Annotated in this window: 407 protein-coding genes, 9 tRNA genes, 3 rRNA genes, 1 other RNA gene, 5 pseudogenes and 1 riboswitch (2 of these 426 only partly in view); of the genes and pseudogenes, 196 read left to right on the top strand and 229 right to left on the bottom strand. The window is 59.8% G+C overall.

Features of this window, described 5'->3' with window-relative positions; translation table 11 throughout:
- Together J3P75_RS06145 and metR are read left to right on the top strand one after the other, a co-directional pair.
- A protein-coding gene (locus J3P75_RS06145) for a dermonecrotic toxin domain-containing protein (protein ID WP_434709654.1) crosses the window boundary here: on the top strand, window positions 1–1,131 show its 3' portion. 4,410 nt of this gene lie to the left of the window's left edge; the window shows 1,131 of its 5,541 coding nt (coding positions 4,411–5,541); its start codon lies off the left edge, out of view; the stop codon is at window positions 1,129–1,131.
- 155 nt (window positions 1,132–1,286) lie between these two features.
- Window positions 1,287–2,204: a transcriptional regulator MetR gene (metR, locus tag J3P75_RS06140; RefSeq protein WP_434709653.1), complete on the top strand. Its 918-nt coding sequence runs from the start codon at window positions 1,287–1,289 to the stop codon at window positions 2,202–2,204.
- Between the two features lie 156 nt (window positions 2,205–2,360).
- Here the strand turns inward: metR and J3P75_RS06135 are convergent, their stop codons facing one another.
- The 4 genes from J3P75_RS06135 to J3P75_RS06120 form a co-directional block, all read right to left on the bottom strand.
- Window positions 2,361–2,858 (bottom strand): GNAT family N-acetyltransferase, encoded by a 498-nt coding sequence (locus tag J3P75_RS06135; protein WP_434709652.1) that lies wholly within the window; start codon window positions 2,856–2,858, stop codon window positions 2,361–2,363.
- A gap of 2 nt (window positions 2,859–2,860) precedes the next feature.
- Entirely contained in the window at window positions 2,861–3,499 is a 639-nt protein-coding gene (locus J3P75_RS06130) for a LysE family translocator (RefSeq protein WP_434709651.1), read from the bottom strand.
- 23 nt (window positions 3,500–3,522) lie between these two features.
- Entirely contained in the window at window positions 3,523–3,957 is a 435-nt protein-coding gene (locus J3P75_RS06125; protein WP_434709650.1) for an NUDIX hydrolase, read from the bottom strand.
- A gap of 64 nt (window positions 3,958–4,021) precedes the next feature.
- Complete coding sequence (locus J3P75_RS06120) at window positions 4,022–5,380, bottom strand: HD domain-containing phosphohydrolase (protein ID WP_434709649.1); 1,359 nt, start codon at window positions 5,378–5,380, stop codon at window positions 4,022–4,024.
- Window positions 5,381–5,672: 292 nt separating this feature from the next.
- Between J3P75_RS06120 and J3P75_RS06115 the strand changes: the two genes are divergently transcribed.
- Genes J3P75_RS06115 through J3P75_RS06100 form a run of 4 tightly spaced genes read left to right on the top strand, consistent with a single transcriptional unit; the run spans window position 5,673 to window position 11,720 of the window.
- Entirely contained in the window at window positions 5,673–7,544 is a 1,872-nt protein-coding gene (locus J3P75_RS06115; RefSeq protein WP_434709648.1) for a putative bifunctional diguanylate cyclase/phosphodiesterase, read from the top strand.
- On the top strand, window positions 7,532–8,509 hold the full coding sequence (locus tag J3P75_RS06110; protein WP_434709647.1) for a cytochrome-c peroxidase: 978 nt from the start codon (window positions 7,532–7,534) through the stop codon (window positions 8,507–8,509). The genes J3P75_RS06115 and J3P75_RS06110 overlap by 13 nt, the downstream gene beginning before the upstream one ends.
- Window positions 8,506–10,320 carry a DAHL domain-containing protein gene (locus tag J3P75_RS06105; RefSeq protein ID WP_434709646.1) on the top strand — a complete coding sequence of 605 codons (1,815 nt, stop codon included), beginning with the start codon at window positions 8,506–8,508 and terminating at the stop codon, window positions 10,318–10,320. Before J3P75_RS06110 ends, J3P75_RS06105 begins: the two co-directional genes overlap by 4 nt.
- On the top strand, window positions 10,317–11,720 hold the full coding sequence (locus tag J3P75_RS06100) for an ATP-binding protein (RefSeq protein WP_434709645.1): 1,404 nt from the start codon (window positions 10,317–10,319) through the stop codon (window positions 11,718–11,720). Before J3P75_RS06105 ends, J3P75_RS06100 begins: the two co-directional genes overlap by 4 nt.
- A 7-nt stretch (window positions 11,721–11,727) precedes the next feature.
- On the opposite strand, the gene J3P75_RS06095 is transcribed toward J3P75_RS06100, so the two are convergent.
- Together J3P75_RS06095 and J3P75_RS06090 are read right to left on the bottom strand one after the other, a co-directional pair.
- Complete coding sequence (locus J3P75_RS06095; protein WP_434709644.1) at window positions 11,728–13,053, bottom strand: APC family permease; 1,326 nt, start codon at window positions 13,051–13,053, stop codon at window positions 11,728–11,730.
- Window positions 13,054–13,351: 298 nt separating this feature from the next.
- Window positions 13,352–14,191 carry a carbon-nitrogen hydrolase family protein gene (locus tag J3P75_RS06090; protein ID WP_434709643.1) on the bottom strand — a complete coding sequence of 280 codons (840 nt, stop codon included), beginning with the start codon at window positions 14,189–14,191 and terminating at the stop codon, window positions 13,352–13,354.
- 124 nt (window positions 14,192–14,315) lie between these two features.
- Between J3P75_RS06090 and J3P75_RS06085 the strand changes: the two genes are divergently transcribed.
- Both J3P75_RS06085 and J3P75_RS06080 read left to right on the top strand, forming a co-directional pair.
- Complete coding sequence (locus tag J3P75_RS06085; RefSeq protein WP_434709642.1) at window positions 14,316–15,116, top strand: response regulator transcription factor; 801 nt, start codon at window positions 14,316–14,318, stop codon at window positions 15,114–15,116.
- Window positions 15,117–15,289: 173 nt separating this feature from the next.
- A complete protein-coding gene (locus tag J3P75_RS06080) occupies window positions 15,290–16,909 on the top strand; it encodes an FMN-binding glutamate synthase family protein (protein WP_434709641.1) in 1,620 nt (539 codons plus the stop codon).
- Window positions 16,910–16,960: 51 nt separating this feature from the next.
- On the opposite strand, the gene J3P75_RS06075 is transcribed toward J3P75_RS06080, so the two are convergent.
- Window positions 16,961–18,382: an amino acid permease gene (locus J3P75_RS06075; protein ID WP_434709640.1), complete on the bottom strand. Its 1,422-nt coding sequence runs from the start codon at window positions 18,380–18,382 to the stop codon at window positions 16,961–16,963.
- 558 nt (window positions 18,383–18,940) lie between these two features.
- Here J3P75_RS06075 and J3P75_RS06070 point away from each other — a divergent pair.
- Complete coding sequence (locus tag J3P75_RS06070) at window positions 18,941–22,078, top strand: transglycosylase domain-containing protein (RefSeq protein WP_434709639.1); 3,138 nt, start codon at window positions 18,941–18,943, stop codon at window positions 22,076–22,078.
- A 192-nt stretch (window positions 22,079–22,270) separates the two neighbouring features.
- Window positions 22,271–27,382 carry a dermonecrotic toxin domain-containing protein gene (locus J3P75_RS06065; protein ID WP_434709638.1) on the top strand — a complete coding sequence of 1,704 codons (5,112 nt, stop codon included), beginning with the start codon at window positions 22,271–22,273 and terminating at the stop codon, window positions 27,380–27,382.
- 47 nt (window positions 27,383–27,429) lie between these two features.
- Here J3P75_RS06065 and J3P75_RS06060 read toward each other — a convergent pair whose 3' ends face one another.
- The 6 genes from J3P75_RS06060 to J3P75_RS06035 all read right to left on the bottom strand — a co-directional run bounded on the left by J3P75_RS06060 (window position 27,430) and on the right by J3P75_RS06035 (window position 34,354).
- A complete protein-coding gene (locus J3P75_RS06060; RefSeq protein ID WP_434709637.1) occupies window positions 27,430–28,656 on the bottom strand; it encodes a hypothetical protein in 1,227 nt (408 codons plus the stop codon).
- A gap of 19 nt (window positions 28,657–28,675) precedes the next feature.
- Window positions 28,676–29,188, bottom strand: a complete 513-nt coding sequence (locus tag J3P75_RS06055) for a CS1 type fimbrial major subunit (RefSeq protein ID WP_434709636.1) — start codon at window positions 29,186–29,188, stop codon at window positions 28,676–28,678.
- Window positions 29,189–29,220: 32 nt separating this feature from the next.
- Window positions 29,221–29,964 (bottom strand): molecular chaperone, encoded by a 744-nt coding sequence (locus J3P75_RS06050; RefSeq protein ID WP_434709635.1) that lies wholly within the window; start codon window positions 29,962–29,964, stop codon window positions 29,221–29,223.
- Window positions 29,965–30,008: 44 nt separating this feature from the next.
- Window positions 30,009–31,223: a hypothetical protein gene (locus tag J3P75_RS06045; RefSeq protein WP_434711215.1), complete on the bottom strand. Its 1,215-nt coding sequence runs from the start codon at window positions 31,221–31,223 to the stop codon at window positions 30,009–30,011.
- A gap of 4 nt (window positions 31,224–31,227) precedes the next feature.
- Window positions 31,228–33,750 (bottom strand): CS1-pili formation C-terminal domain-containing protein, encoded by a 2,523-nt coding sequence (locus tag J3P75_RS06040; RefSeq protein ID WP_434709634.1) that lies wholly within the window; start codon window positions 33,748–33,750, stop codon window positions 31,228–31,230.
- Window positions 33,751–33,862: 112 nt separating this feature from the next.
- A complete protein-coding gene (locus tag J3P75_RS06035; protein ID WP_093098665.1) occupies window positions 33,863–34,354 on the bottom strand; it encodes a CS1 type fimbrial major subunit in 492 nt (163 codons plus the stop codon).
- A gap of 509 nt (window positions 34,355–34,863) precedes the next feature.
- On the opposite strand from J3P75_RS06035, the gene J3P75_RS06030 reads away from it, so the two are divergent.
- On the top strand, window positions 34,864–35,439 hold the full coding sequence (locus tag J3P75_RS06030) for a PadR family transcriptional regulator (protein ID WP_434709633.1): 576 nt from the start codon (window positions 34,864–34,866) through the stop codon (window positions 35,437–35,439).
- On the top strand, window positions 35,436–36,221 hold the full coding sequence (locus tag J3P75_RS06025) for a siderophore-interacting protein (protein ID WP_434709632.1): 786 nt from the start codon (window positions 35,436–35,438) through the stop codon (window positions 36,219–36,221). The genes J3P75_RS06030 and J3P75_RS06025 overlap by 4 nt, the downstream gene beginning before the upstream one ends.
- A 108-nt stretch (window positions 36,222–36,329) precedes the next feature.
- On the opposite strand, the gene J3P75_RS06020 is transcribed toward J3P75_RS06025, so the two are convergent.
- Window positions 36,330–36,962: a Pr6Pr family membrane protein gene (locus J3P75_RS06020; protein WP_434709631.1), complete on the bottom strand. Its 633-nt coding sequence runs from the start codon at window positions 36,960–36,962 to the stop codon at window positions 36,330–36,332.
- Between the two features lies 1 nt (window position 36,963).
- Window positions 36,964–37,194, bottom strand: a complete 231-nt coding sequence (locus J3P75_RS06015; protein ID WP_203419364.1) for a VF530 family DNA-binding protein — start codon at window positions 37,192–37,194, stop codon at window positions 36,964–36,966.
- A gap of 302 nt (window positions 37,195–37,496) precedes the next feature.
- Between J3P75_RS06015 and J3P75_RS06010 the strand changes: the two genes are divergently transcribed.
- The 8 genes from J3P75_RS06010 (at window position 37,497) to cmoB (ending at window position 48,785) form a co-directional block, all read left to right on the top strand.
- Window positions 37,497–38,858: a carbohydrate porin gene (locus J3P75_RS06010; RefSeq protein ID WP_434709630.1), complete on the top strand. Its 1,362-nt coding sequence runs from the start codon at window positions 37,497–37,499 to the stop codon at window positions 38,856–38,858.
- A gap of 217 nt (window positions 38,859–39,075) precedes the next feature.
- The gene (locus tag J3P75_RS06005; RefSeq protein WP_434709629.1) at window positions 39,076–41,487 is read left to right on the top strand and encodes a glucose/quinate/shikimate family membrane-bound PQQ-dependent dehydrogenase; all 2,412 of its coding nucleotides are present in this window, start codon (window positions 39,076–39,078) and stop codon (window positions 41,485–41,487) included.
- 523 nt (window positions 41,488–42,010) lie between these two features.
- Complete coding sequence (locus J3P75_RS06000; protein ID WP_434709628.1) at window positions 42,011–42,385, top strand: DUF6124 family protein; 375 nt, start codon at window positions 42,011–42,013, stop codon at window positions 42,383–42,385.
- A gap of 238 nt (window positions 42,386–42,623) precedes the next feature.
- Window positions 42,624–43,082, top strand: coding sequence for a hypothetical protein (locus tag J3P75_RS05995; protein ID WP_434709627.1), 459 nt, complete (start codon window positions 42,624–42,626; stop codon window positions 43,080–43,082).
- Between the two features lie 723 nt (window positions 43,083–43,805).
- Window positions 43,806–46,223, top strand: a complete 2,418-nt coding sequence (gene lon, locus J3P75_RS05990) for an endopeptidase La (protein WP_336355368.1) — start codon at window positions 43,806–43,808, stop codon at window positions 46,221–46,223.
- A gap of 264 nt (window positions 46,224–46,487) precedes the next feature.
- Window positions 46,488–46,880, top strand: coding sequence for a protease inhibitor I42 family protein (locus J3P75_RS05985; RefSeq protein ID WP_434709626.1), 393 nt, complete (start codon window positions 46,488–46,490; stop codon window positions 46,878–46,880).
- Between the two features lie 208 nt (window positions 46,881–47,088).
- On the top strand, window positions 47,089–47,832 hold the full coding sequence (gene cmoA, locus J3P75_RS05980; protein WP_434709625.1) for a carboxy-S-adenosyl-L-methionine synthase CmoA: 744 nt from the start codon (window positions 47,089–47,091) through the stop codon (window positions 47,830–47,832).
- Window positions 47,829–48,785: a tRNA 5-methoxyuridine(34)/uridine 5-oxyacetic acid(34) synthase CmoB gene (gene cmoB / locus J3P75_RS05975; RefSeq protein WP_434709624.1), complete on the top strand. Its 957-nt coding sequence runs from the start codon at window positions 47,829–47,831 to the stop codon at window positions 48,783–48,785. Before cmoA ends, cmoB begins: the two co-directional genes overlap by 4 nt.
- 126 nt (window positions 48,786–48,911) lie before the next feature.
- Here the strand turns inward: cmoB and tadA are convergent, their stop codons facing one another.
- The 7 genes from tadA to treP form a co-directional block, all read right to left on the bottom strand.
- A complete protein-coding gene (gene tadA / locus J3P75_RS05970; RefSeq protein WP_434709623.1) occupies window positions 48,912–49,409 on the bottom strand; it encodes a tRNA adenosine(34) deaminase TadA in 498 nt (165 codons plus the stop codon).
- The gene (locus tag J3P75_RS05965) at window positions 49,409–50,785 is read right to left on the bottom strand and encodes a multicopper oxidase family protein (protein WP_206415104.1); all 1,377 of its coding nucleotides are present in this window, start codon (window positions 50,783–50,785) and stop codon (window positions 49,409–49,411) included. The genes tadA and J3P75_RS05965 overlap by 1 nt, the downstream gene beginning before the upstream one ends.
- Window positions 50,786–50,900: 115 nt before the next feature.
- The gene (locus J3P75_RS05960) at window positions 50,901–51,191 is read right to left on the bottom strand and encodes a PTS transporter subunit EIIB (protein WP_434709622.1); all 291 of its coding nucleotides are present in this window, start codon (window positions 51,189–51,191) and stop codon (window positions 50,901–50,903) included.
- Window positions 51,192–51,193: 2 nt separating this feature from the next.
- On the bottom strand, window positions 51,194–53,722 hold the full coding sequence (gene ptsP, locus J3P75_RS05955) for a phosphoenolpyruvate--protein phosphotransferase (protein ID WP_434709621.1): 2,529 nt from the start codon (window positions 53,720–53,722) through the stop codon (window positions 51,194–51,196).
- A gap of 62 nt (window positions 53,723–53,784) precedes the next feature.
- Window positions 53,785–55,008: a maltoporin gene (locus J3P75_RS05950; protein WP_434709620.1), complete on the bottom strand. Its 1,224-nt coding sequence runs from the start codon at window positions 55,006–55,008 to the stop codon at window positions 53,785–53,787.
- A 106-nt stretch (window positions 55,009–55,114) separates the two neighbouring features.
- Entirely contained in the window at window positions 55,115–56,764 is a 1,650-nt protein-coding gene (gene treC, locus J3P75_RS05945) for an alpha,alpha-phosphotrehalase (protein WP_434709619.1), read from the bottom strand.
- A 21-nt stretch (window positions 56,765–56,785) separates the two neighbouring features.
- A complete protein-coding gene (gene treP / locus J3P75_RS05940) occupies window positions 56,786–58,228 on the bottom strand; it encodes a PTS system trehalose-specific EIIBC component (RefSeq protein ID WP_434709618.1) in 1,443 nt (480 codons plus the stop codon).
- Between the two features lie 235 nt (window positions 58,229–58,463).
- Here treP and treR point away from each other — a divergent pair, with 235 nt between their 5' ends.
- Both treR and J3P75_RS05930 read left to right on the top strand, forming a co-directional pair.
- Window positions 58,464–59,168, top strand: a complete 705-nt coding sequence (gene treR / locus J3P75_RS05935) for a trehalose operon repressor (protein WP_208939877.1) — start codon at window positions 58,464–58,466, stop codon at window positions 59,166–59,168.
- Window positions 59,169–59,385: 217 nt separating this feature from the next.
- Complete coding sequence (locus tag J3P75_RS05930; RefSeq protein ID WP_434709617.1) at window positions 59,386–61,461, top strand: TerD family protein; 2,076 nt, start codon at window positions 59,386–59,388, stop codon at window positions 61,459–61,461.
- A 167-nt stretch (window positions 61,462–61,628) separates the two neighbouring features.
- On the opposite strand, the gene guaA is transcribed toward J3P75_RS05930, so the two are convergent.
- The 4 genes from guaA to J3P75_RS05910 all read right to left on the bottom strand — a co-directional run bounded on the left by guaA (window position 61,629) and on the right by J3P75_RS05910 (window position 66,341).
- Complete coding sequence (guaA, locus tag J3P75_RS05925) at window positions 61,629–63,206, bottom strand: glutamine-hydrolyzing GMP synthase (RefSeq protein ID WP_434709616.1); 1,578 nt, start codon at window positions 63,204–63,206, stop codon at window positions 61,629–61,631.
- An 80-nt stretch (window positions 63,207–63,286) separates the two neighbouring features.
- Entirely contained in the window at window positions 63,287–64,756 is a 1,470-nt protein-coding gene (gene guaB / locus J3P75_RS05920) for an IMP dehydrogenase (protein ID WP_434709615.1), read from the bottom strand.
- A 105-nt stretch (window positions 64,757–64,861) separates the two neighbouring features.
- Window positions 64,862–65,410 carry a sugar ABC transporter ATPase gene (locus tag J3P75_RS05915; RefSeq protein ID WP_434709614.1) on the bottom strand — a complete coding sequence of 183 codons (549 nt, stop codon included), beginning with the start codon at window positions 65,408–65,410 and terminating at the stop codon, window positions 64,862–64,864.
- Window positions 65,411–65,573: 163 nt separating this feature from the next.
- Window positions 65,574–66,341: a sulfite exporter TauE/SafE family protein gene (locus J3P75_RS05910; protein WP_434709613.1), complete on the bottom strand. Its 768-nt coding sequence runs from the start codon at window positions 66,339–66,341 to the stop codon at window positions 65,574–65,576.
- 177 nt (window positions 66,342–66,518) lie between these two features.
- Here J3P75_RS05910 and xseA point away from each other — a divergent pair, with 177 nt between their 5' ends.
- From xseA to leuA, 3 genes are all read left to right on the top strand, one after another.
- Entirely contained in the window at window positions 66,519–67,898 is a 1,380-nt protein-coding gene (gene xseA, locus J3P75_RS05905; RefSeq protein ID WP_434709612.1) for an exodeoxyribonuclease VII large subunit, read from the top strand.
- Window positions 67,899–67,901: 3 nt separating this feature from the next.
- Window positions 67,902–68,723, top strand: a complete 822-nt coding sequence (locus J3P75_RS05900; protein ID WP_434709611.1) for a peptidoglycan DD-metalloendopeptidase family protein — start codon at window positions 67,902–67,904, stop codon at window positions 68,721–68,723.
- 448 nt (window positions 68,724–69,171) lie between these two features.
- The gene (gene leuA / locus J3P75_RS05895) at window positions 69,172–70,851 is read left to right on the top strand and encodes a 2-isopropylmalate synthase (RefSeq protein WP_090286008.1); all 1,680 of its coding nucleotides are present in this window, start codon (window positions 69,172–69,174) and stop codon (window positions 70,849–70,851) included.
- 186 nt (window positions 70,852–71,037) lie between these two features.
- Here leuA and J3P75_RS05890 read toward each other — a convergent pair whose 3' ends face one another.
- The 21 genes from J3P75_RS05890 to trmJ form a co-directional block, all read right to left on the bottom strand.
- Window positions 71,038–71,829, bottom strand: a complete 792-nt coding sequence (locus J3P75_RS05890) for an amidohydrolase (RefSeq protein ID WP_434709610.1) — start codon at window positions 71,827–71,829, stop codon at window positions 71,038–71,040.
- Window positions 71,817–72,965, bottom strand: coding sequence for a pyridoxal phosphate-dependent aminotransferase (locus J3P75_RS05885; RefSeq protein ID WP_434709609.1), 1,149 nt, complete (start codon window positions 72,963–72,965; stop codon window positions 71,817–71,819). Before J3P75_RS05885 ends, J3P75_RS05890 begins: the two co-directional genes overlap by 13 nt.
- A gap of 145 nt (window positions 72,966–73,110) precedes the next feature.
- Window positions 73,111–74,583 (bottom strand): ribosome biogenesis GTPase Der, encoded by a 1,473-nt coding sequence (gene der / locus J3P75_RS05880; RefSeq protein ID WP_090286015.1) that lies wholly within the window; start codon window positions 74,581–74,583, stop codon window positions 73,111–73,113.
- A 136-nt stretch (window positions 74,584–74,719) separates the two neighbouring features.
- Complete coding sequence (bamB, locus tag J3P75_RS05875) at window positions 74,720–75,871, bottom strand: outer membrane protein assembly factor BamB (protein ID WP_434595715.1); 1,152 nt, start codon at window positions 75,869–75,871, stop codon at window positions 74,720–74,722.
- The gene (locus J3P75_RS05870) at window positions 75,864–76,505 is read right to left on the bottom strand and encodes a tetratricopeptide repeat protein (protein WP_090286019.1); all 642 of its coding nucleotides are present in this window, start codon (window positions 76,503–76,505) and stop codon (window positions 75,864–75,866) included. Before J3P75_RS05870 ends, bamB begins: the two co-directional genes overlap by 8 nt.
- Window positions 76,506–76,546: 41 nt before the next feature.
- Window positions 76,547–77,836 carry a histidine--tRNA ligase gene (hisS, locus tag J3P75_RS05865; protein ID WP_434709607.1) on the bottom strand — a complete coding sequence of 430 codons (1,290 nt, stop codon included), beginning with the start codon at window positions 77,834–77,836 and terminating at the stop codon, window positions 76,547–76,549.
- 22 nt (window positions 77,837–77,858) lie between these two features.
- Window positions 77,859–78,968: a flavodoxin-dependent (E)-4-hydroxy-3-methylbut-2-enyl-diphosphate synthase gene (gene ispG, locus J3P75_RS05860; protein ID WP_090286025.1), complete on the bottom strand. Its 1,110-nt coding sequence runs from the start codon at window positions 78,966–78,968 to the stop codon at window positions 77,859–77,861.
- A gap of 3 nt (window positions 78,969–78,971) precedes the next feature.
- Window positions 78,972–80,012, bottom strand: a complete 1,041-nt coding sequence (locus J3P75_RS05855) for a RodZ domain-containing protein (protein ID WP_434709606.1) — start codon at window positions 80,010–80,012, stop codon at window positions 78,972–78,974.
- Window positions 80,012–80,770, bottom strand: coding sequence for a type IV pilus biogenesis/stability protein PilW (gene pilW / locus J3P75_RS05850; protein WP_394506747.1), 759 nt, complete (start codon window positions 80,768–80,770; stop codon window positions 80,012–80,014). Before pilW ends, J3P75_RS05855 begins: the two co-directional genes overlap by 1 nt.
- Before the next feature lie 12 nt (window positions 80,771–80,782).
- Window positions 80,783–81,931: a 23S rRNA (adenine(2503)-C(2))-methyltransferase RlmN gene (gene rlmN, locus J3P75_RS05845; RefSeq protein WP_434709605.1), complete on the bottom strand. Its 1,149-nt coding sequence runs from the start codon at window positions 81,929–81,931 to the stop codon at window positions 80,783–80,785.
- Window positions 81,932–81,959: 28 nt separating this feature from the next.
- Complete coding sequence (gene ndk, locus J3P75_RS05840; protein WP_024014216.1) at window positions 81,960–82,385, bottom strand: nucleoside-diphosphate kinase; 426 nt, start codon at window positions 82,383–82,385, stop codon at window positions 81,960–81,962.
- 87 nt (window positions 82,386–82,472) lie between these two features.
- Window positions 82,473–82,673, bottom strand: coding sequence for a Fe-S cluster assembly protein IscX (gene iscX / locus J3P75_RS05835; protein WP_434709604.1), 201 nt, complete (start codon window positions 82,671–82,673; stop codon window positions 82,473–82,475).
- Window positions 82,674–82,687: 14 nt separating this feature from the next.
- The gene (gene fdx / locus J3P75_RS05830; protein WP_016773327.1) at window positions 82,688–83,029 is read right to left on the bottom strand and encodes an ISC system 2Fe-2S type ferredoxin; all 342 of its coding nucleotides are present in this window, start codon (window positions 83,027–83,029) and stop codon (window positions 82,688–82,690) included.
- Window positions 83,029–84,894 (bottom strand): Fe-S protein assembly chaperone HscA, encoded by a 1,866-nt coding sequence (gene hscA, locus J3P75_RS05825; protein ID WP_434709602.1) that lies wholly within the window; start codon window positions 84,892–84,894, stop codon window positions 83,029–83,031. The genes fdx and hscA overlap by 1 nt, the downstream gene beginning before the upstream one ends.
- Before the next feature lie 51 nt (window positions 84,895–84,945).
- Window positions 84,946–85,467, bottom strand: coding sequence for a co-chaperone HscB (gene hscB / locus J3P75_RS05820; RefSeq protein ID WP_016773325.1), 522 nt, complete (start codon window positions 85,465–85,467; stop codon window positions 84,946–84,948).
- A gap of 8 nt (window positions 85,468–85,475) precedes the next feature.
- Complete coding sequence (gene iscA, locus J3P75_RS05815) at window positions 85,476–85,799, bottom strand: iron-sulfur cluster assembly protein IscA (RefSeq protein WP_010565230.1); 324 nt, start codon at window positions 85,797–85,799, stop codon at window positions 85,476–85,478.
- Between the two features lie 34 nt (window positions 85,800–85,833).
- Window positions 85,834–86,220, bottom strand: coding sequence for a Fe-S cluster assembly scaffold IscU (iscU, locus tag J3P75_RS05810; RefSeq protein WP_003227907.1), 387 nt, complete (start codon window positions 86,218–86,220; stop codon window positions 85,834–85,836).
- A 101-nt stretch (window positions 86,221–86,321) separates the two neighbouring features.
- The gene (locus tag J3P75_RS05805) at window positions 86,322–87,536 is read right to left on the bottom strand and encodes an IscS subfamily cysteine desulfurase (RefSeq protein ID WP_093098571.1); all 1,215 of its coding nucleotides are present in this window, start codon (window positions 87,534–87,536) and stop codon (window positions 86,322–86,324) included.
- Between the two features lie 47 nt (window positions 87,537–87,583).
- A complete protein-coding gene (iscR, locus tag J3P75_RS05800) occupies window positions 87,584–88,075 on the bottom strand; it encodes a Fe-S cluster assembly transcriptional regulator IscR (protein WP_003227911.1) in 492 nt (163 codons plus the stop codon).
- A 239-nt stretch (window positions 88,076–88,314) separates the two neighbouring features.
- A complete protein-coding gene (gene cysE, locus J3P75_RS05795) occupies window positions 88,315–89,091 on the bottom strand; it encodes a serine O-acetyltransferase (RefSeq protein ID WP_434709601.1) in 777 nt (258 codons plus the stop codon).
- 3 nt (window positions 89,092–89,094) lie between these two features.
- Window positions 89,095–89,865 carry a tRNA (cytosine(32)/uridine(32)-2'-O)-methyltransferase TrmJ gene (gene trmJ / locus J3P75_RS05790; protein WP_434709600.1) on the bottom strand — a complete coding sequence of 257 codons (771 nt, stop codon included), beginning with the start codon at window positions 89,863–89,865 and terminating at the stop codon, window positions 89,095–89,097.
- Window positions 89,866–90,010: 145 nt separating this feature from the next.
- Here trmJ and suhB point away from each other — a divergent pair, with 145 nt between their 5' ends.
- Window positions 90,011–90,829 carry a type III secretion system regulator SuhB gene (suhB, locus tag J3P75_RS05785; protein WP_203419392.1) on the top strand — a complete coding sequence of 273 codons (819 nt, stop codon included), beginning with the start codon at window positions 90,011–90,013 and terminating at the stop codon, window positions 90,827–90,829.
- Window positions 90,830–91,068: 239 nt separating this feature from the next.
- Here the strand turns inward: suhB and J3P75_RS05780 are convergent, their stop codons facing one another.
- The 6 genes from J3P75_RS05780 to queA all read right to left on the bottom strand — a co-directional run bounded on the left by J3P75_RS05780 (window position 91,069) and on the right by queA (window position 97,173).
- On the bottom strand, window positions 91,069–91,617 hold the full coding sequence (locus J3P75_RS05780) for a glycine zipper 2TM domain-containing protein (RefSeq protein WP_007956693.1): 549 nt from the start codon (window positions 91,615–91,617) through the stop codon (window positions 91,069–91,071).
- Between the two features lie 121 nt (window positions 91,618–91,738).
- Window positions 91,739–92,653, bottom strand: coding sequence for a protein translocase subunit SecF (secF, locus tag J3P75_RS05775; protein ID WP_434595696.1), 915 nt, complete (start codon window positions 92,651–92,653; stop codon window positions 91,739–91,741).
- A 9-nt stretch (window positions 92,654–92,662) separates the two neighbouring features.
- The gene (gene secD / locus J3P75_RS05770) at window positions 92,663–94,531 is read right to left on the bottom strand and encodes a protein translocase subunit SecD (protein WP_434709599.1); all 1,869 of its coding nucleotides are present in this window, start codon (window positions 94,529–94,531) and stop codon (window positions 92,663–92,665) included.
- A gap of 65 nt (window positions 94,532–94,596) precedes the next feature.
- Window positions 94,597–94,935 carry a preprotein translocase subunit YajC gene (yajC, locus tag J3P75_RS05765; protein WP_016773317.1) on the bottom strand — a complete coding sequence of 113 codons (339 nt, stop codon included), beginning with the start codon at window positions 94,933–94,935 and terminating at the stop codon, window positions 94,597–94,599.
- Between the two features lie 43 nt (window positions 94,936–94,978).
- Window positions 94,979–96,094: a tRNA guanosine(34) transglycosylase Tgt gene (tgt, locus tag J3P75_RS05760; RefSeq protein ID WP_434709598.1), complete on the bottom strand. Its 1,116-nt coding sequence runs from the start codon at window positions 96,092–96,094 to the stop codon at window positions 94,979–94,981.
- 14 nt (window positions 96,095–96,108) lie between these two features.
- Window positions 96,109–97,173 carry a tRNA preQ1(34) S-adenosylmethionine ribosyltransferase-isomerase QueA gene (queA, locus tag J3P75_RS05755; protein WP_206415086.1) on the bottom strand — a complete coding sequence of 355 codons (1,065 nt, stop codon included), beginning with the start codon at window positions 97,171–97,173 and terminating at the stop codon, window positions 96,109–96,111.
- Between the two features lie 108 nt (window positions 97,174–97,281).
- On the opposite strand from queA, the gene J3P75_RS05750 reads away from it, so the two are divergent.
- From J3P75_RS05750 to J3P75_RS05695, 12 genes are all read left to right on the top strand, one after another.
- Window positions 97,282–97,366 (top strand) — tRNA-Leu (locus J3P75_RS05750).
- A 166-nt stretch (window positions 97,367–97,532) separates the two neighbouring features.
- On the top strand, window positions 97,533–98,774 hold the full coding sequence (locus tag J3P75_RS05745; RefSeq protein ID WP_434709597.1) for a tyrosine-type recombinase/integrase: 1,242 nt from the start codon (window positions 97,533–97,535) through the stop codon (window positions 98,772–98,774).
- Between the two features lie 246 nt (window positions 98,775–99,020).
- Window positions 99,021–99,959, top strand: coding sequence for a hypothetical protein (locus J3P75_RS05740; RefSeq protein WP_073473318.1), 939 nt, complete (start codon window positions 99,021–99,023; stop codon window positions 99,957–99,959).
- Between the two features lie 82 nt (window positions 99,960–100,041).
- On the top strand, window positions 100,042–100,296 hold the full coding sequence (locus J3P75_RS05735; protein ID WP_375122648.1) for a helix-turn-helix transcriptional regulator: 255 nt from the start codon (window positions 100,042–100,044) through the stop codon (window positions 100,294–100,296).
- On the top strand, window positions 100,293–100,901 hold the full coding sequence (locus J3P75_RS05730) for a hypothetical protein (protein ID WP_434709596.1): 609 nt from the start codon (window positions 100,293–100,295) through the stop codon (window positions 100,899–100,901). Before J3P75_RS05735 ends, J3P75_RS05730 begins: the two co-directional genes overlap by 4 nt.
- Window positions 100,898–101,203 carry a hypothetical protein gene (locus J3P75_RS05725; protein ID WP_434709595.1) on the top strand — a complete coding sequence of 102 codons (306 nt, stop codon included), beginning with the start codon at window positions 100,898–100,900 and terminating at the stop codon, window positions 101,201–101,203. Before J3P75_RS05730 ends, J3P75_RS05725 begins: the two co-directional genes overlap by 4 nt.
- 373 nt (window positions 101,204–101,576) lie before the next feature.
- The gene (locus tag J3P75_RS05720; protein WP_434709594.1) at window positions 101,577–101,735 is read left to right on the top strand and encodes a hypothetical protein; all 159 of its coding nucleotides are present in this window, start codon (window positions 101,577–101,579) and stop codon (window positions 101,733–101,735) included.
- Window positions 101,732–102,016 carry a hypothetical protein gene (locus tag J3P75_RS05715; RefSeq protein WP_073473331.1) on the top strand — a complete coding sequence of 95 codons (285 nt, stop codon included), beginning with the start codon at window positions 101,732–101,734 and terminating at the stop codon, window positions 102,014–102,016. Before J3P75_RS05720 ends, J3P75_RS05715 begins: the two co-directional genes overlap by 4 nt.
- Window positions 102,013–102,285 carry a DUF3077 domain-containing protein gene (locus J3P75_RS05710; RefSeq protein WP_434709593.1) on the top strand — a complete coding sequence of 91 codons (273 nt, stop codon included), beginning with the start codon at window positions 102,013–102,015 and terminating at the stop codon, window positions 102,283–102,285. Before J3P75_RS05715 ends, J3P75_RS05710 begins: the two co-directional genes overlap by 4 nt.
- Window positions 102,282–105,188 (top strand): DUF927 domain-containing protein, encoded by a 2,907-nt coding sequence (locus J3P75_RS05705; RefSeq protein WP_434709592.1) that lies wholly within the window; start codon window positions 102,282–102,284, stop codon window positions 105,186–105,188. Before J3P75_RS05710 ends, J3P75_RS05705 begins: the two co-directional genes overlap by 4 nt.
- 93 nt (window positions 105,189–105,281) lie before the next feature.
- Window positions 105,282–106,226, top strand: coding sequence for a chromosome segregation protein SMC (locus tag J3P75_RS05700; protein WP_434709590.1), 945 nt, complete (start codon window positions 105,282–105,284; stop codon window positions 106,224–106,226).
- 220 nt (window positions 106,227–106,446) lie between these two features.
- Window positions 106,447–106,812, top strand: coding sequence for a histone-like nucleoid-structuring protein, MvaT/MvaU family (locus J3P75_RS05695; RefSeq protein ID WP_434709589.1), 366 nt, complete (start codon window positions 106,447–106,449; stop codon window positions 106,810–106,812).
- Window positions 106,813–106,910: 98 nt separating this feature from the next.
- On the opposite strand, the gene J3P75_RS05690 is transcribed toward J3P75_RS05695, so the two are convergent.
- From J3P75_RS05690 to J3P75_RS05670, 5 genes are all read right to left on the bottom strand, one after another.
- Window positions 106,911–111,485 carry an AAA family ATPase gene (locus J3P75_RS05690; RefSeq protein ID WP_434709588.1) on the bottom strand — a complete coding sequence of 1,525 codons (4,575 nt, stop codon included), beginning with the start codon at window positions 111,483–111,485 and terminating at the stop codon, window positions 106,911–106,913.
- 906 nt (window positions 111,486–112,391) lie between these two features.
- Window positions 112,392–114,008: an AAA family ATPase gene (locus tag J3P75_RS05685; RefSeq protein ID WP_434709587.1), complete on the bottom strand. Its 1,617-nt coding sequence runs from the start codon at window positions 114,006–114,008 to the stop codon at window positions 112,392–112,394.
- Between the two features lie 273 nt (window positions 114,009–114,281).
- Window positions 114,282–114,638 (bottom strand): DUF7079 family protein, encoded by a 357-nt coding sequence (locus tag J3P75_RS05680; RefSeq protein WP_434709586.1) that lies wholly within the window; start codon window positions 114,636–114,638, stop codon window positions 114,282–114,284.
- Complete coding sequence (locus J3P75_RS05675) at window positions 114,623–115,405, bottom strand: hypothetical protein (protein ID WP_434709585.1); 783 nt, start codon at window positions 115,403–115,405, stop codon at window positions 114,623–114,625. The genes J3P75_RS05680 and J3P75_RS05675 overlap by 16 nt, the downstream gene beginning before the upstream one ends.
- A 10-nt stretch (window positions 115,406–115,415) precedes the next feature.
- Entirely contained in the window at window positions 115,416–115,961 is a 546-nt protein-coding gene (locus tag J3P75_RS05670; protein WP_434709584.1) for a PAAR domain-containing protein, read from the bottom strand.
- Window positions 115,962–116,308: 347 nt separating this feature from the next.
- Here J3P75_RS05670 and J3P75_RS05665 point away from each other — a divergent pair, with 347 nt between their 5' ends.
- From J3P75_RS05665 to J3P75_RS05650, 4 genes are all read left to right on the top strand, one after another.
- Entirely contained in the window at window positions 116,309–116,638 is a 330-nt protein-coding gene (locus tag J3P75_RS05665; RefSeq protein ID WP_434709583.1) for a hypothetical protein, read from the top strand.
- 170 nt (window positions 116,639–116,808) lie between these two features.
- Window positions 116,809–117,174 (top strand): hypothetical protein, encoded by a 366-nt coding sequence (locus J3P75_RS05660; RefSeq protein ID WP_434709581.1) that lies wholly within the window; start codon window positions 116,809–116,811, stop codon window positions 117,172–117,174.
- 100 nt (window positions 117,175–117,274) lie between these two features.
- Window positions 117,275–118,012 carry a hypothetical protein gene (locus J3P75_RS05655; protein WP_434709580.1) on the top strand — a complete coding sequence of 246 codons (738 nt, stop codon included), beginning with the start codon at window positions 117,275–117,277 and terminating at the stop codon, window positions 118,010–118,012.
- 72 nt (window positions 118,013–118,084) lie between these two features.
- Complete coding sequence (locus J3P75_RS05650; protein WP_434709579.1) at window positions 118,085–120,004, top strand: alkaline phosphatase D family protein; 1,920 nt, start codon at window positions 118,085–118,087, stop codon at window positions 120,002–120,004.
- Window positions 120,005–120,127: 123 nt separating this feature from the next.
- On the opposite strand, the gene J3P75_RS05645 is transcribed toward J3P75_RS05650, so the two are convergent.
- Window positions 120,128–121,300, bottom strand: coding sequence for an aspartate aminotransferase family protein (locus tag J3P75_RS05645; protein ID WP_434709578.1), 1,173 nt, complete (start codon window positions 121,298–121,300; stop codon window positions 120,128–120,130).
- A gap of 102 nt (window positions 121,301–121,402) precedes the next feature.
- Between J3P75_RS05645 and J3P75_RS05640 the strand changes: the two genes are divergently transcribed.
- From J3P75_RS05640 to J3P75_RS05630, 3 genes are all read left to right on the top strand, one after another.
- Window positions 121,403–122,338, top strand: coding sequence for a LysR family transcriptional regulator (locus J3P75_RS05640; RefSeq protein ID WP_434709577.1), 936 nt, complete (start codon window positions 121,403–121,405; stop codon window positions 122,336–122,338).
- 15 nt (window positions 122,339–122,353) lie between these two features.
- Entirely contained in the window at window positions 122,354–122,758 is a 405-nt protein-coding gene (locus J3P75_RS05635) for a GNAT family N-acetyltransferase (RefSeq protein ID WP_434709576.1), read from the top strand.
- A 132-nt stretch (window positions 122,759–122,890) separates the two neighbouring features.
- Window positions 122,891–123,592 carry a hypothetical protein gene (locus tag J3P75_RS05630; RefSeq protein WP_434709575.1) on the top strand — a complete coding sequence of 234 codons (702 nt, stop codon included), beginning with the start codon at window positions 122,891–122,893 and terminating at the stop codon, window positions 123,590–123,592.
- 250 nt (window positions 123,593–123,842) lie between these two features.
- Here J3P75_RS05630 and J3P75_RS05625 read toward each other — a convergent pair whose 3' ends face one another.
- Window positions 123,843–124,334, bottom strand: a complete 492-nt coding sequence (locus J3P75_RS05625) for a RidA family protein (protein ID WP_434709574.1) — start codon at window positions 124,332–124,334, stop codon at window positions 123,843–123,845.
- Window positions 124,335–124,677: 343 nt separating this feature from the next.
- On the opposite strand from J3P75_RS05625, the gene J3P75_RS05620 reads away from it, so the two are divergent.
- A complete protein-coding gene (locus J3P75_RS05620) occupies window positions 124,678–125,862 on the top strand; it encodes an AAA family ATPase (protein WP_434709573.1) in 1,185 nt (394 codons plus the stop codon).
- A 133-nt stretch (window positions 125,863–125,995) separates the two neighbouring features.
- Here J3P75_RS05620 and cyoE read toward each other — a convergent pair whose 3' ends face one another.
- The 7 genes from cyoE to hmpA form a co-directional block, all read right to left on the bottom strand.
- On the bottom strand, window positions 125,996–126,883 hold the full coding sequence (gene cyoE, locus J3P75_RS05615; RefSeq protein WP_434709572.1) for a heme o synthase: 888 nt from the start codon (window positions 126,881–126,883) through the stop codon (window positions 125,996–125,998).
- A 10-nt stretch (window positions 126,884–126,893) separates the two neighbouring features.
- Complete coding sequence (gene cyoD, locus J3P75_RS05610; RefSeq protein ID WP_007916940.1) at window positions 126,894–127,229, bottom strand: cytochrome o ubiquinol oxidase subunit IV; 336 nt, start codon at window positions 127,227–127,229, stop codon at window positions 126,894–126,896.
- A complete protein-coding gene (gene cyoC, locus J3P75_RS05605; protein WP_090286077.1) occupies window positions 127,229–127,852 on the bottom strand; it encodes a cytochrome o ubiquinol oxidase subunit III in 624 nt (207 codons plus the stop codon). Before cyoC ends, cyoD begins: the two co-directional genes overlap by 1 nt.
- A 3-nt stretch (window positions 127,853–127,855) precedes the next feature.
- A complete protein-coding gene (gene cyoB / locus J3P75_RS05600; RefSeq protein ID WP_103304511.1) occupies window positions 127,856–129,886 on the bottom strand; it encodes a cytochrome o ubiquinol oxidase subunit I in 2,031 nt (676 codons plus the stop codon).
- A gap of 3 nt (window positions 129,887–129,889) precedes the next feature.
- On the bottom strand, window positions 129,890–130,831 hold the full coding sequence (cyoA, locus tag J3P75_RS05595) for a ubiquinol oxidase subunit II (protein WP_090286083.1): 942 nt from the start codon (window positions 130,829–130,831) through the stop codon (window positions 129,890–129,892).
- An 827-nt stretch (window positions 130,832–131,658) separates the two neighbouring features.
- Entirely contained in the window at window positions 131,659–132,168 is a 510-nt protein-coding gene (locus J3P75_RS05590) for a disulfide bond formation protein B (RefSeq protein WP_434709571.1), read from the bottom strand.
- Between the two features lie 219 nt (window positions 132,169–132,387).
- Window positions 132,388–133,569, bottom strand: coding sequence for an NO-inducible flavohemoprotein (gene hmpA, locus J3P75_RS05585; RefSeq protein WP_434709570.1), 1,182 nt, complete (start codon window positions 133,567–133,569; stop codon window positions 132,388–132,390).
- Window positions 133,570–133,726: 157 nt separating this feature from the next.
- On the opposite strand from hmpA, the gene norR reads away from it, so the two are divergent.
- From norR to J3P75_RS05560, 5 genes are all read left to right on the top strand, one after another.
- Window positions 133,727–135,283: a nitric oxide reductase transcriptional regulator NorR gene (gene norR / locus J3P75_RS05580; protein ID WP_434709569.1), complete on the top strand. Its 1,557-nt coding sequence runs from the start codon at window positions 133,727–133,729 to the stop codon at window positions 135,281–135,283.
- Window positions 135,284–135,587: 304 nt separating this feature from the next.
- Window positions 135,588–136,490: a chemotaxis protein CheV gene (locus J3P75_RS05575; RefSeq protein ID WP_090286091.1), complete on the top strand. Its 903-nt coding sequence runs from the start codon at window positions 135,588–135,590 to the stop codon at window positions 136,488–136,490.
- Between the two features lie 27 nt (window positions 136,491–136,517).
- Entirely contained in the window at window positions 136,518–136,976 is a 459-nt protein-coding gene (locus tag J3P75_RS05570) for a GNAT family N-acetyltransferase (RefSeq protein ID WP_434711214.1), read from the top strand.
- Window positions 136,977–137,123: 147 nt separating this feature from the next.
- Window positions 137,124–137,450, top strand: coding sequence for a hypothetical protein (locus J3P75_RS05565; protein ID WP_434709568.1), 327 nt, complete (start codon window positions 137,124–137,126; stop codon window positions 137,448–137,450).
- Between the two features lie 83 nt (window positions 137,451–137,533).
- Window positions 137,534–138,283 (top strand): YkgJ family cysteine cluster protein, encoded by a 750-nt coding sequence (locus J3P75_RS05560; RefSeq protein ID WP_434709567.1) that lies wholly within the window; start codon window positions 137,534–137,536, stop codon window positions 138,281–138,283.
- A 180-nt stretch (window positions 138,284–138,463) separates the two neighbouring features.
- Here J3P75_RS05560 and J3P75_RS05555 read toward each other — a convergent pair whose 3' ends face one another.
- Window positions 138,464–138,703 carry a hypothetical protein gene (locus J3P75_RS05555; protein WP_093098509.1) on the bottom strand — a complete coding sequence of 80 codons (240 nt, stop codon included), beginning with the start codon at window positions 138,701–138,703 and terminating at the stop codon, window positions 138,464–138,466.
- Window positions 138,704–139,546: 843 nt separating this feature from the next.
- On the opposite strand from J3P75_RS05555, the gene J3P75_RS05550 reads away from it, so the two are divergent.
- From J3P75_RS05550 to J3P75_RS05525, 6 genes are all read left to right on the top strand, one after another.
- Window positions 139,547–140,707 carry an efflux RND transporter periplasmic adaptor subunit gene (locus J3P75_RS05550; RefSeq protein ID WP_434709566.1) on the top strand — a complete coding sequence of 387 codons (1,161 nt, stop codon included), beginning with the start codon at window positions 139,547–139,549 and terminating at the stop codon, window positions 140,705–140,707.
- Entirely contained in the window at window positions 140,704–143,805 is a 3,102-nt protein-coding gene (locus J3P75_RS05545) for a multidrug efflux RND transporter permease subunit (RefSeq protein WP_434709565.1), read from the top strand. Before J3P75_RS05550 ends, J3P75_RS05545 begins: the two co-directional genes overlap by 4 nt.
- A gap of 7 nt (window positions 143,806–143,812) precedes the next feature.
- Window positions 143,813–144,490, top strand: coding sequence for a heavy metal response regulator transcription factor (locus J3P75_RS05540; RefSeq protein WP_434709564.1), 678 nt, complete (start codon window positions 143,813–143,815; stop codon window positions 144,488–144,490).
- On the top strand, window positions 144,480–145,844 hold the full coding sequence (locus J3P75_RS05535; protein ID WP_434709563.1) for a heavy metal sensor histidine kinase: 1,365 nt from the start codon (window positions 144,480–144,482) through the stop codon (window positions 145,842–145,844). The genes J3P75_RS05540 and J3P75_RS05535 overlap by 11 nt, the downstream gene beginning before the upstream one ends.
- 317 nt (window positions 145,845–146,161) lie before the next feature.
- Window positions 146,162–146,383, top strand: coding sequence for a hypothetical protein (locus tag J3P75_RS05530; protein ID WP_206415067.1), 222 nt, complete (start codon window positions 146,162–146,164; stop codon window positions 146,381–146,383).
- 179 nt (window positions 146,384–146,562) lie between these two features.
- Window positions 146,563–148,071 (top strand): sensor domain-containing diguanylate cyclase, encoded by a 1,509-nt coding sequence (locus tag J3P75_RS05525; RefSeq protein ID WP_434709562.1) that lies wholly within the window; start codon window positions 146,563–146,565, stop codon window positions 148,069–148,071.
- A 203-nt stretch (window positions 148,072–148,274) separates the two neighbouring features.
- Here J3P75_RS05525 and lpxC read toward each other — a convergent pair whose 3' ends face one another.
- The 18 genes from lpxC to rsmI form a co-directional block, all read right to left on the bottom strand.
- Window positions 148,275–149,186 carry a UDP-3-O-acyl-N-acetylglucosamine deacetylase gene (lpxC, locus tag J3P75_RS05520; protein ID WP_007916984.1) on the bottom strand — a complete coding sequence of 304 codons (912 nt, stop codon included), beginning with the start codon at window positions 149,184–149,186 and terminating at the stop codon, window positions 148,275–148,277.
- A gap of 112 nt (window positions 149,187–149,298) precedes the next feature.
- Entirely contained in the window at window positions 149,299–150,495 is a 1,197-nt protein-coding gene (ftsZ, locus tag J3P75_RS05515) for a cell division protein FtsZ (RefSeq protein WP_016986475.1), read from the bottom strand.
- A gap of 103 nt (window positions 150,496–150,598) precedes the next feature.
- Window positions 150,599–151,858: a cell division protein FtsA gene (gene ftsA / locus J3P75_RS05510; protein WP_007916987.1), complete on the bottom strand. Its 1,260-nt coding sequence runs from the start codon at window positions 151,856–151,858 to the stop codon at window positions 150,599–150,601.
- Window positions 151,859–151,873: 15 nt separating this feature from the next.
- Window positions 151,874–152,740, bottom strand: a complete 867-nt coding sequence (locus J3P75_RS05505; RefSeq protein ID WP_073473459.1) for a cell division protein FtsQ/DivIB — start codon at window positions 152,738–152,740, stop codon at window positions 151,874–151,876.
- Between the two features lie 4 nt (window positions 152,741–152,744).
- A complete protein-coding gene (locus tag J3P75_RS05500) occupies window positions 152,745–153,719 on the bottom strand; it encodes a D-alanine--D-alanine ligase (RefSeq protein WP_203419426.1) in 975 nt (324 codons plus the stop codon).
- Window positions 153,716–155,176: a UDP-N-acetylmuramate--L-alanine ligase gene (gene murC, locus J3P75_RS05495; protein ID WP_090286114.1), complete on the bottom strand. Its 1,461-nt coding sequence runs from the start codon at window positions 155,174–155,176 to the stop codon at window positions 153,716–153,718. Before murC ends, J3P75_RS05500 begins: the two co-directional genes overlap by 4 nt.
- Window positions 155,169–156,239, bottom strand: a complete 1,071-nt coding sequence (gene murG / locus J3P75_RS05490) for an undecaprenyldiphospho-muramoylpentapeptide beta-N-acetylglucosaminyltransferase (RefSeq protein WP_206415065.1) — start codon at window positions 156,237–156,239, stop codon at window positions 155,169–155,171. Before murG ends, murC begins: the two co-directional genes overlap by 8 nt.
- Complete coding sequence (ftsW, locus tag J3P75_RS05485; RefSeq protein ID WP_090286119.1) at window positions 156,229–157,446, bottom strand: putative lipid II flippase FtsW; 1,218 nt, start codon at window positions 157,444–157,446, stop codon at window positions 156,229–156,231. Before ftsW ends, murG begins: the two co-directional genes overlap by 11 nt.
- The gene (gene murD / locus J3P75_RS05480) at window positions 157,443–158,789 is read right to left on the bottom strand and encodes a UDP-N-acetylmuramoyl-L-alanine--D-glutamate ligase (RefSeq protein WP_434709561.1); all 1,347 of its coding nucleotides are present in this window, start codon (window positions 158,787–158,789) and stop codon (window positions 157,443–157,445) included. Before murD ends, ftsW begins: the two co-directional genes overlap by 4 nt.
- A 5-nt stretch (window positions 158,790–158,794) precedes the next feature.
- On the bottom strand, window positions 158,795–159,877 hold the full coding sequence (gene mraY / locus J3P75_RS05475) for a phospho-N-acetylmuramoyl-pentapeptide-transferase (protein WP_007956769.1): 1,083 nt from the start codon (window positions 159,875–159,877) through the stop codon (window positions 158,795–158,797).
- Window positions 159,877–161,244, bottom strand: a complete 1,368-nt coding sequence (locus J3P75_RS05470; RefSeq protein WP_434709560.1) for a UDP-N-acetylmuramoyl-tripeptide--D-alanyl-D-alanine ligase — start codon at window positions 161,242–161,244, stop codon at window positions 159,877–159,879. Before J3P75_RS05470 ends, mraY begins: the two co-directional genes overlap by 1 nt.
- The gene (locus J3P75_RS05465; protein ID WP_434595647.1) at window positions 161,237–162,700 is read right to left on the bottom strand and encodes a UDP-N-acetylmuramoyl-L-alanyl-D-glutamate--2,6-diaminopimelate ligase; all 1,464 of its coding nucleotides are present in this window, start codon (window positions 162,698–162,700) and stop codon (window positions 161,237–161,239) included. Before J3P75_RS05465 ends, J3P75_RS05470 begins: the two co-directional genes overlap by 8 nt.
- Window positions 162,700–164,439, bottom strand: a complete 1,740-nt coding sequence (locus tag J3P75_RS05460) for a peptidoglycan D,D-transpeptidase FtsI family protein (protein WP_203422138.1) — start codon at window positions 164,437–164,439, stop codon at window positions 162,700–162,702. Before J3P75_RS05460 ends, J3P75_RS05465 begins: the two co-directional genes overlap by 1 nt.
- The gene (gene ftsL / locus J3P75_RS05455) at window positions 164,439–164,732 is read right to left on the bottom strand and encodes a cell division protein FtsL (RefSeq protein WP_016773269.1); all 294 of its coding nucleotides are present in this window, start codon (window positions 164,730–164,732) and stop codon (window positions 164,439–164,441) included. Before ftsL ends, J3P75_RS05460 begins: the two co-directional genes overlap by 1 nt.
- Window positions 164,729–165,676, bottom strand: a complete 948-nt coding sequence (rsmH, locus tag J3P75_RS05450) for a 16S rRNA (cytosine(1402)-N(4))-methyltransferase RsmH (protein WP_434709559.1) — start codon at window positions 165,674–165,676, stop codon at window positions 164,729–164,731. Before rsmH ends, ftsL begins: the two co-directional genes overlap by 4 nt.
- Window positions 165,673–166,128 (bottom strand): division/cell wall cluster transcriptional repressor MraZ, encoded by a 456-nt coding sequence (gene mraZ / locus J3P75_RS05445; RefSeq protein WP_090286131.1) that lies wholly within the window; start codon window positions 166,126–166,128, stop codon window positions 165,673–165,675. Before mraZ ends, rsmH begins: the two co-directional genes overlap by 4 nt.
- A 401-nt stretch (window positions 166,129–166,529) precedes the next feature.
- An RNA gene (gene rnpB / locus J3P75_RS05440) (RNase P RNA component class A) lies at window positions 166,530–166,883 on the bottom strand.
- 73 nt (window positions 166,884–166,956) lie between these two features.
- Window positions 166,957–167,862 carry a 16S rRNA (cytidine(1402)-2'-O)-methyltransferase gene (gene rsmI, locus J3P75_RS05435; RefSeq protein WP_434709558.1) on the bottom strand — a complete coding sequence of 302 codons (906 nt, stop codon included), beginning with the start codon at window positions 167,860–167,862 and terminating at the stop codon, window positions 166,957–166,959.
- Window positions 167,863–168,039: 177 nt separating this feature from the next.
- Here rsmI and J3P75_RS05430 point away from each other — a divergent pair, with 177 nt between their 5' ends.
- The 4 genes from J3P75_RS05430 (at window position 168,040) to J3P75_RS05415 (ending at window position 171,486) form a co-directional block, all read left to right on the top strand.
- Complete coding sequence (locus J3P75_RS05430) at window positions 168,040–169,851, top strand: penicillin-binding protein activator (protein WP_434709557.1); 1,812 nt, start codon at window positions 168,040–168,042, stop codon at window positions 169,849–169,851.
- On the top strand, window positions 169,851–170,213 hold the full coding sequence (locus tag J3P75_RS05425; protein ID WP_090286138.1) for a YraN family protein: 363 nt from the start codon (window positions 169,851–169,853) through the stop codon (window positions 170,211–170,213). The genes J3P75_RS05430 and J3P75_RS05425 overlap by 1 nt, the downstream gene beginning before the upstream one ends.
- A gap of 104 nt (window positions 170,214–170,317) precedes the next feature.
- On the top strand, window positions 170,318–170,911 hold the full coding sequence (locus tag J3P75_RS05420; protein ID WP_236484915.1) for a phosphoheptose isomerase: 594 nt from the start codon (window positions 170,318–170,320) through the stop codon (window positions 170,909–170,911).
- Window positions 170,908–171,486 (top strand): BON domain-containing protein, encoded by a 579-nt coding sequence (locus tag J3P75_RS05415; RefSeq protein WP_203419433.1) that lies wholly within the window; start codon window positions 170,908–170,910, stop codon window positions 171,484–171,486. The genes J3P75_RS05420 and J3P75_RS05415 overlap by 4 nt, the downstream gene beginning before the upstream one ends.
- A gap of 50 nt (window positions 171,487–171,536) precedes the next feature.
- On the opposite strand, the gene J3P75_RS05410 is transcribed toward J3P75_RS05415, so the two are convergent.
- From J3P75_RS05410 to rplM, 7 genes are all read right to left on the bottom strand, one after another.
- The gene (locus J3P75_RS05410) at window positions 171,537–171,950 is read right to left on the bottom strand and encodes a ClpXP protease specificity-enhancing factor (RefSeq protein WP_206415058.1); all 414 of its coding nucleotides are present in this window, start codon (window positions 171,948–171,950) and stop codon (window positions 171,537–171,539) included.
- Between the two features lie 16 nt (window positions 171,951–171,966).
- The gene (locus J3P75_RS05405) at window positions 171,967–172,584 is read right to left on the bottom strand and encodes a glutathione S-transferase N-terminal domain-containing protein (RefSeq protein WP_090286143.1); all 618 of its coding nucleotides are present in this window, start codon (window positions 172,582–172,584) and stop codon (window positions 171,967–171,969) included.
- A 146-nt stretch (window positions 172,585–172,730) separates the two neighbouring features.
- Window positions 172,731–173,513 carry a cytochrome c1 gene (locus J3P75_RS05400; protein ID WP_434709556.1) on the bottom strand — a complete coding sequence of 261 codons (783 nt, stop codon included), beginning with the start codon at window positions 173,511–173,513 and terminating at the stop codon, window positions 172,731–172,733.
- Complete coding sequence (locus J3P75_RS05395) at window positions 173,513–174,724, bottom strand: cytochrome b (protein WP_434709555.1); 1,212 nt, start codon at window positions 174,722–174,724, stop codon at window positions 173,513–173,515. Before J3P75_RS05395 ends, J3P75_RS05400 begins: the two co-directional genes overlap by 1 nt.
- The gene (gene petA / locus J3P75_RS05390; protein WP_007917031.1) at window positions 174,724–175,317 is read right to left on the bottom strand and encodes a ubiquinol-cytochrome c reductase iron-sulfur subunit; all 594 of its coding nucleotides are present in this window, start codon (window positions 175,315–175,317) and stop codon (window positions 174,724–174,726) included. The genes J3P75_RS05395 and petA overlap by 1 nt, the downstream gene beginning before the upstream one ends.
- Window positions 175,318–175,591: 274 nt before the next feature.
- Window positions 175,592–175,984, bottom strand: coding sequence for a 30S ribosomal protein S9 (gene rpsI / locus J3P75_RS05385; protein ID WP_003228056.1), 393 nt, complete (start codon window positions 175,982–175,984; stop codon window positions 175,592–175,594).
- A 14-nt stretch (window positions 175,985–175,998) separates the two neighbouring features.
- The gene (gene rplM, locus J3P75_RS05380) at window positions 175,999–176,427 is read right to left on the bottom strand and encodes a 50S ribosomal protein L13 (protein ID WP_007917032.1); all 429 of its coding nucleotides are present in this window, start codon (window positions 176,425–176,427) and stop codon (window positions 175,999–176,001) included.
- A 244-nt stretch (window positions 176,428–176,671) separates the two neighbouring features.
- Here rplM and J3P75_RS05375 point away from each other — a divergent pair, with 244 nt between their 5' ends.
- On the top strand, window positions 176,672–177,712 hold the full coding sequence (locus tag J3P75_RS05375; RefSeq protein WP_093098461.1) for an NADP(H)-dependent aldo-keto reductase: 1,041 nt from the start codon (window positions 176,672–176,674) through the stop codon (window positions 177,710–177,712).
- Between the two features lie 105 nt (window positions 177,713–177,817).
- Here J3P75_RS05375 and J3P75_RS05370 read toward each other — a convergent pair whose 3' ends face one another.
- Window positions 177,818–178,954, bottom strand: coding sequence for an acyl-CoA dehydrogenase family protein (locus tag J3P75_RS05370; RefSeq protein WP_203419435.1), 1,137 nt, complete (start codon window positions 178,952–178,954; stop codon window positions 177,818–177,820).
- A 250-nt stretch (window positions 178,955–179,204) separates the two neighbouring features.
- Between J3P75_RS05370 and J3P75_RS05365 the strand changes: the two genes are divergently transcribed.
- The gene (locus J3P75_RS05365) at window positions 179,205–180,101 is read left to right on the top strand and encodes a GlxA family transcriptional regulator (protein ID WP_434711212.1); all 897 of its coding nucleotides are present in this window, start codon (window positions 179,205–179,207) and stop codon (window positions 180,099–180,101) included.
- Between the two features lie 75 nt (window positions 180,102–180,176).
- On the opposite strand, the gene J3P75_RS05360 is transcribed toward J3P75_RS05365, so the two are convergent.
- The 4 genes from J3P75_RS05360 to J3P75_RS05345 all read right to left on the bottom strand — a co-directional run bounded on the left by J3P75_RS05360 (window position 180,177) and on the right by J3P75_RS05345 (window position 184,545).
- Window positions 180,177–181,268: an acyltransferase family protein gene (locus J3P75_RS05360; RefSeq protein WP_434709554.1), complete on the bottom strand. Its 1,092-nt coding sequence runs from the start codon at window positions 181,266–181,268 to the stop codon at window positions 180,177–180,179.
- An 82-nt stretch (window positions 181,269–181,350) separates the two neighbouring features.
- The gene (gene zapE / locus J3P75_RS05355; RefSeq protein ID WP_434709553.1) at window positions 181,351–182,445 is read right to left on the bottom strand and encodes a cell division protein ZapE; all 1,095 of its coding nucleotides are present in this window, start codon (window positions 182,443–182,445) and stop codon (window positions 181,351–181,353) included.
- A 90-nt stretch (window positions 182,446–182,535) separates the two neighbouring features.
- A complete protein-coding gene (locus J3P75_RS05350; protein WP_434709552.1) occupies window positions 182,536–183,891 on the bottom strand; it encodes a tryptophan--tRNA ligase in 1,356 nt (451 codons plus the stop codon).
- Between the two features lie 24 nt (window positions 183,892–183,915).
- The gene (locus tag J3P75_RS05345) at window positions 183,916–184,545 is read right to left on the bottom strand and encodes an alpha/beta hydrolase (RefSeq protein WP_434711211.1); all 630 of its coding nucleotides are present in this window, start codon (window positions 184,543–184,545) and stop codon (window positions 183,916–183,918) included.
- A gap of 144 nt (window positions 184,546–184,689) precedes the next feature.
- On the opposite strand from J3P75_RS05345, the gene J3P75_RS05340 reads away from it, so the two are divergent.
- Entirely contained in the window at window positions 184,690–185,124 is a 435-nt protein-coding gene (locus J3P75_RS05340; protein ID WP_016773251.1) for a YhcB family protein, read from the top strand.
- Window positions 185,125–185,352: 228 nt separating this feature from the next.
- On the opposite strand, the gene J3P75_RS05335 is transcribed toward J3P75_RS05340, so the two are convergent.
- Complete coding sequence (locus tag J3P75_RS05335; RefSeq protein ID WP_099757148.1) at window positions 185,353–186,090, bottom strand: OmpA family protein; 738 nt, start codon at window positions 186,088–186,090, stop codon at window positions 185,353–185,355.
- Between the two features lie 117 nt (window positions 186,091–186,207).
- A complete protein-coding gene (locus tag J3P75_RS05330) occupies window positions 186,208–186,852 on the bottom strand; it encodes an MBL fold metallo-hydrolase (protein WP_434709551.1) in 645 nt (214 codons plus the stop codon).
- Window positions 186,853–187,055: 203 nt separating this feature from the next.
- Between J3P75_RS05330 and J3P75_RS05325 the strand changes: the two genes are divergently transcribed.
- Entirely contained in the window at window positions 187,056–190,601 is a 3,546-nt protein-coding gene (locus J3P75_RS05325) for a matrixin family metalloprotease (RefSeq protein ID WP_434709550.1), read from the top strand.
- Between the two features lie 99 nt (window positions 190,602–190,700).
- Here the strand turns inward: J3P75_RS05325 and J3P75_RS05320 are convergent, their stop codons facing one another.
- From J3P75_RS05320 to J3P75_RS05300, 5 genes are all read right to left on the bottom strand, one after another.
- Window positions 190,701–193,433 carry a LuxR C-terminal-related transcriptional regulator gene (locus J3P75_RS05320; RefSeq protein ID WP_434709549.1) on the bottom strand — a complete coding sequence of 911 codons (2,733 nt, stop codon included), beginning with the start codon at window positions 193,431–193,433 and terminating at the stop codon, window positions 190,701–190,703.
- Between the two features lie 176 nt (window positions 193,434–193,609).
- Window positions 193,610–194,974 carry a DUF1329 domain-containing protein gene (locus J3P75_RS05315; protein ID WP_434709548.1) on the bottom strand — a complete coding sequence of 455 codons (1,365 nt, stop codon included), beginning with the start codon at window positions 194,972–194,974 and terminating at the stop codon, window positions 193,610–193,612.
- Between the two features lie 27 nt (window positions 194,975–195,001).
- Complete coding sequence (locus tag J3P75_RS05310) at window positions 195,002–196,891, bottom strand: DUF1302 domain-containing protein (protein ID WP_434709547.1); 1,890 nt, start codon at window positions 196,889–196,891, stop codon at window positions 195,002–195,004.
- Window positions 196,892–197,228: 337 nt separating this feature from the next.
- Window positions 197,229–198,911, bottom strand: a complete 1,683-nt coding sequence (locus J3P75_RS05305) for a fatty acid--CoA ligase (protein WP_434709546.1) — start codon at window positions 198,909–198,911, stop codon at window positions 197,229–197,231.
- Between the two features lie 451 nt (window positions 198,912–199,362).
- Window positions 199,363–199,992, bottom strand: coding sequence for a LysE family translocator (locus J3P75_RS05300; protein WP_434709545.1), 630 nt, complete (start codon window positions 199,990–199,992; stop codon window positions 199,363–199,365).
- A 91-nt stretch (window positions 199,993–200,083) separates the two neighbouring features.
- Here J3P75_RS05300 and J3P75_RS05295 point away from each other — a divergent pair, with 91 nt between their 5' ends.
- The 3 genes from J3P75_RS05295 to J3P75_RS05285 all read left to right on the top strand — a co-directional run bounded on the left by J3P75_RS05295 (window position 200,084) and on the right by J3P75_RS05285 (window position 202,929).
- Complete coding sequence (locus J3P75_RS05295) at window positions 200,084–201,049, top strand: 2-hydroxyacid dehydrogenase (RefSeq protein ID WP_434709544.1); 966 nt, start codon at window positions 200,084–200,086, stop codon at window positions 201,047–201,049.
- Window positions 201,050–201,082: 33 nt separating this feature from the next.
- Window positions 201,083–202,081, top strand: coding sequence for a methyltransferase (locus J3P75_RS05290; RefSeq protein ID WP_434709543.1), 999 nt, complete (start codon window positions 201,083–201,085; stop codon window positions 202,079–202,081).
- Window positions 202,082–202,131: 50 nt separating this feature from the next.
- Window positions 202,132–202,256, top strand: a riboswitch (yybP-ykoY riboswitch).
- A gap of 88 nt (window positions 202,257–202,344) precedes the next feature.
- Window positions 202,345–202,929 (top strand): TMEM165/GDT1 family protein, encoded by a 585-nt coding sequence (locus tag J3P75_RS05285; RefSeq protein WP_258448046.1) that lies wholly within the window; start codon window positions 202,345–202,347, stop codon window positions 202,927–202,929.
- Window positions 202,930–203,052: 123 nt separating this feature from the next.
- On the opposite strand, the gene J3P75_RS05280 is transcribed toward J3P75_RS05285, so the two are convergent.
- On the bottom strand, window positions 203,053–203,871 hold the full coding sequence (locus J3P75_RS05280) for a M48 family metallopeptidase (RefSeq protein WP_090286177.1): 819 nt from the start codon (window positions 203,869–203,871) through the stop codon (window positions 203,053–203,055).
- A gap of 257 nt (window positions 203,872–204,128) precedes the next feature.
- Here J3P75_RS05280 and J3P75_RS05275 point away from each other — a divergent pair, with 257 nt between their 5' ends.
- Window positions 204,129–206,270: a methyl-accepting chemotaxis protein gene (locus tag J3P75_RS05275; protein ID WP_434709542.1), complete on the top strand. Its 2,142-nt coding sequence runs from the start codon at window positions 204,129–204,131 to the stop codon at window positions 206,268–206,270.
- Window positions 206,271–206,474: 204 nt separating this feature from the next.
- On the opposite strand, the gene J3P75_RS05270 is transcribed toward J3P75_RS05275, so the two are convergent.
- The 3 genes from J3P75_RS05270 to J3P75_RS05260 are packed head-to-tail and all read right to left on the bottom strand — an operon-like array spanning window position 206,475 to window position 207,587.
- Complete coding sequence (locus J3P75_RS05270; RefSeq protein WP_434709541.1) at window positions 206,475–207,098, bottom strand: SOS response-associated peptidase; 624 nt, start codon at window positions 207,096–207,098, stop codon at window positions 206,475–206,477.
- Between the two features lie 36 nt (window positions 207,099–207,134).
- Complete coding sequence (locus J3P75_RS05265) at window positions 207,135–207,395, bottom strand: putative signal transducing protein (RefSeq protein ID WP_434709540.1); 261 nt, start codon at window positions 207,393–207,395, stop codon at window positions 207,135–207,137.
- Window positions 207,396–207,404: 9 nt separating this feature from the next.
- On the bottom strand, window positions 207,405–207,587 hold the full coding sequence (locus J3P75_RS05260; protein WP_434709539.1) for a CPXCG motif-containing cysteine-rich protein: 183 nt from the start codon (window positions 207,585–207,587) through the stop codon (window positions 207,405–207,407).
- Between the two features lie 142 nt (window positions 207,588–207,729).
- Here J3P75_RS05260 and J3P75_RS05255 point away from each other — a divergent pair, with 142 nt between their 5' ends.
- Window positions 207,730–208,893 carry a 1-acyl-sn-glycerol-3-phosphate acyltransferase gene (locus J3P75_RS05255; protein ID WP_203419450.1) on the top strand — a complete coding sequence of 388 codons (1,164 nt, stop codon included), beginning with the start codon at window positions 207,730–207,732 and terminating at the stop codon, window positions 208,891–208,893.
- 60 nt (window positions 208,894–208,953) lie between these two features.
- Here J3P75_RS05255 and J3P75_RS05250 read toward each other — a convergent pair whose 3' ends face one another.
- A complete protein-coding gene (locus J3P75_RS05250; RefSeq protein WP_090286189.1) occupies window positions 208,954–209,232 on the bottom strand; it encodes a hypothetical protein in 279 nt (92 codons plus the stop codon).
- A gap of 193 nt (window positions 209,233–209,425) precedes the next feature.
- On the opposite strand from J3P75_RS05250, the gene J3P75_RS05245 reads away from it, so the two are divergent.
- Window positions 209,426–209,632: a hypothetical protein gene (locus J3P75_RS05245; protein WP_008083982.1), complete on the top strand. Its 207-nt coding sequence runs from the start codon at window positions 209,426–209,428 to the stop codon at window positions 209,630–209,632.
- Between the two features lie 251 nt (window positions 209,633–209,883).
- Here J3P75_RS05245 and J3P75_RS05240 read toward each other — a convergent pair whose 3' ends face one another.
- Window positions 209,884–210,468, bottom strand: a complete 585-nt coding sequence (locus tag J3P75_RS05240) for a YajG family lipoprotein (RefSeq protein ID WP_008086137.1) — start codon at window positions 210,466–210,468, stop codon at window positions 209,884–209,886.
- Between the two features lie 204 nt (window positions 210,469–210,672).
- Between J3P75_RS05240 and J3P75_RS05235 the strand changes: the two genes are divergently transcribed.
- Window positions 210,673–210,906, top strand: coding sequence for a hypothetical protein (locus tag J3P75_RS05235; RefSeq protein WP_090286191.1), 234 nt, complete (start codon window positions 210,673–210,675; stop codon window positions 210,904–210,906).
- Between the two features lie 706 nt (window positions 210,907–211,612).
- Window positions 211,613–213,121, top strand: coding sequence for a malate dehydrogenase (quinone) (mqo, locus tag J3P75_RS05230; RefSeq protein WP_090286193.1), 1,509 nt, complete (start codon window positions 211,613–211,615; stop codon window positions 213,119–213,121).
- A 76-nt stretch (window positions 213,122–213,197) separates the two neighbouring features.
- On the opposite strand, the gene J3P75_RS05225 is transcribed toward mqo, so the two are convergent.
- The 3 genes from J3P75_RS05225 to J3P75_RS05215 form a co-directional block, all read right to left on the bottom strand.
- Complete coding sequence (locus tag J3P75_RS05225; RefSeq protein ID WP_434709538.1) at window positions 213,198–213,485, bottom strand: PA4642 family protein; 288 nt, start codon at window positions 213,483–213,485, stop codon at window positions 213,198–213,200.
- 63 nt (window positions 213,486–213,548) lie between these two features.
- Window positions 213,549–214,028, bottom strand: a complete 480-nt coding sequence (locus tag J3P75_RS05220; protein ID WP_090286197.1) for a hypothetical protein — start codon at window positions 214,026–214,028, stop codon at window positions 213,549–213,551.
- 188 nt (window positions 214,029–214,216) lie between these two features.
- A complete protein-coding gene (locus tag J3P75_RS05215; RefSeq protein WP_090286198.1) occupies window positions 214,217–214,774 on the bottom strand; it encodes a hypoxanthine-guanine phosphoribosyltransferase in 558 nt (185 codons plus the stop codon).
- A gap of 164 nt (window positions 214,775–214,938) precedes the next feature.
- Here J3P75_RS05215 and upp point away from each other — a divergent pair, with 164 nt between their 5' ends.
- Both upp and J3P75_RS05205 read left to right on the top strand, forming a co-directional pair.
- Complete coding sequence (gene upp, locus J3P75_RS05210) at window positions 214,939–215,577, top strand: uracil phosphoribosyltransferase (protein ID WP_090286199.1); 639 nt, start codon at window positions 214,939–214,941, stop codon at window positions 215,575–215,577.
- Between the two features lie 2 nt (window positions 215,578–215,579).
- The gene (locus J3P75_RS05205; protein WP_090286201.1) at window positions 215,580–216,854 is read left to right on the top strand and encodes a uracil-xanthine permease family protein; all 1,275 of its coding nucleotides are present in this window, start codon (window positions 215,580–215,582) and stop codon (window positions 216,852–216,854) included.
- 127 nt (window positions 216,855–216,981) lie between these two features.
- Here J3P75_RS05205 and hemH read toward each other — a convergent pair whose 3' ends face one another.
- Window positions 216,982–218,007: a ferrochelatase gene (gene hemH / locus J3P75_RS05200; protein WP_434709537.1), complete on the bottom strand. Its 1,026-nt coding sequence runs from the start codon at window positions 218,005–218,007 to the stop codon at window positions 216,982–216,984.
- Between the two features lie 13 nt (window positions 218,008–218,020).
- On the bottom strand, window positions 218,021–218,923 hold the full coding sequence (locus tag J3P75_RS05195; RefSeq protein ID WP_434709536.1) for a TIGR01777 family oxidoreductase: 903 nt from the start codon (window positions 218,921–218,923) through the stop codon (window positions 218,021–218,023).
- A 197-nt stretch (window positions 218,924–219,120) separates the two neighbouring features.
- Here J3P75_RS05195 and J3P75_RS05190 point away from each other — a divergent pair, with 197 nt between their 5' ends.
- From J3P75_RS05190 to J3P75_RS05135, 12 genes and pseudogenes are all read left to right on the top strand, one after another.
- On the top strand, window positions 219,121–220,107 hold the full coding sequence (locus J3P75_RS05190; protein WP_434709534.1) for an NAD(P)/FAD-dependent oxidoreductase: 987 nt from the start codon (window positions 219,121–219,123) through the stop codon (window positions 220,105–220,107).
- A complete protein-coding gene (locus J3P75_RS05185) occupies window positions 220,104–220,319 on the top strand; it encodes a TIGR02450 family Trp-rich protein (protein ID WP_208939796.1) in 216 nt (71 codons plus the stop codon). Before J3P75_RS05190 ends, J3P75_RS05185 begins: the two co-directional genes overlap by 4 nt.
- Window positions 220,320–221,114: 795 nt before the next feature.
- The gene (locus J3P75_RS05180; RefSeq protein ID WP_434709533.1) at window positions 221,115–222,077 is read left to right on the top strand and encodes a YbgA family protein; all 963 of its coding nucleotides are present in this window, start codon (window positions 221,115–221,117) and stop codon (window positions 222,075–222,077) included.
- Complete coding sequence (locus tag J3P75_RS05175) at window positions 222,077–223,018, top strand: MerR family transcriptional regulator (RefSeq protein ID WP_434709532.1); 942 nt, start codon at window positions 222,077–222,079, stop codon at window positions 223,016–223,018. Before J3P75_RS05180 ends, J3P75_RS05175 begins: the two co-directional genes overlap by 1 nt.
- Before the next feature lie 21 nt (window positions 223,019–223,039).
- Entirely contained in the window at window positions 223,040–224,485 is a 1,446-nt protein-coding gene (gene phrB / locus J3P75_RS05170) for a deoxyribodipyrimidine photo-lyase (RefSeq protein WP_434711209.1), read from the top strand.
- Window positions 224,478–224,900, top strand: coding sequence for a nuclear transport factor 2 family protein (locus J3P75_RS05165; protein WP_434709531.1), 423 nt, complete (start codon window positions 224,478–224,480; stop codon window positions 224,898–224,900). The genes phrB and J3P75_RS05165 overlap by 8 nt, the downstream gene beginning before the upstream one ends.
- Window positions 224,897–225,679: an SDR family NAD(P)-dependent oxidoreductase gene (locus tag J3P75_RS05160; RefSeq protein WP_434709530.1), complete on the top strand. Its 783-nt coding sequence runs from the start codon at window positions 224,897–224,899 to the stop codon at window positions 225,677–225,679. The genes J3P75_RS05165 and J3P75_RS05160 overlap by 4 nt, the downstream gene beginning before the upstream one ends.
- Entirely contained in the window at window positions 225,676–226,923 is a 1,248-nt protein-coding gene (locus tag J3P75_RS05155) for an NAD(P)/FAD-dependent oxidoreductase (protein WP_434709529.1), read from the top strand. Before J3P75_RS05160 ends, J3P75_RS05155 begins: the two co-directional genes overlap by 4 nt.
- A pseudogene (locus tag J3P75_RS05150) lies at window positions 226,920–227,735 on the top strand (DUF1365 domain-containing protein). Before J3P75_RS05155 ends, J3P75_RS05150 begins: the two are co-directional and overlap by 4 nt.
- Complete coding sequence (locus J3P75_RS05145) at window positions 227,722–228,987, top strand: class I SAM-dependent methyltransferase (RefSeq protein ID WP_434709528.1); 1,266 nt, start codon at window positions 227,722–227,724, stop codon at window positions 228,985–228,987. Before J3P75_RS05150 ends, J3P75_RS05145 begins: the two are co-directional and overlap by 14 nt.
- A complete protein-coding gene (locus J3P75_RS05140; RefSeq protein WP_434709526.1) occupies window positions 228,980–229,471 on the top strand; it encodes a DUF2878 domain-containing protein in 492 nt (163 codons plus the stop codon). The genes J3P75_RS05145 and J3P75_RS05140 overlap by 8 nt, the downstream gene beginning before the upstream one ends.
- 52 nt (window positions 229,472–229,523) lie before the next feature.
- Window positions 229,524–229,829, top strand: coding sequence for a YkgJ family cysteine cluster protein (locus tag J3P75_RS05135; RefSeq protein ID WP_434595571.1), 306 nt, complete (start codon window positions 229,524–229,526; stop codon window positions 229,827–229,829).
- Window positions 229,830–229,958: 129 nt separating this feature from the next.
- Here J3P75_RS05135 and J3P75_RS05130 read toward each other — a convergent pair whose 3' ends face one another.
- The 6 genes from J3P75_RS05130 to hemA form a co-directional block, all read right to left on the bottom strand.
- Window positions 229,959–230,477, bottom strand: coding sequence for an acyloxyacyl hydrolase (locus J3P75_RS05130; protein ID WP_203419470.1), 519 nt, complete (start codon window positions 230,475–230,477; stop codon window positions 229,959–229,961).
- Between the two features lie 111 nt (window positions 230,478–230,588).
- Window positions 230,589–231,380: a glutamate racemase gene (gene murI, locus J3P75_RS05125; protein WP_434709525.1), complete on the bottom strand. Its 792-nt coding sequence runs from the start codon at window positions 231,378–231,380 to the stop codon at window positions 230,589–230,591.
- Window positions 231,373–232,128 carry a molybdopterin-synthase adenylyltransferase MoeB gene (locus J3P75_RS05120; protein WP_434709524.1) on the bottom strand — a complete coding sequence of 252 codons (756 nt, stop codon included), beginning with the start codon at window positions 232,126–232,128 and terminating at the stop codon, window positions 231,373–231,375. Before J3P75_RS05120 ends, murI begins: the two co-directional genes overlap by 8 nt.
- The gene (gene prmC / locus J3P75_RS05115; protein ID WP_434709523.1) at window positions 232,122–232,952 is read right to left on the bottom strand and encodes a peptide chain release factor N(5)-glutamine methyltransferase; all 831 of its coding nucleotides are present in this window, start codon (window positions 232,950–232,952) and stop codon (window positions 232,122–232,124) included. The genes J3P75_RS05120 and prmC overlap by 7 nt, the downstream gene beginning before the upstream one ends.
- Window positions 232,953–234,035, bottom strand: coding sequence for a peptide chain release factor 1 (gene prfA / locus J3P75_RS05110; protein ID WP_434595563.1), 1,083 nt, complete (start codon window positions 234,033–234,035; stop codon window positions 232,953–232,955). It abuts the gene before it with no gap.
- Window positions 234,032–235,318, bottom strand: coding sequence for a glutamyl-tRNA reductase (hemA, locus tag J3P75_RS05105; RefSeq protein WP_434709521.1), 1,287 nt, complete (start codon window positions 235,316–235,318; stop codon window positions 234,032–234,034). The genes prfA and hemA overlap by 4 nt, the downstream gene beginning before the upstream one ends.
- Before the next feature lie 182 nt (window positions 235,319–235,500).
- Here hemA and J3P75_RS05100 point away from each other — a divergent pair, with 182 nt between their 5' ends.
- The 10 genes from J3P75_RS05100 (at window position 235,501) to J3P75_RS05055 (ending at window position 244,823) form a co-directional block, all read left to right on the top strand.
- On the top strand, window positions 235,501–237,225 hold the full coding sequence (locus J3P75_RS05100; RefSeq protein WP_206416571.1) for a tetratricopeptide repeat protein: 1,725 nt from the start codon (window positions 235,501–235,503) through the stop codon (window positions 237,223–237,225).
- A gap of 3 nt (window positions 237,226–237,228) precedes the next feature.
- On the top strand, window positions 237,229–237,846 hold the full coding sequence (gene lolB, locus J3P75_RS05095) for a lipoprotein insertase outer membrane protein LolB (RefSeq protein ID WP_434709520.1): 618 nt from the start codon (window positions 237,229–237,231) through the stop codon (window positions 237,844–237,846).
- Between the two features lie 3 nt (window positions 237,847–237,849).
- The gene (ispE, locus tag J3P75_RS05090) at window positions 237,850–238,701 is read left to right on the top strand and encodes a 4-(cytidine 5'-diphospho)-2-C-methyl-D-erythritol kinase (RefSeq protein WP_434709519.1); all 852 of its coding nucleotides are present in this window, start codon (window positions 237,850–237,852) and stop codon (window positions 238,699–238,701) included.
- Window positions 238,702–238,737: 36 nt separating this feature from the next.
- Window positions 238,738–238,812, top strand: a tRNA-Gln gene (locus J3P75_RS05085).
- Window positions 238,813–238,857: 45 nt separating this feature from the next.
- Window positions 238,858–239,799 (top strand): ribose-phosphate pyrophosphokinase, encoded by a 942-nt coding sequence (locus J3P75_RS05080; protein WP_090286249.1) that lies wholly within the window; start codon window positions 238,858–238,860, stop codon window positions 239,797–239,799.
- A gap of 141 nt (window positions 239,800–239,940) precedes the next feature.
- Entirely contained in the window at window positions 239,941–240,543 is a 603-nt protein-coding gene (locus J3P75_RS05075) for a 50S ribosomal protein L25/general stress protein Ctc (protein WP_434709518.1), read from the top strand.
- Between the two features lie 171 nt (window positions 240,544–240,714).
- The gene (pth, locus tag J3P75_RS05070; protein WP_434709517.1) at window positions 240,715–241,299 is read left to right on the top strand and encodes an aminoacyl-tRNA hydrolase; all 585 of its coding nucleotides are present in this window, start codon (window positions 240,715–240,717) and stop codon (window positions 241,297–241,299) included.
- A gap of 22 nt (window positions 241,300–241,321) precedes the next feature.
- Entirely contained in the window at window positions 241,322–242,422 is a 1,101-nt protein-coding gene (gene ychF, locus J3P75_RS05065; protein WP_208939779.1) for a redox-regulated ATPase YchF, read from the top strand.
- 240 nt (window positions 242,423–242,662) lie between these two features.
- Complete coding sequence (locus tag J3P75_RS05060) at window positions 242,663–244,270, top strand: anti-phage dCTP deaminase (RefSeq protein WP_434709516.1); 1,608 nt, start codon at window positions 242,663–242,665, stop codon at window positions 244,268–244,270.
- Window positions 244,271–244,355: 85 nt separating this feature from the next.
- Window positions 244,356–244,823 (top strand): hypothetical protein, encoded by a 468-nt coding sequence (locus tag J3P75_RS05055; protein ID WP_434709515.1) that lies wholly within the window; start codon window positions 244,356–244,358, stop codon window positions 244,821–244,823.
- A gap of 170 nt (window positions 244,824–244,993) precedes the next feature.
- Here the strand turns inward: J3P75_RS05055 and J3P75_RS05050 are convergent, their stop codons facing one another.
- Complete coding sequence (locus J3P75_RS05050; RefSeq protein ID WP_434709514.1) at window positions 244,994–246,205, bottom strand: MFS transporter; 1,212 nt, start codon at window positions 246,203–246,205, stop codon at window positions 244,994–244,996.
- Window positions 246,206–246,538: 333 nt separating this feature from the next.
- Here J3P75_RS05050 and J3P75_RS05045 point away from each other — a divergent pair, with 333 nt between their 5' ends.
- The gene (locus J3P75_RS05045) at window positions 246,539–248,596 is read left to right on the top strand and encodes a methyl-accepting chemotaxis protein (RefSeq protein ID WP_434709513.1); all 2,058 of its coding nucleotides are present in this window, start codon (window positions 246,539–246,541) and stop codon (window positions 248,594–248,596) included.
- A gap of 115 nt (window positions 248,597–248,711) precedes the next feature.
- Window positions 248,712–248,788, top strand: a tRNA-Met gene (locus tag J3P75_RS05040).
- Window positions 248,789–248,855: 67 nt separating this feature from the next.
- Here the strand turns inward: J3P75_RS05040 and J3P75_RS05035 are convergent.
- Window positions 248,856–249,080: a SymE family type I addiction module toxin gene (locus tag J3P75_RS05035; protein WP_434709512.1), complete on the bottom strand. Its 225-nt coding sequence runs from the start codon at window positions 249,078–249,080 to the stop codon at window positions 248,856–248,858.
- Between the two features lie 79 nt (window positions 249,081–249,159).
- Window positions 249,160–249,555, bottom strand: a complete 396-nt coding sequence (locus J3P75_RS05030) for a helix-turn-helix domain-containing protein (protein ID WP_434709511.1) — start codon at window positions 249,553–249,555, stop codon at window positions 249,160–249,162.
- Between the two features lie 326 nt (window positions 249,556–249,881).
- Between J3P75_RS05030 and ggt the strand changes: the two genes are divergently transcribed.
- Both ggt and J3P75_RS05020 read left to right on the top strand, forming a co-directional pair.
- The gene (ggt, locus tag J3P75_RS05025; RefSeq protein WP_434709510.1) at window positions 249,882–251,714 is read left to right on the top strand and encodes a gamma-glutamyltransferase; all 1,833 of its coding nucleotides are present in this window, start codon (window positions 249,882–249,884) and stop codon (window positions 251,712–251,714) included.
- A 173-nt stretch (window positions 251,715–251,887) separates the two neighbouring features.
- Window positions 251,888–252,259 carry a helix-turn-helix domain-containing protein gene (locus tag J3P75_RS05020; RefSeq protein ID WP_434709509.1) on the top strand — a complete coding sequence of 124 codons (372 nt, stop codon included), beginning with the start codon at window positions 251,888–251,890 and terminating at the stop codon, window positions 252,257–252,259.
- Here the strand turns inward: J3P75_RS05020 and J3P75_RS05015 are convergent.
- The 4 genes and pseudogenes from J3P75_RS05015 to J3P75_RS05000 all read right to left on the bottom strand — a co-directional run bounded on the left by J3P75_RS05015 (window position 252,256) and on the right by J3P75_RS05000 (window position 255,769).
- Window positions 252,256–252,858, bottom strand: a complete 603-nt coding sequence (locus tag J3P75_RS05015) for a flavin reductase family protein (RefSeq protein ID WP_434709508.1) — start codon at window positions 252,856–252,858, stop codon at window positions 252,256–252,258. The genes J3P75_RS05020 and J3P75_RS05015 overlap by 4 nt on opposite strands.
- A gap of 165 nt (window positions 252,859–253,023) precedes the next feature.
- Window positions 253,024–253,461: pseudogene (locus J3P75_RS05010) on the bottom strand (methyl-accepting chemotaxis protein); the annotation flags it as partial.
- Between the two features lie 150 nt (window positions 253,462–253,611).
- A pseudogene (locus J3P75_RS05005) lies at window positions 253,612–254,250 on the bottom strand (PAS domain-containing protein); the annotation flags it as partial.
- 205 nt (window positions 254,251–254,455) lie between these two features.
- Complete coding sequence (locus J3P75_RS05000; RefSeq protein WP_434709507.1) at window positions 254,456–255,769, bottom strand: MFS transporter; 1,314 nt, start codon at window positions 255,767–255,769, stop codon at window positions 254,456–254,458.
- Window positions 255,770–256,083: 314 nt separating this feature from the next.
- Here J3P75_RS05000 and J3P75_RS04995 point away from each other — a divergent pair, with 314 nt between their 5' ends.
- From J3P75_RS04995 to J3P75_RS04985, 3 genes are all read left to right on the top strand, one after another.
- A complete protein-coding gene (locus J3P75_RS04995) occupies window positions 256,084–257,502 on the top strand; it encodes a short-chain fatty acid transporter (RefSeq protein ID WP_434709506.1) in 1,419 nt (472 codons plus the stop codon).
- 232 nt (window positions 257,503–257,734) lie between these two features.
- Window positions 257,735–258,922 (top strand): hypothetical protein, encoded by a 1,188-nt coding sequence (locus J3P75_RS04990; protein WP_434709505.1) that lies wholly within the window; start codon window positions 257,735–257,737, stop codon window positions 258,920–258,922.
- A 178-nt stretch (window positions 258,923–259,100) separates the two neighbouring features.
- Window positions 259,101–259,625, top strand: coding sequence for an SET domain-containing protein-lysine N-methyltransferase (locus J3P75_RS04985; protein ID WP_434709504.1), 525 nt, complete (start codon window positions 259,101–259,103; stop codon window positions 259,623–259,625).
- A gap of 6 nt (window positions 259,626–259,631) precedes the next feature.
- On the opposite strand, the gene can is transcribed toward J3P75_RS04985, so the two are convergent.
- On the bottom strand, window positions 259,632–260,276 hold the full coding sequence (can, locus tag J3P75_RS04980; protein WP_208939766.1) for a carbonate dehydratase: 645 nt from the start codon (window positions 260,274–260,276) through the stop codon (window positions 259,632–259,634).
- A 142-nt stretch (window positions 260,277–260,418) separates the two neighbouring features.
- Here can and J3P75_RS04975 point away from each other — a divergent pair, with 142 nt between their 5' ends.
- A complete protein-coding gene (locus J3P75_RS04975) occupies window positions 260,419–260,823 on the top strand; it encodes a serine kinase/phosphatase (RefSeq protein ID WP_434709503.1) in 405 nt (134 codons plus the stop codon).
- A gap of 100 nt (window positions 260,824–260,923) precedes the next feature.
- Here J3P75_RS04975 and rimI read toward each other — a convergent pair whose 3' ends face one another.
- Together rimI and J3P75_RS04965 are read right to left on the bottom strand one after the other, a co-directional pair.
- A complete protein-coding gene (rimI, locus tag J3P75_RS04970; RefSeq protein WP_434709502.1) occupies window positions 260,924–261,376 on the bottom strand; it encodes a ribosomal protein S18-alanine N-acetyltransferase in 453 nt (150 codons plus the stop codon).
- Window positions 261,369–262,118, bottom strand: coding sequence for an energy transducer TonB (locus J3P75_RS04965; protein ID WP_434711207.1), 750 nt, complete (start codon window positions 262,116–262,118; stop codon window positions 261,369–261,371). Before J3P75_RS04965 ends, rimI begins: the two co-directional genes overlap by 8 nt.
- Window positions 262,119–262,339: 221 nt before the next feature.
- On the opposite strand from J3P75_RS04965, the gene mksB reads away from it, so the two are divergent.
- Genes mksB through mksF form a run of 3 tightly spaced genes read left to right on the top strand, consistent with a single transcriptional unit; the run spans window position 262,340 to window position 267,148 of the window.
- Entirely contained in the window at window positions 262,340–263,620 is a 1,281-nt protein-coding gene (mksB, locus tag J3P75_RS04960) for an Mks condensin complex protein MksB (protein WP_208939763.1), read from the top strand.
- Entirely contained in the window at window positions 263,610–264,311 is a 702-nt protein-coding gene (mksE, locus tag J3P75_RS04955) for an Mks condensin complex protein MksE (RefSeq protein ID WP_434709500.1), read from the top strand. Before mksB ends, mksE begins: the two co-directional genes overlap by 11 nt.
- The gene (gene mksF, locus J3P75_RS04950; protein WP_434709499.1) at window positions 264,308–267,148 is read left to right on the top strand and encodes an Mks condensin complex protein MksF; all 2,841 of its coding nucleotides are present in this window, start codon (window positions 264,308–264,310) and stop codon (window positions 267,146–267,148) included. The genes mksE and mksF overlap by 4 nt, the downstream gene beginning before the upstream one ends.
- A 182-nt stretch (window positions 267,149–267,330) precedes the next feature.
- Here the strand turns inward: mksF and J3P75_RS04945 are convergent, their stop codons facing one another.
- The 14 genes from J3P75_RS04945 to J3P75_RS04880 form a co-directional block, all read right to left on the bottom strand.
- Complete coding sequence (locus J3P75_RS04945) at window positions 267,331–269,634, bottom strand: intermembrane transport protein PqiB (protein ID WP_434709498.1); 2,304 nt, start codon at window positions 269,632–269,634, stop codon at window positions 267,331–267,333.
- Window positions 269,627–270,250 carry a paraquat-inducible protein A gene (locus tag J3P75_RS04940; RefSeq protein WP_258448001.1) on the bottom strand — a complete coding sequence of 208 codons (624 nt, stop codon included), beginning with the start codon at window positions 270,248–270,250 and terminating at the stop codon, window positions 269,627–269,629. Before J3P75_RS04940 ends, J3P75_RS04945 begins: the two co-directional genes overlap by 8 nt.
- Entirely contained in the window at window positions 270,237–270,896 is a 660-nt protein-coding gene (locus J3P75_RS04935; RefSeq protein WP_434709497.1) for a paraquat-inducible protein A, read from the bottom strand. Before J3P75_RS04935 ends, J3P75_RS04940 begins: the two co-directional genes overlap by 14 nt.
- A 149-nt stretch (window positions 270,897–271,045) precedes the next feature.
- A 5S ribosomal RNA gene (gene rrf, locus J3P75_RS04930) occupies window positions 271,046–271,161 on the bottom strand.
- A 152-nt stretch (window positions 271,162–271,313) separates the two neighbouring features.
- A 23S ribosomal RNA gene (locus tag J3P75_RS04925) occupies window positions 271,314–274,207 on the bottom strand.
- A gap of 246 nt (window positions 274,208–274,453) precedes the next feature.
- Window positions 274,454–274,529, bottom strand: a tRNA-Ala gene (locus J3P75_RS04920).
- Window positions 274,530–274,559: 30 nt separating this feature from the next.
- A tRNA-Ile gene (locus J3P75_RS04915) sits at window positions 274,560–274,636 on the bottom strand.
- 81 nt (window positions 274,637–274,717) lie between these two features.
- Window positions 274,718–276,254: ribosomal RNA gene (locus J3P75_RS04910) — 16S ribosomal RNA — on the bottom strand.
- Together the 16S, 23S and 5S rRNA genes with 2 tRNA genes alongside form the textbook arrangement of a ribosomal RNA operon.
- A gap of 484 nt (window positions 276,255–276,738) precedes the next feature.
- Window positions 276,739–277,362: a protein-methionine-sulfoxide reductase heme-binding subunit MsrQ gene (gene msrQ, locus J3P75_RS04905; RefSeq protein WP_434709496.1), complete on the bottom strand. Its 624-nt coding sequence runs from the start codon at window positions 277,360–277,362 to the stop codon at window positions 276,739–276,741.
- Window positions 277,362–278,375: a protein-methionine-sulfoxide reductase catalytic subunit MsrP gene (gene msrP / locus J3P75_RS04900; protein WP_434709495.1), complete on the bottom strand. Its 1,014-nt coding sequence runs from the start codon at window positions 278,373–278,375 to the stop codon at window positions 277,362–277,364. The genes msrQ and msrP overlap by 1 nt, the downstream gene beginning before the upstream one ends.
- Before the next feature lie 63 nt (window positions 278,376–278,438).
- A complete protein-coding gene (pssA, locus tag J3P75_RS04895) occupies window positions 278,439–279,296 on the bottom strand; it encodes a CDP-diacylglycerol--serine O-phosphatidyltransferase (RefSeq protein WP_090286305.1) in 858 nt (285 codons plus the stop codon).
- Window positions 279,297–279,445: 149 nt separating this feature from the next.
- Complete coding sequence (gene ilvC, locus J3P75_RS04890; RefSeq protein WP_003228216.1) at window positions 279,446–280,462, bottom strand: ketol-acid reductoisomerase; 1,017 nt, start codon at window positions 280,460–280,462, stop codon at window positions 279,446–279,448.
- A 46-nt stretch (window positions 280,463–280,508) separates the two neighbouring features.
- The gene (gene ilvN / locus J3P75_RS04885; RefSeq protein ID WP_003176102.1) at window positions 280,509–281,000 is read right to left on the bottom strand and encodes an acetolactate synthase small subunit; all 492 of its coding nucleotides are present in this window, start codon (window positions 280,998–281,000) and stop codon (window positions 280,509–280,511) included.
- A 2-nt stretch (window positions 281,001–281,002) separates the two neighbouring features.
- Window positions 281,003–282,727, bottom strand: a complete 1,725-nt coding sequence (locus J3P75_RS04880) for an acetolactate synthase 3 large subunit (RefSeq protein WP_090288639.1) — start codon at window positions 282,725–282,727, stop codon at window positions 281,003–281,005.
- Between the two features lie 398 nt (window positions 282,728–283,125).
- Between J3P75_RS04880 and J3P75_RS04875 the strand changes: the two genes are divergently transcribed.
- Window positions 283,126–283,542, top strand: a complete 417-nt coding sequence (locus J3P75_RS04875) for a DUF4124 domain-containing protein (protein ID WP_434709494.1) — start codon at window positions 283,126–283,128, stop codon at window positions 283,540–283,542.
- An 18-nt stretch (window positions 283,543–283,560) separates the two neighbouring features.
- On the opposite strand, the gene J3P75_RS04870 is transcribed toward J3P75_RS04875, so the two are convergent.
- From J3P75_RS04870 to mrcB, 3 genes are read right to left on the bottom strand one after another with little or no spacing between them, the layout of a single operon-like run.
- On the bottom strand, window positions 283,561–283,896 hold the full coding sequence (locus tag J3P75_RS04870; RefSeq protein WP_434709493.1) for a YqcC family protein: 336 nt from the start codon (window positions 283,894–283,896) through the stop codon (window positions 283,561–283,563).
- Window positions 283,896–284,645: a tetratricopeptide repeat protein gene (locus J3P75_RS04865; protein WP_434709492.1), complete on the bottom strand. Its 750-nt coding sequence runs from the start codon at window positions 284,643–284,645 to the stop codon at window positions 283,896–283,898. Before J3P75_RS04865 ends, J3P75_RS04870 begins: the two co-directional genes overlap by 1 nt.
- A gap of 16 nt (window positions 284,646–284,661) precedes the next feature.
- Window positions 284,662–286,986, bottom strand: coding sequence for a penicillin-binding protein 1B (mrcB, locus tag J3P75_RS04860; RefSeq protein WP_434709491.1), 2,325 nt, complete (start codon window positions 286,984–286,986; stop codon window positions 284,662–284,664).
- Between the two features lie 115 nt (window positions 286,987–287,101).
- Here mrcB and J3P75_RS04855 point away from each other — a divergent pair, with 115 nt between their 5' ends.
- From J3P75_RS04855 to J3P75_RS04840, 4 genes are all read left to right on the top strand, one after another.
- Window positions 287,102–288,658, top strand: a complete 1,557-nt coding sequence (locus J3P75_RS04855) for an AAA family ATPase (RefSeq protein ID WP_434709490.1) — start codon at window positions 287,102–287,104, stop codon at window positions 288,656–288,658.
- Between the two features lie 91 nt (window positions 288,659–288,749).
- Window positions 288,750–289,094 (top strand): pentapeptide repeat-containing protein, encoded by a 345-nt coding sequence (locus J3P75_RS04850; RefSeq protein ID WP_258447992.1) that lies wholly within the window; start codon window positions 288,750–288,752, stop codon window positions 289,092–289,094.
- Window positions 289,095–289,378: 284 nt separating this feature from the next.
- Entirely contained in the window at window positions 289,379–289,651 is a 273-nt protein-coding gene (locus J3P75_RS04845; protein ID WP_016773175.1) for a TfoX/Sxy family protein, read from the top strand.
- Window positions 289,652–289,667: 16 nt separating this feature from the next.
- Entirely contained in the window at window positions 289,668–290,468 is an 801-nt protein-coding gene (locus J3P75_RS04840) for a Crp/Fnr family transcriptional regulator (protein ID WP_434709489.1), read from the top strand.
- A gap of 228 nt (window positions 290,469–290,696) precedes the next feature.
- Here the strand turns inward: J3P75_RS04840 and J3P75_RS04835 are convergent, their stop codons facing one another.
- Genes J3P75_RS04835 through J3P75_RS04820 form a run of 4 tightly spaced genes read right to left on the bottom strand, consistent with a single transcriptional unit; the run spans window position 290,697 to window position 294,240 of the window.
- Entirely contained in the window at window positions 290,697–291,545 is an 849-nt protein-coding gene (locus J3P75_RS04835; protein ID WP_434709488.1) for a ChaN family lipoprotein, read from the bottom strand.
- Between the two features lie 21 nt (window positions 291,546–291,566).
- Window positions 291,567–292,334 carry a heme ABC transporter ATP-binding protein gene (locus tag J3P75_RS04830; RefSeq protein ID WP_434709487.1) on the bottom strand — a complete coding sequence of 256 codons (768 nt, stop codon included), beginning with the start codon at window positions 292,332–292,334 and terminating at the stop codon, window positions 291,567–291,569.
- The gene (locus J3P75_RS04825; RefSeq protein WP_434598287.1) at window positions 292,334–293,317 is read right to left on the bottom strand and encodes a FecCD family ABC transporter permease; all 984 of its coding nucleotides are present in this window, start codon (window positions 293,315–293,317) and stop codon (window positions 292,334–292,336) included. Before J3P75_RS04825 ends, J3P75_RS04830 begins: the two co-directional genes overlap by 1 nt.
- A gap of 50 nt (window positions 293,318–293,367) precedes the next feature.
- Window positions 293,368–294,240, bottom strand: coding sequence for a heme/hemin ABC transporter substrate-binding protein (locus J3P75_RS04820; protein WP_434709486.1), 873 nt, complete (start codon window positions 294,238–294,240; stop codon window positions 293,368–293,370).
- Between the two features lie 164 nt (window positions 294,241–294,404).
- Between J3P75_RS04820 and J3P75_RS04815 the strand changes: the two genes are divergently transcribed.
- Window positions 294,405–294,722, top strand: a complete 318-nt coding sequence (locus tag J3P75_RS04815; protein ID WP_434709485.1) for a Rieske (2Fe-2S) protein — start codon at window positions 294,405–294,407, stop codon at window positions 294,720–294,722.
- Here J3P75_RS04815 and sfsA read toward each other — a convergent pair.
- Both sfsA and J3P75_RS04805 read right to left on the bottom strand, forming a co-directional pair.
- Complete coding sequence (sfsA, locus tag J3P75_RS04810; RefSeq protein WP_434709483.1) at window positions 294,719–295,432, bottom strand: DNA/RNA nuclease SfsA; 714 nt, start codon at window positions 295,430–295,432, stop codon at window positions 294,719–294,721. The genes J3P75_RS04815 and sfsA overlap by 4 nt on opposite strands.
- The gene (locus J3P75_RS04805; protein WP_434709482.1) at window positions 295,432–296,601 is read right to left on the bottom strand and encodes a pyridoxal phosphate-dependent aminotransferase; all 1,170 of its coding nucleotides are present in this window, start codon (window positions 296,599–296,601) and stop codon (window positions 295,432–295,434) included. Before J3P75_RS04805 ends, sfsA begins: the two co-directional genes overlap by 1 nt.
- A 333-nt stretch (window positions 296,602–296,934) precedes the next feature.
- Here J3P75_RS04805 and dksA point away from each other — a divergent pair, with 333 nt between their 5' ends.
- From dksA to J3P75_RS04730, 15 genes are all read left to right on the top strand, one after another.
- Entirely contained in the window at window positions 296,935–297,378 is a 444-nt protein-coding gene (gene dksA / locus J3P75_RS04800; protein WP_101157646.1) for an RNA polymerase-binding protein DksA, read from the top strand.
- A gap of 204 nt (window positions 297,379–297,582) precedes the next feature.
- Entirely contained in the window at window positions 297,583–298,479 is an 897-nt protein-coding gene (gluQRS, locus tag J3P75_RS04795) for a tRNA glutamyl-Q(34) synthetase GluQRS (protein ID WP_434709481.1), read from the top strand.
- A 77-nt stretch (window positions 298,480–298,556) separates the two neighbouring features.
- Window positions 298,557–298,733 (top strand): hypothetical protein, encoded by a 177-nt coding sequence (locus J3P75_RS04790; RefSeq protein ID WP_003176118.1) that lies wholly within the window; start codon window positions 298,557–298,559, stop codon window positions 298,731–298,733.
- Window positions 298,717–301,671 (top strand): sensor histidine kinase, encoded by a 2,955-nt coding sequence (locus J3P75_RS04785; protein WP_434709480.1) that lies wholly within the window; start codon window positions 298,717–298,719, stop codon window positions 301,669–301,671. Before J3P75_RS04790 ends, J3P75_RS04785 begins: the two co-directional genes overlap by 17 nt.
- 22 nt (window positions 301,672–301,693) lie before the next feature.
- Window positions 301,694–303,130 (top strand): sigma-54-dependent transcriptional regulator, encoded by a 1,437-nt coding sequence (locus tag J3P75_RS04780; protein ID WP_434709479.1) that lies wholly within the window; start codon window positions 301,694–301,696, stop codon window positions 303,128–303,130.
- A 734-nt stretch (window positions 303,131–303,864) separates the two neighbouring features.
- Window positions 303,865–305,265 carry a polynucleotide adenylyltransferase PcnB gene (locus J3P75_RS04775; protein WP_434595488.1) on the top strand — a complete coding sequence of 467 codons (1,401 nt, stop codon included), beginning with the start codon at window positions 303,865–303,867 and terminating at the stop codon, window positions 305,263–305,265.
- A gap of 4 nt (window positions 305,266–305,269) precedes the next feature.
- Complete coding sequence (gene folK, locus J3P75_RS04770; protein WP_434709478.1) at window positions 305,270–305,755, top strand: 2-amino-4-hydroxy-6-hydroxymethyldihydropteridine diphosphokinase; 486 nt, start codon at window positions 305,270–305,272, stop codon at window positions 305,753–305,755.
- Window positions 305,756–306,155: 400 nt separating this feature from the next.
- Window positions 306,156–306,956, top strand: a complete 801-nt coding sequence (panB, locus tag J3P75_RS04765) for a 3-methyl-2-oxobutanoate hydroxymethyltransferase (protein ID WP_090286350.1) — start codon at window positions 306,156–306,158, stop codon at window positions 306,954–306,956.
- Window positions 306,953–307,813 (top strand): pantoate--beta-alanine ligase, encoded by an 861-nt coding sequence (gene panC / locus J3P75_RS04760; RefSeq protein ID WP_434709477.1) that lies wholly within the window; start codon window positions 306,953–306,955, stop codon window positions 307,811–307,813. Before panB ends, panC begins: the two co-directional genes overlap by 4 nt.
- Window positions 307,814–308,020: 207 nt before the next feature.
- Entirely contained in the window at window positions 308,021–308,401 is a 381-nt protein-coding gene (gene panD / locus J3P75_RS04755) for an aspartate 1-decarboxylase (RefSeq protein WP_093098254.1), read from the top strand.
- Window positions 308,402–308,632: 231 nt separating this feature from the next.
- Entirely contained in the window at window positions 308,633–310,297 is a 1,665-nt protein-coding gene (pgi, locus tag J3P75_RS04750) for a glucose-6-phosphate isomerase (RefSeq protein ID WP_090286356.1), read from the top strand.
- A gap of 267 nt (window positions 310,298–310,564) precedes the next feature.
- Window positions 310,565–312,502 (top strand): acetate--CoA ligase, encoded by a 1,938-nt coding sequence (acs, locus tag J3P75_RS04745; protein ID WP_434709476.1) that lies wholly within the window; start codon window positions 310,565–310,567, stop codon window positions 312,500–312,502.
- Between the two features lie 146 nt (window positions 312,503–312,648).
- On the top strand, window positions 312,649–313,665 hold the full coding sequence (locus tag J3P75_RS04740; RefSeq protein WP_434709475.1) for a class I SAM-dependent rRNA methyltransferase: 1,017 nt from the start codon (window positions 312,649–312,651) through the stop codon (window positions 313,663–313,665).
- Between the two features lie 221 nt (window positions 313,666–313,886).
- Entirely contained in the window at window positions 313,887–316,838 is a 2,952-nt protein-coding gene (locus tag J3P75_RS04735) for a DUF748 domain-containing protein (protein ID WP_434709474.1), read from the top strand.
- Window positions 316,838–317,134 (top strand): DUF2845 domain-containing protein, encoded by a 297-nt coding sequence (locus tag J3P75_RS04730; RefSeq protein ID WP_434709473.1) that lies wholly within the window; start codon window positions 316,838–316,840, stop codon window positions 317,132–317,134. Before J3P75_RS04735 ends, J3P75_RS04730 begins: the two co-directional genes overlap by 1 nt.
- Window positions 317,135–317,401: 267 nt before the next feature.
- Here the strand turns inward: J3P75_RS04730 and J3P75_RS04725 are convergent, their stop codons facing one another.
- Window positions 317,402–317,755 carry a BON domain-containing protein gene (locus J3P75_RS04725; protein ID WP_203419527.1) on the bottom strand — a complete coding sequence of 118 codons (354 nt, stop codon included), beginning with the start codon at window positions 317,753–317,755 and terminating at the stop codon, window positions 317,402–317,404.
- Between the two features lie 297 nt (window positions 317,756–318,052).
- Window positions 318,053–318,484: a pilin gene (locus tag J3P75_RS04720; protein WP_122607925.1), complete on the bottom strand. Its 432-nt coding sequence runs from the start codon at window positions 318,482–318,484 to the stop codon at window positions 318,053–318,055.
- Window positions 318,485–318,709: 225 nt separating this feature from the next.
- On the opposite strand from J3P75_RS04720, the gene pilB reads away from it, so the two are divergent.
- Genes pilB through yacG form a run of 5 tightly spaced genes read left to right on the top strand, consistent with a single transcriptional unit; the run spans window position 318,710 to window position 323,321 of the window.
- Window positions 318,710–320,410, top strand: a complete 1,701-nt coding sequence (gene pilB / locus J3P75_RS04715) for a type IV-A pilus assembly ATPase PilB (RefSeq protein WP_434709472.1) — start codon at window positions 318,710–318,712, stop codon at window positions 320,408–320,410.
- 2 nt (window positions 320,411–320,412) lie between these two features.
- The gene (locus tag J3P75_RS04710) at window positions 320,413–321,630 is read left to right on the top strand and encodes a type II secretion system F family protein (protein ID WP_434709471.1); all 1,218 of its coding nucleotides are present in this window, start codon (window positions 320,413–320,415) and stop codon (window positions 321,628–321,630) included.
- A gap of 1 nt (window position 321,631) precedes the next feature.
- Window positions 321,632–322,504, top strand: a complete 873-nt coding sequence (locus J3P75_RS04705) for a prepilin peptidase (protein ID WP_434709470.1) — start codon at window positions 321,632–321,634, stop codon at window positions 322,502–322,504.
- Window positions 322,501–323,124, top strand: coding sequence for a dephospho-CoA kinase (coaE, locus tag J3P75_RS04700; RefSeq protein WP_434709468.1), 624 nt, complete (start codon window positions 322,501–322,503; stop codon window positions 323,122–323,124). Before J3P75_RS04705 ends, coaE begins: the two co-directional genes overlap by 4 nt.
- A complete protein-coding gene (yacG, locus tag J3P75_RS04695) occupies window positions 323,121–323,321 on the top strand; it encodes a DNA gyrase inhibitor YacG (protein ID WP_206415680.1) in 201 nt (66 codons plus the stop codon). Before coaE ends, yacG begins: the two co-directional genes overlap by 4 nt.
- Window positions 323,322–323,327: 6 nt before the next feature.
- Here the strand turns inward: yacG and J3P75_RS04690 are convergent, their stop codons facing one another.
- Window positions 323,328–323,543, bottom strand: coding sequence for a hypothetical protein (locus J3P75_RS04690; RefSeq protein WP_434709467.1), 216 nt, complete (start codon window positions 323,541–323,543; stop codon window positions 323,328–323,330).
- Between the two features lie 65 nt (window positions 323,544–323,608).
- Complete coding sequence (locus J3P75_RS04685; protein ID WP_434709466.1) at window positions 323,609–324,298, bottom strand: energy-coupling factor ABC transporter permease; 690 nt, start codon at window positions 324,296–324,298, stop codon at window positions 323,609–323,611.
- A gap of 116 nt (window positions 324,299–324,414) precedes the next feature.
- Here J3P75_RS04685 and J3P75_RS04680 point away from each other — a divergent pair, with 116 nt between their 5' ends.
- The 5 genes from J3P75_RS04680 to J3P75_RS04660 all read left to right on the top strand — a co-directional run bounded on the left by J3P75_RS04680 (window position 324,415) and on the right by J3P75_RS04660 (window position 328,011).
- On the top strand, window positions 324,415–325,041 hold the full coding sequence (locus tag J3P75_RS04680) for a DUF1780 domain-containing protein (protein ID WP_007909887.1): 627 nt from the start codon (window positions 324,415–324,417) through the stop codon (window positions 325,039–325,041).
- Window positions 325,038–325,565: an MOSC domain-containing protein gene (locus J3P75_RS04675; protein ID WP_206415676.1), complete on the top strand. Its 528-nt coding sequence runs from the start codon at window positions 325,038–325,040 to the stop codon at window positions 325,563–325,565. Before J3P75_RS04680 ends, J3P75_RS04675 begins: the two co-directional genes overlap by 4 nt.
- Before the next feature lie 52 nt (window positions 325,566–325,617).
- A complete protein-coding gene (locus J3P75_RS04670) occupies window positions 325,618–325,791 on the top strand; it encodes a DUF3094 family protein (RefSeq protein ID WP_127651957.1) in 174 nt (57 codons plus the stop codon).
- A gap of 63 nt (window positions 325,792–325,854) precedes the next feature.
- Window positions 325,855–327,153 (top strand): NAD(P)/FAD-dependent oxidoreductase, encoded by a 1,299-nt coding sequence (locus J3P75_RS04665; RefSeq protein ID WP_090286386.1) that lies wholly within the window; start codon window positions 325,855–325,857, stop codon window positions 327,151–327,153.
- 450 nt (window positions 327,154–327,603) lie between these two features.
- On the top strand, window positions 327,604–328,011 hold the full coding sequence (locus tag J3P75_RS04660; RefSeq protein ID WP_206415673.1) for an HvfA family oxazolone/thioamide-modified RiPP metallophore: 408 nt from the start codon (window positions 327,604–327,606) through the stop codon (window positions 328,009–328,011).
- A 60-nt stretch (window positions 328,012–328,071) separates the two neighbouring features.
- Here the strand turns inward: J3P75_RS04660 and J3P75_RS04655 are convergent.
- The 9 genes and pseudogenes from J3P75_RS04655 to rluD all read right to left on the bottom strand — a co-directional run.
- Window positions 328,072–328,671, bottom strand: a pseudogene (locus tag J3P75_RS04655) (methyl-accepting chemotaxis protein); the annotation flags it as partial.
- 303 nt (window positions 328,672–328,974) lie between these two features.
- A pseudogene (locus J3P75_RS04650) lies at window positions 328,975–329,697 on the bottom strand (MCP four helix bundle domain-containing protein); the annotation flags it as partial.
- Between the two features lie 163 nt (window positions 329,698–329,860).
- Window positions 329,861–329,937 (bottom strand) — tRNA-Pro (locus J3P75_RS04645).
- 97 nt (window positions 329,938–330,034) lie between these two features.
- Window positions 330,035–330,110, bottom strand: a tRNA-Lys gene (locus J3P75_RS04640).
- A gap of 5 nt (window positions 330,111–330,115) precedes the next feature.
- Window positions 330,116–330,192 (bottom strand) — tRNA-Pro (locus J3P75_RS04635).
- A gap of 9 nt (window positions 330,193–330,201) precedes the next feature.
- Window positions 330,202–330,277, bottom strand: a tRNA-Asn gene (locus tag J3P75_RS04630).
- Window positions 330,278–330,575: 298 nt separating this feature from the next.
- On the bottom strand, window positions 330,576–333,140 hold the full coding sequence (gene clpB / locus J3P75_RS04625) for an ATP-dependent chaperone ClpB (protein ID WP_206415672.1): 2,565 nt from the start codon (window positions 333,138–333,140) through the stop codon (window positions 330,576–330,578).
- Between the two features lie 262 nt (window positions 333,141–333,402).
- On the bottom strand, window positions 333,403–334,152 hold the full coding sequence (pgeF, locus tag J3P75_RS04620) for a peptidoglycan editing factor PgeF (RefSeq protein ID WP_434709465.1): 750 nt from the start codon (window positions 334,150–334,152) through the stop codon (window positions 333,403–333,405).
- Window positions 334,149–335,111 carry a 23S rRNA pseudouridine(1911/1915/1917) synthase RluD gene (gene rluD / locus J3P75_RS04615; RefSeq protein WP_203419539.1) on the bottom strand — a complete coding sequence of 321 codons (963 nt, stop codon included), beginning with the start codon at window positions 335,109–335,111 and terminating at the stop codon, window positions 334,149–334,151. Before rluD ends, pgeF begins: the two co-directional genes overlap by 4 nt.
- A 151-nt stretch (window positions 335,112–335,262) precedes the next feature.
- On the opposite strand from rluD, the gene J3P75_RS04610 reads away from it, so the two are divergent.
- From J3P75_RS04610 to J3P75_RS04595, 4 genes are all read left to right on the top strand, one after another.
- On the top strand, window positions 335,263–336,279 hold the full coding sequence (locus J3P75_RS04610) for an outer membrane protein assembly factor BamD (protein ID WP_090286399.1): 1,017 nt from the start codon (window positions 335,263–335,265) through the stop codon (window positions 336,277–336,279).
- A gap of 126 nt (window positions 336,280–336,405) precedes the next feature.
- Complete coding sequence (locus J3P75_RS04605; protein ID WP_434709464.1) at window positions 336,406–336,648, top strand: PP0621 family protein; 243 nt, start codon at window positions 336,406–336,408, stop codon at window positions 336,646–336,648.
- A complete protein-coding gene (locus J3P75_RS04600) occupies window positions 336,638–338,227 on the top strand; it encodes a sensor histidine kinase (RefSeq protein ID WP_434709463.1) in 1,590 nt (529 codons plus the stop codon). Before J3P75_RS04605 ends, J3P75_RS04600 begins: the two co-directional genes overlap by 11 nt.
- Window positions 338,224–339,570 (top strand): sigma-54-dependent transcriptional regulator, encoded by a 1,347-nt coding sequence (locus tag J3P75_RS04595; protein WP_434709462.1) that lies wholly within the window; start codon window positions 338,224–338,226, stop codon window positions 339,568–339,570. Before J3P75_RS04600 ends, J3P75_RS04595 begins: the two co-directional genes overlap by 4 nt.
- A gap of 130 nt (window positions 339,571–339,700) precedes the next feature.
- Here the strand turns inward: J3P75_RS04595 and thiO are convergent, their stop codons facing one another.
- From thiO to J3P75_RS04560, 7 genes are read right to left on the bottom strand one after another with little or no spacing between them, the layout of a single operon-like run.
- A complete protein-coding gene (gene thiO / locus J3P75_RS04590; RefSeq protein ID WP_434709461.1) occupies window positions 339,701–340,801 on the bottom strand; it encodes a glycine oxidase ThiO in 1,101 nt (366 codons plus the stop codon).
- Between the two features lie 57 nt (window positions 340,802–340,858).
- A complete protein-coding gene (locus J3P75_RS04585) occupies window positions 340,859–341,260 on the bottom strand; it encodes a type IV pilin protein (RefSeq protein ID WP_394599573.1) in 402 nt (133 codons plus the stop codon).
- Window positions 341,261–341,275: 15 nt separating this feature from the next.
- Window positions 341,276–344,365: a pilus assembly protein gene (locus tag J3P75_RS04580; protein ID WP_434709460.1), complete on the bottom strand. Its 3,090-nt coding sequence runs from the start codon at window positions 344,363–344,365 to the stop codon at window positions 341,276–341,278.
- Window positions 344,352–344,828 (bottom strand): pilus assembly PilX family protein, encoded by a 477-nt coding sequence (locus tag J3P75_RS04575; RefSeq protein WP_208939714.1) that lies wholly within the window; start codon window positions 344,826–344,828, stop codon window positions 344,352–344,354. Before J3P75_RS04575 ends, J3P75_RS04580 begins: the two co-directional genes overlap by 14 nt.
- Before the next feature lie 10 nt (window positions 344,829–344,838).
- Window positions 344,839–345,552: a PilW family protein gene (locus tag J3P75_RS04570; protein ID WP_434595427.1), complete on the bottom strand. Its 714-nt coding sequence runs from the start codon at window positions 345,550–345,552 to the stop codon at window positions 344,839–344,841.
- A complete protein-coding gene (pilV, locus tag J3P75_RS04565; protein WP_434595424.1) occupies window positions 345,549–345,998 on the bottom strand; it encodes a type IV pilus modification protein PilV in 450 nt (149 codons plus the stop codon). Before pilV ends, J3P75_RS04570 begins: the two co-directional genes overlap by 4 nt.
- A complete protein-coding gene (locus J3P75_RS04560) occupies window positions 345,995–346,468 on the bottom strand; it encodes a GspH/FimT family pseudopilin (RefSeq protein WP_434709459.1) in 474 nt (157 codons plus the stop codon). The genes pilV and J3P75_RS04560 overlap by 4 nt, the downstream gene beginning before the upstream one ends.
- A 130-nt stretch (window positions 346,469–346,598) precedes the next feature.
- Here J3P75_RS04560 and J3P75_RS04555 point away from each other — a divergent pair, with 130 nt between their 5' ends.
- Window positions 346,599–347,153 (top strand): GspH/FimT family pseudopilin, encoded by a 555-nt coding sequence (locus J3P75_RS04555; RefSeq protein ID WP_434709458.1) that lies wholly within the window; start codon window positions 346,599–346,601, stop codon window positions 347,151–347,153.
- Here the strand turns inward: J3P75_RS04555 and ispH are convergent.
- The 5 genes from ispH to ribF form a co-directional block, all read right to left on the bottom strand.
- A complete protein-coding gene (gene ispH, locus J3P75_RS04550; RefSeq protein WP_203419551.1) occupies window positions 347,125–348,069 on the bottom strand; it encodes a 4-hydroxy-3-methylbut-2-enyl diphosphate reductase in 945 nt (314 codons plus the stop codon). The two genes, J3P75_RS04555 and ispH, sit on opposite strands and share 29 nt — an antisense overlap.
- Before the next feature lie 134 nt (window positions 348,070–348,203).
- Entirely contained in the window at window positions 348,204–348,656 is a 453-nt protein-coding gene (gene fkpB, locus J3P75_RS04545) for an FKBP-type peptidyl-prolyl cis-trans isomerase (protein ID WP_434709457.1), read from the bottom strand.
- Window positions 348,649–349,161, bottom strand: a complete 513-nt coding sequence (gene lspA / locus J3P75_RS04540; RefSeq protein WP_434595413.1) for a signal peptidase II — start codon at window positions 349,159–349,161, stop codon at window positions 348,649–348,651. The genes fkpB and lspA overlap by 8 nt, the downstream gene beginning before the upstream one ends.
- On the bottom strand, window positions 349,154–351,985 hold the full coding sequence (ileS, locus tag J3P75_RS04535; protein WP_434709456.1) for an isoleucine--tRNA ligase: 2,832 nt from the start codon (window positions 351,983–351,985) through the stop codon (window positions 349,154–349,156). Before ileS ends, lspA begins: the two co-directional genes overlap by 8 nt.
- A gap of 13 nt (window positions 351,986–351,998) precedes the next feature.
- On the bottom strand, window positions 351,999–352,937 hold the full coding sequence (gene ribF, locus J3P75_RS04530; RefSeq protein ID WP_434709455.1) for a bifunctional riboflavin kinase/FAD synthetase: 939 nt from the start codon (window positions 352,935–352,937) through the stop codon (window positions 351,999–352,001).
- Between ribF and J3P75_RS04525 the strand changes: the two genes are divergently transcribed.
- Window positions 352,845–353,120 (top strand): hypothetical protein, encoded by a 276-nt coding sequence (locus tag J3P75_RS04525; RefSeq protein ID WP_434711402.1) that lies wholly within the window; start codon window positions 352,845–352,847, stop codon window positions 353,118–353,120. The genes ribF and J3P75_RS04525 overlap by 93 nt on opposite strands.
- Here J3P75_RS04525 and murJ read toward each other — a convergent pair.
- Window positions 353,067–354,605 (bottom strand): murein biosynthesis integral membrane protein MurJ, encoded by a 1,539-nt coding sequence (gene murJ / locus J3P75_RS04520; protein ID WP_434709454.1) that lies wholly within the window; start codon window positions 354,603–354,605, stop codon window positions 353,067–353,069. The genes J3P75_RS04525 and murJ overlap by 54 nt on opposite strands.
- Window positions 354,606–354,857: 252 nt before the next feature.
- On the opposite strand from murJ, the gene rpsT reads away from it, so the two are divergent.
- Window positions 354,858–355,130 carry a 30S ribosomal protein S20 gene (rpsT, locus tag J3P75_RS04515; RefSeq protein ID WP_003228351.1) on the top strand — a complete coding sequence of 91 codons (273 nt, stop codon included), beginning with the start codon at window positions 354,858–354,860 and terminating at the stop codon, window positions 355,128–355,130.
- Between the two features lie 125 nt (window positions 355,131–355,255).
- On the opposite strand, the gene J3P75_RS04510 is transcribed toward rpsT, so the two are convergent.
- The gene (locus J3P75_RS04510; protein WP_434709453.1) at window positions 355,256–356,002 is read right to left on the bottom strand and encodes an NADPH-dependent F420 reductase; all 747 of its coding nucleotides are present in this window, start codon (window positions 356,000–356,002) and stop codon (window positions 355,256–355,258) included.
- Between the two features lie 103 nt (window positions 356,003–356,105).
- Between J3P75_RS04510 and J3P75_RS04505 the strand changes: the two genes are divergently transcribed.
- Window positions 356,106–356,459: a winged helix-turn-helix transcriptional regulator gene (locus J3P75_RS04505; RefSeq protein WP_434709452.1), complete on the top strand. Its 354-nt coding sequence runs from the start codon at window positions 356,106–356,108 to the stop codon at window positions 356,457–356,459.
- A gap of 103 nt (window positions 356,460–356,562) precedes the next feature.
- On the opposite strand, the gene J3P75_RS04500 is transcribed toward J3P75_RS04505, so the two are convergent.
- The 5 genes from J3P75_RS04500 to rplU all read right to left on the bottom strand — a co-directional run bounded on the left by J3P75_RS04500 (window position 356,563) and on the right by rplU (window position 360,318).
- Entirely contained in the window at window positions 356,563–357,030 is a 468-nt protein-coding gene (locus J3P75_RS04500) for a CreA family protein (protein ID WP_166216509.1), read from the bottom strand.
- A gap of 10 nt (window positions 357,031–357,040) precedes the next feature.
- The gene (proB, locus tag J3P75_RS04495) at window positions 357,041–358,159 is read right to left on the bottom strand and encodes a glutamate 5-kinase (protein ID WP_090286441.1); all 1,119 of its coding nucleotides are present in this window, start codon (window positions 358,157–358,159) and stop codon (window positions 357,041–357,043) included.
- 137 nt (window positions 358,160–358,296) lie between these two features.
- Window positions 358,297–359,520, bottom strand: a complete 1,224-nt coding sequence (cgtA, locus tag J3P75_RS04490; protein WP_090286443.1) for an Obg family GTPase CgtA — start codon at window positions 359,518–359,520, stop codon at window positions 358,297–358,299.
- A 193-nt stretch (window positions 359,521–359,713) separates the two neighbouring features.
- Window positions 359,714–359,971: a 50S ribosomal protein L27 gene (gene rpmA, locus J3P75_RS04485; protein ID WP_016773121.1), complete on the bottom strand. Its 258-nt coding sequence runs from the start codon at window positions 359,969–359,971 to the stop codon at window positions 359,714–359,716.
- 35 nt (window positions 359,972–360,006) lie between these two features.
- Complete coding sequence (rplU, locus tag J3P75_RS04480) at window positions 360,007–360,318, bottom strand: 50S ribosomal protein L21 (protein ID WP_007924746.1); 312 nt, start codon at window positions 360,316–360,318, stop codon at window positions 360,007–360,009.
- 241 nt (window positions 360,319–360,559) lie between these two features.
- Between rplU and J3P75_RS04475 the strand changes: the two genes are divergently transcribed.
- The 3 genes from J3P75_RS04475 to J3P75_RS04465 all read left to right on the top strand — a co-directional run bounded on the left by J3P75_RS04475 (window position 360,560) and on the right by J3P75_RS04465 (window position 362,532).
- Entirely contained in the window at window positions 360,560–361,528 is a 969-nt protein-coding gene (locus J3P75_RS04475) for a polyprenyl synthetase family protein (protein ID WP_090286445.1), read from the top strand.
- A gap of 212 nt (window positions 361,529–361,740) precedes the next feature.
- The gene (locus J3P75_RS04470; RefSeq protein WP_090286447.1) at window positions 361,741–362,082 is read left to right on the top strand and encodes a zinc ribbon domain-containing protein YjdM; all 342 of its coding nucleotides are present in this window, start codon (window positions 361,741–361,743) and stop codon (window positions 362,080–362,082) included.
- A 192-nt stretch (window positions 362,083–362,274) separates the two neighbouring features.
- Complete coding sequence (locus J3P75_RS04465) at window positions 362,275–362,532, top strand: PA4570 family protein (RefSeq protein ID WP_090286449.1); 258 nt, start codon at window positions 362,275–362,277, stop codon at window positions 362,530–362,532.
- Between the two features lie 134 nt (window positions 362,533–362,666).
- Here the strand turns inward: J3P75_RS04465 and J3P75_RS04460 are convergent, their stop codons facing one another.
- The 3 genes from J3P75_RS04460 to J3P75_RS04450 form a co-directional block, all read right to left on the bottom strand.
- The gene (locus J3P75_RS04460) at window positions 362,667–363,284 is read right to left on the bottom strand and encodes an FKBP-type peptidyl-prolyl cis-trans isomerase (RefSeq protein ID WP_093098187.1); all 618 of its coding nucleotides are present in this window, start codon (window positions 363,282–363,284) and stop codon (window positions 362,667–362,669) included.
- 122 nt (window positions 363,285–363,406) lie between these two features.
- Window positions 363,407–363,712, bottom strand: coding sequence for a DUF6482 family protein (locus J3P75_RS04455; protein WP_434709451.1), 306 nt, complete (start codon window positions 363,710–363,712; stop codon window positions 363,407–363,409).
- A 132-nt stretch (window positions 363,713–363,844) separates the two neighbouring features.
- Window positions 363,845–364,333: a TIGR00645 family protein gene (locus J3P75_RS04450; RefSeq protein WP_090286455.1), complete on the bottom strand. Its 489-nt coding sequence runs from the start codon at window positions 364,331–364,333 to the stop codon at window positions 363,845–363,847.
- Between the two features lie 162 nt (window positions 364,334–364,495).
- Here J3P75_RS04450 and J3P75_RS04445 point away from each other — a divergent pair, with 162 nt between their 5' ends.
- Window positions 364,496–366,325, top strand: coding sequence for a hypothetical protein (locus tag J3P75_RS04445; protein ID WP_434709450.1), 1,830 nt, complete (start codon window positions 364,496–364,498; stop codon window positions 366,323–366,325).
- Here the strand turns inward: J3P75_RS04445 and J3P75_RS04440 are convergent.
- Both J3P75_RS04440 and J3P75_RS04435 read right to left on the bottom strand, forming a co-directional pair.
- On the bottom strand, window positions 366,322–366,642 hold the full coding sequence (locus J3P75_RS04440) for a hypothetical protein (RefSeq protein ID WP_090286459.1): 321 nt from the start codon (window positions 366,640–366,642) through the stop codon (window positions 366,322–366,324). The genes J3P75_RS04445 and J3P75_RS04440 overlap by 4 nt on opposite strands.
- A gap of 323 nt (window positions 366,643–366,965) precedes the next feature.
- Window positions 366,966–369,404: a Lon protease family protein gene (locus J3P75_RS04435; protein WP_090286461.1), complete on the bottom strand. Its 2,439-nt coding sequence runs from the start codon at window positions 369,402–369,404 to the stop codon at window positions 366,966–366,968.
- 300 nt (window positions 369,405–369,704) lie between these two features.
- On the opposite strand from J3P75_RS04435, the gene J3P75_RS04430 reads away from it, so the two are divergent.
- From J3P75_RS04430 to J3P75_RS04415, 4 genes are all read left to right on the top strand, one after another.
- Window positions 369,705–370,193, top strand: a complete 489-nt coding sequence (locus J3P75_RS04430; RefSeq protein WP_007909797.1) for a DUF3015 domain-containing protein — start codon at window positions 369,705–369,707, stop codon at window positions 370,191–370,193.
- 96 nt (window positions 370,194–370,289) lie between these two features.
- Window positions 370,290–372,143, top strand: a complete 1,854-nt coding sequence (locus J3P75_RS04425; protein WP_434709449.1) for an Lnb N-terminal periplasmic domain-containing protein — start codon at window positions 370,290–370,292, stop codon at window positions 372,141–372,143.
- A gap of 212 nt (window positions 372,144–372,355) precedes the next feature.
- Window positions 372,356–372,712: a hypothetical protein gene (locus J3P75_RS04420; RefSeq protein WP_434709448.1), complete on the top strand. Its 357-nt coding sequence runs from the start codon at window positions 372,356–372,358 to the stop codon at window positions 372,710–372,712.
- A 68-nt stretch (window positions 372,713–372,780) separates the two neighbouring features.
- Complete coding sequence (locus J3P75_RS04415) at window positions 372,781–373,275, top strand: GreA/GreB family elongation factor (protein ID WP_093098177.1); 495 nt, start codon at window positions 372,781–372,783, stop codon at window positions 373,273–373,275.
- Here J3P75_RS04415 and gdhA read toward each other — a convergent pair.
- Both gdhA and ettA read right to left on the bottom strand, forming a co-directional pair.
- Entirely contained in the window at window positions 373,272–374,609 is a 1,338-nt protein-coding gene (gene gdhA, locus J3P75_RS04410; RefSeq protein WP_434709447.1) for an NADP-specific glutamate dehydrogenase, read from the bottom strand. The genes J3P75_RS04415 and gdhA overlap by 4 nt on opposite strands.
- A gap of 350 nt (window positions 374,610–374,959) precedes the next feature.
- Complete coding sequence (ettA, locus tag J3P75_RS04405; protein WP_434709446.1) at window positions 374,960–376,624, bottom strand: energy-dependent translational throttle protein EttA; 1,665 nt, start codon at window positions 376,622–376,624, stop codon at window positions 374,960–374,962.
- 288 nt (window positions 376,625–376,912) lie between these two features.
- Here ettA and morA point away from each other — a divergent pair, with 288 nt between their 5' ends.
- From morA to J3P75_RS04380, 5 genes are all read left to right on the top strand, one after another.
- Complete coding sequence (gene morA / locus J3P75_RS04400) at window positions 376,913–380,761, top strand: cyclic di-GMP receptor MorA (protein WP_434709445.1); 3,849 nt, start codon at window positions 376,913–376,915, stop codon at window positions 380,759–380,761.
- Between the two features lie 304 nt (window positions 380,762–381,065).
- On the top strand, window positions 381,066–382,319 hold the full coding sequence (gene glyA, locus J3P75_RS04395) for a serine hydroxymethyltransferase (protein WP_090286474.1): 1,254 nt from the start codon (window positions 381,066–381,068) through the stop codon (window positions 382,317–382,319).
- 276 nt (window positions 382,320–382,595) lie between these two features.
- Window positions 382,596–383,909: a C4-dicarboxylate transporter DctA gene (locus J3P75_RS04390; RefSeq protein ID WP_332768286.1), complete on the top strand. Its 1,314-nt coding sequence runs from the start codon at window positions 382,596–382,598 to the stop codon at window positions 383,907–383,909.
- A 48-nt stretch (window positions 383,910–383,957) separates the two neighbouring features.
- Window positions 383,958–384,662, top strand: coding sequence for a FadR/GntR family transcriptional regulator (locus J3P75_RS04385; protein WP_434709444.1), 705 nt, complete (start codon window positions 383,958–383,960; stop codon window positions 384,660–384,662).
- A 21-nt stretch (window positions 384,663–384,683) separates the two neighbouring features.
- Window positions 384,684–385,394, top strand: coding sequence for a GntR family transcriptional regulator (locus tag J3P75_RS04380; protein ID WP_434709443.1), 711 nt, complete (start codon window positions 384,684–384,686; stop codon window positions 385,392–385,394).
- Window positions 385,395–385,506: 112 nt separating this feature from the next.
- Here the strand turns inward: J3P75_RS04380 and yjiA are convergent, their stop codons facing one another.
- The 3 genes from yjiA to J3P75_RS04365 all read right to left on the bottom strand — a co-directional run bounded on the left by yjiA (window position 385,507) and on the right by J3P75_RS04365 (window position 388,922).
- Window positions 385,507–386,481, bottom strand: a complete 975-nt coding sequence (yjiA, locus tag J3P75_RS04375) for a GTPase (RefSeq protein WP_434709442.1) — start codon at window positions 386,479–386,481, stop codon at window positions 385,507–385,509.
- A gap of 161 nt (window positions 386,482–386,642) precedes the next feature.
- On the bottom strand, window positions 386,643–386,840 hold the full coding sequence (locus J3P75_RS04370; protein WP_003228401.1) for a YbdD/YjiX family protein: 198 nt from the start codon (window positions 386,838–386,840) through the stop codon (window positions 386,643–386,645).
- Between the two features lie 15 nt (window positions 386,841–386,855).
- Window positions 386,856–388,922: a carbon starvation CstA family protein gene (locus tag J3P75_RS04365; RefSeq protein ID WP_041477781.1), complete on the bottom strand. Its 2,067-nt coding sequence runs from the start codon at window positions 388,920–388,922 to the stop codon at window positions 386,856–386,858.
- 161 nt (window positions 388,923–389,083) lie between these two features.
- On the opposite strand from J3P75_RS04365, the gene J3P75_RS04360 reads away from it, so the two are divergent.
- Complete coding sequence (locus J3P75_RS04360; RefSeq protein WP_434709441.1) at window positions 389,084–389,452, top strand: PilZ domain-containing protein; 369 nt, start codon at window positions 389,084–389,086, stop codon at window positions 389,450–389,452.
- A 118-nt stretch (window positions 389,453–389,570) separates the two neighbouring features.
- On the opposite strand, the gene radA is transcribed toward J3P75_RS04360, so the two are convergent.
- Genes radA through J3P75_RS04345 form a run of 3 tightly spaced genes read right to left on the bottom strand, consistent with a single transcriptional unit; the run spans window position 389,571 to window position 393,130 of the window.
- Window positions 389,571–390,938, bottom strand: coding sequence for a DNA repair protein RadA (gene radA / locus J3P75_RS04355; protein WP_095181861.1), 1,368 nt, complete (start codon window positions 390,936–390,938; stop codon window positions 389,571–389,573).
- A 45-nt stretch (window positions 390,939–390,983) separates the two neighbouring features.
- Entirely contained in the window at window positions 390,984–391,529 is a 546-nt protein-coding gene (locus J3P75_RS04350; RefSeq protein WP_434709440.1) for an ankyrin repeat domain-containing protein, read from the bottom strand.
- A gap of 59 nt (window positions 391,530–391,588) precedes the next feature.
- Window positions 391,589–393,130: a catalase gene (locus J3P75_RS04345; protein ID WP_434709439.1), complete on the bottom strand. Its 1,542-nt coding sequence runs from the start codon at window positions 393,128–393,130 to the stop codon at window positions 391,589–391,591.
- Window positions 393,131–393,417: 287 nt separating this feature from the next.
- Between J3P75_RS04345 and mscL the strand changes: the two genes are divergently transcribed.
- The gene (mscL, locus tag J3P75_RS04340; protein WP_203419572.1) at window positions 393,418–393,831 is read left to right on the top strand and encodes a large-conductance mechanosensitive channel protein MscL; all 414 of its coding nucleotides are present in this window, start codon (window positions 393,418–393,420) and stop codon (window positions 393,829–393,831) included.
- 45 nt (window positions 393,832–393,876) lie between these two features.
- On the opposite strand, the gene J3P75_RS04335 is transcribed toward mscL, so the two are convergent.
- Window positions 393,877–394,653 carry a ferredoxin--NADP reductase gene (locus tag J3P75_RS04335; RefSeq protein WP_434709438.1) on the bottom strand — a complete coding sequence of 259 codons (777 nt, stop codon included), beginning with the start codon at window positions 394,651–394,653 and terminating at the stop codon, window positions 393,877–393,879.
- Window positions 394,654–394,971: 318 nt separating this feature from the next.
- On the opposite strand from J3P75_RS04335, the gene J3P75_RS04330 reads away from it, so the two are divergent.
- A complete protein-coding gene (locus J3P75_RS04330) occupies window positions 394,972–395,685 on the top strand; it encodes an autoinducer binding domain-containing protein (protein ID WP_434711206.1) in 714 nt (237 codons plus the stop codon).
- 174 nt (window positions 395,686–395,859) lie between these two features.
- Window positions 395,860–396,984 (top strand): methyltransferase, encoded by a 1,125-nt coding sequence (locus J3P75_RS04325; RefSeq protein WP_434709437.1) that lies wholly within the window; start codon window positions 395,860–395,862, stop codon window positions 396,982–396,984.
- Window positions 396,985–397,059: 75 nt separating this feature from the next.
- Here the strand turns inward: J3P75_RS04325 and J3P75_RS04320 are convergent, their stop codons facing one another.
- From J3P75_RS04320 to J3P75_RS04310, 3 genes are all read right to left on the bottom strand, one after another.
- Window positions 397,060–397,227, bottom strand: a complete 168-nt coding sequence (locus tag J3P75_RS04320; RefSeq protein ID WP_150706869.1) for a DUF2474 domain-containing protein — start codon at window positions 397,225–397,227, stop codon at window positions 397,060–397,062.
- Window positions 397,228–397,311: 84 nt separating this feature from the next.
- The gene (gene cydB, locus J3P75_RS04315) at window positions 397,312–398,319 is read right to left on the bottom strand and encodes a cytochrome d ubiquinol oxidase subunit II (protein WP_090286500.1); all 1,008 of its coding nucleotides are present in this window, start codon (window positions 398,317–398,319) and stop codon (window positions 397,312–397,314) included.
- A 3-nt stretch (window positions 398,320–398,322) separates the two neighbouring features.
- Window positions 398,323–399,768 carry a cytochrome ubiquinol oxidase subunit I gene (locus tag J3P75_RS04310; RefSeq protein ID WP_434595335.1) on the bottom strand — a complete coding sequence of 482 codons (1,446 nt, stop codon included), beginning with the start codon at window positions 399,766–399,768 and terminating at the stop codon, window positions 398,323–398,325.
- 393 nt (window positions 399,769–400,161) lie between these two features.
- Between J3P75_RS04310 and J3P75_RS04305 the strand changes: the two genes are divergently transcribed.
- Window positions 400,162–401,400, top strand: a complete 1,239-nt coding sequence (locus J3P75_RS04305) for an MFS transporter (RefSeq protein ID WP_434709436.1) — start codon at window positions 400,162–400,164, stop codon at window positions 401,398–401,400.
- A 6-nt stretch (window positions 401,401–401,406) separates the two neighbouring features.
- On the opposite strand, the gene J3P75_RS04300 is transcribed toward J3P75_RS04305, so the two are convergent.
- Both J3P75_RS04300 and J3P75_RS04295 read right to left on the bottom strand, forming a co-directional pair.
- Entirely contained in the window at window positions 401,407–401,958 is a 552-nt protein-coding gene (locus J3P75_RS04300; RefSeq protein WP_434709435.1) for a DJ-1 family glyoxalase III, read from the bottom strand.
- Window positions 401,959–402,024: 66 nt separating this feature from the next.
- Window positions 402,025–402,474 carry a DUF4879 domain-containing protein gene (locus J3P75_RS04295; protein WP_434709434.1) on the bottom strand — a complete coding sequence of 150 codons (450 nt, stop codon included), beginning with the start codon at window positions 402,472–402,474 and terminating at the stop codon, window positions 402,025–402,027.
- Window positions 402,475–402,696: 222 nt separating this feature from the next.
- Here J3P75_RS04295 and J3P75_RS04290 point away from each other — a divergent pair, with 222 nt between their 5' ends.
- The 4 genes from J3P75_RS04290 (at window position 402,697) to J3P75_RS04275 (ending at window position 406,562) form a co-directional block, all read left to right on the top strand.
- Window positions 402,697–403,992 carry an NCS2 family permease gene (locus J3P75_RS04290; RefSeq protein ID WP_203419579.1) on the top strand — a complete coding sequence of 432 codons (1,296 nt, stop codon included), beginning with the start codon at window positions 402,697–402,699 and terminating at the stop codon, window positions 403,990–403,992.
- Window positions 403,989–405,068 (top strand): tRNA (uridine(54)-C5)-methyltransferase TrmA, encoded by a 1,080-nt coding sequence (gene trmA, locus J3P75_RS04285; RefSeq protein ID WP_434709433.1) that lies wholly within the window; start codon window positions 403,989–403,991, stop codon window positions 405,066–405,068. The genes J3P75_RS04290 and trmA overlap by 4 nt, the downstream gene beginning before the upstream one ends.
- A 194-nt stretch (window positions 405,069–405,262) precedes the next feature.
- The gene (aroQ, locus tag J3P75_RS04280; protein ID WP_093098129.1) at window positions 405,263–405,721 is read left to right on the top strand and encodes a type II 3-dehydroquinate dehydratase; all 459 of its coding nucleotides are present in this window, start codon (window positions 405,263–405,265) and stop codon (window positions 405,719–405,721) included.
- Window positions 405,708–406,562 carry a shikimate dehydrogenase gene (locus J3P75_RS04275; protein ID WP_434709432.1) on the top strand — a complete coding sequence of 285 codons (855 nt, stop codon included), beginning with the start codon at window positions 405,708–405,710 and terminating at the stop codon, window positions 406,560–406,562. The genes aroQ and J3P75_RS04275 overlap by 14 nt, the downstream gene beginning before the upstream one ends.
- Window positions 406,563–406,678: 116 nt before the next feature.
- On the opposite strand, the gene J3P75_RS04270 is transcribed toward J3P75_RS04275, so the two are convergent.
- Window positions 406,679–407,356 carry a TetR/AcrR family transcriptional regulator gene (locus J3P75_RS04270; RefSeq protein WP_434709431.1) on the bottom strand — a complete coding sequence of 226 codons (678 nt, stop codon included), beginning with the start codon at window positions 407,354–407,356 and terminating at the stop codon, window positions 406,679–406,681.
- A 101-nt stretch (window positions 407,357–407,457) separates the two neighbouring features.
- Window positions 407,458–409,359: a 3-dehydroshikimate dehydratase QuiC gene (gene quiC / locus J3P75_RS04265; protein ID WP_434709430.1), complete on the bottom strand. Its 1,902-nt coding sequence runs from the start codon at window positions 409,357–409,359 to the stop codon at window positions 407,458–407,460.
- A gap of 272 nt (window positions 409,360–409,631) precedes the next feature.
- On the opposite strand from quiC, the gene J3P75_RS04260 reads away from it, so the two are divergent.
- Window positions 409,632–410,969 (top strand): MFS transporter, encoded by a 1,338-nt coding sequence (locus tag J3P75_RS04260; RefSeq protein WP_203419584.1) that lies wholly within the window; start codon window positions 409,632–409,634, stop codon window positions 410,967–410,969.
- A 141-nt stretch (window positions 410,970–411,110) separates the two neighbouring features.
- Here J3P75_RS04260 and J3P75_RS04255 read toward each other — a convergent pair whose 3' ends face one another.
- Window positions 411,111–411,989, bottom strand: coding sequence for a DMT family transporter (locus tag J3P75_RS04255; protein WP_090286526.1), 879 nt, complete (start codon window positions 411,987–411,989; stop codon window positions 411,111–411,113).
- 371 nt (window positions 411,990–412,360) lie between these two features.
- On the opposite strand from J3P75_RS04255, the gene ypfJ reads away from it, so the two are divergent.
- A complete protein-coding gene (gene ypfJ / locus J3P75_RS04250; protein WP_258447935.1) occupies window positions 412,361–413,245 on the top strand; it encodes a KPN_02809 family neutral zinc metallopeptidase in 885 nt (294 codons plus the stop codon).
- Window positions 413,246–414,199, top strand: a complete 954-nt coding sequence (locus tag J3P75_RS04245; RefSeq protein WP_434709429.1) for an alpha/beta fold hydrolase — start codon at window positions 413,246–413,248, stop codon at window positions 414,197–414,199.
- A gap of 116 nt (window positions 414,200–414,315) precedes the next feature.
- On the opposite strand, the gene J3P75_RS04240 is transcribed toward J3P75_RS04245, so the two are convergent.
- The 3 genes from J3P75_RS04240 to J3P75_RS04230 form a co-directional block, all read right to left on the bottom strand.
- On the bottom strand, window positions 414,316–414,909 hold the full coding sequence (locus J3P75_RS04240) for an HAD family hydrolase (RefSeq protein WP_434709428.1): 594 nt from the start codon (window positions 414,907–414,909) through the stop codon (window positions 414,316–414,318).
- A complete protein-coding gene (gene tesB / locus J3P75_RS04235; protein WP_208939671.1) occupies window positions 414,906–415,775 on the bottom strand; it encodes an acyl-CoA thioesterase II in 870 nt (289 codons plus the stop codon). Before tesB ends, J3P75_RS04240 begins: the two co-directional genes overlap by 4 nt.
- A 109-nt stretch (window positions 415,776–415,884) precedes the next feature.
- A complete protein-coding gene (locus J3P75_RS04230) occupies window positions 415,885–416,454 on the bottom strand; it encodes a GNAT family N-acetyltransferase (RefSeq protein WP_434709427.1) in 570 nt (189 codons plus the stop codon).
- Between the two features lie 96 nt (window positions 416,455–416,550).
- Between J3P75_RS04230 and J3P75_RS04225 the strand changes: the two genes are divergently transcribed.
- Together J3P75_RS04225 and J3P75_RS04220 are read left to right on the top strand one after the other, a co-directional pair.
- Window positions 416,551–417,471: a histone deacetylase family protein gene (locus J3P75_RS04225; RefSeq protein WP_434709426.1), complete on the top strand. Its 921-nt coding sequence runs from the start codon at window positions 416,551–416,553 to the stop codon at window positions 417,469–417,471.
- A 271-nt stretch (window positions 417,472–417,742) separates the two neighbouring features.
- Entirely contained in the window at window positions 417,743–418,978 is a 1,236-nt protein-coding gene (locus J3P75_RS04220; protein WP_434709425.1) for a TIGR03862 family flavoprotein, read from the top strand.
- A gap of 235 nt (window positions 418,979–419,213) precedes the next feature.
- On the opposite strand, the gene J3P75_RS04215 is transcribed toward J3P75_RS04220, so the two are convergent.
- The 5 genes from J3P75_RS04215 to J3P75_RS04195 all read right to left on the bottom strand — a co-directional run bounded on the left by J3P75_RS04215 (window position 419,214) and on the right by J3P75_RS04195 (window position 424,018).
- A complete protein-coding gene (locus J3P75_RS04215; RefSeq protein WP_434709424.1) occupies window positions 419,214–420,554 on the bottom strand; it encodes a DEAD/DEAH box helicase in 1,341 nt (446 codons plus the stop codon).
- Window positions 420,555–420,606: 52 nt separating this feature from the next.
- On the bottom strand, window positions 420,607–421,542 hold the full coding sequence (yedA, locus tag J3P75_RS04210) for a drug/metabolite exporter YedA (RefSeq protein WP_434709423.1): 936 nt from the start codon (window positions 421,540–421,542) through the stop codon (window positions 420,607–420,609).
- Between the two features lie 478 nt (window positions 421,543–422,020).
- Complete coding sequence (locus J3P75_RS04205; protein ID WP_090286544.1) at window positions 422,021–422,626, bottom strand: 3'-5' exonuclease; 606 nt, start codon at window positions 422,624–422,626, stop codon at window positions 422,021–422,023.
- 35 nt (window positions 422,627–422,661) lie between these two features.
- The gene (locus tag J3P75_RS04200; RefSeq protein WP_007949802.1) at window positions 422,662–423,141 is read right to left on the bottom strand and encodes an NYN domain-containing protein; all 480 of its coding nucleotides are present in this window, start codon (window positions 423,139–423,141) and stop codon (window positions 422,662–422,664) included.
- A 139-nt stretch (window positions 423,142–423,280) separates the two neighbouring features.
- Window positions 423,281–424,018, bottom strand: a complete 738-nt coding sequence (locus tag J3P75_RS04195; RefSeq protein WP_434709422.1) for a DUF2076 domain-containing protein — start codon at window positions 424,016–424,018, stop codon at window positions 423,281–423,283.
- A 178-nt stretch (window positions 424,019–424,196) separates the two neighbouring features.
- On the opposite strand from J3P75_RS04195, the gene J3P75_RS04190 reads away from it, so the two are divergent.
- From J3P75_RS04190 to J3P75_RS04180, 3 genes are all read left to right on the top strand, one after another.
- Window positions 424,197–424,871, top strand: a complete 675-nt coding sequence (locus J3P75_RS04190) for a YciC family protein (RefSeq protein ID WP_434709421.1) — start codon at window positions 424,197–424,199, stop codon at window positions 424,869–424,871.
- A 75-nt stretch (window positions 424,872–424,946) separates the two neighbouring features.
- Window positions 424,947–426,026: an endonuclease/exonuclease/phosphatase family protein gene (locus J3P75_RS04185; protein ID WP_434709420.1), complete on the top strand. Its 1,080-nt coding sequence runs from the start codon at window positions 424,947–424,949 to the stop codon at window positions 426,024–426,026.
- A gap of 56 nt (window positions 426,027–426,082) precedes the next feature.
- Window positions 426,083–427,003: a hypothetical protein gene (locus tag J3P75_RS04180; protein WP_434709418.1), complete on the top strand. Its 921-nt coding sequence runs from the start codon at window positions 426,083–426,085 to the stop codon at window positions 427,001–427,003.
- A 12-nt stretch (window positions 427,004–427,015) separates the two neighbouring features.
- On the opposite strand, the gene J3P75_RS04175 is transcribed toward J3P75_RS04180, so the two are convergent.
- The 3 genes from J3P75_RS04175 to hrpB all read right to left on the bottom strand — a co-directional run bounded on the left by J3P75_RS04175 (window position 427,016) and on the right by hrpB (window position 430,675).
- The gene (locus J3P75_RS04175; protein ID WP_090286554.1) at window positions 427,016–427,441 is read right to left on the bottom strand and encodes a hypothetical protein; all 426 of its coding nucleotides are present in this window, start codon (window positions 427,439–427,441) and stop codon (window positions 427,016–427,018) included.
- 13 nt (window positions 427,442–427,454) lie between these two features.
- A complete protein-coding gene (locus J3P75_RS04170) occupies window positions 427,455–428,027 on the bottom strand; it encodes a hypothetical protein (protein ID WP_434709417.1) in 573 nt (190 codons plus the stop codon).
- A gap of 128 nt (window positions 428,028–428,155) precedes the next feature.
- Window positions 428,156–430,675, bottom strand: a complete 2,520-nt coding sequence (gene hrpB / locus J3P75_RS04165) for an ATP-dependent helicase HrpB (RefSeq protein WP_434709416.1) — start codon at window positions 430,673–430,675, stop codon at window positions 428,156–428,158.
- 363 nt (window positions 430,676–431,038) lie between these two features.
- Here hrpB and J3P75_RS04160 point away from each other — a divergent pair, with 363 nt between their 5' ends.
- Both J3P75_RS04160 and J3P75_RS04155 read left to right on the top strand, forming a co-directional pair.
- The gene (locus J3P75_RS04160; RefSeq protein ID WP_434709415.1) at window positions 431,039–431,458 is read left to right on the top strand and encodes a polyribonucleotide nucleotidyltransferase; all 420 of its coding nucleotides are present in this window, start codon (window positions 431,039–431,041) and stop codon (window positions 431,456–431,458) included.
- Between the two features lie 12 nt (window positions 431,459–431,470).
- On the top strand, window positions 431,471–432,367 hold the full coding sequence (locus J3P75_RS04155) for a cation diffusion facilitator family transporter (RefSeq protein WP_434709414.1): 897 nt from the start codon (window positions 431,471–431,473) through the stop codon (window positions 432,365–432,367).
- Here the strand turns inward: J3P75_RS04155 and J3P75_RS04150 are convergent.
- Window positions 432,361–433,392 carry a DUF6515 family protein gene (locus J3P75_RS04150; RefSeq protein ID WP_434709413.1) on the bottom strand — a complete coding sequence of 344 codons (1,032 nt, stop codon included), beginning with the start codon at window positions 433,390–433,392 and terminating at the stop codon, window positions 432,361–432,363. The two genes, J3P75_RS04155 and J3P75_RS04150, sit on opposite strands and share 7 nt — an antisense overlap.
- Before the next feature lie 451 nt (window positions 433,393–433,843).
- Here J3P75_RS04150 and J3P75_RS04145 point away from each other — a divergent pair, with 451 nt between their 5' ends.
- The 3 genes from J3P75_RS04145 (at window position 433,844) to J3P75_RS04135 (ending at window position 436,097) form a co-directional block, all read left to right on the top strand.
- Window positions 433,844–434,323 carry an Lrp/AsnC family transcriptional regulator gene (locus J3P75_RS04145; RefSeq protein WP_007909658.1) on the top strand — a complete coding sequence of 160 codons (480 nt, stop codon included), beginning with the start codon at window positions 433,844–433,846 and terminating at the stop codon, window positions 434,321–434,323.
- 261 nt (window positions 434,324–434,584) lie between these two features.
- Window positions 434,585–435,730, top strand: coding sequence for an integrase core domain-containing protein (locus tag J3P75_RS04140; RefSeq protein WP_434707165.1), 1,146 nt, complete (start codon window positions 434,585–434,587; stop codon window positions 435,728–435,730).
- Window positions 435,731–435,887: 157 nt separating this feature from the next.
- Window positions 435,888–436,097: a DUF2788 domain-containing protein gene (locus J3P75_RS04135; RefSeq protein WP_007909655.1), complete on the top strand. Its 210-nt coding sequence runs from the start codon at window positions 435,888–435,890 to the stop codon at window positions 436,095–436,097.
- On the opposite strand, the gene J3P75_RS04130 is transcribed toward J3P75_RS04135, so the two are convergent.
- From J3P75_RS04130 to J3P75_RS04115, 4 genes are all read right to left on the bottom strand, one after another.
- Entirely contained in the window at window positions 436,092–436,727 is a 636-nt protein-coding gene (locus tag J3P75_RS04130; protein ID WP_434709412.1) for a pseudouridine synthase, read from the bottom strand. The genes J3P75_RS04135 and J3P75_RS04130 overlap by 6 nt on opposite strands.
- Before the next feature lie 73 nt (window positions 436,728–436,800).
- Entirely contained in the window at window positions 436,801–438,300 is a 1,500-nt protein-coding gene (amn, locus tag J3P75_RS04125) for an AMP nucleosidase (protein ID WP_167359912.1), read from the bottom strand.
- Window positions 438,301–438,479: 179 nt separating this feature from the next.
- Window positions 438,480–440,129: an acyl-CoA dehydrogenase family protein gene (locus tag J3P75_RS04120; protein ID WP_434709411.1), complete on the bottom strand. Its 1,650-nt coding sequence runs from the start codon at window positions 440,127–440,129 to the stop codon at window positions 438,480–438,482.
- A gap of 99 nt (window positions 440,130–440,228) precedes the next feature.
- Window positions 440,229–442,580: a 7TM diverse intracellular signaling domain-containing protein gene (locus J3P75_RS04115; RefSeq protein ID WP_434709410.1), complete on the bottom strand. Its 2,352-nt coding sequence runs from the start codon at window positions 442,578–442,580 to the stop codon at window positions 440,229–440,231.
- Window positions 442,581–442,883: 303 nt separating this feature from the next.
- Between J3P75_RS04115 and J3P75_RS04110 the strand changes: the two genes are divergently transcribed.
- The 4 genes from J3P75_RS04110 to J3P75_RS04095 all read left to right on the top strand — a co-directional run bounded on the left by J3P75_RS04110 (window position 442,884) and on the right by J3P75_RS04095 (window position 446,404).
- Complete coding sequence (locus tag J3P75_RS04110; protein ID WP_203419602.1) at window positions 442,884–443,681, top strand: hydroxymethylpyrimidine/phosphomethylpyrimidine kinase; 798 nt, start codon at window positions 442,884–442,886, stop codon at window positions 443,679–443,681.
- 18 nt (window positions 443,682–443,699) lie between these two features.
- Complete coding sequence (gene thiE / locus J3P75_RS04105; protein ID WP_434709409.1) at window positions 443,700–444,323, top strand: thiamine phosphate synthase; 624 nt, start codon at window positions 443,700–443,702, stop codon at window positions 444,321–444,323.
- Between the two features lie 17 nt (window positions 444,324–444,340).
- Complete coding sequence (gene hemL, locus J3P75_RS04100; RefSeq protein WP_434709408.1) at window positions 444,341–445,624, top strand: glutamate-1-semialdehyde 2,1-aminomutase; 1,284 nt, start codon at window positions 444,341–444,343, stop codon at window positions 445,622–445,624.
- A gap of 225 nt (window positions 445,625–445,849) precedes the next feature.
- Window positions 445,850–446,404 (top strand): tetratricopeptide repeat protein, encoded by a 555-nt coding sequence (locus J3P75_RS04095; protein WP_434709407.1) that lies wholly within the window; start codon window positions 445,850–445,852, stop codon window positions 446,402–446,404.
- 119 nt (window positions 446,405–446,523) lie between these two features.
- On the opposite strand, the gene J3P75_RS04090 is transcribed toward J3P75_RS04095, so the two are convergent.
- On the bottom strand, window positions 446,524–446,853 hold the full coding sequence (locus tag J3P75_RS04090) for a DUF1820 family protein (protein WP_003185742.1): 330 nt from the start codon (window positions 446,851–446,853) through the stop codon (window positions 446,524–446,526).
- A gap of 132 nt (window positions 446,854–446,985) precedes the next feature.
- Here J3P75_RS04090 and miaB point away from each other — a divergent pair, with 132 nt between their 5' ends.
- From miaB to lnt, 5 genes are all read left to right on the top strand, one after another.
- Window positions 446,986–448,314 carry a tRNA (N6-isopentenyl adenosine(37)-C2)-methylthiotransferase MiaB gene (gene miaB / locus J3P75_RS04085; RefSeq protein ID WP_434709406.1) on the top strand — a complete coding sequence of 443 codons (1,329 nt, stop codon included), beginning with the start codon at window positions 446,986–446,988 and terminating at the stop codon, window positions 448,312–448,314.
- 215 nt (window positions 448,315–448,529) lie between these two features.
- A complete protein-coding gene (locus J3P75_RS04080; RefSeq protein WP_093098046.1) occupies window positions 448,530–449,528 on the top strand; it encodes a PhoH family protein in 999 nt (332 codons plus the stop codon).
- Window positions 449,521–450,015, top strand: coding sequence for an rRNA maturation RNase YbeY (gene ybeY, locus J3P75_RS04075; protein ID WP_434709405.1), 495 nt, complete (start codon window positions 449,521–449,523; stop codon window positions 450,013–450,015). The genes J3P75_RS04080 and ybeY overlap by 8 nt, the downstream gene beginning before the upstream one ends.
- A 5-nt stretch (window positions 450,016–450,020) precedes the next feature.
- Window positions 450,021–450,860: an HlyC/CorC family transporter gene (locus J3P75_RS04070; protein WP_007909641.1), complete on the top strand. Its 840-nt coding sequence runs from the start codon at window positions 450,021–450,023 to the stop codon at window positions 450,858–450,860.
- A gap of 280 nt (window positions 450,861–451,140) precedes the next feature.
- Complete coding sequence (gene lnt / locus J3P75_RS04065; protein ID WP_434711204.1) at window positions 451,141–452,664, top strand: apolipoprotein N-acyltransferase; 1,524 nt, start codon at window positions 451,141–451,143, stop codon at window positions 452,662–452,664.
- An 89-nt stretch (window positions 452,665–452,753) separates the two neighbouring features.
- Here the strand turns inward: lnt and J3P75_RS04060 are convergent, their stop codons facing one another.
- Both J3P75_RS04060 and J3P75_RS04055 read right to left on the bottom strand, forming a co-directional pair.
- Window positions 452,754–453,533 (bottom strand): YdcF family protein, encoded by a 780-nt coding sequence (locus J3P75_RS04060; protein WP_434709404.1) that lies wholly within the window; start codon window positions 453,531–453,533, stop codon window positions 452,754–452,756.
- Between the two features lie 104 nt (window positions 453,534–453,637).
- Entirely contained in the window at window positions 453,638–453,961 is a 324-nt protein-coding gene (locus J3P75_RS04055; protein WP_434709403.1) for a hypothetical protein, read from the bottom strand.
- Window positions 453,962–454,216: 255 nt separating this feature from the next.
- Between J3P75_RS04055 and leuS the strand changes: the two genes are divergently transcribed.
- From leuS to J3P75_RS04030, 5 genes are all read left to right on the top strand, one after another.
- A complete protein-coding gene (gene leuS, locus J3P75_RS04050) occupies window positions 454,217–456,823 on the top strand; it encodes a leucine--tRNA ligase (RefSeq protein WP_434709401.1) in 2,607 nt (868 codons plus the stop codon).
- 87 nt (window positions 456,824–456,910) lie between these two features.
- A complete protein-coding gene (lptE, locus tag J3P75_RS04045) occupies window positions 456,911–457,516 on the top strand; it encodes an LPS assembly lipoprotein LptE (RefSeq protein WP_434709400.1) in 606 nt (201 codons plus the stop codon).
- A gap of 39 nt (window positions 457,517–457,555) precedes the next feature.
- Window positions 457,556–458,593: a DNA polymerase III subunit delta gene (holA, locus tag J3P75_RS04040; protein WP_434709399.1), complete on the top strand. Its 1,038-nt coding sequence runs from the start codon at window positions 457,556–457,558 to the stop codon at window positions 458,591–458,593.
- A gap of 181 nt (window positions 458,594–458,774) precedes the next feature.
- Entirely contained in the window at window positions 458,775–458,939 is a 165-nt protein-coding gene (gene arfA, locus J3P75_RS04035; RefSeq protein WP_090286599.1) for an alternative ribosome rescue factor ArfA, read from the top strand.
- A gap of 61 nt (window positions 458,940–459,000) precedes the next feature.
- Entirely contained in the window at window positions 459,001–460,323 is a 1,323-nt protein-coding gene (locus J3P75_RS04030; protein WP_434709398.1) for a lytic murein transglycosylase, read from the top strand.
- 132 nt (window positions 460,324–460,455) lie between these two features.
- Here J3P75_RS04030 and J3P75_RS04025 read toward each other — a convergent pair whose 3' ends face one another.
- Window positions 460,456–461,373: the 3' portion of a S66 peptidase family protein gene (locus J3P75_RS04025; RefSeq protein ID WP_434709397.1), read on the bottom strand. The gene runs 33 nt beyond the window's last position; the window shows 918 of its 951 coding nt (coding positions 34–951); its start codon lies beyond the right edge, outside the window; its stop codon occupies window positions 460,456–460,458.

Here is a 461,373-nt window from a genome sequence, read left to right as displayed (position 1 = left end):
CGCCTGGATCTGGTCAAGAATTACAGCTATGACAATGACGTTTCCTGGATGTACTTCCGCGAGCGCACAGACGAACTCTGGAAGCAGACCAGACAGGCCGCGACCACCCAGTACGACCTGCCGAACATTCAGACCACTGCGCAGAATCGCAGCCGCATGCTTGAGGAGTGTCTGGATGTCTACACCCGCTTCCGACGGCAGATGACCATCTGGAGGACGGCCTATCCAGAGCATTTTCATCAGGACACCGTCGAACCACTGCTTGATGGCCTGGAGCAGATGGCCGGTCGCGCCCGCCGAGGCGTCATCGACCCACCGGCGCCGAAAACACCCGGCCAGCCGGCCCAACGGGTTTTCACCACCGAGGACGGCAGCCTGCTGTACGGCACGGAACGCTTCGACACGAAGTCGCAGCGGCGGATTTATGAACGCAAACTCAGAGAGGGTGAAGTGCAGATCTGGGAGCAAGGCGCCGACGGTCGCTCGCGTAAGATCGGCCCTCAGGCTCCATTACCCGAGGCACCACCCGTCACCCTCGCGGCTCTGGTCAGTGATGCCCGGCAGCGTCTGGACAGAATTCCTGCCTACCGCGCCAGCGTGCACAGCAATGCCGACCGGGGCATGTTGCCGGTCGATCTGCAACACATGATGGACTCCCAGGCCAGCGAGCTGAACACCCGCGCCGACCGCATCGCCGGCAGATCTGCGCAGCATCCGCTGATCCAGCGATTGCGTGATGAAGCCGCCGAGCTTAGCGTTGCCGGGCGCACCCTGCGCACCGAACGCTCATTGACCAGCCTGAAGCCTACCGATGGCATGCTCGATGACCTGATCGGTCAAGGCGCCGTGGACATACGCCGAACGCTGCCGATCAAATTGCTCGGCAGGCGCGGCGGCCATCCGGACTACCTGCAGGAATACGAAATCTGGAACATTTCGCGCGAACCCGAACAATTGCTGTGGTACGCGCATTTTCACTACCGCAACGCGACACCGGTGTTCGAGCGCTTCGAAACCGCGCATTTGAAATTGCCCCAGCACCGTTTTTTGACCCATGCCGATGATGCGACGCTGCCCTATGCGAAAATCGGCAAACAATCGGTTGTGCTTGGGCATTTCGAGCGGGTTTGAATCCAACGCCCGATCTTGCTTACAGTCAGTAATGACCATGAGCAAGATCGACTGGCGCTGACTTCGAAGGTGCTCCGTTGTCGACAACCGGATTATCATGAGACAAACTCAACAATTATCCAGTTATCACAAGTTTTTCTCATGGAGCCATACGGGTGCTTGAAATCCGCCACTTGAAGACGCTTCACGCCCTGCGCGATGCCGACAGCCTCGTCGATGCTGCCGACCGCCTGCACCTGACGCAGTCGGCGTTATCGCATCAGTTCAAGGAACTCGAAGAGCGCCTGGGCATGGCGCTGTTCGTGCGCAAGACCAAACCGGTGCGTTTCACCAGCGCCGGTTTGCGCCTGCTGCAACTGGCCGACGCGACCCTGCCACTGCTGCGCGCCGCCGAGCGCGACATTGGCCGTCTGGCCGGTGGCACGGCCGGGCGCCTGCACATGGCGATCGAATGCCACAGTTGCTTTCAGTGGCTGATGCCGACGATCGACCAGTTCCGTGACGCCTGGCCTGAGGTTGAACTCGACCTCGCTTCAGGCTTCTCCTTCGCGCCGCTGCCGGCGCTGGCCCGTGGCGATCTGGATCTGGTGGTGAGTTCCGATCCGCTGGACATCGCCGGCATCACGTATGTGCCGCTGTTCACCTACGAGGCCATGCTCGCGGTGGCCAATCAGCACGCGCTGGCGAGCAAGCCGTACATAGTCCCGGAAGACTTGCTCAGCGAAACCCTGATCACCTATCCGGTGGAGCGTGACCGCCTCGATATCTTCACGCGTTTTCTCGAACCGGCCGATATCGAACCGGCGCAGGTGCGCACCTCGGAGCTGACGGTGATGATGATGCAACTGGTCGCCAGCGGCCGCGGTGTCTGCGGCATGCCGCACTGGGCGCTGCATGAATACAGTTCGCGCGGTTACGTGAAAGGCAAGCGCCTCGGCGAGAAGGGCTTGTTCGCGACGCTGTATGCGGCGATTCGCACCGACATGCTCGATGCGCCGTACATGCGCGATTTCCTGCTGACGGCCAAGGACACCTCGTTCTCGACCCTGGACGGCGTCAGCGCCGTGCGCTGAACCGCTTGAGCAGTAGGCCCCCCTGCTGTGTTCGATCGTTCCCCACGCTCCGCGTGGGAATGCAGCCCGGGACGCTCCGCGTCCCTTCTGAAGCCGAACGCAGAGCGTCCGTAGAGGCATTCCCACGCAGAGCATGGGAACGATCATCTGCGCGGCTCAGATCTCGCGCCACATGTGGATTTTGTCGAAGTAGTCTTCCCCCACCCGCACCGCCAGCGGTTCGAGGCCGTACTGGATGAAGCCGCAGCGCTGGTAGAGGTTGAACGCGGCCGCATTGCCAGCGGTGACGGTCAATTGGATGAGTTTCAGCTCGGAATGGTTTCGCGCTTCGGCGAGGGCCGCCTGCACCAGCTCGAAGCCCAAACCGTGCTGACGAAAGTCCGCCGACACATACATGCCAAACAACGTGGCTTTGTGTCGGGCCTTCTCGCGTGGCTCGAATGCCAGGCCGACGATCCCGGCCAGCGAACTGCCCTCGAACGCACCCAAGACCACATCGAGCTTGCTGGTCAGGCGCCCTTCCCACCAGCTCAACGGCATCACCGCACGCTCGCGCACGCTTGAGGTGAACGCCTGCGGATGGCGGTCGTAGGCTTCGAGCATCAGTTCGCGATAAGCCAGCGCATGACTGGCGTCCAGCCGTTCGATCCACATGTTCAGGCCGTCTTGCGCTGTTCGAGCATCAGGCGCACGGCCAGACCGCCGAGCACAAACCCCATCACATAACGTTGCAGCGACAGCCACGTCGGATTGCGCACAAACCACGCAGCAATGCCCGCGGCAAACAACGCGATCAGCAGATTGACGCTGAAACTGACGCTGATCTGGGTAAGGCCCAGAACGATGCTTTGCGCGAATACCGAGCCATGTTCAGGGCTGATGAACTGCGGAAACACCGACAGATAGAACACCGCAATCTTCGGGTTCAGTGCACTGGTGAGAAAGCCCATGGTGATCAGTTTGCGCGATGAATCCGCCGGCAGTTGCTGCGCCTCGAACGGCGAACGAGCCCCCGGTTTTACCGCTTGCCAGGCCAGCCACAGCAGGTACAGCGCACCCGCCCACTTCAACACTTCATAGGCCATTGGCACGGCCAGAAACACCGCAGTCAAACCCGCCGCTGCCGCGAACATATGCACGAAAAATCCACCGACCACGCCCAGCAACGACGTCACACCGGCCCGGCGACCCTGACAGATCGAACGCGAGATCAGATAAATCATGTTCGGCCCCGGTGTCAGCACCATCAACAACGCAGCGGCGGCAAAAATCAGCAGGTCTTGAAGCGGGATCATGGCAAAGTTCCTTGCGTGAATGATCAGGCGAGTGCGCTCAGTGAACGGCGATAAAACGGCAGGATGTGTTCGCGTGTCAATGGCGCCAGTTCAACGGCGGGATCTGTGGCCGGATCGACCCAGATGGCTTCCTCGATTTCCGCCGCCGGGCAGACGTCAACTGCGATGGTCAGCTGGAAAATCTGTGCATACACGACAAACCCCGGCTCGTTGGCTGCTGGTGCGGAAAACTCGCCAAGGAATTGCGCTTGCGCAGGATCGATCTGCAGCCCGAGTTCTTCTTCCAGCTCGCGCGCGAGGGCATGCACCGGTTCTTCGCCGGCTTCAATCTTGCCCCCCGGTTGCATGAACGCCGTGGTACCGCGTTTGCGCACCAGCAAGGTCTGCCCTTGCGGGTTGAGCAGCAGCGCAGCAGCGATATGGAGGGTGCGGGGCGAAGCGTCAGAAGTCAGCGGCATGAGGCGGAAAATCCCTGGGGCAAAAAACCAAGGATCCCATGCCCGAGCTCCGCCGTCATGCGCGTCAGCCCTGTGCCTCGAGCGCGGCCACTGGCTCCTCGGGTTCTTTGACGAAGACCCGGTACTTGCCACCCTCCATGGCTTCGAAGGCAATCAGCTTCTCGATCAACGGGCCGCTGAGCACCTTGCCAGTGTTGAGCAGGAGCATGCCGTTATCGGCATTGAGGTTACGCGCCAGAATCATGCCGGCGGCCAGCTCGCGGGTGTTGAGTACCTTGACTTGCGGGTCGATCAGGGCGACATCGTTGAGCAATGTCATACAGACCTCGATGAACGCCTCAACCAGCTCCGGATCGTACAGGCGGCCACTGTACTGACGCAGGTACAGCAGCGCTTCGTCGTTGTTCATCTGCCGTTCGAGAATCAAGCCGCGTTGCAGTTCGACGAAGTCCACCGCCAGTTTCAGCAACCGCGAGCCGAACGGAATCGCCTCACCCTTGAGCCGGTCGGGAAAACCACTGCCGTCCCAATGCTCCTGATGATGCAGAATCAGCCGGGCGGCATCTTTCATCGGATCAAGGGTCATCAGCAGCGATTCGCTCTGCTTCGGATAGCCGCGATAACGCTCGCGCTCTGCCGAATGCAGCAGGTCCGACGGCGTGACCATCATCGAATCCGGCCAGCTCAGTTTGCCGATGTTGTACAACGCTGCGGCCATGGTCAGGTCGCGACTCGACGCTTCGTCCAGGCCATGGACCTTGCTGTAGCCGCGCACCAGCTCGATGATCTGCCGGTTGGTCTGCTTGGCGGGCGGCAAGCGCAGGTTGGCCAGCAGCGAGAACACTTCCGTGCCGGTGACGTAGCTGCGTTTGAGCTCTTCGTACGCCAGATCGAGCATGTCGGCGGTCTGCTGCAACTCGGCAGTGCGCGCCGCGACGTGTTTTTCCAGCGAAGTGTTGAGCTGTTTGAGCTGGGCATTCTGCGCCCGGGCCAGACGCTCCAGACGTTGCCGTTCACGCTCCGAATGTTGATGCTCCAGCGCCTGGCGCAGGATCAGCAGCAATTCTTCATCGTTCCACGGCTTGCTGATGTAACGGTGGATCTGCCCGTCATTGATCGCCTTGATGATGGCGCTGGGGTCGGCGTAACCGGTCAGCATGATGCGCAGAGCCCCCGGATGACGTTCGCGCACCTGCGCCAGCAACGTCGCGCCGTCCATGCCGGGCATGCGCGCATCGCTCATCACCAGATCGACCGGTTGCTGCGCCAGCAGGTCCAGCGCCTGGGCACCGCTGGTGGCCAGCAGAACATCATAGGGCTGACCGCGTAACAAGCGGCGCAGACTGTTGAGAATGGATTCTTCGTCGTCGACCAGCAGCACCTTCGGTCGCTGACTCGGCGTGGGCGTGGTTGGCTCTTCCATGGCTGGGCCTCAAGCAAAACAGTGGACATGAACGATGCGCAGCACACCCCCCGGTGTCCCGGCGCCTGCTTCAAGGCTAGATGATTTTTTACACTTTCACGCAAAACTTCTGCCGGCGCTCGCAGGCAAAATGGCGAGGCGCCAACTACGCTCAATCGAGTAAACGACTGCGGTCGTCGAACAGATCCAGGACGAGGGCAAGGATGTTCCCGATGACAACAGCGTGTGTATCGCGAGCAACCCCAACGCTCAGGGCCTGGGCTCACTTGGCCGATGTCGGGGGGCACAGGAGATGAAGACACCCTTCGCACAAACCAATCGACGCATCCTGATCATTGACGACACACCGGCGATTCACGATGACTTTCGCAAGATCCTCGCGCCACGCGCTCAGGACGAAGTCGAGTTGCAGCAGCTGGAGCAAACGCTGTTTGGCGATGCACAAGCGCCGCATCTGACCTTTGAGCTCGATTCGGCCTATCAAGGCCAGGACGCCCTCACCCTGGTCGAGCGCGCGCTGCACGCAGGCAATCCATATGCGCTGGCCTTCATCGACATGCGCATGCCGCCCGGCTGGGATGGCCTGGAAACCATCGAACAATTGTGGCGGGTCGATCCGAACCTGCAGATCGCCTTGTGCACGGCTTACAGCGATTACAGCTGGGAAGCGATGGCCGAGCGGCTGGAATTCGGCGATCAATTGCTGATCCTGAAAAAACCCTTCGACAGCCTGGAAATCCGCCAGATGGCCAATGCCCTGACCTGGAAGTGGCAGCTCGCTCAGGATGCGGCGCTGAAGATGCTCAGCCTGGAGCGCACGATCGAGGCCCGGGTTCACGAACTGCTCAAGGTTTCGCATCTGTTGCAATACGATTCGCTCACCGGACTGCCCAACAGCACCCTGCTCGGCGATCGTTTGAGCCAGGCACTGGCGAACTGCCGCAGGCATGACAAACAACTGCTGGTGATGTTCCTCGGCCTGGACCGCTTCAAGCGCATCAACAATGCAATGGGACACCCGGCCGGCGACGAAATGCTCAAGCGCACCGGCCAGCAGTTGTCGTCCTGCGTACGCGACTCGGACTCGGTGTTTCGCTACGGCGCCGACGAGTTTGTGGTGATCCTCGGCGACATCAATTCCCCCCAGCAAATCCACGGCATCGCCGAGAAACTGCTCGCGGCCATTCGCCAACCACAGACCATTGCCGGCCACGAGATCAGCGTGTCCGCCAGCCTGGGCATGAGCCTCTATCCCGAGGACGGGCTGGAGGCCACCGAACTGGTCAAGAAAGCCGAAACCGCGATGCACAACGTCAAGGAGCACGGCCCCGGTTCCAGCGCCTTCTTCATCGAAGCCATGAACCAGCGCGCCCGTGAACAGCACAGCATCGAATCCGGCCTGCGCCGCGCCTTGCAGCAACACGAATTCGTCCTCCACTATCAGCCGAAAATCGATCTGCGCAGTACTGCCGTGGTCGGCGCCGAAGCGCTGGTGCGCTGGCAGAAGCCCGGACAGGCGCTGATCTATCCGGGCGACTTCATTGCCGTGGCCGAAGACAGCGGACTGATCGTGCCACTGAGTCAGTGGGTGCTCGCCGAAGCCTGCCGCCAGGCGCGCGCGTGGCAACGGGCCGGGCTGCCATCGATCAGCCTGTCGGTGAATATCTCGCCGATTGATTTTCGTCAGCCTGGATTCGTCGACAGCATCGAGCGAGTACTGGAGCAGTCCGGGCTGGCCGCGCAAATTCTCGAACTGGAAATAACCGAAGGCGTATTGATGCAGAACGTCGAGGCGACGATGACCGCGCTCAATCGTTTGAAAGCGCTGGGCGTGCGGCTGGCCATCGATGATTTCGGCACCGGCTATTCGAGCCTGAGTTACCTGCGTCGGTTTCCCATCGATGTGCTGAAGATCGATCAGTCATTCATTCGCGGCTTGAGCTGCGACAGCAACGATGCCGCCCTTGTCGATGCGATCATCAGCCTGGGCAGGAGTCTGAGTCTCAAGGTCATTGCCGAAGGCATCGAGACGGCCGAGCAACTGGCCTTTCTCAAGGATCACCAATGCGAAGAAGGCCAGGGTTATTATTTCAGCCAGGCACTGCCGGCGGCGGCATTCGCCCACTGGCTCGCTCAGGGAAAAAGCGCCCCATGCAGTCACTGAGCCGTCTGTCGAAAGGCCTGTGGCGGTGCGTTTGGGCACTGCTGCTGGGCCTGTGCGCTGGCAGCGCTACAGCCGAACCGCTGAATGAGCCACTCAAACCCTTACCCACCGCGACACGCCAGAGCCCGGAGCGCGTGGCCCTCGGCCGGCAGCTGTTCCATGATCCCCGGCTATCGGTCAATAACACCCTGTCCTGCGCCAGTTGCCACCAACTGGAAAAGAGCGGCGCCGATGACCGCGCGCGCTCCCTGGGTTTCGACGGCCTGCCGGTGGCGGTCAACACACCCACGGTGTTCAACGCCAGCCTCAACTTTCGGCAGTTCTGGGACGGTCGCGTCGAGACGCTCGAAGAGCAGACTGATGTGGTCATCACCAGCCCGCATGAAATGGGCAGCGACTGGGCCACCGTTGTAAAACGCATCGGCGAGGACGCTGATTACCCGCGCAAGTTTGCCGCGATCTACCCGGACGGCGTCACCAAGACCAATATCCAGCGGTCACTTGCAGCCTTCGAACGCACCTTGTTGACCCCCGGTTCGCGCTTCGATCAATACCTGCTGGGCGACACCGCCGCCATCAGCTACGAGGAAAAACAAGGTTATCAGCGCTTCAAGGATTACGGCTGCATTGCCTGTCATCAGGGGGTGAACATCGGTGGCAACATGTTTCAGAAGTTCGGTGTGTTCGGCGATTACATTGCCGATCGCGGCCAGGTAACCGAGGCCGATCAGGGGCGCTTCAATGTCACCGGCGACGAGGCTGATCGTTCGGTGTTCAAGGTGCCCAGCCTGCGCAACGTCGCCCTGACCGCGCCGTACTTTCACGACGGCTCGGCGGCGACCCTCGAGCGGGCAGTGGACGTCATGTTTCAGTATCAATTGGGACGCATGCCGAGCGCCGAAGACAAAAGCCTGATCGTGCTGTTTCTCCAGACCCTGAGCGGCCAATGGGAGGGCAAGCCATGATGGACGTTTCGCGGCGCCGCAGCCTGCTGATGCTGACGCTGATCGCCTCGGTGCTGGCCTCGGTACTGCTGTTTCTGTACATCAAGTCCAGCGCCGACCAGACCCTGATGTATACCGAATCGCGGGATCTGATCCGGCAGATCAAACAACAGGATTCACTGTGGGAAAACGAAATCCTCAAGGCCAGGGTGGCGATTTCTCACAACTACGACCCACTGGTGTCGCCGCTCAATGCCATCAACCAGCTCTGGGAACGCTTCGACGCTATCGAATCAGGTTTCGGACGCAACCACGGAGCGCAATGGAATCAGGCGCACAGTGATTTTCTGCAGGCCATCAAAGAGAAAACCCGCCTGGTCGAGCAGTTCAAATCGCACAACGCCCTGTTGCGCAACTCCCTGGCGTTCCTGCCGACCGCCGAGGACGATATCCAGCAGCAACTGGCCAACCTGCCCGACTTCGACAAACTGCAGTTGCAGAACATCACCACCGACACCTACGACCTGCTGCTCAGTGCCCTGGAATACGCCCAGGTCACCAGTGCCGAGCGCGCCGCTGAAATCGATCTGGGGCTGAACAAACTGGCGGTGAATGCGCAACGGTTGCCGCAGGAATTCCAGGCACCGATCAGGATTCTCAGTAATCACATCGCGCTGATCGGGCGAGAGCAGCCGGTGGTCAATCAGTTGCTCGAAAGCATCGAAGCGATTCCCGTGGCCGAACGCCTGGACACCATCACCACCCTGCTCGACCGCGACCAGCAGCGGGCCGAAAAAATTGATCGGCAATATCACTTCTACATGCTGCTGTTCTCCGTGCTGCTGGTGCTGTCACTGGTGGTTCTGGCTATTCGCCTGATCGGTAGTTTTTCCGAAATCAACCGGGTCAATGCGGCGCTGCAAACCGCCAACGATGTGCTTGAAGAACGGGTCGAGGAACGCACCCGCGAACTGAAAAGCGCGCAGAGCGAACTGCTCGACGCGGCGCGTCAGGCCGGGATGGCGGAGATTGCCACCAACGTTTTGCACAACGTCGGCAACGTGCTCAACAGCGTCAACATTTCTGCCGACCTGATCGCGCGCAAGTTACGCAACAGCAAGACTCAGGGCCTGGGCAAAGCCATGCAACTGATCAACGAACACCCCGACGATCTCGGCGTATTCCTGCAAGACGATACCAAAGGCAAATTGCTCCCCGGCTACCTCAACCAGCTGGTTGGCGCCATCGCTCAGGAACAACAGGAGATGACCGACGAGTTGACGCAAATGAGCAAAAGCGTCGACCACATCAAGGACATCGTCGCCACCCAGCAATCCTATGCCGGCGCCAGCAGCATGACCGAGCCGCTGTTTATCGACGAACTGCTCGAAGACGCCTTGCGCATGAACGCCGGCGCCCTGACCCGCCATCACGTCACGGTGGTCAGGGACTACGGCGACGTGCCGCAAGTGATGGGCGACAAACACCGGTTGCTGTTGATACTGGTCAACCTCATCAGTAACGCCAAGTACGCGATGTCGGACCTGAGTAATCGTCCGCGCACCATGACCCTGGCGGTGAAGACCGTCGATGACAGCTTTTTGCAGATCAGCGTCAAGGACGATGGCGAGGGCATCGCCGCGGAAAACATGACGCGGATCTTTGCCCACGGCTTCACCACCCGCAAGGAAGGCCACGGCTTCGGCCTGCACAGCTGCGCTCTGGCCGCGATCGAGATGAATGGCCATCTCAGCGCCCACAGCGACGGCCCGGGCAAAGGCGCGCTGTTCACCTTGCAGATACCGCTGATTACCGTAACGGAGCACGCATGAGCGAACTGTCGAACCGCCGCATTCTGTTGATCGACGACATGCCGTCGATTCATGAAGACTTTCGCAAGATTCTCACCCCCGCGACGGCGCAGTCAGCGGAGCTGGACGAGATGGAAGCCGCCCTGTTCGGCGCCCAGGCTCGTCCCCAGCGGCCGTTGCTGGAGCTGGATTCGGCCTACGGCGGCGAGGAAGGGCTGGGCAAGCTGATCCAGGCGCTGCAAGAGCAGCGCCCATACGCATTGGCCTTTGTCGACATGCGCATGCCTGACGGCTGGGACGGGGCGAAAACCATCGAACACCTCTGGCAGCACGATCCGCAGTTGCAGGTTGTGGTCTGCACCGCCTATTCGGATTACTCCTGGGACGAATTGCTCGACCGTCTGCAGGCGCACGACCGATTGCTGATTCTGAAAAAGCCGTTCGACAATATCGAAGTGCAGCAGATGGCCAATACCCTGCTGACCAAATGGCAGATGACCGAAAAGGCTTCATTGCAAATGCACCATCTGGAGCATCTGGTTGACCAGCGCACCGTGCAGTTCAAACAGGCCAGCGAAGCCCTGCAACGGGAAATCGATGAGCGCAAGCAACTCGAAGGCCAACTGGTGCAGTCGGAAAAACTCGCCTCGCTGGGGCAACTGGCGGCGGGTGTCGCCCATGAAATCAACAACCCGATCGGCTTCATTTCCTCCAACCTCGGCTCCCTCGACGGCTACTTCAAACAGTTGCTGTCGCTGCTCGACGCGTACCAGAGCTCTGCGCCAACCCCTGACAGCGAAGCCGCCGCCAGACTGCAGCGCCTGCGTGAAGAGGCGGAGCTGGATTTTCTCCTCGAGGACATTCCACTGCTGATTCGCGAGTCCAAGGAAGGCATCGGCCGGGTCGGCCAGATCGTCAAAGACCTGAAAGACTTTTCCCGCGTCGACAACAATCAGCAGTGGCAGTGGGCCAATTTGCAGCAAGGCATCGAGTCGACCCTGAATATCGTCGCCAGCGAACTGAAGTACAAGGCCGACGTGATCAAGGATTACCAGCCGTTACCGGACATCGAATGCCTGCCGTCGCAGATCAATCAGGTGATCATGAACCTGGTAGTCAACGCGGCTCAGGCCATGGGGCCGGAGCGCGGCACCATCACCTTGCGCACCGGCCTGCAGCAAGACATGGCCTGGGTCGAGGTCGCCGACACCGGGTCGGGCATCGCGCCGGACACGCTGCAGAAAATCTTCGATCCGTTCTTCACCACCAAACCGGTCGGTCAGGGCACCGGGCTTGGGCTGTCGCTGTCTTACGGCATCGTCAAAAAACATGGCGGCGACATACAGGTGCGCAGCGAACTGGGCGTGGGCACGACGTTCCGTGTCGAGCTGCCCATGCGCCAGAACCGCCCGGCCGCCTGAGGCAGAATCAGCTCGCTTCCTGAAAATCCAGCTCCGGCGGCTGGCGACGGAAACCGCCGGTAAGCACGGCCAGGTACACCACGCCAATCGCCAGCCAGCTCAGGCCCAGGTACACCGCGAGGTGATCAAGGCTGACCATCAGCCAGACATCGGCAACCAGTCCGATAAACGGGAAGAGTAAAAACAGCACGAACTCACGCAGCCCCTTTTTCTCGCCGCCGATCCAGTAATGAAAGATCACCGACAGGTTGACCAGGCTGAATGCCAGAAAAGCGCCGAAGTTGATGAACGAGGTCGAGGTGGTCACGTCGAGCTTGAGCGCCAGCAACGCCACCGCGGCGCACAGCAGAATGCTGTTGACCGGTGTGCCGAAGCGCGCGTGCAGCGTGCCGAAGAAGGATTTCGGCAGCACGCCGTCGCGGCCCATGGCAAACAGCAGGCGCGAGCCGCTGGCTTGCGCCGCCAGCCCCGACGCGAACTGGCCGACGATCAGGCCGATGAGGAAGATCGACACGAACAGGTCGCCACCGATGTTGCGCGCAATTTCATAGGCCGCCGAGTCGACGCTGTCGAACTGAAATGACGGATGCGCCATTTGCACGAAGTACGAGACGCCGACGAAGATCAGCCCGCCAATCAAGGTAATCAACATGATTGCCCGCGGAATGGTGCGACGCGGGTCGCGGGTTTCTTCGGTCAGGGTGCTGACCGCATCGAAACCGAGGAACGAATAACAGGCGATCGCTGCACCGCTCATGATCAACGGCATCTGCAGGTCGCCATTGAAGAACGGCTCGATCGACCACAACGGCGTGCTGGCATCGCCGCCAATGTAGTGCACGCACAGCGCGACGAACGCGATCAACACCAGAAACTGCACCAGCATCAGCAAAGCGTTGATGCCGTTGGCCAGTTTCAGGCCGATGATGTTGATCGCACTGGTGATGCCGATAAAGGCCAGCACCCACAGCCATTGCGGGATTGAGGGGAACGCCGAGGCCAGATACGCCGCGCCGATCAACCAGATCGCCATCGGCAGAAACAGGTAATCGAGCAACACCGCCCAACCGGCAATAAAACCGAGCTTGGGGCTGATCGCCTTGCGCACATAGCTGTAGGCGGAACCGGCGACCGGGAACGCGGCGGCCATACGGCCGTAACTCATCGCGGTGAAAAACATTGCCACCAGCGCGGCAAGATAAGCCGCCGGAACCAGTCCTGCGGTGGTCTGGGCGAGGATGCCGAAGGTGCCGAGAACGATGATCGGGGTCATATAGGCGATGCCGAACAGCACCACCGCCCCCAGTGAAAGGGTGCGTTGCAAACGAGCCATGGGCGACTTACTCCGAATTATTGGTTTTATGGCAGAGCCGGGTGCGGCAAAGTTTTTTCGGGGGTGTTTTTTTGTTGTGGTGTTACGTGGTTTTTGTGTTGCTGATCGTTCCCACGCTCTGCGTGGCAATGCCTCAATGGACGCTCCGCGTCCGCTCCTGGGACGCCGAGCGTCCCGGGCTGCGTTCCCACGCAAAGCGTGGGAACGATCAGGAGAGAACCCATGTTCAACTGGGTCTTGCAGGTCGACGTACCTCGAACAATCAACTCGGTCAGTCCCCTCTCCCACCGGGAGAGGGTTAGGGTGAGGGCAGCGGTTCTCGCCGTGGAATAAACAACTCGCGAACACCATCGCTACGCTCCACCACCTCCCCCGGCAACTTCAAACGCTGATCATCCAGATAGCGATAATCCCTGCGCGCAATCTGCAACTGCGCAAAATCGAGCTCGACACTGAACTGCCCTTCTTCACGCCCGGCCTCGAACAACAGCGCCCCCAGCGGATCGACCAGCGCGCTGCCGCCGGCAAACACCAGACCGTCGTCCCCGGCCTCGACGCGATTGACCATCAGCGCAAACGCCTGATTCTCCTGAGCGCGGGCCATGATCGCGGTGCGGTGGGTCGGGCCGTACGGGTCCATGTTGCCGTTGGTCACGATCAACAGGTCGGCGCCCAGTTGCGCCAGGGCTCGGGCAGACTCCGGGAATTCGATGTCGTAGCAGATCAGCAGACCGACGCGCACGCCGTTCCACATGCAGGTCGCGTAACGGTCGCCGGGCTCGAACACGCCGCGATCAGAGGCCCATAGATGGGTCTTGCGGTATTTCAGGGCGATGCCTTCAGGGGTAAGCAACAGGGTGGTGTTGTAGAAGCGACCGTTGTCGTTTTCGGCCATGCCGATTACCACGGCGATATTGCGTTCGCGCGCCGCCGCCAGCACGGCGCTGATGCTCGGGCCGTCGACGGGTTCGGCGATCTGCGCCACGGTCTCGCGGTTCGGGAAGCCCATCAGATGGGTCTCTGGAAACACCAGCAATTGCGTGTCGGCGGCACAGGCGGCGATGGCTGCCAAGGCACGTTGCAGGTTGTACGCCGTGTCGTTGTCACGGCCCGCCAGTTGGGCGAGTTCGACTTTCATGAATGTTCCTTGTTATCGCACCGGGTGCGGAAAGATTGCCCGGCCTCTGTCTGTGGGCCAGTATGCGCAGCAAGCAACCGGCCAGGGAATTACGCGGCCGGGGTAACCCGATAGGGGTAGATCGATGACACTTTCGCTGGATGACATCACCTGGCACCGCGCTGTCGGGCAACTGATCGATGCGCTAGACAAGCCGAATTTCTGGGCACAACTGCTGCGCTTGCTTGAACAGTACGTGCCGTTCGATAGCTGGGTGGTGCTGCTGTTCAGTGCTGATCAGCGCCCGCAAGTCTTCGCCGAAAGCCCCGGCGAAGACGGCAGCCCCGATCCGTTGTTTCAGGATTATCTGCGCGGCCTGTACCTGCTCGACCCGTTCTACATCGCCTGCCGCGAGCAATCGCGCACCGGCCTGTATCGCCTCTCGGAAGTGGCGCCGGAACATTTCGAACTGACCGAGTATTACCAGCGATACTTTCGTCTGAATGTGGTCGCCGATGAAATCCAGTTCAATTGCCAGCTCGAAGGCGAGCGCACCTTGTGCCTGTCGCTGGGCAGTGAAAAACCTTTCACTGGCGAACAGATTGCTCTGCTGTCTTTGATTCAACCCTGGGTACTGGGCCTGTTGCGCCAGCGCCTGCCGTACGAGATCAACGAAACCGTCGCCCTCGCTGCCGCGCCAGCGCCAGCCGACTGGCGGGTGCAACTGGAAGCCTCGGTGCAGCAACTCAAAGGCGCGCAACTGACCGCCCGCGAACTGGATGTCGGGCGCTTGATGCTCAGCGGTTGCTCCAGTAAAGAAATCGCCCGCAAGCTGGAAATTTCCGTGGAAACCGTGAAAGTCCATAAGAAACACATGTACAGCAAGCTGGGGATCAAATCCCAGTCCGAGCTGTTTTCGATTTTTCTGCAAGCACAGAACGCCTGATCATTTGGTGAAGTTGCTTTTTTGTGGGAGCGGGCCTGCTCGCGAATGCGTCAGATCAGACAATAATTTTTCTACTGACAGGGCGCTTTCGCGAGCAGGCTTGCTCCCACAGGGATTTTGTACGTTCCTGAGCCTTTCGCCGAAATCTCTGAGTCCGAACCCAAGGAAACCGTATGAGCCTGTCACTGCTGAGCCGCTACGCCTTCTTTGCCGTCTGCGTGGTGTTCACCCTCGCCAGCCTGCCCTTTCTGCAACATGACTGGCTCTGGCCGATCACCGCCGTCACGGGCGTGTTGAGCCTGATCGGTCTGTTCGACCTGCTGCAGAGTCCCCACGCGGTGCGGCGCAATTACCCGATTCTGGGCAACATCCGTTATCTGGTCGAAGGCATCCGCCCGGAGATCCGCCAGTACCTGCTGGAATCCGACAGCGACGCCCTGCCCTTCTCCCGCGCCCAGCGTTCGCTGGTGTATTCGCGGGCGAAAAATGAAACTGCGGACAAACCGTTCGGCACGCTGATCGACGTCTATCAGTCGGGTTTCGAATTCATCGGCCACTCGATGCGCCCGGCGCCGCTGAGCGACCCGAGCGGTTTCCGCGTCACCGTCGGCGGCCCGCAATGCAGCCAGCCGTATTCGGCCTCGGTGTTCAATATCTCGGCGATGAGCTTCGGCTCACTCAGCGCCAACGCGATTCGCGCGCTGAACCAGGGCGCGAAACTCGGAAATTTCGCCCACGACACCGGTGAAGGCAGCATCAGCCCGTATCACCGCGAACACGGCGGCGACCTGACCTGGGAATTGGGCAGCGGCTACTTCGGCTGCCGCACCAGCGACGGCCGTTTCGACCCGGAGCGCTTCGCCGTGCAGGCGCAGAACCCGCAAGTGCGAATGATCGAAATCAAGATGAGCCAGGGCGCCAAACCCGGCCACGGCGGCATCCTGCCCAAGCACAAGGTCACTCGGGAAATCGCCGACACCCGCGGCATCATGATGGGCGAAGACTGTGTCTCACCGTCGCGCCACAGCGCGTTTTCCACGCCGCTGGAAATGATGCATTTCATCCAGCAACTGCGTGAACTGTCCGGCGGCAAACCGGTGGGCTTCAAGTTCTGCCTCGGCCACCCATGGGAGTTCATGGGCATTGCCAAAGCCATGCTGGAAACCGGGATTCTTCCGGACTTCATCGTCGTTGACGGCAAGGAAGGCGGCACCGGCGCCGCGCCCGTGGAGTTCACCGACCACATCGGCGTGCCGATGCGCGAGGGCCTGCTGTTCGTCCACAACACGCTGGTCGGCCTGAACCTTCGCGACAAGATCAAACTTGGCGCCAGCGGCAAGATTGTCAGCGCCTTCGACATTGCCAGCGTGCTAGCCATCGGCGCCGACTGGGCCAACTCCGCGCGCGGCTTCATGTTCGCCATCGGCTGCATCCAGTCGCAAAGCTGCCACACCAACAAATGCCCGACTGGCGTCGCCACGCAGGACGCGCTGCGCCAACGCGCGCTGGTCGTGCCGGACAAGGCCCAGCGCGTATTCAACTTCCACCGCAACACGCTCAAGGCGCTGGCAGAAATGCTCGCCGCCGCAGGGCTTGATCATCCGTCGCAACTGTCGGCCAAGCACTTGGTGCGACGCATGTCGGCGACCGAGATCAAGCTGTTCTCGCAGTTGCATGTGTTTTTGAAGCCGGGGGAATTGCTCACTGGGGAAGTGAACGGCGAGTTTTATTCGCGGATGTGGCAGATGGCGCGGGCGGACAGTTTTGAGCCGCAGGAAGTGGCCGCTGCCTGAAACACAGCGGGCGTACAGAAATGTACGCCCGCTTTGCGACTGGCTATCGATTCAGGAAGCCGAGCGTGCCGAGCCCTGCGCTACCTCGGTCGGTTGCAATTTGAACACGTAAAACAACACCGTCAGCAACACCAGAAACGCCGGCCCGACATACAGCGCCACGCGCGTATCCGGGAAGTAGGCCATCAGGCCGACCACCAGTACCAGGAACGCCAGGGCGAAATACGAGCTGACCGGGTACAGCCACATCTTATATTTGAGGCCGGCACGTTCGCTGGCGCTCAGGCCTTTGCGGAATTTCAGCTGCGCCAGCAGGATCATCACCCAGGTCCAGATTGCGCCGAAGGTGGCAATCGAGGTGACCCAGACGAAGACTTTCTCCGGCACCAGATAGTTGAGCATCACGCCCAGCAACAACACCGCAATCGACAGCAGCAGCGCACGGCGTGGTACACCATTGTTCGAGGTCTTGGCAAAACCGGCCGGGGCCTGACCGTTCTGCGCCAGGCTGTAGAGCATGCGCCCGGTGCTGAAGATGCCGCCGTTGCACGATGACAGCGCGGCGGTGATCACCACGAAGTTGATGATGCCCGCGGCGGTCTTGATGCCCAGACGCTCAAACGTCATCACGAACGGGCTGCCTTGAGTGCCGATTTCGTTCCACGGATAGATCGACAGAATCACGAACAGCGCGCCGACATAGAACAGCAGAATCCGCCAGAACACCGAGCCGATCGCATCGGGAATGGTTTTTTGCGGGTTCTTCGCTTCACCCGCGGTGAGGCCGATCATCTCCACACCGAGGTAGGCGAACATGACCATTTGCAGGGACATCAGCACACCGGTCACGCCGTTGGGCATGAAACCGCCGTGGGCCCAGAGATTGGAAATGCCCAGTGCCACGCCATCATTGCCGAAGCCGAACGCGATGATGCCGACGCCGCCAATGACCATCGCGATGATCGTGACGATCTTGATCAGGGCGAACCAGAATTCGAACTCGCCGAAGGCCTTGACCGCGATCAGGTTGATCGAGCCCATGCTGACCAGCGCGGCAAGCGCCCAGATCCAGCGCGGCACATCGGGAAACCAGATGCCCATGTACACCGCCACCGCAGTGATTTCCGCCACGCAGGTCACCAGCCACAGGAACCAGTAGTTCCAGCCGGTAAGGAAACCGGCCAGCGGGCCAAGATAGTCCTGGGCGTAGCGGCTGAACGAACCGGCCACCGGGTTGTGCACCGCCATCTCACCGAGGGCGCGCATGATCACCAGAATCGCCAGACCGCCAAGAATGTAGGACAGCATGATCGCCGGGCCGGCCATTTCAATGGCCTTGGCCGAACCGAGGAACAGGCCGACGCCGATACAGGCACCGAGCGCCATCAGGCGGATATGCCGTTCGCCGAGTTCACGTTTGAGCGGACCGCCCTGAGCGGTATCGCCGTGCGGCAGAGGATTGCCAACTGGCATAGGGGTACAACCTCGTCTTGTTATTGGATAAGACCACCGGGTTTCGAAGCGTCGGCCGATAGGCCTGGGCTGGGCAGGAAACCGCGTCGGCTTCGTGGGCAGACGCGTCTTGCAGGGCAACCTGAAAGATCAGCGGGACGTCAGTATAAAAACCTTGCTGCAGGTCTTTTCACTCTTAAAAACATGGGATTCAGCGAGAATTGTCGCGTTAAGCCGCCAAGCCGGTCCGATCAACTGGCCGTGTAGGAAAACTCACCAATCTCTAACGGCGCCGAGTATTGCACGGCAATGGTGCATCGTCATGCCCGAATGTCGTCGTCAGGTGTGCGCTGACCGCTCTATTGCGGTGCTCTTGCTTCTACGGCGACGCCGCCGCTGCATCGCCCCGTGACGCGGGCAAGCCGCGGGCAAACTTGCGCGCCATGGCAGTCAAAAGGCGACAGCGCTTTATAGAGAAATCGGCGCCCACCACCACCCGCGACATTTTCTTCGCCAGCGCCAACCACCGTCTAAGCTTCAGACAAGTCCGATCAATCTGCGTGTATGGATCAATCGACTATGGGCGCTTTATGGCAAACCGATTCGAGTAAAACCGTGGTTCCGACTGAACGTATGGATGAAGCGCCTGTACCTGAAAAACCCCGTCGCAATCGGCATGGGTGGAAGGCTTTCTGGTTGTTGCTGCTGATCATCGCGATCGTGGTGGGGCTGGCTGCGTCCAAAGAAATGCGCACCTCGCGCTTTCAGTCGCGCGAACTCAGCCAATACGCCGCCTCGCTGACGTACAAACTGGAACCGGGGCCGAGCGAAGCGATTCGATATCCGGGCAACGGGCCGTTCGACCTGCGCCTGGGGTACAGCTCGCTGGGCGAATTCCTGCCGCGTTTGCTCAAGCGCAATTACGTGATTACCGAACAGACGCGGTTTTCCCCGGCGCTGCTCAGCTACACCGACAAAGGCCTGTTCGTGCCCTATTCGGAAAAGATTCAGGCCGGCTTGTCGATCACCGATTGCCGCGCGGCGCCGCTGTACCGCTACAACTATCCACAACAGCTATATGCCGATTTCGCGGCGATCCCGCCGGTGGTGGTCAACAGCCTGCTGTTCATCGAAAACCGTTTTCTGCTCGACCCGAAACAACCGCTGGCCAACCCGGCCGTGGACTGGCCGCGTTTCGGCATGGCCGCGTGGTCGCAGGTGGCGAAGCTGTTGCGCCTGCCGGGGCAATCGGCCGGTGGCAGCACGCTGGCAACACAACTGGAAAAATATCGACACTCGCCGGAAGGTCTTACCGCATCAGGGGCGGAGAAACTGCGCCAGATGTTTTCCGCCAGCGTCCGCGCTTATCAAGACGGGCCGCAGACCCTTGGGGCGCGGCAGAACATCGTGCGTGACTACCTCAACAGCGTGCCGCTGTCGGCGGTGCCGGGGCACGGTGAAGTGCATGGCATGGCTGAAGGCTTGCGGGTCTGGTACGGCAGCGATTTTGCCAAGGCCAACGAGCAACTGAACAGTCAGGCAAACGACCCGCAGACCATGGCCGCCAAAGGCCTGGCCCTGCGTGAAATGCTCTCGTTGATGATCGCCCAGCGCCGCCCGTCGTATTACCTGACCAAGGGCCGCGAGGATCTCGCCAGCCTGACCGACAGCCACCTGCGCCTGCTCAAACAGAACGGCGTGATCGACAGCTCACTCGCCGATGCCGCACTGGCCAGCATCGTGTCGTACCGTGACTGGCAGACCCAACCGACGATCCAGCCGATCGAAACCAACAAGGGCATCAGTGCCGCCCGCAGTCGGCTGGCGAGCATGCTCAACCGCCCACTGTATGACCTCGACCGCCTCGACCTGTCCGCCACCAGCACACTGCAGGGCGACCTGCAGACCCAGGCCACGGCGTACCTGAAAAAACTCGCCGACCCGGCCTATGCCGCCGAAATCGGCTTGCTTGGCGAGCGCCTGCTGACGCCGACCAGCACCACTCAGGTTCGCTACAGCTTCACCCTGTTCGAACTGACCGCGGACGGCTCGCGCGTACGGGTGCAGACCGACAGCACCGACCAGCCGTTCGACATCAACGAAGGCAGCAAACTGGAACTCGGCTCGACGGCAAAAATGCGCGTGCTCACCACCTACCTGCAAATCATCGCCGAGCTGCACAACAAGTACGCCGCGATGAACGCAGCCGAGCTGAAGAAAGTCGAGGTCCCGGATCAGGATCGACTGAGCCGCTGGGTCATCGATTACCTGCTGCAGAACAAGGACCACGATCTGTCCAGGCTGCTCGCCGCCGCACTGGATCGCAAATATTCAGCCAGCCCCGGTGAGGCATTTTTCACCGGTGGCGGTTTGCACACCTTTCATAACTTTCGCAAAGAGGACAACGGTCGTCTGCCGACCCTGCGCGATTCCCTTCGCGAATCGATCAACCTGCCGTTCATTCGGCTGATGCGCGACATCGTCCGCTACACCACTTATTCCGGGCCGAACGCTGAACTGCTCAAGGACGATCGCGACCCGCGTCGTCAGGAATACCTGGCCAGTTTTGCCGACCGCGAAGGCACCTCGTTCCTGCTCAAGTTCTGGAAGAAGTACCGGAACAAGGACACCCAGGCGCGTCTCGATACCTTCCTCGACAGCATGCGCCCGACGCCGATCCGCATGGCCGCCGTGCATCGCTATCTGCTGCCCGAGGCCAGCCAGGAAGATTTCAATCGCTTTGTACGCTCGCACCTCAAGGGCACCAAGCTCAATGAAAAACTCACCGACGACCGCCTGATCCGCCTTTACGATGCCTATGGCCCCGGCAGTTATGACTTGCCCGACCAAGGCTTTATCGCCAAGGTCCACCCGCTCGACCTATGGATGATCGGCTACCTGCTGCACCACCCGGACGCCACCTTCAGCGAGATCGTCAAGGCCAGCCATTTCGAACGCCAGGAAGTCTACAGCTGGCTGTTCAAGAGCCGGCACAAGGGTGCGCGCGACAGCCGCATCCGCACCATGCTGGAAATCGAAGCGTTCCTCGACATTCACCAGCGCTGGCAAAAAGTCGGCTATCCGTTCGATCATCTGGTGCCGTCCCTGGCCACCGCTATCGGCAGTTCCGGCGACCGCCCCGCCGCCCTCGCCGAGTTGATCGGGACCATCCTCAATGACGGCGTGCGCATGCCGACGCTGCGCATCGACAGCCTGCATTTCGCGGCCGGCACGCCCTACGAAACCAAAGTGGTCAACGACCCGCATGTGGGTAAACGGGTGATGCCGGTGGAAGTTGCCAGAGCGATGCGCGAGGCGCTGTCGCAAGTGGTCGATGCCGGTACGGCCAAACGTGTTTCCGGCAGTTTCAAACTGGCCGATGGCACGCCGCTGGCCATGGGTGGCAAGACCGGTACCGGCGACAACCGTATCGCGGCGATCGGCTCGGGCGGGCGCATCATCAGTTCGAAGTCGATCAACCGCACCGCGACCTTTGTGTTCTATATCGGCGACCATCATTTCGGCACCCTCACCGCGTTCGTTCCGGGGCGCTCGGCAGAGAACTTCAAGTTCACCTCGGCCCTGCCCACGCAGGTGCTCAAGGGCATGGCGCCGATCCTGACGCCGTACCTGCAACCGGGCAGCGACTCGCAATGCCAGCCGACGCAGACCGCGAGCGTGGCGCTGAACGCCACGCCGCGTCCTACAGCGAGGTAACAAATCGTGTCAGGGGATTCTGAATCAGGGTGAGGCTTTTTCCTGGCGACGGGTGGTATTCCTGTATTTTTCAGATTCGAATTTTCGGCGGATCGGCCCGCCGCAGCACCGATTGCCTCCCGATCTTTGAACTTTTGTTTTGTCCCGCCGTGGGTAGGCTGATCACTCCTCAACAATCAAGGATGATTGGCCATGTCTCTCGCTTCCCTGCCTGCCGAACAACCAGACAAAGGCCGGCATTACGAATTCATCAAGTCTGCCGTTGACAACAGTTTCAAGAACGCGACCGTCAGCCGCGCCCGCGCCCTGGCCGACGTATCCCTCAAGCCTCAGGCCTGGTTCACCTCGGCGCCCACTGCCTGGCTGAAAAAACTCGCTGCGGCCAACCTCAAGGCGTGGAATTCTCAGAACAAGGTCGATCATCTGCTGGCGAAAACCGACCTGTATGCCTTCGCCGAACCGTTGCTAAAGGCAAAAATCAAAGCGCTTCATGGCATCGAACCGGACGTCAAAAGCACGTATCTGCGCCTTTATCTGCCCGCCGAAACGCCTTGGTACGCGATCAATGTGTCCGAGGGCGTAGTCACCCGCACCGTGTCGCTGCTCGATGCAGCGCTACATAACTTCGCCAGCAGCGAAACGGTCGAGCGTGGTTCGGACTACATCAGCAAGCCCGACGAGCGCGGTCTGTTCGATGTCGTGCCGATCAAAGGCGCCATGCCCATCAGCGATTTCCAAAAGCTATGCCGCGAACTGGACATTGGCGCGCAGTACAAGAAGCACCTGGAGAGCTATCTGCTGCCCGGCGAACCGCTGGCCGAAAGCGTGCTGCAATACAAGGTCAGCCAAAGTCAGCAGCACGCCCTTGGCGCCGCCGCGCACCTGGCGCTGATCAAGGAGGACATCGCCTACGACGCGTACAAAATGATCCTCAGCCTGAGCGAAAACAAACCGCTGCTGATGCTCAACGGCCGCTCGCTGGTGTGCGCCGACCTGTCGCTACTCGACACCGCACTGACCGGGATCCTGCTGCTGACACACGCACAGTCGGACAGCCGCGGCGTTCGTCGTCTGATCGTCTACATCCCGCATGACCCCGATCACCCGCTCAAGGAATACACCTCGCTGAAAGCCTTTCGCGTGGAACTGACCCGGCAACTTCGCGAGGACCGCTTCAGCGAGGCAACGCAACAGACCTACCGGCAGTTCTTCAGCCAGTTCGTCGATCAGCAGCAACGCGGGCATTTTTTCGCCGAACTCGAACAGCGCCTGTTCATCACCCGCTATCACCCGCCTGCCGATGCGACCGACCAGCGCCCGGCGTGGCGCAAAGATGCCGTAGACAACCCCGACCTGCGATTCAAGCGGCTGAGAGTGCCCGGCGAATACTGGCGCCATGCCTATCAGCAAAAGCTCAACAAGATTCTCAATGACGCTCGGGAAATCGCCGTCTCCACCGCCGACACTGACAGCAAGGCGCGCTGGGCCTGGTGGGACAACTTCAAGAAAATCCTCTCCGACATTTTCAATGTCGCCCTGTTGATCGCCGCACCGTTCGTGCCGGGGCTGGGTGAGCTGATGATGGTCTATACCGCTTATCAACTGACCACCGACGTCATCGAAGGCATTGTCGATCTGGCCGAAGGTCTGTGGCAGGAAGCTGGCGAGCATGTCATCAGTGTGGTCACCAACCTGATTGAACTGGCCGCGTTCGGCGCCGGTGCGGAAATCGCCGGGGCGTTCAAGGTCAAGTTGTCGCCATTGGTGGACGGCATGAAGCCGGTGCGATTGCCGGATGGCAAAGCATCGCTGTGGCACCCCGATCTTGGCCCCTATGAACAAAAGAACCTGCAACTCGATATCGCCTCCAGACCCGACGCCCATGGCCTGCACGATAACGGCCGCGAACGCCTGCTGCCGCTCGATGGCAAGCTCTACAGCGTGGAGAAGGCCTCGTCGCGTCCCGAGGTGAAAACCTGGCGGGCCAAGCATCCCGAGCGTGCCAATGCCTACAAGCCAGTGCTGGAACACAACGAGCACGGTGCGTGGCGGCATGAGGCGGAGAATCCGGCAGACTGGGATGACCACGCACTGATGCCGCGCCTGGGCCATCGGGCCGAGCGCTTCTCGCCCACGCAACTAGAGCAGATCCGCATCAGCAGCGGCACCGGCCACCATCACCTGCGCCGGATGCACAGCGACAGCAGCCCGCCGCCGCCGTTGCTGACCGACAGTCTGACCCGTTTTGCAGCCTACGATGATGCGCAGCTCGCCAGCGCCAACATCCGCGCCGGCAAGCCGATTGCAGCCGAGTCGGACTGGTTCGAACCGATCGCCACCAGCCTGCCGGGCTGGCCATATGAACGCGCGTTGAAGGTTGAGTATGACCATCTCGACGGTTATTCCCGCCAGTACGGTAACCCGATGGCCAGCGCTGCCGACACGCTGACTGTTACCCAGGCAGAGCTCAACGCCGGGCAGTTGCCGGAGCGCCTGCTGACCTTTCTTGACGAGGGGCAAATGCGCACGCTATTGGGCCGTGACGTGCCCGCCGCCGAACGGCTGCAAGCGCTGCGCAACAAGCTCGCCGATGCTGTCGACAAACGCCGCGAGGACGTGTCGAAGCGTCTTTATCAAGCGGCCGATCGCACCAGCACGGCCGACCTGCAAGTGGTGCGCAAGACCTTCCCCGAGCTGCCGGTGCCGCTGGGTGAACAACTGCTCGGCCAGGCCAGCACCGCTGAAATGCAACGCACCCTGAACGAACAGCGCTTGCCGTTGCGTCTGAAAAATCAGGCGCGGGAGATGGATTTCGAAGCCAGAAGCAGCCGAGCCTACGAGGGTTTCTATCGCGACCATCAACTGAGCGCCGACAGCGAACGCCTCGCGCTGGGCACCTTGCGCCTGCACACCGACACCTTCGCCGACCTGCGCATCGAGGTGCGTGACGGCACCTTCGACGGGCCCTTGCGTTGCAGCAGCGGACCGGACAGCGCGAAGACACTCAGACGCCTGATCAGGGATGAACGCGGCCGCTACGAAGTGTTTGACGCCAACGCCCGTTCGCTGCATTCCGCCGCCGAGTTTCATGAAGCGATCTTGCGTGCCTTGCCTGACGAAACACTGTCGAGCATCGGCTATCGACGCGGCCAGGGCGCTGCGCTGAAGGTCTGGCTGATGGAGCTCGCAGCAGCCCCCGCCGAGCGTCGCACGGTCCTCGCTGAACCGCCGATTCGCCCGGTGGCGAGCGTCGAAACCGAAACACTGCTGGGCTTGCCGAGGTTTCTGCGCCGCTCGACTCCTGAGGAACGGATCCGCGATCTGTATCCGGCGATGACGGAAAGAGAAGCCAGCACATTTCTTGAAGCACTGACGCGCAAGGGCGAGCCGAAAGACGCCATCGCGCGGCTCGAGCAGGAACGCAAGGATCTGCAAAACGAGTTAACAGACTGGCGCAGCAGTTATACAGAGGTCGATCCGGAAACCGGTTATCCGGGCTTGTCCTCGGACTATCTGCACAAGGGCGGCGATTTCATCGAGAAGCGCCTGATCGAGTGCTTCGAGCGCTGCAGTGAAATGTTCGGCGAGCGCAGCGCCCATCCGGATCAAGGCTTCACCCTCGACTTGTCTTCCGACCTGATGCGCCATGATCTGGAGCGCTGGTGGCGGGCCTTGCTCACGCGGCCGAAAATGAAGGCGTACCTGGACCGCATCACCGCGCTGAAACTCGACAGGACACGCCTGTCGTCGGACCCGAGTGCGATGCTGAGCAGCTTGCCCAATCTGCGCCAACTGAGCGCTCGGCAGTGTGAGTTGCAGGCGCTTCCGGACATCATCGGGCTGATGCGTCCTTTGCAGGACCTGGATCTGGCCGATAACAGAATCAAACTGACGCCCGAATCGCGGCAACAGCTTGGCAAGCTGGAACAGCTGCGCACGCTGAACCTGAACGGCAATCCGCTGGACCTGCCACCGGATGTCGGCGCGATGAACCACTTGACCGAACTGAGCCTGGCCAGCACCCGTATCGAGAGCTGGCCCGAAGGTCTGTTCAGGGTTGGTGCGGTGGACAAGCAACGACCGCAAAGCTTCATGCTGGATATGCGCGCCGCGCCGATCAAGACATTGCCCGAAGTCACGTCCGGCTCGGCGCAGGCGCGTATCCTCAGTCGGGCGCGGTTCGATACGTCGCGGCTGTCCGTTGAGGATCGCGTTCGCCTTGGCGGCTATCGCGAATCTGTCGGCCTGGGGTTTGTGCAGGATTATTTCCCCGCAGCCGATGACGAGATTCGCCACTGGCGATCGTTTCCTCAACAATCCGACACGTTCAGCCCGTCAGCATCCTTTAACAAGTACCGCGAAGAGTCCTGGCACGACCTGATGGCAGAACCGGACAGCGCCGGTTTTTTCAGCGTAATTCGCAAGCTTAGAGAAAGCGCCGATTACCATACCGATGACGGCCGCAAGCGATTGACGCAGCGCGTCTGGGAAATGGTCGATGCCGTGGCGCTGGACGCGAAACTGCGAGAGACGCTGTTCCAGCAGATCGTCACGCCCGATGACTGCGGCGATCTTGGCGCGCAGCTGTTCAATTCGCTGGGCATGAAAGTGCTGGTGTCCAAGGCCTACGGCGAATCGACATCGTCCGCCGTACTTGAAGACAAGCTTGTGCGCCTGGCCCGCGCCGCGGCGCGATTGAACCGAGTGACCGACGAAGCTGCGCTTGAATACAAGACACAGGTACAACTGAACAAAAACGACTCGCGCAATTTGCCACCGGACGAAGTCGAAGTGCACATGGCGTACGAAACGGGGCTGGCCGAGCGCCTGCAACTGCCCTGGCAATCAGAAGGCATGCTTTACCGGCCCCGCTCGGGTGTGACCCAAGAGAAAGTCGACCTCGCTTACAACACGATCACCAAAGCCGAACAGGGCGATGGCCTGGTCAACGGCATGCTCGATTTGTATTACGACAATTTCTGGGAGGAACATTTGCTCAAGACCTACCCGGACCAATACGAACGCAACGCACGCGAGTTCGAGCCGAAGGAAGGCTGGCTGGATGAACTGCGCGATGCCAGGGCCGAGTGGGCCAACCCGCAAAAGCAGACCGACCTGCACACGCTCGCGCGAAGAATTCAGACCCTCGCCGACCAGTTAGGTATTTCCAGGGCGGCGGACCTGTTCGATGACGCGCCAATGAGCGACGCCCGTTATGAAGAGCTGTTGATCGGCATCGGTTATCAGCGCAACGAATTGTCGCGCCGGCTGACCCGTGAGGCACTGAAAAGAGCCGGTCTATGAATGTTCAGCGCGGCCGGCGCCTCACCGCTCGGCCGCGCTGGCAATTCCTAACCGACTTCCGAATCCCAGATTACTGTGATGTTGCCTTGGTAAGGTCGGCCCTTGGCGTTGTCGATCAGTAGGTCGATGTAGTTCTTGTCGATTTCGAAATGCAGCGTTCCCGGTTTGCGGTCGACGTAGATGCTCGGCTGAAATACCGGACTGGTCTGCGGCCGCAACAGAAAACGTTTGACCGGCTGACCGGCGCTGTCGGTCAGACCGTTGGGCAGGCTGACGCTGACATCGACCGCCCCGCCGTAACGGCTTTCGCGGTCAATAATGGCGCAGCCAGAGCCCACGCCCATGCTGTGCTCGCATTCCAGTTTCATGGTGAACTTCGACGACGCGGAAATATGAAAGATCTGATCACGATATAGCCGAACAGGCTTGCGTCCGTTTTCCAGCCAGCTGCGCCAGCCGCCCTGCGGCTCCAGCACGATGTGATTGCCGCCTGAAGGGACATCCACTTTCAGGGTGTGCTGCACGTCGAGGACGAAGTCCAGGGTCAGGGCGGGATCGTCCGCCTGCATCAGTGGCCCCATGTCGAAGTCGCCACCGGGGCCAAGCGTGTAGGTCAGCGAGCCGACATAACGACCGGAGGCCATGCTCAGCGGATTGGGCGTCAGCATTTCGTAGGCGAAATCCAGCGTATCGAACGACATTCCGGGAATGTGGTAGGCCGGGACCTTTGCGCACATCGCCTGGAACGGAGTCTTCCAGAAAAACCGGAAGGTTTCCGGGCCATGTTCGGCGACGCCGCTGTAGGTGCACGGGCCCGGTACGCCGTTGACCCAACTGTTTGTCGTCCACAGCCTGCCATGCGCTTCAAGCGGCGTGCTGCCACCGGCCAGACGCATGGCCGGGTGGCTCAGCACATAGTTGGAGCCAAGCCCGATGATGCGCACCGCGAGCATTTCCGTGGCCTGGGTCTGGGTGTTGGTCACGGTCAGATTGCGCCAGGCGGCGGGGGCTTTTACACCGACCGAGTCGAAAATGCCGACGTAGCGGCTTGAGGTGAAACGCGCAGGTACGCGAATGCTGAACATGCGGAAGTTGGCGCATTCGGTCGGATGTGTCGCGCAATAACCGCTGTTCGGCGTCTGGTTGACGAACGCGTTCTTGGTAGGCTTAGACGAGTCAGGCTGGAACAGTGCGCGAATCTCCTGATTCAACGCCTGCGCCTCAGGGACGCTCGCCATCAACAGCAACCCCAGCGCCAAGGTGATTTTATTCATCGTTGAAATCGCCTGAAACTCATGGCTCCAGTTCCCCGGCCGGCGCGGCAGCGCTGAACATCAGCAGCACGTTGCCGTTGTAGTCACCCGAGCGATAACCGCCGGCCGGCTCGATAGGCTCGATCTTCAACGCCACGCGTTTGCCAGCGGCGGCCTCTTCCCTGGAGACCACTTGCCGGGCAACGGGCTGCGAACTCAGCTCTACATTGTTGAACGTGACCCGCAGCATGATCACCTCGTTGGGCCGACCGTTTTCCAGGTACGGATCGAACAGCAGACGCGCATCGATGGCGCTGCTGTCGTGGTGCACGTCGAAGTTCTTTTGGAGGCTACCCAGGGTGGCCTTGGGATAATCCCAGTCCAGCCGCTGCGGTCGGTGAATCCAGTCCGGCTCGGCAGGAATGACATAAAACGGCCGGCTGGGAATGGTCAGCGACACTTCGAAGGTGTGCTCTTCCCGGGCCGCCCACGCCAGCGCGCCGGTCAGCCCGGTGGCGAGCATCAGCGCGGCGGCGGTGCATTGCTTGATCATGTTGATTACCCGATGCGTCAGTGGAAACAGCCCTAGCGACTGGCGATTTTCAGGGCCTTTTTGTCAGCCCCTTCGATCAGGAAAAAACGGTATTCGCGGTCCTTTTCCTTGTCGAAGGCGAAAGTCTTGCCGGCCAGCACGTGGTGCTTGGTGGTCGCGCCGCAATCGCTGTCCCTGGTCAGCGAACAGCTCTTGAACTCATCGACGATGATCACCGTGTTGCCGTTATTGCGCAGTTCGTAGCGGCTGGGGCTGTCGTTGATCACGGTGTCGAAACGTGCGTCTTTTGGCCGTACGAAGAAGATCGTGCCGAAGCCGGTCATGACGTTGACCCCGGCCGACAGCGAACTTTTGTAGTCCTCGCGCTCTTCGTTGGTGACCACGAACTCATCTTCCTTTTCCGGCACCACCGGCACGAAGCGCACGCGGAAATAGCGCTCGCGTTCACGTTCGCCCATGTACAACAGGCGCGTGCCCTGCATGCCCTGGGCCGGCACGATCAACCGCGCCGGGCTGGCCATCAGGCCATTGCGCGAGGCGCCGTCGGCGGCGTTTTCGATGGCGATTTCCTGCGAGGTGCCGTCGGCGGCATAGACGATTTCCAGCACGTTGACTTTCACGAACGCGGTGGCGTCGCCGCTGTTGAACACGCGTTTGAGGTAGGTACTCTTATCGGCGTCGAGATAGTCGTACACGGTGCCGACATTGATCTGCGGACCGGCCTGTGCAGTCAGGCAAAACAGGCTGAGCACGCCCAGCAGAAAACCACGGTTCATCGTTGAAAACTCCTGAATGGGTGCGAAGACGCGGACTGAAAGGCTCATGCTTCCGAATCCCAGATGATGGTGACGTTGCCGCGCAGGCGGTCGTTGACGCCGGGCCTGAGAAGAATATCGATGGCAAACCGCGTCATTTCGAAATGAATCGCACCGGGTTTGCGGTCCAGATAAAGGCCTGGTTGAAATGGCCCGATCCAGTTGTTGAAGCGCAGGGGTAGCCGCTTGACCTCAAGGCCACCACCGTGGGTGATGCCCGGCGGCAAGGTCATGAACACCTCGACCTCTGTAGTGTTACCTTCCGTGCTGCCCAGCCTGCAGACATTCCCTCCACTCGAACTGCACAGCATCATCACCTTGAAGCGTGAGGACGCCGAAATGTGAAAGGGCTGATCGCGGAAAATCCTGTTCGGCTTGCGCCCGCTGTTTATCCATGGCGCCCAGCCGCCTTCGGGTTCCAGAGTGACGTTGTTGCCACCGGGCGGCAGGTCGACTTTGAGGGTGTGCTGCACGTCGAGGACGAAGTCGAGGGTCAGGTTGCTGTCGTCGGGCTGGAACATAGTGCCCATATCGAAATCACCGCCGGGCGCCATGATGTAGTTCAGGGATCCGGTGTACAAACCGCTGCTCATGCCCAACGGGTTGGGCGTTTTCAGCTCGTAGGCAAAATCAATCGTCTCGTAGTACATCGACGGAATGCGAAAAGCCGCCGTCTTGGTGCACGCAGCTTCAACGGGCGTGCGCCAGAAAAATCGATAGCTGACATCGCTGTAGCTTGCGACGCCGGAGCCCAGGCAAGGTGCCGGTGCGTAGAGCCAGCCAGACTGCGACGTCCAGAGGATGTCATGGCCCGTGGGCTGCTCGACCCCCGTCAGATTTTTCACGGTATCGCCCAGAACAAATCGGGAGCCGATGCCGGTTACCCGCACTTCGACGACTTCCGTTTCTTGGGTGTCCATATTGGTGACCGTCAAGGGTCGCCAGCCCGCAGGCACGCGCAGCGAAACGTCCTCCCCAGGCATGATCGCGCGGGTCGAGCTGTAACGAATGGGCAGTTCGATACTGAATATGTTGTTGGCCGCACATTGGGTGGGGAAATTGACGCAATACCCACTGTTGGGCGTCTGATTGACGAACAGGTTCTTGCTCGGCTGCGCAGGATCGGGCTGAAACAACGCCCGAATTTCCTGATTCAAGGCCTTTACCGGAAACGCGCTCAGCGCCAACGCCAATGCGCAACCGATGGTGATTATTCTCATAGAATCAACCCGCCTTCTGTTCAGTGGATGCAACATCCGCCAACGTATCCGGTGTGCAGCGCAGATCACCGATCATCAGCACATTGTTTTCACTGCGATGGTCGGCCTCGTTGAGGCGGAACTGGCACAGCAACCGATTGCCCTGGCGCACTTCCAGGGTCGGCGAACCGGCGTTCATTTCCATCGAAAAGAACCCGTCTACTTCGGTCACGCCGCGGCTGGCGTGGTTGATCACGTGGTGCCCCTTGAGCGGTTGACCCTGGGCATTGACCAGTCGACCGAGCACGGTGAAGGTTTTCATCACGCGCACCTTGCGGTACTCGACGCCGCCCTTGTTCAGGTGGTAGCGGGTGCGCGCCGGTTCGATGGAGGCGGCCGGTACGTTGTTGCCCTCGAAGTCGAAACTCACCGAGCTGTTCTGGTACGCCGTGATCGGAATGAAATTGCGCCCCGGCTTCAACGCCGCACCGCCACCGCTGTAGTCATCGGCGCGCAGGACGATGTCGTCGATGTCCGATTCGACGTCGACGATCAGCCCGGCGCCGCGCACTTCGCTCTGGCTGGTCAGGAGCATTTTTTCGCCGCCGATCACCAACGTGCTGTCGACGTTGAGGCCGCCGGTGTAATTGCCGTTGTACGAGGAGCGCTGGACAAACGCGTCGCCATTGACCGCATCGGTGCGGAAGTTGGTCAGGCCGGACATGCCCAGGCCATAGGTGTCGGTGAGCGCGGTGAGCGACACGTTTTGCAGGACGTGATCCTTGAAGTCCCGGCGCCAGCCGAGTGAGGCGTTGTTGTCGCGCTGGCCATCGCGGGCGGTGCGCGAGCCGATGCTGCCGGTGATCTGCTGGCCGGGCGCACCGAGCGCGAGGTTGATGCTCAAGTCGACGCCACGATTGCGCGCATCGCCACTGCTGTAGCTGCCCGGCCGATCGAAGATCGACAGGCGCCAACTGGCGTCACTGCCCAGCAGCGTGGTGCGCTGAGTCCAGCCGAGGTCGACACCGAAGCCCTCGACATTGCCCTCACTGTGGGCCACTCGGGCATTCACCGAGCTCTTGCTGCTGACGCGATGGTTGAGCGCCAGCGAGGAATTGCTGGTCTGGCCGACGAACACATTGCGCGGGCGGATGCGCGTGCCATCGGGCAAGGTGTCGTAGGTGTTGGTGGTGTCGAGCCAGCTGCGGTTGTGGCTGACGACAATGCTGCCGGCGCCGTAGTTGTACAGGCTCTGCAGATCGAGACCGGTGCCGTAATCCTCGGTCTTGTAGACGTTGGCGTAGAGGCTGACGTGATTGGCCAGCGTCCAGTCGATGGACGTGCCGTACTGCAGCTTTTCGCGGATCTGCCGCGCCGATGCGCCGACAATCACCCGCGGATGCAGCAGGTAGTTTACCGCCGCGCCGGCGGTCGGGCTGCCGCTCGATTGCGTATCCCAGTTGCTCAGCAGTTTGCTTTCTTCGCCGGCGAACAGGTTGTAGCGCCAGCGTTCGTCGAGGTTGCGCCAGTTGCTCGGCTTGTACACCAGCTCCTGAGTGGTGGAGGTGATCTGGCCGTCTTCGATCAGGCGCACTTCCACTTCGTAGATCCCGCCGGGCAATGGCCGGGTATCAAGGGTCTGCAACCCGGCTGGCACCGATTGCGTATTGATCAGCAAGCCGTCGCGCCAGATCTCTACCGAGCCCTGACGATTGGCGGTGACATAGATCGGGTACACGCTGGGCATCGGGCTGTTGATGGCCAGGCTGTCGGAGCTGCCGTACATCACGCCGACAGCGGTGTCGGGGCTGGTGCCGAACGTGCGCGGTTGGCGAGTCAGCCCTTCGGAATTGGGGGTGAAATAGCCCAGACGGACAAAACTGCCTTGCAGTTCGCGTTGGGTGTGCAACTCGTGGACGGCGTGATAGAGCTTGTCGTCCGGGCCGCCGAGACGGGCCATTTGCAGGTTGAGCGTCTGGCTCCAGTTGCCCAGGCTCGCGCTGGCCTCAAGGCCGAACCGCCCACCGAGGTCCTGATCCTGACCGCCGTTGAGGTTGAGCTGATTGCGCACCATCAGGCCGCTGCTGCCGCCGCTGGGTTGCTCGTAATAACGCTTGGCCTCGACGTCGCGCTCGGCGTTTTCGGTGACAATCGAAACCAGTGAGTCTTCCAGGTTGTAGTGCACGGCCAGAAACTGATCCGGGCAGGAACCGCTGCACCCACCCAAGGGCACGCCGGGCTTGAGATAACTGGCCCACTTTTCCCGCTCGGCCGGGCCGAACCGGTTTTCGCTGGTGTCGGTGAATTCGAGAAGCGTGATGCGATCATCGCGGGACAACACCACCATGGCTTCGCCCAGCGGCTGCTGGTCGACTTCGACCCGCACCGCCAGCGGCACATCAAAGAAATGCTCCTCGAAATCCGCTGGCAAGCCTTTGGCCTGTGCCAACAGACTGCGGGGCGTGGTACCGGCGGTGTTGGATGCGACGGCTGCGCTGGCACAAAACAACCGCGCAAGCGCAGCCGCGATGGGGGTCATCGGGAACATGAACTCGTACTCTGATTTACTGACAATAAAAGTCCGGCGGGGCACACATCACTGCCTGCCCCGTCGGTTGACGCCACGCGTGAAAGCGAGCGTTCAGAGACTGATCAAGTGATCAGTTGCCGCCCACTGGTGGCACGGCGTCGAAGATCATTGCCACGGAACCTGTGTAATCGCCCGGCTGGAAGTTGCTGCCCTTGGCAGAAATTTTCAGCGGTGCGCGGTAGTTGACGTCAGACTCGGCTTCACCAACGACCATTTGCGGGGTCAGGGTCAGTTCCTTGTTGTTGAGCATCACCTGCAGGTCGATCGAGGTGCTGCCGGATACCAGTTTTGGTGCACTTTCGAGGCTGGCGTGTACCGAACCGTTGTTGTTACGCACGTCGAAGAAACCATTGACGTCGGCCATCTTGCCGGTAGTCGGCTGGTAGCTCATGTCCTGGTCCTTGTTGACCAGATCCGGGTCGGTTGGCACGACGTAGAAACCGTTGGTCGGCACATGCGCGACAAGGCTGATCGAGTGCGACGCTTCACCGGCTGCGAATGCGCCAGTGGAGGTCATTGCCAGAAGAGCCAGTGGAGCGGCGATTGCGAGTTTCTTGAACATCGTTATGTACCTGTTTACTTGATAGGGGGATGAACATTGAAAGTTCAAGCAGACACTGCCCGAGTCGTCGCCCGAGTTGAGCCAGATCAACTTGAACTTTCAATGTGTGGCCATCATCGGCTGTTAGCTCTGGAATGTAAGCAGGCAACTTCCGACAACCTCGTAGTTAAACAACCCTATGACCCGCAAGAAAAAACAGCTAAATAGCGATATTCGAAACAGTAACTGTAAGCGATGCCCTACAGACAGTTTTAGTTAAAAAACCATACAGCAACTTCGCCCCGCCCCGGCAGTAACTTCGCAACTTTTAGAACTTATACTCTACAGCAACTAGAGCCATGACTTTAACTTTCCGGTCATTGCGCGTGGCTCCGCTTGCGTAATTTCTGTGCTTGCGTTTCGCCGGCGCCTGCCGCTCGTCAGCCACGCAGACCGCAGAGAAAAAACGTCTTGCACCCGACTTAAGATATATCTTAAGTTGTATCTAAACACGACGAGAGAAGACTGAAATGAGAGACCATCATTCCCCCCACCGCGAACACGGTGACCCCCGCGACGGTTTCGACCGTCGCCCCGGCCGCGAACGCGGTGGCCGCGGACCGCGGGTATTCGCCCCCGGTGACCTGAAATTGCTGCTGCTGGCGCTGGTCGCCGAACAGCCGTGCCACGGCTACGACCTGATCCGCCAGATCGAAAGCATGTTCGACGGCGCCTACAGCCCGAGCCCCGGGGTGATCTACCCGACCCTGACTTTTCTCGAAGAAAGCGAACTGATCAGCGGCGACGCCGAGGGCGGCAAAAAACGCTACAGCGTCACCGACGCCGGTCGTGTCTCGCTTGAGGAACAAGCGGTGGCGCTGGACGGCGTACGCATGCGCATCGAGGTCAGCAAACGCTCGCTGCGCGGCCACGACCGGCCGCCGGAAATCCACGAAGCGGTGCACAACCTGCGCCACGCTCTGCAAATGCATCACGGACGCTGGAGCGAAGAAGAAATCCTGCGCGTACGCGACCTGCTCAACAACACCGCCAAAGCCATCGTCGACGGCCCTGCCGCTCGACATGCACCGGAGAATGCCGAATGACCGCCGTCGATACTCAGACCATTCACCGCGTCATGCATGAAATCAAACGCCGCAAGCTGCAAGTGTTGCGCGTGATCGACCTGACCCCGCGCATGCGCCGCATCACCCTCGGCGGGCCGGAGCTCGCCGGATTCATCAGCCTGGGCACGGACGATCACGTGAAATTGCTGTTCCCGCAGAACGCCGAACAGGCAGCAGCGCTGGAAACGATGGTGCTCGGCGCCGGCAAGGATGAAGGTCCAAAGCCTGAAATGCGCGACTACACTCCGCGTCGCTACGACCTGGACAAAATGGAGCTGGACATCGACTTCGTCCTGCATGGCGACGGCCCTGCGTCGACCTGGGCGGAACAGGCGCAACCCGGCCAGTTTCTGCACATCGGCGGCCCGCGTGGTTCGATGATCGTGCCGGATATTTTTGACAGCTACCTGCTGATCGGCGACGAAACCGCCCTGCCCGCCATCGCCCGCCGCCTCGAAGGCCTGGCGGCCAATCGCAAGGCGCTGGTGGTCGTGGAAATCGAAAACGGCGCCGAGCAGCAACGGCTGGAAAGCGCCGCGCAGGTCAATGTGATCTGGGTGTTGCGCGAGGGTGGCAAGGACAACCTGCTGACCACCGTCAAACAATTGCAGGTGCCCAAGGGCAATCTGTATGCGTGGGTCGCGACCGAAACCAAAGTCTCACGGCAGATACGCCGGGTGCTGATCGATGAGCACGGGCTCGATGAGCAATTCATCAAGGCCGCCGGCTACTGGCGTGCCGAGGGCTCTGACGACGAGTGATATTCCACTGATACACATCCCCTTGTAGGAGTGAGCCTGCTCGCGATAGCGGTCTGACATTCAGTATTTCTGTTGACTGACACACCGCCATCGCGAGCAGGCTCACTCCTACATTGAACGTCGTCGATCCAGACCTATCACCAGCAGGCCCACCACCACAAACCCCACCAATATCCCCCCGGCATTGATAAACACCTGTGGATAACCCAGCACCGCGACATCGATGAACGGATACGCATACGCGCCAAGCAGATGCCCGCGCAGCAAGGCGTAGACGAAGTACACCAACGGATAGAGCAGCCACAGCGGCAGATGCCACAGGCGTAACGTGCCTTTGGGGACGCAGCACCACCAATAGCCGAGAAACAGCAGCGGCATCACGTCGTGGAGCAATTCGTCAGCAACGAATTGCCAGCCTTCGGGATGCCACAAATGCCGCAGCAGAATGCTGTAAGCAAGGCCGACCACGGTGATGCTCACCGCCACCCCACTGCTCACCCACGGCTGCAAGAACCAGCGCCGCGCCGCCGATTCGCGCGGGGTGACGGCGCAAGTCAGCACCGTGGCCACCAGCGTGTTGGTCAATACCGTGAAGTAGCTGAAGAAGCTCACTAGCCCGCCGAGCAGGCCGGCGCCAACGCTCAAGCGCGCAAAGAAAATCAGGTACAACTGAATGCCCAATCCGGCCCAGCCCAAAACGGCGGCGCAGGTGATCAGGCGCTGACGCCAGATTGCGTCCATCTCAAAGCGGTCGCTTGGTGCGCATCAGCTTGATGTAAAGACGCTCGACCTTCTCCCGCGCCCACGGCGTCTTGCGCAGGAAGGTCAGGCTCGACTTGATGCTCGGATCGCTCTTGAAGCAACGGATATCGATGCGCTCGGCCAGCCCCGACCATTCATAGTGGGTCACCAGTGCGTTGAGGATCTGTTCAAGGGTCACGCCGTGCAGCGGATCAGGGGTTGGTTCGTTCATGCCAGGCCTTCGAGCGAAGTGAAAATGCGTAAAGCCGCGCACCTTAGCCGAGGGGGGGGATCGGGTGAAAGGCCTGACTGTAAATGTAGGTCAACCCGAGAACATCGCAGGCCGGCAAGCGAGCGACAATGCGCCCGTTTGCCGCACTGTTACCGAATCCGAAACGCTGCATGTCTGCAAAAGCCCTTTCTCAATTTGTTACAGATCATTATCCTGCCGCCCTTCCGCTGAATCGCTTCACTGCCTGCGTCATATTGAAGCGCCGAAATTGCACTCCCAAAACATCAAAAAAAGACTTATCCATGGCTGATTTTTCCTTCTCCCGAGACAGCGCTATCTCCACCCTGCGCATCCTTGGCGGCTGCACTGCGCTGGGCCTCGCCACGTGCGCCCAGGCGGCGCCCGCGTTCGACAGTGACTCACCGTACATGCTCGGTGACTGGAACGGCACGCGGACTGAACTTGCGGAAAAAGGCTACGACTTCAAACTCGATTACACCGGCGAAATGGGCAGCAACCTGCACGGCGGCTACGACCATGACCGTACCGCGCGTTACAGCGACCAGTTCGGCCTCGGCACGCACCTGGACCTGCAGAAAATCCTCGGTTGGGACGCCGCCGAGTTTCAGCTGACCATCACCAAGCGCAGCGGCAACAACATCAGCAACGACCGCATCAACGATCCACGGGTCGGTGGTTTCACCTCTGCCCAGGAAGTCTGGGGCCGTGGCCAGACCACCCGCCTGACCCAGATGTGGTATCAGCAGAAGTTCTTCGATCAGAAGCTCGACATCAAGGTCGGCCGCTTCGGCGAAGGCGAAGACTTCAACAGCTTCCCCTGCGACTTCCAGAACCTGGCGTTCTGCGGCTCGCAGGTCGGCAACTGGGTCGGCGGCATCTGGTACAACTGGCCGGTCAGCCAGTGGGCGCTGCGGGTCAAATACCACCTGACCCCGGAGCTGTACGCACAGGTTGGCGCCTACGAGCAGAACCCGTCGAACCTCGATCGCGGCAATGGCTTCAAGCTCAGCGGCAGCGGCACCCAAGGGGCCATCCTGCCGATCGAACTGGTGTGGACGCCGAAGCTCAACGGCCTGCCGGGCGAATACCGCGCCGGCTACTACTACAGCAATGCCAAGGCTTCGGACGTTTACAAAGACCAGAACGATCGACCAGCGGCCCTCAGCGGCGCAGCCTATCGCAGTGCGTCGAGCAAACACGGCGTGTGGCTGGGCGTCCAGCAGCAGATCACCAGCGTGGCCAGCGACAACAGCCGTGGCCTGAGCGTGTTCGCCAACGCAACAATGCACGACAAGAAAACCAACGCGATCGACAACTACGTACAGGCCGGCCTCACCTATAAAGGCCCGTTCGACGCGCGCGCCAGGGACGATATCGGTTTCGCCCTGGCCCGTGTGCACGTCAACCCGGCCTATCGCAAGAACGCCGAAGTGAGCAACCGCGCCAACGCCGTGTATGACTACGACGATCCGTCCTTTTTGCCACCGCAAGACACCGAATACAGCGCCGAGCTGTACTACGGCGTGCACGTGACGAACTGGCTGACCGTACGCCCGAACCTGCAATACATCCGCCACCCCGGTGGCGTGAACGACGTCGACGACGCCCTGATCGGCGGGATCAAGATCCAGTCGTCGTTCTAAAGAATACGCAACCTCCTGTAGGAGTGAGCCTGCTCGCGATAGCGGTGTTCCAGGCGACCTCTCCAGTGACTGAAAAACCGCTATCGCGAGCAGGCTCACTCCTACACAAATGCATTTCGTTAGCCGAACAAGTTTTTATCTGAACCATGCCTGCGCCAAATCGTCATCTAAAGTGACTACAGCGCGGGACTACATAAACGTCACGGAGAATCACACTATGAGCACCGAAAGTGCTTCGAGCCGGGGGCGGCTGCTACCCGCCCTGCTCGGCATCCTGCTTCTACTGATGGGCCTGGCCATGCTGGCCGGGGGAATAAAGCTGAGCACGCTGGGCGGCTCGCTGTATTACCTGCTGGCCGGTATCGGCATCGCCTTGAGCGGCATTCTGCTGCTGATGCGTCGTCGTGCGGCGCTGGGCCTGTACGCCATCGTTCTGTTCGCCAGCACCGTCTGGGCGCTGTGGGAAGTCGGTCTGGACTGGTGGCAACTGGTGCCGCGTCTGGCGCTGTGGTTTGTCCTCGGCTTCGTGATGCTGCTGCCGTGGTTCCGCCGGCCGCTGCTGCTCAACGGCCCGGCGAAAATGGGCACCGGCGGTCTGACCGTCGCGGTGATCCTGGCCGGCGTTACCGCTTTGGCCAGCCTGTTCACCCATCCGGGCGAGACCTTCGGCGAACTGGGCCGCGAAACCGCTGGCACCACCAGCACCGCACCGGCCATGCCGGACGGCGACTGGCAGGCCTACGGTCGCACCGAATTCGGTGACCGTTACTCGCCGCTGAAGCAGATCACCCCGGCCAACGTCGGCAAGCTGCAAGAAGCCTGGCGCATCCAGACCGGCGACCTGCCAACCGAGGATGACCCGGTCGAGCTGACCAACGAAAACACCCCGCTCAAAGCCAACGGCATGATCTACGCGTGCACTGCGCACAGCAAGGTGCTGGCCCTGGACCCGGACACCGGTAAAGAACTGTGGCGCTTCGACCCGCAGATCAAGAGCCCGGTCGGCTTCAAAGGCTTTGCGCACATGACCTGCCGTGGCGTGTCGTACTACGACGAAGCCGCTTACGCCAAGTCGGAAAACGCCAGCTCCGCAGTCATCTCCGCCGCCGGCCAGGCCGTTGCCCAGGCCTGCCCGCGTCGCCTCTACCTGCCAACCGCGGATGCCCGCCTGATCGCACTGAACGCCGACACCGGCAAGATCTGCGAAGGCTTCGGCACCAACGGCGTGGTTGATCTGACCCAGGGCATCGGCCCGTTCACCGCTGGCGGCTACTACTCCACTTCGCCGGCGGCAATCACTCGTGATCTGGTGATCATGGGCGGTCACGTCACCGACAACGAGTCGACCAACGAGCCATCCGGCGTGATCCGCGCCTTCGACGTGCGCGACGGCCACCTCGTATGGAACTGGGACAGCGACAAGCCGGACGCCACCGAGCCTCTGGCCCCGGGCGAAACCTACAGCCGCAACTCGGCGAACATGTGGTCGCTGGCCAGTGTCGACGAAAAACTCGGCATGGTTTACCTGCCACTGGGCAACCAGACCCCTGACCAATGGGGCGGCAACCGCACCCCGGGCGCCGAGAAGTTCAGCGCCGGCGTCGTTGCGCTGGACCTGGCCACCGGTAAAGTGCGCTGGAACTACCAGTTCACCCACCACGACCTGTGGGACATGGACGTGGGCAGCCAGCCAACCCTGCTCGACATGAAAACTGCCGACGGCGTGAAACCGGCGCTGATCGCCCCGACCAAACAGGGCAGCCTGTACGTCCTCGACCGTCGTGACGGCACGCCGATCATCCCGATCCAGGAGATCCCGGTACCGCAAGGCGCTGTCAAAGGCGACCACACCGCACCGACCCAGGCCCGTTCGGACCTCAACCTGCTGGCCCCGGAACTCACCGAAAAAGCCATGTGGGGCGCGAGCCCGTTCGACCAGATGCTGTGCCGCATCCAGTTCAAGGAACTGCGTTACGAAGGCCAGTACACCCCGCCATCAGAACAGGGCAGCCTGATCTACCCGGGTAACGTCGGCGTGTTCAACTGGGGCGGCGTCTCGGTCGACCCGGTTCGCCAGATGCTGTTCACCAGCCCGAACTACATGGCCTTCGTGTCGAAAATGGTGCCACGCGAGCAAGTCGAAGCGGGCAGCAAACGCGAAAGCGAAACCTCGGGTGTGCAGCCAAACACTGGCGCACCATACGCGGTGATCATGCACCCGTTCATGTCGCCACTCGGCGTACCGTGCCAGGCCCCGGCCTGGGGCTACGTTGCCGGTATCGACCTGACCACCGGCAAAGTCGTGTGGAAACGCAAGAACGGCACCAGCCGCGACAGCTCGCCGATCCCGATCGGCTTCACCCTCGGCGTGCCAAGCATGGGCGGCTCGATCGTCACCGCCGGCGGCGTCGGCTTCCTCAGCGGCACCCTCGACCAGTACCTGCGAGCGTACGACGTCAACTCCGGTAAAGAGTTGTGGAAATCGCGTCTGCCGGCCGGTGGTCAGGCTACACCGATGACCTACACCGGCAAGGATGGCAAGCAATACGTCCTGCTGGTTGTCGGCGGTCACGGCTCGCTGGGTACCAAGATGGGTGACTACATCATTGCGTACAAACTGCCGGAATAAGCGTTAGCCGCGGTAAAAATGAAGGCGATGTCTCGTGAGGGACATCGCCTTTTTTGTGCACGCCAGTTTTTTGAATACACCGCAGATCACCTGTGGGAGCTAGCCTGCTAGCGATTGCGGTCTGACATTCAACATCTCTGTTTACTGACAGGGCCCCATCGCTAGCAGGCTAGCTCCCACAGGTTGAAAAACGTTTGTACGTGGGAATTGTGCTCGTCCTACAAACGCTGCTGATTGCGCGGAGTTTTCCGACACATCGCGTCGGTTGTGCCTCGGAAATCGGCTGGATAGGCTCGTAGCGTCGCTGCAAATTCAGCGAACGGGCGTCGCGGCCCGACTTCTGGGGCATAATCGCCACCGCTTAACAACAGCACCCCGAGTGCTTGTTTTATGGTGGCTGTACGCGGGATACCTTCGGGTATGCCGAATGCCTCAGGTCGGTCCGCGAACCCGCGTACAGCTGCCACCCCTCTTTTTGCGTCGCGGCAATCAGAGGAATGGCCCAATTCCTGAGGAGCAATAAATGAAAAAGCCGACACCCAATCCCCCCGAAACCGAAGACACCACCCCCTACGAATTCCCCGGCTCGAAGCGATTGCACGAAGCCGCCGACCGCGCCCTCGACCACTACCTCAAACCCAACGCCCTGACCCTGCGCTTTCACAAACCCAGCACCATGTTCCAGGTCGCCCCCGAGCAGGACAGCGAAAGTCTGCTGGTCCACGCCTGCGAATCCCTGGCCCAGGCCAGCCTGATGACCAGCGACATCGCCGCCTACATCGACCTGCCGCAACGCCGGACCATTCTGGCGATCCAGCAGATCATCATGCTGGCCGAACTGGCGGTGAATCGGGTGCTGGATAACCACGAAATCCCGCAATCTCCAACACACAACTAATCCCCTGTGGCAGCGAACCTGCTCGCGAAGATGTCGGCCCATTCAGCCGTTGTGATGACTGACACACCGCTTTCGCGAGCAGGCCCACCCCGTAGCGGATCATCTCTTGGGCCCTATAACTCGTTTTGTAAGGCACAATCGCGAACAGGCATAAAAACCTGTCAGATGTGACAGTTAACTGTTTATGCCGCTTCTTCCAGACTTCCTTCTCCAACCTAAGTCAGTCAAGGAAGCACACGTGAACACTTCAACAGAATCCCCAGCAGTCTTCGCAGTCGGTTCACTGACCATTGATGTGAAAGGCACCATTTTCGGTAAATATCTGGACCTTACCCGCTATACCACGACCGCCTCATCGGTACATATCAATCCATTAGGGGGTTACGACTTTTTCTTCCGGGACAACGATGGCTTGTCGAGCGAACGAACCCTGTCCATCTCCCTTCGCAACCTGGAGGTTCCATCTCCGCCTCGCTACTCTGAAAGTGTCGTTACAGAACGGGGTATCGTGATTTATGACTATGCAATGGAGTCCTCTTCAACAATCGAGGTTACTAAACTCGATCCCGAACAAAGCCTCTACCGATACGCCTTCAACGATTTCAAACTGTCCGGCAAGGCAGTCCGCACGAATGACACACGTGAACTCACCTGTAACGGGTTCTTTCTGCTCCAGAAGCTGACGTGGCCTTTGTAATGAACTGGTCAGGCAAGCCCCTACCCAAATGCAGATCGTGAAAAAACCAAAAGCCCCTCACCCTAACCCTCTCCCAGAGGGAGAGGGGACTGATCGCAGGGAATTTGAGAATTGCATCGAGCTGCAATTGCGCGTCGAACGCAAAACTTGAAACGCATACCAATCGGCTCCCTCTCCCTCGGGAGAGGGCTGGGCGGGCGGCGTTCCGATGAGGGGTAGCCCTATCAAAAATCCCAAGCCAACCACCCGCTTCTAACCACTCAACAATGAGCGCCAGCTCGAGTGCTCTTGATCTTGATCTTGCCTAACCAGCGACATCGGAAGGCTGAGTGGAGGGATTGATCCGGGCGTGGGAGCGCAGCGACCGTCTGGCGCAGCCAGACACAGCGGACGTAGGTGCAGCGCAGCAAACCGTAGCCGCTGCGCCCGGAGCGATCCCGGAGCGAAGGGACCCGAGCCTGCGAGGGCCGAACGCAGGAGCAAGCCTTTTTGGGCACTTTTTCGGCGTCTGGAAAAAGTGCCTCGCCGTAAGGGCGAAACCGCCAGTAGCCACACCGAAAAAAACGGATATACCCCCAAAACAACCACAGCCTGGTCGGCCCAGAGGCCGCCAAGGCCACCCCCTGTCAAAACCCTGAACACAAGCAGAAACACACCCGCCCCATTGAAACCACCCCACCCCTGCCCCATCTAAGACCCCATACCCCATTGCGCAGGTGCCCCATGACCGACCAGCAGGAACTCCCGGACAACCCCGACGACTACAGCGAAGCCGAGCACATCGAACACACCAGCTCCGGCACCGGCCTCGCCCTGCCCGGCCAGAACCTGCCGGACAAGGTCTACATCATCCCGATCCACAACCGCCCGTTCTTCCCGGCACAGGTCCTGCCGGTCATCGTCAACGAAGAGCCTTGGGCCGAAACCCTCGAACTGGTCAGCAAATCCGAACACCACTCGCTGGCCCTGTTCTTCATGGACACACCCCAGGAAGACCCACGCCACTTCGACACCGGCGCCCTGCCCGAATACGGCACGCTGGTCAAAGTCCACCACGCCAGCCGCGAGAACGGCAAACTGCAGTTTGTCGCCCAGGGCCTGAGCCGCGTGCGCATCAAGACCTGGCTTAAACACCACCGCCCGCCTTATCTGGTCGAAGTCGAATACCCGCACCAGCCGACCGAGCCGACCGATGAGGTCAAGGCCTACGGCATGGCGCTGATCAATGCGATCAAGGAACTGCTACCACTCAATCCGCTGTACAGCGAAGAGCTCAAGAACTACCTCAACCGCTTCAGCCCCAACGACCCGTCGCCGCTGACCGACTTCGCCGCCGCCCTGACCTCGGCCACCGGAGCCGAGCTGCAAGGTGTGCTCGACTGCGTGCCGATGCTCAAGCGCATGGAAAAAGTCCTGCCGATGCTGCGCAAGGAAGTCGAAGTCGCGCGCCTGCAAAAAGAGATATCCGCCGAGGTCAATCGCAAGATCGGCGAACACCAGCGCCAGTTCTTCCTCAAGGAACAGCTCAAGGTCATCCAGCAGGAGCTCGGTCTGACCAAGGACGACCGCAGCGCTGACCTCGAACAGTTCGAACAACGCCTGGAGGGCAAAGTCCTGCCGGCGCAGGTGCAAAAGCGCCTGGAAGAAGAAACCCACAAACTGTCGATCCTGGAAACCGGCTCGCCGGAATATGCTGTCACCCGCAACTACCTCGACTGGGCCACTTCGGTGCCGTGGGGCGTGTACGGCGAAGACAAACTCGACCTCAAGCACGCGCGCAAAATTCTCGACAAGCACCACGCCGGACTGGACGACATCAAGGACCGCATCCTCGAATTTCTCGCCGTCGGTGCCTACAAAGGCGAGATCAGCGGCTCCATCGTGCTGCTGGTCGGCCCGCCGGGCGTGGGCAAGACCAGCGTCGGCAAGTCGATCGCCGAATCCCTCGGCCGGCCGTTCTATCGCTTCAGCCTCGGCGGCATGCGCGACGAAGCCGAGATCAAGGGCCACCGCCGCACCTACATCGGCGCTCAGCCGGGCAAACTGGTGCAGGCGCTGAAAGACGTCGAAGTGATGAACCCGGTGATCATGCTCGACGAGATCGACAAGATGGGCCAGAGCTACCAGGGCGACCCGGCCTCGGCGCTGCTGGAAACCCTCGACCCGGAGCAGAACGTCGAATTCCTCGACCATTACCTCGACCTGCGCATGGACCTGTCGAAAGTCCTGTTCGTCTGCACCGCCAACACACTGGATTCGATCCCCGGCCCGCTGCTGGACCGGATGGAAGTGATTCGCCTGTCGGGCTATATCACCGAAGAAAAAGTCGCCATCGCCAAGCGTCACCTGTGGCCGAAACTGCTGGAAAAGGCCGGTGTGTCCAAGGGCAGCCTGAGCATCAGCGACAGCGCCCTCAAGGCCTTGATCGATGGTTACGCCCGTGAAGCCGGGGTGCGCCAGCTGGAAAAGCAGATGGGCAAACTGGTGCGCAAAGCGGTGATGAAGTTGATCGACGATCCGAAAGCGGTGATCAAACTCGGCCCCAAAGACCTCGAAGCGTCACTCGGCCATCCGGTGTTCCGCAACGAACAAGTGTTGTCCGGCACCGGCGTGATCACCGGTCTGGCCTGGACCAGCATGGGCGGCGCCACCTTGCCGATCGAAGCCACGCGGATTCACACGCTTAACCGCGGCTTCAAGCTCACCGGGCAGCTGGGCGATGTGATGAAAGAGTCGGCGGAAATCGCTTACAGCTACGTCAGCTCGCACCTGAAGCAATTTGGTGGTGACGCGAAGTTTTTCGACGAAGCCTTCGTCCACCTGCACGTACCGGAAGGCGCCACGCCGAAAGACGGCCCGAGTGCCGGCGTAACCATGGCCAGCGCGCTGTTGTCTCTGGCGCGTAATCAGCCACCGAAAAAGGGCGTGGCGATGACCGGTGAACTGACGCTGACCGGGCATGTACTGCCGATTGGCGGGGTGCGCGAGAAGGTGATTGCGGCGCGGCGGCAGAAGCTCTTCGAATTGATCCTGCCGGAAGCGAACCGGGGCAACTTCGAGGAACTGCCGGATTATCTGAAGGAAGGGATAACCGTGCATTTCGCCAAGCGGTTTGCCGATGTGGCGAAGGTTTTGTTCTGACCGGTAGCGCGTAGCCCCTCACCCCAGCCCTCTCCCCAAGGAGAGGGAGCCGACCGTGGGATATTGCTGAACTACGCCGACCTGAAATTTCATCGCTGAATCCATAATCGACTCGATCTTTCAGGTCGATGTACGACACAAGACACCTCGGTCAGTCCCCTCTCCCCTTGGGAGAGGGCTAGGGTGAGGGCTCGGCACTGTCACACATCGCCTCATCTTCAGTTATGCTCGCCGTTCGTCGTAACCGCCGGAGCCACTGACCCCATGTCCCCCACTCGCCTGTTTCTCCCCCTCGCCCTCTCGTTGCTGGCCGCCTGTGCCTCGCAGCCAAAACACAACGTGACCGTGGAAAAACAAAGCGAATGCCCGGTGCGGCTAAGCGCCGGACAAAACCTTATCGTCATGCTGCCAAGCAACCCCACCACCGGCTACCGCTGGGCCATCCAGGATTCGGCCGGCGGCGTATTGCGTGCGCTCAGCCCCGAGGTTTACAGCAACCCGGAAGATGCCGGCGTGGTCGGCTCGGCGGGTGTTTCGACCTGGCGCTTCCAGGCCTTCGCGGCCGGCACCGGGCGTCTGCGCCTGACTTCGCAACAACCGTGGGCGCCGGAAGTGCTGCCAGTGGAAACTTTCGATTGCGCCATCTCGGTGAATTGACTCGCGAAACCGCGTTGATTTCTTCGCGAGCAGGTTCGCTCCCACAGGACACCGCGATTCTCTGTGGGAGCGAGCCTGCTCGCGAAAGCTATGTTCCTGACAGCAAGGACTACGCCTCCTGACGCGGTGCTTTATCAGCAACCCAAGCATCCCCGCGCCACTTTGGCTAAAATGCCGGCCTTTTCCATCGACACCGCCGGAAACCGCCGTGAGCAAAGAACCCGATCGCCTTTTCGCCCAGCCTTTGGCCCAGGTGCCTGACTTCGCCTTCAACGAAGACGTGGTACGGGTGTTCCCGGACATGATCAAGCGCTCGGTGCCGGGTTACCCGACCATCGTCGAAAACCTCGGCGTGCTCGCCGCGCAATTCGCCCGGCCCAACAGCGTGCTCTACGATCTCGGCTCGTCGCTCGGTGCCGTGACACAGGCCCTGCGCCGCCATGTGCGCACCGACGGCTGCCGGGTGATTGCTGTGGATAACTCGGCGGCGATGGTCGAGCGCTGCCGCGAATACCTCAACGGTCAGGACTCGATGTTCCAGGAGTTGCTGCCGGTCGAAGTCATCGAAGGCGACATCCTCGCCCTCGACTTCCAGCCCGCTTCGGTGGTGGCGCTGAACTTCACCCTGCAATTCATCGCCCCGGATCAGCGCACCGCTTTGTTGTCGCGCATTCGCCAGTCGTTGCTGCCGGGTGGTGCGTTGATCCTGTCGGAGAAGCTGCGCTTCAACGATGCCGAAGAACACGCGCTGCTCACCGATCTGCACGTGGCCTTCAAACGCGCCAACGGCTACAGCGAACTGGAAATCGCCCAGAAGCGCAGCGCCATCGAAAACGTCATGAAGCCCGACAGTCTCGAAGAACACCGCGAACGCCTGCTGGCCGCCGGGTTCTCGAAAGTCGTGCCGTGGTTCCAGTGTCTTAACTTTGCCTCGTTGATTGCCTTGCCATGATTGATCTGTCCCCCCTCGCCCGCCGTCTGGCCGGTACCCCGCTGGCCGAATGGGCCAGCACCCTGCAGGCGCAACTCGACAAGAAAATGGAGAAAGGTCACGGCGACCTGGAACGTTGGCAAAGTGCGCTGGACGCCCTGCCGAAGATCCAGCCAAGCGAAGTGGATTTGCTCAACGGGCTGAAACTCGACACCGATTGCGACGACGCGACACGCGCGCAGATGCGCACCGCGCTGATGGGCCTGTCGCCGTGGCGCAAGGGCCCGTTCGACCTGTTTGGCGTGCACGTCGACACTGAATGGCGCTCGGACTGGAAATGGTCGCGCGTCGCCCCGCACCTGGACCTCAAGGGTAAACGCATCCTCGATGTCGGCTGCGGCAACGGCTACTACATGTGGCGCATGCTCGGCGCCGGCGCGGACAGCGTGATCGGCGTCGACCCGAACTGGCTGTTCTTCTGCCAGTTCCAGGCGGTGCAGCGCTACTTGTCCGAGCCGAACGCCTGGCACCTGCCATTCCCGTTCGAAGACCTGCCGGCGAACCTCGAAGGTTTCGACACAGTGTTCTCCATGGGCGTGTTCTATCACCGTCGCTCGCCGATCGAACACTTGCTGGCGCTGAAGGATTGCCTGGTCAAGGGCGGCGAACTGGTGCTGGAAACGCTGGTGGTCGAAGGCGACAAGCATCAGGTGCTGGTGCCCGAAGATCGCTATGCGCAGATGCGTAACGTGTGGTTCTTGCCGTCGGTGCCGGCGCTGGAATTGTGGCTGCGCCGCGCGGGCTTCACCGATATTCGATGCGTGGATGTCAGTACCACTACGGTCGAGGAGCAGCGCGGGACGGAGTGGATGAAGTATCAGTCGCTGAGCGATTTCCTTGATCCTGAGGACCACAGCAAAACGGTTGAGGGGCTGCCGGCGCCGATGCGGGCCGTGATCGTCGCCAGGAAGTAACTTTCACAAACACCGCATCCCCCTGTAGGAGTGAGCCTGCTCGCGATAGCGGTCTAACATTCAACTTTGAGGTGACTGTCAGATTGCTATCGCGAGCAGGCTCACTCCTACAGTTTGGTTTTGTGTTTATTCAGCGGGTTTCGCGCGGCGAGCGCGAAAGAACTCGGTCAACACCGCCCCGCACTCCTCCGCCAACACCCCACCCTCATACAACACCCGGTGATTCAAAAAGCCCTGGGTGAAAAACTGCCCCTGGCTCTGCACAATCCCGGCTTTCGGCTCCAGCGCGCCATACACCACCCGCGACACCCGCGAGTGCACGATCAGCCCGGCGCACATGCTGCACGGCTCAAGCGTTACATACAGTGTGCTGCCCGGCAGACGATAGTTATCCACAGCCTGGGCAGCGGCGCGGATCGCGACCATTTCCGCATGGGCGCTCGGGTCGCTGGCGCTGATCGGGCAGTTATAGCCGCGGCCGATGATCTCGCCGTCCTGCACCAGCACCGCGCCCACCGGCACTTCGCCCAGCGCTGCGCCTTGTGCGGCCAGCGTCAGGGCTTCGCGCATGAAGTCGCGGTCGCGGCTGCGGTCGATGATCGCCGCGGGGCGAATCTGGCGCATCACTTCACCTCGATGGCGGCCATCAGGCCGGTTTCCATGTGGTCGATCACATGGCAGTGGAACATCCACACCCCCGGATTATCGGCCACCAGCGCCACTTGCGCGCGCTCGTTCTTGCCCAGCAGGTAGGTGTCGGTGAAATACGGAATCACCTTGTGCCGGTTCGACGCAATGACCTTGAAGCTCATGCCGTGCAGGTGGATCGGGTGCTGATACTGGGTCATGTTTTTCAATTCGAAGATGTAGCTCTGGCCCAACTTGAGGCTGGCAATCGGTCGATCGGCGCAGGTCTTGTCGGTGATGTCCCAGGCCTTGCCGTTGATTTGCCACAGGCTCGGCGGTTTGCCGTTGTCGACATTCACCGAAACCGAACCGACCCACTCGAAATTGAAGTTGAGTTTCTCGGCATTGGCCAGATCAGGCTCGGCCACCGGGTTGGCCGGCAGGGCTTTGGGCCAGTCCGTCGGCGCATCAGTATTGGCCACCGAACGCAATGTGCCCAAGCGCACCGGGCCATTGCGCAGCGATAATTCTTCGCCCGCTGCCGGGGCTTTGATCGCCAGGCAAATGCGCATGCCCGGGCCGAGCCAGTATTCCTTGCCCAGCGGCCGCGGCTCGACCGGGTTGCCATCCAGCGCATAGATTTTCGCTTCGACGCCGGGAATGTTGATGCGATAAGTCAGGGTGTTGTCGAGGTTAAGCAAGCGCACGCGGGTGATCTGCCCGGCCGGCAAATCGATCACCGGCAACGGCACGCCATTGATCGTCGATAAACGCCCCGCTGTACCGCCCCGCGCGGCTTCGCGAGGAATGCTGAAGTCGACGAAGTTGCCTTGATCGTCGATGTGCCAGTTTTTCAGGCTCAAAGTCTTTTCGTATTGGAAACCGGTCGGCTCGCGTTCTTCGACGATCAGCGGCCCGACCAGCCCGCGACCGAGTTCTTCGCTGCTGCTGACGTGCGGGTGATACCAATAACTGCCGGCATCCGGTACGCGGAATTTGTAATCGAAGTATTCACCCGGCAGCACCGGCAATTGCGACACATAGGGCACGCCGTCCATTTCCAGCGGCAGACGAATGCCGTGCCAGTGAATGGTGGTCGCCACCGGCAAGTGGTTGATGAAGCGCACTCGCAGCCATTCGCCCTGACGTACGCGCAGCTCGGTGCCCGGCGCCGACGGGCCGAACGCCCAGGCCTCGGTCTTGTGCCCCGGCACCAGCTCGACGTCCAGCGGCGCGGCGATCAGTTCATAGTCGTGGCCCGCCTCGGCGTCGGCCATTTTGCCGAGCCAGTAACGCGACGCGCCCCCCGCCCCCATGCCAACGACAACAAGACCGGCCAGGCCACCGAGGATTTGGCGACGGGTAAAGGACATGAACTCAACTACCTCACGTATCAGCGACAGGCCCTAGGGCCCGCAAAAGGCGAATACGATACACCTGCGGTTGAGAAACAGTAAGGGCGACCCGCCGCCGCACATCAGTTGCAGGCTAAGCGCGCAGCCCGGTAATTAAATGCACCACGCCGTTTTCCAGGGTCATGACGCCAGCCACACCAGCATCGCTCAAGGCCTGTTCATCCAGCCGCGACACATCGCGCAACGTCACCCGCACCCGCGTCAATGCCACCGGCTGCTGCGATTGCAGGTTATCCACACCGCCCAACGCGGCAACGATGGCAGCGCTCAATCCGTCGTCAGGCGTGGCTTGCACGTTCGGTGCATCTAGCACCAGGTCCGGGGTCAGGGCTTTCCAAAAGGCTTTTTGCAATTGATCGAACATCTTCAGCTCTCCATAACGTGTGCGGTGTCGAGGCTCGCTTGGTGAAACAGCTGCAATGCCTCGCGCACCTGTCCGGCGCTTTCCAGGCCAAGCACCTGTTTGGCGATGACCTGACAATCGGCCAGCGCCAGTTCGCGCACGGTGGCCTTGATCGGGGCGATCATCGGCACGCTCACCGACAACTCGTCCACACCCAGGCCCAACAACAGCGGCACAGCCAGACGCTCGGACGCCATCGCGCCACACACCCCGACCCATTTGCCGTGGGCGTGCGCAGCCTTGACCGTCGTGGCAATCAGGCGCAGCACCGAGGGATGAAAACTATCGGCCTGGCTGGCCAGACGCGGATGATCACGATCCATGGCCAGGGTGTACTGGGTCAGGTCGTTAGTGCCGATCGAGAAAAAATCCACCAACGGCGCGAACAGGTCGGCCATCAGCGCCGCCGCTGGCACTTCGATCATGATTCCCAGTTTCGGTAATTCAGTGAGCCCCAGCGCCAGCGCCTCCTCTTCGAGCATCTGCCGGGCCAGACGCAGCTCCGCCAATTGCGTGACCATCGGCAGCATGATGTGCAGGCGCGTCAGTGCGCAGCAGCCGAGCATGGCGCGCAATTGCTCACGCAATAGGTGCGGGCGTTCCAGGCACAGGCGAATGCCGCGAAGACCGAGAAACGGATTGCTCTCACTCTCCATCGGCACATAGGCCAGCGGTTTGTCGCCGCCGACATCGAGGGTACGCACCACCAGATTGTGTTCAAGCCCGACACAACGAGCGATGGCGCTGTAGGTCGCGACCTGCTCGTCATGGCTCGGCGCATGGTTGCGGCCCAGATACAAAAACTCCGAACGCAGCAGCCCGACACCGGCGCCACCCATGGCCATGGCCTGCTCGGTTTCCGCCAGTGAGGCGACGTTGGCCGAGACCTCGACGTGATGCCCATCGCGAGTGCAGGCGGCGAGCGCAGCGTGCTCCAGGTCAAGGGCATGGCGCTGTCGCTGTTGCGCATGGCGCGCCCGCCATTGCTGGATCGTCGCGGCGTCCGGCTGCACCTGCAATTCACCCTTGTCGGCATCGAGCAGAACCTCGGTGCCATTGCTCAGAGCGAGCATTTGCACCGGCACGCCGCAGATCGATGGCAAGCCGCACGCCCGGGCGAGAATCGCCACATGGCTGGTCGCGCCGCCGCCGACCGTGGCGAAACCGAGCACTTTGCTGGTATCGATAAGGGCGGTTTGCGACGGCGTCAGTTGGTCGGCGATCAGAATGCTGCCTTGCGGCAGGTCCAGCGTTTGCTCGTCGATGCCCAGCAGGCGCTTCAGCACACGTTGGCCGACATCGCTCAGGTCCGCCGCGCGCTCTGCCAGTAGCGCGTTGCCGAGCTGGCGGAACATCGCTGCGGTGGTTTCGGTTGCCGTACGCCAGGCGAATGCCGCGCTTTTGCCGGTGTCGATCAACGCCGCGGCCTGATCGAGCAGGCCGGGGTCTTCGAGCAGTTCCTGATGAGCCTTGAAGATTTCCGCTTCGGCCTCGCCCACGGCGGTATCGCGCAAATGCTGCAACGCCAGATCTGCTTCGATCAGGGCGGTGGCGAGTGCTTCGCGTTCGGCATCGACGTCGCCGCCGAATTCGTTGACGTCGAAACTCGGCTCGCTGACCTGTACCACAGTGCCCAACGCCGAGCCGGGAGACGCGCACACCCCGCGCAACAGCGTCAGCGGCTCATTCGTGGCGACCGCAACGGGCTCCTGCGCCGTCACCGGTTCTCCGCAGCCCTCAGCCAACAAGCGGGCCAGCGTGTCGATGGCCGCCTGCGCATCGTCGCCCGCCGCACTGATCTGCACGCTGTCGCCAAACGCAGTCTGCAACGCCATCAGCGCCACCAGCGATTTGCCGTTGGCTTGCGCTTGCTGCTTATGCAGATGAATCGTTGCGGAAAACGCCTTGGCGGCCTGGGCGAACACCGCTGCCGGTCGCGCGTGTAAGCCGTTGCGGTTGGGCAAGATCAGTGTTGGCGAAAACAGTGTCTGGCCTTGTGGCGCGTCCGGCGTCTCGCTGGATGATTGCGCGCCTGCAAGCTCCAGCAACGGCTGGCCGCGTTCGACCAATCCGCTCGGCTCGACCAGCCAGCTGAACGGCTCGCCGCTGACCACCAGCATCAAGGTCAGCAGACTGCGGGCGTGGCGGGCGATGTAGTCGGCATCGAATTCGATCAGCGCCTGACCGGCAGCCACCTGCTGCCCTTCTTCGACCAGACGAGTGAAACCCTGGCCGGCGAGGTTCACCGTATCCAGGCCGATGTGCATCAAGACCTGCACGCCGTGCTCATCGGTGATGCTCACGGCATGCCCGCTGGCCTGCACGTTGCTGACCACACCGGCCAGCGGCGCGCACAGGGTCGACGAGGTCGGGTCGATGCACAGACCGTCGCCGATCACGCGCCCGGAAAACATCGGATCGGGCACCCGGTCCAGCGCCATCAGCACGCCGGACAGCGGCGCCAGCAGTTGTAAGGGTTGGGGTGTGGCCATGACGTCACCTGCAATGTTCGTATTGAAGTACCGACGGGGCGCGATGCTCCCGTCAGCATCGCTTATTTCCACCAGTATTCGACCTGCAATCCGACATTCGCACCGTGCCGGGCATTGCCGAAGGCGCCGCTGTCGGACAGTGCCGAGCCTTTCGCCAGTTGATTGGCCGCGCGTTTCGCCGCCTCGTTCCATGTCGCGTAGGTGTAATACAACCGCACCTCCGGCCGTGCCCAGAAGGCCGGGCCTTTCGGCGACCAGGTCGGGGCAACGGTAAACTTGCTCAGTTTGCGCGTACCGCCTGGCGCATCGACCTGATCGTGGCCCAGCTCGGTGACCAGTTTGAACTGCTCGGTGAACGCATAGGCCGGCCGCACGCCCAGCGACAGCCAGTTCTGATCGGCGCTGTTCGCCCGAATATCCTTTTGATACACCGCGGCGATTTGTCCGCCGAAACGCGGCGTCAGTTGCCAGTCGAAAAACTCGACGATGCGATAGCTTTTATTGCTGTCGTCGAGTCCGACGTCGCCGGTATAGCCCAACCCGGTGCCGGGCCCTTCGCCGTACTGCAGGGCCAGTTTGTTCTTGCCGCCGAGGAATCCGCTCTGCACATGTTGCGTGGTGATCGCCCAGCCACGATGGGCGTCACGGCTGTCGGGCTTGTCGATGTAGCTCAGCCCGAATTCCAGCTCACCGCCGGGGTTGCTTTTGAACCCGCCCACGTTGAAATCGTGGCGATTGATGTAGTCCTTCTGGTACAGGTTGTCTTTGCGCGAGAACGCGTAGCTGTACTTCAGATCGCCGATCAACACGTCTTCGATGCCGCCGCCGGTGGCGCTCTGGTTCCAGTAATAGAAGTCGGAAATGTGGATGTCGTTACGCTTGTAGTAACGGCGCCCGGCCCACAACGAACCACCGTTGAGCGCGGGCATCGCCGACCATTGGGCGTAGGCCTGGGGCAAACGGATCGAACCAGTGTGGTCTTTGAATGTAGGTTTGCGGTCGTAGCGGTTGTACAGCGAAGCCATGCCGTCGACGCTCAGCACCGAACCGTCCTCCAGCGTGTACAGATCCTGACGCAGCTCCAGTTCGCCGTATTGTTCGCATTCGTTGCCCAGGCGATATTTGGTTTGCGCGCCGGGCAACTGAAAGCACGACTGGCTGCTGCTGTTGACCGACGTACCGACACCGCTGCGCAAGTAACCGCCGAACTCCAGCGCATGTGTCGAGGCGGGTAACGCCAGGCAAACACCTGTCACTGCAAGGCTGCGCTTTATTGTTGTTTTCATAAGCCATCCCATTATTTTTATTGTGTGTTTGCAGAAATTCAGCGCGCAAAGCTCCCCCGCGCAGGGTTCTGCGTGTTTTTTCAAACGTGGTTTTACGGGTTAGGAATCAGGGGTCGATCAGGTGCACTACGAACGATTCGTAAGGTCGCAAGATCAACTGGCGAGTGCGCGGCGTGGCGTCCGGATAGTTACTGATCAAGGTTCGCTGGCGCATCGATTCGCTGATAACGCTTGCGGGCAATTCGATTGCACACGGCGCGGCGTAGAAGTTGTTCACCACCAGCAAGCGCTCGGCGTCGCCCTCACGCAGATACACCCAGACTTGCGGATGCTCGGGCAATAACTGCCGGTACAGACCGTCGGTGATCAATGGCTCGCTGCGCCGCAGTGCGATCAGCGTGCGGTAGTGGTGCAGCACCGAGTCCGGGTCATCGAACTGCTGAGCAACGTTGATCTGCGCGGCATTGGCCGGCACACCGATCCACGGTTCGGCAACGCTAAAACCGGCGTTCGGCGTCGTGTCCCAGTGCATCGGCGTGCGCCCGTTATCGCGGGACTTCTGCATGATTGCCGCCATGTTGTCGGCATCGCTGCTACCGGCCTCGCGCTTGAGGCGAAAGATGTTCAAAGTCTCGACGTCGCGGTAATGCTCGATCGACTCGAAGCCCGGATTGGTCATGCCCAGCTCTTCGCCCTGATACACGAATGGCGTGCCCTGCAGAAAGTGCAGCGCGGTGCCGAGCATCTTCGCCGACAGCTCGCGATACTCACCGTCATGGCCAAACCGCGAGACCACCCGCGGTTGATCGTGGTTACACCAGAACAGCGCGTTCCAGCCGCCGCCGGCCTGCATGCCGGTCTGCCAGTCACAGAGAATTCGCTTGAGCTGGAGGAAATCGAAGTCGGCGCGAACCCACTTCTGCAGGTTCGGATAATCGACTTTCAGGTGATGAAAGTTGAAGGTCATCGACAGCTCTTTCGACTGCGGATTCGAATAGCGAATGCAGTGTTCGAGGCTGGTGGATGACATCTCGCCGACGTTGATCAGGTCGTAGCCTTCGAAGACTTCGCGGTGCATCTGCTGCAAGTACGCATGCACGTTCGGCCCATCGGTATAGAAGCGCCGGCCATCGCTGTCATCTTCGGGAAAGTCTTCGGGCTTGGAGATCAGGTTGATCACGTCCAGGCGGAAACCACCCACGCCTTTGTCGCGCCAGAATTGCATCATTTTGAAGACTTCGGCGCGCACCTGCGGATTGTCCCAGTTCAGGTCGGCCTGTGTGTGATCGAACAGATGCAGGTAATACTGACCGGTCTGCGCCTCGTACTCCCAGGCAGAGCCGCCGAACTTCGACTCCCAGTTGTTCGGCTGATCGCGCCAGATATAGAAATCGCGATAAGGATTGTCGAGACTGCTGCGCGCCTGTTGAAACCAGACGTGTTCGATCGAGGTGTGATTGACCACGATGTCGAGCATCAGCTTGATCCCCCGCTTACCCGCTTCGGCAATCAGCAATTCGCAGTCGGCCATGCTGCCGTAGCTCGGATCAATGGCGTAGTAATCGCTGATGTCGTAGCCGTTGTCGCGCTGCGGCGAACGCAGGAACGGCGTGATCCACAGACAATCGACACCCAGCCAGTGCAGATAATCGAGCTTGGCGACAATCCCCAGCAGATCCCCGGTCGGGTTGCCGGCATGGCTATGAAAACTCTTCGGGTAGATCTGGTAGATCACCGAACGCTGCCAGTCCTGCATGGCACAACTCCTTCAGATATCTCAGGCAACCCGAAAACCGGGACGGACAATCTTCATGCTCAATGCGCAGGTCAGAACGAACGGCACGAGCATGGCAATCAGCATCCCGATCACGAACATCGGGATGTACTGCGGAATGATCGAAATGAACCCCGGCAGACCGCCGACGCCAATCGCCGAGGCCTGGATGCGGTTCAGCGAAAGGAATATGCAGCCGAGTGCAGAGCCGACCAGCGCGGCGTAGAACGGAAACTTGTAGCGCAGGTTGACGCCGAACATCGCCGGCTCGGTGATACCGAAATAAGCGGAAATCGCTGAGGTCGAAGCCATGCTCTTGTCCCGCGCATTGCGCGTCATCCAGAACACCGCCAGCGCCGCACTGCCCTGGGCGAGGTTGGACATGACGATCATCGGCCAGATGAAGGTGCCGCCCTGGCTCGAGATCAATTGCAGGTCCACGGCGAGGAACATGTGGTGCATGCCGGTGATCACCAGCGGCGCATACAGCAGCCCGAAAATCAGACCGCCCACCAACGGCGCCAGATCAAACAGCATCACCAGACCTTCGGTAATGTAGATGCCGATGTGCCGCGTCACCGGACCGATGATCGCCAGCGCCAGCACGCCGGTGACGACAATGGTGGTGATCGGCACCACCAGTAATTGAATCGCGTTGGGCACACGGGTGCGCAGCCATTTTTCGATCACGCTCATGACGTAGGCAGCAAGCAGGATCGGCAAAATCTGCCCTTGGTAACCGACCTTTTCCACTTGGAACAAACCGAGGATGTCGAAGTACGGCAGTTGCTGCCCGTCCAGCCCGGCCACCGCTTTGCCGTAGTTCCAGGCGTTGAGCAGGTCCGGATGGACGAGCATCAGGCCGAGCACGATGCCGAGAATTTCGCTGCCGCCAAAGCGCTTCGCCGCCGACCAGCCCACCAGCGCCGGCAGAAACACGAACGAAGTGTTGGCCATCAGGTTGATCAGGCTCCACAGCCCGTCGAGTTTCGGATAGGCATCGAGCAGGGTCTGCCCGTCGATGAACATGCCCTTGGCGCCGAGCAGGTTATTGATGCCCATCAGAAGGCCGGCAATGATCAGTGCCGGCAGGATCGGCATGAACACGTCGGAGAACACCCGCACCAGCCGTTGCATGGCGTTGATCTTTTCCGCGCTCTTTTGTTTAACGTCGGCAATGGTCGACGCGGCGAGACCGGTCTGCTTGCGCAGTTCGGCGTAGACCTTTTCCACTTCCCCCGGACCGATCACCACCTGATAGAGACCGCCGGTGAAAAACGAGCCTTTGACCAGATCGATCTGATTGAGCGTAGCGGTGTCGACCAGACTCGGGTCTTTCAGAGCCAGACGCAAACGCGTGACGCAATGCGCGGCCTGTTCGAGGTTATCGGCGCCACCGAGGCTTTGCAGCAAGTCCCTGGCGATGTTCGGGTAGTCGTGGCTCATGCTTGTTCTTCCGCTGTGGATTGTTGTTATTGGCAGCACGCCGAAGCGAAAAATACTCGTACAGACGAGTTAATGCAACAACTCGTACAGACGAGTTTGTTTATGCATATTCCCGCCAGACCAATCGCGAAATTTCCTACTTCTCCCTAAGCCGATTTCTATCGTCCACATGGACAAAGCCCTACCCTGGCCTTAAGGTTCGAAGCTTTGAGCAGCCTCGGCACCGAGCCCGTCCATGAGCAAATACAACCAGATCTACAACGATCTGCTGGCCAGTATCACCACTGAACGCTTGGAGCGCGGTGCCCGCCTGCCGTCCGAAACCGAACTCATGGACAGCTATCAGGCCAGCCGTGGCACGGTGCGCAAGGCGATCGAACTGCTGCAGGAACGCGGCTTCGCGCAAAAGGTTCACGGCAAAGGCACCTTCGTACTTTCGACCAACCCGATCGAGTTTCAGCTCGGCGGCATCGTCAGCTTTCAAGAAACCTACCCGCGCCTGGGCAACGACGTCAGCACCGAAGTGGTCGAACTGAGCCAGTTCGCCCTCGAAGGCCCCTTGCTCGAACACATCCATGCCGAACCCGGCAGCCTGATCACGCGGATCAAGCGCGTGCGGCGGATCGACGGCAAACGGGTGATCCTCGACATCAACCACTTCGTCAGCGATGTGATTCCTGGCCTGTCTCTGGACATCGCCGAGCAGTCGATCTACGCCCACATCGAGCAGACCCTGCAATTACAGATCGCCTATGCCCAGCGCACCATCGAAGCAGTGCCGCGCAGCAAGGACGATCAGTTGCATCTGGATCTCGACGGCCAGAGCCACGTCATCGTGGTCAGCAACCAGACCTTCCTGCAGGACGGCCGGCAGTTCGAATACACCGAGTCACGGCATACGCTGGACAAGTTTTATTTTTCGGATGTGGCGCGGCGTTGACAGCCGCTGACAAGCGAGCTGGTTTCAAAATATGTGGTTCGCTGACAAACCCGATGACCTCCGTTAGTATGCCGCCGTGGCTATGGAACACCTTCCTTCTATCCCCTATGAACTAGGGGTTCCGCTCTCCACACTGCGCCTGCTTATTGCAGGCGTTTTCGTATCAATTGCACAGGTGAGCCTCCGCTCACTGGAAACGGCGACCAAGGAAGAAATCATGATCAATCAGGAGCTGTTCCTGCGGCGCCGTACTAAATTTCACGTCCCTGCGGGTACCGGCGGAGCCACGCGTGCGCAGGTCGCATCGGCTGTCAAAGAAGTCACGGCGTTCCGATGCGTGTTCTCCGAGCCGCTGATTGAGCAAATTGGCATGCTCTCTGCGGAAGAACTCAGGAGTTGGCTGCGTGAGGTTATCCGAGTACTTCGGCGACGCAGCGGCGCTCACGTCCATCACCGACCGTTTTATCCCGATTTTCCCAATCAGGTTCTCGACGCTTCAGAGGCGGAGTTGTATCTCAACGCCGTCCTGCACTATCACACCCTGCGACGCGTGCCGCCCAGTGAGCAGGTTCGGCCGGCCCTGCTTGAAGGCAACTTCATCCATTGGGTGATCGAACCGGGAAGCGTCAGCGAATTCGAGTCACTGCTCGAACCGCTGGTCTCCTCGCGCACCTCGCTGTCCGACGAGGAAGCCGCCGATGTCATCTGGTTTATTCAAACCTATAAAAACGACGTGTTCCGTCTGTTGCCCGAAACCATCCCGTTCCGTGAAATTCGTGCATTGCTCGCCGGAGCATTGATTCTGCATGTTGGTGACAATGCCGGGGTGGAAGCATTTCTGGAACAAAACGTCGAAACGGCAACCGACGTGCTGCGCGTGGCGATCGCCTTGCATGGTGGGGACGTGTCGCTGGCGACAGCGCTGACGCGCTTCAGCAAAATGAAGCGTTCGATGCGTCGCCGGCTGTTGCACCTGCTCGACCGCGCGCCCAACGCTACGGAAGATGTGATGCGCCAGGCCGAACGCTGGAAACGCCTGGCCGAAGTCCTGCATCCGGGCGATTACGCTGACAAGTATCCGCAAGCTTTCGCCGCCATCACCGCAGCGCGACGCAACGATGCACCGGCTTCGTTTGGGTCGCGTGTCGAAACCATGCTTGCCGAACGCGAGATCGCCGCGCTGACACCCGTGCTGCAAGATCGTCCCGGAGAATTCGCCCGACGTCTGGATGTAACATTGCGCCGTGCCACCGATCCAGACGCGGTACTCGACGCTTTTGAAACTGTTGCAGCGAAAGTGTCCTCGCCTGTTTTGCTGCAGTTGCTGGCTCAGGTACAAGCCCCGCGCCCCCTGCCCCTGCGGGCGTTCACACCGAAAGGAGCGCTGGCCAAAGTCTTCGGCACCAAAGATCGTCGCGATCCAATCGCACCACCAGTATTGGCGCGTGCCGCACAGATATGCGAACACGCCCTGATAACGCGCTTTGCATCGTTGCCACCGCTGGGCCGCTGCTTCGTCGATCCTGCATTGCGCGAATATCGAGTGCCACTGGCACAGCGGGCCGCAGCGAAATCGCTGCGCACGCTGGTACGCGGCAGTCGATTGCCGATGCCTGATACGCGATTCATTCGCCTGTTCCTGTGGTGGAAGAATGGCCGTGAACGCACGGACATTGACTTGTCTGCTGCCTTCTTCGACAGCGACTTCGTTTTCCGGGACGTGGTCGCGTATTACAACCTGAAAGGCTATGGGGGCTACCATAGCGGCGACATTGTCGACGCACCCAAAGGCGCTTCCGAGTTCATCGACCTCGATCTTGATGCTCTCGTCGCGAAGGGTGTCCGCTATGTCGTCACGTCCCTCAATTCGTTTACACGGCAGCCGTATTGTGATCTACCGGAATGCTTCGCCGGCTGGATGGCGCGTGCCGATACGGCATCGGGCGAAGTGTTCGAGCCACGCACAGTGGTTGACCGCATCGATATCGCCTCCGACACCGGCATCTGCCTGCCCTTCGTAATGGATTTACACGAGAGACGCATGATCTGGGCCGACCTGGGGCTGACTTCATCGCCCCGCTGGAACAACGTCGACAACAACCTCAGCGGAGTTTCGCTGATGCTGCGCGCCTTGGTGCATACACCGCGGCCGGATCTGCACACGCTTTTCGATTTACATGTGCGGGCACGAGGCGTACGAGTGGCCTCGGCAGAGCTGGCGCAGACGGTGTTCGCTCCAGATCGAGGGCTGACGCCGTTCGATACGGATCTGATTCGGTCCGAATATCTTTGATATCTGCGACAGGCGTGCTCACTGCTGTACATGCAACTGCACGTGGAAGCCTTCCGCGCCATTAATAAAAAATGCCAGTCAGCAAAACTGACTGGCATTTTTCAAGAGATGGTCAGGCGCCTCTAACCCTGGCGCCTAGCGGAGGCCGGACGAACCGGCTACCTGAATCACTCCCACTCAATCGTCGCCGGCGGCTTGCTCGACACGTCGTAGGTGACGCGCGAGATACCTTCGATTTCATTGATGATGCGGCCGGAGACGGTTTCCAGCAATTCGTAAGGCAGGTGTGCCCAACGCGCGGTCATGAAGTCGATGGTTTCTACGGCACGCAGGGCCACGACCCAGGCGTAACGACGGCCGTCGCCGACCACGCCCACCGATTTCACTGGCTGAAACACCACGAAGGCCTGGCTGACCTTGTGGTACCAGTCGGCCTTGCGCAGTTCTTCGATGAAGATGTGGTCGGCACGACGCAGCAGGTCGGCGTATTCCTTTTTCACTTCGCCGAGGATGCGCACGCCCAGGCCCGGGCCCGGGAACGGGTGGCGGTAGACCATGTCGTACGGCAGGCCGAGTTCCAGGCCCAGACGACGGACTTCATCCTTGAACAGTTCGCGCAGTGGCTCGACCAGTTTCAGGTTCATCTCTTCCGGCAGGCCGCCCACGTTGTGGTGCGACTTGATCACGTGGGCCTTGCCGCTTTTCGCGCCAGCCGACTCGATCACGTCCGGGTAGATGGTGCCCTGAGCGAGGTATTTGATGTTTTCCAGTTTGTTGGACTGGGCATCGAACACATCGATGAAGGTGCGACCGATGATCTTGCGCTTCTTCTCCGGGTCGGCTTCGCCGGCCAGGTTGTTGAGGAACTGCTCTTCAGCGTTCGCGCGGATCACCTTGACGCCCATGTTCTCGGCGAACATGGCCATCACTTGCTCGCCTTCGTGCAGACGCAACAGACCGTTGTCGACGAACACGCAGGTCAGTTGATCACCGATGGCTTTGTGCAGCAGCGCAGCAACGACCGAGGAGTCGACACCTCCGGACAGGCCCAACAGGACGTTGTCGGTGCCGACCTGGGCGCGGATGTTAGCGATCGCGTCTTCAGCGATTTTCGAGGGTGTCCACAGGGCTTCGCAGCCGCAGATGTCGAGCACGAAACGCGAAAGGATGCGGCCGCCCTGCTTGGTGTGGGTCACTTCCGGGTGGAACTGCACGCCGTAGTACGCGCGATCGTCGTTGAACATGCCGGCGATCGGGCAGCTCGGGGTGCTGGCGAGGATGTGGAAGTCTTCCGGCATCTTCGTGACTTTGTCACCGTGGCTCATCCACACGTCGAGGCCGAACAGGCCGTCGGCGTCGATGTGGTCTTCGATGCCGTCGAGCAGGCGGCTCTTCCCGACCACGTCAACGCGGGCGTAACCGAACTCACGCAGCTCGGAACCTTCAACCTTGCCGCCCAGTTGCTCGGCCATGGTCTGCATGCCGTAGCAGATGCCGAACACCGGCACGCCCAGATCGAAAACCGCCTGCGGGCAGCGCGGGCTGTTGGCTTCGTGCACGGACTCGGGGCCGCCGGCGAGGATGACGCCTTTAGGGGCGAATTCGCGGATCGCATCTCCGTCCATGTCGAACGGGTGCAGTTCGCAGTACACACCGATCTCGCGCACGCGGCGGGCAATCAGTTGGGTGTATTGCGAACCGAAGTCGAGGATCAGGATGCGGTGAGCGTGAATGTCGAGGGCCATGACTCATTCTCATGTAGTGAATCAGAAACAACTCGGGGCTGAATGAACAGCCCCGGTGATTTAACGTTTTGCTGAAAGCCTCAACCTACGCGGTAGTTTGGCGCTTCCTTGGTGATCTGCACGTCGTGAACGTGGGATTCGGCCATGCCGGCACCGGTGATCCGCACGAACTCAGGCTTGGTGCGCATTTCTTCGATGTTGGCGCTGCCGGTGTAACCCATCGAGGAACGCAGACCGCCCATCAACTGGTGAATGATCGCGCTCAGGGTGCCTTTGTAAGGCACGCGGCCTTCGATGCCTTCCGGGACCAGCTTCTCGGCGCCGGCCGAGGAATCCTGAAAGTAACGATCGGAAGAACCCTGGGCCTGGGACATGGCGCCCAGCGAACCCATGCCGCGATAAGCCTTGTAAGAACGGCCCTGGAACAGTTCGATCTCGCCCGGGGCTTCTTCAGTACCGGCGAACATCGACCCCATCATCACGCAGGACGCACCGGCGACGATGGCCTTGGACAGGTCACCGGAGAAGCGGATGCCGCCGTCGGCGATCAACGGCACGCCAGTGCCTTCAAGGGCGGCGGCGACGTTGGCGATCGCGCTGATTTGCGGCACGCCGACACCGGCGACGATACGGGTGGTGCAGATCGAGCCAGGGCCGATACCGACCTTGACTGCGTCGGCGCCCGCTTCGGCCAGCGCCTTGGCAGCGGCGCCGGTGGCGATGTTGCCGCCGATCACCTGCACTTCAGGGAAGTTCTCTTTGACCCAGCGAACGCGATCGATCACGCCTTTGGAGTGACCGTGCGCGGTGTCGACCACCACCACGTCCACGCCAGCGTTGACCAATGCGGTGACGCGATCACCGGTGTCTTTACCGGTGCCGACCGCAGCGCCAACACGCAGACGACCTTGATCGTCCTTGCTGGCCAGCGGGTAGGCTTTGGCTTTTTCGATGTCGTTGACGGTCATCATGCCTTTGAGGGCGAATTTGTCGTCGACGATCAACACGCGCTCGATGCGGTGCTTGTGCAGCAGTTCGCGTACGTCGTTCTTGTTGGCGCCTTCCTTGACCGTGACCAGACGATCTTTAGGCGTCATCACTTCGCGGACAGTGGCTTCCAGACGGTTTTCGAAACGTACGTCACGGGAAGTGACGATGCCGACCAGGTCGCCATCGTGCAGTACCGGCACGCCGGAAATGTTGTGCAGACGGGTCAGTTCGAACAGATCACGCACCGTGGCATCGGCCTCGATGGTGATGGGATCCTTGACCACACCGGCTTCGAACTTCTTGACCTTGCGCACTTCGGCAGCTTGCTGCTCGATGGTCATGTTCTTGTGGATAATGCCGATGCCACCTTCCTGAGCCATGGCAATTGCCAGACGGGCTTCAGTAACGGTGTCCATGGCGGCAGAAACCAGAGGAATATTCAGTTCGATGCCACGGGTAAGACGGGTCTTGAGACTGACTTCGTTGGGAAGTACCTCGGAATAACCGGGCACTAGGAGAATGTCGTCGAATGTCAGAGCTTCTTGGCTGATACGCAGCATCGCGGGGGCTCCCGAGCGGGAAAATGGAAGCGCGCCATTATAGTCAGACACCCCCTGCTGTTCAATGTAAAACTCAGCCTAATTGATAGAAGGAAAAGCCCGGCCCTACAGCTCCACCTTGACCCACGAGACAGGTTGATCGAGCCAGTCGGCGAACTCGTCGATGAAGCTCTGCTTGAACCCGGCCCCCAACCAATTGTTGAAGATGAAACCGAGGTTGGAAAACGCGCATTCCTGCAAGAACAGGAACCCGTTGATGTCGTCTTCGTGCCCGCATTCGGGGCAGGTGAAATTGTCGGTGCGACCGGGAAACCAGTCTTCCAGACTTTCGAACAGCGCTTCGCCGACTTCGCGGCGGCATTCGGCACAGCCGGCTTCTTCGAGAAAGCCTTTGGCCGGAGTGTAGATGCAGCGCTTGGTGACAATTTCCAGGCCATTGATCGGCTCACCGAACGGCAGCGCCTCGGGGTGCAGCACCACTGCGCGGGCGCCGTCGGCGATGGCGTGCGCCATGCGGTTGCCGGTGCGCCCGCAGGTGGTCAGTTGTTCTTCGACGATGTTCTTGCGCACCAGCCAACGCACGATCGCCCGCGCCCGGGGTTCGTGTACCGGCAGGGTGGAGATTTTCGGGACGATGATGCTTTGCGTGTTCATGGTCGAGCCTGCTGAAAATACCGGGACACCCTCTGTAGGAGTGAGCCTGCTCGCGATAGCGGTGGGTCAGACACATCAATTTTGATTGATACACCGCTATCGCGAGCAGGCTCACTCCTACAAAGGAAATGCGGCCGGCAGCTTAATCCCTGACAAAATCCGGTCAAGCACTGAAATAACGCCCGATCAGGGCAATCCCGCTGGCCAGCACCAGCCACGTCACCAGCCGCACAAACGCTTCGCGCGACAACTTCATGCTCAGCCGTCGGCCGATCCACAAGCCCAGCGCCATCGCCGGCAACAGGCACAGCGCCAATATCAACAAGGGTAGCTCGGCATACACCCCGGCGATAACGAACAGACTCAGGCGCACCACGGTGCTGCAACTGATCAGCGCGCTTTGCGTGGCCCGCGCGGCTTCTTTGGATAAGCGGCTGTTGAGATAGATCGCGTAGAGAAACCCGCCACTGCCAAACAACGCACCGAACAACCCGCCCACCGTGCCCATCGGCACGGCCCATGCCGCCGACAACTGCGCCGGCCGCGCCTTGATCCACAGGCTGTAGATCGCATAGGCGCTGATGAACAGCCCCATCAATAACAGCAGCACATCGGATTTGAGGTTGAGCAGAAAGATCACCCCCAGCGTGCAACCGACCGCCATGCACGGCAGCAGCCGCAACAATTCGGGCCTGGCGACATCGCGCCGCGACGGCAGCAGATTGCCGAACGCTGCGACAAAATCCAGTAGCACCAGCAGCGGCACGATCTTCGACAGCGGCATGAACAGAATCAGAATCGGCCCCGCGACCAGTGCCGTACCGAACCCGGCGATGCCGAATACGATGTAGGCCAAAGCAATGCCCAAGCCGATCACCGCCCAACCGCCCGCGCCCCACGACCACGCCCCCAACAGCTCCATAACGTTCATCGGCCCGCATCCTTTATAAGACCGCTGACTGTACCATCCCCCTGTAGGCCTTCGCCTGCTCGCGATAGCGGTGGGTCAGACACATCAATATATGCTGACCCACCGCTATCGCGAGCAGGCGAAGGCCTACAGGGGATTGGTGGTGATCTGACGGCAAATGCCTTTAAACTGCGCCCCATGATTAAAGATCCCTTTGCAAGACTTGGCCTGGACCGTGAAGTCCTGACCGTCAGCCAGCTCAACGGCCGCGCGCGGGTGTTGCTGGAAGACGTGTTCAGCAACATCTGGGTCGCAGGCGAAATCTCCAACCTCGCCCGTCCGGCGTCGGGGCATGTGTATTTCACTCTCAAGGACAGCGGCGCCCAGGTGCGTTGCGCGTTGTTCCGGCAGAACGCCGCGCGGGTGCGTCAGGCGCTGAAGGATGGCCTGGCGGTGAAAGTGCGTGGCAAGGTCTCACTGTTCGAAGGCCGTGGCGACTACCAGTTGATTCTCGACACGGTCGAACCGGCCGGTGACGGCGCGCTGCGCCTGGCCTTCGATGCGCTGAAGGAAAAGCTCAGCGCCGAAGGTCTGTTCAGTGCCGAACGCAAAGTGCCGTTGCCGGCGCACCCGCAGCGCATCGGCATCATCAGTTCGCCGACCGGTGCGGTGATTCGCGACATCATCAGTGTGTTCCGTCGCCGCGCGCCGCAGATCCAGTTGACCTTGATTCCCACCGCCGTACAGGGCCGCGAAGCCACCGCGCAAATCGTCCGCGCATTGAAAATGGCCGACGCCCGCGGTTTCGACGCGCTGATCCTCGCCCGTGGCGGCGGCTCGCTGGAGGACCTCTGGTGCTTCAACGAAGAAGCCGTCGCGCGCGCCGTCGATGCCTGCGTCACACCGATCGTCAGCGCAGTCGGCCATGAAACTGACGTATCGATCAGCGACTTTGTCGCCGACGTGCGTGCGCCGACACCGTCCGCCGCGGCCGAACTGCTTGCGCCGGATTCGAGCCATCTGATCCGCCAGGTCGAAAGCCTGCATCGCCGTCTGGTGATGCGCATGCGTGATCGTTTGATGCGCGACCGACTGCGGCTGGAAGGCATGGCCCGGCGCTTACGTCATCCCGGTGAGCGTTTGCGCCAGCAGGCGCAGCGTCTGGATGATCTGGACATGCGCATGCGCCGGGCGTTCGAGCGTCATCTCAACACCCGCCGCGAACGCCTGATCCGCCTGGAAACCCGCCTCGCCGGGCAACATCCGGGTCGCCAGTTGGCGATGTTGCGCCAGCGTCTCGACAGCCTCGCCGACCGTTTGCCTCGGGCCATGCGTGAAGGCCTGAAGAACCGCCGTCTGCAACTGCACAGCCAGATGCAGACGCTGCATGTGGTCAGCCCGCTGGCAACCCTCGGTCGCGGCTACAGCATTCTGCTCGATGAGCGCGGTCACGCGATCCGCGACGCCGCGCAGACCCACACCGGCCAGCGCCTCAAAGCCAGACTGGGCGAAGGCGAGCTGCAAGTGCGCGTCGAGGATAACCACCTGACGCCCGTCACCCTTTCTTTACTGGACTGATCCATGCCGCGCTTTCTCGCTCCCCTGCTGTTGCTGTGCCTGACCTTCAACGCCCACGCTGACAGTTACATCACTCGCCTGCTCAACAAACCGGTGCCGGGCGGCGTCGCCGTGGTGGATCTGGGTGCGGCAGCACAAGCGCCGAAAGCCACGTATCAGGGCAAACCGGTGCTGGTGGTGAAAGAACAGAACAACTGGCTGGCGATCGTCGGCGTGCCGCTGACCGTCAAACCCGGTGCGCAGCAGATCAGCAGCGGCGGCCGGACTCTGCCGTTCACCGTGGGCAGCAAGCAATACCCGGAGCAGCGCATCACCCTGAAGAACAAGCAGCAGGTCAATCCGGACCAGTCGAACCTCAAGCGCATCGAGGGCGAACTGGCCGAGCAGATCAAGGCCTATCGCAGCTTCAGCCCGAACACGCCGAGCAACCTGCTGCTGGACAAACCAGTCAACGGGCCGCTGTCGAGCAAGTTCGGTGTGCGCCGCTTCTTCAATGGCGAAGAACGCAACCCCCACGCCGGTCTCGACTTCGCGGTGCCAGCCGGTACGCCGATCAAGACGCCGGCGGCGGGCAAGGTGATTTTGATCGGTAACTACTTTTTCAACGGCAACACCGTGTTCGTCGACCATGGCCAGGGCTTTATCAGCATGTTCTGCCATATGTCGAAGATCGACGTGAAGAACGGCCAGCAACTGGCCCGTGGCGCGGTGGTCGGTAAGGTCGGCGCCACCGGCCGGGCGACCGGGCCGCACATGCACTGGAATGTCAGCCTGAATGATGCGCGGGTGGATCCAGCGATTTTCATTGGTGCCTTCCAACCTTGAATCATCGGTTGAGGCTGATGGCCTCATCGCTAGCAGGCTAGCTCCCACAGGTTGGAATGCATGTGGGAGCCAGCCTGCTGGCGATGACTGACTCACTGACACCGCAATTCACCTGAAACCCCACCACCCTCGATTGCGCCCCATCCAAGCCCCGCGCAAAAATCAAGAAGCTCCTTGCCTTCCAGCACAATAAAATCTCGCAGAACCCGGCTTTCCGAGGATTCCTCTCAATTTTTTCCGACTGCTTGCCATCCTCCCCCCTCGCGGTTAGGGTTGAGGGCATGAAAACCTCTCACACCCTCATTCAGCTTCGCCAGCACCGCAGCCTGTGCCTCGTCAGCGCACGACTGCCAGGCTGAATCGCTGCGCCTCGTCCTACGCTTTTCCAAGAACAATCGTTCAACCGGCAGGCCGCCTCTTTTCGGCCCAGACAACAAGGAATTTCCCGATGAGCATGCTCAAAGACCCGTCTTCGAAATACCGCGCCTTTCCCGTCATCAACCTGCCGGATCGCACCTGGCCGTCGAAGACCATCGACACCGCGCCGATCTGGTGCAGCTCCGACCTGCGTGACGGCAACCAGTCGCTGATCGAACCGATGGACGCGGCGAAGAAGCTGCGCTTCTGGAAAACCCTGGTGCAGGTCGGCGTGAAAGAAATCGAAGCATCGTTCCCGGCGGCTTCGCAAACCGACTTCGACTTCGTGCGCACCCTGATCGAAGAAGGCCACATCCCGGACGACACCACCATTCAGGTGCTGACCCAGGGCCGTGAGGACCTCATCGAGCGCACCTTCGAATCCCTGCGCGGGGCGAAGAAAGCCATCGTTCACCTCTATAACGCTACATCGCCGTCGTTCCGTCGCATCGTGTTCAATCAGGACAAGGACGGCATCAAGGCCATCGCGGTCAACGCGGCCAAGCTGTTCGTCAAATACGCAGCGATGCAGCCGGACACCGAGTGGACCTTCGAATACTCCCCGGAAACCTTCAGCGCCACCGAGCTGGAGTTCGCCAAGGAAGTCTGTGACGCGGTGATCGAGGTGTGGAACCCGACGCCTGAGCACAAGATGATCCTCAACCTGCCGGCCACCGTTGAATGCGCGACGCCAAACGTCTACGCCGACCAGATCGAGTGGTTCGGGCGCAACATCAACCGTCGTGACAGCGTGATCATCAGCCTGCACACCCACAACGACCGTGGCACCGGCGTTGCGGCGACCGAGCTGGGCCTGATGGCCGGCGCCGACCGCGTCGAAGGCTGCCTGTTCGGCAACGGCGAACGCACCGGTAACGTCGATCTCGTCACTGTCGCGCTGAACATGTACACCCAGGGCCTCGATCCGCAGCTGGATTTCTCCGACATCGATGGCGTGCGCAAAGTGGTTGAGGAGTGCAACCAGATTCAGGTGCACCCACGTCACCCGTACGTTGGCGACCTGGTCCACACCGCGTTCTCCGGCTCGCACCAGGATGCGATCCGCAAAGGCTTCTCCCAGCAGAAACCGGACGCCCTTTGGGAAGTCCCGTACCTGCCGATCGACCCGGCCGACATCGGTCGCAGCTACGAGGCGGTGATTCGCGTCAACAGCCAGTCGGGCAAGGGCGGCATTGCCTACTTGCTGGAGCAGGAATACGGCATCAGCCTGCCGCGTCGCATGCAGATCGAGTTCAGCCAGGTCGTGCAGCGTGAAACCGATCGTCTCGGCCTGGAAATGACCGCCAAGCAGATTCACTCGCTGTTGATCAGCGAATACCTGCAAGCCAACACCCCGTACGCGCTGGTCAGCCATCGCCTGCAGGAAGAAAACGGCAACAGCGCCGTCGAAGTGGAAGTGGCGAGCAAGGGTCAGGGCGAAACCAACCTGCACTGGCGCGGCAAGGGCAACGGTGCGCTGGAAGCACTGGTCGCCGGCCTGCCGGTTCCGGTGGAAATCATGGACTACAACGAACACGCGATCGGCGCCGGCACCAACGCCAAAGCAGCGGCCTACATCGAGCTGCGCGTGAACGGCGAACGTGCGGTGCACGGCGTGGGGATCGATGAAAACATCACCACCGCCAGCTTCAAGGCACTGTTCAGCGCACTGAACCGCTCGCTGAGCCAGCCAGAGGCGAAAGCGGCTTGATCGAGCGCTGAAATGCAAAAGGCCCCGGAGTGAAAGCTGCGGGGCCTTTTTCTTGCCTGAGTCTTTTGTGCCGCCTTCACCGGCCCCATCGCTAGCAGGCTAGCTCCCACAGGGATTTGTGGTGTGAACACGATCCCTGTGGGAGCCAGCCTGCTGGCGATAGCGCCCTGTCAGGCACTGGAAACCTCAGGTGAACTCAAAGGTGTCGGCATCCAGATTCGCCGGAAACCGCTCGCGGTAAGCGGCCAGCGGCGCCGCCTCCAGCATCACCTCGAACACGCCGTCCGCCTCCCCCGCTGCCAGCAAGGTTTCGCCCTGGAAATCCAGCACCTGACTGTCGCCGGTATAGGCGAAGCCCTTGCCATCGCTGCCAACCCGATTCACCGCTGCCACATAGCAGAGGTTTTCGATGGCTCGGGCCGGCAACAGGCGATTCCAGTGCAGACGCCGCGCGCCGGGCCAGTTGGCGGTGTACAGCAGCAGGTCGGTGTCCTGGGCGTCGCGACTCCACACCGGGAAACGCAGGTCGTAGCAAATCAGCGGGCGAATGCGCCAGCCTTTCAATTCGAACTGCACCTGACGCTCGCCGGGGGTGTAATGGTTGTGTTCGCCGGCCATGCGGAACAGATGGCGCTTGTCGTAATGCAGCACCTCACCGTCCGGGCGTGCCCACAGCAGGCGGTTGCGATGGCTGCCGTCGGCGGCCTGGATGATCACGCTGCCGGTGATTACCGCATCGAATTTCGCCGCCTGCGCCCGCAACCATTTGCTGGTCGGGCCGTTCTCGGCTTCGGCGAGCGTTTCCGATTCCATGGAAAAACCGGTGGTGAACATCTCCGGCAAGATAATCAGATCGGCACCACGCGCCTGCTCCAGCAGCCCCTCGAAATGCTCGAGGTTGGCCTGGCGGTCATGCCAGGCCAGGCTGGTCTGGATCAGCGCCAGGTTGAGGTCTGGCAACGCACTCAGATCACGCATAGTTTTGCCGCCGCTTCACGCAGCGTCTCCTCGCGTTTGGCAAAGCACAGACGCACCAGGCGCTGGTCTTGCGGCGGTTTCCGGTAGAACACCGACACCGGAATACTCGCCACGCCATGTTCGCGGGTCATCCACAGGGCCATCTCGACGTCATTCAGGTCAGGGCGAATCTGCGAATAATCGACCAGTTGGAAATAGGTACCGGTGACCCGAGTGAAACTGAAACGCGACGACGCGAGCAGGTCGCAGAACAGGTCGCGCTTGGCCTGATAGAAACCCGGCAGCTCTTCGACGTGTTCCGGGTGCTCGGCCATGTAATCGGCCAGCGCGTATTGCAGCGGCGTGACACCGCAGAAACTCACGTACTGATGCACCTTGCGCAGCTCGGCAGTGAGCGCTGGCGGTGCGACGACGTAGCCGGTCTTCCAGCCAGTGACGTGGTAGGTCTTGCCGAACGAGCTGACCACGAACGCGCGCTGATACAGCTCCTCATGAGCCAGCACGCTGACATGCGGCACACCGTCGAATACCAGGTGTTCATAGACTTCGTCGCTGATTACGTAGATGTCGCGATCACGAATCAACGCGGCCAGCTGATCCAGTTCGGCACGACTGATCAGCGCGCCGCTCGGGTTGTGCGGGGTGTTGAGAATGATCATCCGCGTGCGCGGGGTCAGGGCAGCACTGAGCTGATCGAAATCGATGGAAAAATCCTTCAAGCCCAGCTGCACATGCACGCAGCGGCCGCCGGCCAGTTCCACCGCAGGCTCGTAACTGTCGTAAGCCGGGTCGAAGACGATGACTTCGTCACCGCTGTGGATAACTGCCTGAATGGCGCAGAATATCGCTTGCGTGGCACCGGGCGTGACGGTCACTTCGTGATCGGCATCGACACTGGCGCCGTAGCTGCGCGCAATTTTCGCGGCGATCTGCTGACGCAGCGCCGGCAGGCCGGTCATCGGCGAATACTGGTTATGGCCACTGGCGATGTGCCGACCGACTGCGTCACGCAGCGACTGCGGGCCGTCGAAATCCGGAAAACCCTGAGACAGGTTGATCGCCCCGGTCTGCGCCGCGAGCTGAGACATCTGCGTGAAAATGGTGATGCCGACATTCGGCAGCTTGCTGGTGATCATCGGAGGCCCCTTGCAGGTGAAACGCAAGTTTCAAGCCTCAAGCTACAAGCTGCAAGCAAAAACCCGCGCCCACAAAAAAGGGCTTCATACGAAGCCCTCTCTGCTTTTACTTAAAGCTTGCAGCTCGAAACCTGAAGCTGCTTTTTTATTTCTTGTCGCGGCGTTTCTTGCTGGCTTTTTTGTTGTGCGACATCAAGCGACGCTTCTTGTTGACCTGGCGGTCGGTCAGCGTGTTCTTGTTGCCTTCGTACGGGTTCTCGCCGCCCTTGAACTCGATGCGGATCGGCGTACCGACCAGCTTCAGCACACGACGATAAGTGTTCTCCAGATAGCGTACGTACGACTTCGGCACTTTCTCGATCTGGTTACCGTGGATCACGATGATCGGCGGGTTGGCACCACCCAAATGCGCATAACGCAGTTTGATCCGGCGGTTGTTGACCATCGGTGGCGCGTGCTCGCCTACCGCATCTTCCAGGATCTGGGTCAGACGGTTGGTCGGCCAGCGGGTGACAGCGGATTTGAACGAGTTCTGTACGGAAGCGTAGAGGTTGCCCACGCCGGTGCCGTGCAGTGCCGAGATAAAGTGGATGTCGGCGTAGTCAACGAAGAACAGACGACGTTGCAGCTCGACCTTGACGAAGTCGCGCTCGCTCGGCGTCATGCCGTCCCACTTGTTGATCGCGATCACCAGCGCACGACCCGACTCGATGGCGAAGCCCAGCAGGTTGAGGTCGTGATCGACCACACCTTCGCGGGCATCCATCACGAAGATCACCACGTTGGCGTCTTTGATCGCTTGCAGGGTTTTGACCACGGAGAACTTTTCGACTTCTTCGTGGATCTTGCCGCGCTTGCGCACACCGGCGGTGTCGATCAGCGTGTATTTTTCCTCGTTGCGTTCGAACGGGATGTAGATACTGTCGCGGGTGGTGCCGGGCTGGTCATAAACGATCACCCGGTCTTCACCGAGCATGCGGTTGACCAGGGTCGACTTGCCGACGTTCGGACGGCCGATGATGGCGATCTTGATCCCGTCTTTTTCGCTCGGGCCAGGAATGCGCTTGGCTTCCTCGCCTTCGGCTACGATCTCTTCCTCTTCGCCTTCAGCCGGCTCGTCATCATCACGCGGGAAGTCGCTCAGGGCGGCTTCGAGCAACTGCGTGATGCCACGGCCATGAGCACCAGCGATCGGGATCGCGTGGCCCATGCCCAGCGGGGCGAATTCGGCGCGGGCCATTTCCGGGTCGATGTTGTCGACCTTGTTGGCGACCACGTGGGAACGCTTGTTACGCTTGCGCAGGTGTTCGGCGATCATCTGGTCGGCGGCGGTGAAACCGGCCTTGGCATCTACCAGGAACAGCACAACGTCTGCTTCTTCAATGGCCAGCAGCGACTGCTCGGCCATTTTTTCGTCCATACCATGTTCGTCACCGGAGATACCGCCGGTGTCGATCAGAATGTAGGAACGCCCTTGCCACTTGGCCTCACCGTACTGGCGATCACGGGTCAGACCGGACAGGTCGCCGACGATGGCGTCGCGAGTCCGAGTCAGGCGGTTGAACAAGGTGGACTTGCCGACGTTCGGTCGGCCCACCAGGGCGATTACGGGAACCATGCGGCTCTCCACTTCGTTATTTCAGAAAATACAAAAGCCGCTGCGAGGCAGCGGCTGGTGCTCGGGGCAACGCCTGATAGCGCTGCAAGCCCCATGAATCCGGGGCCGCCTGGGGGGTTAACCCCAAGCATAGTTGTTACTTGATGGTCAGGGCTTCCAGTTTGCCGCTGTTGCCATACACATAAATCATGTCACCCACCACCAGCGGACGGGCGCGCAGGCCGTCGCTGTCGATGCGCTCACGGCCGACGAAACGACCGTCAACCTGACTCAGCAGGTGCAGATAACCTTCCAGGTCACCCACTGCAACATAGCTGGAGAACACTTCCGGAGCCGACAGCTGACGGCGAGCCAGCGCATCGTTGCTCCACAATGCGGTGGTGGAACGCTCATCGACGCCTTCAACGGTGCCCGAGGACAGGCTCACGTAGACGCTGCCGAAACCCTGAGCGATACCGGCGTAGCTCGAGGCATCGCGCTGCCAGAGCTGACGACCGCTTTCCACGTCCAGTGCTGCGACGCGACCCTGATAGCTGGCCACGTACAGCGTACCGCCGGACAGCAGCAGACCGCCGTCGATGTCGACTACGCGCTCCAGTTCCGAACGACCCTGTGGAATGGCGATGCGCTGTTCCCACACCGGCACGCCGTTGGAAATATCCAGGGCGACCACTTTACCGGTCGACAAGCCAGCCAGCGCCAGGCGGTTGGTCACCAGCGGTGCACTGGTGCCCCGCAGGGTCAGTACCGCCGGCGTGCTGTCATAGACCCAGCGCTGATTACCGGTGGAGGCATCCAGACCGATCAGACGATCGTCCTGGGTCTGCACCACCACCACGTCACCGTTATTGGCCGGCGGCGCGAGGACTTCACTGTTGACGCGCGCACGCCACTTCTCTTCACCATTGCTGGTGTCCAGAGCGACGACTTCGCCACGCAGGGTACCGATCAACACCAGACCGTAACCAACGCCAACGGCGCCGGAAACAGGCAGTTCAAGATCCTGTTCCCATTTCACGTCGCCATTGCTGCGATCCATGGCCATGACCACGCCGGTGACATCGGCGGCGTAGATGGTGTCACCATCGATCGCCGGTACCAGCATGTTGTAGGTTTCGCCCTGACCGTCACCGATCGAACGACTCCACTGCTTGTGCAGAACCACTTCTTCTTTGAAGTCGGTCAGTTCAGCCGGTGGCAATTCTTTCTTGCTGTTGCTGCTGCAACCCGCGGCCAGTAGGGCCAGAGCCAGCAATGCTGCATGCTTCCAACGGATCACGTCACGCATCCCCTTTGGCCAGGTCGTCGAGCTTGATTTGAAGGCCACCGACTGCCGCTTCATCCGACAGTGCTGCCTTGGCTTTTTGATACGCCTTGTTCGCGTCATCGGTACGGCCCAGCTTCACCAGCAGGTCGCCCTTGAGTTCTTCGCGAGTGGCCAGGAACGCTTTGTCGGCATCGCCGTCGAGCAGTTTCAGGGCGTCTTCGGTCTTGTCCTGCGCGCCCAGCACCTGCGCCAGACGCTGACGGGCGATCTCGCCCAGCGCCGGGTTGGCCGGTTTGTCGACGATGGCTTTCAGCTCGGTGGCTGCATCGTCCAGCTTGCCGCTGTCGACCGCGACCTTGGCGACGAACAGGCTGCCGTACTGCGCGTAGGCAGAACCGCCGAATTCGCTGTTGAGCTTGCCGGCCAGGTCCGCAACGCGCGCGGCGTCTGGCTTGCCGTCAGGCGTCAGGGTGGTTTCCAGCAATTGCTGATAGAGCACCGAAGCGCCTTGCGACTGGTTGCTCTGATACTTGTGATAAGCCTGCCAGCCGAACACGATGACCAGCGCCAACAGGCCGCCGGTGACCAGAGGTTTGCCGTTGCGTGTCCACCAGTCCTTCAAATCCGCCAACTGTTCGTCTTCGGTACTCGACACCCCAATACTCCTTAATCGCTAAATCGGCTGTTAAGACAGCTTCAACCCTGCACGACGCAGGTGGCCAGGTGAGCGGCGAGCGCATCCCAGGCAATGCTTTGTTGTTCGCCCTGGCCACGCAGGGGTTTGAAACCTACCACTTGCTGGGCCATCTCGTCGTCACCGAGGATCAGTGCGTACAGCGCACCGCTCTTGTCGGCTTTCTTGAACTGGCTCTTGAAGCTGCCGGCGCCGGCATTGACTTGCAGGCGCAGGTTTGGAAGCTGATCGCGAACCCGCTCGGCCAGGGCCAGACCGGCCAGTTCAGCCTGCTCACCGAAGGCACACAGGTAGACGTCGACCTGACGGGAAATTTCTGCCGGGATCTGCTCGAGGGTTTCGAGCATCAGCACCAGACGCTCGATGCCCATGGCGAAACCGACGCCGGTGGTCGGCTTGCCGCCCATCTGCTCGACCAGACCGTCATAACGGCCGCCCGCGCACACGGTGCCCTGGGCGCCGAGCTTGTCGGTGACCCATTCGAAAACGGTTTTGCTGTAGTAATCGAGGCCGCGCACCAGTTTCGGGTTGAGCACGTACGGAATCCCGACCGCGTCGAGCCGCGCCTTCAGCCCTTCGAAGTGAGCACGGGACTCGTCATCGAGGTAGTCGGCCATTTTCGGCGCATCGACCAGTACCGCCTGAGTGTCGGCGTTCTTGGTATCGAGCACGCGCAGCGGGTTGGTTTTCAGACGGCGCTGGCTGTCTTCGTCGAGCTTGTCGTGGTGCGCCGAGAGATACTCGACCAACGATTCACGATAACGCCCGCGGGACTCGCTGGTGCCGAGGCTGTTGAGTTCGAGCTTGACCGCATCACGAATGCCCAGCTCGCCCCACAGGCGCCAGGTCATGATGATCAGTTCGGCGTCGATGTCCGGACCGTCGAGGTTGAACACCTCCAGACCGATCTGGTGGAACTGACGATACCGGCCTTTCTGTGGACGCTCGTGGCGGAACATCGGGCCGATGTACCAGAGTTTCTGCACCTGACCGCCGCCGGTGATGCCGTGCTCGAGCACAGCGCGCACGCACGCGGCAGTCCCTTCAGGACGCAAGGTCAGCGAATCGCCGTTGCGGTCTTCGAAGGTGTACATCTCTTTTTCGACGATATCGGTCACTTCACCGATCGAGCGCTTGAACAGCTCGGTGAACTCGACGATCGGCATGCGGATCTGCTTGTAACCGTAGTTGTCCAGCAGACGCGCAACAGTGCCCTCGAAATAACGCCACAACGGGGTCTGGTCGGGCAGGATGTCGTTCATGCCACGAATGGCTTGCAGAGACTTGCTCACAAAAATTCCTTAATTCGTTCGATCAGCCGCGCGCGATAACCGCTGCGTCAGCTTCGACCTTTTCGGCCGCTTTCTCGCGGATCAGCCGTTCCAGCTCATCCACCAGATTGTCATTCGTCAGTTTCTGCGACGGCTTGCCATCGATGTAAATCAGGTTTGGCGTGCCGCCGGTCAAGCCTATATGCGCTTCCTTGGCTTCGCCGGGGCCGTTGACCACGCAACCGATCACCGCGACATCGAGCGGCACCAGCAGGTCTTCAAGGCGCCCTTCCAGCTCGTTCATGGTTTTCACCACATCGAAGTTCTGCCGCGAGCAGCTTGGGCAGGCGATGAAGTTGATGCCACGGGAACGCAGATGCAAAGACTTGAGAATGTCGTAACCGACCTTCACTTCCTCGACCGGGTCGGCCGCCAGCGAGATGCGGATAGTATCGCCAATCCCTTCGGCGAGCAGCATACCTAGGCCGACGGCGGATTTCACTGTGCCCGAACGCAATCCACCGGCTTCGGTGATACCCAGGTGCAGCGGCTGGACGATTTCTTTCGCCAGCAGGCGGTAGGCTTCGACGGCCATGAACACGTCGGAGGCCTTCACGCTGACCTTGAAGTCCTGGAAATTCAGGCGTTCGAGGTGTTCAACGTGACGCAAGGCGGATTCAACCAGCGCCGCCGGGGTCGGCTCGCCGTATTTCTTTTGCAGGTCTTTTTCCAGCGAGCCGGCGTTGACCCCGATGCGGATCGGAATCCCGCGATCACGCGCTGCATCGACCACTGCACGCACACGGTCTTCGCGACCGATGTTGCCCGGGTTGATGCGCAGGCAGTCCACACCCAGTTCGGCGACGCGCAAGGCAATGCGGTAATCGAAGTGAATGTCGGCAACCAATGGCACCTTGACCAGCTGCTTGATCTTGCCGAACGCCTCGGCGGCGTCCATGTCCGGCACCGAAACGCGGACGATGTCGACGCCGGCAGCTTCCAGACGGTTGATCTGCGCAACGGTGGCGGCGACGTCATTGGTGTCGCTGTTGGTCATGCTCTGCACCGCGATCGGCGCATCGCCGCCCACCGGTACGTTGCCGACCCAGATCTTGCGCGAAACGCGACGTTTGATTGGAGATTCGCCGTGCATGACTTATTGACCCAACTTCAGGCGAGCAGTCTCGCCACTGGTGAACGGAGCGATATCGACCGGCTGGCCGTTGTAGCTGACCTGTGCGGCGCGAGCGACACCCAGGCGGACGTTGAGCGGCGGCTTGCCGGCCACGGTCACGCTGTCGCCTTTATGTTTCAGACCGCTGAAAATCACCTTGCCACGGCCGTCGGTCACCTGCGCCCAGCAATCGGCACTGAACTGCAACTGGACCTGACCTTCGCCGGCAACCGGCGCTGCCGCTTCAGGGCTGGCCGCGGGTGCAACGGGCGCGGCTGGAGCGGCGACGGTTGGCGCCGGCGTTGCGACATTTGGCACCGGAGCGGCGGGTGCGGCAACGGTTGGCGCTGGGGTATGAGCCGGGGCGGTCGGCGCGACGCTCGGAGCCACAGGTGCCGCTGGCGCGGTGGCCGGCGCAGTGGCTTCGGCACCGGTCGATTCGGCGCTGGTTTCGGATTGTGGCAGCGCCAGCGCGGTCGAGCTGTCAGCCTGATTCTCTTCGACAGCCTGATCTTCCGGCTCGTCGATCGGATGAATCTGCGTGGTGCCGTCCGCGCCTTCGACTTCAACGTGTTCCGGCGTCAGAGCGGCCAGATCCTTGGTGCGCAGCGAGGTCTGATCCTGCCACCAGACGAAGCCGCCGCCGATGACCGCGATCAGCAACAGCAGACTGACAATACGCAAAATGGTGTGTGAAACCCGCACCGGCTCTTCGATACGACCGAGGGCGTGAACGTTGCTGCCCTGGGAATCGGTGCCGGTGGACTGGTCGAATTGCTGGACCAGCACGCTCTGGTCCATGCCGAGCAATTTGGCATAGGCGCGAATGTAGCCACGGGCGAAGGTATGCCCCGGCAGCTTGTCGAACGCGCCGGCTTCTAGATTGCTCAGGGAAGTCACGGTGAGGTTGAGCTTGAGGGCCACTTCGGCCAGCGACCAGCCATTGCTTTCGCGGGCCTGGCGCAGGGTCTCACCGGGGTTTACGCGATTCGCTGCTACAACTTCGGGATGCGCCGCTTTCATCATTGCTCCGACAGGTATTGCTGATATTCCGGCGTACCGGGATAGAGTCGTTTTAATTGCAGGCCGTAACTGGCGGCCTTGTCGCGATCTTCAAACACTTTTGCCAGCCGAACGCCGAGCAATAGACTACGTGCATTCTGTTCGGTCAACTGGCTGAAACGGTCGTAAAAGTCACGCGCGGGCACATAATGCCTGTCTTCGAAGGACAACTCAGCCATTTCCAGCAGCGCGCGCGGTTGTTGACGGTTCAAACGCAGGGCTTTTTCCAGTTGCTGCTGCGCCAGATCGCGTTGCCCAAGCTTCGCTGCAGTCATGCCGAGGTTTTCGAACACCCGCGAACGCTCAGGATACAGGGTATCGGCGGCAGCCTGTTCAAATCGCTCGTAGGCTTCTTTATAGCGCTGCTCTTCGTAGAGAAAACTGCCGTAATTGTTGAGGATGCGTGCATCGGCGGGACGCGAGGACAAGGCCTTGCGAAAGTGCTCGTCGGCCAGTTGGGGTTCCATCTCGGACTGAAAGACCAGGCCGAGCGCGGCGTTGGCGTCAGGATCGGAGCTGTCGAGTTCCAGGGCCTTTTTCAATGGCACCTTGGCCCGCTCGGTCATGCCCTGCTGCAGGTAACCCAGCCCCAACTGCACGTAGGCAGCCCGCGCTTCATCGCGGCCCTTGCTGGTCTTCATCGGGTTGTAGTCACCCGACAGGACACAACCAGCACACAGGCTGGCCAACAGCAACAGCAGCGCAAAGCGCAGGGACATAGAGATCCTCTCTTAGTGAGTGTTCGTGGCGTTCTGAGCCTGATCGCTGTCGGCGCTCAACTCACGCACAGCGATGTAACGTTCACTGCGACGGGTGCGATCCAGCACCTGCCCTACCAATTGACCACATGCAGCGTCGATGTCTTCACCACGGGTGGTGCGCACGGTGACGTTGAAACCGGCCTGATGCAACTGATCCTGGAAGCGGCGAATCGCGTTGTTGCTTGGCCGCTCGTACCCGGAATGCGGGAACGGGTTGAACGGGATCAGGTTGATCTTGCACGGGATATCCTTCAGCAACTCGATCATTTCCACCGCGTGCTCAAGCTTGTCGTTGACGTCCTTGAGCAAGGTGTACTCGATGGTCAGCACACGCTTTTCGCCGAGGGCGGACATGTAGCGCTGGCACGACTCGAGCAGCATCTTAAGCGGATATTTCTTGTTGATCGGCACCAATTGGTTACGCAATGCGTCATTTGGTGCGTGCAGGGACAACGCCAGGGACACGTCGATGTGCTTGGCCAGCTCATCGATCATCGGCACCACGCCCGAGGTGGACAGGGTCACGCGGCGCTTGGAGATCCCGTAGCCGAGGTCATCCATCATCAGATGCATGGCGGCGACGACGTTGTCGAAGTTCAGCAGCGGCTCGCCCATGCCCATCATCACCACGTTGGTGATGGCGCGGTCGACGGTGGCCGGGACGCTGCCGAAAGATTTATTGGCAATCCACACCTGACCGATGACTTCGGCGGCGGTGAGGTTGCTGTTGAAGCCTTGCTTGCCGGTGGAGCAGAAACTGCAGTCCAGGGCACAGCCTGCCTGGGACGAAACGCACAGAGTGCCGCGTTTGCCCTGGGGAATGTACACGGTCTCGACGCAGCTGCCGGACGCCACGCGCACCACCCATTTACGGGTGCCGTCGCTGGAGATGTCCTCGCTGACCACTTCCGGACCACGCACTTCGGCAATGGCCTTGAGCTTGTCGCGCAAGGCCTTGCTGACGTTCGTCATGGCGTCGAAATCATCGACGCCAAAGTGGTGAATCCATTTCATTACCTGACCGGCACGGAAACGCTTCTCCCCGATTGAGTCGAAGAATTTTTCCATTTCCGGCTGGGTCAGACCCAGCAGGTTGGTTTTCACAGTCGATGTCGTCATGGATTCACCTTCACTCTTAAGCCAATGCTTAGCGAGTGGTTACTTCAGTAGCTGCGAAGAAGTAAGCGATTTCGCGAGCGGCAGCGGCTTCGGAGTCCGAACCGTGAACGGCGTTGGCGTCGATCGACTCGGCGAAGTCAGCACGGATGGTGCCGGCAGCCGCTTCTTTAGGGTTGGTAGCGCCCATCAGCTCACGGTTGCGAGCGATGGCGTTTTCGCCTTCCAGCACCTGAACGACAACCGGACCGGAAGTCATGAAAGCAACCAGGTCACCGAAGAAACCGCGCTCGCTGTGCTCAGCGTAGAAGCCTTCGGCTTCGGCTTTGGACAGTTGCTTCAGTTTCGAAGCTACAACGCGCAGGCCAGCGTCTTCGAAGCGAGTGGTGATCTTGCCGATCACGTTTTTAGCAACGGCGTCAGGCTTGATGATGGAGAAAGTACGTTGAACAGCCATGGTGTAACTCCAGAAACGGTAATTTGCGAAAAATTAAACCCGCGAATTATACGCGGGTTCTTGGGTATTGCCTAACCTGCGAGACGATCAGTCCAATTCTGCGGCCCAAAGGGTCTGGACCGCTTCCAACACCTTCTCACCGACGCGGCCAGAGGTGTCGTCAAAATCGGGAAGTGCCTGGATCATCTGCTGCAGCTTGACGAAACCTACCGAGTACGGATCGACGCCCTCGTGGGCCTCGGCCAGCTCTTCGGCAATGCGTTGAACATCATTCCAACCGTAGCTCATGACAGTCTTACCAGTCAGTGCGGCGCTTCGGCCGCATGGTTAAGCGAATATTTCGGAATCTCGACGGTGAGGTCTTCTTCACCAACTATGGCCTGACAGGCCAGACGCGATTGCGCTTCCAGACCCCAGGCACGATCGAGGAAATCTTCTTCCAGCTCATCGGCTTCTTCCAGCGAGTCGAAACCCTCGCGGATGATGCAGTGGCAAGTGGTGCAGGCGCAGACGCCGCCGCAGGCACTTTCCATCTCGATGTGGTGTTCGTGGGCCAGTTCGAGAATCGATGTGCCGGGCGCAGCCTCGACGACCATGCCTTCAGGGCAGAACTTCTCGTGGGGCAGAAAAATGACCTGCGGCATCAGATATCCTCGATTTCATTCAGGTTGCGCCCCGACAGAGCGGCTTTGACCGTCTGATCCATGCGGCGGGCAGCAAAAGCATCGGTCACTTGCGACAGACGCTTGGTCTGCTGCTCGATGGCATAACCATCGGTACCTTTCATCAGTTCAGCCAGTTCCTGCATCTGCAGGTCGATGATCATGCGCTCTTCGGCGTCGAGCAAACGCTCACCATCCGCCTCCAGAGCGCCCTGCACCGCTTCGAGCAGGCGCTGGGCATCGACTTGCTGTTCACGCAGAACACGGGCGACCTTGTCATCACTGGCGTACTGGAACGAATCCTTGAGCATTTTGGCGATTTCGCCGTCGGTCAGACCGTAGGACGGCTTGACCTGGATGCTCGCCTCGACGCCCGAACCCAACTCACGGGCGGAGACGCTGAGCAGACCGTCGGCATCGACCTGGAAGGTCACACGAATCTTCGCTGCACCGGCGACCATCGCTGGAATGCCGCGCAACTCGAAGCGCGCCAGCGAGCGGCAATCGCTGATCAACTCGCGCTCACCCTGCAATACGTGGATCGCCATGGCCGACTGGCCGTCTTTATAGGTGGTGAAATCTTGCGCGCGAGCGACGGGGATGGTGGTGTTGCGCGGAATCACCTTCTCCATCAGGCCGCCCATGGTTTCCAGCCCTAGGGACAATGGAATCACGTCGAGCAGCAGCAGCTCGCCACCATCGCGCTTGTTGCCTGCCAAAGTGTCAGCCTGAATCGCAGCGCCGATGGCCACCACCTGATCCGGGTCGATTTCGGTCAGCGGCTGGCGACCAAAGGCTTCGGCGACCGCTTCACGAACACGCGGCACGCGGGTCGAACCGCCAACCATGACGACAGCGTGGACGTCTTCCAGCTCGATGCCGGAATCGCGAACGGCGCGGCGGCAGGCTTTCAGGCTGCGCGCGACCATCGGCTCGATCAGCGCATCGAAGGCCTGGCGAGTCAGCTGGGCTTTCCAGTCGCCATAGGCCACTTCAACACTGGCCGCGTCGGTCAGGGCTTCTTTTGCCGCACAAGCGGTTTGCAGCAGATTGCGTTGTGCACCTGGATCGAGATCGGCGGACAGGCCCGCGCTCTCGATGATCCAGCCGGCAATCGCGTGATCGAAGTCATCGCCGCCCAGCGCGCTGTCGCCGCCAGTGGCCAGAACCTCGAACACACCGCCGGTCAGGCGCAGAATCGAAATATCGAACGTACCGCCGCCCAGGTCATAAATCGCAACCAGACCTTCGGCGTGCTGGTCGAGGCCGTACGCCACAGCAGCGGCGGTCGGCTCGTTGAGCAGACGCAGCACGTTCAGACCGGCGAGTTTTGCCGCGTCTTTGGTGGCTTGGCGCTGTGCGTCATCGAAGTAGGCAGGAACGGTAATCACCGCGCCAACCAGCTCACCACCCAAGGTCGCTTCAGCACGCTGACGCAGGACCTTGAGGATATCGGCGGAGACTTCGACCGGGCTTTTCGGGCCCTGTACGGTATCGATGAACGGCATGTGCGACTGGCCACCGACGAAGCGGTACGGCAGTTGCTCGCCCAGTTGCTTGACGTCGGACAGACCACGACCCATCAAGCGCTTGACCGACAGCACGGTGTTCAAAGGATCAGAGGCGGCGGCCAGCTTGGCCGACTCGCCGACTTCGACGCGATCGGCGTGATAACGCACGGCGGAAGGCAGGATGACCTGCCCTTCGGCATCGGCCAGCGGTTCGGAGACACCGCTGCGCAACGCAGCGACGAGCGAATTGGTAGTGCCCAGGTCGATGCCGACAGCCAGACGACGCTGGTGCGGTTGAGGACTTTGGCCGGGTTCGGCGATCTGCAGTAGAGCCATGGTAATCAGGTCTTGTCTGTCTATCAGGCGTGCAATCAGGGCAGCACTGGGTTAATCGTCGAGGCGCTCTTCTAGCTGGCGCACTTCGTAGGTGAGCTTGTCGAGGAACTGCATGCGCCGCATCAGGCGTTCGGCCTGTTCGCGTTGCGCTGCGTCATCCCAACAGGCTGCGAAGCTTTCATTGAGCTGTTCCTGAGCGGCCTTGAGGCGACGCTTGAATACCGCGACACCATCGAGATCGGCACTGTCCTGCAGGTCTTCGAGCTCTTCGCGCCATTGCATCTGCTGCAAAAGAAACTCTGGATCGTGGACAGTGACTTCCATCGGCACTTCATGCCCGCTGATTTTCAGCAGGTAGCGCGCGCGCTGGGCCGGACTCTTGAGCGTCTGGTAGGCGTCGTTTAGCCGTGCCGACTGTTCGAGCGCCGAACGCTGCTCGCGCTCGGAAGCGTCGGCAAAGCGGTCAGGGTGAACCCCGCGCGCCAGCTCGCGATAGCGCGTGGCCAACTGCTCGAGATCCAGGCGGAAGCTCGGTTGCAGCTCGAATAAAGCGAAATGACAAGGAATACCCACGACAAGCCTCAGATGTTGAAGCTTTCGCCGCAGCCACATTCACCGCGTACGTTGGGGTTGTTGAACTTGAAGCCTTCGTTCAACCCTTCCTTGACGAAATCGAGCTCGGTGCCGTCCAGGTAGGTCAGGCTTTTCGGGTCGATGATCACTTTTTCACCGTGACTCTCGAACACCTGATCTTCCGCAACCACCTCGTCGACAAACTCCAGCACGTAGGCAAGGCCGGAACAGCCTGTGGTGCGAACACCCAGACGAATCCCTTCACCTTTGCCGCGCCCGTCGAGGGAGCGCCGCACGTGCCGAGCAGCCGCTTCTGTCATGCTGATAGCCATCGTTGACTCCTTACTCGTCGCCAGATCCAGAAAGTCAGATCAAGCCTTTCTTCTGCTTGTAATCGCGAACAGCCGCTTTGATAGCGTCTTCAGCCAGTACCGAGCAGTGGATTTTCACTGGCGGCAGGGCCAGTTCTTCGGCCAGCTGAGTGTTCTTGATGGTTTCAGCTTCGTCCAGGGTCTTGCCCTTCATCCACTCGGTGGCGAGGGAGCTGGAAGCGATAGCCGAACCGCAGCCGTAGGTCTTGAACTTGGCGTCTTCGATAACGCCCTGGTCGTTGACCTTGATTTGCAGACGCATCACATCGCCGCACGCCGGAGCGCCGACCATGCCGGTGCCGACATCAGGATCTTCCGCGTTCATCTTGCCGACGTTGCGCGGGTTTTCGTAGTGGTCGATGACCTTTTCGCTGTAAGCCATGATTCTCAATCCTCACTCATCAGGGCCGCTCTTGAGACCCTGCAACTGCGCTGCGTGAACCGCCGCGTCGCTACATGACCTGTATCCGGCGGCTTCTTTGGTTAGTGTGCCGCCCACTCGATTTTCGAGATATCGACGCCATCTTTGTACATGTCCCACAGCGGCGACAGAGCGCGCAGCTTGGTAACGGCCTCGCAGACTTTCTGCGCGGCGTAGTCGATTTCTTCTTCGGTGGTGAAGCGGCCGAAGGTAAAGCGGATCGAGCTGTGTGCCAGTTCGTCGTTGCGGCCCAGGGCGCGCAATACGTACGAAGGCTCCAGCGATGCCGAGGTGCACGCCGAACCGGACGAAACCGCCAGATCCTTGAGTGCCATGATCAGCGACTCGCCTTCAACGTAGTTGAAGCTCAGGTTCAGGTTATGCGGAACGCGGGCGGTCAGGCTGCCGTTGACGTAGAGCTCTTCCAGATGCTCGACCTGCTTGTAGAAACGGTCGCTCAAGGCTTTGATACGGACGTTTTCAGCGGCCATGTCTTCTTTCGCCACACGGAACGCTTCGCCCATGCCGACGATCTGGTGGGTCGCCAGGGTGCCGGAACGCATGCCACGCTCGTGACCGCCGCCGTGCATGGTCGCTTCGATGCGCACACGCGGCTTGCGGCTGACGTACAGCGCGCCGATGCCTTTAGGACCATAGGTCTTGTGGGCGGAGAACGACATCATGTCGACTTTCAGTTTCTGCAGGTCGATGTCGACCTTGCCAGTGGACTGAGCGGCGTCGACGTGGAACAGCACGCCCTTGGAGCGCAGCAGTTCGCCGATTGCAGCGATGTCGTTCACAGTGCCGATTTCGTTGTTCACGTGCATCACCGACACCAGAATCGTGTCTTCGCGCAGTGCCGCATCGATCATCGCCGGAGTGATCAGACCGTCTTCGGTCGGCTCAAGGTAAGTCACTTCGAAACCTTCGCGCTCCAGTTGGCGCATGGTGTCGAGAACGGCCTTGTGTTCGATCTTGCTGGTGATCAGGTGCTTGCCCTTGGAGGCGTAGAAATGTGCCGCACCCTTGATTGCCAGGTTGTCGGATTCGGTGGCACCGGAGGTCCAGACGATTTCGCGCGGATCGGCATTGACCAGATCGGCCACCTGACGACGGGCGTTTTCGACCGACTCTTCAGCCTTCCAGCCGAATACGTGGGAGCGCGACGCCGGGTTGCCGAAGTTTCCGTCAACCAGCAGGCATTCACTCATTTTTTGCGCAACACGCGGATCAACCGGGGTGGTCGCAGAGTAATCAAGGTAAATCGGCAATTTCATGGACTATCTCCTAAATCAGGGCTGGCGTGCCGCTGGCTCTCTGGCGGTCATTCGACGGCGGACGCTTCAATCTTGTCCAGGCGTGGCGCCTTGCTGTTGCAACGGCGCTGGTCCTGACGCTGGGCTACTTCTTGCACCTCACGGCGAGTCACAAGATCAGCCAAGCTGATACCACTTAGAAATTCGTGAATCTGCAGGCTCAGGTCGCACCACAGATGGTGAGTCAGGCAGGTGTCGCCGGAATGGCAATCGCCCTGGCCCTGGCACTTGGTGGCGTCGACCGATTCGTTCACCGCATCGATCACCTGGGCGACCTGGATGCCCTGCATGTCGCGGGACAACTGGTAGCCACCTCCCGGACCGCGAACACTGGAAACCAGGTTGCTGCGGCGCAGTTTGGCGAACAGCTGTTCGAGGTAGGACAGGGAGATGCCTTGGCGCTCGGAGATATCGGCCAGGGACACCGGCCCGTGCTGCGCGTGCAACGCCAGGTCAAGCATGGCGGTCACGGCGTATCGGCCTTTTGTAGTCAGTCGCATGGACAGTTACCACGGAGTTCAGAATGGGCGGGAGTATGCAATTCCCGAGCATTTAAGTCAACTATAAGACCTAGTGCTTTAGTCGGGTTTACCCGCAAAAGAGCGCGCGCATCATAGCAAAGGCCCGTGGCGTACAGCCAGTGATACCGAGCCATCGTTCATCGCGAGCAGGCTCACTCCTACATTTGGAATGCGCTCTCCTGTAGGAGTGAGCCTGCTCGCGATAGCAGCGCCTCGGTTTAACTGGCCTGGCTCTGATCCTTGCCTTTGACGCAGGCGAAGTCTTCTTCACGCAGCTCAGGCAGATCTTTCGCACAGTAATTGCTACCCAGATCCTTCAATGCGCCGCACATGCCTTCCAGACGCCCGTCCACCGCTTGCAGGTGATCGAGCAACTGGCCGATGGCGCGCGCCACTGGGTCGGGCATGTCTTCGCTAACGCCATAGGCATCGAAACCGATCTTCTCGGCCATGGCCTTGCGCTTGGCGTCCTGCTCTTCATCGGACTTGACGATGATGCGCCCCGGAATCCCCACCACGGTAGCGCCCGGTGGCACTTCCTTGGTCACCACCGCATTGGAACCAACCTTGGCACCGGCACCGACCGTGAACGGACCGAGCACCTTGGCGCCCGCACCGACCACCACACCGTCACCCAGCGTCGGATGGCGCTTGCCCTTGTTCCAACTGGTGCCGCCAAGGGTCACGCCCTGATAGATGGTCACGTCGTCGCCGATCTCGGCGGTCTCACCGATCACGATACCCATGCCGTGGTCGATAAAGAAACGCCGCCCAACCTTGGCGCCCGGATGAATCTCGATGCCGGTCAGCCAGCGACCGAAGTTCGACACCAGCCTCGCCAGCCACTTCAGATCGTTGCGCCAGAGCATGCCGGCCAGTCGATGAATCCAGATCGCATGCATGCCGGGGTAGCAGGTCAGGACTTCAAAAGCGTTACGCGCCGCCGGGTCTCGATGGAATACGCTCTGGATATCTTCACGCAAACGCTCAAACATCATTCAGTCCTTCCGCTTAAGAAGCTCACCACGGGCCGCTTTCTGGGTTTCCGTGAGAATGCCCCGCAAAATATTCATTTCCGCCCGGCTGACCGAGCTGCGTCCGTACAACCGGCGCAGGCGTGCCATCAAGTGCCGGGGTTTTTCCGGGTCGAGAAATTCGATCGCGACCAATGTCTGCTCCAGATGCTCGTAAAAGCGCTCCAGCTCATCCATGGTCGCCAGCTCGGCGCTTTTCACCGAAGCCACTTCTTCTTTCTCGACCTTGCTCGGCTGCCCCTGCGAGGCCAGCCAGGCCATGCGCACTTCGTAGCTCAGCACCTGCACCGCCGCCCCCAGGTTCAGCGAACTGAACGTCGGGTCGGAAGGGATGTGCACGTGGAAGTGACATCGCTGCAGCTCTTCGTTGGTCAGGCCGGAATCTTCACGACCGAACACCAGAGCGATTTCGGCGCCCTGCCCGGCTTCTTCGATAACCTTGGTTCCGCATTCACGCGGATCGAGCAGCGGCCATGGGATACGCCGATCCCGCGCACTGGTACCCAAGACCAGATTGCAGCCGACCAAGGCGTCTTCCAAAGTGGCGACGACTTGCGCACTTTCAAGGATGTCTCCGGCACCGGATGCACGGGCATCGGCTTCGTGATGCGGAAACTGGCGTGGCTCGACCAGCACCAGCCGCGACAGACCCATGTTTTTCATGGCGCGCGCGGCCCCGCCGATATTGCCGGGGTGGCTGGTGTTGACCAGGACGACACGAATGTTCTGCAGCAAGGGAGGCGCTCTCGGACATTGGAAAGGGGGGCAAATCTTACAGAACAGCCTACCGTTAAGCTATGAAAGCGAACAGCGTCCTTCACCTGAAGAAAAGTTCTGATAGAATGCGCGGCTTTCTTTAACAACCTTAGGTGACACATCCATGCAGCCCATGCTGAATATCGCGCTGCGCGCCGCCCGCAGCGCCAGTGAACTGATCTTCCGCTCCATCGAGCGCCTGGATACCATCAAGGTCGACGAAAAAGACGCCAAGGATTATGTATCCGAGGTTGATCGCGCCGCTGAACAGAAAATCATCGATGCCCTGCGCAAGGCTTACCCGAATCACTCGATCCAGGGTGAAGAGACCGGCCTGCACGCCGGCACCGGCATCGAAGGCGAAGAATACCTGTGGATCATCGATCCACTGGACGGCACCACCAACTTCCTGCGTGGCATCCCGCACTTCGCGGTCAGCATCGCCTGCAAATACCGTGGTCGCCTGGAACACGCTGTGGTTCTGGACCCGGTGCGCCAGGAAGAATTCACCGCCAGCCGTGGTCGCGGCGCACAACTGAACGGTCGTCGCCTGCGCGTCAGCGGCCGCACCAGCCTTGACGGCGCCCTGCTGGGTACCGGCTTCCCGTTCCGTAACGACCAGATGGACAACCTCGACAACTACCTGGGCATGTTCCGCTCCCTGGTAGGCCAGACCGCCGGCATCCGCCGCGCTGGCGCAGCGAGCCTGGATCTGGCCTACGTGGCTGCCGGTCGTTTCGATGCGTTCTGGGAGTCGGGCCTGTCCGAGTGGGACATGGCGGCAGGCGCCCTGCTGATTCAAGAAGCCGGCGGCCTGGTGAGCGACTTCACCGGCGGTCACGACTTCCTTGAAAAAGGCCACATCGTTGCCGGCAACACCAAATGCTTCAAGGCAGTCCTGACGGCGATCCAGCCGCACCTGCCGGCTTCGCTGAAGCGCTAAGCTTCGGACGAATCAGAAAAGCACCCTTCGGGGTGCTTTTTTTATGCCCATTTTTCAGGCCCTGTGGATCTCATGTGGGAGCGAGCCTGCTCGCGAAAGCGGTGTATCAGCAAAATGGATACTGAATGATGGACCGCATTCGCGAGCAGGCTCGCTCCCACAGGTGAGAATCGCGCGGCCATAAATCGCAGGCACAAAAAAAGCACCCCGCAGGGTGCTTCTTTTAAAACCGTGAAACCTTACTGACCCGGCTCGTTCTGCGACAGGATCAGCTTGCCTTCCTTGTCGACCGGAATCTGATTGCCCGGATCGCGGTCCATCCGCACTTTGCCTTCCTTACCATCGAGCGAGTAACGCACGTCGTAACCGACGACCTTGTCGCTGATGTCATTGACCGTGTTGCAGCGGGTTTGCGTGGTGGTGTAGGTGTCACGCTCCTGCATGCCCTCCTGCACCTTGTTGCCCGCGTAACCGCCACCGACCGCACCGGCCACCGTGGCAATTTTCTTGCCGGTGCCGCCGCCAATCTGGTTACCCAGCAAACCACCGGCCAGCGCGCCGACCACGGTCCCGGCGATCTGGTGTTGATCTTTTACCGGCGCCTGACGGGTCACCGTTACATCCTTGCATACTTCACGTGGAGTCTTGATCTGTGTCTTGACCGGCTCAACGGCTAGCACTTGCGCATACTCAGGGCCGCTTTTAACCAGGCTGTAGGTGGCAACAGCACCCCCGGCTGTAACACCGACAGCACCCAATACCGCACCAACCAGCAACGACTTGTTCACATGAACCTCCTGACCATCACATGCGGGACGCGCCCGCGCTTCTCCCAGCCTTGGAGCACAAAAAAAGGCGCGAGTTCAACTCGCGCCTTTCATGGCCTGACAGCCGGGATTTCGAGGGCCGTTATGGACGGTCGTCGACTTCCTGCTCGGTGTTGGCCGGAGGAATCAGATCCTCGGTGGTCAGGTTCAGCCAGATCAGCACCACGTTGGCGATGTAGATCGACGAGTAGGTACCTGCCAGTACGCCGATGAACAGCGCGATGGAGAAGCCGAACAGGTTGTCGCCGCCGAAGATCAGCAGCGCCGCGATCGCCAGCAAAGTCGAGATCGACGTCGCCATGGTCCGCAGCAGGGTCTGGGTGGTCGAGATGTTGATGTTCTCGATCAGCGACGCCTTGCGCAGGACTCGGAAGTTTTCCCGCACCCGGTCGAACACGACGATGGTGTCGTTCAGCGAGTAACCGATGATCGCCAGTACCGCCGCCAGCACCGTCAGGTCGAAGGTGATCTGGAAGAACGACAGGATACCGATGGTGACGATCACGTCGTGGATCAGCGACACGATGGCGCCGACCGCGAATTTCCACTGAAAGCGGAAAGCCAGGTAGATCAGGATGCCGCCGAGCGCCAGCAGCATGCCGAGGCCGCCCTGGTCGCGCAGTTCTTCACCGACCTGCGGGCCGACGAACTCGACACGCTTGACCGTCGCCGGGTTGTCGCCGCCAACCTTTTGCAGCGCTTCCGCGACTTGATGGCCGAGCTGCGGGTCTTCACCCGGCATGCGCACCAGCAGGTCTGTCGTGGCACCGAAGTTCTGCACGACGGCTTCGTGGTAACCCGAAGTCGCCAACTGCTCGCGGACCTTGGTGACATCGGCCGGACGCTCGTAGGTCAGCTCGATGAGCGTACCGCCGGTGAAGTCCAGGCCCCAGTTCATGCCTTTGGTGACAACGCTGAATACCGCCAGCAGGGTCAGAAAAACCGTGACGCCGAACGCGAAGTTGCGAACGCCCATGAAGTTGATTGTACGTAACATGGCAGCCCCTTAAATCCACAACTTCTTGAAGTCACGCCCGCCAAAGATCAGGTTGACCATTGCGCGGGTCACCATGATGGCCGTGAACATCGAGGTAAAGATCCCGAGGGACATGGTCACTGCGAAGCCCTTCACCGGGCCGGTGCCCATGGCGAAGAGAATGCCGCCGACCAGCAAGGTGGTCAGGTTGGCGTCGAGAATCGCGGTGAATGCCCGGCCGAAGCCTTCGTTGATTGCACGCTGCACGGTCATGCCGGCGGCGATCTCTTCACGGATCCGCGAGAAGATCAGCACGTTGGCGTCGACCGCCATACCCATGGTCAGCACGATACCGGCGATGCCCGGCAGGGTCAGCGTGGCCCCCAGCAGCGACATCAGCGCCAGCAGCAACACCATGTTCACCGCCAGCGCGACGGTGGCGATGATGCCGAAGAAGCGGTAGATGGCGATGATGAACAGCGACACGAACAGCATGCCCCACAGCGACGCGTCGATACCCTTGGTGATGTTATCAGCACCCAGGCTCGGACCGATTGTGCGCTCTTCGGCGAAGTACATCGGCGCCGCCAGACCACCGGCACGCAGCAGCAGTGCCAGTTCGGACGATTCGCCCTGGCCGTTCAGGCCGGTGATACGGAACTGCGCACCCAGCGGCGACTGAATGGTCGCCAGGCTGATGATCTTCTTCTCTTCCTTGAAGGTCTGCACCGGCACGTCTTTCTCGACGCCGTTGACCATCTGCTTGGTGTAAGTCGTCACCGGACGCTGTTCGATGAAGATCACCGCCATGCTGCGACCGACGTTGGAACGGGTCGCGCGGCTCATCAGCTCGCCACCGTGGCCATCCAGACGGATGTTCACTTCCGGCGTGCCGTGCTCGCCGAAACCGGCCTTGGCGTCGGTGACCTGGTCACCGGTGATGATCAGACCACGTTCGATCTGCGCTGGCGGACGATTGCCTTCACGGAATTCGAACGACTCGGAAGTGGCTTTCGAAGCGCCCGGCTCAGCGGCCAGACGGAACTCAAGGTTGGCCGTCTTACCGAGAATACGCTTGGCTTCGGCAGTGTCCTGCACGCCTGGCAGTTCAACCACAATGCGGTTAGCGCCCTGACGCTGAACGATCGGTTCGGCAACACCCAGCTCGTTGACGCGGTTACGTACCGTGGTCAGGTTCTGCTTGATGGAGTATTCGCGGATTTCCGCCAGCTTGGCCGGGGTCATCGCCAGACGCAGCACCGGTTGACCGTTGAGGTCGGCCGGAACAATGTCGAAATCGTTGAAGTTCTTGCGGATCAGGCTGCGAGCCTGTTCGCGGCTGTCTTCGTCAGCGAAGCCCAGCTGAATGGCACCGCCCAGTTGCGGCAGGCTGCGATAGCGCAGCTTCTCTTTGCGCAGCAGGCTCTTGACGTCGCCTTCGTAGACTTTCAGGCGTGCATCGAGGGCTTTGTCCATGTCCACTTCAAGCAGGAAGTGCACACCACCGGACAAGTCCAGACCCAGCTTCATCGGGTGTGCGCCCAGATTGCGCAGCCATTGCGGAGTGGTCTGTGCCAGGTTCAGCGCGACGACGTAGTCATCACCCAATGCCTTGCGCACAACGTCCTTGGCCGGCAGCTGATCTTCAGCCTTGGCCAGACGGATCAGACCGCCCTTGCCGCCCGCGGTCAGCGTGGCTGCCTTGACGTTGATGCCGGATTCTTTCAGCGCCGTGCTGACGCGATCCAGATCAGCCTGATTGACCTGCAGGGCCGTGCTGGCGCCGCTGATCTGAATGGCCGGGTCATCGGGGTAAAGATTGGGAGCGGAATAAATCAGACCGATCGCCAGCACCGCCAGGATCAGAATGTATTTCCACAGAGGGTATTTGTTCAGCATCACGCCGCCCGTTATGAACGCGGGGCGCCTTGCGCGCCCCGTCGATTGAGTAGAAGTTGTTGCTCTTAGATCGCTTTCAGCGTGCCTTTTGGCAGCGTGGCGGCGATGGCGCCTTTCTGGAACTTCATTTCAACGGTGTCGGAGACTTCCAGAACCACGAAGTCATCGGCAACCTTGGTGATCTTGCCGGCGATGCCGCCAGTGGTCACGACTTCGTCGCCTTTCTGCAGGCTGCTCAGCAGGTTCTTCTGCTCTTTGGCGCGCTTGGCCTGTGGACGCCAGATCATCAGGTAGAAGATGACCAGGAAACCGACCAGGAAAATCCACTCGAAGCCGCCGCCCATTGGGCTTGCAGCAGCCGGTGCAGCTGCGTCAGCCATGGCGTTAGAGATAAAAAAGCTCATTTAGCACTCCAGTTGCAAATGTTGAATCTTGGGGTCAGAAAACTCAGTCCAAAGGCGGAACGGGAAGCCCGCGTTTGGCGTAGAAGGCATCGACAAAGGCGGCCAATGTACCCTGTTGAATAGCCTCGCGCAAACCAGCCATCAGCACCTGATAATGGCGCAAGTTATGGATGGTATTGAGCATGCTGCCGAGCATTTCGCCGCACTTGTCCAGGTGATGCAGATAAGCGCGCGAGAAGTTCTGGCAGGTATAGCAATCGCAGGTCGGATCCAGCGGCGATTCATCATGGCGATGGAACGCGTTACGGATCTTCAGCACGCCAGTATCAATGAACAGATGCCCATTGCGGGCATTACGGGTTGGCATCACGCAATCGAACATGTCCACACCGCGGCGCACACCCTCAACCAGATCTTCCGGTTTGCCAACGCCCATAAGGTAACGAGGTTTGTCAGCGGGCATCTGGCCCGGCAGGTAATCGAGCACCTTGATCATTTCGTGCTTCGGTTCACCCACCGACACGCCGCCAATGGCGAGGCCGTCGAAGCCGATCTTGTCGAGGCCTTCGAGCGAGCGCATGCGCAGGTTTTCATGCATGCCGCCCTGGACGATGCCGAACAGCGCCGCCGTGTTGTCGCCATGGGCATTCTTCGAACGCTGCGCCCAGCGCAACGACAGTTCCATCGATACCCGCGCGACATCTTCGTCGGCCGGGTACGGCGTACATTCGTCGAAGATCATCACGATGTCGGAGCCGAGATCGCGTTGCACCTGCATCGATTCTTCCGGGCCCATAAACACTTTCGCGCCATCGACCGGCGAGGCGAAGGTCACGCCCTCCTCCTTGATCTTGCGCATCGCACCGAGACTGAACACCTGGAAGCCGCCGGAGTCGGTCAGGATCGGACCTTTCCACTGCATGAAATCATGCAGGTCGCCGTGCTCCTTGATCACCTGCGTGCCGGGACGCAGCCACAGGTGGAAGGTGTTGCCCAGAATGATCTCCGCGCCCGTGGCGACGATGTCACGCGGTAACATGCCCTTGACCGTGCCGTAGGTGCCGACCGGCATGAACGCCGGGGTCTCGACGGTGCCACGGGGGAAGGTCAGGCGACCACGGCGAGCCTTGCCGTCGGTGGCCAGCAGCTCAAAGGACATTCGACATTCGCGACTCATTCTGTTTCCTCTGGGCCTGATTGTTCAGGGGCAGTTGGAGCGGGATTGCGGGTGATGAACATCGCATCACCGTAGCTGAAAAAGCGGTAACCGTTGTCGACCGCGGCTTTGTAGGCAGCCATGGTTTCCGGGTAACCGGCAAACGCCGAAACCAGCATCAACAGCGTCGACTCCGGCAAATGGAAATTGGTTACCAGAGCATCGACCACATGAAACGGCCGGCCCGGGTAGATAAAGATGTCGGTGTCGCCACTGAACGGCTTGAGCACACCATCGCGCGCGGCACTCTCCAGCGAACGCACACTGGTCGTGCCGACCGCGACCACTCGACCACCGCGCGCACGACAAGCGGCAACCGCATCGACCACGTCCTGGCCGACTTCCAGCCACTCGGTGTGCATGTGGTGATCTTCGATTTTGTCGACGCGCACCGGCTGGAACGTCCCCGCGCCGACGTGCAGCGTGACGAACGCCGTCTCGACGCCCTTGGCCGCAATCGCTTCCAGCAACGGCTGATCGAAATGCAGCCCCGCCGTCGGCGCCGCCACCGCGCCCAGACGCTCCGCGTACACGGTCTGATAACGCTCGCGATCCGAGCCTTCATCCGGGCGGTCTATATAAGGAGGCAACGGCATGTGCCCGACACGATCGAGCAGCGGCAGCACTTCTTCAGCGAAGCCCAGCTCGAACAACGCATCGTGACGCGCCAGCATCTCGGCTTCGCCACCGCCGTCGATAAGAATCTTCGACCCCGGCTTCGGCGACTTGCTCGAGCGCACATGCGCCAGCACGCGGTGACTGTCGAGCACGCGCTCGACGAGAATTTCCAGCTTGCCGCCGGACGCTTTCTGCCCGAACAGCCGCGCCGGAATCACCCGGGTATTGTTGAACACCATCAAATCGCCCGGGCGCAAATGCTCAAGCAAATCAGTGAATTGACGGTGTGCCAGGGCGCCGCTCGGCCCATCGAGGGTCAGCAGGCGACTACCGCGACGCTCGGCCAAAGGATGGCGGGCGATCAGCGAATCAGGAAGCTCGAAAGTAAAGTCAGCAACGCGCATGATGGGGTTCGTCTAGCAGGGCCGGAAAGTCTAGCGGAAATATCAAAAATTGACCATGAAACGTGATTGACCAACGGTAATGACCTCTCTATACTTCGCCGCCATTGAGCCCTGATGGCGGAATTGGTAGACGCGGCGGATTCAAAATCCGTTTTCGAAAGGAGTGGGAGTTCGAGTCTCCCTCGGGGCACCATATAGCAGTATCTGAAAGTCTCTACCAGACTCTCAGACCCAGAGAAACCGGCCACTTGAGCCGGTTTTTTTTGTGTCTGGCTATCTACTCCTGTATCCCTTTATCCGTTGTATCCCTGTATCCCTGCTTGTATCCTGAGAAAATTACCGAACTTTGGGATACAAGGATGAAGCGCGTAGACATCAAGCGCCGCCCTCTCGCTGACACGACACTCGCGGGATTGGAGCCGGAATCAAAGGAATACCGGGAGCTAGACGGAAACGGCCTCTATTTCAGGGTCAAACCTGATGGTGGCAAGTCTTGGCAGCTTCGCTACAAACGTCCGGCGGGCAATTGGGCATGGATGGGGCTCGGGGGTTACCCGGAAGTAAGCGGTGCACTTGCACGAGACAAAGCGGCCGATCTACGCAAAATCGTAAGTAGCGGTGCCGATCCTCTCGAACAGAAGAGATCTGCCAAAGCAGCCATTAACGCTGCCAAGACTAGAACCTTTCGAGCGGCTGCTGAAGCTTGGCTGAAGGCCAAAGAGGAAAAGGGCCTCGCCACCTCCACCCTTAACAAAATTCGCACCTACCTCGACAAAGACATACTCCCAGCATTGGGAGATAAGCCACTCGATGAAATAACCCGTACCGACTGCGCGAATCTTCAGGCATCCCTCGAAGCCCGAAACGCACACAACGTGGCGGAAAAGTGTCGCACCTGGGTCAACCAGATTTTCGGCCGTGCTATCGGATTAGGACTGACTGAAAACGATCCGGGCAGCCGCCTTCGTGATATTGCAGCGCAGGCCCCTAAGACTCAGCAACACCCACACTTGCTTGAACCTGAGCTGGCTGAATTTCTTCACGCACTAAAAAACACTCCGAGCAGACTGACAGCCCGCACAGCTGCATGGCTTTGTTTATGGACAGCATCGCGTCCAGGCATGGTGCGCTTGGCCGAATGGAAAGAGTTCGACCTTGAGAAAGCCATCTGGACTACGCCCGCCGCCAAGATGAAGATGCGTCGGGATTTTGTGTGCCCTTTGCCCCAGCAAGCGGTTACCGCCCTTAAGGAACTGCACTGCCTAACAGGACGGAGTCGCTGGCTTTTCCCCGGCGTAGGAGCCAAGAACCCGACCATCAGCGAAAACACAATTAACAAAGTCTTCGCGACCATCGGCTACAAAGGTCGCCTCGTTGGGCACGGTACTCGGCACACAGCGAGTACATTGCTTCGAGAACATGGCTGGCCGAAGGAGCATGTTGAAGCGCAGCTAGCACACAAGGAAGAAGGTATTTCAGGGATCTACAACAAAGCTCAATACTTAGAGCAGCGCGTAACCATGATGCAGTGGTATGCCGATCATCTTGATGGACTTGCAGCTGGCAATGTAGTGCAAGGCCAGTTTGGAAAGGCAATATGACTTCCCTACCTATCACCCAGTGCAAAACCAGTGTAACGCGTGTTACAGGTGTAACTAAAAACGGCAACCAATTGATTTCATTCGTTTTATTTCCAGTTACACGCGGCAAAACATCGGCCCTTTCTATGTGTAACGTCCCTGAATCGTGTAACAGGACTCTACCCCCCTCAGCCATGCTGGCGGCCTATCCATTTGACGTGCGCCGCTGCGATAACACGCCGATTCCGGGGCGACGGGGGAGCCAGAATGGATATTGAACTGGACGCTGACTTAGGGGAGCTGGAAATTGCAGGAGTCGACGTCGAATGCCTAATTAGGGACATGGACGATATCGAAACAGCTGTTCTAGAGTTAGCGCTGTACCCGCAGTTCAACGACTATTTTCGAGAAACATTCGATCTTATCAATGCCGCCACTTCATTCTGGCTTGAGGATGGGGCCTACGCGCTCTGTGCCGAGCGCGTCACAGGAACCTTGTTTCGACTCCGTGACGTCATCGACGAACATGCTAGTGCCACGGAAGCCGGCTCTTTGCCAAATGTCATTCGACAGCTCCCAGGCTTCAATCATCAAGCAACGGACTCGCAACTGGTCGCGGCCTTCGCCCTAGTGCTCGGTACCCAAGCATTGGAGGTCCTCGCGAATTGGCTGTTCGAACTTGAGCTAGCGACTTACGACATCGATGCCGACCTGATAGAGCAACTGAGAAATGAATCGCCGCGCCAGTACCTCGCCCTCATTGAGAAAGAGCGATATCGACGTAGCGGACTTGAAATTCGAGCACGAGAGCAATTTGCTGTTTTTATGGGAGAGGCTAATCAGACGCTGTTGATGGCAAATTTTTATCAACAAGTGGAGCGCATGGATGTATCCAAAAATGGTTTCAACACATCAAGTCTAATGCGCCGACTACTCGACGAAGCTTTCTCAGCGAAAGCAACGAGGCGTGGCCAAGAGGCAGGTAAAGGCAACCTAGACCCCAGCTCAAAAACACAAACGGAGGCCATGGATCGACGGTCAAAAATCAAGGCTGCCGCAGAAACGATCATTGAGGGACGCAAGATTGAAAAGCGAAGCCTTAGCGATGCGGAGCTAACCAACCTTCTTTTCGATCAAACAGTACATGGCACAAAAAAAACCATCCGAGAGCATTTGACCGCCCTAGGCCTTAGACCCTTGAAATAAAAAGGGGAACAGACACAGTCCGTTCCCTCTCCCCCCCGTAGCGTATGACCTGTTGTCTCTATTCACACAGGTTTGGATCGCTATGACTACCCAACTAAAAACCATCACCCCGCACGACCCCGCTACGACGCTCATTCGCATGCCGGAGGTCATTTCAATCGTAGGGCTCGCACGCCCGACTATCTACAAGCTCATGCGCCGACCTGAGAGCGGATTCCCGCTGCCAGTGAAGCTGAGTACCAGCAACGCCCGAAGTGCTCCAGTTGCATGGGTATTGGGAGAGGTACAGGCGTGGACACGAGCGCGTATCGCTGCCCGTGACCAGGTGGCCGCATGAAGCGCAATTACTGCCCTTTCAAGGCACCATTTCTAGACTCCTACAGCATCGGATTCCGCCTCTACCAGCCCGGGGGGATCAACTGGCGCCATCGCACTATTGCGGGTGTGAGCTGGAACGGCGAAGAGCAAGAAGCGTTCTTTTTCAGCCCTGACGGCCTCGCACTTCCACTCAAAGCCAATCCTTGGGAACTGCCCGAGCTGATCCGCAAAAATGCGGTGCGCAGAGAGTTTTCGAGCGTTCACGGCTCCGGCTTTTTTGCTATGAGCGAAAGCCGCCTCGCCTCGTTGAAATCGCGCGGCATGACCGACTGGGTTACCTACTGGCTCGTCGATCAATCAGCGGGATTCGCGAACGATCCAGCGGTATGGCAACGCATCATTGATGAGGATCTTGCCGTCGAGAAGACGACAAGCGAGCGCGCTCATCAAGATATGCGCTTGACCTCCGACCTGAACGGTTATGTCGAGGAGTGTGTTGCACAACGCCGTGAGCAGATGGTCGTTGTACACCGTCGCCGCTGTGTTGAAGACAGCAAGATCCTCGCCTGGCTCAAAGGTGAAACACCGCCGCCACTGTTCGCTAATGCGCAGGAGGCAGCATGAATCGCAAGATCGCTGATAACGCCTTGATGCATCCGTTCTCCGTGCTGCGCCGCATCGGATTTTCTACTCGCCTCATGCAGCGCCTTGAACGCCACCGCAGCCACCAGGAAAAGCGAGGCCGCGTGGTCAGCGTACTGAGCTGGGCCGACGGTACCTGGTGCGCCCTCTCCCTCCACTGCGAAAAAACCGCCGCAGTGATCGTCGACGAAGGCCAGCAAACCCAAGCCTACGAAGACGCCCGCTCGATGCTCAGCGGCGGTTTTCTACCACTCCTATCCCTGCGCTGGGAAGCCCATGCCTGAAACGAAAACGCCTCCGGGGGCGATCCGGAGGCGTTGAGGTCAATCTACATGCACAAACAATTTATGCCGCACCTGAAAAAACCGCAAGTCATCAGCGCAGTTGCACTTTCGAAAAACGGACGTTACTCTCTGACCGTCGCTGCAAATTCAGTGACCGGACTTGGCCGTCCGAACCGCAAAAGGCGCACAAGCGCCCTCCATCCGAACGCAGGCGCTTTTTTTGTGCCCGCCGTATCGTGTTATGGCGGCTGTGCGTGGGACACCTTCGGGTGTGCCGGGTCCCTTTTGCCCCGGTCGGCCAACCCGCGTACAGCTGTCACCATTCCTTGCTTGGCCGCAAGCGGTGGCAGCTCCTCAGCAAAAGGAGCTCTACATGAACGCTGTCAATCCGTCCAAAATTCGCGCCGCTGCACACCGTGCAATGGCTCTCGCCGCTTTACACGCCAATTCCAGCCTCGCTACACGCCTCTCCCGTTACAACGCTCACATGGCCAAAGCCCGCGCACTCGAAACCGCAGGCGGTGCCCAATGAACAACGCTTTGAGTTTCGCCCTGCCCGAAGACCTGCTCTGCGTGAATCCGACCGCAGAAGCCGGTGTGCCCATCGACGCCATTACCTGCGCAATTGCTCGCGCCGACTCGGTGCTGACGTTGCTTGAAGAACACTTTGAAAGCGACTCCTCGCGCCTTGCTAACCACGTTATCGCGGCCGTCCTCTGGGACGTGCGCGGCACTCTTGGTTTGATTAAAACACTGACCTTGCACGGAGACTCCACCTCGACGCCTGCTGCGCAGAAAGGCGGTGCGCTATGAATACCTCCACCACCCTCGGGCATGCCACCTTCACTCGCGTGAACGCCTCCGACTTGAAGTTGTTCCGGGTCAATGCCGGAGTACCTGTCGAGGATGCAATGGAGATGGTTTCCCTGCTGCAGCATCACGCTAACCAACTCACCTTCGACGCCGCCATGAGCGACAGCGGTGAGCGTTTCAGTTGGCCTGCTCTGTACCTTGGCGAGATGGCCAAAGCGCTGATTGATGACATCAACGACGCACTGTTTCTGCCGAGGGCTGACACATGAGCCAGCGCCCGAGTAGCAACACCAAACGTCCAAGTTTTGCCGACGTGAAGGCCGCCGCTCTGAAAGACATTGATCGTGTCTTGTCGCACTGGCTGCCCAACGGCAAGCGCGTCGATGGCGGCAAGGAATACACCGCACCGAATCCAACCCGCAGCGACAAGCGCGCCGGTTCGCTCAAGATCAGTTTGAGCAAAGGCACATGGTCCGACTTTGCCACCGGCGACAAGGGCGGCGACCTGATTGATCTGGTGCGCTATCTGGACGGCGGCACCGACATCGAGGCCTGCAACCAACTCGCAGAATTGCTCAACGTGTCGCCCGGCGCCGCCCAGGCGAAGACAGCTCCTGCCAAAACAAAGGCACCTGAGTGGATTGCCATTCAGCCGATACCAGCGGAGGCCATGAACAAGTGCCCTGCCAAGCATCGGCAGCACGGCGTGCCGTCGATGGTCTGGATCTACCGTGATGCGCAAGGCCAGCCACTAATGGCGCTTTACCGCTTCGACCTCGCCCCTGACGAGGACGGCAAACCGAAGAAGGTTTTTGCACCCCTGACATGGTGTCAGCGCGCCGATGGCCAGACCGCGCAATGGCGCTGGCAGGGTCTGCCCGATCCACGTCCGCTGTTGCGACTTGATGAACTGGCTCAGCGCAGAGACGCGCCAGTGGTTTTGTGCGAAGGCGAGAAAGCTGCCGACGCTGCCGCCGAACTGCTGCCGAGCCACGTGGCCACCTGCTGGCCGAACGGTTCCAACTCTTGGCATAAAGCTGACCTAACATCACTTAAGGGTCGCGATGTGCTGTTGTGGCCTGACAACGACGACAGCGGCAAAGCTTGCATGAAAACCGTCGCCGAGAAGCTGCGCGAAATCGGCGCCGCCTCGGTCCGCTTCATCGATCTGGACTTGTTCAAACACAAGCCCACGCTGAAGAGTGGCCGCGCCGCTTTCGCCAAAGGTGGTCAATGGGATGATGGTGATGACGCTGCCGATGCGCTCACCAAAAATTGGACAGCCGCGCATTTCGCCGAGCTGCAAAGCAGCGGCAAGCTGTTTGGTTTGATCGAGGAAAAACCATCCTCGGAGCAAACTGAAGCCAAGCCGGACGCGAAAACGAAACCCGCAGCCAAGCGCCCGACAAAATCGAAAACCGACCTGATGCCCGGCGGCTTTCGACTCAACTCCGAAGGTGTGTTTTATGCCGGTGACGACGGTGAGGCGCGTCCGGTGTGCTCGCCACTGGAGATCCTCGCCCGTACTCGCGACGACAAAGGTCAGAACTGGGGCTTGTTAGTCGAATTCGACGATCCCGACGGCGCCAAGAAACGCTGGAACATTCCGGCGCGCACCATGACCGGTGACTTTGGCAAAGACGTGCTCGGCCCGCTGGTGGACATGGGGCTACGTCTCGCAGGCAGTCGGTCAGGGCGCAATGCACGCAATGACCTGCAGAGCTATCTCGGTGGCTTCGACAGCGCCCAAAGGGCACGGTTGGTCACGCGACTGGGATGGCATGACACAGCCTTTCTACTGCCCGAGCAGCAGGTCGGCACGCACAGCGAGCACCTGCACTTCTACGAGGCCGGCTCGCAACTTCCGCCTATCAGCGAAGCGGGCACGCTTGAACAATGGCGGGAGCAGATTGGGGCGCTTTGCGTCGGTAACCATCGTTTGGCATTTGTCGTTGGAGTGGCCTTCGCAGGGCCGCTGCTGCACATGCTCGGCCATGAATCAGGCGGCTTTCATCTGTATGGCGACAGCTCCGGCGGCAAGACCACACACTTGCAAGTTGCGGCCTCGGTCTACGGTGGACCGCGACTGGTGCGTTCGTGGCGTTCCACCGACAACGCGCTGGAGTCCATCGCCGCCGCGCATTCCGACGGCCTTCTGGTGTTGGATGAAATCGGTATGTGTGACCCGCGCATCATTGGCGAGACGGTGTACATGCTCGGCAACGGCACCGGCAAGGCACGCGCAAACGATCGAGGCCAAGCTGGCCGACAGGTACAGGAGTGGCGTTTGCTCTTTCTCTCTACCGGGGAGAAAACATTGGCCCAGCACATGGCCGAGGCAAATAAGGAGCTGAAAGCGGGCATGGAGGTACGCATGCTTGCCGTTCCTGCCGATGCCAGCAAAGGCCTCGGCATGTTCGATGCGTTTAACGGTTTTGAAGACGCAGCGGCACTGTCCGACGCGCTCAAAGCACGCGTAGCGAAGTACTACGGCACGCCGCTCACAGCCTTCCTTACCGCCCTGTGTGAACCCGGTAAGCGTCACGGCTGGACAGCCATCCTGCGCCGTACGCTGGAAGGTTTTATCGCCCAGTCGTTACCAGCATCGGCCAGTGGACAGGCGCACCGTGCCGCCGCTCGCTTCGGTCTCGCCGCTGCAGCGGGCGAGTTGGCAACCGCGATGGGGATTACCGGCTGGCCCGACGGGACCGCCACCACCGCTGCTCGCGTGTGCCTCAATGCATGGATGAACGAGCGTGGCGGCGCCGGCAACTTCGAAGGCGATGCAATCGTGGCGCGACTTAGACAGATCATCGAGCGCTTCGGTGAAAGCCGCTTTACGCGTTGGGAATCGACGGCGGCGAAGATCGACGAACACGGTCCGCGCACCATCGACCGACTCGGTTTTCGTAAAACGTTGGAGCACGGTCTTGGTGATTCCCTGCACACAACCAACACCTATTACGTGCTCCCCGAGTTATGGCGCTCGGAAATCTTCCGAGGCATGAACATCAACGCGGTGAACAAGGAACTGCTACAGCGCGGTGTTCTGGAACCGGGGAAGGACGGTAAGGCGTCGAGCCTGATCCGGCTACCTGGTCTGGGCACGCAACGCTGCTACATCGTGAAGACGATTCCGGGAATGGATGAGAGCGAGGCTCGGGCCGCCTGAGGCCATCTCTGCTGATCGAGGTAGCGCCGGCTTATTCCGGCCTCGCCAGCCACTCAACCCAATACACAATCAAATTGAACAGAGACTAAACACATGAACGAGATTCAAGACCTTAAAGACCGTCGCGACCATCTGCGCAGCGAGGCAGAACAGCTGCACGCCAAATTGCTGCCCCTTGAGGCTGTGCTGGAAAGTGAGGAAACCATCGAGCCGACTCTGGAGCGCGAACTACGCGACACGTACAACGAGCTGAAACGGGACTTCGATTCGCGCAATCTCAATGCTGACCTTTTGGATCGCAGGATTAGTCGCACCGAAAACCTCGCTAATTGCGAATCTTTGATGACGGCTCACATCGAGGAGATGGATAACTGGAAGGCTGATGAGCAGGAGCTGAAGGAAAAGCGCCAGAGCCTCAACACGCGCCTGGAGCAAATTCAGCAGCAGGCGGAAGAGGACATGGCGAAAGCTCGCCAGGCCGAAACGGACGCCGCCACGGCGTACGCGCAGGCTGTAGCGTGGGGCGACACCGAAGGCGAGAAGACAGCCAATACCGATGCGCAAAAGGCTGCGAAGAACCTCACCGTGGCCACCGAACACAATCGTCGCCAACACCTGATTATGACAGCTCTAGAGCAGGAGCTGGTCACGGTAGATAAATACATAGCAGAAGCACAGCTAAAGCATAAAGAGATAGAGCGCACTGCCCTGTTGCTATCGCAGACTGTACTCGAAGAGCAGTGGAACGAGGCTGCTAAAGCGTTGTTTGAGGCGGGAGGAAAACTGTGGGCGAACTACAACCTTCTTGGCCGCGACCAGATTGGACTCATGAAGCTGGTGGTTCCAGAGCAAGGCGAGAACTTTGGGAGGTGGACATGGGAAGAGCTATCAGCTCGCTCGCGCCACTACAACGCGCGGGACTTACTACAGCTCGACAGCTCAGTGGTACCGCAGCCGCCCGAAGACATGAACAATCAAGAACAACGCAAGGATGAACGCAATGAACAAACCGATACAGAACAGCGTCAGTTGGTCTGACACGCTCAAAACTCGTAAGGCCCATCTCAATGCCCTGCTGTCGACCATGAACGCAGGGCCGGGCAAATCCAGTCAGATACAAACGTTAACGATTAATGCGATTAAATCGGAAATGACGCACATTGACAGCCAACTGAACCGTCGAAAATAGCGCTGAACTTATAGGCATTTCGTTTTATCTTAATAACTAGGCATGACCACTTCGAACAAGGGAAAGACTATGTCCAAACTCGCAGAGTACCGCCAGCTGGAAAAACACCTCGCTGAGCAGCTCCAAGCACTGGAAGCACTGAAAGGTGATGATGGACTGAAAAAAGAAATCGAGTTCGAAACGAAGCTGCGCAAACTGCTCGATCAGTATGGTTTCAGCCTTAAGCACATCATCAACCTACTTGATCCGCAAAGTTCTGCAATGCGCCAATCTACGGCCCCGGCCACAAGCACACGCAAACCACGCGAACGCAAGGTCTACAAAAATCCCAATACTGGGGAAATGATCGAAACCAAAGGTGGAAATCATAAAGCCTTGAAAGAGTGGAAAGCACAACACGGCGCCGATGTAGTCGAGGGATGGCTGAAGAGATAAGATGGCAACACCTGAAAAAAGGGCCTATGTAGGCCCTTTTTTAATATCGAGCAAAGCAATTGCTTACCGCTGAGGATCCTGCTGCAGAAACATACGCATTATGGCCTCTCAGCAGCTTTCAACCAATCATTTACGCCATTAACGCCAAGTGACAGTAGAGCATCCTGTATTACAACTACGCGCCGCAACATTGAACCGCTATCGTAGTCCTCACGCTCTTCCGCTTCAGCGAAGAGCCGTGTCATGAGCTGGGTCAAGCTATTTTTATGATCATACAGGTGAACGCTTCCAGCACTGACATAAGCAATATAACTTTCTGTTGACGCTAAGGCCAGGTCTGGATCACGCTGTACGATGGTGTTCAGCCACTCATGAAATCCGAAGAGACGATGCTGTCTTTTTTCCTCCTCCCTATTACTTGCATAGACTGAAAAAAATTGTTCAACAAGTTCTATTGGAATCGAGATCGCTTCGATTCTATCGTCGAAAATATGAGCCATTTGCTCGGCAACAGATAAGGCGTGAGCGCCACCTACATTTAATCCAAGGCCGATACCGGTTAAGCACTGCGCACGATTCTTTTGAATATTTTCGTGATACGTCCAAACGGTTGCCGCACCCCGCCAAGCGTCTGTACTGTCCAGCGCACTCAAGTCCTCAACAAACTCAGAAATATTTATATGATTAGTCATTGTAGCTAGCGCGGAAATACGACCCCATACCTCTAATCCCTCACCTCCCCCCTCCTCACAAAGACGAGCGAGCACGGGCATGACAACTTCGAAATTATTGTGATAAGCATAATAAAGGCACGGTTCGGCAATTTTCCAAAGTTCATTCCCGCCTTGAATGGCGAGATCAAACATCTCCCATCCAAAATCGAAATACACACTTTGCAAATATGGTAATCGTCGCATGATCATGGCGCGGATCGCAGGTTGATTATCACAGGCAAAACGTTTAAGCGTGGATATTAAGGAGTCCGGAAGTTCATAATTACGCTCTCCGAAATTATTGGCCAATATCATTAAGGCATCAGCGACGTCTCCCTTTGCCATATTAATACCTAATTCAATCAACCCTACAGAGTCCCCCTCAATTGGGTCAGCCTCATAAAGCTCCAAAAATTCTTCGGCCAAAGATACAAGCCGTACCGCTTCTTGCGGGCTGTCTATAACGTAGGCACAAGCTTCAAGCGCTTTGGCTGTAGAGCGTCGATGGCGCCATTCTGTTGGATGTCGTTCTAATTCATCGAGAATCTGGCATGACAGCAGTTCGGCTTGAGTTTCTTCGATTGGCTGCCAAGCTTCATTTGCTTTCAAGTTCCCATACCGATGTGCCAAGTAGGTGGCAACCCCATCCATAACATCATCGCGGAAAACCTGTGGCATTACATTCCAATTGAGACATAGTAAACTCAAAAATCTGGAGGGATGCCGGGAAGAGGCTTCCCGCAACTGCCAACCAACTTCACGCTCCCCGCCGACCAAAAAATCCGAGCCTCCCCAATCCGAGTGACCATAGTAGTGGGATAACAATCTCAATACACCACTATCAGTTGCGTCACAAAAAACTTCGAATGTGAATGGCGGCCGAACCATTCCGCCGAAAGAGTTAATCCTTGGCTGCCTGATCATTGCTCCTTCTTTTTTCTCGTAATGGTCCACTATCGACTGCAACTCACTTGACCGGAGATAGCTAGGAATAGCTATTATTAGCTCAGTTTTCGCCCTCAGCACCCATAGCGTTGACATCTCTGAATCGTGTTCTTTCCAGACACCGAGGATATTGGCCGTTACAAGGTCTTGCACACAGACGTCTAGCAAAATAAATGCCGTATTAATTAGAGACCCCAATTCGTAAGACAGCTCAAACTCCAGCATATTTTGATCACACAACATCCTGCCGATCAGAGGAAGATTGGTTGATGGAGATGCAGTGCAAGCAAGAATGGCAAAATAAAGTAACGCGCCTTCGTGATTGAAACAAAGCCGCTCTCTATTAGTATTCCACCATTCGGAATTGTTTTCCGCGTGATGAATAACTGATGCTTCAATCGCATCAAAAAGAACATTCAAACTACCCTTATGGCTCATATCTCTTCGACTATGCGCATCTTGATATGAGGTTTCGTTGAGAAACCCAGCCCGATAGCCTATACGGGTGTCACCAAAACGTGATGCGCGGACATTGCTCCAGTGCTCGATTGACTCAATCGCCATATCCAGCAATTTAGTGGACTGCAGCATTCGTGTGTTGATAAAGTTTTTATCTCTGTCCCCAAATTCATGCGCCTGACAACGCAACTTGTTATCCAGCCTGAATTTAAGAGCATCCTCGTCGCTTATGTCACCCGACACATAACGCCAGAGTACTTCATCTTCAACAACACCTGCCTCCACACAATTAGAAATAACCCTACCGAGAAAACTATATTCCCTCTGCGGCATTCCAAGTAGTCGCTGAAGCAGCGGTACGATGAGCGCCATGTGCTCCGACTTGATTTCGGATAAATAAACTCCTAGTCGCTCCGCAATTTCAGTGCTGTCGAGCCAGCTTATAGACAATACTTCCATCCAGAAAGTCAACACGCCCGAGCATTCAACATTGCTCCATTGTGCAACGCGATGAGCATGTACTTTCAATCCTTCCGCATCCTGCGCGACTCGCAAAGCGGGTACTAAGTGCTCGATCCAAAAATGATGCCATTCAACTGCACTGGCCAAACCATAAATCACCTGAAAGACATCCCGGTGCCTGTCCCGCAAGTCACGTATTAGTGGCCAATCCTCCTCATGCGGTAACTGCTCAGCAAAAGACTCTGCTACCAAACGTCTGATATGAAACGCTCCAGTGCCCATCAACACCGACCTGAGTTGTTTTCTAAATTCCCGGCGCTCACCCAATACTAACTGTGCGACAAAACTACGTATGCTGGGCCTTACAAAAGGAACGGGCGGTAGACCTTGTATAAACTCATTTAGGGTGACACCACTACGTAATGCACCACTAATTACTAGGACATCCAATAAAGTTTGATGCCCAAATGTTAATTTTCCGTCCTGCGTTTCTTGCAACACGTTAAGGCTACAAAGTTTACGCTGAATTTCTTGAGAAGCCGCGAATCGCTGATGGGGAACCACTAAGCTTCTAACTTTTAGCATTTCTGATGCGAGAGCTTCAATTGCTTGTACAGCCACATCTCCCAATTCATTATTGGAGCGCACGATCGTATCGAGATAACGCTGCCCCAAAGCTTGGCTGGTTACAACATTGAAACTTCCATCACGCTGGGCTAACTCGACGAATAATGCGAGCTCGCGGGGATTCTGTATTAAATGGCGAGTACTAGCATCAATAGTACCAGTCGAAATCCCCAATGCTTCAAGTAAGGGGACAATCTCGCCCAACCAATCTAGAGGATTGCACCTCAACTCACACGCCCATTTTCGCTCAGCAATCTTTCTATCATAGCGCCGGTCAAACTCGCGACAGGCAGTAATTACTGTGACATTAGGAATCAACAGAAGACGGTCTATTTGTGCTAAGAAGTATTGAAGCACTCGATGATCGCGTGCAATGGACAATACGTCCAACGAATCAATTAGTACAATTACCTGTGCTTCTTCAGCTAATCTGGCGGCTTTCTCAACCCATAGACTAGACAAGCCCTGCGCTGCACGATCCTCTGATGCTGCCAGATCTGCGAACTCACGGGACTGGATAAAGAGTGGCACAATATCAGGGTTAGTTTGTGCTCTTTTTTCTAGCGCCTCCTGCAATTCCAGCATTACACAGGATTTCCCTGATCCTGGAAGACCTGTTAGCAAAATTGATCTTTTTTGAGCATCGATAGAGACAAGAAGCTCCTCCAACACCCCGTTACTGAGACGGTGGCCAGCGATGTCTCGTCGCCAAGATCGACCGATTGCCGAAGTGCTTGAGAACGAATGGCGTATATCTTTTAGGTCCATTAGTGGAACCAGAAGTGCACCCGCCTTTTGGAGAATGTTCTTAAGGTCACCTTTGGTCAAGCGATCCTGGATTACAGCAGAGGAATTAATACCAACAAAACGTGCACCCAATCTGTCTAGGCTTGTCCAAAGTGCCGCAAATGCTGAGTCAGGATTGCTCACCATGCCGCGCAGACGCTCACGCAACAGACCCTCCATACGGTCCAAGTCGTCACTAGTTATAAAATTTGTTCGACGAAGAAACTCAAAGACTGAGACATTTTTTGCAAATTTCGCAAGCAACGCCGTTAAGCTTGCATCTACAGCCTTAAGCTCTATACCCAAGCTACTTCTGTAACTAGCTTCAGTGGACTGTGTCGAACAATGCTCTTTTAATTTTGCGACATCACCAAAGTTACTTCTAGAATAAAACCTTACATACGCGCTCTGATTAGCCGCTACTAATTTAGAGGCTTTCTCCAACTCATCGGAGAGGTCGCTCATCGACCAAGCCTTGAAATCGGTTTGATTTTTTTTGCACTGACAGGCGATCAACGTACCATCAGTTTTACTGATTACGACGTCATCTACGGAATAGGTGATCGAATCTATTTCAATCCATTGAAAGTCTTGATCTGACAGTACTGTCAGCGCCCAGTCGAATGCAACCAAGGTCTGGTAGACGTCGCCTCGATTAGAGCGTATGCCTGCAATGCTCATTTGTTCACTCCTGCCCTATGTTGTCTCTTCCTGATTTAGCCTTAGCTCTCCAATCATCTTGAGCATGACATTCGGCTCTGAGGCGCATCACTATGGGTTACTAACCGGAAGAAGTGTAGTTACATAACAATCCGGACGTTAAGCATAATTATGTAGCTGTGGGTTCTTCTTGGATTTTGGCCTAACCTCTTAAGGCTCTGCTCTGACGGACGGTAAGATCCTGGGTGAAAGCCGAAATGTGTTACACCAGCATGCGTAGTTACACCACGCGCAGGACAAACCAAAAATCACGTGTAGCGGTTATTTATCCTTTATTTTCAATAGTTTAAGCGTCTTCGCTACACCTGTTACACGGGTTACACCTCCTTTGATAGGTATTCGCCCCCACTCCCCGTAAGCAAGGGGTGCCATCAGCGAATGCGCCCCGACCGAGAAGGGGCCCCTGAGCAGATAACATCTGCACGGGGTCGGAAACCCGCCGGACTTTGTTAGCGGACAGGTGCCTAGCTTAGTGAACAGGTGAACCGGGTGAACACATCGTTCACCAGTGCGAATGCACAGTGTCTCGGAAAGTCGCCGGGGACCCTGAGCAAATCTGAAAGACACGGGGCACAAAACCCGCGTGATCTTGGCAGTGGCTGATTTTTGTACATTGGTTGACAGATTGACTTGGTTGACAGCCCAAGGTGTCCATAATCATCAACACAAAACGCCATCGTTACCGCTGCGGTAACGATGGCCTTTTTTCAGCAGAATTCTTTCGATTTCAATGCCTGAAATTTCAGTAACTTTGAAATCCTCCCACTAACACAGTCCTGCGGGTTTCCGACCCCGTGCCGAAGGAGATTCCTCAGGGTCCCCCGCAGTATTCATACCAACAGAACCTTGATTGCACGGGCCCGTGACCTATTGAATTTGCGGGATCTCTGGCAGCACCCGACGCAAAGCGCTCACGAGTCCGGGAGCCCGCTCGTTGAGAAGCATACGTGTAATCCATGCTTCAAATGGAGCACGGCTAGTATTCTTCAATCGACTTGCTGCTTTAGCCAGCATTCCTTTGTTGTCCACTAATGACAGCAGTTTAGAAAGGTCGCACTCTGCAATTGCTTCAGCAATATTGTCTCGCCGTTCCGTAGCAATAGCTTGAACGTCGAGACTCGCTGTCTGTTGCCGATAGGCCACGCCGATCGCTTCGACAGTAGCTTCCTGACTTAGATCAGTCCGCTTTAGTGTTCGGTCAATGCGTCGTAGGCAGTACATCCGTACGACTTGCTCTATCGCAGCAGATTGCCTTGCCATGGAGAGGAGATCGTTTTGCAATAACGAAAGCCGCTCTTCAATTTCTTCACCTGCCAAATGTTCCGAGATAGCTATCTCCCGGCTGACCTCAGGAAGTAAAAATAGATTTTCGATCTCTGAAACTGGCAATACCGCTATCCCCATACGCCCGAGATGTGCAATCTCCGCTTCCTCATACCCATCGGCATCGACAACCCCAGCGCAGTGAATTCGCGTGAAAGCGGTGTTGGATCTCAATGTTACAACCGCATGGATGACATCTTGACAGGAGCCTCGAGCCATCACAGTCCATTCCGGATATGCGCATCGGTAGACAGCTTTATCTAGACTATTATTATCGCCTTCAACGAAAAGAATTGGCCGGCGACTGCCAAGTAATAGTGTTGTCACCTCTTCCGAAAAGCCTGTATCTGCGGGCACAACATCGACGCCCCATGTAGGACCAACTGGCTGGTAATCGCGAATCACAAATTTCTGGCCAACCCTCGAAGCCGCAAACTCGAGATCATGCGTAATAAATAACAACGCACAATCCGGACGGGAGCTTTCTAACTGGTCCCATAACTTACTCATAATCGATCGATGAATGTGCAGCTCAGGCTCGTCAATTACCAGTACAGAGTTATCGGCCGCTACCAATACTTGCCCGATGAGGTAGAAAATTGCTCTCTCACCGTCACTCATATCCGATGCGCTATACAGATCCTCACTGCCTGGGAACCGCACCTGAATATCGTCTCCGCTAAATACAAGTTCACGATGCGGTAACAAATGCTCCCAAATCATTTTGAGCTGTTCAAATTTAGTAGCTAAAGCCTGGTGATTATTTCCTGCGCGTGAGTTCTGATGAGTCGTGAGGGCTGTGCGTGACTGCTCCGCAAATAAAGACTGTAGGAGGAAGTCAAAGTCGTTCAATAGCTTGCTGGCGGCTTTGGAGCCCCACCGGTGACCTGTTCTGTACTGAAGATTAATACCTTCACCGGCATGACCGAATCGCAGGCCATTTAAGGCGTGGCTTTCTTTTATCTTCGCTACGTCAGTCTTAAGCTCCAGCGCCCGATGAGCTGAAATCCTGTGTACCTCTTCACCACCGGCGTCTTCTAGGAAAACGGCGAGCCTACTCTTGCCAGCTCCGTTGGCGCCCACCAAAATTGCGGATGTCCCATTCTCGAGAGTGAGAGAAACATGACCATCAGTCGTTGGAATCGACAAAATAAAAGGCATTAGGTGAGCATCCTGGCTGGCTTGATTGACGTTCAGTGTATCTATAGACGACTTTTATTTTCGACGATATCAACAGACTTAGCGTGGCTAAGACATTACCAGCACTCAAAACCATGTATCCCTATCTGTATCCCTTCGCTTAAAATGCCTTCGCAGACCGCGGCCCCTATGGAACACTCCAGTCTCCCTCGGGCACTTACGTAGAGAAAAAGGTCTTGCGAAGCAAGACCTTTTTTCATCCGTAGGATATGGATGGTGTAGCGCTTGATCACCCTATAGCCTAGAGGCTATCTCCTTCCACATATAGTCATAGTTATATTCCAACCAACGTACCAGCAATTTGTCGAACTGCCTGCGAAACCAATTGCGGCGGCGCGCCACGAGCCTTTCCTCTATCTCGGTCCTGAGCCAATCCGGGTCGAAGCCAGTCCATACAGTGGGCAAAACTGCAGCAATATTCATGAAGCACACTGGCGCTACTTCGGCATAGAAAATCTCATAGAGTACGGCTGGATCCACGTCCTTGAGCTGACGAGCGACGTAGTCATAATCAGTGGGGAAATGATTGAAAGGCTCTGATAATGCGGCTCTAACGCTTGTCAGTTGTGGTTCAGTCAGAAGATGTCCCAATGGGAAAACTCCTCCAGCTCTTCATCCAGTGAGTCAGCAACCAGTCCTCCAGCAACTCCGCCGACAATAGATCCGACCAAGACCACCGCGATTGCACATATGGGAGCGCCGGGGCCACACAACGCAATGACTCCTGCGCCAGCAAGGATGCCGCCTGCGGCGCCGCCACCTACGATGATCCCTTGGCGTGCCGCTTCTTTAGGCTTGTTATCTGCTTCCAGTATTTGATACGTCGCCAAAGCGGCGGTCACGAGAACGCCAAGTTTGCCCATCATCACCATTTTTTTAGTGCCCTTGGTGAATTTGGGATCATCCCGACCGGCAGCTTCCAATATGGTGTAATGAACCTTATGCTGCTCTGCCGCGGAAAGAGTTTCATAACTTTTTTTGAAGAGCTCATTCGAGTAACGGTCCAGTAGCCACTTCAGCGTCCTGCCATCCAGTTTCTTTTTTTGAACAACCGCCAAGCCTTGCGCAGAGGTCAATTTGCGATGTTCTATCAAGATTCTGTTTCGCATCTCATGACTGAATGCCACCCCTTCCTGGGCGGAAATCTTGCCCGCCTTAACATCCTCTATCGTTTGTAGAGACATGCGTTTGATATTCCTGAGATAGCTTGCCCTGATCTTTTCATCAGAGATCGCATCCAGTGAAAATCTCAGCGCGGTGCCCTCCATCAGCTCTAAAGCTCTATCAAGTGGCGAATCCTGCAGGGCATGCTCGCGCTGGACTACGTAGCTGCCTGTCACAATGTACGGCTCGGTCATAGGACGGTCCTTATCCCAATATTTTGCTCAAGAGGCTTTCAGTGAGAGACGAGCTTTCGGCGGGCTGTTCCTCCTCGAATTTGAGCATCAAACACGTCTTGCCGGATGGGTTCGCGAATTTAACTGCATTGTCTTTATCGAAGACACCTTGCAGCGACGATCCATCCTCAAAATGCGCGACGCACGATAAGCCCTCATAGCTTTCCTCAGCAGGTATTCTGAAACCAATCCATCTGGCTTGCCCGATTAGCGGTTCCGGCGGAACAAACTTGCAGGGTGTATGCGTATCACCAATGATGATCGTGCTCGACCCACCGATGACAATGCTGCCGTGCGTACCGCCCGTATTGATGGTGGCAGCGTTTTTGCCATTGATGAAAACGGTTGAGGAAAGCCCCGAGGAGAGCGCACTGCCGCAGGTGCATGTGTCGCCTTGGCGAGCTGCGGGCAGGCCATCGAAAAACACGTCAGCAGAACCTGTCGCGATGGGGTTTGTTCCGTGCCCGGGAACTGGACAGCTGGAGGGATCGCTCTTACGTGCGGCTGGGTTAGCCATGGATGACTCCTGTCATGAAATCCTTTCGAAAGGCAAACCTAGCACGAAACTTAGCCTGGATTGCCGCTCTCAACATTCAAAAAAGCGCTCGGTTAGCGAACCGGCCTTTTTCGCTATTTCGGAGGCAGATCGGCTGGTACCGTGTTGGCGCTTATAGATCTCCGTCACATTTCGAGATCGGATGCGCGCTGACGTTCCACCGCAATTCCAATCAAACCGCCACATCAAAATGAATGTCAACGCTGCGCCAGCCACTCGTATAATCACGCCCGCGCTATAGGCCTGCCGGCGGCATCTTCGTGTGCGCAGCGGTTTCAAGCCCTCCACTTAAACTGACAAGACACCCCATGGAAACCTCACTGGAAACCATCGCCCTCTTCTCCCTCAAACTCGCCTACGAGGAGGAAGGCCTGAGCCCGATTCTGCGTAATGACATGGTCATGGGTGATTACCAGAAGGACATTTTCGCGCTGTTGGTCAAGCGCGGCGATGTGCAGGCGATTCAGTTCAAGATGAGTGAATGCCTGAGCCTGGCGATGGATGCGTTGGGCGGTGTCGAGAAGCCGTTGGGGCGGGAGTTGAGCAAGTTGTCGGCGCAGTTGAGTCAGGCGCAGTCGCTGGAGCAGTTGGGGCAGCCGCTGCTCGCGATCAAGGCGTATTTGCGCGACATTCTTTGATGCCGCGCGGGCATTGCTTGAGAAAACATCCCGGTATTTCTTCTGATCAGCGATGCGCAGTCCATGACAGAGAAGGCATGGCGCGACGCTACTATTTTGCTATCGTGCCGTCCACTCTCTACTGACGCTTCCAGTCGTCGTCTCTGTCTCGTGGAAGGAAGGAAAATTCGATGGATGCTTTGTTGTGTGCAGGGGTCATGGCTGCCATGTGGTTTTGGGTCGTGCGGCAGCGTGGGAACTGGAATCTGCTGTTGGCGAACCTTGCCGGGGCTGGCAGCGCTGTGGTGGCGGGCATCGTCTTCACGCTGATTTACGACGGGCTGTTCGGCACTACCATGGCAACGCCCGGACTGCATGGCAGCCTGGTGAGTTTCATGACCAGCGCCGGCGTCCTGGCGGGGGTGTGGTTGTGGATGGCCAAGCGGCGACAGCCAAAGCATCCGGTTGCCCGACAACTGCTCGCAGGCGTTTGTGGCTTCGCTGCGGGGATGGTCACGCTGGTGTTTCTGGCGGCTAATTATTTTCCGCAAGCGTAACCGGACGGTGCGTCTATTTTGCTATCTTGCCGGCCATCTCTGGCACACACCGTCGATGAGTGCTGTTTTCAGGTTATGAAGGTTCAAGGGAAAGGATCAAATGGAGTTTCTGCGTTTTCTGGCGTTTGTCGCGGTCTGGGGTTTGATGTGGCGCTGGGTGGTGAAGAACCGCGGTAGCTGGAATATTTTCTACAGCAACATCGTTGGCGCGGCGGGCGGTTTCATTGTCGGGTTGGTGGTGTTGTCGATCACGCTGTCGCTGTTTCCTTCTGCGTATAAAGACGAGCAGCCCGAGAGCGTCGTGGCGCAAAACGTCGAGCCGACCTCCGTGTTGCCTGAAGCCGAGGCGGTCACGCCCGCCACCGAGCTGAAAGATGCGCCGGCTTTTGCGGCCATCGAGCCGGACGAAACGCCTTCTCCTGCCGACTCGGCGTTGTTGCCGAACTACGCCAGCCGGGCGCCAAAAACCATGGCGGTGCAGACCGTGCTCAATCAAAGCGACTATGAGGGGCGCATGGCCCTGGCCGCGCTGAACAAGAAATTGCGCAGCGACGAACAGGCCGACAAGTCGATGATCGCCTATGTGATGTGCAGCCCGTTCGTGACCAGCACCCTGCGCTATCCTGCATCGGCGCGTTTTGCCGATAGCAAAGCGCTGGTCAGCCATCGCTTCAAGAATCAGGTGTACACCTTCAGCAACAGCGTCACCGCGCGCAACATGAATGGCGACGATGTCACCTACCGTTTCGATTGCTCTGTGCAAGAGCAGCCACGGGTTGACGCGACGGCTGGCGAATGGCGCTTGCTGGCGCTGAAAGTACAAAAAGCCGCCTCTTAAGCCTCGCTTAAGCGCTCAAGGCGCCGGCTGCGTTATCATCGCCAGCCTGTGCGCCTTGAGCTTTGCCCTTCGATGTCTCGACACCTGACCGATCCCTCTTTGCTGCCGCCGGTTCTGGCCGGTCCGCTGTTGCGCCGTCTGCAGCCAACGCGGCTGGTCATGTGGCTGGTCGGCAGTCGTGAACTCACGCTGACCTTGCGTCTGCAAGGTGTAGGAGACATTCCCCTCGATGCCGGGAAATGCACGGTCATTCCCGTAGGCCGCCACGCATTTGTTCACCTCATTGATGTTGCCCTCGACAGCGCCCTGCCCTGCGATACGCGTATCGACTATGACCTGCTGATTGATAACGCCGCGGGTATTGCCGACTGGGCGCCGCATCTGCTGTACGCCAATGCGACGAGTCCGAACTTCGTCCTGCGCGCGCGGATCGATCAGTTGCTGCATGGCTCCTGTCGCAAGCCGCACCATCCGGCAATCGATGGCCTGCTTTGCGTTGACCAGTTGCTGGCTGAGGAAGTCGATCCGCAGCAACGCCCGGCGCTGCTGATGATGAGCGGCGATCAGGTCTACGCCGACGATGTCGCCGGGCCGATGCTGCGGGCGATTCATGGGTTGATCGAACGGCTCGGCCTGTTCGACGAACATCTCGAAGGCGCGGTGGTCATCGACAGCGCCAAGCTCTACGAACACCCGGCCAGCTACTATCACCGTGCGGATTTGTTACCGGCGCTGGAGAGCAACGAGACGTTGCGTGAGCGATTTTTCGGCGGTGCGCGTAAGCCGATCTTCACCAGCAGCAGCGCCGACAATCATCTGGTGACCTTCGCCGAAGTCATGGCGATGTACCTGCTGGTGTGGTCGCCGACGCCGTGGTCGCTGATCAATCCGCAGGCACCGACGCTGACGCCACCGCGCCTGAAGCGCTACCGCCTCGAACAGACGCGCATCGATGCCTTCAAGGCTGGCCTGGGCAACGTCGCCCGGGCACTGGCGCATCTGCCGAGCCTGATGATTTTCGACGATCACGACATCACCGATGACTGGAACCTGTCCGCGCAGTGGGAGGAAACCGCCTACGGCCATCCGTTTTCCAAGCGCATCATCGGCAACGCGCTGATCGCTTATCTGTTGTGCCAGGGCTGGGGCAACAATCCCGATGCGTTCAAGGACGTGTTGACCAAGACCCGACAGCTGAGCGCCAGCGGTGATGACGGTTATCTGGACCAACCGGTGCAGGACGATCTGATTGATCAGTTGCTGCGCTTTCAGCAGTGGCATTTCGTTCTGCCGAGCAGCCCGGCGCTGGTGGTGATCGACACGCGCACGCGACGCTGGCGCAGTGAAATGGCGCTCAAGCAACCTTCGGGTTTGCTCGATTGGGAAGCGCTCAGCGAACTGCAGCAGGAACTGCTCGATCACCCGTCGGCGATCATCGTTTCCCCGGCACCGATCTTTGGCGTGAAGCTCATCGAGACCGTGCAAAAGGTCTTCAGCTGGTGCGGCTATCCGCTGCTGGTCGATGCGGAAAACTGGATGGCCCATCGCGGCGCCGCGCAGGTGATCCTGAACATTTTTCGCCACTCGCGCACACCGGGTAACTACGTGGTGCTGTCGGGCGACGTGCATTATTCGTTCGTCTACGAAGTGCTGATCCGCCATCGCAAGGCCGGCCCGCGCATCTGGCAGATCACCAGCAGTGGCATCAAAAACGAATTCCCACCGACCCTGCTGGAATGGTTCGACCGCCTCAACCGCTGGCTCTACTCGCCGCGCTCGCCGTTGAACTGGTTCACCAAACGCCGGCAGATGCGCATCGTGCCGTACACGCCCGAACATGCCGAGGCCGGGGAACGGTTGTGGAATTCAGCGGGGATTGGTCAGGTGTTTTTCAATGAACAGGGGCAGCCGCGAGAGATTATTCAGCACAACTCGAATGGGGCGGTGAAGACGCGGATGTTGGCGCCGGAGTTGGGGGATGAGCTTGAGTAAGACCTCACTTATCAAGTGTGGGAGCGAGCCTGCTCGCGAATGCAACGTGTCAGTCAACACAGATGTCGACTGACACTCCGCTTTCGCGAGCAGGCTCGCTTTCACAGTGAAATGGGCAAGCCATCAGTTCGCGGCCAGTGCTCGCCCAACCCCTCTGACAATAATCCCGACCTCCCGCTCATCAATCGTCAACGGTGGCAGCAGCCGTATCGTCTTGCCGCGTGTGACGTTGATCAACAAGCCGTGATCCCGTGCCGCAATCAGGGTCAGGTCGCGCACCGGTTGTTTCAGCTCGATGCCGATCATCAGTCCCTGTCCGCGAATTGCCAGCACATTGGGGTTGTCGGCAAGCTCCGCGCGTATCCGGGTCAACAGGCGCTCGCCTTGTACCCGCGCGTTGTCCAGCAGACCTTGCTCTTCGATGATGTCCATCACGGTGCAGGCGACCCGGCAGGCCAGTGGGTTGCCGCCGAAGGTGCTGCCGTGGCTGCCCGGGGTGAACAGGTCGGCCGCGCGGCCGCGTGCCAGGCAAGCGCCGATCGGCACGCCATTGCCGAGGCCTTTGGCCAGGGTCATGACGTCGGGAACGATGCCTTCGTGTTGAAAGGCGAACCACTGCCCGGTGCGGCCCATGCCGGTCTGGATTTCGTCGAGCATCAGCAGCCACGCATGGCGATTGCACTGATCGCGCAGGGCTTTGAGGTAACCGGGCGGCGCGACCCGCACGCCGCTTTCGCCCTGAATCGGCTCGACCAGAATCGCCACGATGCGCTCGCCGTGTTTACGCTGCACTTGTTCCAGTGCGACGAGATCGCCGAACGGCACTTTGACGAAATCTCCCGGCAGTTCGTTGAAACCCAGGCGCACCGCCGGGCCATCGCTGGCCGACAAGGTGCCGAGGGTGCGGCCATGAAACGCGTTGGCCATGACCACCACCAGCGGCTGTTCGATCCCCTTGCGCCAGCCAGACAAACGCGCGAGTTTCAGCGCGGTTTCATTGGCTTCGGCACCAGAGTTGTTGAAGAACGCGCGCTCCATGCCCGCCAACCGGGTCAGCCGCCTGGCCAGCTGTTGCTGCCAGTCGATGCTGTACAGGTTGGAGGTGTGCAAAAGCAATCCTGCCTGTTCGCTGATCGCCGCGACAATGCGCGGATGCGAGTGGCCGACATTGGTCACCGCCACTCCAGCCACCGCATCCAGATATTCACGACCGGCCTGATCCCACAGGCGCGTGCCCAGGCCTTTGGTGAAGCTGAGGGCCAGTGGTTGGTAGGTGTTCATCAGCGCGGCGGTCATGACGTGAAACTCCAGTTCGGGTCGGTGTACTGGCAGTATGGTTAGCCAGCGAAACTGGATAAACTCGGCAAAACTTCAATCATTTGAAAGCCGGACTTGATAATGGATTTGTTCCAGTCAATGAGCGTGTACGTCAAAGTCGTCGAGGGCGGAAGCATGACTGCAGCCGCTCTGCAGTGCGACATGTCGACGACCATGGTCGGCAACCACCTGCGCGCGCTGGAGCAACGGCTCGGCGTGCAATTGCTGCAGCGCACCACCCGCCGTCAGCGGCTCACTGAGTTCGGCAGCGTTTATTATCAACGCTGCCTGGACGTGCTCGGTCTGGTCGCCGACTCTGAACGCTTGGCCGAGCAGGCCCTCGACGAGCCACGCGGCTTGCTGCGCATTGCCGCGCCGCTGACCTTTGGCGTCGAACGCCTGACCCCGGCGCTCAGCGAATACGCCCTGCTGTATCCGCAAGTAAAACTCGACGTGGTATTGACCAACGGCCGCCCGGACCTGCTGGAGAATGGCCTCGATGTCGCGTTCCGCCTGGGCAGTTTCGATGAGTCGTCCAACCTGATCGCCCGCCCCTTGATCGACTACACCTTGACGGTCTGCGCCTCGCCCGATTACATCGCGAGACGCGGCATGCCGCACACGCCACAGGACTTGCAGCAACACGACTGCCTGTCGTTCGCCTACCCTGCGGGCGATGACTGGCAATCGGTGGAAAAGCGCTGGCGCCTCAGCGGCCCGGACGGAGAAGTCCTCGTCGACGTGAGCGGCCCGCTGCTGATCAACAGTTCCGCCGGTTTGCACCAGGCCGCGCGCAACGGCATGGGGATCATGATGCTGCCCGACGCACTGGTCGAACAGGACCTGCGCGAAGGCAAACTGGTCAAGGTAGTCGCCGATTACCCGCCACCGAGTCGGCCGATGCATTTGCTGTACGCGCCGGATCGTTATCGTTTGCCGAAGCTGCGCAGGTTCGTCGAATTTGCGATGCGCACGTGGGGCAAACCTGACGCCAAGCGCTCAACCATCGAAAGCTGAAAAGGACTTCAATCCATGCAGAACACGCTCAACGTTCGCGACTTGCGTCCCGATGAAACAGAGTCGGCGCGGCTGTTTCTCGGCGAGCATGGCTGGCGCCATCGCACCGGCGATGCCCAATCGTTCGCTCGCTTGATCGGCAATTCGCAACGCACTGCCATCGCCCTGCTCGGCGATCAGATCGTCGGCTTCGCCCGCGGCATCACTGATGAAATCTCCAATGGCTACCTGTCGATGGTGGTGGTTGATGCTCAGCATCAACGCAAGGGCATTGGCCGGGCGCTGGTTGAGCATGTGATGGGCGACGACCCGGACATCACCTGGGTGCTGCGTGCGGGACGCGACGGCGCGGAAGCCTTCTTCGCCAGTCTTGGCTTCGAAACTTCGGTGATTGCTATGGAGCGTCGGCGCCAGAAATAGCAGCGGCAGGGAAAAAACCCGACCACCAGCCCGTTGCTCCGTGACAACGCCGCCCCGCTCCCCTAAATTAGTCGGCCTGAAAAAGCCCTGGGCTTGTTCGTCTCCATTCAAGTTAAAAGTAGTGAAATTTCAATGTCCGATTTCAACACCGCTGAATCCGTAGTCACCCAGTCGTCCAAAGCGGAATACGAAAACTCCATCAATCTTTCACAACACCTGCCACAAGCCAAAATCATCAGCGAGATGGTCCTCGACGCGTTCCAGTCGACCCGCGAGAGCGACCAGATCCGCGAACTGCGCGCCGCCATTCGTCAGGCTCACGACAGCTTCGATGACGACAAGGCCTACGAACTGATGGGCGAACTCAAAGCGCTGAAAGACGCCGAGGCCGCGGACCTCGCCGCGCTGGAAGACCTGAGCAGCAAGTTCTCGATCGGGCGCATTCTGTCCAGCTTCAAGGACGACCCCGCGTTTCAGGAAATCGTCTACGGCCTCGCGCTGAAAGTGCTGAACCAGACCCATCAGGCGATCAGCAATCCGGGCGGCGGCAAAGGCAAGGCTGCGAAGAAGAAAGAAGTCGAAATCTTCACCATCAGCAAGGACGGCACCAGCGTGACCCTGCCGCTGCGCACGCCGCGTTCGCGTCTGAATGTGGACCGCGAAGCGTTGGAATTCCTTGGTTTCACCTTCGTCGGTGAAGGCGATGAGGCGGAGCTGGAAAGCGAAACTTTCCTGGATAATGCCGGGACGGAACAGGCTGTGAACCGTAAGAACATCATTACTGCGCTGCAGCAGAAGACGGCGTTTGACGGGTATAGCATCGCGGCGCAGTAATTCGCCGAGTGCTTGTGAAGAAGCCCCGCGCTGAGTGATCAGGCGGGGCTTTTTTTTCGGCTTGGGGTTGGCGGTGTTGGTTCGATCGTAGCCCCTCACCCCAGCCCTCTCCCCCAGGAGAGGGAGCTAAATTGTGTGGGTTCAACAAGCCGCGTTCACTGAACATCTCAAGTTGACGCAGGTTCAGAGAACGACTCAATCAGTCCCCTCTCCCCCTGGGAGAGGGTGAAGGAAACAGCCACCGCAGACCTCAAACCGAAGCATGCACCGCCGCAATCATATCCACTTCAATCGCCGCATTCTTCGGCAACTGATACACGCCGATAGTCGTGCGCGTATGCCGCCCGGCATCGCCCAGCACGTGGCTGAACACATCCGAAGCGCCGTTGGCCACTTCGCTCAGGTCGACGAAATCAGCCGTCGACTTCACATACACCGTCACCCGCAGCAGCGCGCGGATTTTGTCCAGCGACCCCACCGCATCGACGATCAGTGCCAGGCAACGCATGGCGCTGATGCTCGCGGCGGCTTGCGCGTCCTTGAGGGTCAACTCCAGCCCGACCCGGCCCGGATACAGAATCTTGCCATTGACCCGCGGGACCATCCCGCTGATGTACAGCTCATCGTGATGCCGAATCAACGGCGCGTAATTGCCACCGGCGGTGTTCTCGCCATAAATGTCGTAGTTCAGTTCTTCAGCCAGGGCGATAAAGCGCTCATCGCAGGTCATCCGTTCGGTCATTGCGCCCAGCCTTTGGTTTAAGTCACTTGTTTCGACAGTTGAAGGCCGCACCACGATTGCGAACGAACCAACGACACATTTGGATCCAAATCTAAAACTTTTACCAAGGCTTCGCAAGAAGCCTCTGGGTAGCTGGTTTCAAAGCGCTTTAGCTGACTCACCGCACCGACATGACGCTACGCGGCACATCGCTACGATTGTTTCCCTTCGAGCGTGAGCCTAGGGTCACACAGCTTCTGGCCTAGACGTAAACCGCCCCTCTATCGGGACGACCCTAGCTATTTATTTGCAGTTATACATGTTTATCACTATAACTATAAATAAGTTCGTATGAGATCAAGCTGTGGACAAAAACACCAATCCATTCAATCCCGGAGCAGGCGTTTCCCCACCCGAATTAGCAGGACGATCTGAGGTGCTGGAAACGGCAGATACCGCATTGGCTCGTACGAAGCGGGGCAAGCATGCGAAATCGCTGATGATTCTAGGCTTACGCGGCGTCGGAAAAACGGTGCTTCTGAATCAAATCAAAGACCGTGCTTTAGCATTGGGCTACCTCGCTGAAATGCAGGAAGCCCATGACGGCGCCGAGCTGAAGCAGCTCCTGATTCCGGTGTTACGCCGCGTGCTATTACGATTGGATCGAATGCAGAACACAGTCGAGACGGTCAAAAGAGGAATACGCATCCTCCGTAGCTTTATCGGCAATATCACAATAGCAGCGGGAGGCGCCGAAGTTACGCTTGGGGGAGATTCCGAAGCCGGCTATGCCGACAGTGGGCATCTTGAAGACGATCTGCGAGACGTCTTGATAGCAACAGCAGAGGCCGCTCGCGACGCAGGTCAACCGGTAGCCATATTGATTGATGAATTACAGTACCTGTCGAAAGAAGAGCTTGGCGCGCTTATCCGCGGCATCCATGCAGTAAACCAGGCAGCTCTGCCTCTGATCCTTTTTGGCGCGGGTCTTCCGCAGCTTGCTGGGCAAGCGGGCGATGCAAAAAGCTATGCTGAGCGGCTATTCGAATTTCCTCGCTTAGGCGCTCTGTTAGAGATAGATGCCTGGAAAGCCTTGCGGGACCCTGTTGAAGAGGAAGGCGCCAGTATCTCTGACGAAGCGTTACGCGAGATTTTTGAAAAGACCCACGGTTATCCCTATTTTCTGCAGGAGTGGGGCTATACCGCTTGGAACATCGCCAAGGGACAGTCTATAACGCAGGCAGATGCGCAGGCAGCAACGGAGGAAAGTATCCGTAAACTTGACGAGTCGTTTTTCAGGGTCCGCTTTGATCGCACAACCCCGGCTGAACGAGACTACATGCGTTGCCTTGCAGAGTTGGGAGAAGGACCGCAGCGCTCTGCTGACGTTGCGAAAGCGCTAGGGAGAAACGCTACGAGCCTGGGCCCGGTACGCGACAGTCTGATCAAAAAGGGCATGATCTACAGTCCGGAATATGCACTTATCGCATTCACCGTTCCGCTGTTTGATGAATTCATGAGACGGGTGACTGCCTCACCGCCCGCATAAATGCCGTTACACACCCATCAAGCCACCGCGGCAAGCTGTTGGAGCAGGCGGCATGCAAATAGGCATTAAAGCCACCAACAAAAAACCCCGCACATCTCTCAATGTGCGGGGTTTTTCGTGAAGCCTGTAAACCTTACGGCGCGTACGTCAGCAGCAGCTCGCCTGGCACCTTGAAGTCCAGGGACATCATGACGCTCAGCGCGGTGATGGTGAAGATCGAGAACACGAACAGCTTGCGTGCCCAGACCGTGTCATCCACTGCCTTGTAGCCGGTCCAGGCCATGTACAGCCAGTACATCCCCATGGCCGCGGCGACGGCGAGGTAGCTCATGCCGGCGTAGCCGCTGAAGGTCAGCATCAGGGTCGCCACGAGGAACGCCAGGATGTAGAGCAGGATGTGCTTCTTCGCCACTTGAATGCCTCGCTTCACTGGCAGCACCGGAATCGAGGCGGCCAGGTAATCGTTGAAGCGGAAAATCGCGATGGCGTAGGAATGCGGCATCTGCCACAGGCTGAACATCACCAGCAGGGTCAGCGCGGCCATGTCGAAGCTGTTGGTCACGGCGACGTAACCGATCACTGGCGGCATGGCGCCCGACAGACTGCCCACCAGCGTGCCGTGAACCGACTTGCGCTTGAGGTACAGGCTGTAGAAGCCGACGTAGATGATGAAGCCGATTACTGCGAACAAGGCAGCCAAGGGGTTGGCCACCTTGTACAACAAGGCAACGCCGAGAACACCCAGAATGGTCGCGTAAACCAGTGCCAGTTTCAGGGAGATCAAGCCCTGGACCAGCACACGGTTCTTGGTGCGTTCCATCTTCAGGTCGATGTCGCGGTCGATGCAGTTGTTGAACACGCAACCGGAGGCCACGACCAGGGAAGTACCGATCATGGCGGCCAGAAACACCGCCAGATCGACATGCCCTTTCGAGGCCAGGAAGAACCCGCCTGCCACAGAAAGCACGTTACCGAAAATGATCCCCGGTTTGGTGATTTGGATAAAGTGCTTGAGCGACATCGGGTCTACCTCACTTCGCCATCATGTACGTGTGGATGCTGAACATGATCCACAGCGACAGGCCAACCAGCAGCACGATCACGATCGCCGTAAAGACGAAGGCGATCACGTTGTTGCGCTGAGCAATGGAACGGTCCAGGTGCAGGAAGTAATACAGGTGAACGATCACCTGGATCACTGCGAACAACAGCACGATTGCCAGCGTCGTCGCCTTCGGCAGGCTCGGGTACATCACCAGGCCGAACGGGATGACAGTCAGGATCACCGACAGGATGAAGCCGATCGCGTACGACTTGACGCTGCCGTGGCCAGCATCATGGCTGTCATGGGAGTGTGCATTAGCCATTACAGAGTCCCCATCAGGTAAACAACGGTGAATACGCAGATCCACACCACGTCCAGGAAGTGCCAGAACAGGCTCAGGCAGCTCAGACGGGTCTTGTTGGTCGCCGTCAGGCCGTGCTTGTTGACCTGGTACATCATCACGCCCATCCAGATCAGACCGGCCGAAACGTGCAGACCGTGAGTACCGACCAGGGTGAAGAACGCCGACAGGAAGCCCGAACGGCTAGGACCGAAGCCCTCGGAGATCAGCAGGTGGAACTCGTTGATCTCCATGGCGATGAAGCCTGCGCCGAGCAGGAAGGTCATGAACAACCAGCCCAGGACCGCCTGCTTCTTGCCTTTGTACAACGCCAGCATGGCGAAGCCGTAGGTGATCGAACTGAACAACAGCAGAGCGGTTTCGCCCAGTACGTAAGGCAGTTCGAAGATGTCGTGGCCCGACGGGCCACCGGCAACGTTGTTTACCAGTACTGCGTACACCGCGAAGATCGACGCAAACAGAATGCAGTCGGTCATCAGGTAGAGCCAGAAACCGTATACGGTCATCTCGCCCGAGTCGTGGTGATGGTCATCGTGCCCATGGTCACCATGGGCGTGTCCAACATTGGTCACTAAGTTCGACATGGTTTAAGCCTGTTCCAACGAGGTTTCAACACGGGTGGCACCGGCCGGGATTTTCCCTGCCGCGACCAGACGCTTGTGCTGCTCGGCTTCGATACGCTCGATCGTTTCAACCGGAACCATATAGCCCTGGTCATCACGTGCAGCGTGGATCACGAAGTAGATGACGGTGCCGGCCAGGCTGGCGATCGCCAACCACCAGATGTGCCAGATCATCGCGAAACCGAAGACGGTCAACAGTGCGCCCATCACCACGCCAGTGGCGGTGTTGTTCGGCATGTGGATCGGCTCGTACTTGGCCGGACGCTGGTACGCAGTACCGTTTTCCTTGGCTTCAGTGAACGGGTCGATGCAGTCAGCCTTAGGCAGCACAGCGAAGTTGTAGAACGGTGGTGGCGACGAGGTCGACCATTCCAGCGTGTGCGCATTCCACGGGTCACCGTGATCGCAAACGTTCTCTGGCTTGTTGCGGTCACGCACACTGACGTACAGCTGGATCAGTTGGCAGGCGATACCGACAGCAATCATCACCGCACCGAACATGGCAACGTACAGGTACGGTACCCACTCAGGGTTGGTGGTGGCGTTCAGACGACGAGTCATGCCCATGAAGCCCAGTGCATAGAGCGGCATGAACGCGACGAAGAAGCCCGAGATCCAGAACCAGAACGCTGCTTTACCCCAGCCTTCGTGCAGCTTGAAGCCGAACGCTTTCGGGAAGTAGAACGCGAAGCCAGCGATGTAACCGAATACCGCACCGCCGATGATCACGTTGTGGAAGTGCGCGATCACGAACAGGCTGTTGTGCAGCACGAAGTCAGCACCCGGGATGGCCAGCAGTACGCCGGTCATGCCGCCGATGGCGAAGGTCACCATGAAGCCCAGAGTCCACATCACCTGGCTGGTGAAGCGCAGACGGCCCTGGTAGATGGTGAACAGCCAGTTGAACAGTTTCACACCCGTCGGGATGGAAATCAGCATCGTCGCCAGACCGAAGAAGGCGTTGACGCTGGCACCCGACCCCATGGTGAAGAAGTGGTGCAGCCAAACCATGAAGCCCAGTACCGAGATCGCGCCCGAGGCGTAGATCATCGAGTGGTGGCCGAACAGTTTCTTGCCGGTGAAGGCCGAGATCACTTCCGAGAAGATGCCGAAGGCCGGCAGGATCAGGATGTAAACCTCAGGGTGGCCCCACGCCCAGAACAGGTTGACGTACATCATTGGATTGCCACCAAGTTCATTGGTGAAAATGTGGAAATCCATGTAACGGTCAAGCGTCAGCAGTGCCAGGGTCGCGGTCAGGATCGGGAACGAAGCCACGATCAGAACGTTGGCCCAGGTGCAGGTCCAGGTGAAGATCGGCATGTCCATCAGTTTCATGCCAGGGGTACGCATTTTCAGTACGGTCGCGAGGAAGTTGACCCCCGTTAGCGTCGTACCCAATCCGGACAGCTGTAGCGCCCAGATGTAGTAGTCCATCCCCACGCCAGGGCTGTACTGCAGACCCGACAGCGGCGGATAGGCAACCCAACCGGTCTTGGCGAATTCGCCGACGCCCAGCGACAGGTTGATCAGCACAACGCCGGACACCAGCAGCCAGAAGCTCAGGGAGTTGAGGAACGGGAACGCCACGTCACGCGCGCCGATCTGCAGCGGCACTGCAAGGTTCATCAGGCCGGTGAAGAATGGCATCGCCATGAAGATGATCATGATCACACCGTGAGCGGTGAAGATCTGGTCATAGTGTTCAGGTGGCAGGTAGCCAGGCGAACCTTCGGTGGCCATGGCCAACTGGGTACGCATCATGATCGCGTCGGCAAAACCGCGCAGCAGCATGACCATGGCGACGATGATGTACATCACGCCGATTTTCTTGTGGTCGACCGACGTCAGCCACTCGGTCCACAGGTACGTCCACTTCTTGAAGTAAGTGATCGCAGCGAACAGCGCCAGACCACCGAGGGCGATCATGGCGATGGTCACCATCACGATCGGCTCGTGGAATGGGACTGCTTCCCAACTTAATTTACCAAACATCGTTTACTCCTCTGCCCCGGCAGCTGAATGCGAACCCGCGTCAATATCCGTGGCCGCCACTTCTTTCTCTTTCTTCTCGTGCTTCAGCGGCTTGCCCGGCTTCATACCTTCGTACTTGTCGACGATGATCTGGAACTGGTTCGGCGTGACCGACGAGTAGAGCTCGACTGGGTTGTTCTGGCTCGGTTTGGCAAGGGCCGCGTACTCAGCTTGATCAAGCTGTTTAGGTGACTTCTTGACTTCACTTACCCAGGCGTCGAAATCTTCCTGAGTGGTGGAGATAGCCTTGAATTTCATACCGGTGAAACCGGCGCCGCTGTAGTTGGCGGAGATACCGTCCATTTCAGCGTTGCGGTCGGCGATCAGGTGCAGCTTGGTCTGCATGCCCGCCATCGCGTAGATCTGGCCGCCCAGACCCGGGATGAAGAACGAGTTCATCACGGCGTCAGAGGTGATCTTGAAGTTGATTGGCGTGTGCGCCGGGAACACGATCTTGTTGACCGTGGCGATGCCTTGTTCCGGGTAGATGAACAGCCACTTCCAGTCCAGTGCGACCACTTCGATGGTCACAGGCTTGACGTCGGACTGGATCGGACGATACGGGTCCAGTTCGTGGGTGGAAATGTAGGTGATGTAACCCAGAGCGATGATGATCAGGACAGGAATGGTCCAGACCGCCACTTCGATCTTGGTCGAGTGCGACCATTTCGGGGTGTAGACGGCGTTCTTGTTCGACGCGCGGTATTTCCAGGCGAACAGGAAGGTCATGACGATAACCGGCACCACGACCAACAGCATCAGCAGGGTCGCGGTGATGATCAGGTTTCGCTGTTCCAGGCCAACCTGGCCCGTTGGATTGAGCAAGGTCATGTTGCAGCCTCCCAGCAACAACGTGCCGAGCAGCGGCACTAGGCCTAGTAATCTGGGGTACCTGTTTTTACTCATCTCACGACCTCTAAAGCAGCTTGCGCAATGCAGTTGGGTTTTGATCGCCAACACTTCACCCTGCCAAGGGTTGGCATTTTCTTTGGATTGAATAAGGGCCGCCCGTCGCGCGTCAGACGCTCGACAAAACCTTGGGACAGCGTTCAGTTCTTATTCGAATTCGTGGTCAAAGGCCTTGTTACAGACCAATTCCATTTGGTGCGGAAAGTTGGAAAGGCACCGACACCTGGGTGTCTCGAAAGCCTCACGGCTCGCTCGACACCCGACCTTCTGATCAGTTCCTTAATAAAGGCTGAACAGCGCCGGGAATTCAGTGCGGGCGATTGTAGATAGGTAGCGCCCTATACACCATGTCTTATCCCGAAATAATTTTTATCTTTTACAGCAACAATCCCTCGCCATTTTTGCAAAAGTGCCGCTTGTTTTTGAAAGGCATTCTCAACAAACAGCGCAAAACCGGTAAGCACACCCGCGTCAGTTCAGACAGCTCCGAAGGTTTTTTCCGCACAGCGGAACGGCGCAAAGCCCGATAACCCAAGGCTTCTGGCCACCTGCCTGAAGCTGTTAGAACTGCCTGCTCTGGCACTCACGTCCTAAAGCAAAAAAACCGTCGGACCGACCAATCCTTTTTTGTAACAACGACGCAATCGGAGTCTGCGGGCGCCTCTGCGGCGCCCCCTGTGTGACAACATGTCGCACACTTGTCACACCCTCGCTTGCCGTCCGTCAGGATGAGTTCAGCCCCACTCTGAAACGTGCAACGCCCCGATTGGCTGAACCGCCAATCGGGGCGTTTTGTGTATCGGCCACGCTTGCGAAAAGTTGACTCAGCGCAGTGCTTTTCGATTACGCGAAGTCAGCAAGGGCACCAGAATCACCACCAGCACGAACGCCACCAGCGCCCACTGCGCCAGCGACAGGCCGAGGATCGGCGGGTATGGCGTCGAGCAGAAGCCGTCGACCTGGAAGCCCAGCGGAAAGATCTTCGCCAGCGGCAGCTCGTCGACAATCGGTTGCAGCACATCGACGCCACAGCTGACCGCCGGGTAGAACTGCGTGTACACGTGATGCCCGGCGACCGCGGCGCCGGCAAGCGCGCAAAGCACCACCAGCGCTTCGAACACGGTGATGCTGCGACGGCTGCGCATGGCCGCGCCGATGAACGCGAACAGCGCGATCAGCAGCAACGCATAACGCTGCAGAATGCACAGCGGGCACGGCGCTTCGCCGAGCACGACCTGCATGTACAGGGCACCACCGATCAGCGCCAGGCAGATCACGCCCAGCAGCACCAGAAAGCGCCGCTCACGGCCCAATCGAATCGTTTCCTCGCTCATTGCCTTTCCCTTGTTTGTCCATGGTTCAGCTGGCTTGCGGCTGAAGGTCGCCGCAAGTCTACACCGGGGCAATAAACGATAGAGCGGTTAAGGAACCATTAACCTCAAGGATTTCGGCTGCTGCAGAAGCGAATCGCCAGCAGGCTGGCTCCCACATTGGCCTGCGCATAACCTGTGGGAGCCAGCCTGCTGGCGATGGCGGCGACTCGGTCTTGAGAATTATTCCAGAGCAGAAGCCGGCCCGAAGAACTCATAACGGCTCTGCTTCTCCGGCACACCCAGCGCTTTCAGATGACGCTTGATCGCCCCCATGAAACCTTTCGGCCCCAGGAAGTAAGCGTCGACGTCACGTTGCGCAGGCAACCACTCGCCGAGCTGTTCCTGACTCAACAGGCCGACCTTGTCCGCCGCCGGGCTGATCCCGTCATCCTCGGCGTAGCAGTAAAACCGCTTGAGCTGCGGGTGGCGCGCAGCGAGGTCGTCAATCCAGTTGCGGAAGGCGTGGACACTGCCATTACGCGCGCAGTGGATGAAATGCACCGGCCGTTCGGTTTGCAGCGCCGCTTCGAGCATCGCCAGGGTCGGGGTGATGCCGACACCGCCGCTGATCAGCACCAGCGGTTTGTCGCTGGCCGACAAGGTGAACTCGCCCGATGGCGGGAACAGCTGAATGCTCGCCCCGACCTGCAACTGATCGTGCAAGTGATTGGAAGCACGCCCGCCCGGCTCGCGTTTGACGCTGATGCGGTACTGGCCGTTGTTCGCCAGCGCCGACAGCGAGTAATTGCGGCGGATTTCTTCACCGTCGAGGATCAGCTTCATGCCGATGTACTGACCGGGTTCTGCGGCGAGAATCGGGCCTTTATCGGCGGGTTCGAAATAGAACGAAGTGATCTCGGCGCTCTCCTCGACCTTGGCTGCAACGATGAATTCTCGCGCCCCGCGCCAGCCGCCAACCGCCTGCTCTTTCTGGTCGTAGATGGCGGTTTCGGCGCCGATCAGGATGTCCGCCAACTGGCCGTACGCCGCGCCCCAGGCGCTCATCACTTCTGGCGTGGCGATTTCATCGCCGAGCACTTCGGAGATCGCACGCAGCAGACAGGTGCCGACGATGGGGTAGTGTTCCGGGAGAATTTGCAGGGCGACGTGCTTGTTGATGATTTTAGCCACCAGATCGCCCAACTGATCGAGCTGATCGATGTGGCGGGCGTACATCAACACGCCGTTTGCCAAAGCACGTGGCTGATCACCGCTGGCCTGGTGGGCCTGGTTGAACAACGGGCGCACCTCGGGGTACTCGGACAGCATCATGCGGTAGAAGTGGGTGATCAGCGCTTCACCACCGCTTTCCAGCAGGGGTACGGTGGATTGGACGATGACACGGTCCTGGGCACTAAGCATAAGGGTGACTCCTGAGCTTTATTGAAAGATTGCTAGTGGAGTATCAGTTTTCGTGCCAATTGATTTATCCATATAAATCAACGAGTTATTTTTATTATGGTCAAAAAGACCTGTGACACCTTATAGTCCTAGTGACTACATGAGGTCTATTTGACTAATGATCGCCAAATCGCTGCTCACCGCCCTGCTCCCTCTGGTTGCCGATCTGTCGCGCGAACTGCCGGAGGGTGAGCGCTATCGGCGCCTGCTTGAAGCCATGCGCGCCCTGTTGCCCTGCGACGCCGCCGCGCTTTTGCGGCTGGACGGTGAATCGCTGGTGCCGCTGGCCGTCGACGGCTTGAGCACCGACACCCTCGGGCGCCGCTTCAAGGTCAGCCAACATCCGCGCTTCGAAATTCTGCTGGCCGGCGCCGGGCCGACGCGCTTCGCCGCCGACAGCGAACTGCCCGACCCTTATGACGGACTGGTCGACGGTCTCGACGATCATCTGGAAGTTCACGACTGTCTCGGCTGCCCTTTATTCGTCGATGAAAAGCTCTGGGGCCTGATCACCCTCGACGCGCTCGATCCTGAACGTTTCGAGCCGATCGAACTGGACGCTCTGCAAGCCTTCGCCAGCCTTGCCGCGGCTACGGTCAACGCCGCCGAACGCATCGAACGGCTGGCCAGCCGCGCTGAAGACGAGCATCAGCGCGCCGAGGTCTATCGTCAGGCCAGCGGCCAGCAGCAGCGTGAAATGATCGGTCAGAGTAAAGCGCATAAACGCCTGGTCGAGGAGATCAATCTGGTCGGCGGCAGCGACCTGACCGTGTTGATCACCGGCGAAACCGGGGTCGGCAAAGAACTGGTTGCCCAAGCGATACACGCCGCCTCGGCGCGCGCCGACAAGCCGATCATCAGCCTCAACTGCGCCGCGCTGCCGGATACGCTGGTCGAAAGCGAGCTGTTCGGCCACGTGCGCGGCGCCTTCACCGGCGCCACCAGCGACCGCCGTGGCAAGTTCGAACTGGCCAATGGCGGCACGCTGTTTCTCGATGAAGTCGGCGAACTGTCATTGACCGTGCAGGCGAAATTGCTGCGGGTGTTGCAGAGCGGGCAGTTGCAGCGCCTGGGCTCGGACAAGGAGCATCAGGTCGACGTGCGCCTGATCGCCGCCACCAACCGCGACCTCGCCGAAGAAGTACGCAGCGGCCGCTACCGTGCCGACTTCTATCATCGCCTCAGCGTCTACCCGCTGCGGGTCCCGGCGCTGCGCGATCGCGGGCGCGACGTGCTGCTGCTCAGCGGTTTCTTCCTGGAGCAGAACCGCTCGCGCATGGGCCTCAACAGCCTGCGCCTGAACAGTGACGCCCAGGAAGCGCTGCTCGCCTACACTTGGCCGGGCAACGTACGCGAGCTCGAACATCTGATCGGCCGCAGCGCGCTGAAGGCGCTTGGCAACTGCAAGGTGCGGCCGAAGATTCTCAGCTTGAGCGCGGCGGATCTGGATTTGCCGTGTGAGGTTGTGAATAACCCGGTGGAGATGGAGACTAGTGCTCGGGAATTGCCTTCGATCAGCGGCGATCTGCGCAGCGCGACCGAGCAGTTTCAGCGCCAGTTGATCAGCGCGGCGCTGGCGCGCAATCAGGATAACTGGGCGAGTGCGGCGCGGGAGTTGGGGGTTGATCGGGCGAATCTTGGGCGGATGGCCAAGCGGTTGGGGATGAAGGGCTAAAAGCACCCTCACCCTAGCCCTCTCCCGGAGGGAGAGGGGACTGACCGGGGGATATTGAAGAACTCCGCCGACCTGAGTCTGCTCTGCCGAATCTATAATCGATGCGTTTTTTCAGGTCGATGTATAACGCAACACAGCTCGGTCGACTCCCTCTCCCTCCGGGAGAGGGCGGGGGTGAGGGGCTCTTGATCTGCATGCCAGCCGACAACCACCTAAAGCCCACCCCTTTCAAGCCGATAACCCGGCATCAATGGTTTCTGGTGACTCCCACCTCGCCCATCACCTTTTTCCACAGAAGGTCCAAATGTCCTCGACAAAAGCCCGCGCAGATTCACTTTCGCTTCTTCTGTTTACCTTGCGCAGCGGCAAGCTGATGGCGATCAACCTGCTGAAAGTCAGCGAAATCATCCCCTGCCCGCCGCTGACCAAGCTGCCGGAGTCGCACCCGCACGTCAAAGGCATCGCCACCCTGCGCGGAGCCTCGCTGTCGGTGATCGACCTGAGCCGGGCCATCGGTGAGCGACCGCTGGAAGACCCGAATGGCGGCTGCCTGATCGTCACCGATGTCAGCCGTTCGAAGCAGGGTCTGCACGTTCAGGCGGTTAGCAAGATTGTTCATTGCCTGACCACTGACATCAAACCGCCGCCGTTCGGCTCCGGCGGTTCGCGCGCTTATATCACCGGCGTGACCTCGGTCGACGGGACTTTGGTGCAAGTGCTGGATATCGAAAAAGTTATCCACAGCATCGCCCCGGCGCAGATCGAAATGGCCCCGACCGACCTGACCATGGAAGACGCCGAAGTGCTCGGCAACGCGCGGATTCTGGTGGTCGACGACAGTCAGGTGGCACTGCAGCAATCGGTGCACACCCTGCGCAACCTTGGCCTGCAATGCCACACCGCACGCAGCGCCAAGGAGGCCATCGACTGCCTGCTCGACCTGCAAGGCACCGCGCAACAGATCAACCTGATCGTCTCCGACATCGAGATGTCCGAGATGGACGGCTACGCCTTCACCCGCACCTTGCGCGAGACCCCGGACTTCGCCCACTTGTACGTGCTGCTGCACACCTCGCTCGACAGCGCGATGAACAGCGAGAAAGCGCGGCTGGCCGGGGCCAACGGCGTGCTGACCAAATTCTCCTCACCTGAACTGACCCATTGCCTGATCGAAGCGGCCAAACACGTCGCGGCCCAGGGCCATTGAGTTTTGGCTGAGACATTCTGCTTTTTGATGCGCCGCGATCTGCACGCAGATCTGCCGGAGATCCGCTGGCCGGACGCTGTTGAAGTCAGCACGTATCGTGCGCAATCCGCAGCCGCCGTGCACGCGCTGATGCAACTCGGCTACCGCGAGGGCGGTGGTCGGGTGCCGGCACTTGAGGTCTGGCAGCAACGGTTCGAAAGCGACCCCGAATACGATCCGGCGCTGTGCTTTGTCGCCAGCGATGCTGACGGCGTGGTGGGAGTGGCGCAGTGCTGGACCAGTTCGTACATCAAGAATCTGGTGGTGCATCCGCGGCTCCAGGGGCGCGGACTGGGCCGGGCGTTGTTGCTCAATGCGTTCAAAGCGTTTCAGCAACGGCGCGAAGGGTTTGTCGATCTGAAGGTGCTGGAAGAAAACCGGCGGGCGCAGCGGCTGTATGAAAGTGCCGGGATGTATGTGGTTCGCCGGGAGTTGGTGCCGGCCTGACCCACCGCTTTCGCGAGCAAGCTCGCTCCCACCCTTGAATCGCATTCCACCTGTGGGAGCGAGCCTGCTCGCGAAGCGGCCAGCCCAGGCAACTTCCCTTTTAAGGCAAACTCCAACCTTGGCCACAAACAACCAAGGACGCCCACCATGAAAGCCCTCACCGCCAGCCTGCTCTGCCTCGCCGCCCTCACCTCTCAAGCCAATGCCTCCAGCCCCGACGCCTGGGCCGCCTACGACAAAACCGTGCTCGCCATTTGCACCAAGGCCAGCGGCCTGAAAAACGCCAAACCGGTCGGCACTCCGGCGCAATTCGACGACCGCGTCGGCTACACCGCCGTGCTACTGCAGGGCCAGTACCCGCAAAAACACATGAAAGGCCAGCAAGGCACCGAGCTGTGCCTGTACAGCAAATCCGCGAAAACCGCGTTCGTCACCGAGTGGGACTCGATCCGCCCGACCGCCAAAAGCCGCTGAGTGGCGCACAACTTGCTTCGACGCAGGCCTGTACGGTGGTTTTCCGCCGCCGGTTCACACCCTGATTGAAGACAGATCGCTCAATGAATACGACGTTTTCCTGCATAGGCTGCGGTAAATGCTGCACCGATCACCATGTCCCGCTGACCCTCGCCGAAGCCCGTATGTGGGCGGCGGACGGCGGTCAGGTGATCGTGCTGGTCGAAGCCTTCCTTGGCAACGGCCTCGGTCTGCCGATGCAGCAGCGCGAACACGCCGAACGCCGTTCAGTGCGGGTTCGCAGCGGCAGCACCGATGCCCATGTGGCAATCACCTTCGCCGCCTACAACGTCGGCCCCTGCCGGAATCTTGACGAAGACAAGCTCTGCCGTATCTATGAGCGGCGGCCGTTGGTGTGCCGCATCTACCCGGCGGAAATCAATCCGCACATCCCGCTCAGCCCGGCGGCCAAGGACTGCCCACCAGAGTCGTGGGAGCAGGGACCGTTGTTGATTGTCGGGGGCGAATTGGTTGATCAGGAATTGATCGAGTTGATCCAGCGCTCACGACAGGCCGATCGCGATGACATTCAAAGCAAGGACGCGATCTGCGCAATGCTCGGGATTCGCACCACGGCGCTGAAGGGCGACGGCTTTACTGCGTATCTGCCGAATATGAGTGCGTTCGCGGCGATGATCGATCAGGTGAGCGAGCAGACCTCGACAGCTGCACCGAGTGAGTGGCTGTTTCATCTGTCAGGGGAAGATGTTGCCGGGCAAGTCGCCGCGGCCGGGGCACGCGTGGTGGCTGAGCCGGCGCAGACCTATGCGTTTATATCGCTGCGGGCGGCTTGATCCGGATTTTGCACTGAGGCCAATGGCCCAATCGCTAGCTGGCTAGCTCCCACAGGGGATTTGCGTAACGACGCGGCCCCCATGTGGGAGCCAGCCTGCTGGCGATGACGGCAGAGCAAGCACCTTCAATCGCCAACCTGACGCTGCCGCCGAATTCATGAAACAAGGCGTGAATAAAACTCAGCGCTTGCCCATCGACCGACGCGTACCCGGCGGCGCCATGCCCGGGGTCTTGGTGTGCCCATTCTTCGCGCCGTTCTTGTACCACGGCTGATTAGAGCCTTTGGCAGCGGCCAGGTCACCCGGTTTGAACGGGAATTTGAACGCCGGGATTTCGGCTTTGGTGTCGTTGGCGTCGGCCAATTCAACCGGGACAGCGCTCACAGCGTCGTCAACCGGCGGCAGGGTCGGGGAAGTCATAAAAGCTCCGCAAAGCAGCAAGTCGGGCCCGATCAGTGAGCCGCGAAGGCGCGCAGTATACCTGCACGCCCGGGCTCGGCACCTGAAGAATTGCGTCGCACGCCGAACGGTTTGCCGATACGTGACGATGCCTTTGCCGCTGAAGGTCTTCAGCGCTTCGTAACACCCCCCCTCACCCTAGCCCTCTCCCGGAGGGAGAGGGGACTGATCGTGGGGGATGCGAGAACTACGCCGACTCGGGATACCGAGTCGTATGAGATTTTCAAAGCCAAAGCAGGTCGGCTCCCTCTCCTGGGGGAGAGGGCTGGGGTGAGGGGCAGCCACACCACCAATCCCAAACCAACCACCCGCTTCTAACCACTCAACAATGAGCGCCAGCTCGAGTGCCTTTGATCTTGATCTTGCCTAACCAGCGACATCGGAAGGCTGAGTGGAGGGATTGATCCGGGCGTGGGAGCGCAGCGACCGTCTGGCGCAGCCAGACACAGCGGAAGGAGGTGCAGCGCAGCAAACCGTAGCCGCTGCGCCCGGATCGATCCCGCAGCGAAGGGACCCGAGCTTGCGAGGGCCGAACGCAGGAGCAAGCCTTTTGGTTCCTTTTTGCTGGGCCGGCACTCCGGCGTCTGAAAAAGGGACTCGCCGTAAGGGCGAAACCGCCAGCAGCAGCACCCGAAGCAACGGATATTCACCCAAAACAAACCCCAAGAGCATGGTCGGCCCCAAGGCCGCCAAGTAAACAGCCCAAACTGACACCGCTGTCAGCCAGCCGTCACCCTCCTGACCCCCAAACCCGTATATAAAGCTCCAACCTGCCCAAACTCCAACCCTTCGGCGCCACACCGCATGCGAATCGAAAAAAACAAAGCCCTGCTCGCCACCCTGCTCATCCTGCTGGCAGCCACAGGCCTCTGGTTTGCACTCAAACCCGCCCCGGCCAAACTCGCCGCCCCCAACGCCATCCCGGTGCGAGTAGTAACGGTCAGCGCCAAAGACGTCCCCCGCTACACCAGCGGCATCGGCTCGGTCCTATCCCTGCACAGCGTGGTAGTGCGCCCACAGATCGACGGCATCCTCACCAAAATCCTCGTCAAGGAGGGCCAGTTGGTCAAAGCAGGCGACCTGCTGGCCACCATCGACGACCGCTCGATCCGCGCCAGCCTCGATCAGGCCCGTGCGCAACTGGGCGAAAGCCAGGCGCAACTGCAAGTCGCCCTGGTCAACCTCAAACGCTACAAACTGCTCAGCGTCGATGACGGCGTGTCGAAACAGACCTACGACCAGCAGCAAGCACTGGTCAATCAGCTCAAGGCCACCGCCCAAGGCAACCAGGCCTCGATCGATGCAGCGCAGGTGCAACTGTCCTACACGCAGATTCGCTCCCCAGTCACCGGCCGCGTCGGCATTCGTACCGTCGATGAAGGCAACTTCCTGCGCATGACCGACACCGCCGGCCTGTTTACCGTGACCCAGATCGACCCGATCGCTGTCGAGTTTTCCCTGCCCCAGCAAATGCTGCCGACCCTGCAAAGCCTGATCAGCGATCCGCAGCGCGCGCCGGTCAAGGCCTACATCGGCGCCGACACCGATGACGAAACCGCCAACCTGCTCGGCGAAGGTCACCTGACCCTGATCGATAACCAGATCAACGCCAACACCGGCACCATCCGCGCCAAGGCCGAGTTCGCCAACGCCAGCCAGAAGCTCTGGCCCGGTCTGCTGGTCACGGTAAAAATTCAGACCGCCCTCGACAAGGCTGCGCTGGTGGTTCCGCCCACCGTCGTACAGCGCGGCCTCGATCAACACTTCGTTTACCGGGTCAACGGCGACAAGGTTGAAGCCGTGCAGGTGCAGATGGTTTATCAGGGCAGCGGCCAGGACATCATCAAAGGCGTGAACGCCGGCGATGTGCTGGTCACCGATGGCCAGTCGCGGCTCAAGCCCGGCTCGACCGTGCAAGTCATGAGCGAGCCGCCGCAAGTGGTGCAAGCGGAGCCGGGCCGATGAAGGCGCACAAAGGTGTTTCGACCTGGTGCATCGATCACCCGGTCGCGACCATTCTGCTGACCATCGCGCTGGTGCTGGTGGGCGTGATTGCTTTCCCGCGCTTGCCGATTGCGCCACTGCCGGAGGCGGAATTTCCGACCATTCAGGTGTCGGCGCAGTTGCCCGGCGCCAGCCCTGACACCATGGCCTCATCGGTGGCCACGCCGCTGGAGGTGCAATTCAGCGCCATCCCCGGCATGACCCAGATGACCTCGAGCAGTGCGCTGGGCTCGACCCTGCTGACCCTGCAATTCACCCTCGACAAAAGCATCGACACCGCCGCTCAGGAAGTGCAAGCGGCGATCAACACCGCCGCCGGCAAGTTGCCCAAGGACATGCCGACGCTGCCGACCTGGAAGAAGGTCAACCCGGCTGACAGCCCGGTGCTGATCCTCAGCGTCAGCTCTACGCAAATGCCCGGCACCGAACTCAGCGACCTGGTGGAAACCTTGTTGGCGCGTCAGATCAGTCAGATCGATGGCGTAGGCCAGATCAACATAACCGGTCAGCAACGCCCGGCGATTCGCGTGCAGGCTTCGGCGGACAAACTGGCGGCGATTGGCCTGACCCTCGCCGACATTCGTCTGGCTATTCAGCAGACCAGCCTCAACCTCGCCAAGGGTGCGCTGTACGGCGAGTCGAGCATTTCCACGTTGTCGACCAACGACCAGTTGTTCCACCCCGAGGACTATAGCCAGCTCATCGTTTCCTACAAGGATGGCGCCCCGGTGCACCTGCGCGACGTCGCGAAAGTCGTCAATGGTGCCGAAGATGCCTACGTGCAGGCCTGGGCCGGTGATCGTCCGGGAGTAAACCTGGTGATCTCGCGCCAGCCCGGCGCCAACATCGTCGAGACCGTCGACCGCATTCAAGCCGCCCTGCCCGGCCTCGAAGCCATGCTGCCAGCCTCGGTGCAGGTGAAAACCCTGATCGACCGCACCCAGACCATTCGCGCCTCGCTGCATGAGGTCGAAATCACCTTGTTGATCGCGATTCTGCTGGTGGTGGCGGTAATGGCGCTGTTCCTGCGCCAATTGTCGGCGACGCTGATCGTCTCGGCGGTGCTCGGCGTGTCGCTGGTGGCCAGTTTCGCCCTGATGTACCTACTCGGTTTCAGCCTGAACAACCTGACGCTGGTGGCGATCGTCGTCGCAGTCGGCTTCGTGGTCGACGATGCGATTGTGGTGGTGGAAAACATCCACCGGCATCTGGAGGCCGGCGACGACATGCGCGAAGCGGCGATCAAAGGCGCGGGCGAGATCGGTTTCACCGTGGTTTCGATCAGCTGCTCGCTGGTGGCGGCGTTTATTCCGCTGTTATTCATGGGCGGTGTGGTCGGACGGTTGTTCAAGGAATTCGCCCTGACCGCGACTTCGACCATCATGATTTCCGTGCTGGTGTCGCTGACGCTGGCGCCGACGCTGGCTGCGCTGTTCATGCGCAAACCGACGCACCACGCCCACGACAAACCGGGCTTCAGCGAGCGCTTGCTCGGCTGGTATGAACGCGGCCTGCGCCGCGCCCTCGACCATCAGAAGTTGATGATCGGCGTGTTCGGTTTGTCGCTGGCGCTGGCCATCGGCGGTTACATTTTTATCCCGAAAGGTTTCTTTCCGGTACAGGACACCGGTTTCGTCCTCGGCACCACCGAAGCGGCGGCGGATATCTCCTACGGCGACATGGTGAAAAAACACCTGGCGATGGCCGAAATTGTCGCCGCCGACCCGGCGGTGCAGGCGTTTTCCCATTCGGTGGGGGTTTCCGGCAGCAACCAGACCATCGCCAACGGACGCTTCTGGATCGCCCTGAAGAAACGCGGCGATCGCGACGTCAGCGCCAGCCAGTTCATCGACCGCATCCGCCCGCAATTGATGAAAGTCCCTGGCATCGTGCTGTATCTGCGCGCCGGCCAGGACATCAACCTCAGCTCCGGCCCGAGCCGTGCCCAGTACCAGTACGTGCTCAAGAGCAATGACGGCGCGACCCTCGCGACGTGGACGCAGCGCCTGACCGAAAAACTGCGCAGCAACCCGGCGTTCCGCGACATTTCCAATGACCTGCAACTGGGCGGCAGCATCACCCATATCAGCATCGACCGCAGCGCCGCCGCGCGCTTCGGCCTGACCGCCAGCGATGTCGATGAAGCGCTGTACGACGCCTTCGGCCAGCGACAGATCAATGAGTTCCAGACCCAGGTCAACCAGTACAACGTGATCCTCGAGCTGGACATCAAACAGCGCGGCAAAGCCGAAAGCCTGAATTATTTCTACCTGCGTTCGCCGCTGAGTGGCGAGATGGTGCCGCTGTCGGCGCTGGCGCGATTCGATGCGCCGACCATTGGACCGCTGTCGATCGCCCACGACGGCATGTTCCCGGCGGCGAATCTGTCGTTCAATCTCGCTCCCGGTGTGGCGCTGGGTGATGCGGTGATTCTGCTCAATCAGGCCAAAGCCGAAATCGGCATGCCCACCGCGATCAGCGGCAATTTCCAGGGTGCGGCGCAGGCGTTCCAGAGTTCGCTGGCCAGTCAGCCGTGGCTGATCCTCGCGGCGCTAGTCGCGGTGTACATCATTCTCGGCGTGCTTTACGAGAGCTTCGTGCATCCGCTGACGATCATTTCGACATTGCCGGCGGCCGGTCTGGGCGCGGTGATCATGCTGTGGATCTGCGGCCAGGACTTTTCGATCATGGCGTTGATCGGGCTGGTGTTGCTGATCGGCATCGTCAAGAAAAACGGCATCCTGATGATCGACTTCGCGCTCGAAGCGCAGCGCCAGCGCGGCCTGTCCCCGCAGGAGGCGATTTTCGAAGCGTGCATCACGCGGTTCCGGCCGATCATCATGACCACCCTCGCCGCCCTGCTCGGCGCGCTGCCGCTGATGCTCGGCTACGGCACCGGGGCCGAACTGCGTCAGCCGCTGGGTATCGCGGTGGTCGGCGGTTTGCTGGTCAGCCAGATGCTGACGCTGTTCACTACACCGGTCATATACTTATGGCTTGAGCGGCTGTTCCACCGGCCCCGACCGGTGCCGGCAACGGCATTGGCGACCACAGACTGAGGCGGTCATGCGCGTTCTGATTATCGAAGACGAGGAAAAAACCGCGGACTATCTGCACCGCGGCCTCACTGAACAAGGCTATACCGTGGACGTCGCCCGCGACGGCGTCGAAGGCCTGCATCTGGCACTGGAAAGCGATTACGCGGTGATCGTCCTCGACGTCATGCTGCCGGCGCTCGATGGCTTCGGCGTGCTGCGTGCCCTGCGTGCGCGCAAGCAGACCCCGGTGATCATGCTCACCGCCCGCGAGCGCGTCGAGGACCGTATCAAAGGCCTGCGCGACGGTGCCGACGACTACCTCGGCAAACCGTTTTCCTTCCTTGAACTGGTCGCGCGTCTGCAAGCGCTGACCCGCCGCAGTGGCGGCCATGAACCGGTGCAAGTGAGCATCGCCGACCTGTGGATCGATCTGATCAGCCGCAAAGCCACCCGCGCCGGCACCCGTCTGGACCTGACGGCCAAGGAGTTCTCGCTGCTCAGCGTGCTCGCCCGCCGCCAGGGTGAAATCCTCTCGAAAACCGCAATTGCCGAGATGGTCTGGGACATCAATTTCGACAGTGACGCCAACGTCGTCGAAGTCGCGATCAAACGCCTGCGCGCCAAACTCGACGGGCCGTTCGAGGAGAAACTGCTGCACACCATTCGTGGTATGGGTTATGTGCTGGAAAGTCGTAATGTCCAGTAACTCGATTGCCCTTCGCCTCAGCGGGATGTTTACGCTGGTGGCGCTGGTGGTGTTTGTGTTGATCGGCGGCGCGCTGTATCAGCAGGTCGACAAAGGCCTTGGCCTGCTTCCCGAAGCCGAACTCGATGCGCGTTACAGCGTGCTCGAATCCACCGTCGGCCGTTACGGCACGCCGGAGCACTGGGTGAAGATCAACAACAAGCTCAAGCTGCTCGGCGAGGAAGACAAGCGCATCAGTTTCTGGATCAGCAGCGGCAACCCGCAATACGAATACGGCAACCTCACGCCACCGATCCGCGCGGTCGCCAACGGCCCGCTGGGCATGCGTGACCTGCAATTGCCCGATCAGCCCGCGCCGCTGAAAGTGCTGGTCAGCCAGTTCCCGGCCAAGGACCAGCGTCCGCCGCTGCGCTTCATGATTGGCATCGACACCGAGACGTTTCACCAGACCCAGCACCAGTTGCTGATTGCCTTGGTCAGCCTGGCGATCGTCGGCGTGCTGCTGGCGTCGGCGCTGGGTTATTGGGTGGCTCGGATTGGCTTGCAGCCGCTGATCAAGCTGTCTCAGGAAGCCCAGCGTCTGGCGCCGCCACTGCGGGCCGGGCGCCTGCGTCTGTCGCCACTGCCGCCGGAGCTTGCGCAGTTTGTCGAGTCGTTCAACTCGACGCTGGAGCGCGTCGAACTGGCCTACTCGCGCCTGGAATCATTCAACGCCGACGTCGCCCATGAACTGCGTTCGCCACTAACCAACCTGATTGGCCAGACGCAAGTGGCGCTGACCCGCGGGCGCTCTGCAGAGCATTACTTCGAAGTGCTGCAATCGAATCTGGAAGAGCTCGAGCGACTGCGCTCGATCATCAATGACATGCTGTTTCTGGCCAGTGCCGATCAGGGCAACAAGGCGACCAGACTCACGTCCACTTCGCTGGCGGATGAAGTGGCGACGACCCTGGAGTATCTGGATTTCATCCTTGAGGACGCGCAAGTTCAGGTGCAGGTCAGCGGCGACGCGCAGGTGCAGATCGAAGTCGCGCATTTGCGTCGGGCATTGATCAATCTGCTCAGCAACGCCGTGCAGCACACCGAGCCGGGTCAGGTGATTGAGGTGTGTATCAAGGCCGAAGATCATCAGGTGAGTATCGGTGTGGCCAATCCAGGATCACCGATTGCCAGCGAACATCTGCCACGCTTGTTCGAGCGTTTTTACCGGGTCGATGCGTCGCGCCGTAATAGCGGCAATAACCATGGCTTGGGGCTGGCGATCGTCAAGGCGATTGCGTTGATGCATGGTGGGGATGTGTTTGTGCGCAGTGATCGGGGGGTTAATACCTTTGGAATGCATCTGCCGATCTAAAAGCCCCTCATCGGAACGCCGCCCGCCTAGCCCTCTCCCGGAGGGAGAGGGGACTGACCGCGTTGTTCTCTCGAGCTGCATCGACCTGAAATACCCAGTCGAACTCAATTTCTGAAAAGCCCCCGATCAGCTCCCTTTCCCCCTCGCCCCCTTGGGGGAGAGGGCTGGGGTGAGGGGGTTGCTCTTGGCTGCACCGCAATCCTGGACTTTTACCTCCTACGCAACAGTCATTTATGAAAATCACGCTGTTTCCCATTGCTCGGCAATCTTATCTTTGCCCGCACCAAACAGCACTCGCCAAGCGAGAAGTTTTCAAGATGTCCAACAGTATGGGTATTGCCAGCGCGTTCGTTTTGTCCTCATTGTTCCTGTCGCCGATGGCGATGGCTGAAGAATCGCAAACATTCGTGGCGCACAACATCGCCCGTGCGCAAGCATTCGATCAGCATCAGGCCGAAGTGATGGCCAAGACCCAAAATGCCACGCAAGCCCCGCAGGCTGCCACCTCGCAGACGCCAGTCGGTGAAACCGACAGCTGAGTCGCGCACCGCGCCACCGTTTCCCTCGACGCGGTTGTTTGGCTCTTCCCGTTCAACCGTCGTCATTGCAGGCCGCTGATATTCAGCGGCCTTTTTTCGTTGTGGATTGCTCTCTCCCACACGGTTTTGTGGTGTGTGTTTAACTACGCTAAGAAGATCATCCCAACCGACAGCCCACCATGATCGTAAGCCGTACCCCGTCCTCCACGGGCAAATCCAAACGCCCCGAGCGCCTGCTGATCTGTGGCAGTCTGCTCAGCGTGATCGCGATCGTGTGCATCGTCACCTTCCTGCTCATCCGCGAGCACGCCAGCGCCCAGGAATCCGCCACTCGCAGCGCTACGACGATTGCGCAACTGATCGACGCCGATTTGCTACGCACGGTCGAGTTGTATGACCTGACGCTGCAAGGCCTGATTGCCGCCGCGCAACGGGACGACCTGCAAAACGTATCGCCGCAGATCCGTCATCTGGCGCTGTTCGACCGCTCGACCACGGCGCGTTACAAGGGCGAGATCCTGCTACTCGACAAGCTTGGCAATGTCGTCGCCGACTCTTCGCGGGTCGAGCCGAAGCCGGGCAATTTTGCCGACCGCGATTATTTCCTCGCCCACGCCTTCAACCGCGACATCGGCATGTTCATCAGCCAACCGTTTCAGACCCGTTGCGACTGCGATGAAGCCAATCAGTGGCGGATCAGTTTCAGTCGACGCATCTCCACACAAACCGGCGAGTTTGCCGGCGTGGCCGTGGCGTCGCTGAAGCTCGATTACTTTGATCAGTTGTTCAACAGCCTCGACATTGGCAAAGACAGCACGTTGAACATCATCAACAGTGACGGCGTGCTGCTCGCGCAGAAGCCCTATCTGCAAAGCGACTCGATCGGCAAAAGCTTCGGCAACCGTCCCAATGTGGTGAAAATCCTCAGCGACAAGGACGGTAACGGCAGTTTCACCAGCACCTCAAGCATGGATCAGCAACAACGTCTGTATACCTATTCTCGGGTCGGCAATCTGCCGCTGACGGTGATGGTCGCGCTGTCCAGCGACGAAGTGTTCGGCACCTGGCGGCGCACCGCGCTGCTGATCAGTGGCGCGACGGGGATTTTGTGCGTGGGGTTGCTCTGGCTGACCTGGCTGCTCGCCCGCGAGCTGCGCTTGCGCCAGCGTGCCGAGCGCGAGCTGGCGCAACTGGCGGCCACTGACGATCTCACCGGTGTGGCCAACCGGCGTATGCTCGATCAGACCTTGCGTCATGAATGGTTTCGCGCCCAACGCTCAGGCCAGCCGTTGTCAGTGATGATGATCGATGCCGATCACTTCAAGGCCTTCAATGACCGCCACGGGCATCAGGCCGGGGATCAGGCACTGAAAAACCTGGCGAAGGTGATTGGCGAAAACGTGCGGCGCCCGGCGGATCTGGTCGCGCGTTATGGCGGTGAAGAGTTTTCGGTAATTCTGGCCGAGACCGACAGCCAGGGCGCGCAACGCATTGCCGAGAAAATTCGCCAGGCAGTCGAGCAATTACCGCTGATGGACGGGGCTGAGCGGGCGATGACGGTAAGTATCGGCATTGCGACCTGGACGACGGCCAGCGAGATGACGCTGGAGCAGTTGCTGTTTGCGGCGGACAAGGCGTTGTATCAGGCCAAGGAAGGCGGGCGTAATCGGGTGGTGGTATCAACCTGAAGCCTTGCGGTGGAGGTGATGGCCCCATCGCTGGCAAGCCAGCTCCCACAAGGATTTGAGGTGTGCTGCAAATTTTTGCCTCACCCGTAAACCTGTGGGAGCTGGCTTGCCAGCGATGAGGCCAGTGCTGGCAACACAAAAACCAAGGGCATAAAAAAAGGCCATCCAGGGATGGCCTTCAAAAAACTAGAGAGGTTTTTTACTTACACGGCCGCAACCGGGCGCATGTAAGAGATCGGTGCGGTGCTGGCGTCTTCGAACGTCACCACTTCCCAAGCGTCTGTCTGCTCAATCAACTTGCGCAGCAGCTGGTTGTTCAGTGCATGACCGGACTTGAAGCCTTTGAACTCACCAATCAGGCTGTTGCCCAGCAGGTACAGGTCGCCAATTGCATCGAGGATCTTGTGTTTGACGAATTCGTCTTCATAGCGAAGACCGTCTTCGTTCAACACGCCATCGGCGTCGACCACGATTGCGTTTTCAACGCTGCCGCCGAGTGCGAGGTTGTGCTTGCGCAGGTACTCGATGTCACTCATGAAACCAAAGGTACGCGCGCGGCTGACTTCTTTTACGAACGAAGTGCTGGAAAAATCCACGCTTGCACTCTGGGTGCGGTCCCGGAAAACCGGGTGATCGAAATCGATCTCGAAGCTCACCTTGAACCCTTCGAAAGGCACGAAAGTGGCGCGCTTGTCGCCGTCTTCCACTGTCACTTCACGCAGGATGCGGATGAATTTCTTGGCGGCGTCCTGTTCTTCCAGGCCTGCCGATTGAATCAGGAATACGAAGGGTCCAGCGCTGCCATCCATGATCGGGACTTCGGACGCGGAGAGCTCGACGTAGGCGTTATCGATGCCCAGGCCAGCCATGGCCGAGAGCAAGTGCTCTACCGTGTCCACTTTGACGTCGCCATTGATCAGCGTCGTCGACATAGTGGTTTCACCGACGTTTTCCGCGCGGGCAGGAATCTGCACCACAGGGTCGAGGTCAGCGCGACAAAACACAATGCCAGTGTCGACAGGCGCAGGCTTGAGGGTCAGATAGACCTTCTCACCGGAGTGCAGGCCTACACCTGTGGCACGGATAATATTTTTCAGTGTGCGTTGTTTAATCATGGCTTGGGCCGCTTCAGCGCAAATTGCGAACTGGTATCAACAAAGGCTGGCGATGATAGCAGACCATGCCTTTGCTGAACACCAATCACCTTCATAGGCCTGATACATTCCATCAATCGGCCTGACGACGCAGGAATGCCGGGATGTCCAGGTAGTCCAGGTCATCTTGCGGATTCATTTTCGCGGCAGCCGCAGCACCGGCCTGAGCCTGGTTGCGCATGACGGTCGGACGGTCCAGATCACGGTAGTTCACCGCTGGCGCTTCCTGACGGGCCGGAGCCGGTTGTTGCACCTGCGCCGAAGCCATCGAGGTGTGAACGGTGTTGTCGATGACCTTCACAGGCTTCTCGATTTTCGCGCCCAGACCGGTAGCAACTACGGTGACGTGCAGCTCGTCGCGCATGTCCGGATCGATAACGGTACCGACCTTGACCATCGCGTGCTCGGAAGCGAAGGCTTCGATGATGCTACCCACGTCGGAGTACTCACCCAGCGACAGGTCAGGGCCTGCGGTGATGTTCACCAGGATGCCGCGTGCGCCCTGCAGGTTGACGTCTTCGAGCAGCGGGTTGCGGATAGCCGCTTCAGTGGCTTCACGTGCACGGTTCGGACCGCTGGCGCAACCAGTGCCCATCATCGCCATGCCCATTTCGCTCATCACGGTACGCACGTCGGCGAAGTCGACGTTGATCATGCCCGGACGCTTGATGATGTCGGAGATACCGCGAACGGCACCGGCCAGTACATCGTCTGCCTTGGCGAAAGCCGATAGGAGGCTTGCGTCTTTACCGAGGATGGTCAGCAGTTTTTCATTCGGAATGGTGATCAGCGAGTCGACGCTTTCCGAGAGCATGCGGATGCCTTCATCGGCGATCTGCATACGCTTGCGGCCTTCGAACGGGAACGGACGCGTCACGACCGCAACGGTCAGGATGCCCATTTCCTTGGCCACTTCGGCGATGATCGGCGCTGCACCGGTGCCGGTACCGCCGCCCATGCCAGTGGTGATGAACACCATGTTGGTGCCCTGCAGCACTTCGGCAATGCGCTCACGGTCTTCCAGAGCGGCCTGACGACCGACTTCAGGGTTGGCGCCCGCGCCCAGACCTTTGGTCACGCCGGTGCCCAGTTGCAGGATGGTCCGCGCGCCGATGTTTTTCAGCGCTTGAGCATCAGTGTTGGCGCAGATGAACTCAACGCCTTCGATGTTGCTCTTGACCATGTGATTGACAGCGTTGCCGCCGCCACCGCCGACACCGATAACCTTGATTACCGGGCTTGCGGGGATGTTGTCTACGAGTTCGAACATTTTCCCTCTCCTTACATTCTCTAGTTTTTTCGCCTACTGCTGTTTGTTGCGGTGTATCTACTGCAGTTGCTTGCCGCTTGAAGCTTGTCGCTTCAAGCGGCTTTTAAAAGTTGCCCTGAACCCACTTCTTCAAGCGGTCCAGCAACGGTGCCTGCGGCTCTTCGTTGCTGTAGCTGTCGCGGCTGCCGATACCGGAGAACGAAACCCCGTCGGACTGCTTTTGCAGGCCGTACATCAACAAACCAACGCCAGTGGAATAGATCGGGTTGCGCACCACGTCATCCAGGCCTTTGACGCCATGCGGAACACCGAGGCGTACCGGCATGTGGAAGATTTCCTCGGCCAGTTCAGTGGCGCCTTCCATTTTCGACGTGCCTCCTGTCAGGACGATGCCGGCCGGGATCAGGTCTTCGTAGCCGCTGCGACGCAGCTCGGCCTGGATCAGCGTGAACAGTTCGTCGTAACGCGGCTCGACCACTTCGGCCAGGGCCTGACGCGACAGTTCGCGCGGTGGACGGTCGCCTACGCTTGGCACCTTGATGGTTTCGCCGGCGCCGGCCAGTTTGGCCAGGGCGCAGGCGTAACGGATCTTGATCTCTTCGGCGTACTGGGTCGGGGTGCGCAACGCCATGGCGATGTCGTTGGTCACCTGATCACCGGCAATCGGGATCACCGCGGTATGCCGGATCGCGCCTTCGGTGAAGATCGCGATGTCGGTGGTGCCGCCGCCGATGTCGACCAGGCACACGCCCAGCTCTTTCTCGTCGTCGGTCAGTACCGAGTAGGCCGAGGCCAGTTGCTCGAGAATGATGTCGTCGATTTCCAGACCGCAGCGGCGCACGCATTTTTCAATGTTCTGCGCGGCATTGACGGCGCAGGTGACCACGTGAACCTTGGCTTCCAGACGCACGCCGGACATGCCCAGTGGCTCGCGTACGCCTTCCTGGTTATCGATCACGTAATCCTGCGGCAGGGTGTGCAGCACGCGCTGGTCAGCCGGGATCGCCACGGCCTGAGCGGCATCCAGTACACGCTCGAGGTCGGCCGAGCTGACTTCGCGATCACGGATCGCGACGATGCCGTGGGAATTCAGGCTGCGGATGTGATTGCCGGCCACGCCGACGAACGCCGAGTGAATGCGGCAGCCGGCCATCAGCTGGGCTTCTTCGATCGCGCGCTGAATCGACTGCACGGTGGACTCGATGTTGACCACCACGCCCTTCTTCAGGCCACGGGACGGATGGGTACCGATCCCGACGATTTCCAGCGAGCCGTCGTCGGAGACCTCGCCGACCAGCGCCACCACCTTGGAGGTGCCGATATCGAGACCGACGATCATTTTGCCGCTTTGCACGTTTGCCATGGGTCCTGCCTCTTCTTAATTCTTTGCGACAGCGGGTTGGGCTGTCGTCGGCGCTACGGGTTCCCGCCAGCCAACAGCGAGGCCGTTGGCGTAGCGCAGATCGATGCGCGCAATGTTCGTAATCTGCTCTTTCAGCGTCTTGTCATAGATGGCGATGAAGCGGCGCATCTTTTCCACCAGATTGCCGCGTCCCAGCAGCAACTCGATGCCGGGGCCGGAACTGCCGGCACCGGTGGTCAGGAACCAGCTGCCGCGTTCACGCAATTCCAGGCGTGCAATCGAAAAACCCAGCGGCCGCAACATCTGGCTCAATACCTGGTACTGCTGCATCACTTGCTGCTGCGCCCGTTGTGGGCCGAACAGTTGCGGCAGATGTTCGTAGTTCGCCAGTTCCTTGGGCGTAAACGCCTGGCCCTGGTTGTTCAGTAGCGACTCGTCGCCCCAACGCGCGACCGGCAGTTGCTCTTCGAGGCGGATCACCACTTGATCCGGCCACACGCGACGCACTTCGGCGTGGGCGATCCATGGCATCTGCTCAAGCTCGGTGCGCATCCCGGCCAGGTCGATGGTGAAGAAGCTCGACGCCACGAATGGTGCGATGCGCTGCTGCACCGCCTGCTGGCTGATGTAGCTCAGGTCGCCCTGTACCGCGATCTTGCTGATCGGCCGGTCGGCGTACGGCAGCAGACGCTGCGCGCCTTCGTAGGTACCGAAGCCCAGCGCCACCAGCAGCACCGGCCAGAACAGGCTTTTCAGAAAGCCGAAATTGGCTTTCGGCAGGCGCGCGGACATCGGCTCTTTCGCCACCATTCGGCTGGCGCCACGCGGCACCGGCTTGCGGCCGGGTGCGGGGGGCTGATGTCGCAGATGAGCGCCTTGCATGGTCTTAACCTCGCGCCTCTTTATTGCCGGCGTCTTCAACGCTGGCCGCCAGAATGGCCAGAACCAGTTGCTGGAAATCCAGACCGGCAGCACGCGCCGCCATCGGCACCAGACTGTGATCGGTCATGCCCGGTGCGGTATTCACTTCGAGGAACCAGAACTGCCCGTCGGCGTCCTGCATCACGTCCGCCCGGCCCCAACCAGCAATACCCAGCGCCTCACAGGCCTTGGCCGTGAGATCCATGAGTTCCTGTTCCTTGGCGGCATCCAGCCCGCACGGAATGCGGTACTGGGTATCGTTGGCGATGTACTTGGCGTCGTAGTCGTAGAACGAGTGCGGTGTACCCAGGGCGATAGGAGGCAACACCTGGTCACGCAGAGTGGCGATGGTGAACTCCGGACCTTGAATCCATTGCTCGACCAACACTTGTGAATCGTAGGTACTGGCCGCTTTCCATGCGTCGATCAACTCGGACGCAGAACTCACTTTGGCCATCCCGATACTTGAACCTTCATGCGCCGGTTTGACGATCAAAGGGAAGCCCAGTTCCGTCGCTGCCGAAATACAATCGGCTTCGCTGCACAGCACGGCGTGACGCGGCGTCGGAATTCCGAGGCTGTGCCAGACCTGCTTGGTGCGCAGTTTGTCCATGGCCAGTGCCGAGGCCAGAATGCCACTGCCGGTGTAGGGAATGCCCGCGCATTCGAGCAGGCCCTGCATGCTGCCGTCTTCGCCGCCACGACCGTGGAGAATGATGAACGCACGGTCGATCTTCTCGCTGAGCAGACGCTGCAGAAAGTCTTCGCCGACATCGATGCCGAACGCGTCCACGCCGGCGCTTTGCAGCGCCTCGAGCACGGCGTTACCGGACTTCAACGAAACCTCACGCTCGGCACTCAGGCCGCCGAAGAGCACGGCGACGCGGCCGAAGTCTTTCGGCGCGATGGAGGAAAACAGCTTGGCGTAGGCAGCAGTCATTTCAACTTCCCCTCGACTGACGCCGCCACGGCGCCAGCGAACAATTCACTTTTCAACAGCTTCGGCGCGAGACCGCCGATATCACCCGCGCCCTGGCACAGCAGGATGTCGCCGGCACGCAGCAGCGGCTTGACCAGCGGCGCCAGATCGACGCCACGCTCGATGTAGATCGGATCGAGCTGGCCGCGCTGACGGATGCTGTTGCACAGCTTGCGGCTGTCGGCACCGGGGATCGGCTCTTCGCCGGCCGGATAGACTTCCATCAGCAGCAGCACGTTGGCATCGGCCAGTACGTTGACGAAGTCGTCGTACAGATCGCGGGTGCGGCTGTAACGGTGCGGCTGATACACCATCACCAGACGGCGTTCCGGCCAGCCACCGCGTACGGCTTTGATCACCGCGGCGACTTCGGTCGGGTGATGGCCGTAGTCGTCGACCAGCATCACGTTGCCGCCGTCCACCGGCAGTTCGCCGTAGACCTGGAAGCGTCGACCCACGCCCTGGAAACCCGAGAGGCCCTGAACGATGGCTTCATCGCTGACGCCCTCGTCGGTGGCAATACAAATGGTCGCCAGCGAGTTGAGCACGTTGTGGTTGCCGGGCATGTTCACCGACACTTCCAGCGGCTCGCGATCCGGGCGCAGCACGGTGAAGAACGTCTGCATGCCTTGCTGGCGAACATTGATCGCGCGCACGTCGGCGTCTTCGCTGAAGCCGTAGGTCACGGTCGGACGCTTGACCAGCGGCAGGATTTCACGCACCACCGGATCGTCCAGGCACATCACCGCCAGCCCGTAGAACGGCAGGTTGTGCAGGAATTCGACGAAGGTTTTCTTCAGTTTGTTGAAGTCGCCGTCGTAGGTCGCCATGTGATCGGCGTCGATGTTGGTGACCACGGCCACCAGCGGCTGCAGATGCAGGAAGCTCGCATCGCTCTCGTCGGCTTCGGCGATCAGGTAACGGCTGGTGCCGAGCTGGGCATTGGTGCCCGCCGCGTTCAGACGACCACCGATCACGAAGGTCGGATCGAGGCCACCGGCAGCGAACACCGAAGCGATCAGGCTGGTGGTGGTGGTTTTGCCGTGCGTACCGGCGACCGCGATGCCGTGGCGATAGCGCATCAGCTCGGCGAGCATTTCCGCACGCGGTACCACAGGGATGCGGCGCTCAAGCGCGGTCGCGACTTCCGGGTTGGACGTATTTACCGCGCTCGACACTACCAGCACATCGGCGGCCGCAGCGTTCTCGGCGCGGTGGCCAATGAAGATCTGCGCGCCGAAGGATTCCAGGCGCTCGGTGACCGGCGAGGCTTTCAGGTCGGAACCAGAGACTTGATAGCCCAGGTTCAACAGCACTTCGGCGATACCGCACATGCCCACGCCGCCGATACCGACGAAGTGGATACGACGGATGCGGCGCATTTCCGGTTGTGGCATGGCTTTCTGATTCTCAACCATGGGCCACCTCCAGACAGGTATCGACCACACTGCGGGTGGCATCGGGTTTGGCCAGACGGCGGGCCGCTTGGGCCATTGCTTCGAGTCGTTGCGGTTGCATCAAGACCTCTGTCAGGCGCGCGGCAAGGTCCGCGGCGCCAGTCGTTCTTTGCGGCATCAGGAAGGCAGCGCCTTCGCGAGCCAAATAATCGGCGTTGCGGGTCTGGTGATCGTCGATCGCGTGGGGCAAAGGCACCAGCATCGAGGGCAGACCGGCGGCAGCCAGTTCACTGATGGTCAACGCGCCGGCGCGGCACACCACCAGGTCAGCCCAGCCATAGGCTTGAGCCATGTCTTTGATGAACGGCTGCACTTGCGCTTCCACACCCGCGGTGCGGTAGCGCTCGGCAGTCACTGCATCGTGATTCTTGCCGGCCTGATGAAACACTTCCGGGCGCAGGTCGGCAGCGACTTGGGCCAGGGCTTCAGGCAGCAATTTGTTCAACGGTTCTGCGCCCAGGCTTCCGCCGAGGATCAGCAAACGCGCTTTGCGCCCGGCCAGCGCCGGACGCGAGGTATCGAGGAACAGCTCGCTGCGCACCGGATTGCCGGTGGTACGGCGGCTGTCCGACAGAGTAAAGGTGTCGGGGAACGCTTCACACACTCGGGCGGCGAACGGCACCAGCAACCGATTGGCGGTGCCGGCCACGGCGTTCTGCTCGTGAACAATCACCGGCACCCCGGCCAGTTTCGCGGCGAGGCCGCCGGGGCCAGTCACATAACCACCGAAGCCGACCACACACACCGGCTTCAGGCGACGCATGATCGCCCGCGCCTGCCACACCGATTTCAGCAACATCAACGGTGCCTTGAGCAAAGACAGCTTGCCCTTGCCGCGCAGACCGCTGGCATTGATCCGGTGCAGTTCAAGCCCTGCCGCCGGGACCAGTTCGTTTTCGATGCCGCGTGGCGTGCCGAGCCAGTGCACGGTGTAGCCGCGCGCCTGAAACTCGCGGGCACAGGCCAGTGCCGGGAATACGTGGCCGCCGGTTCCGCCGGCCATGATCAAGACGTTAGCGCCCATGAGTCGGCTCCTCGGCGAAGTCGCTTTCATGGAATTCCATCTCTTCGCTGCCCAGGTGGGTTCGACTCTCCCACTCGATGCGCAGCAACAAGCCCAGACAGGCGCAGCAGATCACCAGCGAACTGCCGCCGTAACTGAGAAACGGCAAAGTCAGACCCTTGGTCGGCAGCAGGCCGACGTTCACACCGATGTTGATCAGGAACTGACCAATCCACAGGAACGACAGACCGTAAGCCACATAAGCGGCGAAGAACTGCTTGGCCTTCTCGGCCCACAAGCCGATGTACATGCCGCGAACACACACGAACACGAACAGCGCGACGGTGCACAACGAACCGACCGCGCCGAGTTCTTCAGCGAGTACCGAGAACACGAAGTCGGTGTGCGCTTCCGGCAGGTAGAACTGTTTCTGCACGCTGTTGCCCAGGCCTACGCCCAGCCACTCACCGCGACCGAATGCGATCAATGCTTGCGAGAGCTGATAACCGGCGCCGAACTGGTCGGCCCACGGGTCGGCAAAGTTGGTCAGACGCGCCATCCGGTAGGGCTGCATCTGAATCAGCAAGACCACGGCCCCGACTGCCAGCACCACCATCAGCGAGAAGCGGAACAGCCCGACCCCGCCCAGGAACAGCATCGCTGCGGCCGCACCCATCATGACCACGGTGGCGCCAAAGTCCGGCTCCATCAGCAGCAGACCGGCCATCGGCAGTAGCACGATGAACGGCTTGAAGAAGCCCATCCAGCTCTCGCGCACTTCTTTCTGGCGACGCACCAGATAACCGGCGAGGTAGATCACCACAAACACCTTGGCGATTTCCGAGGGCTGCACGTTGAAGAAGCTGAAACCGATCCAGCGCATCGAACCGTTCACTTCGCGGCCGATGCCGGGAATGATCACCATCACCAGCAAGCCGAACGCGCCGATCAGCATCATCCAGCCGAGGCGTTGCCAGGTAGCGATCGGGATCATCATGGTGACGATGCACGCGCCCAGGCCCAGCACCACATATATAAGGTGGCGAATCATGTAATACAGCGGACTGCCCGATTGCGCCGCTGCCACTTCGGTGGACGCCGAAGCAATCATGATCAAACCGAGACCGAGCAGCGCCAGACACCCGGCGAGCATCGGGAAATCGAGGTCGATGCCACGCCCGGTGATCAACGGCGACGGGTACGGTTTAATGATGTTTCTCAGGTTCATGCCAATTCCTCCACAACGCGGACGAACTGGTGACCACGGTCTTCATAATTCTTGAACATGTCGAAACTGGCGCAGGCCGGCGACAGCAGCACCACATCGCCCGGTTGCGCGGCGGCGCGGCATTGCGCGACGGCATCGACCAGCGAGGTCGCGCGGATCAGGGGCACGGCATCGCCGAGCGCTTCGCCGATCTTGTCCGAGTCGCGGCCCATCAGGACCACGGCGCGGCAGTTGGCCGCGACCGGCGCACGCAGGTCATTGAACTCGGCGCCCTTGCCATCGCCGCCGGCGATCAGAATGACCTTGCCGTCGATGTCCGCGCCCAGACCTTCAATCGCGGCCAGTGCGGCGCCGACGTTGGTGGCTTTGGAATCGTTGTAGTAGGCAACGCCATCCAGGTCACGCACCCACTGGCAGCGGTGTTCGAGCCCGGTGAAGTTGCGCAGGGCCGACAGCATGGCGTCGAACGGCAGACCGACCGCATGACCGAGCGCCAGCGCCGCAAGGGCGTTGGACTGGTTATGCGCGCCGCGCACTTTCAGTTCACGTACCGGCAGCAGATTCTGGAATTCGAAAGCCAGGTATTTCTCGCCGCCCTCTTCACGCAGACCGAATGCCTTGAAATCCGGCTTGTTCAGACCGAAGGTCCAGCACGGCTGGCCCTCGCCGATCAACGGACGGCTCAGCGCATCCTGACGGTTGACCACAAACTGCTTCGCACCACGGAAGATCCGGTGCTTGGCCAGGTGATACGCCGGCAGACCGCTGTAGCGATCCATGTGGTCTTCGCTGATATTCAGCACGGTGGCGACTTCGGCGTTGAGCTGGTCGGTGGTTTCCAGTTGAAAACTCGACAGTTCCATCACGTACAGCTCGATGTCGTCGCTGAGCAGATCCAGCGCCGGCGTACCGAGGTTGCCACCGACGGCGACGCGTTTGCCGGCCGCAGCGGCCATCTCGCCGACCAGTGTGGTGACGGTGCTTTTCGCGTTGGAACCGGTGATCGCGACGATCGGCGCCCGCGCGTTACGCGCGAACAGCTCGATGTCGCCGGACATTTTCACGCCACGCGCCGCAGCGGCTTGCAGGGCCGGAGTCGCCAGCGCCAGGCCGGGGCTCACGTAGAGCTCGTCGGCACGGCAGAGGAATTCGACGTCCAGCTCGCCACAACGCACTTCCACGTGCGGATAGTCACGCTTGAGCGTGGCCAGTTCCGGTGGATTGTCCCGCGTGTCGGCCACGGCAAACGCCACGCCCCGGTTCGCCAGGAAGCGAACCAGGGACATGCCGCTCTTGCCGAGGCCGACAACGATGCGGAAGTGGTCAGAAGCGATCAGAGACACTCGTTCTACCTCAGCTTCAGGGTGGCAAGGCCGATCAGCACGAGAATCACGGTGATGATCCAGAAACGGACGATCACGCGCGGCTCGGGCCAGCCCTTGAGTTCAAAGTGGTGATGGATCGGTGCCATGCGGAACACTCGGCGACCGGTGAGCTTAAAGGACGCAACCTGAATGACCACTGACAGGGTTTCCATTACGAACACGCCGCCCATGATGAACAGGACGATTTCCTGACGGACGATCACCGCAATGGTGCCCAGTGCCGCGCCGAGTGCCAGGGCGCCAACGTCGCCCATGAACACCTGCGCCGGATAGGTGTTGAACCACAGGAAGCCGAGGCCGGCACCGATCAGCGCGCCGCAGAACACGATCAGCTCGCCTGCGCCCGGTACGTAAGGGATCAGCAGGTACTCAGCGAATTTCACGTTACCCGACAGGTAGCAGAAAATTCCCAGACCGCCGCCGACCATCACCGTCGGCATGATCGCCAGACCGTCGAGGCCGTCAGTCAGGTTGACCGCGTTGCTTGAGCCGACGATCACGAAATAGGTCAGCACGATGAAACCGGCGCCCAACGGAATGCTGTAGTCCTTGAGCATCGGCAGGATCAGCGTGGTTTCCACCGGGGTGGATGCGGTCATATAAAGGAAGATCGCCGCACCGAGGCCGAACACCGACTGCCAGAAATATTTCCAGCGGCTTGGCAGGCCACGCGAGTTCTTCTCAATGACCTTGCGGTAATCGTCAACCCAGCCGATGGCGCCGAACAGCAGGGTCACCAGCAACACCACCCAGACATAACGGTTGCTGAGGTCGGCCCAGAGCAAGGTGCTGACGCCGATCGAAGACAGGATCAACGCGCCGCCCATGGTCGGCGTACCGGATTTGGACAGGTGCGATTGCGGTCCGTCGTTGCGCACGGACTGGCCGATCTGACGGTTCTGCAGGGTGCGGATCATCCACGGGCCATAGCACAGCGACAAGACCAGCGCGGTCAGCACACCGAGAATCCCGCGCAGGGTCAGGTACTGAAAGACCGCGAAGCCTTTGTAGAACTGTTGCAGATACTCCGCTAGCAGCAGCAGCATTAATGTTTCTCCAGACTGGACCCGCACAGAGCCGCAACGATGTTTTCCATCGCTGCACTGCGCGAGCCCTTGATCAAAATGGTGGTGTTTGTGTCCTGCTCGGCGTCGAGGGCCTGGATCAGTTCGGCTTGCGTGCCGAAGTGATGCGCCTGCTCACCGAAAGCGTTCACGGCGTGGACCATGTTCGGCCCGACAGCGTATAGCGCGCAAACCTTGCCTCGGGCGTACTCGCCCACGTCGCGGTGCCCCTGCTCCGCCCACTCGCCCAACTCGCCGATATCCCCGAGCACCAGGACGGTGCGGCCGGAAAAGCCGGCGAGTATATCAACGGCGGCGCACATCGAGGTGGGGTTTGCGTTGTAAGTGTCGTCGATCACGCGCATGCCGTTTTTCGCCAGTTGCGCGACGGTGCGGCCCTTGACCGGTTGCACCGCGCCAAGCCCGGTGGCGATGCCGAACAGCGACACGCCCAATGCATGAGCCGCAGCGGCGGCGGCCATGGCATTGGCGACGTTATGGGTGCCGAGCAGGTTCAACTGCACTCGCTCGCTACCTTCAGGTGTATGCAGATTGAACGCCGGGCAACCGCGGGCATCGGTGCTCAAGTCGCTGGCGTAGAAATCCGCCTGAATGTTGCTCAGAGCGAAGGTCAACACTTTGCGAGCGCCTGCGCGGGCCTGCCAGATACCGAAGGCTTTGTCATCGAGGTTGAGCACGGCGATGCCATCAGCGGCGAGGCCGTCGATGATTTCGCCTTTGGCTTCGACGATTTTTTCCGGCCCGCCAAACTCGCCAACATGGGCGGTACCGGCATTGTTGAGAATCGCGACGTGCGGCTTGGTCAGGCCCACGGTGTAGGCGATTTCGCCGAGACGCGAGGCACCCAGTTCGATCACCGCCGAAGTGTGCTCCGGGGCCAGTTCGAGCAAGGTCAGCGGCGCGCCGAGGTCATTGTTCAGATTGCCACGGGTGGCCAGCACCGGACCGCGGGTGCGCAGGATGCTCGCGAGCATTTCCTTGACCGTTGTCTTGCCGCTGGATCCGGTCACCGCTGCCACTGGCTGCGTAAAGGCGGCACGGTTCAAGGCGCCCAATTGGCCCAGCGCCTGACGGCTGTCCTTGACCAGCAATTGCGGCAGCGTGCTGTCGGCGACTTCACGCTCGACCAGTGCAGCAACGGCACCCTTGCCAGCGACATCGTTCAGATAATCGTGGCCGTCGAAACGCGGACCGGTCAGGGCGACAAACAATTGGCCTGGCTGGATCGCGCGGCTGTCGATGCTGACGCCATTGAAGCTGGCATCGCTGCCGATCAAGCGGGCGTCGAGGGCGTTGGTCAGTTCGCTGAGCGTCAGGGCCTTAAGCATGGGCAACCTCCCACGCGGTCAGGGCATGATCGGCCTCGACCAGATCGGAAAAGGCATGGCGCACGCCGTTGATTTCCTGATAGTCCTCGTGACCTTTGCCAGCGAGAACAATCACGTCGTCAGCCGTCGCGCCGGCAATCAATTGCGCAATCGCCTGACCACGGCCGGCGACGAAGGTGACTTTATCCACAGCAGTGAACCCGGCGCGGATGTCATCAAAGATCACGGCCGGGTCCTCGGTGCGCGGGTTGTCGTCTGTGACCAATACTTTGTCCGCCAAGCGCTCGACCACTTCGGCCATCAACGGACGCTTGCCGCGATCGCGATCACCGCCGCAGCCGAACAGGCACAGCAACTGACCTTTGACGTGCGGGCGCAGTGCGCTCAGAACTTTTTCCAGCGCATCCGGGGTGTGGGCGTAATCGACCACCACCAGCGGTTGTGTGCCGCCACCCAGACGCTGCATGCGCCCGGCCGGACCTTCGAGCTTCGGCAGCACTTTGAGAATTTCGTCGAGGGCGTAATCCAGACCGAGCAAGGCGCCGACGGCCGCCAGTACGTTGCTCAGGTTGAAACGCCCGAGCAGTGTGCTGCGCAGATGATGCTCACCTTGGGGTGTAACGAGCGTGGCGCGCACGCCGTGATCGTCGAACTGCGCTTCGCGGCAAAACAGGTACGCGCTGCTGTCGAGCAGGCTGTAGGTGATCAAGCGCGATTCACGTTTTTCCGCCGCCAGTTGCCGACCGAAGTCGTCATCAAGGTTGACCACGCGGCATTTCAGGTCATTCCAGGCAAACAGCCTGGCCTTGGCCTCGGCGTACGCCTGCATGGTGCCGTGATAATCCAGATGATCGCGGGACAGATTGGTCATCACCGCCACGTCGAACGCCAGCGCAGTCACCCGGCCCTGATCCAGACCATGGGAGGACACTTCCATGGCCACGGCTTTGGCACCGGACTTTTTCAAGTCGCCCAGGGTTGCCTGCACGGCGATCGGATTCGGCGTGGTGTGCAGGCCGCTTTCCAGCGCGCCATAGAAGCCGGAACCCAAGGTGCCGACGATGCCGCAATGCTGGCCGAGCAGATCCAGTGCCTGCGCAACCAGTTGGGTCACGCTGGTCTTCCCGTTGGTGCCGGTCACGCCAATCAGATTCAGGTGATGGCTCGGCTCGCCATAAAAGCGCCCAGCAATGTCCGACAGCTGCGCCGCCAGACCTTTGACCGGAATCAGCGGCACATCGGTGATCGGCAGCACGGTGGCACCTTCCACTTCATACGCCACGGCTGCGGCGCCGCGTTGCAGGGCATCGGCGATGTGCGCACGGCCGTCGAATTTGCCGCCGGGCACGGCGAGAAACAGATCGCCGGCGCGCACGTTGCGGCTGTCCAGCGCCAATTCACGGATCAACAGATCGTGGCCGGCGTGGGGGAATATCTTGTTCAGACTCAATGACATCAGCCGCGCCCTCCATTGGCTTTCAGCGGAATGACCGGGGTGGCGTTGGCCTGTTGCGTGGTCGGCAGGTTATCCGGGGTCACGTTCATCAGGCGCAGGGTGCCGGACATCACGCGGCTGAACACCGGCGCCGAGACCAGACCACCGAAGTAGCCGGCCTTGGTCGGTTCGTCGATCACCACCACGATCGCGTATCGCGGATCGCTCATCGGGCCGAAGCCGGCGAACAGCGAGCGGTAGGAGTTTTCGGCGTAACCCTTGGTGCCGACCGAAGTTTTACGCGCCGTACCCGACTTGCCGCCGACGTGATAAGCCGGCACTTGCGCACGGAACACGCCGCGCGGCGCTTCGATCACTTGCTGCAACATGCCCTGCATGGTTTTCGCCACGGCTTCGGGCAGCACTTGCGTGGTCTGCGGCATCTTGTCGGTTTTGATCAGGGTCAGTGGCGCCAGACGACCGTTGTTGGCCAGCGCCGAGAACGCGTGCACCAACTGGATAGCGGTCACGGAAATACCGTAGCCGTAAGACAAGGTTGCAGTTTCAGCCTTGCGCCATTCGCGGTAGTTCGGCAGATTGCCGACACGTTCGCCGGGGAAGCCCAGACCGGTGTCCTGGCCGAGACCGACTTTCTGCGCGAGGCGGAAAATCGTCTCGCCGCCGATATCGAAGGCGACTTTACTCATGCCCACGTTACTGGAATTGATCAGAATGCCGGTCAGGTCGAGCACCGGGCCTTCGCTCTTGGACACGTCTTTAATGGTGTATTTGCCGATCTGCAACGAGCCCGGGTACACCTCGACGGTGTCGCTCGGTTTCCAGCGACCGGTTTCGATCGCCGCACTCATCGAGATGGCTTTCATCGTCGAACCCGGTTCGAACACGTCGATCATCGCGCGGTTGCGCATCATCGCCGGTTGCAGGTTTCGACGGTTGTTCGGGTTGTAGGTCGGCTGGTTGACCATGGCGAGAATCTCGCCGGTCTTCACATCCATGATCACCAGACTGCCGGCCTTGGCGCCGTTCTCGATGATCGCGTTGCGCAACTCGCGGTTGGCCAGGTATTGCAGACGCAGGTCAATCGACAACGCCAAGGGCTTGCCGGCCTTGGCGTTTTTGGTGACCTGGACATCCTTGATCAGCCGCCCGCGGCGATCCTTGATCACTTGTCGTTTGCCCGGGACCCCGGCCAGCCATTCGTCATAGGCCAGCTCGACACCTTCGCGACCGTGATCGTCAATGTCGGTAAAGCCGACCATGTGCGCGGTCACTTCGCCGGCCGGGTAGAACCGGCGGAATTCTTCGATGCCGTAAACGCCCGGCACTTTCAGGTCGAGCACAGCCTGGCCCTGCTCGGGGGTCAAGCCGCGCACCAGGTAAATGAATTCTTTATTGGCCTGAGCTTCGAGGCGTTCGGCCAGGGCTTTCGGGTCCTGCCCCAGCGCCGCAGCAAGTGCCGGCCACTTCTCTTTGGCCGACTGCATTTCCTTGGCGTTGGCCCACAGCGTAGTCACCGGGGTACTCACGGCCAGAGGCTCGCCATTACGGTCGGTGATCAGACCACGGTGCGCCGGAATCGGGATGTGCCGCAGACTGCGCGCGTCGCCCTGCCCCTTGAGGAAATCACGGTCGACCACTTGCAGGTCGATGATCCGCCAGCAGATCGCCGCAACCATCAGGCCGAGCAGCGCCACCATCAGGCGGAAGCGCCATGGGAAGAGTGCGCCTTCGAGTTTCATCATGGCGCCACCATCTTCACGTCAGCCGCGCCGGGAATGTGCATTTTCAGTTGTTCGGTGGCCAGCACTTCGATGCGGCTGTGCGCGGTCCAGGTGCTCTGTTCGAGAATCAGCCGGCCCCACTCGGCCTGCGCCTTGTCGCGCACACTGAGTTCGTTATAAAGGGTGTTGAGCAACTGACGGTTCCAGTGCGCGCTGTACGACACGGCGATCGCCGAAAAAAGCACGCCGATAAACAGCAGCAGCATCAGAAAGCTGCCGCCAGGCAATGGCTTGGCGAAAAGCTTGCTCACCGCAACTTCTCCGCGACACGCATGACCGCACTACGGGAACGTGGGTTGGCTTTGAGTTCGGCGTCGGAGGCCGTCTGCGCTTTGCCGTGGACTTTGATTTTCGGTTCGAAGGCAACGTGGCGCACCGGCAGGTTGCGCGGCAGGTTGTCGGCCTCGCCCTTCACCAGTTTGCGCATGAACAGTTTGACGATGCGGTCTTCCAGCGAATGGAAGCTGATCACCACCAGACGACCGCCGACTTCCAGCGCATCCAGAGCGGCTTCGAGGCCGGCTTCCAGATCACCAAGTTCGTTATTGACGTGAATACGCAAACCCTGGAAAGCGCGGGTGGCCGGATTCTTGCCCTTTTCCCACGCCGGGTTGGCGACCTTCAGCACTTCAGCCAGATCGGCGGTACGCTCGAACGGCTTGATATCGCGACGCTCGACCACGGCACGGGCCATGCGCCCGGAAAAACGTTCTTCGCCGTATTCCTTGAACACCCGGGCGATTTCTTCCGCCGGCGCGGTGTTGACGAACTCGGCCGCGCTGATGCCACGGGACGGGTCCATGCGCATGTCCAGCGGGCCGTCGTTGAGGAAACTGAAACCGCGCTCGGCATCGTCGAGCTGCGGCGACGATACCCCGAGGTCGAGCAAAATACCGCTGACCTTGCCGGCCAGACCCTGCTCGGCAACCACCGAACCGAGCTCGGCAAAGCTGCGCTGCACAACGACAAAGCGGCCGTCTTCGGCCGCTAGCGTTTGCCCGGTGGCAATCGCTTGAGGGTCCTTGTCGAATCCGATGAGCCGACCGTCCGTGCCGAGCTGGCTCAGGATCAACCGGCTGTGCCCGCCGCGCCCGAACGTGCCGTCCAGATAGCAGCCATCAGGACGTACGGCGAGAGCCTCGACGGCTTCGTCAAGCAGTACGGTGATGTGGTTAAAGCCGCTATCAATAGTCACAGGATCAAATCACGCAGTTCATCAGGCATCGCGCCCGGTTGTTGAATAGCAGCAAGGTCAGCGGCAGACACCGCGTTCCATGCATCCTCGTCCCACAGTTGGAACTTGTTCAGTTGGCCCACCAGCATTGCGCGCTTATCGAGCCTGGCGTACTCGCGCAGACGCGGTGGAACCAGAAAACGACCACTGCCATCGAGCTCGAGGTCGACGGCATTACCAATCAGCAAACGTTGCAGGCGACGGTTCTCTTCGCGAAGCGAAGGGAGCGCGCGCAACTTGGTTTCAATGATTTCCCACTCGTCGAGCGGGTAGACACATAAACATGGATCTACGGCATCAATGGTCACGATCAATTGGCCGGAACTGCGCGAATCGAGCTCGTCACGGTACCGGCTCGGCATGGCGAGACGGCCCTTTGCATCGAGACTGATAGCGTTAGCTCCGCGAAACACGTCTGCGTTTCTCCAATTTTTATCGTTTTGAGCTCAAAAAACCCACTTCATGCCACTTTCCGCCACTTGCGCACACTATAGGAATGCGCCCACCACACCGTCAAGGCGCGGATTAAAGGAAAACCCTTACAGAACGGAGATTTAGCAGCTTAAAAGGAGGCACAACGAGAATCTGACGGAGGCTTTTGACCAATAACCTGATGCAGCACTGACAGCTGCGCTCGAAAGTTAAAGTAGTTTGTTAAGAGTAAGATTTTTTCGGTATTACAAATGCGCTTCTGCTGTTGATTGAAGCGAGGTGGGAAATGGCTATTACCGCGTTTGCCGCTGCCGGACTTTCAGCCCAGGCCTGCTGATATTACACAGCCCTGTTGCCATTGATTCAAGCAGGGAAAGAAAAGGTGGAGAGTCGATCTGTAAGCCGGGTTCTGTCTTGAACAGTCATTCGTCTACGATGGCCATCACTGGACATCTTTAGCAACCTACCCGGTCCCAGCGCGGGCCACGCCTTGGGACCCTATTTGGTCTTGCTCCAAGTGGGGTTTACCTAGCCACGAACTGTTGCCAGACGTGCGGTGCGCTCTTACCGCACCTTTTCACCCTTACCGGCGCTTGCGCGCTTAGGCGGTTATTTTCTGTGGCACTTTCCGTAGGCTCACGCCTCCCAGGCATTACCTGGCACTTCGCCCTATGGAGCCCGGACTTTCCTCCCCCCCCTAATTTTCATAGAGGGCAGCGACTGTCCGATCGACTCTCCGCCGCGAAGGTTAACGGCAGAGCGGCGGAAGAACAAGCGCTAAAACCCGCAAGACCGTTATGGGCGACGGCTTACACGCCTTTCTGTTTATCCAGCGCGACCTGATAAAGCACGTTTTTACGTTCACCGGTGATCTGTGCAGCAAGCGCAGCGGCGCGCTTGAGCGGCATTTCCTCAAGCAGCAGATCGAGGATGCGCATCGCCTCGCTGCTGACCGCGTCTTCGGATTCAGGCGCCGTCCAGCCCGCCACCAGCACCACGCATTCACCGCGCTGCTGATTGCTGTCCGATTCGACGAATGCGCGCAACTCGGCCAGCGGCAAACCCTTGAGCGTTTCGAAGGTCTTGGTGATTTCCCGGGCCAGCAAGGCCTGACGCTCGCCGCCGAACACTTCTTCCATGTCCTGCAGGCATTCAAGAATGCGGTGCGGCGCTTCATAGAAGATCAAGGTGCGCGGCTCTTCCTTGACGGCTTCGAGACGGGCCTTGCGTCCCACCGACTTGGCCGGCAGAAAGCCTTCGAAGATAAACCGGTCGGACGGCAGACCGGCCGCCGACAGCGCCGCGATCAATGCACAGGCGCCTGGCACCGGCACCACATTGATACCCGCCGCTCGCGCCTGACGCACCAGGTGATACCCCGGATCGGAGATCAGCGGCGTGCCGGCATCGGAGATCAGTGCGACATTGTCACCGGCCAGCAGACGGGTAACAAAGCGACTACCTTCATCCCGTTCGTTGTGTTCGTGGCAGGCCGCCAATGGCGTGGTGATGCCGAAGTGCTGCATCAGCCGCGCCGAGTGCCGCGTGTCTTCGGCGGCAATCAACGCCACTTCGCGGAGGATTTTCAGGGCCCGGGCGCTGATGTCGTCCAGGTTGCCGATGGGCGTCGCCACCACATAAAGCGAGCCAGCAGCGGAATTCAGGGAACCTGGAGCAGTCAAAGCGCACACCTCGTGATCGGTAAAAGCGGCCATTGTAGCGCGTCACGAGGCTTGCGACGTGCTCGCGCCGAGCGTGGTTTTTCGCACAGTTGTGGGCCGCCGCAACATTTACTCCAGCTAAATTGCCCGTTTCACGCCAGTAACATCGCGCCCCGGCCAGTGCTTGGGTACAATTCCACGCTAATTTGATCGAGTATCAGGAACACTTACATGATCGCTTGCCTGCGGCTGTTCACTGCCCTCTGCCTCGCTGCCCTGTTGGCGGCTTGCGCCAGCTCCCCTTCCTCCAGCCTTGGCGAACTTCCACGGACTCCGGATGCCAGCATCGAGCAACTGCTCGAACAGGCGACCCAGGCCAAGACCCCGGAAAAAGCCGCTCTGTTGCGCTTGAGCGCCGCCGATCTGGCCTATCGTCAGGGCAATGCCGGCCAGTCCGCGCAAATCCTGCAACAAGTGCCCGTCGAGCAACTCAAGCCGGGCCAGCAGATTTTCGCCAACACGCTTTCCGCCGAACTGGCCATGACCCGCAATCAGCCGAAAGCTGCGCTGACCGCCCTGAGTCATCCAAGCCTGCAGAAACTTGGCGAGATGCCGGAAGAGCAGCAAGTGCGCACCGGCACCGTGCATGCGCGCGCCCTTGAAGCCGATGGCCAGACTCTGGCCGCCGCCCGTGAACGCGTGTTCATTGCGCCAATGCTCGAAGGTGAAGCCGCGAGCAAGAACCACGAAGCGATCTGGACCCTGATCGGCTCGCTGCCGGCCGACCAACTGCAAGCCAACAGCACCGACGACCTCGGCGGCTGGATGGCTCTGGCCCTGGCGGTAAAAACCGCTGGCACGCTGGAGCAGCAGCAAGCGGCGATCGACAACTGGCGCGCGCAGAACCCCAAGCACCCGGCCGCGATCAACCTGCCGCTGCCGCTGACCAAACTCAAGGAACTGGCCAGCCAGCCACTGAGCAAGATCGCCCTGCTGCTGCCTCAGGATGGCCAACTGGCCGCAGTCGGCAAAGCCTTGCGTGAAGGCTTCATGGCGGCGCACTACCAGGCACAACAAGCCGGGCAAAAACCGCCAGCCATCGAGTTCTACGACAGCTCCAGGCTGACCTCGATGGACGAGTTCTACCGCAAGGCCCAGGCTGACGGCGTGCAACTGGTAGTTGGCCCGCTGGAAAAACCGCTGGTCAAGCAACTGAGCACCCGCCCGCAACTGCCGATTACCACCCTCGCGTTGAACTACAGCGAAGGCGATCAAGGCCCGGCGCAGCTGTTCCAGTTCGGTCTGGCCGCTGAAGACGAAGCCCGCGAAGTCTCGCGTCGCGCCCGTGCCGATGGCCTGCACCGCGCCGCAATCATGGTGCCGAAAGGCGAATGGGGTGACCGCGTATTGCGTGCGTTCAGCCAGGACTGGCAGGCCAACGGCGGCAGCATCGTCGCCACCGAGCGCGTTGATCAACCGGTGCAACTGGCCCAGCAGATCGCCGACATGTTCCAGCTGCGTCAGAGTGAAGCCCGTGCCAAAAGCCTGCAGAACGCTGCCGGCACCAACGTCGCCGCGCAGCCTTCGCGTCGCCAGGACATCGAATTCATCTTCCTCGCCGCCACGCCACAACAGGCGCAGCAGATCAAGCCGACCCTGAACTTCCAGTACGCCGGTGACGTTCCGGTCTACGCGACTTCGCACGTCTACAGCGCCAGCGGTGACGTCAACCAGTACAACGACATGAACGGCATTCGCTTCTGCGAAACCCCATGGTTGCTGGACACCAGTGATCCGCTGCGCCAGCAAGTGGTTGCCCAGTGGCCGCAAGCCGCCGGCAGCCTCGGCCGTCTGTACGCAATGGGCGTGGACGCCTATCGCCTGGCACCGCGTCTGGGCCAGCTCAAAGCCCTGCCGGACAGCCGCATCGACGGCGAGTCGGGCAGCCTCGGCATGACCCAGACCCAACGCGTCGTCCGTCAGTTGCCTTGGGCGCAATTCGTCAGCGGCCAGGTGCAGCGTCTGCCGGACACCCCGCGCTGATGCCCGACAGGTCACGCTCGCAAAGCGGCAAGGATGCCGAGCGCCAAGCGCTCGAGCATCTGCAAAACCAGGGTCTGCGCCTGCTGGCGCAGAACTGGTTATGCAAACGCGGCGAGCTTGATCTGGTCATGCTTGATGGCGATACAGTAGTATTCGTCGAAGTTCGCTATAGAAAGAACACTCAATGGGGTGGCGCGCTTGCCAGCATCGATGCGCGCAAGCAGCAGAAACTGATATTCGCCGCGCAGTATTTTCTTCAGCGTGAATCGCGCTGGGCCAATTCCCCCTGCCGCTTCGATGTGGTGGCCATCGACAGCCACCCGGATCAGCTGAACTGGTTGCAGAATGCTTTCGACAGTTGATCGCCGGCGTTGCGACCCGGACAATCCCACCGACACATTTTGCTCTTTGCTTTGCGGGCTGCACATTCATGTGCCGGACAGCCGCGCTACTTAAGGTCACACAGATGGACATGCAATCCCGAATTCGCCAGCTTTTCCAGGCCAGTATCGACACCAAGCAACAGGCGATGGACGTACTTGCACCGCACATCGAGCAAGCCAGCCAGGTCATGGTCAACGCCCTGCTCAACGAGGGCAAGATGCTCTCGTGCGGCAACGGCGGCTCCGCCGGTGACGCGCAGCACTTTTCCTCGGAACTGCTCAACCGTTTCGAGCGCGAGCGCCCGAGCCTGCCGGCGATTGCGCTGACCACCGACACCTCGACGATCACCTCGATCGCCAACGACTACAGCTACAACGAAGTGTTCTCCAAACAGATCCGCGCGCTGGGTCAGCCAGGTGATGTGTTACTGGCGATTTCGACCAGCGGTAACTCGGCGAACATTATTCAAGCGATCCAGGCCGCACATGATCGCGAAATGATTGTCGTAGCTTTGACCGGACGCGATGGCGGCGGCATGGCGTCGCTGCTGTTGCCCGAGGACGTCGAGATTCGCGTACCGGCCAATGTCACTGCACGTATTCAAGAAGTCCACTTGCTGGCGATCCATTGCCTCTGCGATCTGATCGACAGCCAACTGTTCGGGAGTGAAGAATGACCCCTAATCGCCTTGGCCTTCTGGCCTTGACTCTGTGCCTCGGCATCAGCGGCTGCACCTCGGTGGTGAATGCCAGCCGTGAAGCGCCGATCGAAGACGACCGTGGCACGCGCACCTTCGGCAGCAAGATCGACGATTCGTTGATCGAAACCAAGGTCGGCGTGAACGTGGCCAAAGCCGACCCGGCGCTGGACAACGATTCGCACATCGTCGTCACCAGTTTCAACGGCGTGGTCCTGCTCGCCGGCCAGACCCCGCGCGAAGACCTCAAGGCCAAGGCCGAACAGGCTGCCGCCAATGTGCAACGGGTGAAGAAAGTCCACAACGAACTGCAAGTGTTGCAGCCTTCGTCCCTGCTGGCCCGCCAGAATGACGCATGGCTGACCACCAAGATCAAAACGCAGATGCTCACCGACGCGAGCATTCCGGGCTCGCGCATCAAGGTCATTACCGAGAACGGCATCGTCTACCTGCTGGGCCTGCTGACCAAACAAGAAGCCACTCAGGCGACCAATCTGGTTCAAGGCGTTTCCGGCGTGCAGAAGATCGTGAAGCTGTTCGAGTACATCGACTGACGCTGAACGACAGACACAAAAAAGGCGATCCATCCGGATCGCCTTTTTTATTACTTCACCACTTTCAGGCTTGGCCGGCCGCTGGGGCGCGGCGGCTCGCTGTCCGGTGGCGGCTGGTCGTCATCCTGTTCGATTTCGTCTTCGTCATCCAGCGGCGACTCGAGATCGAACACCATGCCCTGACCGTTCTCCCGGGCGTAGATGCCCAGAATCGCGCTGATCGGCACGTACAGGCTGTGCGGCACACCACCGAAGCGACCTTCGAATGTCACCACGTCGTTGTCCATGTGCAGATGACGCACGGCGCTTGGCGAGATGTTCAGCACGATCTGCCCGTCGCTGGCGAAACCCTGCGGCACCTGCACCGCCGGGTATTCGGCGTTGACCAGCATGTGCGGGGTGCAATCGTTATCCACAATCCACTCGTAGAGCGCGCGGACCAGATAAGGTCGACTGGAGTTCATAGCGGCTCCTTAAGCCTTAGCGCATGTCGCGTTCGACACCAGACAAACTCGCCTGGAAAGCCTCACGCGCAAACTGGCGCTCCATATAATCAAGCAGCGGCTTGGCCGGCCGCGGCAGTTCGATACCCAGGATCGGCAAACGCCAGAGTATGGGTAATAGGCAGCAATCAACCAGACTTTGTTCCTCACTGAGGAAAAACGGCTTGTCGGCAAACAGCGGCGACACGCCCGTCAGGCTTTCGCGCAATTCCTTGCGCGCCACCACTCGCGCTGCTTCCTTGGCCTTGGGATCAAGAATCAGATCCACCAGACCGCACCAGTCACGCTGAATGCGATGAATCAGCAGACGGCTGTTGGCACGCGCCACCGGATAAACCGGCATCAACGGCGGGTGCGGGTAACGCTCGTCCAGATACTCCATGACCACGGTCGACTCCCACAACGCCAGGTCGCGATCGACCAGCGTAGGCAGGCTGCCGTAAGGGTTCACCTCAATCAGTTTAGGCGGCTGGCGGCCGGCTTCCACGTAAATGATTTCAGCGCTGACACCCTTCTCTGCAAGCACGATGCGCACTCGATGGGAATAGTGGTCGGCGGGGTCGGAGTAACAGGCCAACCGATTGGTCACGCCCATGGCGATCCTCCTCGCTTGTTGAATTTTTCGGAACCGGAAAAACGCGCGCGCCCAGAGGGCACCTCCCGCAGGGTCTGACCGAGCAGACCCTGCTTTATCGGAGGCGCCCTTGGGCGCGCGCGATTAACAGCAATGCTTGAAGCGTATCAGTGCACGTCTTTCCAGTATTCACGCTTGAGCAGGTAGGCGAACACAAAGAAGAACGCCAGGTACAGCAAGACATAAGTACCGATGCGCTGATGTTGCAGCTTAACCGGGTTAGCCGAGTAAGCCAGGAAGGTTACCAGATTCTTGACCTTCTCATCGAACTGCTCTTCGTTCAAAGCACCGGATTTGGGCACGATGGTCAGCTGATCGCAGGCTTCATGGGTCAAAGCCGTGCCGGTCAACGGATCATATTGCTTCTTGCCGTCTTCGACGATCTGCACCTGCTTGCAGCCCACCACCTGGCGACCTTGCAGGCCGACCAGTACGTTAGGCATGCCGACGTTCGGGAAGACCTTGTTGTTCACACCCCATGGGCGCGCCGGATCTTCGTAGAACGACTTAAGGTAACCGTACAGCCAGTCAGTACCGCGCACGCGGGCCACCAGGGTCAGGTCCGGCGGCGCTGCGCCGAACCAGGTCTTGGCGTCGGCCGGCTGCATGCCGATGTTCATGTGGTCGCCAATCTTGGCGCCAGTGAACACCAGTTTTTCCAGCATCAATTCGTGGGGAATACCGAGGTCATCGGCGACCCGCTCGTAACGCTGGAATTTGGCGCTGTGGCAGCCCATGCAATAGTTGGCGAAGGTCCGCGCGCCATCCTGCAAAGCCGCCTTGTCGGAAACATCGATGTCGACACTTTCGAGTTCCGGACCATGGCCCCCGGCTGCAAAAGTCAGGGAAGGCAGCGCAACAAAAATCAGAGCGAAAAATAACTTTTTCATCAGCCAGTCACCCTTTCCGGAACCGGTTTGGTCTTCTCGAGCCGGGTATAGAACGGCATCAGAATGAAGTAGGCGAAGTACAGGAAGGTGCAGACCTGCGACAGCAACGTCAGAGATGGCGTCGGAGCTTTCACACCGGTCCAGCCAAGCAGCATGAAAGAAATACAGAATACGACCAGCCAGATTTTGCTCATCCAGCCCTTATAGCGCATCGACCTGACAGGACTTCGGTCCAGCCAGGGCAGGACAAAAAGCAACGCAATGGACGCCCCCATGGCGATAACACCCATGAGCTTGTCCGGTATCGCGCGCAAGATCGCGTAGAACGGCGTGAAGTACCAGACCGGTGCAATATGCTCAGGGGTCTTGAACGGATTGGCCGGCTCGAAGTTAGGCTTTTCGAGGAAGTAGCCGCCCATTTCCGGGAAGAAGAACACAATGAAACAGAAGATGAACAGGAACACCACGACACCGACAATGTCCTTCACCGTGTAGTACGGGTGGAACGCAATGCCGTCCAGCGGGATGCCGTTTTCGTCCTTGTGCTTCTTGATATCGACACCGTCAGGGTTGTTCGAACCCACTTCGTGCAACGCCAGAATGTGCAACACCACCAGACCGAGAATCACGATGGGCAGCGCCACGACGTGCAGTGCAAAGAAGCGGTTCAAGGTGATCCCGGAGATCAGGTAGTCACCACGAATCCACTGGGTCAGGTCATCGCCGATCAGCGGAATCGCACCGAACAGCGAGATGATCACCTGAGCGCCCCAGTACGACATCTGGCCCCATGGCAGCAGATAACCCATGAACGCTTCGGCCATCAGCGCCAGGTAGATCAGCATGCCGAACACCCAGACCAGCTCGCGCGGCTTCTGATACGAACCGTAGAGCAGGCCGCGGAACATGTGCAGGTACACCACGATGAAGAACATCGAAGCGCCAACAGCGTGCAGCGAACGCAAGATCGAGCCGTGATTGACGTCACGCATGATGCCTTCGACAGACGCAAACGCTTCTTCTGCCGACGGCGTGTAGCTCATGGTCAGCCAGACACCGGTGACGATCTGGTTGACCAGCACCAGCAGCGCCAGAGAGCCGAAGAAATAGAAGAAGTTGAAGTTTTTCGGAGCGTAATACTTGCTGAGATGGTCTTCCCACATCTTGGTTGCAGGAAAGCGCGCATCAACCCAATCCATGAATTTGCTCATCACGCTTTCTCCGTATCGACGCCAATGACAATCAGGTCATCGGTCTCATAGGAATGCGGGGGAACTGGCAGGTTCAAAGGCGCAGGTTGCGACTTGTAGACGCGGCCAGCCAGATCGTAGTGGGAACCGTGGCAAGGGCAGAAATAACCGCCTACCCAGTCTTTGCCCAGATCAGCAGGTGCCACTTCGGGACGGAAAGTCGGTGAGCAACCCAGGTGCGTGCAAATCCCGATCAGCAGCAGAATTTCTGGCTTGATCGAGCGCACTTCAGGGTCGACATAGGTAGGTTGCGTAGAGTTTTTCGAGGTCGGATCGGAGAGCTGGCCCTCGATCTTTTTCAGATTCCCCAGGATTTCCTCGGTACGGCGGACAATGAATACCGGCTGGCCGCGCCATTCAGCAATCATTTGCTGGCCTGGCTCGATTTTGCTGACATTCACTTTCACCGGTGCGCCGGCGGCTTTCGCCTTGGCACTGGGAAACCATGACCCTACGAACGGGACCGCAGCCCCCACCGCTCCTGCAGCACCCACCACGGATGTGGCTGCTACCAGGAAGCGACGCCGGCCTGCATTCACGCCGTCATTGCTCATTCAGTCCTCTCCCATCAGCTTTTTTGGCCTGTTAAATCAGGCGTCTACTAAATAAACCGCATGCTACTTATAAAAATTTTGCCGAATGGTAATGAAAAGCCCCAATTCTGACAAGGGAATTACCCGGAGCTCTCACCCCCTAAGCCTTGCAGTATAGGGGGTCTGCGAATGAGGCAAGTTGTCACAGCGCAATTCTTTCTGGAAAAAATGCAGGCATAAAAAAACGCCCGATTCCGTGAGGAATCGGGCGTTCTTTTTGAACGTGGAAGCGGAATTAACGCTTCGAGTACTGCGGACGCTTACGCGCTTTACGCAGACCCACTTTCTTACGTTCAACTTCACGGGCGTCGCGGGTAACGAAGCCAGCTTTGCGCAGAGCGCTACGCAGGGTTTCATCGTAGTCCATCAGAGCGCGAGTGATGCCGTGGCGGATTGCGCCAGCCTGACCACTTACACCACCGCCGATCACGGTGACGTAGATGTCGAACTTCTCGACAGTCTCGGTCAGCTCCAGCGGCTGACGAACTACCATGCGGGCAGTTTCGCGGCCGAAGAAGTTATCCAGCGAACGGTTGTTGATGGAGATGTTACCAGTACCCGGACGCAGGAAAACGCGTGCGGTTGCGGTCTTGCGACGGCCAGTGCCGTAATTTTGAGTCGCCGACATAATGTACTATTCCGTTAAAACTTCAGTTCTTGGGGCTGCTGAGCAGTATGTGGGTGAGCAGCGCCCGCATAGACTTTCAGCTTACGGTACATGTCGCGACCCAGTGGGTTTTTAGGCAGCATGCCTTTAACCGCGGTCTCGATCACGCGCTCAGGGGCTTTGGCGATCAGCTTTTCAAAGTTGATCGACTTGATGCCGCCCGGGAAACCGGAGTGGGAGTAGTACATTTTGTCAGTGGTTTTAGCGCCGGTAACACGGATCTGCTCGGCGTTGATGACGACGATGTAGTCGCCGGTGTCAACGTGAGGAGTGTACTCAGGCTTGTGCTTGCCACGCAGACGGCTCGCGATTTCGGTGGCCAGACGACCCAGGGTCTGACCAGCAGCGTCGACGACAAACCAGTCGCGCTTTACTGTTTCCGGTTTAGCAGTAAAAGTTTTCATTCTTTATAGCCTCAGGGGCCGCCTGTAAATAAGACGGCGGATCTTACTGAATAGTGCGTACTTTGACAAGTCAAAGGCAGCCGGATACAGACGCTTTCGGGGGCTCGGGTCGGCGCGTCCGTTCAACGGCAAGATTCTTCGGCGGCGGCGCATCACTTCCACTGCAGAAAGAGGTCCGCAATTATGCAGATTGCGAAAAATATTTCAACCTGCTTTTATGATTGTTTTGCCCAAGGAGCACCCGATGGACTATCGCCAGCTAGGCCGTACCGACCTGAACGTGAGTGCAATCTGCCTCGGCACCATGACCTGGGGCGAGCAGAACACTGAAGCTGAAGCCTTCGCCCAGATCGAACGCGCCAAAGAGGCCGGGATCAATTTCCTCGACACCGCCGAGATGTACCCGGTGCCGCCGAAAGCCGAAACCTACGCCACCACCGAGCGCTACATCGGCAATTACTTCAAGAGTCGCGGCGACCGCGCCGACTGGATCCTCGCCAGCAAGATCGCCGGCCCGGGCAACACCATCGACTACATTCGCGACAAGAACCTGCGCCACAACCGCCAGCACATCACCGAAGCGCTGGACGGCAGCCTCAAGCGCCTGCAGACCGACTACATCGACCTGTATCAACTGCACTGGCCGGAACGCAGCACCAACTTTTTCGGACAGCTGGGCTACAAGCACAAGACCGAAGCCAACCTGACGCCGCTGGAAGACACCCTCGAAGCCCTCGATGAGCAAGTGAAAGCCGGCAAGATCCGCCACATCGGCCTGTCCAACGAAACACCATGGGGCACCATGCGCTTTCTGGCCTTGGCCGAAGCCCGTGGCTGGCCGCGTGCGGTGTCGATCCAGAACCCGTACAACCTGCTCAACCGCAGCTTTGAAGTCGGCCTGGCGGAAATCGCCATCCGCGAACAATGCGGCCTGCTCGCCTATTCGCCGCTGGCGTTCGGCTTCCTCTCGGGCAAGTACGAGGGCGGCGCACGTCCGGCGAAAGGTCGCCTGAGCCTCTACAGCCGCTTCAGCCGCTATTTCAACCCGCAGTCAGAGGCAGCGTGCAGCCGTTACGTCGCCCTGGCCCGTGAGCACGGCCTCGATCCGGCGCAGATGGCCCTGGCGTTCGTCAATCAGCAAACATTCGTCACCAGCAACATCATTGGCGCGACAACGCTCGAGCAACTGGACAGCAACATTGCCAGTTTCGATCTGAAACTTTCCGATGAAGTGCTGGCCGGGATCGAGGCGATTCACAAGGATCATCCGAATCCCGCGCCATAACCGACCGGCAAAAGCTTCGCGAGCAGGCTCACTCCTACAGGGGAACGCATTTCAAAATATAGGAGCGAGCCTGCTCGCGATTGCGGTCTGTCAGTCGCGCGAGGGTCAAAGCGACCGCGCAATGATCTCTTTCATGATTTCATTGGTCCCGGCATAGATCCGCTGCACTCGCGCATCCGCCCACGCCCGGGCCACCGGGTATTCCCACATGAAGCCGTAGCCGCCGTGCAACTGCACGCACTCGTCGAGCACCTTGCACTGCAGGTCGGTGCCCCAGTATTTGGCCATCGCCGCCGTCGGCACATCCAGCTTGCCTTGCAAATGCAGTTCGAGACAGCGGTCAACGAACACCCGGCCGATCTGGATTTCCGTGGCCATCTCGGCCAGTTTGAAGCGGGTATTCTGGAAATCGGCAATCGACTTGCCGAACGCCTTGCGATCGCGGGTGTAGTCGAGCGTCCACTGTAACGCCGCTTCGGCCGAGGCGAGGCCTCCGATCGCCACGGTCAGGCGCTCCTGCGGCAATTCCTGCATCAGATAAGCGAACCCTGCCCCGGCCTGCCCCAACAGGTTTTCCTTCGGCACGCGTACGTCCTGGAAGAACAATTCCGACGTGTCCTGGGCCTTCATGCCGACCTTTTCCAGACGCTTGCCCTTCTCGAAGCCCGGGGTGTTCGCCTCCACCAGAAACAGACTGGTGCCCTTGGCGCCGGCCTTCGGATCGGTCTTGGCGACCACGATCACCAGGTCCGCAAGAAAACCGTTGGTGATGAAGGTTTTCGAGCCGTTGATCACGTACTCGTCGCCGTCCAGCACCGCCGTGGTTTTCACCCCTTGCAGATCGGAGCCGGCACCGGGCTCGGTCATGGCGATCGCCGTAACCATCTCGCCGGAGACCAGTTTCGGCAGGTATTTATGCTTCAACGCTTCACTGCCGTAATGCAGGATGTACGGCGCGACGATGTCCGAATGCAGAGAAAAACCGATCCCGGTCAAACCCAGTCGCCCGACCTCTTCGATAACCACCGCGCTGTAGAGAAAATCCGCGCCCAGCCCGCCGTATTCCTCTGGCAGGTGCGAGCAGAGCATCCCCGCCTCCCCTGCCTTGTTCCACAGCTGGCGATCGATGTGGCCTTGTTTTTCCCATTGCGCGTGGAACGGCACGGCTTCTTTTTCGAGGAAGGTTCGTACGCTGTCGCGGAACAATTCGTGCTCTGCGCTGAACAAGGTTCTGGGGATCATGCGGCACCTGTCTTTCTTGTTGGAGGGATACGTCCTTCAGAGACTATGCGCCGCCAGCGTCACGGGACACTGGACACATCCGACAAAAAATAAGACGATCCAGCCGTCTGGTGACCACTTTCCCTTATAAAAACAAAACAAAAGTTGAATTATGTCCAAGCACGTCTCCACGCCCTTGCGGCGCGTCAGCATCCTGGCAATCGACCGGGTTTTCGCTTCCACCCTCATGCAAGCCAAGGATTTCTTCCATCTGGCCAGCCTGCGTTATGGCAAACAACTGGGCCAGGGCCTGACACCGGCGTTCGAAACGCGCCTGGTCAGCCCCGATGGCAAACCGGTGAACAGTTTCAGTGACGTGGTGATGCCGGTCGATGGCGGCCTGGAAAACGCCGATGTGATTATCCTTCCGGCGTTCTGGGATGATTTCGACACGCTGTGCAGCCGTTACCCGCAAATCCTGCCGTGGCTGCGTGAGCAACACGCCCGGGGCGCGGTGTTATGCGGCGAGGCGACCGGGGTGTTCTGGCTGGCCGAAGCGGGTTTGCTCAACGGCAAGGAAGCGACCACCTACTGGCGATTTTTCAATGCCTTCGCCGAGCGCTTTCCCAAGGTCCATCTGAATCAGGACAAGCACCTGACCGATGCCGACAACCTGTATTGCGCCGGCGGCACCACATCGGCCTGCGACTTGTACATTTACCTGATCGAACGCTTTTGCGGCGCAAACGTGGCGCAAGCCGTGGCTCGCGACATTCTTTACGAAGTGCAGCGCAGCTATTCGCCGGGACGCATCGGTTTCGGCGGGCAGAAGCTGCACCAGGATGTGATCATCCTGCAGATCCAGCACTGGCTCGAAGAGCATTTCGCCGACAAGTTCCGCTTCGAGGACGTGGCGCGCGAGCACGGCATGAGCATCCGCAATTTCATGCGCCGTTTCCAGACCGCCACCGGCGACAAGCCGCTGCACTACCTGCAACGCCTGCGCATCGAAACCGCCAAGGGCTTGCTGTCGGGCAGCCGCAAGAGCATCAAGACCATCAGCTATGAGGTCGGTTACGACGACGCAAGCTTCTTTGCGCGGCTGTTCCGCCAGCACACCGAATTGTCGCCGAACCAGTATCGGCAGCAGTTTCAGCAAGCAGCTTAGAACAACCTGATTAACGTTGAGTTTTCACAGCGGCAAATCCCGCTGTGAAAACCAAAGCGTGCTGAGTCCGTTAGTTCAGGATCTGTTTCGCCATGGCAAGCGATCGGATATCAAAATCAAGAAGTCTGGCGCAGAAAGACGTGCAAGACTCCAGCGCCTGAATCTTTCGAGCGGTACTTCCAAGGCATAGTGAACAATACCTCCAGCCAGAATGGAAACCATGACGGCCAGAAACGATGCACCTAAACTGCCGGGATACAGTGAAGAAAGTTTTACAACGATGAGCCAATGCACCAGGTATATCGGATAGCTCCAATAACCTATGTACCTCAAAGGCCGCGACCTTACCGCTCGACCGATTATCCCTTGCCCGTGCACAACAAAGAGCATCAGCACTGCGCACAGCGCGCTTAGATACAAAAACTTGTTTATCAGATACTGATCAGGTTCAAGCCCAAGTAACCGATAGCGACTGTAAGGGCTTATCAACACAATCACGATAAGAAAAGCCAAGACGACCACATCGGAGTTACGAGCACTGGCCCATTTGACCGATTCGCTTCTGAACATCGCGGCCAGAGAACCGAGAGCAAAAGAGGACAAATACCACTTTACCTCTGAACCGGCCGTAGGCGCATTCCAATATGGCCATAGCATTTGCTCTACAATGATCAGCGATATACCGACGGAAAAACACCCAACGGCACCCAGACGCTGCTTGCTGGTTATGAGAATGAAAGCCACCAGCGGCAGAAAAAAATAATATTTGAACTCGACAGGCACTGTCCAAAGATGCGCATAAGTACCCCCTAGCATTAATGCCCGAGTCAGATCATCAACACTATTGATCCCCGCAGTTCCCAGCCACCAATAAACCAGCACAAACAAAACATACAGGGGCAGAATACGTACCACTCGCCCAACCATATAAACAAGCAAGGCCTGAGTTGAAAAACCTTGCGTCTCGAATTTCACGGTTAGCAGGAAGGCACTTAAAACAAAGAACAACCAAACGCCTATTTTCGGCAACCCGGTAATAAAACCATTCAGACCATCGAAAAAAAAATAAAACGAATGCAGGATTAATACAATCAGGCAGGCGATCCCTCTCAAACCATCCGCACCCACAAACCTCATACGGCAATCCTCGATCAGATCGTACGGCATTCAAGCCCGCGTTTTGCAGCAGTCAAAAGCCGTACTTTATGAATGAAAAAGGCCTGCAATCGCAGGCCTTTCTTTCGACAGCCTACGGCTTGTGCGCCCGCGACAGGAATTCGTGGGATTGCATCTCGAGCAGACGGCTCAGCGTACGCTGGAATTCGAAGGTCAGGCGGCCGCCGGTATACAGATCCTTCAGCTCGACTTCGGCAGAAATGATCAGCTTCACGTTGCGGTCGTAGAACTCGTCGACCATGTTGATGAAGCGTCGGGCGATATCGTCGGTGGTGACGCTCATCTGCTCGACACCGCTGAGCAATACGGCGTGGAAGATCTTGCCCAGTTCGATGTAATCGTTCTGGCTGCGTGGGCCGTCGCACAGTTCGCGGAAGTCGAACCAGGCCACGTCGTCGCACGTGCGCAGGGCGCGGATTTCGCGGTTCTCGATGATCAGCACATCGTTCTCGACCGCGGCGGTGCACTCCGGCGTCAGCGCCTTGAAGCTCTTGCGCAGGCTTTCGTGAGCGGCCTCGTCGAGCGGATAGTGGAACAGCTCGGCTTGTTCGAGGTGACGCAGACGGTAGTCGACTCCGCTGTCGACGTTGACGATCTCGGTGTTCTGCTTGATCAGCGCAATCGCCGGGAGGAAACGCGCGCGTTGCAGACCGTCCTTGTACAGACCGTCCGGGACGATGTTCGAGGTCGCAACCAGGGTCACGCCATTCTTGAACAGCTCTTCCATCAGCGTGCCGAGGATCATCGCGTCGGTAATGTCGGAGACGAAGAACTCATCGAAGCAGATCACCCGCGACTCGGTCGCGAAGCGCTTGGCGATGATGGTCAGCGGGTTTTTCTCGCCGCCGAGGGTTTTCATTTCTTCGTGCACGCGCTTCATGAAACGGTGGAAGTGGGTGCGGGTCTTTTCCTTGAACGGCAGCGCTTCGAAGAAGGTGTCGACCAGGTAAGTCTTGCCGCGACCTACGCCGCCCCAGAAGTACAGGCCCTTGACCGGCGTCTGATCCTTTTTGCCAAACAGCTTGCCAAGGAACCCCGGCTTGCTCTGGTCGGCGGCGATCAGGTCGTCGTACAGACGCTGCAAATGACGCACAGCCGTTTCCTGCGCAGCGTCATGGAAGAAGTCCGGGCGTTTCAGATCTGCTTGATATCGTTCTAGGGGCGTCATAATTCGTTAGCAAGGCAACAAAAACGGGCCGTCACTGTAGCGACGGCCCGCAGGAATGGCAATCGGCCCTTGGTCGGGCCGTGCCGCCGATCAGTCCTGAGCCGGGGTCAGCGCGACGCGCAGTGCGGCGATGGCCGCGTCCCGCGCAGCCGCGTCGGCGAACGCCGGGCTGTCGCCGACGCATTCGCCTTGCAGCCAGACGCTGAAGCTCAGGTCATCGTTGCGCACGTCCAGCGGCTCGCCGGCCTGCAACTGCTTGGTCACCTGCCCGGCGGTTTTGCCATCGGCGAAGTTGCGCGACAACAGCAATTGCTCGCCATCGGCCGCCAGCAGACGGAAACGGAAGCTGCCGTCGTCTTCGCGGAAGCTGACGAAGCGCGCGGCTTTGGCGGCTTTCTTCTTGGTGGTTGCGGCGACCTGCACCTGGTTGACGAACGAACGCAGGCCCACCGCTTCACGCAGTTCATTGAGGAACGGCGTGGCCACGGCACGGGCCTTCTTCGCGCCGATTTGCAGGATGTCTTCCAGATCCGCCGGGCGCTCGATCAACTGGTGATACTTGTCGCGCGCTTCGCCGAGTTGGTTGTCGAGCAACTGGAACAGACGGTTCTTCGCCTCGCCCCAACCCAGACCGCCAAGCAGTTCGCTGCGGAATTCGTCAGCCTGCGCCGGTGTGGCGAACGCCGTGTACAGCGTGAACAGGTGCGAGTTGTCCGGATCCTTGGCTTCGCCCGGGGCCTTGGAATCGGTGACGATCCGCGAGATCGCGTCCTTCATTTCCTTGGCGCTGGAGAACAACGGGATGGTGTTGTCGTAGCTCTTCGACATTTTGCGACCGTCGAGGCCTGGCAGGGTCGCCACGCTTTCTTCGATCAGCGCTTCGGGCATGGTGAAGAACTCTTTGCCCTGGCCGAACAGATGGTTGAAACGCTGGCCGATATCCCGGGCCATTTCGACGTGCTGGATTTGATCCCGACCGACCGGCACCTTGTGCGCGTTGAACATCAGGATGTCTGCGGCCATCAGCACCGGGTAGCTGTAGAGGCCCATGGTGATACCGGCGTCCGGGTCTTCGCCGGTCTCGACGTTCTTGTCCACCGAAGCCTTGTAGGCGTGCGCACGGTTGAGCAGGCCCTTGGCGGCAACGCAGGTGAGCAGCCAGGTCAGCTCGGGGATTTCCGGAATGTCGGACTGGCGGTAGAAAGTCACGCGGTCGACATCCAGGCCACCGGCCAGCCAGGTCGCGGCGATTTCCAGACGCGAGCGCTGGATGCGCAGCGGGTCATCGCATTTGATCAAGGCGTGGTAGTCCGCCAGGAAGTAGAACGAATCGGCATTGCTGTCGCGGCTGGCGAGGATCGCCGGGCGGATCGCGCCGGCGTAGTTGCCCAGATGCGGCGTGCCGGTGGTGGTGATGCCGGTGAGGATGCGGGTACGGTTGGTCATGGGTAATCGCTTGTCAGACTGCAATCAATTCGAGAGACGCGGCAGGATCAGATCCTTGAGATCGGTCAGCTTGCCGTGAAAAAAGTGTCCGCATTCTGCCACTTTCAGCAGCTCATGGGGGCGCTGGAGTTGTTCCGACCATTGGTAAACCAGCTGCGGATCGATGACCTCATCGGTTTCCGGCTGAATCAACGTCAGTTCGCCGTGCTGTGGCAGTTGATCCTCATCACCGAGGCGCATTACCGCCGGCGCGACCATGAACAGGTGTTTTAGCTGCACACCCTCGGCTTCGAGACGGCCGCCGAGACTTGCTGCAACAAATCCGCCGAAGGAGAAACCGAACAGGGTCAGCGGCAAGTCCGGGTGTTTTTCCCGCAGCCACGCAGCGGCGGCCTGGGCGTCATCGACTTCACCGGTGCCCATGTCGTGGGTGCCTTCGCTGGCGCCAACGCCGCGATAGTTGAAGCGCAAGGTGATCAGGCCGGCGTCGCGTGCGGTGCGCTGCAGGGTCGAAACGACCTTGTTGAGCATGGTGCCGCCCTGCACCGGGTTCGGATGGCAGATCAGCGCGATGCCGCGCGGCTGCTCGTTGTCCAGGTAAAGACTTTCCAATTGACCCACCGGGCCGGCAATCACTACAGGGGTTTCACGCATCAGCAAGGGAGGAACTCCGTGACCTCGAATCGGGTCGACTCGTCTAGCAAATTGTCTGTGCCGATCTATTGCGAGTGAATCGCGGTATACAGCGCAGGTTCGAGCCGTTAACGTAAAGCAAAGCCGTTTATAGAGGAAGGACTCGTGGAACACTCGCTCTTAGTTTGGTTGTTACCGACTCTTGCCCTGGTTGTGGGTGTCGCCATTGGATTCCTGATCGCGCGCGTTGCGCCGAACGCCGCACCGAGCCGTACGCAGCGTCAACTGGATGATATCCAGGAGCGTTTCGACAGTTATCAAAACGAGGTGGTCACCCACTTCAACAGCACCGCGATGCTGGTCAAGAAGCTCACTCAGAGCTATCAGGAAGTGCAGGATCATCTTGCCGAGGGCGCCAACCGTCTGGCCCTCGACGAACAGACCCGCCAGCGCCTGATCGCCGCCCTGCACGCCGACGCCGCACAGGCACCGCGCGAACGCCTGACGCCACCGCGCGATCAGGAACCGCCGCGTGATTATGCGCCGAAGAGCCCAAACTCGCCGGGCATGCTCGACGAGCATTACGGTTTGAAGAAGTAATCATCCTTCGCTGATAAAAAAAAGCCCCCGGACAGTGAAGTGTCCGGGGGCTTTTTTGTATCCGATGATTTTGTGGTGCCCATTTCATCGCCATCGCGAGCAGGCTCACTCCTACATTTTGAAATGCATGCCCCTGTAGGAGTGAGCCCGCTCGCGATGGGGCCATAACGGCCAACACAAAAAAATGCCCGGTCACAAGACCGGGCATTTCTTCATTCAGGCAATCGCTTATGGATACTGCTGCACCGTACCCGGCTGCTGCTGCTGCTGACCACCATACTGCTGACCCGGAATCGCCTTCAGGTTGACCTCAACCCGGCGGTTCTGCGCGCGGCCATTGACGTCACCGTTGCTGGCGATCGGGTTATCCGGACCGGCGCCTCGAGCAGACAGGTTGGCACCGCTGACACCTTGTGAAGTCAGGTAGGTCGCCACGCTCTGCGCACGACGCTGGGACAGGTCCATGTTGTGCTGGCGGCTGCCGGTGCTGTCGGTGTAGCCAACGATTTCGATCTGGTTCTGGTTGAACTCTTTCAACGAGTTGGCCAGGTTGTTCAACGGTTGGTAAAAGCTCGAAGCGATGTTCGCCGAATCAGTCGCGAAGGTGATGTTGCCCGGCATGATCAGCTTGATCTGGTCGCCCTGACGCTGCACTTCGACGCCAGTGTTGGCCATGCTCGCGCGCAGTTTCTTTTCCTGCTGGTCGGCGTAGTAACCGTAACCGGCAGCCGAGGCACCGACGACGGCGGCGCCGATCAACGCGCCCTTGCCACGGTTATCGTGACCGATCGCGGCACCGGCGAGCGCGCCGGCCAAGGCACCGAGGCCACCGTATTTGGCGGTTTTGCTCATGCCTTGCGAGCCACCGTCGGCCTGCCCCTGATTGTCATACGGATTGGGCGAGGCGCAGCCGGACAGCAAGGCCACGGCAGTAGCGACAATAATCAAACGACGCGTGGTGAACATGGAGAGCTCCTACATTTTTTGCATTCTATGGTGCAGCGGCCATCGATGAATGGACCCGTGCGGGCGTTGGATCATGACAATGCCTAAAAATTCCGCCCGGCACCCGTGACAAAAAATTCAGGCACGCACAAACGGGTTCTCACGCATCTCGTCGCCCAAGCGAGTGTCTGGCCCATGGCCGGTCACCACGGTTGCATCCTCGTCCAGCGTATACAGCCGCTGCTTGATCGAACGCACGATGGTCGCCTGATCGCCGCCCCACAAATCCGTGCGCCCGACACCGCGACGAAACAGCGTGTCGCCGGCTATCAACAGCTTAACCTCGGAAAACCAGAAGCTCATGGAACCTGGCGTATGCCCCGGCGTATGCAATGCCACACCGCAACCGCAAGCCAGTTCTTCGTCATCGCTCAACCAGCGGTCCGGCGACGGCACCGGGGTGTACGGCACGCCGAACATCTGGCATTGCATCTCGAGGTTGTCCCAGAGGAACTGGTCTTCCTTGTGCAGATGCAGGGTCGCGCCGGTTTTTTCTTTCATCTGCCCGGAAGCGAGGAAGTGATCGAGGTGCGCGTGGGTGTGGATGATGTTGACGACCTTCAGACCATGGGCATCAAGGCGCGCCATGATCAGGTCCGGGTTGCCGCCCGGGTCGACGACGATGGCTTTTTTTGTAATCGGGTCGCCGATGATCGTGCAGTTGCACTGCAAAGGGCCGACGGGGAAGGTTTCACGGATGAGTAACGTCGTTACGGCTGGCATGGGAGTCCTCGGCAGGCGGCGATAGCGTTACTCAGGATTTTAACGCACAAGCCGATACATGATTCCAAGCCAGTAATTTGACGCCATACATCAGAAAATAATGGCTATATGATGTCATGCATTCCAATTCTGATGCACAATCGCCTTTTTTGTAGCGGTCGCATTCGGGAAGGGCCGCAGCGCACTCAGGAAAATATACAGAAATGCCTACTCCCTCGACGTACTCCTTCAGCTTTTCGGCTTCTTTGACTGGCAACACGCTGATCGACAGCTTGATCTCCGGCACTTATTGGCTGGGGTCTAACTGGAGTCCATACGGCGCGACCAATCTGAGCTATAGCTTCATGGCGCCAGTGACTTCATATTTCGTAACCGACTATAGCCCGGATAACGAATACAACGCGCTGTATGCGCTGACTTCCGGCCAGCAGAGTGCCGTGACTTCCGCCTTGGGGGCTTGGAGTGCCGTTGCGAATCTGACCTTTACTCTTACCAGCGACAACATCAATAACGTAGGTGATCTGCGGTTTGGCGCCTATCGCTTGATGGACGACCAAACTGCCGCGTGGGCGTATTTTCCGGGCAATTCACCGGTGGCTGGTGATGTCTGGATCGGACCGCAAACCAACGATCCAACCCCGGGCAAGGGTAGCTACGACTATTTGACATTCGTGCACGAGATAGGCCACGCGCTAGGTCTCAAACATCCATTCGATGTCAGCCCGACGAACAAAACGTTGCTGGATCCATCAATGGATGATGTTCACTTCACAGTGATGAGCTACAACAACAACTATTCTTATCTGCCAACCACGCCCATGGTCCTGGACATCGTTGTCATCCAGACGCTGTACGGCGCTAACATGTTGTGGCAGACCGGCGACAACGTTTACAAATGGGACGCAAACCAATCGGTCTTCGAAACCATCTGGGATGCCGGTGGTAACGACACCATTGATGGCAGTAATCAGCTCGCGGCTGTCAGCATCAACCTCAATGAGGGTACGTTCAGCCAGATCGGTAAAGCGTTTGTGGATTTGAACACTCAAACGGCAACAAACCTGGGCCTGGCGATCGCCATTGGCGCCAAGATCGAAAATGCACTGGGCTCTGCCTTTAGCGACACTTTGACAGGGAACGCACTCGATAACTCCCTCAACGGCCTGGCAGGCGCCGACACCATGATCGGTGGCGACGGCAACGACACTTATTATGTCGATAACATTGGCGACATGGTGGTCGAAACCAACAATGCCGCGACCCAGTACGACCGCGTCTTCACCTCCATCGACTACACCCTCGGCGCCAACGTGGAAAACGTGATCCTGACCGGTACCGCAGATCTCAACGCCACCGGTAACGAGCTCAACAACCGGGTGCTGGGCAACATCGGCAACAATCTGCTTAACGGCATGGCCGGTGCTGACACGATGATTGGTGGCGCCGGGAATGACACCTATATCGTCGACAATGCCGCCGATACCGTCACCGAACTGGCCAACGAAGGTCACGATCTGGTCAGGACCTCCGTCAGCTACACCCTCAGCGCCAACGTGGAAGACGGGTTGTTGACCGGCTCCGCCGATCTCACCCTGAACGGCAACCAGCTGGACAACCTGTTGACCGGCAATGAAGGCAGCAACACCCTCAATGGTCTGGCGGGTGTCGATACCATGATCGGTGGCGACGGCAACGACACTTACTACGTCGACAACATTGGCGATGTCGTGGTCGAAACCATCAATGCCGCGACCCAGTACGACCGCGTCTTCACCTCCATCGACTACACCCTCGGCGCCAACGTGGAAAACGTGATCCTGACCGGTACCGCGGACCTTAGCGCCACCGGCAACGAACTCAACAACCGGGTGCTGGGTAACGAGGGCAGCAACACGCTCAATGGGATGGCAGGCGCCGACACCATGATCGGTGGCGACGGCAACGACACTTTTTATGTCGATAACATTGGCGACATGGTGGTCGAAACCAACAATGCCGCGACCCAGTACGACCGCGTCTTCACCTCCATCGACTACACCCTCGGCGCCAACGTTGAAAACGTGATCCTGACCGGTACCGCAGATCTCAACGCCACCGGTAACGAGCTCAACAACCGGGTGCTGGGCAACATCGGCAACAATCTGCTTAACGGCATGGCCGGTGCTGACACGATGATTGGTGGCGCCGGGAATGACACCTACATCGTCGACAATGCCGCCGATACCGTCACCGAACTGGCCAACGAAGGTCACGATCTGGTCAGGACCTCCGTCAGCTACACCCTCAGCGCCAACGTGGAAGACGGGTTGTTGACCGGCTCCGCCGATCTCACCCTGAACGGCAACCAGCTGGACAACCTGTTGACCGGCAATGAAGGCAGCAACACCCTCAATGGTCTGGCGGGTGTCGATACCATGATCGGTGGCGACGGCAACGACACTTACTACGTCGACAACATTGGCGATGTCGTGGTCGAAACCAACAATGCCGCGACCCAGTACGACCGCGTCTTCACCTCCATCGACTACACCCTCGGCGCCAACGTGGAAAACGTGATCCTGACCGGTACCGCGGACCTTAGCGCCACCGGCAACGAACTCAACAACCGGGTGCTGGGTAACGAGGGCAGCAACACGCTCAATGGGATGGCAGGCGCCGACACCATGATCGGTGGCGACGGCAACGACACTTATTATGTCGATAACATTGGCGACATGGTGGTCGAAACCAACAATGCCGCGACCCAGTACGACCGCGTCTTCACCTCCATCGACTACACCCTCGGCGCCAACGTGGAAAACGTGATCCTGACCGGTACCGCAGATCTCAACGCCACCGGTAACGAGCTCAACAACCGGGTGCTGGGCAACATCGGCAACAATCTGCTTAACGGCATGGCCGGTGCTGACACGATGATTGGTGGCGCCGGGAATGACACCTATATCGTCGACAATGCCGCCGATACCGTCACCGAACTGGCCAACGAAGGTCACGATCTGGTCAGGACCTCCGTCAGCTACACCCTCAGCGCCAACGTGGAAGACGGGTTGTTGACCGGCTCCGCCGATCTCACCCTGAACGGCAACCAGCTGGACAACCTGTTGACCGGCAATGAAGGCAGCAACACCCTCAATGGTCTGGCGGGTGTCGATACCATGATCGGTGGCGACGGCAACGACACTTACTACGTCGACAACATTGGCGATGTCGTGGTCGAAACCAACAATGCCGCGACCCAGTACGACCGCGTCTTCACCTCCATCGACTACACCCTCGGCGCCAACGTGGAAAACGTGATCCTGACCGGTACCGCGGACCTTAGCGCCACCGGCAACGAACTCAACAACCGGGTGCTGGGTAACGAGGGCAGCAACACGCTCAATGGGATGGCGGGTAATGACACGCTGATCGGCGGGCTGGGTGCGGATACCATGACTGGGGGTTCAGGTGCCGATCTGTTTGTATTCAACGACTGGCATGAAACCGGACTCGGCGTACTACGCGACGTGATTACCGATTTCAGCCAAATGGAAGGTGACAAGATAGATCTGAGGGCATTTGACGCTAACCTGTTGCAGGCTGGCTTCAACAACTTCAGTTTCATCGGCGCTGCCGATTTCACCGGAGCAGGCCAACTGCGCTTCGTTGACCATGTACTGTCGGGCAATGTCAGTGGCAATGCCGGCGCGGACTTTGAAATTCAGCTGGTCGGCGTGAACAACTTCAGTGTTACCGATCTCGTAGCCTGACGCTTGATGCAATCGCGGGCGGCCTTTCAAACGTGCCGCCATACCAGAAACGCCCCGATGATTCGGGGCGTTTCTTTTGGCTTGTGAATCACCGCCTATTTAACCTAGCACCCCGAGCTCCTTGGCCCGCGCGACTGCCTGCGTACGGCGCTCGACGCCAAGTTTGCTGTTGATATGGCTGGCATGGGTTTTCACGGTATGCAACGAGATGAACAACTGCTCGCTGATTTCCTGATTCGAACAACCCTGGGCGATCAGGCGCAGTACCGCCAGTTCCCGGCTACTCAGTTGCTCAGTACTGGCGGATTCTACGGGAGTACCCAACGCCTTTGGCGCAAACTGTTTCAGCAGTTGTTGCCCGGCCAAAGCGGGCGAATTCTGCACCTGCCCACGCAACCAGTCCGCGTGCCCCTTCAGTAAAGCATCAAACGGCTGCAGCACACCGCCAGTCGCAGCTTCCAATGCCTGAATGAGGACCTTGCGGGCTTCCGGCTCACGGCCCACGGCGAGCAACAACGCGACCTTTTGCGTCAACGCCATCACACTTAGCAACTGTCGTCCGGTTTGCTGACCGTTTTCATGCAGTGCATTGAGCCGTCCTTCCGCAAGCATGGGTTGACCCCGAATCATATCGAGCAGCGCTTGTTGCAGTTCCACATGCAATGGCAGCTGTGGATGAAACTCTGGCGGTGCGGCAGCGTGTTCGCCGGTGTAGGTCTGGCCCAATCGCGCCAGCCAGGCTTCGGCCAGATCGGTACGCCCCTGCGCCAGCCACAACTCGCATTTGACCAAGGTAATCATTGCCAGATAGTAGATCGGCGGTACGTCCCAGATGTGCATCAGGCGTTCGGCTTCGGCGAGTTCGGCAAAGGCCTTGGCGAATTCGCCACGGCTACCGTCCAGACGCGCAATCACGCAATGGCCGATCAACACGCTGATATCGCGACAGGCGCGGGCTTCGCCAAGCCCCGCCAGCAGACGCACTCGTGCCGCTTGAGGCTGCAAGCGCATCGCCAACAGAAAACCTTCATACAACGTCAGCCGCGCACGCACCGCGTACAAGCGCTGCGGTGACAAACCGCGCAAGCGTTCCAGGCCCTGATGCACTTCATCCAGTGCTCGCAGGATCTCGCCTCGCGACTGCAACACCCGCGCCCGGTCGTAATGCGCAAGCGCTTCGAACAGCGGATTGCCAACACGCTGCGCCAGCTCCAGCGACTCACGGTTCAGGCCACGGGCGCGCCACAGGTCACCATCGGCAATCGCGAGATTGGACAAGGTCGACAAGCACATCAGCCGTTGGCCATACCGTTTGGCCGGCAAGCTTTCCAGGGCTTCGGTGCAATATCGGATCGTCAATTCACGATGGCCGCGCCCACGGGCGATGATCCCGCTCAGCGCCAGCCATTGCGCCAGCATCGACTTCTGAGCGGTGGCCGAAGGCGCCGGCAGAAAGCGACTCAGATGACTGGACAACTCTTCGGCGGCATCCAACTGGCAGGCCAGCCCCAGTGCCCAGCTGTAGAGCACGATCAGCCGTGGTGTGCTGATCAGCAGGCTGTCGGGCAAGTCCATTTTCCAGCGCAGCAGCATGCCGATGTTCTGCTCGGCGAGCAGTTGTTCCTCGGACAGGTTCTGCACCAGATTCGCCGCCACATCGAGGTGACCGGCGCGCAGTGCCTGTTCAACCGCCTCATCGAGCAGGCCCTGCGCGTTGAACCAGCGACAGGCGCGCAAGTGCAGTGTCGCTGTCGGTACCAAGGCTTGCGTGGGAGGACGGCTGCGCAATAGATCCGAAAATAAATGGTGATAACGGTACCAGTGACCATGCTCATCGAGCGGTACCAGAAATACCTGATGGGCCAGCAGAAAACGCAGGATCTCGGCGCTGTCATGGGCTTCGCGCACCGCGTCGCACAACTCGCTGCAAAAGCGCTCTTGCGGCGCGGTGTCATACAGGAATGCCTGCACCTCGGCCGGCAGGCAATCGATGACTTCTTCCAACAGATAATCGCGGATCAGCCCTTCTCCGCCGTTCAGCGCTTGCGGCAATGCCGCCTCGCTGCCCGCCTCGGACGCCGCCAGCAACCAGAAACGTAACCCGGCGACCCAGCCTTCGCTGCGCTGGATCAGGTTTTCCAGCGCTTCGCCGCGCAGTGAAGTGCTGTGGCGATCGAGCAGAGCCAACGCTTCGTCGTGGGTCAGGCGCAGATCCTGTTCATGCAATTCGAGCAGCTGTCGCGACAGGCGCAAGCGCGCCAGATGCCAGTCCGGGCGCTGGCGGCTGGTGACCATGACCAACAGACCATCGGGCAGATGATTGAGGAAAAACTGCAGGCAACGATCGAGTACCGGGCCTTGGGCGAGATGATAATCGTCGAGCACCAACAATAACGGCGCGACGGGATCAAGACGCAGCGCCAGTTCGTCGAGCAGGCCGTCGAGCCATTCTTCGAAGGCAAACGGCTGATGGCGCTGACGCATCTTCAACAGCCCGAGGGCGCCGGCACCCAACGCTGGAAAGTAATCTTGCATGCCTTCGAGCAGGCGTTCGAGAAAGCGTCCGGGATCACTGTCGCGCGCGCTCAATCCCAGCCAGAGACTTTGCCAGTGCGCCGGCAGGCTCTGACAGAACTCCACCGCCAGCGAACTCTTGCCGAACCCCGCCGGAGCGCTGACCAGCAGCAGGCGCCCGCCGAGCCCGGCTTGCAAGCGCTCGCACAGACGCGGTCGCAGCACATAGCCGTCGGGCAGCGGCGGGCGAAAAAAACGCCCGTCCAATGCCGTGATGGCAACCTTTGCAGGACCCGGAAGCGGGGACAGATCAGTCATGGCCGGCTCTTGTTCGAATGGCGGTTGGCGGCGTTGCAGATGTCCGCAGCCTAGCCTTAATCGAACCGGTTATGAAGGTTGCTGCTACAAATGGCTACAAAAAGACTACAGACACAAAAACGCCCCGAACCGGTCGGGGCGTTTTCACGAAGATGCGGCCTCGGGTTTACCGCGGTTTAGCGGACACCATCCTGACGCAGAGCGGCCGGGGTGAAGTCGCTGGTGGTGGCGGTGAAGCCGAAGTCATACGCACTCTTCTCTTCGTTCTTCATGCCCAGTGCCAGATAGCGGCCGGACTGCAGGTCGTAGAGGGTTTCCAGGGCATACCACGGCACTTGCTTGTCGTAGTAGTTCTCGGCGTGCGCCTCGGCGACGCGCCACAGTTGGCCACGACCGTCGTAGTGGTCGATCACCGCTGCCTGCCAGGTGTCCTCGTCGATGTAAAAGTCACGCTTGGCGTAAATGTGGCGCTGGCCTTCCTTCAGCGTCGCAGTCACGTGCCAGACGCGGCGCAGCTCGTAACGCGCCAGGTCCTGGTTGATGTGGCCGGCCTTGATGATGTCCGAGTACTTCAGTTTCGGATCGTCGAGTTTGTAGCTGTCGGAGGCGATATACATTTCCTTCTTGCCTTCGAGCTTCCAGTCGTAGCGATCCGGGGCACCGTTGTACATGTCGAGGTTGTCGGAGGTACGCAGGCCGTCTGCCGCAGTACCCGGACCGTCATAGGACACTTGCGGTGCGCGGCGCACACGACGCTGACCGGCGTTGTAGACCCACGCCGAACGTGGCTCTTTGACCTGGTCGAGGGTTTCGTGCACCAGCAGTACGCCACCGGCCAGACGTGCCGGCGCGGTCACTTTCTGCTTGAAGTAGAACAGGATGTTGCCCGGGTTCGCCGGATCGTAATCCTTCATCTTGTCGCGGAACACGAACTGGTCCTGGAAGTACACCAGGCTGTACGAGCCGTTCGGTTGCGGCGTGGCCTGGGTCACCAGACGGGTCACGCTGCCGCCGCGATAGCGGGTGATGTGGTTCCAGATCACTTCCACGCCGCTTTTCGGAATCGGGAACGGCACGGCGGTATCGAAGTTTTCCAGACCGTTGCCGCCCGACACCAGGTTGGTGCTGGTGGCGTTCTTCTTGATGGCGGCGAACACGTTATCCGGCACGGTGGCGCCGCGATGGGACGGGTAAACCGGCATCTTGAAGGTTTCCGGGTAGCGCTTGAACATCGCGTACTGGCCCGGCGCAAGCTTGTCCTTGTACTTGTCGGCATCCTTGGCGGTGATGGTAAACAGCGGCTGCTCACTGGCGTAAGGGTTGGACAGGAAGCCCTTGCTGTCGACACTGCCGGCATTCTTCGGCAGGGGTTTCCAGGCCGGGATCGAACCGTCGGCGTTACCGGCCATTTCCGCGCCCATCGGCGTCAGGCTCTTGCCCAGTTTGTCGGCTTCAGCGGCAGGCACGGCGGCCATGACGCTGGTTGCCAGCAGCGACAGACCCAGAACACCGGCGTGGAACAGACTCTTTGTTATTTTCATAAATTCGTTCGTCCTGAAATGCAGTGCTTAGAAGTTCACGCCGAAGCTGAGCGCAACGAAGTCGCGGTCATCCACGGTGGTGTACTTGCCGTCGAAGAAGTTGGTGTAAGCCAGGCTCGCGGTGTAGGTGTTCTGGTACTCGGCATCGACGCCCAGGCTGACCGCCTTGCGACCTTCCTCGAAGTTGCCGCCAGGGCCTGGCGAGTAACCGCTGACGTCGTGGGACCAGGCCACGTTCGGCTTGAGGTTGACCCCGGCGAACACGTCGTTGTATTCCCAGATCGCGCGACCGCGGTAGCCCCACGACATCGAGGTGGTGAAACCGTCGTTGTCGCAATTGCGGCTGCGGTTGTTCTGCGGCGACCCCGGACCTGCACCGTTGATGGTGCTGGCGTTGAGGATGTTGGCGCAGGTGTTGGCAGTGCCAGTCGCTGGCAATTCACCCGGACCGTAGACCGGATCGCGGCCATAACGTTTTTCCGAACGGCTTTCCAGGCCGCCGACGTAAGTCGCGCCGACTTCACCGACGAGGGTCAGACGGCTGGCGCCCATGACCTGATCGAAGAAGTGCGTGAAGGTCGTTTGCAGCTGGGTGATTTCCTTGCGCTCGTAACCGTGCAGATCCTGACCCGGCACGCCATTGAGCAGCGAAGCATTGGTCAGCGCGCCGCCCAGTGGGCGTACGCCGGCGAACAGAATGTCGGTGGAGTTCAACTGCACCGGTGCGTTCGGACGGTAGCTGATCTCACCGCTCCACGCCGTACCGGTAGGCAGGGTGGTGGAGAAGCTCAGACCGTAGAGGCGGATGTCTTCAGGATATTCAATGAAGTATTGCGAGTTGCCCGCCACCAGCAATGGCGCGAGTGCGGCAAACGGGCCCGGCAAGCCGGCAGCGGTGTTGTAGACCGATTGCGGTGCACCGGTGGCGCTGAAGATCGGTGCACGGCTGTGGTAGTTCATGAAGTAGGCGCCAAACTCGGTGTCGAGTGGCTCGAACATGTATTTGAGGGAGGCGCCCCATTGGCCGCTATCGCGGGCATCGCGATCCGGCCCACGGCGCACCAGCACGCCTTCCTGGTTGACATCGACGCCTGCGCCCGCCAAAGGCCCAAGGGCAATGGCTGGAATCTGCGAACGCTTGTTCAGCACGCGCAGGTTGCTGTCGCAACCGTCGGCCACGATGTCCGGCTGGGAGAAGAACGTGCCGCAGTTGTCGACGACGGTCTGGTCCCATTCCAGTTGATAGAAGGCTTCGGCGGAAAGGTTGTCGGTCAGGCTCTGCGAGACGTAGAACATGTTGACCGGAATCAGGCCTTCCTTGATCTCGGCGCCCGGACGACGGAATGCGGAAACGTCGATCGGGTTGATCGAGTTGATGCCGCCGCCGATGAAGGTGCTTTCACCCCAGCTGACCACCTGCTTGCCCAGACGCACGGAGCCTGGCTGATCGGCGATCGCGTAGTTGTGGTAGACGAAGGCGTCGAGAATCTGCCCGCCAGAGGACTTGGCGCCCTCTTTGCGATTGCTGTCGCTGATGTCCTTGAACTCGCGGCTTTCATCCTTGAGTTCGAAGTCGTACCAGTATTTGCCCCGGACGAACACGCCGGTGTCGCCGTACTTCAGTTCAAGGTCATGGATACCCTTGAAGATTTTCGAGAAGGTTTCGCCGCTCTTGAAGTTGGCGTGGCCGTCATCGGAGGTTTGCGACAGGCCGTGGCCGCCATTGTTGACGCCGATGAGGTTCTTGTTCGGGCTCTGAGTAGACCAACTCGCACCGATCGACAGGGACGAGTCGAACTGGCCTTCGATTTCACCGACGTTGAAACTGACGCCGAATGCGGGCCCGGCGAGCGAGGAGGCAAGACTGACTGCCAAAGGCAGTTTCGCCCGGCGCCAGAACTGGTTTACTGAGGTCATCGACGCTACTCCATGTGCATTATTGTTATGGCAGTGAGTACTTTCAAAAACGCTGTGAAGGGCCGGAAGCCAAGGCTGTCCGAAACCGCTTCAAAGTTGCTCGCCCCAATCAGTGCGTGTGCTCCGTTTTTAAAAAGTCCTTGAGCGGACTATAGCCAGCAGGGGGTACTGCTTGATCCCTCTAAAGTGTGATTTGCAGTCGCCAACCACTCTGGAACAGTCCTTTCGCCAGTCCGACACAAGTCGGCACGGCAAGGATGGCTGATTTTTTCGATTTCACAAGCCAAGCGCTTGCTTGGTGGGTCTGGCGCGCCGGTTTCGGCGCGCCAGCAGACACTCAAAGTGTCGAAAGGAAGGTGCTGTTACTGGCTTGCCATTCACTGATGTCGAGACGGATGCGCTTCTTGTCGAGCTTGCCGACACTGGTCTTGGGAATTTCGGTAACAAGGGCAATCTGACTCGGGATCGCCCACTTGCTCAGGTGCCCCAGTTCGACGAATGGCTTGAGGTGTTCCTTGAGCTCGCGTGCGCCGATCTCATGGCCTTCGCGAACCACCAGCAGGGCAAACGGGCGCTCGCCCCACTGCGGATCGGCAATCCCCACCACTGCTACTTCGCGTACCGCGACGTGACGGCTGATCAGGTCTTCGAGGTCGAGTGACGAGATCCACTCGCCGCCGGTCTTGATCACGTCCTTGATGCGGTCACGGATGTCGATCACGCCCATGCTGTCGAGTGTGGCGACATCGCCGGTGTGCAGCCAGCCGCCGCTCCACAGTTCGGCGCCCTTTTGCGGCTCATTGAAATAGCCCTCGGTGAGCCACGGCGCCCGCAGCACCAGTTCGCCCTGGGTTTCGCCGTCGGCCGGAAGGAAGTTGCCCTCGCCGTCAACGATCGCCGCTTCCACCAACGGCCCCGGCACACCAGCCTTGATCCGGTAAGTGGTGCGTTCGTCTTCAGTGCCGGCCATCAGCTCATCGTTGAGGTGCGCGCAGGACACCAGCGGCCCGGTCTCGGACATGCCGTACGCGGCAGTGAGCTGGATGCCGCGCGCCTTGGCGTTTTCGTACAGGGAGCGATTGAGCGCGCTGCCGCCGATGACAATCTTCCAGCCGCCGAAATCGACGCCTTGTGCGCCTTTGGCGTTGAGCAGCATTTGCAGGATGGTGGGTACGCAGTGCGAGAAGGTGACTTTTTCCTTGCGCCACAACTCGACCAGAAACTCCGGGTCGTAACGCCCCGGATAAACCTGTTTAAGCCCGAGCATGGTCGCCACGTACGGCAAGCCCCAGGCATGTACGTGGAACATCGGGGTGATTGGCATGTACACGTCGCTGGTACCGAGCAGACGCACGCTGTCGATCGAGCCCATGATCGTCGACACGCCGATGGTGTGCAGGACAAGTTGCCGATGAGTGAAGTACACGCCCTTGGGATTACCGGTGGTGCCGGTGGTGTAGAAGGTGGTCGCGACGGAGTTTTCGTCAAAGTCCTGGAATTCGTATTGCGGACTCGCAGCAGCCAGCAGTTGTTCGTATTCGCCGACCAGGTCTGGCAGCTCGGCGTTTTTTTCCGGCAGATCGGTCAGCAACAGGGTTTTCTCGACCGTGGTCAGCTGCGGTGCAATCGCCTGGTACAAGCCGACAAACTCGCTGTTGACCAGCACGAAGCGGTCCTCGGCGTGGTTCATCGTGTAGAGAATCTGCTCGGGCGACAGGCGCACGTTGATGGTGTGGATCACCGCGCCGATCATCGGGATCGCGAACATGCATTCCAGATAACGATGGCTGTCCCAGTCCATCACCGCCACCGTGTCGCCGGCCTTCACCCCGGCCGCCGTCAGCACGTTTGCCAGCCGTGCGACGCGCTCGATCAGCGTCGGGTAGCTGTAGCGCAACTGGTCACGGTAGATGATCTCGCGGGTTTTCTCGTACCGGGCGCCGGACATCAGCAGCCGTTTGATCAGCAATGGATACTGGTAGGCCCCGTCGGCCGGGGGAATGACGCGAGTCTGCAACATAAGAATCCCTTTTCTGACTGCACGGTGTTGGCGGAGAGCTTTGTACTCTAGTGCGCCTGCATGACAGTCAAATCAGCCAAAGGAATGATTTGCACAGCCGTACAAATGCTAGCTTTGCGCCAGCATCCGGTGACTGAATCAGAGGCCATGCGAAGCGAGCGGCGGGCGGACCTGTGAGAGCAGCAGCGAAAGGTTGCTTCGCCTGACGATGATCTGAACCGCTTCAAAAGCCCTCACCCTAGCCCTCTCCCAGAGGGAGAGGGAACTGACCGAGTTGTGCTGAGCCAAACGCCGACCTGAAAGACCGAGGCGATTGTGGGTTCGGAGAAAGTCGTTCAAGTCGGTGTATTTCTCCAACTTCCCACAATCGGTCCCCTCTCCCTCGGGAGAGGGCTAGGGTGAGGAGCTACAGTCTGCCAAGCCCCGTAAATGTCGGATCATCACCCGCTTCTCAATGCATCTCGGTAAACGCGATTTTCACGCCGAGAGCGATCAGCACCGCGCCCATGGTGCGGTCGAACCAGTGGCCCATGCGGGCGAAACCGGCTCGCACGCGGTGCTGACTGAACAGCATCGCCACCAGGCAAAACCAGATTGCGGTGGCCACAGCCAGGTAAACGCCGTAACCGGCCTGCACCGCCAAAGGCGTGTGCGGGTTGATCACCACGGTGAACAGCGACAGAAAGAACAGCGTGGCTTTCGGGTTCAGGCCGTTGGTCACGAAACCCGAGGTGAAGGCGCCGCGCGCGGTGCGCAAGCCAGCCTCCTTGTGCAGATCATCTGTCACAGGTTTCGCCGGCTGCGCCCGCAAGGCCTTGAAGCCGATGTACAGCAGATACGCCGCTGCCGCCCATTTCAAGGCGTTGAACAGCACGATCGATTGCGACACGATCAGGCCGATCCCCAGCAGTGAATAACCGACGTGCAGGAAAATCGCCGTGCCAACACCCAGCGCCGTCCACGTACCGGCGCGACGACCGTGGGTCACGCTCTCGCGCACCACCACGGCGAAATCCGGGCCGGGGCTGGCGACGGCCAGCAAGTGGATCAATGCAACGGTCAAGAACTCGGTCCAGTACATGGGGGCTCCTTTCGGCCAGGCGTATCAATTTGTTTCATCTGGTAGGCTCGGCAGAGTACGCCCTACGCTCTTCGCACAAAAGGTACAGTTGATGACGAACACGCACCGCGCGGTATTCCTCGATCACCCGTCGCTGGATCTCGGCGACCTCGACCTCAATCCACTGCGCGACTGTTTCAGCGATCTGCAGTTGTTCGCCCAGACCACGCCGCAGCAGGTTGTCGAACGCCTGCACGGCGCCAGCGTGGCGATCACCAACAAAGTCGTGATCGACGCGGCCGCCATGGCAGCCAACCCACAATTGAAACTGATCCTGATCAGCGCCACCGGCACCAACAACGTCGACCTCGCCGCCGCTCGCGCGCAAGGCATCACGGTGTGCAACTGCCAGGGCTACGGCACGCCGTCGGTGGCGCAGCACACGATCATGCTGCTGCTCAACCTCGCCACACGACTGGCCGACTATCAGAAAGCGGTCGGCGAAGGTCGCTGGCAGCAGGCGAAGCAGTTCTGTCTGCTCGACTATCCGATCGTCGAGCTTGAGGGCAAAACCCTCGGCCTGCTCGGTCACGGCGAACTCGGCGGCGCCGTGGCGCGGCTGGCCGAAGCGTTTGGCATGCGCGTGCTGCTTGGGCAGATTCCCGGGCGCCCTGCCCGCCCCGATCGCGTGCCACTGGATGAACTGCTGCCGCAGATCGACGCCCTGACCCTGCACTGCCCGCTCAATGAACACACCCGCCATTTCATCAGTGCGCGTGAATTGGCCTTGATGAAACCCGGCGCGTTCGTGGTCAACACTGCACGCGGTGGCCTGATCGATGAGCAGGCGCTGGCCGATGCCTTGCGCAATGGGCACCTCGGCGGCGCGGCGACGGATGTGCTGAGCGTCGAGCCGCCCGCTCAGGGTAATCCGCTGCTGGCGAACGATATTCCGCGCCTGATCGTCACCCCGCACAACGCCTGGGGTAGTCGCGAAGCACGCCAGCGCATCGTTGGCCAACTCAGTGAAAACGCACAGGCGTTCTTCAGCGCTAAGGCGCTGCGGGTCGTCAGTTGATAAACTGCGGCACTTTTTTTTCGAGGAGCAGTTATGGATCCGCGCAGTGAAGTACTGCTTCGTCAGCCTGAATGGTTTCAAGGTTCGCTGTTGCTCGCCGGATTGCCCGCCGACGATTTGCTCGGGCACCTGCCTAATGCCTTTGGCTGGTGCTGGCACGCCGGCGATCAAGCCGCGCTGGAGGCCCGTTTCGAAGGCCGCAGCGATTTTGGCGTGAACATCCCGGAGCGTGAATTCGACAGCGCGGTGGTGTTTCTGCCCAAGTCCAAGAATTTGACCGATTACATTCTCAACGCCGTTGCCTCGCGCCTGGCCGGTCGAGAGGTGTTTCTGGTCGGGGAAAAACGCAGCGGCATCGAAGGGGCGGCGAAACAGCTCAACCCGTTCGGCAAACCACGCAAGCTCGACAGCGCGCGGCATTGCCAGCTCTGGCAGGTCACCGTGGCCAACGCGCCTGAAACCAAATCACTGGAAAGCCTGGCGCAGACGTACGAACTGCCCTTGGCCGAAGGCCCGTTGAAAGTCATCAGCCTTCCAGGGGTGTTCAGCCACGGTCGCCTCGATCGCGGTAGCGCCCTGTTGCTGGAGCATCTGGACAAGCTGCCAAGCGGCCATTTGCTCGACTTCGGTTGCGGCGCCGGCGTGCTCGGTGCCGCGGTCAAACGTCGCTACCCGCATAATCAGGTGACGTTGCTCGATGTCGATGCGTTCGCCGCCGCCAGCAGCCGTCTGACCCTCGCCGCCAATGGCCTCGAAGCCGAAGTGCTGACCGGTGATGGCATCGATGCTGCGCCGATGGGTTTGAGCGCGATTTTGAGCAACCCTCCGTTCCACGTCGGCGTGCATACGGATTATTTCGCTACCGAAAACTTGCTGCGAAAAGCGGCCAAACATCTGAAAAACGGCGGCGAACTGCGCTTGGTCGCGAACAGCTTCCTGAAATATCAGCCGTTGATCGAAGAACATCTGGGCGTCTGTGCAATCAAGGCCGAAGGCAACGGTTTCCGGATCTACCGGGCCAAGCGCGGCTGAAAGCGCTTTGTAAAAAGTCGCTTGCCCAATCGGATTTGCCTAGGCAGAATCCGCTCCGTCCTAGGGGAGTAGTCTCCCACGAGCGCCAAGCTCGTCCGGCATACGTCAACATACTTGATCCTCAGATCATGGCGTATGCGACCCAAGCGTCCGCAACAGACGGATCGCAGGGTTTGACAAGACCTATGACACGCACACCTTACCCGGGGCGGGAAGGCTGTACGTGTCATAGCCGTGTCGACCCGCCCCTTAGGAAATCCCTGATGCTGGACTCGTTACTCGTTCCCACCGCAATCGTTGCCTTGGCCGAAATCGGCGACAAGACGCAACTGCTCGCGCTGATTCTTGCCGCTCGCTTCCGCAAACCCTGGCCGATCATCGCCGGGATTGTCGCCGCGACCCTGGCTAACCACGCGGCAGCCGGTGCGGTGGGTGCCTGGTTCGGCAGCTTCTTCTCCGACAGCGTCCTGCACTGGATTCTCGCTGCCAGCTTCGCCGCCACGGCATTGTGGACGCTGGTCCCGGACAAGCTCGACGACGACGAAGCCAGCACCGCGCGCAAGTTCGGCCCGTTCCTGACTACGCTGATTGCGTTCTTTCTTGCCGAAATCGGCGACAAGACCCAGATCGCCACGGTGATGCTCGCCGCGCAGTACCCGGAATTGTGGCTGGTGATCATTGGCACCACCGTGGGCATGCTGATTGCCAACGTGCCGGTGGTATTGGCGGGTAATTTTGCAGCGGACAAACTGCCACTGACCTTGATCCGTCGCCTGGCGGCATCGGCCTTTTTCATTCTGGCGATTGTTGCGGTGTACAAAGCGATGCAGAGCAGTGGCTGGATTTAACCCTGAGAGAAGGATCGTTCCCACGCTCTGCGTGGGAATGCAGCCGGGGACGCTCTGCGTCCCATTGGAACGCGGATCCTCCCTTGAGGCGTTCCCACGCAGAGCGTGGGAACGATCACTGACTCAGGATTTGGGGGCTTTTTCGTAGAGCGGCATGACCTTCGGAATCGCTGCCTGCAACGCGGCGATCCGGCTGGTCGAGGCCGGGTGAGTGCTCATGAATTCCGGCGGCGAACCTTCCGAAGCCTTGCTCATCTTGTCCCACAGGGTAATCGCCGCATTCGGGTTGTAGCCGGCGCGGGCGGCCAGTTCCAGGCCGATCAGGTCGGCTTCGTTTTCATTGGCGCGGCTGTTGGGCAAGGTCATGCCGTAGTTGGCCACGGTGTCGGCCAGCGCCAGGCTGTCCTGACCCAGACCGAACAACGCACCGGCGCCCTGCTTGGCCATCTCGATGCCATAAGCCTTGGACATCGCTTCACGACCGTGCTCGCGCAAGGCGTGGGCGATTTCATGGCCCATGACCGCAGCGATTTCATCGTCGGTGAGTTTCAGGCTGTCGATCAGCCCGGTGTAGAAAATGATCTTGCCGCCGGGACCGCAGTTGGCGTTGAGCTCGTCGCTCTTGATCAGATTGACCTCCCACTGCCACTGCGCCGCATCCGGACGGAAATTCGGCGCCTGCGCGATCAAGCGGTTGGCAATCGCCTGCACTCGCTTGGCCTCGGGGCTGGTCTTGTCCAGCACACCTTTGCTGGACGCCTCGCCAACAGTTTTCTGATAAGACTGGGCATACATCTGATCGACCTCTTGTGCCGACAGCATGCTGAACATGTACTGCTTGCGCTCCACCCCGACGGCGCCGCCGCTGGTGGTGTTGACCGACTGACAACCGGCCAGCAACAGCGCTGCGCTCAGTGCACTAACAACCAATGTCTTGTTCATTGAAAAGCTCCCTGAAAACCTGTGGCGTATCCTAGGCGGGTAATTGTATAGACGCCAGATACAACGGACATGTAGCAGTGGCTTCTCAGACATTGCCCGCATCGAAAAATATCCAGGCGACCGCCAGCCACACAGCCGCTGCGTCACGCAGAAGCCGATTTACGACATCCCGGGCCGATTCCGACCAGCGCCACTCATGGCCCCGCAGCCGCCGCCGATAAATCTTTCGCAGATATTCTCCTGCCTGCGGAGCTCCCATGAAGTTCAAATCGATCCAGTTTTCCGTCGCTGCCCTGGCCGGCGCCATTGTCCTTAGCGTGGTAGCGGCGCTGGTGCTGTATGCGCTGTTTGCCGGCGCGCGCACCCAAGCGATGGTGCAACAACGCACCCAGGCCCAGTTCGAGCAGGTCATCGAGCAGCGCCTGACCGCGCTGGCGCAAACCCAGGTCAGCCAGATCCAGCGTGAACTCGAAGCACCGCTGCTGATTGCCGGCGGCCTGGTGCGCGTCAACGCTCTGCTTGGCACGCCGGGCGCCGATGGCCAGCCACGCCTGAGCGTCAGCCGCGAGCAACTGATCAGCCTGATCAAAGAGAACGTCGAAAAGAACCCGAAAATTCTCGGCACGTACATTGGCTGGGAAAAGAATGCTCTCGACCACAACGACGCGGCCTACGTCGGCACCAGCGTGGTCGGTATCGACGCAAGCAACGGGCGCTTTCTGCCGTGGTGGTTCCGCAACGAGGACGGCACCCTCGGCCTCGACAAACTGATCGACGTCGACGACCAGAAAACCCTGTCGACCGGCGTGCGCGCCAGCGAGTACTACCTGTGCTCGAAGGAAAGCAAGAAGCCCTGCGTGATCGATCCGGCGCCGTACAAGGTCGGCGACAAGGTGGTCATGCTTGCCTCGTTTATCGAACCGGTCATGCTCAACGGCGCTTTCCAAGGCATCGTCGGCGCTGATTTGTCGGTGAACTTCATTCAAGAGATGCTGCTGGGTGCCAACCAGAAACTCTACAGCGGTGCCGGGGAAATGGCCTTGGTCGGCAGCAACGGCCGGATCGTGGCCTACACCAAGGACCCGAGCAAATTCGGCGAAAAAGTCAGCGACATTCTCGATGCCGAACAGTCCGCCAACATGGCCAACCTCAAGCGCGGCGAAGTGACTTACTCCGTTAACAAGGACAAGGGCCGGATCGAGTTGTACCTGCCGTTCGGCATCGGTCAGACCGACGCGCGCTGGACGCTGATGCTGCAACTGCCGCTCAACGCGGTGATGGCCGATCTGCAAACGCTGCAGGCCGACCTCGATGCCCAGCGCAAGTCCGACACCTTCGGCATGGCCATGGTCGGTTTGCTGATCGCCGGCCTCGGCTTGCTGGTGATCTGGCTGGTCGGTCACGGCATTGCCCGGCCACTCAAGCAGATGGTCGCCATGCTCAATGACATCGCGCAAGGCGAAGGCGATCTGACTCGCCGCCTGAGCAGTGACCGCAGCGATGAACTCGGCTCGATCGCCAAGGGTTTCAACACCTTCCTGGCCAAATTGCAGGCGATGATCACCCAAGTGGTGACCTCGGTGCAGAGCGTCAGCGATTCCTCGGAGCACACCGCCGACATCGCTATTCGCACCAACATCGGCATCCAGAAACAAATGGCCGAAATTGATCAGGTGGCAACAGCGGTGCAGGAAATGACCGCGACCGCGCAAGACGTGGCGCGAAATGCCACGCAAGCGGCGCAGGCCGCGAGCCACGCCGATCAGGCGGCCACTCAGGGCATGCAGATCGTGCGTGACACCTCGAACTCGATCGGTGTGCTGGCCAGGGAAATCGGCAAAGCGGTCGAGGTCGTGCAAACCCTGGCCAAGGACAGCGAGAACATCAACGCGATCCTCACGGCGATTCGCGGGATTGCCGAGCAGACCAATCTGCTGGCGTTGAACGCGGCGATCGAAGCGGCGCGCGCCGGCGAACAAGGTCGCGGCTTTGCGGTGGTGGCGGACGAAGTGCGCAACCTGGCGCAGAAAACCCAGCAAGCCACCGAAGAAATCCAGAGCATGATCCAGCAACTGCAACAAGGCACCCGCGATGTGGTGCGGGTCATGGAAGACAGCCAGAACCGCACCGACGAAAGCGTGCAACACGCGGCGAAAGCCGCCGAGGCGCTGGAGACGATTACTCATGCAGTCTCGGTGATCAACGACATGAACACGCAGATCGCCAGCGCGGCGGAGGAGCAGAGTGCGGTGGCCGATGACATCAATCGCAACGTGATCAATATCGGTCAGGTGGCCAATGAAGTGGCGGGCGGTGCGGATGAATCGAGTTCGGCGAGTGCCGGGTTGACCAAACTGGCGGAACAGCAGCGGCGGTTGATCAATCAGTTCAAGGTCTGAAGATCAAAAGCCCCTCACCCTAGCCCTCTCCCAGAGGGAGAGGGGACCGACCGGGTTGTCTGCCACCCTGCATCGACCCGCGAAACCGCGGCGATTATGGATTCAGTGAAATACACGCAAATCGGCGCATATCTTCAAAATCCCCCATTCAGTCCCCTCTCCCTCCGGGAGAGGGCTAGGGTGAGGGGCTTTTGATCTACAGACTTAGCCCGGGGTCAAACACTCCGGCCCGTTCAACTTCGGATCATTCACCAGATTCGCCAACACCCGCTCGCGCAATACCGCCGGCTCACTGGCCAGCAAGCCCTGCAACACATGCAGCGGTGTTTCCGGATCAAGCCATGCCGCCTGCCCCGCCTCATCGAGAATCAACGGTCGGCGCTGACTGGCCGCCGGCTGGGTGATGACGGCGGTACTCAGCCAGACCTGCTCCTGCACCGGATACGCCTCCCAGATCGCCGCAAAAAACAGCGATGAGCCCTCCCCCGGCGTCAGCCAGAACGGACGTTTACGCTGGGTTCCGCGCCATTCGTAAAAACCGTTGGCCGGCAACAGGCAGCGGCGCAAGCGCAGCGCTTCACGGAACATTGGTTGCTCGGCCACGGTTTCCGCCCGGGCGTGGGCAGGAGTTTTCGACAAATCGGTCAGCCACCGCGGCGTCAGCCCCCAACGCGCGCGGGCCAGGGTGCGCCCGCCGTCTTCACCGGCGCGCAGCATCAGCACTGAATCATTGGGGGAAATGTTCCACTGCGCCTGCTGATCGGCGGGAAAACCTGGCAGGGCCGCGAAATCGCGGTTCCAGCGAAACAGGGCATAACGTCCACACATGGGGCAACACGACTCTTGAATAAAACCGACGCCAGCCTAACAGACCAGCGTACCGGGGTAGCTTTCCGGTTCATCGCCGGGCAGCGGCAGCGCGGCATTGTACGCGGTGATCAACTCACGGGCGTACTCGGCCTGACCGTTATCCACCGACAACCCCAACAGCCCGAAAATAGGCAGCTCGCCCGTGCCACCGAGCAGATCGCGGCCGCTCAGGTGCGCCTCGATACCTTCGCTGGCGAGCATGCCCTTGAGCATTTCGCCTTCCATCAGGCTGGCCGGTTCGTAGATTCGCTGCATGGGCGCCCCTCATTCATTTTCGCTGAAGACTTCCAGGTGCCATTCATCTTCATGCACCTGTAAAACAAAGGTGATCGGTCGGCAGCACACCTGACAGTCCTCGATATACGTCTGATCGCCACCGGACAGATCCAGCGTGGTCTCGACTTCTTCCCCGCAATACGGACATTCATACTCAGCGGCTTCCAGCATCGCGGTCTCCCAAGTGACTTGTGCGTATAATCGCCGGTCTATTGGCAGGGCTATTGGTGTCTGGCTATTTTTTCAGACCGTGCCCCGCGGGTTTTCGATCAAACCCTTTACTTACCCTAGCCGTTTCCAACAAGAGAGCATGATGGGCGAATTCGATGCCATCCGACCTTACGACGACAGCGAAGTACCCGTGGTACTGGCAAGACTGCTCGGCGACAAGGCGTTTCTAGATATCCTCACCCACTTCCGCTTCCCGCGTTTTGCCGGTGCCTTCGGCTGGATGCTCAAACCTCTTATAGCCCATCGGCTGCGTCGTGAGTTCGCCGACGTGGTGTCGGTGGCGACTTTGCAGGACAAGATCGAGTCTTACGTCGATCACACCATCGAGCGCGCCACCGACGGCGTGACCTACACCGGGGTCGAGCAATTCAAGTCCGGCAGCGCCTATCTGTTCATCGCCAACCACCGCGACATCGTCATGGACCCGGCCTTCGTCAACTACGCCGTGTACCACGCCGGTCTGCCGACGCCGCGCATCGCGATTGGCGACAACCTGCTGCAGAAGCCCTTCGTCAGCGACCTGATGCGCTTGAACAAGAGCTTCATCGTGCATCGCTCGATCACCGGTCGACGCGAGAAAATGGCCGCGTATCAATTGCTGTCCGCGTACATCAACCACTCGATCCGCAACGATTGCGCCTCGATCTGGATCGCCCAGGCGGAAGGCCGGGCGAAGGACGGCGACGACCGCACCGAGTCGGCGATCCTCAAGATGTTCCACATGAGCCGCAAGGACGAGCCGTTCGGCGAAGTGATCCGCTCGCTCAATGTGACGCCGGTGTCGATCAGCTATGAATACGACCCGTGCGATCAGGCCAAGGCCCGCGAGCTGTACATCCGCGCCACCACCGGCACCTATTGCAAGGCGCCGGGTGAGGATGACGTGAGCATTGCCAAGGGCATCACCGGCTACAAGGGCCGCGTGCACATCAACTTCGCCGCGCCGATCACCGAGGTCTACGAAGACACCAAGCAATTGGCGACCGAGATGGACAAGCAGATTCTCGGCGGCTACCGCTTGTTCCCGGTGCATTACCTGGCGTATGCGCAGTGGGCTGACGCTGATCCGCAACTGAATGTGCCGCAGGCGGCCGAGGTGTTCCCGGCCGACGAACTGGCCAAGGCGCAGGAAGAATGGCAGAGCCGGCTGGACGCCTGCCCCGCCGAGCATCGTCCGTATCTGGTGCTGCAATACGCGACGCCGGTGCGCAATCAGTACCGGGTCAAGGCTGGCCTGCCGTTGTAAGCAGTCTGAGCCAGACACAAAAACGGCGCCTGCGGGCGCCGTTTTTCAAGCCTGAACGAGTCAGAAACGCGTGCTGATCCACGACACCAGCAAGGCCAGGCCCAGGCAGGCAAAACCGAAACGATAGAAAAAGCGGTTCATGCGCAAGGTCGCCCAATCGAGCAGCGGCTCGGCATTCGGCTGCGCCTGACGCTGGGCGGCGAGGCTGGCCTGTGCGCGTTGTTCGCGGCGACGGGTGGCGTGCAGCAGCCAGCTGCCGGGAAACGCCAGCAACAGCGCCAGCAAATTGATCAATTTGGCGGGATGGGCGGTAAACAGTGTCATCAAGTGCAGCGACATCACAGACCTCAATCTAGACCGGTTCGGCAGACGCCAGACCGACGACCGCGGCGCGGATTCTACCCAAACCCGAGCGCCCTGCCCCAGCCTTTGCGACAAATAACCTGACAATCGACCGATGGCTGTCCTGTGTCACGGCTTCGTCATGTAGATGCTGCACCCTGCGCGCCTCGAAACCTCAATGGAATGCACCATGCTGCACGCGGAAAACCAGGATCGCCTGTACCTCATCACGCCTTACGACGAACAACAGAGTCTGGTCGGCAGCCTTGCGTTCAATGTGCAGGATCGGCATTGGCTGGTGTATTGCGCACTGGGCGGGCACCAGCATGCGGATTTGCCGGAGACGGATTTGCTGACTGGGGTGAGCGTGCTCGACTTTTATTCGCAGGCTGCCTGAACGTCAAAAGCTTAAAAGCCCCTCACCCTAGCCCTCTCCCGCAGGGAGAGGGGACTGATCGAGGTGTTTGGTCGAGGTGCATCGACCTGAAATATCCAGCCGAACTCCGGTTCTGAAAAGCCCCCGATCGGCTCCCTTTCCCCCTCGCCCCCCTGGGGGAGAGGGCTGGGGTGAGGGGGTAGGATTTCAGGTCCCACAAAAAAGCCCGGCAACCATCACTGGCCCCGGGCTTTTTCACATCCGCTGAAAACTTACTCAGCCAGAACCTGACCCACCGTCGGATCCTTGAACAGACGCGTCAACGCATCGCTCAACACATCGCTGACCAGTTTGGTGTTGGTTTCCTGGTTCGGCGCCATGCCGAAGCGCTGGTCCAGCGAAGCACCGTAACGGCCGCTGTAGCGGCGGTTGGCGTTCTGCACGTCGGAGCGGAAGGTCGCGCCGATAGTCGCTTCGGTGACGTACATGCCTTCCTTCGGCGACTGATATTTCAGCTCGGCCAGGGTCACGGTCAGCTGCGGTGCATTCGGCGCGTTGTTGGTCGGGGTGAAGCCGAGCAGACGCACGGCGGCCTCAGCCTGAGCCTGCAACTTGGGCAGGATCTGCTCGCGCTGCACGGTGATGGCGCTGGTTTCCGGGTACAGGCCGCCACGGGTGCCGAGGGTTGGCGACGGACGACCGTCGACCACGCGCACGACAACCGGCTGGCCACGGCCGACCGCAGGCAGTTGCGTGGTCAGCTTCGGCTCCGGATTCAGTTGTTGCGGGCTGTGGGCGCAGCCGGCCAGGGTCAAACCGGCCACAGTGATCAAACCGAACAACAGGCGTTGCAACATGCTTTTCTCTCCAGAATCAGGCACAAACAGGCCGGCAGTATAGCGGTGGGCCACTGCGGGTAACCAGCGCCGCACAGTGAATACTGAAATGTCTGACAAACCCCGTCGAAAGCGGTTCCTGTCACAGATTCTTCACCGTCCATACACCACGACGTCACGGCTTGAGGCCAAGCTTCATTCAGTCCCCCAACAAGGTACTCAGCCATGCGTTATCTGATCTCATTGTTCGCCCCACGTCCGTTGCATCGCTGCTTTGCCCTGCTCGACCGCAACGGCCACTGCCAAGCCTTCAAGCAGTGCAGCCTGCAACCGATGGGCGACGGTTGGGTGGAAATCGAAGAAATCCGCCTCAACTGGTTGCACCAGCCACTGCCGGCCAGCGCCCGCGTCATAGCGTCGCAGCCTCGCACACGGGTCCAGGCGATGTTGAGCATCTGACCGGATGCCTAATAAAAGTCATTAAACACGAGCAACTGCGCGCATTTCTTCGCTACAATCTCCCCCCGATTATAAGGACGTCTCCTGATCGGGCCCCGCAACAGCGTCAATGCGCATGCATCGACACCAAAAATCGCCCACAGAGAGCCGCCCACACAGATCGAGTGAAGTTGGCGCGCTTGCCTGTTCTTCCGGCAAAAACCCGCTTTTCGCGAATCTGCAGAGCTGTCATGACGCTCGGCCACCGCGTGTTTTTGCCCTTGCGGGCAGGTGCCAGGCCAAGACAGCCCTTTTTTGAGGTTCACGTCTTCAAAAGAGCGTGAAAAAAACGGGTTTTCACAACTTCACAAGAGTGTGGCGAGCAAATGAATAGTTTTGCGTCTGAACATGCACCATTAGCGTCTGAAACAGCCCAACGACACAGGACCGGGTATACCTCGAATACCGGAGCCTGAAGCCTGTCCGCTACGGATTTGGTTGCACAAAACGGATGTCTCGACCATAAGTCGAATTGCCAGCCTTGCGCACAAATGAGTTCATGGAACCCTTGAAGCCAGGCCGCACGCATCCGTCGAAGTTGCGAAAAATTGCGAAGATTCGGACATGGCGAACCTGACCACGGATAGCCCGGACACCACTGACCTGTCCCGGAACGCCTGGCAGCCATGCCGACAATTTGGTGCTGCAGATTTTGGAGACGCGTTAAATGGCGCATAACGAAGCAGTCGACGTAGTTCTGGTAGGGGCCGGCATCATGAGCGCCACCCTGGCCGTACTGCTCAAAGAGCTCGACCCCGCGATCAAGCTGGAAGTCGTCGAGCTGATGGATTCCGGTGCCGCCGAGAGTTCCAACCCCTGGAACAACGCCGGTACCGGCCACGCGGGTCTGTGTGAGCTGAACTACACGCCGCAGGCTGCCGATGGCAGCGTCGACATCAAGAAAGCCGTGCACATCAACACCCAGTTCGAGGTGTCGAAACAGTTCTGGTCGTACCTGACCAAAAAAGGCACCTTCGGCTCGTGCAAATCCTTCATCAGCCCGGTGCCGCACCTGAGCTTCGTTCAGGGCGACAGCGGTGTATCGTTCCTCAAGGAACGCTTCAACGTGCTGAGCAAGCACCACGCCTTTGCCGACATGGAATACACCGAAGACAAAGGCAAGATGGCCGAGTGGATGCCGCTGATGATGCCGGGCCGTTCGCCGGACGAAGTCCTCGCCGCGACCCGCGTGATGAACGGCACCGATGTCAACTTCGGCGCCCTGACCAATCAGTTGCTCAAGCATCTGACCAGCGCTCCGGACACCCAGGTCAAATACTGCAAGCGCGTCACCGGCCTGAAGCGTAACGGCAACGGCTGGACCGTGAGCATCAAGGACGTCAACAACGGCAACACCCGCGAAGTCGACGCCAAATTCGTCTTCCTCGGCGCGGGCGGCGCGGCGTTGCCATTGCTGCAGGCTTCGGGCATCGAAGAAAGCAAAGGCTTCGGCGGCTTCCCGATCAGCGGCCAGTGGCTGCGTTGCGACAACCCGGAAGTGGTCAAGCAGCATCAGGCCAAGGTCTACAGCCAGGCAGCTGTGGGTTCGCCACCGATGTCGGTGCCGCATCTGGACACCCGCGTCGTCGACGGCAAGAAATCCCTGCTGTTCGGGCCATACGCCGGTTTCACCACCAAATTCCTCAAGCACGGTTCCTTCATGGACCTGCCGCTGTCGGTTCGCGCCGGCAACATCGGGCCGATGCTGGCGGTGGCGAAAAACAACATGGACCTGACCAAGTATCTGGTCAGCGAAGTGATGCAATCGATGGAGCAGCGCCTGGATTCCCTGCGCCGTTTCTACCCGCAGGCGAAAGCCGAAGACTGGCGCCTGGAAGTGGCCGGCCAACGGGTGCAGATCATCAAAAAGGACCCGAAAAAGGGCGGCATCCTGCAATTCGGTACCGAGCTGGTTGCTGCGAAGGACGGCTCCCTCGCCGCCCTGCTCGGCGCTTCGCCAGGCGCTTCGGTGACCGTTTCGATCATGCTGGAACTGATCGAGAAGTGCTTCGCGGACAAGGCCAAGGGCGAATGGGCCGGCAAACTGGCCGAGATCTTCCCGGCTCGTGAGAAAGTCCTGGAAACCGATGCTGCGCTGTATCGCAAGATCAACACGCAGAACAACATCGCGCTGGAACTGGTAGAAGAAAACAGCGAGACGCCAAGCTACGCTTGATCTCGCGGCATAAAAAACGCCCCGTACTCAATGAGTGCGGGGCGTTTTTTTATGCCTTGGCAATGAATCGAATGCCTCAGCCGCGAGCCTTGTCGATCAGCTCGATGTATTCAGCGGCATTGCGCTGATCGGCGATCAGCTCGACAAAGGTCTTGCCCTGCGCATCCTTGCCATCAACGTCGTAACCGGCCTCGACGAAGAAGCCCAGAAAACGCTCGAAGTCATCGATGCGCAGACCGCGATACGCCTTGATCAGTTTGTGCAGCGACGGCGAAATGGAATCGACCGGCTCAAAATCGAGGAACAGCTTGATCTGCGCATCGCCGATCTCGTCACCAATCACTTGTTTCTTATCTTTACGCATTGCCGACTCCAGCTCGCAGACATGACACGGGGCGGGCAGTTTACCCCTGCCCGGCCGCCCTGCTCAACGCGATCGCACCGCACCGGTGTGCAAATCGGCCCAGATATGACCATTGGCGTAACTGAGGAACTGCACATACACGGTGTCGTTGCGCAGCAAATCCATCACCACACGGTACTGGGCGAGCGGATAAAACAGCGTCAGGGTTTTGCTCTTGTCGTCGTAGGCCGGTTTTTTCAGGCTCTTGCTTTCGCCGTCGAAACTCACCAGCACCTGGCTGATGGTCGCGCCCTTGTTCAGCGACTTGCCTTTGAGGCGGATCAACAACGACGAGGTGACCGGAATCGGCTGCTGGTTGGATTGGCGTTGCGCACCGACCACCACCGAGTACTCGCTGACCTGCATCAGTTGCTGCTGCTCGGGTTCGGCATCGCGCACGGTCAGATCGTCGGGCGGCAGGAATTGACTGTGCATCGGCGCGGCGGACAACGGCAGGCTGAGGGACAGCAACAGCGCGGCAAGGCTGCGGGACAAGAGGCGCATGACAGGCTCCGGAGGGCGGGGCCGAGCACTCTAGCATGGGTGTCGCAGATGCATCAGCACACACAAAACAACTGTGGGAGCCAGCCTGCTGGCGATGGCGGTCTGTCAGTAATACTGATGTTGGCTGACAGGACGCTATCGCTAGCAGGGCTAGCTCCCACAGGGGGTTGGGGATAACTCCGGGGGTCTTACATGCCTTTAACGGCGTAGATCCCGTTGGCGTTGCGCCAGTAACCCTTGTAGTCCATGCCGTAACCGAAGATGTAGCGGTCGATGCACGGCAGGCCGACGAAGTCGGCTTTCAGGTCAGGACGCGCCTTGCGGTCGTGGTCCTTGTCGATCAGTACGGCGGTGTGCACTTTGCGCGCGCCGGCGTGTTTGCAGAAATCGATGATCGCGCCCAGGGTATGACCTTCGTCGAGGATATCGTCAATGATCAGCACGTCGCGGTCGATGAACGAGACTTCCGGCTTGGCTTTCCAGAACAGGTCGCCGCCGCTGGTTTCGTTGCGATAACGGGTGGCGTGCAGGTAGGACGCTTCCAGCGGGAACTGCAGATGCGTCAGCAGTTTGCCGGAGAAGATCAGGCCGCCGTTCATCACGCAGAACACCACCGGGTTGGTGTCCGCCAGTTGTTCGTTGATTTGCGCACCGACACGGGCGATGGCCGCCTCGACTTCAGCTTCGGTGTACAGGCAGTCAGCCTCTCGCATGACTTGACGGATATGCTCGAGATCAGCGGACATGGCGCTCTCCAGGGGGGCTTCGGATTCGGAAAAGCGGGCAAAGGTACGCATCCGCAACGGCTGAATCAAGCCTTTATGGACTAACGTACTGTATGTCCTATAGGACATCACCCTCGGATAGATTAATCTAGGCCGGTTTTTTTGCCCGCCGCCGGAGTTTTTCCATGCCCATTCTCGAGATCCGCCATCCGCTGATCCGCCATAAACTCGGCCTGATGCGCCGCGCTGACATCAGCACCAAGAATTTCCGTGAGCTCGCTCAGGAAGTCGGCGCCCTGTTGACCTATGAAGCTACCAAAGATTTGCCGCTTGAATCCTACGACATCGCCGGCTGGTGCGGCACCGTGTCGGTGGAAAAGATCGCCGGCAAGAAAATCACCGTCGTGCCGATCCTGCGCGCCGGCATCGGCATGCTCGAAGGCGTGCTCAGCCTGATTCCGGGTGCCAAGGTTTCGGCTGTCGGTGTTGCCCGCAACGAAGAAACCCTGCAAGCGCACACCTATCTGGAAAAACTGGTGCCGGAAATCGACGAACGCCTGGCGATGATTATCGACCCGATGCTCGCCACTGGCAGCTCCATGGTTGCGACCATCGACCTGCTGAAGAAGGCCGGTTGCCGCGACATCCGCGCCATGGTTCTGGTCGCCGCGCCAGAAGGCATCGCCGCCGTCGAAAAGGCGCACCCGGACGTGACCATCTACACCGCGTCCATCGATGAACGTTTGAACGAGCACGGCTACATCATTCCTGGGCTTGGCGACGCCGGTGACAAGATTTTCGGCACCAAGCAGAAGGACGCGTAAGCATGCAGCAAGAGTTCAACGATCCGCTCTGGCGCACGGTGCTGTCCGGCGCGCAGATGCTGTTCGTGGCGTTCGGCGCGCTGGTGCTGATGCCGCTGATCACGGGCCTGGACCCGAACGTGGCACTGTTTACCGCCGGTCTTGGGACGATCCTGTTCCAGATCGTCACCGGGCGTCAGGTGCCGGTGTTTCTGGCGTCGAGCTTCGCCTTCATTACCCCGATCATTCTCGCCAAGGGCCAGTTCGGCCTCGCCGCGACCATGGGCGGGGTGATGGCGGCCGGTTTCGTCTACACCTTCCTCGGTCTGGCCGTGAAGATCAAAGGTACCGGGTTCATTGACCGTCTGCTGCCGCCGGTGGTGATCGGTCCGGTGATCATCTCGATTGGCCTGGCCATGGCGCCGATTGCCGCGAACATGGCGATGGGCAAGGCTGGCGACGGTTCTGAACTGATTCCCTACCAGACCGCGATGCTGATTTCGATGCCGGCGCTGCTGACCACGTTGATTGTGGCAGTGTTCGGCAAAGGCATCTTCCGCCTGGTGCCGATCATTTCCGGGGTGCTGGTGGGTTTTGCCATGTCGTTTTATTTCGGCGTGGTCGACACCGCGAAGATTGCAGCGGCGCCCTGGTTCGCCCTGCCGCACTTCACCGCGCCGGAGTTCAACTGGCAGGCAATCCTGTTCATCGTTCCGGTGGCCCTGGCGCCGGCGATCGAGCACATCGGTGGGGTGATTGCGGTCGGCAGCGTGACCGGTCGCGATTACCTGAAGAAGCCGGGCCTGCATCGCACCCTGCTCGGTGACGGCATCGCCACTACTGCTGCCGGGCTGTTCGGCGGCCCACCCAACACCACCTACGCCGAAGTGACCGGCGCGGTGATGCTGACCAAGAACTACAACCCGAAAATCATGACCTGGGCGGCGATCTTCGCCATCACCCTGGCGTTCATCGGCAAGTTCGGCGCGCTGCTGCAAAGCATTCCGGTGCCGGTGATGGGCGGGATTCTGTGCTTGCTGTTTGGCTCGATCGCGGCGGTGGGGATGAACACCCTGATCCGCCACAAGATCGACCTGGGCGAAGCGCGCAATCTGGTGATCGTCTCGGTGACGCTGGTGTTTGGTATTGGCGGTGTGCTGGTCGGCACCGGCACCGGTCCTGACGACTTCGGCCTCAAAGGCATCGCGCTGTGCGCGGTGGTGGCGATTGCGCTGAACCTGATCCTGCCGGGCAATGATGGCTGGAAGCAGAAGAAAGCGGATGAACCGCTGATCTAAACCTACAGATCTGCAGCGCCTGACACACCGCTATCGCCAGCAGGCTGGCTCCACATTTGATCTCTGGTGCCACAGTGTTTGTGTACACCGCAGATCCACTGTGGGAGCCAGCCTGCTGGCGATGCTTTTAGAGGGCCAGCGGCGCGCGTTCGCAGAGCGTTGCCAAGGCCTTGGCCCATTGCGGGTCGTCGTTCAGGCAGGGCACCAGCACCAGCTCCCCGCCCCCCGCTTCGCGGAACTGCTCCTTGCCGCGATCGCCGATTTCTTCCAGCGTCTCGATGCAGTCAGCGACGAATGCCGGGCACATCACCAAAATCTTTTTTACGCCGCTTTTTGCCAGTTCGTCCAGCCGCGCTTCGGTGTACGGCTCGATCCACTTTGCCCGCCCCAGGCGTGACTGAAACGACACCGACCACTTGCCGTCCGCCAGCCCCATGCTCTTGGCAAACTCGGCGGCGGTGCGGAAACACTGCGCGCGGTAACAGGTCGCCAGCACCGCCGGCGACGCGGTCTGGCAGCAATCGGCGCCTTTCAAGCAATGATTGCCGCTCGGATCGAGCTTGGTCAGATGCCGCTCCGGCAAGCCGTGGAAGCTCAGCAGCAAGTGATCGAAATCCTGCTGCAAATGCGGGCGAGCGCTGGCTACCAGCGCATCGATGTATTCCGGCTGGTCGTAAAACGGCTGCAGGATCGACAGCTGCACATCGAGCTTGTGCTCGCGCAAAACGCGTCGGGCTTCTTCGATCACCGTGGTGGTGGTGCTGTCGGCGAACTGCGGATACAGCGGCGCCAGGGTGATCTTCTTGTGCCCGGCCTTCACCAGACGCAGCAGGCAGGTTTCAATCGACGGCTCGCCATAACGCATCGCCAGATCAACCGGGCCATGCTTCCACGTTTGGGTCATTTGCTGTTGCAGACGCTGGCTGAGCACCACCAGCGGCGAACCCTCCTCCCACCAGATCGAGGCATAGGCATGCGCCGATTGCTCCGGGCGCTTGATCAGGATCAGCGACACCAGCAACCGCCGCACCGGCCATGGCAGGTCGATGACGTACGGGTCCATCAGAAATTGATTGAGGTAGCGGCGCACATCGGCCACCGAGGTCGAGGCCGGGGAACCCAGGTTGACCAGAAGCAAGGCGTGATCGGTCATGCAACGTCCTATTTCAGAGGCGGCTGGAGAGATCGTCCAGAGCCGCGCGTAAATCCGTGAACTGGAAAGTGAAGCCCGCTTCCAGCAAGCGTACCGGCATGGCCTTTTGGCCGCCGAGCAACAACAATGACATCTCGCCAAGGCCGACTTTCAGCGCCAGCGTCGGCATTGGCATGAACGCCGGGCGATGCAACACGCTGCCCAGCGTCTGCGCGAATTCGCGATTGCGCACCGGTTTTGGTGCGCAGGCATTATAAGGACCACTGGCCTGCTCGCGGTGCAGAAGAAAATCAATCAGGGCGATTTGGTCGTTGATATGAATCCACGGCATCCACTGCCGCCCATTTCCCAACGGCCCGCCCAGACACAGCTTGAACGGCAGCAGCAGGCGCGACAAAAAGCCGCCCTCGGCCGACAGCACCAGACCCGTTCGCACCAGCACCACGCGCATACCCAGATTCTCGGCACGCAGGGCCGTCTCTTCCCAAGCGATGCACAACTGACTGGCGAAATCGTCAATCACCGGCGGCGACTCTTCCGTCAGCTCGCGCTCGCCACCGTCGCCGTACCAGCCGATCGCCGAGCCGGAAATCAGCACTGCTGGTTTTTGCGTGCGCGTCTCAAGCCAGGCCAACAGACTTTCGGTGAGCTTGATCCGGCTGCTCCACAGCAACGCCTTGCGCCGATGCGTCCACGGCCGATCGGCAATCGGCGCGCCGGCCAGATTGATGATCGCGTCCAGCGGCTCCTCGCTGAGGTCTTCCAGACGAGCGATGCCACGCACCGACGCGCCACAGATCTTCGCCACCGTTTCGGGCTTGCGACTCCACACCGTCAGCCGATGGCCCTGCTCCAGCCAGTGGTGGCAGAGCTGACGTCCGATCAAACCAGTACCGCCGGTCAGCAATATGTGCATGACATCTTCCTCGCGTGGCATTTAACCCGGATCACTAGTCTATTTTTATAAGCAGGGATCTTTTCCATCGGGCGGGCTCTATTGTTTAACCATAGGCCAAGCTAACGAAACGAGATTGGCAGAAGTTATACCAAAAAACATAATTGTACAGGTTTCATCGACGGCGTAGTCTGTACAGAAAGGTAAACGAGGCCCCTATGACTGTACCTATCGCAATCATCGGCACCGGCATCGCCGGACTCTCCGCCGCCCAGGCTCTGACAGAGGCCGGGCACACCGTGCAACTCTTCGACAAAAGCCGCGGCAGCGGCGGGCGCATGTCGAGCAAACGCAGCGACGCCGGTTCGCTGGATCTCGGCGCGCAGTACTTCACCGCCCGCGACCGTCGCTTCGTCACCGAAGTGCAGCGCTGGCAGAGCCAGGGCTGGGTCGCCGAGTGGGCGCCGCAGCTCTATTCGTATCAGGGCGGGCAACTGAACATGTCGCCGGACGAGCAGACCCGCTGGGTCGGCGCACCCCGCATGAGCGCCATCACCCGTGGCCTGCTCGACGGCCTGAATGCGCAGTTCGCCTGCCGCATCACCGAAGTGTTTCGTGGCGAACAACATTGGCATTTACAGGACGCCGAGGGCTTCACCCACGGTCCGTTCAGCCACGTCGTGATCGCCACACCGGCACCGCAAGCCACCGCCCTGCTCGCCGCCGCACCGAAACTCGCCGCGGCCGCCGCCGGGGTCAAAATGGACCCGACCTGGGCCGTCGCCCTGGCCTTCGAAACCCCACTGGACACCCCGATCGAAGGCTGCTTCGTGCAAGACAGCCCACTCGACTGGCTGGCCCGCAACCGCAGCAAACCCGGACGCGATACCACCCTCGACACCTGGGTGCTGCACGCCACCAGCGCGTGGAGCCGGCAACACATCGACCTGTCCAAGGAAGCGGTGATCGAACACCTGCACGGCGCCTTCGCCGAACTCCTGCACAGCGCCATGCCCGCGCCCACCTTCAGCCTCGCCCACCGCTGGCTCTATGCACGCCCCGCCATCGGCCACGAATGGGGCACCCTCGCCGACGCCGACCTCGGCCTGTACGCCTGCGGCGACTGGTGCCTGTCCGGCCGCGTCGAAGGCGCCTGGCTTAGCGGCCAGGAAGCCGCCCGCCGCCTGCACGAACACCTGCAATGAACCGCCTCAACCCGAGCAAACTGCTGCTGTCGAAATGGACAGCAGCACAGCCACAACACCGCGAAAAACACTTCCTCGTCACCGAACTGTTCCGCGACGAAGAAGGCACCGTACTGGAAATCGAACTGCAGGCCGTGCTGACCAAACGCAGCGAGCGGATGGAATGGCAAGTGCTGAAGAATGCCGAGCAGTGGATTCTGGGCTGGAAATAAATCCTGTGAGAGCCAGCCTGCTGGCGATGGACGATAACCCGCTCGCCTTCAATGGCAACCGAGGCACAGCAAAAGCCTACCCTCACCCTAGCCCTCTCCCGGAGGGAGAGGGGACGGACCGAGGTGGATGTGATGGCTATGCCGGCCTGCGATACCGAGTCGTACACGATTTCAAAGCCAACGCAGATCAGCTCCCTCTCCCTGGGGAGAGGGCTGGGGTGAGGGGCAGCCCCACCCCAAATCCCAAGCCAACCACCCGCTTCTAACCACTCAACAATGAGCGTTAGCTCGCGTGCTCTTGATCTTGATCTTGCGTCACCGGCGACGTCGGAAGGCTGAGCGCAGGGATTGATCAGGGCGTGGGAGCGTAGCGACCGTACGACGAAGTCGTACACAGCGGAAGGAGGTGCAGCGAAGCAAACCGTAGCCGCTGCGCCCGGATCAGTCCCGGAGCGAAGGGACCCGAGCTTGCGAGGGCCGAACGTAGGAGCAAGCGTTTTGGGTTACCTTTTTGGCGTTTGAAAAAAGTGACCCGCCGTCAGGGCGGAACCCTAAGCAGCCGTTACCGCAGTAACGGATATGTACTCCAAAACTCACCGCCTGAAAGAAAGCCATCGCTTGCAGGCAAGCTCCCACAGAAAAGCCACCACCACCGCTCCAACCGCTCCAACCGCTCCAACCGCTCCAACAGCAAAAATCTTGTACAAACTATTTGACTTGTACACCAACCCATCTATGCTGACAAAAAGTTGTACAGACCAAACCCACTGTACAGGTATAGATCGCGAGGTGCCCATGTCCGCTACCCCCACGTCCAAGCCAAAAATCGCCATCAGCGCCTGCCTGCTCGGCGCCGAAGTGCGCTACAACGGTGGACACAAGGAATCGCGCCTGTGCAGCCGCACCCTCACCGAATACTTCGACTTCACCCCTCTGTGCCCCGAAGTCGCCATCGGCATGGGCATCCCCCGCGAACCGATCCGCCTGGTCGGCGACCCCGAGCAGCCACAAGCCGTCGGTACCGTAAACCCGACGATCAACGTCACTGCACCGCTGGCTGAATACGGCAAGCAGATGGCCGCCGAACTCAACGATATCTGCGGCTACATCTTCATGCAGCAATCACCGTCCTGCGGCCTCGAGCGCGTCAAGGTCTACCACGCCAACGGCGCCCCGGTGAACGGCGGCGGGCGCGGCATTTACGCCCAGACCTTCTGCGCCGAACACCCCGACCTGCCCGTGGAAGAAGCCGGACGCCTGAACGACCCGGTCCTGCGCGAAAACTTCATCACCCGCGTACTCGCCTACAGCGCCTGGCAGCAAGTGCTTGCACAAGGCCTGAGCCGCCGCGTCCTGACCGAATTCCACTCGCGTTACAAATACCTGCTGATGGCGCACAACCCGCTGCAATACAAGGCCCTCGGCAAACTGCTCGGCAATATGGCCGACAGCGATCCAGCCGAACTCGGCCCGCGCTACTTCAGCGAGCTGATGGCCGCCCTGAAGAAATGCGCAACCCGTGGCACCCACTGCAATGTCTTGCTGCACATCAGCGGTTATTTGAAACAATCGCTGAGCGCCGAAGACAAAAAAGAAATGCAGCACGTCATTGGCCAGTACCGCCAGGGCATCGTGCCGCTGGTGGTGCCGCTGACCCTGCTCAAGCATCACTTTCGCCTCCATCCGGATCCGTACATTGCGCAGCAGGTTTACCTGCAACCGCACCCGGAAAACCTCAGTCTGCGAAACGCTATCTAATGAACGATAAAACCGACAGCAGCGCCCAGGAAGATCTCGGCGCCGACTTCAAAAAGGCCCTCGATGAGGGCTGGTTGCCGATTCGCGAAGTCGCACGGCAGACCGGCGTCAACGCGATCACCCTGCGTGCCTGGGAGCGTCGCTACGGGCTGGTCGTGCCGCAGCGCACGCCCAAGGGCCATCGCCTGTATTCGGCTGAACATGTGCAGCGCATTCTGGCGATTCTCACCTGGCTCAACCGCGGCGTCGCGGTCAGTCAGGTCAAGCCGTTGCTCGACACGCCGCAGGCGTTCAGCGAAACGGTGGAGAACGACTGGCAGCGATTGCACCAGACGCTGATGACCGCAGTCACCCAACTCAACGAGCGCTTGCTCGACGACAGCGTCAATCAAGCCATGGCGCTGTACCCGCCGCGCACCCTGTGCGAGCAGTTGCTGATGCCGCTGCTGACAGAACTGGAGCAGCGCTGGCAGGGCCAGTTCGGCGCGCAGATGGAGCGGGTGTTCTTCTATTCCTGGCTGCGCAGCAAGTTCGGCACCCGCATCTACCACAACAACCGCCAGTTCCACGGCGCGCCGTTGCTGTTGATCAACCATTCCGACCTGCCACTGGAACCGCATCTGTGGCTGTGCGCGTGGCTGATCAGCAGTGCCGATTGCCCGGTGCAAGTGTTCGATTGGCCGCTGCCCGCGGCCGAATTGGCGCTGGCGGTGGAACATCTGCAGGCGCGCGGCGTGCTGCTGTATTCCAGCAAAGCCATGAACCTTGGGCAGTTACCGAAGCTGCTCAATGGCATCGACTGCCCGAAAATGATCGCCGGACCAACGGTATGCATCCACCACACAGAGTTATCCGTAAAAGCCTCCGAGATGGCTGATGTGCTCCTGGCAGAAGATGTGCTTCTGGCCCACCAGGCACTGGTTCAGCGTGGATTGATCTAAATGGACGCAGTGAGTTCCGACATGCAATTGATCTGGCTGCGCTGCGACTTGCGCCTACATGACAACACCGCTTTGGCCGCCGCTGCCGCGCGTGGGCCGACCGTGGCCGTGTACCTGCTGAGCCCGCAGCAATGGCAGGAACATGACGATGCACCGTGCAAGGTCGATTTCTGGTTGCGCAACCTCACCATCCTTAGCCAAAGCCTCGCCGCACTGAACATTCCGCTGCTGATTCGCACAGCGACGCATTGGGATCAGGCACCCGCGCAACTGCTGAAACTGTGCAAGGCGCTAGGAATTCAGGCAGTCCACGTCAACGAGGAATACGGTGTCCATGAAAGTCGCCGCGATGCTGCCGTCAGCGAAACGCTGCAAGCCGCGGGCATCGAATTCCACAGCTACCTCGATCAGTTGCTGTTCAAACCCGGCACCGTGCTGACCAAGACCGACACCTATTTCCAGGTGTTCAGCCAGTTTCGCAAAGTCTGTTACGAACGCCTGCACCGCTCGTTGCCGGCGCTGATCAAGGCCCCGGGTAAACAAGCCGCGCTGCACATCGACAGTGATCCGGTTCCCGCATCGATCAACGGTTTCGCCACGCCGAGCCAAACCCTGCAAGCGCTGTGGCCGGCCGGTGAAGACGAAGCCCGCCGCCGTCTCGACAGCTTCACCGACGCGCAAATCGACTATTACCAGAGCGAGCGCGACTTCCCGGCCAAACCCGGCACCAGCCAGCTGTCTGCCTATCTGGCGGCTGGGGTGATCTCGCCGCGTCAGTGCCTGCATGCCGCGCTGCACAGCAATCAGGGTGAATTCGAAAGCGGCAAGGTCGGCGCGGTCACCTGGATCAACGAGCTGCTCTGGCGCGAATTCTACAAACACATTCTGGTTGGTTATCCGCGGGTCTCGCGCCATCGCGCGTTTCGCCCGGAAACCGAAGCGCTGGCCTGGCGTGACGCGCCGGCCGAACTGGCTGCCTGGCAAGAAGCGCGGACCGGCCTGCCGATCATCGACGCGGCCATGCGCCAATTGCTTGAAACCGGCTGGATGCACAATCGCCTGCGCATGGTCGTGGCGATGTTCCTGACCAAGAATCTGCTGATTGACTGGCGCGAAGGCGAGCGCTTTTTCATGCGACATCTGATCGATGGCGATCTGGCGGCGAATAACGGTGGCTGGCAGTGGAGCTCCTCGACCGGCACCGATTCGGCACCGTACTTCCGGATTTTCAATCCGCTGAGCCAGTCGGAAAAGTTCGACAGCGAAGGCCTGTTCATCAAGCACTGGCTGCCGGAACTGGCCGGTTTGAACAAAAAAGATGTGCACAACCCGGCCAAACTCGGCGGCTTGTTTGGCGTGGCGGATTACCCGGCACCGATCGTCAACCTCAGCGCCTCGCGCGAGCGTGCCTTGGCCGCGTTCAAGAACCTGCCGTCGCGCCAGCCAGCCGGAGGCCGTGATGAGTGAATTCCTGTACCGCTTCGCCGGGCAATTTTCCACCTTGAACAAAGACAACCTGGAGCGCCTCGGCGAGCTGTACAGCCACGACATTCATTTCACCGACCCGCTGCACGAAGTGCAGGGTTTGCAGCAATTGCGCGATTACTTTAATGAGCTGTACGCCAACGTCAGCGAACTGCGCTTCGACTTTCACGGTTACGACCAGATCGCTGAGGGCGAAGGCTACTTGCGTTGGGTCATGAGTTATCGCCACCCGCGTCTGGCCAGCGGGCAAATGATTCGCGTCAGCGGCTGCTCGCATTTGCTGTGGCACGACAAGGTTTATCGCCATCGGGATTATTTCGATGCCGGGGCGCTGCTGTATGAGCATTTACCCGTATTGGGCCGGGTCATCGCCTGGCTAAAAAGGAGAATGGGATGAGTCGTACACCTCCACGGCGTTATTGGCTGACCGGTGCCAGCAGTGGCATCGGCGCGGCACTGGCTGAGGAAATTCTGAAAACCGGCGCGCATTTGGCGGTCAGCTCGCGGCAGATCGCGCCGCTGAAAGTCTTGTCGCAACGCTATCCGGGACAAGTGCTGGTGGTGCCGGGCGACCTGACCAACAGCCAGACCGTGCGCGAGATCGGCGAGCAGATCGCCGAAGACTGGGGCTCGCTGGATTCGGTGATCCTCAACGCCGGAACCTGTGAGTATGTCGACGCGAAACAGTTCGACTCATCGATCATCGAGCACGTGGTGCGCACCAATCTGCTCGCCAGCAGCTACTGCATCGAAGCCGCCCTGCCCCTGCTGCGCAAAGGCACCGCGCCGCATCTGGTCGGCGTCGCCAGTTCGGTGACTTACCTGCCGCTGCCACGCGCCGAAGCCTATGGCGCGTCGAAGGCTGGCCTGCGCTACCTGTTTGAATCATTGCGCATTGATCTGGCCGACGAGGGCATCGAGGTCACCGTGGTCAGCCCCGGTTTCGTCGAAACGCCGCTGACCGCGAAAAACGATTTCCCCATGCCGCTGAGCTGGCCTGTGGATAAAGCCGCGCGGCACATCTTCGCCAAGCTCAAGGACCGGCCACTGGAGATCGCTTTTCCGGCGCTGTTCATGGCGGCGCTGTGGCCGCTGTCGAAGCTGCCGTCGCGTGTGCAACTGGCGATCGGCAAACGCATGGTGCGCAAATCTCCGCCATTGACGGACCCGACATGAAAATCGCCATTATCGGCAGCGGCATCGCCGGGCTGACCTGCGCCTACCTGCTCAATCGCCGCCACGACATCACGGTGTTCGAGGCCAGCGACTGGGTCGGCGGCCACACGCATACCGTGCCGGTCACGGTCGACGGGCGTGACTATGCGGTGGACACCGGTTTCATCGTGTTCAACGACTGGACCTATCCGAACTTCATCCGCTTGCTCGGGCAACTCGGGGTGGCGTTCAAACCGACCGAGATGAGCTTCTCGGTGAACGATCCCGACACCGGTCTGGAATACAACGGCAACAACCTCAACAGTCTTTTTGCCCAGCGCAGCAACCTGTTGTCGCCGGGGTTCTGGGGCATGTTGCGCGACATTCTGCGTTTTAACAAAGAAGCCCAGCGCGACCTGCTCGAACTGCGCATCGCCGCCGATACCACGCTGGACGAATACCTCAAGGCCGGCGGCTACGGTGAGCGTTTCATCCTGCATTACATCGTGCCGATGGGCTCGGCGATCTGGTCGATGTCGATGGCGGAAATGCTCAATTTCCCGCTGCAGTTCTTTGTGCGCTTCTTCAAGAATCATGGACTGCTGTCGGTCAGCGACCGCCCGCAATGGCAAGTCATCGAGGGCGGCTCGAGCGCCTACATCGCGCCGCTGACGGCTTCGTTCAAGGAACGCATTCGCACCCATTGCCCGGTGACCCGCGTCGATCGCGACACCCATGGCGTGGTTACTCACAGCCCGGCCGGCATCGAACACTTCGACCGCGTGGTGTTCGCCTGCCACAGCGATCAGGCACTGAAACTGCTGGCGACACCGAGCGATGCCGAACGGGCGATCCTCGGCGCCCTGCCCTACGCCGACAATGAAGTGGTGCTGCACACCGACACGCGCCCGCTGCCGACACGCAAACTGGCCTGGGCGAGCTGGAACTACCGGCTCAGCGGCGCCGGCCACACCCACGCCGCCGTCACCTACGACATGAACATTCTCCAGGGCATACAAAGCGACACCACGTTTTGCGTGAGCCTCAACCAGAGCGCCGGCATCAGCCCGGACAAGGTGCTTGCGCGCTACACCTACGCGCACCCTCAGTTCAGCCTGGCGGCTGTCGCAGCACAGGAACGCTGGGGCGAACTCGATGGCGCGCAGCACACGCATTATTGCGGCGCGTATTGGGCCAACGGTTTTCACGAGGACGGCGTGGTCAGCGGGTTGCGCGTGGCCGCCGCGTTCGGGGAAACCCTATGAACAGCGCCCTGTACAGCGGCTGGATCGGCCACCGGCGCTTCTCGCCGCGTCGCCATGAATTCCGCTATCGCATCGGCTTGCTGTATCTCGACCTGAGCGAGCAGGACGCCGTTCTCGCCCTGTCGCCGCTGGCCGGGCGCAGTCGCTTTGCGCCGTTTTCCTTCCGCTAGACCGACTACCTCAAGGCCTTCACCGGCCAGGGCATGCGCCTGATCGATGCGGTGCGCCAACAGGTCGGCGTGGCCATCGGCCACGAGCCGCAGGGTTCGATCTGCCTGCTGAGCCAGGTGCGCAGTTGGGGGTTATCGTTCAACCCGGTGAGTTTTTTCTACTGCCATGAGGCGGACGGGCAACTGGCGGCGATTGTCTGCGAAGTTACCAACACGCCGTGGCGCGAGCGTTATCACTACGTGCTGCCGGCGCGTGCACCGGTCAGTCTGGGCGATTTTCATCAGCACTTCGCCGTGGCCAAGGCTTTTCATGTGTCGCCGTTTTTGCCGCGCGATCTCGAATACCGCATGAGCTTCAGCCCCGCCGCGCAGAACCTCGGCGTGCACATGGCCGACTGGCAGGGCGAGCAGAAACTGTTCGACGCCACGCTCAACCTGCAACGCGAACGCCTCGATCGCCACAGCCTGCACCGCTACCTGCGGCGCTTTCCTTGGATGACCGCAAAAACCGCATTGGCCATTTATTGGCAGGCGCTGCGCCTGTTGCTCAAGCGCGCGCCGATTTTCTCCCACCAGACTGCCGACGGCAGCTTTCAAACCGCCACTGTGCCTCCCAAGGAGCACCGCCATGAAATCCTCTAGTCTGTCGGCCGGTTGGCTCAGCACCAACGGTTTGACCGGGTCGCTGTTGCGCCGTGGCGTCTTGCGCCAATTGAGCTTGCTTAAACACGGACAGCTGCTGGTGGTCGAGGATGGCGAACGCCTGCTGTTCGGCACTCCGGGCAGCACGCTGCTGGGGGAAATCCACGTCAACGATCCAGCACTCTGGGGCATGGTCGCCGGCAACGGTTCGATTGGCGCTGGCGAGGCGTTCATTCACGGCTACTGGAGTTCGCCGGATCTGACCGCGGTGGTGCGCGTGTTCGTCAGCAACCTCGACGTGCTCGATGCAATGGAAGGGGGCCTGGCGCGTATCAGTCGGCCGTTGGTGCAAGGTTTGCACTGGCTCAACCGCAACACGCGCAAGGGTTCGCAGAAAAACATCGCCGCGCACTACGACCTGGGTAATGACCTGTTCGAACAATTTCTCGACCCGACCATGATGTACTCGGCCGGGCAATTCCTGAGTGCCGAGGACAGCCTCGAACAGGCGCAACTGAACAAACTGCAGCGCATCTGCCAGAAGCTTGCCCTGCAACCCGGCGATCACTTGCTGGAGATCGGCACCGGTTGGGGCAGCATGGCGCTTTACGCCGCGCAGCATTACGGCTGCCGCGTGACCACCACGACCCTGTCGAAAGAGCAGTACGCATTCACCGCGCAACGCATCGAACAACTGGGCCTGCAAGACCGCGTCACGCTGCTGTTGCAGGACTATCGCGACCTCACCGGGCAATACGACAAACTGGTGTCGATCGAGATGATCGAAGCGGTCGGCCATCGCTTCCTGCCGACCTACTTCAAGCAGTGCGCGCAGTTGCTCAAGAGCAACGGGCTGATGCTGATCCAGGCCATCACCATTCGTGAGCAGCGCTACGAACAGGCGTGCCGCAGTGTCGATTTCATCCAGCGCTACATCTTCCCCGGCGGCGCCTTGCCCAGCGTGCAGAAAATGCTCGACGTGGTCAGCCGCGACACCGACATGAACCTGCTGCACATGGAAGATTTCGGCCTGCATTACGCGCGGACCCTGCGCTTGTGGCACGAGAACTTTCGCCACGCCCATGGGCGTTTGACCGAGCTGGGCTACGACGATTATTTCCTGCGTTTGTGGGAGTTCTATCTGTGCTATTGCGAGGGTGGTTTCCTCGAACGCGCGATTGGCACCGCGCAACTGCTGCTGGCGAAACCGGCGGCGATCACCGCGCCGCTGCTTGGGCGCTTCGATGCTTAAAAATGTCGCCAACGCCGTGCTGTTCCAGTTCGGCTGGCTGACCTGCGTGATCGGCGGCAACAGTCTGTGGTTGCTGCTGGCATTGGCGGTGCTGGTGATTCATCTGCGCTGGCTCAGCAGTTGGGCGGCCGAGGGGCGCCTGGTGCTCAGCGTGGTGATTGTCGGCACGGCGCTGGACAGTATTTTGCGCGCGTTGGGCGTGTTCGAGTTCAGCGACGAATCGCCGCTGATTCCGCTGTGGCTGATGTTGCTCTGGGCCTTGCTGGCGACAACGTTGCGCCATTGCCTGCAATGGAGTGCCCAACCGTGGTGGCTGGCCAGCGCGCTGGGGGCAGTCGGCGGTGCACTGTCGTATTACGCAGGCGGGCGTCTGGCCGGAGTGCAATTTCCCTACGGCGAGTGGCCAACGCTGATCGGCATCGGTGTGCTGTGGGCGCTGGTGTTTCCGTTGCTGCACGCGATGGCCCGGCGCCTGGCGCAGTGAGCGTCTGTCAGCGCTTTCACACGCACAGCGGCCGCTGCCTTACACTGGCGCCATGAAAACCATTCCCCACCAACAAATCGCCGAACCGGCGGTCACCTGCTCGACCTGCGCAGCCTGCTGTTGCCAGCTCGAGGTCATGTTGATCACCGACACCGGTGTGCCTGAGCGTTTTATCGATACCGATGAATGGGGCGGCGAAGTGATGCTGCGTCTGGACGACGGCTGGTGCGCAGCGCTGGATCGCGACAGCATGATGTGCACGATCTACGAAAAACGTCCGCTGATCTGCCGCGAATTCGAAATGGGTGCACCGGAGTGCCTTGAGGAACGCAAAGGCATCAGCACGGCCTACCGCTGACTTTTCAAACACCACAAACCAATGTAGGAGTGAGCCTGCTCGCGATAGCGGTGTGTCAGTCAAAAATTGCTTGGCTGACACTCCGCTATCGCGAGCAGGCTCACTCCCACAATGGGAGCTGCGTAGTGCTTACAGCGGCATCGTGTAATGCAGCGCGTAACTCTCTACACCATCGTTATCGCTGGACAGACCGGCGTTGGAATAGTGCGTCGCGCGAATCCCGACTTCATGCCCGCCATTGAAACGCAGGCCGAAACCGATGCGGTCTTCGAACTGGAAGGAGCCACCAAGTTTGTTGTCTTCGTATTCGGTGTTGGAGAACAACGCCACACCGATCCCCGCTTCAACGTACGGCTTGACCGACTGGCCGGCAAACTCGTAAACGAAAACAGGCGAGAACGACAGGCTGTTGTTGCTGGAGGTTTTGTCACCTTCCCAATAGGTGTAAGCGCCGCTCCAGTAGCCGGTCAGGCGACCGACGTCGCTCTGCAGCCAGCTTTTGTCCCAGTCGAAATTCATGCCCAGGCGATAGGTCATGGTCGAATCGCTGGTACCGCCAACGGCGAATTCAACGCCAGCGGCTTGTGCAGAAATGCTTTGCCCCATCAGTGCGGCCGCAATCGCGGCCAAGCAGAATAGTCGCTTCACTTTGAAACTTCCTTTTCCGGAACGATCGTTTGGTTTTTAGTTGCTGCTGTCGCTATAGAAATCTGCGCTCGAACAGAAGTTCAGCTTATTTCGACTTATTTCACATTTTTTTTACAAGTCGAAGTTTTGCACATCCGCGGCGGGTTGGCCCAGCATCGGCAGGATTTTTCTGAAGGACGTCGGATCGGCGCTGGACCAGAACCTCACAGGCTGGCTTGGGCCTGCGGCAAGCAGATCACGTTCACCGAGCAACCGTTGCAGTTGCCGCGCCACGGCAGCGCCAGTATCGATCAGGCTGATATCGTCGCCGATAATCGTCTTGAGTAGCGGCTTGAGGAAGGGATAGTGCGTGCAGCCAAGAATGATTGTGTCGCAGCCCTGAGCCAGTAATGGCGCGACGTAGCCTTGCAATAGCACGCGCAATTGCGCGCTGAGCAGGTCGCCGTTTTCAATCATCTCGACCAGCCCTGGGCACGGCTGGGTGATGACTTTCACGTCGGCGGCGAAGCGATCGAGCAGCGCGGCGAACTTGGCGCTCTGCAAGGTGCCCGTGGTGGCCAGCACGCCGACGACACCGCTGCGGGTTGCGGCGGCGGCAGGTTTGACCGCCGGTTCCATGCCGACAATCGGCCAGTCCGGGAAGTCTCGACGCAGGTCGGCCACGCCGGCCACGGTCGCGGTGTTGCACGCAAGCACCAACGCCTTGGCGCCCTGTTCGCGGAAAAAACCGGCCATCGCACTGCAACGCTGGCGGATGAATTCCGGGGTTTTCTCACCGTAGGGAATGTGCCCGCAATCGCCAACATAGAGCAGCGATTCATTGGGCAGCAAGCGCTGGATTTCCGCCAGTACCGACAAGCCGCCGACGCCGGAATCGAACACGCCGATCGGCGCTTCACGCATGGCGCGAACCACAGACACTGCAGCCCGGATCGCGCTTGACGCGCAATTCGCGGAAACGCGAACCGAGCGCATCGATCAGCAGCAAGCGCCCTACCAGCGGCTCGCCGAAACCAACCAGCATCTTCAGCGCTTCAAGTGCTTGCAGGCTGCCAACCAGACCGACCAAAGGCCCGACCACGCCCGCCTCGCTGCAGGTCAATTCGGCTTCGCTGCCATGCCCGTACAGGCAGTGATAACAAGGGCTCTCGGCACGCCGCGGGTCGAACACCGACAACTGCCCTTCCAGGCGAATCGCCGCGCCGCTGACCAGCGGTTTACCCGCCGCTACGCACGCCGCATTGACGGCCTCGCGGGTGGAAAAGTTATCCGAACAGTCGAGGACCAGATCCACCGCCGTCACCGCGGCTGCCAGAGAGTCCTCATTGAGCGCCTGACGGTGGGCAATCAGATAAATCTCGGGATTGATCGCACCCAGGCGCTTGAGCGCCGAATCGACCTTGCTCATGCCGACACTGTCGGTGTCATGAATTATCTGCCGTTGCAGGTTGGTCAGGTCGACGGTGTCGAAATCGGCCAGATGCAATGCACCGACACCGGCAGCGGCCAGATACAGCGCCACCGGTGCGCCGAGACCGCCGAGGCCGACAATCAATACGCGACTGTCCTTGAGCTTCAGTTGCCCATCGATGTCGATGTGTTGCAGCAGAATCTGCCGGCTGTAGCGCAGCAATTCCTGATCATTCAGCACGGCAGGCGCCCCAGACTGATGCGTTGGTGACCGCCCAGATCGGTGCGGCTGTGAACCTCGGTAAAACCGCGGGTCAGCAGCAGATCGCGCACGGCTTCGGCCTGATCATAACCATGTTCGAGCATCAGCCAGCCACCGGCTTCGAGATGATCCGGCGCCTGTGCGACGATCAAACGCAGATCGTCGAGACCGTCTTCACCGGCGACCAGCGCACTGGCCGGCTCGAAGCGCACATCGCCTTCGACTAGATGCGGATCGGCCGCCGCGATGTATGGCGGGTTGCTGATAATGAGTTGAAAGCGCTGACCAGCCAGCGCGCTGAACCAGTGACTGCTCAGCACCGTGGCGTTGTTCAAGTGCAGGCGCTGGCGATTGCGTTCGGCCAACGCGACGGCTTCGAGCACGCGATCCACCGCCGTCACTCGCCACGCCGGGCGCTCGCTGGCCAGGGCCAGGGCGATGGCACCGCTGCCGGTGCCGAGGTCGAGCACTTTCGCCGGGGTCGCGGGCAGCAGTTCCAGCGCAGCTTCCACCAGCAATTCAGTGTCGGGACGCGGGATCAGCGTGTGCGGTGCCACTTCCAGATCGAGTTTCCAGAAGCCCTGCTGGCCGAGAATGTAGGCCACCGGCTCGCCGCCACGGCGTCGTTGCAGATACTCGGCAAAAATCAGCGCCGCCTCGCTCGGGACGATGCGCTCGGGCCAGGTGTGCAGAAAGCTGCGCGATTTACCCAGCGCTGCGGCGAGAAGCAATTCGGCGTCCAGACGCGCCGTCGGCGAATCCGGCAGTTCGGCGGCGCGCAACAGGCTGGCGATGATGGTCATTTATTCACCTATCGCCGCGAGCTGATCTGCCTGATATTCGGCCAGCAACGGCTCGATGACCGCTTCCACGCCACCGGCGAGAATTTCATCCAGCGAATACAGGGTCAGGTTGACGCGATGGTCGGTGACCCGGCCCTGAGCATAGTTGTAGGTGCGGATGCGCTCGGAACGATCGCCGGAGCCGACCAGCAATTTGCGCTCGCTGGCGATCGCGTTGGCCGCCGCGGCGTTTTGCTGATCGTTGAGTTTGGCCGACAGCCAGGCCATCGCCCGCGCACGGTTCTTGTGCTGGGAACGTTCTTCCTGGCACTCAACCACGGTGCCGGTCGGAATGTGGGTGATGCGGATCGCCGAGTCGGTGGTGTTGACGTGCTGACCACCGGCGCCTGAGGAGCGGTAGGTGTCGACACGCAAATCCGCCGGGTTGATCTCGATGGCTTCGCGCTCGTCCGGCTCTGGCAATACCGCCACGGTGCACGCCGAAGTGTGAATCCGGCCCTGGGATTCGGTGGCCGGTACGCGCTGTACGCGGTGCGCGCCGGACTCGAATTTCAGCTTGCCGTAAACGTTGTCGCCTTCAATGCGCGCGATGACTTCTTTATAGCCGCCGTGTTCGCCTTCGTTTTCCGAGAGGATCTCCACGCGCCAGCCACGGCGCTCGGCGTAACGCGAGTACATGCGGAACAGGTCGCCGGAGAAAATCGCCGCCTCGTCGCCACCGGTGCCGGCGCGAATTTCGAGGAACACGTTGCGGCCATCGTTGGGATCCTTGGGCAGCAACATGCGCTGCAGGTCGGATTCCAGCGTAATCAGCAATTCCTTGGCTTCGCGGACTTCTTCCACGGCCATTTCGCGCATGTCCGGGTCGCTGTCCTTGAGCAGCGCCTGCGCGCCTTCAAGGTCGCTTTGTACGCTGAGCAGCTTTTTATAAGCCTGCACGACCGGCTCGAGTTCGGCGTATTCCTTGGAATAGGCGCGAAATTTCACCTGATCGGAAATGACTTCGGCGTCGCCGAGCAGCGCGGTCAGTTCCTCGAAACGGTCCTGGAGGATGTCCAGCTTGTTGAGCAGTGACGCTTTCATTGCGGTTTTTTATCCGAAAAACTATCCGGTGAGCCCTCAAGGGCAAAGAGTTCCTGGGCCATGGCCAGCGCATCGAGGCGGCCTTCGGCAGAAAGCTTTTTCAGCTGCACGCTGGGCGCATGCAGCAATTTGTTGGTCAGGCCACGGGCCAGTTGCCCGAGCACATCTTCAGCGTTGCCGCCGTTGGCCAGCAGGCGCAGGGCCTTTTGCAGCTCTTCGTCGCGCAGGCGTTCGCTCTGTTGACGATAGGCCTTGAGCACGTCGACTGCCGCCAATTCGCGCAGGCGCACCATGAAATCGTCGGCGCCGACCGACACCATCTCTTCCGCCGCCTGCGCTGCGCCCTGGCGGCTCTTGAGGTTTTCGGCGACCACTTCGTGCAGGTCATCGACGCTGTAGAGATAAACGTCGTCCAACTCACCGACTTCCGGTTCGATATCGCGGGGAACGGCGATATCGACCATGAAAATCGGTTTGTGCTTGCGCAGCTTCAGCGCACTTTCGACTGCGCCTTTGCCGAGGATTGGCAACTGACTGGCGGTCGAGCTGATGACGATATCGCTGCGCACCAGTTCCGCCGGAATATCCGACAGCAGCACGGCGTGGGCACCGAACTGTTCAGCCAACAGGCTGGCACGTTCCAGCGTGCGGTTGGCGACGACGATGCGCTTGACCCCCAGCTCGTGCAAATGGCGGGCGACCAGGGTGATGGTCTCGCCGGCGCCGATCAGCAAGGCCTGGCTGCGCTGCAAGTCACTGAAAATCTGTTTGGCCAGGCTGACCGCGGCAAACGCTACCGACACCGGGTTTTCGCCGATCGCGGTGTCGGTGCGCACTTGCTTGGCGGCATTGAAAGTAGCTTGAAACAGCCGCCCCAGCAGCGGGCCGATGGTGCCGGCCTCGCGGGCCACGGCGTAGGCGGACTTCATCTGGCCGAGAATCTGCGGCTCGCCCAAAACCAGCGAATCGAGCCCGGAAGCCACGCGCATCATGTGACGAACTGCCGCATCGTCTTCGTGCACATAAGCACTGGCGCGCAGCTCGTCGAGACTGAGGTTGTGATAATCGGCCAGCCAGCGCAGCACGATATCCGCCGACAGCTGATCCTGTTCTATATAGAGCTCACTGCGATTGCAGGTGGAGAGGATCGCGGCTTCGCGGCTGTCGGTCAGTCGGCAGAGCTGCTGCAAGGCCTCCACCAGCTGTTCTGGCGTAAAGGCCACGCGCTCGCGGACGTCTACGGAAGCAGTCTTGTGGTTGATACCGAGTGCAAGGAAGGCCATTCAAGGTCGCTGGTGGTGACGTGAAGCCGGCAATTGTCCTACTTCGAAAGATTCAGAACAACTACCGCTGACTATTGTCCCAATTGTCGGCCCCTATAATGGCCACAATCGAGACTCGGTTATGTTTGGCCGAAGGCTTGTGTCATGATGATCCGACCGCAGGTTAGCCGTCCTCTTCCTATATGAATAGATCTTCCGCGTTGCTCCTCGCTTTTGTCTTCCTCAGCGGCTGCCAGGCCTTGGCTCCCGTTTCGCCGAGCGGCACGCCGTCGGTCGAAGACACCACGCCCGCACCTGAAAAGCCCAAGGTTTACGGCTCGTTCAGCGAGGAAACCGTTTTCAGCCTGTTGAGCGCCGAACTCGCCGGCCAGCGCAATCGCTTCGACATTGCCTTGGACAACTACGTGACCCAGGCCATCAACACGCAGGATCCGGGCATTTCCGAGCGCGCCTTCCGCATCGCCGAGTATCTGGGCGCCGATCAACCGGCCCTCGATACCGCGCTGATCTGGGCGCGAAACGCCCCGGACGATCTCGAAGCGCAACGCGCCGCCGCCGTGCAACTGGCGCGCGCCGGGCGTTATGACGACTCCATGGTGTACATGGAGAAAGTCCTGCAGGGCAAGGGCGACACCCATTTCGATTTCCTCGCGCTGTCGGCCGCCGACACCGATCAGGAAACCCGCAACGGCCTGATGAAAAGTTTCGACCGTTTGCTCCAGCGCCACCCGAACAACAGCCAGCTGATTTTCGGCAAGGCCCTGCTGCTGCAACAGGACGGCGACAACAAAGGTGCGCTGGCCCTGCTCGAAGACAATCCGCCGGAAGACGGCGAGATCGCGCCGATCCTGTTGCGTGCACGCTTGCTGCAGATCCTCAACCGTGGCGACGAAGCGCTGCCGCTGCTGCAGAAAAGCATCAAGAAATACCCGGACGACAAGCGCCTGCGCCTGACTTACGCGCGCATGCTGGTTGAGCAGGACCGCATGGACGACGCCAAGGCCGAGTTCTCCAGCCTCGTCCAGCAATACCCGGAAGACGACGAACTGCGTTATTCGCTGGCGCTGGTGTGTCTGGAAGCCAAGGCCTGGGACGAGGCCAAGGGCTATCTGGAAGACCTGATCGCCCGCGAAAGCCATGTCGATTCGGCGCACTTGAACCTAGGCCGCATCGCCGAGGAACGCAACGATCCGCAAGGCGCGCTCATCGAGTACGCCCAGGTCGGCCCGGGCAACGACTATCTGCCGGCGCAATTGCGTCAGGCCGACATTCTGATGAGCAACGGCAAGACCGCCGAAGCACAGAGAAAACTCGGCGCTGAACGTGACGAACAACCGGATTACGCGATCCAGTTGTTCCTGATCGAATCGGAAACCCTGTCGGCCAACAAACACGACGACAAGGCCTGGACGGTTCTGCAGCAGGCGCTGGTGCAATACCCGGACGACCTGAATCTGCTTTACACCCGGGCGATGCTCGCGGAAAAACGCAATGATCTGGCGCAGATGGAAAAAGACCTGCGCCTGATCATCAAGCGTGACCCGGACAACGCCATGGCGCTCAACGCGCTGGGCTACACCCTGTCCGACCGCACCACCCGCTACGCTGAAGCAAAAACCCTGATCGAGCAGGCACACCAGATCAACCCGGAAGATCCGGCGGTCCTCGACAGCCTCGGCTGGGTGAATTACCGCCTGGGCAATCTGGACGACGCGGAGAAATACCTGCGTCAGGCGCTGGAGCGCTTCCCCGACCACGAAGTCGCCGCGCATCTGGGTGAAGTGCTGTGGGCCAAGGGCAATCAACGCGAAGCCAAACAAGTGTGGGGCAAATTCCTCAAGGACCAGCCCGACAGCACCATTCTGCGCAGCACCATCAAGCGCCTGACCGGATCCGAGACTCTTTAACCCATGTTTTTGCGCCACGTTATCGTTTTCAGCTTCATCGCCCTGCTCGCCGGTTGCTCGGGTTTTGGTACTCGCGAATCGGTCGAGGGTCACGGCAGCCCGGCGCAATGGGCCGCCAACAAACAGCAACTGACCGGCCTCGATGGCTGGCAGATCGACGGCAAGATCGGCATCCGCGCCCCGAAGGATTCCGGCAGCGGCACGCTGTTCTGGCTGCAGCGTCAGGACTATTACGACATTCGCCTGTCCGGCCCGCTCGGTCGTGGCGCGGCACGCCTGACCGGGCGCCCGGGCAAAGTCTCGCTGGAAGTCGCCAATCAGGGCCGCTACGAAGCGCAATCGCCGGAAGCCCTGCTCGAAGAACAGCTTGGGTGGAAGTTGCCGGTGTCGAACCTGGCATGGTGGGTGCGTGGCCTGCCAGCCCCTGACAGCAAAAGCCGCCTGAACCTGGACGCAAACAGCCGTCTGGCCAGCCTCGAACAGGATGGCTGGAACGTCGAATACCTCGCCTACACCGAACAGAATGGTTACTGGTTGCCCGAGCGCATCAAGCTGCACGGCACCGACCTCGACGTGACGCTGGTGATCAAGACCTGGCAACCGCGCAAGCTGGGGCAGTAATCGATGACCGCTGCGCGCCTGACCCTGCCCTCGCCGGCCAAACTCAACCTGATGCTGCACATTCTCGGGCGCCGCGCCGACGGCTATCACGAATTGCAGACGCTGTTTCAGTTTGTCGATTACGGCGATGAAATCACCTACGCCGTGCGCGATGACGGCGTGATCCGACTGCACACCGAGTTCGCCGGCGTGCCGCACGACAGCAACCTGATCGTGCGCGCGGCGAAAATGCTTCAGCAACACTCCGGTTGCACGCTCGGCATCGATATCTGGATCGACAAGGTGCTGCCCATGGGTGGCGGCATCGGTGGCGGCAGTTCGAATGCGGCGACAACATTGCTCGGCCTCAATCACCTGTGGCAGTTGGGCTGGGATGAAGACCGACTGGCCGCGCTGGGTCTGACACTCGGCGCCGACGTGCCGGTTTTCGTGCGTGGCCACGCGGCGTTCGCCGAGGGCGTGGGCGAGAAACTCACCCTGGTCGACCCCGAAGAACCGTGGTATCTGGTACTCGTGCCGCAAGTCTCTGTTAGTACGGCAGAAATTTTTTCCGATCCTTTGTTGACACGTAACACACCGCCCATTAAAGTGCGCCCCGTTCCCGAGGGAAACAGTCGAAATGACTGCTTGCCGGTGGTTGCAAGGCGTTATCCAGAAGTACGTAACGCATTGAATTTGTTAGGTAAATTTACCGAAGCAAAACTCACCGGAACTGGAAGTTGTGTGTTTGGGGGCTTCCCAAGCAAAGCTGAAGCTGATAAAGTCTCGGCCCTTCTGACAGAGACCCTTACAGGGTTTGTAGCCAAAGGCAGCAACGTTTCGATGTTGCACCGCAAGCTGCAAAGTCTGCTCTAAAGGAACCAGGTGCTCGGCACTTGATGCAACAGATACAGGGGCGTCGCCAAGCGGTAAGGCAGCAGGTTTTGATCCTGCCATGCGTTGGTTCGAATCCAGCCGCCCCTGCCATTTTCTCTACTCATCCAGGTTACCCTCAGCCTCTAGGTACTGCGCGTGTCCAAGATGATGGTCTTTACGGGGAACGCTAACCCCGATCTGGCTCGGCGTGTCGTACGTCAGCTGCATATCCCTCTCGGTGACATCTCTGTCGGCAAGTTTTCCGACGGCGAAATCACAGCCGAGATCAATGAAAACGTTCGTGGTAAAGACGTCTTCATTATTCAGCCGACTTGCGCTCCGACCAACGATAACCTGATGGAACTGGTAGTGATGGCTGATGCCTTCCGCCGCTCCTCGGCTACTCGTATCACTGCTGTTATTCCTTATTTTGGTTATGCCCGTCAGGATCGCCGTCCGCGTTCCGCACGTGTGGCCATCAGCGCGAAAGTCGTCGCTGACATGCTTACCGTAGTCGGCATCGACCGTGTTCTCACGGTTGATCTGCATGCTGACCAGATTCAGGGCTTCTTCGATATTCCGGTAGATAACATCTACGGCTCCCCGGTTCTGGTGGATGACATTGAAGATCAGCGCTTCGAAAACCTGATGATCGTGTCCCCGGACATTGGTGGCGTCGTGCGTGCACGGGCTGTTGCCAAGTCGCTGGGTGTCGATCTCGGGATCATCGACAAACGCCGTGAGAAAGCCAATCACTCTGAAGTGATGCATATCATCGGTGATGTCCAGGGGCGTACCTGTATTCTGGTTGATGACATGGTCGATACCGCCGGCACCCTGTGCCACGCGGCCAAGGCCCTGAAAGAGCATGGCGCAGCCAAGGTCTTTGCCTATTGCACACACCCTGTGCTGTCGGGTCGGGCCATCGAGAATATCGAAAATTCCGTGCTGGACGAGCTGGTGGTGACCAACACCATCCCGCTGTCCGCTGCAGCACAAGCCTGTGCGCGTATCCGTCAACTGGATATCGCACCGGTTGTTGCCGAGGCGGTTCGCCGCATCAGCAACGAAGAATCGATCAGCGCGATGTTCCGTTAAGGGCTCAGCCCTTCGCGAAATGTTTCGTTGACGAAAAGCGCCCCGCCCCGGCATCTCTGCCGGGGCGGGGCTTTTTTGCCCATACCGTGCTCGGCGCTGGTCGCAAACGCCACGCGGTCATGGCTATTTTGGAGATACAAAATGAACGATTTTACTCTGAATGCTGAAGTGCGTTCCGACCTGGGGAAAGGTGCGAGCCGCCGCCTGCGTCGTCTCGCAAGCCTGGTTCCAGCTGTAGTTTACGGTGGCGACAAAGCCCCTGAATCCATCAGCATGCTGGCCAAAGAAGTTGCCAAACTGCTCGAAAACGAAGCGGCTTACAGCCACATCATCGAGCTGAACGTTGGTGGCACCAAGCAAAACGTAATCATCAAGGCTCTGCAGCGTCACCCGGCCAAAGGCCACGTGATGCACGCTGACTTCGTACGCGTTGTTGCCGGCCAGAAACTGACCGCCATCGTGCCTGTACACTTTGTTGGCGAAGAAGCGCCAGTGAAGAAAGGCGGCGAAGTTTCGCACGTTGTTGCTGAAATCGAAGTGACCTGCCTGCCGAAAGACCTGCCTGAGTTCATCGAAGTCGACCTGACGAAAGCAGAAATCGGCACCATCATTCACCTGTCGGACCTCAAAGCTCCTAAAGGTGTTGAGTTCGTTGCTCTGGCACACGGCGATGACAAGGCTGTTGCCAACGTCCACGCTCCACGTGTTGCTGCAGAACCTACCGAAGAAGGCGCAGCAGAGTAATTCACTCTGTCTAGCCTGAGTGAGCAAGTAACATCGCGGACTGGAACGTAGCGAGAAAGCGGGCGAGAACGCGGAGTTTACATTCATGGTAAATGAGCATCTTTCGTCCACTTTCGCCGCTGTCACAGATTGCGGCGATGTTATTCACCACTCAAAGGAAGGGCCCCTATCGTGACTGCCATCAAACTGATCGTTGGCCTGGGAAATCCAGGCGCTGAATACGACCAGACCCGGCATAACGCAGGGGCCCTTTTTGTTGAGCGCATCGCCCACGCCCAGAACGTGAATCTGGTGGCCGATCGCAAATATTTCGGCCTGACCGGGCGCTATTCGCATCAGGGTCAGGATGTTCGTCTGCTGATTCCCACGACCTACATGAACCGCAGCGGCCAGGCCGTAGCGGCACTCGCCGGTTTCTTTCGCATCAAGCCTGAAGAAATCCTCGTGGCGCACGACGAACTCGACTTGCCTCCGGGCGTTGCCAAGCTCAAGCAGGGCGGCGGCCATGGCGGTCACAACGGGTTGCGCGACATCATTGCGCAACTGGGCAATCAGAATACGTTCTACCGCCTGCGGCTTGGCATTGGCCACCCGGGCGTTGCCAGTTTGGTTTCAAATTTCGTCCTGGGTCGTGCGCCACGCGCCGAACAGGAAAAACTCGATGCCAGCATCGACTTTGCCCTCGGCGTGCTGCCGGATATCCTCGCCGGGGAATGGAACCGCGCGATGAAAAACCTGCACAGCCAGAAGGCCTGACTTTTACCCGAGGGGAAACACCATGGGATTCAATTGCGGCATCGTCGGCCTGCCTAACGTCGGCAAGTCCACCCTGTTCAACGCCCTGACCAAGTCCGGTATCGCGGCCGAAAACTTCCCCTTCTGCACCATCGAGCCGAACAGCGGCATCGTGGCGATGCCGGATCCGCGCCTGCAAGCGCTGGCGGAAATCGTCAATCCGAAGCGCATCCTGCCGACCACCATGGAATTCGTCGACATCGCAGGCCTGGTGGCCGGCGCCTCGAAAGGTGAAGGTCTGGGCAACAAGTTCCTCGCCAACATCCGCGAAACCGACGCGATCGCTCACGTCGTGCGCTGCTTCGAAGACGAAAACGTGATCCACGTTTCCAACAGCGTCGACCCCAAGCGCGACATCGAAATCATCGACCTGGAACTGATCTTCGCCGACCTCGACAGCTGCGAGAAGCAACTGCAGAAAGTCGCGCGCAACGCCAAGGGCGGTGACAAGGAAGCCGTGGTGCAGAAGGCGCTGCTGGAGCAACTGATCGCGCACTTCACCGAAGCCAAACCGGCGCGCAGCCTGATGAAGAACATGAGCACTGACGAAAAGGCAGTGATCAAGGGCTTCCACCTGCTGACCACCAAGCCGGTCATGTACATCGCCAACGTCGCTGAAGACGGCTTCGACAACAACCCGCACCTGGACGTGGTTCGCGCCATCGCCGAAGAAGAAGGCGCCATGGTCGTGCCGGTCTGCAACAAGATCGAAGCGGAAATCGCCGAACTCGACGACGGCGAAGAAAAGGACATGTTCCTTGAGGCCCTGGGCCTGGAAGAGCCGGGCCTGAATCGTGTGATCCGCGCCGGCTACGAAATGCTGCACCTGCAGACCTACTTTACCGCCGGTGTCGAAGAAGTCCGCGCCTGGACCGTCAAGGTCGGTGCCACCGCCCCGCAAGCCGCTGGCGTGATTCATACCGACTTCGAAAAAGGCTTCATCCGCGCCGAAGTCATCGCCTACAACGACTTCATCCAGTACAAGGGCGAAGCCGGTGCCAAAGAGGCCGGCAAATGGCGTCTGGAAGGCAAGGAATACATCGTCAAGGACGGCGACGTGATGCACTTCCGCTTCAACGTCTAAAAAAGTTAAATTCTTCAGCTTTCCAACCATAGAAATCTAAAGAAGGCTCATTTTTTGCCTGATTTCTGATGGACCGTTAGGCGCGAGGCTGGATTCCTCCCAAAATCACAGTCGGAAATGATTTCGCTGAGATATTTTATTCGGCGCTAATTTTATCGTTCTATGATTAACACATTGCTTCTCTCACTGCTAACGTACATAACGCACTGAGAAAGCGACAACTCAAAAGGAATTTTGAAAATGGCGGTAGCTCGACAGGCAGTTCAATTTGCATCGAATGAGAGCAGAAAGGGTTCGAACACGATTTTGAAAGAAATCGTAGCAAATGAACTCATTTTTGCAGTCGTTGGCCCGGCGGGCTCCGGAACGAGCTGGATTGCAAAAGCTCTTGAGCAACGACTAAAAACTGCAATAACTGATGTCGAAGTTACCGTTCTCAAAGCAAGTGCAGCCATTGAAAGCTGGGCAGTGATGCATGAAACGGAAATAAAGTCAGAATCAAAGCTGGCGCGAGCCCAATCCTTACAAGATGCAGGCGATAAAATACGCAGCATAGACACTGCCGGAGTCGCCGTCAGCTTAGTTTCAGAAATAAAAAAAATCCGTCTCGCATCGGAAAAAGATTTGACACCGTCCGAGGCTGGAAAAAAATTTCGGGTTTATATACTTGACTCCCTGAAACACCCTGCAGAAGTTGAATTATTAAGAAGTGTGTACCAAGAGGCTTTTTGTCTGATTGGCGTAGTCTGTGAAGAAGGGATGAGGCATTCCCGCCTTCGAGACAGCAAATGCCGCGTTTCCGCGGGGTCCGAAATTGATAATTTTATTGCTAGGGATGAAGACTCCGGAATTAATAACGGCCAAAAAGTTACCGATACATTTCATCTAGCGGACTTCTTTATCGACAATACGGCCTCCCGGTTTTTAGACCAAGAGCGTAAAAAAGAAAATCCGCTCTGGGATGTCAATGATGAACTTGGCCGCCTGATAGATATCTTAACGCACTCTAAAGTTGTCCGACCGCTCCCTAGCGAAACAGGAATGTTTCATGCTTATGGCGCGCAAATGACTAGTGCATGTTTGTCGCGTCAGGTCGGCGCAGCGTTAATGGATAAGTCTGGCAATATAATATCTACGGGCACTAACGAAGTACCGAGCGCGGGAGGGGGCGTATACGGTAGCAATTTCTCTACACAAACTGGCCAAACACCTCACGACCACCGCTGTGCATATACCAACGAATATTGCAGTAGCAACCAATATCAAGAAACGATCGTAAAAGAGCTCATTGATACCATCCCTGAGCTGAACGCTCTTAAGTTGAGTGATCTCAAGCTCCAGCTAAAAAAAACGGGAATTGGGCGTCTTCTTGAGTTCAGTAGAGCTGTGCACGCAGAGATGGATGCCCTACTAAGTGCCGCCCGCAAAGGTGCATCGCCAGTAGGTGGTAGACTATTTGTTACAACCTATCCTTGTCATTACTGTGCTCGGCACATTATTTCTGCCGGTGTGGACGAAGTTCAATACATTGAACCATACCCAAAAAGCCTCGCATTCAAGCTACATAGCGATGCAATAGCTCAGTCAATCGATGGCTGGGTGGCACCTAGTGACATCATAATTAAGTCAAGCGACAAAGAAGATCACCCGAGGGTTTTGTTTCGCCCTTTTACTGGGGTGGCGCCAAGGCTTTATAAACGCGCATTTATAAAAAATCGTCCGCTAAAAGACAGTTCCGGAAAAATGTTTATTGGAGAGCCTGAGTGGGCATCCGGCCTCCTTCGCATTGACTATAAAGAGATTGAAGATCGCTTGACTGCCAATCTCATGAGCCCTACAGATGAGTAATTACGCTCCTAAAATACGGAGACTTCACTCAGTCCCCGTTTCAGACAGCTCTCCACGAACTCGATCTAAAATTGAGGAAGCCGTTATGAAGTTTTCAGAATCCCCATCAACAAACGGCACAGTTGTTCTGATGCGAGAGCCAGAAATGACTAAAAGCGGCGCCTTTTTTGAGTTCGCCAAAAAGTATCAACCTTGCCGCATTCTAGACTTAAGAATTTTCCCTAGGCTAGACTTTTTTGCAGGTTCAAGAATTAGGACTTTTAAACTTTTTGAAGAGCTACACATTGAATATTTAGACTTTTTTGGTAGGGCCGCCATAAACCCGAACAACTCTACCAACGAAGCCACCACGGCAAAGATCGTTGAGTTTTTGAATTTATTTCTTGCAAACCAAAATGAGAACAAGGGGCCGACGATTCTGTTTTTCGACAATGATAGTTTACTTCAGGAATGTAAAAAAAGATTACCAAGCTGCCTACCAAAAACACTTCCCGCTACGAAAATGAATGTTGCCGAATATAAGTCTGGCTTTCTCTCTATGTGCCTACGTTAATGATCCTGCGAAAAGCCGCGTTTGATACGCGGCTTTTTTGTGCCTGAAACATTCTCCGTCACACCACATCCCCCTGCTCGCGAAGAGGGAGTACCAGTCACATCTCTGCGGATGACACACCGCATTCGCGAGCAGGCTCGCTCCCACAGAGGATGTCTGTTGAATCACGCCTATTTCGTGCGTGGCAGGAAAATCGCCAGCACCCCGAACAACGGCAAAAACGAACACAGGAAATACACATACTCAATCCCGTGTATATCCGCCAGATGCCCGAGCAACGCCGCACCAATCCCGCCGAAACCAAACATCAAACCGAAGAACACCCCGGCGATCATCCCGACATTACCCGGCACCAGCTCCTGTGCGTACACCACAATCGCCGAAAACGCCGAAGCCAGAATGAAGCCGATCACCACGCTGAGCACGCTGGTCCAGAACAGGTCGACGTGCGGCATCAGCAGAGTGAACGGCGCCACGCCGAGGATCGAGAACCAGATGACTGCCTTTCGGCCGATCTTGTCGCCGATCGGCCCGCCGAAGAACGTCCCCGCCGCTACCGCACCGAGAAACAGGAACAGGTGCAATTGCGAACTGGCCACCGACAGGTCGAATTTCTCGATCAGGTAAAAGGTGAAATAGCTGGTGAGGCTGGCCATGTAGAAATACTTGGAAAACACCAACAGCCCCAGCACCACCAGCGCGCTGATCACCCTGCCCTTCGACAAGCCGTGAGTCGGCGCCTGGCCGGCCTTGAGCTTGAACAGGTTCAAGTGATGGGCGTACCAGCGGCTGATGCGGTACAGCACGAACAGTGCAAACACCGCGAACAGGCCGAACCACGCGACGTTGCCCTGACCGAACGGAATGATGATCGCCGCCGCCAGCAACGGCCCGAACGCGGAACCGGCGTTGCCGCCGACCTGAAAGGTCGATTGCGCCAGACCGTAACGCCCACCCGAAGCCAGTCGCGCAATCCGCGAGGCTTCGGGGTGGAACGTCGAGGAGCCGATACCGATCAGCGCCGCCGCCAGCAGAATCAAAGGAAAGCTGCCGACCATCGACATCATCACGATGCCAATCAGCGTGCAGATCGAACCGGCCGGCAGCAGCCAGGGTTTCGGGTGTCGATCCGTGTGATAACCCACCCACGGCTGCAACAGCGACGCCGTCAATTGGAAAGTCAAAGTGATCAGGCCGACCTGGGTAAACGTCAGGCCGTAACTGGCCTTAAGCATCGGATAGATCGACGGCAGCACTGACTGAATCAGGTCGTTGATCAAATGCGCCAGCGCCACCGCGCCGATGATGCGCATCACCAAAGGGCTGCTCTGTGGAGCAGCGGTCGCCGAGGCAGCGGCGGTCTGAGCGTTGCTGATAGCCATGGAAGTTTCCGGACAGCAGAGGGGTGCCCGCAGGCAGGTGCGTCAATGTGCCATTTTTCGGTGCATCTGCGCTATCCCCTTAGCCAGCTAACTAACTGACGGATCGTCGACTGCAAGGTGATAGCGCAACGCCATGGTCTGAATCTTGCCTTGCTTCTCTGCTTGAACGCGGCCGCCTTACAAAGACGACCGACAATGGGAAGTTTCGCTACAGAGCCGGCCTACAGAGCGGGCAAGAGTGAACTTTCGAGGCCTTTTAGCAGGGCACAACATCAAGGTCGAACGACCGTGGTGCACGCCAATGGTGCGTGGTGTCCAGGGGAGTCATGGGGCATGCAGGCTTTTCTTTCGCCGGGGATCAAATTGCTGGGGCGATTTGGCTTCGCACGTAAATTCCAATTGTTGTTTCTGCTGTTCATTCTGCCGTTGGCCGGTAGCCTGTTGATGATCGGCCAGGACTATCGGGAAAAGCTCACTCTGATTGCCGGCGAACGCGCCGGCGTGCGCCAATTGCTGGCGCTGGATGCGCTCGACAACCTGCTCGCCGCGCAACGCGACCGCGCGGCCCGCTGGCGCGCCACGGAAACCAATCGCCAACCGACGCCGGCCACTCTCGCCGCGATGGGCGCGTTTGACGCCGTACAACCGGCCGTACAGCAAGCCACGACGGATTTGGGAAACGCCCTGAAAAACGAAGGCGCAGAAGGCGAAACCCTCACCCGCTATCAAGCGCTGCAAACCGCACTCAATGGTCTGGATTCGAAAAGCCTCAGCAGCGTCGGCTGGTGGCCAGACGGCTACGATCGATTCACCAACGCCCTCAGCGCCTTGCAAGCACTACGCGAACAGATCGTCATGGACAATCGCCTGACGCTCGCGCCGTGGCTGGAAACTTATCTGCTGACGCAGATCTCCACGCAACACGCGCCGGACCTGATCGAGCGAATCGGCCGCCTCGCCGCCGTCGGCCAGGCCTCGGTGGTCTCCGGCCAGTTCACCCTGCAGAGTCGCTTGCAACTGCGTGATCTGCGCAGCCGCATCGGCGACGCCCGCGAGCAACTGGTCAAAACCGCCACGCTGCTCGAAGCACGCCTGCCGAAAGATCAGCAGATCTGGGCCAGCCAGTACCACGACAGCCTCAAACACCTCGACAGCGGCTTGAAGGTGCTCGACGACGGCGTGTTCGGCGGCAGCATCAATCTGAAACCGGAAGACTTCGAGCGCAGCCTCGACGCCCTGCTGACCGACCTAGCGTCCCTGCGCCAGCAATCGCTGGTGTCGCTGGATCAACGGCTCGATGCTTATCACAGCTCGGCGATCCGTCAGTTCATCTTGGTCGCGGCGATCTTCGGTTGCTTGCTGCTCGCGGCGCTGTACCTGTTCATCTGCCTGCAAGCCTCAATCCGTCACAGCGCCAGCGGCATCACTCTGCTCGCCGAAGCCCTGCGGGACGGCAATCTGAGCCTGCAAGTGCCGGTGGTCGGCCGTGATGAGTTGGCGGCCATCAGCACCGCGCTCAACGTGGCCGTGGTGCAATTGCGCAGCAGCATGCTCGGTGTCGATCACGAGACCTCGCAACTGAGCAACGCGGTACGCAGCCTCAACGACCATTCCAGCGGTGCGCTCAGCGAAGTCGAGGCGCAGCAGTTGCAGATCAGCCAGATCGCCGCAGCGGCCACGCAACTGGCCGCTACCTCGCAAGGCGTCGCACAGAGCTGCGAACAAGCCTCCGGCAGCGCCCAGCACACCCGGCGCATCGCCGCCGACAGCAGCCGCGACAGCCAGCGCACCACCGCGAGCATTCAGCAGCTCAATCAGCGCTTGAACGACACAGCCGCTGCATTGGGCCGAGTCAGCGAACAAGGCCAGCAGATCCAACTGGTCGTCGACACCATTCGCGGCGTCGCCGAGCAAACCAACCTGCTGGCGCTAAACGCGGCCATCGAAGCGGCACGTGCCGGTGAACAGGGCCGTGGCTTTGCCGTGGTCGCCGACGAAGTGCGCAGCCTGTCACAACGCACCCAATCGTCCACCGCACAGATCGCCGGCACCGTCGACAGCCTGCGCGCCACCGTCAATGAAGCAGTCAGCCTGATGGAAGCCGCGTGCGGCCAGGCGCAATCGGACGCCGCCGCCGTCACCGGCCTCGGTGAACGCCTGGGCGAAATTGCCAGCGCCGTGCAGAGCGTCACCGACACCCTGGCGCAGATCGCCACGGCGGTTGAGGAGCAGGCGAGCACCGCCGATGAGGTCAGCGGCAACATCCAGCAGGTCGATCAAGCGGCGGTGCGTTTGCTCGAAGGCGCACGGGCAGTGAACGTTGCGGCGGACACGTTGAGCCAGGGCAGCGAGGCCTTGAGCGCCAATACCGCCAGATTCCGCCTGCGCTGACACCCTCCCCGGCCCCGATTTCCGGGGCCGGAGGATAAGCGGTTGAAAATAAGAAGAAATATTTTGGATTTACGCTTGACGCTTTTCCATTTCAGGGGAATAATGCGCGCCACTTGGCTACATAGCTCAGTTGGTTAGAGCATAGCATTCATAATGCTGGGGTCCGGGGTTCAAGTCCCTGTGTAGCCACCAAGTACTAAAAACGGCTTACCGAAAGGTAGGCCGTTTTTTTATGCCCCGAGAAAAGTCGACGCGACTCTTATTCCGCTGTAATCACCAGGCACCCTTTCATCACTCGCACTTTCACGTTCTCGTTCACCTCGAATCCTGCCTGTCTTAACCACAGTCCGCGTAGCCTGATCCAGGGCACCAGTTTGGCGGGGCTGTGAGGTTTATCCTTTATGTGGACCGGGTAAAAGTCTGCGGCGATTTTCAACCGGCGTTCAGTGATGGGGGTTGATGACGTATGATCGGCCTTAGCCATAATTAGCTCCTTCTTAGCTGCTTGTGGTTAGCGGGCCAAAGTGTTGGTAGCACCTTGGTTCCGCGTTTTTTTAGTTACTTCAAACTTCTCTTTCTTCGTTGCTTGCCTTGCTAGTTGCTTGTGCGATCAGGGCATCGAGCATCTGCGCTACGACCTTCTGCTGGACTTTCGGCAGCTCATTGATGGACTGCAGCCGTCGATACCAGGTCGAGGTCAAGCTGCGTCTGGGCGTTTCCGTGTACGAGGGAACCCCGAGCAGCTCTTCAACAGGAACGCGCAGCGCAAATGCCATCTTCACCAGTGTCGTGACCGGCATGCTGCGCGTGCCCTCTTCGTAACCCTGAAAGGTCTGCCGAGAAAGACCTAAAGCCCGTGCAAACCGAGTCTGTGTGATCTCGTGCACTGTGCGTAAATGAGCAATGCGACTGCCCATCGCCACCAGAAAAGCGCGGTCCTCCTCATTGGAAACGCTCATGACGATGGCCGACTGGAAATGGAGTTGAATAACAACGGACTTGCACCTCTACCTGAAATCCATCCTGGGAAATTCAATAGAAAACATCCTCAGGCAAGGGTGCGTAGGTTGTCGACCTGAAAAGTCTGTAGGAGAAATGAATGGCAAATACCAACCCAGAGCGGAGTACTACAAGTACAAAACCTTTGATTTGACTGAGCCTATTACGAGAAGCCCGAGTGATTCCGAAACACTTTGACCAAGGATCAGATCCTCACCCGGTTTGCACCCCCACCGCCCGCTCGCTAAAGTCCCCCAACACTTTATCCCACGGACGGAGAGCCCGCGTGTTTTCAACCCTGCCCCTGAGCCGCTTTCGCCTGCCTGCCCTGACGCTGCTTGTCAGCGCCCTGACCCTCACCGCGTGCAACGCCCCGCCCTCCTCGACGTTGCCGCTGGCACCGGAAGCGGCTTCTGGTTACCGCACCGATCTGCAAACTCGCCACGCCAGCAAACACATGGCTGCTGCCGCCAATCCACTGGCTGCCGAGGCCGGTCGGGAGATGTTGCGCCAGGGCGGTTCGGCAATTGATGCGGCGATTGCGATGCAGGCGGTGCTGACGCTGGTCGAGCCGCAGTCGTCCGGGATTGGCGGCGGGGCGATGATCGTGTTGTGGGACGGTAAACAGGTGCGCACCTATGACGGTCGCGAAACGGCGCCGGCCGGCGCAACCGAGAAGCTGTTTCTGCAAGCGGACGGCAAGCCAATGGCCTTCGCTCAGGCGCAGATTGGCGGCCGGTCGGTCGGCACGCCGGGGGTGTTACGTGCGCTAGAGCTGGCTCACAAACAACACGGCCACCTGCCGTGGGCCAGGTTGTTCGAGCCAGCGATCAAACTGGCCGAGCAGGGTTTTGCGATTTCGCCACGCCTGTATTCGCTTCTTGCCGCTGATTCGGCGCTGCGCCAGTCGCCCGACATGGCCGCCTACTTTTTGAACAGCGATGGCAGCGTCAAAGCCGTCGGCACGCGCCTGCAGAATCCGGCTTTGGCCGCAGTGCTCAAGCGCATCGCCAATGAAGGCGCAGATGCGTTTTACAAAGGTCCGATCGCTGAGGAAATCGTCGCCAAGGTCCAGCGACACGCCAACCCTGGCAGCCTGTCGCTGACCGATCTGCAACGCTATCAAGCCAAGGAGCGTGCGCCGCTGTGCACGGACTACAAACGCTGGCAGGTGTGCGGCATGCCGCCACCGTCGTCGGGCGGGATCGCCGTGGCGCAGATTCTCGGCACGTTGCAGGCGCTGGAGACCCGCGACCCACGCCTTTCTCTCACACCGCTCAAACCAGTGAAAACCGACAAACCGGCCGGCATTGAACCGGATCCGCAAGCCGTGCATTTGATCGCCGAAGCCGAACGGCTGGCCTACGCCGACCGCGCGCAATACGTCGCCGATACTGACTTCGTGCCAGTGCCGGTCAAAGGCTTGGTCGATCCGAATTATCTGGCCAGCCGCGCCAGCCTGATCGGCGAACGCAGCATGGGCACTGCCAAACCGGGCACTCCGCCGGGCGTGCAGGTGGCGTACGCGCCGGATCGTTCGCCGTTGCGCATCTCCACCTCGCAAGTGGTCGCGGTGGATGACCTTGGCGGCGCGGTGTCGATGACCACCACCATCGAAGCCGCATTCGGCTCACACCTGATGGTTCAGGGCTTTCTGCTCAATAACCAGATGACCGATTTCTCGTTCATCCCCGAAGAGAACGGTCAGAAAGTCGCCAACCGCGTCGAACCCGGCAAACGCCCGCGCTCGTCGATGGCGCCAACGCTGATCTTTGATCGCCAGAGCGGCGAATTCGTCGCCACGGTCGGCTCGCCTGGCGGTTCGCAAATCATCGAATACGTGGCCAAAACTACCATCGGCCTGCTCGACTGGAACCTCGACGCACAACGCGCCATCAGCCTGCCCAACTTCGGCAGCCGCAACGGCCCGACCGAACTGGAACAGGGCCAGTTCAGCCCGGCGCTGGTACAGGCGCTGAAAGACAAAGGGCATACCGTGAGCGAAATCGACATGACCAGCGGCACCCAAGCCATCGTGCGGGTAAAGGATGCGCAGGGGAAGGTGTCATTGGAGGGCGGCGCCGATCCACGGCGTGAAGGCGAAGCGCTGGGCGACTGAGGCTACGATGTAAAAAGAAAAGGCTTACCGGGTGGTAGGCCTTTTTTGTTGCCGATAGGTTCTGTTCATCTGCGCCCCGTCGCTTTTTCCTACCTCGAAGATCAACTGAGGCGGATACAGTAAGTGACCGTTCAGCGGCAATCGACGTTGATATCGTCGCAATGGAGTAACCCATGAACATTCATCCAATTCATACGGAAGAGGAATATCGTGCAGCACTCAAAGAGGTGTCGGCATTTTTTGACAATGAGCCGGAACCAGATACGCCTCAAGGGGATTACTTCGACGTAATGATCACCCTTATCGAAGCTTATGAGGCCAAACAGTTTCCGCTCGACTTACCTCATGCAATCGAAGCCATCAAGTTCCGCATGGAACAATCGGGACTCTCGGCAGCAGATCTGGCACCCGCCATTGGCAGGACGAACCGAGTGTATGAGGTCCTTAATGGCAAGCGTGCGTTGACGCTTCCCATGATATGGAAGCTCCGCGAATTATTCGGAATTCCAGCAGAGAGTCTTATCAAACCCGCAAAGCTCGGCTAATCGATCGACAACGTCTTGCCATCCACCGCATCACCAATCTTCAAAAAATGGCCCCCGGCAACATGGTGCAGCGTGCGCAAGCCGTCGTGCCCGTCGAAATGCCAGCGCCCTTCGCTGAACACCCGCTCGTCGGCATGGGCGGCGATGACTTCGGCGAGGAACAGGTCATATTGCTGGTGGTTGCGGGGTTCCGGCAGCAGGCGGCATTCGAGCCAGGCGACGCAGCCGTCGAGCAGCGGTGCTGCAACCTGTTCGCCAATGAAGGTCTGCAGACCGTAGGCCTGAAATTTGTCCCGTCCCTTGCTCTGGGTTATTTCCAGCCCCGAGGTGTTGCCGACGGTTTGCACGATGTCGGCTTGATCGGCGCAAGGAACGTTGAGTACGAAGGTGCCCGAGGCTTCGAGCAACTGGCGGGTCCAGGTGGACTTATCGAGCACCACGGCGACTTTCGGCGGTTCGAAATCCAGGGGCATGGCCCAGGCGGCGGCCATGATGTTGCGCTGGCCATCTTGGGCCGCGCTGACCAGCACGGTCGGGCCGTGATTGAGCAAGCGGTAGGCTTTGTTCAAGGGTACCGGGCGACGGTGGGATTCGCTCATGGGGGTCTGCTCCGCGGGTAAAGGAGCCGATTGTAGCGCTGCGACTGGAGAAACACAGAACCTGTGGGAGCGAGCCTGCTCGCGAAAGCGTCGATTCACGCAACGCTGCTGGTGACTGACACACCGCCTTCGCGAGCAGGCTCCACACAGTTGATCAGCGGGGTGTTAGTGCGATAGCTGATTGGCGAACTGCCCCACCGCGTCCACGACTTTCTGTGCTCCGTCCTGAATCTCGACAATCACCGTCCCCGCCTCTGCCGCCAGCGCCAGGCCTTGCTCGGCCTGCAGCTTGCCGTCGGTCATCAGCGCCACGGCATTGCGGGCCATCTCCTGGTTCTGCCGCACCACGGTGACGATCTCTTCGGTCGCCTGGCTGGTGCGCGAGGCCAGTTGACGCACCTCGTCGGCGACCACGGCAAAACCCCGGCCCTGCTCGCCGGCACGGGCGGCTTCGATCGCGGCGTTGAGCGCCAGCAGGTTGGTCTGTTCGGCAATGCCGCTGATGGTTTTGACGATGGTGCCGATCACCTGCGACTGCTCGTTGAGCGCTTCGATGCCCTCCCCGGCGGCTTGCATGTGCCGCGACAAGTCACGCATCACGTTGACCGCCTCGGTGACCACCGTCGTGCCACGTTGCGCAGTGCTGTCGGTTTGTTGCGAGGTGCTGTAGGCGATGCTGGCCGCATCGGCAACGGCTTGTTCGCGGTTGACCTGATCGGTGATGACCGTGGCGAACTTCACCACTTTGTACAGTTTGTCGTTGGCATCGACCACCGGGTTGTAGGACGCTTCCAGCCAGACATCACGGCCATGGCTGTCGATACGCTTGAAACGACCCGCGACAAATTCGCCATTGTTCAAGCGCCGCCAGAAGTTCTGATACTCGCCGCTGTTGTATTCCTCCGGCGCGCAGAACGTGCGGTGATGTTTGCCCTTGATCTGCGCCAGGCTGTAACCCATGCCGTTGAGAAAGCGATCGTTGGCTGTCAGCACGTTACCGTTGAGATCGAATTCGATCACGGCGGTAGAGCGCACCAGCGCGCCGATCAGGTTTTCATGCTCGCGAGAGGCTTCGATAGTACGGGTCAGGTCGCTGGCGTAGAACGAAATATGTCTGATCCGGCCATCGGAAGAACGCACCGGCTGGACGATCGAGCGCAGCCACGCCTCCTCGCCATTGCCACGCACCAGGCGCACGGCTCCGGCAAAATGCTCGCCACGGGTCATTGCGTTCTTGAAGCGCAGATGGAATTCGTTGGTTTTGACGTGGGCCGGGACGATGTCCTCGAGCGCCCGGCCGATCAGGTCCTGGCTCTTGTATAGCATCTCGCCAAGGAAGTTCTGGTTGACCGAACGAATCCGCCCGTCGGGCTCAAGGGTCAGCGCCAGCATTTCGCTTTCCAGGCTTTCCTTCACTTGCACAAGGCTGGAGAGTTCTTCACGGAGAGCGGCCAGCTCTTGCTTCAAGCGTTTATTGAACATGGGAAAGCACCAATGGCAGGGTTGAACGCGGCGTACAACCTAGCCATCGGCCTTGCGGAGCTTTTCTGAAGCGGCTGCGAGACCCGTCAGTCGAAAATAGTTCAGCGGTTTCGGCTCAGGCAGCGCCGGCGGCCTGACAGGGCCCTGTGCGAGGCAAGCGAGCGCCGAAATACGCCGCCGTCAGCATGCCCACCACACCCATCACTGCGCAGAACATCACGCAGATCCACGGGCTCCAGGGCATCAGCCCGATCAGCAACAATGGCGTAATGCTCGCCCACGCGGCGTAGGCAATGTTGTAGGTAAAGGAAATGCCCGACACGCGAATACGCGCAGGAAACAGCCCGACCATCACCGAAGGCACTGCGCCGACGACTCCGCAACCGAGCCCGGCCACGGCATAAGCCAGGCCGACCCACCGCCCGCCTGCGATCAGGCAGGCATACAACACGCCGATGCCCAATGGCAGCAACAGGCTAAAGAGCATGACCGTGCGCCACGCGCCGATGCGATCGACCAGCAGGCCGGCGAGCACGCAACCGATGTTGAGGAAAACGATGCCCAGCGCACTGAGGCCGAAGGTGTGGCTGGCGGTCATGCCAAATGTCTTTTGCATCATCGTCGGCGTGATCACCACGAACACCACCACCGCCGAGGTCAGCACGCAGGTCAGCAGCATCGCTGGCAACATCGCCAGTCGATGCTCGCGCAGCACGGTGCGCAGCGGCAGTTCGACACGTGCCTCACGCTGCGCTTCCATGGCGATGAACACCGGTGTTTCGCTCAGCCAGCGGCGCAGATAAACGCCAACCACCCCGAACACTCCGCCGAGCAGGAAGGGATAACGCCAGGCGTAATCGAGAATTTCCGCTGGAGTGAAGACCTGGGCGAGGAATGTCGCGGTCAGTGCGCCGATCAGATAGCCGAAGGTCAGCCCGGCCTGCAAAAAGCCCAGGGCGTAACCGCGGTGACCGGACGGTGCGTGTTCGGCGACGAATACCCAGGCACTCGGCACTTCGCCCCCCACGGCTGCGCCCTGAAGGATGCGCAGCGCCAGCAACAGCAGCGGTGCGAAATAACCGATCTGTGCATAAGTCGGCATGATCCCGATCAGCAGGCACGGCAGCGCCATCATCAGGATGCTCAGGCTGAAGACCTTTTTGCGGCCCAAACGGTCGGCGAAATGCGCCATCAGGATGCCGCCCAGCGGCCGTGCGAGATAGCCGGTGACGAAGATGCCGAAGCTCTGCAGCAGGCGCAGCCACTCGGGCATTTCCGGCGGGAAGAACAGCTGACTGAGGGTCAGGGCAAAAAATACGAAAATGATGAAATCGTAGATTTCCAGCGCCCCGCCGAGGGCCGCAAGGCCAAGGGTCTTGTAATCGGAGCGGCTGAACGGCGCAGGTCTGGCCGGGGTTTGGGCAGTCATCGCAAAGAACTCTGGATCAGGCAAAAAACCAAGGCGCCCATGGTCTACGCAAATGGGCGGGGGAACAACCCGTTAGACCATAGTCATGGTTTGCGAAAACCTGCTCAACAAAAGGGCGGCGCTTGATTTACTGTAAATGCCTGTCTGCAGGATGGATACCGCTGCCCTGTAGGAGTGAGCCTGCTCGCGATGGCGTGCGCCAGTCACTGAATGTGTTGAATGTGATTGCGCTATCGCGAGCAGGCTCACTCCTACAAGGGATTTGTGTTTCGCCTGTCAGATCAAAATAACCATAAAACACCGAGGTACTCCCCGTGGCCGTTGATATCGAAGATAGCCGCTCTGCGCGTTTTGCCCTGCGCTGTTCCAGTTTTGCCGAACGCTGGTTTCCCGATTCCTGGGTATTCGCCGCGCTGGCTGTCATTATCGTTGCCCTCGCCACGCTGGCCATGGGTGCCAAACCCACCGCGGCAGCGATGGCCTTCGGCGACGGTTTCTGGAGCCTGATTCCGTTCACCATGCAAATGGCCTTCGTGGTGATCGGCGGCTACGTGGTTGCCAGCTCGCCGCCCGCGGTCAAACTGATCGACCGACTGGCGCGAATCCCGAAAAATGGCCGCTCCGCCGTGGCCTGGGTCGCATTGATCTCGATGGTCGCGTCCTTGCTCAACTGGGGCCTGTCGTTGGTCTTCGGCGGTTTGTTGGTGCGCGCCCTCGCCCGCCGTACCGACCTGAAAATGGATTACCGCGCCGCTGGCGCCGCAGCGTATCTAGGCCTTGGCGCGGTGTGGGCGCTGGGTTTGTCCTCGTCCGCCGCACAACTGCAGGCCAACCCTGCCAGTCTGCCGCCATCGATTCTGTCGATCACCGGGGTGATTCCGTTCACCGAAACCATTTTCCTCTGGCAGTCGGGCGTAATGTTGCTGGCGCTGATTGTGATCTCGATCATCATCGCTTACGCCACCGCACCCGGCCCGAACTCGGCGCGCGACGCGAAGGCCTGCGGCATCGACCCGGCGTTCAACCTGCCACCGCTGCAACCGCGCACACGACCAGGCGAATGGCTGGAACACAGCCCGCTGTTGATCATCGTGCTGGTGCTGCTGGCGGCGGGATGGTTGTTCCATGAATTTTCCAGCAAACCGGCGATCACTGCGATTTCCGGGCTCAATACCTACAACTTCCTGTTCATCATGCTCGGCGCCCTGCTGCACTGGCGCCCGCGCAGCTTTCTCGATGCGGTGGCCCGCGCGGTGCCGACCACCACCGGCGTGCTGATCCAGTTTCCGCTGTACGGCTCGATCGCCGCGTTGATGACCACGGTCAAAGGCGCGGATGCGCAGACTCTGGCGCACCACATTTCGACGTTCTTCGTCAGCATCGCCTCGCACGACACCTATGCGCTGCTGATGGGCGTCTACTCGGCGATTCTGGGCTTTTTCATTCCGTCGGGCGGCGGCAAGTGGATCATCGAAGCGCCGTACGTGATGCAGGTCGCCAACGACTTGCAGTACCACCTCGGCTGGGCCGTGCAGATCTACAACGCCGCCGAAGCACTGCCGAACCTGATCAACCCGTTCTACATGCTGCCGCTGCTCGGCGTACTCGGGCTGAAGGCTCGGGATCTGATCGGCTTCTCGTTCGTGCAACTGCTGGTGCATACGCCGCTGGTGCTGGTGCTGCTGTGGGCGCTGGGGACGACATTGACGTATACGCCGCCGGTGATGCCGTAGCCATCAAGTAGCTGCCTGCTGCAACTGTGGGAGCCAGCCCGCTGGCGATAGCAAACTATCAGTCGACTTCAGTGTTGCCTGACATACCGCTATCGCCAGCAGGCTGGCCCCACATTTATTGCGCTGCTTGCTGAAAAAACCGTACCGACCCGCTTTTTTGTGCCACACGGCTGATCCACTATGAAGCGCCCCCGACACTTGCGGGGAACCCCACGCTGAAAAGGATCTGAGCATGTACAAATTCACTGGACTATCCCCCGCCGCACTGGCCCTCACCGCATTGACGCTGAGCGCCGCCGCCCACGCCGATGTCGACCTGAAACTGGGCAGCACCGAACGCGTCACGCGCCTCTTCGCTTATCCCAATAATTGTCACGTCATCTGTTACCGCAACTGGACGCTGGAGCAGACCGTTGCGCATTACCTGACCCAGAGCGTGCAGCGCGATGGTTATGCCGACGCCAAGGTGCTGGTGAAGACCGACAACGATCAGCTGTACGCCGAAATCACTGGCGTGCCGCAGGATTACGACAAACCGCTGACTGCGCTGCTCGATGCGGGAGATCTGGCTTACAACGGGGCCAGCAAGCTCAATGCCGATGGCAAATGGGCGTACAGCTGGTATCTGTTCCTGCCGCTGGGCATGGCCCTGGAAAACCGCAAAAGCGTCGAGTTGCTGCACTTCCCGCCGGATTATTCGCTGACTCAGGCGCAGGATTACTTGCGCTCCAACACCACTGATCGCTGGGCGACGTTGCTCACTGACAATGGCATTCCCGCTGAGCAGACGCCGGCTTATCAGACCATCATCGACATCGCCCCGATTGCCGCGCCGTCCAATGCCGGTAGCGACCTGGAAGGCGTGTACGACTATTTCAAGGACTACCAGACCACGCTGGTCAAACAGTTCAGCCAGACCACCAGCGGCACGACGCTGCCGATGGTCGCGTTCGGTGCGCCGGTGCGTAACTGGATCAAGCAGCAATACGGTCCGACCGTCAGCGTATTGGGCCTGGCGACCATCAGCCCGAGCGAGGGCGTGCAGGTGCCGGTGCTCGGTTCCAACCATCCGAGTTACATCTGGTATGCCGCTGATCCAAAGAGCTACACCGGCGACGATGCGCAGGCCAAGGCCGATGCCGCGGGCCTGAAAGTCATGGGTCAGGATTTGAGCGCCGCCTGCTGGCAGGCCGGCATGGGCAGCAAACCGGGCAGCAACGCGCAAACCACGCTGAACACTTGCACACAGACCTGGCAGGTCACGCAGAAAGTCAAAACCTGCGAACTGTTCTACACATCGATCCGCGACCTGACCGCGGAACAAGCCGCAGCCAAATGCGCCACCCCACCGATCAAGACGCAACTGCAACAATTGAAAGCGCCCCTGCCGACGACTGCCATTCCTGCTCCGCACTTGTAAAAACAACGATCGGGTTCCCGTGTCAGCCTTGGCTGACGCGGGAATACGCGATTCTCGCCTGTCAGATCTGACAGTAGACCGGCTATACCTAAACCACTAGATTGGATCCATGATTTCCAGAAGGGCCGACAGGACGTCGTCCCGGCAACGTCGCACATCCGCGCGACAAAGGATGATTATGCATACCCACGCCGTGGCAGGCTCTGCCCCGCACGATACCGAAGGCATCTACCCCTTCTCCGGCCTGCCCGTGCGTCTTGGGTTTCCCTCCAGTGCCGACTTCGAGATCATTCACGATCGCTACGCCAACCCGGTGGCAATCGCTGCACGCCGGGATTTTCTCGGTACACACCGAATGTGCAGGGTTTCCGGGCAATTGCTGCCCTATCGCTGCCGACAGACCCGGCAATTGCTCAGCGGCATTCACCTGTACGACCCACGCTTTTGCGGACTGCTCGAACACGCCTGCGACCCGAACGCGTTCCTCGACATGACTGAGTTGTGGCTGTGGTCGCTCAAGGACATTCAGCCCGGCGAGCATCTGAGCATCGATTACGCCGCCACCGAAGACAAACTGTTGCGCCAGTTTGCCTGCGGTTGCGGCTCATCGCGTTGTCGTGGCTGGATCACCGGTTACGATCAACCGCCAAGCCTGGAAGGCCTGCATTTTCTCCAGCGCTGGCGGCAATCGGGCCAGCGCTGAGCGGCTTTACGCCGGGCCAATCGGGCGCAAGCGATACTGCGGCGGCAGTTGCTCGAAACCACTGATGGTGGTGTTGAGACTTTTCCAGCGGCCATCCTTGATGCCGTAGATGCAGCCGTGAATCGACAGGCTCTGCCCGCGATGCCAGGCGTTCTGGATGATGCTGGTGTGCGCGACGTTCGCCACTTGCTGGATCACGTTGAGTTCGCACATGCGGTCTACCTGCTCTTCTTCAGTCGCCAGCTTCGCAAGTTCTTCGCGTTTCTCGTAGTACAGATCGCGGATCGAACGCAGCCAGCCATCGATCAGACCGAACTGGCGGTCCTGCATCGATGCGCGCACACCGCCGCAGCCATAGTGGCCGGTGACGAGGATGTGTTTGACCTTGAGCACGTCCACGGCGTACTGGATCACCGACAGGCAATTGAGGTCGGTGTGCAGCACCACATTGGCAACGTTGCGGTGCACGAACAGATCGCCCGGCAGCATGCCAACGATTTCGTTGGCCGGCACCCGCGCGTCGGAACAGCCGATCCACAGGTATTCGGGGGTCTGCTGGCGCGCCAGTTTGGCGAAGAAATCCGGGTCTTCCTTGGTGATCGCGTCAGCCCAACGCTCGTTGTTATCAATCAGGTCTTGTAAATCGTGCATGGATAAGGCCTCAAGAAAGATGCGCTGGTTTGATAGACGACCGCCCATCGGAGTCACGCCGGTTGGGCAAAGTGTTTTCGTTGGAATTCTCGTGCGCCGGATGAGTCCACTCCAAGTAAGGCCCACAGTATGAGGATTTGCCATGACTGATTCACGACGCCCCTACGATGCGGCGCAACCGGAGCCCATCGATGATAACGAAGACCGCATGGGTTCGGTGCATGAGCTGGATTTCGACGACGAAGAGCCCAGCGCGAAGATCGGTGATGAGATTCCTGAGCGCGAACGCGAGCAGTTGATGCCCGGTGAACGCGTGCGAGAGGCAGGTCTGACCGGCGGCTCGGTCGATGATCATCAGCCAACTGACGACGACTTGAGCCCGGAAACGCTGATCCGCGACGATGGCGCTCGCGATGCCGAAGAAATTGGTGAGGGCAATCAGGCAGATTGGGATTTGAGCGTGGTCGGTGAAGATGATATCGGCGGCGGTGACGGGCTGGACGAAGCTGAACTGGCGGACCTGGATCCGCTGGATGGCAAGCGCTGAACAGCGGCACCTGATAAATCGCTATCGCGAGCAGGCTCACTCCTACAGGGGAACGGATTCCAAATTGTAGGAGTGAGCCTGCTCGCGATGCTTTTAAGCTTCAGTCAACAAGGGTGCAGGCCATGACCACCGCATCTTCACGCCCACCCACCGCCGGATAATAATCCCGACGCCGGCCAATCTCGTTGAAGCCATACCGTTCGTAAAGCTTGAACGCCGCTTTATTGCTGTCGCGCACTTCGAGAAAACACTCCCGAGCTTCAGCCGCATACGCCCGCGACATCAGATGCTCCAGCAACGTCAGCCCCAGCCCACGCCCCTGATTCTCAGGCTTGACGGTGATGTTGAGCAGGTGCGCCTCGTCGAGAATGATCTGCACCACACCATGCCCGACCTGCTGCTGCCCTTCGAACATCAGCCAGATCTGGTATTTGCCGAGACCGTCGAGAAAAATCCCGCGGGTCCACGGATGGCTGTAAGCGGCGTACTCGATTTTCAACACCGCCTCGAGATCCGCCTCGGTCATCGGGCGAAAGGTAACCGCGTCACTCATTCGATTCTTTCCAGCGCGCCATCAGCCGACGCATGGCTTGCCACACAGCGGCTTTGCGCTGCGGCTCTTCCATTAACAATTCCAGCCCGGGAATCGCCCAGGCCGGGCCCAGACCTTCGATCTGCAATTCACGATTGAACGCCTCGGCGTCCGCTTCGCCGGCAAAGCGCACGGCCGGCAGGCCGATCAGCCAGAGGCAGGCGCAGGGTGCCGCTTCCATTTGTACCGAGAGGAAACCCTGGACGAAGTCCCGCGCTGCTTCCGGGCCCTGATCCAGCGTACCGCGATTGAGCCACGGCCAGCGCACCGGCTCACCGACGATTTGCGGCGCATCCGGCAGACCGGCGGCGCGCAGCATGTCCTTGAGCAACAGATAAGCCGGATCGCGGCTCTGGAACGCTTCGCCTGTGGGTAACTCGACCAGCAGCAGGCAGCGCCCGGCGCGCAACAATTGCAGGGCAAAACGGGGTGGCGGCACCGGGGCGGGTTTGGCGACGACTGGCGTGGCGTCGACTTCTTCCACCGGTTTGGCACCATTGCGGGTGCTGGCCAGCGAAGGCCGTGGCACTTCGATTTTCGGCCGTTCGCTCGGCCGCGCGACTGCCGCCTGCACCGATGCCTGGACCTCAGGCGCCGGCGCGACAGTCACTTCAAGCTCAGGCTCGGGCATGTCCAGCAACTCCGGCCGGGACGGCGCGGCGAAAGGCAATTCGGTGCGCGGCAGCCAGTTGACCACCTGCATGGCGTTCAAATAGGCGCGGCGGCGGGACTCGATAAGCAAGGGTCGGCCATTTGTGGATAACGGAAAGTGCGCTGATTCTACCGCCCTTCGCGCAAGATCGCCTGCTGTTGATCGATGCACTGGATTGAAAAGAAAGGCAGCAGTCCGTCCCGAGAGTGAATCGCATCGGCTTCGATGCAGTACAATCGCGGCTTTTAATCGCCAACCAGCCGGCCATTCCGATGATCGAACCCAAGCGCGTCTTGCGCGCCCTCGCTGAACACTGGGCACTTCTGGAGCCACTGTGCGAGCACTTCGACCAAGGCACCCTGAGCCTCAACGAACTGCGCACGCAACTGGCCGCCCAACAACTCGACAGCACGCCGCAGGACATCACCAGCCTGCTCGACGTGTGGATTCGCCTCGACATTCTGGTGCCCGTGGCGAAAAGCCCGAACCGTTTCGAGCTGAACGCGCAGATCCACGACTTCCTTGCCTACCTGCGCCGCGAACACCGGCTGGGCCTGTGCCTGGAAATCGAAGCCTACCTGCGTCACCTCGAACGTCTGGCCGGTTACATCCAGGACGCTTTCGAAGTACGCGACGGCAACGACCTCGCCCGCCAGTTGCGCCTGCTCGACATGCGCGTGCGCGACGTGCTGAAGAAACTCGATAACGACGAACAGGCGCTGGTCGCTGTGGCCGAACGCGCCAAGACCAGCGACCGGCAGATTCCGTTGCGTCAGCGTTACGCCGAAGTACTGGCGACGTGGGACGAATACGTCGAGCCGATGATCGATCTGGTCAACGCCGACGGCGCCTTTGAACAAGGCGTGCGCAAGGTCGAAACGGTGTTGCTGAAAATGCTCAGCGAACAGCAGCGCCTCGGCCATCTGGTCGATGACGACATGCTCCTGCGCACCCACGCGCGCATCCTCGAAATGCAGACCAGCGCCCAGCTCACTCTGCGTCACGCCCGCGAACTGCTGCTGCCGTTGCGTGAAGAAGCACGTCGGCACAACGCCGTAACCCGTGGCGCGGCATTGGCGCTGGCGGCGATCCGACGTAAAGGCATCGACGCCGTACCACAGGCGGCGATGCCATTGTTCACCCGTCCGCAAAGCACCTTCCTCGGCAGCGCCAGTCAGGTCGAAGCCTACGTCTATGCGTTGGCGCGTTTCGAGCCGAAACCGGCGCGCTTCCCCAAGGCGCACAAGACCCAGAAGGCCGGCGATGCACCGCGTGCGCCGCGCACCGTGCGCGAAATGGTCGACCGCTGCGAAGAATCGCTGCCGATGCCGGATCTGATGACCTGGCTGCTGGAGCAGGAACCGGACGGCGCCACCGACGAATTGCTCTACTGGTTCTCGCGTCTGTCGCGGGAAAAACGCTTCAAGCGCGAGCGTCTGGAACGCCGCGAATACCACACTCACGAGCATCAGGTCAGCCTGCGCTCCTTCGCCCTGCTCTCGGCCAGCGACACCGCCGCCGAGGATTCTGCGAGCATCCCTCATGCATCTTGATCTTTCCGAACTGTCGCAACTGGCGCCGATCTTCCGCGAGTTGTTCAAGGGTTACCACGTCAGCCGCCGCGACCCGGAGCTGTACACTCAGCTGTCGAACTTCCAGGACCAGTACCGCACGCTGTTCAAGGCGCTGGGCTTTGAACTGGTCTGCGACACCCGTGGCTTCTACTACTTCGTGCCGGACATGGCCGCCGCGGCGGTGAACAAGACCGCCCAGCGTCTGGCGTTGTTCACCTTCATCCTCGTTGAGCATCTGGCTGATCAGGGCCGCGACCCGATCGCCGTCCTCGACGGCGGCAGCCTCGGCCGTGAAGAACTGCCGTCGCTGCTGGACAAGTATCGCGACCTGTTCATCCAGGCCGAAGTGCAGACCGTTGAAGAACTCGAAGAAAAGATCATGCGCCGCATGACTCAACTGGGTTTCGCCGGCGAAGAAAACGGCGTGTACCGCTTCTTGCCGCCGATGCACCGTTTCCTCGATGTGTGCCTGTCGGTGCAGCAGGACCGCGACCTGGCGGCCAGCGTGCACAGCGTGCTGCCGCTGCCGGCACCAGTGCTGATCGACGAAGCGGCGGAAGCCAGATTCCTCGAAACCGACGATCCACTGGATCTCAATGAGTTTGCCGAAGAAAGCGAAGAAGACGCACTGGCCCGCGCCATTGCCGAAGAACAGGAGTCCGACGCATGAGCCAGGAACGCTACGGCATCCGCCGCTTTGCCCTTTTGAACACCGCCGGTTACAGCCTCGGCCTGTTCCCGCTGGAAGAACCGCTATCGGTTTACGGCGCGAACAACCTCGGCAAGTCGGCATCGATCAACGCCTTGCAGTTCCCGATTCTGGCGCGCATGTCGGACATGAGTTTCGGCAAGTACAGCCTCGAGCAATCGCGGCGCTTCTACTTCGCCTCCGACACCAGCTACATCCTCGTCGAAGTTAACCTGCCTCACGGCCCGCACGTGATTGGTGTGGTCGGTCGTGGCCCGGGCGGGGGTTTCGGTCACCAGTTCTTTGCCTACGCCGGCAAACTCGACCTGGCCCATTACCAGATAAACGACACCTGCCTGCGCCAGAAAGAGCTGTTCAACAACCTTGAGAAAGAAGGCCTGAAAGCCTACGAACTCAAGCCTGACGAACTGCGTCGTTTGCTGGTCGGCGGTCACACGTCGATCCCGCTCGACCTGACGCTGATTCCGTTGCGCTCGACCAGCGAGCAAAGCCTGAAAACCTTCCGTGCGCTGTTCATCAACCTGCTGCACATGCGCGAAATCACTGCGGCCAAGCTCAAGCAGCTGTTCCTCGATGCCTTTGAGCACAGCCTGCGCTCCGGCAGCGTCGATTACATCGCCGCGTGCGAAGAAGCCTTCCGCGACGTACGTCGCATGGAACAGGACTACAACTCGCTGGTCGCCGCCGGTCCGTTGGTTGAAGCACTGGCCAACGGCGTAAAGCAGCGCGACGTATTGCGTGGCAAATTGCATCGCCTGTCGCCGCTGCTCGATTCGCTGCTTGGCACCTGGTCCGACTACGCTACCGCGCGCAAGGAAGAGCTGACCCTGCAAGCCGAGCACTACCGCCGCGAGCAGGACGACCTGCAAAACGATCAGCGCGGCGGCACTCAGGAACTGATGCGTCTGGAGCGGGAGATTTCCGGGATCCAGCTCTGGCTCGGCGAGCTGTCGGTGCTGAAGAACCGCTTCGCGCTGGTCGATGACGTCAAACTGCTTGAGCAACAATTGCTCGCCGCCAAAGACGCCCACGACGAACTGGCCGGTGCGCTGGCACAGTCGCGGCAGTTCAGCGCCGAAGATCTCGAAGAGCGTCTGCGCGATCTGGAAAAACGTCTGAAGTCGGTGAAGCAGCAACTCGATAACGCCGACAACAACAGCTACGCCCGTCTGCGCGAAGAATTCTCGCAACAGGACGTCGAGCGCCTGATGCGTCTGTTCAACAGCGCGCTGTTCAGCCTGCCACTGGGCGAACATGGCATCACCCTCGACGAGAATGGCGAGTGGGTGAAATCGGTCGAGCTGATTCTAGATGGCTTCAAAGGCGAGCGCTTCGAAGTGCCGGGCCTGGCGATCGACATCTCGCACATCGAGCCGCCGGCCCTGCAAGCGCTGGCCGACCGCGCCGCGCTGCGCGATCAGAAAGAGCGTCTGGAAAAAGAACTCAAGCAACTGAAAACCCAGCAAGCCGTGGCCGCCGACCGCGCCGCGAGCAAGACCCAGACCGAAGCGTTGTACCAGCAAGTGCTGGACGCGCAGAAAGCGCTGGAAGATTTCCGCCGCACGCAAACCCTCAGCGCCGAAGAAGCCGACAAGCTTGAGCAACTGGCGCAGATGGAAGCCGCGCAGGACGAACTCAAGCGCTCCAGCGATGCCTTCACCGAGCGCGTCCAGCAACTGTCGGCCAAGCTGCAACTGGTTGGCCGGCAGATCGCCGACATGGAAGCCAAGCAACGCACCCTCGACGATGCCCTGCGTCGTCGTCAGTTGCTGCCGGCGGATCTGCCGTTCGGCACGCCGTTCATGGACCCGGTCGACGACTCGATGGACAACTTGCTGCCGCTGCTCAACGACTATCAGGACAGCTGGCAGGGCCTGTTGCGTGCCGATGGCCAGATCGAAGCGCTGTATGCGCAGGTGCGCCTCAAAGGCGTGGCCAAGTTCGACAGCGAAGACGACATGGAGCGCCGCCTCTCGCTGCTGATCAACGCTTACGCGCACCGCACCGATGAAGCCCTTACGCTGGGCAAGGCGCGCCGCGCGGCGGTCACCGACATCGCACGCACCCTGCGCAACATCCGCAGCGACTACGACAGCCTCGAACATCAACTGGCGCTGTTCAACCGCGAGATCAACAAGCGTCAGGTTTCCAACCTGCAGAGCTTCCGTATCGTCCTCGCGCCGAACAAGGAAGCGCTCAAGCACATCGATCAGATCATCCACAGCGCCGGGCAGTACGAAGAAGGCGAAACCCTGTCGGTGTTCGATCTGAGCCAGAGCGCCGAGCAGGACAACAAGAACGAAGAGGCCAAGGAGTATCTGGCACGGCTGGTGGCGGCGAACCACAACCAGCTCGGCCTCAAGGACTTGTTCGAACTGGCCTTCGAGATCACCAAGGTCAACGGTCAGCCGGTGATCCACACCGACATCGATGGCGCCGCGTCCAACGGTACGACCATGACCATCAAGGCGCTGACCAACATGTACTTGTTGCTCCACCTGATGGACCGTGACCTGGCCGGCCGCGTGCGCCTGCCGTACTACCTCGACGAGGCAGCGGACATCGACGAGAAGAACCAGGCCGCATTGCTGGAAACCAGTCTGCAACTGGGCTTCGTGCCGATCCTGGCGAGTGTGAAGCCGCAGGTCTGCGCCAGTGTTGCTATCGACCTCGAGGGCGGTAGCGGCCCGGCGGGTATCTACATCGATGAGGCGGACTGGAAATACATCCGTCGCCATGATGTGGTGAAGGCCACGCTGAATGTTCAGGCAGACGAGCCGGAGCTGGATGCGGTTTGATCGGCTTTGACTGAAAACAAAAAAGGGCCGCGATCCGATGGGATCGCGGCCCTTTTTCATGGCTTGAGTTTTGTGCTGAATTGGCTGGCCCTATCGCGAGCAGGCTCACTCCTACAGTTGGAATGCGTTTCCCTGTAGGAGTGAGCCTGCTCGCGATGGCGCCACTTCAGACACCGCAGGATTTACTTACCGAGCGAAATCTTCGGCGCCCACGTCAGCCACTCATCCTCGAACTTGTCGAACAACGGGAACGTCTGCTCAGCCCGCGCCGGGTTACCCATGCGCTCTCCATCCGGCGTGGCGAAAGCAATACCGCCCTGAATCAGCGTTTCCAGCGATTCAGTGCGCACCGTCACGCCTTTGAACAAGCCGTAATCAAAACCGACCCCACTGGTGTTCCAGAAGCGGCTGCCACTGCGCACCAACGGCGCGTATTTCGGCTCGATCAGAATATGCACCAGTACCCGGTCAGCCGTCTGGCCCAGCTCATAACCGGTGACTTTGCCCACGGTGATTTCGCGATAGGTGACCGGCACACCCGGCTTCAGCGAGCCACGGCGCGCCGCGCTCAATACCAGACTCAAACCTGCTTCCTGCTTCGTCACTTCCGGAGCCTCAGCCAGGGCGACAAAGTTTTTCTGCGGGCCAAGGTTCTTCGCCGCTGGCTGCACCTCGATGTACTTACCGGTGACCAGGGTTTCCAGATTTTCGGTCTTGATCAGGCCCAGCTCCGGTTTGACCACCCAGAACTGACTGCCGACCCGGGCGATCCTATCCGGCACTTCGGTAATGCGTGCGGTGAGGATGACCGATTGCAGATCGTCGGTCAGGTCGACGCTTTCGATCTTGCCGACGTCCAGACCTTTGAAGCGCACCGGCGTGCCGCTGCGCAGACCATCCGCGCGATCAACCTTGATAGTGACCACGGCGCCCTTCTGGTTGGCCTCGTCGTGACTGGCGAACAGGCGGAAACGCGGAATACGCTTCTGCAACGGCGCCTTGGCCTGCGGCGTCTCGAAGGCGATGCCGCCAGCCATCAGCGTCTGCAGCGACTCACTCTTGACCTGAATCCCGCCGGTCAAACCGCCGGTCAGCGTAACGCCACTGACATTCCAGAAGCGTGTCGAGGCGTTGACCAGACTTTCGTATTCCTTCTCGATGTGCACGCCGATGACCAGCTGCTTGCGGGTCTTGGAAAACTGGTAGCTCTGCACCGAACCGACCTTGACCTGCTTGTACAGAATCGGACTGCCGACATCGATGGAACCGAGGGTATCGGTGAACAGTACCAGGTGCAGGCCCGGTGAACGCAGGTCGAGTGGCGGCGCTTTCGGTCGCGCTTCGAATTCACGCTTCGGCGCCGCGCCTTTGTCGCCCGGACGCACGGCGATGTAGTTACCTTTGACCAGCGCCTCCAGCCCGGTAATACCGGCCAGAGAAATCGACGGTTTGACCACCCAGAACTGAGTGCCGTCGACCAGATAATCTTCGGCCAGAGGATCGAGGGTCAGCTCGGCAGTAGCGCTGTTCAGATCCGGATCGACCTTGAGGGCTTTCAGGTTGCCGACCTGAATGCCTTTGTACATCACCGGTGTGCGACCGGCCTGCAGGCCTTCGAAATCGCTGAGTTTGACCTTGACGCGGATCCCCGCTGCGGCCGCATCGAAGTCTTCGTAGAGACGGAACGGCAGGCTTGGATCGGTCGGCGGGCTGTCCTTGCGGTTCTCTGGTGTGGCGAAGGCGATACCGCCGGCGACGATACTGGCCAGCGACTCGCTGCGCACTTTCACCCCGGACAGGTTGGCGTCGATGCTGATGCCACTGGCGTTCCAGAAACGCGTGTGTTTGCGCACCAGTTTGGCGTAGGTCGGCTCGATGAAAACCTTGAGTTCAACGGTGCTCTGGTCCTCCGACAGCAAATAGCTTTTAACCTGACCCACCTGAATCTGTTTGTAGAACACCGGGCTGCCGCGATTCAGCGAGCCGAGACGGTCAGCCTTGATGGTCAGGTGCAGGCCGGGCTTGGCGTCAGACAGCGGAGGCTCTTCGGCCAGCGCCTTGAACTTGCGCGTCGGCTCGCCTTCGCCCGGACTGATAGCGACGTAGTTACCCGACACCAACGTTTCCAGACCGGTGATGCCGGCCAGGGTCACGCTCGGCTTGACCAGCCAGAACCGCGTGCTGGTCTTCAGATACTGCTCGACGTCCTTGTTCATCTCAACGGTGGCGATCACGCCCTTCGAGTTGCCTTCATCGTCGAGCTTGAGCGCCTTGACCTTACCGACCGACATGCCTTTGTAGACCACTTCAGTCTTGTTGGCCTGAATGCCCTCGCCGCTTTCAAAGCGAACCTGGATTTCGATACCGGTTTCGGAGTAGGCACGCCAGCCAAGCCAGCCGCCGATGACCAGCGCGATCAGAGGCAACACCCAGATGGCAGACCAGTTCGAGGCCGGTCGGGTTTTCGCTACAGGCAAATCAGTCATGGTCGGCGTCCGACTCCGTGTTATCCCAGATCAGCCGGGGATCAAAAGTTACTGCGGCGAGCATCGTCAGAATCACCACACTGGCGAAGGCGACGGCACCAAGATTGGCTTCGACACTGGCGAGTCGGCCGAAGTTGACGACCGCCACCAGAATGGCGATCACAAAAATATCGAGCATCGACCAGCGACCGATGAATTCGATAAAGCGGTACATCCAGATGCGTTGACGCGCGGATAACGGTTGACGTCGTTGCACTGAAAACAGCAGCAACGCGATGCCAACCAGTTTGAAGGTCGGCACCAGAATGCTGGCGATGAACACCACGGCTGCAATCGGAATCATGCCGTGCTGCACCAACTGGATCACCCCGGACATGATCGTGCTTGGATCGCCCTGCCCCAGAGAACTGACCGTCATGATCGGCAGGACATTGGCCGGGATATAAATGATCGCAGCGGTGATCAGCAGCGCCCAGGTTCGGGTCAGGCTATTCGGACGCCGGGCATGTACCAGCGCACCGCAACGGGTGCACGTCTGCTCATCGGTATCGGCTTCCTGCTTGTTCAGTTCGTGGCACTCGGTGCACACCAGAATCCCAGCATCAATCGCCCGCATGGGCATTCTCTCCTGATAACGCCTGCCAGATCTGATGCGGTGACATCACCACTTCCAGCCAGACCTGTACGAGCAACAAACCGATAAAGCACGCCAAGCCAAGGCCGACAGTAATCGCTGCCATATCTGCCAGTTTGACGATCGCCACCAGCACGCCCATGAGGTAAACCTCGAGCATTCCCCAGTCTCTGAGGTGGTGGTAAATGCGGTAAAGCAGCAAGCCGTAACTGCGACCGAAATTGAATTGGATCGTCAGTAAAACGAATAACTGGCACAGCAGCTTCAGCAGCGGTATGGCCATGCTGCACAGGAAAACGACAATCGAAACGCCCTGCATGTCGGTGTTGAACAGGCCCACAACACCGCTCCAAACGGTGTCTTGCGAGGACTGGCCGAGGATATTGAGCTGCATGATGGGTAAAAAGTTTGCCGGGATATACAACAGCAGCGCAGCTATCACCAAGGCAAGGCTGCGCTGCACCACGTTATGGCGGTGGGCGTACAACTCGTAACCACAACGCGGGCAGACGGCCTTCTCGCCGTGAGCGAGTTGAGGCTTGCGCATCAGCAGGTCGCACTCATGACAGGCTACCAGGTCTTCCAGCGGTAATTCTGACAGCCCGGGGGCATCAACCGGCTCTGACATACAGGCTCTGGCTCCGAAAAAGGTGGGGCTATTCTAGTGCTGTGATTGGAAAATAACTGTGCAAATTTGTTCGTTACTGCGCGCAAATAACTTTCCCGCAGGCAAAACAAAACCCCAACTGCTTTCGCAATTGGGGTTTCGGAATTTAATCTTGACGATGACCTACTCTCACATGGGGAAACCCCACACTACCATCGGCGATGCATCGTTTCACTGCTGAGTTCGGGATGGGATCAGGTGGTTCCAACGCTCTATGGTCGTCAAGAAATTCGGGTACTGAGTCGTGACCAGATGGCCTCGCTTCAGCAAATCGGGTATGTGACAGCTTTCGGTGTTTTGTGAACATCGAACTTTCGGTTCGTTTCGTCTTCACACACCGCAATCTGGTCTCTTCGACGCAAATTGCTTGGGTGTTATATGGTCAAGCCTCACGGGCAATTAGTATTGGTTAGCTCAACGCCTCACAGCGCTTACACACCCAACCTATCAACGTCGTAGTCTTCGACGGCCCTTCAGGGAACTCAAGGTTCCAGTGAGATCTCATCTTGAGGCAAGTTTCCCGCTTAGATGCTTTCAGCGGTTATCTTTCCCGAACATAGCTACCCGGCAATGCCACTGGCGTGACAACCGGAACACCAGAGGTTCGTCCACTCCGGTCCTCTCGTACTAGGAGCAGCCCCTCTCAAATCTCAAACGTCCACGGCAGATAGGGACCGAACTGTCTCACGACGTTCTAAACCCAGCTCGCGTACCACTTTAAATGGCGAACAGCCATACCCTTGGGACCGGCTTCAGCCCCAGGATGTGATGAGCCGACATCGAGGTGCCAAACACCGCCGTCGATATGAACTCTTGGGCGGTATCAGCCTGTTATCCCCGGAGTACCTTTTATCCGTTGAGCGATGGCCCTTCCATACAGAACCACCGGATCACTAAGACCTACTTTCGTACCTGCTCGACGTGTCTGTCTCGCAGTCAAGCGCGCTTTTGCCTTTATACTCTACGACCGATTTCCGACCGGTCTGAGCGCACCTTCGTACTCCTCCGTTACTCTTTAGGAGGAGACCGCCCCAGTCAAACTACCCACCATACACTGTCCTCGATCCGGATAACGGACCTGAGTTAGAACCTCAAAGTTGCCAGGGTGGTATTTCAAGGATGGCTCCACGCGAACTGGCGTCCACGCTTCAAAGCCTCCCACCTATCCTACACAAGCAAATTCAAAGTCCAGTGCAAAGCTATAGTAAAGGTTCACGGGGTCTTTCCGTCTAGCCGCGGATACACTGCATCTTCACAGCGATTTCAATTTCACTGAGTCTCGGGTGGAGACAGCGCCGCCATCGTTACGCCATTCGTGCAGGTCGGAACTTACCCGACAAGGAATTTCGCTACCTTAGGACCGTTATAGTTACGGCCGCCGTTTACCGGGGCTTCGATCAAGAGCTTCGCGTTAGCTAACCCCATCAATTAACCTTCCGGCACCGGGCAGGCGTCACACCCTATACGTCCACTTTCGTGTTTGCAGAGTGCTGTGTTTTTAATAAACAGTCGCAGCGGCCTGGTATCTTCGACCGGCATGAGCTTACGGAGCAAGTCCTTCACCCTCACCGGCGCACCTTCTCCCGAAGTTACGGTGCCATTTTGCCTAGTTCCTTCACCCGAGTTCTCTCAAGCGCCTTGGTATTCTCTACCCAACCACCTGTGTCGGTTTGGGGTACGGTTCCTGGTTACCTGAAGCTTAGAAGCTTTTCTTGGAAGCATGGCATCAACCACTTCGTCACCCAAAGGGTAACTCGTCATCAGCTCTCGGCCTTAAGATCCCGGATTTACCTAAGATCTCAGCCTACCACCTTAAACTTGGACAACCAACGCCAAGCTGGCCTAGCCTTCTCCGTCCCTCCATCGCAATAACCAGAAGTACAGGAATATTAACCTGTTTTCCATCGACTACGCTTTTCAGCCTCGCCTTAGGGACCGACTAACCCTGCGTCGATTAACGTTGCGCAGGAAACCTTGGTCTTTCGGCGTGGGTGTTTTTCACACCCATTGTCGTTACTCATGTCAGCATTCGCACTTCTGATACCTCCAGCAAGCTTCTCAACTCACCTTCACAGGCTTACAGAACGCTCCTCTACCGCATCACCCGAAGGTGATACCCGTAGCTTCGGTGTATGGTTTGAGCCCCGTTACATCTTCCGCGCAGGCCGACTCGACTAGTGAGCTATTACGCTTTCTTTAAAGGGTGGCTGCTTCTAAGCCAACCTCCTAGCTGTCTAAGCCTTCCCACATCGTTTCCCACTTAACCATAACTTTGGGACCTTAGCTGACGGTCTGGGTTGTTTCCCTTTTCACGACGGACGTTAGCACCCGCCGTGTGTCTCCCATGCTCGGCACTTGTAGGTATTCGGAGTTTGCATCGGTTTGGTAAGTCGGGATGACCCCCTAGCCGAAACAGTGCTCTACCCCCTACAGTGATACATGAGGCGCTACCTAAATAGCTTTCGAGGAGAACCAGCTATCTCCGAGCTTGATTAGCCTTTCACTCCGATCCACAGGTCATCCGCTAACTTTTCAACGGTAGTCGGTTCGGTCCTCCAGTCAGTGTTACCTAACCTTCAACCTGCCCATGGATAGATCGCCCGGTTTCGGGTCTATTCCCAGCGACTAGACGCCCTATTAAGACTCGCTTTCGCTACGCCTCCCCTATTCGGTTAAGCTCGCCACTGAAAATAAGTCGCTGACCCATTATACAAAAGGTACGCAGTCACCCAACAAAGTGGGCTCCCACTGCTTGTACGCATACGGTTTCAGGATCTATTTCACTCCCCTCTCCGGGGTTCTTTTCGCCTTTCCCTCACGGTACTAGTTCACTATCGGTCAGTCAGTAGTATTTAGCCTTGGAGGATGGTCCCCCCATATTCAGACAAAGTTTCTCGTGCTCCGTCCTACTCGATTTCATTGACAAGAGATTTTCGCGTACAGGGCTATCACCCACTATGGCCGCACTTTCCAGAGCGTTCCGCTAATCTCAAATCAACTTAAGGGCTAGTCCCCGTTCGCTCGCCACTACTAAGGGAATCTCGGTTGATTTCTTTTCCTCAGGGTACTTAGATGTTTCAGTTCCCCTGGTTCGCCTCTTGCACCTATGTATTCAGTACAAGATAACCATCTTATGATGGCTGGGTTCCCCCATTCAGACATCTCCGGATCAAAGTCTGTTTGCCGACTCCCCGAAGCTTTTCGCAGGCTACCACGTCTTTCATCGCCTCTGACTGCCAAGGCATCCACCGTATGCGCTTCTTCACTTGACCATATAACCCCAAGCAATCTGGTTATACTGTGAAGACGACATTCGCCGAAAATTCGAATTTCTCAACTAAGAGAACTCACAAATTTTACCTTAGCCTGATCCGTTACCAGTGAAAGTAACGTTCAGTCTATCTTTCTATCACATACCCAAATTTTTAAAGAACGAACTAGTCAAAGACTAGAAATCAACATTCACCATCACAACGATGGAATGCTCATTTCTAAGCTTTATACAAGAGAAGCAGTAGTGGTGGAGCCAAGCGGGATCGAACCGCTGACCTCCTGCGTGCAAGGCAGGCGCTCTCCCAGCTGAGCTATGGCCCCGTATTTCTACAGGCGTTTCCCACACAAAATTGGTGGGTCTGGGCAGATTCGAACTGCCGACCTCACCCTTATCAGGGGTGCGCTCTAACCAACTGAGCTACAGACCCAATTTCGGGCTGCTTCTTTCGTCTTCTTCAATGAATCAAGCAATTCGTGTGGGAGCTCATGGAGCAGCTGATGTCGTCGATTAAGGAGGTGATCCAGCCGCAGGTTCCCCTACGGCTACCTTGTTACGACTTCACCCCAGTCATGAATCACACCGTGGTAACCGTCCTCCCGAAGGTTAGACTAGCTACTTCTGGTGCAACCCACTCCCATGGTGTGACGGGCGGTGTGTACAAGGCCCGGGAACGTATTCACCGTGACATTCTGATTCACGATTACTAGCGATTCCGACTTCACGCAGTCGAGTTGCAGACTGCGATCCGGACTACGATCGGTTTTATGGGATTAGCTCCACCTCGCGGCTTGGCAACCCTTTGTACCGACCATTGTAGCACGTGTGTAGCCCAGGCCGTAAGGGCCATGATGACTTGACGTCATCCCCACCTTCCTCCGGTTTGTCACCGGCAGTCTCCTTAGAGTGCCCACCATAACGTGCTGGTAACTAAGGACAAGGGTTGCGCTCGTTACGGGACTTAACCCAACATCTCACGACACGAGCTGACGACAGCCATGCAGCACCTGTCTCAATGTTCCCGAAGGCACCAATCCATCTCTGGAAAGTTCATTGGATGTCAAGGCCTGGTAAGGTTCTTCGCGTTGCTTCGAATTAAACCACATGCTCCACCGCTTGTGCGGGCCCCCGTCAATTCATTTGAGTTTTAACCTTGCGGCCGTACTCCCCAGGCGGTCAACTTAATGCGTTAGCTGCGCCACTAAGAGCTCAAGGCTCCCAACGGCTAGTTGACATCGTTTACGGCGTGGACTACCAGGGTATCTAATCCTGTTTGCTCCCCACGCTTTCGCACCTCAGTGTCAGTATCAGTCCAGGTGGTCGCCTTCGCCACTGGTGTTCCTTCCTATATCTACGCATTTCACCGCTACACAGGAAATTCCACCACCCTCTACCATACTCTAGCTCGACAGTTTTGAATGCAGTTCCCAGGTTGAGCCCGGGGATTTCACATCCAACTTAACGAACCACCTACGCGCGCTTTACGCCCAGTAATTCCGATTAACGCTTGCACCCTCTGTATTACCGCGGCTGCTGGCACAGAGTTAGCCGGTGCTTATTCTGTCGGTAACGTCAAAATTGCAGAGTATTAATCTACAACCCTTCCTCCCAACTTAAAGTGCTTTACAATCCGAAGACCTTCTTCACACACGCGGCATGGCTGGATCAGGCTTTCGCCCATTGTCCAATATTCCCCACTGCTGCCTCCCGTAGGAGTCTGGACCGTGTCTCAGTTCCAGTGTGACTGATCATCCTCTCAGACCAGTTACGGATCGTCGCCTTGGTGAGCCATTACCTCACCAACTAGCTAATCCGACCTAGGCTCATCTGATAGCGCAAGGCCCGAAGGTCCCCTGCTTTCTCCCGTAGGACGTATGCGGTATTAGCGTTCCTTTCGAAACGTTGTCCCCCACTACCAGGCAGATTCCTAGGCATTACTCACCCGTCCGCCGCTGAATCCAGGAGCAAGCTCCTTTCATCCGCTCGACTTGCATGTGTTAGGCCTGCCGCCAGCGTTCAATCTGAGCCATGATCAAACTCTTCAGTTCAAACATCTTTGGGTTTTTAAGAAACCCTAAACTTGGCTCAGCAATCGTTGGTTACATCTTTGATTTCTCGCGGAGTAACTTGTGATGCTGATAATCTTGTTGACTATCAGTCTGACTCCACAAGCACCCACACGAATTGCTTGATTCAGTTGTTAAAGAGCGGTTGGTTAAGATCTTTCGTCTCAACCGAGGCGCGCATTCTACAGCAGCCTCATTTACTGTCAAGTGATTATTTTCAGAAGCTTTCGAAGATTTCTTCAACAACTTCAACCACTTGCGCTTCCGATCTCTCGTCAGCGGGAGGCGAATTCTACAGCGTTACACGCCGCTGTCAACACCTCTTTTTCAACTTCCTTTCGGGCTTCGATGAACTGAAGCCGCTTACTGCCAAAACCTCTTAACTCGTTGAATCTCAAGGAGTTTTCCGTTTCGACTGCGCCGGAAGTGGGGCGAATTATAGACACCTCAGATCTGCCGTCAACCGTTAATTTCGCTTTTCTTGCAAAACCTGCTTCCCAGCCTTCAACCGCGGGATCCTGCGCATCACAGGCGGCACACGCAGAACGAGCAGCACTGCACCGATAAAGGCATAGATCGCCCATTCTTCGAGATCTGCACGAACGATCCACAACATATGCAGCAAGCCCAAGCCCAGAATCACATAAACCAAGCGATGCAACTTCTTCCAGCGCACACCCAGCCGACGTTGACTGTAGCGATTGGACGTCACCGCTAGCACCAGCAATCCAAGAAAGCCCAATGCTCCAACAATGATGTACGGCCGTTTGCGTAACTCGACCGCCAGTTGCGACCAATCGAAACCGAGGATAAACGCCAGATAGCTGCCCAGATGCAGAACCACATAGGCAAAACACCAAAGCCCCAGCTGCCGGCGGACCGCAATCCACCCCGCCCACCCAGTCAGTTTCTGCAGAGGCGTCATGCTCAGGGTGATCAGCAGCAGGATCAACGTCCCCAGCCCCAAACGATCAACCAGGACTTTGCCGGGATCAGGCCCCAGTGAATCCTCCAGAGCTTGATACAACCACAGCAACGGCCAGATGGCCGCCGCAACGAACACGCCTATACGCCAGTACAGGAATCGCATCAGTAATTCTTCCGCAGATCGAGCCCTGTATATAAAGAAGCGACTTCATCCGCGTAGCCGTTGAACATCTGCGTATCACGAACGTTCGGCTTGAACAGACTGTTCGGCAGGCGCCGTTCGCGCGCTTGCGTCCAGCGCGGGTGGTCAACGGCCGGGTTCACGTTGGCATAGAAGCCGTACTCATCCGCGGCGATGCTTTGCCAAGTGGTCTTTGGCTGCTCGCTGACCAGACTGATGCGTACGATGGACTTCACGCTCTTGAAGCCATATTTCCATGGCACCACCAAACGCAGAGGGGCACCGTTCTGATTCGGCAACTCGCGGCCATACATGCCCACTGCAAAAATCGCCAAAGGGTTCATCGCCTCGTCCAGGCGCAAGCCTTCTACATAAGGCCAGTCGATCAGAGCGAAACCCGAGCGCTGCCCCGGCATGCTCTTCGGATCCTGCAGGGTTTCGAAGCGGATGTACTTGGCTTTGGAGGTCGGTTCGACCTGCTTGAGCAATGCCGAGATCGGAAAGCCGATCCACGGAATGACCATCGACCACGCCTCGACGCAGCGCAGACGGTAGATGCGCTCCTCGAGTTGATACGGCTTCATGAAATCTTCCAGCGCGTATCGCCCCGGCTTCCCCACCTCCCCATCTATCACCACGCTCCACGGTTCGGTTTTCAGCGATCCGGCGTTCGACGCCGGATCGCCTTTGCCGGTGCCGAACTCATAGAAGTTGTTGTAGTGAGTGGCGTCATTATAAGGCGTGATCGCCTCATCCTTGACGTTGACCGCGCCCCACTGGGTCGAAGGAAGTTTTTCAGCAAACCAGGCCGGCGCTTTGCCAGGCTCGACATCGGAATAACGAGAGGCATCCGCGGCGCTCACCCAGCGCGGCAGAGTGCTGACGGCGATACCAGCGGCCGTAGCCCCGAGCAATTGGCGACGAGAGAGATAAATGGATTCAGGCGTGACATCCGACTCATGGCAGTCGGACGCTTTAGGGACTTTGATCAACATGGCAACTCCGCAGCTTTGGAGGACTGATGCACCCATTGACTGCGGAGTATGCGGGAAATTACATCACTCGGCGTTTTTGTGACGACGAAGACGCAACAGGTACTGCACCGGCCCGGAAGCGGCATAGGCGAGGAACACCAGCAGCAGGATTCGCGGCGGATCGCTGAACACAACGGCGAACACCAATACCACCGCCAGGATCGCCACGAACGGCACACGTCCTTTCAAGTCCAGCTCTTTGAAGCTGTTGTACTTGATGTTGCTGACCATCAGCATGCCGGCCGCCGCGACCATCAGCGCGACCAGGAACGACATCTTCGAACCCTGGATGCCGTAATCACTGAACGCCCAGACGATACCAGCCACCACGCCGGCAGCCGCCGGACTTGCCAGACCGATGAAATAGCGTTTGTCAGCGGTGCCGACCTGAGTGTTGAAGCGCGCCAGACGCAACGCCGCGCCTGCTACATAGATGAAGGCGACCATCCAGCCGACCTTGCCCATATCACCCAGTGCCCAGCCGAACGCCAGCAATGCCGGGGCGACACCGAACGCAACCATATCCGACAGCGAGTCGTACTCGGCGCCGAAGGCACTTTGCGTATTGGTCATGCGCGCGACACGACCGTCTAGGCCGTCGAGCACCATGGCGACGAAAATCGCAATCGCGGCAAAAGCAAAATACTTGCTCGCATTCGCCGAATCACCGGCGCTCAACGCAGCCTGGGCACTCATCGAATTGATGATGGAATAAAAGCCTGCGAACAGGTTCGCAGTGGTGAACAGGTTCGGCAGCAGATAGATACCACGATGCCGGACTTTACGACCTTCCGCGTCGTGCCCTTCTTCGATGTGTTCATCGACGGGCAGCAGACTTTCGGCGTCAGAAGCCTTGTTCGGCTCTTCGGGACGTTCGCTCATGGACATTACCTTGCAACGGTTTGGAGAAAATTCGACAGAGGCTTGAGGACGACAGTTCGGCCACAAACGATGCAGCTTTATACCAGAACCACCGCCTCAAACGAAAAAACGCGGCCGAGGCCGCGTTTTTTCATACAAGCAACGACGACTTAGTTTTTGGCTTTGTCGACGATTTTGTTGGCACCGATCCACGGCATCATGGAGCGCAGTTGCTCGCCGATGATTTCGATACCGTGAGCGGCGTTGTTACGACGCTTGGCGGTCATTGAAGGGTAGCCGGTTGCGCCTTCGCTGATGAACATTTTGGCGTATTCGCCGTCCTGAATACGTTTCAGGGCGTTGCGCATGGCCTGACGGGATTCGGCGTTGATCACTTCCGGACCGGTCACGTACTCGCCGTATTCAGCGTTGTTGGAGATCGAGTAGTTCATGTTGGCGATACCGCCTTCGTACATGAGGTCAACGATCAGCTTCAGTTCGTGCAGGCACTCGAAATAGGCCATTTCCGGCGCGTAGCCAGCTTCAACCAGGGTTTCGAAACCGGCCTTGACCAGCTCAACGGTACCGCCGCACAGAACAGCTTGTTCGCCGAACAGGTCGGTTTCAGTCTCGTCCTTGAAGGTGGTTTCGATGATGCCGGTACGACCGCCGCCAACGCCGGCAGCGTAGGACAGTGCAACGTTTTTGGCATTGCCCGAGGCATCCTGGTAGATCGCGATCAGGTCAGGGATACCGCCGCCTTTGACGAACTCGGAACGTACGGTGTGGCCCGGAGCCTTCGGCGCGATCATGATCACGTCGAGGTCAGCGCGTGGCACAACCTGGTTGTAGTGAATCGCGAAACCGTGGGAGAAGGCCAGGGTGGCACCTTTCTTGATGTTTGGCTCGATTTCGTTCTTGTACAGCGAGGACTGGAACTCGTCCGGGGTCAGGATCATGACCAGGTCGGCTGCAGCGACAGCGGAAGCCACGTCGGTCACTTTCAGGCCGTGGGCTTCAGCTTTGGCAACGGTGGCCGAACCTTTACGCAGACCGACGGTAACGTCGACACCGGAGTCTTTCAGGTTGCACGCCTGGGCGTGGCCCTGGGAACCGTAACCGATGATGGCAACTTTCTTGCCCTGGATGATCGACAGGTCGCAGTCTTTATCGTAGAAAACTTTCATGAATTTCCCCTTATATCCGGCCATTCAGGCCATGCGCTAATTTGGTTTAGATGCTGAGTACTTTGTCGCCGCGGGCGATGCCGGTCACGCCGCTACGGACGGTTTCCAGAATCGATGCAGTGCCGATGGACTGAATGAAGCTGTCGAGCTTGTCGCTGGTACCGGTCAATTGAACGGTATACACGCTGGCGCTGACATCGACGATCTGTCCACGGTAAATATCGGTGGTGCGTTTGATCTCGGCGCGCTGGGCGCCAGTGGCCTTGACCTTGACCAGCATCAGCTCGCGCTCGATATGAGCACTTTCCGACAGGTCCACCAGCTTGACCACTTCGATCAGCTTGTTCAGGTTTTTGGTGATCTGTTCGATGACTTCATCGTGGCCCACGGTGGTCAGCGTCAGACGCGACAAGGTCGGGTCTTCGGTCGGCGCCACGGTCAGGCTTTCGATGTTGTAGTTGCGCTGCGAGAACAGGCCGACTACGCGAGACAGAGCGCCAGGTTCGTTTTCCAGAAGCAAGGAAATAATGTGCCGCATGATTAAGTACGCTCCGTCTTGCTCAACCACATATCGCGCATCGAGCCGTCTTTGATCTGCATCGGATAGACGTGCTCGCTGGTGTCGACCGAAACATCGATGATCACCAGGCGATCCTTCATGGCGAAAGCTTCGGCCATCTTCGACTTCAAATCTTTCGATTCGGTGATGCGTACGCCAACGTGGCCGTAGGCTTCAGCCAGCTTGATGAAGTCAGGCAGCGATTCCATGTAGGAGTGCGAGTGACGGCTGCCGTAGCTCATGTCCTGCCACTGGCGAACCATGCCCAGCACACCATTGTTGAGGATGACGATTTTCACCGGCAAACCGTATTGCAGGCAGGTCGACAGTTCCTGGATGTTCATCTGGATACTGCCTTCGCCGGTGACGCAGGCAACATCGTCGTCCGGGAAGCTCAGTTTGATGCCCATCGCCGCCGGCAGGCCGAAGCCCATCGTGCCCAGACCACCGGAGTTGATCCAGCGGTTCGGCTTGTTGAACGTGTAGTACTGTGCCGCGAACATCTGGTGCTGACCGACGTCGGAGGTCACAAAGGCATCGCCCTTGGTCACTTCGCACAGGGTTTCGATCACGGTTTGCGGCTTGATCTTGCTGCCATCACCCTTTTCGTAAGGGAACAGCCCGCGATCGCCACGCCATTCATCGACCTGTTTCCACCAACTGGCCACGGACTCCTTGTTCGGGGTCTCGCCGATTTCCTTGAGGATCGCGACCATCTCGGTCAGGACGCTCTCGACCGGGCCAACGATTGGCACGTCGGCCTTGATGGTCTTGGAGATCGACGCCGGGTCGATGTCGATGTGGATGATCTTGGCGTTCGGGCAGAACTTCGCTGGGCCATTGATCACGCGGTCGTCGAAACGTGCGCCGACGGCGAGAATCACGTCAGCGTGGTGCATCGCCAGGTTGGCGGTGTAGCTGCCGTGCATGCCGAGCATGCCAATGAACTGGCGATCGGTGCCAGGGAAGCCGCCCAGGCCCATCAGCGTATTGGTCACCGGCAGGTTAAGCATTTTTGCCAGCTCGGTCAGCGGTGCGGAACCATTGCCGAGAATCACCCCGCCGCCGGAGTACAGCACCGGACGCTTGGCCGCCAGGAGCATTTCGGCTGCCTTGCGGATTTGCCCGGAGTGACCGCGAACGGCCGGGCTGTAGGAACGCAGCTTGGCTTTTTTCGGGAAGATGTATTCGAACTTCTCGGCCGGGTTGGTCATGTCTTTCGGGATATCGACCACGACCGGGCCCGGACGGCCGGATTGCGCCAGGTAGAACGCTTTCTTCATGACTTCCGGGATTTCCGAAGCGTGCTTGATCATGAAGCTGTGCTTCACGATCGGCCGGGAGATACCGATCATGTCGGTTTCCTGGAACGCGTCGGTGCCGACCATGGTGCTCGGCACCTGACCGGAAATGATCACCATTGGAATCGAGTCCATATAGGCGGTGGCGATACCGGTGATGGCGTTTGTGGCGCCTGGACCGGAAGTCACCAGTACCACGCCGGCTTTACCGGTGGCACGGGCGTAGCCGTCAGCCATATGGGTTGCCGCTTGCTCGTGACGAACCAGGATGTGGGTCACTTCCGGTTCTTTGAACAGGGCATCGTAAACATGCAGGAGAGCACCACCCGGGTACCCGTAGATATATTTGACGCCTTCGTCACGCAAAAAGCGGACGAGCATCTCACCGCCAGATAAAAGCTCCACGTTGTTCACCTCTAAAACGCCAGAATACCGTCCACAAAAAGGGGCGGGTCTTAATAGGTTTACTTCTCGGCAGAGCATGAGCGACGGTGGTCGCCGACTACGTCAGCACTGACTGAGCAAGTATTGGGATCGTCCCAAGTGTTGCGGGCCTTTCCCACCCAGCGCGAGGTAACGCGTTGCGGGTGTAACAGGTCGGCGCGGATGTGCGCCTCATGATCTACCGAGTGGGTCTGCTTCTGGCAGTCCCTCTACAGCGGACTTTGGATTCTTCTGTTTCGCCCTCTGCAAGTCAAGTCGTCTGTGTGGTTAATTGTGGGTAAGCACATGAGAACGCAAGAAAAAACCTGAAAAGCGCTACTCTGTTAGCGTCAATTGCGCAATTTTGCCAAGGAATCAGCATGCGAACGCTCCTCCTGACTCTGCTGATCGGCCTCAGCCCGTGGTGCTCGGCCGCTCAAATCTACAAATGGGTCGATGCCCAGGGTGTCACCCACTTCGATGCGCAGCCGCCTGCCGGTCAGCCGTCGACCACCGTGCAAACGCCCTCCCCGCCACCGGCAAAACCTTCGGCCATGCCGGGCAGCGGCGTACTCGGCGATCAGAAAGCGATCAACGCCAAGGTCAAGAAGCAGGTGGCCGAGCAACAGGCGCAGCTTCAGGCGTTTTGCGAGCAGGCACGGACCAACCTTGCGCAGCTGCAAAACAATCCGCGTTTGAGAGAGGAAGTCGAGGGGCGGTTGAAGCGGCTTGACGATGCGCAGCGTCAGGAGCGCATCGTCGAAGCGCAGAAGCAGATTGCGCAGAACTGCCAGTGATCACTGGCAGTGTGCGGTTCAGCGTGAGGCGGTGATCAGCAGGTCAAACTCTTTGAGCAGCACCTGCAACTGACGATCCTTGCCTCCAAGGTTGCGCTGGGCAAAAACCATCTCGGCCATTTCCTGAATACCCGAGGCGTTCGGCAGCGGCAGATCCTGTTCCAGAATCATCTTCATGCGCGGCAGGAAGATCCATTGCAGCCACTGTTCGAAGTCCAGCGTATCGACAGAAAACGGCTCGACACTGCTCAAGGCTTCGGCCGAAGGCTCAACCTCATCCCACCAGCCTCGGGCGCGCAGCTCACGCTCGATCAGTAGCAACTGATCAGCGATTTTCGGGAAACGGGCATCCATCACAGGGAGACCTTGGCCTTCTGCCGGGCCAGCGTGGCGCCCGCGGAATCGCCTTGTTTCTCACGGGCCTGAGCGATCAACTCCCACAGGCTGGCTTGCAGGTCCGGACGACCGTTGGCCATGGTCAACGCACGGCGGGCAAATTGCTCGGCTTGCGGCGCATCGCCCTGGGCCATGCGCACCTGCGCCAGGCGATAAAGCACTTGCGGCTCACGCGGCGCAACGCGCTGGGCGCGCTCCAGGCTCGACGACGCACCGTTGAGGTCGCCACCGGCCTGCTGCTGTTGTGCAGTGGTCAGCAAGGCCAGCACCGGGCCTTCCAGTTGTTCATCGGCCGACAGGCCACCGCCGCTGCTCGCCGACGGAATGCCACTCGGCGTCGACGGCATGCTGTAGCTGCCGGAGTTGGCCGGCGCCGATTCGACCGCCGACGGGTTGTAAGGCCCCGACGTGATGCCGCCGGAGGCCGGGCCCGGAACGATCGGCGAAGAGCTGATCGGTGTCGACACGGCCGCGCCGCCGCCAGGCACCATCACCACCACGCCGGTATCGCCCTGCGGAATGGCCTGAGTCTGGCCCTGCACCGGCCGCTTGACCGTTGTCTGACGGAAACCGCCGTTGGCACCGATGCGCTCGCTGTTGGACACCGCTGTGCCGGAGTCGACGACGGGAATCGAACCACGCTGTACGGTAGAGCAGCCGCTGAGCAAAGCCACGGCGGTCACCGCTGGAATCAACCACTTGTTCACTTGAAACCCTCTTTGCTTAATTCATCCAGCCCTTGACCCAATCCATCACCGACTCCGGCGAGGCAGGCGTTTCGCTTGCGCACGCGGCGCCGGGTGGCGGTTCGCTGCCGCGAATATACGGCATCTGCACCGCGCCGGGGCAGTTGGCATCGGAGCCTTGGCCTGTGCGCGAATCGACCCAGGCCTGGACGACGTTGTCCGGCTGCGGCATGTCCAGCGGCAGCGGATCGGCCTTGCGCATGAAACTGGTCCAGACCTGCAACGCACCGGTCGCCCCGGTGAAGGGCGTCTTGCCGTTGTCGTCGCGGCCCAGCCAGACCACCGCCAGCAGATCCTGACTGAAACCGGCGAACCAACTGTCGCGCGAATCGTTACTGGTACCGGTCTTGCCGGCCAGCGTCAGAGTCTTGGGTAGCACGTTATAAACCGAACTGCCGGTACCTTCGCGCATCACGCGCTGCATGGCGTTCTGGATCAGATAGATGGAGGCCGGGTCGAAACGCTGCTGAATCTGGAACGGATAACGCTTGAGCGGCTCGCCTTCGGCGGTCAGTACGCTGCGAATCCCGCGCATCGGCGTGTTAAAACCACCGTTGGCCAGCGTCTGGTACATGGTTGCCACTTCGATCGGGGTCATGCCGCCGGCACCCAGAAGCATCGACGGGAATGCCGGGAACTCGCGGGTAACACCGAGGCGACCGAGGGTCTTGAGCACGTTCGGCACACCGACTTCCAGGCCCAGACGCGAGGTCGACAGGTTGTAGGAATGCGCCAGCCCCTGGTAGAGGAACACCGTGCCGTGGGAACGGCGATCGTAGTTCTGCGGCTTCCACACTTGCCCGTTCGCGCCTTTGACCGACAACGGTTCATCCGACAGCCAACTGGTCAGGGTGTACTGACTGGGTTTTTCCAGCGCGGTCAGATAAACAGCCGGTTTGATCAACGAACCGATCGGCCGCACCGCATCCAGCGCGCGGTTGAAGCCGGCGTAACTGGCCTGGCGGCTGCCGATCATCGCCTGGACTTCGCCGGTTTCCGGGTTGGTCACGACCATCGCCGCTTCAACGTCATCGGAGCCTTTGCGCCCGGACAGGCGTTTGAAGGTGTCGTTGACCGAGGCTTCGGCCTTCATTTGCAGAATCGGGTCGAAGCTGGTGAAGATGCGCAGGCCTTCTTCGGTCAAGTCTTCGTCGCGATAATCCTCACGCAATTGACGTTTGACCAGATCGATGAAGCCTGGGTACGAGCTGTCGGCCAGCTTGCCGCGAGTGGTCACGCCCAGCGGCATTTTCTTCGCCGCCTCAACCTGCTCCGGCGTGGCTACGCCCTGTTGTGCAAGCACGTCGAGCACCAGATTACGGCGCTCCAGCGCGCGCTCCGGATTACGCCGCGGGTTGTAGTAGGACGGGCCTTTGACCATGCCGACCAGCAACGCCACTTGATGCAGCTTCAGCTCGGACAACGGCTGACCGAAGAAGAACTGACTGGCCAGACCGAAACCATGCACCGCACGTTGACCGTCCTGCCCGACGAAGACTTCGTTGAGGTAGGCCTCAAGGATTTCCTTCTTGTCGTAATGCAGCTCCAGCAACATTGCCATCATCGCTTCGGTGAGCTTGCGGGTCAGGCTGCGTTCGCTGGTCAGATAGAAGTTCTTCACCAACTGCTGGGTCAGGGTACTGCCGCCCTGGGTCATCTTGCCGCCAGAGGTGTTAACCCAGACCGCACGGGCGATCGATTTTGGCGACACGCCCCAGTGGCTATAGAAATCGCGGTCTTCCACAGCGACCAGGGTTTCGAGCAGATACGGCGGCACCTGATCGAGCTTGATCAGAATACGGTCTTCAAGATTCTTGGGATAAATGCCGCCGATCAGCAGCGGTTCCAGACGCACCACCGACAGTTTGGAGCCGTTGGTCGCCGACAGCTCGGCGACGTAATCGCCGGAGAAACGCACGCGCACCGGTTGCGGTTTTTCCAGGCCTTCGTAGAACTGGAAGCCACGGGTATTCAGGTCGACCGTGTTGCCGCTGACGGCAGCAGCGCCGGGGCCGTTGCTAACGGCTTCGCGGCGATAACCGAGGGCATCGAGTTCGGTAAGGAAATCGTCCTTGCTGAGCTTCTGTCCGACGAACAGCTCGAGCGGGCGCGCGTATACCTTGGCCGGGATGGTCCAGCGCTTGCCGGAGAACTTCTCCTGCACCACGGCATCGAGGTAAACGGCGAAGCCGGCCAGCACGACAAGGCCGACCAGACTGAGTTTGATGGCCCAGCTCAGCCACGGGCCCAGGCCCTTGGACGGTGGTTTTTTCTTGGTACGGGGGGATCGGGATCGAGTCATGGCGGCGGATTATACGCACTTTATCGATCCTCAACAGGCACCCTCAGAGGTTTGCGTCCGGCGGGCAAGCGGCCATAATGGCGGCCTCGAATTTCCCGTCTCTGAAGGATCGCCCGTGAGCCAGTCCCTGATCGCTGCCCTGCAAAACCCGGCCCTCTACCCGCACCCCGTCGAAGGGTTCCAGGTCATCGAAACCCACATTTCGTGGGTGATCCTCACCGGCCCCTTTGCCTATAAAGTGAAGAAGCCGGTGAATTTCGGCTTCCTCGACTTCACCAGCCTCCAATCTCGCGCGCATTTCTGCGCCGAAGAGCTGCGCCTCAACCAGCGCCTGACTGAAGATTTGTATCTGGAAGTGTTGCCAGTCACCGGCAGCGTTGAAGCGCCACAGCTGGGTGGCGACGGTGCACCGATCGAATACGTGCTGAAAATGCGTCAGTTCCCGCAGACCGGCCTGCTCAGCACGCTGCAAGCCAACGGCGAGCTGACCACCCAGCACATCGATGCGATGGCCGCGCAGATTGCCCGCTTCCACCTCAACGCGCCGAAAGTCCCGGCCGAGCATGACGCCGGCACCCCGGACAGCGTAATGGCGCCGGTCGCGCAGAACTTTGAGCAGATCCTGCCGTTTCTCAGCGACAAAAACGACCTGCTGCAACTCGAGGCGCTGAAAGCCTGGGCCGAAAGCAGCTTCGAACGTCTCAAGCCATTGTTCGCCCAGCGCAAGGCCGCGGGTTTTACCCGTGAATGCCATGGTGACATCCACTTGGGTAACGCCACGGTCATCGATGGCAACGTGGTGATCTTCGACTGCATCGAGTTCAACGAGCCCTTCCGTTTCACTGACGTCTGGGCCGACACCGGTTTCCTCGCGATGGACCTGGAAGACCGCGGCCTGAAATCACTGGCGCGCCGTTTCATCAGTCAGTACCTGGAACTGACCGGCGACTATCAAGGCCTGGAAGTGCTGAACTTCTATAAAGCCTACCGCGCACTGGTCCGCGCCAAGGTCGCGCTGTTCAGCATGCCGGCGGACGCAACCGCCGTGCAGCGCGCCACCACCCTGCGCCAGTACCGCAACTACGCCAACCTGGCGGAAAGCTACAGCACCATTCCGTCGCGCTTCATGGCGATCACCCACGGTGTGTCCGCGGTCGGCAAAAGCCACGTTGCCATGCGCCTGGTCGAGGCTCTGGGTGCGATCCGTCTGCGTTCGGATGTCGAGCGCAAGCGCCTGTTTGGTGAGCAGAGCGTCATCAATGACGTACAGGCCGGGATTTACACCGCCGATGCCAGCGCCGCGACCTACGCGCGCCTGCACGAAATCGCCGAAGTGATCCTGCATGCCGGTTTCCCGGTGGTAATCGATGCCACGTACCTGAAACGCGAACAACGCGACAACGCGGCGAAAATCGCTGAGGCCACCGGCACGCCGTTCCTGATCCTCGATTGCAACGCGCCGCAAGCGGTGATCGAGAGCTGGCTGGCGGTGCGTCAGGCCGACCAGAAAGACCCGTCCGACGCCACCCTGGCGGTGATCGAAGCGCAACAGGCCAACCGCGAAGCGCTGACGCCGGAAGAGATTCTGCGCAGCAAACGCGTGCAGACCAATGAATCCGGCACGCTCGACACAGTGGTCGCGCAGATTCGTCAGCGCCTGCCAGGCCTGTAAGAAACTATTTCGGCCGTGAAGCCCTCGCTCGCTTCACGGCCGTCAAATAGTGGCACTATACTGGCGTCATAAAACCAACAGGTGATCTGACATGAGCCAGCCGAAACTTCTCGATACCCCGCTGTATGCCCTGCTGCACAAAGACGACATCACTGGCTTCAACAAGGAGCGTCCGCAGGACGGCCCGATCGACATGGTCGGCGGCGATTTCCGCGGTCTCGATCTGCGCGAGTTGAATGCCGATGGCGTGGATTTCCGCGACGCGTATTTCCGTTCCGCCGACTTGCGTGGCATCGACTTCCGTAACGCACAGCTGGAAGGCGCAAGCCTGGCCCACGCGCAGATTTCCGGCGCGTATTTCCCACCGGAGCTGAGTGCCGACGAGATTCTGATGTCGATGAATTTCGGTACGCGGCTGCGCTATCGCACACGCTGATAGCCCATTACTTCCTGACAAAACGCCATCCCCTGTAGGAGTGAGCCTGCTCGTGATAGCGGCTTAACATTCAACAAATAGATTGCCTGCCTGTCCGCTATCGCGAGCAGGCTCACTCCTACATTGATTTGTGTCCCCCTCCTTTCTGCGCTCGCAGGCCGTTCAAACGCCGTTTCTTAGAAGCATTTGCGTCGAATCCGACCAAACAACCACGCTTTTCCTACTGATGGCTACACTCCTGAGAAGCTCGCCCACGCACCATTCGGCCGTCGCAAGGAGGCTTGATGAATGATGAACTGCAACACCTGAAAAATCTTGGCAAGACGTCGGCGCAATGGCTGCATGCCGTGGGCATCCACAGCGCCTCGGACTTGCGTCGGCTCGGCGCAGTGGACGCCTACCGGGCCGTGCGTACCCGCGGGTTTCGTGCATCGAAGGTGTTGTTGTATGCGATCGAAGGCGCGCTGATGGATGTGCACTGGAACGACATCCCGGCCGAGCGCAAGGACGCCCTGAACAAGCAGCTCGAAGCCATTTCCGCGCGTCACAAGAACTGAACGGGCTGCGACCGTCATGTATTTACTCGGCGAACAATCGACGCATACCGATGCATTGATCAACCGCTTGCAAAGCCTGCCCGCGCAGTGGTTGCGAGATCTCGCACCTAGCGGGCCGGTTTTGAAGGTCGATGCGACGGATGACTTGCTGCCCCTGTTGCCCGCTGAACAGTTGTTTCTGCTGAGCGACGGTGTGATCAACGGCTGCATCGGTGCGCGTCCGCTGTTTTACTGGCAGGAAGGCGATTTGATTGGTCTGCAGCAAGGTGATGCCTGGGCTGATTGTCGTTGGTGCTGCGATGCGCCGCTGCGTTTGCAGCCTTACCGCCGCGAGGAGGTGTTTCGGCATCTGTTCGCTGACGCACGCCGGGCGCAGCAGTTCGTCGAATACCTGCAGGGCCACCTGGCGATTCTCGCCCTCGCCGTAGCGGAGTTGAAACCGCGTGAATTTCGCAGCAGCAACGGTTTCAAACGGGTCGAGGCCGGCGCCACCCTGATCAGACAGGGAGACGTTGCTGATCATGTGTTTGTGATCATCGACGGGCATGCCGAAGCGTTTGTCGACGGACACAAGGTCGGCGACGTGCCCAAGGACGAGATTTTTGGTGCCATGGCGATCTTCACTGGCGAGCCGCGCAACGCCACGGTGATCGCGCGCGTCCCGAGTACAGTGATGATGATTCCCGGTGATCAGTTTCTGAGCATGACCCGCATCAACCCGAAGATTGCGCATAGCCTGATCGAGAGCATGGCGCGGCGCATCGGCCAATTGAACCGGCAGATCGCACCCACAAAGGTCACTGAAGGCCAGCGCTGAAGCCCTTTAGTTACGCGGCATTCCAGCCAATTCCCTGACGAAATGGTAAAAATGGAAAATCAATGGTTGACGCGGTAATGAGAATCGCTATGATTATCACAACTGGTCGCGAGATCAGTCGATATTCTGAAAAGCCCTTGGTTCGGACTCTCAGATTATCTCCTCATCAGGCTAATCACGGTTATTTGACCCGGTTCTTTACCGGGTCTTTTTTTGCCTGCGAAAAAGTCATTTGCTGAACTGTTGACGCATCTGTTCGCAGTAGTCCGGCTTGGCCGTGGCGGGCGTGTACCAGACATAATCGGCCATCGCAGCCGTCACCGCGTCGCCCTCCTCTGCCAGAGTCAACACCGTGGGCGCCTTGGCCACGTCCAAATCGACAACATGCAGCGGCACGCCGGCATCCTTACGCGCATGCCACGCCCCGGCCAACAGCATCGAGGGCGCAGGCGCTGCGAGCAGACGTTCAGCCATGCGCCGATCACGTTGCTGCTGAACCGCCAGCATCGCCGGCATTTGCGATTCGGGCAGCAAGCCGCAGTGGGACTCGCTGATCTGCCGCAGCAACGTGTCCTTCACCGCTGCCGCGTTACTGCGCGCACCGCTCAGTGGCGGAGGCTCACGATAGACAGCGCGGATTTCGTCGTTATCGACATTGGCCGCCAGCAGCGGATACGGTTGCGAGAGCGCGAAGCGCACGATCGGCCCATAAAGCGTCCAGTCCCAGCCGTCCTGCCAGTCCAGCGCTTTGGCAACATCGGCGGATGCCAGCATCTGGCGCGCGGCAGGCACTTTCGACTGTTGATCCGCTGTGAGCATTTCCAGCAGCAGACTGCCTTGCTGGCGCTGCTCGCCGAGCGCTTGCAGCAGCCATAACTGTGCAGCGTGGTGATCGGCATTGTCATGCTGCTCGCCAATGATCAGTCGCTCGGATTGCGCAAGGCGCGTCACCAGTTGCTCTGCGGTCAGCACTTCACCGCTGTGCAGGTCGCGAATTTCGCCACCGACCGGTGCTGGCGCAACAGCATGCTGACACCCTGCAAGCAACATCAGCATCAATAACCACAGTGCTCGCATGTACACACCTCGACGATTCAGTCAGCGGGCGATGATCAGCGGATGGCCGCGCTCCGGGTGCGGCTGCACCAGCACTTCCAGTCCGAACACCGCTTGCAGTGTATCCGGGCGCAGCACCTGCTCCGGCGTATCCAGGGCCACCGGCCGGCCATTTTCCAGCAGCAGGATGCGGTCACAGTAACGCGCGGCGAGGTTCAGATCATGCAGGATCACCAGCACTGCCGCGCCGCGATCGGCGAATTCACGCACCGCCTGCAAGGTGGTGTGTTGGTGCAGCGGATCGAGCATTGAAGTCGGCTCGTCGAGCAACAACGTTTGCCCGGCCTGCCCCGGCCACAGCTGCGCAAGCACCCGCGCCAGATGCACGCGTTGGCGCTCGCCGCCGGACAACGCGAGATAACTGCGCCCGCTCAGATGCCCGGCATCGGCGGCCGCCAATGCTGCGGCGATGATTTCGTCGTCACGCACGCGGCCGCTTTGATACGGCAAGCGGCCCATGCCCACCACTTCTTCGACACGGAAGGCAAAATCCAGCGTCGAAACCTGCGGCAACACTGCCAAGCGTTGCGCACGCTGGCTTCGCGCCCAGTCGTGCAATGGCTTGCCGTCAAGCGACACCTCGCCCGCGCTGGCGGCCAACTCGCCGCACAACGCGCCGAGCAAAGTGCTTTTGCCCGCACCGTTCGGGCCGAGCACGCCGAGCACTTCGCCGCTTTCCAGTTGCAACGTAACTTCGTCGAGCACGGTTTTGCGCCCGCGCTGAATCTGCAGATTGTGCGCACGCAGCATCAGGCCCGCCCTCGCAGCAGCAGATACAGAAAGAACGGCGCGCCGATAAACGCCGTGACGATACCGATCGGCAATTCCGCCGGCGCCAGCGCCAGACGCGCCACCAGATCGGCGAGCAACAACAGGCTGCCACCGGCCAGCACCGAGGCCGGCAACAGCACGCGGTGGTCTGGCCCGGCGAGCAGTCGCACAAGATGCGGCACCACTAGCCCGACGAAACCGATCATGCCCGCCGCCGCCACCGCCGCGCCGACACCCAGCGCGGTGCAGAACACCAGTTCACGCTTGAGCCGCTCGACGTCGATCCCCAAATGCCCGGCCTCCGACTCGCCGAGCAACAACGCATTCAAGGCCTTGGCCCGCCGCGGCAGCCATAACGCGACTCCGGCGCTGATGATCAACAACGGCCACAGCCGCGCGTAACTGGCGCCATTGAGGCTGCCGAGATTCCAGAAGGTCAGCGTGCGCAGGGTCGCATCATCCGCCAGATAGGTGAACAGGCCGACGGCCGAGCCGGCCAGCGCCGTCAGCGCGATGCCCGCCAGTAACATCGTTGCGACGTGGGTCTGCCCGTTGCGCCGGCCGAGTCGGTAGACCAGCGCCGTTACGCCGAGTCCGCCGAGAAACGCGCACACCGACAACAGATAAGGCGCAAACCCCTCCGGCACATCGCCAAACACCGTGCCGCCGACAATCGCAATCGCCGCCCCCAGCGCCGCGCCACTGGAAACACCAACCAGCCCCGGATCGGCCAGCGGATTGCGAAACAGGCCCTGCATCGCCACGCCGGAGAGCGCCAGCACACCGCCCACCGCCAGACCGAGCAAGGTGCGCGGAAGACGAATCTGGCCGAGGATCAGTTCAGCCTGCTCCAGGCCGTCCGGCGCCAGCGGCACACCTGACAGACGCAACGCTGCGCGCAACGTGTCGAACAGCGGCAAGCTGACCGGTCCAAGCGCCAACGACAACCAGGTCGCCAGCAGACACAGCAGCGTCAGGCCGATGAACAGGCCGCGCGGTTTGACCAGTGTGGTCATTGGCCGCCCTTGGCTGGATAAAAACCGTCAGTCAGGGTTTTCAGCGCAGCCGGCAAACGCGGCCCGAGTCCGCCGACCAGCAGCGTCGGATCCAGCTCCATCACCCGCCCGGCCTTGGCCGCGCGGCTGGAATTGAGAATCGGATTTTCCTTGAACAGCGCGGTTTTCGCCGCCTCGCCGCTCAGCGCACGGTCGGCGAATACCAACACTTCGGGATCGAGGCCGGCCAGCGATTCCACCGAAAACGGTTTGTAACCGCTGTGAGTCGCGAGGTTACGTCCGCCTGCCTGTTGCAGCAGCCAATCGGCGGCGGTGTCCTTGCCGGCTATCAGCGGTTTGCCTCCGGCGTGCCCGAGCAACAGCAGCACGCCCGGGGCTTTTTGCGCGGTTTGCGCCTGAGCCACCCGCGCCTGTTGCGCATCGAGTTGCTGTTGATAAGTTTGCAGCCGTTGCTTCGCCTGCGCCTCGGCGCCCAGCAACTGGCCCAGATGAGTGAGGTTTTGCGTCAGCGTCGGCAGATCCGCTTGTGCGGAAAACAGCTCCACGCGGACCTTGGCTGCCTTGACCTGAGCCAGCACCGGCGGCGGGCCCATTTCTTCGGTGCCAATGAGAATGTCCGGACGCAGGCTGAGAATGCCCTCGGCGGACAGGCTGCGCTGGTAACCGATGCTCGGCAGCGCTTTGAGCGATTGCGGATGCTGGCTGGTGGTATCGACGCCGACCAGTTTCGCCTCGCCGCCCAGCGCACTGACCCACTCCGACAGTGCACCGCCGGCGCTGACCCAGCGTTGCGGCAAATCAGCCGCGACAGCGTGATGACTGAACAGCCAGCCGACACACAACGCAGCAATGCGGGGACTCAGGCGCATACACAGCTTCCTTGAACAAGGTTTCCCGGGCATCCGCACAGCGAGCCAAGTATCCTCGACATCTGCCAGACTCCCTGCGGGACAAGGCCGCCATTTGATAATTGTTTGCATTTAAACGTCAAGCTCGGACATATCCAGACACGAGCAGACTCTTGAGGATAGCCATGAAGTTTCTCTGCGCCGGCGCTGAGCTGGCCGAAGCCAGCGGTCGCGGCTTCGAAATTGACGGCAACAAACTGCTTGCCGTGCGCCGTGGCGGGCAGGTGTATGTCTATCTCAATCGTTGCCCGCACCGTGGCGTCGGGCTGGAATGGCAACCTGACCGGTTCCTCGACCCGAGCAACAGCCTGATCCAGTGCGCCACCCATGGCGCACTGTTTTTGATCGAGGACGGTGAATGTGTCGCCGGCCCGTGTGCCGGACAATCGCTCACGGCGATTGAATGCCAGGAAAACGCACAAGGTCTGTGGATAAATGTTTAACCGTTGAGCCGAACCTCGAGTCGGCGGTCGATAATCATTTCCTCATGATCAAGGCGCACGCCATAAGCCAGCACCTCCACACCGCAGGCGACTGCTTCGCGCAGCGCCTCGGCGTAGGCCGAATCGATTTCCGCAGCCGGGCGCACGGCTTCGATGCCGGTCAGGTTCACGCAATACAGCTGCACCGCACGAATGCCGTCTCGCGCCAGATGCGCCAGCTCGCGCAGGTGCTTGGCGCCACGCTGGGTCACGGCATCGGGAAACGCTGCCACCGCCGTTCCGTCGAAACCCAGGGTGACGCTCTTCACTTCGACATAAGCCGGGCCGCTCGGGTATTCGAGGCGAAAGTCGATGCGGCTTTTTTCCTGCCCGTAGGCGACTTCGCGCTTCAATGCGGTAAAGCCGTTCAACTCGGTGATGATCCCGGCCTGCAAGGCTTCTTCGACCAGCCCGTTCGCCCGTGCGGTATTCACACAGAACAAGCGCCCCTGCGGGGTTTCGCCGATCTCCCAGGTGCCGGGCAGCTTGCGTTTCGGGTCGTTCGAGCGGCTGAACCAGACCTGCCCGCCCTCGACCTGACAATTAAGCATCGACCCGGTGTTCGGACAGTGAATGGTCAGCAACTCGCCGCCCACCGTTTCGATGTCGGCGAGAAAACGTTTGTACCGGCGGATCAGGCGCGCTTCTTCAAGCTGTGGATAAAAACGCATCAGCCTTGCCAACTCTTCAGGCCACGAGCAATGCGCTCCACCGCTTCTTCCAGGCGCGCAAGGTTTTGCGTGTAGGCAAAACGCACATGGTGGCTGGCCTGATGGCGGCCAAAATCCAGACCCGGCGTGAAGGCAACGTGCTCCGTTTCGAGGAAATGCTGGCAGAACGCGAAGGCATCGCCGCCGAACTGGCTGATATCGGCATACAGATAAAACGCGCCTTCAGGCTCGACGGCGATGTTGAAGCCAAGCTCGCGCAGTGCCGGCAAAAGGTAATCGCGGCGACGGCCAAATTCGGCGCGGCGCTCCTCGAAAATCGCGATCGTCGCCGGCTCGAAACAGGCCAGGGCCGCGTGCTGCGCCATGCTCGGCGCGCTGATGTAAAGGTTTTGCGCAAGTTTTTCCAGCTCACTGACCGCTGCGTCCGGCGCGACCAGCCAGCCGAGGCGCCAACCGGTCATGCCGAAATACTTGGAAAAGCTGTTGAGCACGAACGCACCGTCATCCACTTGCAGAACACTGGCGGCATCGGTGCCGTACGTCAGGCCGTGATAGATCTCGTCCACCACCAGATGACCGTGATGCGCCTTGATGGCAGTGGATAACCCTGCCAGTTCATCGCGAGTCAGAATCGTCCCGGTCGGGTTGGCCGGCGACGCCACCAATGCGCCGACGCTGTCGCGATCCCAATGCCGCTCGACCAGATCGGGGGTCAGTTGATAACGTACGTCCGGCCCGACCGGGACCAGTTGCGCCGCGCCTTCGACCAGCCGCAGGAAGTGTCGGTTACACGGGTAGCCGGGGTCAGCCAGCAACCAGTGTTTGCCCGGATCGACCAGCAACGCACTGGCCAGCAGCAGCGCGCCGGAGCCGCCCGGGGTGATCAGAATCCGTCGCGGATCGATGTTCAGCCCGTACCGCGACTGATAGAACCCGGCGATTGCCTCACGCAACTCAGGAATCCCGCGCGCCGCGGTGTAGCGGGTCTTGCCCGCCGTCAGCGCCGCTTGCCCGGCGCGAATGATCGGCTCGGCAGTGGTGAAGTCCGGCTCGCCGATTTCCAGATGGATCACGTCATGCCCGGCGGCCTGCAATTCATTGGCCCGCGCCAGCAGCGCCATCACATGGAACGGTTCGATCGCACGACTGCGCGCACTGTAGGGGGCCATTGGAATGCCTTCGACGGGAAAAAAGACACGATTCTACCTGTCTGCCGGAACGAGCGAGAACCCGTGAAGGTCACAGCCTCAAGAACGCTGGACTGTAACGATCTGAACGTACGCTCCAGGATTGACTAAAATCAGTGATTGAACAGGTCTCCATTCCCACAGACACGGCTTGCCAAACATCTGCAAGCGCCACCCGCCGGGGGCTCGACATCCGGGAGTAGCGCAGGCTGATTTGATCTGGTAAGTTCGCCCGCTTGCAGCCGCAGGGCCGGCAGGTGTCGGTGATGGAGCAATCCTGCGCAATGGATTACAAGAGTAGAGGCGGTCTATTTCATGTCCACCCAAGCAAAGCAACAGCAGCAAGCGACGATCAGCGGCTTCGAACCTTACGTTCCGAAGGCGGGTGAAGAGTACATGGGCGCTCCGATGCGCGCGCACTTCACCAAGATCCTGAACAAGTGGAAACTGGACTTGATGCAGGAAGTCGACCGTACGGTTGATCACATGAAAGACGAAGCGGCCAACTTCCCTGACCCGGCCGACCGTGCCAGCCAGGAAGAAGAGTTCGCCCTCGAACTGCGCGCCCGCGACCGCGAGCGCAAGCTGATCAAGAAAATCGACAAGACCCTGCAACTGATCGAAGACGAAGAGTACGGCTGGTGCGAATCCTGCGGCATCGAGATCGGCGTCAAGCGCCTCGAAGCCCGCCCGACGGCGGATCTGTGCATCGACTGCAAGACCTTGGCGGAAATCAAGGAAAAACAGGTCGGCAAGTGATTTTGACCTGAACGAAAAACGGAGCGTGCGAACGCTCCGTTTTTGTTTCTACCTTTTGCTTCTGCCTTTGTTTTTTGTAGGAGTGAGCCTGCTCGCGATAGCGATGGATCAGTCAATATTTTTGTTGAATGTCACACCGCTATCGCGAGCAGGCGAAGGCCTACAGGTTGACCTGCATATTCCCTGAAAAGTAGCTTCGCTTTCATGACCGCCAAAACCTCCCCCGCCTACATCGGCCGCTTCGCCCCGACCCCCAGTGGCCACTTGCACTTCGGTTCGCTGGTCGCCGCGCTCGCCTCTTACCTCGACGCCCGTTCGGTCGGCGGGCGCTGGCTGGTGCGCATGGAAGATCTCGATCCGCCGCGCGAGGAGCCCGGCGCGCAAGCGGCGATTCTCAAGGCGCTGGAGAGTTACGGTTTCGAATGGGACGGCGAGATGGTGCGCCAGAGCGATCGCCACGACGCCTACGCTGAAGTGCTCAACAGCCTGTTCAATCACGGTCTGGCCTACGCCTGCACCTGCTCGCGCAAACAGCTCGAGCCTTACAACGGCATTTATCCGGGCTTTTGTCGCAATGCCGGTCATGATCAACAGGACGCGGCGATCCGCCTGCGCATGCCGGAGCTGGAATATCACTTCACCGACCGCGTGCAGGGCGAGTATCGCCAGCACCTGGGCCGGGATGTCGGCGATTTCGTGATTCGTCGTCGCGACGGGCTCTACGCCTATCAACTGGCGGTGGTGCTCGATGACGCCTGGCAAGGCATCACCGACATCGTGCGCGGCGCCGACCTGCTCGACTCGACGCCGCGCCAGTTGTATCTGCAAGAACTGCTCGGCTTGCGTCAGCCGCGCTACCTGCACTTGCCGCTGATCACCCAGCCGGACGGCAACAAGCTCGGCAAGTCCTACCGCTCGCCGCCGCTTGCGGCCGATCAGGCCACACCGTTACTGCTGCGAGCCCTGCGCGCACTGGGGCAAAACCCTGGCGCCGAACTCGCCCACGCTTCGCCGCAGGAACTGCTCGCCTGGGGCTGTGCGCACTGGGATGCCACGCAGATCCCGCGCACACTGACTCTGCCCGAGGCGCAACTGCAATGACGCCCCTTGCAGTCACGCGCCCATCCGTTACCATCGCCGCACGTTTTCGGGCACGCGCATAAAAAAGAGAGGCCGGGATGTACATCTATCGCTTGGTCCTGCTTTTAGTCGTGGGGATCTACCTGTTTTCCCCCGCCATCATGGATTGGTGGATCGACGCTACGGGCGCCTGGTATCGCCCCTATCTGCTCTGGCTGATCCTGATTGTCGTGACCTTCATCCTGCAGAGCCAAAAAGATGCCGATGAGCTTTAGCCTGACCCAGATGATCCTGGTCAGCGCCGCGTACCTGGCGGCGCTGTTTGGCGTTGCCTGGGTCAGCGAACGGGGCATGATCCCGCGCGCGATCATTCGCCACCCGCTGACCTACACCTTGTCATTGGGCGTCTACGCCAGTGCCTGGGCGTTCTACGGCACGGTCGGCCTCGCCTATCAATATGGCTACGGCTTTCTTTCGAGTTACCTCGGCGTGTCCGGTGCGTTTCTGCTGGCGCCGGTGCTGCTTTATCCGATCCTGAAAATCACCCGCACCTATCAACTGTCGTCGCTGGCGGACCTGTTCGCGTTTCGTTTTCGCAGCACCTGGGCCGGCGCGCTGACGACGATTTTCATGCTGATCGGCGTGCTGCCGCTGCTGGCCCTGCAGATTCAGGCCGTGGCCGATTCGATCGGCATCCTCACCGGCGAGCCGATCCAGAGCCGCGTCGCCCTGGCATTTTGCGCGCTGATCATTCTGTTCACGATTTTCTTCGGCTCGCGCCACATCGCTACTCGCGAGAAACACGAAGGGCTGGTATTTGCGATTGCCTTTGAATCGGTGATCAAACTGGTCGCCCTCGGCGGCGTTGGCCTGTATGCGCTGTACGGCGTGTTCGATGGCCCGCAACAGCTTGAACTCTGGCTGTTGCAAAACCAGACCGCCCTCGCCGCGTTGCATACGCCGTTGCAGGAAGGGCCGTGGCGCACGCTGCTGCTGGTGTTCTTCGCTTCGGCGATCGTCATGCCGCACATGTACCACATGACCTTCACCGAAAACCTCAACCCGCGCTCGCTGGTCAGCGCCAGTTGGGGCCTGCCGCTGTTTTTGCTGCTGATGAGCCTTGCGGTGCCGCTGATTCTTTGGGCCGGACTGAAACTCGGCGCCACGACCAATCCGGAATATTTCACCCTCGGCATCGGTATCGCCGCCAACAGCAAACCGCTGGCGTTGCTGGCTTACGTCGGCGGGCTGTCGGCGGCCAGCGGGCTGATCATCGTCACCACGCTGGCACTGTCAGGCATGGCGCTGAACCATCTGGTGCTGCCGCTCTACCAGCCGCCGGCCGAAGGCAATATCTACCGCTGGCTGAAGTGGACCCGCCGCGCGCTGATCGTCGCGATCATCATGGCCGGTTTCGGCTTCTACCTGATGCTCGGTGCCGAGCAGGATCTGGCCAACCTCGGCATCGTCGCGTTTGTCGCGACCCTGCAGTTCTTGCCGGGAGTGCTGTCGGTGCTGTACTGGCCGACCGCCAATCGGCGCGGGTTTATCGCCGGTCTGCTGGCGGGGATTATGGTGTGGGTGGTGACCATGCTGTTGCCGCTGGTCGGCAATCTGCAGGGTTTCTACATTCCACTGTTGAACATGATCTACGTGCTCGACGACACCAGTTGGCACATGGCGGCCATCGCCTCGCTGGCCGCCAACGTGTTGATGTTCACCTTGATTTCGCTGTTCACCAACGCTAGCCCTGAAGAAGCCAGCGCCGCTGAAGCCTGCGCAGTGGATAACGTGCGTCGACCACAACGCCGCGAACTGCACGCCGCCTCGCCGCAGGAATTCGCTACGCAACTGGCGAAACCGCTGGGTGCCAAGGCTGCGCAGAAAGAAGTCGAGCAAGCGCTGCGTGATCTGTATCTGCCATTCGACGAGCGCCGCCCGTACGCCTTGCGCCGTTTGCGCGACCGCATCGAGGCCAACCTGTCCGGGCTGATGGGCCCGAGCGTCGCGCAGGACATGGTCGAAACCTTCCTGCCGTACAAGGCCGGTGGCGAAAACTACGTCACCGAAGACATCCATTTCATCGAAAGCCGCCTCGAGGATTACCACTCGCGCCTCACCGGGCTTGCCGCTGAACTCGATGCACTGCGCCGCTACCACCGCCAGACCCTGCAGGAACTACCGATGGGTGTGTGTTCGCTGGCCAAGGATCAGGAGATCCTGATGTGGAACAAGGCCATGGAAGAACTCACCGGGATCGCCGCGCAGCGTGTCGTCGGTTCGCGCTTGAGTACCATTGGCGAGCCGTGGAAAGATCTGTTGCAGGGCTTCATCGATCTGCCCGATGAGCATTTGCACAAACAGCACCTGACCCTCGATGGCCAGACCCGTTGGCTGAATCTGCACAAAGCGGCGATTGATGAACCGCTGGCGCCGGGTAACAGTGGTCTGGTGTTGCTGGTGGAAGACCTGACCGAAACACAAATGCTCGAAGACAAACTGGTGCACTCCGAACGTCTGGCCAGCATCGGTCGGTTGGCAGCGGGCGTGGCCCACGAAATCGGCAACCCGATTACCGGCATCGCCTGTCTGGCGCAGAACCTGCGCGAGGAACGCGAAGACGACGGCGAACTGACGGAAATCAGCGGGCAGATTCTCGAACAGACCAAACGCGTCTCGCGCATCGTTCAGTCGCTGATGAGTTTCGCCCATGCCGGCAGCCACCAGCACAGCGACGAGCCAGTTTGTCTGGCCGAAGTGGCGCAGGACGCGATTGGCCTGCTGGCGCTGAACCGACGCAATTTCGAAGTGCAGTTCTATAACCTGTGCGACCCCGAGCACTGGGTCGAAGGCGATCCGCAGCGGCTCGCCCAGGTCTTGATCAACCTGCTCTCCAACGCCCGCGATGCCTCGCCGCCGCACAGTGCGGTGCGGGTCAAGAGCGAAGCCGGCGAACACACGGTCGATCTGATCGTCGAAGACGAAGGCAGCGGTATTCCGAAGAACATCATGGACCGAGTGTTCGAACCTTTTTTCACCACCAAGGATCCGGGTGAAGGCACCGGTCTGGGCCTTGCACTGGTCTATTCCATCGTTGAAGAGCATTATGGACAAATCACCATCGACAGCCCGGCTGATGTAACCAGCCAGCGCGGCACCCGTATCCGGGTGACATTGCCGCGTCATGTCGAAGCGACGTCCGCTGTGAACTGAGACCGTCGAGAGTATCGAATCAATGCCGCACATTTTGATCGTCGAAGACGAAACAATTATCCGCTCCGCCTTGCGCCGCCTGCTGGAACGCAACCAGTATCAGGTCAGCGAAGCCGGTTCAGTGCAGGAAGCACAAGAACGCTTCACCATTCCTACGTTCGATCTGATCGTCAGCGACCTGCGCCTGCCTGGCGCTCCGGGTACCGAGCTGATCAAGCTCGGCCAGGGCACGCCGGTGCTGATCATGACCAGCTACGCCAGCCTGCGCTCGGCGGTCGACTCGATGAAGATGGGCGCGGTCGATTACATCGCCAAGCCTTTCGACCACGATGAAATGCTGCAAGCCGTGGCGCGCATCCTGCGCGATCGTCAGTCGGCACCGGCTGCCGCTGAAACCGCCTCGAGCAAACCTGCCACTGGCAACGGCAAAGCCTCTGTGGATAACAGCAACGGTGAAATCGGCATCATCGGTTCGTGCCCGCCGATGCAGGATCTGTACAGCAAGATCCGCAAAGTCGCGCCGACCGATTCCAATGTGCTGATCCAGGGCGAGTCCGGCACCGGCAAGGAACTGGTGGCCCGCGCCCTGCACAACCTGTCGAAGCGCGCCAAGGCACCGATGATCTCGGTGAACTGCGCGGCCATTCCGGAAAGCCTGATCGAGTCCGAACTGTTCGGCCACGAGAAAGGCGCGTTCACCGGCGCCAGCGCCGGGCGTGCCGGCCTGGTCGAAGCGGCGGACGGCGGCACGCTGTTTCTCGACGAGATCGGCGAACTGCCACTCGAAGCCCAGGCCCGCCTGTTGCGTGTATTGCAGGAAGGCGAAATCCGCCGGGTCGGCTCGGTGCAGTCGCAGAAAGTCGACGTGCGCCTGATCGCCGCGACCCACCGCGACCTCAAGAGCCTGGCGAAAATCGGTCAGTTCCGTGAAGACCTTTATTACCGTCTGCACGTGATCGCCCTGAAGTTACCGGCCCTGCGTGAGCGTGGCGCCGACGTCAACGAAATCGCCAACGCCTTCCTCGCCCGCCAGAGCGCGCGCATCAACCGTACCGACCTGAAGTTTGCCGCCGATGCCGAACAGGCCATCCGGCATTATTCCTGGCCGGGTAACGTGCGCGAGCTGGAGAACGCTGTCGAGCGCGCGGTGATTCTCAGTGAAAGTCCGGAGATTTCGGCCGACCTGCTGGGCATCGACATCGAGCTGAGCGATCTGGATGACGACGAGTTCATCGGCCTGCCGCCGCAAACCGGCGGTAGCGCCAGCAACAGCAGCCATGAGCCGACCGAGGATCTGTCACTGGAAGACTACTTCCAGCACTTCGTTCTCGAGCATCAGGACCACATGACCGAGACCGAACTGGCGCGCAAACTGGGCGTGAGTCGCAAGTGCCTGTGGGAACGCCGTCAGCGTCTGGGCATTCCACGGCGCAAGACCGGGGTAGCGAGCGAAAGCTGAACGTTACCTGTCGCCTGCGCGGGTAACGCATGAGATTGTGAAAAAACTGTTACCGCAGTCGATTCACGTAACAGAAGCCGGGGTTATCGGTAACGAATCCCCGGCTTTTTTTCGCCCCTGCAAAACGGTTATAACGACCTAACCCCTTGTTTTGCTGGGGTTCGCAAAAGTTGGCACGCACCCTGCTATATGTTTGGTACAAGAACAATAACAAGCAATGCACAAGACAATAAAAATAAGACGAATCGACTCACGCACAATAAAAACAAGACGGCGAGAGGCGCAGCTAACTGATTCTTTTGGAGAGGCGTTGTATTTGGGGCTTGCCCCACGACCAGGCCGAGAACAACAAAAACTGTCCTAAGACAGAGCCTGTACTGGTTGGATCGACAGATCACTGCAATTCAGCGACCAAAGCAATCCGTTTGCTCTTGGCTCCCGATTGGGAGGGTCACGAAGGAAACACTTCGTGGCGAGGGCACTCAACAAAAACAAGAAGCCCGAATCAATAATAAAAAGAGCACGCAACTACTTCTTGGGGAGCTTCGGCTCCCCTTGTAGTTTCTCCCTTCGGTAAAAAATCTCCCGAACACCCCCGCTCGACCCTTGCAGCTTGCGGCTTACAGCTCATATCTGCGGTGTCCTACACCATCCCTCGACTAAATGCTAGAATCTGCGCCCATCATGCGGTCATTCTTTGGTATGGCCGAACATTCCTTCAAACAGTGCATCCCATGCTGAAGAAGCTGTTCCAGTCATTCCGAACTCCCGTGCGTCGTACGCAACACATCCGCAGCACCCCTGAAGTGCTCAACAGCGGCCAACATTCGCTGCAGAAAACGCAATTCAGCCGCTATGCGGTGAATATCGTCGAACGCCTGCAAGGTGCCGGTTACCAGGCCTATCTGGTCGGCGGTTGCGTGCGCGACATGCTGCTGGGCATCACGCCCAAGGATTTCGACGTCGCCACCAGCGCTACGCCCGAGCAAGTGCGTGCCGAATTCCGCAATGCGCGGATCATCGGCCGGCGTTTCAAGCTGGTGCACATCCATTTCGGTCGCGAAATCATTGAAGTCGCGACCTTCCGCGCCAACCACCCGGTCAACGAAGACGACGAAGACAGCAACCAGTCTTCGCGCAACGAGAGCGGGCGGATTCTGCGTGACAACGTTTACGGCACCCTGGAAGAAGACGCGCAACGCCGCGACTTCACCATCAACGCCCTGTATTACGATCCGGTCAGCGAGCGCATCCTCGACTACGCCAACGGCGTACACGACATCCGCAATCACCTGATCCGGCTGATCGGCGACCCGAAGCAGCGTTACCAGGAAGACCCAGTGCGCATGCTGCGGGCCGTGCGTTTCGCCGCCAAGCTCAACTTCGGTATCGAAAAGCACACGGTGCAGCCGATCCGCGAACTGGCGCCGATGCTGCGCGAGATTCCTTCGGCGCGGCTGTTCGAAGAAGTGCTCAAGCTGTTCCTCTCGGGCCACGGCGCGATCACCTTTGAAATGCTGGTTGATCTGCAACTGTTCGCCCCGCTGTTCCCGGCCAGTGCCGAGGCGCTGGAATACAACCCGGAATACACCCACACGCTGATCAGCGAAGCCCTGACCAACACCGACCTGCGCATCAAGCAGAACAAACCGGTGACCCCGGCGTTCCTGTTTGCCGCCCTGCTCTGGCCGGCCCTGCCGGCGCGCGTGTTGCGCTTGCAGGAACGTGGCATGCCGCCGATCCCGGCAATGCAGGAAGCCGCCCATGAGCTGATCGCCGAGCAGTGCCAGCGCATCGCGATTCCGAAACGCTTCACCATGCCGATCCGTGAGATCTGGGACATGCAGGAGCGCCTGCCACGGCGCAGCGGCAAGCGTGCCGACCTGCTACTGGACAACCCGCGTTTCCGTGCCGGTTACGATTTCCTGCTGCTGCGTGAAAGCGCTGGTGAGGAAACCGACGGTCTTGGCGAATGGTGGACCGACTATCAGGACGCCAACGACAGCGAACGTCGCGACATGATCCGCGACCTCGGCGGCAAGGGTGACGACGCCAGCGGCGCACCACGCAAGCGTCGTCGCAGCAGCGGCGCCAAGCGCAAACGCGCCGGCGCACCGAGCGCTACAGGCGAGTAAGGCAATGGAACGCATCTACATCGGCATGGGCAGCAATCTGGCTGACCCGGCCGAACAGTTGCGCAGCGCCATCGCCGCGCTGGGGCGATTGCCGCGAACCCGTTTTATCGGCGTTTCTGCCTTCTATCAAAGCGACTCGCTGCTGCCGGGCCAACCGCGTTACACCAACGCGGTTGCCGCGCTCGACAGCTCGCTCGCACCGATTGAATTGCTGGATGCCTTGCAAGCCATCGAGAACGATCAAGGTCGCGAACGCCTTGAGCGCTGGGGCCCGCGCACGCTGGATCTGGATATCCTTTTGTTTGGTGATCGTCTGATCGACGAGCCACGATTGAAGGTTCCGCATTATCAAATGCAGGAACGTGCCTTCGTGCTGTATCCACTGGCTGAACTGGCGCCACAGGATCTGCGCCTCGCCGATGGCCGCACGCTGACAGACCTGCTGGCCGCCTGCCCGTTCGTCGGTCTGGAACGCATCTCCCAAGGCTGATAAAAATCCAGATTGTAGGAGTGAGCCTGCTCGCGATAGCGGTGGGTCAGTCACAGAAATGTTGATTGATCCACCGCTATCGCGAGCAGGCTCACTCCTACAGCTGATCGCATCATATTCACGATTCTTGTCCGACAAAAAATCCTCGAATCAGCCCCGCCGCGCCGCTGAATCGCATCAGTAACGCCGGTAACACCGCGCGCGTAACAATGCGGTAACACACGCAATTGACTTCCGCTTGGCTCCTCACGACTATAGGCGTCCCGCTGCCGCCAACCCGGCACATACGGGCGCAATCCAGGCCTTATAAGCACGACAAAAGAGCGTGCGCCTGAGTAGATGACGAATCACGCGCGTTACTCGCTGTAGTTTCCAGAGCGCCTGAACGAGGATTTTTTACATGCCAGCCATTACCCTGACCACGCTCCAGAGCCTCAAGCAGAAAGGTGAAAAGATCACCATGCTGACCTGCTATGACGCGACCTTCGCCCACGCCTGCAACCAGGCCGGTGTCGAAGTGCTGCTGGTGGGCGACTCCCTCGGCATGGTCCTGCAAGGTCACGACAGTACTTTGCCGGTGACCACCGCAGAAATGGCCTATCACACCGCCTGCGTCAAACGCGGCAACAGCGACGCGCTGATCCTGGCCGACCTGCCTTTCATGGCCAACGCCACCCTCGAACAGACCCTGAGCAACAGCGCCACGCTGATGCAGGCCGGTGCGCACATGGTCAAGGTCGAAGGCGCGTTGTGGCTGGCCGAGTCGATCCGCCTGCTCGCCGAGCGCGGTGTGCCGGTCTGCGCGCACATGGGCCTGACCCCGCAAGCGGTGAACATTCTCGGTGGCTATAAAGTGCAGGGTCGCAACGAGAACCAGGCGCGGCAGATGCGCGCCGATGCGATCTCCCTGGAACAGGCCGGTGCGGCAATGTTGCTGCTTGAATGCGTGCCCAGCGAACTGGCCGCGGAGATCAGCCAGGCGGTGAAGATTCCGGTGATTGGAATCGGTGCCGGTAACGCCACGGATGGCCAAGTTCTGGTACTGCACGACATGCTCGGCCTGTCGATCACCGGGCGCGTGCCGAAATTCGTCAAGAACTTCATGCACGGCCAGGACAGCATTCAGTCGGCGCTGAAGGCTTACGTCAGCGAAGTCAAAGCCACTACGTTCCCCGGCATCGAACACGGATTCTCCGCATGAACACCGTCAAAACCGTACGCGAACTGCGCGCCGCCGTCGCCCGCGCGCGCAGCGAAGGCAAGCGCATCGGCTTCGTGCCGACCATGGGCAACCTGCACAGCGGTCACGTCGCGCTGGTGACCAAAGCCACGCAACGAGTGGATTTCGTCGTCGCGAGCATTTTCGTCAACCCGCTGCAATTCGGCGCCGGCGAAGACCTTGACAAATACCCGCGTACGCTGGCAGCCGATCAGGAAAAACTGCTCGAGGCTGGCTGCTCGCTGCTGTTCGCCCCAACCGTTGAAGAGATGTACCCCGACGGCATGGCCGGGCAGACCCGCGTCAGCGTCCCGCAATTGTCCGAAGGCCTGTGTGGCGCCAGCCGTCCCGGGCACTTCGAAGGCGTGGCGACCGTTGTCAGCAAACTGTTCAACATGGTCCAGCCGGACCTGGCGATTTTCGGCCAGAAGGATTATCAGCAACTGGCGGTGATCCGCGCGCTGGTGCACGACCTGAACATGCCGATCCAGATCATCGGCGAGCCGACCGTACGCGCCGCCGATGGCCTGGCGCTGTCCTCGCGCAACGGCTTCCTCAGCGAGGAACAACGTGCGGTGGCACCGGCGGTGTATCGCTCGCTGAGCAACATTGCCGAATCGATCAAGCAAGGTGAACGGGATTTCCCGGCGCTGATCAGCGCGCAGTTGCACGCGCTGGAAGCGGCCGGCCTGCGTCCGGATTATCTGGAGATCCGCCACGGTTTGACCCTGCGTCCGGCAACGGCTGAGGATCGCGATCTGGTGATTCTGGTGGCGGCGTTTCTCGGTACCACGCGGTTGATCGATAACCTGCACTTGAATCTCGATACCCCCGTTTAAGCATCACCGTAATCCCTCTGTGGGAGCGAGCCTGCTCGCGAATGGGGTGTGTCATTCAGCATATTGGTTGCTGACACACCGCCTTCGCGAGCAGGCTCGCTCCCACAGTGGTTTTCAGTGTAATGAAGATCTCATTCCAGCTGGATTGCCGCTCTCATAGCCTTCGGGCACACTGCCCGCCGTTCGATTCCAACCCGGGAAACCCCAATGCACGCGATCATGCTCAAGGCCAAACTGCACCGCGCCGAAGTCACCCATGCGGTGCTCGATTACGAAGGTTCGTGCGCCATCGATGGCGAATGGCTGGACCTGTCCGGCATTCGTGAATACGAGCAGATCCAGATTTACAACGTCGACAACGGCGAGCGTTTCACCACCTACGCGATTCGTGGCGAAGAAGGTTCGCGGATGATCTCGGTCAACGGTGCTGCGGCGCACAAGGCCAGCGTCGGTCATCGTGTGATCATTTGCGCTTACGCCCATTACAGCGAAGCCGAGCTGGTCAACTTCAAACCGCGCATGCTCTACATGGCGCCCGGCAACGAGCTGAGCCACACCAGCAATGCCATCCCCGTTCAGCTCGCCTGAACCGCCGCAGCTCCCGCTCCCCCTCCGTTTGTCGGCCAAATCCCTGTTCGGATGTTAAAAAAGTACAGGGATCTGGTCAGACAAAGTCAAGACAGATCGCAGCGCGAGGTTTACTGTATTCGCCCTGCGTCCGCAAATCGTGTCGATGCAGTCGATCCCGCGCCATAACAGGGCGTGCCGGGTCAGTTCAGTGTTCAAAAGGCCGTTCAAGTAAAAAGGAAAACCGCAGCGATGGCGTACTACCGCACTCCTCATGACGTTACCGCTCTGCCTGCCTGGCAAGCGTTGAAAGATCACCGCCAAGCCATGCAGGATTTCAGCATGCGCGAAGCCTTCAACGCCGATCCGCAGCGCTTCAATCAGTTCACTCTCAGCAGCTGCGGACTGTTTCTCGATTATTCGAAGAATTTGATCAACGCCGAGACCCGCAATTTGCTGGTGGGTCTGGCCAATGAAGTCGACCTCAAGGGCGCGATCAAAGCGCTGTTCGACGGCGAGATCGTCAACGCCTCCGAAGGCCGCCCGGCGCTGCACACCGCGCTGCGCCGTCCGGTCGGCGACAAGCTGTCGGTCAATGGCGTCAACGTGATGCCGGACGTCCACAAGGTGCTCAACCAGATCACCGATCTGGTCGGCCGCATCCACGACGGTCTGTGGCGCGGTTACACCGAAAAGCCGATCACCGACGTGGTCAACATCGGCATCGGTGGCTCGTTCCTCGGTCCGGAGCTGGTCTCCGAAGCGCTGTTGTCGTACGCGCAGAAAGGCGTGCGCTGCCACTATCTGGCGAACATCGACGGCAGTGAGTTCCACGAGCTGACGCAAAAGCTGCGCGCCGAAACCACACTGTTCATTGTTTCGTCGAAATCTTTCAACACCCTCGAAACCCTGAAGAACGCCCAGGCCGCACGTGCCTGGTACCTGGCGCAGGGCGGTTCGGAAGCCGAGCTGTATCGTCACTTCATTGCCGTTTCGAGCAACAACGCTGCTGCCGTTGCGTTCGGTATCCGCGAAGAAAACATCTTCCCGATGTGGGACTGGGTCGGCGGCCGTTACTCGCTGTGGTCGGCGATCGGTCTGCCAATCGCCCTGGCCATCGGCATGTCCAACTTCAAGGAACTGCTGTCCGGTGCCTACACCATGGACCAGCATTTCCAGACCGCGCCGTTCGAACAGAACATGCCGGTGCTGCTGGCCCTGCTCGGCGTGTGGTACGGCAACTTCTGGGGCGCGCAAAGCCACGCGATCCTGCCGTACGACCATTACCTGCGCAACATCACCAAGCACTTGCAACAGCTGGACATGGAATCCAACGGCAAGAGCGTGCGCCAGGACGGCACCTCGGTATCGACCGATACCGGCCCGGTGATCTGGGGCGGCGTCGGCTGCAACGGTCAGCACGCCTACCATCAGTTGCTGCACCAGGGCACCCAATTGATTCCGGCCGACTTCATCGTGCCGATCGTCAGCTTCAACCCGGTTGCTGATCACCACCAGTGGCTGTACGCCAACTGCCTGTCGCAGAGCCAGGCGCTGATGCTCGGCAAGACCCAGCCGGAAGCCGAAGCCGAGCTGCGCGACAAAGGCATGAGCGAAGAAGACGTGCGCAAACTCGCGCCGCACAAGGTGATTCCGGGCAACCGTCCTAGCAACACCCTGGTGGTTGAGCGCATCAGCCCGCGTCGTCTCGGCGCGCTGGTGGCGATGTACGAACACAAGGTGTTCGTGCAAAGCGTGGTCTGGGGCATCAACGCCTTCGACCAGTGGGGCGTGGAGCTGGGCAAGGAACTGGGCAAAGGCGTCTACAACCGCCTGGTCGGCAGCGACGAAAGCGTTGCTGACGATGCCTCGACTCAAGGCCTGATCAACTACTTCCGCGGACGTCACCGCGGTTGATTTGATGGCCTGGCCCACAAGGTTTGGCTCAACCCAAATCCTGTGGGCACAGAGATCCCTTGTAGGAGTGAGCCTGCTCGCGATAGCGGTGTATCCGTCAGCATTGATGTTGAATGACACACCGCTATCGCGAGCAGGCTCACTCCTACAGTTGTTTTGGGGCGCCTTCAAAGTCAGGTCCAGCCATCAGTTTCCTGATCCGGCTTGAACCCTTGCGTCTCTCGGCGCATCTTTATTCTTGTCGCACCACAAGAATAAGGAACCGTCATGTTCGATATCAGTACGTTCCCCAAAGCCGATGCCGTGCGCCGGGCTGCTCAGTTGAGTCAGGACGATTATCGGCGTCTGTACCGCGAATCCATTGAACACCCCGACACCTTCTGGGCCGAACAGGCCACACGCTTCCTCGACTGGAGCACGCCGTGGCAGACCGTGCAGCGCTGCGATCTGCAAACCGGTGAAGCCGCCTGGTTTGCCGGTGGCAAACTCAACGTCAGCTACAACTGCATCGACCGCCACCTCGCAAAACGCGGTGAACAGACCGCGCTGCTCTGGGAAGGCGACGACCCTGCCGAATCAGCGCAGATCACCTACAAAAAACTTCACCATCACGTTTGCCGACTGGCCAATGTGCTGAAAAGCCGTGGGGTGAAAAAAGGCGACCGGGTGTGCATCTACATGCCAATGATCCCGGAAGCGGCTTACGCCATGCTCGCTTGCGCACGGATCGGTGCCATCCATTCGGTGGTGTTTGGCGGTTTCTCCCCCGACTCATTGCGTGACCGTATTCTCGATGCTGATTGCCGCACGATGATCACCGCCGATGAAGGCGTACGCGGCGGCAAGTTCGTGCCGTTGAAACAGAATGTCGACAAAGCCCTGCAGAGTTGCCCTGACGTCAGCACCGTGGTGGTGGTCGAGCGCACCCAGGGTGGGGTCGAGTGGACCGAAGGCCGCGACGTCTGGTATCACCGGGCCGTGCGCGAGGTCAGCGACGATTGCCCTCCAGAACCGATGGACGCCGAAGACCCGCTGTTCATCCTCTACACCTCCGGCAGCACCGGCAAACCCAAGGGCGTGCTGCACACCACCGGCGGCTACCTGCTGCAAGCGGCGATGACCTTCAAATACGTGCTCGACTACCGTGACGGCGAAGTGTTCTGGTGTACCGCCGACGTCGGCTGGGTCACCGGCCACAGTTACATTGTCTACGGCCCGCTGGCCAACGGCGCAACCACGCTGATGTTCGAAGGAGTGCCAAGTTACCCGAGCAGTTCGCGATTCTGGCAGGTCATCGATAAACACAACGTCAACATTTTCTACACCGCGCCGACCGCACTGCGCGCGTTGATGCGCGAAGGTGCCGGGCCGCTGAAGGAAACTTCGCGGCAGAGCCTCCGATTACTCGGCAGCGTCGGTGAGCCAATCAACCCGGAAGCGTGGGAATGGTATTTCAACGTGGTTGGCGAACAGCGTTGCCCGATCGTCGACACTTGGTGGCAGACCGAAACCGGCGGCATCATGCTCAGCCCACTGGTCAGCACCCAGCGGATCAAACCCGGTTGCGCCACACAGCCGATGTTCGGTGTGCAGCCAGTGTTGCTCGATGAACAGGGTAAGGAAATCCAAGGCGCCGGCAGCGGCGTGCTGGCGATCAAGTCCAGTTGGCCGGCGCAGATCCGCAGCGTTTATGGCGACCCGCAACGCATGGTCGACACCTATTTCAAGCCCTACCCCGGCTATTACTTCAGCGGCGACGGCGCGCGCCGCGATGAAGATGGCGACTACTGGATCACCGGGCGCATTGACGATGTGATCAACGTTTCCGGGCATCGCATCGGCACCGCTGAAATCGAAAGCGCACTGGTGCTGCACGACAGCATCGCCGAAGCAGCCGTGGTCGGTTACCCGCACGACGTCAAAGGCCAGGGCATCTACGCCTTCGTCACGCCCATGGACAGCACCGAAGCGAACGACGAGCTGAAAAAGGACCTGCTGGCGCACGTCAGCAAGGAAATCGGCAGCTTCGCCAAACCGGACCTGATCCAGTGGGCGCCAGCCCTGCCGAAAACCCGGTCGGGCAAGATCATGCGGCGGATCCTGCGCAAGATCGCCTGTAACGAACTCGACAGCCTGGGTGACACCTCGACATTGGCTGATCCGGGTGTGGTGCAGACATTGGTCGATAAGCGTTTAAATCAATAGGCTTCAGAAAAGCTTCGCGAGCAGGCTCGCTCCCACATTTGGTTGCGGTCACCTGTGGGAGCGAGCCTGCTCGCGAAGGCCATCACGCGATCTCACGTCAAACTGTTAAACTCCCGCGCCCTATTCCCCCTCAGCAAGGCGCCCGCATGTCTTCCTTGAATCAGGCGCTGCGCGCCGCCCTCGATCAACGTCAGGACCTGCTTGCTGAGCTGCACAGCCAGGGCACCGATTGCTATCGCTTGTTCCACGGCAGCCAGGAAGGCGCCGGCGGCCTGACCATCGACCGCTACGGCCCGCAACTGCTGGTGCAGAGTTTCCACCAGACGATGGAGCGCGATGACCTGCTGCAACTGCATGCCATGGTCAACCAGACGCTGGGCTTTGAATCCCTGCTGGTCTACAACGACCGTTCCCGAGGCAATTCGCGCATTGATCGCGAAGACCACGTCTATAAAGCCGACGAAGCCGCGCTGGCGGATCTGGTCGGTCACGAATGGGGCCTAAACTATCGCGTGCGCGGGCGCCATGCCGGGCAGGATCCGCTGTTGTTTCTCGATTTGCGCAACACCCGCGGCTGGGTCAAGGATCACGCCAAAGGCAAATCGGTGCTCAACCTGTTCGCCTACACCTGCGGCGTGGGGCTGAGCGCTGCGGCCGGTGGTGCGCGCGAGGTGTGCAACCTGGATTTCGCCGAAGGCAATCTGGCGGTCGGTCGCGAAAACGGTCTGCTCAACCCGCAGTTGCCGGAAATGCAGTTCATCCAGTCCGATTATTTCCCGGCCATCCGCCAGCTCGCCGGTCTGCCGATCAGCCAGCGGCGCGGGCAAAAACTGCCGAGCTACCAACGCCTCGAACAGCGTCAATATGATCTGGTGCTGCTCGACCCACCGGCTTGGGCGAAAAGCGCGTTCGGCACCGTCGACCTGCTGCGCGACTATCAAAGCCTGCTCAAACCTGCCCTGCTGACCACCGCCGAGAACGGCGTGCTGATCTGCTGCAACAATCTGGCGAAGGTCAGCATGGACGACTGGCGTGAACAGGTTTTGCGCTGTGCGGAAAAGGCCGGGCGGCCAGTGCGCGAGTGGAGCGTGATGACCCCGGGCGCCGATTTCCCTTCGATGGATCAGCAACCGCCGTTGAAGACGCTGATTCTGCAGCTCTGACGCCTTCTTCTAGACACGCCCCTTTCCCTGTAGGAGTGAGCCTGCTCGCGATAGCGGTCTGTCAGTACCAGTATTGCTGACTGACACACCGCTATCGCGAGCAGGCTCACTCCTACAATAGAGATTTTCTCCTACAAAAATTTCTGAACAATCCTGCCCCACATCAAGCACTTCGGAACCAGAATCGCGTGCCATACTCCAAGGCACTCCGATTCAGACAGATGAAGCCGCACATGCCCAAAGGATTGATTCGCGCGATTGGCGCCTTGCTAACCGCTCTGGCGCTCTACAGCTTGCTGGGGTTTTTGATTTTGCCGGGCATTGCGCTGCGGGTAGCCAATCAGCAACTCGCCAATTACGCGACCGTACCTGCGCATATCCAGCGTATCGAGCTCAACCCGTTCAGCCTTGAAGTCACACTGTGGGGGCTGGTCATCGGCGAGCCGGGCAAGGAGCAGGTCGGCTTCGAACGTCTGTACGCCGACTTGCAGATCGACAGCCTGTGGAGCAAGGCCCTGCATCTGGCGAGCATCGAAATGGACAAGCCAAAGACCGAGATCCTCTTCGCCAAGGACGGCAAGCTCAATCTGCTCGGCCTGTTCAATGTGCCGGCCAGCGAACCGAAGCCCGCCGACCCCGACGCCAAGCCGTTCCCGCTGCGTATCGACAACATCAAACTGGCCAGCGGCGTGGTGCACTTTCAGGACGTGCGCCCGAGCGAGCCGATCGAATTTCTCTACGACGACCTCAGTTTCGAGCTGAAAAACCTCAGTACCCTGCCCGAAGACAGTGCCGACATGACTCTGGTCGCCATCGGCCCGGCTGGCGGGCGGATCGACTGGAGCGGTAATTTCAGCCTGATTCCGTTTACCTCCGAAGGCACCTTGAAAGTCACCGACGGCCAGATGAAAGCTTTCTGGCCCTATGTGCGCGACGCGGTGCCGCTGGTTCTCGAAAACGGCGTCGTCAGCCTAAGCACCGACTACAAACTCAACCTGTCGAAACAAACCGAACTGCTGCTCAACAACGTCGCGGTGAGCATCGCGCCATTCGCCATCAAGGCCCCGGACGGCCGCCCACTGGCCAGGCTTGAACGCCTCGATGTCAGCGAAACCAGCGTCGACCTCGCCAAACAGCAAGTCGTGGTCGGCAAGATCCGCAGCCAGAAGCTGGAAACCTGGGCCGCCCTCGAAGCCGACAAGCAACTGGACTGGCAGAAACTGTTTGCCAGCCAACCGTCGAAACCGGCGGCGAAAGCCGCTGCAGAGCCGGCCAGCACGCCGGCCGCGGCCGATTCACCGAAGCCTGAACCAGCCGCGCCAAGCAAGCCATGGCAAGTGCTGCTCAAGGATGTGCAATTGCGCAACTACACCGTGCACCTTGCCGATCGCTCGGCACAGCCGCCGGTGGCGCTGGACCTGACACCGCTGAACGTCGATCTGCAAGATTTCGACAGCCTCAATGGTTCGCCCTTCAAGCTCAAGCTCGACAGCGGCGTCGGCAAGCAAGGCAGGATTTTCGCCGACGGCACGCTCAACCTCGCCCCGGTCAACGCGCAACTCAACGTCAAGACCCAGGACATCGACCTGCGCGTCGCCCAGTCGTACATCAATCCGTTCATTCGCCTGGAACTGCGCAGCGGCATGCTCGGCAGCGATCTGAAGGTCAATCTCAAGAGTACCGAACCGCTGGCTCTCAACGTGACCGGGCGCGCGCAGATCGATCAGCTGCACACCCTCGACACCCTGAAAACCCGCGACTTTCTCAAGTGGCAGCAAGTGGTGGTCGAAGGCCTGAATTACCAGCACGGTGACAGCCTGTCGATCGACAAGGTCAACCTGTTTCAGCCCTATGCGCGGTTCATGATCAACGATGACCGCAGCACCAACATTGATGACCTGCTGATCCCGCAACCGGCCGATAGCGGCGCAAAAAGCGCAGGCGCGAAACCGGCGAGCAATGAAAAGCCGCTGGGCATTCACATCGGCGGCATCGCGATCAACGATGGCTCGGCCAACTTCGCCGACTTCAGCCTGACGCCGAACTTCGCCACCGCCGTGCAGCAACTCAACGGGCAGATCGGCACCATCGACAGCCGGCAGGCGAAACCGGCCAGCGTCGATATCAAAGGCAAGGTCGACCGTTACGCGCCGGTCACCATCAAAGGCGCGGTCAATCCGTTTGACCCGATGGCCAGCCTCGACATCGCCACCAGTTTCAAGCGCGTCGAGCTGACCACACTGACACCCTACTCCGGTAAGTTCGCCGGTTATCGAATTCGCAAGGGCCGGCTCAATCTCGATCTGCATTACCTGATCACCAAGGGCCAGCTCAAAGCCGAGAACAAAGTGGTGGTCGAGCAATTGCAGCTCGGTGAAAAGGTCGACAGCCCGGATGCCGTGAGCTTGCCGTTGAAACTGGCAATTGCCCTGCTCAAGGACGTCGACGGCAAGATCTCCATCGAACTGCCGGTGACCGGTGACTTGAACAACCCGCAGTTCAGCGTCATGCCGATTGTCTGGCAGACCCTGCGCAACCTGATCGTCAAAGCCGCCGCGGCGCCGTTCAAGATGATTGGCGGGCTGGTCAGTGGTGGTGGCTCCGAGGACCTGGGCACCGTGTCCTTCGCACCGGGCTCCAGCGATCTGAGCAAGGACGCTGAAGCCGCGCTGGTGAAACTGTCTCAGGCGCTCAAGGAACGTCCGGCGTTGCGTCTGGAAATCGAAGGCACCGCCGCAAAAAGCAGCGATGGCCCGCTGCTCGCCGAGCAGCGACTGGAACGTGAATATCAGTACAACTACTACAAGATGCTCCAGCGCCGTGGCGATAAAGTCCCGGCGCAGGCCTCGCTCCTGCAAGTACCCGACGGCGAAAAAGCCCCGTTGCTCGAGGGCATCTACCGCACCCGTCTGAAAACCCAGCCACCGGCCGAATGGAAGGATCTGGGCAAGGAAGAACGCACCGCGAAGCTGCGCGAAGGGGTGATCAAGTTCTGGAGCGGCAGCGATGTGTTGCTGCGCCAGTTGGGCCAGGACCGCGCCAGCACCATCAAGGATTACCTGGTCGACAAGGGCAAGCTTGAGGATGACCGCGTGTATTTCATCGACGCCAACCTCGGTGAAGCTGAAAGCGACGGTCGTGTGGTGACGCAAATGCACCTGGATGCAGAGTGATGAGTTGCAAATGGCTGGTCGCAGGGGTGCTGGCGTTTGCCGCCAGCCATGCCGCAGCGTCCGATACGCTGCGCTGCGGCAGCCAATTGATCAGCCTTGGCGATCGCACCAGCGAAGTCCTGGAGAAATGCGGCGAGCCGGTCAGCCGTGACGTGCTCGGCTACAAGCGCAGCGCCAACCGCCGCGAGGAGTTTCAGGTCGAGGAATGGACCTACGGCCCGAGCAACGGCATGTATCAATACCTGCGCTTCGAAGGTAACCGCTTGCGGCAGATCAACAGCAAACGCGGCCCCTGATCCAACCCCATCCCCTGTAGGAGTGAGCCTGCTCGCGATTGCGGCTTGTCAGTCAACGCTTGATCAACTGACAGAACGCTATCGCGAGCAGGCTCACTCCTACATTCGTTTTGTGTTGCCCCTGAAATAGAACAGGCCCCGACACAAGTGCCGGGGCCTGTAATGGTCACCTCCGTGTGACCGTTCGCATGAACTCTAAAGGTGCGGCAGACGTATGGCTCGGCCCGTCTGTCGCGTCTTCTCCCGGTCCAGGCGAGAAGCCTTGCCTTATTCGGCTTTCAGGCCGTCAGCGGAGACCGCTTTAACGCCTTTGATTTTTTTGGCGATCGATACGGCTACGTCTTTTTGCGATTCAGTCACTGGGGTGGTCGACGACAGGGATACCACACCTTTGTTGGTTTCTACTTTGATATCGGTGCCTGGAATGCCTTTTTCGGTGACCAGATCAGCTTTGACCTTGGTGGTGATCCAGGTATCGGAAGTGTCCTGCTTCATCTCGGTAACTTCACCGGCAGCCAGAACCATTGGCGACTGGGTAGCCTGAGTGGTCTGGGCGAAAGCGCCGCCAGCCATGGTCAGGGTCAGAGCGGTAGCAGCGGCAGTGATAGCGAACTTCTTCATACGAGTAACTCCTGTTTTTCTGGAAAGTCTGCTGGGAGATGTCTTCAGCAGGGTTACCAAGGTAGTTGCGAACGCTGTGCCAACTTTTTTGTTTTAATAAAATCCTTTAAAAACAAGGAGTTAATGAAACGGGAAATTTTCGTTTTCATGCAATTTGCATGACTCGCGGTTTATTCGCATGCAAGTTGCGGTTTTTTGGAAAGTTCATAAGCTGCTGAAATTATTGAAGCTTTTTTCAAGCGCAGCGCCATGAAAAATGCCCCGCAAAGGCGGGGCATCAGATTCTGCCGCAGCGGCTTACGTACCGCTGGCAGTGCAGCCTTTTGGCGAATAGTCGGGGGCAACGGTGGTAGCGCACGTCCAGACACCTGCACCCGTCCCGGAAGACCGCGTCAGCGTAATGGTTTTATCGAGAACCGGACCCGGAGCATTTTTGATCGTGCAGACAATCGACCCTGCGCCAGAAGATGCTGTCCCGGAGGCGGATACCGAGCAATTGGAAGTGGTGACCGTCGCACTGCCCGCGACGTTAGTCAGTGATGGATCGGTTCCTTGGTTAATGACGTCCTCAAATGGCACCTTCATCGCGCTGATCTCCGCCAGCCCCGCCGTCACCTTCGACCGCGCCTGATATTTCGAATACTGCGGCAAGGCAATCGTCGCCAGAATCCCGATGATCGCCACCACGATCAGTAGCTCGATCAGGGTAAAACCTTGTTGTTTTTTCATAGACACGCTCCATGCATGAGGGGAAATCTCATGATCTGAAAAAGACCCAGCATAGGCCATGCCAATGCCCCGGAGCCCTGCCTGATGGACGCGAACTGCGCACTGCGCCGTTTCCTACAACCTGCAACCGCACTATCTGACACTTTTTGTCACCTGCACCGGCCGTGTTTGGCGCTGTCACTTGACTAGGCTATAAGTCATGAACGGCAAGCATGCGGAATCCCCATGAATGACATCGCTCTGAGCGGTCTGGCCAAGCAATTGGTGCAGGCCGAACTGCTGACGGAACAAGGTGCCCAGCAAGCCTGGCAGCAGGCGCAGCGCAATCGCGTGTCGCTGGTGAACTACCTGGTGCACAACAAACTGGTGAAGAGCCGGCAGATCGCCGAGATTGCCTCGGAACACTTTGGCATGGCCCTGCTCGACCTCAGTTGCCTCGATAAGGAAACCCAGCCCAAGGGCCTGGTCAGCGAAAAACTGATACGCCAGCACTGCGCTCTACCATTGTGGCGACGCGGCAACAAACTCTTCGTCGGCCTCTCCGACCCGAGCAATCAGCAGGCAATCAGTGATATTCAGTTCAGTACAGGCCTGAGTACCGAAGCGATTCTGGTCGAGGATGACAAGCTCAGCGATGCCATCGACAAGTTCTTCGACAGTCATGCCACCGGCCTGGAAGAAATGGCCGACGTCGACCTCGATGGCCTTGACGTCGAATCCGTCAGCGACAGCAAACAGGACACCATCGGCGGGCTCGACGCCGACGATGCGCCGGTGGTGCGCTTTGTCCACAAGATGCTGCTCGATGCGATCAAAAGCGGCTCTTCCGACCTGCACTTCGAGCCTTATGAAAAGAACTATCGGGTGCGGGTGCGCACCGACGGCATGCTGCGTGAAGTCGCCAAACCGCCGATTCAACTGGCCGGGCGCATCGCCGCGCGCCTGAAGGTCATGGCCAGCCTTGATATTTCAGAGCGACGCAAACCGCAGGATGGTCGGATCAAGATGCGCCTGTCGAAAAGCAAGTCCATCGACTTCCGGGTCAATACCCTGCCGACGCTGTGGGGCGAAAAAGTGGTGATCCGGATTCTCGACCCGTCCAGCGCGCAGATGGGTATCGATGCCCTCGGTTATGAACCGGAACAGAAAGACTTGTACATGGCCGCGCTGAAACAGCCGCAGGGCATGATTCTGGTCACCGGCCCTACCGGGTCGGGGAAAACCGTGTCGCTGTACACCGGGCTGAATATCCTCAACACCGTCGATATCAACATCTCCACCGCCGAAGACCCGGTGGAGATCAACATGGAAGGCATCAATCAGGTCAACGTCAATCCGCGCCAGGGGCTGGATTTTGCTCAGGCCCTGCGTTCGTTTCTGCGTCAGGACCCGGACGTGATCATGGTCGGCGAGATCCGCGACCTGGAAACCGCCGAGATCGCTATCAAAGCCGCGCAGACCGGTCACCTCGTGCTCTCGACCCTGCATACCAACAGCGCCGCGGAAACCCTTACCCGCTTGCACAACATGGGCATCCCCGGGTTCAACATTGCCACCTCGGTCAGTCTGATCATCGCTCAGCGCCTGGCGCGCAAGCTGTGCAATCACTGCAAGAAACCGATTGAAGTGCCTCGCGAAACCCTGATCAAGGAAGGCTTCCCTGAGGAACGCATCGGCAGTTTCACGATCTACGAGCCGGTCGGTTGCGATCACTGCAACAACGGTTACAAGGGACGCGTGGGGATTTATGAAGTGGTGAAGAACACGCCTGAGCTGCAACGCCTGATCATGGCCGAAGGCAACTCGCTGGAAATCGATATGCAGATGCGCCGCGACGGCTTCGACGATCTGCGCACCGCGGGTCTGCACAAGGCCATGCAAGGCACCACCAGCCTGGAAGAAATCAACCGGGTCACCAAGGATTGAACATGGCGGTCAAGGCAGCGAAAACCAGCACGTACGCCTGGGAAGGTACGGACCGCAAAGGCAGCAAAGTCACCGGTGAGTTGAGCGGGCAGAATGCCGCATTGATCAAGGCGCAGTTGCGCAAACAGGGGATTACTCCGGGCAAGGTGCGCAAGAAGTCGGCCTCGTTGCTGAGTTTCGGCAAACGCATCAAGGCTCAGGACATCGCCCTGTTCACTCGGCAAATGGCAACGATGATGAAGGCCGGCGTGCCGCTGTTGCAGTCGTTCGACATCATTGGCGAAGGCTTCGAAAACCCGGCGATGCGCAAAGTCATTGACGAGGTTAAACAAGAGGTGGCCGCCGGTAACAGCTTTGCCGCAGCGCTGCGCAAGAAGCCGCAATATTTCGACGAGTTGTATTGCAACCTCGTCGATGCCGGCGAACAGTCCGGGGCACTCGACACCCTGCTCGAACGCGTCGCCACCTATAAGGAAAAAAGCGAAGCGCTCAAGGCCAAGATCAAGAAAGCCATGACCTACCCGAGCGCCGTCCTCCTGGTGGCAGCCGTGGTGACCGGCATTTTGCTGGTGAAAGTGGTGCCGCAGTTTCAGTCGGTGTTTTCCGGGTTTGGCGCCGAGTTGCCAGGGTTCACCTTGATGGTGATCAGCCTGTCTGAATTCATGCAGGCGTGGTGGTGGGCGATTCTCGGCGCACTGATCGCAGCGTTTTTCGGCATCCGCCATGCACTGAAAAGGTCTCAAGCGTTACGCGATCACCGCGACGCCTGGATGCTGAAACTGCCGTTGGTGGGTACGTTGATGTACAAGTCTGCGGTGGCGCGATTTGCCCGGACCTTGTCGACTACCTTCGCCGCTGGCGTACCGCTGGTGGAAGCCCTTGATTCGGTGGCCGGCGCTGCGGGCAATGTCGTGTTCAAACGGGCCATCCTGCGAATCCGTCAGGACGTCTCAACCGGGATGCAGCTGAATTTTTCCATGCGCAGCACCGGGGTCTTCCCGACCATGGCCGTGCAGATGACCGCGATTGGCGAAGAGTCCGGCGCGCTGGACGATATGCTCGACAAGGTCGCCGGCTTTTACGAAGAGGAAGTGGATAACATGGTCGACAACCTCACCAGCCTGATGGAGCCGTTCATCATGGTCGTGCTCGGGGTCGTCGTCGGCGGTCTGGTGGTGGCCATGTATCTGCCGATCTTCCAGCTCGGCTCAGCGGTCTGATATGCCCCTCGACGAATTGTTCGCCCTCTATCCGCTGGCCTTTGTCGGCACCGCGCTGCTGCTCGGACTGGTGGTTGGCAGCTTTCTCAATGTGCTGGTCTGGCGCCTTCCAAAAATGCTCGAGCGCGACTGGCGCCAGCAGGCACACGATGTACTTGGCCTGCCGATCGAAACGCCGCAACCCGATTACAACCTGATGCTGCCGCATTCCGAATGCCCGCATTGTGCACACCGGATTCGCGCCTGGGAAAACCTTCCCGTGCTGAGCTATCTGTGCCTGCGTGGCCGTTGCTCGGCGTGTGCTGCACCGATCAGCAAGCGTTACCCGCTGACTGAACTGAGCTGCGGTGTGCTGTCGGCCTTCATTGCCTGGCATTTCGGTTTCGGCTGGCAGGCGGGGCTGCTGATGTTCCTCACCTGGGGCTTGCTGGGGATGAGTCTGATCGACACCGAACATCAATTGCTGCCCGATGTGCTGGTGCTGCCGTTGTTGTGGCTGGGGCTGATCGTCAACAGCTTCGGGCTGTTCGTGCCGTTGCACGATGCATTGTGGGGGGCGGTGGCCGGTTATCTGGCGCTGTGGTCGGTGTTCTGGCTGTTCAAGCTGCTGACCGGCAAGGACGGCATCGGCCACGGCGACTTTAAATTATTGGCGCTGCTGGGCGCATGGGGCGGCTGGCAGATTCTACCGCTGACCATCCTCCTGGCATCGCTGGTGGGCGCCGTGATCGGCGTGATTCTATTGCGCCTGCGCGAGCAGAAAACCTCGACGCCGATTCCTTTCGGTCCCTATCTGGCCATTGCCGGCTGGATTGCCTTGCTCTGGGGTGGTCAAATAACCGACTTCTATTGGCAGTCTGTCGGTTTGAAATGAATACCCCTGTGGAAAAACCCTGGATTCTCGGCCTCACCGGCGGCATCGGCAGCGGCAAAAGCGCGGCGGCGCAGCACTTCATCGACCTCGGCGTGCATGTCGTTGATGCCGACCACGCGGCACGCTGGGTGGTCGAGCCCGGGCGCCCGGCACTGGCGCAGATTGCCGATCACTTCGGTCCTGATGTGCTGCAAAGCGACGGCACGCTCAACCGTGCAGCCCTGCGCAAGTTGATCTTCGAGGTGCCGGAGCAACGGCGCTGGCTGGAAGCGCTGCTGCATCCGTTGATCGCCGAGGAAATCGCCCATCACCTGGCGCTGGCAAAATCGCCTTATGCGATTCTGGTTTCGCCGTTGTTGATCGAATCCGGGCAATACAGCATGACCCAGCGCATCCTGGTGATCGACGCCCCGCAACCACTGCAGATCGAACGCACCTTGCAACGTGACCAGACCAGCGCCGAGCAGGTACAGGCGATCCTCAAGGCCCAACTGAGCCGCGAAGACCGCTTGAGCCGCGCCGACGACGTGGTGGTCAACGACCGCGACCTCGCCTGGCTGCACAGCGAGATCGAGCGTCTGCATCACTTTTACCTGACTTTATCCGGAGGCCAAGCATGAGCCAGACCCCAACCGTTGAATGCCCGACCTGTGGCGCCCCCGTGGAATTCACCCCGGCGAACAAGTTTCGCCCGTTCTGTTCCGACCGCTGCAAGCTGATCGACCTCGGCGCCTGGGCCTCGGAAGAACACAAGATTCCGGTTGCACCGGATGCCGAGGACGAGCTGTTTTCCGGCGATTTCGATCCGCGTCACTGAGCCCGGTCAAGGCCGCATGAAGCCGTAGTCCTGTTCGTCGTCGAGGTTTTCCGCGAGAAACCGCAACTCGTCCGCCAGGTCTTCGGCGTTGCGCACAGCCTTGCTCTGTTGCACCACAGCACTGAGCAAGGCGCGCAAGCTCAACCCCGGATCAAGGCCGACCTCCTGCGCCATCTCCAGACTCTGCCGGGTTTCCTGCCTAGCCCATTCATACACACTCATGCCGCTGCTCCTGAAGGGATTTGCGTGAGCATGAAATTTTCAGCCGATGGCGGATTTGACGTGGATCAAGGCTTGCGATCGTCGTCATTCCAAGGGGCCGAGAGGTAGCGTGTACGGTTGAAGGTTTCCAGCCATTCCGGGCTGAACACCACCAGCGCACTGACGATCATGCCGTTGATGAAGGCCTCGGGGAATATGATCAGCCACACGTAGCCGATGAAATCCTCCAGCCATTCCGGCATGGCGAACAGGCCATCGAACCACAGCAGCGTCAGGCCGAAAATCAGGCACAACAGCGCCGACAACGCCGCAGCGAAGAAGCCGGAACAGAAGATGTACACGAACGGATTGCGCGGCTGCGCACGCTCGACAAGGATGGCTACGCATTCGGTGACCAGCACCGGCAGCAAAATGAACAAGGCACCATTGACCCCGAGTGCCGCAAGATCCTGTCGCCCGAGCAGCACCAGGCCGATTTGCGCCACAACTCCGCCAATGATCGCCAGCGGCCAGTCCAGCAGCAAGGTCACCGCAGTCATGCCGAGGAAGTGATAAGACACGCCAGTATCGAAATCCCGGCGCATCAGCCACAGCAGAAACAAGGCGAACACCGTTGCGCACAGCAAATGCTGACGCCGACTGTCACTGAACAGCTCGACCCATGGCGCGCGCACGATCGCCCACAGCAGCACTGGCAGATAAATCAGCCAGCCGAGCGTCAGACTCGCCGAGGACAGCAGTTCGGCACCGATCATTATTCCCCACCTTCTCCATGGACATACCACCTCGTCGCAGTCTACACCGCCACCGGATGCGCACCAGTCGATGCAAAGCTATCTGCTTGTCGCATTTGAACGCTAAGCTTGGGCTTATGGATGATTCAGATTATTTACGCCTGCTGACCATCGCGGCCGAGCAAGCCAACGCCTTTCTGTCCAATGCCCGCAAATGGGAGCGTGAGCGTTGGGTTTGCCAACGCCTGCTGCAAGGTCTGAACATCCCCTACCGCGCCGACGAATTCGCGCCGGCCGGTGAACCGCCGGATGTGCTGTTTCGTGACGCCAACTTCGAAGTGTTCTTCGTGCTCGACGAAGGACGCCGGCTCAACGATGAATGGCGCGATGAATTGCAGAGGCGGCGCAGCGCTTTTTCGCTCAGCCAACTGGTGCGCCGCGAAGCCAAGCCCAAGCGTATTCCGGCCAATGAATTTCTCCTGCGGCTCGCCCCGACCCTGCGCAAGAAAGCCCACAACTACAAGGAACGCGGCATGGATCTGGGCGAACTGGACATCATTGCTTTCGCCAGCCTTAAACGCGAAGTGCTCGACCTGAACAGTCATTTCCCGCCACCGACCGAATATTTGCGTCAGGGCTGGCGCTCGCTGTCGCTGGTCGGCCCGACGTTCGCCCGCGTGTTGTTCGCACACCCGGATGCACCGGACTTCCTGCGCAGCAACCTGGGGCGCAGCATCGTCTTTGATGTCGGGATCAGCCTGTGACGCCACTTCAACAATTGATTGCCGATGTGCCGCAAACCGGACGCGTACGCTGGATCGGCGTGCGTCCCGAATCACGCGGACCGATGCTGGAGCTCGATGCCGTTGAGGCACGTCTGGAGGCGGGTTTGACCGGCGATCATGCCCGCCCCGGTGTGCGCAACGCGCGTCAGGTGACACTGATTCAGTGGGAACATCTGGCGGTGATCAACGCCTTGATGGGCCGCGCCGACGACAACCCGATCAGGCCCGAAGACCTGCGGCGCAATCTGGTCATAAGCGGTATCAATCTGTTTAGTCTGAAGGGTCGGCGTTTCCGCATCGGTCAGGCAATATTCGAAACCACCGGCTGGTGTCAGCCCTGTGCACGCCTGCAGAACAACCTTGGCCCAGGCACTTTTCAAGCGGTGCGCGGACATGGCGGAATTACCGCACGGGTGTTACAAAGCGGGATCATTCGCCTCGATGACCGGGTCAGCGTCGAACCGGTGCCGGACAGCGGCTATGCTGCGTTCAACCCCGGATAAAAAACCGCTGTAGCGTGTGCCCATCCAGCAACGTCTACCTGACGAGGCCAATATGACCAGCCGCCTGAAACCCGAAGACCAAAAGCATGTCGAAGAGTACCTGCAACTGTCCCAACACCGAGTCGAGCGCCGGCCTTTCCGGCCGTGGATGCTCCTGGTGCTGGTGCTGGCAGTGACCATTGGTCTTGGCCTGTTGAGCCGACTTATCAGTTACCTGACGCTATGAGCAGCCTCGCGCTCGCTTGGGTAACCGCACCGATTTCCTTTAAAAACCTTGCGAGTTATCCCTATGTCCCATCGTATTGTCATTGTCGGCGGCGGCGCCGGCGGTCTGGAGTTGGCTACCCGCCTGGGTAAGACCTTGGGCAAGCGCGGCACCGCCAGCGTGATGCTGGTCGACGCCAACCTCACGCACATCTGGAAACCGCTGCTGCACGAAGTGGCCGCCGGGTCGTTGAACTCTTCCGAAGATGAGCTCAACTATGTCGCCCAAGCGAAATGGAACCACTTCGAGTTCCAGCTCGGGCGCATGAGCGGGCTTGATCGGGCGCAGAAGAAAATCCAGCTGGCGGCCACCTACGACGAAAACGGCATCGAGCTGGTCCCGGCGCGTGAAGTGCCATACGACTCGCTGGTGATCAGCGTCGGCAGCACCACCAACGATTTCGGCACTCAGGGCGCGGCGCAGCACTGCCTGTTCCTCGACACCCGCAAGCAGGCCGAGCGCTTCCACCAGCAACTGCTCAATCACTATCTACGTGCCCACGCCGGGCAGACCGATGTGGTCGAGCAGATCAGCGTGGCCATCGTCGGTGCCGGCGCTACCGGCGTCGAACTGGCGGCCGAGCTGCACAACGCGGCGCATGAACTGGCGGCCTATGGTCTGGACCGGATCAAACCGGAAAACATGCACATCACCTTGATCGAGGCCGGCCCACGGGTGTTGCCTGCGCTGCCGGAACGCATCAGCGGGCCGGTGCACAAGACCCTGGAAAAACTCGGGGTCAATGTGCTGACCAATGCTTCGGTCAGCGAAGTGACCGCCGACAGCCTGATCACTGCCGACGGCAACCAGATCAAGGCCAGTCTGAAAGTCTGGGCGGCAGGTATTCGCGCGCCGGGTTTCCTCAAGGACATCGATGGCCTGGAAACCAACCGCATCAATCAGCTGCAAGTGCTTCCGACCCTGCAAACCACCCGCGACGAAAACATCTTCGCCTTCGGCGACTGCGCCGCATGCCCGCAACCGGGCAGCGATCGCAACGTGCCGCCACGGGCGCAAGCGGCACACCAACAGGCGTCGCTGCTGGCCAAGTCGCTGAAGCTGCGCATCGAAGGCAAGACCCTGCCGGAGTACAAGTACACCGATTACGGCTCGCTGATTTCGCTGTCGCGCTTTTCAGCGGTGGGTAACCTGATGGGTAATCTGACTGGTAGCGTCATGCTCGAGGGCTGGCTGGCGCGGATGTTCTACGTGTCGCTGTACCGCATGCACCAGATGGCGTTATACGGACCGTTTCGCACGGCGATGCTGATGCTGGGCAGCAAGATCGGCCGCGGCACCGAGCCGCGTCTGAAGCTGCATTGATCAAGGCCTGTCGGGAGTTCTGACCGATACACCATCCCTGTGGGAGCCAGCCTGCTGGCGATCGCGGAGTGTCATCCGGCTGATGTCTTGCCTGACACGCCCTCATCGCCAGCAGGCTGGCTCCCACATTGTCTTGTGCCGGGCTCGGAGTCCGGGCTACATACTGTTCCTGTGGGAGCGAGCTTGCTCGCGAATGCATTCTGTCAGTCAATAATGTTGCCGACTGATCTGACGCTTTCGCGAGCAAGCTCGCTCCCACATGGTTTTGTATTGAATGGCAGATATGTTTCGCACTGTATCTGCGTCATTCATCGGCACCTTGTATTACAAACTCCGCGCCCCACGACACAGTCGCGATACACCGCCGCCGCCTAATGGCCACACCCGAGCGCACCCGCTCAGGGCTTCGTCCTTAACGTGTGGCTGCGCTGTGCAGCCAGGAGAATGTCAATGTCGCGTACTTCGACCCTCGGTAAAAAATCCATTGGCCTGTTCGGCGCCGCGCTCGCCGGTGGGCTGATGTTGTCCGGTTCGGTATTTGCCGCCCAGCCATTGGCGCAGGGCTACATGGTCGCCTCGGCCGAAACCTCGGTGAAGACGCCGGAAGGCAAATGCGGTGAAGGTAAATGCGGTGATGCTTCGATGGCCAGGACCGACAGCGACGGTGATGGCAAGGTGTCCCGCGCGGAGTTCATCAAGGTCGCGCCGAAGTCCGACTTCGACAAGATCGACACCAACCACGACGGCTTCATCGACGAGCAAGAGGCCTACAACAACGTGAAGGCCAACTTCGAAGCCAATGGCAAGAAGATGCCCAAAGGCCTGTTCGAGCATCTGAAGGATCAAGACGGCGCCTGATTCAGCAGGTAATCAAGCCGCGCTTTTTAACCACAAGCGCGGCTTTTTCATGCCGGCCGTTTACAACTGGAAGCGCCGCACCATGCCTTGCAGGGCATTGGCCAGTTTCGACAGTTCATGGCTGGAGGCGCTGGTCTGGTCGGCGCCCGCGGCCGAGCGCACCGACAGATCACGAATGTTGACCAGATTGCGGTCCACTTCACGCGCCACCTGCGCCTGCTCCTCGGCGGCGCTGGCGATGACCAGATTGCGCTCGTGAATCTCGTGCACCGACGCGGTAATCGTCTGTAACGCCTCACCGGCACGCGCCGCCATGCTCAGTGTGGTGCTGGCACGCGCGGCACTGGCCTGCATCGACTCCAGCGCCAGACTCGAACCGTTGCGCATGCCCTGCACCATCTGCTCGATTTCCTGGGTCGATTGCTGGGTGCGATGGGCCAGCGCGCGCACCTCATCGGCGACCACGGCAAAACCGCGCCCGCTTTCGCCCGCCCGCGCCGCTTCAATCGCCGCGTTGAGCGCCAACAGGTTGGTCTGCTCGGCAATCGCCCGAATCACGTCGAGCACCTTGCCGATGTCCTGGGATTGATTGGCCAACGATTGCACCAACTCACCGGTGTGCTGCACATCAGCGGCCAGGGCACTGATGGCACTGGCAGTCTCGCTGACCCGCTCCTGCCCCAGTTGCGCCGAATCGCTGGATTGGCGAGTGGCGTCGCTGGTCGAAACGGCGTTGCGCGCGACCTCCTCCACCGCCGTGGTCATTTCGTTGACCGCGGTGGCCGCCTGTTCGATTTCATTGTTCTGCTGTTGCAGGCCCTGGGAGCTGTCGAGCGTCACTGCGTTGAGTTCGTCGGCAGCGGAGGCCAGTTGCGTGGCCGAGCCGCTGATGCCCTGCAAGGTCTCGCGCAGGTTCTGCTGCATGGTCGCCAGTGCCTTGAGCAAACGGCTGACTTCGTCATTGCCCTGAGTTTCGATAGGACGGGTCAGATCGCCCTGAGCCACGCTTTCAGCGGCGCTGACTGCGCTGCTCAGCGGTCGCACGATGCTGCGTGTCAGCAGCATGGCAAGCGCCACGGTAGCGAGCGCCGCCAGGGCGATGAACACGCTGACGATGGTCCGCGACGTGGCGTAATGGGCAGCTGACTTCTGGCTTTCCAGCGCGACCTGTTTGGCGAACAGATCCGCCAGATCATTGAGTTGTTTACCGGAGCCATCGACCACGGTTTTCATGTCGACAAGCAGCAATTTGGTCAACTCGTCACGCTTGCCCTGCTCGGCCAGGGTGAACGATTGGGCAATCCCGGTGCGATAGGCGGCAAAGGTCTGCTTGAACTGGTCATAGAGCTGCTGGCCCTCGGGCGTGGTGACCAGATTGTCGTAGGCAGTGATTTTTTCGCTGAGCTCTTTGTCGCGGGTATCCATCTGCCCGCGGTACGTCGGGATGTTCTTCGGGTCTTCGTCCAGCGCCATGCGCAAGGAGATCGTGCGGATACGCAGCATCAGCTCGCGGATCTCATCGCCGCCGCGAATACTGGGCAGCCACTGAGTCTCCACGGCGACCTCACTGTCGCGAATGCTCGACATCTGACTAAGGGCGAACACGCCCAGCAAGGCCACCAATACCGCGATCAGGGCGAAGCCCAAGGCAGCCCGCGGAGCAATATTCAACTGACGAAGCAACATGACGAACGCCCTTATTCTTGTATTGGCCAGATGCGAGGGGCGAAGCCATGGCAGTCCCCTCGTGTTAGCGGGCTATCGGCCGGTTGTATGACGACTTGAAGGGATTTATCTTTTCAGCAGACAAAAAAAATCCCCGTATCTTTCGATACGAGGATTTTCAATATGGTCGGGGTAAGGGGATTCGAACTCCTGACATCCTGCTCCCAAAGCAGGCGCGCTACCGGACTGCGCTATACCCCGGTAAAAAAAAGGCGACCTTTCAAAGATCGCCTTCTTCGATCAGCGCTTTTGGCCTCTGATCTTAAGATTCGATCCCAGCGCTAACTGGTTTCAAAAATGGTGGGTCGTGTGGGATTCGAACCTACGACCAATTGGTTAAAAGCCAACTGCTCTACCAACTGAGCTAACGACCCAAAAATGGTCGGGGTAAGGGGATTCGAACTCCTGACATCCTGCTCCCAAAGCAGGCGCGCTACCGGACTGCGCTATACCCCGGTTTGAAATTGGCTCCGTGACCAGGACTCGAACCTGGGACCCAATGATTAACAGTCATTTGCTCTACCGACTGAGCTATCACGGAACTACATATTTCAATTTACAACGGTGAAACCTGAAGCTTCTCGACACCGTTTTCGCATCGCTGCGTTCGTGTGTCTGAGGCGCGCTATTCTACAACCTAGAACACCTCTGTCAACCCCCTAAATTGCTTTCAAGTTAATGATTTGCAACTTATTTCAGTTTTCAACCCAGTGAGTTGAAACGCTGCCGGTGACTGACTGCGGGGCGCACTTTACAAGCCTTTTCCTTTGAGTTCAACAGCCTAACGAAAAAAAAGGCCCCACAATGTGGGGCCTCGGTTTTTTCCTTGCCACATGGCATCAGTTGAAAACGATTTCCTCGTTCTCGACGGTGCCGGTTGCGGTGTCGCCTGGCATGAAGTGACCGGAAAGGATCAACTGCGCCAGCGGGTTTTCGATCCAGCGCTGAATCGCACGCTTCAACGGCCGTGCGCCATACACCGGGTCGTAACCGACGGCAATCAGCTTGTCCATCGCCTCCGGGCTCAATTCCAGCTTCAGTTCGCGCTCGGCCAGACGGCTGCGCAGACGGCCCAGCTGGATCTCGGTAATGCCCGCGATCTGATCACGCGCCAGCGGCTCGAAGATCACCACTTCGTCGACGCGGTTGATGAACTCCGGACGGAAGTGCGACGTCAGCGCGTCCATGACTGCTGCACGCTGCGCTTCACGATCACCGACCAGTTCCTGGATCTGCATCGAGCCAAGGTTCGAGGTCATCACGATCACCGTGTTGCGGAAATCCACCGTACGGCCATGGCTGTCGGTCAGGCGCCCATCCTCGAGCACTTGCAGGAGGACGTTGAACACATCCGGGTGCGCCTTCTCGACTTCGTCCATGAGGATTACCGAGTAAGGCTTGCGCCGTACCGCTTCGGTCAGATAACCGCCCTCTTCATAGCCGACGTAGCCCGGTGGGGCGCCGATCAGACGAGCCACGGAATGTTTCTCCATGAACTCGGACATGTCGATGCGCACCATCGCCTCTTCGGTATCGAAGAGGAATTCGGCCAGCGCCTTGCACAGCTCGGTTTTACCGACACCGGTCGGGCCGAGGAACATGAACGAGCCGCTCGGACGATTCGGGTCGGACAAGCCGGCACGCGAACGGCGTACCGCGTTGGCCACGGCCACGACTGCTTCTTCCTGGCCGATCACGCGTTTGTGCAACAGGCTTTCCATCTTCATCAGCTTGTCGCGTTCGCCTTCGAGCATTTTCGACACCGGGATGCCGGTCCATTTCGACACGACTTCGGCGATCTCTTCCTCGGTGACCTTGCTACGCAGCAACTGGTTTTCGCTCTTGCCGTGCTGGTCGACCATTTGCAGGCTGCGTTCCAGATCCGGGATCACCCCGTACTGCAACTCGGCCATGCGGTTCAGATCGCCTTTGCGCCGGGCCGCTTCCAGTTCCTGACGCGATTGCTCGATCTTTTGCTGGATCTGTGCAGAACCCTGCACCTCGGCTTTTTCCGAGTTCCAGATTTCTTCCAGATCGGAGTACTCACGCTCGTGACGCTCGATTTCTTCCTGGAGTTTTTCCAGACGCTTCTTCGCCGCGTCGTCGCTTTCTTTCTTCAGCGCCTGGGATTCCACTTTCAGCTGAATCAGGCGCCGCTCAAGACGATCCAGTACTTCCGGCTTGGAGTCGATCTCCATGCGGATGCGGCTGGCCGCCTCGTCGATCAGGTCGATGGCCTTGTCCGGCAATTGCCGATCCGTGATGTAGCGATGACTGAGCTTGGCCGCGGCGATGATCGCGCCGTCGGTGATAGCCACCTTGTGGTGCACCTCATAACGTTCTTTGAGGCCACGCAGAATCGCGATGGTGTCTTCTTCGCTCGGCTCATCGACCAGCACTTTCTGGAAACGCCGCTCCAGCGCCGCATCCTTCTCTATATATTGGCGGTACTCGTTGAGCGTGGTCGCGCCGACGCAGTGCAACTCGCCACGGGCCAATGCAGGCTTGAGCATATTGCCCGCATCCATTGAGCCTTCGCCTTTACCGGCGCCGACCATGGTATGCAGTTCGTCGATGAACAGAATGATCTGCCCTTCCTGCTTCGACAGCTCATTGAGCAGGCCTTTGAGGCGCTCCTCGAACTCACCGCGGTACTTGGCACCGGCAATCAGAGCGCCCATGTCCAGCGACAGCAGACGCTTGCCCTTGAGGCCGTCCGGCACTTCGCCGTTGATGATGCGCTGGGCCAGGCCTTCGGCGATGGCAGTTTTACCCACGCCAGGTTCACCGATCAGCACCGGGTTGTTCTTGGTGCGGCGTTGCAGGACCTGGATGGTGCGACGGATTTCGTCGTCACGGCCGATCACCGGATCGAGCTTGCCGTCTTCGGCACGCTTGGTCAGGTCGACGGTGTATTTATCCAGTGCCTGACGCGACTCCTCGTGATTGGCGTCGTTGACTGCTTCGCCGCCACGCAGGTTGTTGATTGCGTTTTCCAGAGCTTTCTTGCTCACGCCCTGACCGAGCAGCAACTTGCCGAGCTTGCTGTTCTCGTCCATGGCGGCGAGCAGCACCAGTTCGCTGGAAATGAACTGATCGCCCTTCTGCTGGGCCAGGCGGTCGGCCTGATTGAGCAGGCGCGCCAGATCCTGCGACATGTTCACATCGCCGGTCGGGTTCTGGATTTTCGGTAATTGGTCGAGCTCTTTGGTCAGCTCTTTACGCAAGCTGTTGACGTCGAAGCCTACCTGCATCAGCAGCGGCTTGATCGAACCGCCCTGCTGTTCAAGCATGGCTTGCATCAAGTGCGCCGGCTCAATCGCCGGATGATCGTGGCCGACTGCCAACGACTGGGCATCGGACAAGGCCAACTGTAATTTGCTGGTTAAACGGTCTATACGCATGGGTCACCTTCCTTTTGAGCAGGCCGGACCTAAGAAACCATCCTGAATAAAGAAACCTGCCAGATACCGCTATAGATGCGGTCGATTCTGCAAGATTCAAGCGTCAAAGGGTTGATGCAGATCAGAGAGTCTAGCTGGCGCCCAGCTTCGCAAATACGATCCTCTTTTGACGAGTGGCTGTTTTCGTCAGGCAAGGCGCCGCGACGAGTCATAGCCCGCTATGGCGAGGAGCGGCAACGCCGCATGACGGGAACAGACGCCGTCAAAAAAGAATCGTATTTGTGAGGCTGGGCGCCTCAAGCCAAACGAGGGAGGCAAAGCGACCGGTGCGCGACGCACGGCGATAAGAGAAGAAGCGCGGATCGGTCACGGTGCAGAAACCGCCGCCGTAAACCGCTGTTACACCGCGTTCAGCCAGACGCAGGCGCGCCAGGTGATAGATGTCGGCCATGAACTTGCCGGGATTGTGGCTCGGCACGAAGGCTGTCGCCGCTTCCGGCAACTGATTGACGAAGACTTCGCGAACTTCCGCGCCGACTTCAAAGGCTTGCGGGCCGATGGCAGGACCGAGCCAGACCAGCACGTCTTCAGGTGCAACATCGAGGCTATCGAGGGTGGCTTCAAGCACGCCCGCCGCCAAGCCACGCCAACCGGCATGTGCTGCCGCGACACGGGTGCCGGCGCGATCGCAGAACAATGCCGGCAGGCAATCGGCGGTCATGGCCGTGCAGGCGATACCGGGCTTGTCTGTCCAACTGGCATCGGCGGTCGCGACCACATCCGGATCAGCTTGCGCCACGGAAATCCCGTGTACTTGCTGCAACCAGGCAGGCTGTATGGAGAAGTGATCGGTCAGACGACGACGGTTCTCGGCAACAGCCTCAGGACGATCATCAACATGATCGCCCAGATTCAGGCTGTCGAATGGCACTTCGCTGACGCCACCCTCGCGGGTGGTGACGCAGGCTCTGACGCTGGCCGGCGCAGGCCAGTCCGGCGTCAGCCAGTTCATCCGACGAATGCCTCGCGATCCTGCTTGAGCAGGGTCAGCAGCCAGACGAAATCTTCCGGCAGCGGCGATTCCCAGCTCATCCGCTCACCGCTCGTCGGGTGATCGAGTTCGAGGAAGCGCGCGTGCAGGGCCTGACGCGGGAAGTGCTTGAGCGATTCGACCATGGTCGGGTTCGCCGCTGGCGGAATGCGGAAACGCCCGCCGTACGCCGGGTCGCCGACCAACGGGAAGTTGATGTGCGCCATGTGCACGCGAATCTGGTGCGTACGACCGGTTTCCAGCTTCACCCGCACGTGCGTGTGCGAACGGAAACGCTCGAGTACGCGGTAGTGGCTGACGGCAGGCTTGCCGCCTTCCATCACCGCCATGCGCTGACGCTGCTGGCCGTGACGGCCGATCGGCGCGTTGATCTTGCCGCCGGCGGTGACCACACCGATCACAATGCATTCATAGATGCGGCTGACACTGCGGCTCTGCAACTGCGCGACCAGTTTGGTCTGCGCCTGGATGGTCTTGGCCACCACCATCAGACCGGTGGTGTCCTTGTCCAGACGATGGACGATGCCGGCCCGTGGGACATTGATGATGTCCGGCACGTGGTGCAACAAGGCGTTGAGCAGAGTGCCATCGGCGTGGCCGGCAGCCGGGTGCACCACCAGGCCCGCAGGCTTGTTGATCACCAGAATGTCGTCATCTTCATAGACGATGTCGAGCTCGATGTCCTGGGCGATCCACTCGCCCTGGGCTTCCTGCTCGGCCGTCAGTTCGAGGACGGCACCGCCATGCACGATGTCGCGCGGGCGGATCACCGCCCCGTCCACAGTCAGGCGACCTTCTTTGATCCAGGCGGAAAGGCGCGAGCGCGAGTGCTCAGCGAAGAGTTGGGCGGCGACTTGATCGAGGCGTTGGCCGCCCAATTCGGACGGCACCTCTGCGCTAAGTTCTATTTTATCGGACATGCTCGGACTGGGCGTCGGCACAGCCTTTGGTTTCGGCTGCGCGCTTGTGGTTAAATACGGCGTCTTTTGCCCCGAGGCTTTTCAACGGGGCGCTCATCATAACAGGACGGCCCCGCCCAAGACAGCGGCCGTCATAGGGACGCAAGCCGCCATGCAAGTGAAACACCTGCTGCTGATCGCCATCCTCGCATTGACCGCTGCTTGCTCATCGAAGGAAGTCGTAGACGAAAACCTCAGCGAAGCCGAGCTGTACCAGCAGGCTCAGACTGATCTGGACAACAACAGCTACACCAGCGCCACAGCCAAGCTGAAGGCTCTGGAGTCGCGTTATCCGTTCGGTCGCTACGCCGATCAGGCTCAACTGGAGTTGATCTACGCCAACTACAAGAACGCCGAGCCGGAAGCTGCCAAGTCCGCCGCCGAGCGTTTCATTCGTTTGCATCCGCAGCACCCGAACGTGGATTACGCGTACTACCTCAAGGGTCTGACCTCGTTCGACCAGGACGTCGGCCTGCTGGCGCGCTTCCTGCCGCTGGACATGACCAAGCGTGACCCGGGCGCCGCCCGTGACTCGTACAACGAGTTCGCCCAGCTTACCAGCCGCTTCCCGAACAGCCGCTACGCGCCGGACGCCAAGCAGCGCATGATCTACCTGCGCAACCTGCTGGCCGCCTACGAAATCCACGTGGCCGACTACTACCTGACCCGTCAGGCCTACGTCGCCGCCGCCAACCGTGGCCGTTACGTAGTGGAAAACTTCCAGGAAACCCCATCGGTCGGCGACGGCCTGGCGGTGATGACCGAAGCCTACCAGCGTCTGCACCTGGACGATCTGGCGGCCACCAGTCTGGAAACCTTGAAGCTTAACTACCCGGATCACCCGAGCCTGCAGGACGGCCAGTTCGTGCCGCGCGTTGCCGAAGCCGACAACCGCTCGTTCCTGAGCAAGGCGACTTTGGGCCTGATCGAATCGCGTCCACCGCTGCCGCCGGGCGAAACCCGCGCCAACCAGGACGTGCAGAAGCAGTTCCAGGACGCTAAAGACGCGATCCCGAACGAGCTCAAGCCGAAAGACGAAAACGGCGACGTGATCGAAGAGCCGGAGCCAGAGTCCACCGACACTGACCGTTCGTGGTTCAGCTACATGACCTTCGGCGTGTTCGACTGAGCACACTGGCGGTAACAAAAAGGGAGATCTGCGGATCTCCCTTTTTCATGGCCGCGCTTTAATCCGCTGTGCGCTGCCCGGCTCCTTGGCTAAACTGCCGGATCATCAGTCGAAAAGCCGCTCATCATGCTTCGTTTATTGTTCTGGATCGCCGTGATCTTCGCCGCCATCTGGCTCTGGCGTAAATTCAAGGCACCCGCCACCTCCAATCAGTCCCAGCGCAATTCTCGCGAGCGAGACGCCGCGCCCATGGTGCGCTGCGCCCATTGCGGCGTGCACCTGCCCCGCGATCGCGCGCTGGGCAATCAGCAACAGTGGTATTGCAGCCAGGCTCATCTCGAGCAAGGCCCGAGCGCCAGTGGTCGCTGAGGCTGCCCACACCGACAGCAAACAGGCGCAGCGTCTGCTGCGTCTTTATCACCTGTACCGTCTGAGCGTCGGCATCACCTTGGTGTTGCTGATCTCGAGCAACATGGACAACCGCCTGCTGACGTCGGCCAACGACGATTTGCTGCGCGGCGGCAGTTGGCTGTATCTGGTTCTGAATATTCTGCTGGTGGTGTTTCTCGAAAATACCCGTCGGCCCGGGCAATTGTTCAGCCTGGCACTGGTCGACGTGCTGCTTCTGTGCGGTTTGTTCTTCGCAGCAGGCGGGGTTGGCAGTGCACTGGGCAACTTGTTGATCGTGTCGGTAGCGATCAGCAACACCCTGTTGCGCCGGCGCATCGGTCTGTTGATTGCGGCCATCGCCGCGCTGGGCATCGTCGGTTCGAGTTTCCTGCTCGGTCTGAGCCATCCCCTGAGCGCCAATGAATACCTGCAGGCCGGTACGCTCGGCGCGCTTTGCTTTGCCGCCTCGCTATTGGTGCAGGGGCTTATCCGTCGCCTCGAGGTCAGCGAAACCCTGGCCGAGCAGCGCGCCAGCGAAGTGGTGGGCCTCGAAGCCCTCAATGCTCTGATTCTGCAACGCATGCGCACCGGCATCCTCGTCCTTGATCATGAGCGTCGAGTGTTACTGGCCAACCACAGCGCGCAAATCCTGCTCGCCCGATCACACCTGCAAGGCCATTTGATCGATGAATATTCGCCGACGCTGGTCGAGCGCCTGCAACTGTGGATGAACAACCCGACCCTGCGCCCGCAAAGCCTGAAAGTCGCCGGCAATGGCATAGAACTGCAACCGAGCTTCATCGCCCTCGAACAGAGCCCGAATCCGCGCACTTTGGTGTTTCTCGAAGACCTCGCGCAAATCGCACAGCAGGCGCAGCAATTGAAGCTCGCCGCGCTCGGCCGATTGACCGCTGGCATCTCCCATGAAATTCGCAATCCGCTGGGGGCGATCAGCCATGCCGCACAACTGTTGGCCGAGTCCGAGGAACTCGATAGTGCCGATCGGCGTCTGACGCAGATTATTCAAGACCACTCCCAGCGCATGAATCGAGTCATCGAAAACGTCCTGCAACTGTCCCGTCGTCAGCAGAGTGCCCCGCAACGGCTGGACCTCAAACCGTGGCTGGAGAGCTTCGTTGCCGAAAGCCGCGAGCAAGCCGGCGAGCGTCAGCAGATCCATCTGCGGATCAACTCCGGGGACTTCACCACATTGATGGACCCGAACCAGCTGCGGCAGATCCTCGACAATCTGTTGCGCAACGGCTGGCGTCACAGTGCCCTGCTGCACGAACAGGCTGAGGTCTGGCTGGCGCTGTTCACTGACCCCGACAGCCAGTTGGCGGTACTTGAGGTACAGGATAACGGCCCCGGCGTACCGGCCAAAGAACAGGCGCATCTGTTCGAACCGTTCTTCACCACCAGCAGCCAGGGCACCGGCCTGGGTCTTTATCTGTCCCGTGAGCTGTGCGAAAGCAACCAAGCGCGCCTAGACTTTCAATCACGCCAAGGCGGCGGCTGCTTTCGCATCACCTTTGCTCACGGACGGAAACAAAGTTGAATACAAGCCCACGGCAAAAAGTTCTCATTGTTGACGACGAACCGGACATCCGCGAACTCCTCGAAATCACCCTGGGCCGGATGAAACTCGACACTTACAGCGCGCGCAATCTGGCCGAGGCACAAGCACTTTTGCAACGCGAAGCGTTCGATCTGTGCCTGACCGATATGCGCCTGCCCGACGGCACGGGGCTGGAGCTGGTGCAGCACATCCAGCAGCGTTATCCACAAGTGCCAGTGGCGATGATCACCGCGTATGGCAGCCTGGAAACCGCAATCAATGCGCTTAAGGCCGGGGCGTTCGATTTTCTGACCAAACCGGTCGATCTCACGCGCCTGCGCGAACTGGTCAGCAGTGCCTTGCGCATGCCGGCCGCCGGTGGTCATAGCACTCCGATTGATCGGCACTTGCTCGGCGATTCGCCGCCAATGCGCAACTTGCGCAAGCAGATCGACAAACTCGCGCGCAGTCAGGCGCCGGTGTACATCAGCGGTGAATCCGGCAGCGGCAAGGAGCTCGTCGCGCGGCTGATCCACGAGCAAGGGCCGCGCGCCAGCCAGCCGTTCGTGCCGGTGAACTGCGGGGCGATTCCCTCGGAGTTGATGGAAAGCGAGTTTTTCGGCCATCGCAAAGGCAGTTTCACTGGCGCGGTCGAGGACAAGCCAGGGCTGTTTCAAGCGGCCCATGGCGGCACATTGTTTCTTGATGAAGTGGCGGATTTGCCGTTGTCGATGCAGGTCAAGCTGCTGCGAGCTATCCAGGAAAAAGCCGTGCGTAGCGTCGGCGGCCAGCAGGAAACCGTGGTCGACGTGCGGATTCTTTGCGCCACGCACAAGGACCTCGATGCCGAGGTCGCCGCCGAGCGTTTTCGTCAGGATTTGTACTACCGCTTGAACGTGATCGAGCTACGCGTGCCGTCTTTGCGCGAGCGGCGCGATGACATCGAGGTACTGGCGACGCACGTGCTCAAGCGCTTGGCCAAGGACACCGGCCAGCCAGCCGCACGTCTACACCCGCAGGCGCTGGAAACACTGAAGAACTACCGCTTCCCCGGCAATGTGCGCGAACTGGAAAACGTCCTCGAGCGAGCCCATACCCTGTGCGAGAACCGTACGATCGAGGCCGGTGATTTGCGCCTCAGCGAGGGCAACTGTGCGGCAGACGGCGCGATTGCCGATCTGACGCAGATCGACAATCTTGAAGATTATCTGGAGAACGTCGAGCGCAAGCTGATCTTGCAGGCACTGGAAGAGACGCGCTGGAACCGTACGGCGGCAGCGCAGCGCTTGAGTCTTTCGTTTCGTTCGATGCGTTACCGGCTGAAGAAACTCGGTCTGGATTGAGGGCTCCTTCGCGAGCAGGCTCGCTCCTACAATGTCCTTTGGTGTACTCAATTTTTTTGAACACCAAGGACCAATGTAGGAGTGAGCCTGCTCGCGATGACGGCCTATCAGACACAGAAGACTTATCAGATCAAATACGCCCCTCAGGTGCATACGGCGCCGGATCAATTATCGGCGCCCTGCCCAACATCACATCGGCAAACAACTGACACGACGCCGGCGCCAGCACCAGCCCGTTGCGGTAATGCCCGCAATTGAGCCATAAGCCGTCAAACCCCGGCACTCGCCCGATATAAGGAATCCCCTCCGGCGAGCCCGGACGCAGCCCGGCCCAGTGCCCGACCACTTCGGCATCGACCAGCGCCGGCAACAGCTCGAGCGCCGATGTCTTGAGGCTTTCCAGCGCGACGTCGGTTGGCGTCTTGTCGTAGCCTGCGTGCTCCAGCGTACTGCCGATCAGAATATGCCCGTCGCGACGCGGAATCGCATAACGCCCCTTGGCCAGCACCATGCTCGGCAGGAAGTCCGCAGCGCATTTATAAAGAATCATCTGCCCTTTGACCGGTTCCACCGGCAGTGTCAGGTCCAGGGTCTTGAGCAAGTCGCCGCTCCACGCCCCAGCGGTCAGTACCACCTGATCGCCAGCGATGACACCACCGGCCGTTTCAACGCCAATCACACGCTCACCGTCACGGGCGAAGCCGCTGACTTCGCACTGCTCGTGAATGGTCACGTTGGGCAACGCCTGCAACGCTGCTTTCAGGGATTTCACCAACCGCGGATTGCGCACATTGGCAACATCGGCCATGTAGATTGCGCGCGAAAATCCGCCGCCCAGCACCGGCACCGCGTCATGCGCCGCCGAGATATCCACAGAGCGCAGCGGGCGGTTTTCGCGCTCGGCCCACGCCAGTGCCTCGGCTTCGTCATCCAGGTCCAGCCAGTACAGGCCGGTAGTGTGCACTTCTGGATCAACCCCCGTGTCGGCGAACAGCCGCGCGCCGAGCTGTGGATAAAAATCCTGCGACCAGTGCGCCAGCGCGGTGACCGCCAGGCTATAGCGCCACGGGTACAGCGGAGAAACAATACCGCCGCCCGCCCAGGACGATTCCTGGCCCAGGTTCGAACGGTCCAGCAGCACCACGCTGCGCACTTCGGAGGCGAGATTGTAGGCGGTCAGCAGGCCTATCACCCCGCCACCGACAATCACCACTTGCTGTTGCCTGGTCATGTTTGATCCAACCGTAAAAAAGACAGTGGGCGCAAAAGGCGCCCGAAAGAAAGCGCCTCAGCGGCCCCAGCAATCCTTGGTGGTCAGTCCGGTGGTCGCGTTGTTCATGCTCCTGACACCGGTGTTGGTCAGGGTGAAATCGCCGCACTTGTCAGTGGCCATCGACGTGCCGCTCTTGCGTGTTGCGGTCAGCACAAAGGTCTGGTCAGTGATCGTCGGCGTGAGGGTATAGAAATCATTGCCGGCACTCAGCCCGGTGACGCCGGTGTAGACATTGTTGCGGGTGTAGAACCGCTCGAGGATCTGCGCCTGTTCCGAGAGCAGCGATACCACCTCGGCGCGACGGCCCTTTTTCAGGTACTCGGTGTAGCTCGGTGCAGCGATGGTAATGACGATCCCGATGATCGCAATCACGATCATGATTTCGATCAGGGTGAAACCTCGGTTGGCTCTGCGCATGCCTCAAATTCTCGCTTACTGGATTTGTCGCCACATGATACGACGGCTGCCGCCACCGCCCTTTTCCACGACGGTGGTGACTACACCACTGGTGTCGGTTACAAGCTTGGTCTTGGCATCGGCGGAAACTACGTTAAGGGTCGGGATGCCCCCAGTGAACACCACTCCGCTGGATATCGTGTCATTGCCGTCGACCAAACGATCAGCATTGGTGTCGATCACGGCGTAGTTGAGCATCTTACCGCTGAACGCCTCCAGTTCGACCAGTTTGCCCGTGCCGAAACTTGCACAGGGATCGGTGGTATCGACGCTGGCCGTGGTAAAGACGACGCGCCCCAGCACAATGCTCGCCTGATTGATCACCCGCTCGCCGGTCAGCACGTTGTTATACACCAGCGGCAAATACCAGCCCTTCTCGCCCGGATACGTCGTGTCATTTTGCGTAGTGGTCACGAACTGGCCGGTGCTGCCGGAGAACGACCCGGTAATCGCCTGCGCCTGCAAGCTGCTGACGGTAATTTGTCCCGAGCCGCCATCGGCGTCCCATACCGAATAGAACGCTTGCAGATCCTTGTTGGTCTTGTCGGCAGTTTCGTTGAATTTACCGGTGCCGAAGAACAACTGCTTGCCACCCTGCGGGTTATCCGCCAGCAGCGGTTGCGCGGTGATCGGCTGCGTCGCCCCGCCCGGTGCGGTGAACAACGGTTTGCCGGCAAACGCCACGCCCCAGCTTTCCGGGGCTGTCGCGCTCAAATCGAATTTCCACATCCGCCCTTTCAAGTCACCGCCGTAAGCCGCCTGCACCACGTTCGACGAATTCACCCTGAGTTCGACCGAAGACAGGCCATTGGTGGTTTCCGTATTGTCGATAACGATTTTCCTGATCAACGAGCCATCACGCACATCCAGCACGTACAACGCCGCGACGCCGGAATTGCTGCCGTAGCCATTGGCAATGAACGCGGCCCAGCGACCATCGGCCAAGCGTGCCACTTCCGGACGGGCGTAGGCGTAACCCAGATCATTGAAAGCGTTGGCCGTGCTGGCGGTGGCCGGCGCGCTGACCTCCCACAGGGCACGAATCACATTGCCCGCCGAAGCATCGAACAGTTGCAGCCCGTAGAAGGTTTTACCGCCGGCACCGGTGCCGCCGATGGCCAGGGTTTTCCAGGTAGTGCCGGACTGCACGTCAAACACCCCGACCTGACCATCGACGAGAAACTTGTGGCTGACGCCGTTGACGTAGTTGGTGTCGGCGATCAGGCGCAACGACGGCAGCACGCTGGATGGCATGTAGGCATAACGGCGCGTGCCGTTCGCCGAATTGATCACGTTGACAAAACCGTCGTTGGCGTTGACCACCAGACTGGCATTCATGTTGGCCGCTTTGGTCGTCAGGTAGGTGGTGTAACTCGTATCGGCGGACAGATCGGACGCGGTCTTGTCCGAAGGCGATGCGAGCACCAGCGGCGAATTGATGATGTCGCCGAGCAACACGCTGCGCACCTTGAGCCCGGCCTTGTTGGTGCCTTTGCTCCATTCCACCAGATCGTTGCCGGTGATTCCGGTGGGCAAGCCCAGGTTCAGGGTGGTTTGCTGCGCGGGGGAAAAGTTACCGAAGGCCAAGGATATCGGTGCATTGCTCACGGTGTTCCACGACTGGAAAGTCGGTGCGGTGGCGGACGGCACAATGGTGGTATCGGTGGACCATTGGGCGCTCGAGGTATTCACCGTACCGGCCGAAGTAAAGCCGAACGAGCGGATCGTCCCGCGCCAATCCTTTGGATCGTAAGTGGTCTGATAAAAACTGCTGCCGCTGCTCAACGAGCTGCTGCTGGCGACACCGGCACCGCCGGAGCCGGCCTTGGAGGTAATGTCGCTCAATGCCGACGATAAGGCCGCGTTGAGTCCGGAGCTGTCGGTAGCCTGGTAATACCGGCCCTGCCCATAACTGGCGGCGTCGGACAGCATGTCGTTATCCGCCGCGAAACCGACGGTGTAGGTGTTCATGTTCTGCTTGGGAAAATCCACCGCGTTCCAGCTTTTGCCCGCCGCATCGGTGCCGGTCGAGCGCATGTCGATGTCGAAGGCAAACTTGGCGATGTCATCCAGGTACAGCGTATCGCCCTCACCATCGCCGTTGAGGTTATCGCCGTCATTGTTGACGCCATCCCAGTTCGGCAACCGATTGCCGCCCAATGGATCGTTGGTCGGGAAGGTTCGGTCGTAGGTCGGCAAGCCGTCGGTAATCACCACGCCGTAGTTTTTCTGGCAGCGATATTGAATTGGGCTGGTGTAGCTGCTCGGCGTGCCGTTGTAGAAAGGGGCGATGCCCCGCATATAACGGGTGATCTCGTAATAGCTTTCCGCCAAGGGCGTATTGGCCACCGCGTTCAAACCGTTGATGGATGAAATCAGCGCGTTGTAGTTGGTATCGGCCTGCGCCTGGGTCACGCTGCCCGCTACCGGCGACAGATCGGTAATCGCGCGAGGGATGAAACCTCCGTTACCGGGGTTGGCGCTGGTGGCCGGGTTGAACGTCGCCAGCCCCATGCGCAAGGTGCGGTTGCTGCTGACCAGCGCGGTGGACACGTTGCGTGCCACGTTCATCCGGTAATCGTTGGGAATCGCTCCGGTGGTGAAATCGCGGGTGCCGTTGCTGATCGCCAGACTGACGATGTAGGCAATGTAATCGGCGGAATAGCGGGTGTTCTCGTTGCCCACCGGGTCGGGCAGTTTCAGGCACAACGGTGCTGGGCTATTGTTGTAAAACGCATAGGCGCCGCCGGAGCAACCCGAGTTCGGCAAGCTCGAGAGAAACACCAGGTCGCCGGTGATCTGCGGGGCATTCAGCGCAGAGCACAATCCGAGAAAGGCATTGCACTGCCGCGCCGGTGTGCGGTTGACGTTCGGATCAAACCCGGCGGCATAAATGATGCTGTTCATGCTCCCCGAATCGTCGATCAGCAGCATCACGTTTGGCGGCACGGCTGCTGCGCTCAGCAAAGGCGAGTCGGACGGCGTGAAGGCGTAGGCCGGCGAGCTCAGATAAAAACTCAGGAGCATGCCGAGCAGCAACGTCCGGCAGCGCTCAAAACTTCGCATACACGCTCTCCAGCACACTGCGCGAGCTACCGGCGATACCGACAGCGGTGACGCGGTACAGGGTCGCCGAGGTGTTGCTCGGCACGTTGACCGCGGTCAATGTCGTGCCGATGTTCTGCACCCCATAGAAGCCGTTACCGGCAGCGATCCAGGTCACCCCGGACGTCGAGTTGAGCCCCGCCGCGCTGACCACCGTCGACTCTGCCGGTGGCGCACATTGAGTGCCGCTGCACACCGCCAGCGAATAACTGTCCAGTTGCACTGCGCTTTCGCCGATGCGCAACGCGGCTTCGGCAGCCTGAAACGACTGGTTGCGCAGGCTGACGCTGCCAGCCATTTTTTCCTGCAGGTTGGCGCTCTGCATCGACGACAGGCCAATCAAGGTCAGCAGCAACAGGAACACCAGACTTACCAGCAAGACCATGCCGCGTTGCGCTTGCCGTTGATGCAGAGAAATCCTCATGATCACCCCCTCACTGCAAGCGGTTGCGCAAGGCGGCAACCACGTTGAAGGTTTGACTGGCGACCCGATTGTTCGGATCGGTGAGGGTCAGGCTAAGGCGCACACTGCGGATCCGCGCGGCATCGCTGGGGTTGGCACTGTAAGTCGACGCCGCGATATCCGTGGCTGAACTGGCCAGCCCGAACATCACATTGAATGCGCTGACGTTATTCACCAGTACCTGTTGCGTCGGGTTGCCACTACCGGTGCCCATCAGGATCTGATTATTGCTGAAGCTATAGATCAACCGCCGAATCGGGAACGCGATCTGCCCGCTGGCTGCGGTTCGTAATCCGGTGTAGGCGACGGCGCTGTTGCGGCAATCGGAAAGCACCGTCCAGGTCGGTGTACCGCCGGCGTTGCCGACGTCGGCGGTGACCAGGGTCAGTTTCAGGTTGGCATTGTCCCAACTGATCGGCGCGAGTTGCGCCCCGTTGAAATCGCCGGTGCTGCTGGAGTCGGTGATGGTGCCGAGACAACCGAACATGCCGACCATGCGGATTTCCTGAATCATCTTGCTCAACACGAAGCGCGCGTCTTCCTGCATCGCGGCGGCGCTGTTCTGGCTGACGTAAGTGTTTTTTGCGGCGATGAAAATCTGCACCACGCCGAGTACCACGATCAGGCCCAGCGCCAGGGCGACCAGCAATTCGATCAGGCCGAAACCCAGTTGCCGACGCTTCATGGCGACACCACCGGATCGACCGCGGCGCGGCTGCTGAGGACGAAGCTACGCGCAGCGCTAGCAGTGTTGGCGGCGCGCGCGTCGTTCCAGGTGATGGTGATGGTGTACACGCGTTGATTGCGGGTGATGCTGCCCGTGGCGGTCGGGCCGCCGAAGCTGGCAATGTTGGTGGTGAAATCGTAGAGATCCTGATCCCGCGCCACCGACAGATTGCCCGATGTCGGCGGCGTGGCGGTGTAATCGGCGGCGGAATTGGCGCGGATGCGGTCCATCATGTCGTAGGCGATGAAACTGGCCTGGCTGGTCATCCGCGAGCTGTCGGTGTACTTCAGCGCATTCAGTTGCACTGCCGCTGCGCCCAGCAAGCCGACCGTCAGAATCAACAACGCGACCAGCACCTCGATCAGCGTCATCCCTCGCTGCGTCCGTTGACTCCCTGCCCTCATCCGCAATTTCCACCCAGTTGAATTCTTCCATTCAGACACACGTTCAGCGTCCTGCTTTGCGTACCCAGCGTGTAACCGATGACCACCGCCGTCGACGGTGCCGCCAGACCGCCGAGATTATTGAAATCCAGCGCAGTCACTCCTGAGGGTAGCGTCAGAGTCGCGCCGCTGCTCATCGCTGGAACAACCCGTAATACATTGGCCGGATTGCCAGTACTGTCGTAGACCGCCAGTTCACCGGTCCAGACGCTGCCGCCAGCCGTCGGGCGCAAGCGTGTGGTGACCCCACGGTTGATCGCCTCAAGGCGGGCAAAGTTGATCGCCCGTTGCAGATCGCCCATCTCGGTATCGGCCTTGCTGCCCTGTATCGAACGGGTAAAGGCCGGGACCGCCAACGTGATCAAAACCAGAAACACGGCGATCGCTACCAGCAACTCGATCAGCGTGAAACCTTTTGTACGAAGATCCATCGATGCCCTCCGTTGCCGTCGGCTATACCTGCTTCTACACGCTAGAACATTCAGCCGATCTGTGTCGGTTGATTTGCCCTGCCCGGCGCACGGAGCGCGCCATCCATCACGTTCCACGGAGGGAGTCTTCATGTCACAACACGGTTTCAGCCTGATCGAATTGCTTATGGGACTGGCGATCGGCGCAATTGTTCTGCTGCTGGTCAGCCCCGCGCTTGCCAGCCTCAAAGAATCCAGCCGCCGCGATCAGGCGGCGCAGTCCTTATACGAAGGCATCCGCAACGCCCGCAGCCTGGCCATCACGCGCAATCAGAGCGTGGTGATCCATGGGATCAATGGCGACTGGAGCCAGGGTTGGCGGATCATTCTCGACATCAGTGGCAAGGGCGCCAAAGACGTCAGCAATCCGCTGCTAGTGGAACAGGCAAGTGCCATGCAGGTGCCGATTGTCGGCAATTGGGCGGTGAGTCGTTACGTGCGCTTCAGCAGCCTGGGACAACCGCTGATGCCCGGGCGGGCTTTTCAGGCAGGGACATTACATGTCTGCTCGGCGCGCGAGCCGGTCAGCCAGCAGCAGATTGTGCTGGCCGCGACCGGTCGCGTGCGCCTGAGCCGCACGAAGGCGGAACAGGCGCTGTGTCAGCAAGCCAAGCGGGTCAGATCGAACGCACGCGCAGCTCTTTAGGCATCGAGAAGGTGATGTTCTCTTCGCGCCCGGCCAGTTCATCGGCGCCGGTGGCGCCCCAGGCCTGCAACTGCTGAATCACGCCGCGCACCAGCACTTCCGGGGCAGAGGCACCGGCGGTGATGCCGATACGCTCGACGCCATCGAACCAGCTCTTTTGCATGTCTTCGGCGCCGTCGATCAGGAAGGCCGGGGTGGCCATGCGCTCGGCGAGTTCGCGCAGACGATTGGAGTTGGAGCTGTTCGGGCTGCCGACCACCAGCACTACGTCGCATTCGTCAGCCAATTGCTTGACCGCGTCCTGACGGTTTTGCGTGGCGTAGCAGATGTCGTCCTTGCGCGGGCCGCCAATTGCCGGAAAACGTGTACGCAAGGCGTCGATAACGCGACTGGTGTCGTCCATCGACAGGGTCGTCTGGGTGACGAACGCGAGTTTTTCCGGGTTGCGTACCTGCAGTTCGGCCACGTCTTGCTCGTCTTCGACGAGGTAGATCGCGCCGCCATTGCTGGCGTCATACTGGCCCATGGTGCCTTCGACTTCCGGATGCCCGGCATGGCCGATCAGGATGCACTCACGGCCATCGCGGCTGTATTTGGCGACTTCGATATGCACCTTGGTCACCAGCGGGCAGGTGGCGTCGAAAACTTTCAGACCACGGCCGGCGGCTTCATTGCGTACGGCCTGGGAAACGCCGTGGGCACTGAAGATCACGATGACGTCGTCCGGCACTTGATCGAGTTCCTCGACGAAAATCGCTCCACGACTGCGCAGGTCCTCGACGACGAACTTGTTGTGCACCACTTCATGGCGCACGTAGATCGGCGGCCCGAACACTTCGAGGGCGCGGTTGACGATTTCGATCGCCCGGTCCACGCCGGCGCAGAAGCCACGGGGGTTGGCGAGTTTGATTTGCATGCTGTGCCTCGTGTCTTGCGCGCAAAAGCTATGAAAAACCATTGTAGGAGTGAGCCTGCTCGCGATGGCGGTATGTCAGTCAACATCAATGTTGAATGTCAGGCACCCATCGCGAGCAGGCTCACTCCTACATTTCAGATCGCTTTGACGGAAATGATTTCCACGTCAAAGGTCAATGTCTTGCCGGACAGCGGGTGGTTGAAGTCGACGGTCACTTGCGCGTCGTCGAACACTTTTACCACGCCCGGCAGTTCAGTATTGGCCGCATCGTTGAAGATCACCAGCAGACCCGGCGACAGTTCCATGTCGGCAAACTGCGAACGCGGGATGACCTGTACGTTTTGCGGGTTCGGCTGGCCGAAGGCGTTTTCCGGCTCGACGGTCAGCGTGCGCTTGTCGCCGGCCTTGAAGCCGAACAGCGCCGCTTCGAAACCCGGCAGCAGGTTGCCATCACCGACCTTGAAGGTCGCCGGGGCTTTGTCGAATGTACTGTCGACGGTGTCGCCGTTTTCCAGGCGCAATGCGAAATGCAAAGTGACTTCCGTGTTCTGGCCGATGCGTTGCTCAGCCGATACCTGTTCAGTCATGAGCGGTCTCTTCGGTTTTCTTCGGTTTGAACATGTCCAGCGCCAGCATGATCGCGCCAACTGTGATCGCGCTGTCGGCGAAGTTGAACGCCGGGAAGTACCAGCGGTTCTGCCAGTGCACCAGAATGAAGTCGATCACATGGCCCAGGGCGATGCGGTCGTACAGATTGCCCAGCGCGCCGCCCAACACCAGCGCCAGCGCGATGGCCAGCCAAGTGTCGTTGCGGCCCAGGCGCTTGAGCCAGACCACCAGCACACAGCTGACCACGATGGCGATCAGGGCGAACAGCCAGCGCTGCCAGCCGGAACTGTCGGCCAGGAAGCTGAATGCCGCGCCGGTGTTGTAGGCCAAAGTCCAGCTGAACAGATCGGGAATGATCACGATCTGCTGGAACATCTCAAGCTTGCCTTCGAAGTAGAACTTGCTGGCCTGGTCAATAACCAGTACCAGCAGGCTCAACCACAGCCAGCTCAACCGTCCGAAACGGCCAATGGCATCAGGCATAGTGACGAACCTCGCCAGTGCCGCTGATGTTGTCGACGCAACGACCGCAGATTTCCGGATGCTCCGGGTTCACGCCGACGTCTTCGCGGCAGTGCCAGCAACGGGCGCACTTCGGGAAGGCCGATTTGACGATCTTCAACTTCAGACCGCTGACTTCAGTGGCGACCGCGTCCGCCGGTGCCTGAACAAACGGCGCAACGCTGGCGGTCGAAGTGATCAGGACGAAGCGCAGTTCGTTGCTGAGTTTTTCCAGATCGGCGCTCAGCGCGTCTTCGGCGTACAGCGTCACTTCGGCCTGCAGGTTGCCACCGACGGCTTTGGCCGCTCGCTGGATCTCCATTTCCTTGTTGACCGCTGCCTTGACCGCCATCACCCGGTCCCAGTATTCGCGGCCCAGCTCGACGTTGTCCGGCAGTTCGGTCAGGCCTTCGTACCAGGTGTTGAGCATGACCGATTCGTTACGCTCGCCCGGCAGGTACTCCCACAGTTCGTCAGCGGTGAAGGCGAGGATCGGCGCGATCCAGCGCACCAGCGCTTCGGAGATGTGGAACAGCGCGGTTTGCGCCGAACGGCGGGCCTTGCTGTTCGCGCCAGTGGTGTACTGACGGTCCTTGATGATGTCGAGGTAGAAACCGCCCAGCTCCTGCACGCAGAAGTTGTGGATCTTCGAGTAGACGTTCCAGAAACGGTATTCGCCGTAGTGCTCTTGCAGCTCGCGTTGCAGCAGCAAGGTGCGGTCGACCGCCCAACGGTCCAGCGCGAGCATTTCTTCAGCCGGCAGGAGGTCGGTGGCCGGGTTGAAGCCGCTCAGGTTGGAAAGCAGGAAACGCGCAGTGTTACGGATACGACGATAAGCGTCGGCGCTACGCTGCAGGATCTGGTCGGATACCGCCATTTCACCTGAGTAGTCGGTCGAAGCGACCCACAGACGCATGATGTCGGCGCCGAGGGTGTCGTTGACTTTCTGCGGCGCGATCACGTTGCCCAGCGACTTGGACATCTTGCGCCCGGCTTCGTCGACGGTGAAACCGTGGGTCAGCAGTTCGCGGTACGGCGCGTGGTTGTCGATGGCGCAGCCGGTCAGCAGCGACGAGTGGAACCAGCCACGGTGTTGGTCCGAGCCTTCCAGGTACAGGTCGGCACGCGGGCCGCTTTCGTGGCCCATCGGGTGCGAACCGCGCAGGACGTGCCAGTGCGTGGTGCCCGAATCGAACCAGACGTCGAGGGTGTCGCTGATCTTGTCGTACAGCGGCGCTTCATCGCCAAGCAGTTCGGCCGCGTCCATCTTGAACCAGGCTTCGATGCCTTCGACTTCGACGCGCTTGGCTACTTCTTCCATCAGTTCGACGGTGCGCGGGTGCAGTTCGCCGCTTTCCTTGTTGAGGAAGAACGGGATCGGCACGCCCCAGTTGCGCTGACGCGAGATGCACCAGTCCGGACGGTTGGCGATCATCGAGTGCAGACGCGCCTGGCCCCAGGCCGGCACGAATGTGGTGTCTTCGATGGCCTTGAGCGAACGCACGCGCAGGGTGTCGCCGCGGGTGGGCTCTTTGTCCATGCCGATGAACCACTGCGCGGTGGCGCGGTAGATCAGCGGGGTCTTGTGGCGCCAGCAGTGCATGTAGCTGTGTTCGATGACCGTGGTGTGCATCAGCGCACCGACTTCGGTCAGCTTGTCGACGATCGCCGGGTTGGCCTTCCAGATGAACTGGCCGCCGAAGAATTCCAGCGACGGCACGTACACGCCGTTGCTCTGCACCGGATTGAGGATGTCGTCGTTGACCATGCCGTATTTCTTGCAGGTCACGAAGTCGTCCACGCCGTAGGCCGGCGCGGAGTGAACCACGCCTGTACCGGCGCCCAGTTCGACGTAGTCAGCCAGATACACCGGCGACAGACGATCGTAGAACGGGTGACGGAAGTTGATCAGTTCCAGTTGTTTACCGGTGGTGGTCGCGATGACCGAGCCTTCGACGCCATAACGGGTCAGGCAGGCTTCGACCAGCTCTTCAGCCAGTACCAGCAACTTGTCGCCGATATCCATCAGCGCGTAGTTGAATTCCGGGTGAACGTTCAGCGCCTGGTTGGCCGGGATGGTCCACGGGGTAGTGGTCCAGATCACGATCGCGGCAGGCTTGCTCAGCGACGGCAGGCCGAACGCGGCAGCCAGTCTGGCTTCGTCAGCGATCGGGAACGCGACGTCGATGGTCGAGGACTTTTTGTTCTCGTATTCGACTTCCGCTTCGGCCAGCGCCGAACCGCAGTCGAAGCACCAGTTCACCGGCTTCAGACCCTTGAACACGAAACCGCCCTTGACGATTTCGGCGAGGGCGCGGATTTCACCGGCCTCGTTCTTGAAGTCCATGGTCTTGTACGGGTTGGCCCAATCGCCCAGCACGCCAAGCCGGATGAATTCGGACTTCTGCCCTTCGATCTGCTCGGTGGCGTAGGCACGGCACAGTTCGCGGGTCTTGTCCGCGCCCAGGTTCTTGCCGTGGGTCACTTCAACCTTGTGCTCGATCGGCAGGCCGTGGCAGTCCCAACCCGGAACGTACGGCGCATCGAAGCCCGACAGGGTCTTCGAGCGGATGATCATGTCCTTGAGAATCTTGTTCAGTGCGTGACCGATGTGAATCGTGCCGTTGGCATACGGAGGGCCGTCATGCAGAACGAACTTCGGACGATCCTTGCCAATCTCGCGCAACTTTCCGTACAGGCCAATACTGTCCCAGCGCTGCAGGATCTGCGGTTCGCGCTGTGGCAGGCCGGCCTTCATTGGGAAGGCGGTGTCCGGAAGGTTTAGCGTGGCTTTATAGTCGGTCATTTAAGGCTCTTCATTAGCGATGGGCGCTAGGTGCGGCTAGTGCACGGGCGGCGGCGACATCCGCGTTGATCGCCGTTTTCAGTGCCTCCAGGGAGGCGAAACGCTGCTCTTCACGCAGCTTCTGGTGGAAAACCACCGTCAAACGCCGGTCATACAGATCGCCGGCAAAATCTAAAAGATGGACTTCGAGGTGGGCCTTGCCATCACCTTGTACCGTGGGCCGTACGCCAATGTTGGCGACACCGGGCCAGGTCTTGCCGTCGACATCGACATTCACCAGATACACCCCGGTGAACGGCACGCGACGACGCTTGAGTTGCACATTGGCAGTGGGCGTACCCAGTTGCCGGGCCAGTTTCTGGCCATGCAGCACACGACCGGCGATCCGGTACGGGCGGCCGAGCAAGCGTTCGGCCAAAGCGAAATCGGCGGCGGCGAGGGCGTTGCGCACTTGCGTGCTGCTGACGCGAATGCCGTCCAGCTCGACGGTTTGCGCCGCTTCAACGCTGAAACCGTGCATCTGCCCGGCCTGCAGCAGAAAATCGAAATCACCGAGGCGATCGCAACCGAAGCGGAAGTCGTCACCGACCTCCAGATGCTGCACGCCGAGACCGTCAACCAGGATGGTATCGACGAACTCGCTGGCACTGAGCTTGCTCAAGCGCTGGTTGAACGCCAGGCACAACACCCGGTCGACGCCTTCGGCAGCCAGCAATTGCAGCTTGTCACGCAAGCGGGCCAGACGCGCCGGCGCAGTCTCGGGGGCAAAGAACTCCCGTGGCTGCGGCTCGAAAATCACCACGCAGCTGGGTACGCCCAACTCGAGCGCACGCTCACGCAGCCGGGCCAGGATAGCCTGGTGACCACGGTGAACACCGTCAAAGTTGCCAATAGTGGCGACGCAGCCCCGATGCTGGGGGCGCAAGTTGTGGAGGCCTCGAACCAGCTGCATAACGCGCTTCTTGCTCATAAAGTGGTCGATTATAACCACACCCGACGGCCGACGACAGGCAACACCGTAACGCAAAGTGATCGAGCCGACAAAACTGCCGGCACACGCCTGTGGATAAAGGCTGAAACCTCAGCTCAAGGCCTTGCGATTGAAGTCACGCAGGCGGAAACCGAGCAGCAGTAGCATGCCGAAATAGGCCACCACCCCGGCAACCACCAAAGCGCCAAGACGCAGGAAGCGCTCTAGCATGTGCCCCTCATCCCATGCTGGCATGAAATGCATGCCCGCCAGCAACACCGCCGACATGACCGTGACCGCCACAACCAGCTTGAAACCGAACTTGCCCCAGCCCGGCTGCGGCTGATACATCTTCTGCTTGCGCAATTGATAGAACAGCAGCCCGGCATTCAGGCAGGCCCCGGCACTGATCGCCAGCGCCAGACCGGCATGGGCCAACGGACCGATCAATACCAGGTTGAACAACTGCGTGCAGACCAGGGTGAAGATGGCGATTTTCACCGGCGTGCGAATGTTCTGTTGCGCATAAAAGCCCGGCGCCAGCACCTTGATCACGATGATCCCCAGCAAGCCGACCGAATAGGCGATGAGTGCACGCTGGGTCATTTCAGCGTCGAAGCCGCTGAACTGGCCGTACTGGAACAGCGAAACCGTCAGCGGCTCGGCGAGAATCCCCAATGCCAGCGCGCACGGCAGCACCAGCACGAAGCACAGGCGCAGGCCCCAGTCGAGGATCCGCGAATATTCGTGGCGATCCTTGTTGGCGTAGGTCTTCGCCAGCGTCGGCAACAAGATCGTACCGAGCGCGACGCCGAGAACACCGGACGGCAATTCCATCAAACGGTCGGCGTAATACATCCACGACACGGAGCCGGCGACCAGAAACGAGGCGAAAATCGTGTTGATGATCAGCGAAATCTGGCTGACCGAAACCCCGAGAATCGCCGGCAGCATCTGCTTCATCACCCGCCACACGCCGGTATCGCGCAGGTTCAGGCGCGGCAGCACGAGCATGCCGATCTTTTTCAGGTGCGGCAGTTGATAGAGCAACTGCGCCAGACCGCCGACCAGCACCGCCCAGCCAAGGGCCATGACCGGCGGATCGAAGTACGGCGTAAGGAACAGCGCAAACACGATCATGCTGACGTTGAGCAGCGTCGGCACGAACGCCGGCACGGAAAAGCGGTTCCAGGTATTGAGAATCGCGCCGGCCAGCGAGGACAACGAGATCAGCAATATATAAGGAAAGGTCACCCGCAGCAGATCAGAGGTGAGCTGGAATTTTTCCGGCGTATCGGTATAACCCGGCGCCGTCGCCCAGATCACCCAAGGCGCAGCGAGCATACCTAACGCCGTGACCAGCGCCAGCACCAGGGTCAGCAGGCCGGTCACGTAGGCAATGAACGTACGCGTCGCCTCTTCGCCCTTCTGGCTTTTGTATTCGGCGAGAATCGGCACGAAAGCCTGGGAAAATGCGCCCTCGGCAAAGATCCGCCGCAACAGGTTGGGCAGTTTGAACGCAATGAAGAAGGCGTCCGTGGCCATACCGGCGCCGAATATGCGCGCGATCAACGTGTCCCGTACAAAACCCAGAACCCGGGAAAGCATGGTGATAGAGCTGACCGCGGCCAGCGATTTGAGCAGATTCATTGAGAGAATGGGTGCCTGTCGATAAACAGCAGGCGAACAATGCGCCTACTTGTGCGATACTCCGCGCCGCAACAGCACAGAGCCAAAGCTCGCGAGTTTACAGGTCAAGCGCCGGAAATAAATATCCCGCCTCTTTATACCTACCACTTAGCGGAACGATTCAAGTGCCCTTGACAAGACAAGTCTTCATCGGCATGATTCGCGGCCTATTTTGTTTGCTATTTCCTAAAAAGTCTTTCGAGGAGCTCGACGGTGGCCAACTCACCTTCCGCCAAAAAACGTGCAAAACAGGCTGAGAAGCGTCGCAGCCACAACGCCAGCCTGCGTTCCATGGTTCGCACCTACATCAAGAATGTAGTTAAAGCCATCGACGCAAAAGACGCTGAAAAAGCTCAAGCTGCATACGTTCTGGCTGTGCCAGTTATCGACCGCATGGCCGATAAAGGCATCATCCACAAGAACAAGGCTGCTCGTCATAAGAGCCGTCTGAATGGCCACGTCAAAGCGCTGAAAGAAGCTGCTTAATCGACGTAGTCATTAAAAAACCGACCTCAGGGTCGGTTTTTTATTGCCTGTGATTTGACCAGCTTCGCGAGCGAGGCAGCGCCGAGCCCTCAAAGAGCCAGGCGCCGCTACGCACCCGACTAGCGTCAATCCAGCGGATTGAAAGAACGATTCATCGCCACGACGTCGTCATGGCTCGGGTTCGGACCGAGCAACTGGAAGTGCCGGGGCAATTCATCTCGTAAGGCCGGCGCCTGCCCTTTCACCGCCAACGCCAGAGCCCTGCGCATGGTTTGCGCGTCATAGTCACAGCAATAGCACGGCGTGCACGGCTGCTGCCGCCAGGACTCGTCAAGCGTACCGCCATCAACTGGATCGAAACCGACCTGATCAACCAGGGACATCACCGTCTCTTTGGCCTTTTGATCATCACCCGCCACGGCTGCCGCCAGACGATCCTCAGCACCTTGCGCACGACCCAGCTCAGCCAAGGTATAGGCCAACAGATTGTTGAAAGCCTTGATCACGGGACGGCCGATTTGCCGGGTGACCCAGATGCTTTCCGTCATTCCCTGATCGATTGCCTCAATCTTCGGATCGCGCAAACCGGGGTAGTAATTACTGGTATCGACGATCGGGACGCCGGATGGCACAGAAGCAAACAGATCAGCAGGTAACGCACTCAACGCCGGCAGCGGTATCGACAACACGATCACCTCCACCCCTTCTACCGCACCTCGAATATCCGCAGGCTCAACCCCAATTTCTTCAGCAAACGCACGCACGCCGTCAATGCCTCTAGAGTTCGCCACGCGGACCTCATGACCGGCAGCCTTAAGCTTGTGAGCGAGAACACCGCCGATGTTACCGGTGCCGATGATGCCGATTTTCATGATTCAAACCCCTCTTCAATGATTAGCTGCACCGATGTTAGGGGGCTGATGTGATAATGGTAAGTACCGACCAAAAGGTGGGTAACTCACCCGCGAGGAAGAAATGGACCGAGAGTGGAACTGCGAAGACCCGCAAAATCGAAAGATCTGGGCCGAGGCAACGACTGAAACGCTTCGCGTACTGGAAGGGAAATGGAAGATCATCATCCTCTGCCAGCTATTCTCGGCAAAGGGCGCGCTGCGCTTCTCGGATCTGGAGAAGCTGATCGACGGGATCAACCAGAAGATGCTGATTCAGCAGCTCAAGCAACTGGAAAAGGACGGTATTGTGTTGCGCACGGTGTACCCGCAGGTGCCACCCAGAGTGGAATATCAGCTCACGCCCATTGGCCACGCCCTCGGGCCGTCCATCCAGGCGCTGATTGAATGGGCAGAGATGCGGCGCGCTCAGCTCTGAAGCGCTTCAGACTGCAACCGACCAAATCCAAACGCCGGAATGCAGCGAGCCGGCCCGCAAAAAATTGCCGGACCGGCTCGCACGTCGCCTGGATTTGCAGCACTTACTGCTGGACCGGCACCCACGGCAGGATCGGAATCGCCGTCACGGCATTCTGCGGACTGCCCTCGATCAAGCGATCGCTGTAGACCAGGTACACCAGCGTGTTGCGCTTCTTGTCGAGGAAACGCACCACCTGCATGGTTTTGAACACCAGCGAAGTGCGCTCCTTGAACACCTCGTCGCCATCCTTCAGCTCACCCTTGAACTTGATCGGCCCCACCTGGCGACAAGCGATCGACGCTTCCGCGCGATCCTCAGCCAGACCCAGACCGCCCTTAACACCGCCAGTCTTGGCGCGCGACAGGTAGCAGGTCACGCCCTCGACCTTGGGATCATCAAAGGCTTCGACCACAATGCGGTCATTCGGACCGACGAACTTGAACACCGTCGACACCTGACCGATTTCTTCGGCCGAGGCCAGCAATGGCAGCGCCATCAGCAGACCCAACAATCCTTTTGCTACGCGCATCGAGTTTTCCTTAAACCAGAATCAGGTTGTCACGGTGAACCAGTTCCGGCTCCGCCATGTAACCGAGCAAACCGACAATCGCATCCGACGACTGACCGATGATTTTTTGTGCTTCCAGCGCGCTGTAGTTGGCCAGGCCACGGGCGATCTCGCGACCGTCCGGCGCCACGCAGACCACCATCTCACCGCGACGGAAGCTGCCTTGCACCAGTTTGACGCCCACCGGCAGCAGACTCTTGTTGCCTTGTGACAGCGCCGACACCGCACCGTCATCCAGCACCAGCGTGCCACGGGTTTGCAGATGCCCGGCCAGCCACTGCTTGCGTGCCGCGAGCATGCCGCGCTCAGGCGACAGCAAGGTACCGATGCGCTCGCCAGCCTTCAGGCGATCGAGCACTCGCTCCAGTCGCCCACCGACAATGATCGTGTGCGCACCGGAACGCGCCGCCAGCCGCGCCGCGCGCAGCTTGGTCTGCATGCCGCCACGCCCCAGCGCACCACCGGTGCCACCCGCTACCGCGTCGAGGCTCGGATCATCGGCGCGCGCCTCGAAGATCATCTGCGCATCGGGGTTGTTGCGCGGATCGGCGTCGAACATGCCGTCGCGATCGGTAAGGATCACCAGCAGATCCGCCTCGACCAGATTGGCCACCAGCGCCGCCAGCGTGTCGTTGTCGCCGAAACGGATTTCGTCAGTGACCACGGTGTCGTTTTCGTTGATCACCGGGATGACTTTCAGCTCGACCAGCGCACGCAAGGTGCTGCGGGCGTTGAGGTAGCGCTTGCGATCAGACAGGTCATCGTGAGTCAGGAGGATCTGCGCGGTGTGCCGGCCATGCTCGGCAAAGCTCGATTCCCACGCCTGCACCAAACCCATCTGACCGATTGCCGCGGCCGCCTGAAGCTCGTGCATCGCACTGGGTCGCGCAGTCCAGCCCAAACGACTCATGCCGGCCGCTACCGCCCCGGAGGACACCAGCACCAACTCGACGCCAGCCTCATGCAAGGCCACCATCTGCTCGACCCAAACACTCATTGCCGCGCGATCGAGCCCTTTGCCATCCGCTGTCAGCAAAGCGCTGCCGATCTTCACGACCCAACGCTGCGCACCTGTCACCTTGCTCCGCATCATCTTCAACCTTAGCTTGAGGGCAGCATGACCTGATACCACCCATGACGTTAATCGTGGCTATTGCTGACCAACGATCGATTTCCAGATACTAAAACGCCGCTCGATTGAGCGGCGCTTAAGTTTACTGCAACGAATCAGTCACGCACGTAAATGATTTCCGGACCGTCTTCGTCATCCACATCTTCTTCGTCCCAGTCATCGTCACCGATGTCATGGACCGACTTCACGCCGCTGCGACGCAGCGCACGCTTGTCATCCAGCGCCTGCAGCTGCGCACGGGCTTCGTCTTCGATGCGCTGGTCGAGATCAGCCAGCTCTTCCTTGTAGGCCGGGTCATTGGCCAGGCGATCGGCACGATCTTCCATGTAACGCATGATGTCGTGGCACAGACGCTCGGTACCGATCTTGGCGATGGCCGAAATCACGTACACCGGACCAGTCCACTCGAGGCGGTCGACGATTTCCTTGACGCGAGCGTCGTGCTCTTCTTCAAGGATCTGGTCGCACTTGTTCAGCACCAGCCAGCGATCACGCTCGGCCAGCGACGGGCTGAACTTGATCAGCTCGTTGACGATCACTTCAGCCGCGTCCGGAGCACTGGAGTCATCCAGCGGCGCCATGTCGACGAGGTGCAGCAGCAGACGCGTGCGCGCCAGGTGCTTGAGGAAGCGAATGCCCAGACCGGCGCCGTCGGAAGCGCCTTCGATCAGACCCGGAATGTCGGCAACGACGAAGCTTTTCCAGCGGTCGACGCTGACCACACCCAGGTTCGGCACCAGCGTGGTGAACGGGTAATCAGCGACTTTCGGCTTGGCGGCCGAGACCGAACGGATAAAGGTACTTTTACCGGCATTCGGCAAACCCAGCAGACCGACGTCGGCCAGCACTTTCATTTCCAGTTTCAGGTCGCGCTGCTCGCCCGGCTTGCCCGGCGTGGTCTGGCGCGGCGCACGGTTGGTACTGGATTTGAACCGGGTGTTGCCCAGACCGTGCCAGCCGCCCTGCACCACCATCAGTTTCTGACCGGCCTTGGTCAGGTCGCCGATGACTTCCTGGGTGGCAGAGTCAATCACCGTGGTGCCGACCGGCACGCGCAGGATCAGGTCTTCGCCCTTCTTGCCGGTGCAGTCGGTGCTGCCGCCGTTGGAACCACGCTCGGCATCGAAGTGCCGGGTGTAACGGTAGTCGACCAGGGTGTTGAGGTTTTCGTCGGCCATCATGTAGATGGAACCGCCATCACCGCCATCACCCCCGTTCGGGCCACCGTTTTCAATGAACTTTTCCCGACGGAAACTCATGGCGCCATTGCCGCCATCACCAGCCTTTACGCGAATCGATACTTCATCAACAAACTTCATAACCAACGCCTCTCGCCGTACGGACGAGCCGAAAAACAATCAAGACATAAGACTCTTGCAAAAATGAGCGCAGCGACCCCAAGACACGACCTGCATCGCACGCCGACAGCCCATACAAACAGCTTTGCAAGAGACTCACCCCACAAACGAAAAAGCCCCGTCGCAAGACAGGGCTTCTCCAGCGATCTCGCGATTAAGCCGCGATTACGCTCACGTAACGACGACCGAAGGCGCCCTTTACTTCGAACTTGATCACGCCTTCGATTTTAGCGAAGAGAGTGTGATCCTTACCCATGCCAACGCCGTAGCCAGCGTGGAATTGGGTGCCGCGCTGACGCACGATGATGTTGCCGGCCTTGATGACCTGGCCGCCATACATCTTCACGCCAAGGCGTTTGGCTTCTGAGTCGCGACCGTTACGGGTACTACCACCAGCTTTTTTGTGTGCCATGAGTTCAATTCTCCTAGTGAGGAATTAGGCTGTAATTAAGCCTGAATACCGGTGATTTTGATCTCGGTGAACCACTGGCGGTGGCCCATACGCTTCATGTGGTGCTTACGACGACGGAACTTGATGATGCGGACTTTATCGTGACGACCTTGGGAGATCACTTCAGCCTTGACGGTTGCGCCAGCAACAACTGGTGCGCCGATGTTCACGTCGTCGCCATTGGCGACCAGCAGAACGCGATCAAAAGTCACGGATTCGCCAGTAGCGATTTCCAGTTTTTCGATCTTCAGGTATTCACCTTCAGCGACCTTGTATTGCTTACCGCCGGTAACGATTACTGCGTACATGGTATTTCTCCGATAATCCTGCTCACCCAGCTCTTTATAAGAAGAGGTATTGGCTGGCATGGCTGCATGGGGCTGGAACGGCCCAAGTGCAATTGCGTAAGGCAGGTGCTGCCCAGGAAGTTCAGGGTGCGCGATTGTACGCAAGCCGCACCAGGCTTGCAAGTAGCCGTCTATCGCGCCTTGACAGGTCTGGGTGGGGGTCCTAGCATGCCGCGCAACCCTTCTGGAGCGACTCTCGCTGATGCAACCCCAAGCTTTCTACCGCGCGGTGGCGGACGATTTTAGCGCCGTCGACGGCATCATCAAGAAGCAGCTGACTTCCCGAGTACCGCTGGTATCGAAAATCGGCGATTACATCACCTCGGCTGGCGGCAAGCGTCTGCGTCCTTTATTAGTGTTGCTGTGTGGCAAGGCCCTGGGTCGCGAAGGCGACGACATGCGTCTGCTGGCCGCCACCATCGAATTCCTGCACACCGCGACCCTGCTGCATGACGACGTGGTCGACATGTCCGGCATGCGCCGTGGCCGTTCGACCGCCAACGCCATGTGGGGCAACGCCCCGAGCGTGCTGGTCGGCGATTTCCTGTACTCGCGCTCGTTCGAAATGATGGTCGAACTGGGCTCGATGCCGGTGATGAAGATCCTGTCCCAGGCCACGCGCATCATCGCCGAGGGCGAAGTGTTGCAACTGTCCAAGGTGCGTGACGCCAGCACCACCGAAGAAACCTACATGGAAGTCATCCGCGGCAAGACCGCGATGCTCTTCGAAGCCTCGACTCACAGCGCCGCCGCACTGGCCGGTGCCACCGCCGAGCAGAGCGAAGCCCTGCGCACTTTCGGCGATCATCTGGGTGTGGCCTTCCAGCTGGTTGATGACCTGCTGGATTACAAGGGCGACGCGGAAACCCTCGGCAAGAACGTCGGTGACGATCTGGCCGAAGGCAAACCGACCCTGCCGTTGATCTACACCATGCGCGAAGGCACGCCGGAACAGGCTGCACTGGTGCGCCAGGCGATTCAGAAAGGCGGGATCGAAGATCTGGAAAGCATCCGCATCGCCGTGGAAGCTTCCGGTTCGCTGGAGTACACCGCGCAACTGGCCCGCGACTACGTGGCCCGTGCGATCACCTGCCTCGAGGCGCTGCCAGCCAGCGAATACCGCGATGCGCTGGTGGAACTGAGCGAGTTTGCGGTCGCCCGCACGCACTGATTGATCCCCTGTGGGAGCGACGGTGCGACGATTCGACCTGCTCGCGAAAGCGGTCTGTCAGATGACATCAATGTTGTCTGAAAAGCCGCCTTCGCGAGCAGGTCGAATCGTCGCACCGTCGCTCCCACAGTTGTTTCTGGCTTATGCCCTGCCGAGCATAAAACCCTATACAATGTGCGCCCTTTTATCCTCCTGATACCCAAGGAACCTTAGTGAGCACGTTGCCACCCTGCCCGAAATGCAATTCCGAATACACCTACGAAGACGGTACGCAACTGGTCTGCCCTGAGTGCGCCCACGAGTGGTCTGCCGGCGGCGAAGCCGAAGTGGCGTCCACGGATGACGTGAAGAAAGATTCGGTCGGCAACGTCCTGCAGGACGGCGACACCATCACCGTGATCAAGGACCTCAAGGTCAAGGGCACCTCCCTGGTCGTTAAGGTCGGCACCAAGGTCAAGAACATCCGCCTGTGCGATGGCGACCACGACATCGATTGCAAGATCGACGGCATCGGTCCGATGAAACTCAAATCCGAGTTCGTCAGAAAAGTCTGAGCCTTGCGTCATCCATCCCGCGCCAGCCGTGGGATGGGGCTTCGCCCTCTACGCTGCGCCTCAAAGAAACATCAGTTTTGCCCCTTCGCGAGCAGGCTCACTCCCACACAAAGGGCATCATCCGCCAATAGGCACTTGCTATTTGACGAATAAGAATTATTCTCATTGAAACCTTTCAAGGAGAAACGACCCATGACTTATTTGATCGACGCCTGGCTGGATCGCCCGCACCCCTATCTCAGAATCCTCCATCGGGAAACCGGCGAAGTCTGTGCGGTGCTTGAAGAAGAAGCGTTGCATGAGCTGCAGGATCAAGGCGATCTGGACGTCAGCAGCCTCAATTCCAGCGAGCCGCTGGTGCTCAAGGAGCTGGTGCGCAACCTGTTCCTGTTCTGCTATGCCCGGGCCTTGCGCCCCAGCAGTGAACTGCACAACAAGATCGAACTATGAAACGCGGTAAAAACTGTAGGAGTGAGCCTGCTCGCGATAGCGGTGTGTCAGATAGCCAATCAACTACTGACAGGACGCAATCGCGAGCAGGCTCACTCCTACATTAGTTAGTCCGCCGCGAGGCAGGCTCGGAATTACAGAACGTCCAGCAGCTCGACGTCGAACACCAGAACGCTGTGCGGCGGGATGCTGCCAACGCCTTGAGCGCCGTAAGCCAGTTCGCTTGGCACGTACAGGCGCCATTTGCTGCCGGCATTCATCAGTTGCAGGGCTTCGGTCCAGCCGGCGATCACGCCGCCGACCGGGAATTCTGCAGGCTGGCCGCGCTCGTAGGAGCTGTCGAACACAGTGCCGTCGATCAGCGTGCCGTGGTAGTGCGTACGCACCTGGTCTTCACGGGTCGGCTTGGCGCCGTCGCCCTGGGTCAGCACTTCGAACTGCAGGCCGGAAGCCAGAGTGGTGATGCCGTCACGCTTGGCGTTTTCTGCCAGGAAGGCCAAGCCTTCGCCAGCCGCGGCTTCAGCCTTGGCAGCCGCTTCGGCCTGCATGATTTCGCGGATCACCTTGAAGCTCGCGGACATCTCTTCCTGACCCACGCGGCTTTCCTTGCCAGCGAAGGCGTCGGTCAGGCCAGCCAGAATCGCGTCCAGGCTGACGCCCGGTGGCGGGTTGTCGCGCAGCTGGTCACCCAACTGACGGCCAATGCCGTAGCTGACGCGGGTTTCGTCGGTGGACAGATTTACTTCGGACATGACACTGCTCCGCTGTGCGGACGGCCACAAGACGTGCCGTGCGAGCACAGCGCGTCCCGGCGCGCCCGGAACCAAAAGGGCGAGCAGACTAGCACAGATGCCCCGGACGTGGGGCGCCGGGCCTACAGGGCCGAGCGAAAGGCGAGCGGCACCTTCAGGCTTTCACTGATGCCACCGCCCAGGCCACACATTTCATCATGCACCGAGGTGTGCACCAGATTGAACGGCAGCACCGGAAAGGTCTGCAACATGTCTCGTGCATGCTCGATCGAGCGCAGACTCAAGGTTTTACCGTGCCCGTCACGAAGCGGATGCGCCGCCCCATGCATACGCGCTTCCAGCAGATAGATCCCACCCTCCATGGAAATCAGATTCAACTCATCGACCTTGCCGGCGATGGCGAACGCGTTCAGCTCTTGCAGGTTCATCGGACACCTCAAGCAGTGGCGAGCCAGAATCTACAGGGATAGGCTTGTACAGAACAAAGCACAAGGTATAAGCGAAGCCGCCCGTCTGTTTCACAACAGACGGGCGGCTTTTTTGCCTTGATCCACGGTTGATCAGTGCTTGGTGACCTTGTCCAGGTAACCCATGGCGAACGCCGAGATCACGAAGGTCATGTGAATGATCACGTACCACATCAGGTGCTCGGGATCGACGTTCTTGGCATCCATGAAGATGCGCAGCAAATGGATCGAGGAGATCGCCACGATCGACGCCGCGACTTTCATCTTCAGCGACGAAGAGTCCATGGTGCCGAGCCAGCTGAGCTTTTCCTTGCCTTCGTCGATGTCAAGTTGCGAGACGAAGTTTTCGTAGCCGGAAATCATCACCATAACCAGCAGACCACCGACCAGCGCCATGTCGATCAACGACAGCAGCACCAGAATCAGTTCCGACTCGGCCATGGCGAACACATTGGGCAGGATATGCACGATTTCCTGGAAGAACTTCAATGCCAGCGCCAGCAAGCCAAGGGACAGGCCGATGTAGATCGGCGCCAGCAGCCAGCGCGTGGCGTACATTGCATTTTCGATAAAGCGTTCCATTGAATCTCACACAAGGGGGGCTGGAAGTGGCGGCGAGTATAACAGCCACCTGTGACAGCCAGAAACCGCCCGTAAATCCGCCACCTGCGTGTGTTTGTCATTTGTTTTCTGCTAGTGTCCAAAGCATTGACAGCCCAGTGACCGTAGACAGGACGCGTGGAAATGGATGTGCGATTGCCGCTAACGACCGCCGGAATTTGCCTTGCCTTGCTGATCAGCGGTTGCTCGCCCGGCGATGAAAAACGCGTCGTCAACCTTGACGAAAAGACTGCCACCTTCGAACAGTCGCTGGACGCGATCAGCGATCCGAAACTCAAGGACGCCATCACTGAACTCGGCGGCTCGCTGCTATTGCTCGATCGCGCCCGACTGAAGCTCGACGACCTTGCGCCGCACACCGAATACGGCGAAGACGCTCTCGCCGTGCTCAAGCACTACCCTACCCCGCAGGCACTGGTCGATACGTTCATCAACGGTCTGTTCGTGCTGCACAAGGATGCCAGTTCCGATTACCTCACCGACCTGCAGCCGGTATTCCCCTTCAACCTGAACATTCCCGGCGGCTTCCTGTTTCCGCATGCCATCGAATGGCGCTCGGTGACGCTCAGCAACAAACGCGTAATCGCCTGGCAGCCGGAATGGTCGGAAACCGATCCCGGCATTCAGCTCAGCCCGTCCAGCTCCAACGTCACCAACCCCGACGACCTGACCGTGACCTACCCGTTCATCGACGGCCTGAACGTCGACAAGAAAACCCTGCCGCAACCGGTCAGCCTGCAAGGCCAGGTCGAAGTCATCGCGCCGCGGCGCCTGTACAGTTTCGACCTGACGCAGAAAGACGTCGGCCAGACCCGCAGCAACGACAACCTCAGCGTCAAATTGCTGAAGCTTGAAAACAACTACGCCGAGGTCGAAGTCAGCAACAGCCTGCCGCTGGCCGCGGAAGTGGCCGAGACTCGCCTCAATCCGCTGATCGTCCAGGCCCGCGACGCCAGCGGGCAATATCTGGTGCGCGCCGGCTCGATCAACGAAAGCCCGGAACAGGTGGCGTTCTACCAAAAACAACTGGCGCAATTGCAGCAGCAGAAGACCTGGAGCGACAGCCTGGAAAAACAGCTCAGCGACGACCAGCAAGCGTTCGAGAAGGAGCATCCACGTCGCTACAACAAGGTGTATTTCCACGGCCCGATCGAAACGCTGGAAGTCAGTGTGCTGGACTTTTCTTCAGCAACGGTCACGCGCAAAGACCTGAACCTGCCGGTTCGCACCTTCAATTCGCATACCACGGCCAAAGCCGTGCAGCCGCTGGACCTGCCGGTCGTGGTTTACGACGATCTCGCCGCCAACTGGCTCAATGGCGCGACGCTGACCGAGGAGCAACTGAAGGCTGGCGTGCGTATTCATCAATCGGTGGAGGAGCCGAGTGGCGCGCGCATCGAGTTCTCGCACCGCCGCAGCTTCAATGATGAATTGCTCGGCGACGAGCTCAATCCCGGCGTCAGCCCGGTCACGTTCTTTACCGAAAAGCGTGGCGGCAAACTCGACGAACCGATCGAACTGCCGCCCGAGGCGTATCAGGTCGACCCGTTGCAAGCCACCATCACCTACGACCTCAATCTGTTCCCGGAGACACCGGCGATTGCGGTCGGCTCGATGCCGCTGTTTCTCGCCACGGTGGACAAGCAGGTGTACGACGCCGGGTCTTTGCCTAAAGGCCTGCAGATCAAGGACAACACGCTGGTGGTCGATCAGAAACTGTTCACCCCGAATGAATGGCGCTTTTACGTCAAGGACGACAGCGGTCATTACCTGAAGCAGATTCTCTCGGTCAGCCATGACGCCAGCGCGGAGGGCCCGGCGCTGTTCGGCGTGCATTATTTCTATGGCCGCCCGACACACGTGGAGACCTATCAGCGAACCGACCTCAGCACCGTGCAGTACGGTTTCGAGGTCAAGCTCGACAAGGCGCCGTTACCGCCAACCGCGCCTTAGCTGTTGAGGCTGCGGCCCCGGCCGCCGTTGATCTGGCGCAACTGGGCCTGCAAATGCAGGCTCCAGATTTGCGGATCGTCGGCCAGTTCATAACCATGCAAGGTCAGGCTTTCGACGATCGTGTCGAGAATCGACTCGGCCGCCACCGGGCCGTGAAACGGACCCTGGGCCTTGATCGCAGAAGGTTGTTCGCCCGCCATACCGGCGGCGAAGAGCAATGTCCACATGCCGTTATCGCCGGCCAGCGGTTTGACGGCGCATTCGATCCGGGTCACGAGACCCAGGCATTGACGGGTGAGGCAGAGGTTGCGCGACATGGCGGCGACCCTCGGTAAAGCCGGTATTCAGCCCCCACGGGAGGACTGGCTCGATCCAGTGATACTGTCGATATCCTTGACCTGAGAATAGAAGAAAAGTGTCCTTCGCAAGCCGAATGGAACCAGAAGGCGCCGAATGGTCATTGTGTGAATATTGACGTCAGAGTCGTGACACATTTGCCGAAGATCGATGCAAATCCTAATGCTGAAAAACAATGTAGGAGTGAGCCTGCTCGCGATGGCGGCGGGTCAGGCAACATTTTTGCCGACTGACACTCCGCCATCGCGAGCAGGCTCACTCCTACAGTTTGACCGCGCTTGGCTTAAGCGGGTTTGGCTTCGGCCAGTGCCTCCTGCGCCAGTTCCTTCTCGGCTTCTTTGAGATCCTCTTCGCTGATCATCTCGGCAATATCACGCAGACGCTCCACCACTCGTGCGTTGATGCTGCCTTCCGGGAATTGCCCATCCTCATTCGGCTCACCCGCCGGTTCGCCGACCAGCAGGCTCAGCGCTTCATCGGCCTGACGCACCGCGTAAACGTGGAACTGCCCGGCCCGTACCGCCGCGAGGACTTTTTCGTCGAGCATCAGCGTGGCGACGTTGGCCTGCGGAATGATCGCGCCCTGCTCGCCGGTCAGTCCGCGTGCTTCGCACAGGCGGAAGAAGCCTTCGATCTTCTCGTTGACCCCGCCGACCGCCTGCACTTCGCCGAACTGGTTGATCGAACCGGTGATCGCAAAGCACTGCTTGAGCGGGGTCTTCGACAGCGCCGAAATCAGCGTGCAGGCCTCGCCCAACGACGCGCTGTCGCCATCGACATAACCGTAGGATTGCTCCAGCGCGATGCTCGCGGAAATCGCCAGCGGGAATTCCTGCGCGTAACGGCTGCCCAGATAGCCGGTGAGAATCATCACGCCCTTGGAGTGGATCGGCTGGCCGAGGTTGACCTCGCGCTCGATGTCGACAATGCCGCTGCCGCCCGGATACACCGTGGCGGAAATTCGCGCCGGCACGCCGAACGCCGAGTCGCCGACTTCAAGCACAGTCAGCCCGTTGCACTTGCCGACCGCCGCGCCATCGGTGTCGATCAGGATGATCCCGGCGAGCATGTCGTCGAGAATCCGCGCCGACACCCGGCCGGTGCGGGTGGCCTTGGCTTTCAGGGCTCGCTCGATGTGCCCGGCATCGGTCATTTCATCACCAGCCAGATGGCGGATGAAATCCGCCTCGCTGACCAGTTGAAAGAGATCGCCGATGCGCGCCGACAAACGCCCCTGGTGTTCGGCCAGCCGCGCACTGTAGGTCGCCAGACGTGCCACCGCATCGGCAGTGAGCGGCGCCATGCCTTCTTCCGAAGTGCGGGTTTTCAGCAGTTGGGCGAACTGCTCGAGGCTCTCGTCGACCATCGGGATGTCTTCGTCGAAGTCGACCAGCACGCGGAACATTTCCTGGAAGTCCGGATCGAGGTCTTGCAGCGTGTAGTACAGCTGCCGCGCGCCAATGATGATGACTTTGACCTGCAGCGGAATGTGCTGCGGGTTCAGGGTCACCGTGGCGAAACGGCCCATCTCGCCCAGCGGTGATTCCATTTTCAGTTTGCGCGATTGCAGCGCGCGCTTGAGCGCATCCCAGACGAACGGCTCGCTGAGCATTTTTTCCGCTTCGAGAATCAGGAAACCGCCGTTGGCACGATGCAAGGCGCCCGGGCGCAACTGCCGATAAGTGGTGTAGAGCGCGCCCTGATCGGTGGTGTATTCGATACGGCCGAACAGGTTTTCGTAAGTCGGGTGCGGCTCGAACACCACCGGCGCACCGCCGCTGGCCGGATGCCCGACCACCAGGCTCGGCGCATATTGCTCTTCGAGCAGTTTGCGCGCGACGGCGTCGGTCTTGCTGTCGTCGACCAGTTGCTCGACCACGGTTTTCAGCAGGTACACCTGCATCGCCTGCAGATAACCGCAGACCGCGGCGTTTTCCGCGTACTTCTCCGACAACGGCGCCAGCAATGGCTGCAAAGCCAGGGTGATGGTTTCTTCGTTGAGCTGGCGCAGTTGATTATTCGATTCGCGCTTCCACTGCGGCAGGCTGGCGAGTTCTTCGTTCAGACGCTCTTCGAGGCCGGAAATATCATCGTGAAAGCGCTCGCGCTCGGCTTCCGGCAACTGGGCGAATTCGGCTTCATCCAGCGCTTTACCATCGAGCATTGGCGTGAAGGCGATGTTGCTGCTGTCGCGATACAGGGCGACGTCCTTTTCCAAAGCCAGGCGCTCGATGATGTCGAGGGCCTTGTCGTAGCGCTGATTGAAGGCGCGGTCGATAGCGCTTTTCTTCTGCTGGTAGGACGGGTGTTCGAACACGGCCGGAAAAGTCGCCAGCAGGTTGTCGATCAAGCCGTTGATGTCACCGATGAAGGCGCCGGCGGTGCCCGATGGCAACTCCAGTGCGCGCGGCTCGCGCGGCTCGTCGAAATTATTGACGTAGACCCAGTCCGCCGGGGTTTGCAGGCGTTTGCCTTCGGCTTTCAGGTAGCGTTTGACGAACGAGAAACGGCCGGTGCCGGGTTCGCCCATGACGAATACGTTGTAACCGGGGCGTGGCATGGCCACACCGAACTGCAAGGCTTCGACCGCGCGTTCCTGGCCGAGCACACCGCGAAAGGGCTCCAGATCATTGGTGGTAGTGAAGCTGAACTGTTCAGCGGAAAACGGACGGGTCAGCGCTTCAGGCGCGAGACGCAAGCTGGCAGCAACAGAATCAGGCATCGGGCTTCCTTAACAATCGGGCGGGGCAGATAGCGGCATTCTGGCGCTGCCCGTGCCCCACTGGCAAGGCGCGCCACATGACAAAGCATAGACAACCGACCAGCCCGGTGGCGCGTCCCGTAAAACCGGGGTTTATTCCAAATATTTTGTAAAAAACCACGGAACCCTCGGAACGTGCCTAAACTCCAAACTGCGCGGCTGGAACTAATACTGGCCCACTGGCTATATTCGGCTCTGTTTCACGCAGCACCGGAAAGTCAGAACCCTGTCCATTGGTATGCACATAAAGAGAAAAAAGCTATGAAACGGATTCTTCTCGGTACTCTCTTCACCGCTGTATCCATCAACGCAATGGCTCAAGCTCCAGGCGGCCCGGATTGCGGTTGGGGCAACATGCTGTTCGAAGGTCAGCGTGGCACCCCGGCTCACTTCCTCGCTTCCACCACCAACGGCACTTCCGGTAACGCTACCTTCGGTATGACTTCCGGTACCAACGGTTGCTCGACCAACGCGTCGCTGACCTACGGCGGCAAATCCTGGTTCGCCATGAATGGCATGATGAACGAGCTGTCCGAAGACATGGCCAAAGGCAACGGCGAAGCGCTGACGACTTACGCTGTGGTACTGGGCGTGGCACCAGAAGATCGCGCGCACTTTGCCGCTGTCACTCACGAGCACTTCCAGCAGATCTTCAGCAAGGCTGACGTGACCGCAGAAGACGTGCATACCAACACCCTGGCGGTACTGAAATCGGACCCACGTCTGGCCAAGTACGCGACTCAGGCTTAAGCTCGACCCCACCCGCTTCCTTCGGGAAGCGGGTTTTGTTTTTTTGGCCCGTCCCTCTTTGGGTCTTTTATTTCTTTCCTGTTCAAGTTGCCGACTATGCTCAAACGCCTTGCCTGGCTGGCGCTCTGTGTCTGCGCCCCGCTGTCCGCCGCGCCTCACATCGACCCTCAACGTTTGCAGCAACTGGCCAACGACCGCTTCTGGATTTCCCTCGGTCACTATGAGACCGCCAAGCTCGGTGGCTGGCGCAGCTATGTCAGCGACAAGAAGTTCTTTCTCGCGCCCGATGGCAACGAACATCCCGACCGTGAACTGGCCGCGACCGTGCAGGCGCTGTATGCGCCAGTCAGCCTTGGCGAACAGCACGCACAATGCGTTTACCCGGCGCGCACGCGCTGGCTGAAAGCGCAGCTCAACCTCAACGATCTGCCGACGCCGGAGTGCGCCGAGTACAAGCAGTGGTTCAAGGACGTCTCGCCGCACAGCGCGGTGATGATTTTCCCGGCCGCCTACCTCAACAGTCCTTCGTCGATGTTCGGCCACACCCTGTTGCGCATCGATCAGGCCGATGTACAGGCCGACAAAACCTCGCTGCTCAGCTACGCGATCAACTTCGGCGCCTACATCGAAGGCTCCGACAACAGCATTCTCTACGCCTGGAAAGGCTTGATGGGCGGCTATCCGGGGCTGTTCGCGCTGGTGCCCTATCAGGAAAAACTCTCCGAATACCGCAGCCTGGAAAACCGCGACCTGTGGGAATACCGGTTGAACCTGACGCAGGAAGAAACCGCGCGCATGGTCGAGCATGTCTGGGAGCTCAAGCAGATCCAGTTCGACTATTTCTTCTTCGACGAAAACTGCTCCTATCGCTTGCTCGAGTTGCTGCAAGTGGCGCGGCCGAGCCTGCGCCTGACCGAACAATTCCCGCTGACCGCGATCCCCACCGACACCGTCAAAGCGGTGAAAGAGGCCGGGCTGGTCGAGCACATCGAATATCGTCCGTCCCGCGAGCGCGAATTGCTTAGCCGTGCCGAGCCGTTGAGCGATGACGAACAACAGTGGGTGCTCAAGGTCAGCGCCGATCAACAGGTTTTGCAGGATTCGACGTTCAAGGCGCTGCCGCGCGCGCGTCAGGCGTTGATCGTCGATGCGGCCTATCGCCTGGAGCGCTACCGCGCCAACGGCCAGGAACGTGATCCGCAACGGGCGCAGCGCAGTTTCGAACTGCTGCGGGCAATCAACAAGAATCCGGCTCCGGAATTGAACATTCCGCAGCCGGGGCTGCCGGAAGACGGGCACGAGTCGCGCACCTGGCAGGCCGGCCTCGGCACGCGCGGCGATCGTGCGTTCGGCGAATACGGTTTGCGCATGGCCTATCACGATCTCAATGACAACGCCGAAAGCTTCCCGCTCGGCGCACAGATCGAGATCCTGCAACTCAAGCTGCGCCAGTACGAAGGCAATGACTGGCAGTTGCAGCAACTGGATCTGGCGACCATTCGTTCGCTGACACCGCGCAATGAGCTGCTGCAGCCATTGTCATGGCAAGTCACCGGTGGCCTTGAGCGGGTGCCGGGCAAGCATGATGACGAGACGCTGGTCAGCCACGTCAACGGTGGCGGCGGCGGGACGTGGCAACTGGGCGAAGACGTGCTCGGCTTTGCACTCGGCACCGTACGTGTTGAGCACAACAATGACTTCGCCGAGTTCGTGTCCCCGGCCGGCGGTTTCAATACCGGCGTGCTGTGGAAAAACCCGCTGGGCAATCTGAGCCTGGAGGCCAAGGGCGATTACTTCTTCAACGGCGAAGTGCGCCGCAGTCTGAGCCTCAATCAGCAGTGGGAGCTGTCGCGCAACCTCGGTTTGCGCTTGAGTGCGCAGCGTGAATTCAGCCATCTCGCCACGCCCGAGACCGAAGTCATGCTCGAAGTGAAGTGGTATCACTACTGACTTCGAACATATCCCCTGTAGGAGTGAGCCTGCTCGCGATAGCGGTATGTCAGTCACAGCAGCACTGACTGAAGAATTGCTATCGCGAGCAGGCTCACTCCTACAAGGGGCTTTGTGGTGTGCAATGGATTTTTCACAGGCCTTCGACAGCCGCCTCATGAATCCCCTTCCAGACTTTCCCTATGAGCCGGGTATCGGCGCGGGAGAGTGCAATGTGGCGGTGTGCGGGTGTGCTGGGCGTGTTGCTGGTGCTAGGCGGTTGTCAGTCGACCCATGAGGATCTGATTGCCAAGGGTTATCCACCAGCCTTCGCCGACGGGTTCGACGACGGTTGCGTCAGCGGCCGGCAAGCCGCCGGTTCGATCAGCGGCGAGTTTCGCAAGAACGTGCCGCGCTATCTCAAGGACAGGCAGTACGCCGATGGCTGGACCGACGGTTTCCGCCAGTGTCAGGCGATGCTGGAAAACAAGAGCCGCGAAGAGTATCGCAACGAACATTGGGACGAACGCGAACGCGCCTGGCAGCAACAGAAGGATCAGGACGCCGGGCGGGCCTATCGCTCGCAATAGTCGTTCTCGGACATCCAGTGAAACCAAATGCCGGCGAGCATGGCCCAAATCCTTTAGAGGAGGACACCATGAGTCGCGCATTCGTCAACGAGGACAACGCCGCCGCACAAGCCGATCAGCCGGTCGAGCGGCAGGTCAGCACGCAGCCCAATTACGTGACGCCGCAAGGTCTGGCGCAGTTGCAGGCGAAAGTCGCCGAGCTGCAAGCCCTGCATGCCGAACAATCGGCCAAGGGTGAGCAGGCCGACAAGCAGCGTCTGGCGGATCTGCAAAGGGATCTGCGTTACTTCAATCAACGCCTGAGCAGCGCGCAAGTGGCTGTCGCCGCGACGTCCACCGACAAAGTGCAGATCGGCAGCTGGGTGACCTATGCCGACGAGCACGACACCGAACACCGCGTGCAACTGGTCGGCGAAGATCAGGCCGATGCGAGTCAGGGGCTGATCAATTGGGCCTCACCGCTGGGCCGGGCGCTACTCGGCGCGCGGCTCAACGATGAGGTGCTGTGGCAGCGCCCCGCCGGCGATCAGATCATTGAAGTGATCCGCATCGAACCGGCTTAAACCACGCCTTGGGCCAACATCGCATCGGCGACTTTGACGAAGCCGGCGATGTTCGCGCCTTTGACGTAATTGATCTGGCCGTTCTCCTCGCCGTAATGCACGCAAGCGTGGTGGATCGATTGCATGATCGCGTGCAGCTTGCTGTCGACCTCGCCGGCCGTCCACAGCAGTCGCATGGCGTTCTGCGACATCTCCAGACCACTCACCGCGACCCCACCGGCGTTGGACGCCTTGCCCGGGGCGAACAGAATGCCCGCCTCGATAAAGATATCCACAGCCTCCAGCGTGGTCGGCATGTTCGCGCCCTCGGCCACGCAGACACAGCCATTACGCAGCAGCGTGCGCGCCGCTTCGGCGTCGAGTTCGTTCTGCGTGGCGCACGGCAACGCGATATTGCACGGCAGCGCCCACGGCAACTGCCCGGCGCGGAACTCCAGACCGAATGCGGCCGCCAGTTCGCTGATGCGCCCGCGTTTGACGTTCTTCAGCTCCAGCAGCGCCAGCCATTGTTCTTCGCTCAAGCCGGCTTCGCAGAACAGCGTGCCTTCGGAGTCGGACAGGGAAATCACCTTGCCGCCCAGATCCATCACTTTGCGCGCCGCGTACTGAGCAACGTTGCCGGAACCGGAAATCGCCACGCGCTTGCCTTCAACGCCCTGCCCGCGGCGTTTGAGCATTTCCTCGGCGAAGTACACGCAACCGAAACCGGTGGCTTCCGGGCGAATCAGGCTGCCGCCATACGTCATGCCTTTACCCGTGAGCACGCTGGTGAACTGGTTGCTCAGGCGTTTGTACTGACCGAACAGGAAACCGATCTCTCGCGCGCCGACACCGATATCACCGGCCGGTACGTCCACGTCCGCCCCGATGTGGCGATACAGTTCGCTCATGAACGCCTGGCAGAAACGCATGATTTCTGCGTCGCTTTTGCCCTTGGGATCGAAGTCCGAACCGCCCTTGCCGCCGCCCATCGGCAGCGATGTCAGCGAGTTCTTGAAGGTCTGTTCGAAAGCGAGGAATTTCAGCACGCCCATGTTCACCGACGGATGGAAACGCAGACCGCCCTTGTACGGGCCGATGGCGCTGTTCATCTGGATGCGGAAACCGCGATTGACCTGAACCTTGCCCTGATCGTCGACCCACGACACACGAAACACCACCGCGCGCTCCGGCTCGCAGATGCGCTCCAGAATCCCAGAAGTCAGGTAACGCGGGTTGGCTTCGAGAAATGGCCACAGACTGCGCAGCACTTCTTCGACGGCCTGATGAAATTCGGGTTGATCGGGGTCGCGTTTTTTCAGGCGCGCAAGGAAGGATTCGACGGATTCGGTCATGGGTGAAAGTCTCGGCAAATTTATTGTCGTTGGAAGAGATTGGGCCGGACTGTAACAAACCGATTGCGCACAGGAACAGAGCAAAATGTCGCAGTTATGAAATTAAATGGTGCACAGGATATAAATAAGCATGGTTTTCGACCTGTTTTGCATCTCAATGGTGAGAACACATTCGGCTCATGCACCAATAGTGATACCGCCATCGCGAGCAGGCTCACTCCTACAGGGGAATGCATTTCAAATGTAGGAGTGAGCCTGCTCGCGATAGCCGCAACTCGGTTTCTCTGGAAAAAACCAATGCAAAAAAAAACGGAGCCCGAAGGCTCCGCTTTGTCATGCAACCAGCCCAATCAGGCCAGTTTCTTGTGCCGTACCCGATGTGGCTGGGCCGCTGCTTCGCCGAGGCGCTTTTTGCGGTCGGCTTCGTACTCGGTGTAGTTACCCTCGAAGAACACCGCTTGCGAGTCGTCTTCGTACGCCAGGATGTGCGTGGCGACACGGTCAAGGAACCAGCGATCGTGAGAGATCACAATGGCCGCGCCCGGGAAGTCCAGCAGCGCTTCTTCCAGCGAACGCAGGGTTTCCACGTCGAGGTCGTTGGACGGTTCGTCGAGCAGCAGGACGTTGCCGCCCTCCTTCAGGGTCAGCGCCAGGTGCAGACGACCGCGCTCACCACCGGACAGGTCCTTGACGAACTTCTGCTGATCGCCGCCCTTGAAGTTGAAGCGACCGACGTAGGTGCGCGACGGAATCTCGTAGTTGCCGATGCGGATCTGATCGGAACCGTCGGAGATCTGCTGGAACACGGTCTTGCTGCCGTCCAGATCTTCGCGGCTCTGGTCAACGCAGGCCAGTTGCACGGTTTCGCCGACTTCGATGGAGCCGGAATCCGGGGTTTCCTTGCCCATCAGCATGCGGAACAGGGTCGACTTACCGGCACCGTTACCACCGATCACGCCGACAATGGCGCCCTTTGGCATCGAGAACGACAGGTTGTCGATCAGGACGCGATCACCGTAGCCCTTGGTGACGTTCTTGAATTCGATGACCTTGTCGCCCAGACGCGGACCGGCCGGGATGTAGATCTCGTTGGTTTCGCTGCGCTTCTGGAATTCCTGCGATTGCATTTCTTCGAAGCGTTGCAGACGGGCCTTGGATTTCGACTGACGGGCCTTGGCGCCTTTGCGCACCCACTCCAGTTCTTCTTTCATGGCTTTTTCGTGGGCCGACTGCTGCTTGGATTCAGCGGCCAGACGGTCGGACTTGGCTTCGAGCCAACCCGAATAGTTGCCCTCGTAAGGAATGCCCGCACCGCGGTCGAGTTCGAGAATCCAGCCGGCGACGTTGTCGAGGAAGTAACGGTCGTGCGTGATCGCCACCACAGTGCCCGGGAAATCGTGGAGGAAGTGCTCCAGCCAGGCCACGGAGTCGGCATCCAGGTGGTTGGTCGGTTCGTCGAGCAGCAGCATGTCCGGCGCGGACAGCAGCAGACGGCACAGGGCCACACGACGCTTTTCACCACCGGACAGGTGTTCGACTTTCGCGTCCCAGGCTGGCAGACGCAGCGCATCGGCGGCGACTTCCAGTTGACGCTCCAGGTTATGACCGTCGCTGGCCTGCAGGATCGCTTCGAGCCTGGCCTGTTCGGCGGCCAGTTTGTCGAAGTCGGCATCCGGGTCGGCGTAGGCAGCGTAGACCTCGTCCAGACGCGCTTGCGCATCCTTGATCACGCTCACCGCTTCTTCGACCACTTCACGCACGGTCTTGGTCGGATCGAGTTGCGGCTCTTGCGGCAGGTAACCGATGTTCAGGTCCGGCATCGGACGGGCTTCGCCTTCGAACTCGGTGTCGACGCCGGCCATGATTTTCAGCAGCGTGGACTTGCCCGAACCGTTGAGGCCGAGCACGCCGATCTTGGCGCCGGGGAAGAAGGACAACGAAATGTTTTTGAGGATTTCCCGCTTCGGCGGAACAACTTTGCCCAGCCGATGCATGGTGAAGACGTATTGAGCCATGGAGAACCTTGGGTCAGTGACAGATGAATGATTGGAGCGCAGGCGAGGCCTGGCCAGACCGGTGCGCGTCGTTCACGTGATCACGATCAATGCGTGCGCGCAGGAAAAAGTCTGATTGTAGGGGCTGGAACGCCCCCGGTCTAACCGGCAAAGCTACCTGAATGCTCACAGGCAGTCCAGCCGCGAGGGGCTGGCACTTAGCCACGAGTCAAGGCATGCTAGCCGCCCTTTGGGCGTCCGGCTTATAGTGCACGTCGCGCCAGTCCAGCCAATCCGCAGGATCACAGCTTGTCCAACGTCACTCCGCCAGCTTCTGTGAGCAGCACCCCAGCGGCGCCCGGCTCGTCCCTGCGCGGCACATTGAAGGGTGCGTTGGCGACGCTCGTGCTTTTATTGCTGGCGCTGCTGTTCTGGCAACTGCTCGATCAACTGCGCGAAACCCAGAAAAACCAGCGCCAGTACACCATCGACTACACCGCCGACCTCGCCGCCCAGGTCAGCCTGAACATGGCGCTGAACGCGCAAATCGCCCTCAATCTGCTACCGATCGTCGAACAGCCGCAATCAGCCGACGAACAGCAGGCGCTGTTGCGCAAGCTCCAGCAATCGCTGCCCGATCTACGCAGCATGGCCTTGCTCAGCCCTTCCGGGCGGATCATCAGCGACAGCGCCGCAAACAGCGACGACGCCGACTACCTCACCGAACTGGTCCGGCGCAGCCGTGCCCAGGCGCATTATTTCAGCAACGCCGACGATGGCTCGGTGGTGCATTTGTTGCTGCACCAGGCCAGCGGCAGCACCCGTGGTTATTGGGCACTGCGCCTGACGCCGACGTTTTTCGATTCACTGACCAAACAGGGTGAAGCCGGCCTGCGTCCGCTGTGGCTGGTGGAAAACCGCGTCAACCATCAGATCATCAGCCGCGACAAAGCGCAGCCGTCGACCAAACCCGGCGTACTGACCCCGGAGGACCTGGCCAATACCGTGCTGACCGTGCCGCTGAGCAGCAGCGACTGGCAGTTGCGTGGCCTGTTCGACCGCCAGCGGGTGCTCGAAGAGTTGTTGCCGGCGTTCATCGGCAAATGCCTGCTGGGCCTGGCGTTTTCGATGTTGCCGGTGATCGCGCTGCTGAACATGCGTCGGCGTCAGCGCCAGCTGCATGAAGGGCGCCGCCGTTATCAGGACATTTTCGAAGGCACCGGCGTGGCCCTCTGCGTGCTCGATCTGTCGGGCCTCAAGCAGGCGTTCGACAAGGCGCAGATCCAGAGCAGCGACCAGCTCAAGGCCTGGCTCGACCAGCCGCAGCAACGCCAGCAGTTGCTTCAGGAACTGCGCGTCACCGAGGTCAACCAGGTCGCGCTGCAGTTGCTCAACGTCAATTCCTGCGAGCACGCGTGGCAACTGCTGATCGCCGGCCAACCGCATCAGCACTGCGTCATCGGCCAGCAAATTCTCGAGGCGGTTTTGCTGCAACAGGATCAGCTGGAGCTGGAAATCAAACTGCCGGACGGCAACGGTCGCGACCAACATCTGTGGATGGTGCTGCGCCTGCCCAACGAACAAGACGATTACAAAGCGGTGATCCTCAGCATCAACGACATCACCAGCCGCAAGCTGATCGAACTGTCGCTGCTCGAGCGCGAGGGTTTCTGGTCGGATGTGGTGCGCACCGTGCCGGACCATCTGTATGTGCAGGATGTGATCAGCCAGCGGATGATTTTCAGCAACCATCACCTCGGCCAGACGCTGGGCTACAACCGCAGCGAACTGCACCAGATGGGCGAATACTTCTGGGAAATCCTCCTGCACCCGGAAGATGCCGACCACTACCATCGCTCGCGGCAGCTGCAGCGCCACGCCGGTTACAGCCAGTTGCTGCAATGCCAGTTGCGTTTCCGTCATCGCGACGGCAAGTGGCGGCGCTTCGATATCCGTGAACAGGCACTGGCGCGGGACAAGCACGATCAGGTCACGCGGATCATCGGCGTGGCCAAGGACATTACCGAGCAGATCGAGGCCAGCGAATCCCTGCGCGACAGCGAGCAGCGTTACCGGATGCTCGCCGAAAGCATCAGCGACGTGATCTTCTCCACCGACAGCAAGCTCTCGCTGAACTACGTCAGCCCGTCGGTGCAAGCGGTGCTGGGTTACAACGCCGAGTGGATTTTCCACAACGGCTGGCAATCGACCATCGCCAATCCCGGGCAACTGAACGGCATCTACGCCCTGATGGACCGCGTCAGCAAAGCCCTGGACAAGCCCGAACAATTGGCCTTGCTGCGCAGTCAGGTGCAGACGCAACTGTTCCTGTTCGACTGCCTGCGCGCCGATGGCCGCAAGATCCCGATCGAGTTGCGCCTGGTGCTGGTCTGGGACGAGCATGGGGCCTTCGAAGGCGTGCTCGGCGTGGGCCGCGACATCAGCCAGCAACGCCGCGCCGAAAAAGACCTGCGCATGGCCGCCACGGTATTCGAGCATTCGACCTCGGCCATCCTGATCACCGACCCGGCCGGTTACATCGTCCAGGCCAACGAAGCGTTCAGCCGCGTCAGTGGCTACGCGGTGGGCGAAGTGCTCGACCAGTTGCCCAACATGCTCACCGTCGATGAACAGCAGGACGCGCACCTGCGCTACGTGCTCAAGCAACTGCACGAGCACAGCACCTGGGAAGGCGAGGTCTGGATGAAGCGCCGCAACGGCGAGCATTATCCTGCGTGGGTCGGGATTACCGCAGTGCTCGACGACGAGGGCGATCTGGCCAGCTACGTGTGTTTCTTCAGCGACATCAGCGAGCGCAAGGCCAGCGAACAGCGCATTCACCGCCTCGCCTACTACGACGCCCTGACCCATCTGCCCAATCGCACGCTGTTCCAGGATCGCCTGCACACCGCGCTGCAAGCGGCTGAACGGCAGAAGTCGTGGGTGGTGCTGATGTTCCTTGATCTCGACCGGTTCAAGCCAATCAACGACTCCCTCGGCCACGCCGCTGGCGATCGCATGCTCAAGGACATGGCCACGCGTCTGCTGGCCTGTGTCGGTGAAGACGACACTGTGGCGCGCATGGGCGGCGACGAATTCACCCTGCTGCTGCAACATCGGTCCAGCCGCGAACTGGCCCTGAACCGGGCGATTCACGTCGCCGAGCAGATCCTTGGCAGTCTGGTGCGGCCGTTCGTGCTCGAGGGCCGCGAATTCTTTGTCACTGCGAGTATCGGCATCGCCCTCAGTCCCCAGGACGGCAACGAACTCAGCCAGTTGATGAAGAACGCCGACACGGCGATGTACCACGCCAAGGAGCGCGGCAAGAACAACTTCCAGTTCTATCAGGCTGACATGAACGCCAGTGCGCTGGAGCGTCTGGAGCTGGAAAGCGACTTGCGTCACGCCCTGGAGCAGAACGAATTCGTCCTGTATTACCAGCCGCAGTTCAGCGGCGACGGCAAACGCCTGACCGGCGCCGAAGCGCTGCTGCGCTGGCGCCATCCACGTCGCGGGCTGGTGCCGCCGGGGGATTTCATACCGGTGCTGGAAGAACTCGGGCTGGTGGTCGACGTCGGCGACTGGGTGATCAGCGAAGCCTGCCGCCAGTTGAAAACCTGGCACCAGCAACGGGTGCGCGTGCCGAAGGTGTCGGTGAACATCTCGGCGCGGCAGTTCTCCGACGGCCAGCTCGGCACGCGCATCGCCACGATCCTGCGCGAAACCGGTCTGCCGCCGGCGTGTCTGGAGCTGGAACTGACCGAAAGTATCCTGATGCGCGAGGTCAGCGAGGCGATGCAGATTCTCGCCGGCCTGAAGAACCTTGGCCTGAGCATCGCCGTCGACGACTTTGGCACCGGTTATTCATCGCTGAACTACCTCAAGCAATTCCCGATTGATGTGCTGAAAATCGACCGCACCTTCGTCGATGGCCTGCCCTCGGGCGAACAGGACGCGCAAATCGCCCGGGCGATCATCGCCATGGCCCACAGCCTGAACCTGGCGGTGATCGCCGAGGGCGTGGAAACCCACGAGCAACTGGACTTCCTGCGTGAGCACGGTTGCGACGAGGTGCAGGGCTACCTGTTCGGCCGGCCGATGCCGGCGGGACGGTTCGAGGCGCAGTTCAGCAATGACGCGCTGTTCATGTTCGACTGAAAATCTGCGGCGCGGCCTACGTTGATCGTTCCCACGCTCTGCGTGGGAATGCCTCACTGGACGCTCTGCGTCCGCTTCGGCAAGTGACGCGGAGCGTCACGGGCTGCATTCCCACGCAGAGCGTGGGAACGATCAACCTGGGATCCTGTAGGAGTGCGCCTGCTCGCGATGAGGCCGGCACAACCACCATCTATCTGCGCATGAACGCCACTTGTCTGCGACATGATGCCGTTTCATATGCCATCCAAAAGCGGTTGGGTTAGAATGCCCCCCTTTTCTGCCCCCCCGATCCTTGAGGACCGCCATGTTCAGCCGTGATTTGACTATTGCCAAGTACGACGCCGACCTTTTTGCCGCCATGGAGCAAGAAGCTCAGCGTCAGGAAGAACACATCGAGCTGATCGCTTCGGAAAACTACACCAGCCCAGCGGTGATGGAAGCTCAAGGCTCGGTCCTGACCAACAAGTACGCCGAAGGCTACCCGGGCAAGCGCTACTACGGTGGTTGCGAGTACGTCGATGTGGTCGAGCAACTGGCCATCGACCGTGCCAAGGAACTGTTCGGCGCCGATTACGCCAACGTTCAACCGCACGCCGGTTCCCAAGCCAACGCCGCTGTGTACCTGGCCCTGCTGTCGGCCGGTGACACCATTCTGGGCATGAGCCTGGCCCACGGCGGTCACCTGACCCACGGCGCCAGCGTTTCCTCCTCGGGCAAGCTGTACAACGCCGTGCAGTACGGCATCGACGCCAACGGCCTGATCGACTACGACGAAGTCGAGCGCCTGGCGGTCGAGCACAAGCCGAAAATGATCGTGGCCGGTTTCTCTGCCTACTCGCAGATCCTCGACTTCCCGCGCTTCCGCGCCATCGCGGACAAAGTCGGTGCCTACCTGTTCGTCGACATGGCCCACGTGGCCGGTCTGGTCGCCGCTGGCGTCTACCCGAACCCGGTGCCGTTCGCTGACGTCGTCACCACCACCACGCACAAGACCCTGCGCGGTCCACGTGGCGGTCTGATCCTGGCGCGCGCCAACGCCGACATCGAGAAGAAGCTCAACTCCGCCGTATTCCCGGGCGCCCAGGGCGGCCCGCTGGAGCACGTGATCGCTGCCAAGGCGATCTGCTTCAAGGAAGCGCTGCAGCCTGAGTTCAAGGTCTACCAGCAACAAGTGGTGAAAAATGCCCAGGCCATGGCCAGCGTATTCATCGAGCGCGGTTTCGACGTGGTTTCGGGCGGTACTGAAAACCACCTGTTCCTGCTGTCGCTGATCAAGCAGGAAATCTCCGGTAAAGACGCCGACGCCGCGCTGGGCAAAGCGTTCATCACCGTGAACAAGAACTCCGTGCCTAACGATCCACGTTCGCCGTTCGTTACCTCCGGTCTGCGTTTCGGTACTCCGGCAGTGACCACTCGCGGCTTCAAAGAGGCTGAGTGCAAAGAGCTGGCCGGCTGGATCTGCGACATCCTGGCTGACCTGAACAACGAAGCGGTGATCGACGCCGTTCGTGAAAAAGTCAAAGCCATCTGCAAGAAGTTGCCGGTATACGGCGCGTAAATCGCGACTACACCCGCAGCAGGAAAAACCGGCCAAGTGATTGGCCGGTTTTTTTTCGCCCGTATTTTTTCAAACGCCTGAACCGCTCAAGCATGGGGCTTGCCGCTGAACTGGTCAGACCGGTCATGCCAATTCGTCAATTTTCACTTGCGATGATGGAAAATCAGCGCCTAGACTGCGCCTGCACTGGACATACCGGTAAGGCCACAATAATTAAGTCCTGAATCCGATGCGCCAAGCGTGCGGCAGCCAGGACACCGACCCAGGATTCCTCCCATGCTCAGATGGTGCTCGCGTTCAATCTTCCTCCAAGTGGTTCTCGGCCTGATGCTCGGCATCGTCTGCGGGCTGACCCTCCCGGAATACTCGGCTCAGCTCAAACCGCTCGGCGACGGTTTCATCAAACTGATCAAGATGCTCATCGGCCTGATCGTGTTTTGCGTGGTAGTCAGCGGCATCAGTGGCGCGGGCGACCTGAAGAAGGTCGGGCGCATCGGCCTCAAATCGGTGATCTACTTCGAAGTGCTGACCACCATCGCCTTGGTGATCGGCCTGGTGTTCGCCTTCAGCACCGGCATCGGCAGCGGCGCGAATATTCATCTGGAACAACTGTCCCGCGCTGACATGGGCGACCTCGCCGAGCGCGGCCAGCACATGCACACCACCACGCAATTTCTGATGGACCTGATCCCGACCTCGGTGATCGGTGCCTTCGCCGACAACAACATCCTGCAAGTGCTGCTGTTCTCGGTGCTGTTCGGCAGCGCGCTGAATCTGGTCGGCGAAGCGGCGTCGGGAATTTCGCGCCTGATCAACGAACTGAGCCATGTGATCTTCCGCATCATGGGCATGATCGTGCGTCTGGCACCGATCGGCGTGTTCGGCGCCATCGCCTTCACCACCAGCAAATATGGCCTGGATTCGCTGCAGCATCTGGGCAGCCTGGTCGGTCTGTTCTATCTCACCTGCATCGCGTTTGTCAGCGTGATTCTCGGTCTGGTGATGCGTGCTTCCGGCCTGCGCATGTGGCCGCTGCTCAAGTACCTGCGCGAAGAACTGCTGATCGTCATGGGCACCGCCTCCTCTGACGCCGTGCTGCCGCAGATCATGCGCAAGCTCGAACACTTGGGCATCGGCAGTTCGACCGTCGGGCTGGTGATTCCAACCGGGTACTCGTTCAACCTCGACGGTTTTTCGATCTACCTGACCCTGGCCATCGTGTTCATCGCCAACGCCACTGGCACACCGCTGGCGATGACCGACCTGCTGACAATTTTGCTGGTGTCGCTGATCACCTCCAAAGGTGCCCACGGCATTCCCGGTTCGGCGCTGGTGATTCTGGCGGCAACGCTGACCGCGATTCCGGCGATCCCGGTGGTCGGTCTGGTGCTGGTGCTCGCGGTGGACTGGTTCATGGGCATCGGCCGCGCGCTGACCAACCTGATCGGCAACTGCGTCGCCACCGTCGCCATCGCCCGCTGGGAAAAGGACATCGACGTGCAACGGGCCAACAAAGTGCTCAACGGCGAACAGGGCTATAACTTCCAGCCGAGAAAAACCGTCGCCCAGGCGGCGGCCAAAGAATTCTGATTGATCGCGGTGCCTGCTGACAGGCGGGCACGGCGCAGGAGCCAATACGTGATTACAACTTCAACCGTCGTCAACTCAGTGGTGGAAAAGCTCCGCGCGGCGCTGGCCCGTGGTCAGTGGCGCAGCGGTGAAATGCTGCCGGGCCAGCGTGAACTGGCCGAACAATTAGGCATCAGCCGGCCGAGCCTGCGCGAAGCGGTGATCGTTCTGGAAACCCTTGGCCTGGTGCGTGCGATGCCGGGCAAGGGCGTGGTCGTGCTCGACGCGCAACTGAGCGACAACCCGAGCCACGACAGCGCAGTCGCCGGCGCCAGCCTCGAAGACGTGCTGCAACTGCGCTACACCCTCGAGCCGTTCATTGTCGGCCTGGTCGCGCAATCGATCAGCAGCAAGGAAGTCGGACAGTTGCGCCTGACCCTGATGGACATGCGCGAAGCCCTCGAAGCGGGCGACAGCGAAGCCGGCGTCAGCGCCTACATCGCCTTCCATGAAGAGCTGTTCACCCTGACTTCGAATCCGATTTTCCAAAGCGTCGTGCAGCAGACCAGTAACGCGCTCAAGCAAAGCGCCGAAGTACTGCGCAACTCTCCCGAGCATCTGGCCGAACGTCTGCAAGAAAACGAAGCGGTGGTCCGCGCGATCCGCAGCAAGAACAGCGCCCAGGCCAGCGCCGAAATGCGCCGGCACATTCTGCGAGAAGGCCAGCGCATGGGCATCGAGCTGAATATCCCGGAAGACAACCTGCCCAACTGAAGCTCTATCTGGAGACCGGCCATGAACAGTGTCGCCGCAACGCCGCACGCTCACTCTGCAGGCGCCCCTCTGCCCTTCACGCGCCTGCGCGCCGCGGTGGACGATCTGTATCCACGCCTGCTCGAAGCGATTCTGGAGCAGCGGATCACCCCGGCCAGCCGTTTTACCGAAGACAGCCTGAAACAACTATTCGGTGCCAGCCGCGCTGACGTCCGCCGGGTGCTGACGCAACTTGCCCATGAGCACATCGTGGTGCTGCGGGCCAATCATCGACCACGCATCGCCGCGCCTGACTCGGAACAGACCCGCCAGGCCTTGCATGCGCGTCGGCTGGCTGAGAACACGCTGGTCAGATTGGCCTGTCAGAGTACGCAGCCAGATGATTTGAAACGCTTGCGCACGTTGATAGAGCGCGAGAAGCGCGCCATCGAGCAGGACCGGCGCGGTACGGCGATTCGGTTGTCGGGGGAGTTTCATCTGCAGTTGGCACGGATGGCGGGTAACGCACCGCTGGCGCATTTTTTGAGCAGTCTGGTGCCGCTGACATCGCTGGCGATTGCGCGATGCGAGGGCTCTACGCGCAGCTGTTGCGCCTGGCAGGAGCATCTGGCGCTGGTTGAGGCGATGGCATCCGGGAGAGTCGCTGAAGCCATGATGTTGATGAATCAGCATCTGGATCAGCTTGAGCAGGCACTGCTGGGGTCAGACCTTGAGCATTACAGTGTGGGTTAAACCGCTATCGCTAGCAGGCTAGCTCCCACAGTGGAGCGCATTCTTACCGTTGGAATGCATTCCCTGTGGGAGCTAGCCTGCTAGCGATAGGTCCCTCACTCACACCGATGAACTATGAGGCAGAAGCCACCCGCGCAAACCCCGCCCGAATCTGCTCTTCCGGCAAATCATCGGCAATAAATACCATCACACTTTCACGTTTCTCGCCCTCGGCCCATTCGGTGTCCCAATCGAAACCGTAAAGTTTCAGTACGCCCTGAAACACCAGCCGCCGATCCTCCCCGGCGATGTTCAACACACCTTTGTAACGCAGCAATTGCTTGCCGTGCTCTTCCAGCAGTTCGTTCATGAACTCGCTGAGCTGATCGATATCCAGCGGCTGATCGGTGCGCAGCACCAGGCTGGAAATCCGATCGATCGACGGCGCCTGGCCCACCGGACGCAGGCTCAAGCCGCCGCCAGGATCGGCATTCAGGTTAAAGCCGCGCACATCCAGCAGTTCCGCCAGATTGATGTTGCCGTGCTCGACCACACGGATCGGCGCACGGCGGTTGATCCGCGTCAGCCGCTCGCTCAGCGCGGTGAAAGTGGCATGGTCAACCAGATCGGTCTTGCTCACCAACAGGCGGTCGGCGAAACCGATCTGCGCCTGGGCGATGGTCTGGCTCAGATGCACGTCGGCATGCGCGGCATCGACCAGGGTAATGATGCCGTCGAGCAGATAACGCTCACGCAGTTCTTCGTCGATGAAAAAGGTCTGGGCCACCGGCGCTGGATCGGCAAGGCCTGTGCACTCGATCACCAGACGATCAAAAGCGATCTCGCCGCTGTCCAGCCGTTCGAGCAGCAAATACAGCGCCTTGGTCAGGTCGGTGTGAATGGTGCAGCAGACGCAGCCGTTGGCCAGGGTCATGACTTGCACTGGCTCGTCGCCGAGCAATTGGGTGTCGATGCCGGCGTCGCTGAATTCGTTTTCGATCACGGCGATTTTCAGGCCGTGCTCGGCTTTCAATAAATGGCGCAGCAAAGTGGTCTTGCCGGCGCCGAGGAAACCGCTGAGGACCGTGACCGGAATGGGAGAGGACAAAACTCGATCTCCTTCACAATGAATGAACAATACAAAAACAACTGTGGGAGCCAGCCTGCTGGCGATGAGGGTGTGTCAGTCGAAATTTCCGTCGACTGACACTCCGCCATCGCTGGCAGGCCAGCTCCCACAGGGGATTACCTCAACCTGATACTGTCAGCTCAACAGCACTTCGGCCCACCCTTGCCACCGTAACGCGCCTCCTGACGTTCGCGAAAGAACATCTCGTAGCTCATCACCGGTTTGTCCGGGTGTTTGGTTTGCATATGCTCGACGTAGGTGTCGTAGTCGGGCATGCCGACCATCAGGCGTGCGGCCTGACCGAGGTATTTACCGAGGCGACTCAGGTCATTGAACATGCTGCAATCCTCTGGTTACGCATCCGGCAGGGCCTGGAATGGCGATTCTTTATCCGTACGCTCTTTCTTGCCCCAGGCGGCTATGCCGACCTTGAGCGCATAGAACAGGATGCTGAACACCACGAACAGGAACAGCGCGGTGAGCGTTGCGTTGGTGTAGGCGTTGAAGATCACGTGCTGCATCTGCTCGACACTTTTCGCCGGTGCCAGCACCTGACCATTGGCCAGCGCATCGCTGTACTTCTTCGCCAGCGACAGGAAGCCGATCGCCGGGTTGGCGTCGAACAGCTTGATGAAGCCTGCGGTCGTGGTGCAGATCAACAGCCAGGTAGCAGGCAGCAGGGTGACCCAGATGTAGCGCTGGCGCTTCATCTTGATCAGGACCACGGTGCCGAGCATCAGCGCGATACCGGCGAGCATCTGGTTGGAGATGCCGAACAGTGGCCACAGGGTGTTGATGCCGCCCAGTGGATCGATCACGCCCTGGTACAGCAACCAACCCCACATCGCCACACAGCCGGCGGTGGCGATCAGGTTGGCGGTCCACGATTCGGTGCGTTTCAGCGCCGGAACGAACGAGCCGAGCAGATCCTGCAGCATGAAACGCCCCGCACGGGTACCGGCGTCGACTGCGGTCAGAATGAACAGCGCTTCGAACAGAATCGCGAAGTGGTACCAGAACGCCATGGTGTTTTCACCCGGCAGGACACTGTGCAGAATCTGCGCAATCCCCACCGCCAGGGTCGGCGCACCGCCGGCACGGGCCAGAATGGTGGTTTCACCAATGTCATGGGCAACCGCTTGCAGCGCTTCAGGCGTGATCGCGAAGCCCCAACTGGTGACCATCTGCGCCACTGACGCGGCATCACTTCCCACCACGGCAGCCGGGCTGTTCATGGCGAAGTACACGCCCGGCTCGATCACCGAAGCGGCAACCATGGCCATGATTGCCACGAACGATTCCATCAGCATGCCGCCATAACCGATGTAGCGCGCGTTGGTTTCGTTATCCAGCAGCTTCGGCGTGGTACCCGAAGAAATCAGTGCGTGGAAGCCCGATACCGCACCACAGGCGATGGTGATGAACAGGAACGGAAACAGGCCGCCCTTCCACACCGGCCCGGTGCCGTCGACAAACTGGGTCAGCGCCGGCATTTTCAGCTCGGGCATGGTGACCAGAATGCCGATCGCCAGCGCGACGATGGTGCCGATCTTGAGGAAGGTCGATAGATAGTCACGCGGCGCGAGAATCAGCCAGACCGGCAGCGACGCGGCGACAAAACCGTAACCGACGAGCATCCAGGTAATCTGCACACCGGTGAAGGTGAACGCCTTGGCCCACACCGGATCGGCAGCAATCTGCCCACCGAGCCAGATCGAACCTAGCAGCAGCAACACGCCGACCACGGAGATTTCGCCGATGCGGCCCGGGCGGATGTAGCGCATGTAGATGCCCATGAACATCGCGATCGGGATGGTCGCCATCACGGTGAAGATGCCCCATGGGCTTTCCGCCAGTGCCTTGACCACGATCAGCGCCAGCACCGCAAGGATGATGATCATGATCAGGAAGCAGCCGAACAGCGCGATGGTCCCGGGAATCCGGCCCATTTCTTCACGCACCATATCGCCCAGGGAACGGCCGTTGCGTCGGGTCGACATGAACAGGACCATGAAGTCCTGCACCGCGCCCGCCAGCACCACACCGGCAATCAGCCAGAGCGTACCGGGCAGATAGCCCATCTGCGCCGCCAATACCGGGCCGACCAGCGGCCCCGCGCCAGCGATGGCCGCGAAGTGGTGACCGAAAAGAATGTGTTTGTTGGTCGGCACATAGTCCAGACCATCGTTGTTGAGCACGGCGGGGGTGGCCCGACGCGGATCCAGTTGCATCACGTTGTTGGCGATGAACAGACTGTAGTAACGGTACGCAACCAGATAAATGGCCACAGCAGCGACCACGATCCACAAGGCGTTGATCGCCTCGCCGCGGCGCAATGCCACTACGCCCAGGGCGCACGCTCCTACGATTGCCAGCACTAGCCAGGGTAAGTGGCGTAGCAGGCTATTATTATTTTTCATTTTTTTATTCCAGCCAGGGTGGACAAGAAAGACAGCCACCCCGAGTTTAGCGCTAACGGTGCCAAAGGCCATACCCCGACATAGGTCTATCTGAGCCCTTTCGCGCTGGCACGCTCGGACAAGGCGGGTCTATAGTCAGCGAACCTTCGGAGGATTGCGCCATGAGCGAGCACCCAGCCAACCGTCGTCGCTTCAAACGTATTGCGTTCGATGCCAGAACCGAGCTGAGCCAAGGCGAGTACATCTGGCCGGTCAAACTGATCGACCTGTCACTCAAGGGATTGTTGATCGAGCGGCCGGAGCCGTGGCTCGGCGATCGGGAAAAGGATTTTTTCGTCGACATTCATCTGAGCGATGACGTCGATATCCAAATGGACATACAACTGGCCCACGAGGAAAACGGCCATTTGGGGTTCATCTGCCGACATATCAGCCTGGAGTCGATCCAGCGCTTGCGGCGGCTGATCGAGCTGAACCTGGCGGATGAGGCCGAGCTCGAGCGCGAATTGGGCGCCCTGATCGAAATCTAGCGTCCTCCACCGGTCAATGTAGGAGTGAGCCTGCTCGCGATAGCGGTTCGTCATTCAACAAATCTGTTGGCTGACACTCCGCTATCGCGAGCAGGCACACTCCTACAGGGAATTGTGGTTATTCGAAGAGTGCGTCGAGGGCCTGTTCGAGGCGGGTCACAGCAATGATCTGCAGCCCTGCCGGCGATTCCTTCGGCGCGTTGCCCTTGGGCACGATCGCGCGTTTGAAACCATGCTTGGCCGCTTCCTTCAAGCGCTCCTGCCCGCTCGGCACCGGGCGCACTTCACCGGACAGACCGACCTCGCCAAACACCAGTAGATCATGCGGCAACGGCCGGTTGCGCAAGCTCGACATGACCGCCGCCATCAGCGCCAGATCGGAAGCGGTTTCCAGCACCTTGACCCCGCCGACCACGTTGAGGAATACATCCTGATCGTGAGTCGGGATCCCGCCGTGGCGGTGCAGAACCGCGAGCAACATCGCCAAGCGGTTCTGATCCAGACCCAGCGTCACCCGGCGCGGATTGGCCAGATGGCTGTCATCGACCAGCGCCTGCACTTCCACCAGCATTGGCCGGGTGCCTTCCCACGTCGCCATGACCACACTGCCCGGGACTTCTTCCTGGGCGCGCGTGAGAAAGATCGCCGAAGGGTTGGAGACTTCTTTCAAACCCTTGTCGGTCATGCCGAACACGCCCAGCTCGTTGACTGCGCCGAAACGATTCTTCACCGCACGCAACAAGCGCAGGCGACCGTCGGACTCACCCTCGAAATACAGCACGGTGTCGACCATGTGCTCGAGCACACGGGGACCGGCCAATGCGCCTTCCTTGGTAACGTGGCCGACGAGGAAAATCGCCGTACCGCTCTGCTTGGCGTAACGCACCAGCAGCGCCGCACTTTCGCGCACCTGGGAAACGCCGCCGGGTGCCGATTGCAGTTGTTCGGTGAAAATCGTCTGGATCGAGTCGATCACCATCACCTTGGGTTTTTCCTGGCGAGCGGTGGCGATGATGGTTTCGATGCAGGTTTCGGTCATCACGCGTAGCTGGTCCTGCGGCAAGCCGAGGCGGCGTGCGCGCATGGCCACTTGCTGCTGGGATTCTTCACCAGTGACGTACAGCGCCGGCATGCTCTTGGCGAGGTTGCACAGGGTTTGCAGCAGAATCGTCGACTTGCCGATGCCCGGATCACCGCCGATCAGCACCACCGAACCGTCGACCAGACCGCCGCCGAGCACGCGATCGAGTTCACCGGACGCTGTAGAAAAACGCGGGATTTCTTCGATGCTGACTTCGGCCAGGGTCTTGATCTGCGCTTGTTGCCCGGCCCAACCGGTGCGCCCGGTGGGTGCCGTGGCGCCGCCGCTTTCAATCATGGTTTCGGTCAGCGTGTTCCACGCGCCGCATTCACCGCACTGGCCGGCCCACTTGGGAAAGGTTGCGCCGCACTCGGTGCAGCCGTACATGCGCTTGGCCTTGGCCATCAGAACCCCCGACAAAAACCGCGATGATAACCCACAGGCCGGAGATCAGCGCGGCGCCGGCGTACGGATTTCGCCGCTGGCCAGACGTGCGGCGCTGTTGCCCAACGGGTCTTCGGCGTTCAGGTCGGCGCCCTGGGCTTTCAGCGCATCGAGCAGTTCCAGACGCTTGAACAAGCCGGCATACATCGCCGCCGTCTGCCCGGCGCCGTTACGTTGATCGGGGCTGCAATCGGTGGACATCAAGCGCCGGGCGATCTGGACTTCGCCCTTGAAGATCGCGCCCATCAACGCCGTGTTGCCGCGTTGATCCTGAGCGCAGGCGTCGGCGCCAGCAGCAAGCAAGCGTTCCACCGCGGGCGCCTGACCGTGGTAAGCGGCGAGGATCAGCGCGGTGTAGCCCTTGCTGTCGCGGGTGTCGAGGGAATAGCCCGACTCGATGAACGTCTCGAGCATCGGCACATCCCCGCGCCGCGCGGCGTCGAAATAGTAGTCGCGCAATTGTGCCTGGATCGCCTCGGGACTCTGGTCGATCGGTGCCGCCCAAGCGGTGAGCGAAAGGCACGCGGCCAATAGGAAAAGACAGGTTCGCATCAGCAGTCTCCTTGAACGGAACGGGGCCTGATGCAGGCCCCGCAGGTGTTACCGCACTATCAGTCGACCAGTTTCGCCGCCAGGGCCTTGACCCGGCTCAAGTCGCCCTTGGCCACTTGCGTCACGCCGGTGCCGTATTCCGGATCGGCCTTGTACAAGAAGGACAGAATGATGTGCTTGCTCTCGTCATCGGTGGTGGCCAGCGAACCGCCGAAGCTGTCGATCAGGTCGCGACGTTCCTGCTTGCTGTACGAGCGATACAGATCGCCGGCCTGCTTGAAGTTCTGCTCACGCTGGATCTTCGCCTGCTGAGTGCTGCCCGACAGCGCCAGTTGGCTGTAACGCGCGCTCGAGGTCTCTTCACGCGGTTGCAGACGGCTTGGCTGATAGTTCACACCGCTGCTGCTGGCGCCAAAGTTCATCGCACCATCCTGATTACCATTGTTCACCGCAACTTTCGGCGCGTTGATTGGCAATTGCAGAGCATTGGCGCCCAGGCGATACATTTGTGTATCGGCGTAGGAGAACACTCGGCCCTGCAATAAACGGTCTTCGGAGGGTTCGATACCCGGAACCACATTCGCCGGCGCCATGGCTACTTGTTCGGTTTCCTGAAAGACATTCGCCGGATTACGGTTCAAGACCATTTGTCCAACTTTCCGCTCTGCAATACCCGGCCAGATCTTGGTGGCATCCAATGGATCAAAATCAAACTTGGACAAATCCTGCGGTTTCAGAACTTGAACGTACAAGTCCCATTTCGGGAAGTTGCCTTTATTGATATTGCTCACCAGATCATTGGTCATATGACTGTAATCTTGACCCTGAACTTTGGCGACTTGTTCTGGCGTCAGGTTATTAAGCCCTTGCAAACTCTTCCAGTGAAACTTGACGTAATGAACTTCGCCTTTGGCGTTGACCAACTTATAGGCATGAACACCGTTGCCATCCATCTCCCGATAACTGGCCGGTGTGCCCGCGTTCGAATACAACTCGGTCAGCGTACGGGTGGCTTCCGGTACATGGGAGAAGAAGTCGAAGCGACGCGAATCGTCGTCCAGGTTGGTCCGCGGATCAGGCTTGAACGCGTGAACCATGTCGGGAAACTTGATCGCGTCGCGAATGAAGAAGGTCGGGAAGTTGTTGCCCACCAGGTCCCAGTTACCGTCGGCGGTGTAGAACTTGGTGGCGAAACCGCGTGGGTCACGCAAGGTTTCCGGCGAGTGATTGCCATGCACCACTGCCGAGAAGCGCACGAAGACCGGTGTGGTCTGGCCCGCAGCAAACACTTTGGCCTTGCTCAGGTCACTGAGGTCGTTGGTCACCGTGAATGTGCCGTGAGCACCGGTACCGCGGGCGTGAACCACGCGCTCGGGAATGCGCTCGCGGTCGAAACGCTGCAGTTTCTGAATCAGTTGCACGTCCTGCAGCAGAACCGGGCCGTTGGCGCCAGCGGTCTGCGAATTCTGGTTATCACCGACGGCTGCGCCGTTGTCACGGGTCAGTGGCGCTGCATTCACGGAGAAACTCAGCAGGCCGGCGGTAAGTACACCGAGCGTGCGGCGACGGGGAAAAGCCCCCAGTCCAGGTAAGGAAGTCATATCAGGATCCTCTGGTTGTTTTGGCGGCGCATCCAGGTGCGCCAAGCCAAGGCTAGAGGCCTGCGGCGATGAACATAAATAGAAAGAACGTAACACCATGATTGAGAAAAATGGCTTCCCGGTCAGCGATTTACGCGCTATTTCGCGCGCGATTGCTGGCACTTTGCAAACTAATCGTATATTGATGTGTCGATAAAAACGGGGATTGTAAGAAGGTGTTTCGCGCAGGACGCGTTTCGCTGATTTACACTGCCTTCACCAAACTCATCTGTAACAAGGAAATAACTATGGGCGTGCTTAGCGAGTTCAAGGCCTTCGCGGTCAAAGGCAATGTGGTCGACATGGCCGTCGGTATCATCATCGGTGCGGCGTTCGGCAAGATTGTGTCGTCGTTTGTCGGTGATGTGATCATGCCGCCAATCGGCCTGTTGATCGGCGGGGTGGACTTCAGTGATCTGGCCATCACGCTCAAAGCCGCCGAGGGCAACACGCCCGCAGTGATGCTGGCTTACGGCAAATTCATCCAGACGGTGCTGGACTTCATCATTGTCGCTTTTGCTATCTTCATGGGCGTCAAAGCCATCAACCGCCTCAAGCGCGAAGAGGCCGTGGCCCCGACCGCACCGCCGATCCCGAGCAAGGAAGAGCAACTGCTGGGCGAAATCCGCGACCTGCTCAAGGCGCAGAACGAGCGGCCCTGAGTCATTTGCCTCAACAAGAAACGGCACCTGCGGGTGCCGTTTTCGTTACCAGTAATTTTCCACGGCGACCTGGCCGGGCCGGCGCGTCAGGCTCAGGCGCATGTCCCGTTGCTTGAGCAGCGCTCGGGTCTCGTCGATCATCTGCGGATTGCCGCACAACATGACCCGTGAATGCTCCGCCGACAGCTCCACGCCCGCCGCACGTTCCAGTTCACCGCTTTCGATCAGCGTTGTAATGCGCCCGTGCAGCGCTCCCGGGTGCGCCTCGCGCGTCACCGTCGCGATGAACCTCAACTTGTGCGCGTATTCGCTGAGGTAGTCGCGTTGGTTAAGACCGGCAATCAGTTCCTGATACGCCAGCTCGCGGGCCTCGCGCACGCTGTACACCAGAATGATGCGCTCGAATTTTTCCCAGACTTCGAAGTCCTGCAGAATCGACAGAAACGGTGCCACCCCCGTACCCGTCGATAACAGCCAGAGATCACGGCCATCAACGAAACGATCAAGGGTCAGGTAGCCGAATGCCTGGCGATCGACCAGCAACGTGTCGCCCACCTGTAGCCGGCTCAGTTCGCTGGTGAACTCACCGCCCGGGACGACGATGGAGAAGAACTCGAGAAACTCGTCAAACGGCGACGACACCATCGAATAGGCGCGCCAGACAACACTGCCATCGGCCTTGGCCACACCAAGCCGGGCGAACTGCCCGGCGCGGAAACGAAAACCGGCATCACGAGTGGTGCGCAGGGTAAACAGGTTCGGGGTCACAGGTCTGACGTCGAGCAAAGTTTGCGTGGTGTACTTCTCAGCGCTGGCGGTCATGGGGGACTCCATTGAACGGTTGCTGCCAGTCTCGCGCAAAAAGACGCGGTTAAACACCGACGATTGATAATGGTATTGAGCCCGTATCAAACCAGAGATTCATTTGAAGTGGTCACACAGGTCAGAATTTGAGTAATTACTTCAGATGACAACTTCAATGTAATACGCCGATGTATTAAGAACCCTTTATCCATATATCTTACTGTTCAATACCGAAAAAATTTATAGCCCTCTGTATGAAACGTCCTACACTTCGCTGCGTGCCGGATCTTTTTGGATCCATCAGGCGCCCCCGGTAACGTCATGGAGCGTTTCATTATGGAAACATGGAAGGAATCACAGCTGAAACAACTGACGTTTGCCAAGGGCATCGATGCTGCTTATCCGATATTGCTGCGATTTGCCGAAAATCTCGGGTTCAATTTTGGTGCGATTTCAGTTGTTCCATTACACCGCGACATGCAGCTCAAGCCCTTGCAAATCAATAACTATCCTGAAGAGTGGAACAGTCAATATGAACAAAACAGTTACATAAAAACAGATCCGCTGATATCACACTGCAATCACTCCATGTCACCCATAGTGTGGACCGAATCGTTGTTTACAGAATCCCACGACATATGGCTGGGCTTGCAAAAACATGGATTACAAAATGGCTGGTCGCAGTCCTTTCATCATGAACCAAGTGGTCTGTGCAGTATTATCAGCCTGGCGCGCCGACACTGTTCCATCAGCCCATTGGAGCTGTATGAGCATTTTGGCTATATGTTTTATGCCAGCAGCCACTTGAGTGAACTGTTCGCCCGGACCCTGCCGGCAGAAGCGCTCAGGCCCCGCCAACCTCACCTCTCCACGCGAGAACTGCAGGTCCTGAAACTGTCAGCGGTTGGCAAGACCGCCTATGAAATCTCGAAAATCCTCAGCCTCAGCGAACGCACGGTGAATTACCATGTGCAGAACCTGATCATCAAACTCAACGTTTGCAACAAGATTTCCGCCGTTATCGCAGCCGCCAGAGCCGGCATCATCTGATCGCTCAGCCGCGCTTTCCTTGTAATCACACGGGTAATGCCAAAGAAATAAACGTAACATTCGTAACCTTCCTGAGTGATGACGCCAGCAGAACGCGTTGCCTTACACTCGGTCGGTTCCGCCGCACACGCCAGGGCTGCGGAATATCCGTTGATCATCCCTGAGTCCCGCCCCATGCCTTTGCTTGAAACACCCTTCGCCCAACTCGACCTGATCCGCCAGCCCGAGCAGCAGAACGAACCGCTGCAAGCCTTCGATGCCGCCGACGAGTACCTGCTCAATCATCTCGCGGCGCAGCAACCGACGGCCGACACCCGTGTGCTGGTGCTCAACGACAGCTTCGGGGCGCTGGCAGCCAGCCTGCTCGGCAAGGTCAAGGTCAGCAGCAGCGGCGACTCGTTTCTCGGCTTTCAAGGGCTGGAGAAAAACCTGCTGCGCAACGGCCAGGCGTTCGATGCGGTGCGCGGTATCCCGGCGAGCGAGCCTTTGGTCGGGCCGTTCGACCGGGTGCTGCTCCGGGTGCCGAAAACCCTCGCGCTGCTGGAAGAACAACTGATCCGCCTGCAAGGGCAACTGGCGCCCGGCGCCGAAGTGATCGCCGCAGCAATGGTCAAGCACCTGCCGCGTGCCGCCGGTGACCTGCTTGAGCGTTACATTGGCCCGGTGCAGGCCTCGCTGGCGGTGAAGAAGGCCCGCCTGCTGATTGCCACGCCTGAAGCCAAGGCTGCGGCTGCCTCGCCCTACCCTACGCGCTATCGCCTCGACGAGCCGCCGATCGAATTGCTCAACCACGCCAACGTGTTCTGCCGCGAAGGGCTGGACATCGGCACCCGGGCCTTCCTCCCGCATTTGCCGAAAAACCTCGGCCAGGCCCGAGTCGCCGATCTGGGTTGTGGCAACGGCGTGCTGGCCATCGCCAGTGCTTTGCAAAACCCGGATGCGCATTACACGCTGGTCGACGAGTCATTCATGGCGGTGCAATCGGCCCTGGAAAACTGGCGGGCCGCACTGGGCGATCGCGAGGTAATCGTGCGTGCCGCCGATGGCCTGGCCGGACAAGAAGCGCAATCGCTGGATGTGGTGCTGTGCAACCCGCCTTTCCATCAACAGCAGGTGGTCGGTGACTTCCTCGCCTGGCGCATGTTCCAGCAGGCGCGCGACGCGCTGGTGGTAGGCGGTGCACTGTACATCGTCGGCAACCGCCATCTGGGTTACCACAGCAAACTGGCGAGGCTGTTCCGTGGCGTCGAGCAAGTGGCGGCCACGCCGAAGTTTGTCATCCTCAAAGCGCGCAAATAAACCCGCAGACGAAAAAAACCCTCCGCAAGGAGGGTTGGCAAATCTGTACCCGAAGGCGCCGGGGACAGGATGATTTCAGTGTGTGGTCAGGCCTGCTGCGTTCATGAACATACGCATCAGGCTGGCGGCGATAAACAGCACACCCACGCTACCGACCCAGATCAGGGCCAGCCAGCCGAGCCGCTGCCACAGCGGCTTCTTCTCGGCTTGTTCAATGTCGTGCAGGGAATGTTTGCCGGTCATTGCATCGATCTCCGTTAAGCCAAGGCGTCACTGAGGACGCCCTCGCGAGCAGGCTCGCTCCCACAAGAGAAGCCCAGCAGCAGACTAGTGATAACCGTCTTCATGGGTCACCTTGCCGCGGAACACGTAGTAGCTCCAGAAGGTGTAACCCAGGATGAACGGAATGATGAACAGCGTGCCCACCAACATGAAGCCCTGACTTTGCGGCGGTGCCGCGGCGTCCCAGATCGAGATCGATGGCGGCACGATGTTCGGCCACAGGCTGATGCCCAGACCGCTGTAGCCAAGGAAGATCAGCACCAGCGTCAGCAGAAACGGCGTGTAGTTGGCGTTACGCGCCACGGCCCGGATCAAGCCATACAGGGTGACCAGCACCAGAATCGGTACTGGCATGAACCAGAACAGGTTGGGCATGCTGAACCAGCGCGAGGCGATTTCCGGATGCGACAATGGCGTCCACAGACTGACAATCCCGATCACTGCCAGCAGCACGAACGCCAGTGGCCGCGCCAGATCGTGCATCTGCTCTTGCAGCTTGCCTTCGGTCTTCATGATCAGCCAGGTGCAGCCGAGCAAGGCATAGGCGACCACCAGGGCGGCGCCGCAGAACAGCGTGAACGGTGTCAGCCAGTCCATCGAACCGCCGGCGAACTGGCGGTTGACCACCGGCAAGCCGTCGATGAACGCTCCCAGCGCCACGCCCTGGAAGAACGTCGCCGCGATCGAGCCACCGATGAACGCCTTGTCCCACAGATGACGTTTTTCATCCTTGGCCTTGAAGCGAAACTCGAATGCCACGCCGCGAAAGATCAGCCCCATCAGCATGAAGATCAGCGGCAGGTACAACGCTGAGAGCACCACCGAATACGCCAGCGGGAACGCGCCGAACAACGCCGCGCCGCCGAGTACCAGCCAGGTCTCGTTGCCGTCCCAGACCGGAGCGACGGTGTTCATCATCACGTCACGGTCGGTCTTGCCCGGAACGAACGGGAAGAGAATCCCGATGCCCAGGTCGAAACCGTCCATGACCACGTACATCATGATGCCGAAGATGATGATCACGGCCCAGATCAGCGGAAGATCAATACCCATGGCTCAAATCTCCTTGGTCAAGCGAGTGTTGTCTTCGTGCTCGCCATCGGCCGGATCGTCGGCAGCGGACAACGGACGCGCCGGGGTGCGCTTCTTGCCTGGACCACCGTCCGGCGTACCGGTGCCCTCGCTGAGCTTCGGACCTTTGCGCACCAGGCGCATCATGTAGCCGAGGCCGGCCCCAAACAGGGCGAAATACACCACGACGAACATGATCAGGGTGATGCTCATCTGCAGGAAGCTGTGGTTGGACGACGCATCCGCAGTGCGCATCAAGCCGTAGACCACCCACGGCTGGCGGCCGATTTCAGTGGTGAACCAGCCAGCCAGAATCGCGATCAGGCCGGACGGGCCCATCCACAGCGCCAGATGCAGGAACGGCCGCGAGGTATACAGCGAGTCACGCTTGCGCAGCCACAAACTCCACAGACCGGTGAAGATCATCAGGAAACCCAAGCCGACCATCACCCGGAACGACCAGAACACGATGGTCGAATTCGGCCGGTCTTCCGGCGGAAACTCCTTGAGTGCCGGTACTTGCTTGTCCAGCGAGTGGGTCAGAATGAGGCTGCCGAGGTACGGAATCTCGACGGCAAATTTGGTGCGTTCTTCTTTCATGTCCGGCCAGCCGAACAGAATCAGCGGCGTTGCTTCGTCACCGTGGTTTTCCCAGTGACCTTCAATGGCAGCGATTTTCGCCGGCTGATGTTTGAGCGTATTAAGACCGTGGAAGTCGCCGATGACCGCCTGGATCGGTGCAACGATCAGCGCCATCCACATGGCCATCGAGAGCATGGTGCGGATCGCCGGATTGTCCCGGCCGCGCAGCAAATGCCAGGCCGCTGACGAGCCGACAAAGAAAGCCGTAGCGATGAACGCCGCAGTCGCCATGTGCAGCAGGCGATACGGGAACGAAGGATTGAAGACGATCGCCAGCCAGTCGGTCGGGATCACCTGACCGTTGACGATTTCGAAGCCCTGCGGGGTTTGCATCCAGCTGTTGGAAGCGAGAATCCAGAAGGTCGAGATCAGCGTGCCGATAGCCACCATGACCGTAGAAAAGAAGTGCAGCCCGCGCCCGACCTTGTTCCAGCCGAACAGCATAACGCCGAGGAAACCGGCCTCAAGGAAGAACGCCGTGAGCACTTCATAGGTCAGCAACGGCCCGGTGACGGCGCCGGCGAAGTCCGAGAAGCGACTCCAGTTGGTGCCGAACTGGTAGGCCATGACCAGGCCGGAGACCACGCCCATGCCGAAGTTGACGGCAAAAATCTTCGACCAGAAGTGGTAAAGGTCACGGTAGGTGTCGTTTCGAGTCTTCAACCACAGACCTTCGAGCACCGCCAGGTAACTCGCCAGGCCAATGGTGATGGCCGGGAACAGAATGTGGAACGAGATGGTGAACGCGAACTGAATTCGGGCGAGATCGAGAGCCTCTAAACCGAACATATGGCTTCCTCTGTCAGGTAATACGGGTGGCAGACCCGGAGGCCTGCACCACTGCCCCCACGGATATGGAGTGCGGCGAATTCGGATTCGTTCTTTTTTTACAGCCATCGCAACGCAGGGAGTCTGGCCAACTGGCCGTCAGATCAAACCCTCGAGAGGTGTTGATCTGGATCAAGCAACGGTAAAAGAGTAGTCCCATTTTTGCCGTTGAACGGCGTGGTCGTTTGCCGCGTGACAAGTTGCCTCATCGTCCTGACAGGACGTCGGCCAATGGCTTCGCACGCTGACGGGGACAATTCGATGTCTGGCTAAGTAAATTTTTCACTCGTAGCAACTTCCTGTTACAGACTGGTGATAATCTCGCGATTCCCCTCGAGCCAGACCTGCCTTCAGATGCCCAGCCAAGAGCCCCTGCTGTTACGTCACCATCGTCCGTTTCTGGCTTTCTGGTTCGCGCGGATCTTCACCGCCAGCGGCTTTCAGATGCTCACCGTGGCGATTGGCTGGAACCTTTATCAACTGACCGGCAACGTTCTCGACCTGGGTCTGGTCGGTCTGGTCGAGTTTGCCCCGCGCGTGCTGTTCATGCTGCACACCGGACATGTCGCCGATCGCTATGACCGGCGCAAAGTCGCAGCGCTTTGTCAGTCGCTGCAGGCAATGATCGCCCTCGCACTGGCGATCGGCAGCGCCACCGATCACGTCACCCGCGAAATGATCTTCATCCTCGCGTTCCTCCTCGGTGCGGCGCGTTCGTTCGAGATGCCGACCACCCAGGCATTGCTGCCAAGCATCGTGCCCAGCGCGCTGTTTCCGCGGGCAGTGGCGGCCGCGCAGTCGGCACAACAATCGGCAACGATCATCGCGCCCGCCCTCGGCGGTTTGCTCTACGCGTTCGGCAGCGTCTGGGTGTATGGCCCGACCGTGCTGCTCTACGTGATTGCCTGCACGCTGATGCTGAACCTGCCGGCGCGGCAAACACCGCTGAACAAAGGCAAAGCCACCCTGGATTCGTTGCTTGCAGGCATTCGCTTCATTCGCAGCCGCCAGGACATTCTCGGGGCGATTTCGCTGGATCTGTTTGCCGTGTTGCTCGGCGGCGCCACGGCGCTGTTGCCGGTATTCGCCAAGGATATTCTCCTGACTGGTCCATGGGGCCTCGGCCTGCTGCGCTCGGCACCGGCAGTCGGCGCCCTGGCGATGTCGCTGTTCCTCGCGCGGTTTGCCGTGGAACGCAACGTCGGCCGTGTGATGTTCACCGCAGTCGGCGTGTTCGGCGTCGCGACCATTGCCTTCGGCCTGTCGACCTCGTTCTGGTTCTCATTGGCGGTGCTGGCGGTGCTCGGCGCGGCGGACATGATCAGCATGGTCATCCGCGCCTCCTTCGTACAACTGGAAACCCCCGACGAAATGCGCGGCCGGGTCAGCGCGGTCAACGGCCTGTTCATCGGCGCCTCGAACCAGCTGGGCGAATTCGAATCCGGCCTCACCGCCCACTGGTTCGGCACCGTCCCGGCGGTGGTCATGGGCGGGATCGGCACGCTGGTGGTGACGGGGACGTGGATCAAACTGTTCCCGACCTTGGCGAATCGGGACCGGATGCATGTGCCGGTGGAAGAGACGAAGGTCTGAAGTTACTCAGGCTTGAAGCTCCGCAGCCACTCTTGCCCGCGATCCCTTGCCACCAAGCTGCTCGACCAGCGTCAGGGCGAACTCCAATGCGGCGCCGGAGCCCTGTGCAGTGATGCAGTTGCCGTCGACCACCACCGGTTGGTCAACAAACGTACAACCCGACAGTTGATGACTGGCGCCGGGCAGGCAGGTCATGCGGCGTTGGCGCAGCACGCCGAAGGCTTGCAGGGCGACGGCCGGCGATTCGCCGATAGCGGCGAACAGGCGTCCGGCGCTGGCCTGATCCTTGAGCAACTGTTGCAACGGTTGATGCGCCGCCAGGTGCTGTGAGCCGACGGCGCCGCCGGGCAGCACGACCAGATCGAAGCTTTGCGCCAACACATCGACCAGCATGCCGTCGGCGGTCAGGCGCGTGCCGCGGGCGCAGGTGAGCATGCGCCGGCCTTCGATACTGGCTGCGACCACTTCGATCTCGGCGCGACGCAGCACGTCAATCAATGTCACGCTTTGCAGATCATCGATGCCCTCGGCGAGGGTAATCAGCACTCTTGAAGTCATGGGCGTTATCCACAGGGTGATCCTTCAAGCGTAGTCAGCTTCCCCCGGATCGCGCAGCGTCAGCCGTTACTTGATGTAAAGCTGGGTCGACATGGTATTGCGCGGGGCATTGATCGAGGTGTTGCTGAAGCTGAAGGTGCCGTCCTGTTTGCCAGCCAGATCGAAGGTATACAGCGAACCGACGGTTGTGCGCCCGGGCGTGCATTCGGTCAGATTGCCATTGTCGTACGCGCACACCGGGGAACGGTTGCCGTTGACTTCGAAACCGTCCAGCGTGGCGTGCGGCTGGTTCTGGCCGTAACCGACTTCCAGCACATAGACCTTGATGCTCGGCCCGCTGTGATTGCATTGGGTCTGCGGCTGGTTATCGGCGATGTCTTCCAGACCACAGCTCGGCGATTGCACCTTGATGACTTTTACCTGCGTCAACGCTGCCGCCGAAGCAGCCCATGTTGCTGGCGCACCCGCCGTCAGCACCGCCATCAAGCCCCAACCTGCCACCCAGCCCTTGCTCATGCGTCGCTCACCCGGAAAAATTCAGCGCGCAGTATGGCGCAGTTGTTTGCTGCGCAAAACTTCGCCGACGATCGACACCGACAACCGCCATATTGCTCACGCTGCTGGTATGATGCGCGGCTTTTTCCGGCCCAGCACAATTTTCCAGGCGCTTGCGATGGTCTGTGCTTTGCTGTTGAGGTCGATACATTCACGGCGCCACGCGCGCCACGGGGAGCAGACATGCTGGAAAGGCTGTTTCAACTCAAGGCACACAACACCAACGTGCGCACCGAGATTCTCGCGGGCATCACCACGTTTCTGGCCATGGCCTACATTCTGTTCGTCAACCCGAGCATTCTCGGCGAGACCGGCATGGACAAGGGTGCGGTGTTCGTTGCCACCTGTCTGGCGGCCGCCATCGGCTCGACGGTCATGGGCCTGATCGCCAACTACCCGATCGCCCTCGCACCGGGCATGGGCCTGAACGCCTTCTTCACCTACACCGTGGTGCTGCACATGGGCCACACCTGGCAAGTGGCGCTGGGTGCGGTGTTCATCTCCGCCGTGCTGTTTTTCCTGCTGTCGATCTTCCGCATCCGTGAGTGGATCATCAACAGCATCCCGCTGCCGCTGCGTTCGGCGATTGCGGCCGGTATCGGCCTGTTCCTCGCGTTGATCGCCCTGCACAACGCCGGCATCGTCGTCAGCAACCCGGCGACCATGGTCGGCCTCGGTGACCTGAAAGCCCCGGCACCGATTCTCGCCACCCTCGGCTTCGCCCTGATTGTCGGGCTCGAAGCACTGAAAGTGCGCGGCGCGGTGCTGATCGGCATTCTCGCGGTGACGATCGTGTCGATCGTCATGGGCTTCACGCCGTTCGGCGGCGTCACCTCGATGCCTCCTTCGCTGGCCCCGACGTTCCTGCAACTGGACATCAAAGGCGCACTGGACATCGGTCTGGTCAGCGTGATCTTCGCCTTCCTGTTCGTCGACCTGTTCGACAATTCCGGCACCCTGATCGGCGTCGCCAAGCGCGCCGGCCTGATGGGCAAGGACGGCCACATGCCGAAAATGGGGCGTGCGCTGATCGCCGACAGCACCGCGGCCATGGCCGGCTCGCTGCTGGGCACCTCGACCACCACCAGTTACATCGAATCCGCCGCTGGCGTGAGTGCCGGCGGCCGCACAGGTCTGACCGCCATCGTGGTGGCGATTCTGTTTCTGCTGGCGCTGTTCTTCTCGCCACTGGCGGCCAGCGTTCCGGCATTCGCCACCGCACCGGCACTGCTGTTCGTCGCCGTGCTGATGACTTCGGGCCTGGCGGAAATAGACTGGGACGACATCACCGTTGCCGCGCCGGTCGTGGTCACCGCGCTGGCCATGCCGTTCACTTATTCGATCGCCAACGGCATCGCGTTCGGCTTCATTTCCTGGACCGTGATCAAGCTGCTGTCGGGCCGCGCCCGCGAGCTGAACCCGGCGCTGGTGATCCTGTCGATTCTGTTCGTGATCAAGTTGGGTTGGTTCAACGCATGACTTTCGATTCCCAGGCTTACGCCGAACAACTTCAAGCCAAGGTCACGCGTTTGCGTGACCTGCTGGCACCGTTCGATGCTCCCGAGCCGGCGGTGTTCGACTCGCCGCTACAGAACTTCCGCCTGCGCGCCGAATTCCGTCTGTGGCGCGAGGCCGGTGAACGGCACTACGCGATGTTTTCCCAGGACGACAAGCGCACACCGATCCTCATCGAAGACTTTCCGATCGCCAGCCTGCGCATCAACCAGTTGATGCCGCAACTGAAGGCTGCGTGGCAGGCCAGTTCAGCGCTGAGCCACAAGCTGTTTCAGGTGGAATTTCTCACCACGCTGTCCGGCGACGCGATGATCACCCTGTGTTATCACCGCCCGCTGGATGAACACTGGCATGCCGCTGCAACGCAGTTGTCGGCGGATCTGGGCGTCAGCATCATCGGCCGTTCGAAGGGCAAACGCGAAGTGCTGGGCCTCGATTATGTGGTCGAGAAACTCGACGTCGGCGGCCGCACCTTCAGCTATCGCCAGCCGGAAGGCGCGTTCACTCAGCCCAACGGCACGGTGAACCAGAAGATGCTCAACTGGGCGTACGAAGCGCTGGGCGATCGGCCTGACGATCTGCTGGAGTTGTACTGCGGCAACGGCAACTTCACCCTGCCGCTCGCCACTCGCGTGCGAAAAGTGCTGGCCACTGAAATCAGCAAGACTTCGGTCAACGCTGCGTTGAGCAACCTCAGCGAAAACGCTGTGGATAACGTCACTCTGGTGCGCTTGTCCGCCGAGGAGTTGACCGAAGCCCTCAACGAAGTGCGCCCGTTCCGCCGCTTGCACGGCATCGACCTGAAAAGCTACGAGTTCGGCAGCGTCTTCGTCGACCCGCCACGCGCCGGCATGGACCCGGACACCTGCGAGCTGACCCGGCGCTTCGACAACATCCTGTACATCTCCTGCAACCCGGAAACCCTGGCCGCCAACATCGCCCAGTTGCACGACACGCACCGCATCACCCGCTGCGCACTGTTCGACCAGTTCCCGTGGACCCATCACATGGAATCGGGTGTATTGCTGACCCGCCGTTGATACTGATGCCGGATACGAAAAAGCCGTCGTGATTGACGGCTTTTTTGTGCCTGCTGTTTTGTTTGTGCGATCACCGAACACATAACGCCAAGGTATTTTTTGTTCGATTGACCATGGTAACCATCTAGTACATTTTATCCCCACAGGCCGAGACCTACGGCCAAAGCCAAAAACAATAAGTGGAGTTTGCCCCCATGTCCCCTATCGTTCTGGTGCTCAACGGCCCGAACCTGAACCTGCTCGGCACTCGTGAGCCGGCGACTTACGGCCATGAAACCCTGGCTGACATTTCTGCGCTGTGCGGGCGTGCCGCCGAGGAGTTCGGCCTGACGGTGGAATTTCGCCAGACCAATCACGAAGGCGAATTGCTCGACTGGATTCACGCTGCCCGCGGCCGTTGCGCCGGGATCGTGATCAACCCGGCGGCGTGGACGCACACATCGGTGGCGATTCGCGATGCGCTGGTGGCGAGCGAGTTGCCGGTGATCGAAGTGCACCTGTCCAACGTGCATGCGCGCGAGCCGTTTCGTCATCACTCGTTCGTCTCGGCGATTGCCACAGCGGTACTCTGCGGTTTTGGCAGCCACGGTTACCGCTTGGCGCTGGAGCATTTCAGCCAGCGGTTGCAGGGGGCGAAACATGGCGCGCGCTAACGCGGTACTCGCCGGGCTGATCGGCGCCGGTATTCAGGCCTCCCGTACGCCGGCACTGCATGAACACGAAGGTGATGCGCAGGGTCTGCGTTACCTGTACCGGTTGATCGATCTCGATCAATTGCACCTCGACAGCAACGCCCTGCCCGACCTGCTGCTCGCTGCCGAGCGCATGAACTACACCGGCCTGAACATCACCTTCCCGTGCAAGCAGTCGATCATCCCGCTGCTCGATGAGCTGTCGCCGGAAGCGCGCGGGATCGGCGCGGTAAATACGGTGGTGTTGAAGGACGGCAAACGTATCGGTCACAACACCGACTGCCTCGGTTTTGCCGAAGGCTTTCGCCGGGGCCTGAAGGACGCGCCGCGCGAGCGTGTGGTGCAGATGGGCGCTGGCGGCGCTGGTGCGGCCGTAGCCCACGCGTTATTGAGCGAAGGCGTACAGCAATTGAACATTTTCGACGTCGACAGTGAGCGCGCCGAGAGTCTGGCATACAACCTCAATCAGCATTTCGGCGCCGGTCGCGCCGTCGCCGGGCGCGACCTGCCGAGCGCAATGAATCTGGCCGACGGCCTGGTCAACACCACGCCGATGGGCATGGCCAAACTGCCAGGCATGCCGGTGCCGGTCGAGCTGCTGCGCACGGACCTGTGGGTAGCGGAAATTGTGTACTTCCCGCTGGAAACCGAACTGCTGCGCAACGCCCGCGCCCTCGGTTGCCGCACGCTGGACGGCGGCAACATGGCGGTGTTTCAGGCAGTGAAAGCGTTTGAACTGTTCAGCGGCATGGCGGCGGATGCGCAACGCATGCTTGAGCATTTTCAGCGCATGAATGGCTGAACCCTGCGCCCCCCCATTGTAGGAGTGAGCCTGCTCGCGATAGCGGTGTATCAGTCAATAAATTTTTAGCTGACATACCGCTATCGCGAGCAGGCTCACTCCTACAGGGGATCGCGTCAGGCCTGCAGGTAACGCAACACCGACTCGCAAATCATCTCGCGGTGGCGCTGTTTGATCTGCGGATCGGGCAGATCGATCTGGAAGATCTCGCCCAGCGTATGGCGGTTCGAGACGCGATAGAAGCAGAACGAACTGATCAGCAGATGCACGTCCAGCGCATTGACCCCGCGACGGAACAGCCCTTCGTCAGCACCTCTGTGCAAGATCGCGCCGAGGGTATCGAGGATCGTGTTGTTCAGCGCCTTGATCGCATCGGAGCGTTTCACGTATTCGGCGTTGTGGATATTTTCGATGCTGACGATGCGCACGAAATCGACGTTGTGGTCGTGGTGATCGAAGGTGAATTCCACCAATCGGCGGATCGCCATTTCCGGTGGCAGCTCGTCCAGGTGCAGGCGGTTTTCGGTGCTGCGGATGTCGCCGTAGAGCTTTTCCAGCACCTCGACATACAACTGCTCCTTGCTGCCGAAGTAGTAATAGATCATGCGCTTGGAAGTGTGGATGCGCTCGGCGATCGCGTCGACACGCGCACCGGACAAGCCCTGCTGGACGAACTCGACGATCGCCTCCTGCAAAATGTTTTCGCGGGTCTTTTCCGGGTTGTTCTTGCGGCCCTTGCGCGGCTCTGCGGCGGCGGCATCCGGGGCGACGGACAGTTCTGAATTCACGGTCATTGCGGGCTCACGGCCATCACTGCACAAGCGCCGATTATGGGCCGCGCGACACAGTGAAGGAAGCCGCGCAGCCAGCGTTTAACCGCGCGTTTACGAAATTCCTACAACTTCGCCTGGCGTACCGCGCCACTGCGCGATTTGGCCATCGCCGCCAGACGCACGGCGACGTTGGCCGCGCCGTAACCGGCATAGCCGTTCTTGCGCTGGATGATCTCGAAGAAGAAGCGTCCCTCGAACGGTTCGGTGTAGACGTGAAACAGTTCGCCGCCCTGAGCATCACGGTCGTACAGCACGTTGAAATACGCCAGTTCGCTGAGAAACTCGTCATCGAAATCGAAGCGCGCGGCGAGGTCGTCGTAATAATTGAGCGGAATGTCCAGCAACGGCACGCCCGCCTCTTTGGCGCGGCTGACTTCGGCGAAGATGTCATCACAATCGAAGGCAATGTGATGCACGCCAGAACCGCGATAACTCGACAGCGCGTGGGAAATTGCGGTGTTACGGTTCTCGGAGATGTTCAGCGGCAAGCGGATCGAACTATCGCGGCTGCGCAAGGCGCGGCTCTTCACCAGGCCGTACGGGTCAGGCAGCACCACTTCGTCATCGGCCTCGAAGTCCAGCAGGCTTTTATAGAACAGCACCCAGCTGTCGAGACTGTCGGCGGGAAGCGCCATGGCCATGTGATCGATGCGCTTGAGGCCGCCACGGGCCTGCGCGTCCGCGCGCAGATTGAAATCGGTGCCGTAGACGTCCGCCTCTTCATCCACCAGATAAATCAGGCTGCCGTCCGGCGCACGGACCGCCGCCAGTTCCAGCTCGTTGGGGCCGACCAGTCCACGATAAGGCTGACCTTTATAGGCAACGGCCCGGGCCAGCGCACTGGCGCTGTCCTTGACCCGTACCGCCGTGGCGCACAACGACGGGCCATGGGCTTCAAAGAAACTGTGCGCGAAGGAATACGGTTCGGAGTTGAGGATCAGGTTGATATCGCCCTGACGCAGCAAGCTGACGCTCTTGGAACGATGCTGCCCGGCCTTGACGAAACCGAGGCGCTCCAGCCAATGGCTGAGCTTGGCGCCCAGCGCCTCGTCGACGGCGAACTCGAGAAATTCGATGCCGTTGTACTCGCTGGCCTTCGGCGTTTCGAACAGAATCTCGCGATTGGCCACCGGTTCGGCTTGTTGCTCGAGACGCTGGCGGGTTTTTTCTTCCAGATACAGCAGCGAGCGCAGACCATCGGCAGCATTGGCCCGCGGCGGTGCGGCGCGGAAGCCGTCATTGAAAATTTCCAGCGACAACGGCCCGGTGTAGCCGCTCTGGATGATCGGTGCGAGAAAGCCAGGCAGATCGAATTCGCCCTGCCCTGGGAAGCAGCGGAAATGCCGGCTCCACTCCAGCACATCCATTTGCAGGATCGGCGCGTCGGCCATTTGCACGAAGAAGATCTTGTCGCCTGGAATCTCGGCGATCGCCGCGGGATCGCCCTTGAGCGACAAGGTGTGGAAGCTGTCGAGCAGCACGCCAAGGCTTGGATGATCGGCCTGACGCACGATGTCCCAGACCTGTTGATAAGTGTTGACGTGGCGGCCCCAGGCCAGCGCTTCGTAACCGATGCGCAAACCCCGTGCGTCGGCGCGTTCGGCCAGCAGGCGCAGGTCATCGACGAGAATCTGCTGATCGCCGACGCTGTCGGCCGCGGCGTTGCTGCATACAAGCACCAGGTCGGTGCCCAGCTCCTGCATCAGGTCGAACTTGCGCTCGGCGCGTTCCAGATTGCGCGCCAGCCGATCACGGCGGCAGCCTTCGAAATCCCGGAACGGCTGGAACAGCGTGATGGCGATGCCGAGGTCGGCGCACATCTGCTTGATTTCGCGCGGGCTGCCGTCGTAATACAGCAGGTCGTTTTCGAAAATCTCTACCCCGTCGAACCCGGCGGCGGCGATGGCTTCGAGTTTTTCCGGCAGGGTGCCGCTCAAGGAAACGGTGGCGATGGAACGCTGCATGTTTGAACTCCCGCTGGAGACGGCGGCTGCGTGAGCCGCGCCGCTTTTATAGGATGAGCAAATTATTGGCTGCATCGTTTCCGGCAGCAATTTAAAGTGTACTACCCGGTTAGTTTTGCGTGCGATTATCGAACACAATGGCGGTTTGGCGAATTGACGATTTTTCGTCCACTGCCCAACATCGACCGCACATTGAGTCCGGATCTGAACCACCGGTCGCAGCGTGCAAGCAAAAGCACACCAAATAACAAATCCAAAAACGGGTGGAACACATGATTCCTTCACAGACTTCCCGCATGGCTCCGGCCATGAGCACTGCCACGGGTGGCATCGGCGACAAGATCCGCGGCGCCATGGCCGTCGGCAAGACCCGTTGGGGCATGCTGGCGCTGGTGTTTTTCGCCACCACCCTGAACTACATCGACCGCGCCGCCCTCGGCGTCATGCAGCCGATCCTCGCCAAGGAAATGAGCTGGACGGCGATGGATTACGCCAACATCAACTTCTGGTTTCAGGTCGGCTACGCGATCGGTTTCGTCCTGCAAGGTCGCTTGATCGACCGCGTTGGCGTCAAGCGCGTGTTCTTCTGCGCCGTGCTGCTGTGGAGCCTGGCCACCGGTGCCCACGGTCTGGCGACGTCGGCGGTCGGCTTCATGGTCTGCCGGTTCATCCTCGGCTTGACCGAAGCGGCCAACTACCCGGCCTGCGTGAAAACCACGCGCCTGTGGTTCCCGGCCGGCGAACGCGCGGTTGCTACCGGCATCTTCAACGCCGGTACCAACGTCGGCGCGATGTTCACGCCGATGCTGCTGCCGCTGGTGCTGCACGTCTGGGGCTGGCAGGCGGCGTTCCTGTGCATGGCGGCATTGGGCGGAATCTGGCTGCTGTTCTGGGGTTTGAAGTATTTCAACCCGGAAGATCACCCGAGCGTGAAACAGTCGGAGCTGGACTACATTCAGCAAGAAGTCGAACCGGAGCAGGCGCGCGTGCCGTTCTCGAAAATCCTGCGGATGCGCGGCACCTGGGCCTTCGCCCTCGCCTACTCGCTGACCGCGCCGGTGTTCTGGTTCTATCTGTACTGGCTGCCGCCGTTTCTTAATCAGCAATACAACCTGGGCATCAACGTCACGCAGATGGGTATTCCGCTGATCATCATCTACGTCACGGCCGACTTCGGCAGTGTCGGCGGCGGCATTCTCTCGTCGTTCCTGATCGGTCGCGGGATGAACTCGATCAAGGCGCGGCTGCTGTCGATGTTGCTGTTCGCCTGCTGCATCATCGGCGTGGTCATGGCAGCCGGTACGGCGAATCTGTGGGTAGCGGTGGCGGCGATCTCGCTGGCGATCGGTGCGCACCAGGCCTGGACCGCGAACATCTGGAGCCTGGTAATGGACTATACGCCCAAGCACATGATGAGCACGGTGTTCGGTTTCGGCGGCATGTGCGCGGCCATCGGCGGGATGTTCATGACCCAGATCGTCGGCCACATCCTCACCGTCACCAACAATAACTACACCGTGTTGTTCACCCTGATTCCGGCGATGTATTTCCTTGCGCTGACGTGGATGTACTTCATGGCACCGCGCAAGATCCCGACTGTCAGCGAATAACCCCGCTACACCATTCCTCTGTGAAAAACCCACCTGTGGGAGCGAGCCTGCTCGCGAATGCGGACTTTCATTCAACATCAATGTTGACTGACTCACCGTCTTCGCGAGCAGGCTCGCTCCCACAAGGGTATGTCGGTTTCCTCAGCGGCGGCTCTGCTGCCACGCTGCCGCCAGCCCGCTGCAACAGATCACTGCGATGCCGACCACCGTCAGCAAACTCGGCGTGTGACTGAACAGCAACCAGCCCAGCAACCCCGCAAACACGATCTGGCAATAACCGAACGGCGCCAGCAGCGCCGGCGCGGCATGCCTGAACGCCTGGGTCAGAAACAGGTGCGCGGTCATCCCGCAACTGCCCAGCGCCAGCATCAGCGCGGCATGCGTCAGGGTCGGCACCTGCCAGAAGAACGGCACCAGCGCACTCATCACCAAGGTGTTGCACAACCCGGCGAAAAAGTTGCTGGTGGTCGGGCTGTCGACTTCGGCGAGCTTGCGCGTCAGCAGTTGATAGAAGCAGAAGAACAGCGCCGAACAGAACGGCAGCAGGATCGCCGGGGTGAACAATTCACCGCCGGGGTGGACGATGATCAGCACACCGATAAAACCGCAGATCACTGCAATCCACTGCCCGCGCGTGACCCGCTCCTTCAACAGCGGCACCGACAACGCCGTGACCAATACCGGGGCAAGAAAGTTGACCGCCGTAGCTTCGGCCAGCGGGATGTACAGCAGCGCCGTGGTGAAAAACAGACTGGTGCCGAGCAGGCACAGCGCACGCGCCAGTTGCCACAACGGTTTTTTGGTGCGCAGCACGCGTAACCCGGATTGCGGCAGAAAGATCCCCGCCATCAACAAGGTGTGCACCACATAACGCGCCCAGACCACCATTACGATGGGATAGAAACCGGAGAGGTATTTCGACAACGCGTCGTGGCTGGAAAACAGAAACGTCGCCACGACAATCAGCAGGATCCCCTTGAAGGGCTGGTTGACGCCGGAGAGCGGAGTGCTGACGGTCATTGGCAATCTCTGAGAACAATACGATGGCGATCGGCTTCGGCAATCATAGCTGGCCGAGCTTTCAGCAAGCCGAACCGACCTGAAACATCTTCGCCGGGAAACCGCCGTTGAGCAAAAGAGCAAGGCAAGATTCCGGCCATGTCGGCGCGCAGCCTGCCCCATCACAGACTGCTGTCTAAAGTGCCAGTTCACGCAAATGCCCGGAGAAATTCTGCTGTGGATTGAATTTGCGGACCTGCCGACCGTCAATAACAAGCCCGCCCGACGCGGGCACTGGTGAATGGACGGACGACCGGACTGGCGCCACACTCACACAGCGGCAACACTCATCACCATCTGATTCATCACCGGCAATAAAAGAGGATTCCCACATGCTATGGAAAAAAGGCCGACGCAGTGACAACGTCGTCGATGCCCGGGGTGATGACTCAGGCGGTGGCGGCGGTATGCGTTTTGGCGGCGGCAAAGGCCTGAGCCTGGGGGCGATCCTGTTGATCGTCGGCATCGGCTGGATCACCGGCCAGGACCCGCTGCAGATTCTCGGCCAGTTGACCGGGCAAATGGAGCAATCGGCACCCACGTCTCAAACCCGTCAGGCACCGCCGGCCAACGATGAGCAAGCCGAATTCGTCCGTTCGATCCTCGGCGATACCGAAGACACCTGGGGCGCGATTTTCCAGCAGGCCGGGCGGCAATACAAAGACCCGACCCTGGTGCTGTTCAGCAATCGGGTCAATTCCGCCTGTGGCATGGCGACTTCGGCCAGCGGCCCGTTCTACTGCCCCGCCGACCAGAAGGTCTATCTGGACATGGCGTTCTTCCAGGAAATGTCGCAACGCTTCAAAGCTGCCGGCGACTTCGCCCAGGCCTACGTGATCGCGCACGAAGTCGGCCACCATGTGCAAACGCTGCTCGGCGTCTCGGCGAAAATGCAGACCGCGCGCCAGCAAGGTCGGCAGATGGAGGGCGACGGTGGCCTGTTGGTGCGGCAGGAACTGCAAGCCGACTGCCTCGCCGGCGTCTGGGCCTACAGCGCGCAGAAGCGTCTCAACTGGCTTGAGCCCGGCGATATCGAAGAAGCCTTGAACGCTGCTAACGCCATCGGTGATGATCGCCTGCAACAACAGGGTCAGGGCCGGGTCGTGCCAGACTCGTTTACCCACGGCACGTCAGCGCAAAGGGTGCGCTGGTTCAAAACCGGATTCGCGCAAGGCCAGGTCGGCCAGTGCGACACCTTCGCGGCGAAAAACCTGTAAATGCATAAATGGCTTTTGGCGTTAATGATCGTTGCTGGCACAGCGCAAGCTGCGGGTGTCGATGCGGTCAGCTCCGGTCGCTTGCAATTGAAGGCTGGAGAGATGGCGGTGGGCATCGGCCCGGCGCCTGAGAAAATCGAGCGCGTAGTGATCGTTGTTCACGGCCGCTTGCGCAACGCCGAGACCTACCGCAAGAGTGCCGAAAGCGCCACCGAGCTGGCCGGGCAAAGCAGCCACACGCTGGTGATCGCACCGCAGTTTCTCAATGAAAGCGACGTCGCCCTGTATTCGCTGCCCGCCACACTGCTGCGTTGGCAGGGCAACGACTGGATGGGCGGCGGCTTGTCGATCGGGCCGAACCCGTTGAGTTCCTACGCAGCCCTTGATGAGATCGTCGCGCGCGTCAGCGATCGCAAACAGTTTCCCGACGTGAAGCAAGTGGTGATCTTCGGCCACTCCGGCGGCGCTCAGGTTGTGCAACGCTATGCCCTGCTTGCCAAGGATCAGCCGGCGCTGAAAACCAACGGCATCCGCTTGCGCTACGTCGTCGCCAATCCTTCTTCATACGCCTATTTCAACGAGCAGCGACCGGTGGCGTTCGATCATGCTGCCTGTCCAGGCTTCAATCGCTGGAAATATGGCCTGGCCGACATGCCGGTGTACGCCGGTGGGCAAACGCCGTTGCAGGTGGAAAGCCGCTACGTCAAACGCGAAGTTATATATCTGCTCGGCCAGCAAGACACCGACCCCGAGCACCCGGCGCTGGACAAGAGCTGCGCCGCCGAGGCGCAAGGCGCTTATCGGTTGATGCGGGGCAAGCTGTATTTTGGGTATTTGCTGCGCCGGCATCCGGAGGGCGTAAACCAGCGGCTGATTGAAGTGCCTGGGGTTGGGCATAACGGTGATGAGATGTTGACCTCGGCGGAGGGGCAGAAGGCGTTGTTCGATCAGTGAGCTTTTTATTGAATGTGCCGACGCTATCGCGAGCAGGCTCACTCCTACAGGGGGACGCATTTCAAATTGTAGGAGTGAGCCTGCTCGCGATGAGGCCATCACAAACAAAATATTCCTTAAGCCTGAAGCATCCGTCGCAACTCCACACAATCGCGTGCATGCCAATCGGTCAATTCCGGCCACGGGTTATCCGGCAGATTCACCAGCACCGTCCGCGCGCCCGCCGCTCGTCCGCAATCGAGATCGAAGCGGTAATCACCGACCATGACCATTTCACTGGCCGGCACATCCCAGGCCTGCGCCAGTTTCAGCAAGCCACCGGGGTGCGGTTTTGGCGGCGCTTCATCGCGACCCAATACGTCCTCGACTTTGAAGCAGTCGGCCAGACCGATCGCCTCCAGCGTCACATGCGCCAGTTCCCGTGCGTTGCGGGTGAGGATGCCGAGGCGATAACCGCGTGCGTTCAGCTCGCGCACCAGCTCCACCGCGCCGGTGGCCGGGGTCGAACCCAGCGCCAGATCGCGCTCATGTTCGAGCAGCCACGCGTGTTTCGCCCCCGCTTCAGCGGCCGGCAACGCGGCGAGGTGGGTGAGGATGTCGTCTTCCGGCGGGATCGCCAGCGCCACGCGAATGGCGGCGAAGTCATGCACGGCCACCGTCAGGGTGCCGTCCATGTCGAACACCCAATGACGCACCTCGGCCAGGCTCATGCCCAATCCTGGCGGTGGCGGATCAGGCCTTCTTGCGTCACTGAGGCGACCAGTTGCCCGGCGCGGTTGTACACGCTGCCACGGGAGAACCCGCGGGAATTTCCAGCCCACGGGCTGTCCATGGCGTAGAGCAACCAGTCATCGGCGCGCAGATCGTTGTGGAACCACAGCGCGTGATCGAGGCTGGCGACCTGCATGTCTTTTTGCCAAACCGATTTGCCGTGGGGCAGCATTGAGGTGGTCAGCAGGCCGAAGTCCGAGGCGTAGGCCAGCAGGTATTTATGCAGTGCGGGAATGTCGGCCAGGGCACCATCGGCGCGGAACCAGACATATTTGACCGGATCGGCCGGCTGCGGGTTGTACGGGTCTTTTTCGGTGACCGGACGGACTTCGATCGGTTTCGGGCAGAGCAGTTTTTCGCGCATGTGCTCGGGGATCAGGTGCGCGCGTTGCTGGGTCAGTTCCAGCTCCGAGGGCAGGTTTTCCGGGCCGACCACCACCGGCATCTGGCTCTGGTGCTCGAAGCCTTTTTCGTCGTACTGGAACGAAGCGCTGCAAGTGAAGATCGGGTGGCCCTTCTGGATCGCCGTGACGCGGCGGGTGCTGAAACTGCCGCCATCGCGCACGCGATCGACCGAGTACACCACCGGCAACTTGGCGTCGCCCGGGCGCAGGAAATAACCGTGCATCGAATGCACATGCCGCGCTTCTTCAACGGTCTGACTGGCCGCCGACAGTGACTGGCCGAGCACCTGACCACCGAACAGCTGACGGAAACCCAGATCCTGGCTGCGACCACGGAAAAGGTTTTCTTCGATCGGTTCCAGGGTCAGCAAGTCGACCAGATCTTCCAACACTTGGCTCATTCAGACTCTCCTCACACAAAGCAGTGCCGCGCAGTCTTGGCTGCGGCGGCCGATTCAGATTCTGGCGCGGGCCAATGATTTGGCGGCCATTGTAAACATCCGTGTCGGCTTATTCATGCAAGGTTTGCAACCATTGTTCGCGGCTGATGCGGTACAGCACGTGTCGGCGCAACGGATGGTCGGCGGCAAGCTTGGGGTGATCGAAATCATCCTGCGGATCGTGGTGCATGCCAATCGCCTGCATGACCTTCTCCGAGGGCAGATTGCTTTGCGCGGTGAACGAGACGATTACCTCCAGCTTCAGTTGATCGAAACCGGCGCGCAACGCGGTCCACGCCGCTTCACTGGCATAACCCAGCCCCCAGTGTTCCTTGGCCAGGCGCCAGCCGATTTCCACCGCCGGGGTGAACGGCGCATCGAAGCCGACCACGCCAAGCCCGGTGAAACCGATGAATTCGCCGGTGTCCTTGCGTTCCAGCGCCCACAGGCCAAAGCCGTGCTCGGAAAAATGCCCGCGTATGCGCCCGATCACCGCCGCGCTTTCCAGCCGGGTCAAGGGTGCCGGAAAGTAGCGCATCACCTGCGGATCGGCACACATCGCCGCGAACGCCGGCAAATCCTCGTCCTGCCACTGTCGCATCAGCAAGCGTGCGCTTTGCAGTTCCAGTATTGGCTCCATCGTCTTCTCCATTTCCATGCCGCCAGTCTACATCGCTGGTAGGATCGTCAGCGCTGCGCCGAATTCCCGAATGACCCGCCAATATCAGACATCACCATGCCTTTGCCGCTGATCTACCACGAAGACTACAGCCCCGAGTTCCCGGCGGATCACCGCTTCCCAATGGACAAGTTCCGCCTGCTGCGCGATCACCTGGTCGACACGGGCCTGACCCGCGACGCTGATCTGCTGCGGCCGCAGATCTGCCCCAACGATATCCTCGCCCTCGCCCATGACCGCAGCTATATCGAACGCTACATGAGCGGCGAGTTGTCCCGCGAAGACCAACGGCGCCTCGGCCTGCCGTGGAACAAGGCCTTGGCGCGGCGCACGGTACGCGCGGTCGGTGGTTCGATCCTCGCAGCAGAGAAAGCCCTGGAGCATGGCTTGGCCTGCCACCTGGCGGGCGGTACCCATCATGCGCATTACGATTATCCGGCGGGTTTCTGCATCTTTAATGACCTGGCGATCATCAGCCAGTACCTGCTGCAAAGCGGCCGGGTCAATCGCGTGCTGATCTTCGATTGCGATGTGCATCAGGGCGACGGCACCGCGCGGATTCTCCACGACACACCGGAGGCGATTACCGTTTCCCTGCACTGCGAGAAGAATTTTCCTGCACGCAAGGCCGACAGCGACTGGGACATTCCGCTGCCCAAAGGCATGGGCGATGCCGATTATCTGCAGGTCGTCGATGACACGCTCAACTACCTGTTGCCGCTGTATCAACCGGATCTGGTGCTGTACGACGCCGGCGTCGATGTACACAAGGACGATGCCCTCGGCTATCTGCAATTGACCGACGAAGGCGTGGCTGCCCGCGATGAAAGCGTGATGCGTCATTGTCTGGGCCGCGACATACCGGTAGTCGGGGTCATCGGCGGCGGCTACAGCAAGGACCGTTACGCCCTCGCCCGCCGCCACGGCATCCTCCACCACAGCGCGCAACGGGTGTGGGATTCACACGGTTGTCACTGAAGTATGCCGCGTTACCCACAATCGCTGTGGAACTGCCTGTGGATAACCTGAGTGAAAGGGGTTGCAAGCCATATGGACCGTGGCGTTGAGAAGACTGGTTAATAATTAGCCAGCCCGAAAAACCCTGTAGGAGTGAGCCTGCTCGCGATAGCGGACTGACATTCAACATTGATGCCGGCTGATCAACCGCTATCGCGAGCAGGCTTACTCCTACAAGGGGCGGCGCTGTTAGAATACGCGCCTTATCCCGCCATACCGCAGCGCACCGACCATGACCCAGAACTCCGCCCCCATTACTGCTCACGTCGCCATCATCGGCGGTGGCCCCGCCGGCCTGATGGCCGCCGAAGTGCTGAGCCAGGCCGGAATCCGCGTCGATCTGTACGACGGCATGCCCTCGGTAGGACGCAAGTTCCTGCTGGCCGGGGTCGGCGGCATGAACATCACCCACTCCGAACCTTACCCGGCCTTCCTCTCGCGCTACGCCGAACGCGCACCGCACATCGCCCCGCTGCTGCGCGGTTTCGACGCCGATGCGTTGTGTCAGTGGATTCATGCGCTGGGCATCGAAACCTTTGTCGGCAGCTCCGGCCGCGTGTTCCCCACCGACATGAAAGCCGCACCGCTGCTGCGCGCCTGGCTCAAACGCCTGCGCGACAGCGGCGTGGTTATCCACACCCGCCACCGCTGGCTCGGCTGGGATGAGCACGGCGCCTTGCGCATCGATAGCCCGAACGGCGAAATCCGCGTCAGCCCGGACGCCACCCTGCTGGCCCTCGGCGGCGGCAGCTGGTCGCGCCTCGGTTCGGATGGCGCGTGGATGTTGCCGCTGGAGCAGCGCGGCGTGGCCCTGGCGCAGTTGCAGCCAAGTAATTGCGGCTTCGAGGCGCAGGCCTGGAGCGAACTGCTGGTGAACAAATTCGCCGGTGCGCCCCTGAAAAACATCGCCATCGGTCTGGACGACGATGCTCCGCGCTTGGGCGAATGCGTGATCACCGCGACCGGGATCGAAGGCAGCCTGATCTATGCCCTGTCGGCGCCGATCCGCGAGGCGATCAATCGCTATGGCGCGGCGGTTATCCACATTGATCTGCTGCCCGGCCGCCCTGTGGATAAATTGCACGCGGCGTTGAGCAAACCGCGCGGCTCGCGTTCGATGGCCAAGCATCTGCACAGTCAGGTCGGAATTGATGGGGTGAAAGCGGCGCTTTTGCGTGAATTGACCGATGCCGAGACGTTCGCCGACCCGGCGCTGTTGGCACGGGCGATCAAAGCGCTGCCGCTGACTTTAGTGAAAACCCGGCCGTTGGACGAAGCGATCAGCAGCGCCGGCGGGGTGACCTTCGAGGCGATGGACGAGCGCTTGATGCTCAAGGCGCTGCCGGGGGTGTTCTGTGCGGGTGAAATGCTTGATTGGGAAGCGCCAACGGGCGGGTATTTGCTGACGGGGTGTTTTGCCAGCGGGCGGGCGGCGGGGTTGGGTATTGTGCAGTGGCTCGAAAGCTAAACCCTCACCCCAGCCCTCTCCCAGAGGGAGAGGGAGCCGACCGCGGTGTCTGGCGTGCCACATCGACCTGAAACACCGAGTCGATTATGGATTTGGTCAGCCGACCGAAGTGTCTGGCGAAAGCTCTGTCGATTGTGGATTCACAACAGTCGGATCAGGTCGGCGTAGTTCCCGAATATCCCCCAATCAGTCCCCTCTCCCCCTGGGAGAGGGTTAGGGTGAGGGGCTTTTGACTTTAAGGCTTACGCTTACGCGGCCCGGTATTGAACACCGGCACTTTACGCACTGGCTTGATCGACGGCTCCGGCGCTTGCGTATCACCGCTGTCGACCCACTTGCCCAGATTACGTTTTCCACCGCCACCGCCGGACGCTTTCGGCTTTTTCGGTTTCTTCGGCTTCTTGATCACCTGACCGCTGGCATCGGTATCCGGCACGCGGTGCTCCGGCTCAAAATCCGGCTCGTTCTGGCGCTTCAAGGTCTGACGCGTGAGCATTTCAATCGCCGACAACATGTTCACTTCATCGGCACACACCAGCGAGATCGCCTCACCGGTCGCGCCCGCGCGCCCGGTACGACCGATGCGGTGAATGTAATCCTCGGCCACGATCGGCAGATCGAAGTTCACCACCAGCGGCAAATCCTCAATGTCCAGACCACGGGCGGCCACATCGGTCGCCACCAGAATCTGCACCTCACTGAGTTTGAAGCGGTCCAGCGCACGCTGGCGGGTCGCCTGCGGTTTGTCGCCGTGAATACCGTCGGCGTTGACGCCCAGACCCTGGAGCTTTTCCACCAGCGCATCGACGCCGTTACGGGTCTTGGCGAACACCAGCACTTGCTTCCACTTGTTCTTGCGCATCAAGTGCACGAACAGCTCGGCCTTGCGCTTCTTGTCGACTGTGACGATCCACTGCTTGACCGTATTGGCCGCCACGTTGCGTGGGCTGACTTCGACGGTTAGCGGATCGTTAAGCATCTGCCCGGCCAACAGGCGGATGTCATCGGAGAACGTCGCCGAGAACAACAGCGTCTGGCGCTTTTTCGGCAGCATGCGGTAAATGTTCGCCAGTTCTTCAGAGAAGCCCAGGTCGAGCATACGGTCGGCTTCATCCAGCACCAGAGTTTGTAGCTGATTGAGTTTCAGCGCGTTCTGGCGGAACAGGTCGATCAAGCGACCGGGCGTGGCGACCAGCACATCGACGCCGCCGCGCAGCTTCATCATCTGCGGGTTGATGCTGACACCGCCGTACACCGCATAAGTGCGCAGCGGCAGACTTTCCGCGTACTGGCGCACGGCCTCGTGGACCTGCTCGGCCAGTTCGCGGGTCGGCACCAGAATCAGCGCACGCGCCGAGTTGGCGGTGACTTTCGGCCCTTCCATGGCCAGCAACTGCAACAGCGGCAAGGCGAAACCGGCGGTCTTGCCGGTGCCAGTCTGCGCCGCCGCCATCAGGTCACGACCGGCCAGCACGGCCGGAATGGCTTGCGCCTGCACCGGCGTCGGGGTCTGGTAGCCGAGCGTCTCAAGGGAGCGCAGCAAGGGTTCGATCAGGCCAAGGGAGGCGAAAGTCATGGGAGTACCGTAGGAAAAAATGACGCGGGGATGCAATGCCGCGCAGTTTACCCTAATTCGTCCGCGCTTCCGTCGGATCGGCTTGCGCTTCCTCGACCAGCACTTGCTTCGGCCGCCGCCACTGCGGCAGGCTGATCAGCAATACGGCGCTGATGATCACCAGCATCGCCAGCGCTTCTTCGATGCCGATGGTCTCGCCCACAAACACGATCCCCAGCAGTACGGCGACGGCCGGGTTGACATAGGCATAGCTGGTTGCCGCTGCCGGGCGCACATGCTTGAGCAGGTACATGTAGGAATTAAAGGCGATGATCGAGCCGAAGAAGATCAGATAGGCCAGCGCCAGCCAGCCTTCGACCGGCGGCAGCGCTTGCAGGTGTTCACCGCTCACCGCGCTGCCGATCAACAGCACCACGCCGCCGACCAGCATTTCCACCGCGCTGGCCATGGCCCCCTGCGGCAACGGCAGATACTTGCTCCACACCGAACCGAACGCCCAGGTCGCCGCAGCGAAAATCAGCAATGCGGCGCCGAGCGGGCTCGATTGCAGGTTTGAACCCATGTTGAGCATGGCGATGCCGATAATCCCCAGCGCCACCCCGGCCCACTCGAGACGGGTATTACGCGCGCCCCAGAAATAACCGAACAACAAGGTGAACAGCGGCACCGTCGCCACCGCCAGCGCCGCCACGCCGGAAGCCACACCGGTGTGTTCGGCCACGCTCACCGCGCCATTACCGAAACTGAGCAGCAAAATCCCGATCAGCCCCGCCGCTTTCCACTGCGCCCAGGTCGGCGCCGGCGCCCCACGCCAGCGCAGAAAGGCGTACATCAACGTGCCAGCAATCACAAAGCGCACCCCGCCCAGCATCAGCGGCGGCCAGTATTCAACGCCGATGCGGATCACCAGGTAGGTCGATCCCCAAATCACATACAGCGCAAAAAACGCGGCGATCAGCGGCAAGGAAAAACGGCGCAAGGCAGGCATGGGCAGCTCGACAGTCAGTGTCAGGAAATTGAGTATTCTAGAAAGGCGCGCCCGCAAAGATAAGTTACAAAACCTGTTTATCGCGCCGGTACACTTTTGAAAACAGGGAGATCGTCGGGTTTATCCGCGGTTTCGAAAGTCTGATTTCGAAGCCAACGGCAAATCAATCTGAAACGGCGCATTTCCATGTGGGAGCCAGCCTGCTGGCGATGGCGTCAGTTCAGCCGAAAGATAGATTGAATGACACACCGCTATCGCCAGCAGGCTGGCTCCCACAGGGGTTCGTTGTCGGTCTCGGAATCAGCGAACACGCCGTGAGAGAATTTCGAATCCAACGATGAACAGGCAGAATCTACGCATACCCATGTGGGAGCCAGCCTGCTGGCGATGGCGTCAGTTCAGCCAAAAGATAGATTGAATGACACACCGCTATCGCCAGCAGGCTGGCTCCCACAGGGGTTCGTTGTCGGTCTCGGGATCAGCGATAGCGCAGCAGGTGTTCGTTGACCTTGGCAGCCGGGACTTTCTGCAATTTGCACAGCAGGTCATGGTTCAGTTCGCGCACGCCGTGCTTGTGTCGTAGCTCGTCGGCCAGATGCGCCATCAGGTTGGCTGCCATTTCGGCGTCGGCCATGGCCCGGTGAGCCTGGCCGGTGTGTGGCAGGCTGGCGAAGGTGGTGAGGGTGCCGAGCTTGTGATTGGGAGCCGCGGGCATCAGGCGCCGTGCCAGCAACAAGGAGCAGGCAAAGTTCTGCAAGCGGGTGCGCTTGATCCGCCCCAGTTCGAAATCCCAGAACTTCTGGTCGAACGAGGCGTTGTGCGCCAGCAGCGGTGTGCAGCCGACGAACTCGTTGACCTCTTCCATCACCCGTTCGGCTGACGGCGCGCTGCGCAGCATGGCGTTGCTGATGCCGGTCAGTTGTTCGATAAACGCCGGGACGCGCACACCGGCGTTCATCAGGCTTTGGTAACGCTCGACGATGCGGCCATTCTCCAGCATGACCACGGCGATTTCCGTGGCGCGGCAATTGCTGTTCGGCGCCAGGCCAGTGGTTTCAAAGTCGATGACTGCAATGCGTTCCAAACCGGGTTCAACTCCGTTCAAATCATTTTTTGAGCTTAATTCTTCAGCAGCAGTGCGCCTTCGATCGGCACGTAGCGGCTGGCGGCGCGGATCAGCGAGTTGGCGGTCAGGCCGGGTACGCCATAAGCCACTGCCTGCACCCCGTGTTTGCTGATGATGCGTTCGAGCAGCATGTCGAAATCGCCGTCACCGGACGCCAGGACAATTTCGTCGACGTGGTCGGCGGCGTCCATGATGTCGAGGGTGATGCCCACGTCCCAGTCGCCCTTGGCCGAGCCGTCGCTGCGCTGGATGTAGGGCTTGAGTTTCACGGTGAAACCGAGGTTGCGCAGGATCTGCTGGAATTGCTGCTGCTTGCTGTCGCCGCGGTCGATCGCGTAGGCATAGGCCTCGACGATCTGCCCGTCCTTGCTGATGTCGGCCCACAAAGCGGCGTAGTTGAAATGGCAACCATAGGCCTGACGCACGGTGTAGTAGAGGTTCTGCACGTCGGCGAACACTGCGATTTTTTTCACCGGAGTTCCTGTGGGTGCGCACGCGCACGAAGCGGGATCAGGCCCAGGGCCTGAAAAAGGCGCTCAGTATGCCAGCCCGAGGGAAGATTCCGCGAATAATCGGCCCGAAGCCCCGAGGGGCTCCGGACGAATGGTGAAGTCAGACGAAGGAATCGTCGTCATCGAAGAACGACGAACTGTCGTTGCTGTAATCGGTGTCGGTGAAACCGCTGTCCGCCACGCGCTGGTCATCGCCCCAGCCGTTATTGCTCTGGTCGGCGACCTGGGCCGGTTCTTCCTTGATCACCTCGACGATTTCCTGCGGCTGCTGGTTGTGATGAAACAGGCTGCTGATGCCTTGCGCGAGCATCACGCCGCCGGCAACGCCTGCCGCGGTTTTCAACGCACCGCCGAGGAAGCTGTTGCCCGCTGCTGGCGCGGCTTGTTGTGCGTAATTGGTCGGCGCTGCGCCGAAGTTCGCTTGTGGCGCCGGGGCCGCGTAATTCTGCTGCGGCGCCGGTTCACGCCAGCCACCGGTGGATGCCGGGGCGGGATTTTGCGTCTGCGCCGGGCGCGAACTGCCACCGCCAAAAATGCTCGACAGGAAGCCACCGCCACCGCTCGCTGCCGGTGCAGCACCTTGCGCCTTGGCCGACTGCAACTCGGCCTGCAGACGCTGCACTTGCTGGGTCAGTTGCTGGTTCTGTTCATTGAGGCTCTTGAGCGCCGCCTCTTGCACCAGAATCGCCTGGGTCATGAAATAGCCTGCCGCCGGCTGGCGCGTCAGGTGTTCCTTGATCCGCGCCTCGGCCTGGGCGTCACGCGGGGCTGCCTCCGTTTCGGCCTGTTGCAGCCGGGAAAACAGTCCATCGATCAGGGTTTGCTCTTCGCTGTTCATGGCGACCTCGTAGATTGCCGGTAATAACGTGCCCGCGACCACTCTGGGCGCGGTGCTCTCCTGTAAATGGAGACAGTGGCAAAACGTTTCAATGCCCTTTACCGAATGTTTACGTTTGTGTCGCCCCGCGTTGCATCGGTTAAAGTGAGCCACTGTTTTCGACCTGCGATACCGACTGATGAATGCCCTCGAAGTACTGCGCGACTCTTTGTATTTTTTCAAACGCCACCTGGGCCGCATCGTGCAGCTGTGCCTGCCGTTGGTGGTCTTCGAAGCGTTTTTGCAGCAGGCGGTCGATCACGCCAGCGGGCCCGAAGGCTTTTCTGCAGTCAGCATCGTCGTCGGCCTGCTGGTGTACCCGCTGTACACCGCCGCACTGATCCTGTTTCTCGATGCGCGCAGCCGTGGCGAGTCGCCGCGCAACCGCGACCTGCTGGCGATGGCCGCGACCCTGTGGCCGCGCTTCGCCCTGCTGACGGCGCTCAATACCCTGCTGATTCTGCTCGGCCTGTCGCTGTACTTCCTGCCGGGGCTGATGCTGATGGTCATGCTCGCGTTCGGCGAGTACCTGCTGGTGCTGCGCGGCATGGGCCCATTGCAGGCGATGAAGGAAAGCCTGCGCCTGACCCGCGGGCATTTCTGGCGGATCCTGCTGTGTATTCTCTGTGTGATGACGCCGCTGTGGCTGCTCAAAGGCGCGACGCTGGCGGTGTATCCCGAGCCGCAGAATCCGTTGATTGCAATGCTGATCGACAGTGCGCACAGCTTCCTGCAACTGTTCACCAGCGTCGTCCTGTTCCGCCTGTTCATGCTTATCAGCGAATTGCCTGACAAGCGTGACGGAGCGATCTGACCGCGCAGCGCTTGGGCATCACACCGCCCGTCAGGTATGCTCGGGACCACTTTATGTAACGCCATAAGCCGAGCCATGACCCGTCTACTGCGCTACTCGTTGTTGTTGGTTGTACTGGCCATCGTGGTGATCGGCGCGCTGATCTTCAGCCTGACCTGGCGCCCCGACGCCCGCGAAACCCTGCCGGTCAGTTGCACCGCCACAGCGCCGACGCTGGTGCCGGGCCAGGCGCTGAAAGTCATGACCTGGAACGTGCAATACCTCGCCGGCAAGCGTTACGTATTCTGGAATGACCTGGCCCAGGGCAACGACGAAGCACCGACCGCCGAAGACATGGCGTTCAGCCTCGACGAAGTGGCGCGGGTAATTCGCGACGAACAGCCCGACGTGGTGCTATTGCAGGAACTCGACGACGGCGCCAAGGCCAGCGACTACCAGAACCAGCTCAAATTGTTGCAGGAACGGGTCGCCGATCTGTATCCGTGCAGCGTCAGCGCGTTTGACTGGAAAGCCGATTTTGTCCCCGAGCCGCAGGTGTTCGGCAGCGTTGGCCGGCAGTTGGCAACCCTCAGCCGCTATCGCATCGAACACGCCGAGCGCCTGCAACTGCCAGTGGCGGACGCCAATGTCCTCAGCCGCCAGTTCCAGCCCAAGGATGCGCTGCTGGTCAGCAAACTGCCGCTGAGCGATGGCGGGCAATTGACCCTTTTCAACACTCATCTGGAACACACCAGCCGTCCGGACGCGACCTTGCAGGCGCAAGTCAGCGCGGTGGCCAAGGTGCTCGACAAATATGAAAGCCAGGGCTTGCCATGGCTGATCGGCGGCGACTTCAACCTGCTGCCGCTGGGCCAGTACCGGCGCCTTTCAACCGAACAGCGCATGCCCTACTCGGCCGACAGCGAGCTGCACCTGCTGTGGGACAAGTACCCGATGATCCCGACCAACAATGAAGCCAGCGGTATTGATCGCGCCAAGTGGCTGACCCATTATCCCAACGACCCTGGTCTGAACGGCCCGGATCGTACCGTCGACTACCTTTTCTACAGCCCGAAGATCAAACGCATCGAAGCACGGGTGCGTCAGGACGACACGTTGCGCATTTCCGACCACCTGCCGGTGATTGCGCGCTTCTTGTTACCGGCCGCGCCTTAGCTGCACGGCGAACGACCGGTGTAGTCGACGGCCCGCAATTCACGACATGGAATGCCATGAAAATCTTATTGGTGTGCAAGGACATTGGCGGTTATGCGCGCAAGCTGGCGGACTTTGTGGCTCGCGACAATCAGGTCTGTTTCATCGATACCTCTTCGCTGTCCGAGCGCTTTGCACGAGCGCCGAAGATCATTCGTCGCCCGCTGAAACGCTGGGCGCAACTGCGTGAGTTCAACAAAGCCCTGCGCACGCACGGGCAATTCGATGTCCTGCTGGTGATTAATCCGGCCCAGATCGAGGCGAAGCAATTGGCCGCCGCCTTCGAGGTCTGCACGCGCAAGATCGCCTACCTCTACGACAGCTTCAGTCGTTGGCCAATGAGCCGCGAAGCGCTGGCCGTCTACGATGAGGTGTTCTCGTTCGATCCGCAGAACGCGCAGCAATACGGCCTGAAGAAACTGCACAACTTCATTTATGACGACTACGACGCGGACGCTGACGAAGGTGACTACAGCGCCTTCGTCGTCATGGCCGGCAAGGACCGTGTCCCGGCGCTTGAAGGCCTGGCGCGAGCGTTTGATCGGTTCGGTGTCAGCGACTACAAGTTTCTGGTGCAGTGCAAACCGATCCCGGGCGCGCATCCCGGGATCACGTTTTTCGAGCAACGCCTGCCACTGGACACCGTCGGCGCGCTGGTCAAACGCTCGCGGATCATTCTCGACATCGCCAAACCCGGTCAGGCCGGGTTGAGCTTCCGTTTTTTCGAAGCCATGGCCGCACGCAAGAAAGTCATTACCACCAACCCGAGCGTGGTCGATTATGACTTCTACAACCCGGCGAACATTCTGGTGATCGACGAGGCCGATCCGGTGATTCCGCCAGCATTCGTTTCTACGCCATACGTCGATGTGCCCGAACAGATCTATCGCAAATACACCTTGCAAGGCTGGGTCGAGACGGTTTTCACATCACCATAATCATGGTTCGCTTCAGAGGCCCGGAGGGACATAACCGGGCACATAGCGAACATTGGCGCACTTGCCGTGCAGTATCCGCCCGTCCTCGATCAGGAACTGGGCGATCTTTTTCTGTTGATTGACCTTTGCCTGCAACTTGCAGGTGGAGCTGTGCCCGACCTGTTGGTAGTGCTCGGTGTAAACCATGCCATTACCGGTATGGTTCATCGACGTGCCGGCCGCTTCGGTGGTGGTCCAGCTCGCGGACTTGAACCAGGTGAGCACGGCCAAGGGTTCGCCGTTCGGGCCGGTTTCCTTTTGCATCGAATCGGGCGTACCGAACAGGTTCAGTGCTTCCTGAAGGTCGCGGCCTTCCCAACGGCTCTGCGCGATAGTGGAACAGCCGGCCAAGAGCAATCCCGCCAACAGGGTTGTCAGCAATAAGCGTGTGCAAGTCATGTGAAGTCCCGGCTTATTTTTTAAGTTCGAGCAGACTGTCGATGTTGTCCATCATCTGGCTCTTTTGCTGAATCGGCGCGAGCTTGAAGAACATCTGCTGGAGCATTTCGATCATCTGCAGGTATTCCATCTTGCCCACCGCGGCCATGTCGTTTTTAGCTCGACTGCCCGGCGCGCAGGCAAACTTCAGCGCCTGCTGAACCCAGAACTCTTTCGGGGTCTGCCATTGATTGGCAACTTTCAGATGACGCAGGGTGTAAGCGAGACGTTCGATGGACTGGCCGTTGATAAAACGTACCTTGCCCGTAGAGCACTGGGCTTCGAGGTTGTAGACGTCGATCATCGGTTTGCCGGGCTCTTCGTAGACCAGGGTGACCGCGACCATGGTCGCGCCTTTGGTTTTTTCCGAAGGCACCACCGACGTCGCATCCGCTACGTACATGATGTTTTTTTGGGCAACGCCGTTGCCGTAGATAATCCACCAGTCGCCAATCGCATTGGGCTCTTCGGCGATTGCCGAACTGGAGGCGACCAGCAGCGTAGCCGACAAGAAGCACAACTTCTTGAACGTGAAGAAAGAGGTCATGGGCAGTTCCGTTCCTTGGGCACACGTTGCAGGCAGCAACACTCGTTATTGTTCAGGCCGCGATTTTGCGAGCCTGCACAACCAAGGGCAATTAGCACGGATGGGCTAATAGCGCGCCGCCACCACGGTCAGGTGCCCCGTGGTTTTGCCCGCGCCGTGGCTTCGGCGACCAAGGGGTCGTCCGGCCAGTAATGCTTCGGATAGCGCCCCTTCAGATCCTTCTTCACTTCGGCATAAGTGCTGCGCCAGAAGTTGGCCAGATCCTGCGTCACCTGCACCGGCCGTCTCGCCGGCGATAGCAGATGCAACTTGACCACTTGCCGCCCGCCGGCAATTCGCGGTGTGTCGGCGAGGCCGAACAGCTCCTGCAAGCGCACCGCGAGAATCGGCGGAGACTCGCTGTAATCCAGGCGAATCGAGGAGCCCGACGGCACGCTCAGATGGTGCGGTGCCAGTTCGTCGAGCTTTTGCGGCAGCGGCCATGGCAGCAGATTGCGCACGATGCTCGACAGGTCGAGGTTGGCAAAATGGCTGAGTCGCGAGACTTTGCCCAGATACGGCATCAGCCAGTCTTCTAGAGTGTCGAGCAGCGATGCGTCACTGACATCCGGCCACTGGCTGTCGTCCTGATTGTTCAGATCGAGCTGGCGCAGCAGCGCCACCCGTGCCTGCCACTGGCGCAGTTCCGGGGTCCACGGCAACAACTCGAGACCTTTGCGTCGGACCAGATTGACCAGCGCCTGACTGCGCGCATTTTCATCCAGACCGGTCAGCGGTTCGCGACTGAGAATCAGCTCGCCGACCTTGCGCTGACGCTCGGCGCGCAGCACGCCTTCGCGTTCGTCCCAATCCAGTTGATCGACACTGTGTACCTGTTCGGCCAAGACCGAGTCGAACAGCGCCGGATCAAAATCCGCCGCCAGATAAATCCGCTCCTCGCGCTGGCTCTGGCGGCTACCGAGGTCAGCGATGACGATCCATGGCTCTTTCATCAGGCTGTCGGCTTCGGCGAACAGCGCGGCGCGACCGTTGGCCAGACGATATTCCGCGCCACCGGCACGCCGTTGTTGCGCCACGCGATCCGGGTAGGCCAACGCCAGCAACGCGCCGAGCCAGCGCGGATGCTCAGGATCGCTGACCGGCGCGCTGGCCTTGCCGCGCAAAAAACCGCGATATTGCCGCGCCAGTTGCCGAGCGCGTTGCACCCCGCCCTGCGCGCCGCGCGCTGCACGTTCTTCGCCCGAAAGCAGGGCCAGACGACTGTGCAAGTCCGCGCCAGCGCCTCGCAGGATATCGCGCTCGCCGAGCAGAGCTGCGACATCGCAAGCCATGTTCGCCAGGCCCAAGGCCTGACCGCGCAACAGCAAATGGCCGATCCGTGGATGCGCCGGCAGTTCGGCCATGGCCTGGCCATGCGGGGTCAGCACCTCGCCGTCGAGCGCACCGAGGCGCTGCAACAAGTCCTGCGCTTGTGCATACGCCGCCGCAGGCGGCACATCCAGCCACACCAGTTCATTTGGCGTTACGCCCCAGCGCCCCAGTTGCAGGGCGAGGCTGGCGAGGTCCGCCGAGAGAATTTCCGCACTGCCGTAAGCCGCCAGTTGTTCGTGCTGATCCTGCGACCACAAGCGGTAGCAAACGCCCGGTTCGAGTCGCCCGGCACGGCCGGCACGCTGGGTGGCGCTGGCCTTGGAAATGCGCTGGGTGTCGAGACGGGTCATGCCGCTGCCCGGGTCGAAACGCGGCACTCGCGCCAGCCCCGCATCGATTACCACGCGCACACCGTTGATGGTCAGGCTGGTCTCGGCGATGTTGGTCGCCAGCACCACTTTGCGCTGACCGGCCGGCGCCGGATCGATCGCCGCACGCTGCGCATTGAGGTCGAGTTCGCCGTGCAGCGGGCAGAGCAAGACATCGCTGCGCGCGCCGATGGCGTCGGCCAATTGCTGATGCACACGACGGATTTCCGCCTGCCCCGGCAGGAACACCAGCAGGCTGCCGGTTTCATCGTTGAGGGCTTCGAGCACGGTTTGCGTGACGCGTTGATCGATGTACTCACCGGGCTGAAACGGTCGGCCCCAGCGCATCGTTACCGGATACATCCGTCCTTCGCTGCGCAGGATCGGCGCGTCATCGAGCAATCCGGCCAGACGCTCGCCTTCGAGCGTCGCCGACATCAGCAGAATCTTCAGCGGCTGTTCAGCCCGAAACAGCTCGCGACCGTTCAGACTCAGGGCCAGCGCCAGATCGGCGTCGAGGCTGCGTTCGTGAAACTCATCGAAAATCAGCAGACCGACGCCTTCCAGCGCCGGGTCATCTTGCAGACGACGGGTAAGAATGCCTTCGGTGACCACTTCGATGCGCGTCTTCGGGCCGACCTTGCTGTCCAGACGAATGCGATAACCAACGGTTTCCCCGACCTGCTCGCCCAGCTCGCTGGCCAGACGTTCCGCAGCGGCACGCGCGGCCAGTCGGCGCGGTTCAAGCATCAGAATGGTCTGCCCGGCGAGCCACGCTTGATCAAGCAGGGCCAGCGGCACGCGGGTGGTTTTACCGGCACCGGGCGGCGCCTCGAGCACGGCTTCGTGGCGTGACGCGAGGGCTTCACGCAGCGCGGGTAAAACATCGTCGATCGGCAAAGAAATCATGCTGGCTCCCCAGGGCGTGCCCACAGTAAATTGCGAGTCGCGTTAAAGCTGTGAGCGTGCCAGGCAAGGCGCGGGACGCAGGCAAGGGGGGTTTCCTTGTCAAGTCCCGCAACGCAGCATGGCGCGCTCACAGCTTTAGCCCGGAGGGCCGAACCCCGACAGGATTCATTGGCCTTCACGCGGTGTCGATCTGGAGAAAACAACTTCGATCCTCAACGTATCTCGGTGGGGTGAGACGAGGCCGCAATTTACTGTGGGCACGCCCTGCCATCGGCGAGTATAACGGCGAACTGCTAGCGGTTCGTCAGGGTCTTAACTTCACTCGACGAAGCTTCGTTCTTAGATGAATCAGGAGATTTTCTCATGCGCTTACCTTTTCGCCTGATCGGCAGTGTTCTGGTCGCCACCCTGCTCACGCAGATCACTGCGTGCGGGTCGATTTTCTACCCGGACCGTCGCGGCCAGATCGACGGCAAGATCGACCCGGCGATTGCCGCGCTCGACGCTGTCGGCCTGCTGTTCTACATCATCCCCGGGCTGATCGCGTTTGCCGTCGACTTCGCTACCGGCGCGATCTATTTCGAACCGGGCCACACCGCGCAGGTTGATCCGGCCAAGCTCAAGCAAGCCATCGGCCCGGATGGTCAGGTCGATAATCTCAAGTTGCAGGCGATTCTCGAAAGCGAGTTGGGCAAAGACTTCCCACTCGATGATCCGCGTCTGATCCAGCACAAGGGCAGCACCCAGCAACTGGCGATGTTCGGCCTGCAACCCGCCGCATAAAAAGGAAGATCGATGACCTCCAGCCCCGAACACGCCCGCCTGCTGAGGCTGGCGACCCGCGCCTCGGTGGCGGTGGCGTGCACGCTGATCATTGCCAAAGCCATTGCCTGGTGGCTCAGCGGTTCGGTGAGCATGCTCGCCGGCCTCACCGACTCGGCGCTGGACGGCGTCACCTCGATGCTCAATCTGCTCGCGGTGCACTACGCCTTGCGCCCGGCGGATGACGATCACCGTTATGGCCACGGCAAAGCGGAGTCCCTGGCAGGGATGGCGCAGGCATTGTTCATCGGTGGCAGCGCGCTGCTGATCGCGTTTCAGGCCTACGAGCGTGTGCAGACGCCACAGCCACTCGGTGCGCCATGGCTGAGCATTGGGGTTATCGTGTTTTCATTGCTGCTGACCGCGGCATTGCTGGTGTTGCAGCATCGGGTGATCAAGCAGACCGGCTCCAACGCCGTGCGTGCCGACTCGCTGCACTATCGCTCGGACATGCTGCTCAACGGCAGCATTCTGCTGGCGCTGGTATTGGCCGGGTTCGGTTTCGAGCAACTGGATGCGTGGTTCGGACTGGGTATTGCCGCCTACATTTTGTGGAGCGCGATTCAGATCGCCCGCGAAAGTTTTTCAGTGTTGATGGACGAGGAACTGCCGACCGACGTCAGCCAGCACATGCTTGAACTGGCGTGCAGCGTGCCGGGTGTACTGGGCGCGCATGACTTGCGCACGCGCATCTCCGGCAACCACTGGTTCGTGCAGTTGCATCTGGAGTTGCCGGGAGAGTTGACGCTGTCAATCGCTCACGGCATCAGCGATCAAGCCGCCGACGCCATTCACAAAGCCTACCCACGGGCCGAAGTGCTGGTGCACGCCGATCCGCAGGAAGTGGTACTGGCTGCCAGGGCTCAGTAGTTGACCCGATAACCGCGACTGCTCAGGCAGTTGCCCTGGGCCTGGCGGTACGCCTGGACCACTTCAGGCGCCGGCTGATAGGTCGCGGTGCGCGGGTCGAAACCGCTTTGCTGCACTGCGTACTGGTAGCACTGATAGCCGTCTTGCTGGACCTGCTCCGGCGATTGGCCATTCGCTGGATAAGCTTCGACATCATAACCTTGAGCCTGTGGTTGCGGCGGTTGCTGTACCGGCGGCTCGACCACCACGTAATCCTGCGTCGCCTGTTGGTAGGCGTAATAGGAGCCAGCGGCGAGGAACAGCAGCGAGCCGCCGATCCATACTTCGCGGGCGTAATCAGGCAAATACTGGATGCGGATCCCGCGCGGCGGCTGCACGACGATGTAGCGCGGGCCTTGCGGGCGATACCAGTAACCACCGGAATAGAAATAATCCTGACCCCGATACGGCACGCGGTAATCGCGGTCCGGGAAGCGGTCGATCACATGGCCCGGACGGTATTGCGGACCCGGCCCCCAGCCATTGCCATGACCGTTCGGACGCCCCGGCCAGCGGTTGTCATCGGGACGGTTCTGCGTCTGCCACTGCTGATTGTGGTAACCGTTCTGCGGACGTTCGTCGCGGTAGTAACCCTGACGCGGTTCCTGAGTCTGGCGCACAGTGTCGGGACGTGGCTGGATCGGCAGGTTATTGCCCGGTTGCCGCGGCGGTTCTGGCCGATCATCGGGGCGGTTGCGGTCCTGCCATTGACCGTCATTGTTGTGCGACTGGCCGTTGTGCTCGAACTGGCGGCTATTGTCGCCACGAATGATTTCGTTGTTCTGCGGCCGCGGCTGATACTGCGGCCCATTGCCCGGCCCGCGTTGCGGCTGATCAGCGCCACGGCCCTGATCGTTGCCCTGATGCTGCTGGCCACGCCCGTCGCCATCGGGTCCACGATTCTGCGGCTCGTCGGCCAGCGCTTGCGCACCGACACTCACACACAGCAAACCAACACCGGCCAGACGCCAGATGCGCGAATTCATGTTGTTCCTCACTGCGGGGGAGCCTGTCATTGGGTGGGCCTGTTGCTAAGACTCGAAACAGGCCCACCGGGTTCTGCGACAGGTTATCAGTCGCGCGACTTATTTATTGAGGCGGCAAGATGAAATCGCCGGCAAGAAAAAAGGGAGACCCGTCGGCCTCCCTTTTAGAGAATTGCGTCCTGGCTCGACGCTTTTGACGTCGGCTCACCTCACGCCGTCTTCTGGACAGTGTGCAGCTCGGGGGCCGGCACAACCCCGGTGGGGTGGCGGCCGCGGCGGGCCGGATTGGGCGGGCCGCGTGGACTGTGTTACCGAGCAGTGATTCTGGTGATAAGAATAGGCCGGACACCGCGACAGATGATTGCGAAGATTGCTCAAATAAACACCACTTGCGCAATTTTTAACCCTGGATAGATAATCTGCCGCAATAGTTACAGCCAAGGGCAGATTGATGAGCAAACTCGACCGTTACGACCTGAGTATTTTGGCGGAATTGCAACGCGACGCCCGCATCTCCAACCAGGAGCTGGCCGAGCGCATCGGTCTGTCCCCCTCGCCTTGCTCGCGCAGGGTCAAGCAACTGGAAGACGACGGCTACATTTCGCGCCAGGTCGCGTTGCTCGATCGCAAGATGCTCGGGCTGAGCCTGACGGCCTATGTGCTGATTGGCATGGACCGCCATACACCGGAGCGTTTCGAGAATTTCGAGGCAGCGATCCGGACGTTGCCGCAGGTCTTGGAGTGCAGTCTGGTGACGGGCGTGGATGCGGATTACCAGTTAAAGGTGGTGGTGCCGGATATGGATCACTATCAGAAATTGTTGTTGGGACATTTGACCCGTATCGAGGGAGTTACGAGTGTGCGATCGAGCTTTGTGCTGAATCAGGTTTTGAACAGCACTGAATTGCCGCTGACCCATTTGCGTAGCTGATCAAAGGCCCCTCACCCCAGCCCTCTCCCAGAGGGAGAGGGAGCCGACCTTGAGATGCTGAAGAAGTACGCCGACCTGAGAGTTCTGCTGTGAATCCATAATCGACTCGATCTTTCAGGTCGATGTATGACGCCAGACAACTCGGTCGGTCCCCTCTCCCTCCGGGAGAGGGCTAGGGTGGGTAAAGACCGGGTACATCCTTTACGTTTGAGACCGGGGACATGGTTTACAGGTATTAATCATGGTCAGGAGGTGCTGACCATGCCCTGGAATCAAGAGTCCCCAATGGATCAACGAGTGAAGTTAGTCAGTGACTGGCTTAGCGGTAGTTACACCAAGAGCCAATTAAGCCGGCGCTACGGCGTCAGCCGTCCAACCATCGACAAGTGGCTGGAACGGTATGCAGCGTTGGGCGTGGATGGTTTGAAAGAGCAATCGCGCAAGCCATTGAACTGCCCTCATCAAACTCCCGATGAAATCATTGCCACGCTGCTAACCAAGAAAAACGAACATCCCGATCGGGGACCCAAACAGATCATTGATCGCCTGCGCGATTCCGACCCGCATATCCAATGGCCGGCGGCGAGTACCGCCGGGGAGTGGTTGAAGAAAGCTGGTTTGGTGGTGGCGCGACGGCCGTATCCCCCGCGCCCCCGTGCTCCAACACACTTGCGTCCGGTCGACGCGCCCAACCAGACTTGGTGTGCTGATTACAAAGGGCAGTTCAAAATGCAGGACGGTAATTGGTGCTATCCGCTGACCATTACCGATCAGATGAGCCGCTTTTTATTCGTCTGTCGCGCTTTGCCCAGTACGCACGGAGCGCCAACGCGGGAAGGCTTTGAGTGGGCTTTTCGAGAATATGGGCTGCCGGATGTGATCCGCACTGACAACGGCGCTCCTTTCGCGTCGACAGGTCTGGCGCGACTTTCGAAATTATCGGTTTGGTTCATCAGACTTGGAATCCATGTCGAAACGATTACGCCTGGCCGCCCCGACCAAAATGGTCGACATGAACGGATGCATCGAACGCTAAAGGCAGCAGTGCCACCGGCGGAAAACTTGGTGCGCCAGCAGCTGGCTTTTGAGGATTTCATCCAAGACTTCAATTACCACCGACCGCACACCGCGCTGGGCATGAAACCGCCGGCATCTGTCTATAGCCCGTCGATACGCGCTTATCCAGGTTACTTGCCTGCGCTTGAATACGGTTCCGATGTTGAAGTACGCAAGGTTCGGTCAAATGGGGAAATTAAATGGAAAGGACAGCTGATTTTTCTAGGAGAGGCTCTGATTGGAGAGGACATTGCGCTGAAGGAAGTGGCTGATGACGCTTGGGAACTGTACCTTTGCAGCCATTGTTTAGGCAGGCTTGAAAGCGGCGCCAAACGCGTTTCAAGCCTGTAAAGGTGTAAACGATGTCCCCGGTCTAATTTGTAAAGGATGTACCGGTCTCTACAGTGAGGGCAACCATTGCGGATCAGACCCAGATCAATGCCACCCCACCCACCATGCCGTATACTCCCCGCCGCCCTTTCAGCCTGCCCCGCGCCGGAGATCGCCAATGGATCCAGCACTGCTCGAAGAATGGATGATGACCGGCCTGGTCAGCATCCTGATCATTTTCATGGGTTTCATCGTCTGGGATCTGGCAAAGAAGTCCAAGGCCGGGCGCTTTGGCTCGTTCATTCTGTTTTTCGTACTGGGCCTGGGCGTGGCCGCGTTCATCATCAAGAGTGTGGTGATCGGCCTGATCGAATCCGGCGCGTTATAAGCGCGCCGGCACTTCTTTCCACTGGCCCTGATCGAGCCCATCGATCGTCCAGTCACCAATCCTGACCCGCACCAGACGCAACGTCGGCAGGCCGACCGCCGCGGTCATGCGCCGCACTTGACGGTTGCGCCCCTCGCGAATTACCAGTTCCAGCCATGAAGTCGGTATGGTCGCACGAAAGCGTACCGGCGGATTGCGCGGCCACAAGTCAGGCTCGTCCAGTTGCCGCGCTTCGGCGGGCAAGGTCATGCCGTCGTTCAACTCGACACCGTCACGCAAACGCTGCAACTGCTCGGCGGTCGGCACGCCTTCGACCTGTACCCAATAAGTCTTCGCCAGTTTGTGTTTCGGATCGGCAATGCGCGCCTGCAACTGGCCGTCATTGGTCAGCAGCAACAAACCTTCGCTGTCGCGATCCAGGCGTCCGGCCGGGTAAATGCCGGGCACATCGATGTAATCCTTGAGCGTCGCCCGCCCTTCTCCGTCGCTGAATTGCGTGAGCACATCGAACGGTTTGTTGAACAGGATCAGTTTCGGCTCGGCCGGTGGTGCCTTGGCAACACGGCGCGGAGATGAAGTCTGAGGCTTCGCGCCAGGGCGGCGGGAAGGTGGACGCGGAGGACGGGACATAAGAAGAAAAAACATTCAGCGATCAGGGCTGACAATGCTAGTGCCCCGACCGCCAAATGACCACGACTAACCGTTAACGGAATGGCGGCTCGTCGAAGCTGCGCAGTTTGCGCGAGTGCAGCGAGTTGAGTTCGGTGCGCAGCAGATCCACCGCTTCGATGCCGATCTTCAAGTGTTGGCTGACCGCGCGTTCATAGAAGGCGTTGGCCGAGCCCGGCAGCTTGATTTCGCTGTGCAACGGTTTGTCCGAGACGCAGAGCAACGTGCCGTACGGCACCCGCAAGCGATACCCCTGCGCGGCAATCGTGCCGCTTTCCATGTCCACAGCGACAGCACGGGACAGGTTGATCAGCGGCCGCTCCTGCGCCCAACGCAGTTCCCAGTTACGGTCGTCGTAGGTCAGCACGGTGCCGGTGCGCAGGCGTTTTTTCAGATCGTCGCCTTTTTCGCCGGTAACGTTGGCCGCGGCCTGCTGCAGCGCCAGCTGCACTTCGGCCAGCGCCGGGATCGGGATATTCGGCGGCACTACGCGGTCGAGAATGCCGTCGCGACGCATATACGCGTGGGCCAGTACATAGTCGCCAATGGTCTGCGACTGACGCAGGCCGCCGCAGTGGCCGATCATCAGCCAGCAATGCGGACGCAGCACGGCGAGGTGGTCGGTGATGTTCTTGGCATTGGACGGGCCGACACCGATGTTCACCAGCGTCACGCCGTGGCCATCGTTGGCGATCAGGTGATAGGCCGGCATCTGATAACGGTGCCAGACCACACCGGCGGCGATGGCCGAGGCTTCACCGTGGTCCATGCCCTTCTCGATAATCACATTGCCCGGCAAGACCATGCGCACGAAACGCGGGTCGTTGCGCAGTTGCTCCAGGCCATGAACGATGAACTGGTCAACGTAGCGGTGATAGTTGGTCAGCAGGATCCACGGTTGCACATGGCGCCAGTCGCTGCCGGTGTAGTGCACCAGACGGCGCAGCGAAAAATCCACGCGCGCAGCGTCGAACAGCGCCAACGGCAGCGGATCGGTGTTTTCCCAATCGTAGAGACCGTCAGCGATGCCATCGGTGGCCGCGGACAGGTCGGTACTCGGGAACACTCGCGCCAGCACCGCAGCGGTAACGCCGGAACCGGCCAGCTCATCGCCCTGCTCGACCACGTACGGGTACGGAATGTTCTGCTGGCTGACGCCGACTTCGACGGTCACGGTGAAGTCGTGCATCAACGGCGTCAGTTGTTCGAGGAGGTATTTGCGAAATGCCGCCGGGTGAGTGACGGTGACGCTGTAAGTGCCGGGCAACTGCACCTTGGCGTAGGCGCGAGTGGTCTGCGGGACTTCGCCCTGGCAGTGATAGGTCAGACGCAGTTCGGGATAACGAAACAGGGCGCGCTGTTCAGCGTCGGGTTCGACGCGGTCCTTGAGGTAACGCTTGAGCGCCGAATTCAGCGCACTGGTGGCCCGCTCATGTAGCTCGGCCAGACGATCCACGGCTTGTTCGGCGGTTTGAACGACAATAAACGCTTCGGTCACGATCAGCTTCCTGTGTTCTGACTTGCAGAGCTTCATCTTGCCTGCATCGTCGCGTCACGGGAACAGTGGCATGTTGGCAAGAGCACAATATATCGGTCGCATCCAGACCCTGTAGGAGTGAGCCTGCTCGCGATAGCGGTCTATCAGTCGATATTGCATTGACTGTCACACCGCTATCGCGAGCAGGCTCACTCCTACAGGGGATTTGTGGGCTTTCAGAAACCCTGTGGGGTCGAGCGCGCGACGATCGCTTCGATATCCAGCCCCCGCGGCAACGCGCCGTAGACCCGGCCGCCGCAACTCAAGCGGCTGGCAATGAACGCATCGCTGACCGCCGCGTTACCGGCCTCGAGCAACAGTTTGGCCTGCAAACCGAGGGCTATATCTTCGGTCAGCTGCCGCGCCCGATACTGAATGTCACTGGTGTCCTTGAACTGCGCCTGCAATTGCTGGATATGCGCGGCCAGACGCTTGTCGCCATGGCCATCGCCGAGTTCGCTGAACAACACATCAAGCACACCCGGCTCCTTCGACAAGGCGCGCAGCACATCCAGGCATTGCACGTTGCCCGAACCTTCCCACGTCGAATTCACCGGCGCTTCGCGGTACAGCCGCGGCAGGATGCTGTCCTCGACATAACCGGCACCGCCCATGCACTCGGCGGCTTCGTTGATCATTCCCGGCGCGCGTTTGCAGATCCAGTATTTGCCCACCGCCGTGACCAGCCGCGCAAACTGCGATTCGTGGCGATCATCCAGATGATCGAGCGCCTTGCCCATACGCAAACTGAGCGCCAGCGCGGCTTCACTTTCCAGCGCCAGATCGGCCAGCACGTTCTGCATCAACGGCTGCTCGCTGAGCAGTTTGCCGCCGACCTTGCGATGCGCGCAGTGATGGCTGGCCTGGGTCAGCGCCTGGCGCATCAGCGAGCTGGAACCGACCATGCAATCGAAACGGGTCATCGCCACCATCTCGATGATGGTCGGCACGCCGCGGCCTTCTTCGCCGATCATCCACGCCAGCGCACCGCGAAACTCCACTTCGCTGGAGGCATTGGACTGATTGCCGAGTTTGTTTTTCAGACGCTGGATGTAGAACTGATTGCGCGTGTCGTCGGGGCGATGGCGAGGCAGCAGAAAGCAGCTCAAGCCCTTGTCGGTCTGCGCCAGCGTAAGGAAGGCATCGCACATCGGCGCCGAGCAGAACCACTTGTGCCCGACCAGTTCATACGCCTGGCCCGGGCCACTGGCGCCGACCGGATAAGCCTTGGTGGTGTTGGCGCGCACGTCGGTGCCGCCCTGCTTCTCGGTCATCGCCATGCCGAGGGTCACGCCGGCCTTGTGCGCCATGCCGACGTTGCGTGGGTCGTATTCGGTGGAGAGGACTTTCGGCAGCCATTGCTCGGCCAGATCCGCCTGCAAACGCAGGGCCGGCACGCTGGCGAAGGTCATGGTCAACGGGCAACCGCTGCCGGCCTCGGCCTGGCTGTGCAGATAAGTCATCGAGGCGCGGACGACATGCGCGCCGTCCTGCGGCTGAGCCCACGGCAGCGAGGTCAGACCGTGTTCGATCGCGCTGCGCATCAACTGGTGATACGCCGGATGAAACTCCACCAGATCGATGCGATGACCGTAGCGGTCATGGCTGGCGAACACCGGCTTGTTCTGGTTGGCGAGGAAGCCGGCCTCCATCAACGGGCCACCGGCGAGCGCCCCATAGGCATCGATCCGCGACTCAGCCCAACCAGCGCCAAACCGTCGCGACCACTCCTGCAACGGCAGGTCGATACGGTACAGATTGGTGCCGTCCAGCGACGGTGGCTGGTTGGTGACTTCGTGGGTTTCGGCGAACTGATGCAGGTTCATCGCGGCGACTCCTTGATTCGGCAGAGGGTCAGTTAAGCACCGCCCTCACACCGATCAAAGTGGCATATACGCCGAATTTGCGGCGCTTTTACCCTGCTTTCAGCACAGTACGCGACGCTCCAGCGCCGACTGCAAATCTTCGAATTTCACCGGTTTGTTCAGGTAATCGATGGCCACGCCGGTGGCGCACAGGTCGCGCTCGGCCTGCAGGGCGAGCAGGAACACCGGCAGGTGCGCGCAGCCCGGCAACGCATGAATCTGGCAGCACAACGAGGCGCCGTCGTGGGCCGGCAACTGGCAGTCGATCAGCACGGCGTCGAAGCTTTCGCGCTGCAAGCAGGCCAGTGCTGCCGCAGCGTTGTCGGCGGTGCGCACGCGAAAGCCGAGCTTGAGCAGCATGCCGCGCATCACCAACTGGTTGACGCTGTTGTCGTCCACCAGCAACACCGTGCAGTCCTGCGGCAAACGAATTCGCTCCTGCGTGGACGAGAATTCCGGCGCCGGTTCGATCATCGGCAGTTCAAACTCGACGTCCAGTTGAAAACGGCTGCCGCGCCCCGGCTCGGAGCGGTGGGTCAGCTTGCCGCCGAGCAGTTCGACCAGTTGTCGGCAAATCGCCAGGCCGACACCGAGGCCGCCGTATTCACGAGTCATCGAGCCGTCGAGCTGGAAGAAGCGCTGATACATCGTCGCCTCGCCCAGATCGGTAAAGCCGATGCCGGTGTCGATGACCGCAAACGACAGCGCCAGACGATTGTCCGTCGAGGGTTTGCCGGTCACGCGCAGCGCCAGACCACCGACGCGAGTGAACTTGATAGCGTTGTCCAGCAGGCATTCCAGGCATTGCGCGAGTTTGGCGCTGTCGCCGTGCAGGCGATCCGGCAGCGTTGGCAGAACATCGACCTTGAAGTCCAGCGACTTGCTCGCCGCGTTGCCCTCGAATTGCACGCGCAGTGCCTCGATCACCGCGCGCAGGCTGAACGTGCCCGAGGACGCCTTGAGCTTGCCCGCCTGCAATTCGGTCAGCGTGAGGATGCCGTTGACCATGCGCATCATGTCGCGTGCGGAACCGGCGGCCGTCTGCTGATATTGCTCGAGCTCCGGGTCCATCTCGACGGTCTGCATCAATTCCAGCGAGCCGATCACGCCGTTCATGGGCGTGCGCAACTCATGGGTCAGGGTGGCGAGGAATTCGTCCTTGAGCTTGTTGCTGTGCGCCAGTTGCTGGTTGAGCACTTCAAGCTTCTGCCCGGCGTCGTACAGCGTCTGCGCCTGCTGCTCACGCATGGCGTTGATGCGGTCGGCCAGCGCCAGTGACAGCAGCGCCACTTCGATGGCCGAACCGATCTGGCTGGCGTACATGGTCAGGAACACGTTGGGCAGCAGACCCAGCACCATCAGCGTATTGACGATGCCGCCGAGCAGAAACGCCGACCAGGCAATGATGAAATAGCGCGCCACGCGCAAACCGCGCCACCAGGCGAGAATCCCTGCGGCGAAAATCACCACGGTGAAGGTCAGCGCGAGTGTCGTCGCCAGACGCAAGGCCAGCGCATAGCTGGTCATCAGCGACAGGCCGATCACCACGGCACTGAAGGCAATCAGTCCGATCAGCAAGCGATCGAGCCAGCGGCTGTGGGTGTGGGTTTGCAGGAAGCTGCGGGCGAACTGGCTGCCGAACAGGCCGGCGCAGCCGATGAAAAATGGCGTGGCAGCGTTCGCCCACCATGGATTGTCCGGCCAGAAATACTCGACCGCCGCGCCGTTCACCGACAACTGATAGAGGCCGAACGAGCCGATGTAGAAGATGTAATAGAGGTAACTGGTGTCACGCACGCTCAGGAAAATGAACAGGTTGTAGACCAGCATCCCCAGCAACACGCCATAAATGATGCCGAGCACGTACAGGCGCACGGGCTGGTCTTCGAGATAAGCGGTGCTCGACCACAACGTCACCGGCGCCTGGATCGAGCCTTCGCTGGCCAGTCGCAGGTACAGCGTCTGTTGCTGATCGGGCTTGAATGGCAGGTCGAACAGGTAATTGTTCTGGCGGATCTCGCGGCTGGCGAAGGGCAAGGCATCGCCGGTCTGGCGCACCAGCCGATAGTCGCCAGCAGCATCGGGCAGATACAAATCGAGATGATCGAGCGGTGGGTAAGCCAGCTCCAGCAACCAGGTGCGCTGGGCGGCGGGGTTGCTCGGACGATAATGCAGGTCGATCTTCAGCCAGAACGCCGAACGCGAATAACCGGCGTTGAGTGTGGCCTTGTCGTGCGCCTTGAACTGGCCAGCGGCAGCCTGCGCGCGAACGTCAGCGAGGCTCGCCTGACCGCTCGGGTCTTCGAACACTTGCAGCGATCGGCCCAGTGGCAGGCTCTGGGTGAATTCGTCGAACTCGACGGCGCTCGCCATGAGGGGCAAGCAGAACAGCAACATCAGCAAATAGCGCATTGAAGCCCCAGCGTGGCTCGTCCGGTTGTGTCAGGAAGCCCCCCATTCCCTTTGAGTAGACATAAAACCGGTATTACCTGTTATTGGTTTGGATCCAGCCTAGCATAGCCGTTGATGGCCATTAAGCACCATCGAAACTTTTCCTACAAAGGCTCTAGAACGGGCGTTTCAGAGCAAAGCTGCGGACTAGAGCTGTTGAGTCGGTCAACTTGTCAGAATAGGCCTGGATTCTCTGCCCGGGATATCGGTCCGGGTCAACGGCACTGAACCCGCAAATCAGCTTTGGTGGTAAGCTCGCGCACCATGAATATCTACAGCTCCCGCCCCGTTGTCCTCTGTCTCTCCGGCCACGACCCCAGTGGTGGCGCCGGCCTGCAGGCAGATATCGAAGCCCTGCTCGCGCAAGGTTGCCATGCGGCTCCGGCCGTCACCGCCCTGACCGTGCAAGACACGGTCAACGTCACTGACTTTCGCGTCCTCGACCGTGAGTGGGTACTGGCCCAGGCCAATGCCGTGCTCAACGATTCCGAAGTCGCGGCGGTGAAGCTGGGCATGCTTGGTTCGCTGGCGATGGTCGATACCGTTGTCGAACTGCTCTCGGCGCACCCGCATTTGCCGGTGGTCTGCGACCCGGTGCTGCGCGCCGGCGGCGGCGGACGCCTAGGCAAGGACGAAGTCGGTTATGCAATGCGCGAGCGTCTGCTGCCGCTGTCGATCATTGCCACGCCCAACCTGCCCGAAGCGCGCATCCTCGCCGAACTGCCTGACGGCACCGCGGACGAATGCGCAGAAAAACTCCTGCCATTCGTCAAAAACCTGCTGATCACCGGCGGCCATGGCGACGAAACTGAAATCCACAACCGCGTGTACAGCCGCGACGGTCTGCGTGAAACCTTCATTTGCCAGCGTCTGCCCGGCAGCTATCACGGCTCCGGTTGCACGCTGGCCAGCGCCCTCGCCGGTCGCCTGGCCCAGGGCGAACACCTGGCCAGCGCTGTGCGCAGCGCACTGGATTACACCTGGCGCACCCTGCGCGATGCCGAACAACTGGGCAAAGGCCAGTTCGTCCCGCGTCGCCTGCCGCTGGATTTCTGCTCGTAACGTCGTGAGGTCTGCCTGATGAAACTACGTGGCCTGTATGCCATTACCGACAGCACACTGCTGGCCGGCAAGTTTCTGTCTTACGTGGAGGCGGCGCTGGAAGGCGGCGTCACCCTGCTGCAATACCGCGACAAAAGCAGCGACGAGGCCCGCCGCCTGCGCGAGGCCGAAGCGCTGCGTGATTTATGCGAGCGCTACAAGACCCAGTTGATCATCAACGATGACGCCGAGCTGGCCGCGCGCCTGAATGTCGGCGTGCATCTGGGCCAGACCGACGGCCCACTGTCGCCGACCCGCGCCCTGCTCGGTTCGAAAGCGATCATCGGTTCGACCTGTCACGATCAGCTCGCCCTCGCTGAACAAGCCGCCAAAGAAGGCGCGAGCTACGTCGCCTTCGGCCGCTTCTTCAACTCCAGCACCAAACCCGGCGCGCCGAGTTGCAGCCTCGAATTGCTCGACGAAGCCAAACGCACGCTGCATCTGCCGGTCTGCGCGATTGGCGGCATCACCCTCGATAACGCCGCGCCACTGGTGGCCCATGGGGTCGATCTGCTGGCGGTGGTCCACGGCCTGTTCGGTGCTGAAAACACCGCCAAAGTGACTCGCCGCGCCCGCGCGTTCAATGAATTGTTCAAAGCCTGAAGATTGAGAGCCCGATCATGTCTCGTTCCGAAACCCTGTTTGCCAATGCCCAGAAACACATTCCCGGTGGCGTCAACTCGCCGGTGCGCGCGTTCAAAAGCGTCGGTGGTACGCCGCTGTTCTTCAAACACGCGGAAGGCGCTTACGTTACCGACGAAGACGACAAGCGTTATGTCGATTACGTCGGTTCGTGGGGGCCGATGATCCTCGGCCACAGCCACCCGGACGTACTTGATGCTGTGCGCAATCAGCTGCAACACGGTCTGTCCTATGGCGCGCCGACCGCGATGGAAACCGAGATGGCCGATCTGGTCTGCTCGCTGGTGCCGTCGATGGACATGGTGCGCATGGTCAGCTCCGGCACCGAAGCGACCATGAGCGCGATCCGTCTGGCCCGTGGTTACACCGGCCGCGACAGCATCATCAAATTCGAAGGCTGCTACCACGGCCACTCCGACAGCCTGCTGGTCAAGGCCGGTTCCGGCGCGCTGACCCAGGGCGTACCGAGTTCGGCCGGTGTACCGGCGGCGTTCGCCAAACACACCCTGACCCTGCCGTTCAACGACATCGAAGCGGTTGAGCAGATGCTTGCCGAAGTCGGTGAAGACGTCGCCTGCATCATCGTCGAGCCGGTTGCCGGCAACATGAACTGCGTGCCACCGGCTCCGGGGTTCCTCGAAGGTCTGCGTTCGCTGTGCGACAAGCACGGCGTGGTGCTGATTTTCGACGAAGTGATGACCGGTTTCCGCGTCGCCCTCGGCGGTGCGCAGGCGAACTACGGCGTCACCCCGGACCTGACCACCTTCGGCAAGATCATCGGCGGCGGCATGCCGGTCGGCTGCTTTGGCGGCAAGCGCGCAATCATGGAGCGCATCGCGCCACTGGGCCCGGTGTACCAGGCGGGCACGCTGTCGGGCAACCCGCTGGCGATGGCCGCTGGCCTGACCACCCTGCGTCTGATCAGCCGTCCGGGTTTCCATGCCGAATTGACCGACTACACCACGCGCCTGCTCGACGGCCTGCAACAACGCGCCGATGCCGCCGGCATTCCGTTCGTGACCACCCAGGCCGGCGGCATGTTCGGTCTGTACTTCAGCGGCGCCGACGACATCGTCACCTTTGACGACGTGATGGCCAGCGACGCGGCACTGTTCGGGCGCTTCTTCCACCTGATGCTCGAAGGTGGCGTGTACCTCGCTCCGAGCGCTTTCGAAGCCGGTTTCACCTCGATCGCCCACGGCGAAGCCGAGTTGCAACTGACGCTGAACGCCGCCGAGCGTGCCTTCGCCGCACTGAAATAATCGCCGTACCGCTGACGTTGGCTATCGCCAGCGTCAGCTTTCACCTACACCCCTGCCGTTTTTCCCACGCCGCTGCTAAAAATCTTGTAGAAAGTGGGCGATATATCCCCCACGCAGCAGAAAAACGAGTAAAGACTTTGTAAGGTTGGCCCTGCTTATTTCATAATGCGCGCTTATTGGATCCCCCGACGGGTCCGCGCGCCCTTCAGAGGTAAGTCGATTCCCATGAACCGCACCGGCCGCACCCTTGCATTGGGCTGCCTGTTGCTCCTTCAGCCCCTGCTCGCGCATGCACAAGCAGGCGGCAACTCGTTGTTGATCCCGGCGATGGGTCGTTGCACCCTCAATACTCAGCCGCAAGACGTCACGCAGGCACTGGCCGCCTGCCAGAAAGCGGCGGACGAAGGGGATGCACAAGCACAATACGAGTTGGGTGAGTACTACTACGACGGCAAGAACGCGCCGCGCGACCTCAATCAAGCCCTGAGCTATTTCGAAAAGGCCTCGCTGCAAGGCCACGCTCAGGCACAGTTCAAGCTCGGCACCATGTTCTTCCACGGCGAAGGCGTGCAGGCCAACAATATCCAGGCCTACATCGTGCTGAAGATGGCGGCGGTCAACGGTGCCGAAGAGGCGCTGGACACGGCCGATGAAGTCTCCGAGAACATGTCCCGCGAAGACCTCGAAACCGCGACTCAGGTGCTCGGGCAGATCTTCCGCAAATACCTGATGGAATTGCAGAGCGCCGATGGGCGTACGCCGTTTTCGCCACTTCCCTGACCATTGATAGTTCCCACGCTCCGCGTGGGAATTCATCCCGTGACGCTGCGCGTCACCGACGCGGAGCGTCGAAGGCGGCATTCCCACGCAGAGCGTGGGAACGATCATCGGAAACCGGGTTACTTCTCGGGCATCGGCATCGGGAACGGCATGACATTGCCGACCGCGCCGCGGGCTTCGCTGATTTTCGGTGTACCCAGACGCTCTACTTCGTCGATACGCACGATCGAATGCATCGGCACAAAGCTGCGCACCACGCCTTCGAACTGCGCCTTGAGCTTTTCTTCGCTCGGGTCGACGACCACTTGCGTGCGCTCGCCAAAGACGAACTCTTCCACTTCCAGAAAACCCCACAGATCACTTTGATAGATCTGCTTGGCGTACATTTCGAACACCTGGCCCTGGTTGAGGAAAATCACCTTGTAGATTGGAGCTTCGCGTTTGGTCATGGCGGGCGGATAACATCGGGGTAAAAATGGGGGCGCGAACTATAGCATAGCCACCGGACGCACAGCGGTAGGAACCTGACGGCTTGTTCCCTATAATGCGCGGTTCTTCGAATCACGTGACGACACTATTCCATGGCCAAGAAGCTTTACATCGAAACCCACGGTTGCCAGATGAACGAGTACGACAGCTCGCGCATGGTCGATCTGCTGGGCGAACATCAGGCCCTGGAAGTCACCGCTCGCGCGGAAGACGCCGACGTGATTCTGCTCAACACCTGCTCGATCCGCGAGCGCGCCCAGGATCGGGTGTACTCGCAGCTCGGGCGCTGGCGCGAACTGAAACTGGCCAACCCGGACATGGTCATTGCGGTCGGCGGTTGCGTCGCCAGCCAGGAAGGCGCGGCGATCCGTGATCGCGCACCGTACGTCGACGTGGTTTTCGGCCCGCAGACCCTGCACCGCCTGCCGGAAATGATCGACGCCGCGCGCAGCAGCAAGCTGCCACAGGTCGATGTGTCGTTCCCGGAAATCGAAAAATTCGACCACTTGCCCGAGCCGCGCATCGATGGCCCGAGCGCTTACGTGTCGGTGATGGAAGGTTGCAGCAAGTACTGCACGTTCTGCGTGGTGCCTTACACCCGCGGCGAAGAAGTCAGCCGACCGTTCGACGACGTGATCGCCGAGATCATTCACCTGGCCGAACACGGCGTGCGTGAAGTGACCCTGCTGGGGCAGAACGTCAACGGCTACCGCGGCGCCACCCATGATGGGCGCATGGCTGATCTGGCCGAGCTGATTCGTGTGGTCGCGGCCGTCGATGGCATCGACCGCATCCGCTACACCACGTCGCACCCGCTGGAGTTTTCCGACAGCCTGATCCAGGCCCACGCCGAGGTGCCGGAGCTGGTCAAACACCTGCACTTGCCGGTGCAGTCGGGTTCCGACCGGATTCTCGCGGCGATGAAGCGCAACCACACCGCGCTCGAATACAAATCCAAACTGCGCAAACTGCGCGCGGCGGTGCCGGGGATCTGCATCAGCTCGGACTTTATCGTGGGTTTCCCCGGCGAGACCGAGAAAGATTTCGAGCAGACCATGAAGCTGATCGCCGATGTCGGCTTCGACTTTTCCTACTCGTTCGTCTACAGCCAGCGCCCCGGCACCCCGGCGGCAGACCTGGCTGACGACACCCCGGAAGATTTGAAGAAAGAACGTCTGAATGCGCTGCAACATCGCCTGAACCAGCAAGGGTTCGAAATCAGCCGACAAATGGTCGGTTCGATCCAGCGCATTCTGGTGACCGATTATTCAAAGAAAGACCCCGGCGAACTGCAGGGGCGCACCGAGAATAACCGTATCGTCAACTTCCGCTGCGACAATCCAACCCTGATCGGCCAGTTCGCCGACGTGCACATCGACGCGGCGCAACCGCACTCGTTGCGCGGCTCTTTGGTTCAGTAACACCGCATCTCCCCTGTGGGAGCGAGCCTGCTCGCGAAAACGATGTATCAGCAAACTAGAGAGTGGCTGATACGACGCCTTCGCCAGCAGGCTGGCTCCCACAGGTACAGCGCAGCGGCGCTTATCGGCTGAGCTGATTTAAGAGCTTTCGCCCCCACGCCTCTGGCGTTATCCTTGATTTCACCTCAATTGCCCCAGGGCGGCTAAATACGACCTTGAACGCACCCATCGAACCACATCGTTTCATTCTCGAGCCCTTTGAGGCTCGCCGCTTCGCCAATCTGTGCGGGCAATTCGACGAGCATCTGCGCTTGATCGAACAGCGCCTGGCCATCGAGATCCGCAACCGCGGCAATCAATTCGAACTGATCGGCGACCCCAAGCTCACCACGTCTGCGGAAAACCTGCTGCGCCGTCTGTACCGGGAAACCAAGGCGACCGAGTTGTCGCCGGACATGGTCCACCTGTTCCTGCAGGAATCGGCTGTCGAGCAACTGGACAACCACGCGCCCGCCGAACCGTCCGTCGCCCTGCGCACGAAAAAAGGCATGATTCGCCCACGCGGCTTGAATCAGCAGCGCTACGTGAAGGAAATCCTCGGCAACGACATCAACTTCGGTATCGGCCCGGCCGGTACCGGCAAGACCTATCTGGCCGTGGCCTGCGCCGTCGATGCGCTGGAGCGTGAGCAGATCCGGCGCATTTTGCTGGTGCGTCCGGCGGTTGAAGCGGGTGAAAAACTCGGCTTCCTGCCCGGCGACCTGTCGCAGAAGATCGACCCGTACCTGCGCCCGCTCTATGACGCGCTGTACGAAATGCTCGGTTTCGAATACGTGGCCAAGCTGATCGAACGTCAGGTGATCGAAGTGGCACCGCTGGCTTACATGCGCGGTCGCACACTGAACAACAGCTTCATCATTCTCGACGAAAGCCAGAACACCACCGTCGAACAGATGAAGATGTTCCTGACGCGCATCGGTTTCGGGTCCACCGCAGTGATCACCGGTGACATCACCCAGGTCGACCTGCCGCGCGGCACCAAGTCCGGCCTGCATCATGTGATCGAAGTGCTCAAAGACGTGCCGGGCATCAGTTTCACGCACTTCCAGCCCAAAGACGTGGTGCGCCATCCTTTGGTGCAGCGGATCGTCGAAGCCTATGAGCGCTTCGAAAGCCGCGCCGATGCACCCAAGGAAGCCGCGCGCGATGCTTGAGCTCGATCTGCAAATCGCTACCGAAGCGTCGGCGCCGAGTGAAGCCCATTTCCGCCGATGGTGCGAACTGGCCCTGCGCCAGCGCACCGCCGACTCGGAAATGACCATTCGTCTGGTCGACGAGGACGAAGGTCGCGAGCTCAACCACACCTGGCGGCACAAGGACTACGCAACCAACGTCCTGTCGTTCCCCGCCGATGTCCCCGACGAGCTGCTGGATATCCCGCTGCTCGGCGATCTGGTGATCTGCGTCGCCGTGGTTGAACGCGAAGCCGCCGAACAGGGCAAGGAACTTAACGCCCACTGGGCACATCTGGTCATTCACGGCTGCTTGCATCTGCTCGGTTACGACCATATAGAAGATGACGAAGCCGAAGAAATGGAAGCACTGGAACGCGAGTTGCTTGCTGAACTCGGCTTTGCCGATCCGTACGCGGACGACGAAACCGAACCATCCCCTACTGTTACAACAAAGGATTCAGAGTAATCGCTATGAGCGAAGATCGATCGAGCAACGGGCAGAAGTCATGGCTGGGTAAGCTCACCCAGGCTTTTGCCCACGAGCCGAAGAACCGTCAGGAGCTCCTCGAGCTGCTGCGTGATGCACATCAGAATAAACTGCTGGACAGCGAAGCGCTGGCCATCGTCGAAGGCGCCATTCAGGTGGCTGACCTGCAAGTACGCGACATCATGGTCCCGCGCTCGCAGATGATCAGCATCAAGGCGACCCAGACACCTCGCGAATTTCTCCCTGCCGTGGTCGACTCGGCCCACTCGCGCTATCCGGTCATTGGCGAAAGCCATGACGACGTGATGGGCGTGCTGCTGGCCAAGGATCTGCTGCCGCTGATCCTCAAGGAAAACGGCGACAGCTTCAACATCAAGGACCTGCTGCGCCCGGCCACCTTCGTGCCGGAGTCCAAGCGTCTGAACGTGTTGCTGCGTGAATTCCGCGCCAACCACAATCACATGGCCATCGTCATCGACGAATACGGCGGTGTGGCCGGTCTGGTGACGATCGAAGACGTGCTGGAACAGATCGTCGGCGACATCGAAGACGAGCACGACGTCGAAGAAGACAGCTACATCAAGCCGCTGCCCAGCGGCGACTTCCTGATCAAGGCGCTGACGCCGATCGAGAACTTCAATGAGTTCTTCGACAGCGAGTTCTCCGATGACGAGTTCGACACGGTCGGCGGTCTGGTGATGAGCGCGTTCGGCCACTTGCCAAAACGCAACGAAATCACTGAAATCGGCGCCTATCGTTTCCGCATCCTGAATGCCGACAGCCGTCGGATTCATTTGCTGCGTCTGACCCCTATCGCCCGGTAAGAAAATCTAAGGATTGGGGTATGTCATCAGCTATTTCCTGCATCGCGTTGCGCCTGAAAGCGGGCCAGGCAAGACGCAGTCCGTAGGGAATGGCATTCCCTTTCCAAGGACTGCAACGCAGCATGGCCCGCTTTCAGGCACAACCCGAAGGGCCGGGCCTGCTGTTACGTAGGGCTGCGTTACTCGTCGCTCATTTGAAAAACCAAACCACACTCCTCGTGCCTTGCCCTACGTAACAGCAGGCCCGGCGCGATACAGGAAATAGCTGATGACATACCCCCTGCGCTGGACTACCCGCCCCGGCTGGCCCGGTAACCTGCTGGCCGTGGCGGCCGGTGCAATCACCACCTTCGCGCTTGCGCCGTTCAACATCTGGCCGCTGGCTTTGCTGGCGGTCGGCTTGTTTTATGCCGGGTTGCGCGAGCTGAGCCCACGTCAGGCGCTGGGTCGCGGCTGGTGCTTCGGCTTCGGTCTGTTCGGTGCCGGCACCAGCTGGATCTATTACAGCATTCACCATTTTGGCGGCGCTTCAGTGTTGCTCGCCGGATTCCTCATGCTGCTGTTCACTGCAGCGATCGCCTGGTTTTTCGCCCTGCCCGCCTGGTTGTGGGCGCGCTGGTTGCGCCGCAATGAAGCACCGGTGGCCGATGCTCTGGCGTTCGCCGCGCTGTGGGTCGGGCAAGAAGCATTTCGTGGCTGGTTCCTCACCGGTTTCCCGTGGTTGTATTCCGGTTACAGCCAGCTCGACGGGCCCCTGGCCGGGCTCGCACCGGTCGGCGGCATGTGGCTGGTGTCGTTCGTTCTGGCGCTGACCGCCGCGCTGATCTACAACGCGCGGCGTTTGCTGCAAACTCGTCGCAAAGCTTTTATGGCTGCTGGATTGTTGTTGCTGGTCGGGCCATGGGCGGCCGGGATCGCGCTCAAGGGTCATGCCTGGACCAGTCCGTCGGGCGCGCCGCTGAGCGTCGCGGCGATTCAGGGCAACGTCGCGCAGAGCATGAAATGGGACCCGGCCGAACTCAATGCGCAACTGGCGCTGTACCGGGACTTGAGCTTTCGCTCGAAACCGGTCGATCTGTTGATCTGGCCGGAAACTGCGGTGCCGGTGCTCAAGGAATCTGCCGAGGGTTACCTGAACATGATGGGTAACTTTGCCGCCGAGCGTAAGTCAGCACTGATTACCGGCGTGCCGATCCGCCAGATCGTGCACAAGGAAAGACGTTTCTTCAACGGCATCACCGTGGTCGGCGAAGGCGATGGCACTTACCTGAAGCAGAAACTGGTGCCGTTCGGCGAATACGTACCGTTGCAGGACATCCTGCGCGGGCTGATCGCATTCTTCGACCTGCCGATGTCCGACTTCGCCCGTGGCCCGTCCGATCAGGCACTGTTGCAAGCCAAGGGTTACCAGATCGCGCCATTCATTTGTTACGAAGTGGTATACCCGGAGTTTGCTGCCGGGCTGTCGGCGCGCAGCGATCTGCTGCTGACGATCAGCAACGACACCTGGTTCGGCACTTCGATCGGCCCGCTGCAACATTTGCAGATGGCGCAGATGCGCGCACTTGAGGCGGGGCGCTGGATGATTCGCGCCACCAACAACGGCGTGACCGGCCTGATCAACCCGTTCGGCCAGATCACCGCGCAGATCCCGCAGTTCGAACAGGGTGTGCTGTACGGTGATGTGGTGCCGATGCACGACCTGACGCCGTATCTGCAATGGCGTTCATGGCCGCTGATTGTGCTGTGCCTGCTGTTGTTCGGCTGGGCGCTGATGGCCAACCGGATGTCGAAAACCCTTTAAAGCTTCGCGAGCAGGCTCGCTCCCACACTGGAACGCATTCCAAATGTGGGAGCGAGCCTGCTCGCGAAGAGGACATCAGCAGCAGCCGATCAATCGGGACTGCCATCACCTCGGTAAAACACCGAATACCCCACCTGCCCCACCGCCTCGTTCAGCAACTGCCCGCTCTGCCAGATCGATTTGAATTCCGGCAACCAGCCGCCAAACGGTCGGGCGTTATCCGTGCCCAGAAAGCCGACCGGCGCCGGCACCACGTCGAATCCAGCCTGCTTGAAGCTCCACACCGCCCGCGGCATGTGCCAGGCCTGCGTGACCACAACCACGCGCTTGATGCCCTGCGGCAACAGAATGTCGGCGCTGAATCTGGCGTTTTCCCACGTGGTGCGGCTTTCACCTTCCTGCCAACGCACCGTCACCGCGAAATCATCGCGCAGCGAATCCGCCATCAACTTCGCCTCGGTCGGCGGCGTACCGTAATGCAAGCCGCCGCTGGTCAGGATCGGCAACCCGGAGGCTTTGGCAAGACGCGCGGCGTAGCGCTGGCGCTCGAGCCCGACACCGGTCGGCTGGTCTTCACCCCACGCCAGATCGCCCCGCTCGCGACCGGAACCGAGTACGACAATCGCATCGGCCCGCTGCGCCAGCGTCGTCCACGCCTCGCGGGCCAGCGGCGGCTCGCGTTCCAGTGCCTTGGCGCCCCATTGCACGACCACCGGCAGGCTCATCAGCCACAGGCCGCCAAGGCCGAGCGCGAAACACACGCCAGCGAGCCGCGGCCGCGAACGGCGCAGCCACCAGGCGGCCAGCAACAGCAGCAAGAGAATGCCGGGCGGCAACAGTAATTGTTTGATCAGATAACGAAATGGCATCGGGCATCTCCACAGACGCCCGAAGCCTAAGAGTGTTGCTGATGCGTTACAACCAATAGGCCGGATCCTGATGAAAAAGATCCGTTTCCTGACCTGCCATGCGTTTACCTGGCCCGCGACGAGCGAACCTTGACGGTGTCTTTGCCGGGTGCCCGGTCCTTGAGCCAGATGACCTTGGCCGAATGTGCTGTATCGAGCTGCTTGACTGCCTGAGACAGGCAACCCTGCATTTCCCGCTCGCTGCGATCCAGATAAGCCTTGACCAGTTTGAACTCGGCGGGACTCAAGCCACGCAATTCCAGTTCCAGGGGGCGCTCATCGCGCAGCCGGTCAGCGGTTTTTACAGCGTCCAGGGCCATGCCCAGACGATCGATCAACCTTTCGTACAACTCGGGTTTCGTCACGTTTTTCTGCCTTTGCTCCACCATCCCTCACCTCATTGAAGATAAGACTCACTCCCCACCTAGAGCTTAGCTTCACTGCGCAAACCGGCTGCACGCCGCGACAAACGGCCCTCGCCCCGAACCGGCCGGGCCAAACTGCTGAATCAGGGTTTCCCTAGGCCAAGCGCGGTCATGTATGCTACGGCGCTTCCTGTCATTCCACTTCCAGCACATTCGGGCCACCCCGCCTGTCGCCGTCGAAGAGGATTAGGCCACCCCTATCCAGTACAAAAAGTAGCCATGCACGAACAATATCAACCCCGTGAGATCGAAGCCGCCGCCCAGTCGTTCTGGGACGAGCAAAAGTCCTTTGAAGTCAGTGAACAGCCAGGCAAGGAAACCTACTACTGCCTGTCGATGTTCCCTTACCCCAGCGGCAAGCTACACATGGGGCACGTGCGCAACTACACGATCGGCGACGTGATTTCCCGCTACCAGCGCATGCTCGGCAAGAACGTCCTGCAACCGATGGGCTGGGACGCATTCGGCATGCCGGCAGAAAACGCCGCGATGAAGAACAACGTCGCACCGGCCAAGTGGACCTACGAAAACATCGCCTACATGAAAACCCAACTGCGCAGCCTGGGTCTGGCGGTCGACTGGTCGCGCGAAGTCACCACCTGCAAGCCTGACTACTATCGCTGGGAACAATGGCTGTTCACGCGCCTGTTCGAAAAAGGCGTGATCTACCGCAAGAACGGCACCGTCAACTGGGACCCGATCGACCAGACTGTTCTCGCCAACGAGCAGGTGATCGACGGTCGCGGCTGGCGTTCCGGCGCGCTGATCGAAAAGCGCGAGATCCCGATGTACTACTTCAAGATCACCGCCTACGCCGATGAGCTGCTTGAAAGCCTCGACGAACTGGATGGCTGGCCGGAACAGGTCAAGACCATGCAGCGCAACTGGATCGGCAAGTCGCGCGGGATGGAAGTGCAGTTCCCGTACAACGTCGCTTCGATCGGCGAAGCCGGCACCCTGAAAGTCTTCACCACCCGTCCGGACACCCTGATGGGCGCGACCTACGTCGCGGTGGCGGCCGAGCATCCGCTGGCCACTCTGGCGGCAAAAAACAACCCTGAGCTGCAAGCGTTCATCGCTGAATGCAAGGGCGGCAGCGTCGCCGAAGCCGACGTCGCCACGCAGGAGAAAAAAGGCCTGCCGACCGGCCTGTTCGTCGAGCATCCGCTGACCGGCGAAAAACTCCCGGTGTGGGTCGCCAACTATGTGCTGATGCACTACGGCGACGGCGCGGTCATGGCGGTACCGGCGCACGACGAGCGCGATTTCGAATTTGCCCACAAGTACAACCTGCCGGTGAAGTCGGTAGTGCGTACCAGTTCCGGCGAAAGCAACCCGGCCCCGTGGCAAGACGCCTACGGCGAGCACGGCACGCTGATCAACTCCGGTGAATTCGACGGCCTCGATTTCGCCGGCGCGTTCGACGCCATGGAAGTCGCCCTGATCAAGAAACAACTGGGCGCCTCGCGCACCCAGTTCCGCCTGCGCGACTGGGGCATCAGCCGCCAGCGCTACTGGGGCTGCCCGATCCCGATCATCCACTGCGATACCTGCGGCGACGTGCCGGTGCCGGAAGATCAACTGCCGGTGGTCCTGCCGGAAGACGTGGTGCCGGACGGCGCCGGCTCGCCGCTGGCGCGCATGCCCGAGTTCTACGAGTGCAGCTGCCCTAAATGCGGCCAGCCTGCCAAACGTGAAACCGACACCATGGACACCTTCGTCGAGTCGTCGTGGTACTACGCCCGCTACGCCTCACCACACTTCACCGGTGGGCTGGTGGAAAAATCCGCGGCCGATCACTGGCTGCCGGTCGATCAGTACATCGGCGGCATCGAACACGCGATTCTGCACCTGCTCTATGCGCGCTTCTTCCACAAGTTGATGCGTGACGAAGGGCTGGTGAGCTCCAACGAGCCGTTCAAGAACCTGCTGACCCAGGGCATGGTGATCGCCGAAACCTACTACCGTCGCGAAGCCAACGGTGCCTACACCTGGTTCAACCCGGCGGACGTGGAACTGGAGCGCGACAGCAAAGCCAAGGTCATCAGTGCCAAACTGAAATCCGACGGCCTGCCGGTGGAAATCGGTGGCACCGAGAAAATGGCCAAGTCGAAGAACAACGGCGTTGACCCACAATCGATGATCGACCAGTTCGGCGCCGACACCTGCCGCCTGTTCATGATGTTCGCCTCGCCGCCTGACATGAGTGCGGAATGGTCGGACTCCGGCGTGGAAGGCTCGCACCGCTTCCTCAAGCGCGTCTGGCGCCTGGCGCAGGCTCATGTCACGCAGGGCCTGCCGGGTAAACTGGACATCGCCAGCCTGAACGACGAGCAGAAAGCCGTGCGCCGCGCGATTCACCTGGCGATCAAGCAGGCCAGCCATGACGTCGGCCAGAACCACAAATTCAACACCGCCATCGCTCAGGTAATGACGCTGATGAACGTGCTGGAAAAAGCCGCACAAGCCACCGAACAGGATCGCGCACTGATCCACGAAGGCCTCGAAGCCGTCACGTTGCTGCTGGCACCGATCACTCCGCACATCAGCCACGAGCTGTGGAATCAACTCGGTCACGCGGGTGCGGTGATCGACGCGGGCTGGCCGGCAGTGGATGAATCCGCGCTGGTGCAGGACAGCCTGACCCTGGTGATTCAGGTCAACGGCAAACTGCGCGGGCAGATTGAAATGCCGGCCAGCGCGACCCGCGAAGAAGTCGAAGCGGCCGCGCGTGCCAACGAAAACGTGCTGCGCTTTGTCGATGGCCTGACGATTCGCAAAGTGATCGTGGTGCCGGGCAAACTGGTCAATATCGTCGCCAGCTAATTGGATCAAGCGTCAGGTTCGCCTGACGCCGGATAAAACCTTTCGGGCCGCACGGTCGGCCCACCTGGTTTCAAGGGGAGCAACACAATGATCAAACGCAATCTGCTGGTGATGGGCCTCGCCGTTCTGTTGAGCGCCTGTGGCTTCCAGCTGCGCGGTACCGGCACCAACGAACTGTCGATCAGGGAACTCGATCTGAGCGCCCGCAACAGCTACGGCGAAACCGTGACGCAACTGCGTCAGGTGCTCGAGTCGAGCGGCGTCAAGGTCTACAGCGGCGCGCCGTACAAGCTGTTCCTGGCTGACGAGCAGGAAAGCCAGCGCATTCTCAGCTATGCCGGCGCAGGCCGGACCGGTGAATATCAGGTCAGTACGATCCTCAGCTACGAAATCCGTGGCGAGAAAAACCTGCAATTGCTGAGCGACAAGCTGGAAGTACAAAAGGTGTTCATTCACGACGGCAACAACCTCGTCGGTTCCGATCAGGAAGCCAACGACGCCCGTCGCGAAACCCGCCGCGAGCTCGTGCAACGCATGATGCTGCGCCTGCAGCAATTGACGCCGGGCCAGTTGCAGCAACTGCAGCAAGCCGCCAACGACCGCGCCAAGGCTGAAGCCGATGCGCTGGAAGCGGCACAAAAGGCTGAAGCGGAAACCCCGCGTCAGTCGCCGCTCGAAATACCGCAGCAATAAGCTGTTCGGGGCGCTCAGGCGCCCCGATCGACTTTTCTTATGAAGCTCGCTCCCGCTCAACTCGGCAAACACCTGCAAGGCGCACTCGCGCCTGTCTATATCATCAGCGGCGATGACCCGCTGCTGTGCCAGGAAGCCGCCGACGCCATCCGCAGTGCTGCGCGCCAGCAAGGTTTCGACGAACGCCAGGTGTTCGCCGCCGACGCCAATTTCGATTGGGGCACGTTGCTGCTGGCCGGCGCGAGCATGTCGCTGTTTGCCGAAAAACGCCTGCTGGAACTGCGCCTGCCGTCGGGCAAGCCCGGCGACAAGGGCGCTGCTGCGTTCATCGAATATTGCTCACGCCCGGCTGAAGATACCGTGCTGCTGATCAGCCTGCCCAAGCTTGACGGCAGCGCGCAGAAGACCAAGTGGGGCAAGGCCCTGGTTGAGGGCCAGCAGACCCAGTTCATCCAGATCTGGCCGGTGGACGCCAATCAGTTGCCGAGCTGGATTCGCCAGCGTCTGTCCCAGGCCGGCTTGTCGACCAGTCAGGACGCTGTCGAACTGATCGCCGCGCGCGTGGAGGGCAACCTGCTCGCCGCCGCGCAGGAAATCGAAAAGCTCAAGCTGATGGCCGAAGGTGGTCAGATTACCGTCGAAACCGTACAGGCCGCCGTGGCGGACAGTGCCCGCTTTGACGTATTTGGCCTGACCGACGCGGTGCTCAACGGTGAGCCGGCCCATGCGCTGCGCATGCTTGAAGGCTTGCGTGGCGAAGGGGTCGAACCGCCGGTGATTCTCTGGGCGCTGGCCCGTGAGTTGCGGCTGTTGGCCAACATCGCCTTGCAATACAGCCAGGGCACGCCGCTAGACAAATGCTTCAGCCAGTCGAAACCACCGGTCTGGGACAAGCGCAAGCCGTTGGTCAGCAAAGCCCTGCAACGCTACTCGGCGCAACGCTGGGCGCAATTGCTGCTCGAAGCCCAGCGTATCGATGCGCAGATCAAGGGCCAGGCTGCGGGTTCGCCGTGGATGAGCTTGAGTCGACTGGCGTTGTTGATGGCCGGACAGCGGCTGACACTCCCCGCCGAGTAAGGCTTTCAATTGCATGGTCCCATTCGCGAGCAGGCTCGCTCCCACAGGTGATCGCTGTCCACTGTGGGAGCGAGCCTGCTCGCGAAAGCGCCTTCACATTTGCATACAAGCGGTACTGGACAGACACACAACATCGGCAGATTATTTCCCCCGCAAAACCCACTCACTCGAGAGATTCCTCATGAGCAAAAAGCCAGCGAAACATGGCCCCAACAAGGCCAAATCCATTGTCGCCCAGCCCTTGTTCCGCAGTCGTCAGGAACGACCCTCCAAGGGCAAAGGCAGCTACCGCCGCGAAGCCTTCCAGTCTGACAGCTGGGAGGCTTCTTACTTTCTGGCTGCCTGAAGCGCAGTACCCCTCGGTCATGTTAAGGTCTGCACCTGATTCGTATCCCCTGGAACCGTGCATGCCCTTCAGTCTTTCCAATCGTTGGCCTGTTCGCCAATTGATCGCTGCCTCCAGCTTCATTCTGCTAGTCGCCTGCGCGGAAAAACCCACCGCCGCCGATGCGCAACCCCTGCAAGCCGCACCTGTTGCCACGGCCCCAGCGATCATCCCGCCGGTAGTGCCGTCCGCTGACCCTCTCGATCTGCAACCCACCCAGACTTTTGCCGAATGGCAGGCGGGGTTCCGCAAGGATGCCCTGGCCGCCGGGATTCGCCCTGAGCTGTTCGATCGTGCGTTTGCCGATGTCAGTTTCGACGCCAGCGTGATTCGCGCTGATCGCAGTCAGCCGGAATTTTCCCGCCCGGTGTGGGAATACCTCGATGGCGCGCTGTCGCCGCTGCGCGTGCGCAAAGGCCAGACGCTGGTCAATCAATACGCCGACATCCTGCGCGACATCGAACAACGCTACGGCGTTGATCGCCAGGCGCTGGTGTCGGTGTGGGGCATGGAAAGCAACTTCGGCCAGTTCCAGGGCAGCAAGTCGGTGATCAACTCGCTGGCCACCCTCGCCTACGAAGGCCGCCGCCCGGGCTTTGCCCACGCGCAACTGATTGCCGCGCTGCAAATCCTGCAACAGGGCGATATCACGCCGGAGAAAATGCTTGGCTCCTGGGCCGGCGCCATGGGTCAGACCCAGTTCATTCCGACCACCTACAACACTCACGCCGTGGATTTTGACGGCGACGGCCGCCGCGACATCTGGGGCAGCCCCGCCGATGCGCTGGCCTCGACTGCGCATTATTTGCAGAGTTCGGGCTGGCAGCGTGGCCAACCGTGGGGCTTCGAAGTGCTATTGCCGAGCGCCTTCGATTACACCCTGGCCGACGGTGCGATTCGCAAAAGCGTCGCCGAATGGCGTCAGTTGGGCGTGAGCCTGCCGAACGGTGCGCAAGTGCCGGTCGGCTCTGAGCAACTGTCCGCCGCCTTGCTGCTGCCGGCCGGTTATCGCGGTCCGGCGTTCCTGATCCTCGACAACTTCCGGGCGATCCTCAAGTACAACAACTCGTCGTCGTATGCGTTGGCGGTGAGTCTGCTGTCGGAGCGTTTCAATGGCGGCGGCTTGATCAACGGAACCTGGCCGAAAGACGACCTGCCGCTGAGCCGCACCGAGCGGATGGAATTGCAGACCTTGTTGAGCGCGCGCAACTTCGACGCTGGCACGGCGGACGGGATCATCGGCGCCAACACACGCAAGGCGATTCGCAGCGCGCAGCAGTCACTGGGCTGGCCGGCGGATGGTTATCCGACGCATAAGTTGCTGGAAAGCCTGCGCGCCCAGTAGTGGGCAGGCTGTATGGCTGATGGCGCCATCGCGAGCAGGCTCGCTCCCACATTCGACCGCATTCTCCAGTTGAAACGCGGTCACTGTGGGAGCGAGCCTGCTCGCGAAGACCTACTGTCAGGCGACTAATGTCTAAGCCTTGATCACCACATCCTGCTCCAGCAGCAATTCCTGCTTCCCCGCATCCAGGCGCACCAGCGCGCCCATCGGCAGCGTCAGGTTCGGGTCGCAGTGCCCGCTGCGCCAGCCTGACAAAACCGGAATCCGCAACGGCTCGAAGGTCTGCTTGAGCAAGCGGTTGAGTGCCTGAATATCGACCCCCGCGACATCCCCCACCAACACGCCACGCAATTTCGCCAACTTGCCCGCCAGACGCATCTGCGTCAGCAAGCGGTCGATGCGATACAGCGGCTCGTTGATGTCCTCAATCAGCAGAATCACCCCTTCGACATCGATTTCATAAGGCGTGCCCAACGTTGCGGCGATCATTGCCAGATTGCCGCCCAGCAGGCGCCCATGCGCGATGCCCGGCTCGACGGTGGTCAACGGATAAGCCACTGGGTGGCTGAGCACATTTCCCGCCTTCGACTGCCCGCGCAACATGGCGAAGAACGACGTGACGGTCGGCGGTTCCTTGTCGCCCAGTAAATCAGCATTGAGCAACGGCCCGTGAAAGGTCACGAAGCCGGCATAGCGGCTGATCGCCAGGTGCAACGCAGTGATGTCGCTGTAGCCGACGAAGGGCTTGGCGTGGCGACTGAGCAGGTCGTAGTCGATCCGGTCGAGCAACCGCGGCGTGCCGTAACCGCCGCGCAGGCAGATGATCGCGTCGACTTCGGGATCTGCGAATGCCGCGTGCAGGTCACGCAGGCGCACCTCATCGCTGCCGGCCAGATAACCGTCCTTCTCGTAAACGCCGGGAAACACTTTCAGCCCATAGCCACGGGCGCGCATCCATTGCAGCGCCTTTTCCGTGTCCAGCTTGCCGGGCCCGGCCGGTGCGATGACGCCGATCAGCCCTTCTGACGGCAGCGCAGGCACGGCTCTGTG

It is taken from the genome of Pseudomonas sp. R1-1 (assembly GCF_051132135.1).
Lineage (GTDB): Bacteria > Pseudomonadota > Gammaproteobacteria > Pseudomonadales > Pseudomonadaceae > Aquipseudomonas.
Note: the sequence above shows the minus strand (reverse complement) of the source record. Positions and strands in the feature narration are given on the sequence as shown.

What these genes read in the sequence shown, in the direction of transcription:
- J3P75_RS06135 (WP_434709652.1), bottom strand. Translation starts at nt 2,858, where the DNA reads ATGTGGATCGAACGGCTGGACGCCAGTCATGCGCTGGCTTATCGCGAA.
- J3P75_RS06130 (WP_434709651.1), bottom strand. Translation starts at nt 3,499, where the DNA reads ATGATCCCGCTTCAAGACCTGCTGATTTTTGCCGCCGCTGCGTTGTTG.
- J3P75_RS06125 (WP_434709650.1), bottom strand. Translation starts at nt 3,957, where the DNA reads ATGCCGCTGACTTCTGACGCTTCGCCCCGCACCCTCCATATCGCTGCT.
- J3P75_RS06120 (WP_434709649.1), bottom strand. Translation starts at nt 5,380, where the DNA reads ATGGAAGAGCCAACCACGCCCACGCCGAGTCAGCGACCGAAGGTGCTG.
- J3P75_RS06115 (WP_434709648.1), top strand. Translation starts at nt 5,673, where the DNA reads ATGAAGACACCCTTCGCACAAACCAATCGACGCATCCTGATCATTGAC.
- J3P75_RS06110 (WP_434709647.1), top strand. Translation starts at nt 7,532, where the DNA reads ATGCAGTCACTGAGCCGTCTGTCGAAAGGCCTGTGGCGGTGCGTTTGG.
- J3P75_RS06105 (WP_434709646.1), top strand. Translation starts at nt 8,506, where the DNA reads ATGATGGACGTTTCGCGGCGCCGCAGCCTGCTGATGCTGACGCTGATC.
- J3P75_RS06100 (WP_434709645.1), top strand. Translation starts at nt 10,317, where the DNA reads ATGAGCGAACTGTCGAACCGCCGCATTCTGTTGATCGACGACATGCCG.
- J3P75_RS06095 (WP_434709644.1), bottom strand. Translation starts at nt 13,053, where the DNA reads ATGGCTCGTTTGCAACGCACCCTTTCACTGGGGGCGGTGGTGCTGTTC.
- J3P75_RS06090 (WP_434709643.1), bottom strand. Translation starts at nt 14,191, where the DNA reads ATGAAAGTCGAACTCGCCCAACTGGCGGGCCGTGACAACGACACGGCG.
- J3P75_RS06085 (WP_434709642.1), top strand. Translation starts at nt 14,316, where the DNA reads ATGACACTTTCGCTGGATGACATCACCTGGCACCGCGCTGTCGGGCAA.
- J3P75_RS06080 (WP_434709641.1), top strand. Translation starts at nt 15,290, where the DNA reads ATGAGCCTGTCACTGCTGAGCCGCTACGCCTTCTTTGCCGTCTGCGTG.
- J3P75_RS06075 (WP_434709640.1), bottom strand. Translation starts at nt 18,382, where the DNA reads ATGCCAGTTGGCAATCCTCTGCCGCACGGCGATACCGCTCAGGGCGGT.
- J3P75_RS06070 (WP_434709639.1), top strand. Translation starts at nt 18,941, where the DNA reads ATGGGCGCTTTATGGCAAACCGATTCGAGTAAAACCGTGGTTCCGACT.
- J3P75_RS06065 (WP_434709638.1), top strand. Translation starts at nt 22,271, where the DNA reads ATGTCTCTCGCTTCCCTGCCTGCCGAACAACCAGACAAAGGCCGGCAT.
- J3P75_RS06060 (WP_434709637.1), bottom strand. Translation starts at nt 28,656, where the DNA reads ATGAATAAAATCACCTTGGCGCTGGGGTTGCTGTTGATGGCGAGCGTC.
- J3P75_RS06055 (WP_434709636.1), bottom strand. Translation starts at nt 29,188, where the DNA reads ATGATCAAGCAATGCACCGCCGCCGCGCTGATGCTCGCCACCGGGCTG.
- J3P75_RS06050 (WP_434709635.1), bottom strand. Translation starts at nt 29,964, where the DNA reads ATGAACCGTGGTTTTCTGCTGGGCGTGCTCAGCCTGTTTTGCCTGACT.
- J3P75_RS06045 (WP_434711215.1), bottom strand. Translation starts at nt 31,223, where the DNA reads ATGAGAATAATCACCATCGGTTGCGCATTGGCGTTGGCGCTGAGCGCG.
- J3P75_RS06040 (WP_434709634.1), bottom strand. Translation starts at nt 33,750, where the DNA reads ATGTTCCCGATGACCCCCATCGCGGCTGCGCTTGCGCGGTTGTTTTGT.
- J3P75_RS06035 (WP_093098665.1), bottom strand. Translation starts at nt 34,354, where the DNA reads ATGTTCAAGAAACTCGCAATCGCCGCTCCACTGGCTCTTCTGGCAATG.
- J3P75_RS06030 (WP_434709633.1), top strand. Translation starts at nt 34,864, where the DNA reads ATGAGAGACCATCATTCCCCCCACCGCGAACACGGTGACCCCCGCGAC.
- J3P75_RS06025 (WP_434709632.1), top strand. Translation starts at nt 35,436, where the DNA reads ATGACCGCCGTCGATACTCAGACCATTCACCGCGTCATGCATGAAATC.
- J3P75_RS06020 (WP_434709631.1), bottom strand. Translation starts at nt 36,962, where the DNA reads ATGGACGCAATCTGGCGTCAGCGCCTGATCACCTGCGCCGCCGTTTTG.
- J3P75_RS06015 (WP_203419364.1), bottom strand. Translation starts at nt 37,194, where the DNA reads ATGAACGAACCAACCCCTGATCCGCTGCACGGCGTGACCCTTGAACAG.
- J3P75_RS06010 (WP_434709630.1), top strand. Translation starts at nt 37,497, where the DNA reads ATGGCTGATTTTTCCTTCTCCCGAGACAGCGCTATCTCCACCCTGCGC.
- J3P75_RS06005 (WP_434709629.1), top strand. Translation starts at nt 39,076, where the DNA reads ATGAGCACCGAAAGTGCTTCGAGCCGGGGGCGGCTGCTACCCGCCCTG.
- J3P75_RS06000 (WP_434709628.1), top strand. Translation starts at nt 42,011, where the DNA reads ATGAAAAAGCCGACACCCAATCCCCCCGAAACCGAAGACACCACCCCC.
- lon (WP_336355368.1), top strand. Translation starts at nt 43,806, where the DNA reads ATGACCGACCAGCAGGAACTCCCGGACAACCCCGACGACTACAGCGAA.
- J3P75_RS05985 (WP_434709626.1), top strand. Translation starts at nt 46,488, where the DNA reads ATGTCCCCCACTCGCCTGTTTCTCCCCCTCGCCCTCTCGTTGCTGGCC.
- cmoB (WP_434709624.1), top strand. Translation starts at nt 47,829, where the DNA reads ATGATTGATCTGTCCCCCCTCGCCCGCCGTCTGGCCGGTACCCCGCTG.
- tadA (WP_434709623.1), bottom strand. Translation starts at nt 49,409, where the DNA reads ATGCGCCAGATTCGCCCCGCGGCGATCATCGACCGCAGCCGCGACCGC.
- J3P75_RS05965 (WP_206415104.1), bottom strand. Translation starts at nt 50,785, where the DNA reads ATGTCCTTTACCCGTCGCCAAATCCTCGGTGGCCTGGCCGGTCTTGTT.
- J3P75_RS05960 (WP_434709622.1), bottom strand. Translation starts at nt 51,191, where the DNA reads ATGTTCGATCAATTGCAAAAAGCCTTTTGGAAAGCCCTGACCCCGGAC.
- ptsP (WP_434709621.1), bottom strand. Translation starts at nt 53,722, where the DNA reads ATGGCCACACCCCAACCCTTACAACTGCTGGCGCCGCTGTCCGGCGTG.
- J3P75_RS05950 (WP_434709620.1), bottom strand. Translation starts at nt 55,008, where the DNA reads ATGAAAACAACAATAAAGCGCAGCCTTGCAGTGACAGGTGTTTGCCTG.
- treC (WP_434709619.1), bottom strand. Translation starts at nt 56,764, where the DNA reads ATGCAGGACTGGCAGCGTTCGGTGATCTACCAGATCTACCCGAAGAGT.
- treP (WP_434709618.1), bottom strand. Translation starts at nt 58,228, where the DNA reads ATGAGCCACGACTACCCGAACATCGCCAGGGACTTGCTGCAAAGCCTC.
- treR (WP_208939877.1), top strand. Translation starts at nt 58,464, where the DNA reads ATGAGCAAATACAACCAGATCTACAACGATCTGCTGGCCAGTATCACC.
- J3P75_RS05930 (WP_434709617.1), top strand. Translation starts at nt 59,386, where the DNA reads ATGATCAATCAGGAGCTGTTCCTGCGGCGCCGTACTAAATTTCACGTC.
- guaA (WP_434709616.1), bottom strand. Translation starts at nt 63,206, where the DNA reads ATGGCCCTCGACATTCACGCTCACCGCATCCTGATCCTCGACTTCGGT.
- guaB (WP_434709615.1), bottom strand. Translation starts at nt 64,756, where the DNA reads ATGCTGCGTATCAGCCAAGAAGCTCTGACATTCGACGACATTCTCCTA.
- J3P75_RS05915 (WP_434709614.1), bottom strand. Translation starts at nt 65,410, where the DNA reads ATGAACACGCAAAGCATCATCGTCCCGAAAATCTCCACCCTGCCGGTA.
- J3P75_RS05910 (WP_434709613.1), bottom strand. Translation starts at nt 66,341, where the DNA reads ATGAACGTTATGGAGCTGTTGGGGGCGTGGTCGTGGGGCGCGGGCGGT.
- xseA (WP_434709612.1), top strand. Translation starts at nt 66,519, where the DNA reads ATGATTAAAGATCCCTTTGCAAGACTTGGCCTGGACCGTGAAGTCCTG.
- J3P75_RS05900 (WP_434709611.1), top strand. Translation starts at nt 67,902, where the DNA reads ATGCCGCGCTTTCTCGCTCCCCTGCTGTTGCTGTGCCTGACCTTCAAC.
- leuA (WP_090286008.1), top strand. Translation starts at nt 69,172, where the DNA reads ATGAGCATGCTCAAAGACCCGTCTTCGAAATACCGCGCCTTTCCCGTC.
- J3P75_RS05890 (WP_434709610.1), bottom strand. Translation starts at nt 71,829, where the DNA reads ATGCGTGATCTGAGTGCGTTGCCAGACCTCAACCTGGCGCTGATCCAG.
- J3P75_RS05885 (WP_434709609.1), bottom strand. Translation starts at nt 72,965, where the DNA reads ATGATCACCAGCAAGCTGCCGAATGTCGGCATCACCATTTTCACGCAG.
- der (WP_090286015.1), bottom strand. Translation starts at nt 74,583, where the DNA reads ATGGTTCCCGTAATCGCCCTGGTGGGCCGACCGAACGTCGGCAAGTCC.
- bamB (WP_434595715.1), bottom strand. Translation starts at nt 75,871, where the DNA reads ATGCGTGACGTGATCCGTTGGAAGCATGCAGCATTGCTGGCTCTGGCC.
- ispG (WP_090286025.1), bottom strand. Translation starts at nt 78,968, where the DNA reads ATGCACGGCGAATCTCCAATCAAACGTCGCGTTTCGCGCAAGATCTGG.
- J3P75_RS05855 (WP_434709606.1), bottom strand. Translation starts at nt 80,012, where the DNA reads ATGAAAGCGGCGCATCCCGAAGTTGTAGCAGCGAATCGCGTAAACCCC.
- pilW (WP_394506747.1), bottom strand. Translation starts at nt 80,770, where the DNA reads ATGTCCCTGCGCTTTGCGCTGCTGTTGCTGTTGGCCAGCCTGTGTGCT.
- rlmN (WP_434709605.1), bottom strand. Translation starts at nt 81,931, where the DNA reads ATGACGACATCGACTGTGAAAACCAACCTGCTGGGTCTGACCCAGCCG.
- ndk (WP_024014216.1), bottom strand. Translation starts at nt 82,385, where the DNA reads ATGGCTGTTCAACGTACTTTCTCCATCATCAAGCCTGACGCCGTTGCT.
- iscX (WP_434709604.1), bottom strand. Translation starts at nt 82,673, where the DNA reads ATGAGCTACGGTTGGAATGATGTTCAACGCATTGCCGAAGAGCTGGCC.
- fdx (WP_016773327.1), bottom strand. Translation starts at nt 83,029, where the DNA reads ATGCCGCAGGTCATTTTTCTGCCCCACGAGAAGTTCTGCCCTGAAGGC.
- hscA (WP_434709602.1), bottom strand. Translation starts at nt 84,894, where the DNA reads ATGGCTCTACTGCAGATCGCCGAACCCGGCCAAAGTCCTCAACCGCAC.
- iscA (WP_010565230.1), bottom strand. Translation starts at nt 85,799, where the DNA reads ATGGCTATCAGCATGACAGAAGCGGCTGCTCGGCACGTGCGGCGCTCC.
- iscU (WP_003227907.1), bottom strand. Translation starts at nt 86,220, where the DNA reads ATGGCTTACAGCGAAAAGGTCATCGACCACTACGAAAACCCGCGCAAC.
- J3P75_RS05805 (WP_093098571.1), bottom strand. Translation starts at nt 87,536, where the DNA reads ATGAAATTGCCGATTTACCTTGATTACTCTGCGACCACCCCGGTTGAT.
- iscR (WP_003227911.1), bottom strand. Translation starts at nt 88,075, where the DNA reads ATGCGACTGACTACAAAAGGCCGATACGCCGTGACCGCCATGCTTGAC.
- cysE (WP_434709601.1), bottom strand. Translation starts at nt 89,091, where the DNA reads ATGTTTGAGCGTTTGCGTGAAGATATCCAGAGCGTATTCCATCGAGAC.
- suhB (WP_203419392.1), top strand. Translation starts at nt 90,011, where the DNA reads ATGCAGCCCATGCTGAATATCGCGCTGCGCGCCGCCCGCAGCGCCAGT.
- secF (WP_434595696.1), bottom strand. Translation starts at nt 92,653, where the DNA reads ATGTTACGTACAATCAACTTCATGGGCGTTCGCAACTTCGCGTTCGGC.
- secD (WP_434709599.1), bottom strand. Translation starts at nt 94,531, where the DNA reads ATGCTGAACAAATACCCTCTGTGGAAATACATTCTGATCCTGGCGGTG.
- yajC (WP_016773317.1), bottom strand. Translation starts at nt 94,935, where the DNA reads ATGAGCTTTTTTATCTCTAACGCCATGGCTGACGCAGCTGCACCGGCT.
- tgt (WP_434709598.1), bottom strand. Translation starts at nt 96,094, where the DNA reads ATGTCCTTTGAGCTGCTGGCCACCGACGGCAAGGCTCGCCGTGGTCGC.
- queA (WP_206415086.1), bottom strand. Translation starts at nt 97,173, where the DNA reads ATGCGCGTTGCTGACTTTACTTTCGAGCTTCCTGATTCGCTGATCGCC.
- J3P75_RS05745 (WP_434709597.1), top strand. Translation starts at nt 97,533, where the DNA reads ATGAAGCGCGTAGACATCAAGCGCCGCCCTCTCGCTGACACGACACTC.
- J3P75_RS05740 (WP_073473318.1), top strand. Translation starts at nt 99,021, where the DNA reads ATGGATATTGAACTGGACGCTGACTTAGGGGAGCTGGAAATTGCAGGA.
- J3P75_RS05735 (WP_375122648.1), top strand. Translation starts at nt 100,042, where the DNA reads ATGACTACCCAACTAAAAACCATCACCCCGCACGACCCCGCTACGACG.
- J3P75_RS05730 (WP_434709596.1), top strand. Translation starts at nt 100,293, where the DNA reads ATGAAGCGCAATTACTGCCCTTTCAAGGCACCATTTCTAGACTCCTAC.
- J3P75_RS05725 (WP_434709595.1), top strand. Translation starts at nt 100,898, where the DNA reads ATGAATCGCAAGATCGCTGATAACGCCTTGATGCATCCGTTCTCCGTG.
- J3P75_RS05720 (WP_434709594.1), top strand. Translation starts at nt 101,577, where the DNA reads ATGAACGCTGTCAATCCGTCCAAAATTCGCGCCGCTGCACACCGTGCA.
- J3P75_RS05715 (WP_073473331.1), top strand. Translation starts at nt 101,732, where the DNA reads ATGAACAACGCTTTGAGTTTCGCCCTGCCCGAAGACCTGCTCTGCGTG.
- J3P75_RS05710 (WP_434709593.1), top strand. Translation starts at nt 102,013, where the DNA reads ATGAATACCTCCACCACCCTCGGGCATGCCACCTTCACTCGCGTGAAC.
- J3P75_RS05705 (WP_434709592.1), top strand. Translation starts at nt 102,282, where the DNA reads ATGAGCCAGCGCCCGAGTAGCAACACCAAACGTCCAAGTTTTGCCGAC.
- J3P75_RS05700 (WP_434709590.1), top strand. Translation starts at nt 105,282, where the DNA reads ATGAACGAGATTCAAGACCTTAAAGACCGTCGCGACCATCTGCGCAGC.
- J3P75_RS05695 (WP_434709589.1), top strand. Translation starts at nt 106,447, where the DNA reads ATGTCCAAACTCGCAGAGTACCGCCAGCTGGAAAAACACCTCGCTGAG.
- J3P75_RS05690 (WP_434709588.1), bottom strand. Translation starts at nt 111,485, where the DNA reads ATGAGCATTGCAGGCATACGCTCTAATCGAGGCGACGTCTACCAGACC.
- J3P75_RS05685 (WP_434709587.1), bottom strand. Translation starts at nt 114,008, where the DNA reads ATGCCTTTTATTTTGTCGATTCCAACGACTGATGGTCATGTTTCTCTC.
- J3P75_RS05675 (WP_434709585.1), bottom strand. Translation starts at nt 115,405, where the DNA reads ATGACCGAGCCGTACATTGTGACAGGCAGCTACGTAGTCCAGCGCGAG.
- J3P75_RS05670 (WP_434709584.1), bottom strand. Translation starts at nt 115,961, where the DNA reads ATGGCTAACCCAGCCGCACGTAAGAGCGATCCCTCCAGCTGTCCAGTT.
- J3P75_RS05665 (WP_434709583.1), top strand. Translation starts at nt 116,309, where the DNA reads ATGGAAACCTCACTGGAAACCATCGCCCTCTTCTCCCTCAAACTCGCC.
- J3P75_RS05660 (WP_434709581.1), top strand. Translation starts at nt 116,809, where the DNA reads ATGGATGCTTTGTTGTGTGCAGGGGTCATGGCTGCCATGTGGTTTTGG.
- J3P75_RS05655 (WP_434709580.1), top strand. Translation starts at nt 117,275, where the DNA reads ATGGAGTTTCTGCGTTTTCTGGCGTTTGTCGCGGTCTGGGGTTTGATG.
- J3P75_RS05650 (WP_434709579.1), top strand. Translation starts at nt 118,085, where the DNA reads ATGTCTCGACACCTGACCGATCCCTCTTTGCTGCCGCCGGTTCTGGCC.
- J3P75_RS05645 (WP_434709578.1), bottom strand. Translation starts at nt 121,300, where the DNA reads ATGACCGCCGCGCTGATGAACACCTACCAACCACTGGCCCTCAGCTTC.
- J3P75_RS05640 (WP_434709577.1), top strand. Translation starts at nt 121,403, where the DNA reads ATGGATTTGTTCCAGTCAATGAGCGTGTACGTCAAAGTCGTCGAGGGC.
- J3P75_RS05635 (WP_434709576.1), top strand. Translation starts at nt 122,354, where the DNA reads ATGCAGAACACGCTCAACGTTCGCGACTTGCGTCCCGATGAAACAGAG.
- J3P75_RS05630 (WP_434709575.1), top strand. Translation starts at nt 122,891, where the DNA reads ATGTCCGATTTCAACACCGCTGAATCCGTAGTCACCCAGTCGTCCAAA.
- J3P75_RS05625 (WP_434709574.1), bottom strand. Translation starts at nt 124,334, where the DNA reads ATGACCGAACGGATGACCTGCGATGAGCGCTTTATCGCCCTGGCTGAA.
- cyoE (WP_434709572.1), bottom strand. Translation starts at nt 126,883, where the DNA reads ATGTCGCTCAAGCACTTTATCCAAATCACCAAACCGGGGATCATTTTC.
- cyoD (WP_007916940.1), bottom strand. Translation starts at nt 127,229, where the DNA reads ATGGCTAATGCACACTCCCATGACAGCCATGATGCTGGCCACGGCAGC.
- cyoC (WP_090286077.1), bottom strand. Translation starts at nt 127,852, where the DNA reads ATGTCGAACTTAGTGACCAATGTTGGACACGCCCATGGTGACCATGGG.
- cyoB (WP_103304511.1), bottom strand. Translation starts at nt 129,886, where the DNA reads ATGTTTGGTAAATTAAGTTGGGAAGCAGTCCCATTCCACGAGCCGATC.
- cyoA (WP_090286083.1), bottom strand. Translation starts at nt 130,831, where the DNA reads ATGAGTAAAAACAGGTACCCCAGATTACTAGGCCTAGTGCCGCTGCTC.
- J3P75_RS05590 (WP_434709571.1), bottom strand. Translation starts at nt 132,168, where the DNA reads ATGAGCGAGGAAACGATTCGATTGGGCCGTGAGCGGCGCTTTCTGGTG.
- hmpA (WP_434709570.1), bottom strand. Translation starts at nt 133,569, where the DNA reads ATGCTTAGTGCCCAGGACCGTGTCATCGTCCAATCCACCGTACCCCTG.
- norR (WP_434709569.1), top strand. Translation starts at nt 133,727, where the DNA reads ATGATCGCCAAATCGCTGCTCACCGCCCTGCTCCCTCTGGTTGCCGAT.
- J3P75_RS05575 (WP_090286091.1), top strand. Translation starts at nt 135,588, where the DNA reads ATGTCCTCGACAAAAGCCCGCGCAGATTCACTTTCGCTTCTTCTGTTT.
- J3P75_RS05570 (WP_434711214.1), top strand. Translation starts at nt 136,518, where the DNA reads ATGCGCCGCGATCTGCACGCAGATCTGCCGGAGATCCGCTGGCCGGAC.
- J3P75_RS05565 (WP_434709568.1), top strand. Translation starts at nt 137,124, where the DNA reads ATGAAAGCCCTCACCGCCAGCCTGCTCTGCCTCGCCGCCCTCACCTCT.
- J3P75_RS05560 (WP_434709567.1), top strand. Translation starts at nt 137,534, where the DNA reads ATGAATACGACGTTTTCCTGCATAGGCTGCGGTAAATGCTGCACCGAT.
- J3P75_RS05555 (WP_093098509.1), bottom strand. Translation starts at nt 138,703, where the DNA reads ATGACTTCCCCGACCCTGCCGCCGGTTGACGACGCTGTGAGCGCTGTC.
- J3P75_RS05550 (WP_434709566.1), top strand. Translation starts at nt 139,547, where the DNA reads ATGCGAATCGAAAAAAACAAAGCCCTGCTCGCCACCCTGCTCATCCTG.
- J3P75_RS05545 (WP_434709565.1), top strand. Translation starts at nt 140,704, where the DNA reads ATGAAGGCGCACAAAGGTGTTTCGACCTGGTGCATCGATCACCCGGTC.
- J3P75_RS05540 (WP_434709564.1), top strand. Translation starts at nt 143,813, where the DNA reads ATGCGCGTTCTGATTATCGAAGACGAGGAAAAAACCGCGGACTATCTG.
- J3P75_RS05535 (WP_434709563.1), top strand. Translation starts at nt 144,480, where the DNA reads ATGTCCAGTAACTCGATTGCCCTTCGCCTCAGCGGGATGTTTACGCTG.
- J3P75_RS05530 (WP_206415067.1), top strand. Translation starts at nt 146,162, where the DNA reads ATGTCCAACAGTATGGGTATTGCCAGCGCGTTCGTTTTGTCCTCATTG.
- J3P75_RS05525 (WP_434709562.1), top strand. Translation starts at nt 146,563, where the DNA reads ATGATCGTAAGCCGTACCCCGTCCTCCACGGGCAAATCCAAACGCCCC.
- lpxC (WP_007916984.1), bottom strand. Translation starts at nt 149,186, where the DNA reads ATGATTAAACAACGCACACTGAAAAATATTATCCGTGCCACAGGTGTA.
- ftsZ (WP_016986475.1), bottom strand. Translation starts at nt 150,495, where the DNA reads ATGTTCGAACTCGTAGACAACATCCCCGCAAGCCCGGTAATCAAGGTT.
- ftsA (WP_007916987.1), bottom strand. Translation starts at nt 151,858, where the DNA reads ATGGCAAACGTGCAAAGCGGCAAAATGATCGTCGGTCTCGATATCGGC.
- J3P75_RS05505 (WP_073473459.1), bottom strand. Translation starts at nt 152,740, where the DNA reads ATGCAAGGCGCTCATCTGCGACATCAGCCCCCCGCACCCGGCCGCAAG.
- J3P75_RS05500 (WP_203419426.1), bottom strand. Translation starts at nt 153,719, where the DNA reads ATGACTGCTGCCTACGCCAAGCTGTTTTCCTCCATCGCGCCGAAAGAC.
- murC (WP_090286114.1), bottom strand. Translation starts at nt 155,176, where the DNA reads ATGGTTGAGAATCAGAAAGCCATGCCACAACCGGAAATGCGCCGCATC.
- murG (WP_206415065.1), bottom strand. Translation starts at nt 156,239, where the DNA reads ATGGGCGCTAACGTCTTGATCATGGCCGGCGGAACCGGCGGCCACGTA.
- ftsW (WP_090286119.1), bottom strand. Translation starts at nt 157,446, where the DNA reads ATGAACCTGAGAAACATCATTAAACCGTACCCGTCGCCGTTGATCACC.
- mraY (WP_007956769.1), bottom strand. Translation starts at nt 159,877, where the DNA reads ATGCTGCTGCTGCTAGCGGAGTATCTGCAACAGTTCTACAAAGGCTTC.
- J3P75_RS05470 (WP_434709560.1), bottom strand. Translation starts at nt 161,244, where the DNA reads ATGCTTAAGGCCCTGACGCTCAGCGAACTGACCAACGCCCTCGACGCC.
- J3P75_RS05465 (WP_434595647.1), bottom strand. Translation starts at nt 162,700, where the DNA reads ATGTCATTGAGTCTGAACAAGATATTCCCCCACGCCGGCCACGATCTG.
- J3P75_RS05460 (WP_203422138.1), bottom strand. Translation starts at nt 164,439, where the DNA reads ATGAAACTCGAAGGCGCACTCTTCCCATGGCGCTTCCGCCTGATGGTG.
- rsmI (WP_434709558.1), bottom strand. Translation starts at nt 167,862, where the DNA reads ATGGCCGCTTTTACCGATCACGAGGTGTGCGCTTTGACTGCTCCAGGT.
- J3P75_RS05430 (WP_434709557.1), top strand. Translation starts at nt 168,040, where the DNA reads ATGATCGCTTGCCTGCGGCTGTTCACTGCCCTCTGCCTCGCTGCCCTG.
- J3P75_RS05425 (WP_090286138.1), top strand. Translation starts at nt 169,851, where the DNA reads ATGCCCGACAGGTCACGCTCGCAAAGCGGCAAGGATGCCGAGCGCCAA.
- J3P75_RS05420 (WP_236484915.1), top strand. Translation starts at nt 170,318, where the DNA reads ATGGACATGCAATCCCGAATTCGCCAGCTTTTCCAGGCCAGTATCGAC.
- J3P75_RS05415 (WP_203419433.1), top strand. Translation starts at nt 170,908, where the DNA reads ATGACCCCTAATCGCCTTGGCCTTCTGGCCTTGACTCTGTGCCTCGGC.
- J3P75_RS05410 (WP_206415058.1), bottom strand. Translation starts at nt 171,950, where the DNA reads ATGAACTCCAGTCGACCTTATCTGGTCCGCGCGCTCTACGAGTGGATT.
- J3P75_RS05405 (WP_090286143.1), bottom strand. Translation starts at nt 172,584, where the DNA reads ATGGGCGTGACCAATCGGTTGGCCTGTTACTCCGACCCCGCCGACCAC.
- J3P75_RS05400 (WP_434709556.1), bottom strand. Translation starts at nt 173,513, where the DNA reads ATGAAAAAGTTATTTTTCGCTCTGATTTTTGTTGCGCTGCCTTCCCTG.
- J3P75_RS05395 (WP_434709555.1), bottom strand. Translation starts at nt 174,724, where the DNA reads ATGAGCAAATTCATGGATTGGGTTGATGCGCGCTTTCCTGCAACCAAG.
- petA (WP_007917031.1), bottom strand. Translation starts at nt 175,317, where the DNA reads ATGAGCAATGACGGCGTGAATGCAGGCCGGCGTCGCTTCCTGGTAGCA.
- rpsI (WP_003228056.1), bottom strand. Translation starts at nt 175,984, where the DNA reads ATGTCGGCGACTCAAAATTACGGCACTGGCCGTCGCAAGACCGCAACC.
- rplM (WP_007917032.1), bottom strand. Translation starts at nt 176,427, where the DNA reads ATGAAAACTTTTACTGCTAAACCGGAAACAGTAAAGCGCGACTGGTTT.
- J3P75_RS05375 (WP_093098461.1), top strand. Translation starts at nt 176,672, where the DNA reads ATGGACTATCGCCAGCTAGGCCGTACCGACCTGAACGTGAGTGCAATC.
- J3P75_RS05370 (WP_203419435.1), bottom strand. Translation starts at nt 178,954, where the DNA reads ATGATCCCCAGAACCTTGTTCAGCGCAGAGCACGAATTGTTCCGCGAC.
- J3P75_RS05360 (WP_434709554.1), bottom strand. Translation starts at nt 181,268, where the DNA reads ATGCCGTACGATCTGATCGAGGATTGCCGTATGAGGTTTGTGGGTGCG.
- zapE (WP_434709553.1), bottom strand. Translation starts at nt 182,445, where the DNA reads ATGACGCCCCTAGAACGATATCAAGCAGATCTGAAACGCCCGGACTTC.
- J3P75_RS05350 (WP_434709552.1), bottom strand. Translation starts at nt 183,891, where the DNA reads ATGACCAACCGTACCCGCATCCTCACCGGCATCACCACCACCGGCACG.
- J3P75_RS05345 (WP_434711211.1), bottom strand. Translation starts at nt 184,545, where the DNA reads ATGCGTGAAACCCCTGTAGTGATTGCCGGCCCGGTGGGTCAATTGGAA.
- J3P75_RS05335 (WP_099757148.1), bottom strand. Translation starts at nt 186,090, where the DNA reads ATGTTCACCACGCGTCGTTTGATTATTGTCGCTACTGCCGTGGCCTTG.
- J3P75_RS05330 (WP_434709551.1), bottom strand. Translation starts at nt 186,852, where the DNA reads ATGCCAGCCGTAACGACGTTACTCATCCGTGAAACCTTCCCCGTCGGC.
- J3P75_RS05325 (WP_434709550.1), top strand. Translation starts at nt 187,056, where the DNA reads ATGCCTACTCCCTCGACGTACTCCTTCAGCTTTTCGGCTTCTTTGACT.
- J3P75_RS05320 (WP_434709549.1), bottom strand. Translation starts at nt 193,433, where the DNA reads ATGACTGATCTGTCCCCGCTTCCGGGTCCTGCAAAGGTTGCCATCACG.
- J3P75_RS05315 (WP_434709548.1), bottom strand. Translation starts at nt 194,974, where the DNA reads ATGAAAATAACAAAGAGTCTGTTCCACGCCGGTGTTCTGGGTCTGTCG.
- J3P75_RS05310 (WP_434709547.1), bottom strand. Translation starts at nt 196,891, where the DNA reads ATGACCTCAGTAAACCAGTTCTGGCGCCGGGCGAAACTGCCTTTGGCA.
- J3P75_RS05305 (WP_434709546.1), bottom strand. Translation starts at nt 198,911, where the DNA reads ATGTTGCAGACTCGCGTCATTCCCCCGGCCGACGGGGCCTACCAGTAT.
- J3P75_RS05300 (WP_434709545.1), bottom strand. Translation starts at nt 199,992, where the DNA reads ATGTACTGGACCGAGTTCTTGACCGTTGCATTGATCCACTTGCTGGCC.
- J3P75_RS05295 (WP_434709544.1), top strand. Translation starts at nt 200,084, where the DNA reads ATGACGAACACGCACCGCGCGGTATTCCTCGATCACCCGTCGCTGGAT.
- J3P75_RS05290 (WP_434709543.1), top strand. Translation starts at nt 201,083, where the DNA reads ATGGATCCGCGCAGTGAAGTACTGCTTCGTCAGCCTGAATGGTTTCAA.
- J3P75_RS05285 (WP_258448046.1), top strand. Translation starts at nt 202,345, where the DNA reads ATGCTGGACTCGTTACTCGTTCCCACCGCAATCGTTGCCTTGGCCGAA.
- J3P75_RS05280 (WP_090286177.1), bottom strand. Translation starts at nt 203,871, where the DNA reads ATGAACAAGACATTGGTTGTTAGTGCACTGAGCGCAGCGCTGTTGCTG.
- J3P75_RS05275 (WP_434709542.1), top strand. Translation starts at nt 204,129, where the DNA reads ATGAAGTTCAAATCGATCCAGTTTTCCGTCGCTGCCCTGGCCGGCGCC.
- J3P75_RS05270 (WP_434709541.1), bottom strand. Translation starts at nt 207,098, where the DNA reads ATGTGTGGACGTTATGCCCTGTTTCGCTGGAACCGCGATTTCGCGGCC.
- J3P75_RS05265 (WP_434709540.1), bottom strand. Translation starts at nt 207,395, where the DNA reads ATGCAGCGAATCTACGAACCGGCCAGCCTGATGGAAGGCGAAATGCTC.
- J3P75_RS05260 (WP_434709539.1), bottom strand. Translation starts at nt 207,587, where the DNA reads ATGCTGGAAGCCGCTGAGTATGAATGTCCGTATTGCGGGGAAGAAGTC.
- J3P75_RS05255 (WP_203419450.1), top strand. Translation starts at nt 207,730, where the DNA reads ATGGGCGAATTCGATGCCATCCGACCTTACGACGACAGCGAAGTACCC.
- J3P75_RS05250 (WP_090286189.1), bottom strand. Translation starts at nt 209,232, where the DNA reads ATGTCGCTGCACTTGATGACACTGTTTACCGCCCATCCCGCCAAATTG.
- J3P75_RS05245 (WP_008083982.1), top strand. Translation starts at nt 209,426, where the DNA reads ATGCTGCACGCGGAAAACCAGGATCGCCTGTACCTCATCACGCCTTAC.
- J3P75_RS05240 (WP_008086137.1), bottom strand. Translation starts at nt 210,468, where the DNA reads ATGTTGCAACGCCTGTTGTTCGGTTTGATCACTGTGGCCGGTTTGACC.
- J3P75_RS05235 (WP_090286191.1), top strand. Translation starts at nt 210,673, where the DNA reads ATGCGTTATCTGATCTCATTGTTCGCCCCACGTCCGTTGCATCGCTGC.
- mqo (WP_090286193.1), top strand. Translation starts at nt 211,613, where the DNA reads ATGGCGCATAACGAAGCAGTCGACGTAGTTCTGGTAGGGGCCGGCATC.
- J3P75_RS05225 (WP_434709538.1), bottom strand. Translation starts at nt 213,485, where the DNA reads ATGCGTAAAGATAAGAAACAAGTGATTGGTGACGAGATCGGCGATGCG.
- J3P75_RS05220 (WP_090286197.1), bottom strand. Translation starts at nt 214,028, where the DNA reads ATGCGCCTCTTGTCCCGCAGCCTTGCCGCGCTGTTGCTGTCCCTCAGC.
- J3P75_RS05215 (WP_090286198.1), bottom strand. Translation starts at nt 214,774, where the DNA reads ATGTCCGCTGATCTCGAGCATATCCGTCAAGTCATGCGAGAGGCTGAC.
- upp (WP_090286199.1), top strand. Translation starts at nt 214,939, where the DNA reads ATGCCCATTCTCGAGATCCGCCATCCGCTGATCCGCCATAAACTCGGC.
- J3P75_RS05205 (WP_090286201.1), top strand. Translation starts at nt 215,580, where the DNA reads ATGCAGCAAGAGTTCAACGATCCGCTCTGGCGCACGGTGCTGTCCGGC.
- hemH (WP_434709537.1), bottom strand. Translation starts at nt 218,007, where the DNA reads ATGACCGATCACGCCTTGCTTCTGGTCAACCTGGGTTCCCCGGCCTCG.
- J3P75_RS05195 (WP_434709536.1), bottom strand. Translation starts at nt 218,923, where the DNA reads ATGCACATATTGCTGACCGGCGGTACTGGTTTGATCGGACGTCAGCTC.
- J3P75_RS05190 (WP_434709534.1), top strand. Translation starts at nt 219,121, where the DNA reads ATGACTGTACCTATCGCAATCATCGGCACCGGCATCGCCGGACTCTCC.
- J3P75_RS05185 (WP_208939796.1), top strand. Translation starts at nt 220,104, where the DNA reads ATGAACCGCCTCAACCCGAGCAAACTGCTGCTGTCGAAATGGACAGCA.
- J3P75_RS05180 (WP_434709533.1), top strand. Translation starts at nt 221,115, where the DNA reads ATGTCCGCTACCCCCACGTCCAAGCCAAAAATCGCCATCAGCGCCTGC.
- J3P75_RS05175 (WP_434709532.1), top strand. Translation starts at nt 222,077, where the DNA reads ATGAACGATAAAACCGACAGCAGCGCCCAGGAAGATCTCGGCGCCGAC.
- phrB (WP_434711209.1), top strand. Translation starts at nt 223,040, where the DNA reads ATGCAATTGATCTGGCTGCGCTGCGACTTGCGCCTACATGACAACACC.
- J3P75_RS05165 (WP_434709531.1), top strand. Translation starts at nt 224,478, where the DNA reads ATGAGTGAATTCCTGTACCGCTTCGCCGGGCAATTTTCCACCTTGAAC.
- J3P75_RS05160 (WP_434709530.1), top strand. Translation starts at nt 224,897, where the DNA reads ATGAGTCGTACACCTCCACGGCGTTATTGGCTGACCGGTGCCAGCAGT.
- J3P75_RS05155 (WP_434709529.1), top strand. Translation starts at nt 225,676, where the DNA reads ATGAAAATCGCCATTATCGGCAGCGGCATCGCCGGGCTGACCTGCGCC.
- J3P75_RS05145 (WP_434709528.1), top strand. Translation starts at nt 227,722, where the DNA reads ATGAAATCCTCTAGTCTGTCGGCCGGTTGGCTCAGCACCAACGGTTTG.
- J3P75_RS05140 (WP_434709526.1), top strand. Translation starts at nt 228,980, where the DNA reads ATGCTTAAAAATGTCGCCAACGCCGTGCTGTTCCAGTTCGGCTGGCTG.
- J3P75_RS05135 (WP_434595571.1), top strand. Translation starts at nt 229,524, where the DNA reads ATGAAAACCATTCCCCACCAACAAATCGCCGAACCGGCGGTCACCTGC.
- murI (WP_434709525.1), bottom strand. Translation starts at nt 231,380, where the DNA reads ATGCGTGAAGCGCCGATCGGCGTGTTCGATTCCGGCGTCGGCGGCTTG.
- prmC (WP_434709523.1), bottom strand. Translation starts at nt 232,952, where the DNA reads ATGACCATCATCGCCAGCCTGTTGCGCGCCGCCGAACTGCCGGATTCG.
- prfA (WP_434595563.1), bottom strand. Translation starts at nt 234,035, where the DNA reads ATGAAAGCGTCACTGCTCAACAAGCTGGACATCCTCCAGGACCGTTTC.
- hemA (WP_434709521.1), bottom strand. Translation starts at nt 235,318, where the DNA reads ATGGCCTTCCTTGCACTCGGTATCAACCACAAGACTGCTTCCGTAGAC.
- J3P75_RS05100 (WP_206416571.1), top strand. Translation starts at nt 235,501, where the DNA reads ATGAATAGATCTTCCGCGTTGCTCCTCGCTTTTGTCTTCCTCAGCGGC.
- lolB (WP_434709520.1), top strand. Translation starts at nt 237,229, where the DNA reads ATGTTTTTGCGCCACGTTATCGTTTTCAGCTTCATCGCCCTGCTCGCC.
- ispE (WP_434709519.1), top strand. Translation starts at nt 237,850, where the DNA reads ATGACCGCTGCGCGCCTGACCCTGCCCTCGCCGGCCAAACTCAACCTG.
- J3P75_RS05075 (WP_434709518.1), top strand. Translation starts at nt 239,941, where the DNA reads ATGAACGATTTTACTCTGAATGCTGAAGTGCGTTCCGACCTGGGGAAA.
- ychF (WP_208939779.1), top strand. Translation starts at nt 241,322, where the DNA reads ATGGGATTCAATTGCGGCATCGTCGGCCTGCCTAACGTCGGCAAGTCC.
- J3P75_RS05060 (WP_434709516.1), top strand. Translation starts at nt 242,663, where the DNA reads ATGGCGGTAGCTCGACAGGCAGTTCAATTTGCATCGAATGAGAGCAGA.
- J3P75_RS05055 (WP_434709515.1), top strand. Translation starts at nt 244,356, where the DNA reads ATGAAGTTTTCAGAATCCCCATCAACAAACGGCACAGTTGTTCTGATG.
- J3P75_RS05050 (WP_434709514.1), bottom strand. Translation starts at nt 246,205, where the DNA reads ATGGCTATCAGCAACGCTCAGACCGCCGCTGCCTCGGCGACCGCTGCT.
- J3P75_RS05045 (WP_434709513.1), top strand. Translation starts at nt 246,539, where the DNA reads ATGCAGGCTTTTCTTTCGCCGGGGATCAAATTGCTGGGGCGATTTGGC.
- J3P75_RS05035 (WP_434709512.1), bottom strand. Translation starts at nt 249,080, where the DNA reads ATGGCTAAGGCCGATCATACGTCATCAACCCCCATCACTGAACGCCGG.
- J3P75_RS05030 (WP_434709511.1), bottom strand. Translation starts at nt 249,555, where the DNA reads ATGAGCGTTTCCAATGAGGAGGACCGCGCTTTTCTGGTGGCGATGGGC.
- J3P75_RS05020 (WP_434709509.1), top strand. Translation starts at nt 251,888, where the DNA reads ATGAACATTCATCCAATTCATACGGAAGAGGAATATCGTGCAGCACTC.
- J3P75_RS05015 (WP_434709508.1), bottom strand. Translation starts at nt 252,858, where the DNA reads ATGAGCGAATCCCACCGTCGCCCGGTACCCTTGAACAAAGCCTACCGC.
- J3P75_RS05000 (WP_434709507.1), bottom strand. Translation starts at nt 255,769, where the DNA reads ATGACTGCCCAAACCCCGGCCAGACCTGCGCCGTTCAGCCGCTCCGAT.
- J3P75_RS04990 (WP_434709505.1), top strand. Translation starts at nt 257,735, where the DNA reads ATGTACAAATTCACTGGACTATCCCCCGCCGCACTGGCCCTCACCGCA.
- J3P75_RS04985 (WP_434709504.1), top strand. Translation starts at nt 259,101, where the DNA reads ATGCATACCCACGCCGTGGCAGGCTCTGCCCCGCACGATACCGAAGGC.
- can (WP_208939766.1), bottom strand. Translation starts at nt 260,276, where the DNA reads ATGCACGATTTACAAGACCTGATTGATAACAACGAGCGTTGGGCTGAC.
- J3P75_RS04975 (WP_434709503.1), top strand. Translation starts at nt 260,419, where the DNA reads ATGACTGATTCACGACGCCCCTACGATGCGGCGCAACCGGAGCCCATC.
- rimI (WP_434709502.1), bottom strand. Translation starts at nt 261,376, where the DNA reads ATGAGTGACGCGGTTACCTTTCGCCCGATGACCGAGGCGGATCTCGAG.
- J3P75_RS04965 (WP_434711207.1), bottom strand. Translation starts at nt 262,118, where the DNA reads ATGCAGGTGGTCAACTGGCTGCCGCGCACCGAATTGCCTTTCGCCGCG.
- mksB (WP_208939763.1), top strand. Translation starts at nt 262,340, where the DNA reads ATGATCGAACCCAAGCGCGTCTTGCGCGCCCTCGCTGAACACTGGGCA.
- mksE (WP_434709500.1), top strand. Translation starts at nt 263,610, where the DNA reads ATGCATCTTGATCTTTCCGAACTGTCGCAACTGGCGCCGATCTTCCGC.
- mksF (WP_434709499.1), top strand. Translation starts at nt 264,308, where the DNA reads ATGAGCCAGGAACGCTACGGCATCCGCCGCTTTGCCCTTTTGAACACC.
- J3P75_RS04945 (WP_434709498.1), bottom strand. Translation starts at nt 269,634, where the DNA reads ATGACTGATTTGCCTGTAGCGAAAACCCGACCGGCCTCGAACTGGTCT.
- J3P75_RS04940 (WP_258448001.1), bottom strand. Translation starts at nt 270,250, where the DNA reads ATGCGGGCGATTGATGCTGGGATTCTGGTGTGCACCGAGTGCCACGAA.
- J3P75_RS04935 (WP_434709497.1), bottom strand. Translation starts at nt 270,896, where the DNA reads ATGTCAGAGCCGGTTGATGCCCCCGGGCTGTCAGAATTACCGCTGGAA.
- msrQ (WP_434709496.1), bottom strand. Translation starts at nt 277,362, where the DNA reads ATGCGATTCCTGTACTGGCGTATAGGCGTGTTCGTTGCGGCGGCCATC.
- msrP (WP_434709495.1), bottom strand. Translation starts at nt 278,375, where the DNA reads ATGTTGATCAAAGTCCCTAAAGCGTCCGACTGCCATGAGTCGGATGTC.
- pssA (WP_090286305.1), bottom strand. Translation starts at nt 279,296, where the DNA reads ATGAGCGAACGTCCCGAAGAGCCGAACAAGGCTTCTGACGCCGAAAGT.
- ilvC (WP_003228216.1), bottom strand. Translation starts at nt 280,462, where the DNA reads ATGAAAGTTTTCTACGATAAAGACTGCGACCTGTCGATCATCCAGGGC.
- ilvN (WP_003176102.1), bottom strand. Translation starts at nt 281,000, where the DNA reads ATGCGGCACATTATTTCCTTGCTTCTGGAAAACGAACCTGGCGCTCTG.
- J3P75_RS04875 (WP_434709494.1), top strand. Translation starts at nt 283,126, where the DNA reads ATGCGAACGCTCCTCCTGACTCTGCTGATCGGCCTCAGCCCGTGGTGC.
- J3P75_RS04870 (WP_434709493.1), bottom strand. Translation starts at nt 283,896, where the DNA reads ATGGATGCCCGTTTCCCGAAAATCGCTGATCAGTTGCTACTGATCGAG.
- mrcB (WP_434709491.1), bottom strand. Translation starts at nt 286,986, where the DNA reads ATGACTCGATCCCGATCCCCCCGTACCAAGAAAAAACCACCGTCCAAG.
- J3P75_RS04850 (WP_258447992.1), top strand. Translation starts at nt 288,750, where the DNA reads ATGAGCCAGCCGAAACTTCTCGATACCCCGCTGTATGCCCTGCTGCAC.
- J3P75_RS04845 (WP_016773175.1), top strand. Translation starts at nt 289,379, where the DNA reads ATGAATGATGAACTGCAACACCTGAAAAATCTTGGCAAGACGTCGGCG.
- J3P75_RS04840 (WP_434709489.1), top strand. Translation starts at nt 289,668, where the DNA reads ATGTATTTACTCGGCGAACAATCGACGCATACCGATGCATTGATCAAC.
- J3P75_RS04835 (WP_434709488.1), bottom strand. Translation starts at nt 291,545, where the DNA reads ATGCGAGCACTGTGGTTATTGATGCTGATGTTGCTTGCAGGGTGTCAG.
- J3P75_RS04830 (WP_434709487.1), bottom strand. Translation starts at nt 292,334, where the DNA reads ATGCTGCGTGCGCACAATCTGCAGATTCAGCGCGGGCGCAAAACCGTG.
- J3P75_RS04820 (WP_434709486.1), bottom strand. Translation starts at nt 294,240, where the DNA reads ATGCGCCTGAGTCCCCGCATTGCTGCGTTGTGTGTCGGCTGGCTGTTC.
- J3P75_RS04815 (WP_434709485.1), top strand. Translation starts at nt 294,405, where the DNA reads ATGAAGTTTCTCTGCGCCGGCGCTGAGCTGGCCGAAGCCAGCGGTCGC.
- sfsA (WP_434709483.1), bottom strand. Translation starts at nt 295,432, where the DNA reads ATGCGTTTTTATCCACAGCTTGAAGAAGCGCGCCTGATCCGCCGGTAC.
- J3P75_RS04805 (WP_434709482.1), bottom strand. Translation starts at nt 296,601, where the DNA reads ATGGCCCCCTACAGTGCGCGCAGTCGTGCGATCGAACCGTTCCATGTG.
- dksA (WP_101157646.1), top strand. Translation starts at nt 296,935, where the DNA reads ATGTCCACCCAAGCAAAGCAACAGCAGCAAGCGACGATCAGCGGCTTC.
- gluQRS (WP_434709481.1), top strand. Translation starts at nt 297,583, where the DNA reads ATGACCGCCAAAACCTCCCCCGCCTACATCGGCCGCTTCGCCCCGACC.
- J3P75_RS04790 (WP_003176118.1), top strand. Translation starts at nt 298,557, where the DNA reads ATGTACATCTATCGCTTGGTCCTGCTTTTAGTCGTGGGGATCTACCTG.
- J3P75_RS04785 (WP_434709480.1), top strand. Translation starts at nt 298,717, where the DNA reads ATGCCGATGAGCTTTAGCCTGACCCAGATGATCCTGGTCAGCGCCGCG.
- J3P75_RS04780 (WP_434709479.1), top strand. Translation starts at nt 301,694, where the DNA reads ATGCCGCACATTTTGATCGTCGAAGACGAAACAATTATCCGCTCCGCC.
- J3P75_RS04775 (WP_434595488.1), top strand. Translation starts at nt 303,865, where the DNA reads ATGCTGAAGAAGCTGTTCCAGTCATTCCGAACTCCCGTGCGTCGTACG.
- folK (WP_434709478.1), top strand. Translation starts at nt 305,270, where the DNA reads ATGGAACGCATCTACATCGGCATGGGCAGCAATCTGGCTGACCCGGCC.
- panB (WP_090286350.1), top strand. Translation starts at nt 306,156, where the DNA reads ATGCCAGCCATTACCCTGACCACGCTCCAGAGCCTCAAGCAGAAAGGT.
- panC (WP_434709477.1), top strand. Translation starts at nt 306,953, where the DNA reads ATGAACACCGTCAAAACCGTACGCGAACTGCGCGCCGCCGTCGCCCGC.
- panD (WP_093098254.1), top strand. Translation starts at nt 308,021, where the DNA reads ATGCACGCGATCATGCTCAAGGCCAAACTGCACCGCGCCGAAGTCACC.
- pgi (WP_090286356.1), top strand. Translation starts at nt 308,633, where the DNA reads ATGGCGTACTACCGCACTCCTCATGACGTTACCGCTCTGCCTGCCTGG.
- acs (WP_434709476.1), top strand. Translation starts at nt 310,565, where the DNA reads ATGTTCGATATCAGTACGTTCCCCAAAGCCGATGCCGTGCGCCGGGCT.
- J3P75_RS04740 (WP_434709475.1), top strand. Translation starts at nt 312,649, where the DNA reads ATGTCTTCCTTGAATCAGGCGCTGCGCGCCGCCCTCGATCAACGTCAG.
- J3P75_RS04735 (WP_434709474.1), top strand. Translation starts at nt 313,887, where the DNA reads ATGAAGCCGCACATGCCCAAAGGATTGATTCGCGCGATTGGCGCCTTG.
- J3P75_RS04730 (WP_434709473.1), top strand. Translation starts at nt 316,838, where the DNA reads ATGAGTTGCAAATGGCTGGTCGCAGGGGTGCTGGCGTTTGCCGCCAGC.
- J3P75_RS04725 (WP_203419527.1), bottom strand. Translation starts at nt 317,755, where the DNA reads ATGAAGAAGTTCGCTATCACTGCCGCTGCTACCGCTCTGACCCTGACC.
- J3P75_RS04720 (WP_122607925.1), bottom strand. Translation starts at nt 318,484, where the DNA reads ATGAAAAAACAACAAGGTTTTACCCTGATCGAGCTACTGATCGTGGTG.
- pilB (WP_434709472.1), top strand. Translation starts at nt 318,710, where the DNA reads ATGAATGACATCGCTCTGAGCGGTCTGGCCAAGCAATTGGTGCAGGCC.
- J3P75_RS04710 (WP_434709471.1), top strand. Translation starts at nt 320,413, where the DNA reads ATGGCGGTCAAGGCAGCGAAAACCAGCACGTACGCCTGGGAAGGTACG.
- J3P75_RS04705 (WP_434709470.1), top strand. Translation starts at nt 321,632, where the DNA reads ATGCCCCTCGACGAATTGTTCGCCCTCTATCCGCTGGCCTTTGTCGGC.
- coaE (WP_434709468.1), top strand. Translation starts at nt 322,501, where the DNA reads ATGAATACCCCTGTGGAAAAACCCTGGATTCTCGGCCTCACCGGCGGC.
- yacG (WP_206415680.1), top strand. Translation starts at nt 323,121, where the DNA reads ATGAGCCAGACCCCAACCGTTGAATGCCCGACCTGTGGCGCCCCCGTG.
- J3P75_RS04690 (WP_434709467.1), bottom strand. Translation starts at nt 323,543, where the DNA reads ATGAGTGTGTATGAATGGGCTAGGCAGGAAACCCGGCAGAGTCTGGAG.
- J3P75_RS04685 (WP_434709466.1), bottom strand. Translation starts at nt 324,298, where the DNA reads ATGATCGGTGCCGAACTGCTGTCCTCGGCGAGTCTGACGCTCGGCTGG.
- J3P75_RS04680 (WP_007909887.1), top strand. Translation starts at nt 324,415, where the DNA reads ATGGATGATTCAGATTATTTACGCCTGCTGACCATCGCGGCCGAGCAA.
- J3P75_RS04670 (WP_127651957.1), top strand. Translation starts at nt 325,618, where the DNA reads ATGACCAGCCGCCTGAAACCCGAAGACCAAAAGCATGTCGAAGAGTAC.
- J3P75_RS04665 (WP_090286386.1), top strand. Translation starts at nt 325,855, where the DNA reads ATGTCCCATCGTATTGTCATTGTCGGCGGCGGCGCCGGCGGTCTGGAG.
- J3P75_RS04660 (WP_206415673.1), top strand. Translation starts at nt 327,604, where the DNA reads ATGTCGCGTACTTCGACCCTCGGTAAAAAATCCATTGGCCTGTTCGGC.
- clpB (WP_206415672.1), bottom strand. Translation starts at nt 333,140, where the DNA reads ATGCGTATAGACCGTTTAACCAGCAAATTACAGTTGGCCTTGTCCGAT.
- pgeF (WP_434709465.1), bottom strand. Translation starts at nt 334,152, where the DNA reads ATGAACTGGCTGACGCCGGACTGGCCTGCGCCGGCCAGCGTCAGAGCC.
- rluD (WP_203419539.1), bottom strand. Translation starts at nt 335,111, where the DNA reads ATGTCCGATAAAATAGAACTTAGCGCAGAGGTGCCGTCCGAATTGGGC.
- J3P75_RS04610 (WP_090286399.1), top strand. Translation starts at nt 335,263, where the DNA reads ATGCAAGTGAAACACCTGCTGCTGATCGCCATCCTCGCATTGACCGCT.
- J3P75_RS04605 (WP_434709464.1), top strand. Translation starts at nt 336,406, where the DNA reads ATGCTTCGTTTATTGTTCTGGATCGCCGTGATCTTCGCCGCCATCTGG.
- thiO (WP_434709461.1), bottom strand. Translation starts at nt 340,801, where the DNA reads ATGACCAGGCAACAGCAAGTGGTGATTGTCGGTGGCGGGGTGATAGGC.
- J3P75_RS04585 (WP_394599573.1), bottom strand. Translation starts at nt 341,260, where the DNA reads ATGCGCAGAGCCAACCGAGGTTTCACCCTGATCGAAATCATGATCGTG.
- J3P75_RS04580 (WP_434709460.1), bottom strand. Translation starts at nt 344,365, where the DNA reads ATGCGAAGTTTTGAGCGCTGCCGGACGTTGCTGCTCGGCATGCTCCTG.
- J3P75_RS04575 (WP_208939714.1), bottom strand. Translation starts at nt 344,828, where the DNA reads ATGAGGATTTCTCTGCATCAACGGCAAGCGCAACGCGGCATGGTCTTG.
- J3P75_RS04570 (WP_434595427.1), bottom strand. Translation starts at nt 345,552, where the DNA reads ATGAAGCGTCGGCAACTGGGTTTCGGCCTGATCGAATTGCTGGTCGCC.
- pilV (WP_434595424.1), bottom strand. Translation starts at nt 345,998, where the DNA reads ATGAGGGCAGGGAGTCAACGGACGCAGCGAGGGATGACGCTGATCGAG.
- J3P75_RS04560 (WP_434709459.1), bottom strand. Translation starts at nt 346,468, where the DNA reads ATGGATCTTCGTACAAAAGGTTTCACGCTGATCGAGTTGCTGGTAGCG.
- J3P75_RS04555 (WP_434709458.1), top strand. Translation starts at nt 346,599, where the DNA reads ATGTCACAACACGGTTTCAGCCTGATCGAATTGCTTATGGGACTGGCG.
- ispH (WP_203419551.1), bottom strand. Translation starts at nt 348,069, where the DNA reads ATGCAAATCAAACTCGCCAACCCCCGTGGCTTCTGCGCCGGCGTGGAC.
- fkpB (WP_434709457.1), bottom strand. Translation starts at nt 348,656, where the DNA reads ATGACTGAACAGGTATCGGCTGAGCAACGCATCGGCCAGAACACGGAA.
- lspA (WP_434595413.1), bottom strand. Translation starts at nt 349,161, where the DNA reads ATGCCTGATGCCATTGGCCGTTTCGGACGGTTGAGCTGGCTGTGGTTG.
- ileS (WP_434709456.1), bottom strand. Translation starts at nt 351,985, where the DNA reads ATGACCGACTATAAAGCCACGCTAAACCTTCCGGACACCGCCTTCCCA.
- ribF (WP_434709455.1), bottom strand. Translation starts at nt 352,937, where the DNA reads ATGCAGCTGGTTCGAGGCCTCCACAACTTGCGCCCCCAGCATCGGGGC.
- murJ (WP_434709454.1), bottom strand. Translation starts at nt 354,605, where the DNA reads ATGAATCTGCTCAAATCGCTGGCCGCGGTCAGCTCTATCACCATGCTT.
- J3P75_RS04510 (WP_434709453.1), bottom strand. Translation starts at nt 356,002, where the DNA reads ATGAAAATCGGCATCATCGGCACCGGTAACATCGGCGGTGTTCTCGCT.
- J3P75_RS04505 (WP_434709452.1), top strand. Translation starts at nt 356,106, where the DNA reads ATGGACCGAGAGTGGAACTGCGAAGACCCGCAAAATCGAAAGATCTGG.
- J3P75_RS04500 (WP_166216509.1), bottom strand. Translation starts at nt 357,030, where the DNA reads ATGCGCGTAGCAAAAGGATTGTTGGGTCTGCTGATGGCGCTGCCATTG.
- proB (WP_090286441.1), bottom strand. Translation starts at nt 358,159, where the DNA reads ATGCGGAGCAAGGTGACAGGTGCGCAGCGTTGGGTCGTGAAGATCGGC.
- cgtA (WP_090286443.1), bottom strand. Translation starts at nt 359,520, where the DNA reads ATGAAGTTTGTTGATGAAGTATCGATTCGCGTAAAGGCTGGTGATGGC.
- rpmA (WP_016773121.1), bottom strand. Translation starts at nt 359,971, where the DNA reads ATGGCACACAAAAAAGCTGGTGGTAGTACCCGTAACGGTCGCGACTCA.
- rplU (WP_007924746.1), bottom strand. Translation starts at nt 360,318, where the DNA reads ATGTACGCAGTAATCGTTACCGGCGGTAAGCAATACAAGGTCGCTGAA.
- J3P75_RS04475 (WP_090286445.1), top strand. Translation starts at nt 360,560, where the DNA reads ATGCAACCCCAAGCTTTCTACCGCGCGGTGGCGGACGATTTTAGCGCC.
- J3P75_RS04465 (WP_090286449.1), top strand. Translation starts at nt 362,275, where the DNA reads ATGACTTATTTGATCGACGCCTGGCTGGATCGCCCGCACCCCTATCTC.
- J3P75_RS04460 (WP_093098187.1), bottom strand. Translation starts at nt 363,284, where the DNA reads ATGTCCGAAGTAAATCTGTCCACCGACGAAACCCGCGTCAGCTACGGC.
- J3P75_RS04455 (WP_434709451.1), bottom strand. Translation starts at nt 363,712, where the DNA reads ATGAACCTGCAAGAGCTGAACGCGTTCGCCATCGCCGGCAAGGTCGAT.
- J3P75_RS04450 (WP_090286455.1), bottom strand. Translation starts at nt 364,333, where the DNA reads ATGGAACGCTTTATCGAAAATGCAATGTACGCCACGCGCTGGCTGCTG.
- J3P75_RS04445 (WP_434709450.1), top strand. Translation starts at nt 364,496, where the DNA reads ATGGATGTGCGATTGCCGCTAACGACCGCCGGAATTTGCCTTGCCTTG.
- J3P75_RS04440 (WP_090286459.1), bottom strand. Translation starts at nt 366,642, where the DNA reads ATGTCGCGCAACCTCTGCCTCACCCGTCAATGCCTGGGTCTCGTGACC.
- J3P75_RS04435 (WP_090286461.1), bottom strand. Translation starts at nt 369,404, where the DNA reads ATGCCTGATTCTGTTGCTGCCAGCTTGCGTCTCGCGCCTGAAGCGCTG.
- J3P75_RS04430 (WP_007909797.1), top strand. Translation starts at nt 369,705, where the DNA reads ATGAAACGGATTCTTCTCGGTACTCTCTTCACCGCTGTATCCATCAAC.
- J3P75_RS04425 (WP_434709449.1), top strand. Translation starts at nt 370,290, where the DNA reads ATGCTCAAACGCCTTGCCTGGCTGGCGCTCTGTGTCTGCGCCCCGCTG.
- J3P75_RS04420 (WP_434709448.1), top strand. Translation starts at nt 372,356, where the DNA reads ATGTGGCGGTGTGCGGGTGTGCTGGGCGTGTTGCTGGTGCTAGGCGGT.
- J3P75_RS04415 (WP_093098177.1), top strand. Translation starts at nt 372,781, where the DNA reads ATGAGTCGCGCATTCGTCAACGAGGACAACGCCGCCGCACAAGCCGAT.
- gdhA (WP_434709447.1), bottom strand. Translation starts at nt 374,609, where the DNA reads ATGACCGAATCCGTCGAATCCTTCCTTGCGCGCCTGAAAAAACGCGAC.
- ettA (WP_434709446.1), bottom strand. Translation starts at nt 376,624, where the DNA reads ATGGCTCAATACGTCTTCACCATGCATCGGCTGGGCAAAGTTGTTCCG.
- glyA (WP_090286474.1), top strand. Translation starts at nt 381,066, where the DNA reads ATGTTCAGCCGTGATTTGACTATTGCCAAGTACGACGCCGACCTTTTT.
- J3P75_RS04390 (WP_332768286.1), top strand. Translation starts at nt 382,596, where the DNA reads ATGCTCAGATGGTGCTCGCGTTCAATCTTCCTCCAAGTGGTTCTCGGC.
- J3P75_RS04380 (WP_434709443.1), top strand. Translation starts at nt 384,684, where the DNA reads ATGAACAGTGTCGCCGCAACGCCGCACGCTCACTCTGCAGGCGCCCCT.
- J3P75_RS04370 (WP_003228401.1), bottom strand. Translation starts at nt 386,840, where the DNA reads ATGTTCAATGACCTGAGTCGCCTCGGTAAATACCTCGGTCAGGCCGCA.
- J3P75_RS04365 (WP_041477781.1), bottom strand. Translation starts at nt 388,922, where the DNA reads ATGAAAAATAATAATAGCCTGCTACGCCACTTACCCTGGCTAGTGCTG.
- J3P75_RS04360 (WP_434709441.1), top strand. Translation starts at nt 389,084, where the DNA reads ATGAGCGAGCACCCAGCCAACCGTCGTCGCTTCAAACGTATTGCGTTC.
- radA (WP_095181861.1), bottom strand. Translation starts at nt 390,938, where the DNA reads ATGGCCAAGGCCAAGCGCATGTACGGCTGCACCGAGTGCGGCGCAACC.
- J3P75_RS04350 (WP_434709440.1), bottom strand. Translation starts at nt 391,529, where the DNA reads ATGCGAACCTGTCTTTTCCTATTGGCCGCGTGCCTTTCGCTCACCGCT.
- J3P75_RS04345 (WP_434709439.1), bottom strand. Translation starts at nt 393,130, where the DNA reads ATGACTTCCTTACCTGGACTGGGGGCTTTTCCCCGTCGCCGCACGCTC.
- mscL (WP_203419572.1), top strand. Translation starts at nt 393,418, where the DNA reads ATGGGCGTGCTTAGCGAGTTCAAGGCCTTCGCGGTCAAAGGCAATGTG.
- J3P75_RS04335 (WP_434709438.1), bottom strand. Translation starts at nt 394,653, where the DNA reads ATGACCGCCAGCGCTGAGAAGTACACCACGCAAACTTTGCTCGACGTC.
- J3P75_RS04330 (WP_434711206.1), top strand. Translation starts at nt 394,972, where the DNA reads ATGGAAACATGGAAGGAATCACAGCTGAAACAACTGACGTTTGCCAAG.
- J3P75_RS04325 (WP_434709437.1), top strand. Translation starts at nt 395,860, where the DNA reads ATGCCTTTGCTTGAAACACCCTTCGCCCAACTCGACCTGATCCGCCAG.
- J3P75_RS04320 (WP_150706869.1), bottom strand. Translation starts at nt 397,227, where the DNA reads ATGACCGGCAAACATTCCCTGCACGACATTGAACAAGCCGAGAAGAAG.
- cydB (WP_090286500.1), bottom strand. Translation starts at nt 398,319, where the DNA reads ATGGGTATTGATCTTCCGCTGATCTGGGCCGTGATCATCATCTTCGGC.
- J3P75_RS04310 (WP_434595335.1), bottom strand. Translation starts at nt 399,768, where the DNA reads ATGTTCGGTTTAGAGGCTCTCGATCTCGCCCGAATTCAGTTCGCGTTC.
- J3P75_RS04305 (WP_434709436.1), top strand. Translation starts at nt 400,162, where the DNA reads ATGCCCAGCCAAGAGCCCCTGCTGTTACGTCACCATCGTCCGTTTCTG.
- J3P75_RS04300 (WP_434709435.1), bottom strand. Translation starts at nt 401,958, where the DNA reads ATGACTTCAAGAGTGCTGATTACCCTCGCCGAGGGCATCGATGATCTG.
- J3P75_RS04295 (WP_434709434.1), bottom strand. Translation starts at nt 402,474, where the DNA reads ATGAGCAAGGGCTGGGTGGCAGGTTGGGGCTTGATGGCGGTGCTGACG.
- J3P75_RS04290 (WP_203419579.1), top strand. Translation starts at nt 402,697, where the DNA reads ATGCTGGAAAGGCTGTTTCAACTCAAGGCACACAACACCAACGTGCGC.
- trmA (WP_434709433.1), top strand. Translation starts at nt 403,989, where the DNA reads ATGACTTTCGATTCCCAGGCTTACGCCGAACAACTTCAAGCCAAGGTC.
- aroQ (WP_093098129.1), top strand. Translation starts at nt 405,263, where the DNA reads ATGTCCCCTATCGTTCTGGTGCTCAACGGCCCGAACCTGAACCTGCTC.
- J3P75_RS04275 (WP_434709432.1), top strand. Translation starts at nt 405,708, where the DNA reads ATGGCGCGCGCTAACGCGGTACTCGCCGGGCTGATCGGCGCCGGTATT.
- J3P75_RS04270 (WP_434709431.1), bottom strand. Translation starts at nt 407,356, where the DNA reads ATGACCGTGAATTCAGAACTGTCCGTCGCCCCGGATGCCGCCGCCGCA.
- quiC (WP_434709430.1), bottom strand. Translation starts at nt 409,359, where the DNA reads ATGCAGCGTTCCATCGCCACCGTTTCCTTGAGCGGCACCCTGCCGGAA.
- J3P75_RS04260 (WP_203419584.1), top strand. Translation starts at nt 409,632, where the DNA reads ATGATTCCTTCACAGACTTCCCGCATGGCTCCGGCCATGAGCACTGCC.
- J3P75_RS04255 (WP_090286526.1), bottom strand. Translation starts at nt 411,989, where the DNA reads ATGACCGTCAGCACTCCGCTCTCCGGCGTCAACCAGCCCTTCAAGGGG.
- ypfJ (WP_258447935.1), top strand. Translation starts at nt 412,361, where the DNA reads ATGCTATGGAAAAAAGGCCGACGCAGTGACAACGTCGTCGATGCCCGG.
- J3P75_RS04245 (WP_434709429.1), top strand. Translation starts at nt 413,246, where the DNA reads ATGCATAAATGGCTTTTGGCGTTAATGATCGTTGCTGGCACAGCGCAA.
- J3P75_RS04240 (WP_434709428.1), bottom strand. Translation starts at nt 414,909, where the DNA reads ATGAGCCTGGCCGAGGTGCGTCATTGGGTGTTCGACATGGACGGCACC.
- tesB (WP_208939671.1), bottom strand. Translation starts at nt 415,775, where the DNA reads ATGAGCCAAGTGTTGGAAGATCTGGTCGACTTGCTGACCCTGGAACCG.
- J3P75_RS04230 (WP_434709427.1), bottom strand. Translation starts at nt 416,454, where the DNA reads ATGGAGCCAATACTGGAACTGCAAAGCGCACGCTTGCTGATGCGACAG.
- J3P75_RS04225 (WP_434709426.1), top strand. Translation starts at nt 416,551, where the DNA reads ATGCCTTTGCCGCTGATCTACCACGAAGACTACAGCCCCGAGTTCCCG.
- J3P75_RS04220 (WP_434709425.1), top strand. Translation starts at nt 417,743, where the DNA reads ATGACCCAGAACTCCGCCCCCATTACTGCTCACGTCGCCATCATCGGC.
- J3P75_RS04215 (WP_434709424.1), bottom strand. Translation starts at nt 420,554, where the DNA reads ATGACTTTCGCCTCCCTTGGCCTGATCGAACCCTTGCTGCGCTCCCTT.
- yedA (WP_434709423.1), bottom strand. Translation starts at nt 421,542, where the DNA reads ATGCCTGCCTTGCGCCGTTTTTCCTTGCCGCTGATCGCCGCGTTTTTT.
- J3P75_RS04195 (WP_434709422.1), bottom strand. Translation starts at nt 424,018, where the DNA reads ATGAACAGCGAAGAGCAAACCCTGATCGATGGACTGTTTTCCCGGCTG.
- J3P75_RS04190 (WP_434709421.1), top strand. Translation starts at nt 424,197, where the DNA reads ATGAATGCCCTCGAAGTACTGCGCGACTCTTTGTATTTTTTCAAACGC.
- J3P75_RS04185 (WP_434709420.1), top strand. Translation starts at nt 424,947, where the DNA reads ATGACCCGTCTACTGCGCTACTCGTTGTTGTTGGTTGTACTGGCCATC.
- J3P75_RS04180 (WP_434709418.1), top strand. Translation starts at nt 426,083, where the DNA reads ATGAAAATCTTATTGGTGTGCAAGGACATTGGCGGTTATGCGCGCAAG.
- J3P75_RS04175 (WP_090286554.1), bottom strand. Translation starts at nt 427,441, where the DNA reads ATGACTTGCACACGCTTATTGCTGACAACCCTGTTGGCGGGATTGCTC.
- J3P75_RS04170 (WP_434709417.1), bottom strand. Translation starts at nt 428,027, where the DNA reads ATGACCTCTTTCTTCACGTTCAAGAAGTTGTGCTTCTTGTCGGCTACG.
- hrpB (WP_434709416.1), bottom strand. Translation starts at nt 430,675, where the DNA reads ATGATTTCTTTGCCGATCGACGATGTTTTACCCGCGCTGCGTGAAGCC.
- J3P75_RS04160 (WP_434709415.1), top strand. Translation starts at nt 431,039, where the DNA reads ATGCGCTTACCTTTTCGCCTGATCGGCAGTGTTCTGGTCGCCACCCTG.
- J3P75_RS04155 (WP_434709414.1), top strand. Translation starts at nt 431,471, where the DNA reads ATGACCTCCAGCCCCGAACACGCCCGCCTGCTGAGGCTGGCGACCCGC.
- J3P75_RS04150 (WP_434709413.1), bottom strand. Translation starts at nt 433,392, where the DNA reads ATGAATTCGCGCATCTGGCGTCTGGCCGGTGTTGGTTTGCTGTGTGTG.
- J3P75_RS04145 (WP_007909658.1), top strand. Translation starts at nt 433,844, where the DNA reads ATGAGCAAACTCGACCGTTACGACCTGAGTATTTTGGCGGAATTGCAA.
- J3P75_RS04140 (WP_434707165.1), top strand. Translation starts at nt 434,585, where the DNA reads ATGCCCTGGAATCAAGAGTCCCCAATGGATCAACGAGTGAAGTTAGTC.
- J3P75_RS04135 (WP_007909655.1), top strand. Translation starts at nt 435,888, where the DNA reads ATGGATCCAGCACTGCTCGAAGAATGGATGATGACCGGCCTGGTCAGC.
- J3P75_RS04130 (WP_434709412.1), bottom strand. Translation starts at nt 436,727, where the DNA reads ATGTCCCGTCCTCCGCGTCCACCTTCCCGCCGCCCTGGCGCGAAGCCT.
- amn (WP_167359912.1), bottom strand. Translation starts at nt 438,300, where the DNA reads ATGAAGCTCTGCAAGTCAGAACACAGGAAGCTGATCGTGACCGAAGCG.
- J3P75_RS04120 (WP_434709411.1), bottom strand. Translation starts at nt 440,129, where the DNA reads ATGAACCTGCATCAGTTCGCCGAAACCCACGAAGTCACCAACCAGCCA.
- J3P75_RS04115 (WP_434709410.1), bottom strand. Translation starts at nt 442,580, where the DNA reads ATGCGCTATTTGCTGATGTTGCTGTTCTGCTTGCCCCTCATGGCGAGC.
- J3P75_RS04110 (WP_203419602.1), top strand. Translation starts at nt 442,884, where the DNA reads ATGAATATCTACAGCTCCCGCCCCGTTGTCCTCTGTCTCTCCGGCCAC.
- thiE (WP_434709409.1), top strand. Translation starts at nt 443,700, where the DNA reads ATGAAACTACGTGGCCTGTATGCCATTACCGACAGCACACTGCTGGCC.
- hemL (WP_434709408.1), top strand. Translation starts at nt 444,341, where the DNA reads ATGTCTCGTTCCGAAACCCTGTTTGCCAATGCCCAGAAACACATTCCC.
- J3P75_RS04095 (WP_434709407.1), top strand. Translation starts at nt 445,850, where the DNA reads ATGAACCGCACCGGCCGCACCCTTGCATTGGGCTGCCTGTTGCTCCTT.
- J3P75_RS04090 (WP_003185742.1), bottom strand. Translation starts at nt 446,853, where the DNA reads ATGACCAAACGCGAAGCTCCAATCTACAAGGTGATTTTCCTCAACCAG.
- miaB (WP_434709406.1), top strand. Translation starts at nt 446,986, where the DNA reads ATGGCCAAGAAGCTTTACATCGAAACCCACGGTTGCCAGATGAACGAG.
- ybeY (WP_434709405.1), top strand. Translation starts at nt 449,521, where the DNA reads ATGCTTGAGCTCGATCTGCAAATCGCTACCGAAGCGTCGGCGCCGAGT.
- J3P75_RS04070 (WP_007909641.1), top strand. Translation starts at nt 450,021, where the DNA reads ATGAGCGAAGATCGATCGAGCAACGGGCAGAAGTCATGGCTGGGTAAG.
- J3P75_RS04060 (WP_434709404.1), bottom strand. Translation starts at nt 453,533, where the DNA reads ATGCCATTTCGTTATCTGATCAAACAATTACTGTTGCCGCCCGGCATT.
- J3P75_RS04055 (WP_434709403.1), bottom strand. Translation starts at nt 453,961, where the DNA reads ATGGTGGAGCAAAGGCAGAAAAACGTGACGAAACCCGAGTTGTACGAA.
- leuS (WP_434709401.1), top strand. Translation starts at nt 454,217, where the DNA reads ATGCACGAACAATATCAACCCCGTGAGATCGAAGCCGCCGCCCAGTCG.
- lptE (WP_434709400.1), top strand. Translation starts at nt 456,911, where the DNA reads ATGATCAAACGCAATCTGCTGGTGATGGGCCTCGCCGTTCTGTTGAGC.
- holA (WP_434709399.1), top strand. Translation starts at nt 457,556, where the DNA reads ATGAAGCTCGCTCCCGCTCAACTCGGCAAACACCTGCAAGGCGCACTC.
- arfA (WP_090286599.1), top strand. Translation starts at nt 458,775, where the DNA reads ATGAGCAAAAAGCCAGCGAAACATGGCCCCAACAAGGCCAAATCCATT.
- J3P75_RS04030 (WP_434709398.1), top strand. Translation starts at nt 459,001, where the DNA reads ATGCCCTTCAGTCTTTCCAATCGTTGGCCTGTTCGCCAATTGATCGCT.